Raw genomic sequence first — 461,373 nt, 5'->3', positions numbered from 1 at the left:
TTCTGAAACTGCCAAACTCATAGGTAAGAATGAAAAATCAATAATTGAGGCAGTTGTACTGCAGGAAAAAAAATTGTCGTTTTCCCTTCTGCTAAATCACTTGTTACACAATCAAAATGAACTAATTATTGTTACGCCTAATTATGATCGTTTAATAGAGCTAGCCTGTGAATCAGTTGGCCTCGATATAATCACTGGTTTTAATGGTTATTATTATGGCTCGCATAACCCTGATGGCGAAAAAGATAAAATTTCAGTTATAGAAAGAAAAAGAACTTTGAAAGGTAGTTCTGGAACTAGGGTTTCAGTAAAAAAACATGCCAGAATATTTAAACCTCATGGAAGCCTAGATTGGTATAAAATCAATGGAAGCGTTATAAGGTCGTTATACGAAAGTAGCGCTCGCAGATTAATTATAACTCCGGGTACAAGTAAATTTAGAGAGGGATACCAACATCCTTTTGACTATCACCGTGAATTATCAAATAGGTATATTCAACAAGCCAAATCGATATTGATAATTGGATACGGATTTAATGATGAACAACTTGAGGTTCATTTGTTAAATAAGCTTCGTGAAGGTGTACCTGCTTTGGTTATTACAAAAGTACTAACACCGAATGCTATTAGAATTTGTGACAGTCTGCATAACGTCACATTGGTTTCTGTTGGTAGCAATGATAATGAGACCAAAGTTCGAATTGGAGGGGTTGAAACTCTTCATAATGAAAATTGGTGGTCACTTAATGAATTTATAAATGGAGTTTTAAAATGACAACACAAGATTATGTCATTTCGATAGAAGAGGATTGCTATATAGGTAGGGTAGCTAGTGTCGATACAAATCGTGCCCTTATATTGGCTGAGTCTCCAGAAGTTATTCAAACGCTTACAGTATCTGATCTAGTCGCTATTCAGGGTGCTACACCACAAGAGTTTTTGGTTGGCATCATAGAGAAAGTGAAGCGCAGTGTCGGTAGTCCTCTATTATTAGAACCAGAGTCTGAAGATGGTGAAGATGAGGACTTTGATGTTGTCGTCGATCATGATGTTGTTCAAGTCGCACTGATTGGTACCTACTGGGAGGTTCTTGGGGATCGTCGTCAAGTATTTAAACGTGGAGCAAAATACTTCCCGAGAGTAGATAAGCAGGTTTATCTAATAAAAGAAGAAAGCCTTGAACGCTTGATGTCAGTTGTTGCTAGTGACACTCCAGAGGATATTCAATTAGTACTTGGTACTTACGGAAATACCCAATCTAAAGCAGTTGCAAATGGCGATAAGCTTTTTCAACGGCATGCTGCGCTGCTAGGTAGCACTGGTTCAGGGAAAAGTTGGACTGTAGCATCGCTATTAGAGCAAGCAGCAAAGTTAGAACATACAAATATTATTCTTTTTGATCTTCATGGTGAGTATAAAACTCTAACTACATACGGTGTTGAAGAAGGAAAAGAACCAATAGCTGAATATTATAAAATTGCTGGGCCAGCTGATATTGAAAATCAAAATACCAACTCTGTATTTGTGCCGCATTGGTTGCTTAATAAAGATGAAATGTTAGCTTTGCTATTGGATCGTTCTGATAATAATGCACCTAATCAGGCATCTAGATTTACCCACCATGTAAGAGAATTAAAGCAACAATATCTCGTGGATAAAAATCTCACAGAACTTGCTGGTGGAATAACAATTGATTCACCTATCCCGTATTCTACTCGAGAACTTTTAGCTCGGCTTTCTACTGACGACAATGGTACAAAATTAGGTTCAAACGGTAAGAGCGAGGTGAAGGGGGATTGGAATGGAAAGCTAACAAGATTTATTGGACGACTTGAGACAAAAACTGACGACAAGAGAAACTCATTTTTGTTTGACTCACCAGATGGGTCAAATGAGTATAACTGGTTGGCAGCTTATGCCAACCAGTTTTTGGAAACGAAGTTGGGTTCTTTCGGAATAAAGGTCATAGACTTTTCAGAGGTTCCTTCTGATATATTGCCAGTAGTAATAGGTGTGTTAACTCGGTTTTTATATAACGTACAGTTTTGGCGGGCAGAAGAAGAGAGAACACCTATTACCTTTGTATGTGATGAGGCGCATATATACTTGCCAACAAAAGATGCTAGTGATGCTGAGTCAAGAATCGCTCTAGACACTTTTGAAAAAGTAGCTAAAGAAGGAAGAAAGTATGGAGTGTCATTGCTCGTTGTTAGTCAGCGACCCTCAGATGTCAGCCGAACTATTTTGAGTCAATGTAACAACCTTATAGCATTAAGGCTAAGTAACCCACAAGATCAACAAGTCGTCCACAAAATGATGCCTGATTCATTAAGTTCTCTTACATCAGTTTTACCTATATTGGATACTGGAGAGGCTGTTGTATTGGGGGATGCAGTATTATTGCCATCACGAATAAAGTTGAATAAACCAAATTTAGAGCCAGCAAGTGCAACAAAAGATTTTTGGAGTGACTGGTCTAGCAGGGAGTCAAAAAGTGACTCTATTGTTTTTGCGGTTGAATCGTTACGTCGACAATCACGGCAGCGATAGGTATAACAAGCGCATGTTATTGGACTGGTTTTCCGTTACCGCTCCAAATCGGCGGCTTATTCAAGGCATTAGCCAAAAGAGACCGATAAAAGTTTGCTTAAAAATAGAATAGAGCGGTTGCTAACGTGAGTTATTACGAATTAGGTGTGAGTTTTCTAGCCCTCACTGGGTGTACTTATGCTAGTTTGGCGATAGGAGGTTTGGCAGCCATAAAGCGATATCGGGCACTAGGCATAGAATAAGGGCCGCAGTGCACATGAGGATAAAGAAAGGGAAGGCGGCTTTTGCCACTTGGCCTATTTTTTCCCCCGTTAACCCTTGTAGGACGAAGAGGTTAAAGCCAACGGGTGGGGTGATTTGCCCGAGTTCTATCAATATCACTAGAAATACGCCAAACCAAAGCGGGTCGAACCCTGCTTGCACGACGATGGGCAAGGTAATGGGGAGGCTCATGACGGTGATGGAAATGCCATCTAAAAAAAGACCTAATACAATATAAAAAATAGCTAAGGCGAATAAGAGCCACGCCGGTGACAGGTGCAGGTTGGCAATATAGCGAGCTAACTCCGATGGCAAGTGCAAAAATCCCATGGCGGTTGATAATAGGGCGGCGGTGATGAGAATGCTGCAGACCATGGTGGAGCTGAGGAGTGTGGCGATCAAAGCTTCTTGGATCATTGCAAAAGAGAGTTGTCTTTCTTTTAGTAAGATTAACAAGGTAGCAAAAACACCTACCGCTGCCGCTTCAGAGGGGGTGGCAATGCCTGTATAGATGGCACCCATGACGATCACAATCAATGAGATCACAGGGAGAAGCAGTACAATGCTTTTGAGTTTACTGATCTGGCTAACGTTTTCTGGTGGACACAAGGACGGGTTTATTAAAGCGCGAATGATAAGATAGCCAGAGTATAGCAAGGCGATCAAAATGCCAGGCAAAATCCCCGCCATAAAGAGTTTGCTGATGGAGACTTCGGATTGAATACCGTAGACGATCATGACTAAAGAGGGTGGAATGAGTAACCCTAAGCTACCCGCTCCTGCTAAGGAGCCAATGGACAAGCTACGATTATAGCCACGTTTTTTTAATTCCGTCGTGGTGATCTTGCCAACGGTCGCCGTGGTGGCGGCACTAGAACCACTAACGGCAGCGAATAAGGCGCATCCGAACACATTGGTGTGCAGTATTCCCCCTGGTAGTTTTTTGGTCCAAGGTTCTAGGCCTTTAAATAATCGGTCTGAAATATCGGAACGGAAAATCAGCTCCCCCATTAAGATAAACAGTGGAATGGCGGATAACTCCCAAGAATTTCCCGCACTGAAAATAATACGACTGAGAATGGCGCCAGCCCGATGAAAACTAACGTCGCCAATCAGCACCAAAGACAAAAGGGCAACAATGGCCAAGCCTGAAAACACCCAGACGCCTAAACCAAGCACCACAAAAATAAGTGTCATCACGGCAACAGCGGTTAATACAATGTCCATGTTTACATCCTATTCATGGGATTGGGCTAACTCGATATGGGGCACGTGTCGGGTTGATATCAATATCAACATTCTCACCAGCAGTGTAAAACAGAGTAATACTAAGCCGATTAGTACCATTCCTTCGTAAGCGTTCATTCTACGCCGTTATTTCATCCCATCTTTTCGCACTCTAAACTGGACTCCGTTTTCATCTCATCACCGATAACGGAGTCCAACCCATGACCAAGCCTTATATCCGCCGCTCTTCCTCTGAATGGCAACAAATCATTAATGATCAAACCAAGTCTGGCTTATCCGCCCCTCAATACTGCGAACAGCATCAGGTGAGTTACGCCAGTTTTAGTAAATGGCGTCAGCATTTTTCGGGAACTAAAGCATCGCCAGATTCTAGTCACTCAGACTTTATCGATCTCAGTCAGGTGCCCACTCTCTCAGGTACTGGACGTTGGAACATTACCTTGTGTTTAGGCGATGGTGTTGAGCTTCGATTGAGTCGTGACTGATGTTCCTGCCCGATCCCAATGCTAAAATTTGGTTGCATACCCAACCCACTGATATGCGTAAATCCTATCGTGGCTTATTAGGGCTGATCAAACAACACCTCAAAGAGAACCCACTCATCGGGTATTTTGTGTTCATTAATCGACGCAAAACGCAGATGAAAATTCTCTATTTTGACACCTCGGGTTACTGCATTTGGTGCAAACGCTTGGCTCAAGGTCAGTTCCATTACCAAGAATCAGCGAACGATAAATACGCCCTCAGTACACTGGAATTACAGCATCTGTTGGCGGGTATAAAAGTCGAAAAATATCGTCAATTTAAACGCTACAAGCGAGCATCATGACAAGTTGGATGGTATAATCCAACCCTATGAATGATGCCTCTTATCGACCTATTTTACCGTTTAAAAACATCGACTTGCTTCACACGAATGAGGTCGATAAGTTACGTGCCGAAGTCGAGGCCATGTCTGTCACTATCCGCCAATATGAAGCGGAAGTTCGCCTGTTAAAGCGTAAGCGTTCATTCTAGGGCTATCATTGATAGCCACTGACTCAGAGTAAGGGCGATTTCAACGGGTTGTCTGCGAACAGTTGCTTCCATCGTATTGGTGTTAAGTCCGCGATGTCTTTGGCTGGATGCTGGCTGACTCGTTGTAGGACATCCGTCAGGTAGACGTTGGGGTCGATGTCGTGCAGCTTGCAGGTGCTGATCAAGCTTTGGATGATGCCGACATGTTCGGCGCCCAGTTCTGTCCAACAGAAGAGCCAATTCTTCTTACCCATTGGGATGGGTCTTATCTCTCGCTCTAGGTGGTTGGTGTCCATGGCAACGTTTGGATTTTCCAAAAAGACCATCAGTTGGCGTTTGCGCTTTAAGGTGTAGTTCAACGCTTTCATCCAGGTATCGTCTGGTAATAGGTCAGCCCGTTGGGTTTGTTCTTCGCAGAAGGCAAAAAATTGATCCACTAAGGGCTTACTGTGTTGCACTCGGTAATCTTGTTTTTTCTCATCTGACCAACCTTTCTGTTTGATATGGCTTTCGTACTGGTACAAGGCGGCAATCAGGTTCAGCGCGTGGGTGACGGCCTCGGTTTCTTCCATTTCGGCTTTCAGTAGCTGACGACGCATGTGCACCCAACACTGAGCATGAGTGACCTCCGGTGAGGTGGCTTCGTAACGACTGTAAGCGGCATAACCATCGGTCAGTAAGGTACCCTGCCAAACATGATCCAGTAAGTCTTGGATGTGTTTCATGCCACGGCTTTGGGAGAAGGTAAACACCACTTCGTCCTGCTCGCCATAGATGGGCCAAAAATACGCTTGCTTCATTTTGCCGGGTTGGTTGCCTACCCCAGGCTGGCGGGTGGCTTTTATCGGTGTCTCATCCATGGCCAGTACCTTGCTGTCCAGCACACTAATCAGTTGCTCTACCACAATGGGTCGTAACAGTTCGATCCCGCGTTTGGTGAGGTTTGTGAGCGTTGCACGACTGAGGGTGATGCCGGAAGCGCTAAGCTGTTGGTGTTGACGATAAAGGGGTAAGTGATACAAGAACTTATTAACCAGTAAGCCAACGATAAAACTCACATCCGCGAGGGAACTGTCAAAAATCAGATCCGGCTGTGGCGCGGTAATGAGCTGTTTACTGGTTTTGTGCTTCACCACCTGACGTTTGGTGATGACGACTTCATAGGCACTGGTTTTTTGTACGATGCGGCTGACGTCTTTGAAGCCGACTTCTTCGTATTCGTGCGCATTGGGGCCTTGTAATTCGTCCGCTAAGATAACCTTTTCACGAACCGGTATAGACTCATCAAAACGCAATCCGGTGATGTTAATTTCATTGCCTTTACGAAACTTGGGCGCTTTGCCACGAACATTGGCAGACTCAGGTTTGTCCTTCTCAACGATAGACTCTTCTTCTACGCGGGTTGGTTCGGCTGACATCGGACCCACGATATCAGCGAGGGCTTGTTGATCTGGTGTGAGTAAGGTACGACGTTCGCTTTTCGGCCCAAATAACTCACGCTTTAGCATGTGCACTTCCGCTTCGTATTGGCGGATTCTTGAAGACATAGCTTCGTTTTCAGCACGCAGTTTTTCGACCTCATTCGTGTGAAGCAAGTCGATGTTTTTGAAGGGTAAAATAGGTCGGTAAGTGGCGTCATTCATGGGGTTGGATTATACCATCCAACTTGTCATGATGCTCGCTTGTAGCGTTTAAATTGACGATATTTTTCGACTTTTATGCCCGCTAAGAGGTGCTGCAATTCAATCACACTTAGGGCGTGTTTAGCGTTTTCTGATGACGCATAATTGAACTGCCCCTGCGACAGTCGTTTACACCAAATGCAATAACCAGAGGTGTCAAAATAGAGGATTTTCATCTGGGTTTTGCGCCGGTTAATGAAGACAAAATACCCGATGAGTGGGTTTTCTTTGAGGTGTTGTTTGATCAGCCCTAATAAGCCACGATAGGATTTACGCATATCTGTGGGTTGGGTATGCAACCAAATTTTAGCATTGGGATCGGGCAGGAACATCAGTCACGACTCAATCGAAGCTCAACACCATCACCTAAACACAAGGTAATGTTCCAACGTCCAGTACCTGAGAGAGTGGGCACCTGACTGAGATCGATAAAGTCTGAGTGACTAGAATCTGGCGAGGCTTTAGTTCCCGAAAAATGCTGACGCCATTTACTAAAACTGGCGTAACTCACCTGATGCTGTTCGCAGTATTGAGGGGCGGATAAGCCAGACTCGGCTTGATCGTCAATGATTTGTTGCCATTCAGAAGAAGAACGACGGGTATAGGGTTTGGTCATGGGTTGGACTCCGTTATCGGTGATGAGATGAAAACGGAGTCCAGTTTAGAGTGCAAAAAGATGGGATGAAATAACGGCGTAGAATGAACGCTTACATTCCTTCGGGTATCCACAGCGGGGTTTCGGCAATCGACGAGCTGGTTGTGCCGCGCTGAAAGCTTCTCAGGGTATTGATATACCAGTAGTAGGAAATCCACGTGAAAATAGCGAAGGACATAGCCGAAACAAGCAGATCTAGCAGCCAGTGAAAGCGTTCTGGTAAGCGATCCATGAGAATATTCACTCTAATCAGGCTATTTCTTTCTAGGCTGTAACCTAAGCCTAGAAAGGTAATGGCCGCCACCGCGTAGCCGACAAATTCATCCAGAACATAGGTGGATGTTCCAAATAACCGCAGTACAATTTCCAGCAGGATATGGCACAGCACATAGACGATTAATAGCATGGCTAAGGCACCAGATAACCGGTTAAGTTGTCTTGATAGCGTGGCTAAGAATCGAATCAGCATTATTTGCTTTTCTCAAATTCAGCAATGATGGTTTGGCCCGGTTGTCCGGTATCTTTTAACCATTCTTTAAGGGATGGCTTAGCGGACTCTTGTAACCAATGGATAAAAGGCTTTGGCAGATTTTTGTGAATAGTGACCTTGTGTGCGGTCAATTCTTTATAATTTTCTGCTACTCGCGTTTTTACGGCTTGCCAATTGTGTTTGTCCGTGAGAGCGGCGGCTTTTAAAATGGCTTGCTGATCCTTTTTAGGCAGATCATCAAACTCATCTTTATTCATGTGCACCATGTTGAGTGGAATGGCGTATTGAATGGCGCTGTAGTTGTCGAGATGCTCCCAAAATTTGCCACTGGCGCCCGCATCCGCAGAGGTGAGCACGGCTTGAATGCCTCCTGTCGACAGTTGAGGCACCACATCCGCCCAAGATAGTTTAATGGGATCAGCGCCAGCGTCACGTAGTGTTAACGTGCCATTTTTGTCATAGGTACGGATTTTTAAATTCGCCAGCTCTTGTTTGTTGGTAACGGGTTTTTTTGACCAAATACCACTCGCCGGCCAAGGGGAAGCGTAAAGCAATATTTGCCCATTTTTAGCAAAGATTTTTTGGTAATAGGGTTTTGCTATTTTATAAAGATCTTCGGCTTGTTTTTCGTTTTTTACTAAAAAGGGCAAAGAGGAGACTAAAAAAATAGGATCGATTCCCGCCATACTGCCCGCGAGGGTATCGGCTATTTGCACGGCATCATCGGAAACGGCATAAAAATTATCGGCGGATTTAAACCCCAACGAACCACCCGTATGCAGGGTGATTTGCACATCACCTTTCGTTAATTTGGATACTTGATCGATAAAATACTGATCGCCTTGAGCATGGATCGAAGTGGCATTGTATTCATTGGTAAAATCAAATTTCGTTGCGGCAAATACCATAGGAGCTTGGCACAGAGTAGCGGAAAGTAATAACAAGCCGGAATAGCGCATAATAATTCTGTCCTACCAGTAAGAAGTGAAGTTTTACTGTAAGCGGCTATGTATTTTTAGATGAGTCGTATCACGACGAGTAGTTTACTCATCACGACAATGTGGTTGTTTAGGAAGGTATATAACAAGCTTTATTCTAATCGAGATATTTACTCATAAACACGCTAAGAGGATGGTCAGGATAGTCGCCAAATGGGCCGCAAGTCCCATAGCCTTGTTTACGATAGAAGGCGATGGCGTCTGGCTGATAAGGGCCAGTCTCCAGCATAAGTGTTCGACAACCTGATTGATAAGCACTGGTTTCCAAAGTGGCAATCAATTGTTGGGCCACGCCTTGGCCTCTGGCTTCAGGGCTGACAAATAGACGTTTTACCTCACCGTATGAATCATTCAAAACGATAGCACCGCAACCGAGGGCTTTGTTCTGTTGATCTCTAGCCACAGCGAAAAGCACATTAGGCTGAGACAGAGAGGCTAAGTCTAATGCGTAGCGGGCTTCTGGCGGGTACAAAGAGGCTTGATAGGCATCGAGATCGCTAATCAGTGCCATGACATCGGGCTGGTTGGGGGACTCTTGTTTAATGTGTAATGCTTCTTCCATGTTTTTTGATCATCTTATAAATGTAATTCGTAATGCATTTGTATGACAAAACGAAAGATAAAAGGAATATAAACGCTCGAACTTCTTAAACCCCTCCCTAACCCTCCCCTTAAATAAGGGGAGGGAACTGGAAAGGCTGCCGTAAATGACACCTCCCCCACGACTCTTCTTAAATAAGGGGAGGGCGCTGGAAATGCAGCCCTAAAGACTCCTCCCCCTTACTAAGGGGGAGGCTGGGAGGGGGTTATAAGAGTTCAATGCACTTACTTTGCTTTATACTGCCCGAACTTTTTTACTCACACAACCTAAACCTTGTCCACCTTGGTTTAGGGGAGTAAATTGACTCTCTAGGGTGTTCGTTTGCCGCTTTCCATTTAACAATAAGTATCGATTTATGCATTTAGTTCCGTCTTTGTTGCAGCAAATGTGTGTGTATCTTGTGTTGGCTTATATGCTGAGTAAGACGCCAATATTTCTGCCTTTGTTGAATATTTCCTCTCAGCGTTCCCATAAATTTAGTTGTTATGTGCTTTTTTCTCTGTTTTGTATTATGGGAACGTATTTTGGTCTGAATATTAACGATGCGATTGCCAATACCCGTGCGATTGGGGCGGTCATCGGTGGCTTACTAGGGGGCCCGGTTGTTGGTTTTGCAGTGGGGTTAACGGGGGGGATTCATCGCTATACTTTGGGCGGTTTTACCGATGTGGCCTGTGCGATTTCCACGACCACGGAGGGCTTGATTGGTGGTTTATTGCATTTGTATTTAGTCAGAAAGGATAAGTCCTACCTGTTATTTAATCCTTTGATTGTATTGGCAATCACTTTTGTGGCGGAAGTCAGTCAAATGCTGATTATTCTCGCGGTTGCCAAACCCTTTGATCGTGCCTATACCTTGGTGTCTGAGATTGCGGCGCCGATGATCATTGCCAATTGTGTGGGGGCCGCGTTATTTGTCAGTATTCTGCAAGATAAGAAAACCATTTTTGAGCGATATTCAGCGGTGTTTTCAAGGCGAGCACTGACCATCGCCGAGCGTAGTGTGGGCATTTGGAGTACGGGGTTTGATGGGAGCAGTGCGGAAAAAGTCGCTCGGATTATCTACGAAGAGACCAATGTGGGGGCGGTGGCCATTACGGACACGGAAAATACGTTGGCCTTTATTGGTATCGGTGAAGATCACCATAAGCCCAATACGCCGATTTCCTCCAAGTATACGCGACAGGCAATGGAGCAAAACCGCATTATTTATTTAGGCGCCCGTGAATCGCCTTATCATTGCTCTATTTCAGATACCTGTAAGCTCGGGACGGTATTGGTTATTCCGTTGCGAGCGGGTAAAAAAGTGGTGGGTACCATTAAACTTTATGAGCCTAAACGGAAACTTTTGTCGAATATCAATCGTTCCATGGGAGAGGGGATCGGGCAGTTATTGTCGAGCCAAATTTTATATGGCGATTTCCAACAGCAGCAAACATTGTTAACTCAAGCAGAAATTAAGCTATTGCACGCGCAAGTGAACCCTCACTTTTTATTTAATGCACTTAATACCATCAGTGCGGTGATTCGTCGGGATCCGAATAAAGCACGAGAGCTTATTCAGCATCTTTCGCATTTTTTTAGGAGTAATCTTAAGCAGAATATTGAAACGGTGGCGTTTAAAGATGAGCTTGCCCATGTGAATGCTTATTTGACGATTGAAAAGGCGCGTTTTACTGATCGCTTAACCGTAGAGATTGATATTCATGAAGCGTTACAGGAGAGGTTATTGCCCAGTTTTACCTTACAGCCACTGGTTGAGAACGCCATCAAGCACGGTATCAGTACGATGTTAGAAGGTGGGCGGGTGCGCATCTATAGTGAACGCAATGGGGTGGGGTATAATATTGTCGTGGAAGACAATGCGGGGCAGTTTGTGCCGGCATTGGGTGACAAGCAAGGTCTAGGGATGGAGATTGTCGCAAAGCGTCTTGTGCATTTTTTTGGTGATAAAGCCGCGTTGCAAACGGAGTGTGAAGCAGGCAAAGCAACACGAATGCGTTTTCTCGTCCCTGATCAGGTTTCTTCTTAAGGTGTGGGGGTGGCTGCGCAATCATTCAATAACAATAATCGTCGAGAAAAGTGGTTATGCTAACGGCAATAGTAATAGATGATGAGTTCTTGGCCCGTGAAGAGCTGACAGAGTTGCTTCAAGAGTCCGCAAAAGTGAACGTCGTCGCGCAGGCCAATAATGCCATAGAAGGGCTCAAGTTGATTAATACGTTAAAGCCTGATGCTGTTTTTTTGGACATTCAAATGCCACAACTCAGTGGCATTGAGCTGATTGGTATGTTGGATCCTGAGACGATGCCGTGTGTGGTGTTTGTCACGGCCTTTGATCAGTATGCCGTTCGCGCATTTGAAGACAACGCCCTTGATTACTTGCTGAAACCGGTAGACCCTAAACGTTTGGATAAGACTCTACAGCGTCTGTTAAAAGTGAAGCATAACCAAGAGGCACCCCATACACAGGCGCAAATTGATGCGCTCACGCCAAAAATACTTCAGCAAGTGCCTTGTCTTGGACACAATCGTATTATGATCATTCCACTTCAGGAGATTGAAATGGTTTACAGTGATCTATCGGGGGTTCATGTACAAACGGCTCATCAGACGGCAAGTAGCCAACTCACGTTAAAGACCTTGGAAGAAAAAACGGATTTACTGCGCTGTCATCGCCAATATCTTATCAATACGAAGAGCATTAAAGAGATTCAGTTACTGGATAATGGCTTGGCGGAAGTGGTGACACTCAGTGGGAAACTGGTGCCGGTGAGTCGTCGTTACTTAAAGACTTTGAAGCATATGTTGGGGATTATTTAACGATGGTGACACCTTTGGAAGGAATGTGTACCCCTCGTCATCTTCATGGCATTTTACTGACTTTTTAAGTTTGTCCCACTCCGCTCAATTTTTCCTATGACCGCTTAGCTTAGTATCTTGCCACTGGGCAAAAGCTCTGGTGATTCTTTATAAAAGCCGATTTATCTTTGCCGTTGCAACTATAAAAACAATTATGCAATAGGAAGATAATAAAATGATGATGTTTCTATTCTGTGTAGCTGCGCTAATCGCGGGTTACTTCATTTACGGGGCTTTTGTCGAAAAAGTCTTCGGTATCAAAGAGAATCGTACGACACCTGCGTTTTCTAAGCGTGATGGTGTGGATTACGTTCCCATGTCGAACAAGAAAGTGTACCTCGTACAGTTATTAAACATTGCTGGTGTTGGCCCTATTTTCGGTCCCATTATGGGGGCGCTATATGGTCCTGCTGCCATGCTCTGGATTGTCTTTGGGTGTATTTTCGCTGGTGCTGTTCACGATTACTTTTCGGGGATGCTGTCTATTCGTAATGGTGGGGCATCGGTTCCTTCTATCACGGGGCGCTATCTTGGCAAAGGCGCCAAACACTTTATGAATGTGTTCGCTGTGGTGTTGTTATTATTGGTTGGTGTGGTGTTTGTATCCGCCCCTGCCAGTATGATCACCAATTTGGTGAACCATCAAACCAGCGCAACATTGTCCATGGGAACCATGGTAGCCGTCATTTTTGCTTACTATATTTTGGCGACTATTGTTCCTATTGATAAAATCATTGGGCGCTTGTATCCATTGTTTGGGGCGCTACTGATTTTTATGTCGGTTGGATTGATCGGTGCGATTGCGTTTTCGTCCCATCATGCGCTGTTAGCGAACTACTCGTTTAGCGATATGTTCACCAATATGAACCCAAATCATTTACCTCTATGGCCCGCTCTATTTATCACCATTGCTTGTGGGGCGGTATCGGGCTTTCATGCCACGCAATCACCTTTGATGGCACGGTGTTTGGAAAATGAGAAGAATGGTCGATTTGTCTTCTTCGGCGCCATGATAGGTGAAGGGGTGATCGCTTTGATCTGGTGTGCGATTGCGTTGTCCTTCTTTGGTTCAATGGGATCATTAGGAGCCGCCGTTGCCCATGGTGGACCGGGTAATGTGGTTTATACTGCGTCCTTCGGCTTGCTTGGTACGTTCGGCGGCATCCTTGCCTTTTTGGGTGTGGTTATTTTGCCGATTACCTCTGGCGATACGGCATTTCGCTCTAGCCGTTTGATCTTGGCTGAATACTTCAGCATGGAGCAAAAAACACTGAAAAACCGCTTATTTATGTCTGTGCCGCTGTTTATTATTGGTGGCATTCTAACACAGGTGGATTTTGCTGTGATTTGGCGCTACTTCGGCTTTGCCAACCAAATGACGGCGGTAATGATGTTATGGACCGCCTCTGCCTACTTGCTTCGTTTCAATAAGCTACACTGGATCTCTACGATTCCAGCAATGTTTATGACGGCGGTTTGTACCACCTTTATACTCAATAACAGTACATTAGGTTTTGGCTTATCTATGTCTGTATCCACTGCTATTGGTATTGCTGTGACCTTATTTGTGACTGGTTATGTGATCAAAATCTCCAAAGGGAAAGGGGATCCAGCTCTTGATCAGGTTGAAGAAGACAAACTAAACACGGTGCCGAAAACTGTGTGAGTAGTGAGTAAAACGGACAAGCATTTCGCTCCACCTTGATAAAAAAGCCGATTGATAAAGACCTCAATCGGCTTTTTTTATAGGAATCTTTGGCGAGCTGAAAACACTAAAAATGCGCCATCTTGGGGCTTTTTTAGGCAGAAGGAACATCATTGCACGGGAATGGTTCAGTAATAACGAATTCGTTGTTGATAGGTGCCGCGTGATATACGATTCAAATAATCCAATGGTGTGGTGCTGACAAGCTTTTTAAACTCGCTAAGAAAGTGCGATTGATCATAAAACCCTAAGTCACACGCCAAATCAGAGAAAACCAATTCATTGTTGTTATGGATATCACACACTGCCGATTGGCAACGAATGATGCGGCTGAATGTTTTGGGAGACACTCCTAGATCGTCGCGAAACTGTCTTTGTATGGTTCGCGTTGTGTAACCTGTTAGGGCTTCCAAGTCTTGAATCCGAATATTGCCTTTTTTCTTATAGATATCCTGAACTACTTGAAGGGTGAGTGAGGAAGGCTGTCTTATCTGCTTGCCCAATAAAAATTCGTTAAAAATGGCGACCTGTTTGGCAAAGCTAGGTTGGCTAACAATTTTCTCGAAAGCCTCGTAACTGTTGGGGATCGTCTCTAAAAAGTCAAACTCTTGATCGATTAAATCCCCTGTGGCGACATTAACAAAATCCGGTATGACGCCTCTTGCAAATCGTACTCCGAAATAACGATGTTGACTGATAAGTTGGGTGTTACGAGCTTCCAGTGGCGTACCGCAAATCATGGCCCGTGGCTTATATTCATCACAGTCAAATACCACATCAACACAACCATCAGGAATGGCAAAGTTAAGTTTGCATTCCTGTTTCAGTTCAAAACTGTAATAGTGGGATATGGCAGGGTTTGACGACGGGTAAAGAGAGAATTGCTGAGCAGAATTAAGAACAAACCAAGGCTGTTCTGAGCGAATATCGAACATCGGCATAACTCTGGATGATATTGACATAGCATGGCTCTGCTTGAATGAAGGATGAATCAAAAGTCAGCCCATAAGCTGCTTTTACTTTCTCATTAGGTACTCAAAGTACAAAGTACCGGAATAATCATGCAAAAATTATACCGTTACTTTTGGTTCGTTGGGTGAACATGATTCATGTCGGAAAATTCCAATACGCAGCCATTCGACAGGACTAGGATCAAAGGCAATCGTTGCTAAGCCATTTGCATCAAGAGCTACTTAGCCACTGGTGTTGAAGCAAGATAAAGGGGTTTATTTTGTCCGGTTTAGGAGCGTAAAAACAAAAACTATTCATTTTTATTATTAGGTATTGCTATGTCTGAGAACACAACTATCGATTTTATTTATCTATCTGAGCAGGACATGATTCGTGCCGGTGTTACCGATATGCCCAAATGTGTCGACACCATGGAAGAAATGTTTGTGCTTTTGCAAAAAGGCGATTATCGCATGGCAGGTTCTAATAGTGATTCCCATGGTGCTTTGATTACGTTTCCTGAAGAGTCTCCTTTTCCAACCATGCCGAAACCCACAGCAGATCGACGCTTAATGGCCATGCCTGCTTATTTAGGTGGGGATTTTCAGACCTGTGGCGTGAAGTGGTATGGCTCTAACATTGCTAACCGTGAGAAGGGGCTACCTCGCTCTATATTGATGTTAACGCTAAGCGATATTGATACCGCCGCACCTTTGGCTTATATGTCGGCCAATTTATTGTCTGCTTACCGCACGGGAGCGATCCCTGGCGTGGGGGCGCGTCATTTAGCTCGTAAAGATGCAAAAGTGATAGGTCTGCTTGGCCCAGGTGTGATGGGGAAAACCACCGTTTCTGCCTTTATGGCGGCCTGTCATCACATTGATACCATTAAGATTAAAGGCCGTGGTCAAAAGAGTTTGGATGATTTCATTGGGTGGGTGAAGGAAACCTTTCCACAAATTACCAATATCCAAGTGGTCGATAGTATTGAAGATGTGGTACGAGGATCAGATCTTGTCACTTATTGTAACTCTGGAGAGACAGGAGATCCAACGACTTACCCTATCGTCAAACGTGAATGGGTGAAACCAGGGGCATTTTTAGCCATGCCAGCAAGCTGTTCTTTAGATGAGGGAATGGAAGGTCCTGGTGTGCGTAAGGTGTTGGATAATACCCGCTTATACGAGGCATGGTTTGAAGAATTACCGAAACCTGCCCATAACTGTGTTCCGCTAGTGGGTGTGCGTTTTATGGATATGATCGCCGACGGCCAACTTGATAAAGCGGAGCTGGAAGACATTGGCAAAATCGTAGCAAATGAAGCGCCAGGTCGCCAAAACGACGAAGAGATCATCATTATGTCTGTTGGTGGCATGCCAGTAGAAGACATTGCTTGGGCAACCGTGATTTACCGCAATGCAATAGAGAAAGGTATTGGTGTCAAATTGAACCTTTGGGAAACCCCAGTACTGAAATAACAGCATAAATACTGAAGTAGCAGCATAAATACTGAAATAACAACAATCACAGAGTGAGACTGATGACAAACTTCGATCAGTCTCGCTCTCATTGAATCATTAACGATACAGCTTTTAAACATTATTATTTTATAGGGTGAATATCATGACTACCATTATCAAGGCAAAAACGGGTTCCATTTTTGAAGAGAAAGGCAGCTATTCTCGTGTTGTTTCTGTCGATAACTGGATTTATGTTTCTAATACGGCAGGCCGTAACCCAGAGACAAAAGAAATCCCAGACGATGTGATTGAGCAAGCTAAACAAGTCTTCAGTAATATTGAGAAAGCTCTTAAGGCAGTCGATTCTTGTTTAGAAGATGTTATGGTGTCACGTGTGTTCATCCAAGACCCAGCAGACACACCAGCGGTTATGGAATTTATTGGTACTAAGTTTAAAGGGATTAACCCAGCGACGACGGTTACCTGTCCTCCTTTAGGGTCCACTGTTTATAAAGTGGAATTAGAAGTCACGGCTTATCGTGGGGCTTCGAAAGTCAAAGTGCAAGAAATCACGATTGCTTAATTATTCGGTTTTTTAAAATTCTAAGAGGAAGTTTTCATTATTGTGAAAACACCTTTTCATTCCTAGGGAATTTGTTATGACAAAAACACTCGATGCGGTACAAACGCAAGATCAGTTACCAGAGTCAACGACGGTTGTGGTGATTGGTGGTGGTATTGTTGGCGTGACAGCTGCACTAACCTTAGCTGAGCGCAATATTCCTGTTGTTTTGTTAGAAAAAGGCCATATCGGAGGAGAGCAATCTTCACGAAACTTGGGTTGGATTCGTAAAACCAACCGTCACTCAGAGGATGTGCCTCTGGCGGCCGCAGCCGATCGACTCTGGGCACAAATGCCCGAGAGAATTGGTCATGATGCAGGCTATAAACAAGCTGGCATTATGTTTTTAGCAAAAACAGAAGAGCAACTGGCAGCAAGTGAAGGCTGGTTGAAGTCTGTTCAAGCTCTGGATTTGGACTCACATTTGTTGAGCAAACAAGAAATTGATCAAAAAGTGCCAGGTGGAAAGGGCGATTGGGTGGGAGGAATCTATACACCCTCTGACGGTCGCGCGGAGCCTGCTGTCGCAACCGCAGCCATGGCGAAAAAAGCCATTGAGCTGGGGGCAATAATGGTGCAAAACTGTGCCGTTCGCACTTTATCCATGTCTGGGGGCAAGGTCTCAGGTGTGGTGACAGAACAAGGAGAAATTCGTTGTGAACGAGTGTTGCTGGCGGGGGGCGCGTGGTCAAGACGCTTCTTGGGTAACTTGGGGGTATCTCTATACACCTTGCCATTAATATGTTCAGTGATGCGAACCAAACCAATGGAAGGTCCGACTGATATTGCCGTTGGCGGTCCAGATTTCTCTTTTAGAAAACATCAAGGCGGTGGCTTTATTGTCACCCAGCGTGGGGCGTTAGATGCCAAACTCACTTTAGATCATTTATTGATTGGCCGACGTTACCTATCCCAATTACGCACCCAAGGTGGTTTTTTGCGTGTGTCGATGGGGCGTGAGTTTTTTAAAGATTTAACTTTGGCGCGTCGTTGGAAAGGCAATCAGGTAACCCCTTTTGAAAAAATCCGTACCATGGACCCGCAAGCCAATCCGGCGTTGAACAATGAAGCCATAACCAACTTGAGAAAGGCTTGGCCGATGTTCGAAGCGGCTGAGTTAGAAGAGGCCTGGGCTGGGGTGATCGATATTACACCTGACTCAAGTCCGGTGATTGATCATGTGAAAAGCATCCCAGGTTTAACCGTTGCGACGGGCTTCTCCGGCCATGGTTTTGGAACGGGACCTGCAGCGGGGCAATTAGCGGCGGATCTTGTCTCCAATCACGAGCCGATTGTCAATCCTGCTCCTTATCGATTTGATCGCTTCTAAGGGCTTGTATCTCAAAAAAATACCGACACATTTTGGTGTCGGTATTTTTTTTCGCTAGATTCCAGTGTATAAGGAGAAACTTGGATATCAATTATTATCATATGGACCGTGAGTATGAATCATTTAAGAGTTATCAAAGTTATTTTAGTGGCTTGTGTTGCCTTGTTTGCAGGATTGGTTGCTTTTAATAATATTGTGGATTATGGATCCAATTATGCGTTTGTGCAGCATGTCTTAACCATGGATTCGATTTTCAATAATAATCCGTTGATCTATCGTTCTATTCAGGCACCTTTTCTACACCACGCTTTTTATTGGCTGATTATCTTTACCGAAGCCATGGTAGGAATATTGTGTGCGCTGGGTGTGTGGCAAATGTGGCACAGCCGACTGGCAGACAACAGGACCTTTGATCGTGCCAAAAAATGGGCCAATATTGGCTTAGCGCTTGGGGTGTTACTGTGGTTTACTGGATTTATGACCATTGGCGCAGAGTGGTTTTTAATGTGGCAGTCTAAAATTTGGAACGGGCAATCTTCTGCATTTCGTTTTATCGTGGTACTCTTTTTAGTATTAATCTTTATTAATCAAGAGGAAAAAACGTATTAGAAGCGCTTTATTCGTTCTACTTCGTTTTTCTCGAGTTTTATATTGAGTACACGATGTTTATATTTGTGTGCTCAATCTTCTGTATTTCTTTTATCTTCTTATTCTATTCAGGCAAGAGGGTGTTTGATTACCATCATCTCAAGCATTTGTTCTGCCATTTCGGTGACGTTTTCTTCATCAACATAGATACCATCAATTAAGAATCTGGCAAGGCCGTGTAGGCTCGCCCAAGTAGCTTGTCCGACTCTGAGAGGTGTATTGTTACTGGTTAACACCCCTTTTTTTTGCAGGGCTTCCACCCAGTCTATCCAGCATTTAAAAGCCTGGCGTGATGCTAGCTTTAAGTCGTCATTAGGTGTGCCTGTTTGCCACAAGGTGCGGCCATACATAAGGTCATAGAGTTCACTTTGTTGTTGGGCAAAGTGAATATATAAAAAGACATACTTTTTAAAGGTTTCTTCGCTATGGTCTTGCTGTTCAATCAGCTGTCTAAGCTGTTTTGTTTGCTGCTCAAAACCATTGGCTGCAATGGCACAGAGTAAAGCATTTTTATCTTTGAAATGGTGATAGGGGGCGGTGCGAGACACGCCAACGATGTCTGCTAGCTTACGCATCGATAAGGCATTGGCCCCTTCTTTATGAAGCAGGTCGCTAGCGGCTTGGATTAAGGTGATTTTCAAATCACCATGATGATAGGTTTTTTTCGTTGTGGTCATGCTCGGATTAAAGCTGTTTATCTTGACAGTGTCAAAATTAAATTCTATCTTGACAGTGTCTAGATTGTTTTCGGCTTGTTAAGAGACCTCTATAAGAGAACCCAGTACGAGGTATCGAGCACAGCAGTCGTGTCGTGGTTTGTATAACAATAACATCCTTAAAAGGGCATCATTATGAGTCAGTCAGCTTATCCGCATCTATTTCAACCATTAGATCTCGGTTTTACGCAATTAAAAAACCGCATTATTATGGGATCTATGCATTTGGGATTAGAAGAAGCCAAAGATGGCTTTCCCCGTATGGCTGCGTTTTACGCAGAGCGAGCTAGGGGCGGCGTGGCTTTGATTGTAACAGGTGGTATCGGTCCAAATGAGGAGGGAGGGGTTTACGCTGGTGCGGCCTTGATGGCAAGCGAAAAGGATGTAGACAACCATCGTCAAGTGACGTCTGCGGTCCATGCCGAAGGCGGAAAGATTTGTATGCAGATTTTGCATTCAGGCCGTTATGCTTTTACCCCAAAATTGGTTGCTCCTTCCGCCTTGCAAGCTCCGATTAACCCTTTCCCTCCCCATGAATTAACCCAGGATGAAATTGCTAAGCAAATCGATGACTTTGTGAATGCTGCTTTATTAGCGCAAAAAGCCGGGTACGACGGAGTGGAAGTGATGGGCTCCGAAGGCTATTTACTCAATCAGTTTATCGCTGCTCGTACGAATCACCGCGAGGATGATTGGGGCGGAGAATACGAGAATCGGATGCGTCTTCCGATAGAGGTAGTGCGCCGCATTCGTGATGCGGTGGGTGAACATTTTATCATTATCTACCGTTTGTCCATGCTGGATTTGGTGGAGCAGGGAAGTACATTAGAGGAAGTCATTTCCCTTGGTTTAGCAATCGAAAAAGCAGGTGCAACGATTATCAATACGGGCATTGGCTGGCATGAGGCCAGAGTGCCGACGATTGCTACGAAAGTTCCAAGAGCGGCTTTTACTTGGGTGACAGCGAAGCTTAAAGAGTCGTTAACTCTCCCTTTGGTCACCTCTAACCGGATCAATATGCCGGAGGTTGCTGAGGAAGTACTGGCTCGGGGTGATGCGGATTTGGTGTCTATGGCTCGGCCGTTTCTTGCCGATCCTGAGTTTGTGGTGAAAGCACAGCAAAATCGAGCTGATGAAATCAACACCTGTATCGGGTGTAACCAAGCTTGTTTGGATCATGTTTTTTATCAGAAGGTCACATCTTGCTTGGTTAACCCAAGAGCTTGCCATGAGACGAAGCTTATTATTGCGCCCGCTGAAACGCCAAAGCGTATTGGCGTTATAGGGGCTGGCCCTGCCGGTTTAGCGTTTGCGACAACGGCGGCGAAACGAGGACATAAGGTCACTTTATTTGATATGGCCAGTGAGATTGGCGGGCAATTTAATATTGCTAAGCGTATTCCTGGTAAAGAAGAGTTTTATGAAACACTGCGCTATTTTAAGCGTCAAATCGCACTGACAGGTGTCACGTTACAACTCAATACATGCGTTGATGAATCGCTATTGAATCAATACGATTTTGACGATGTGGTCATGGCAACGGGCATCTTACCGAGGGAACCGGCGATTGAGGGGATCGATCATCCAAAAGTGTTGAGTTATTTGGATGTTATGAATGGTCATGCTGTTGGTAAGCGTGTGGCGGTGATCGGTGCGGGTGGTATTGGGTTTGATATCAGCGAATATCTGATCCATGACCTATCCCATGGAGCCAAAACCATTGGTGAGTTTATGAATCAGTGGGGGGTGGATATGACCTTTCAAACTCGAGGTGGCGTGGAAGGAATGAAGCCAAACTTTCAACCAGCCGTGAGGGAAGTCTTCTTGCTACAGCGAAAAGCCTCCAAGGTCGGTGCGAATTTAGGAAAAACCACAGGCTGGATTCATCGAACTGAGCTGTTGAAAAAAGGCGTGACCATGCTTGCCAATTGTGAGTACCAAAAAATCGATGATCAAGGGTTGCACCTCACCGTGGCTGGGGAGCCGCAATGCTTAGCGGTCGACAACATTGTGATTTGTGCGGGTCAATTACCCAATAAAACCTTAGGTGAGAGCATAAATAGACATGTGCACTTTATTGGCGGAGCGGATGTTGCATCAGAGCTTGACGCGAAACGTGCGATAAAACAGGGCACGTTATTGGCGTGTGAGTTGTAAGATGTACTTAGAATGCGGCAAAGGGTGTTAATATCATACAGGTAGACTTTCAACACCCTTTGCCGTGCTGGTTCGTTATCTAAAACAAATTTTTGCGCTTGTTGGCTCGCCATTGAATTGGGTCATGACCGTGAATGGATTGATAGCGCTTAGCTTGTCGTTGAATGAATCTTACCCATAAAAAAAGAGGAAAAATAGAAACACGACCAAATCGATGTCACAAGTATTAAAGAAGCTAAATAGTAGATGGATTGTCCAGAGTCATGAACATTCATCATACATGCCACTGTTAATACAATAGATAGAAGGCTTATACTAGCCATCCACCAACGAGCCCATGAATAATACCTAAGCATTAATGCATTGAGGATTTGTAGAAAAAACATATATCCTAGAAGGGAGGCTAGTATGACTCCGATGGTATCTTCCGTTAGCTCTAAATTAAATATTGATATAAAAATAGCCAACGCTCCAACACTACTCAAACTCCACAAAGCTGCTGTTATACAATAAATAAGCATGATCATTTTTTGTTCCTGACTTAGTGTAATATATTTGTTGTAATTTTATTACTTTCAGTTGTTTTTTAATACTTTCGAATTAAATTTCCAGTGTATTCTATTATACTTTAGCAGGAATTTTATTTATGTTTTTTAGGTGGCTATCTACTTTTTTAAAGGTGGACTTGGTTTGATAAATCTTGTCTCTCAGGTCACTGCTAATCTGCTATAGCCGTAATAGATCATTTCTTTTATGGCTATAGCATTGCTTGCTGGGTAAATTTTTATGAATGCCTTTGTTAACCTGATTTACTTGAAAATTGAGTGTTATTTCGATATGTCAAATGCTTTATGTTTATTCTTATTTTAGAAGTATGTCCTATTGAATGTTTAATGTGTTTTCTAATTGTTTTCTTATTTTGCCATTTTCTTAAAAATAGTGTTTTTTCTTGAGATTTTCTTAAGTTATTCCTTTTTGTTATTTCAATAATGAGTAAAGTCAATTTGTGTTTGAAAGGTGGTTAAAATAGCATAGCCCGGATTAACCTCATGATTGAGGTGTTTTCAATACCTTGGGGGATGTATGTATGGGGGTTGCTGTTTTTCTATTGTTCGTGATGTGTGCTTTTTATGTTCAAAACCGTGGTGTGGTTAAGCATAGTAAGTTATCTCGTCGAATTACCGATCATTCCAATTTCTTAGGCCCAATTAATTGCCTATTTTATCTGTTCTCTCGCGTTAAAAAGAGCCCTTTTATTGATGTTAAAGAATTCCCTGAGCTGAAGGTTATAGAAGATAACTGGGAAATGATTCGTGATGAAGCGCTTGTCTTGAATAATTCAGCACAAATTAAGGCGTCTGATGATTTGGACGATCTCGGCTTTAATTCGTTCTTTCGTACTGGCTGGAAGCGCTTTTACTTAAAGTGGTACGGTGCCGATTTAAAGTCCGCTAAGCGGTTATGTCCCAATACAGTGGCGCTGCTATCCACTGTGCCTGGTGTGAAAGGGGCCATGTTTGCCATGTTGCCACCAGGGGCTCGTTTGGTGAAGCATAGAGATCCTTATGCTGGATCGTTGCGCTACCACTTAGGGTTGGTAACCCCCAATTCTGATGACTGTCATATTGTCGTTGACGGTATACAGTATTCTTGGCGGGATGGTGAGTCTGTTATGTTTGATGAAACTTTTATTCATTATGCCGAAAATAAAACAGAGCAAAATAGAATTGTGCTATTTCTAGATATTAAACGACCAGTTAATTTATTTTTAGTGGATTGGTTTAATGAGTTTTTGTCTTACACATTGTTGTCTGCCTCGGCAACAAAGAATGTAAAAGGAGACAAGGTTGGGCTTCTAAATAAAATTTTTGCCTACGTATATAAAATAAGGATAGTTGGTAAAAAGATTAAAGCCTTTAATAAACCTTTATATTACTTTCTACAATACGCATTATATTTTTACCTTATTTATATTATCTTTTTTAAATAGTATAAATCTAATGCTTTTTCTTAATTTCTAAGGTTATTTAATCGTAAACATAGGAAAACGAACTAAATGCTTTTGGGTATAAGCGTTTTCACTATAAAGGCCGACCTCCCCTGATTAGCTTCTTTAGCAAAGGGAGGTCGTAAGGAAATGGGATGGATTCTCCTATTTCCTTAGTTTACTGGCCGATTTAAGCCAGGACGTTTTAGTACTTTAAAGGCTAGAAATTGGTTGGTTTCATGTTTATTAAAGTTGTTATCCGCTTCAATAATCAGCACTTCCTGACCCGCTTTCGTTTTGCCGATGGTAACGCCTTCTAGATTATCTGGCTTGATTCCTAGAGCACGAATGTTGAGCACTAGGGTTTTGCGTACAGGGACGATACGTTGTTTGCTGTGGATTAAAGAGGCAATGTTAGACACGTCGGTGGCGCCGCTAATGTCCACCAAAAACAGCTTGGCATAATTGCCGACGCCCTCAGCCCAGCCGCGCTCTAGTGCTAGGTAATGGGTGTTATCTAGAGCATAAATTTCCGATACGCCATTATCATTTCCCCCTTTGGAGGTTGCCGCCGCTTGAGGGATAGGGCTGACAGGATAAACATATTCAGCTTTGGGTTTACCTGTTTGGGCATCGTAGCGAATAATTCGAGCGAGACTGCCATGCAATAGACTGGAGATTGGACCATCTTGGTAGAGAGCGGTTTCCATGCCAATCAGAATGTCTCCGTCTGGCAAGACGGTGGAACCTTCAAAAGCGAGATTGTCTCGAATACCAGATTTATGGTTTTTGGTTGGCGCAAAGCCTTTAGGCAGAGTAAATTCTCTTATAAAGTGGCCATTCATATCGGCGATGCGGACAAAAGGGGGAATCTCATGGCTACCCCAGCCTTCACTTGTCCAAAGGACTTTACCATTGAATACTCGGATGGATTCAGAGTCTGCCATCATTTTGCCAAATGGTTTGCCTTGTTTGGTAAGGAGTGTGGTGGATTTGAGAATATGCACCGCTTTAAGACCCTCTTTGGTAAAATCCAGACTCAGGGTGTAAAAACGAGTAGGTCCCTTTTCTGACCGATCATCGGAAATGGCAATATAATGTCCCGTCTGGGGATCATAGTCGATCCCGGAGAGCCCACCGACCTCTACATTCTGAAAAAACGTGTCAGTTGGTACATCCACTTCACCAAAGTAAGACAGCTCAAACGCATTTTGGCATTCTCCAAAAGGGCAAGGAGTGCTGATTTTAGTGCCTATTTCAAGCGCTTGGGCCGTCATAGCGGAGCCAAGCAGTAGACCGAACAAAACGGTGTGTAATAATTGCTTTTTCATCATTAAATCTCACTAATGCCAGTCTGAAGAAAGAACTCAAGAGATCTCTAATACAGGGTAACCATTTCTCTTGTCAACTTTATGACTAGCATTTTATGAGGGAAACCATGCTGGCTTCTACCGAGTTTAATCGTGTCATGGGGTAGACTGATGAATACCCCGCGACCAAAATGTTGGTGATTCCACATCGGGAAAAATCATAGATGACCTTGCCTATGAGATGACGTCAGTCTCTAAAGAGAAGGGTTACTTCAATAGTGGATTTGCTTAAATAGGTAACTCTGGATCTGTTGCATATATTGGTAGATGTTTATGATGTGTTTCACTATGTTCTCTTCTTGTTGCGCTAAGTGTATAGCGCTATGGGGTGCGGTTTGCGTCAGCTCCTTTGCTATCTCGTTTAAAGTAAACAATTCATTGTCAATCTTAAGAAAGTCGGAGAGTGAACGGAAGTTAAACTCATTGTCTGTACCTTGGTAATACCAACTACCAAAATCCGTCTCCTTGATGTCTCTAAAGGCGCTTGGTGTTTGGTTGCTTAAGGCGGCGATAAGGTAGGATGATTGCCATTGGTTAAGCTCTAGCAGACTGGCAGACCCATGGGCAAAGGCCATGGAATGGTAGCCCGCAGACATCATCTTTTCAGCATCTTGTGCGGTGAGTCGGAAGGATTGATCAAGCTGTTCGCAACTCTGACTGGCATCTGATACTGAGCGATACAGTATGTCGATTTGCCCGCTGACCGTGTTGGTACGGCCATCAATTTTTTGCACCAAGGTCGAAATTTGCTCGCTGGAGTCTCGAGCTTTGTTAGCCAGAGTGCGAACTTCGTCTGCCACAACCGCAAAGCCTCGTCCGTATTCGCCGGCGCGAGCGGCTTCAATGGCAGCATTGAGTGCTAATAAATTGGTCTGTTCCGAGATGCTTTGGATAATGTCGGTGAAGTTTTTAATGTCATTGGTGATGTTTTTGAGATTGTTTACATCGTCGAGACTGGACTGGGTTTTGTTGGCAATGTCCGTTAAAGAGAGAGTGAGTTTAGCAATATCGGATTTGTTGTCGGCAATTTTTTGGTTGCTGCCTTCCGATGCACTCATGGGCTCAAATAGATATTCAGAAACTTGTGTGATCGCATTGAGAGCTTGATTAAGAAGAGGTTGCTGGGCGAGTAGTAAACGATCATCGAGTGTTTGTTGCGGTGGAGTGCGCTTATGTTTCTCTTGCTGCTGGTGTAATTCTTCCTTGAGATGATGAACTTCCTGTTCTAAAGCGAGTTTTTCAGCATTCACCTGTGCTAACTTTTCTTGTAAAGCCTCAAGGTTTTTCTTTTTACTAAACAGCATAGGCAGGCTCCGTTAACTTAACAGTGATAACAGTTTATGAAAAAAGCAAAACGCCAGTGACTAGAAAAGTCAGCTGACGTTTTGAAGTGGGAGTCTTAGTCCATATCAGGCTCGAATAGTCCTCGTTTCATATAGAATTTTACCCAGATAGCCGCGATCACACAGATCACCGCCAGCATGCCCCCAGCAATGCTATACACCATTTTGGTCATATCTGGTGATGGAGAGTTATTAAGTGCCACATACACCATGGCTATGATCCCCAGAATTTGTGGTATTGGGAAGAATGGTGTGCGATAAGGGCGCTTGTGATTTGGCATACGGCGACGCAAGACGATAACATCAATGTGCGCGATGATGTAAGCCAACAAATAACTCGTGGTGGCAGCAATTACAAAGACAATCAAAGAGTCTATAGTCATCGCTAAAAAAGGAATGACGCTTAGAACGGCCATCATCACAATGCCTACCCAAGGTGAACCAAAGCGATTGGTTGCTTTTAGAATAGGGAAAGCTTGTTTTTCTTGTGCCATACCATGAAGCATACGTGGTAGTGCCGCAAAAATGGTGTTTACGGTACTACAGGTTGCGGTCAACGCCATAATGGTGGCAATGATTAAACCTGCTTTACCAAATACGGCATTCGCATAATTTAGGTAAGGAATAGGGGATTTCAGCAACTCGTCCGTATTTAAGTATAAGCTCGCACCATAAACAAACAGGGCGAAGATACAGAAGATAGCGAGCAAAGAAAGGCGCATGGCTAGAGGAATGTTTTTCTCTGGGTTCTTCACTTCATTGATCATAGGACAGATGTATTCAGAGCCCACGAACAGCCACATAGCCAAGGCAATTAAACCAATAAAACTGCCGTTGGTTACTCCAGAGAAGCCCCAATCGACTGTCGCACCCGTTAATACTGGGTGTGGTTCTGGACTGCCTGAAACAGCCGCTAAACCAACAAGGATTAAGGCGCTGACCATAACAAAAGCTAACACGTTCTGAACTTTGGAAAAAACATCGGTACCGATAATGTTGGTGATGGCCAAAATCGCCACGATCAAAATCGGGATCAATTTTTCTGGGAACATGCCAGGCAGCAGCTGACCAATCATAGCATCCACTAGGAATAACTCGACGGGCAAGGCCAAAGTGGCGACGACGACATAGCCTGCAAACACCGAAACGATGGCAGGAAAGTGACCAATGGCTTTTTGTGTGTAAGTCGCCAGTGTTCCTTCTTGTGGAAACATTAAAGACAACTCCGAAAAGCTCATGGCATTAAATTGTGCGATGATCAACGCTGCCAGCATGGCAAAGATAAAGCCCATGCCACCTAGACCAATACCTTGCATCGCAGAAATCATTGCCCCTTGCACAATAACCATACCAATACAAGTTGCCATCATGGTGAGCAGACCGATCTTTCTGCTCGACGACATGCCTTGACTTGTCGGTATTGAATTTATGGTTGATGTATCACTCATTGTTCCGTTCCTCTTATGATTAAAATCTTAGGTCGATTTTAGAGACGATCAAAGCGATAAGGGCTTGGATCGATTAATGGTGTTGCGTTGGATACTAAGTCCGCAGCTAACTCCCCTGCAGCGGGTCCTGTTCCAAAACCGTGGCCAGAAAAACCTGTCGCAACGGTTAATCCGGGGATTTTTTGAACATGATCAATCACAGGGTTTGAGTCAGGGGTGACGTCAATCACACCTGCCCAAGCTTCTTCTGGCTCGGCTTTTTCAAAAGCGGGCCAAGCATTACAAAGGTTGTTGAACGCATCTTGGTTAAGGTTGGGATTGAAATCTGGATCTAAGGTGCGGATCTTTTCGAATGGTGACACCTTGTTGCCTCCCCAGCGTCGAGCAAGGGCAAGGTCCTTAATAAAATGACGACCAAAAGAAATATTCAAAAAGCCGCGTTGAGTACGAAGTTGATCCATATAACGGCGACCAATCAGCAAGTGATCCAGCGTGATGGGCGCATCAAGCTTGCCGCGCTGGGTGATAATAAACCCACCGTCTTTATGTTTTCTAAAAGAGAAATCAGGACCGCCCACGGCGATATCAGTCGGGCCTTCCATCGGTTTGGTTCTAAATACAGAACAAATCAACGGTAATGTCGGCAGCGACACGCCCAAATTGCCGAGGAAGCGACGTGACCAAGCACCACCCGCAAGCAGTACGCGATCACAGCGGATTTCCCCTTTTTCAGTGACGACACCAGAGACTTTGCCTGCGCTCATGGAGAGGGTGCGAACGGCACAGTGCTGAATCAAAATAGCCCCTTTTTTCTGAGCTGCTTTCGCCATGGCAGGCACCGCTATCGAAGGTTCAGCACGACCATCTGAAGGGGTGAAAATTCCGCCTTCCCAGTGGCCTTGACCACCCGGTACTTTTTGGCTGATTTCTTTAGCGCTTAATATTTTGGAACCGAGCTCTAATGACTCAACGGATTTTAGCCAGCTTTCATGCATCGCAAGCTGCGCTTGGGTTTTAGCAAGGAACATGATGCCCGCTTGTTTGTAGCCAACTTCTTGGCCTATGCGGTTTGGCATCTCTGCCCATAGTCGATCCGCTTGCATGGCCAAAGGCACATCATCAAAATGGCGATTGGTTTTACGCACCCAGCCAAGATTACGGGAAGATTGCTCGCCGGCTATGTGACCTTTCTCCAACAACACCACTGGGATATTGCGTTCAGCAAGGGTGAGTGCAGCTGTGACCCCCACAATGCCGCCACCAATGATCACCACACTGGTGCTTTTGGGGAGCTGATCTTGTGTTTCAATTGCGTCGAGTGTTTTTGTCATAGCACATTTCCAGATGATGAAAGAGAGTATTTGCAGAGAATAAGCAATGCAAAACTCCGGTTAAGCCAATTTGATTTCCTGAACGTCTGCTTTGGCTGCACCACGATACGCGGTGACTTCCAGCTCCACTTTGTAGACAGTGGAACCCAGCGGCGGGCAAGTCACGGTTGTGGCTGGATTAACGCCTTTAAACTGAGTGCCGATGAATTCCATGACGGCGTTTGTGTCTTCTGGGTTTTGGATAAATACACGGGACATCACTACGTCCCCAAGAGATGCATCTACGGTCGATAATGCACGCTCGATATTGGCGAAGACTTGCTTTGTCTGCTCAATCACGTCTTCTGGTATTTCTTGCGTGACTGGGTTTCGGCCCGCTGTATTGGAGACAAAAATCCAGTTATCCACCTCGACTAAACGGGAGTAGCTGGCGATTTCTTCAAACTTAGAACCGGTTTTTACTTTTACAATGGTGCTCATTTTTCTTCTCAAATCTCTTGTAAGTTGGTAACGAGATACGCTGTAAGCAAGCCCCTATTTAGACATAGGCGCTTGCTTAGCCGCTATTAGCGAGTCGTTGCTGTTAGCGAAGCGCTGGTGTATCCCAAAGATTGAGTTTGATACCGATATTTTTCTCGATGGCATTACGGTAAACCACAGTAGCCCATGCCACATCTTCCACTGGCATACCGCCCACTGACATGATGATGATTTCTTCATCGTTTAGACGGCCAGGAGCCTCTCCAGCGGTGATTTTGCCGATGTCTTCCAACTCTTCTAGCGTTAGCTTGCCTTCCTCAATCATGTCCATGAAGCGAACACCAGGGAGTGGAATATAGTTGTGGGCAGGTTTTGGTACTTCGTGATACCAAGCTTGGTACAAGCCAGTATTGTCCAAGACTTTACGTACATCTTTTTGCTCCATGGCATCGTCTAAGCTGCAGTAAGCTGGCATCGCAAGAAAGGTGCCAGGTTTCACCCACTCACGTTTGACGATTGGATAAGTAGATGGGTCACCTGTTTCGCCTGAATTACAATAAGTGACGATGTCGGAATCACGTACCACGTCTTCTAGGGTATCGACCACTTGAATATTCGTGACTTGTGGGTAATTCTCGTTTGTCCATTTCACAAATTCGTCCAAGCTTTTTTGACCGCGACCTTTTACTTTAATGGTGTCGATCCCTGGGCAAGCGGCGATAAAGGCTGCAACTGCTGTTCTGCCCATGACGCCAGGGCCAAGTAAGCCAATGACTTTGGAGTCTTTACGTGCAAGGTGGCGAGCGCCAACACCTGGAACTGCGCCTGTACGATAAGCCGATAGTAGGTTAGCTGACATATAAGCCATCGGTGCACCCGTATCGATGTCATTCAAAATAAACATCAGGATAGAGCGTGGAAGGCCTTTTTCACGGTTGGCAATGTTGGAGCCATACCATTTTACCCCGCAGGTTTGGAAGCTACCGCCAAGGTAAGCGGGCATGGCCATTAAACGGCGGTCCGCAGTGGGTTTTGGCATCGTTGGAAAAGGGGATTCGTCAGGGAAAGTGATCATAGCACCATGAGAGTCGCTATTGGGACCCGCCATACGATAGTCGCCTTTGTAGAGCAGGGTGAACATCTCCTCCATGGTATCGACACAACTTGGCATGTCCGTGACACCAGCTTTAATCATGTCTTGTTCTGACAGGTAAATAAAATCAATCTTAGTATCTTCTGACATAGCAACACCTATTTTTTGTAGCGTGGTTTTTGAAACGATTTATTTGATCCTAGTCAGGTCTTTGTTTGGCGTATTGAATTTTTGCGACATGGATAAAAATAGTTTTCCCGCAATTTTTTGGCATTGGGTTTGCTACATATCAACAAAGTGTTCTCATTAATGGGTGGGGTTATGTCAAAACATGCGCTGGTAAATCGTCTTGCGGAAATCCGCTCTAAGCAACCTTGGCTGGTAATGAGTGCAGCGAAAAATTTCTATCTGTCTAGATCGGATAATCCGGCCATTTCCCATTATTATAGTTTTGAAGCGAATGACTCTAACGAACAGACATTCGCTATTCCTGACGGCTGTGTGGACATCTTATTTGACTGCGATAGCAGCCATCCTACAGCGGAAGTGTTTGGGACGCCGATGGCGGCGATTGATATCGAATTGAAGAGCCATCATCGCTATTTCGGTGTGCGTTTTGCATCGGGGGTCGTGCCTGATTTTTTGCAGGTATCTGCGGAAGAATTAATAGAGCATCACTATCATTTTATTGAAGTGATTCCTGAATCAAATCAAGTATTTGAGAATATTGTTAAGCAGGAAAATTTCACCGATCAAGTGGCGCTTTTTAAACAGTTTTACAATGGTCAAAAAACGCGTCAATACTCCTCTTTGACAGTACAGGCGGTGAAGACGATTTGTGAAACCAAGGGCAGTGTTCGAGTGGAAGAATTGGAAGATTTAACGGGCTTTTCGACACGCACGATACAACGCCAATTTAAAGCGGATTTAGGCATGTCACCAAAGGCCTTTAGTCGTATTATTCGCTGCCAATCTGCCGTGTATAATATCAATCACAATGACCAAGTCGCCTTCTCAGACCTTGCTTGTGATCTTGGCTTTAGTGATCAACCACACTTCCTTAGGGAGTTCAAAAAGCTGGTTAATACCACGCCAATGGCTTACCAAAACCGTGTCAAAGAGCAAAGTTATCTTGACCGTATTCGATATGTTTGATTTAAAATGGTGCTTACTAAGATGAATCTTGCTCTTTTGTAGTGCATTGAGTGGTTTTTGGGGAAAAAACCACTCAATCCGTAATAATGGCCTAACCTTAAAAAGACAATAATAAACCGACACCCCATTCAGTCGAGTTATTATCCGGCTCAACATATACTTCTCCACCGCTTATTCCCGTGTTTGATTGCTTTACATCCCAATGTTTGTAAAAAGGTTGGATCGTTACGGCGGTTATATTGGAGAGGGCTCTCGTAAAATCGACGCTCATTCTGTAGCCAGATCCACTATTTTGTTTGAAGTGAAGATCGTTATTGCCAGGAATAGAGCTTAAATAGGTGTGATTTCTACCAGCGATAAAATAATCGTATTCCAATCTAGCTCCAAGACGCCAATTTCCACTTAGGACACCATTTAGAATCTCAATACCTATTGGGCTGTACCAGTAAACCTGTTCTCGTTCATAACCAATATAATTGGTTGTTGTGATCATGTCTTTGGAGTTATCGTTTAAATTACGATAGCCCAAACCAATGTAAGGGGTGACTCTGTAACCAGACTGAAGATATAGGTCACGGCCCAACATGCCACGCACTTCTAATATCCTGTCTGGTACGTTGTTCATCTTTCCACTACCGTCGTAATCCACATCGCCTTCTGAATACATTAGGTCTAGCAAGATAGCCCGGTCATTGTTGCGCAGAGAAAGCTGACCTTTTAAGCCTGTCATCAGGCCTTTTTCTGTCATGACTCCAGGTTCTTTATAAGTAATGGATGAAGCATAAATGCCGAGTTTCACGTCGTGGCTAGCACTCGCAGCAAATGTATAAGAACTCATTCCCAAAAACATCAAAGCAACAACTTTTGTACCCATAGCGCACTCTACTTTTGTGATAGATAACCTATCATATAAGAAACTATTAGAGAGAACTATCGTCAAATTTAGACTGTTATAACTGGCAAGAGCCAGTCCGCCATGAGGTGTAGGCATTTCGTTTTAGTTTGTTATAGGGTTAATTTAGATGTGATAGGACGAATGTATTAAAAAGCGGATATCACTATCTAATGGTGTTTCGTGTCGATCAGTAAAACGGCCGCTTCTAATCGAGAATGAAGGTTGAGTTTTTTTAATAAATTTTTGACATGTACCTTAACCGTCGTTTCTTTTATCTTGAGTTTATTGGCAATGGATTTATTGCTCATGCCTTTTGTTAATAACGCTAAGATTTGATGTTCACGTTCAGTGAGCTTTTTTAAGAGGTCTTTTTGAGGTTCTTGTGGTTTGCTCCAAGACTCCGTGATGACGGTGGTTAACCGGTCAGAAAGCGCCAATTTACCCAGCGTTGCCTGCTTGATGCTGTGGATGATATCTTCTGGCTCCATGTCTTTTAATAAATAACCATCGGCCCCATTTTGCATAGCGGCCAGTACATCGTCTTCATTATCGGATACGCTGAGGATGATAATTTGTGATGTGACCCCTTTCTCTCGCATTATTCGTAGGGTTTCAATGCCATCTATGCCTTGCATATTAAGATCAAGAATAATCAAATCTGGGTTATCTTTTAGAGCGGTGTCAATTGCCTCTCGACCTGAGCTAAATTCGTTAATAATGTCTAAGTTGTCTTCAAAACTGATGAGTCTTTGTAAGCCTTTGCGAAATAGAGGATGATCATCAACGATCATTATGGTGGTAACTGTTTTATTCATAGTTGCTCTCTTTTTCGTAAGCGATGGTTTAAAAAGCTATTGACTTAAATAGCTTGGCATAAAGGTTAAATCGATTTGCGTACCACAGGGTTCAATTTGACCGATATTCAGTGTCCCCGCTAATGAATGACAACGCTCTTGAATGATTTCCATACCGTAGTGATTCAGTTCAGGCCCAGACTGGGCGATGCCAATACCATTGTCTTTGATTAATAGTTGTACGGATTTATTGTCATGCTCAATCACAGAGACAGCAATAAATGTGCCTTGTGAGTGATTCAGCGCGTTTTGTACCGCTTCTTTGGCAATCTGTAGTAAGTGGATTTCTTCGTTTGGCGTGAAAGGTACATGTCGACAGTCATAGTGAACATGGATGTCAATATCACTGTGTTTTGATAGATGGTCGATGGTATCGCTTAGGGCAACCTGTAAGCCGCCATTGCCAATTTGTAATCGGAAGGTGGTGAGCAATTCTCGTAGCTGCCGATAGGCGGAAATCAGTCCCTCTTTCAGTTCAGAAACGGGGGTTAAAACCCGTTCACTAACCGGTTCCTTCTGAATGCCTTTCTCAATACAGGCCACTTGGAATTTTAAATAAGATAGGGATTGTGCCAACGAATCGTGCAGTTCTCGTGCGATGATGGCTCGTTCATCCAGTAAAGCAAGGCGTCGTTCTTGGTTCAGTTGGTAAGACAAACTTAAGGCAATGGCTAATTGATCTACCAAGGATTGTACGAGGTCTTTTTGCCACGCTTGCAATGTTTGGTTGTCTACAGTGGCGGCAAGCACTTCGCCATAGTGAAAATCGTTGCGTTGTATGGGAAAGCTTGTACCGACGCTTATCGCTCTTTCGTCTTTTTTATCAAAAGGCGTCGACACAATATGTTGATAGGGGGTGGCATTGTTATCTGCAAATAGCTTGAGTTCAAGTTTTTGCAGCATGCTGATGTGACAGAGTTCATCGAGAATTTGGTGAAAGTTTAAGTGGCCGTTATGGGAGTGGTTGACTTGCTGTGCCACGTCATAAAGAAAGGTGAGTATTTTATTATTGCGACTTAGCTCTTGTGTTTTGTTGGTTATCCTTTGCTCCAGATCCTGATGGATGGTTTGCATACTTTGATTGGCTTTATTTAATGTGTTGGATAGTAGGCCTAATTCGTCCTCGCGTTCGACCTGAGAGCGTTGACTCCAATCGCCTTTTGATGAAGCGTTGGCAACACGAGTTAATTCCCGTAGCGGACGGGCAATGTGCTTATGAATAGAGTACAAAGACAGCAAAATTAGGATTAAAGCGATGGATAGAGTGGCAGATTGAATGATCTTGAGAAGGGTTAAACGCTTCTCAAGCAGTTTCTGATAGCCATAAACCAACTCATTGATTGAATCCACAAAGGCTTCTACCTTGGGTAGAAATTGCTCGAGTTTAAAGTCCGTTGTTGCGTTGGATAAGGTTGGTTTTATGACCGTTTGCCATTGTGTTTCAATGTTATTGTAATCCTGTTGTAGCTTGATCTCTTTAAAGCGAATGAAGTCTTTGGTGAGCAGTGGGTCATGGAACAGTATGTCAAAGTGCTGAATCAATTGTTGTACTTTTAAGTGATTCTGGGGCGTTGGTGATTGTTCCATGACGGCAACCTGGGTAAAAATGCGATAGCTCATCATCCGCAGAGAACCAGACAGGTTGATGGTTTTGCCATCGAACTCGCTGATTTGAGACATATACATGGATGAAAATGTACTGATAAATACCATCAAAATCAGGCTGATCATCATGGACGTAATTCTGAGGACGATGGAACGGCTGAATTTTTGTAGCATCAAGATGTGTTCCTGTACTAATGGTATAAGGGAGAAGGTGCAAGTAATAATAGGCCTTCTAAAACGGCGATCAAGACACTAATAAAGGTGAGTATTTTCCAAACTAAAATCGGGTTGCGTCTTAATAGCGGAGTATTTCTTGGATTATTGATCAGCCGCTCATTGGGGATGGTGATGTCTGTGATGAAATCGCCAAGCGCTTGGTGGCGCTGTTTGGGATTTGGGGCGGTAGCTTTTTGTAGGGCTAAATCCACCCAGAGTGGGATGTCTGATCGGTCATTTTGGATAGAACGGTATTGCCATTTAGCACGGCGTGCACTCTGAATGTTCTGTGATGTAGGTGTTTTATAGGGGAGTGCGCCGCACAACATCTCATAACCTATGACACCAATGGAGAATAGATCTGAGAGTATCGTGCTCTGTCCCGTATTGATGTATTCAGGCGCGGTGTAGTTTATAGAGCCGAGTGGTACATCGCTTGTTTGGAATGGCTGAGCTTCACGTAACCCTTGGGCATCCACTGTACCAAAGTCGATAATTTTTACTTCGTGGTGTTTGGTCAGCATGATGTTTTCGGGTTTAAGGTCACGATGAACCATATTGGCACGCTGTAATACCCGCAGGGCGCGAACCAGTTCATCCAATATTTTTCTGACACTATCAAGGGGTGGCATTGGGTGATCGTACATCCATTGGCGTAGCGTCATCCCATCAATAAACTCGCTAATTTGGTAGAGAAATTTTGTGTCTTTAGGGGATGGATACATTTTCATCAAGCGGGGGCTGTTTAGCTGGCTGGCAATCCAATATTCATTTGCAAAATACAACAGCGCCTGTTGATCGTCGAGATGGTTCATTGAAGGGGCTTTTAGGGTACGAAGGGCTCCATTAGCGGTGTCGGTGACCAAATAAACATGACTGCGTGAACTCTCATGGAGGGTCTTGATAACCTGAAAGCCATCCACAGTTTGGCCTGTTTTGAGTACGGGGAGCGGTTGTCTGTTCAGTAGCTGCTGCTGGTGTTCTAATAGACTTTTATTAGGCAAGTTGAGAATACGTAACACGACACAGCTAGCATTGTCTTGACTGCCATTTTTCAGTGCTGTTTGGCATAAAGTACGACTGATGGTTTCCAATGAGGTTTTTTCATTCAGGGCTTTTTTTATTTCGTTAGCACTGAGGAAACCATGACTACCATCTGTTGTTAGGAGTAGAAGATCTTCCTGTCTTAGATCCAGGGTTTGGTAATCGACTTCAATATGTTCATCCATGCCCAAAGCACGAGTTAAGTAATTGTGTTGAGAGCGGTTATGTCGTAGATGATCACGAGTCAGTTGGGTTAATGTTTGTTCGCGATAAAGGTAGATACGACTGTCGCCAATATGAAAGAGGTGGGCCGTGTTGGATTTAATAACGACGGCACTCAATGTTGTGATCATGCCGTTGTGTTGTAGTTGGTCTTTGCCCTGTGAGAAAAGCCAAGCATTCAGGCTTTTTAACAAACTGTGCACCGAACTTTGCACGCTCCAGCTGATTGGGGTGGCGTAATAATCCATAATAAATTGTGACGTGGCTGTGTGGCTGGCTTGTTGTCCTTGTTGGCTGCAACTGACGCCATCGGCAATACATGCCACGATGCCTTTATAGACTAACTCATCCCGGTTAGTTGGCTGTTTGATAATAAAGGCATCTTGGTTCTCACTACGAATCCCTTGTAAAGAGCACCCAGCAAAGTCAACACATTGTGGTTGTTTATCATTGCTCACGGTAAGGTATCCTAATACATCTAGTTCTTACTTTATTTGGATAACGAATAACATTCGATGGTAAGCGACTGTGGTTGTCTGTTCGTGATAGAGAACCATCAAGTAAAGCAAAAGGTGGTGATTGTGCATGTTATCACCACCTTAGCTATCGTTAAGAGACGTTAATCATTGTGACAGTCCCATCCGCATTAATTTCGGCGATTTCTCCCTGCGGTTCTTCCATAAAAAACAATGTTAGAAACCCGATGACGGCGGTTGCGGCAATAACGTAGAAGAAGGTTTGATAACTGACAAAGGAGAGTATTGTTAAATATACGACGGATCCGACGTTACCATACGCCCCTGTCATCCCCGCTATTTGCCCTGTCATACGACGTTTGATCAGTGGTACGGTAGCAAAGACAGCCCCTTCACCAGCTTGCACGAAGAAAGAGCAAGCCATAACCGCCGCAACGGCGAGGCCGATAGGCCATGAACTGTTGACTTGAGCCATTAATAAGTACCCTAATGCTAGGCCAGCGGTTAGAACAATTAGGGTCGTTTTTCGGCCAAATTTGTCAGAAAGTATGCCGCCGCCAGGACGAGACATTAAATTCATAAAGGCATAGGAAGAGGCTACCATCCCAGCCATAACTGGGGTTAAGGTAAAGGTATCGGAGAAGAACAATGGCAACATGGAGACCACAGCGAGTTCAGAGCCAAATGTGGCAAAATACAAGCCATTTAGCACCGCCACTTGCTTAAATTTATATTGATGGATTGGCTCAACAGGTGTGGTGAAAATGTTTTTATTCACCTGCCAAACCTGCTTCACTTCCAGTAGATAGATGGCAATAAGTACAGCATCAATGGCATAAACAACATCTTGTCCAATCATGTTGATACCGCTTGGTGATAGCTTCCACGCTAATAAGGCCAGTACCGCGTACATGGGGATTTTCATAATCAACAGAAAGAAGAAGTCGCCTTTGGAAGTGACTTCCATGGCCGATAAATGTTTAGGTCGAAAATAGGTTGAGCCTTTGGGTGTGTCTGTCACGTTCAGATAAAACACAACAGAGAATAGTAAACTCATCACACCTGTTAGTGCCGTTGCATAACGCCAACCATTATCACCGCCAAAGACAATCGCCAGTGTGGGTAAAGAGAACGCCGCAGCGGCGGAACCAAAGTTTCCCCAGCCGCCATAAATACCCTCTGCTGTGCCCAGTTGGTTATGGGGAAACCACTCAGAGACAAGTCGAATGCCAATCACAAAACCCGCGCCAATAAAGCCTAATAAAAAGCGTGCAATGGCGGCTTGTAAAAAAGTATCGGCAAACGCAAACATAAAACAAGGTATTGAGCAGACTGCTAAGAGTGCTGAATAGACTATACGAGGCCCAAACCGATCCGTTAGCATGCCAATGAAAACACGGGCTGGGATGGTGAGCGCAACGTTAAGAATGAGCAGTGTTTTTATTTCTTGATTGGACAGTCCAAGGGTGCTTTTGACCATCTCTAACATGGGGGCAAAGTTGAACCACACCACAAAGGTGATGAAGAAAGCCATCCAACTTAAATGGAGAATTTTCATTTTTCCGGTAAAACTGAACAGTGAGAATTTAGAGTGTTCCATGCTGTGTTCCTATCTTTTATCAAAGATCATGAGTGATGATATGTTCTGATGGATTGTTTGGTTTCATTATTGATGTATTTGAACCAGGCCGCTGTTTTGTCGGACCTTGTACACGTCAATGTGCACACTAGGATCTTCAAGGCAGGTACCTGTTTGCAGATCAAAATGCTGTTTATACAGAGGTGAGGCGACACATAGTTGGTCACCAATCGAGCCAATAATGCCTCGGGATAACACGTTCGCTTTGCCTATGGGGTCATAGTTAGATATGGCATATAAGGCATCCGTTCTTTTGTGGAAAAAAATAGCGACTTGTTTCTCTCCCACTTTCGCGCAAACGCCAGTATTGGGCGCAATGTCTGTGATGTTGCAAATGGTTAGCCAGTTATTCATGACCATTCCTCATTTAATATAGGGTTAAGTAGCAAAATGATTAGGCCGTAACAGGCTTATCTATCTCTAACGTATTGCCTTTTGGAGCGGGGGACTTTTGATGTCTAATCTCAATAAATTGCACGCCATCATCACGCTCTGAGCTATTAATAAAGTGTTGAAAACGTTGGCGTTTTTCTGGCGACTCCAGTGTGGTTTTCCATTCACATTGATATTTAGAAATACTGTCGGCCATTGCTTGTTCTAGCTCCGCTCCTAGTCCTAACTTATCGTCAATAATGACGTCTTTTAGGTAGTCGATACCGCCATCAAGGTTTTCTAGCCAGACAGAGGTGCGTTGTAATCGGTCAGCCGTGCGAATGTAGAACATCAATAGTCGGTCGATATAACGAATTAAGGTTGTCGTATCGAGGTCTGTTGCAAAAAGATCCGCATGACGAGGGCGCATGCCTCCGTTTCCGCAGATGAATAAATTCCATCCTTTGTCCGTGGCGATCACACCAATGTCTTTTGATTGGGCTTCAGCGCATTCGCGGGTACAACCGGAGACCGCAAACTTCAATTTATGTGGTGATCTCAATCCTTTGTAGCGATTTTCTAAATCGATTGCGCACCCCATGCTGTCTTGAACGCCATAGCGACACCAGGCGCTGCCAACGCAGGATTTGACGGTACGCAGTGATTTGCCATAGGCGTGGCCTGTTTCAAACCCAGCATCTACCAGACGTTGCCAGATGGCAGGTAAATCGTTTAATTGGGCGCCAAATAAGTCGATACGCTGCCCCCCGGTGATTTTGCTGTATAAGTTAAAATCGCGGGCGACTTCACCGAGGACAATTAAACGTTCAGGGGTGATTTCTCCTGCTGGAATGCGGGGTACTACGGAGTAGGTTCCATCTTTTTGCATGTTCCCTAGATACAGGTCATTGGTGTCTTGAAGCTCCAAGTGTTCTTGCTGCAAAATATAGTCATTCCAAAACGACGCTAAGATGGAGCCGACGGTTGGTTTGCACACTTCGCAACCATGACCCTTACCATAGCGAGTCAGTAATGCCTCAAATGTTTTGATTTGTTGTACACGAATAAGATCACTGAGTTCTTGGCGGGAGTAAGCAAAATGTTCGCATAGGTGATTGTTGACTTCGACGCCCAGTTTCGCTAACTCGCTATCGAGCACTTGTTTGGCTAAAGCACTGCAGCCACCACATCCCGTTGAAGCATTGGTGCTTGCTTTTAGATCCGACATATTGACACAGCCGCTGATCACAGCCTGTTTAATCGCTGCTTTAGATACATCAAAACACGAACAAATCATGGCTTTATCTGGTAACGCTTCCACACCGATGGCCGCAGAATCATCATTGACCAGGTTTGGTAGAATCAGTACCGAGGGATTGTCTGGCAGCGGCATATCGTTTTGGCGAATTTGCAATAAATTGGAATAGGCTTGGGCATCTCCGACTAATACGGCTCCAACGATTTTCTTTTTGTCAGAGGAAACAATTAAGCGCTTATAAACTTGTGTAATATCATCTTTGTATGTGTAGGAGAGGGCACCTTCGGTTTTACCGTGAACCTCCCCAATACTAGCCACATCGACCCCCAGTAATTTCAGTTTGGTGCTCATATCGGCACCGTTAAACGATGTGGCCTGTTCGGGAGAGAGAATGTGCTGGGCAGCGACTTTCGCCATTTGATAACCAGGTGCGACGAGCCCAAAAATTTGCTGTTGCCATAAGGCACACTCACCAATGGCGTAGATGTTTTCATGGCTAGTTTGGCAATATTGGTTTATTTCAATGCCACCACGCTCACCGACGGTGATTCCCGCCGCTCTCGCCAATTCATCTTGTGGGCGGATGCCAGCCGAAAAGACAATCATGTCGGTTTCAAGATGGCTGCCATCGTTAAAGTTCATGCGATAACGTAAGGTTTCCCCAGCCACGATTTCGGTGGTGGCTTTTTGGGTATGAACTGTCACTCCCATCGCTTCAATTTTACGACGGAGCAGATCGCCGCCTTCTTGGTCCAGCTGTACTGCCATGAGACGCGGCGCAAATTCCACCACATGGGTTTCAAGGCCAAGGTTTTGGATGGCGTTTGCAGCTTCTAAACCCAGTAGCCCACCACCAATCACCACGCCAACACCACTTTGTTGGCTGGAGCGTTCGATGGCGTCCAGATCTTCAAGGGTACGGTATACGTGGCAGTGCTCTTGGTCATTACCTGATATAGGAGGAACAAAAGGATAAGAACCTGTGGCAAGCACCAGTTTGTCATAGGACTCTACTCTGCCTGACTCGGTTGTGATGGTTTGAGCAAGCGGGTCGATTTGCGTCACTTTATCATTCAGACTGAAATGCACCTGATGCTGTTGGTAGTAGTCAGCATCGACTAACGCAAGATCTTGTGCACTGCTGCCCGTTAGATAAGAGGTAAGGTGAACTCGATCGTAAGCTAATCTTGGTTCACCGCTAAACGTCATGATATCGACTGGGTTATGGTCCGCTTGAATGAGATTATCAATCAACTTATTGCCTACCATACCGTTACCAACGACTAAAATTCTTTGCTTTTTCATAAGAAGTTCCTTTTCCAGATTAGGCCGTTAAAGGTAAGTATAATGCAGGGTAATCATGTTGCTTTTGATCAAGGCAGGCTTTTAGTGATGCCATTTGTTCGGCAATCGTAATGACTTTGCCGATCACAATAAGCGCAGGGGACTCTATGTGCTGGCGTTCTGCCAAGTCGGCTAATTCGTGTAACTCTCCGAGCAGATTACGTTGCGCTTTGGTACATCCTTTCTCGATGATGGCAACAGGCATTCGTTTATTCATACCATGTTGCAGCAGTTGGGTTTGAATCTGTCGTGCTTTGGACAACCCCATATATATAACCAAGGTTTGATTAAGCTGAACCAGAGCTTGCCAATCGATGCTTAACTCTTTATCGGCGTGAGCCGTAATGAAAGTGCAGCTTTGTGATAGGCCGCGATGGGTAAGGGGGATGTCGGCATAGGTGGTGCAACCAGACGCCGCCGTTATACCGGGAATCACGTCGACTTGGATGCCGTGTTCCGTAAGAAAGAGCATTTCTTCGCTGCCCCGACCAAAAATGAAAGCGTCACCTCCTTTAACGCGACACACCCTTTTTCCTTGAGTGGCGTACTTTAACATCAGGGTATTGATGTCATCCTGACTCATGCTGTGACAGCCTTTGGACTTGCCTACAAAAATCGGCAAAGCCGTCGCTGGAAAGGTGGTTTGAATGGCGTCGCTTACCAAATTATCAAAAATTAAAATGTCGGCTTTTTGTATTGCTTTGACGGCTTTCACTGTCAGTAATTCTGGATCGCCAGGTCCGGCACCGACGAGAGAAACGGTGCCGTTCATCGAATATGTGCTTATCATTCTTATGCCTCTATGGTTGGTCTTTGCTAAGCTTGATAGGGCAATATGGATGCCATGTTTTAATTTCTAGATGGGATGTTTGATTTTTTCCTTTTATATCAATGCATTAAAATATTGTTTTTTCATGTTCGTTGTATTTTTTGGGGATTTTTTGAAAAAATTTTCAGCGTGGCAAATGTGTAAATCATGTGCGTGTCAGCCTTTTTCTAGGGCAAATTACCCACAAGTGAGTAGTTGATAAAATGCTGAAAAAAGAGCTATTTCAATGACGATATTTTCTCAAACCGTAGAGAAAATGGCGGGATGTTGCGGATTTAAAACGTTGGTCTATAAATTGCTAAATCGATCAGGATGAAACGATAAGAGAACGATTATGATTAACGATGAAGGCTGGATTAAATCGACATGTGCTTACTGTGGGGTTGGCTGTGGTATAGAGGCTCGCCCTATGATAACTGGAAAACTCGATATCCGGGGAGATAAAGATCATCCATCCAATCACGGTAAGTTATGCACGAAAGGCATTGCGTTGGGGGATACCGTTATTGAGGATGGCCGTTTGTTAATGCCAAAAATGAAGACCGATAAGCAATGGCAGGAAACGGATTGGGAGACAGCGTTGGATCATGTGGCTCAGCAGTTTTCCAAGACAGTAGCGGAGTTTGGTCCAGATTCTGTGGCCTTTTATGTCTCGGGCCAGCTGTTGACCGAGGATTATTACGTCGCCAATAAATTGCTTAAGGGCTTTATTGGTACCAGCAATATCGATAGTAATTCTAGGCTCTGCATGGCCTCATCTGTGGTTGGTCATAAGCGTGCATTTGGCATGGACACTGTTCCTGTGTGCTATGACGACATTGAGCTTGCTGAGCTGGTTATTTTAGTTGGTTCTAATTTGGCATGGTGCCATCCTGTTTTATACCAGCGATTACGTGTCGCCAAACAAGCTAATCCGAATTTAGTCGTGGTGGTGATTGATCCTCGTCGTAATGAAAGCTGTGAAATAGCGGACTCACATTTGGCATTAAATCCAGGGGCGGACGTGGCCTTGTTTAATGGTTTATTACACTATCTTGCTAAAACGCAACAGCTTGATGCGTCCTTTATCGCCGACCATACAAACCATTTTTCCGAGGCGCTGGAGGCCGCGCTCAAAGAAGGCGATGTCCCTTATATTACTGGCTTGGATGAGCAGACATTGACAGGCTTTTATGAGAGGTTTGCTAAGACGAATAAGGTATTAACGATTTATTCCCAAGGGGTGAATCAGTCCACTCAAGGCTCTGATAAAGTGAACAGCATTATTAACTGTCATCTCGCTATGGGCAAAATAGGTTTGCCTGGTTGTGGGCCGTTTTCCGTGACAGGTCAACCGAATGCAATGGGAGGGCGAGAAGTAGGGGCGTTGGCGAATACGTTAGCCGCGCACATGGAGTTTGATAACCCTAAAGATAGGGAGGCCGTGGCAACATTTTGGCAGACTCAGCGTCTTGCTTCCAAGTCGGGTCTAAAGGCGGTTGATATGTTCGATGCGCTCGCCTCCGGCAAAATTAAAGCGATTTGGATTATGGCAACAAATCCTGTCGTCAGCTTGCCTAATAGTGCGAAAATCAAACAAGCATTATTGGATTGTCCTTTGGTTGTGGTGTCTGATTGCATAGCAGATACCGCGACCACACGTTGTGCCGATATAGTATTGCCTGCGCAAGGGTGGAGTGAGAAATCGGGCACTGTTACCAACTCAGAACGGCGCATATCAAGGCAGCGTCGTCTTATGGCCAGTCCGGGACTCGCCAAACCGGATTGGTGGATTTTATCCCAAGTTGCCCAGCGTATGGGATTTAAAGAGGCTTTTGACTATCGCCATGAAGGCGATATTTTTCGTGAATATGCTCAGCTTACCGGGCTAAACAATGATTCCGGTCAGCGTGATTTAAATCTAACCGGATTGGCGAATGTGTCTGATGAAGAGTATCAATCTTTTCAACCACGGCAATGGCCTGTTACAGAAGACCAAGATGTTCCTCAAAACCAGAGATTTTTTGAGGATAAACGTTTTTTTACGGCGAACCATCGGGCTAACTTTCTTGCCGTGCAGCACAGTGCGCCTAAAAATCCACTATCGAAAGCCTTTCCTTTGGTGCTTAATAGTGGCCGCACGAGAGATCAATGGCATACCATGACGCGCACGGGGTTGTCTGCTCGACTGGCTGAGCACACACCCGAGCCTTATGTTTTGATTAATGCCAAGACTGCCGCCGCCTTTTCCCTTCATCCTGATGCGTTGGCCTGTATCAGTAATCAACATGGGAGCTGTTTTGCCCGTGTGGTGCTCAGTGAGTCAATGGGTGACAATGAGATCTTTATGCCAATCCATTGGAATGATGTCACCGCAGCAAACAGCAAACCTTGTGTGTTGATCGCAAGCGATACAGACTCTGTTTCAGGGCAGCCGGAGTTTAAATACACCCCTGTGACTATTGCTCCTTTTATGGCTCAGACCAGTGCTCTTTTGATGGTTCGTCAGGCGGTTGCACTTTCTTTGACTGGGTATTGGTCCAGACAAAAAATCACCTCTGGCTATCTCTATCACGTTGAGAGTGAGTCTTCTTTAGAGGAGGTTATCAAAGCGTTGAGTTTTTGTGATGGACAAACTATCCGTTTGAGCCATGAGGGAGGAGACATTCAGATGGGGTTTGACCAAAATGGCGTAATGAATCAGTTACTCGTGACTAAGACGGGAGCACTTTCTAGGAATAGGATTGATGAACTGCGCGCGCTCTTCGATACACAACCTGAAGCCAGCGAGTTAAACGAATCGTTGGGCATGATTCAAGCGGTATTCGCCTAATAATTAGCCAAATCATCCTTTGAAATAAGGAGCATTTGGTATGATAATCACCCAGTTACTGATTCAACTATTCGTCATGATCTAATGTTTCAGAAACACTTGGAAGCGCCTTTGGTCATTCATTCTCTATCGTGCTAATTCGTGCTTTGTGTATTTAATGAATACAGGGAATATTCAAAATGGCCGTTTTTTCATTTGCCTTTCTCTTTTTGGGTGAGTTGTTGGTGATTTATTCAGAACTCGCTGTTTCACATAAGTTTCAGACGGAAAATAGTCAACACAGATTACTTTTTATGCTTGCCATGATATTGCTAATGGCTGCTGCTGGGAGCTTGTTACTGTTGGGTTTTATGGTTGGCATTGAAGAATACAAATCCATTTGGGTGGTTAATGTTATATCCACATCCCTGGTTATCATTATTGAGCCCATTATTGCCTACGGTATTTATCGCTACGCACCAGATTCCGCCACCAAAAAATCCTTGGTGTTTGCTGTGCTCGGACTGTTAAGTGCCATGCTGCTTTAATATAAGGATATTTCCGATGTTTGGAAAAATAGTTGCTTCTTTGATTTTGATCGTGGGCGAAAGCGCTTTTGTGTTTGCCGAAATGAATGCCGCACACCAGCTTGCCATCCATCAAGATACTTTTTTCGATATCTTTTTTGATAACTTACCCATCATTCTGGTGGGAGGTATTCTAGTGCTATTGGGGTATTCCTATGGCATCAAAGCGTTTGAGTCTATCTGGCTCGTTGTGGTTGTCTCCATCTTTGGCATGCTGCTCGTTGAGCCAATTATTGCCTATTCTTTATTCAGAACACTGCCTGAGCTTGGTGCCATTATTGGGATGATTTTTTCTTTTATTGGCTGTATTTATACTTTTAAAAGTGAACACTGAAAGATTACACCAGTACTTGTCGTGTATTCGCTATATAGTGATGGATCTGAGCTTCAATGTCCGGATCAATCATGTTGTCAGGACGGCAGTGATTTGGGCAAGCCAGGTGTGGTGTTGTGCCGAAGAGTCGGCAAATCAGAGGACGTTCATCGTAAACTTCACAGCCATTGGGGCCCAAGTGTACGCAATTAAAATCGGCTAAGGCGGCGTCGTGTTCGGCCTCTGTTTTGACGGGAAGGCGCGACATTTCTTCCGAGGACGCGGTGACGGGGCCGCAGCAATCATGGCAGCCCGGTTTGCATGCAAACGAAGGGATGTTCTCGCGTAGTTTGGCAATAATATTGCGATTATCTATCATGGTGTGGTCATCCGTTTTACTGTTCTTTAGTGGTCTGCTTCTGGGCCTAACCCCGTGCTTTGTGATTGTTTTATAAAGTGCTTTATCCATTTGACTAATCGTGTAACTTATCACTATAAAGGATATGATAGAAGTTGCCGATGTGCGCGATATGGATGGTTTAGCTGAATACTATTTGAGTTGAGGTTTATGCATATATTTGAGGTGTTGTTTAGTTGGGTTGACTTCCATTTAGTCACAATCATTGTTGTTTTGCATGTCAGTTTATCGATTATAACATCACTGCATGTCCTCTTGTTTAAGGAGAACGAACGTACATCACTGGCTTGGATTGGCCTTGTTATATTATCCCCCGTTGTGGGCAGCTTGTTCTATTGGCTGTTTGGGATCAATCGTATCAAGCGTTTGGCGCGAAAGGAGCACCCGCAAACCCTTAAACAAGATTTTCGTCCAGAAGAAAAGACGGTGGATTTCCACCAACTCCCGAAAAATTGGCATTCCGCCATTACGGCAGGATACGCTATTCACTCTGTTAATTATGTCGCAGGTAACAGGGTGGTGCCACTCATCAATGGGGATATGGCTTATCCGGCGATGATTGAGTCCATTGATCGTGCACAGCGTCATATTGTTTTATCCAGTTATATCTTTGATTATGACTCTCTTGGTCATCAATTTGTCGATGCATTAGCCAAAGCCCATGAACGAGGTGTTATCGTCAATGTGTTGTTGGATGGGGTGGGTATTGGCTACAGTTGGCATAAGTCTGATAGAGCCCTAAAAAAGCGAGGGGTTAAAACCGCTCGTTTTTTACCCGCCATTTCACTCACCAGTACGCGATTTATTAACTTAAGGAATCACCGAAAAATATTGTGTGTCGATGGCGAAGAGGCTTACATTGGCGGCATGAATGTCAGTAAAGACAACTTGGTTTCGTCGTCTAAGCACCCCATTGATGACATCCATTTTAAAGTGACTGGCCCTGTTATCGATCAAATTAGTCAAGTTTTTATCGAAGATTGGTTCTTTGCAACTAGCGAATTAATTGAATTTCCTTTGTATCGTCCAGATACGCAAACGTCAATGGTAGATAAACCTGTTATTGCCCGAGTGGTTCAAGATGGGCCAGATGAATACCATGATAGAATACATTGGACGTTAATAAGCGCACTCGGTTGTGCGCAGAAAAGCGTTAAGGTTATGACGCCTTATTTTATCCCAGATCAAACCTTGATGACGTCTCTCCATGCGGCTGCATTGCGGGGTGTTTCGGTCGAAATTATTGTACCTGAACACAGTAATATTCCGTTTATTGATTGGGTGATGGAAGCGAATTTTTCTCGAATCATGGAGCATGGAATACAAATTTATAAAAATAAGCGGCCTTTTGATCATAGTAAAATTGTGATGATTGACGATATATGGTCGTTTATAGGTTCGACAAACTGGGATGCCAGAAGTTTAGAGTTTAACTTCGAAATTAATTTAGAGTGTTTTGATGCGGGGCTAAATAAGCAGTTAACGGAGTTCTTTCTGGAAAAGAAACAGAACGCGTCTCTGGTTACTGAGAGCGATGTTAGGGCTGTGCCGAATTATAAAAAAGTTCGCAATAATTTGGTTCGTTTGTTCTCGCCTTACCTGTGAGACATGGCTAGCACGATTCTTAATAAGGGCGAATATTCCATGATGAAAAGTCGTTATCGAAAAATAGAATCCCTAAAGATAATGGGAAGTGCATCGAAAGCGGTAATGGGGCCAAACATTGACGTGTTATTATGGAATATTTTTAAGTGCCGCAAAGAGGGGTGGCAGGAAGACTTTCTGTCACTCATTCATGATAAAGATTTGGTACTCTTACAAGAAGCGGTGTTTAATTCCCCATTCGATTTGCTATTCAGTCAGTCAACTCAGCATCAATGGATAATGGCGCGCAGTTTTAAGAATCTGCAAACCAGTGTTGAAACAGGTATTAAAACTGGGTCATCCGTCACCGCTAATAGATATTTTTGTTCCGCTTCTCCCTACAGTGAGCCGATAACCAGAACCAAAAAAATGTTATTGGCGACTGAGTATCCGATTATTAATGTCGATACATCTTGTACTGAGTCTCCGTTGCTGGTGGTGAATACCCACATTATCAACTTTGTTTCTTTGAAAAAATTTAGAACCCATTTGGATCAAGTTTTTCAAGTATTGAGAAATCATAGTGGTCCGATCATATTGGCTGGCGACTTTAATACTTGGAATAGAAAAAGATTGGCATATTTTAATGAGCTTGCGATGTCGCTTCTTTTAGAAGAAGTCAAGTTGGTTCGTCAGCCAAGGCTAAGCCATTTCTTTAAACATCTTGATCATGTTTATTGCCGCGGCTTAGACGTGGTGGATGTGCATGTGCATAGCGATATTCATTCATCGGATCATTTTCCCATCAGCCTGTCGCTAAAAATCGTATCGTCCAGATAAAACCAGACAATGGTCATTAACAAAGAGGCGGTGATACCGTAAATGGAAATCGCAATCTAATACGGCAGATCGCTAAGAAGAGTGTTGGTATGGCAATGAGCAATAAGCATTATCGGTTTTTTCAAGGTGTATTGCCGTTTAAGTGGACTCAGTTTCCGCAAGACGTTATGGCGGGATTAACGCTAGCCGCCCTTGCTATCCCTGAAGTGATGGGGTACACGCAAATTGCAGGCGTGCCTGTGGTGACAGGGCTCTACACTATGTTATTGCCGATGTTTTTGTTCGCTCTGTTTGGCTCTTCTCGTCAACTGGTGGTCGGGGCGGATTCCGCAACCGCAGCGATGTTGGCGACGGCGTTGGCGGGGTTAGCCGTGGTTGGGTCACCAGAATATTTGGCGTTGGCTGGAGTATTGGCCTTAATGGTTGGCGTTATGTTGCTGGTTGCTCGTGTGTTTAATTTGGGAATGTTGGCTAATTTTTTGTCGAGAACGGTACTCATTGGTTTCCTAACCGGGGTAGGAATCCAGGTCTCTTTAGGTCAAATTGCGGGAATGCTAGGCGTGCCATCAGGCGGGATGGGGAACTTGTTCCACACTCTAGTTCACTGGCAGGAACTGGAAATCGCTAACATTGATAACATGATTATTGCTATCGCGACCTTGGTGGTGATCATCAGCTTACGACAACTGTCTAGACGTATCCCAGGAGCTTTGATTGCCGTCATCACTGCTATATTGGTCAGTTGGTTGTTTAATTTACAGCAATACGGGATTCAATCTCTCGGTGCGGTTCCCAGTGGTTTGCCACGCTTGACATGGCCTGATGTCGGTCTTAGTTGGCAGACATTTGAGACACTCATTCCGCCTGCTTTTGCTATGTTCATTGTCATTATCGCACAAAGTGCGGCGACATCTAGAGCTTATGCCGCTCGGCATGGAGAAACGGTCAACGATAATGGGGATTTAATCGGATTGGGAGCCGCCAATATCGGCGCGGCTCTTTCAGGTTCGTTTGTGGTCAATGGTAGTCCTACCAAAACCCAAATGGTAGACAGTGCAGGAGGACGTAGCCAGCTGGCCCATTTAATTACGGCGGCAATCGTTACTCTTGTATTATTACTACTGACTGCTCCCTTAACCTATTTACCCCAAGCGACTTTGTCTGCAGTGGTGTTTCTAATCGGCGTTGAGCTGATCGATATAAAAGGCATGCGCAGTATATTATCTGAACGCCCTTGGGAGTTTTGGGTTGCCTTGATTACCACATTGGTTGTTGTTTTGTGGGGAGTAGAGCAGGGGATTTTACTTGCCATTGCCCTTTCTTTGTTGGTTCATACACGTCATGGTTATCAACCACACAATAGTATAATTGTCCCTTCTGATGGCGGCCGTTGGCGTGCGGTGACGTTGGATAAAAATGTACAATTAACGCCAGGATTGCTTGTCTATCGTTTTACCCACAGTATGTATTACGCTAATGCGTCATATATGCGTCACCAGATCATGTATTTGGTCAGTCATGCTCAGCCATCATTGCAGTGGTTTTGTATTGATGCTGGGGCGGTAGATGATGTCGATTTTACGTCAGCAAAAACACTGTCATCCTTGTATGAAGCGTTGCAAACGCAAGCGATACGCTTGGTGTTTGCTGAAGTCGCAGACAATGTACGTATGGAGTTGAATCGTTCCGGTCTTACTCAGTTGATTGGTGCTGAGGCCTACTACGAGACGGTGGCCGATGTTGTTGATGCATTTCAAAAACGCGTCAAGTAACCCCTCTCTTCTCACCTTCTCATTTTGATACGAACGAGTGACGAGAGACAACTTTGTAAAAAATAAGCTTTTCTTTGCTTATTTTGATCAGAAGGGCATTATTCTGAGAATAACAGGGAGTTTTGCCTAAAAAAGCCATCTTGTCACTTTCTATTTTTCATTTTTTTTTCTTTTTTCTATCTGGCTTTGATTTCGATCTGTCCTCAAACTACGCCGACAAGTATTGATTTTAAAAAAGAAGTATTAAAAAATATAATTTTTGATATGAATTTATTTAATATCTTTTCCTCTTAAGTTAAGTTTTTCGCTTGCTTTTATCGTATTGAAGGATGATGTCATGGGGTTGGCCGTTTTACTGATTTTCATATTGTGTGGAATATATGTTCAAAATCGTGGGGTTGTACAGCATCAGAGATTGAAACGGAAAATTACCGATCATTCAAATCTGTTGGCGCCTATTAATTGCTTGTTTTACTTGTTTTCACGAGTAAAAAAAACGCCTTATATAAGCGTCAATGAGTTCCCAGAACTTAAGGTAGTCGATGAAAACTGGCAGATGATCCGTGATGAAGCGTTGAAGCTCAATGAGGCGGCGCAAATTAAAGCCTCTGATGACTTGGATGATTTAGGCTTTAATTCCTTCTTTCGCACAGGGTGGAAGCGTTTTTATTTGAAGTGGTATGGTACTGATCTGAAGTCCGCGATGGAGCTTTGTCCTAAAACGGTTGAGCTTTTGTCGGGTATTCCAAGTGTGAAAGGGGGTATGTTTGCCATGTTGCCACCTGGGGCAAGATTGGGCGAGCATAGAGATCCGTATGCAGGGTCTTTTCGTTATCATCTTGGGTTGGTTACGCCCAATTCTGATGACTGTTATATTGTGGTGGACGGGGAAAAATACTCATGGCGCGATGGTGAATCCGTTATGTTTGACGAAACCTATATTCACCATGCCGAGAATAAAACTGAACATAATAGAATCGTGCTTTTTCTTGATGTCAAACGTCCGGTGACTTTCTTTTTAGTGGATTGGTTCAATCAGTTTTTGTCTTATACATTACTGGCAGCTTCCGCGACTAAAAACGTCAAGGGGGATAAAGTAGGTATTTTAAATAAAGCGTTCCACTATTTATACAAAGCACGTAATTGGGTGAGAAAGTTAAAAGGCGTCAACAAACCCCTATACTATTTTGTTCAATACGGTTTGTATATTGGCTTAATCTATCTGTTGTTTTTTTAATGGCTTGTCAGTGGAGGCCAAACCATCACCTAGGCCTCCTGTTTCTCTTGCTGTTCTCTTTGGGTTGTTAATAGCCTATCTAGGTGTTGCAGCCGATGAGTGACTTCTTTCTTATCTAAATAGATTAGCGGTCGCTGTTTTAGTCGGTGGGTGATCATGCAATAAAGCATACGCTACTGGCTTTTTTCGTTGGGCTCACCTGTTTTTAATAGTTTCAATAAATCCTCTCTCTCAAGGCTGCCTTTTAAAGCAAGATCCAACTGATACTGATACTGCTCGTTCCAATTTTTTAGTTCAGGGGTGTTGTCTTGGAGTTGCTTGGTTAAATCGCCCATAGAAGCTTTTAGCACTTTTAAGAAAGCTTGAATGTTATCTTCCTGATTGATCAGGATGTTTTTTAATGCCGTGGCACTGCTGTGCCTTAGATACAGTTTGAGAATGTCGTTCTCAGCCTTCATAGCTTTTAGTTTTTCATTTTGACTGTCGATGGTTTGCTGGAATGTCGCTAACTCTTTGGTGACGTCTTTATTTTCCGTTGTGCTGCTTTGCTTTGCTTCTTTAGGGGCCAGAAAGAAAGTGATGCCTGCTGAAGCGCCAACGCTCATTAGAAAGCAGAGTATGAAGCCAAAAATGAGTTTTCCACTCTTTTTTTTAGTGGGTTCTTCTGGGGCTGTTTTGTCTTTTTCTTTCTGTTTATTACTAGATGTTGCCATCTCAACTCCTACGACTTCTGTTTAGGTACAAAGTCATTTTGTCTGATGTTGATTTCTTATTATGCTGTTTTTATACCTCTATAACGGTATTTTGCACAAGTTCTTGAGTTATGGGCTTTATTCTTGCTCATTTCCATGAACTTTTGGTGATATAAATGCTGAAATGATGAGTATTCCCTGAGGGAAGGTTTTGTTTTTGTGGTGTGCAACGTAAAATACGTCCGTTTTGCTTATTAGAATGAGTCCAATTTTTGTAACTGAAAAATAACCTAGTAAAATAGTCAGGTAAATACTTGATCAAAACAGTAGGTTTTGTGTACTATTTAGTATGAATACACCGTCTTAATTGGATAGCTTATGCGCCTGACAACAAAAGGTCGTTATGCTGTAACCGCCATGCTCGATCTGGCGTTACATTCAGATCATGGTCCCGTGTCGTTATCAGATATTTCAAATCGGCAAGGCATTTCCCTGTCATACTTAGAGCAGCTTTTTGCCAAGCTTCGAAAGCAATCTTTGGTGTCCAGCGTTAGGGGACCTGGTGGCGGCTATCGCTTAAGCCGTTCCTTAGGGGAGATCTTTGTCGTACAAATTGTTGATGCGGTAAATGAGTCCGTTGACGCAACAGGTTGCAAGGGCAAAAGTGATTGTCAGGGTGGAAATACCTGTTTAACGCATCATCTTTGGTGTGATTTAAGCGATCAAATACACGATTTCTTAAGCCAAATTAGCTTAGAACAATTGGTTTTGCGCAATGATGTTCGAGCAGTTGCTCGACGCCAGAATGCCGAGAGCATTAAAAATTGTTCTGAGAATGACAAAATTAGTGCCGCTCTTGTTGGCTAGGGTAGCGTACACATTAGTGAATGATGTGGTAATCCATATCTATTCCGATAAATAGTGAGTGTTAATATGACTGAGCAGATAGATAAGGCGCTGGCGCGAGAATACGAAGCTGGGTTCGTGTCTAATGTAGAATCAGAAACCTTTATGCCGGGTTTGGATGAAGATGTGATCCGCCGTATTTCAGCAATGAAAAATGAGCCTGAATGGATGCTCGAGTGGCGTCTAAGCGCATTTCGTGAGTGGTTAGAAATGGACGAGCCCGATTGGGCATTGGTGGATTATCCCAAGATCGATTTTCAATCCATCTCTTACTATTCCGCTCCAAAGAGCATGAAAGACAAGCCTAAATCTCTTGATGAAGTGGACCCTGAATTACTGCGAACTTATGAAAAACTCGGTATCCCTCTGATTGAGCAGCAGATGTTAGCGGGCGTTGCGGTGGATGCAGTGTTTGACTCTGTGTCTGTGGTCACCACGTTTCGTGAAAAGCTAGAAGAAGCGGGCGTGATTTTTTGTTCCATTTCTGAAGCGCTGCACAAGTACCCTGATCTTGTTAGAAAATACATTGGTAGTGTGGTGCCGAAAAAAGACAACTACTACGCGGCCTTGAACTGTGCTGTTTTTACCGATGGCTCGTTTGTCTATATACCTAAGGGCACGCGTTGCCCAATGGAGTTGTCTACTTACTTTCGTATCAATGAGCAGAATACTGGGCAATTTGAGCGTACCTTGATTGTTGCCGATGAGGGCAGTCATGTAAGTTACCTTGAAGGCTGTACTGCGCCACAGCGTGATGAAAATCAATTGCATGCCGCAGTGGTTGAATTAGTGGCTCTGGATAATGCAGAGATTAAATATTCAACGGTTCAGAACTGGTATCCTGGGGATGAGAACGGCAAAGGTGGTATTTATAACTTTGTCACCAAGCGCGGTATTTGTCATACCAACGCGAAAATTTCTTGGACTCAGGTCGAGACTGGATCATCGGTTACTTGGAAGTACCCAAGCTGTATTCTCAAAGGGGATAACAGTGTAGGGGAGTTTTACTCGGTCGCTTTAACGCGGGGACGCCAACAAGCTGACACCGGTACTAAGATGATTCACCTTGGTAAAAATACTAAATCCACCATCATTTCCAAAGGCATCTCAGCGGGTAGAAGTAATAACAGCTACCGTGGCCTTGTGCGAATGAACCCTGGGGCTCAAGGGGCGCGTAATTATACACAATGTGACTCTTTATTGATTGGCGATCAGTGTGGTGCGCACACTTTCCCTTATGTCGAAAGCCGAAATCCATCCGCTATTGTTGAGCACGAAGCTACCACCTCTAAAGTGAGTGATGAGCAGTTATTCTTGTGCCGTCAGCGTGGTCTGGATCCTGAAAAAGCTGTTTCTATGATTGTGAACGGTTTCTGTAAGGAAGTATTTAAAGAATTACCCATGGAATTTGCCGTTGAAGCGGGCAAGTTACTAGAAATAAGCCTCGAAGGCTCTGTAGGTTAAGGAATTATTAGTGATGTCAAACACAAAAAGTTTGTTGACGATAAAAGATTTGCACGCCAGCGTAGAAGAAAAGCAGATTATTAAAGGCTTGAGCTTAGATATTAAGCCCGGTGAAGTGCATGCCATTATGGGGCCGAACGGTGCAGGAAAAAGTACCTTAGGTTATGTATTGTCTGGTCGTGATGGTTACCATGTTGAAAGCGGTAGTGTGACCCTTAATGGTGATGACTTATTGGCGATGGAAACCGAAGAGCGCGCTCGTGCTGGCTTATTCTTGGCCTTCCAATACCCAGTGGAAATCCCGGGTGTCAGCAACTTGGAATTCTTGAAAGCGGCGGTTGATGCACAGCGACAAGCTCGCGGAGAAGACTCGATCACTTCTGCGGATTTTTTGAAAGAAGCCAAAGCTGCTTGCAAACAGGTGAACTTGACTGTGTCATTCTTGAAACGTGGCGTGAATGAAGGGTTTTCTGGCGGCGAGAAAAAGCGTAACGAACTTATGCAAATGTTGCTGTTAAAGCCAAAGCTTTGCATCCTAGATGAAACTGATTCGGGTTTGGATATCGATGCTCTTCAAGTGGTAGCAGAAGGGGTAAATAGCCAACGTTCTGATGATCGTAGTTTTATTGTGGTAACCCACTATCAGCGTCTTTTGGATTATATCAAACCTGACTTCGTGCATGTTTTGTCAGGTGGCAAAATTGTCAAGAGTGGCGATGCTTCTTTAGCGCTTGAATTAGAGGCGCAAGGTTATGCTTGGCTGCAGAATGAGCCAGCTGAAGACGAACTAGAGGGGTAATGCATGAGTGAATGGTTAGAAAGTGCCATTGCTCGAGCGCAAGGTATTAATGACTGGCTTGCTCCAAAACGAGCTAATGCCCTAGATCTTCTTGCCAATAGTCAATGGCCAACACGTAAAACAGAGGCATGGCGCTATACACCACTTCGTCCAGTTGAGCGTACGCAAGCCAAAGTGTTGACTGATGAGGTCAACTTGGAGCCGATTGCCATTGCGGATTTGTCGGCCATTGAATTGGTATTTGTGAACGGGAAATTTGATCCGTCCCAATTGGCCGATACGTTACCTGATGGCGTGTCTATTGCCTTAGGGCGTGATTTGGACTCAACAAAACGAACGGATGCCCTGAATGCTTTTTCAACTATTAAGCCACAGCGACATCTTTTTGGTTTGGTTAACGATGCCTTAGCACAAGATGTGGTGATTGTGACGGTTGCAGAAGGCGTTGATATTGCCCAGCCTATCCGTATTAGCTCTTTATTAAGCCTAGGTGCAGAATCTCATACACGAGTTCAGGTGTCATTGGGCGCTGGTGCTCGATTAACGGTGATTGAAGATGTACAGGCTCAAGGTGACAGCTTAAACACGGCATTTGTTGAATACAATGTCGCCGCAAAGGCCCACTTAGAACATTATCGCTTTGCTTTGCAGACGGGCACTAATGTTGCCATCGGTGGGAGTCATTTTAACCTGCATGACCATGCCAAAATGCACAGCTCGATTGTAGCTTTTGGTAGTGATTTATCGCGTTTAGACACGGATATTATTCATGCGGGCGAGTATGCGGACGCTAAACTCAATGCCATGTATTTACTCGACAATAAAGAGCTTTTTGATCTACATGCCACTGTCGAACATGCTATGGCGAACGGAACGACACAAGAAAACGTCCGTGGCATTGTCGCAGATCGTGCTCGTGCGGTATTTAATGGTCGTATCCATATTCACCGAGATGCGCAGAAAACGTCGGCGGAGCTGAATAACCGTAACTTGTTGATGTCGGATAAAGCCGAAATTAATACCAAGCCTGAGTTAGAGATTTACGCAGACGACGTGAAGTGTGCCCACGGAGCCACGGTTGCTGAGATTGACAAGCAAGCACTTTATTACTTGGAAACTCGTGGTATAAGTCGCTCAAAAGCGCAAGTGATGCTCAACTTTGGTTTTATTAATGAGTTGATAGATTTAATGCCCAATGCGGCGTTAGCGGAATGGGTTCGCCCGATTATTCGTGAACGTTTTGCGCAAATGGACGTGGAATAAGCGAGAAAATGATGAGTTTTGATGTAGCAGCTATTCGTGAGCAGTTTCCCATATTAAAACGTGAAATTGATGGTAATCCACTCATTTATCTCGATAACGCGGCCACGACACAAAAGCCGCAGTGCGTGATCGATGCTTTGGTGGAGTATTACACGACCTGTAACTCCAATGTGCATCGTGGTGCCCATCGACTTGCGGATGAAGCAACGCGCCATTTTGAAGCGGCGCGAGACATCGTAAAAGACTTTATCAATGCGCCAAAACGCGAAGAAGTGGTTTGGACAACGGGCACTACTGAGGGTATTAACATCATTGCCAACGGTTTGGGGGCTTTGTTGTCGCCTGGTGATGAAGTGATTGCAACAGGAATGGATCACCATGCCAATCTAGTGACGTGGCAGCAGGCATGTAAAGCCTCCGGTGCGACGCTGAAAACGGTGCCAGTGCTTGAGTCAGGTGAATTAGATTTAGTCGCTTACCAGGCGCTGCTAAACGAACATACTAAGTTCGTCGCTTTTCCCCATGTGTCAAATGCATTAGGTACGGTAAACCCTATCAAAGAAATGACCGCTAAAGCCAAGCAGGTCGGTGCGTTGGTTTTGGTGGATGGGGCGCAAGGTGCCGCCCATCGTAAGGTCGATGTACAAGATATTGGTTGTGATTTTTATGTCTTTTCAGGGCATAAAATTTATGGGCCAATGGGCATTGGTGCTTTGTGGGGTAAAGAGTCTGTTCTCGCTGAGTGGCCTGTTTGGCGCACTGGTGGTGAGATGATTTCTACTGTGACGTTGCAAGACGCGACGTGGAATGTGTTGCCTTATCGTTTTGAAGCGGGCACGCCAAATGTGGGGGATGCTATTGCCATGGGCGAAGCCATTCGTTGGTTAAGTGCGCTGGATAGAGATGCAGTAGAGGCTCATGAAAAAGCCTTGTTAGACCACGCAACGGCACTTGCTGAACAGTTTGAAGGTCTGACCATTATAGGCAAAGCGAAAGACAAAGTTGGTGTGCTGAGCTTTGTGATGAATCACGGGCATCCTGCGGATATCGGCTTTTTGCTGGATCGACAAGGTATCGCCGTGCGAACGGGTGATCATTGTGCTCAGCCTTTAATGGCGCGTTTTAATGTGCCAGGTACGGCAAGAGTGTCGTTCTCGATTTATAATACATTAGAAGAAGTTGATGCCTTATTTGCTGCGCTTAAAAAAGTGCGCAGCATGTTGGCTTAGGAGGTTTTGATGACAGCAACTACCTTTGATCCTGTCTCTAGCGTGTCTTTAACCGCTTCTGCGCAGAAATATTTTGCCTCTAAATTAGCTAAGCAACCTGGTAAGTTGATTCGATTGAGCACGAAAGAAAGTGGCTGTACTGGCTTTTCTTATGTGTTGGATATTGTCGAAGGAGCGTCTGATAGTGATGACGTGCTGACCTTTGGTGATGTGATTTTTGCCGTCGATTCAGGATCCGCTCAAATGCTTAGGGGTACAGAAATTGACTTGGTCCGTGAAGGTGTGAACGAAGTTGTTAAATTCAATAATCCAAACGTTGTGGCTGAATGTGGCTGTGGCGAAAGCTTCAGTGTGAGCTAATACATGCAGAAAATGGTAGTAACCCAGCGTGCTTGTCCAGCACGTAGAGTACCTAGCGGTGATCCGGTTAGCATTCCAGAAGGGCAATTTATTACGATTAACCAAAGTCTTGGTGGTAACTATACCGTCACTTGGCAGGGTAATATGTTGCGCATTGATGGGACGGATGCGGAAGCCATTGGACAACAGCCAGAAGTGCTTGAATTTGATGATCTAGGCACGGATCAGATTAATGAAGATCAGGTTTGGCAAGCCTTGGATACCATATACGATCCCGAGATACCCATCAGTTTGGTATCGCTGGGTTTGGTGTATAAGGTGGAACTGGATCAACAGAGCAAAACGGTTTTGATTGATATGACGCTAACGGCACCGGGTTGTGGAATGGGCCCCGTATTGGTGGGCGATGTGAAATATCGTGTTGCCAAAGTGCCGAATGTCGAAGCGGTTAAAGTGGATTTAGTGTTCGATCCGCCTTGGTCGCGAGAGATGATGAGTGAAGAAGCGCAACTAGAAGCGGGTCTTTTCTTCTAGTTAGTGGCTTTTTTTGATAGCTTCGGTCGACAATCAAAATCTAATACAATAAGAAACGGCCTTGGATATTACTAAGCGCCGTTTTTGTTTTTGTGGCCTTGATAAAAAAGAGGGGAGTCATGTCCTTACCTAGTACAGAAGATATTGTGGACGATCTGTCGTTTTTTGACGATTGGGAAGATAAATACAAGTATATTATTGATTTAGGTAAGTCTTTGCCTGCGTTTGATACGGCGTGGCATACCTCTGAGCGCTTGGTGAAAGGTTGTCAAAGCAACGTATGGATTCAGCCAGGTACTGAGCAAGATCCGCAACAGGGTGAAGTGCTCACCTTTGCTGTCGACAGTGATGCTATTATTGTGCGTGGTTTACTTGGCGTGGTATTAGCGGCATTCAACCGTAAAACGCCGCAAGATATTTTGGATTTTAATATTGATGAGTATTTTGCTCAGCTGGATCTTGAGCGTCATTTGAGTCCTACTCGGGGCAATGGTTTGCGTTCTATTGTGGGGCGTATAAAAAGTATCGCGCAAGCGGCGGCTTAGTATTGTGTTGTTTTGATCGACTCTTGTTTGCTAAAAGAAATCGATTTTATTTTTATTGGAGAGCTTTAAATGAACACCCCAGTCTACCTAGATAATTCAGCGACCACGCCTGTTGATCCAAGAGTGGCTGAAAAAATGATGGCGTGTTTAACTCAGGATGGCAATTTTGGGAACCCAGCTTCTCGTTCTCACCTCTTTGGTTGGCGTGCCGAAGAAGCGGTAGAGGAAGCAAGGCAGCAAGTATCCAGCTTGATTGGTGCGGACGCTCGGGAAATTGTTTGGACATCCGGTGCAACGGAAGCGAATAACTTGGCTCTGAAAGGTGTGGCTCATGCGTATCGCCAAAAAGGTCGCCATATTATTACCTCCATGATTGAGCATAAAGCGGTACTGGATCCTTGTAAGCAGCTTGAAAAAGAAGGGTTCGAAGTGACCTATTTAAAGCCCGATACTCATGGCGTTATCTCGTCAGATCAAGTCGCGGATGCTCTCAGAGAAGATACTATTCTTGTGTCTCTGATGCATGGTAATAACGAACTGGGTGTATTAACAGACATTGCGGCTATCGGTGACTTAACTCGTAAAAATGGTGTGTTTTTACATGTGGATGCAGCTCAAACCACGGGGAAGGTGGCGATTGATGTGAACGCGATGAAGGTTGATCTAATGTCTCTTACGGCCCATAAAACCTATGGTCCAAAGGGGATTGGTGCATTATTCGTACGTCGCTCACCAAAAGTGAAGCTAGAGGCGCAAATCCATGGCGGTGGTCACGAGCGAGGCATGCGTTCCGGAACCTTGGCAACCCATCAAATTGTTGGGATGGGGGAGGCATTTCGTTTGGCAAGTGAAGAGATGGCGCAAGATTGTGCTCGAATCCAAGCTTTGCGGGAGCGTTTATGGTCGTCCCTAAGTGAAATGTCTGGTGTGCATCTTAATGGCGATTCAGCTAACCGTGTCGCTGGTGTGCTCAATGTGGGGTTTTCTGGGGTAGATGGAGAAGTGTTGTTGATGTCATTAACGGACATCGCCGTGTCATCTGGGTCTGCCTGCACCTCTGCGAGCTTAGAGCCCTCATATGTGTTACGAGCCATTGGTTTGCCAGATGCTTTGGCTCACAGTTCATTGCGTCTATCTGTGGGTCGCTTTACCACAGAAGAAGAGGTGGACTTTGCGGCGGAGACAATTAAAAAAGCTGTTACAGCGCTTAGATAGGGCTTTTTTAGCGTAAAAGTGTATTTTTTGTTGGGAATTACAAAAGAATCGCGTGTTGAGCATACAATTTTAATAAAGAGATGCGTATAATCCACGCGCTGAAACTTTTATGTCTTGGGCCATGGTTTTTATGGTTTTCATCCAATTAGCCATCGTCCTTTTGAATTTATTTTGGAGTTATATCATGGCGTTAGAACGCACTTTATCTATCATCAAGCCAGATGCGGTTGCGAAAAACGTAATCGGTGAAATCTACTCTCGTTTTGAGCGTGCTGGTCTTAAAATTGTTGAAGCGAAAATGGTTCAACTAGACGACGAATTGGCTGGCGGTTTCTACGCTGAGCACAAAGAACGTCCTTTCTATAAAGATTTGGTTGCGTTCATGACATCTGGTCCTGTTGTTGTATCCGTTCTTGAAGGTGAAAATGCCGTACTTCGCCACCGTGAACTAATGGGTGCTACTAACCCTAAAGAAGCTGCTGCGGGTACTCTGCGTGCAGATTACGCAGAATCTATTGATGCAAACGCGGTTCACGGTTCTGACTCTGTAGAATCAGCGGCTCGTGAAATTGCTTACTTTTTTGGTAAGTAATTGATCGATCTCCCGATCTGATTGCTTAAGGCGGGCATTAGCCCGCTTTTTTACAGATGGACAGAGGCTTCTGAAAAGCGTTTTCTTTTCAGAAGCTTTTTTCGTTTACACTAAATGCTATTCGTAGCAAGCGATATTTATTATGACTGACACCAAAAAAGTAAACCTATTAGGTTTATCCCCTGAAAAATTGATTGCCTTCTTTGAATCCATCGGTGAGAAGAAGTTCCGTGCGACTCAAGTGATGAAATGGATTCATCAAAAGGGGGCGGAAAACTTTGAAGAGATGACGGATGTCAGCAAAGCATTACGTGCGAAACTGGAAACGATTTGTGAGATTCGGGCACCAGAAGTCGTTTCGCAAAATATCTCTAGCGATGGTACCCGTAAATGGATCATTCGTACTGAGGGCGGCAAAAACGATTGTGTTGAGACGGTGCTTATTCCCGATGGGGATCGTGCGACGTTATGTGTCTCTTCCCAGGTGGGTTGTTCTTTGGATTGCAGTTTTTGCTCGACTGGTAAGCAAGGCTTTAATCGTAATTTGACGCCAGCTGAGATCATTGGTCAGGTTTGGATTGCGATAAAATCCTTTGGTCCAATGGATCCTAATGGCCCTCGCCGCGTGACAAACGTGGTTATGATGGGCATGGGTGAGCCTTTGATGAACTTTGAGCCTGTTGTTGATGCGATGATCTTGATGATGCACGATAACGCTTATGGGTTGTCGAAGCGTCGTGTGACCTTGAGTACTTCTGGTGTGGTGCCTAAAATCTACGAGTTAGTTAAACGTACCGATGTGTCGTTGGCGATTTCTCTGCACGCACCGAACGATGCCCTGCGTAATGAATTGGTGCCGATTAACAAAAAGTATCCTATTGCGCAATTGTTGGAAGCGTGCCAGCATTATTTGGCCAATTTGCCAGATAAGCGTCACATCACCATCGAATACACTTTGATGTCTGGTGTGAACGATAATGAAGAGCAGGCGCATGAATTGGCGGCTTTACTGGAAGATCTGGAATGTAAGGTTAACTTGATTCCGTTTAACCCTTTCCCTCATTCTGGGTATGAAAAACCCTCTAACAATCGAACCCGTCGTTTTCAGAAAATTCTGGCGGATGCTGGCTACACGGTGACGGTTCGAACCACCCGTGGTGATGATATCGATGCGGCCTGTGGTCAATTGGTTGGGGATTTCCATGACAAAACGCGCCGTAGTCAAAAATACATTGAGTTACGTGAAGTGAAGTAATGGGCTAAGGTGTTAGGTTGTTTCTTTTGAGAGACAACGGGTAAATAAATATCATTGTAGACAAGGATGTCTTAATGAAGATAATACGAGTGATCTATTTGTTAGTGGTGTGTTGGGTGATGGTGGGCTGTGCTTATCAGCGTACCGATAACGCCCTTTCTGGTATCTCGGATGAACGCCGGCTGGCCCTTGCCCAAGCGCATATATTGTTAGGGCAGTTTGCGCTAAGCAAAGCCCAGCTTGATCAGGTATCAGAGGCACACCAAGGTAGGAATTACTGGCGTTTAAGGAGTCTTTACTGGTTTAATGCTGGAAAAGAAAACAAGGCGTTAGCAGAGCATGAAAGGGCCTTGTCTTTGTATCCAGACGATGACTTTATTTTAAATAACTATGGTGTTTTATTAGGTAAGGCAAACCACTGGCAAAAAGCATGTCACGAGTTCAAAAAAGCCAGTTTAGGTGGCTATTCTGCGCGACAATCTGTATGGATTAATTTGTCCCGATGTGAGCTGCGTCAGTTTGACGTAAAATTATCTGAAAAGGACTTAAATAGAGCAAAAGAAATTGATGATTTGCCTCTGATTGGTTTGATGACAGAGCTTAATCTTGTTTTAATACGGGGTAACCTTAGTAAGGCTCGCCTAATCTTAAATAATATCCAGGCTGATACAAAACATGCCACAAATGGTGTGTATTTTGATGAATATAACTGTCTGTCGCGGCAAGTAATCGCACGCGAGACTGACCCTACAATTTATTCATCTGCGAGCACTTTGACCTGCCTGGATCGCTCAAGGTATTGATATGACAACTGAATTCCAAGCTGACGTTCCGAATGTAGAAAAGAGTCAAATTGACAAGCCTACGGTTGATATCAACATAGGTAATCGATTAAAAGCAAAACGTGCTGAGCGTGGCTTTGATGAAAGAGAAGTGGCGACCGAACTTAAGATTCCGATTGATCAAGTACGGGCGCTTGAGTCCAATAACTTTGGTTATTTCCGCTCTAAAACATTCGCACGGGGCTATTTGAAGGCTTACTGTCGTTTCCTTGAAATGGATCAGACGGAGATTTTGATCGCATTCGATGCGATGCAACCTGGCGTTGAAAGCACTATTAAACCTGTTGATAAAGTTATTAATAAGCAGACCAAATTTGGTGACCCTATTGTCATGTTGGTCTCTGCCGTTATTATTGCGGTGTTGATCTTCTTGGCCGTTTGGTGGCCGAGTTTTTCAAGTAAAAACACAGCAGCAATAGATAAAAACCCTCCTGTGGCAAACTCTTCTCAAGCGAACACTCCTTCTCAAGGAAATACCTCTTCTCCGGTGGTGAGTAGCACGCCGCCAGCTCTTGATAGTCTAAACGAGCAAGATGTAGACAGTGATACCGCTGCGAAGACAGGGGATAGAGATATCTCTAAATTAAAGGCGCAGGCGGCAAGCGCCGCTGATGAGTCAACTGATGCAAAAATTCATACCCAAAAGGACGATGGTGTTACCACAGGTATGTCTGCGGAAACCATCGCTTTGCTTGAAAACTCAGGGGTGAATGCGAAAAAAGTTGAGCAAGAAACTAAGGCAGTGGACTCTGCGGATCTATCGCAACCCTCCGCTAATGGTGAACCCGCACAACCAGCTCCAACTTATACCAATGATATTGAAGCGACCTTTGATGCCGATTGCTGGGTAGAAGTACGTGATAGTACTGGTAAGATTTTATATTCTGGCGTGAAAAACGCAGGGGATAAGTTGGATTTAACTGGCACACCTCCTTACCGTGTTGTGTTGGGTTACGCGCGGGGCGTTTCCTCTTTTGATTATAAAGGTGAGTCTTTCGACTTTTCTTCTTATACACATAAAGACCTGGCTCGTTTTGAGCTCAAGTAGAGAATATTATGCATTTTGAATCGCCTATTAAACGTCGTCAGTCTCGTCAGATTATGGTGGGTAATGTACCTGTTGGTGGTGGGGCCCCAATCAGCGTGCAAAGTATGACGAATACAGAAACTTGTGATGTAGCGGCAACCGTTGCACAGATTCGTGCGATTACCGATGCCGGTGCAGACATTGTTCGTGTGTCTATTCCTTCTATGGATGCGGCTGAAGCGTTTAAACACATTCGTGAACAGGTATCCGTTCCGTTGGTTGCTGACATTCATTTTGATTATAAAATTGCCTTGAAAGTCGCCGAATACGGGGTGGATTGCTTGCGTATTAACCCCGGTAATATTGGTAATAAAGATCGCATTCGTGCCGTGGTGGATTGTGCTCGCGATAAAAACATCCCCATTCGTATTGGCGTGAATGCTGGCTCACTAGAAAAAGATCTACAGAAAAAATACGGTGAACCAACGGCCGATGCGTTAGTTGAATCAGCTTTTCGTCAACTGCAATACTTTGATGAACTGGATTTTCATGAATACAAGCTCAGCTTAAAAGCATCTGATGTGTTTATGACGGTTGCGGCTTACCGTAAAATTGCCTCACAAATTGATAACCCCCTGCATTTGGGTATTACTGAAGCCGGTGGGTTACGCTCAGGAACGGTAAAATCCTCCATTGGTCTTGGTCTGCTTTTAATGGATGGTATTGGTGATACGCTGCGTGTTTCGTTAGCCGCTGATCCTGTGCAGGAAATTAAAGTTGGTTGGGATATGTTGCGCAGTCTTAAATTGCGTAATCGTGGCATTAACTTTATTGCCTGCCCAAGCTGCTCTCGACAAAACTTTGACGTCATCAAAACGATGAACCAATTAGAAGAGCGCCTAGAAGACATTACCATTCCAATGGATGTGGCTGTGATTGGTTGTGTTGTTAACGGTCCTGGCGAAGCCAAAGAGGCGGATCTAGGTTTGGCTGGCGGCACACCCAATAATTTGGTTTATACCGATGGTAAGCCCAGTGGTAAAGTAAAAAATGAGACGCTTGTTGATGAACTGGAAAGAATGATTCGTCAGAAAGCTGTCGCGAAAGAACGTGAACTTGCAAATATTATTGCGAAAGATTAAGGAACCACCGTGGCTCGTAAAATTCAAGCAATCAGGGGAATGAATGATATTTTACCTGGTCAATCCTCTGTTTGGCAGTATGTAGAAAATGTTGTTGCCGACGTTGCTAAATCCTATGGTTATCAGCAAATCCGTTTTCCTATCGTAGAAAATACTGACCTCTTTAAGCGTGGTGTAGGGGAAGCGACAGATATTGTTGAAAAAGAGATGTACACATTTGAAGACCGCAATGGCGAGTCATTAACGTTACGGCCAGAGGGAACGGCCAGTTGTGTACGTGCAGCGGATCAGGCAGGTCTCTTATTCAATCAGGTTCAGCGCCTGTGGTACACAGGCCCGATGTTCCGCTATGAGCGACCACAGAAAGGCCGCTACCGCCAGTTTTATCAAATAGGACTGGAATGTTTTGGCATGGCGAGCGCAGATATTGATGCGGAATTGATTGTTTTATTGGCTCGTTTGTGGAAAAAGTTAGGGCTGCTTGAGCATGTGGAATTACAGCTTAATACTATTGGCGAGTCATCGGAGCGCGAAGCTTATAAAGCGGCGTTAGTAGAGTATTTGACGGGCTTTAAAGATCAGCTAGATGAGGATAGTCAGCGTCGTTTAACCACCAATCCGTTGCGTATTCTTGACTCGAAAGATGCCGATACGCAAGCCATATTGGACAATGCGCCAAATCTTGAAGACTTTATTGGTGACGAATCGCGAGCGCATTTTGATCGTTTGCAGAGTTTACTGACGGCCAATGGTGTGTCTTTTGTAATTAATCGGCGTCTGGTTCGTGGCTTAGACTACTACAGCAAAACGGTGTTTGAATGGGTGACAACGCATTTAGGGGCGCAAGCAACGGTCTGTGGTGGTGGTCGCTATGATGGTTTGGTGGAGCTCTTGGGAGGTAAGCCAACACCCGCTGTCGGTTTTGCTATGGGGATTGAGCGTTTGGTTTTATTACTAGAAACCCTCGATTTGATTCCCGAGGAGGCGAAGCCATCAACTGATCTATTTATTGTGAGCTTTGGAGAGGATGCGGAGGTGCGTTCCTTTGTGCTAGCGGAAGAGATTCGCTCACATACCAATGATCTTGTGGTGATGCGTCATTGTGGCGGTGGTAATTTTAAAAACCAAATGAAAAAGGCCAATAATTCTGGCGCGCGTTTTACCATTATTATTGGTCAAGATGAAGTGGATCAGGGTGTTTGCCAAATAAAAGATATGCAAACGGGTGAACAGGAAACGTGTTCATTCGATTCAGTCGTTGCTTATATTAATACAAAATTCTAATCGATAACCGTACAGCGCCTATTTGCGGCGTTTTGAATGAGGAATAAACGTGTCTGAGTTAAAGACTGAAGAAGAACAAATCGAAGCGTTAAAACAGTGGTGGAAGAAGTACGGTACGATTCTTCTGGTTGCTGTTGTCATTGTCGTTGGTGGGTATTTTGGCTGGCAGGCATGGCAACGTAGCCAAGCGACACACATTAGTGAGGCGTCTGCTTTGTACCAAAACTTACTTCAAGCATCTGGGGACTTATCGGATAAGGATAACCAAAAAACCGTTGCCTATATTTCTAATCAGCTTGAGAAAGACTATAGCGATACGGGATATGCCATGCTTGGCCAGCTTATTGCGGCACGTCTAGAAGTTCATAATAAGGATTATGATAAAGCGATTAGTGACCTTGAAGCGGCAGCGAAAGCAACAGACGACGCGTCTTTTAAAGCCATAGCTTATGTACGTATTGCTCGAGTATTGGCTCAAAAGGCTGATTATGCTAAAGCATTAGCGACGCTGGATAAGGTGACAGAACCGCAATTTTTGGCACAGCGAGAAGAAACGGCAGGTGATATTTATTTGTTACAAGGTAAGCGTAGTGAAGCGCGTGCCGCTTATGAAAAGGCCAGCAAAGCTTTGGGTAACAAAGTACAACATCCTTTGCTAGATATTAAACTTAGAGACTTGGTGAAAGGTTAATTATGAGTAAGTCACTTCTCGCGGGCGTTGTATTGGCTGCCTTGATGTTACAAGGTTGTTCTAGCTCGCTTCCTGCATTACCTGACCTCAAGCCCATTAAGAGTGAAGTGGATCTGCATAGTACATGGCGGACTGGCGTTGATGGCAACTTTGGTGAATCCAGCGAGCGTTATAACATCGTCGCAGAAGGGGGGTCACTGTATTTTGTAACCGATGAAGGTTCAGTCTATCAATTGTCGCAAAAAGACGGCGATAAAATTGAGCGCATTGACACCAAATATAAGCCAAGTGCAGGCGTGACTAAAGTTGGGGATAGTATCTATTTTGGTACCTATAAAGCACAGCTTGTTTCGGTATCGCTAAAAGATAAGAAAGTAAACTGGGTCAAAACCTTGAGCTCGGAAGTCTTATCCAGTCCGGGTTATGGGGATGGAAAATTAGCGGTACAAACAGGTGATGGCTGGTTAACCGTAATGGATGCGAAAACTGGTGACGTGCTTTGGCGCGCTAAAGAAGATTTGCCTCCGCTGACTGTGCGTGGTACAAGTGCCCCCATTATTGCTGATGGTAAAGTCATCGCGGGTTATGCTGATGGTCGTGTGAAAGCATATGACTTGGAAACGGGCAAAACGGATTGGGAATACGCCGTTGGTATCCCCAAAGGTCGCTATGAAATAGAGCGATTATCCGACGTGGATGGTCGTTTGGTTGTCAAAGATGGTGTAGTTTATGCTATTGCCTACAATGGCACCGTTGCCGCTTTGTCATTGCAAACAGGGCGTCCTATTTGGCAGCGTAGCATTTCAAGTGATGTTGGGGTAGCGCTTAGAGATAAGTTGCTGGTTGTGGTTAGCCAAGACAGTACCGTCTATGGTTTAAATGCTAGCAATGGTTCAGAAATTTGGGTTAATAAAAACTTGAAAGATCGAGCTTTGATTACGCCCGAGTTTTTTAGAAGTTATGTCGCTGTCATGGATAGAGGTGGTTACGTGCACTTGCTGGATCTGAAAACGGGCAAAGTGATCGCACGAGATGTCGCTCATGATGATGTGCCCTCGGGCAGCCGTATGGTGTCGGCTGATAAGCAATTGTTTATACTTACACCAGACTCTGATGTGACCGCATTAAGTTATTGAAGTCGGCTTCGGCTTTTCTAACCAGCACATTTAAAGAGGCCGCCATGCCGATATAGGGATGGTGGCCGTTTTGTATTTTTATAGGTAATAAAATGATTCCAGTTATTGCATTGGTAGGTAGACCCAATGTTGGTAAGTCAACGCTGTTTAATCGTCTGACGAAAACACGTGATGCTTTGGTAGCCGATTATCCAGGCTTAACACGTGACCGTAAATACGGTGATGGTAAAGTGGGTGAACATGAGTTTATCGTCATCGATACGGGAGGGATTAGCGGCGATGAACAGGGCATTGATGAAAAAATGGCACGTCAGTCATTATTGGCCATTGAAGAGGCCGATGTGGTTTTGTTTCTTGTCGATGGTCGCCATGGTTTGAATCCGGCTGATGAGATGATTGCCAATCATTTGCGTCGTGCGAATAAACCGGTTTATTTGGTTGTCAACAAAACGGATGGGGTGAATGAAGATATTGCGTTAGCCGATTTTTATTCAATCGGTTTAGGGGAGTTACATCCCATCGCTGCCGCCCATGGTAAAGGGGTTCACGTCTTAATAGATAAAGTTATGTTACCTTTTGCTGAACAAGTTGCAGAGGCTAAAAATGATATTCAATTGTCGGCGCGAGGCATTCGTATCGGAGTAGTGGGTCGGCCAAATGTGGGTAAATCAACACTAGTTAACCGTATGCTAGGCGAAGATCGCGTGGTGGTTTATGACATGCCAGGTACGACACGGGACAGTGTGTATATCCCTTATGTTCGTAATGACAAAGAATATACCTTGATTGATACCGCAGGTGTGCGCCGTCGTAAGCATGTGAAAGAAGCCGTAGAGAAATTCTCTATTGTGAAGACTTTGCAAGCGATCCAAGATGCCAATGTAGTGATTGTGGTGATCGATTCCCATGAAGATTTGGTTGAACAAGATCTTCATATGATTGGCTATGTGTTAGATGCTGGACGTGGTGTGGTGATCGCTGTAAATAAATGGGATGGCCTGACAAAAGATGAACGCGAGCACATTAAAAGTGAAATTGAGCGTCGTTTGGGTTTTGTTCCTTATGCAAAAGTGCACTACATTTCCGCGTTACATGGAACCGATGTGGGTAACCTATATGACACAATTGAAGCGACTTATGATTCATGTTACGCGAAATGGTCTACAAATCGTTTAACACGAATTTTAGAAGATGCCGTCGCGGAGCATCAACCGCCACTGGTGAACAGCCGTCGTATCAAGTTACGTTATGCCCACCAAGGTGGATCAAATCCGCCGCGTATTATAGTGCATGGTAATCAAACCGATGCTCTGCCTGGTAGCTATAAACGTTATTTAGAAAATAAGTTTCGAACGGTGTTGAATATTACTGGTACGCCTATCTCGTTTGAGTTTAAGTCGGGCGATAATCCATACGCTACGAAAAAGTAACAGCGAGTGGAGGCGCGGTGAATAAGGAATATTATTGACGGTCTCTTACTTTTGATTTACGAAAAAACCCCTTGTGTTTATTAAGGGGTTTTTTTATGTTTAGAATGTTGCCTTGTTATAGTTAGATCCGAACAGGGTGCCTTAATGGGCACTTAAATAGTAACCATATAAACAACAGCTAGCCGTAGACAATAAAGTTGTTTTATAGCGCGTAAATGAGCATTTTGAGACGGGTTTAACAAAGTATTGTAAAGCGGTGTCGTCAAAATAGATCTTGCTGTGACAAAATGGTGAGCAAGGATGATAGCAAGCCATTCATAACAATAAGAAAGGAGAAGGTAATGGCTAATCGATTAAGCGTAGTGGAGGCCACTGCGAGCAGTAATAGTGTTGTATTTGATGTCCTGCCGTTTGCAAAACAGTATAAAATGGGCGTTATCCAATTAAACCGTCCAGATTCGTTAAATTCCCTCACATTACCTATGATTCAAGCAATCTACACTCAATTAGAAGAGTGGGCAATGGATCAAACTGTTGTGGCTATCTGGCTGGAAGGGGCTGGAGGTAAGGCGTTTTGTGCGGGCGGTAATGTGGTGGATGTCTATCATAGTTTAGGAGAGGAAAGAGATACTTCATATTGTGAACAGTTTTTTCGTGAAGAGTATGCTCTTGATTATCTATTACATCGTTTTTCAAAACCTATTATCTGTTGGGGAAGTGGTTATGTGATGGGCGGTGGTATGGGGTTAATGATGGCCTCTAACTATCGCATTGTCACAGAAAAGAGTCGCTTATCCATGCCGGAAATTAGCATTGGTTTGTATCCCGATGTTGGTGCAAGTTACTTTCTGAATCAATTAGAAGATGATGCTATCGCACGCTTTTTGGCCTTAACGGCATATCAAGTCAATGCTACGGATGCTTGTGAGATTGGATTAGCAACACACTATTTAATGGAGCAAGATTGTGCCGAGTTAAAGCAACAATTAATGATGGCTCAAATGGCAGATTTGAATCCTGAAAAAGTCACATTAATTATTGAACAGGCATTATTTACCTTGTCTCAGTCTGATGACTTACCTTTGCTGAAACCTGAGTTGACAGCCCTGTCTCCCACTGTTGTTAGCTTGATGACTGGGGATATTCATAATATTTATGCCTCCATGTTAGCCTACTCACCAGAGTGTCCCGCCATGATAAAAGCCAAAAATACTTTTTTGACAGGCAGTCCTCTCTCTGCCCATATTATTGTTCAGCAACTTGAATGGGCAAAACATCAAACCTTAGAATCGGTTTTTGCACGAGAATTAGAGCTATCAGTGTCTTGCTGCAAGCAAGGCGATTTTTCGAAGGGGTAAGAGCCTTGTTGGTGGACAAAGATAAGCGCCCTAAATGGCAGTATGGACGAATCTCAGAGGTTCTTGAAGAAAAGGTACAGATCCTTTTAGGTAATCAAAAATTAATCGACGCGGTAGATGCCGAAGGGTAATCTTTTAGTCTGATGGCATTTCTGTCATGGCTATTGCTCTTCTTGCTTTTGCTTTGCTTTGAAGTCAGTAAGGGCTATGGTCAATGCATCAATGATGATTTGGTTGTCGATGTTGCTTTCTTCTAGCATCTCGATAAGATCGACAGCGAGCTTGATATGTGTGGGAGCATTGTCTAGAGACATTCTTTTTCCTGTCTATTAATTGTCGTATTTGACCTGTAAAAATAAAGAGGCGAACTTATATAGTAGTATGTGTCGCAAAGGTGTGTCCTGTTTTTATTCAGATATTGTCTAAGAATACAGGGGACAAGACAATGAAATCTGTGAGTACTCCGCGAGGTTGTTGTGATTACGAATGAGTTTTGGCTAGATCGTTGGCTAAATGGCCGGATAGGATTTCATCAGGAAGGAGTCAATGCTTGGCTGGTTGAGTACTGGCCGAGTTTGCCGAAAGGCAGTCATGTACTAGTGCCTTTATGTGGTAAGTCCAATGATATGATTTGGCTTGCTGAGCAAGGGTATCAAGTAACAGGGGTGGAATTGTCACCGTTAGCGGTTGTACAGTTCTTAGGTGATAACGACTTAGCCTATGAAACGCAACAGGTAGGGGATTTAAAAATCCATACCGTTGTTGGGCTACCACTGCGTATTGTTGAGGGGGATTATTTCCTTTTTAACGAGGAAGGTTTTGATGCTTGCTATGATCGGGCCGCTATGATTGCGATACCGGAAGAGATACGGGCGGACTATGTAGCCCACACAAAAGCACGGTTATCTCCTAACGCTACGTTATTGTTAGTCTCCACCAGACATGGTGGTGGGGAAGAGGGGCCTCCATTTTCTGTAGAAGATGACAGTGTTGTCTCCCTATGGGGGGATGCGATTCAGAAAGTGGCCTCGGAAGATTTGGTGCAAGCTAACCCGCAATATAAAGAGCGTGGCTACGCTTTTTTTGAAGAGAGCGTTTGGCACATAGTGCCACAACAAAGCTAGTGACAAATAGCATGAGTGGTTTAATAAATATTCTTTATATAGCTTTGGAGATTGGCGCTGTTTACCTGAGTCGTTTTCTGGGATAATGCCGGAAAATTCACTTGATAACCTATGTCTTCATGATATGACAATGCCATTGTGTTGAAATTGACTAAGACCAAGAGCTGCTAATGACCAAACGACATAAAACTGCCAAAGAGCTTTTCTCTTACCCTTTGTATTGGGCAGAGTGCTATGGCATCTCGCCTTTTTTGCCAACCACACGAGAAGAAATGGATGCACTTGGCTGGGATAGCTGTGATGTGATCATCGTCACAGGGGACGCTTATGTCGATCATCCTAGCTTTGGCATGGCAGTTTTGGGTCGTTTATTGGAGTCGAAAGGCTACCGAGTTGGGATTATCGACCAACCAGACTGGCGTAATACGGAGGATTTTATGCGCCTTGGTCGACCAAACCTATATTTTGGTATTACCGCTGGTAACATGGATTCTATGATCAACCGTTATACCGCGGATCTTAAAGTTCGTAATGACGATGCTTATACGCCTTATGGAATAGGCGGCAAACGCCCGGATCGAGCTGTCATCGTCTATTCTCAGCGCTGTAAGCAAGCTTTCCATGATGTGCCTGTGATGATTGGTGGTATTGAAGCCAGTTTGCGCCGCATTGCCCAATACGATTATTGGAGTAATGAGGTGCGACGTTCAGTGTTGATTGACTCCACTGCCGATATCTTGCTCTATGGTAACGCAGAGCGAGCCATGCTTGAGGTGACTCATCAAATGGCGATGGGGAAAACGCTTGATGAACTCACGGATATCCGAGGCACGACCATTGTGCGTAATGCCCCTCCAGGTGGTTATACTGAGATTGATTCAACCCGAGTGGATTGGCCTGGTAAGGTAGAGAAAATCTATAGTCCTTATGAGTACATTCCAGAGGGAAAGTGTCAGTCTACAGGAGAAGCTGACAGCGATGTAATGCCGATTCGCGTGATTCCTGCACCGCTCCGTCGAGGAGAAAAGCTAGAAATGGAGAAGACCTACATTCGTCTTCCTTCGTTTGAAAAAGTCTCTAAAGATCCCGTGTTGTATGCGCATACATCACGTATTTTGCATTTGGAATCGAACCCTCACAACGCTCGGGCTTTGGTACAAAAACACGGCAAAAAAGAGATTTGGGTGAATCCGCCACCAATTCCATTAGAAACTTCTGAAATGGATGGGGTGTTTGATTTACCTTATGCACGCGTCCCGCATCCTAAGTATAAAAAAGCACGTATTCCCGCTTATGATATGATCAAAACGTCGATCAATATCATGCGTGGCTGTTTCGGTGGCTGTACTTTCTGTTCGATTACAGAACACGAAGGTCGAGTGATTCAATCGCGCTCACATGAGTCTATTTTAAAAGAAATTGACGACATCAAAGACAAGGTACCGGGCTTCACGGGGCACATTTCTGATCTAGGTGGACCTACGTCAAATATGTATACCTTGAATTGTAAGGATGACGAGATTCAAGCCTCCTGCCGCAAGCTGTCTTGTGTGTACCCGACGATTTGTTCTAATTTGAATACGGATCATAGTCCAACGACTCAGTTATATCGTAAAGCTCGAGCCGTTGACGGGATTCATACCGTATCGATTGCCTCCGGTTTACGCTATGACCTCGCTGTAGAAGACCCTGAGTATGTTCGAGAGCTCGTGACATATCATGTGGGCGGGTTATTAAAAATTGCTCCTGAGCATTCCGAGCAAGGTACGCTATCTAAGATGATGAAGCCTGGGATGGGGACCTATGACCGTTTTAAGAAAATGTTTGATAAGTTCTCCAAAGAGGCCGGCAAGAAGCAGCATTTGATCCCTTACTTTATTGCGGCTCATCCCGGAAGTTCGGACGAGGATATGATGAATCTGGCGGTTTGGTTGAAAACCAACGATTTCAAACCTGATCAAGTACAAACTTTTTACCCTTCGCCCATGTCATTAGCAACCGCGATGTACCACTCTGGGAAAAACCCATTGAAACCCGTGACCTATAAAAGTGAAGAGGTTTATACGCCGAAAGACTATAAGCAGCGGACGGTACAGAAAGGCTTCTTGCGCTACCATGATCCCAGTAATTGGCAAGATCTACGTAATACCTTGATTAAAATGGGACGTGCGGATTTGATCGGCCACGGTGCGAATAAGTTGGTACCCGCTGAAGACAAGGATAAGCAAATACACCGTCGTCCGAAGAAGGCAAAAGTTGGCCAGGCGACGGGGGCATCCCATAGTTCTAACCGTCCTACACTAGAAAAGAATGCTGCTACGGAAAAGGCGCTCCGTAAAAACGCCCATGGTGGCAAGACTTCTGATCATCAAGCGGCTGGGGCGTCGGCTCAGTCTACAAAACGTCGTAAACCCAAGGTGAAGTCACGATAACTAACCGTATTGCTAATAGGATCATAGAGCAGGCATAAGCGCTATGCCTGCTGAGTTGGTTATTCGATATGGCTTTCTAGGGCAATGACATCACTTAACAGAAGGCTTAATTCCTTGAGCTTATCTTCACCTAATTTGCCAATCAAACGCTGGTAAGCGGCATTGACTTCAGGACGGAACTCCGCAACCACTGAGATGGCTTTAGGTGTCAATGATAATAGGGAAATACGCTGATCTTGGGGGGATTTTTTTCGCGCAATGAATCCTTCTTCTTCAAAACGTGTGACGATACGAGTTAGGCTTGGGCTAAGGATGCAACAGAGATGAGCCAGCTGCCTAGCTTCTAACTCTTCATGATCGTTCAAAACCCTTAGTACCCGCCATTGTTGTTCCGTAAATCCCGCTTTTTGTAGTACCGGACGAAAGAAGTTCATTGATGATTCACGTGCCCTTAACAACTGTAGGGGTAAAGAGTCTTCTAATTTCTTCATGAGATAATTGGGGATCCTAAGACGATTTGAGTGGTTTGCAGTCGAAAATGAAAAGCAACTGCCTTCCTGAGTTTTGCCATAAAATCAAAGTTTTACATGTTAAGTAATGAATGGCAACAAGCAATATATAATGGTTTAAGTGACAAGTACCTGTCAGAGTATAGAGTGAAGATAGGCTTTTTTATAATTATGAAGTTTAATAAGCAGCCCAGTAAAATGAGTTTACCAAGCTGCTGGACTAAATTGTTGTTATCTACGAAAGGAGCAAAGGGTCAGGAAAGCTGTTTGATTAAATGTTGGAGGCTTCGTTTGAATGTGGTTAATTCTTTATGGTCAAAGTCAGCAAACAGTGTACTCTGTTGTTGATCTGAAATCGCCCACAGGTGCTCTGCAGCATCGAAACCCTTTGTTGTCAATTCAAAGTTATCATTGATTAGTCCAAAGGATTTAAGGCTTTCAAGGGCATTTGTGACATCCCTGGATGGAATAGTGACGAGGTTATCTAGATCCTCTCTGGTAATGTTTTTAGCATCACTCAGTACCAATAAAATACGCGCTTCACCTGTGCTTAATCCCGTAGAGGACTGTTTGGGCAAATAGTTCATTTGGACTTTTTGCAGCACCTTATGTATGAGATAAATCGCGCTGTCATGGAGTCTTGCTAGAGTCTCTCCTGATGCTACATTATTGGCAGCTGTTTTTGCTCCAGTAAATGACACCGCACCAGCATAGCTTCCTTGCACATAAAGCAGGGGCGCACGGCCGTGATTTTCAAAAGCGACGACTTTACCAATCATTATCCAATGATCTTCACCATCGACAACTTGGTATTTTTCACACTGAAAATTCGCCGCAGTGTTTGGCAATATAGGAGCGCCGCCGACTCCCGAAGTGTATTCAATGTTGGCAAACTTATCGTCACTGGGTTTTGCAAAGTTATTAGATAAGTCTATTTGATCGGCCGCTAGTATGTTGACGGCAAAGTGCTCTGATTGTTCAAAGATGGCATAGCTACTGGAGGTTTTAACAATACTCCATAGAATAAGTGGCGGATCAAGTGACACCGAGTTAAAGCTGTTTGCAGTGACGCCGACTTGTTTTCCATCGGATGATTTAGCCGTCATAACAGTAACGCCAGTTGCGAAATTGCCCAGACAACGTCGGAATTCTTTAGGGTCAAAGCTCATAGTATTCTCTCTTATTATTATGTATGTATTTTTTTAAAGGGGGCAGATCTCTTAAAAATAATGCCAGTATCAGTTACAACCCGGTCTGGTGTTTAAGGAATCTGACCCCTTTAACGTGAGATTATAGTAATGATGGATCCGGCTCTAACACCATGACTTCACGGCCGAGGATTTGAGCGCAAACGTCATAATCTGTGTAAGCGTGTGAACCAGTCATGTGAGCATCGCGGAATAAACGTTGTGCTTCTTTATCCAATAACCAGTTTGATGCACCAATGGCATCAAACAATCTATCAACGGCTTCAATACACATTTTTGTCACGTAGGCTTGGTTTGTACGCCAATGGGCGAGAGTGTAACGATCAGGGTAGCGATGGGCTTTAGCGTATTCAGCATGCTCTTCCCATGTTTTTTCTAGGAAAGCACGAGCGGCAAGAATTTGGTGGGTCGATTCACCGGTACGAAGAATCGCGGGAATAGCGGCATGCACTTTTGCACCAGTGTAGGCTCGCACACGGTTGCTGGTCACTTCCTTATAAACTTCGAGCATACGTTCGGCAATACCAAGAGAAATGGCCGAAAAGCCAGAAGCAAAATAAGGGCGGTAGGGTGAATAAAATAAATCACTGTCCGGATACAGGTCGTAACCAGCGGATTTGCCTTCCATCATATCTTTGGCTTTTTGAATGCGGTGTTCTGGAACATAGGCATCTCTAATTTGCAGCGTCTTTGTGCCCTAGCCTTTCATCGCCATCGCATTCCAATCGTCGTCGATGGTGTAATCGGTCGCGGGAATCACCGCAAAACAGTAATCTTTAGCCCCTTCTTGATTATCACGTAAGAAGCCAACAATGGCCCATTGGGCATGATCACAGCCACTGCTCCATTTCATATCACCATTGAATAGGATACCGCCTTCCGTTTCTTCATAGCGGCCAAAGGGTGCAATACTACTGCTTGCTAGTGCATCTGGATCATTTCCCCAAACCTCATCTTGTAGCTGTTTTGGAAACAAAGCAAGTTGATGGTTATGGGTACATAAAAGGCTGAACGCCCAAGCCGTACTGGCACAAGCGCCCGCCAATGCAGCAATACAATCGCCAAATTCAGGAAGCGATATTTCATAGCCACCATAGGCTTTTGGTAAAAAGGCTTTATGTAATCCAACTTTTTTAAGAAGGTCGATATTCTCAGATGGTACTTTTCTGAGTTCTTCGGTTTTTGTCGCGTTTTTAGCGATGTCTGGTAGAACAGTTTGAAGGTCTTTTAATAAAGGATTAGCACGTTTCATTATTTTTCTCTCTATTTTGTTTTTGTTTTGATTGGAACAGTATTAGACGGGAGAAAGATTTAATGAATGTGCTTTTTTCACAAAAGTTAGGACTTTTCTAGAATGCGGTGCTTGCCTGTTTAGAAAAACACCAAGACGGATATCTCTAGAAATGGCAGGGATTTCTTGACAATACCCTAAGTGAAATAGATAGGCTCACAAAAGTAAGACACACTTTTCGATAGCCAAAATGCTTGGTGTGATCATCGGGTGCTTTTTACGTTCAATATATCAAACCTGCTTAGTTCGCGTTATCAATGTGCTAATAAAACAGCTACTGCATAGTATGCCGCAACTTCCCATCATAATAAGTAAAATTTGCGGGGAGCCATCGAAAAGCAGACTGGCGATGTAGCTGATCAGGCTCCCCATGGCAAATTGAACAGCAACCAATAATCCTGACGTGGTGCCGGCTTTATCAGGTAATTGGGAGAACAGAATAGCCAAGCTGTTAGCACCAATAGCGCCGGTAACCGATATATAAATCATGGTTGCGGCAATAAATAACGTCATAGGCACCTGAGTGAAAAAGTATGTATACCAGATCATTAGTGTTGCAGTGAAAGAAACAAATATCATGCAATAAAGAGCCGCTTTCACCGTGAAGCGTTTACTTAAATATGAATTCAGTAACGTGATCAGGATGATGGCGAATATATTGGCCGAAAAGAGCATAGCGTAGTGCTGCTTTGAAATATGGTAATGCTCTATGTAAATAAAAGAGGAGGTCGCAATAAAAGCAAACATACCAGCAAACGAGAACGCATTAGTCAGTGCGTATTGAACCACGAGAGGTGCCCGTAAGCAGATGAGATAGTTTTCTACATAGTGAGTAATGTGAAAGGATTGCTTTTTCTTACTCTGTTCAGAAGGCAGAATCCAAATGCTGCTAAGTAACGTGATAAGAGAAAATAAGGCTAGAACGTAAAAAATCCAACGCCAATCAAAATGGTCGACAATGGCGGCACCTAAAATAGGAGAAACGAGCATCACCATCATCGAAATGACGTGCATATAAGAAAGAATAGATGCGGCTCTTTTTAGTTCAAATAGGTCTCTTACCAGCGCTCTACCTAAGATAGAGGCTGCCGCACCGCCTAGGGATTGTAAAAAACGATAGGCAATAAGACTCTCACCTGAGGCCGCAATAGAACAGCCAAAACTGCTTAAAAGGTAGCAGATAATGCCCACGATCAAGAGGCTTTTCCTACCTAATAAATCTGATAGAGGGCCAAAAAGCAACATGCCTAATGCCATCCCTAATAGAAAAACGGTAATGGTTGTTTGAATGATTTGATTGCTAGTCCCCAACTCATTGGCGATGGTTGGCAAACTTGGTAGATACATATCAATGGATAAAGGACCAAATGCCACAAGGCAGCCAAGCAAGGGAATTAACAGTCTACTTTTTAACGAATTCATAAGGCTCGTTCTTCGATAACATGATTAATAGCAGCGGTCGCACAATCGATATCTTAGTGTTCACTGCCTCTTTAAATACTAATGGCTCTGAGTATCTTGAATTGCCAAGAGGCGAGTGTTTATCAGTCCACTTCAATTGGTTGAATTCAAGGTTAAGTCGGCTCTGTTCTGTGGTGTTTCCGAAACTCTGATGGGCTGATATTTGCGTGTTTAATAAAGAATCGAGAAAAATAAGAAGGATCTATATAGCCCAGAGTGTAGGATATTTCAGTTAAGTTTTTGTTGGTGTGGGTAAGTAGGCGTTTAGCTTCCAAAAGAATCCGATTATTGATCATTTTCTTTGGACTGACACCGGTGATTTTTTTACACAGGTAATTTAATCGGCTTTCATTGATGTTCAATTGCTGGCAATAGAATTGAATTTGTTTTTCTTTGAGGAAGTATTTTTCAATAAGAGTACTGAATTCTCTAAAACAAAGAATCTCATTTTGACTGTGTTGCTTTTTCGGATGTTCTTCACCAGACAGTCTTAACATATTGATAAAAATAAGCTTTACAATAGATTCGATGCTGTTCTGTTGATAGAGCGAAGAATTCCCCCATTCTGCTTTGAGCATCTTAAAAAGGTTTAATAGTTGTTCCCAATACACGTTATCTGTTTCTGATGCCTTTTGTTTATCAATACAGAAGGGCATCAGCAAGGATTCTTGATTGCTGTATTTGTTTAACTCAACCATAATTTTTTGCAGATGGCTACTATGGATGGTAATCACGTAACCAGGAGCAGTTGGTTCCGTTAAAAACGCATGAGGCGTCGCGGGTGGGGTGTAAAAAGCGGCACAGTCTTCGGCTTTGAACACGTTTTGATCGATATTAAAAAGCGTTTTACCAGATAGAATAAGGTGGATTTGACAATACTCGGCATGCAAATGCATGGGCATATCGCGGCCAAAAAAGTCCGCCATCCTGCCTAGTACATCAAAGTGAATGGTCGCGTCTTGATAGGCTTTATCGTAGTCTTGACCAATATTAATATTCGGTATCCATTCTTTGTTCATGGTAAAGCATTCTTATTTTTATTAATGAATAATTGCTGTTAAAAAAGGCCAGCCTATGAATTGTCATAGTGCTGGCAAAAGTAAGGGTGATCAAGTAATGATCATAAAACTGAATGCCGTATGGGAGGAGATCGACATCCAGATTACAAGCAGCAGACGCTAATAGACGGATGCTGTTGCCTCTTCTAGTGAGTTGGGTTCACCTTTGAACTCACTCACTAAAGCCTTGGTGCTATTCATCAGTAAGCCAGTATCACTACCAACGGCGACAAATAATGCTCCTAAAGATAAATAATGTTTTGCTTGTTTCTTGTCTGCCATCAAAATGCCGGGGGCTTTGCCAGCAGCTACAATTTTAGCAATACTTTCTTCTATTACCTTAACCACGTCAGGGTGATTGGGTTGACCAATATAACCAAGGGACGCACTGAGATCCGCCGGGCCAATAAATACGCCATCGACCCCTTCAACCGCCAGAATGTTGTCCAACTCTGCAACGGCTTGAACGGATTCAATTTGCACCAACACACAGATTTCGTCATTGGCGGTTTTTAGATAATCAGGCGTTCTATTGAACTGTGAAGCCCGTGCTAGTGCACTGCCAACGCCACGAATGCCTTCAGGAGGGTAGCGAGTGGCTTTGACAATTTGTTTTGCCTGTTCAGCACTGTCCACCATGGGGGCCAAAATGGTTTGCACACCAATATCTAGGATTTGCTTAATGGCCACATGATCTGCCCACGCAGGGCGAACAATAGGGTGGCTAGCAAAAGGGGCAATGGCTTGCATTTGGCCAACCATCGTTTGCAATGTGTTGGGGGCATGCTCGCCATCGATCAATAACCAATCAAATCCAGCTGACGCAATCAGTTCCGCTGTGTAATTATTGGCGAGTCCTAGCCAGAGGCCAATCTGTGCTTGACGTTCTTTTAGCGCGGTTTTAAAGGTATTTTTTGGGGCAGACATTCATAACCTCCTAGGCAAAATGGCAAGACACAGAACCCAGTGGACCATAGTCAACGTTAAAGGTATCGCCTTTTCTTGCAGCAATGGGGCGCGTGAAAGAACCGCCTAGAATAATCTGACCCGCTTCTAATTCCACATCAAACGGGGCCAGTTTATTGGCGAGCCAAGCAACACCATTAGCTGGGTGATTGAGCACGCCAGCTGCCACACCAGTTTCTTCTATAATGCCATTTCGCTGCATGATAGCAGCAGCCCATCGTAAATCCATTTCATCCACTTTGATAGGACGGCCGCCTAAAATAATGGCGGCGTTAGCAGCATTGTCTGAAATCGTATCGAAAACTTTTCTTGGGCGTTTAGTCTCTGGATCGATAGATTGGCTGCGTGCGTCGATCAGCTCTAACGCTGGAACAACGTAGCCTGTGGCATCGTATACATCAAAAATCGTGCAGTTAGGCCCTTTCAACGGTTTATCGAGAATGAAGGCTAATTCGACCTCGATACGTGGTACAATGAACTTATCCGTTTCAATCTCACAGCCATCGTGATAGAGCATATCGTCCAATAGTGTGCCGTAGTCTGGCTCATCAATTTGAGAACTCATTTGCATAGCACGAGAGGTTAAGCCAATTTTATGGCCAATAATTTTACGGCCTTCATTGAGTTTGATCTGCACCCACTCACGCTGGATGGCGTAGGCATCTTCAAAGGTGATGTCTGGGTAATCAAGGGAGATTTGACGAATCTGCTTGCGCTCTTTTTCTGCTTGGTTAAGGCGTTGTGCGCAGGAGGTAATAATATCTTTAGAAAGCATGTCTCTCCCCTTATTGTTTATTAATCGTTTTTAGGTATTCCGTTTCTGAAATGATGGTATTTTTAAGAATACCAACGCCTTCCACTTCGGTCGTAATCACATCCCCTGGTTTCACATCGGCCAAGCCTTCTGGCGTGCCGGTAAAAATCATATCCCCAGGCGACAAGGTCATGATGTCACTCAGGTAAGCGATTAATTGAGGGATGTTAAAAACCAAGTCTTTTGTATTGCCTTCTTGTTTGAGTTCGCCGTTGATATAGGTGCGAAGAACCAAGTTGTGAGGGTCTTTGACATCTTTCGCATCGACAAGGTAAGGACCGATTGGTGTGCATGTGTCACGGCTCTTAACGCGTAAGTTTGGACGGTAGTAGTTTTCCAAATAGTCACGAATGGCGTAATCGTTACCCACTGTGTACCCACCCACGTAATCCATCGCGTCGTCGACGGAAACGTTTTTGGCTTGTTTGCCAATGACGACAACCAGCTCACACTCATAGTGCATGTAATCAACATTGTCTGGTCGATAGGTGTGTTGGTTATGACCGATCAACGAGTTGTTGTTTTTTAAAAACACAAGCGGTTCATCTGGTGCTTTGAATGACAGCTCGGCCGCATGGTCAGCATAATTAATAGCAAGCACAAAGATTTTTCCGTCACAAGGGGGCAGCCAAGTGAAGGAACCTTCCTCAAACACCTTGCCTTCTTGCGTAACGGCTTGGTCTTTTTCGTTCACCGTGACATGCAAAGTTTCATGGTTAAATAGTATACGAGCACTCTTCATGTCTTTTTCCTATTCCATTTCCACTGGGTTACTGAGTCGGCCAACGCCTTGGATGTCTATCATCACATTATCGCCAGGCTTGATTTCAAGCTCTGCAGAACGCAGTGGCGTTCCAGCAATGATGATGTCACCTGCCTCAAGAGTCATGAATCCGCTGATATAACTCACGACCTCTTCAATAGAGTAGATGAGCTGATTTGTGTTGGTTTCATGGACCTGCTGATCATTAATGACAGTGCGGATGGTGAGACTGTTAGGATTCTGGACCGATTCCTTATCAATAACCCAAGGGCCAATAGGGCAAAAAGTGTCACGACATTTGGCTTTGACGGCTGGGCGATAAAACGACGTTTCTGCCAAGCTTACTTCGTTCACTACCGTAAATCCTTGAATCACATCAAGTGCATTTTCAACACTTACCCGTGTGGCTTGCTTGCCGATGACAATGCCAAGAGAAGGGCCAGCATAAATGGGGCCTTTGTCAGTAGGCACCTTGATTGGAGCGCCATAGCCTATGTGCGTATTGTCTGTTTTGATATACAAAACGGGTGTTTTCGGTGGTTGCACATGGGGCTTCTCGTGAAAGCTTGTTTCAAGCGTTTTAACGAGGGCTTTATCATTCAGCGCTACGCCTATGACGCTGCCAGATGTCGGAGGAAGGACAGTGTCGTCTAAGGGAATCTCAACACTGGCTTGGGCCGTTTTTTCAATGGCTGTATCTGATTCTTTTTGCCTATAGTAAAACATTATTATTCTTGCCAAATGTAGTTAACATGTTAATCATGTTTGCGTAAAAAAAAATCCTTGTCAACATCAATATGCGCTTTAATCGATGAATCGTTGATGAGCTTAATGCCACTGAAGCCATTAAGGTTGTGTATCAAGCCTGCTCGCACATAACAATGTTGCTAGCCAATGCTCATGTACTGCTTAGCCGTGTCCTTCTCTCTCGCAAATTAATTTGCTTTCTTTAACGGTGTAGGCTTGACACCTTATTGCAGTTAAGTTTAATTTATTTAACATGTTAACTAAATTGGGTGTAACAAAGAAAATACCTAATTTCTAGCTTGGAGAATGAAGACGATGATTAAGAACTTAATAAATGGTAAATGGGTTGAAAGCAAGGAGACGTTTCAAACCTTTAACCCTGCGACGGGAGAAGTGCTTGCCGAAGTAGCCCATGCGTCCGATACACAAGTCGCAGAAGCGGTTGCCGCTGCAAAAGCCGCGTTTCCAGCTTGGGCCAACATGCCCGTTGCTAAGCGTTCTAAAATCATTGAAAAAATGGGGGATTTGATTGCTCAGAATGTCGATGAATTGTCTGCTTTAGAAACCGCTGATACAGGTTTGCCTCTCTATCAAACTCGTAATGCGCTTGTGCCGCGAGCGTCTAACAACTTCTATTTCTTTGCCGAGAAGTCTCGCCAAATGAATGGTCATACCTATCCAATGGATGACCAAATGCTGAACTACAGTTTGTACCAGCCAACTGGCGTGTGTGCTTTGATTTCACCATGGAACGTTCCTTTTATGACCGGAACCTGGAAAACAGCACCTTGTCTTGCATTGGGGAATACGGCGGTCATAAAGCAGTCTGAACTGTCACCTTTGACAACAGACTTTTTAGGTAAGATTGCCCTTGAAGCCGGGGTTCCTGCGGGCGTATTTAATGTGGTTCATGGTTTTGGTGGGACAACCGGAAACGCCTTGATCACGGACCCAAGCGTCAATGCCATTTCGTTCACTGGCGGTACCGCAACGGGTAAACACATCATCGCGAATGCGGGTCTGAAGAAGTTCTCCATGGAGCTGGGCGGTAAATCCCCCGTGATGATTTTTGATGATTGCGACTACGAGCGTGCCCTAGATGCTGCCGTATTCGGTATTTTTTCCATTAATGGTGAACGTTGTACTGCCGGTTCTCGTTTGTTTGTTCAAGAAACTATTTACGACAAGTTCTGTGATGATTTCGCTGCTCGTGCCGCCAAAATCAAAGTTGGCGATCCAAACGATATGCAAACCCAAGTGGGCTCCTTGATCTCTAAAGCGCACTGGGAAAAAGTCACTGGCTATATCAAGTTGGGCATTGAAGAGGGTGCGAAGCTTATTGCAGGGGGCCCTGATAAACCACTTGATGAGCTTCCAGAACACCTAAAAGGCGGCCATTTTGTACGTCCAACCGCTTTCCGCGATGTTACCAATACCATGCGAATTGCTCGCGAAGAAATCTTTGGCCCTGTTGCTGTGATTATCCCATTTAAGGACGAAGCAGACGTTGTGAAGATGGCCAATGACAATGATTACGGATTGGCTTCCTACTTATGGACTCAAGATGTCAGCAAAGTACACCGCATTGCGCGTCAAGTAGAAGCGGGCATGATGTTTGTTAATAGCCAAAACGTGCGAGATCTTCGAACCCCATTTGGTGGTATGAAAGCGTCTGGCACAGGGCGAGAAGGGGGAGATTACAGTTTCGAAGTCTTCTGTGAACCTAAAAACGTCTGCATCAGTATGGGCAGTCATCACATTCCGAAATGGGGTGTATAGGACACCATTACCATGCAGAGAGACGAGGTTCTCTCTGCATGGTATTACTGAATACTGTGTCAATCTTGAAGAGAAAATTGACTTTCACCCTATTTCTAAAGCGTTTCACGATTATGTGGTTCCTGTAAAAGTAGGGACAATTTTTTAAGGTATAACACCATTTTTGTGCGCAGACGTGGTTCGCTTGGGGTTGATCATAGTTGTTAGTTCCATCGCGCTTGTGTTACCTGAAATTTTGTATCGATAATTATAAAAGTGGAGAAGCCGTATGGGTAAATTAGCTTTTGCAGCAAAAATAACGCATGTTCCCTCTATGTACCTTTCAGAGCTTGATGGTCCTCAAAAAGGATTTCGCCAAGCCGCCATTGACGGGCATCACGAGATATCGAAGCGTTGTCGAGAACTGGGTGTGGATACCATTGTCGTGTTTGATACGCACTGGTTGGTTAATGCCAACTATCACATTAACTGTGCTCCACACTGGGAAGGTGTATACACGAGCAACGAGTTACCTCACTTTATCAATAATATGCCGTATGAGTTGGATGGTAACCCTGAGCTAGGTCGTCTCATTGCTCAAGTATGTAATGAGCAAGGGGTGGAAACCTTAGCCCATGATGCAACCACCTTGGCACCAGAGTACGGAACGTTAGTACCAATGCGATACATGAATGAAGATCGTCACTTTAAAGCGGTCTCTGTATCGGCGTTGCTAACGGTTCATTATCTCAATGACTCGGCTCGTTTGGGGTGGGCGATTCGTGAAGCAATTGAAAAACACTATGATGGCACGGTGGCCATACTTGCCAGTGGTTCGCTTTCTCACCGTTTTGCGCAAAATGGTCAAGCCCCAGATTTTTCCACCAAAGTGTGGAGTCCATTCTTAGAAACTTTGGATCACAGAGTGGTTGAAATGTGGGAAAACGCAGAGTGGAAAACATTCTGTGAGATGCTGCCTGAATACGCCGCAAAAGGACACGGTGAAGGGTTTATGCATGATACCGCCATGTTATTGGGCGCATTAGGTTGGTCGGATTATGATCAAAAAGTAGAAGTGGTGACCCCATACTTTGGTAGCTCTGGTACGGGGCAGATCAATGCTATTTTTCCTATCTCACCACAAACGGGAGAGGCGGTTCCTGGCCCGCAAGCCTCTGTTGAAAATGGCTCGTTTGTTTATGGTAAAAGTCGCTTGTAATGTTAGCGCTTGGATAGCCGTTACAAGTTAATCAGAGGAAACAATCTTCTTTGAGACTTTTGCACTTGCCAATACTTTGTTAAAAACAGACTCAAAATGCTCATTTATAGCGATAAACTCCGCTTTCTCGTCTGTTTTTGCCGCGTCTCGGTGTTGCTCGTGACATCGTGCAAAGGTCTCTTCTTTATTAATAAAGCATCTAGTGATTGTGACCATGGGCATGATGACAATCGCTATCAGTGATTCGATTTTTCATTTTCCTGATTAACGATAGGAGAATGAGTAAAGCAAGTAATGCGCCAGCTGATAGTGTTACCAAAGTGGGTAGTAGAGTCTCTTCTTGGCCGACTTGTGGCATCACTTGAATGTTAAATTGTGCGACCGCTAGGTCAACCAAGTAACCGAAGAAGAGTGCACCACCCAATACGCCAGTTAAATACCCCATTAGGGCTCGTTTACCGAGCTCTTTGCTGACAACGCCAAGTGTTGCGATGTTTGTTGCGGGTCCTGCCATCATGAAAACCAACACGGCTCCTGGTGAAACGCCTGCTAAGAGAAGCCCCGCCGCGATGGGGGTGGAAGCGGTCGCACAGATATACATTGGTATAGATACGATTACCATCACCAGCATTGCAAGCAGTCCGTTCCCCCATTGTGATAAAAAACCATCTGGTAAGTAGGCTTGCACTAACGCTGCGAAGCCTAGGCCAATCAATAACCAAAGGGCGGTGTCATCGAGTAACTCTGTCGTTGAGTAAACAAGCCCCGAGCGTATTTTACTGGCAATGCTGCTGGGTTCTTGTTTCCCATCATGGTCTTGACCGCAACAAGAAGAGGTTGTTTTCGTGTTCGATGAGCAACCGCTTGTATTGGTCTCTTGTTGTTGATTTGAGCAACAGGTTTTAGGTATTGATGTGGTTTGACTGTCTTTGACTTCGTCTTTACCAACCAATATTCCTGCAATAATGGCACTGCAAACCGCAGCAATAGGGCGAACAATAGCCATGAATGGCCCAAGCAATACATAAGACACCGAAATGGAGTCTACTCCCGTTTCAGGCGTCGACACGAGAAAAGAGGTGGTGGCTGCTTTTGATGCACCTGCACGACGTAAGCCTACCGCCGCAGGAATCACCCCACAAGAACAGAGAGGGAGTGGGGCGCCGAATAAGGCGGCTTTTATGGTGGTTTTTAAGTCATGTCCCCCGAGTTGGGCTGTCATCCAAGACATGGAAACAAACATCTTTAACATGCCTGCAAGGACAAGTCCGATGAGTAGCCAAGGAGCAGACTCTAAAAAAAGCACGTAGAAATGTTCTAAAAAAATCATCTTAGTGTGCCTCATGATGGTGATGTTCATGGCGAATCTGGCTGGTATCAGACTCCAGAGCCTCTAAAATCGTACAGTGCTCGGCGCTTTCTTCGCCGCCACAACAAGCGTCTGATAAACGTTTTAGGGAGGTCTGAAAGCGTGTTAATTCGGCGAGTTTCTGCTCCACATCAATCAGCTTTGCATCCACTAATTCTTTAACATCCGCGCAGGCGTTATTGGCTTTATCCACTTCAATGGACAATAACTCACGTATCTCCGCCAAACTAAACCCCACCCCTTTTGCGCGGAGAATGAACTGTAGTATTTCCTTGTCTTTTTCCGAATAAAGACGGTAGCCTGAATCGGAACGATTAGACGGGCTCAGTAGGCCGTTCTTTTCGTAAAAACGCAGTGTGTCATTATTGATTTTGCAGGCCTTTGCCAATTCGCCAATTCGATACATAGTAATGACCCTCTCCATGAGCGATGACAGTAAGTAGTGAATGAGTAATCAGTATAAACCTTTGAGTTAAGTCACAGGTCAAGGCGTTTTTTATCGAATGAGGGTTTTTTCACGACATCTGTCCATGCGCAACAAAATAAGACAAACAAATGGAGCAGAATCGACTAGATTTATAGAACGATCTATCAAATGTAACTGTCTGCAGTAATTGTGATGAGTTTATAGGGATGGAATTAGGGTGTCTGTATGAAAAAGATGTCGACTGTTTTAATTGTAGACGATGTTCCTGAGAATTTGCGTGTACTGAGCGACGTTATCGCCAGCGAAGAATGTCAGGTCATGGTTGCCAATTCCGGTGAGCGAGCATTAGAGCTTTTAGAGCGAAATAAGCCGAATTTGGTACTGCTTGATGTCATGATGGGCGGGATTGATGGCTTTGAAACCTGCCGTCGGATTCGAGCGAACCCCGTATTAGTGGATTTGCCGGTTATTTTTGTCACAGCCCTTGTTGATGATATTACTAAAGGGTTTGCTGCTGGTGGGAATGATTACATCACCAAGCCTATTCGAGTCGATGAAGTTCGAACTCGGGTGGAAAACCAATTGGAGCGCTTCCATTTATTGCAACAACTTAAAGAGTTAAATAACACGCTTGAAGAGCGAGTGCGTGAACGAACTCAAGATCTCAATGCCGTTAACCGTAGTTTGCAAAAAGAGGTTAGCGAGCGCCGTTATATGCAAGATCGCTTAAACTATCTTGCCCAGCATGATTTTGTCACCAAACTTTATAATCGAGATGCCTTAGAAGAGCACGTGACCCACCTGATTGCAGGTGTTCAGCATAAGTCGAATGTGAGTGTGCCTTACTTTGTCCTCATTGATATTAATGAGTTTCGTTTGATTAATGATGCTTGCGGTTGCGTGGCGGGCGATAGTTTGTTGTTTCAAGTCGCTCAGATTATCAATCAAATTGCAGACCCCAAAAAATATTATTGTGCGCGCCTTACAGGCGATAAATTTGCTATCGCGGTAGGCCGAAGCCGCGCACAAGATATCGAAGCCTTTTTTGAACAGCTCAACACGGAAATAGAGCATTTTGTTTTTACTTGGGATGGTCGAAACTTTCCGACATCCATTACGCAAATTGCGATTCCCATTACTATAGAAATGGTGACCTTTGAACAGGTCATTATGATTGCCGATGAGGTGAGTTACGCTTCGAAACAATCTGGTTCTTATCAGCGAGTAGTAGTTGATGAAAAAGAACTGGCCCTTGATGAACGTCGTAGTAATTTAAATTGGGCGTTAACCATCATCGATGGGTTAGAGAAAGATTTATTTGAAGTGCATTTTCAACAGGTTTTTTCCCTTGATAGCGATAATGAAGATAAGAAAAAACGCATTGAGATATTGGTGCGACTGCGAGATGACAAAACGGGTGAGCTTATTTATCCGAATGATTTTATCCGTTCAGCAGAGCGCTTTGGTATTGTCTCCAAAATAGATCGCTGGGTTATTCAGAACACTATGATGCAATTGGCTGAACGTCCTGAACTTTGGAATAGCATTGACCAAGTGGCTCTAAATGTGTCGGCTTTGTCTGTGAGAGAGCCGGATTTTGCCTCTTTTATACTAGATACTTTACAGGAGTATCAATTGGAGGGGGATAAATTTTGCTTTGAAATTACCGAAACTGAAGCGCTCAATAACTTCACGGAAACGCGCTATTTTATGTCCTTGCTGCATGAGTCTGGCTGCAGTATTGCTCTAGACGATTTTGGCACAGGGTTCTCGTCTTTCTCTTACCTAACCGACTTACCGTTCGATGTGATCAAGATAGATGGTGAGTTTATTCGAGATATGCATGTGAATAGCATTCATCACGGTATGGTCGATTCTATTGTTAAACTGGCTAAGATGCTGAAAAAACCTGTGGTGGCTGAGTTTATTGAACATCAAGAAATTGTAGAGGCCCTACGGGAATTAGGGGTGGAATGGGGGCAAGGGTATCACTTTCATCGACCTGAAAAATTATAGCGGAGGCGCTTGGAATGCCTGATTTTGAGTTGTTTGATTGGGTGCTGTTTTTGTTTGTTGTGGTCTTCTTTATTAGTTCGTTGTTGTTGGCTAGACAGTGGCGAGCTTTGTCATTGGAAAAAGAGAGACATTTTAGAGCCATTCATAATGCCCAGTTTGGGTTATGGCAATGGTTTATTCCATCTGATCGCTTTGAACTGTCTTTGGATTTTATTGAAGGGTTTGATGAACTGCATCTACAAGTACAAACAAAAGATGATTGGTTAAGGCACTTAAGTGAGTATGATAAAGAAGCCTTTATTGACTGGCTGATGGCAATAAAAGAAGGGAGTTCAGAGCCTGGCTTACGTTTGAGTATGAGTTCTGAACATGGCGTTGCTCATTGGATAGAGATGCGTGGAAGTGTGGTTGAAAGCGATGGGAATAATCAGCCGACCTGTATTGCTGGTACCGTTCATTGCATTTATCACCTTGTGGCGCTGCAAGAGTCATTCTTAAAAGAGACCACTCGTAAAAATAAGTCGATGACCACAGAAGAAGCTCTTTATTACCTAGGAGAAAGTCAAGGGGAGTTGGAGGAGGAATTTGAGACAGAATGGTCTAGCCATGTGGCCTCTGCTTCTAAAAAAGATCATCATAATTCGACCATAATTAATGAGCTGCATATTGACCCTGCCTTACAAAAAGAAGCTCAACAACAGCAAAGCCAAAGTTATTTTCTGGCAAATATGAGCCATGAAATTCGTACGCCGCTAAACGCCATTATTGGCTACGCGCAACTATTGAGTGAAGATACGCACTTTGAGGGCGTTGCTCATACTAGGTTCAAAGCGATTATTGCCGCAGGTGAGCGCTTATTAAATATGCTCAATGATATTATTGATATTGCGCGTATTGAGGCAGGTCGTTTGGATCTGCAAGGCCACAAAATCAAACTACATAAAGAAATTAACCAAGCGATTGACGTGATTCGCCAAATGGTCAAAGACAAAGGTCTTGATCTTAAGGTGGACAATCAAATTAATGAAGGTCTGTGTGTTTGGGGGGATTCTGTTAAGTTACAACGCATCTTCCATAATATTCTAACCAATGCGGCGAAGTTTACGCATCAGGGTGATATCTCTGTCAGTGCTTTATATGAAAACGAAATCTTGCGTCTAACGGTTCGGGATACGGGGGTAGGCATGGACGAACAACTCATCGAACATTTGTTCACGCCCTTTGTTCAAGCGCGAAATAGCGGTGCTGAAAAGAGTTCAGGGCTGGGCTTGGCGTTAACAAATACTTTGGTGAAGTTAATGGAAGGGCAGTTAAACATCGACAGTGTTTTAGAGGAAGGGACGAAGGTGACTATCCTGTTGCCTCTTAAAGAGGAGGTGGAAGATATTATGCCGATCTTATCTGGTGAAGATATGAGCCATTTGCATTTGAATCGAAGTATTCAGGTCTTGGTGGCAGATGATGATGATTGGTCTCGGGATATTCTTGTTACATTACTCGAAAAAGCCGGGTGTCAGGTTTGGGAAGCTGAGAATGGAGAAGAAGCTCTGGCGCTGTTCAAACAACATTCTCCCGGTCTGGTGTTGACCGATATTCGCATGCCCAAGATGGATGGACGTGAGTTGCTGCAAGAAATCAGGGCGCTTCCTCAGGTAAAGCCTATTCCCATCATTGCCGTAACAGCTTCGACACTGATTCAAGAACACCAAGCCCTAATCGATGTCGGCTTTTGGGAGGTGGTATCTAAACCTTACAAAGTAGCAGAGCTTTACCAAAGCTTGGTCAACCATATTGAGGATTTGGCCTTTGTTCATAACGAAGGGGCACAAGAGACGGATGAACGTAATGACGGTCATTACCTTCAGACTGCTGAGGATATGAAAGCTGCCCCATTGGTGACGAGTCTAACCCCTGAAAATTGGCGACCACTCCTACTGGCTGCCAAGGAAGGTGATATGCAGCGAGCAGAAAAGTGTTTTCATGCCATCTATCACAACATGCCAAGTCAGCAGCGTCATGCAATTAAACAGGCATTAGAGCAGTTTGATTTAGGATTAGTTGAGCGGCATGTGAAACAGTATTGTCCAGAAGCGATTAAGCATGATTTAGGGGATGTGTGAGCAAATAGACAGATGTTTGTCATGTCATATGGTTAATGTTTAGCTGAGAGCTTTGCGTTTGACTTAAAATGAGGCCTGTTCTAGTGTCCCTACAAGACAAACTGGATAAAAACCGCCTACAATAGGGCGGTTTTTTCATGTCACTCATCGAGTGCTTGATTGGGTTTATGCCACTCTTTTTGATCATATGAAACAGGTAACGCCAACATGAGCAGTTTAGCCCATTGTAATTTTCCCTTTACCGCCGTTGCCGGGCAAGAGTCTTTGAAGCTTGCTCTTATTCTAGTAGCGATTAATCCGAAAATTGGTGGAGTGCTCATTAGTGGGCCACGTGGTTCGGCGAAGTCGACCCTAGCTCGTGGTTTATCCGGTGTTATGCCAACGCTGAATAATGAGGCGTTTGTGCCGTTTACAACGTTGCCTTTAGGAGCCAGTGAAGATCGTCTGTTAGGGGCGTTAGATCTAGAGCAGGTTTTGCAAGACAAGGAGGTGGTGTTCAAACCTGGGTTGTTAAGCCGTGCCCATGGCGGTGTTTTGTACATGGATGAAGTCAATTTGTTGGCAGACCATTTGGTTGATCAATTGTTGGATGTGTCTGCCAGTGGCGTGAATCGTGTCGAACGTGATGGTATTAGCCACGAACATGAGGCAAAGTTTTTGTTGATCGGTACGATGAACCCAGATGAAGGGGAATTGCGTCCACAGTTGCAAGACCGTTTTGGTTTGATGGTGTCCTTGAGTAACCAATACAGTTTAGAAGAACGAGTACAAATCGTGCGATTGCGTGATGAGTATGATCAAGACCCCAAAGGTTTCTGTGACGCGTTCAAATACAAACAGCGTAATCTCAGACACAGTGTGAAAGCAGCCAGAGAGTTGCTAACAAAAGTACGCTGTGCTGATGCCTTGCGTATGGATATTGCCACTCGGTGCTATGAAGCCAATGTGGATGGTGTGCGAGCCGATATTGTCTGGGTGCGAGCTGCCATGGCGCATGCCGCTTGGCGCGGGGCACTGACGGTTTCGATTGATGATATTCAAGCGGTTGAAGCGTTTGTGTTGGACCACCGTCGACAGCCTCATCAGCAAGTCCCTCCTTCTAGAGTGCCGCCATCGCGCCGCCCCGCTGACTCTTTTAAAGATCCAAAAATGCCGCCTTCACAAGCACCAAACAACACCCGCAGCGAGCAGAAAGAGGATCAAGCCTCACAAGGCGAATGGGGTAGTATGACACCAGAAAGTGCAGAGAGTCATGGTCGAATACCGCTTCCCGCAAGTGATATTTCCGCTCGCTCCCCATCGTCTAGTTCGTTGATCAGTGAGGTGACGCCGGGAAAGCACCGAGGTAAACATCAGGGTGGCTATCGCCCTGATGCTTCCACAAATAGTGTGAGTGTGGACTGGTTTCGAAGTCTAACGAAAAACCCGCAAACTTGGCCACCAGAAAGTCTAACATCCAAAATGGCCAATACAGGCCAGCCTGTTTTGCACCTTGTTTTGTTGGATGCTTCTGCCTCTACGTTGAGTCAAGGGAGTTTTGCAAAAGCCAAAGGGGTGATTATTGACATTGCAAAGCGTGCCTATCTCGCTCGAGAGTACATGGCCATTTTAGGTTTTGGTCAGGACGGGATCTCATCGGTTTTGCCTAGAGTACGCGCCCCCAAAGAGATCACCGAGTTACTAGATCAATTAAGCGCGGGTGGCGGCACACCGTTTCGGCTGGTCATCGACAAGGCTCGGCAATACTTAAGCCTGCAACATAAGCGTCAAACGGGCTTATTAAGTCGCACCTATATTTTGACCGATGGCCGCACCCAAGCGGATTTGTCAGACTTTTCAGGGTCTGACAATGGGGCTTTATTGGGTGACTGTGTACTGATCGATACCGAAAACTCGGCCATTAAACGTGGTCGTGGACAAGACATTGCCCAACAGTTAGGGGCGCAATACATATTATTGAATTCGATTTTAGGGACACCATCATGATCAGGTCAATTGCCGCGCAGTGTCCGGCACTTTTTTTAACCGCACCAGCTTCCAATCAGGGGAAAACGACCATTACAGCGGCCTTGGCTCGGTATTTTACGAAGCAGGGTAAGGTGGTACGTGTGTTTAAAACGGGGCCTGATTATCTGGATCCACAAATTCTGGCTCAGGCGTCTCAACAACCTGTAGAACAGTTAGATATTTGGATGGCCGGAGACGATTACTGCCAAGATAGACTCTATCGTGCTGCCCAAAAAGCGGACTTGATTCTTGTTGAAGGGGCGATGGGCATGTTCGATGGCGAGCCCTCCAGTGCCGATTTAGCCGCGCGTTTTGATATCCCTATGGCGATTGTGATGGACGTAAAGGGCATGGCACAAACGGCGGCGGCGGTTGCCTCCGGCCTAGCGAACTTTCGTCATGATGTTGAAATTGCGGGTCTGATCGCAAATCGCTGTGGCAGTGAGCGCCATGCTCAACTGATTCGTGATGCATTGCCTGATAATTTGCCCTTACTAGCAACGCTCAAGCGTGATGAAGAGGTGACGTTGCCAGAGCGCCATCTAGGGTTAGTGCAAGCCGAGGAAGTCAAAGATGAATTAGAACTGCGTTTTGAAGCCGCTGTCGATTGGTTGCAACAAAGTGAGGATAAAGGCTTATTAGCGCTGCCTAAAGTTGTGTCTTTTCAACCCGCGAAAAAACCAGTAAATACTATAAAGACTGAGCCATTACTGCAGGGAAAAACCATAGCCGTTGCCAAAGATGCAGCCTTTAGCTTTATCTACGACGCCAATGTAAATGTGTTAACAGATCTAGGGGCGAAGGTGGTCTTTTTCTCGCCATTAAATGATGCAGGGTTGCCCGAAGCTGATGCTTTATGGTTGCCAGGTGGCTACCCAGAATTGCATGCTAAGGCGTTGTCAGAAAACGTCAGTATGCGCACGTCCATTCAGGCATTTTACCAATCCGGTCAGCCGATTTTAGCCGAGTGTGGTGGCATGCTTTATAGTTTAGAAACCCTGACGGATTTAGATGAAAGCGAGTACCGCATGTTAGGCATTCTGGAGGGACAAGGCGCGATGCGCGGGAAGCGTGGCTGCCAAGGCATGCAAACAGCTGTTATGCCAGAAGGTGATGTTCGTGGACATGCCCATCATCGATCCCGTAGCGCCAATACTCCTACACCTGTGGGTTATGGTCGCCGTCAGCGTCATCCTGCCCCGGGGGAGCCAATTTATCAGCAAAAAGCGTTAACGGCGAGCTATCTACATTTGTTCTTTCCCTCTAATGTGGAAGCGACTGCGCAGTTATTTTTAAAGCAAGCTTCGTCCTTAGTGAGCGAGTAAGGCTAGGTAATTATGTGGCCAGAAAGTGCTGACGAGCCTGCTCCCCTTCGCACAGGGTTGACCACAGGAACCTGTGCAACAGCCTGTTGTGTGGCCGCGGCACAAGCACTTTTAGGTGGTCATCAAACCTCACAGGTGAGTGTGACTTTACCTAAGGGGCAAACGGTTGAACTGACCATTGAGTCCTATCAAGCGTTGGACTTAACCTTGGAAAAGGGTATTAGAACGTCAACGGTTAAGGATGCAGGAGATGATCCAGACGCGACCCATGGTGCAACGGTGTTCGTTGAGCTGTGTTTGACAGCCGAGCAAGGGGTTCAGTTTTTTGCGGCTCAAGGGGTCGGTACGGTAACCCGAACGGGCCTTGTATTAGCCGTTGGTGAACCTGCCATTAATCCCGTGCCTAGAAACATGATGGTGAATCATTTGACCGAGTTCGCCAAACGTTATGATTATAGCGGCGGCTTTGCCGTTTCTGTCGGCGTGGTCAATGGTGAGCAAATTGCCCTGAAAACCATGAACCCTCGTTTGGGCATTGTGGGAGGGCTATCTATTCTTGGCACCACGGGAATTGTGCGGCCTTTTTCTTGCGCTGCTTACATTGCTTCGATCCATCAAGGGATTGATGTGGCCCGAGCCAATGGTCTGACACATATTGCGGCCACGACGGGCAACGCCAGTGAAGTGGCAATAAAACAGCATTATGGCTTAACAGACATGGCCCTGATTGAAATGGGTGACTTTGTTGGCGCCGTGCTAAAGCATATTCGAAAAGTGGAGCACGCTGCCTCGATTCAATTAAGCAAACTCAGTATTTGTGGCGGCTTTGGTAAAATCAGTAAACTGGCCCAACAGCATATGGATTTAAACAGTCGAGTCTCTAGTATTAATTTAGAGGCCTTGGCGGATCTTGCGGCGACTCTGGGTGCCGATGAATCACTACAAACGCGTATGCGAGGGGCCAATACCAGTGTGGAAGCCTTGGCGTTGTTTAAGCAACATGCTAATGGCAACCAAGAAAATTTGGCGGATGCCGTGTGTCAGCAGGCGTTGTTGTTTGCTCGCCGCTATATTCCTGATCATATGGCATTGGAAGTGTGGTCGATTGATCGCAAAGGCCAGTTTGTAGGCTTTGCCACCGATACAAAGATTGAATAGAGGGGATGATGGCGTTGGATGCAAAAGAGCGAACAAAAAAACTGCTGCTACTTGGTGGAACGGCGGATGCCAGACGGCTGGCGGATGCGCTGCATCAAGCGGGCATCCGTGTGATATACAGTTTGGCTGGCTTGGTGCGCGTTCCTAAAGTGGATTGTGAATTAGTGGTCGGTGGCTTTACGCAATTTGGTGGGTTAGCCAACTATCTAACCGAACAGAATGTTGCTGCTATTTTGGACGTCACCCATCCTTACTCGCAAACTATGAGCAGCAAAGCGGTTGAGGCCGCTAGGGAAGTTGGTATCCCTTGTTGGCGTTTTCATCGCCCAGCGTGGCAAGCTGTCGCGGGAGATCAATGGCGTTATTATGACGACGATGAAGCGCTTATTTTGCAATTAGCCCATTTTAAGCGTCCATTACTGAGTGCGGGTCAAGTGAACGAAGACTCGTTGCTGCGCATTTTACAGTTGCCAAGTATTGAATATGTGGTGTGGCGAACGGCAGTGACGCCTGCATTTGATCTGCCTAGGGCAGTACATTGGGTAAAGGCCATTGGGCCTTTTCACCTCGAAGAAGAACAGCAATTATTGCAGGCTCAACAAGTGGATGTCATTGTCAGTAAAAACAGCGGGGGCAGCGCCACCTATGCTAAGTTGGAAGCGGCCCGAGCGTTATCTATCCCTGTTTTGCTACACACAAGGCTACGCTTGCCGGAAGCGGATCAAGAATTCAGCGACACAGATAAGTGCCTGCAAGCGTGTTTAGCGGCTTGGGGGAACATCATTCCGACTTTTAAAACTCAACAAAAAGACAACCAACAGTGACTCAAGATACTTTTTCTCAACGGGTTTCCGACAAAGCTTATCAATATGAGAACAACCCTCAGGCGATTGAGCAGGAGAGCTTTCGGCAAATTCGCGAACTGACCGATTTATCGGCTTTTACTCAAGATCAACAACAAGTAGTGATGCGAGTGGTGCACAGTTTAGGCTTTCCTGATGTGTCGACCCAAATGCGTTTTAGCCAACATGCCACCCAATCAGGGCGAGAGGCGTTAGCAAAACATTGTGCCATTTTGTGTGATGTGGAGATGGTCAAGCAAGGTGTGACCAAACGCATGATAGAGCGTGAACCCTTGTGTTTTCTAAACGATCCTCGTACTGCTGAACTGGCAAAAAACAAAGGGGAAACTCGCTCTATGGCGGCCTTGAGTTTATGGCAAGACACTCTAGCGGGCAGTGTAGTACTTATTGGTAATGCGCCGACAGCGCTGTTTCGTTTATTGGAGATGGTTGCACAAGGGGCGCCCAAGCCCGCTTTAATTATTGGTATGCCGGTAGGGTTTGTGGGAGCGGCTGAGTCGAAAGAGGCGTTGTGGCAAGCCCATGAAAGGCTTGGCATCGAATGCATGACGTTGCTTGGTCGCATGGGGGGCAGTGCAGTGACTTCCGCCAGCTGTAACGCTTTATTGCGTTGCAATATTCAAGAGTATTATTAATGGAAGTGGGCAGTAAATATAATTGATGGAAAAAGCGCAGATGAAAATACACGTTGTTGGCCTTGGGGTCGCGGAACAGGCGATACTCTCGGAAGAAGCGCAATCACTGCTTGCGAATTTATCTGCCAAGGACATTGTCTTGGGGGCCTCTCGTCAACATGACACCATTGCTCACTATGCTCACCAAGCCCAGAGACAGACGTTACCTAAGCTAACACAATTGGCAGAGTTGTTTGTGCAGTGGCAAACCCAAGGGGCTGAGCAGGTGGTGGTTTTAGCGTCGGGGGATCCTCTTTATTACGGTATTGGGGCTTGGTTAGTACGTACTTTTCCGTTTGAATCCTTATGTTTTTATCCCAATGTGTCCAGCGTGCAAGTGGCTTGTCATCGTCTTGGTTTGTCTTTGCAAGACGTTCAGGTCGTGAGTTTGCATGGCCGTCCACTTGCCAGTTTGCGTCGCCATTTGCAGTCGAACAAAACCTTGGTATTACTGACCGACCAATACAGCCAACCGAAACAGATCGCTCAAGAATGTAGCATGGCTGGGATGGATCACAGTGAAATAACGGTGTGTGAGGCGCTAGGCTATGCCCATGAAAAAGTACGAACCTTTGTTGCCAAAGAGGGGCTTGAGAATGACGCTGTGTTTGATCCATTGAATGTGATCGTGGTGAAAACCAGTCAACAAACGTCAATTTACCCAAGTGCCCCAGGTATTCCAGATGTGTCTTTTATTACCGATAAAGGTGAAGGGAAAGGCATGATAACCAAGCGGGAAGTACGTCTGGCGGTTTTGTCTTATATGAATATCAATCAGGATGACACGGTTTGGGATATTGGTGCAGGTTGTGGTGGCGTTAGTGTGGAGTTGGCCTATTGGCATCCTCATAGTCGGATCATTGCCATTGAGCATCATGCCGAGCGTTTGGCATGTTTAAGGGCCAATCAAGAGCGCTTTGGTGTTGTTCAGAATTTGTCTATTGTGGCGGGTCGGGCTCCTGATGCGCTGGTGGATTTGCCCTTACCGAATAAAGTCTTTATTGGCGGCAGTGATGGGGAGCTCTGCGTTTTACTTGAGAGTGTTTGGTCGATTTTACCGCTTGGTGGCACGTTGACAGTGAGTGCTGTGACCGAAGAGACTAAATACCAAGTCATGCAATTTGTTCAGCAACGTGATCTAAAGCAAGACGCAAACGAACAGAGTGTGCAATTGTCTATCAGTAAGGGGGAGCGACTAGCTGGGCAACGCATGTTTCGTCCAAATTTGCCCGTGAGTCTTTTTCATTTTTCTAAGCTTAGTGGTAAAGTCGCGCCCCATTATCATTATGTTCTCAAAGAAAGCACGAATGCCTTTAAGGAAAACGCCCAATGAATGGCATGGACACAGAAGAAAAACAGGGTCGATTTATTGGTGTCGGTGTCGGACCAGGCGACCCTGAGTTAATTACCCTAAAAGCCTTACGTTTAATTCAATCCGCCGATGTGATCAGTTATCTTGCGAATGCCGAAGGAGGTTCTCAAGCAAAAAGCATTGCCTGTGAAGCGTTTGTTGGTGTGGCTCATAAACAGCATGAAATAGCCATCGTGATGCCCATGTCTACCGACCGTCAGTTGGCTAACGACGCTTATGATCGCGGTGCTAAGGCTATTGCCCATGAATTATCACAAGGTAAGGATGTGGTATTTTTATGCGAAGGGGATCCTTTGTTTTTTGGTTCCTTTGCCTATTTATTAGAGCGTTTAGAAGGACGCTTTGCATGCCAGGTGGTACCTGGAGTGTCCTCCATCAATGCGGCATCGTCAGCCCTGAATCACCCGTTAACGGTTTTAAAAGAATCGTTAGCTGTAGTGAGTGGGCGTCATTCGCCAGAGCAAATTGATAGTGCACTTGAGCAACATGATAGTGTCGTCATTATGAAGGCAGGGCGAGCGCGTCCGCGTATTTTAATGGCCTTGCGTAAGACCAATCGACTACAGGATGCGAAATACCTAGAGTATATCGGTCGCGACAATGAGCGTATTGTTCATGATGTATCGACCTTGGAAAATGGTGCTGGGCCGTACTTTTCACTTTTTGTCGTGACCAAATCGGAGCGAGGCACCCGATGATTCGAGTGATTGCGTTAACGCCAGCCGGAAAAGAACTGGCCCAGCGCTTACGGACTTTTTGGCCCGACAGTGTCCTAGACTATAAACCAAAGCCGTTCGCGGAGCAGGTGCAAAGGGCATTTGAACAGGGGGAGTCGCTGATTTTTATCTGTGCCACTGGCATTGTGATGAGAACGCTTGCTCCTGTGATCCAAAACAAGCGTCAAGATCCTCCGGTGTTGGTATTGGATGAAGAAGGCAAATTTGTCATCCCGCTTTTGTCTGGTCACGAGGGGGGAGCCAATGAGTGGGGAGCACAAGTGGCACAAGCGCTTGGTGCCCAATTGGTGATGACGACGGCAAAACCTTATCTGAATCCGGTTTACACTCTTGGTATGGGGTGTGAGCGTGGTTGTCCGTTGGCGTTTCTTGAAAACTTAATGCTCGATGCGTTAGATCAAAAAGGCTTAACCCCAAGTGATATTAATTCACTCAGTAGCATTGATATTAAAGCGGATGAAGTAAATCTTATCGCGTTAGCGGAAAAATACGGTTGGGCCTTTCATACCTTTTCAGCCGATCAGCTCTCTACTATGGAGACCTTCCTTAGTTCTCGTTCTGAATACGTTTATAACACCGTTGGCGTCTATGGTGTGGCGGAATCCGCCGCTTTGTTTGCTGCCCACAATGTGACGGGCTCAGAACCCGAGCTAATGCTTAATAAAATCAAAAATGCCAAAGCGACTTGTGCTATAGGGCGTTCCTTTCCATAAAGCTGATGACGTTTAATCATCAACAATCGGTGGCATTTTTCTGAGAAATGGCAGTGTGTTACTGGCATGTTTTTGTGCTGGTTTTTCATTGTAAAGACTGGATGAGTATAAGGTGATGTTTGATAGAAGCGACATGCTATTGATGTCGTGACAGCAAAGTTGTGGAAATGTGTTCTTTTGTCAATAAAAAGTAAAAAAATTAAGACAGGGGGATAGGAAGAATGTCATCATTAAGGTACTCTTCTAGCAAATTAGCTATGGAAGCGTCTTCTAAACGGATTTTTATTCTGAGTGTTTTATCACTCACTCCTTGTGAAAAAATTTATAAATTATAAGGTTGAATTCTCTTATAAAAATATTTTATCAGTGTACTGTCTTTTATTTCTATTTTGTATGTAGTTAACTGATTTTATTATTTTTTGAGTGGTTCGAATAGAAAGTATGTCTTCTATGTTTTTTTGGGTATTGGTCATCTTAATGGTGTGACTAATAACGGCCTCATTGATAAGGGACATAACTATGCAGATCTCCTTAAAAAATAGAATTCTATTTTTTACTCTTTTTCTCATTTTGATTATTTCATGTATTTTAACTTGGAACGGTTATTACCGGTTCAGTTCATTTAATACGAAGTCTGCTCTAGACAATCAAAAGGTTGAAACCAGTCTTGTTGCAGAGGCCCTTGATGAAAAAATAAATGGCTACTTCAAGGCTTTAAATAGTTTTTCGGTGAGTTTTAACGACGATTTAAACTTTTCCGACCAACAGCAGGTGATTAAGGCTCTAGATAAATTGAAAAAAACAGATCCTCATATTCTGGCGGCGTTTGTGGGGCTGAAAAATGGAAAGTCGTTTGAAGGAGACCGCTTTTTCCCTGGTTTTAACGCAAAAGAGCTAAATAAAGAATGGTATGTTCGTGCCTTTTCAGGTGAGAAAAATATCATTACCAAAGCGTATTTTGGCGAGGGAGAGCAAGCCGATGTGTTCGCATTGGCCTCACCTATTTATCATGATGGTAATGTGGTCGCTGTAGTTTGTATCACATTAAAAGTGGCTGAACTCACAGACTATATTAAAACCTTAGTACCTAAAAATAATGTGTTTGTATATGATGACTCTGGGTATGTCGTCTCAGCCCCTAATAAAGAATTGTTGGGTAAAAATATTTACGATATTCGACCAGACTACAAGAAGTTTTCTTCAAGTCATCCCGTTCTTGACTATTCGATTGATGGTCGTGGTGTGAAGGCCTTTGCAGGAAAGTTAAAGAAATATAATTGGACAGTGGTTTCTTTTACTTGGGACGATGTAGTTTCCAGGCCAAGTCAAGACATGTTGATTGGTTCCATCATTATTTTTGCTGTTTTGATTGTTCTATCCCTATGTATTGTTTATATAGGTGTAGTGAATTTGGTTTACAAACCAATTGGCGGGGAACCAAAAGAAATCTCGCAGATCATTTCTCGAATTGCCAAAGGAGATTTATCCCAACCCTTAAAACAGAACGGTGATGAAACAGGAATTTATGCCTCGATTATTGCTTTGAATAATAAATTATCAGAGATTATCAAAGGTAGTTTGTCGATTTCTGACAGTGTGTCATCGGCTTCCGAAGAATTAACCTTGGTGATGAAGAGTACGGCAGAGAACGCACAAGAAGAACTTAAAGAAGTTGAGTCGATTGCCAATGCGGTGAATGAGTTGTCTAACGCGTCAGAAGAAGTCAGCGCGAACGCTGTTCAGGCAGAGGACCAAGCGAATAAAGCCATAGAGAGTGTAACGAAGGGACACCAAGGGCTAGAAAAATCGATTAACTTAACCCGCTCTATTAATACGACGTTTAATCAAACCGCAGAGATGATTGCCAAGTTACGTGAAGAAACGCTCAATATTGGTGAAGTCACTAATGTCATCAGCTCCATTTCTGAGCAGACAAATTTATTGGCACTCAATGCCGCTATTGAGGCCGCGCGTGCAGGCGAGCAAGGTAGAGGCTTTGCAGTGGTCGCCGATGAAGTTCGAAGTCTTGCTGCGAAGACCCAAGAATCAACATCAACCATTCAAGCAATTATTAATACATTGCAGGATCAGTCCAAAAAAGCCAATGACAATATGATCGAGAATGTGAGGTCAATTGAGGAGTCCGTAGAGCTGGCTGAAAATGTGAAAGTGTCTTTTGATGAATTAACGACGTACGTTCGCACGCTTTCTGACATAAATACTCTTGTCGCTGCAGCGTCTCAAGAACAGTTTAATGTCACGGCAGACATTAATAAAAATACTGCGACAACGGTGGATTTAGTGAATCAAAATGTGTCAGCGGTTGAACAGACTCAGCAGGCGGCAAAAGAGTTGGCACAGTTAGCGTTGAAGCAAAAGAATACATTGGATTTCTTTAAGCATTAGGAGCCACGCCAAGATTCAGAAAGGTTGGCTTATCATTAAAAAGGAGTTGTTGTATATGAAAAGGGACAAACAGGCCTGTTCGGCTGTATCTGAGATGTATTATTCTCGTCGTGATGTATTAAAAAAGACTTTAGCTTGGTCTGGTGTGGCGCTAGGCGGTACTGTTTTATCAGGTAAGCTATTAGCGCAGCCTTTAAGCCTCAACTACCCTGATGAGCATGTCAAAATATTGGATGAGAGCTTTGCCAAGTATCGTTTGTTTAATGCCAGCGTTGAACGCCTCGCGACCGGAATGCGCTGGGTAGAGGGTCCTGTTTGGAGTGGTGATGGACGTTATTTATTGGTTAGCGACATTGCGAATAATCGTATTATGCGCTGGGACGAACTTACGGATGAATTGAGTGTTTACCGTTATAAATCGAACCATTCTAATGGTCTTTGTCGCGATCTTGAAGGACGTCTTATTGCCTGTGAGGGCTCAACGACGGATGTGGAAGGACGTCGCGTAACAAGAACCGAGCACAATGGTACGATTACGGTATTGGCTGATAATTTTGAAGGTAAACGCTTTAACTCTCCTAATGACGTTATTGTAAAACGTGATGGCTCAATTTGGTTTACGGATCCGCCGTTCCAAGCTGGCAGCATGTATGAAGGCAATATTGTGAAAACTGAATTGCCAGATGCTGTCTATCGTATAGATGGACAAACCGGTAAGTTAACGCAAGTGATCACAGAGATTGCTGGCCCTAATGGTTTGTGCTTTTCGCCAGATGAATCCATTTTGTATGTTGTTGATTGTTTGACTGGGCCGAATCGCAAAGTGTGGGCCTACGATGTGGCGTCCGACGGTACGCTAGGGGCTCGTAAAGCGTTTATTTCCAACATTAAGCATGCAGCTTTTGATGGGATTAAATGTGACCAAGATGGCAACCTTTGGTGTGGTTGGGGCAGTGACGGTTCTAAGGGGCAAGATTCTAAGGCGTTAAATGGAGTGATGGTCTTTAACAAACATGGAAAAGCAATAGGTCACATATCATTACCCGAATACTGTGCCAATATTTGTTTTGGAGGCACCAAGGGGAATCGACTCTTTATGGCGGCTTCCCACTCTATCTATTCGCTCTATGTGAACACTCGAGGGGCAACCTTCGTTTAGTGCGAGTATCTTGATTGACGATAAGCACAGCTACTTCAGGCTGTTCGCTTTCTGTCAGCATAGCAAGATAAATGAGCGTCCATTCTAGGGCGCTTTTTTAACTCGAAAAGTATCCATCGATTACAGCGGATGGGGGCCTTAATGCTCAATCAAACTGACGGTTGAGGATGTCATGATCATGTAACTTTCTTAGTTTATACAGTTGTTATGGTTGCTAAATCGTGCTGTTTCCCCCATCCTTTTAATACGATTGATTTTTATTTATCAGTTATTGGTCACGTATTTTGGGGTTACAGCGTAAATATAGGGAGCTTATACATTAAGGTAGCCATGTGATCAGTTGCTCAAGTAAGTGAGTGCACTTACACAATGAGAAAAAGATTATGGAGAGAGCAAGTTATGTCGATAGCAGTGTCGAATTCTAATCGAGGGCAATCTTTAGGTGAAGAGATTGCCAACAGTATCAGTCATGGTCTAGGGCTGGTCGCGGCGATTGTCGGTACGCCGTTTTTAATTATTAGCGCGGTAAAATACGCTGATGTGAGTTTTGTGGTTGGTGTGAGTATTTTCTCTGCCACCATGATTATCTTGTATTTAGCATCGACCTTATATCATGCCATGCCGGCTGGCTGGCAACGAGTCAAAGAAGTTTTTCGGGTCATTGACCATGCGGCGGTCTATTTGTTGATCGCAGGAACCTATACGCCCTTTATGCTGGGTGTATTAAAAGGGGCGTGGGGGTGGTCTCTACTCGGTGCGGTTTGGGGGCTAGCATTGACAGGAGTGGCCTTAAAAGCCTTTGGCCGAGTGTCTCACCCAGCTATTTCAACTGGCTTGTATGTCTTATTGGGCTGGTTGATTTTGGTTGCTATCAACCCATTGATTGAGCGAATGCAGACCGAAGGCTTGTATCTACTGGTGTTAGGTGGCGTACTTTACACCATTGGCGTGCTGTTTTTTGTGTTTGATTCACGAATTAAATACAGCCATTTGATCTGGCATTTGTTTGTTCTCTCTGGAACGGTAAGTCACTTTTTTGCCATTATGTGGTACGGTGCTTAGCCTCTGATTGATCTGCATTAGTTCATTTTAAAAAGCCTTAGTATGTTCCTGCTAGGGCTTTTTTAGTTGTTTCTGAAAAAGCTTTCACTGATTGAATTTATAAGATAGTTGGCATCAGGATCTTGCTAGACAAAGATCATCCACAAGTCAGTCATAGGATGATATATCGCCTTATCTTCAGACTACAATGCTAGGTAGTCGAAAATATAAAATGACATAATCTTCACGAGTCCTGTTCAATCACAAATATCTACAGAATTGATGCGTCTATTCCTATAATCTTAAGAATGTTACTCAGGTAGTTTACTGACAATGATGCAGATTTTACTTGGCTACCGTGCCATCTGCGTTGTTTTGTGCATTCCTATAATCACATTCTAAACGGGTACGAGCAGTAGATACATAATGACAAACCATATTCCCCAAACCACAGTAATTAGCCAATCTGAGTTGATTTTGTCATTAACCACGGCGTTAGATATGACAGAGGGTCAGCCTGTTGAACATTGTATGCGGTGTTGCTGGATAGGCATGCACATCGGAAAAGCTCTGCAGCTCAATGAGCAACAATTGTACGATCTATTTTTTACCATTCTTTTAAAAGATACTGGGTGCAGTAGCAACGCAGCGCGTATCTGTCAGTTGTATGGTACGGATGAACGGCAACTGAAAAATGGTTTTAAAACCATGGATACTAGCCTAAGTGGTGCCATACGCTTTGTGATGAAAAATGCTGGTTCCAACCAAAATTGGTACCAGCGTTTACGAACCACTTTAGATATTTTAAAAAATGGTCCTCAATACGCCAAAGAGGTGATTCACACCCGCTGTACACGCGGAGCGGATATTGCTCGTGAACTATTATTTAATGAAGACGTAGCGCAGAGCATTTACAACCTCGATGAGCACTGGGATGGCGGTGGTTCGCCCCACGGGGTGATAGGCTCTGCGATCCCGTTGTACGCTCGTATTGCACTGACATCACAAATTATAGATGTGTTTCATTATTCGCAAGGCATGTCAGCGGCCATCAAGGAGCTGCGTAAGCGGTCCGGTACGTGGCTGGATCCAGAACTGGTGACCATTGCTATTAACTTACTGAAACAAGAGGATATTGTCACTCCCTTAAGCGCCGATAGTATCAGTGAGCAAGTCTTGGCCATTGCGCCAGTGAGGGCGAGCGAGGCCACGACTGATGACTACTTTGATCGTATTGTGAGGGCGTTTGGGTCGATTATTGATGCCAAAAGCCCATTTACCTCAGGACATAGTGAGCGAGTTGCGATTTTCAGCGATATGATTGCAGCAGAACTTGGGCTATCAGAAACGGATCGTCTATGGATTCGTCGCGGCGCGCGCTTACATGATCTTGGTAAGCTTGGGGTCAGTAATACGATTTTAGATAAGCCTGGCAAGCTTGATGAAGATGAGTGGGAAGCAATGAAACAACATGCTTCTTATACCTACGACATTCTTAAGCTGATCACGCCGTTAGAGCGTTTTGCCTATGTGGCGGCCTCGCATCACGAAAAGCTGGACGGTACAGGTTATCCCCATGGGGTGCGAGATGACGATATCTCACTGGTCACCCGCATCATTACCACCGCTGATATTTTTGATGCGATTACGGCCGAAAGACCATACCGTCAGGCTATCCCGGTAGAGAAAACGCTGGAGATTATGCAGGACAGTGTTGGGACTGCCATCGACAGTCGTTGCTTTGCCGCACTAAAACGCATTATTGCAACGCAGCCAAATGAGATGGCCAATTTGATTTCAGCGCATAAATAGAAAAGCGTTGGATGGTTGCTGCAGAAACATCGAAAGTATTATTGGTCCCCTGAAATCTGCTAATAAGCAGAAATATGGATTGGGGTTTACATACTACATGTTTAGCTAAGATACTGTATCCACTACAAGAGAGGGGGCACAATAAAATCAGGAGTTATACTTTAATATCGATCAATGAACCAATCGTCTTGTTCGACGCATCGATGACTTTAGCATTGGCTTTGGATTCTAGTGCGCTTTGTTTGGCTTCAATTAATCCATCCTGAATCGGCGAACCATATCGAGCATTGTTCGTCGTTGCTTCGTTTTGATTCACATTTCTCTGATTGACGGTTTGAGTCGACGCTTGAGCGACTTTTTGGCTTGCTTGATCCAGTCTATTTTGACTGCCTTGCAGACCATTTTGACCGTATAAGAATGAAGAACCTTGTATATTCATGGTGTTGACCTTGGTTTTTCGGCGCTAATTTAGTACTAAATTCTCTACAGTGTAATGCAAATTACAGTGTTTGTCTGTGACATGACTGGGTTATTTTGTAACCAAGATAGCAATAGGTGTGTTTATTGTCCGATCATTGGCAAAGAGAAGGCATGGCGCAACCCGCTATTTTTGTCAGTTTTTGGTAAAATCTTATCAGTATCTAGTGGTTATCTGTTTGACTTTGCACTATAAGAAGGTATTGGCACCAAGATTGCCTGTTTTGTTGACGAATTCACAAATTGTTGCGAATTTGTTTACAAATCGATTATCTTATCGACATGAGATTGTTACTTGAATTGAGCGATGCCTCAAAATGGCGCTTTACCTGAGGGTTAAGTTGTTCTTTTTTGGTGCGATTTTTGATTTTTTAGCAATCCAAGATATCAGTCGAAATTTCTTTTATAAGCCACTTTGTGTTTACAGTAAATTGGCATAACAGCACTCAAGTAGAGAGAGACAGACATGAAGAAACTAGTTGCAGCGATTATGATGTTGTTTTATGTGGGTATTGCATCCGCATCTGATAATGATCTATGGGAAAAGTCCACTCTTAATCAAATCGTTAAGCGTGGCTCACTGGAAGTGTGTTTGGAAGCTGGCTATATGCCGTTCGAAATGCGCGATAAAGCTGGCCGTATTGTCGGTTTTGACGTCGACATGGCGAAAACAATGGCACATGCCATGGATGTTAAATTGGTTCTTCGAAACACCGATTGGGATGGTATTATTCCGGCGCTATTAACGTCTAAATGTGACATCATCATGTCTGGTATGACTATTACGGCTCAACGTAACTTGAAAGTGAATTTTGCCCACCCTTATATCGTTATTGGTCAGACGATCCTGATTAATCCTAAGCTAAAAGGCATCGTGAAAAGCTATCAAGATTTGAACAATCCTAAATACACCATCGCAACAAAATTGGGCGTAACCGGTGAAATTGCGACCAAAAAGTTGATGGGTAAAGCTAAGCTGCAACTGTTTGGAACTGAGTCTGAGGCGGCGCTACAAGTTGTTAATGGTAAAGCGGATGCGTTTGTTTACGATTTACCTTATAACGCCATCTATGCGGCGCAAAACGAAGGGAAAGTGGTTCTTCTTGATAAACCATTTACCTATGAGCCATTGGCTTGGGCGATCCGCAAAGGTGATCCAGATTTCCTAAACTTCCTAAATAATTACTTGGCGCAAGTTAAAGGCGACGGTACTTACGATAAAATTTACCACAAGTGGTTCAAAACCAAAGAGTGGTTAAGTACGGTTCAATAACAACGTCAATCACGTCCTATGGGCGAGGCAAGGTTGCCTCGCCTCTTATTCGCAAGATAGCGCCTTCTATTCTTTATTTTGTTGGCATTTAGCCATTGTTATTAACGTTTTATAGTGGTTACGACGAAATGAAATGCAACATACGGGGAATGCTTAACCGATGAAAAAGCAAAAAAATCTGCTTTTATGGAAAATGCTATATGTCCTTATCATGATAGGAATTGGATATGGAGTATATGCATCAAGTAAAAGCCTTAGTTATAACTGGCGTTGGGAGCGTATTCCCCAGTACCTTATTAGCTTCCAACCTACTGATATTAATGCTCCTTTTGATGGCTCTGTCGAGTCGGTAAATCCCAAAGAGCACAAAATAGTATTAAAATCTGATTCAGGCCAAACCTTTGTTGTCACAAAGTACGATAAAGCCATCGCGCATACGGGTGATTTGGTTTTTGAAGGCGATACGGTCGCGACGATAAAAGGCTGGCATTTGGGCTCTATTTCTTGGGGCTTAGTCATGACTCTGAAAATTTCTGCGGTGGCATTGGTTTTTGCGATGATCATCGGGTTATTTACAGGTCTGGCACGTATTTCTCATAATCCAGTATTGCGATATTTGTCTGTAACTTACATTGAGGTGGTTCGTGGGACGCCGCTTTTGGTGCAGATCTTTATCTTCTATTTCTTTATTGGCACCGTGTTGAATCTTGATCGGTTTACGGCTGGTGTGGCCGCGCTTGCTGTTTTTACGGGGGCGTACATTGCCGAAATTATTCGAGCAGGGATTCAGTCTATTCACCCAGGCCAAATGGAAGCCGCTCGCAGTTTGGGAATGAATTATATTAAGGCCATGGTATATGTGATTTTGCCACAGGCTTTTAAACGTACCTTGCCTCCTTTAGCTGGTCAGTTTATTAACTTGATTAAAGATTCTTCCTTGGTGTCAGTCATTTCGATTACCGATTTAACAAAAGCAGGCCGTGAGGTTGTGAGCTCGACGTTTGCACCATTTGAGGTATGGTTTACTGTTGCGCTCTTGTACCTAGTGCTTACAGGAAGCCTGTCTTGGGTTATTCAAAAGTTAGAGAAGAGGTTATCAGCCAGTGACTAATCCCATTTTGAAAGACAGTATTATTGTCGCTGACAGCGTGGAAAAAATTTATCCCAATGGATGTCACGCCCTTAAAAAAGTATCGCTTAATATCCAAAAAGGTGAGGTTGTGGTGATTATTGGGCCAAGTGGCTCGGGCAAATCGACTTTTTTGCGAACCTTAAATCAGCTGGAGACCATATCAGACGGGACGATTCATATTGATGACATCAATTTGACTCACAAAGAGACCAATATCAACAAAGTGCGAGAGGAAGTGGGGATGGTTTTCCAGTCCTTTAACTTGTTCCCCCACAAAACGGCATTGGGTAATGTGATGTTGTCACCCATGAAAGTACTCAAAAAGTCTGCAAAAGAGGCGGAAGCCGAGGCAAAAGACTTACTGGCTAAAGTCGGTTTGGCGGATAGGATGAATAACTATCCGTCGCATCTTTCTGGAGGGCAACAACAACGTGTCGCCATCGCCAGAGCGTTGGCGATGAGTCCTAAAATTATGCTGTTTGATGAGCCAACCAGTGCACTTGACCCAGAAATGGTGGGGGAAGTATTGGATGTCATGAAGAGTCTTGCTGGTGGTGGTATGACCATGGTGGTCGTCACGCATGAAATGGGCTTTGCTAGAGAAGTGGCTGATCGAGTGGTGTTCATGGAAAATGGTGAATTGGTGTTTGAAGAAACGCCAGATCGTTTCTTTGAATCCGATAACCAGCGTTTACAGCGCTTTCTTGGACAAGTGCTTTAACCTTCTGTTTTTAGATGTGATATAAAGAGCCTTGGTAGGGTGCACCTGCCAAGGCTTTTTTTTGAGCATTTTTCGTACCCAGCATAAAAAGAGTAAACGGCAATGCGTTCACAGGAGATTTTGTTGATTTATGATAAGGACTGTCCCGCTTGCCATTACTACTGTCAAATTGTGCGTATTCGTGACAGTGTGGGAAACCTAGTCCTGATCGATGCTCGCGAAAACAGTACTGTAATGAAAGAGATTACTGACCGTGGTTTGGATATCGACCAAGGCATGGTGTTGAAAATGCATGGGCAGTTTTATTATGGTGCAGATGCCATTCATGCCTTATCCTTGCTGAGTAGTCGGTCGGGACTGTTTAACCGTTTTAACTTTTGGTTATTTCGTTCGAAAAAGTTGGCTTTAGTGCTTTATCCTATATTGCGCTCTTGCCGTAATCTGTTGCTAAAAATACTAGGAAAAACAAAGATCAATAATTTGGATTTGCCGGATAACGATCATTTTTAGCGAGATAAACGCTGTGTAAGCCCGGTTTCGAACGATATCATGATCGTATTCTAGTTCCCTATGGTTTACATTAGCGCATGAATATGAGTAGGGGCAGGTTATAAATATAGTGCCATATTTTTATTGAGAAAATTACTATGAAAACACTAAAAGACATGACTTTCTTTGAGCGTTTTGAAGCCGATATTCTGCGTGATAAAAAAGTCATCACGATTCGCGATGCATCCGAGAGTCACTACCAAGTTGGCTCAGTGGTGAATGTGTCGACTTTTGAAACTGGTCGTTATTTTTGTCAGTTACGTATCTTATCGGTAGAGCCTATTGCTTTTTCGTCGCTTGATGAGGAGCATGCAAAACAAGAAAACATGACTCTGCCAGAACTAAAAGATATTATTCGAGATATTTATCCAAGAATTGAAACACTTTTTGTCATTACCTATGAGCGCTTAGCAGACTCATAAGCTTTGACTAAGTGTTATAAAACAAAGCTAAACAGCAGTATTATGATAGACATCTTCTTTTTGAATAAAGCTTTTTTCCATTAGTCAATACCCTCTATTTATCTTAAATAATCATTGCTCTCGATGTGATTGCTTCTATAATTCGCTTATTTTTATCTCTAAAACCGTTTGTAGAGTAATTGATGGTTGACTTTATCAGTTTTTCCCCTACGTGTTTTAACCGTTAGCGCTTCTTTTATGAAGTGAGGAAAAGTTATGAGTGATCTGGTTAGTATTGGTATCTTAATAATGGCCAGTGCATTTTTTGCTATGTCTGAAATTGGAATGGCAGCGGCACGAAAAATAAAATTGCGGGTCATGTCGGAAGAGGGTAACAGCAAGGCGGATGCGGTGATTGCATTACAAGAGAATCCTGGTGCCTTTTTTGCCATGATCCAGATTGCCTTGAATGCGATTTCTATCCTAGGTGGAATTATTGGTGAGCAGGCCTTGACACCTTATATCAAAGAGGCTGTGGGATTGGTGTACAATGGTGCGCTGCTTGACCAAGTCAGCTTTATGCTCTCTTTTTTGTGTGTCACCTCACTGTTTATTTTATTTGCTGACCTTTTGCCTAAGCGTTTAGCCATTATCATGCCGGAGGCTATTGCAATACGCATGGTCACACCGATGCGATGGATTACTTTTTTACTCATGCCCGCCGTGTTTTTATTTAATGGGTTGACGAACATCGTTTTGCGACTTTTTAACATACCGACCCAACGTGAAGATATGGTTACTACAGAAGACATTGTTGCCATGATGGAAGCAGGGGCGGAATCAGGTAGTTTGCAAAAACAAGAGTATCAATTAATTGGCAATGTATTCGAGTTGGATTCGTTAACGATTGGCAGTGCCATGACGACTCGAGATCAAATTATCTATTTCGATGTTCAAGAGAGCAGTGAAGATATTAGTAATAAAATCATCGAGCATCCGCACAACGATTTTCTTGTGTGTGAAGGCAGCTTGGATAAGCTCGTTGGCATTATTGAATCGAAGGAGATTCTGCGGATGGTGCTAAAAGGAGAGCCTGCCAAAATTCACCCAGAACGTATTGATAAAGATATCTTCTATTTGCCAGAAACCCTGACCTTGTCTGAATCATTAAACGCCTTCAAAGTAGCGCCTCAGCCTTTTGCCGTGGTGGTTAATGAATATGGCACAATTGTTGGTATTGTGACCATGAAGGACTTGTTGAGCAGCTTTATGGGAGAATTGATTACCCCCCAAGATGAAGAGCAGATCGTGCAGCGTGATGCGGATTCTTGGTTAATTGAGGGGTTAACACCCATTATTGATGTGATGCGCAGTTTAGGCATCGAAGATTTCCCAGATCGAAATCAATACGAAACCATTGCCGGATTTATGATCTACACCTTAAAACGGGTACCTAAAAGAACAGATTTCTTTATCCACCAGGGATATAAGTTTGAAGTATTGGATTTGGATGGGGTGCGTGTCGAGCAGCTGCTTGTGACGAGGGTGAAACCCTAACTGTGCCGATGTGAGTCTTTTCTGACTATTACGTTATAACAAAATTCTAAAAAGCTATTAAAAGTTTTTTTTCAAAAAAAATAAACTATAACTGTGTAACTATTGTGCCAATCAAACCCGTTTCCTTTTCCTCATTTTCACTCTCGCATAAAATAAGCGTAATTAATTCACTAGGAATATGAAATCATGAAAAAATTACTAGCAACCAGTCTGTTGCTATGTCTGAGTAGTTTCTCTGTGTTGGCAGCCACCCCACCTAATGCGCTAGTGGTTGCTCAGTCCTTAGATGATGTGACCAGTTTAGATCCTGCTCAAGGCTTTGAATTAACCTCAGTGCAAACCTTTACCAATGTATATCAACGCTTGGTTCAGGCAAATCCAAAGAAACCAACTGAGCTAGAGCCAACCTTGGCGGCAAGTTGGGTGTCTACGCCAAAAAGTTTGACCATTACTTTACGTAAAGGGGCTGAGTTTGCCAGTGGTAACCCGGTTCGCCCTGAAGATGTGGTTTTTTCCCTTGCTCGTGTGGTGAAGTTGAATTTGTCACCGTCTTTTATTTTGACGCAGTTGGGTTGGAATAAAGACAATGTGGACAGTCATATTCAAAAAGTGGCCGATAATAAGGTGAAAATTACTTGGGATGTTAATGTCGGTCCATCGTTTGTTTTGAGTCTTTTGTCTGCGCCAGTGTCTTCGATTGTCGACGAAAAAACGGTAATGGCTCATGCGACCAATGGTGACTTTGGTCATGCTTGGTTGAATGATCATTCGGCAGGCAGTGGACCATTCCAAATCAGACAATATACACCTCATGAAGCCTTGGTGTTAACGGCGAATAAAACGTCTCCAGGCGGCGCGCCCAAATTAAGCATGATTTTGATGAAAAACGTGCCTGATGCGGCAACCCGTCAGTTATTGATCGAACAGGGTGATGCGGATATTGCCCGTAATTTAGGGGCGGATCAGTTCCAATCTTTAAAAGATAAACCTGGTGTGAAAACGCTGGCGTTGCCTTATGCATCTTTGTATTTCATTTTGTTTAATACCAAAGCACAAAACAATCCTGATTTAGCAAACCCTGCGTTTTGGGAAGCGGCACATTGGGCATTTGACTATAAAGGCATTGCTGTGGACTTGATGCGCGGTCAGTTCCAAGTTCAACAGTCTTTTTTACCACAAGGTTTTAAAGGGGCATTAAAGGATCAGCCATACCATTATGATCCAGAAAAAGCCAAAGCCATCTTGAAAAAGGCGGGTATTAAGAATCCACACTTCAAGTTGATCGTGAGTAATCAGCCTCCATACTTGGATGTCGCGCAAGCGGTGCAAGCCAGTTTTGCCCGTGCAGGGATTAAAGTCGAGCTCATCCCTGGTGTGAGCAGCCAAGTATCAAGCGAAGTCAATACTCATCATTTTGAAGCGACGGTATCAGCTTGGGGACCAGATTATTTTGATCCGAATACCAACGCGTCAGCGTTTGCTTATAACCCAGAAAATGGCTCAAAAACCCTTGCATGGCGTGCAAACTGGCAAATACCAGAATTGAGCAAAATGACGCTTGCGGCTCGTGCTGAGACGAATGAAGCGAAACGTACTCAAATGTACGAAACGCTACAACGTAAAGTGCGAGAAAACTCACCGATTGTGGTGGGTTTGCAAAACAAAAAACTGGTTGCCATTCGTAGTGACCTAAAAGGTTATGTGCAAGGCATCATGCCTGATATGGTTTATTACAAGAACGTTTCTAAATAATGAGCACTTCAACTCACTCAGTCGGCGTTAAACGCCGACTTTGGATAGGCCGCAGCCAGCGTTTGGCGAGCGGCCTTATTTCATTGGCACTGACCTTGTTTGGTTTGTTGATCTTTACTTTTATTTTGTCACGAGCGGCACCAGTCGATCCTGTGTTGCAGCTAGTAGGGGACCATGCCAGCCAAGCGACGTACGACCAAGCGCGTCACGAACTAGGTCTAGACCAACCCTTGCCGATGCAGTTTTTGCATTATCTGGGGCGTTTGAGCCATGGGGATTTAGGCGTCTCTCAACTTACACAGCAGCCGGTTATTAATGACTTGATGCGCACTTTTCCTGCAACTATTGAGCTGGCAACTTGCGCAATGGTCTTTGGGGCCTTGTTCGGCATCTTACTCGCGGCCATGGCGGTTTTTAAGTCGGGCAGCTGGATGGATCACCTCGCGCGCTTTATCTCCTTATTAGGCTATTCTGTGCCTGTGTTTTGGTTAGGCTTGTTAGGTCTTTTACTGTTTTATGCCACGTTGCATTGGTCGGCGGGGCCTGGGAGATTAGACGACATTTATACCTATACCATGACGCAACATAGTGGTTTTGTCTTGTTAGATGCCCTTCGCAGTGGTGATTCCTCGATATTGAAAAATGCCATTGCCCATTTATGGTTGCCTGTTGCTGTTCTGGCATTACTTTCTATGGCGTCGATCACTCGCTTATTACGCGCCGTGATGCTGGAAGAAAGTAATAAAGAATATGTGATCTTGGCGCAAGCCAAAGGAGCGAGTCGGCTGCGTATCATCCTTGTGCATATATTTCCGAACGTTTTGGGGACCTTAATTACCATCCTCGCGCTTTCCTACGCTAGCTTACTGGAAGGGGCTGTATTGACCGAAACGGTATTTGCTTGGCCGGGTCTGGGGCGGTATTTGACCAGTGCGTTGTTTGCATCGGACATTTCTGCTGTATTAGGGGCAACCTTGTTAATAGGTACGTGTTTTATTCTGCTGAACGCGTTTGCAGACGCACTGACAAAATGGGTGGACCCGAGAACACGATGATAAATTCTAGTCTTCAAAAAGACCCTTTAGAAAAGAGTACGAAGAGAATCGCCAGCGGACTTCATTTACCACATTGGCTAAATACCTTTAATGTGGGTTTGGTGATGGTGGTGATCCTGCTTGGGCTGGCGTTATTGGCGCCGCTTCTTTCCCCCTTTGACCCAAACCTTCAGAACATTCAAGATCGATTGTTAGCGCCTGATGCACAGCATTGGTTTGGTACAGACCGTTTTGGTCGAGATTTATTCTCACGCGTATTGTACGGAGCACGTCCAACACTCATTCTGGTAAGTTTAGTGGTTATTCTAACCGTGCCTATTGGTTTAATCGTGGGGATTTGCGCTGGCTATTTTGGTGGCTGGACTGAGCGTGTATTAATGCGTATGACGGACATTGTTATGTCATTGCCAAGCTTGGTCATTGCGCTGGCGTTGGTGTCGATTTTAGGGCCGGGTTTGATGAATGGCGCTTTGGCGCTCGCCTTTACCAGTTGGCCGTCTTTTGCTCGCCAAGCGCGCACGGAAACCTTATCTATTCGTCGTAGTGACTATTTATCTGCTGCAAAAATGCAGGGGATAACTGGCTGGCGTTTGATTGTTGGTCATATTTTGCCTTTGGTGTTGCCTAGCGCGATTGTTCGGGCCGCTTTAAACCTAGGAGGAATTATTCTTGCGGCGGCAGGTTTGGGGTTTTTAGGTATGGGGATTCAGCCGCCAACGGCAGAGTGGGGGTCAATGGTGTCTAGTGGTAGCCGAGTGATCTTTGATCAATGGTGGGTAGCCGCTGTACCTGGCTTTGCTATTTTGTTTGCTAGCCTTGCATTTAATCTGCTTGGTGATGGCTTAAGAGATAAAATGGACCCTCGTCATGACAAATAACAGCAGTTTGATACAGGTCGAGAACCTACATATTAGTCTAGAAGATGGCACCGAATTGGTTAAAGGTATCGACTTCGCCATGGGGCGTGAGCGTGTTGCTTTGGTGGGGGAATCCGGCTCAGGTAAGTCACTGACTGCGCGCTCTTTAATGGGCTTGTTGCCAGCATCATTGCATGTTCAGGCTAACCGTTTTGAGTTGCTTAGTGAGGCGGTGTTGTCATACAGCCAGCGTCAGTGGCTTCAATTGCGTGGTAAACAGGTGTCTATGGTATTACAAGACCCAAAATACGCCTTGAACCCATCGCAAAACATTGGCCGGCAAGTAGAAGAACCTTTGGTGCTTCATCAATCTCTGGCCAAAAAAGCACGAGTTGAAAAAGTCGAACATATGTTGGAGGCGGTTGGCTTGCCTAACCCTGCTAAACTTCGCAAGCTTTATCCACACCAATTATCCGGCGGCATGGGGCAGCGTGTCATGCTTGCCATCGCGCTGATTAATGATCCGCAATTTTTGATTGCCGATGAGCCCACTTCCGCCTTGGATCATGCCGTACGCGACCAAGTGCTAGAGCTGATTGCGTCTTTAGTTGAGGAACGGAATATGGGGCTGCTGCTGATTAGCCACGATTTACAGCAGGTAGCCGATTACTCTGAACGTGTATTGGTGATGTATCAAGGTCAATTGATCGATCAGTTACCTGCTTCCCAGCTGTCCAATGCGACACATCCCTATACGCAAACCTTGTGGTCTTGTCGACCCAATATTGATAAGCGAGGGCAAGCGCTTCCGGTGCTGGATCGAGGAGCATTAGCGACCTTAACCGAAGGAGCAGCCAAATGAGTATGCTTGAATTAAAAGACGTAAGCATCAGTCATGTACAAGGCTTGGAAAAAAACACGGTTGTTCATGATGTGAATGTATCGGTAAAAGCGGGTGAGTGTTTTGGTTTGGTGGGCCCTTCGGGTTGTGGCAAATCCACCTTGCTTTGGGTATTGGCGGGGTTGAACCCACATTGGAGTGGCGGTATACAGCTACTTGATCAGCCATTAACGCCTGGTAAAGTCTTTAGCGGTGAATTACGCCGTCGTGTACAGATGGTGTTTCAAGATCCCTATGCCTCGTTGCATCCTAAACACCGTTTGCGTCGAGCCTTGTCTGAACCATTAAAGCTGCTTGGCTATCAGGACATCGATGATCGACTCAGCGAAGGCTTTAAGCTTGTGGGTTTAACGGAAAATATGATTGACCGCTATCCCCATCAGTTGTCAGGCGGGCAGCGTCAACGTGTCGCGATTATCCGAGCTTTGCTGCTGGAACCCAAGCTTCTTCTACTGGACGAACCCACATCTGCATTGGATATGTCGGTTCAGGCGGAAATACTTAACTTGCTAAACGAGTTAAAGGCCAAGCGTGATTTGACGATGGTCATGGTCAGTCATGATCCTGAAGTGGTGGATTACATGTGTGATCATGCTGTTACCATGAAAGCCGGACGGATTGATAAGGAAACTTTCTACGATTAGGCTCAAAGCCTATTGAATACGAGACATCAAGTTTGCCATGCTGCTTACTAAAATATGCTGCATGGCAAACAGTGAGCTCCTTCTAAATATCAATGATTAAAAGCTCAGGGAGGCTTTTACCCGCGTTTTTCAGGTTTGCGTAGGATGTCCTCAAAGCGCAGTAAGCGACCAGTATTCACCAATACTAATAAGGTACTTAAATTATGGAGAACGGCGGCGATAAGAGCACCAGCCACACCCAGCATGCCAAATGCTGCCGCAGCCATGATGGCAATGGTCCAGCTTAATCCGATAATGACGTTCATATGTAAAGTGCGGCGGCAGCGCCGACTCAAGCGTACGCATGTGGCTAGACGGCGTAGGTCGCTGCCAATTAAGACAATGTCGGCAGAGGCTAGGGCAATATCCGCTCCCCCAGCACCCATAGCGACGCCCACCACACCCGCTTTTAGGGCCAGCGAGTCGTTGATGCCATCGCCGACCACAAGGGGTTTAAAGCCTGTTTGAATCTCATGACTGACGCGATGTAGTTTGTCTTCAGGTAAGGCTTGAGCGACGACGTCATGAATGCCGACTTCTTTGGCGAGTTTGTCCGCCACGGATTGACGGTCGCCGGTGAGCAATACTTGGCGACCGAGACCAAGCTCTCGTAAATCAGCCAACGCTTGAGCTGCTTCCGGGCGAACTTGATCGGCTAATAACATCCAGCTTAAGAATTGACCATTGAGCGACAGGCCGGCAATAGGGCCGTCGTGTTGTGGAATGTCTGGAATCTTGATATTTAGTTGAGTGAACAGCTCGGGGCGACCCAGTGCCGCTTCTCCTTTTTCGGTTTGCGCTACGACACCTAATCCTTGTCGTTCACGAATATCTTGCAGTGGATAGTAAACGTCGGTAGGAGCGAGGCTAGACATGGCGCGACTGACCGGATGGCTGCTAGAGGCACCTAGACTGGCCGCTAAAATACGTATCGCTTGCTCGTTGATGTTGACACCTTCGGCTGTTTGCATGCCTTGCAGGCTTAACGAACCAAAGGTTAATGTGCCTGTTTTATCAACTATTAAAGAGCTGAGTTCCGTGAATTCTTCTAAAAACGCCGAGCTGCGTATTAGTATGCCATGCCGTGCTGCCACGGCAATACCCGCAATGGCGGCAGCTGGCGCTGACAGGACCAAAGCGCATGGACAAGCGGCTACCAATACTGCCAGCATTGCTTGAGCATCATAGGTGACAAACCAAGTGATGGCGGCCACCATCAGGACTAATAGCATGTATTGTCCTGCATAGCGTTCCAATAAACGAGTGATAGGTGGTTTCGCTTGTTCAGCTTGCTGCATTAGAGCAATCACTTTGCCTAATGTGGAATCATCACCGGTGCGAGTCACTTGGATGCGTAAGAGACCATCGAGGTTAATGGCACCACCAAATACCTCATCGCCTATTTTGGCATCTTGTGGAACGGACTCCCCCGTAATAGGCGCTGTATCAAGGCTTGCCATACCACTGATAACAATACCATCGGCAGGAATTCTATCACCCGCGCGTACTTCAACCTGATCGTCTTTGGTAAGTTGTTGGTTGTCTATTTCGCTGATGTTGCCATCATGATCGATTTTTCGGGCTTTACTTTGAGTGAGGTGGCTTAATGCTTCGATGGCTTCTTGCGAGCCAATCATACTGCGCTCTTCTAGAATATGACCGAAAATCATAATAATGGGGAGTAGCGCAGCGGTCATTAAGTCGCCTGTGGCCCAAGCGCCTAGCATCGCCAATGCGATAAGCTGATCGGTGATGCCATGTAAACTGGGGTGTTTTAAGCTATGCCAAGAGGATTTGATAACAGGAAAGGCGACAAGGATCGAAGCGATTCCTAGCAGCATTTGACTCACACTTTGTTGTAAGGGGAAAAGCCAATGCCAAGCTAACCCAAGGGCTAATAAGCCTAATGACACCATGGCCAATGTCAGTTGCTTCGCGGCGGCTTTTTGCTCGCTCCTGCTTAGTGAGCCTGAACTAAAATGAATATGGCCGTGATCATGTCCATGGTGGTCGTGTCCATGATGGTTGTGTCCATGGTGATGGCTGGTGTGAGAATGGGAAGGCTGGGTCATGGTTGCTTGCCTTGTAAAATCAATTTGGCATCGTCTTTAGGATCGACTGTCGAAACGGAGCCGGCTTGGGACAATAAAGTGGTAATGCGCTGGCGATAAAGGCGCCACAATAAGCCGGGATCTGCGTTAATCTGCTGTGCTTTAGCAAGTTTCACTATGCTTGCTGTATTGGCCTGTGCATTAGCGACGCGTTCACTGGCGTTCGCATTGGCCTCTTGTAAAATACGATCGGCTTCTTGATTGGCTGCTTGTATGATGGATGCCGCCTTATTATTAGCTTCTGCAATGGCTTGTTTAGCAAGCTGACTGGCGGTTAATACCGCATTGAAGGCATCGACGGTGTCTACAGGAAGGCTGGGTTGAATGTCCACACGCGCTACTTTTATACCCAGACTAGCATGTTCTTGTGTCAGTTGAGCAAGACGTAGATTGATTTGCTTAACCAAATCTTCGCGTAATTTTTCTCTTTCTTCTGCGGCTTTGGTACTGGAACCGACCAGTTCAGGGCGTGCTACCAATATGGTGTCTAAATCTCGTGATGCTGAAATCACCACAGCACTGCGCTCGACCAATCGGTCTAACGCGAAATTGACATGTTTGCCTTGCAACACATAGGCATATGGGTCGGTCACTTTATAATAAAGGTGGACACCGAGTTGCACGATGCCAGAGTCACCCGTGAGTAGGTAGCCCTCACCAGCGGTTGCATCGGTTAATATACCGGAATCCAAGCCACTGTAGTCGGCCGATTTTGGCCGAATAAGCGCCTTTACCGTACGATCAACAACACGATCGGCCGAGGGAATAATGATCACTTTTTCAAAAGGTTGTGGCCATGCGAGCAGTAATCCTGAGTTCTGTTCGCGATCAATGGCTCCAAAGCGTAAGACAACCGCACGGCTTTCTGGACCAATCTCTCGAATGTTGCTGACTAACCAACTGATGGCGGTGACACTGGTTAATATGTACAGAGCGATAAAGGCTAAACGCCCAGCTTGCAACCAATGTCCTTGAGGCTTACCTGATGAGGTGTCAGGTTGGCCATTGTTTTTGCTGGTGGGCAAGAGACTCATGGCTGATCTTTTCCTTGTTTCTTAACAGGGCTATTCTTCAGCATGATAGGACCATCTTGAATATTAGCTGGGCCATCTATGAGAGCTTTAAAGGGGGCGGCGTCAGTACGAAGAACCAAATGAGTATTGCCGTTGATAATGCTGCTTAATGTGTCCAAAGAACGGAGCAAATCATACAGTTGAGGTGCTTCTTTATGGGCTTGTCCATAAATATCCGCCGCCTGTACTATCGACTTCGCCTCGATATCCGCCGCTTTTACCTTGGCATCTGCGGTAATGATGCGGGCCTCTTTTTGTGCAGTGGAGACGATTTGTGCCGCTTGTCGTTTACCTTCTGCCGTGCGTTGTGTAGCGATGGTTTCTCGTTCTGCACGCATACGATCCACTGTGGCAGTGAGGGTGACAACAGGAAGTGTTAAGCGCTCTATACCGACTTGCACAACCCGTACACCATAGGTGTTGAGTAAAGATCCTTCGATTTGAGCGCGGAGTTTGTTTTCAAAATCGTCAATTTGCACTTTGCTGCTATCCGTATTAACCAAACTGGATAAGTTATAGCTGCTCGCCGTTGCTTCGAGTGCTGAACCGACAAAAGTGCGCAGTTGGCGGGCCGCTTCAGAGGGCTTGTTTTGGACAGCGCGCATAAAGCGTTTGACGTCTTCTTTATCGGCTTTTACCTGCCAAACTACATAGGCTTGCACGATGATACGCAAGCCGTCTTTGGTTCCCACATCTTGTAAGCCACTTGATGTGGTACGAAGTCGTAAATCAACAGGAGTGGAGAGTTCGATAGGAGTGGGTAAATGCCAGGCCAGGCCTGGGGTTAATATCACTCGAACTGGGTCACCAAAGCGGGTGATCACTTCTGCTTCCCCAGAGCGCACTTGCACTAAGCAGGCCGCTGCAAGCGCGAACAAAACCAGCAAAAGAGCAAAGGTCATGCGTCGCCAAGTGGCGCTCTTTTTATCATGAGAAGTCCCATTGTCCAGTTGGTCATGCTCATGGTTATGGTCATGATGATGGTGATGTGGCTGGCTCAATGTGTCTCTCCTGATTGAGTGCTAGTGTTGGTCTTAGGGTCAACAGGGGGAACGAAACTCCGAAAATCAATCGTCGGCGCGTCTGTTCCTTGGATACGGCTGTCTATGATAAGACTATTGGCATTCTTCATGCCCTTAGCGAGCTGCTGGTAATATTGTTCCCGAATAAAGGTTTGACCAGCGGAGTCATAGGCATGTTTATCCGCGTTAAATAGTGTTTTGGCAGTGTTTGCTTGGCTGATATTTTGATGAGCTTTCGCACTGGCATCGTCTTCGAGCAGGCTTGCTTCCTGCTCGGCTTGGTTTAGATCCACTGCCGCTTTGCCTTTTTCTCTGGCTATTAAAGCTTGAACTTCGATTTGTGCGGATTGTACTTTGTGATAGGCGTTGGCTGCTTTTGCTGGTGGATGAATGGCTTCAATTGCCGTTGCAAGCAAGGTGACGCCTGAATTCAAACGGTCTAATTCACTTTGTACCGCATTGTTTACATCCGCAGCAAGTTGATTGCGCTGCTCGCTGAGAAGGTCATCTAAGGTGCGTCCGGCAAAATCGTGTACTAGTACGCGGCTTGCCGTACGACGAATCAGCATGGGCAGATTATCCGTATTGTAAGTGGCTTTGAGTGCATCCTCATCGGTTAAGCCTATGCGGTAAATAAAGCGCACGTCCATATCAACAATCTGAAAGCTTTGCTTGCCGTCGCTACTGCTGGCGATGATTTGCGACTTTTCACTGCGATGCGTCACATCCCATAAGCGGTTCGCTGTATAAGGTGCTGGGCCCTCAGTTGGATCCGCTTGGTTGGGCATGGCTGGTGCCGTGGAGTTGTCATCGGTGCTGGCGGCTAATTCGTGTACAACACCATATTCGACATTAATAATGCGCCCAAAAGGCCATGGCAAGCTAACGTGAAGACCTGGCTTGAGTACGGCAACAGGCTTACCAAAACGCTCATAAATGCCACGACCATTCATAGGAATTTCATGTAATCCAGACAAGAGCCAACCCGTTAATAAGATGAACAGGAGGATTGGGAGAAAAGCGCGACGAATAAAGCCAAAGGCCCAAACCTGACGTAAATCAATGCCAAAGCGTTGGTGGAGACTTGCTTGAAAAAGCTGCATTGGCTTAGGGGGCCAACGCAGCATTTCTGCAAAGAAGCTGGTGGTAAAAAGTGCGGGTTCCAATGAATCGCGGCGTGGTGTAAAAACGACCAGAATCGCTCGAATCATCAGTTCCAACCCGAGAAGGCTCGGTAATAAGCCTACCAATACCGCCAAGCGAATTGGCCAAATGCGCTCAGCATTAGCATAGAAAAGGCAGATAGCAGACAGTACAAACACAACAATGGCCACTCGAAGCTGCACTGCCAAGGGCAATGCCTCTGGCCATTCTTGTTTGTGGGCAGCAAGGTAGCGCTCAACAACCAGTATCGCAAAGGCTACCAATAACGCTAAACCGCCACATAGATAGGCATTGGCTCCTAGTGCTTTTGGTGTGGAGGATAGGTTCCAGCCACTGTCTATTAATAGAAAGGCAAAAAGTATTAGTAAGACGACCCAGGTCACGTCGATGCCAACAGCGGATAGTATCGGTTTAATGCGGCTTTCTTTGATTCTGTCTAATAGTTGTTTGATGGGGTTGATTGTTTTTAAAACGGTTTTGCCAGTTTGTTCGGTATCGGACAGAGGGGTGGTTGCCCCTGTCTCTTGTTCTGGTGAAAGTTCTTCTTCTGGAGCAATAGTATGGGCTCGCCAAATCGCAATGCGCCATGCAGATTGAAAGGAGGCAAGCAATATTAGCAAGGTCGCGGCGGCGTTGAGTTGTATTGGAATCCAGATAGAGGTTGGAGCAAACATATCGACGATAAGCCACATCAATAAAATGGCAAAGGCCAAACCCGCAAAGGCCATACAAGTACTAAAGAGTTGACGGGCGTGGATAGTTGCGAGCTGGAAGCGAGGGATAGCGGCTAATTCTTCGTCATCTGTTTTTAAGTCAACTCTCATTAACGCTCCAAGGGTGAGTTGTTTGGCATCAGGCAGGGCAAAATTACTCCTCATTCTATAATAAAATAATAAGATTGCACCCGACTCTTACCGTTATGTCTGCTTTATGGATAAGTTTCCCTTTTTTTCTGGTAATTGTAAGGATTTAGCATGTTTGTTTGCAAAAAAATGAGTCTCATCGCGGATCATTATCTATGCTATTATTAACTTATTGTATTAAGTGATTATTTTAGAGACGTTTTTTCTATGACCGAGACAAAAACTCCTCGTTACCAATGGGGGCTATTAGTTGGATTGCTTCTGTGTTTTATTGCCTTGGCTGTCATCGCCAATACGGGTCACATTCCTGATTTTGATCGGCGTATATTGTTAGCACTTCGTGATCCAATCGACAGTACAAAAGAATGGGGACCGACTTGGTTAGCCGAGTTGATGAGAGATATTACCGCCTTGGGGAGCAATTGGATTTTGTTATTTTTCTGCTTTGTTTATGCCATCTTCTTATGGTTAATTCAAAGACCGTATTTAGCAAAGTATTTGCTACTGACGGTGATCATGGGAATGTTATTGAGTTTTTTGCTGAAACTAGGGTTCGATCGACCTCGTCCTGCCTTAGTTCCCCATGGTGTTCAGGTTTATACGAGTAGCTTTCCTTCGGGTCATGGCATGTCATCGTCCTTTGTCTGGTTAACCTTAGCATTAGTGTCGACTTGGTATACAGATAACGTTAAGGTCAAGCGATTTTTAGTGGGAGTGGCTTTGTTGATGACTCTTATGGTGTCGTTTAGTCGAGTCTATCTTGGTGTTCATTGGCCAACTGATGTGTTGGCTGGAATGGTGGTAGGGCTATTTTGGGCATTACTTTGTTATCGTTTAGCGCGTTATTGTCAGGCGCATTACTGTCAAGATAAGTCGCGATTTTAGTGCAGCGATGCATATTTAGTTGATACTTGCATCTGTCTTGGCTTTTTCCCTCTTTATGAGGATAAGTTGTCAAGATCTCAGACTATCTTATGGCTAATGGGGAAAGAGACTTTCTTTATATTTGGCTGACATATCCTTGCGGTTTTCAGTGCTAGCATGAAATCTCTTAATTCATTATAGCAGCAAGGAAAATTGTGATGGCTCGTTTAATTAGAAAACTAGTAAATGCACACTTTTTTAACCGTCATTCTAATGAAAACCCAGCAGAATCTGTCGTGGTTTTTGATATGGATGAATATGAATGGAAAGGTTGGGATGCTTGGGTTGAAGTCAAAGAATAACATTCAATGGCTGGAAATACCGCATCTTTGGAGTATGGCATTAGTTATGTGTGCATTATATTGACTTTGCTATGCATCACGTATGGTTATCCTCTCAGGAGTGTCTGTTCTTTCAGGAGTAAGCGTGCAGTAGGAGTGAATATGGCGTTATGTTAAAAAGGCGAACACAGAGAAATCCGTGTTTTCGCCTTTTTTGTTTCTTGCTTTTTCCTGTCACTTTTTTCGTCACACTCGGTTCCCATCACCTTTTGCAATCAAGATAGCCAGCGTTTTACGATACAACTTTTTTGAGCCGATAAGCCAACTGCGCTCTAGTTAAGCCCAGGGATCTTGCTGCAGCGGCCATATTGCCTTGAGCGGTATCCATTGCTTCATGTAGTAACCGTTCTTCCAGTTTATTAATAGAAAACTGCTCATCTTCATTGGTTTGTTTTAATCGTTCTAGTAGTGATTCAGAGTCATCTGAGGTCTGTTTTTTTCGCTTAGAGGTCAGTTCTCCTTGTTGATTAATCCAAAACGTTGATTGCTTGGAGAGGTTTTCGGTTCTAAAAAAGTGATGTGTTTCGATCTTTTCGTGATCATTTGCGGCAATAACACCACGTTCCACCAAGTTTTGCAGCTCTCGAATATTACCTGGAAAATCGTAATTATAGAGTGCTTGCAATGCTTTTATACTGATACCTTGTAGTTCTCGCCCATGTAATTGGCAATAGTGTTCGTAATAGTGGTTGACCAATAATGGAATATCGTCACGACGTTCGCGTAGTGGTGGCAGGGGGATGGGGTAGACATTTAGGCGATAATAAAGGTCTTCACGAAACTCACCTTTAGCAACTTTGTCTTTTAAATTATCGTTGGTTGCGGCCACGATTCTCACATCAACCTTGATAGCTCTTGTGCCACCTACTCGTTCGATTTCTTTTTCCTGCAGTACCCGTAGCAGTTTGCTTTGTCCGACAAGGCTGAGGGTGCCGATTTCATCTAGGAAAATAGTGCCACCTTGGGCGCGTTCAAATCGACCTGGACGACTGTTAGATGCCCCTGTATAGGCTCCACGTTCGACACCAAATAGCTCTGACTCCAATAAGTTTTCAGGAATAGCGGCGCAGTTAAAGGCGATAAAGGGGCCATTTTCTCGTGGGCTTAACTGATGAAGAAGTGAGGCGAACAGCTCTTTGCCCACACCAGATTCTCCCGTTAATAAAACCGTAGCAGACGTTTTAGCGACTCTGGTAATGGCTTGAGTGGCTGCTTTAAATGCAGAAGAAGCACCAATGGTAACAGGGCGATCAGCTTGATCGGTTTGTTTCTTCGGCGAGGTAACCTGATGTTTTTGATGAGGGGTGGGCAAAGGGCAGACTTGTTTCGCAAGATAATACAGATCTTCAGAGGCATTAGGCCAGAGGTCCGCTGTTTTAGCGATCACTTTGCACGCTGCATGGCCCATGGATCGACATTCTACCTCACGAAAAATAACCATATTGCCAACTAAAGTGCTGACATAGCCCATGGCATAGCCCAATTCTAACCAACAGGCAGGATCGGCGCCTACGCCATAGGCATGAATATGGGCATCATCTTCACAGCTGTGGTGCCAAAGAAACTCGCCTTCATAACGACCTGTTTCTATGTCAAATTCAAAATAAATGGTTTCGACTTTTACGATGCCTTCTAGGGCATGGAGTTGAATGCCTGCTCCAAAAATAGAGGTGATTTCGGCATCTGGCCAGCGTGATTTCACTAAATTGGCGTCGCGTTTTCCCGACTCAAAGCCAGTTCGTGTTAACACACCTCTTGCGCCCTCCAGACCAAGCGTATCGATAAGCTCTCTACGTAATGTGGACAGGGAAGCGTTATGGATAAGTAGCATGCGTTCATCGTTTAGCCAGATTCGGCCATCTCCAGGGGAAAAACAAAGACACTCGGTTAGTTCTTCCAATGTAGGAGACTCTTGCGTATTGAGTTTAGACGAATCGCCTTTGAGTAATACGTTAGCATTGATACGAGACATATCTGCTAGGGAAATACGGTGAGGCATTGTCATTATTATGTTCCTCATTGGTCGTTTAGTTAACTGTCATATTGTTATACATCCAAACTATTTATTTGATCAACTGATCTTCTATGTTTTTTTATGAAATTGATCATTTGAGCAATCTAGATGGTTGGTTTTTTCTCTCCTAACCCATTTTTAAAAAATGTCTAAAGATAAAAAATTAATATAAATCAATTGATTATAAGGAAATTTTATATTTTAAAGGATTGTGAAAGAAAAGTGGTACGTTCCATGCAATTTTATGGGTAGTTGATGATAGGAGACTAATAATGATAAGAAACTCTCTTTCTCTTGGCTTTCTTTGCCTGCCGTTTGAACACAACCTTTCTATTTCAGAGCGTGCTAAAGATACGCTGGAGGAGAGGGAGGCTGAACGAAAAGGGCGAATGCTTTTCTTATGTTATTTCATGTCTCTTCTTGTCGGGTTTGTTAATCCGCATCTAAAGCGTTTTTCAGGTTTACGTCCATTATCGTTTTTTAGTTGTTTTTTTCCGGGCCTTTCCCTCCCTGAGAACAAGGTCTAAAAGACCATTTTGGACGTATTTTGTTTTTTCATATAACAACAATAATAGAAATGAGAATTAGTTCGAGTTGGTCTTATTTCTAATAATTTTGCATCAAAAATAACAATAAAAGGTGGTAATAAAATGGCACTTAAAAAAACAGTACTTGCCTGTGGTATCGCGTTAGCTTCTTTTTCTGCAATGGCTTACGATCTGCCTGGGGTTAATATGGGAGACTCTAGTTTTTACGATGGTGCACCCGCGCCAAATGGCCCAGGTTGGTATTTTTTAGAATACTTACAATCGATTCGTGCAGATACTTTAAAAGGTAATAATGGGAAAGATTTGCCTGTGGCGAATCCAAAAACCGATATGTTTGTTCCCCTTTCTCAGATTATTTATGTATCTCATAAAAAGTGGGGGAATATTACTCCAGGTTGGACAGCTTTACTGCCATGGATTGCTAAAGCTGACAATGGATCATCCCCATCACAAACCGGTGTTGGTGATCTGACGTTGGGCGGTTTCTTACAATTTGATCCTATTATGGGAGAAAATGGGCCTAAGTTCTCGCAACGTGTTGAAGTTGATATTACCGGACCGACTGGTCAATATGATAAAGATAAAATTGTCAATCCAGGTAGCCATGCTTGGAGTGTTGAACCTTATTACGCTTTTACTTATTGGGTCACCCCAAAATGGACCACTTCTGCCCGTTTTATGTATTTGTGGAATAGCAAAAATAATGATCCAAACTTTTCTACTGGTGCGAGTAGTAGCATTCAGGCAGGTCAGGCGTTTCACATGAACTTTGCGACGGCTTATGCCGTTAGTAAAACGGTGAGCATCGGGATTAATGGCTATATGTTGAAGCAAGTAACAAATACCAAAATAGATGGTCGAAGTGTGTCGGGCCGTAAAGAAAAAGTCTGGGCGATTGGCCCTGGGGCTTTGTTCTCGATAGGTAAAGATGACTCCATTACAGCCAACGTTTACTTTGACCAAGATGCCCATAACCGTGCGGAGGGAAATCGCTATATATTGCGCTATGCCCATTACTTCTAAGCGCTATTAAGCCCAATAAGTAACGATTTTGTTAAAGCATTTTTCAGAAGAGAAAACGGCTCTATGATGGTAGGGCCGTTTTTTTATGCGCGCAATTTAGGGGGAAAGCTCAGAAAATGGCAATAAGATTGTCAACAAAAAGAAAAAATGATTAGAGAACAAAGTATATTCGCATCTTCTTTAAATATGCGCTAGTCTGTAAGCACGATTTACTTTTATCGCTATGACATGGTATTGAATCGTTAGTGGCGTTTAGCGTTAGTAACATTTCTGAATTCAAAGGAGAGTATAGAATGGCTACAGCAACCAAAAGCACGACCCAATCCAAAGCACATGAGAAAGTGGATGAAGCAGCAGAGGCTGCGCATAAAGGGGTAGACAGTGCGGCACAAGCGAAAGAACAGAGCCAAGAGCGTATCGAAGAGGTTGCCCAACAAATTAGTGAGCAAGCCCATAAAATTGCGGATACCGCGAAAAATCAATCCGAAAAAGTCACCTCTGCCATTGGTGAATACGCCAAAGAGCATCCTGTTAAGACCATAGGTATTGCTTTTTTAGCGGGGGCTTTAGCCGCAAGCTTTTTATGTAAGCGTAAATAGTACCAAGGTCTATTACAAGGGCGACGACTATAAATGGAGACATCATCGCACTCAGATTCAGACAAAGAGACTGCGGACTTATCCGTCGTGATTAATGATCACAAGCATTGGTTCAAGAGTGTGTTAGGACTGGGGGCACTGGAAGCGAAGTTATGGGTCGCTTCCAGTGCCCAGCTCCTTGCTCTGATGTGTGGTGTGATTTTTTTATTATTGACAACCTGGTTGTTAATCATCGCGACGAGCGCCGTGATTGCTTGGAGTTATGGTTTTTCTTTGGTCGGTATTTTGGCAACCGCTACATTGGTAACTTTTGTCAGTGCCATGGTTCTGTTGTATTTGGTAAGACGTACGTTAAAAAACATGAGTTTTACGCGTACTTTAGATGCCATTATTCCATCTCAAGAGGAGTAAATCATGTTTGGTCTTAAGAAAATGCAACGTGAGCGTGATCGTCTCTTCGAGAAAACTCAGCAGTTGGAAAAGCAGGCGACGACCTCTCGCAACAAAGCCAAAGACAGTATCTTAGCCATGGCTGTGAGCCCAGCAGGGTTGATCGCGAGCTTTGTGCTTGGCGCGACAACGCAATGTGACATTAGTAAAAAAGCCAGACAAAATCTTCTCAATGGGTCAACGAAAGAGGTGTTGAGCTTTTTATCGAGTCAAGTCATGGCGTATATGTCGGCTGATCCACAAAAAACACCCCCAGCAGAAGAGGAAACGTCACCACAAACGGAGCCGTTTTCTCAAGATTCCCCAGCAAGCCCTTCAAGAAGCGCTTCTACGACTGTCTAACTGTCTTGACCAAGGAATATAGAATCAAGCGCTGACTTTGTCGTTAGCGATATTTGTGCAAAAAATGATACTTAAGCCTCGACTTTAATGGCTTAAATCTCTATATTCGCCCCTCTTTCTGTTTGTCTTTTGATCCTCTTGTGGTCGGTATAAACGTTTTTCTTTTCTCTTTGTTTAGGGCTTTTTCCTTTGATCTCCACGGCTAATATCACCATGCAATTCGGCGCAACGCCATTGTTTGAAAATATCTCTGCAAAATTTGGTAATGGCAATCGTTATGGTTTAATCGGTGCCAACGGATGTGGCAAATCCACCTTTATGAAAATTCTCAGTGGTGCGTTAACGCCAACCTCTGGCAATGTGTCCATCACACCAGGGGAAAAAGTCGGCACCCTAAGCCAAGATCAGTTCGCTTTTGAAGAATACTCGGTGGTTGATGCGGTGATCATGGGCGATGTGGCACTATGGAAAGTGAAGCAAGAACGCGATGCTATTTATGCTAAGCCGGAAATGAGTGAAGAAGATGGCATGCGTGCTGGTGAGCTAGAAGCCGAATTTGCTGAAATGGATGGCTACAGTGCGGAAAGTCGTGCTGGTGATATTTTATTAGAAGCGGGCATTGATGAATCCTACCATTTTGGCCTTATGAGCCAAGTGGCTCCCGGCTGGAAGTTACGTGTTTTACTCGCGCAAGCCTTGTTTTCGAATCCCGATATTTTGTTATTGGATGAGCCTACCAACAATTTGGATATTCATACCATTAATTGGTTGGCTGGGGTATTAAATCAACGTAAGTGCACCATGATTATTATCTCCCATGACCGTCACTTTCTGAATTCTGTTTGTACTCACATGGCTGATATCGACTTTGGTGAACTGCGGATTTATCCGGGTAACTACGAAGACTTTATGAAAGCATCATCTCTTATTCGTGAGCAACTATTGACCGAAAATGCGAAAAAAAGCGCTGAAATGGACGACTTACAAGCGTTTGTAAATCGCTTCTCTGCTAACGCCTCAAAAGCAAAGCAGGCGAGCTCCCGTGCGAAAAAGCTGGAAAAAATTGAACTGGCGGAAGTGAAACAGTCCAGCCGAATGACACCGTCGTTGTCTTTCAAACAAGATAAGAAACTGCATCGACATGCTTTGATTCTAGAAGACCTTGGCCACGGCTACGATGAGTTGCTGTTTACGGGGGGCAATATCATTTTAGAGGCGGGCTCAAGGCTTGCGGTTATTGGGGAAAATGGTGTGGGGAAAACTACCTTTCTGCGCTGCTTGATGAAAGAGTTAGAGGCGCAGCAAGGTAAAATCAAATGGGCGGAAAACGCTGTTGTTGGCTACTGTCCACAAGACACTACCGACGATTTTGATTGTGACCTGACCTTGTTCGATTGGATGTCTAAATGGCGTACGGTTAAGCATGATGATCTAAAAGTTCGCGCGATGCTGGGTCGTTTGCTGTTTACGGCGGATGATTTCAATAAGAAAGTGCGAGTGTGTTCTGGTGGTGAGAAAAACCGCCTTATGTTTGGTAAGTTAATGATGATGGACCTAAATGTCCTGGTAATGGATGAGCCAACCAACCATATGGACATGGAAGCCATCGAAGCGCTCAACAATGCCTTGTTAGACTTTGACGGCACGCTGATTTTTGTCAGCCACGATAGGGCGTTTGTTTCTTCCTTGGCGAACCGTGTTATCGAAATCAAAGGGAAAAAAGTCGTAGATTTCCAAGGTACTTATGACGAGTATCTAGCGAACCAATCGATGTGATAATGGGCTGATTGTTTTTATCTGCTATGGGTTGTCGAAAAATGCCTGATGAAAGGCTTGCGTCTGGTTGTTTCTTCACTCAGGCTTTTAGCAGATGACTGTGTGCTGGAGCGAGTTGTGGAGGACGTTGTGAATTTTGATGCCATCAAAGAGTATTTGTTGTCTAAACCAGAAGCACAAGAGACGTATCCTTTTGATGATAAAACAGCGGTTTTTAAAGTGCAGAATAAAATGTTTGCCTTGTTGATCACAAGGCAAGGGCAACCTCTGCTGAACCTCAAATGCGATCCTCTTGACGCCAGAGAATTACGGGATATTTTTGAGGAAGTCATCCCTGCGTATCATATGAACAAACGGCATTGGAATTCTATTGTTTTGGGTGGCAATCTACCAATCGGTGAAGTGCAACGACAGATTGATCACTCCTATGCTTTGGTGGTGAAAGGCATGAAAAAATCGGTGCGTGAGGGCTTAGAGGTTCGTTATGGATCTGATGTGATTTATCAGGCATGATGTCAGATGTACTCGTTCGATTTGAGAGAAACCGCGTCACTAAAGAGGAGCAGTCGTTATGTTGAAAGGAAGTTGTCTTTGTAATGGAATTCAATATGAAATTCAGGGGGATTTAGGCGAAATCGTCCAATGTCATTGCCAAAAATGTCGTAAAGCTAATGGATCGGCATTTGCCACTAATACGCCCATTGCCAGTGAGAGTTTTCGTTTCCTTAAGGGTGAAGAGTTAACCGCTGAGTTTGAATCCACTCCCGGTGTCTTTCGTGTATTCTGTAAGCAGTGTGCGTCACCACTTTATAGCCGCCGCCCTAGTCAACCAGAAGTATTGCGTTTACGTATTGGAACGCTTGATACGCCAATCAACACCAAACCGTCTATGCATATCTTTGTGGATTCCAAGGCCGAATGGGATGAGATCAACGACGACAAGCCACAATATGCTGAGAGACCTGTGAGCTGATAATGCGAGTGTCTTTGGCTGAAATTCTTCAGTCGGCGTAACTTATTGTTTAGAAAAACGTATTAATAGTCTCACCTGACTGTGTTTGTCTACATACTATTTTGTCTGGAAAATCATGGGTTAGCATCTATACTATAAAAGCTCCCTCCACGATACATAGGAAGTATTTTAGGCTGAAGTTGGCGTGTACCGAGTGTTGTCACGCCAGCCTGTTTTTTCTTTAGAGTCTCTTATCTTCTCGTTATATTTCCCCATTTTAACGTTATTCAGGGTGCTATTAGACCTCACTTTATTGTCCATATGGCGGTATGATAGTGCCTTTCCACATCATGCTGCGAGGTTGTTATGCCCGTTAGTCTTCCTCACCAGTTGGATCAATTTGGTGGTGTCATCGTAGAGAGTTCTGCCTTATCCAATTCGGCTTTGGGTTTTGAGAAAGGTCTACAAGATCTATTGATGGTCGCTCGCGACGCTGAGAAAAATTTAATCTGGCTAACCTTGTCGAGTGAGCAGGGGGAATGGATTCCTGTTGCGCTGAAACTTGGTTTTGAGTTCCACAATTGTCATGCTCAAGAGGTCACTTTAATCTGTCGTTTGTCAGATCAGAGCTTTGCTCCTTTTGCTCCCACGCATACCATTGGAACGGGGGCGATTGTGATCAATAAGAAAAACGAATTGCTGGTGATGCGTGATACTTGGTCGAACTATCGAGGGTTTAAATTGCCTGGTGGCTATCTTGAGCAGGGGGAAAGAATTGAGACGGCGGTGACTCGTGAGGTGCTCGAAGAAACGGGTATTGAGACACAATTTGAAGGTGTGCTGGGTATTCGCACTCGTCACCCTGTGCAGTTTGGCAAATCCAATATGTATATTGTTTGCCGCTTAACGCCCTTGAGTGAGCAGATTGTCATTACAGATACTGACGAAGTGGCTGAAGCGCGTTGGATGCCAATGGATGAGTACTTGAATGATGCCAATATACATTCATTTAACAGGCAAATGGTGGCTGAGTTAAAAGATTGTGCTGGGCTACAACCTTATGAGGCCAATAATGTCTTTGCCCCTCATACCATGCAAGAGGTGTTTTTTGCTAAGGGCTAAAATGTATGTATTGATTTGCCCATTTTTCAAGTTCAGGTCTACAGTGTAAAAAGAAGCTTTTAAAAAGTTGTTTCCTTGTAGAAGGGTGATCATTAATGGCGAGTTTATTTAGTCATTTCTTTTCTCGACATCTTCCTAGGATCGCCCGCCGATCTGTGCGACAAGTCTCGCAGCCTGTTATGTATTCTGAGCGATTAATATTACGGCCTTTTTTATTAAGTGATGCGGATGTAGTGACTTATTTGGTCAATACTTCCTTGGTGGCTGATATGACAGCCAGTATTCCTCATCCATATCCTGAGGGCTTGTCGGCACGCTGGATAGAAAGCCATTTAGAGGGGTGGCAAGCACGTCGCTTTATTTGTTTCGCCGTTGAGTTAAAACAAACCAGGCAATTGATTGGTTCGATCTCATTAATGAATATTCACGATGATCAGGCTGAATTGGGGTATTGGTATGGTGTGGATTTTTGGCGACAAGGCTTTGCAACGGAAGCGGCTAAACGTTTGGTTTGTGGCGCTTGTAGCGATCTTGGCCTAAAGCGCTTAACGGCCCGCCATCTTGATCGAAATCCTGCCTCGGGTCATGTCTTGAAGAAGGTGGGTTTTGCCTATCAAAGCAGTGAAATGCAGCAGCTTGGCTTAATGACATGTGAAGAACTGATGCATCTATACGTTTATCAGCCGCCATTTTTGGTAACATAAAAATGACCCATAGGTAAAATCCTAACTTTCATCGCTATTATTCTTTACCTAGTTGCTGCATGTGAAGATGAATATTTCCCCCTAAGAAGCGCTTGTCCGTTGATTCTTACGCCAGTATAGTCCCATCCTTCGACGTCTTTTGTCTGTAACCCAGAACAAGGGCCTAGTTGTTAAATAATGGCTTGCATACAAAATATTTTGTTATATTATAACGTTTTAAGATGGCGAGTTAAAAGGCATGAGAGAATGATTGAAAGTGATCAGTCTGGCTCAAGGGCGATAGCGTCTCGCGTATGGGATAAACAACCTGCTGGTTTGGAGTTGAGGACGGTCTCATGGTCTCCTTCCGCTCATAATAGGGTGCTTGAGTCGATTTCAGTGAAAATCAAGGCTGGCGAGTTTGTCGCGATTGTTGGTCCCAATGGTTCAGGTAAGACCAGTTTATTGCGATGCTTGTACCGAGTGAATAAGCCAACGAGTGGTGAGGTTTTACTGGATGGGGAAAATCTCTGGCAGCTTAATCCATTGCAGTGTGCCAAGCGTATTGCAACTGTCCTACAGGATTCCCCCGCAAATTTTGGCTTAACCGTGTTTGAAATGGTTGAAGTGGGTCTCACCCCCAATGCCAACAAATGGGGGCGGTCAGATGAGGACGCCGATCTTATTGAATGGGCGTTATCTATGTTGGATGTAGAGCATTTGGCGGATCGGGATTTTAGCTCTTTATCCGGTGGTGAACGCCAACGTGTGATGATTGCAAGGGCGCTAGTCCAACAGCCTGATATTTTGATTCTTGATGAACCGACTAATCATTTGGATATTCGCCATCAGTTGGATGTGTTGGCTTTGTTGTCAACACTGCCTTGCACGGTGATTGTTTCTTTACACGATCTGGCGTTGGCCTCTGCCTACGCGGATAGGGTGATGGTAATGCACTCTGGCCAATTAGCAGCTTATGCATCACCGAGTGAGGTGTTTACCCCTGCTCGAATCAAGCAAGTTTTTGATGTGGATACCGTTATCGATGCGCATCCTATTACTCAAAAAACGCGTTTTTCTTTTTACATCAACGATTGAGTTTAGGGACAGGAAAATGACTTTTTCAACAAAAAGTGTTCGGACAGCAGCATTCATTTCAGGAGCCGTGCTAAATACATTGCTAGCAACCTTTGTCCATGCTGCGGGCTACCCCGTTACGGTACAAAGTTGTAATCGTCAAGTGACGTTTGATCATGCCCCCAAAGCGGCTGTTTCGAATGATGTGAATCTGACAGAAATGATGTTGGCACTTGGGTTGCAAGATCATATGGTTGGCTTTACTGGCGTATCAGGTTGGAAAACCTTGGACCCAAGCTTACGCAATGGGATTCGACAGTTGCCTGAACTTTCGCCTAAATACCCTACGAAAGAAGTGCTATTAGGGGCAAATGCGGATTTTTATTTTGCCGGGTGGAACTATGGTATGCGCGTGGGTGGCGGTGTGACGCCAGAGACGTTAGCGCCGTTGGGTATTAAGGTTTATGAGCTAACGGAAAGCTGTATTCATATCATGCACAAGCCTAAGGTATCGATGAATGATATGTATGTGGATCTTCTTAATCTTGGGCGTATTTTTAATGTCGAAGATCGTGCTCAAAAATTGGTGAATGGTTATAAGAAAGAATTAGCGACGTTTCAGGCGACACTAACGCCCTTGAAAAAAACGCCGAAAGTGTTTGTCTATGACTCTGGTGAGGAGCAACCCTTTACCGCAGGGCGTTATGCCATGCCAACGGCCTTAATCGAGGCGGCTGGCGGTAAAAACATTGTTGATGATGTGCAAAAAAGCTGGACTCAGATTGGCTGGGAGCCGGTGATTGCCAGAAATCCCGATGTGATTGTTATTGTGAATTATGGGGACGTTACCGCTCAGCAGAAAATCCAATTTTTAAAGAGTAATCCGGCTTTTAGCGATATCACAGCGGTGAAAAAAAATCATTTTGTGGTGCTGCAATATGTGGAAGCCACGCCTGGACCTCGTAATATCGAAGCGATTAAGAAGCTAGCGAGAGCCTTTAGAGATGATGAATCTTAAGTTGGCTTTATGGCTCGCCTTAGACATAAAAAACTTGAATATTGGGCGTTGACCAGCGTTGTATGACATTAAAGTTCGTACTTTATTATCGATCGTTTTCGTTGAATAGTGTATAAGCGAGAACGACACTTGAGTTCCAGTTGTATGAAAACGAGAAAAAGACAAATGGATAGGGCGGCGTTAGTTGCTATGCCTTTACCCGTATTGTTGCTCCTATTATGCCTGCTGCTTTTACTTATGATGGGGGTAGCCATCGGCGTAGGATCCGTGCCAATTAGCCAAACGACTGTGTGGGGCATTATTTTTCATAAAATATCAGTCGCTGTGGGGGAGGTCTCTTGGCTAACACCACACTGGTCCATGGGGCGAGAAAATATTGTCTGGGCGGTACGTTTTCCCAGAACCATTTTAGCCGCCATTGTGGGGGCGTCGTTGGCGATGGTGGGCGCTTCATTGCAGTCGGTAACACGTAATCCCTTAGCGGATCCGCACTTGCTTGGCGTGTCATCGGGGGCAGCGTTAGGCGCCATTATTGCCTTATTGCATACGGGTATGATTCTCGGATCTGTGACGGTACCTGTGTTTGCTTTTTTAGGCGCTTTATTTGCAATGGGGCTAGTTTTGTTAGTCGCGAATTTTTCGGCAGCCGATAGTGCAGGGCGTTTAATACTTGCGGGGGTTGCCGTTGCGTTTGTATTGACGGCGTTTGGTAACTTGTTCATTTTTATGGGGGACCACCGGGCTTCCCATACGGTGATTTTCTGGATGTTAGGTGGCTTGGGCTTAGCTCAATGGGGGCAACTGTGGTTTCCTTTTTTGACCCTGATCTTTTGTTCGGCTTATTTAATTTATAAAGCACGCTTTTTAAACGCCATGATGCTAGGTGACGAAACCGCCAGTACTTTGGGGGTACCCGTGCATCGTTTTCGTTTGTCGGTCATTGTGGTGTGCGCCTTATTGACTGGCGCAGCGGTGGCGTTCTCAGGAGTCATTGGCTTTGTTGGCTTGATGGTTCCACACATTGTGCGCTTATTGGTTGGCGGAGATTATCGAAAAGTACTGCCTTTGTCTGCGTTACTGGGGGCGGTGTTTCTGGTGAGTGCGGACATTGTTGCCCGGGTTATCATGCCGCCTGAAGACATGCCTATTGGTATTTTAACGGGGTTAGTGGGCGGTCTCGGTTTTATCTTTTTGATGAGGCATCGCAGAGGCGTGGTGTTGTAATGACACTGAATAAGAGCACGAGAAAGGAATATTAATGGGTGAGTGACATAAAAAAACGGATCATATGGATCCGTTTTTTTGAGCTTTTCTATTGGGGTAGTGACGTTTATAGATCGGCTTCGATAGCTTTCACAAGGGCTTCGTTGTCTGGTGTGACATCTGGAGAGAAGCGTATCACCTTGCCTTCTTTAGTGATGAGGAATTTTTCAAAGTTCCAGACCACTTCAGGTGCTTTGGTCGCCTCAATGTTATGGCCTGCTAGCATAGTCACCATCGCGTCACGATTCGGTGTCTCAGGGGCTGCTTCGATTAAGCTTTTGTACAGTGGGTGCTTCTCGTCACCAGTGACAACGATTTTGCTAAACATCGGAAAAGACACATTATAAGTAAGGCTGCAGAACTGTTGAATTTCTTCGTCTGTACCGGGTTCTTGTCCTGCGAAATCGTTTGCAGGAAAGCCAAGTATTTCAAAGCCTTGGTCTTGGTATTTTTTGTAGAGGGCTTCTAGACCTTCGTATTGTGGCGTTAAACCACATTTCGATGCCGTGTTAACGATCAATAGCGTTTTGCCACGGTAAGCCGATAAATCCGTATCTTCACCTTGAATGTTTTTAACCGTTAAATCTAATATGTGACTCATGTTATTCCTCTCGAATCGTTGGCATTTTTATAAGATGAAAGTTTTCATCCTGTTTATCCAATACTAAGCCTACCTGTATTCACCACTAAAGAATGCGCAAATAAAGGCTATTTTACGAGTTAGGCCGGATTAACTACGAAAAATGAGCGCCAAACCAAAGAGGAAGAGGCCGATGCCGCAAATTTGCTGGAGGCGTTTTTTTATTGTTATCTTGCCTTAGCACCGCAACAGCTAACACAACAAGCGCAGGCATTCTATGATTGGCTAAAGGGGTTAATGGAGGGTGTAAATGAACATTGAGTATCGTGCTATCGATGTCGAAAGGGATTATGAGACTTGCTATGAGTTTCGTAAAGATGCTTATTTCTGTAGTTTTGCGACTTTCCAGGGTTATGAGACGTTGATAGAAGGCTATAAAGAGCGCTTGCTAGAACGGATCCATCACCCTGACTGGTTTTATTTTCATCTATGGTACGACAGTAAAATCATTGGTCAGCTGGAATTTCGTTGTTTTTCGCCACGAGAAAAAACGGGCTATCTTCACCTGATCTATTTAGCTGCTGAATACCGTGGAATGGGCTTGGCTAGCGAATTAGAGCGTTTTATTGCTGGTCGTTTGATGGAGAAAAGATGCCAATATTGTTTGTTGTCTGTTAGCCGCACGAATCAACGAGCGTTGCTTCATTATGCAAAGTTTGGCTGGCACTACGACTCTCCAAATCCAAGACATGATACGACAGATTTTTACCTCAGAACTCTATCAGAATGACGGTGGCAGCATAATGACTCTATATATGTACGGTAATCGTCAATATTTTGTTTGAAAGAAGTGAATACATCCTTTGTCTGAGGATAATTTGAGAACAGATGTTGAATGAGAATGTTTTTTGTTTACATTGCTCTTTACTAAACAATACAATATTCATTTACTTGTATTCCGTTCTTAGGTTTTTTAACAGGGGTTGTTTATGCGTTATTTGGCGTCGCGCTTTGTTTTTCTTTTCATGGGGTTCTTTTCGTTGGGCGTTTATGCGGCGACGTATCCGATGACTGTCACTGATATGGCGGGGCGCCATGTGACGATTAAATCAGAGCCAAAACATATTGTGTTACAAGATGGTAGAGATGTGTTGATGCTGGCGGTATTGGATAAAAAGAATCCATTTAAACGCGTTGTTGCTTGGAATAATATTATCAAGAAAAGTGATTCGGGGCTTTGGCATCGACTAGCCACACAGTGGCCAAGCGCTAAAAAAATCTTGGATATGAACTTTGGCGATAGTGGCCAGTTAAACTTAGAAGAAGTCTTAACCCATCAACCTGATTTGTTAGTCGCAGAGTTGCGTTCTAAACCGGCTTTAGAGCAAGGTGGGGTGATTAAAACCTTGGCTAAATTAAACATCCCAGTTTTGTTTGTTGATACCGCTGAGAACCCGATTAAGGATGCTCCTGCCAGCGTCAAACTATTGGGTAAAGTGTTGAATAAAGAACAGAATGGTGATGCGTACTTCAACTTTTACCAGCAGCAGCTTAAAATCGTAGACGATGGGGTGAAAGCCGCTGTAGCCAAGCAAGGAGGCAAACGTCCTAATGTGTTTATAGAAGCCCATGCGGGCGTCAAAGGGCCAAATGATTGTTGTTTTACGCATAACAACTTTGGTTGGGCAGATTTAGTGGAAGCCGCTGGGGGTAATAACTTAGGCTCTGAAGTGTTAAAAGGGCCAACGGGCGTAGTGGCGATGGAAAAAGTGCTAGAAATGAAGCCCGATGTGTATGTGATGACAGGTTCCCAGTGGCCAGGACGTAGTAAATCCATTGCTCTTCCTTTGGGGTATGATGTGACGTCAAAGCAAGTTCAGGAAGCCTTTGATCGTTTATTATCTCGACCAGGTTTCAAACAACTATCGGCTTATAAGAGCCATCGAATTTATGGTGCCTATCACCAATTTTACAACCATCCTTATAATATTGTTGGAGTCGAAGGGTTAGCAAAAGACTTTTATCCAAAAGAGTTTAAAAATCTCAATCCAACACAGACCTATCAAACGATTTTGACACGCTTTACTGATATTAAGAGTGATAAAAATTTAACGTTATTTGCTCATGCCAAGGAATAATTTTTCCTAATGAATACTGTTTCACAAACGCTGGGCCAAGCGCCCAGCGCGCACGTTTACAAAAATGATGTGCGTCGTAAATTACTGTTGATTGTTGTTTTCTTTATCTTAACGGTTCTTGCCGTTATAACCGATTTATTATGTGGTTCAGGGACGTTACCTTGGCATGTGGCGCTTAATGGTGTGTTTCATCCAGATCAGGCCTCTCCCATGGTGCATGTGGTGATGTGGGATTTGCGTATGCCTGTAACCATCACGGCGGTATTATCCGGTATTGGTTTAGCGATTGCGGGTTCGTTAATGCAAACTGTGCTGGATAATCCATTGGCAGAGCCCTTTACTTTAGGCATTTCTTCTGCTGCAGGTTTTGGTGCAGCATTGGTTATTGTCTTCCAAACGTCTTTAGTGAGCTTTCTTCCTGTTGATTATTTACTGACGGCGAATGCCTTTATTTTCTCTCTAGTGACTGTGTTGTTTATTGGCATTTTTGCGGCTCGCAAGGGATTGTCAGTTGAGATGATCGTGATGCTGGGGATTGCCGTGCATTTCATCTTTTCGGCGCTACTGGGCTTGGCGCAATACGTTGCGAATGTGGATCAACTTCAGTCTTTGGTCTTTTGGATGATGGGGTCTTTGCAGAAAAGTACCTGGACACAAGTGGGGATCAATGCAGTGATTATTGTGCTGGTTGTTCCCATCTTACTTTTATTGTCTTGGCAAATTTCGGCACTACGAGGCTTTGGTGAGCAAGCCCAAGTGTTAGGGATTTCAGTGGCACGCCTTCGTATGTTGTTATTGACTTTTTCCGCGTTGTTAGCAAGTGCTATTACGGCGACGATTGGGGTCGTTGGCTTTATTGGACTGGTGGCGCCACATGTGGCCCGTATGCTGGTTGGTGAGGATCAACGTTTTTCGCAATTGATGACAATGATTGTTGGCGCTTTAATTATGACCTTATCTTCCATCGTCAGTAAGATGTTGATACCAGGCGTTATTTTACCAATTGGTATGGTGACCTCCTTGTTGGGCGTACCATTTTTTGTTTGGTTGGTATTCGGCCGTAGTATGGGGAGACGATAATGCTTAATGTTAATGAATTGTCTGTACGGATTGGTAAAGTTGATATTCTAAAACCAGTGAGTTTTGAATTAACCACAGGGCAATCTTTGGCCTTGTTAGGGCGCAATGGGGCCGGAAAATCGACGTTGGTAAAAGGGTTAGCGGGGCTAGTAAAAGCCAAAGGAGACATTCAATTAGAAGGTGTGAGCCTTAATGATATGACGCAAAAGGAGCGCAGTCGGATTATTGGTTATGTGGCCCAAGACTTCTCTAGTAGCAATGTGCGTTTGAGTGTGTTTGAGTTATTGTTATTGGCTCAGAATAGTCAAAACATGCAGTTACGTGCGTCACCTGAAAGTCTTGTTTTAGCACAAGAAATGCTCAACATGCTTGGACTAGCACATTTAAGCGAGCGTATGCTGAATGAGATGTCAGGTGGTCAAAGACAAATGGTCGCCTTAGCCTTAGCGCTGATTCGTAAACCAAAATTGCTGTTGCTGGATGAGCCCACATCGGCGTTGGATTTAGCGAACCAGTTACAGCTTTTACAAACGGTTCGTGATTATACTCAAGAGCAAAATATCACCACTCTTATGGTGTTGCATGATTTGAATTTGGCCCATCGTTTTGCTGATCAAACGATGATTCTTGAGTCAGGTAAAGTTTCGGCATTTGGTGATACCCATGAAGTGCTGACGGCAGAACAAATTGCGAACAGTTACGGTGTGCATTGTGAAGTCTTTATCGGCTCCGATGGCTCAAGGAGTATTCATCCTTTATCTGCTATTTGACGTTTATTTCATTAACAGGTCGACTTTATAAAAAGGGTGATTATCTATTATTGGATATCACCCTTTTTTTGTGGTCTTGATTATTTTGTTAAGACAAATCAGAAATCGTAAGTGGCGCTTAGATAAACGCGACGGCGTTCACCGACGAACGAGCCGATGGTTTTGGTAAAACCACTCACGGCGTATTTTTTATCGAACAGATTTTTGATGTTCAGCTGAAATTTCCACTTTTCCCAATGAGTCTGCCATGAGGCGTCGTATACCGTGTAGGGTTTGACTTTTTGCCCTTGGCGATTGATTTGCTGGCTGACATAATCAGCTCCCAATCCAATGGATGAACGAATGTGTGGAAAGTCATATCGTGTCCAAACACCAAGCTGGTTATGTGGTGTATTGGCAAAGCGTTTGCCATTGGCATATTGGATACCATTAAACGCTTTTTCGACAATGGTGTCGTTATAGGCGTAGTTGATATTCGCGACCCAGCGTGAGGTGATATCGGCCATAATATCTAGTTCCACCCCTTGGCTTCTTACTTTGCCAAAGGCAACTTTTTTATCGGTGTCGTTTGGGTCTTCTTGGAGAATGTTCTTGCGGATAATATGGTAAGTCGCCAGATTTACATTCAGTCGATTATTCAACCAATAGCTGCGCACTCCCACTTCTATTTGTCGACTTTCTTCTGGGTCGAAAGGTCCGCCTACACTGGTTTGTTGGTTCTCTGCATCCTGTGGAACAAAGCCTGTTGAGAAGGACGTATAGGGTTTGAGATGTTTATTGATTTTGTAGGTGGCGCCAATGCGTGTGGAGTAGCCTGTGTCGTAATAGTCGGTCGAAGAGTCCTTTAAGTGGTCATGATAGGCTTGCTTAATCCGGTCAATACGCACACCCGATGTGAGCTCCAGTTTGTTGGTGATTGCCCATTGATCTTGTGCATACAGACCAAGTTGGTCGGACGTGGTGTCTTCGTTGGTATGCTCGTGCATGATGTAATTGTTGGTATTGTCTTTTCCATAAACAGGGTGGATAAGACTTAAATTAGAGACGCCATCGGCTGGACCGGTTGCCCTTGAGTAGGTAAAACGGTTCTTTTCGTGGTAATACTCACTCCCTACTAGCACAGTATGCTTGCCAAGCTCCGCGATTAAATTACCTGCTAAGGTGATGCCTTTGCGTTTACGAACTTGGTCTCGGTATTGACGTTTACTGGTATCGGGAATGCCATCACCATTCGTATCAAGCAGTTTGTTTATTTCGTGATATTTCTGAGTCTCGGTATTTTCGAAGTAGCGAACGGCGAGATTACTATCCAACCATGAATTAATGGTGTGGTCGAGCTTAGTTTGAAAGACTTGTGCGTTAAGCTCTTGGTAGTCTGTTCTTTCGTTATCGTTCCAAGAAATTGGCGCTAGGAAGTTGCCATTATTATCCGTTGGAATCCCGCGTAAGCGAGCGCCGTTTATGTTCTGGTGAATATTTGTATATTGAGTGGTCAGTGTGTCGTTATCGTTAATATCCCACGCATAGCCAAGATCGATAATACGGTTTTGTTCTTTCACATTATTGCGGTATGAATGTTGTCCATCCGAATAAATTCCCACTCGGTAGCGTTTTGAAGCCTCTTTGTTAAGTGGACCAGAGGATTCTACACTGCCGCTTAGAAAGTCTTTGTTGCCCACCGTGGCTTGGATCGTGTTGCGTGGATCATAGGTTGGTTTCTTGGTGACATAGTTAATCACACCGCCAGGTTCTCCCGCGCCATACAGGGCACCAGATGGCCCTTTTAAGACCTGAATCTGATCAATGGTGAAAAGTTGAGGAATTGAAAAATCCCCATAAGGATCGCCTTTCAATCCATCGTAGAGGATCTCGTCTTGGCTGAAGCCGCGTAGGGTAACAGTAGAAACGTTGTTTTGTGATAATCCTGATATTGAGCGATACAAATCGGTTATTTGCCGTGCAGCTTGATCCTCTATCATGGTGTGAGTCACCACTTGCACGGACTGTGGTGTTTTGTCTATAGGGGTTTCAGTACGTGTGGCGAAGGTTGTTTCGTCGTCTTTATAGTAGGACAAAGCGCGTCCTTTCACATCTATTGTGTCTAATTTTACGTTTGCGTCTGTTGTGTCGGCAAGGGTATTGGTAGAAAAAGCAAGCGCACTACAAGCTTGCATTGCGATCAGAAAGGGGTTGAGCTTCATAACAAAACCAAGGGTCAAAAAAATGGAAGGAATATGATAGTGATTATGATAATCGTTTGCAATATTGAGTTGTTTTAATATACCAAAAGGTTTTGTGGATTGGTTGTTATTGGATGAAAAAGCGAGGATTAACGAGATAAAGCTCGTAAGGCATTGTTCATCAAGAATATTTTTAGAAGGTTGCTAGAAGAGCAAGTTAGAATAGTAAAGGCGCAATGATCAGATCCGTTCAGTCCTCTGCCTCATTACGCCTTCATGGAATTAAAGTTGCATTTGGCTTGTCTGGTTAGCAGTCTGAGACTGTTTTAGATAATCAACCAAGGTGTCTTTAAGTTGCAAGCGACGCTTTTTAAAGGTCTCTTCTTCTTCCGTTGAAACGAGAAGAATTTCCTGCTCCATTTTTTTGATTTCGTTCGTCAGGTAGTGGTATTCATCCGATAGCTTTTTAAAGTGGTCATCCGTCATTTTAAGACTATGAATGTCGTCTTTAAATTCTGGTAACTCAAGGGCTAAATTATGATTTTCGATAGGCATATTATTTTCCTTTTTTCACTCTCTAATCATTAGGCTAGGTTATTTGCGAGTTTGATGTCTTGATACCGATCACGTTTTTTAAAAAACGCATTAGTAAAGTTATGGCGCATTGAATTCATCATCACAAGGCATTGCGCATTTATTACTTGGCTTTTAGGCATTTTGAAGAGGCTTTTACTAATCGCTGACGGCGCATGTGTGAGCAGATACCCCCATATTGGTTAATAAGGATTATGGCGAGGTAACTGATTCTTTTGTCGTTTAACTTGCCGCCAGTTCGCGATGAGCTGGCGGCAATTGGATTAAAAGTTTAAATCGATGCGTGGCGTGCTACCACGGGTAAGATCAACTTCAGGCGCGCAGATAAAAATACGAGAGGAGTCAATCTTTTGGTTCACTAGGTAATTTTTTAGGCTCTGTGCTCTTTTTATTGCTATCGCATTGGCAGTTTGACGGGCTGCATCACTTATGGTGACTGGTGGCTTTTCTAGGCCTAAATCCTGATAGCTTGCTACACCACAGGCTCTCAGCTCACTGTCTTCTTTGTTTTTCATAAGATCTGTTAATTGTTTTAAAAAAGTTTCTTGATCTGCCGAAAGGTCGGTTTGTTTCGCCTGAAATTTCAAAGGCTCTACGCGAATTTTTAACAACTGTTCACCTGCGAACTGCGCAATTGAAATGACATTCGCATAAGGCACAAAGGTTTGCAGTAAATAATTAGTGGACGCTTTAAATAAGGCCTTCTTGATTGGCAAAACGAGGAGATCTCCCCATCCGAACTGAGGGTTATCTATGTTACCGGAGAGGGGAATATCGAGATTAATATTACCGTTTCCGTCTTTTAATGCGCTAACTGCAATGTTCAGAGGAATTACTCCAGTTTTGATCACTGAGCTGCTTTTGTACGTCCCTCCAAGGTCAAATTGTTTTAGTACAATATGACTTGTGCCACTGATAACACCTTCTTTCGAGGTCAATTTAAGGTTTAGATTCAATTGACCAGAATCAATTTGGTAACCCAAAACATTCGCGATATAAGGAGAGTAAGGCGGTAGCTCGGCTTGGCTAACCACTAAGTGAGACGACATGGTGAGTTTTTTGGCGAGAGGAAGTATCGTCAGTTCACCAGAAAGAGTGGAGTATTTGTCATTTCTAGCTTGGAAATCTAAAGTGGCTTTTTGCTCTTTATCCTTAGTGTTGAGGTTGCGAATAGCAAACTTTTCAATGGTTAGCGTGCGCTTTAGAGCGGGATCAATACTCTTGTCTTGAATATATAAGCTAGACTTACCTGTCATGTTGTAAGCATTTAAGATCACATAATAAGGGGCTTTAAATGCGGTGTTTGCAGAGGCGTTGGTTGAACTCTGTTGTGTGGCGATGTCTTGTTGTTTCGGTACGTCGATTGGTTTGGCTTTTTCTGAGGGTGCTTGCTGTTCGTTGGTGTCGACAAATACCAAGTTTTCAATGCGTTTTTTGCTGTCTAATAGCAAGTTGCCTTTAACCCCTTTGGTATCGATCTGTTTGATGCGAATGCCATCTTGGTTTGCATGGATTTGATCAATAGACACATCATCAATGGTAGCAAGGGCTGGAGAGGCGGGCTGATTTGTTTTAGGCACAAGAGGCTCAGAAACGATAAGTTTTTGAATGTTCAACTTATTAAGAGAGACGTTAAAGTTGTTACCTTGCTGGTTAAGGTTAACGTGAGAGAGTGAAGCATCTTGCCATGATGCCGCTCGTTTTGTGTCTGATAACTTCGCATCAAAGGCTTGAGTCATCAAGTTTAGGTCTGTGCCTATTACATGGGGTGTTTGTTGGTCATTAAGGTCTAGGTTCAGGGTATTCGCCGTAATATGCAGTTGTCCTAGTGAGACATCCGCTTTATTTTTTTGTTGAGCCGTGATACCAGCTAACGTCAGTTTTATGTCGTTATTATTGACTTTTATACCCTTGCTCGGTGTTTGTGAGAACGAACTGGTATTCGTCAGGCTGAGAGTGTCGTAGTGGGTTTTGATATCCGCTTGTTCTGCGCTTAGGTTGTGACTGTCTAGCTGACTTTTTACTGAGAGCTGAAGCGCATCAGTAGTGGATTTGCTCAACTGTAACTGACTAAGAGCCAAAGTGCTTTGCTCATTCGTCAAGGCAAGAGAAGAGAGCGCCAATGTTAATTGATGAAGGTTGATGTTGGCCTGTGGTGTATTGGCGGTGAGTGTTTGGTCGTGCTGTGTTACATCGAAAGGCGTGTTAACGGATAGCTGGGCGACACTGGCACTTTGCTTATCTTTTAGTTTGGTTGTTAATCCATTCACTTGAATATCCACATTGCCTTTTGCACTGATGTTGTTTTGTGAGTCATAAGAGGCGGATAGGTTTGATAGCGCTAAGGTACTGGAAGCCAGAGAAAGATGATTTTGGTCTGGCAGGGGTAAATTCAATGCCTTGAAGTTAGCGGTGAGTGAAGAATCGTTAAGCTGGTACGATGTTTTACCATCATTTTTTTGCAGGCTGGCAGTCAGAGTTCCTTTCAGGCCGATATTCCCCTTACTTGTTTGATAAGGGGTTGGAATAAAGTGGGCGAAGGCTTGCAGTGGAAGTAAGGTATCTTGAATCGTTAGACTTGCTTGGCCTTTTATTGGTGTGTAATGAAACTGACTCACAAGATCAATCTTGGCGGTATTAATGTCTGTGTTTAGTTGGACGGAACCTTGCCAGTCCATGCCTTTCCCTATCAAATCGTAAATCGATAACTTATTGATTGAGAGAGTGTCTTGCTGTATGGGTGCGCTGGCATCTAGCTGGCGGCTTAAGTTGATATGGCTATTAACGAACGAAAACTGTGGGACTTTGATTGACCAAGGCGTGCTGTTTTTTTCTGTTTTGGGTGTATTGTTTGTCGGCTCTTGTGCCGTCTTAGATTGGTATTGAGCAAGGTTGATACCTGCAATGATCCAGTCGTTTTGTTGTTGTTTAACCGACAGGGTCAGTCCATCAATTTTGGCGTGAGAAACCTGGATGGTGCCAGAAAGTAATGGAGAAAGATTGATCCCCAAATCCAGTTCTTTAAGGGTTAAGGTATCCTGTTTTTCTTTAGTGATAGTTAAGTCTTTTATGGTCACTCTTGGCGGAAAAAAGTGGACACGAAGGTGTTGTAGTGAAGCGTTTTCGCCTTGTGACTGAAAGTATTCTTGTAAATAATGTCTTGCTACAAACGGCGTAATTAGCCAGACAATAAAAATTATCCCAATAAGGGTTAGGCTGGGAATAATAAACAGATTGCGTAACGGTCTTTTGGTGATGTTGCTAAGCGCCATATTCTCTACCTTGAGGAGTTAAATCGATGTGTCATCTGGTCGTACTGGCAGGCGTAATAGGTAAGTGCATACCGCGACGCCAATACAAATAAGAGAAATGGTCGCCCAAAGACGACCGATAATAATCATAGAAATTCCCATTCCCATCCACATCAGAATAATAGCTCGGTTACGCGCTTTTCTTGGGATGCCTTTACCTGATTGCCAATCACGAACCATCGGGCCGAAGTATTTATGGTTCATCAGCCAATGATGGAAGCGTTCGGAGGATTTAGAAAAACACCATGCCGCGAGAAGTACCAGAGGGGTGGTAGGGAGTAAAGGCAAAAATATACCGATAATGCCTGTAATCAATGACAGCCAACCCAAGATAAGTAAAGCAATTCGTTTCCCCTGCATAGACTGATCCGTGACATTGAGTGGTAATGAATGTGTTATTTTAACCTTGCTTGCAAAGATAGCCAGCCCAAAAAAGTCCTGCGAAATAAAGAGACGAACAGATAAACTTTGCCATATTTTCTCTAGTTTAGCTGGCTTTTTGAGGGCGATATTATTTTCTGAATGACTATTTTGTCGTCTTGCTATTTTCCTGCATTAAAGATGTCCTCCATGGAGCTGTCAGCTTCTGATGTTTTCAATGGCCAGCCACCTAGACGCTTTAATCGATTTACCATTTCACAAAACAGCTCAGCAGTTTTTTCTGTGTCGTATTTGGCAGAGTGCGCTTCTGCATTGCTAAAGGGAATAGAGGCGACTTCACAGGCCTTTGCCAGCACCGTTTGTCCAAAGATTAAGCCTGCTAAGCTGGCGGTATCAAAGCTGGAAAATGGGTGGAATGGATTGCGTTTTATTTGTGCCCGTTCAATAGCGGCGTTTAAAAAACCATGGTCAAAGGCAGCATTGTGGCCAACAAGAATGGCACGTTTACAGCCCGCTGATTTTAATTCTTTACGTACTTTGGAGAAAATTTGCGTTAACGCGTCACTTTCTTCAATATGCGCTCTGTTAGGGTCATATGGGTCAATACCAGTGAAATCCAGCGCCGCTTTTTCTAGATTCGCCCCCTCGAAAGGTTTGACTAAAAATGACAAGGTTTCATGGGTATATAGCTCACCATTTTCATCCATACGAAGGATACAGGCCGCAATTTCTAGTAATGCATCGGTTTTTTGATTAAAGCCTGCGGTTTCAACGTCGATAACAATCGGTAGGAAGCCACGGAATCGATCTTTAATTTCATGGTTTGACAAAAGAAGTTCCTTAATTCTGCCACTTTCTCAATAATGATGGGGTAGATAGATCGGATCATAACACAATTGATAATGCTTGAACGAGATCTCTAAATGGGAATTACCCAACGATTTATAACACGCACTTGTTTTCTGTTCACAAGCAGTATGTTTGTGGCCTGTTCTCAGGCGTCCATACTGTATCAGTCTGGCATCACGGATTCGAAATGGCTGTTATCGGGTGATATTTTTTCATGCAGCTTGAGTCATCCCGTGCCGCATTATGGCGTTGGACATTTTATAAAAGAAGCGGGTGAGCCTATGAAGTTTGTGCTTAAGCCCAATAATGAGAAATTAGGACCGGGACAAGTTTATATCATTTCTCAGGCGCCGGAATGGTCTCCTGGCGTCAAACCCGAAACGCTTGATATTTTGCCTTACCCAGGTTACGGGTTGACGGTTGAGGTAGGGGGTAAAGTGGCGGAACGAATGCTAACCAGTTTGGATCATGGTCGACAACCAATGGTCGCCGGTACGGCTTGGGAAGATCGTCGTGAAGTGGTGGAAGTGAGCTTGTCTAATATTAATTTTGAACCTGCTTATAATCAATTTCGCCAATGTCTGTCGTCTCTATTACCGGTTAATTACGATCAGATTGCTCGTACGGCGGCCTTATTTCCGTCTGGAAAAGTGCGGCTCACCGACAGTATTAAGCAGCGTTTAGATTTGGTGGCGTTGTATGTGAAGCATGACCCGACAGTTGAATACATCTACATTGATGGTCATTCAGATAACGTTGGCTCACGACGTGATAATCGGGAGCTGTCTAAAGAGCGTGCTGAAAAAGTAACGGCGTATTTGCTAAAACAAGGTGTACCAGTCGATAAAATCATTTCCCGTTATCATGGTGATCGTTACCCAGCGGCCAGTAATCGTACGGCAGCAGGCCGTGAGCGTAACCGTCGTGTGACCATTCGTTTAGAAAAAATTGGTAAGTAATGATTGGTTATTCTGCCAAGTCTTCATAAGAGCCCAACGATTCCATTAAATTCAATGACGTGTTGGGCTTTTTACTTGCTAAGGAAGTAGTGAAATCTTACACTAGATAGCCCCTTTTTTTAATTTTTGCGCCGCTGTTTTACTGTGGTTGCGTGACATCGTTGAGGAGAACAGAAAGAATGTCTGACGTGAAGAAGGTAGTGCTGGCTTATTCAGGCGGCCTAGACACTTCGGTAATTGTGAAGTGGCTTCAAGAAGAGTATCAGTGTGAAGTAGTGACCTTTACCGCTGACCTAGGTCAAGGTGAGGAGGTGGAACCTGCTCGCGCGAAAGCTCAAGCGTTGGGTGTTAAGGAAATCTTCATTGAAGATTTACGTGAGGAATTTGTCCGAGACTTTGTTTTCCCAATGTTCCGAGCAAACACTATTTATGAAGGTGAGTACCTTCTAGGTACCTCAATTGCTCGTCCTCTGATTGCTAAGCGTTTGATTGAGATTGCTAATGAAACCGGAGCCGATGCTATTGCTCACGGTGCGACTGGTAAAGGTAATGATCAGGTGCGTTTCGAGCTTGGTGCTTACGCTCTTAAGCCTGGTGTAAAAGTGATTGCACCTTGGCGTGAGTGGAGTCTAACGTCTCGTGAAACCTTAATGAAGTACTGTGAAGAGCATCAGATCCCCGTTGACTTTTCAACTAAGAAGAAAAAGTCGCCTTACTCCATGGATGCCAACTTGTTGCATATCTCTTATGAGGGTGATCAGTTAGAAGATCCTTGGATAGAGTCAGAAGAAGATATGTGGCGTTGGTCGGTGGCTCCTGAGCAAGCACCGGAAACCCCTACTTATATTGAAATTGAATACGCGCATGGTGACCCAGTTGCTATTAATGGTGAAAAAATGTCGCCAGCAACTATTTTAGAAACTTTGAACAAAATCGGTGGTGAAAACGGCATTGGCCGTATCGATATCGTAGAAAACCGTTTCGTTGGTATGAAAGCGCGTGGTTGTTACGAAACCCCTGGGGGCACCATTATGTTGCGTGCTCACCGTGCGATGGAGTCCATCACACTGGATCGTGAGGCCATGCATCTTAAGGATGAACTAATGCCTCGTTACGCAAAAGTGATCTATAATGGTTTCTGGTGGTCTGAAGAGCGCCGTATGCTGCAGGCAATGATTGATACATCTCAGAAATACGTTTCTGGTACCGTGCGCTTGAAATTGTATAAAGGAAATGTGAGCGTTGTTGGTCGTCAATCACCCAATAGTTTGTTTGATAGCTCTATTGCGACTTTTGAAGACGATGCTGGTGCTTACGATCAGAAAGATGCGGCTGGCTTTATTAAACTTAATGCATTGCGTATGCGAATCGCAGCGCAGAAAGGACGTGGCTTTTTAGATTCTGATAAGTAATCCAGTAAAGTCTGGATTTACTCGTCGTCTATGTCTATAAACGCTCTATTCAGGTTGAATAGGGCGTTTTTTATTTTTGTACAGATGGTCAATTATTTTTTAAGCTTGCGTATAATGACTGAAGGGTCATTCCCAGACCACTGAACGCTATTCATCCAGAAGGAAAGATTACATGGCAATTTATAATTTTGGTTCGATTAACCTCGACCACCTTTATCAACTTGATCACTTTGTGCGACCAGGTGAAACCATGGCATCGGACAGTTATCAATGTTTGCTTGGTGGCAAAGGGGCGAATCAGTCTGTTGCCTTGGCGAAAGCGGGGGCTGATGTTAAGCACGTTGGTGCGGTTCATCAAAATGATGCGCAAATTTTGGCACAATTATCTGGCCTTGGGGTGAATACGGACTTGATTGCTAGGCTGGATGTGCCGACGGGTCATGCGATTATTCAACTGAATAAAGAGGCAGAAAATGCCATTATTTTATTTCAAGGCGCGAACCATGCATTGACGGAGGAACAAGTTGATCAGGTCTTAGCCCAAGCCTCGTCCGAAGATTGGGTGTTGCTACAAAATGAGACGAACCTAATCCAATATATTATGCGTCAAGCACAAGCAAAAGGACTGAAAGTTGCCTTTAATCCCGCGCCAATGGATGCTCAATTAGCGAAGGAAGTGCTGCCTTTTGTTGATCTTCTGATTGTTAATGAAGTAGAAGCAATGGACTTAATTGGCGTTAGCGATGTGAATGCGGCAATCGACGGTCTGCCGAAAGCTTACCCTGAATTAGCTGTGCTGATGACACTAGGGAAAGCCGGAGTGCGTTATTTTAATCAAGATGAAAATCTATTTGTTGAAGCATTTTCTGTTAAAGCAGTGGATACCACTGCTGCGGGAGATACCTTTATCGGTTTTTGCCTATCCGCCTTAATGGATCAGTTAAATATGAAAGAAGCACTTACACGCGCTTGTGCGGCGTCTGCTATTTGCGTCACAAGAATGGGGGCTTCAAGTGCCATTCCAAGTATTTCAGAAGTCGATGAGTTTTTAGCCGAACAAGCTTAGTTTGTCATGTCGATGAATTGGCAGACTAAATTTATATAAAAAGAGGAAGTCGAATATGGCTCGTAAAATTATTATTGATACAGATCCTGGCATTGATGATGCTATGGCGATCTTTTTTGCATTCCAAGCGAAAGAATTGGATGTACTGGGTCTTACTACCACATTTGGTAATGTGCCTGTTGAGCTAGCAACGCAAAATGCCATTACTCTAACGGAAATTGCGAAAGTAGATGTTCCCGTTGCGCAAGGTGTTGCAGTGCCATCCGTGATTGAGCCGCGCCCGCATCCAGATTTTGTTCATGGTAAAGATGGGTTTGGTAACATCAATTGGCCTGCTCCCAAAGGTAAAGCCGTCAAAGAAAGCGCGGCACAATTTATTATCGATACGGTTCGTCAGTACCCAGGTGAGGTAACCATTATTGCATTGGGACCATTGGGTAATTTGGCCGCAGCGCTGAAGTTAGATCCTGAGATCGCGGAGCTGGTGGACGAAGTTATTTTGATGGGGGGTACAGCGATTGAATATGGTAATGTGTCGCCTGTTGCAGAAGCCAATATTATGAATGACCCCCATGCAGCAGATGTTGTATTTACTGCGCCTTGGCAAGTGACCATGATCGGTTTAGATGTGACTCATCAGGTGTTACTGGATAATAATGTTCTTGGACGTATAAAAGCTGCCAATCCTGAAGAGGGTGGATTCTTGTACGACTGCGCACAGCATTATATCAATTTCTATAGTAGTCGTTTTGGTGTCAATGGTTGTTACTTTCACGATGCCTCTACGATCGCTTATGCCATGGACCCAAGTATCTTCGGTGTGGAATTAGGGGCGGTGCGTGTTGCTTGTGAAGGAATTGGCATTGGTCAGACGATTTTTGCACCACAAGGTATGGATTTCCCTGAACCCCATTGGAATAATGTGCCGATGACGCAAGTTTGTATGGAAGTTGACAGTGAGAAGTTGTTGAAACTGTTTGAGACAACCTTGTCCTAAGTCGTCAAGTCTTGTTATATGAAAGTGCTAGGCATGATGCTCGCCTCATGCCTAGTCTTTGATTGCTTTTATAATCGTTGTAGCAACGAGCTAGAAGGAAAAGTATTAGGATAAAATGCGAGTGTTTCACGTCGCATCGAGATTATGGATGTAGAGTAGGTGCAGTGCGATAATGATTGGACTAAGAGTTATCTTCAATAAAGGTTTTTATATACGCTAGGTCTTTGGGAGCTATTTTGTGAAAACTGAGCCGGATGTAGTGCTTATTATGTTCGTTTAATACATCTACCAAAGGTTTACAAAGTGCTTTTATGAGAGCTGTTTTGCCTTCATGGATGGCGTTTAGCTCCAGCTTTACCAGTTTCGAACCTTGTGAACCATAGGGAGCTTCCACTTCTATTTGCTCAGAGGATATGTGAGTACAGTGAACGGACATCACCATGCCATTGGTTAAATAGAGTCTTCCAGCCCAAAAACATCTTATGTATGGTGCTTTCATTTTTTTTCTCTTGTGCTTTTACGAAAGTTTACGCTGACAAGTATTATAGGGAAAACACATCCTACGACCAGTGTTCAATCTAGGTATTTTTATGAAATAAAAAAATCCGAACGGTCATTCCGCTCGGATTTTTTACTTTTTGTTTTACCATTTAGGCTAAATCAGTTAGTGCTGTTCCTTTAGGGTATCACCTAACGCATTGATCAAACTGTCCATTTCTAACTTTTCTGTGGTAAACGGCGGTGCTAGCTGAATCGTATCGGCCCCGTAGCGCACATAATAGCCTTTCTCCCACATGCGCATGGCAATTTGAAATGGTCGCTTAGCGGGTTCACCATCAATATGGGCAATGCTCATTCCCGCAGCAAAGCCATAATTTCGAATATCCGTAATGAGTGGACTAGCGGCTTTCAATTGATGGACACATTCCTCCAAAACAGGGCTCATTTCCTTTACCCGATCAATCAAGTTTTGTTGTGTGATTGCTTCGAGGGAAGCCAAACCGGCGGCGCACGCAATGGGGTGGGCTGAGTAGGTATAGCCATGGGGGACTTCCAACATATAATCAGCACCCCCTGTCTCCATAAAGGTGTCATATATTTCCTGTTTGAACGCCACGGCCCCCATCGGAATGGCTCCGTTAGTGACTTGTTTAGCTAGGGTAATAGCGTCGGGTGTTACTCCAAAGGCTTCTGCCCCTGTTTTTGCGCCCATGCGGCCAAAACCAGTAATGACCTCGTCGAAAATTAATAGGATGTCGTGTTCATCACAAATTTGGCGGAGGCGTTGTAGGTAACCAACGGGGGGAATAATCACACCACCGGAGCCTGACATAGGCTCAACGATCACGGCGGCAATATTGGAGGCATCGTGCATGTTAATCAAGTTAAGCAACTCTTCGGCGCGCTCTTTGCCTTTTTCAGGCATGCCTTTTGAGAATTCCGTGCCAGGTACTTGCGTATGGGGTAAATGATAAGACTCAAGACCTTGTCCATATAAAGTACGATTGGCAGGAATACCACCCACACTAAAGCCTGAAACCCCTGCGCCATGGTAGCCCTTAGCACGACCAATAAATTTGGTTTTTGTGCCTTTGCCTTTTTTACGCCAATAAGCGCGAGCAATTTTCAATGCGGTATCCACAGACTCAGAACCAGAGCCAGTAAAAAAGATACGATTGAGTGGAGCAGGCATAAACTCCGTTATTTTCTCAGCCAATAAAAAGGACTTTTCATGGCCAAATTGAAAGGCAGGGGAGTAATCCAGTGTTTTTACCTGTTTCGCGACGGCTTCGTTAATAGAAGGGACGCTGTGCCCTAAACCACATGTCCATAAACCAGAGAGCCCATCAAAGATTTTTCGGCCGTCGATATCCGTGTAATAACGACCTTCGGCTGAGGCAATGATGCGAGGATCTTGTTTGAATTGTCTGTTGCCCGTGTAGGCCATCCAGTGGGCATCTAACTGAGCTTGGGTAAGTTTGGTTTTTGCGATCTGGCTCATAAGGGTGGGTCTCTCTCATCATGAATGTGTATAAGAGAAGCATGATCGGTGAATAATGTTTAATAAATTCAATCTTAATTAATTATAGTTTAGTAATTATTAAACAATAAGCCGCTTTTCTCTTGGTATGTCTTTCTGCCTTATCGGCCTTTGTCAGGTTTCATTACTTTTCGTTACTAGATAACGGATTACAATGAATTGTTGTCCCTATTGTATGGGGATGGCAATGGCTCTCAAAAAATTGAAAAGCTGCATGCGAGGAGCATTGGTCAGTTTTAGCAAATTTTTATTGTGGCCTGTCACCAATAAGGACCAAGGAGGAGGGTTAAGCTTATGTTCTATTTGTGTATGGTGATAACACTTTTTCCTTATCTTACTAAGACGCGCTGACAAAGGTTTGATGGCTGGTCTTTCTGTTCGTTGGCTCTATTCTCTTTTTTGAGTTTTTCAAGTATGCCGCTTTTGGCATAAGGAGAAGAGTAATGACAAACAATATCAATAACTACCCTAATTATTTAGCTGAAAAAGTGAATAAACACGTCCAGCGATGTGAAGACTTGGGGGGGCGTAATCCTTTGCATGGGCTTACAGCAACAGCATCATCAGTTAAGTTCATTAGTAATGATTATCTGTCACTAGCAAATCATCCAGCTATTATTGAAGCGCAGCGGAAAGTGTTAGATGATTCGGATAATTTAATTATCATGTCTTCTATCTATATGCATGGGGATAATCCTCAACAGCGTTTTGAAACTCGTATGGCGGATTTTATGCGGTCTGATGAAGCGGTGCTTTGCCAGTCTGGTTATAATGCCAATATTGGATTAATTCAATCAATTGTTGAGCATACCAATGCCCCTGTCTATATTGATATGATGGCACATATGTCCTTGTGGGATGGCACCAAATTTAGCACATCTCCTGTCTACCCATTTCGTCATAATAATATAGATCATCTTATATCATTGATTGACCGCCATGGTTCTGGTCTAGTCATTGTCGATTCGGTATACAGTACCAATGGTAGTGTCTGTCCTTTAAAAGCATTAGTGGAGGCAGCTTACGACAAGGGCTGTATATTATTGGTTGATGAGTCCCATTCATTGGGAACACACGGGCCTCAGGGGCGAGGTATGGTGGTTGATTATGGCCTACAAGATAAGGTTATGTTCCGAACTGCCAGTTTGGCCAAAGCTTTTGCTGGACGAGCTGGCATTGTTGCTTGTCCAGCTGGTTTTGCGGACTATTTTAAATGCACGGGAAACCCTGCGATTTTTAGTTCTGCTTTATTGCCATACGAAATTGCAGGCTTGGATAAGACATTAGATTTAATTATTACTGCAGATGAGCGACGTGAGCGGCTTCATAGTAACGCTGCCTATCTAAGGAGAGCGCTTAGCGAGTTAGGTTACAATACAAGTGTATCAAGCTCACAGATAATAGGACTTGAAGTGGGAACAGAGAAGCAAACGACAGTGCTGAAAGATGTTTTAGAGGCTAGAGATGTCTTTGGCTCAGTATTTTGTGCGCCTGCAACCGCTAAAAATCGAGCGTTAATGCGTTTATCTGTTAACTCTTACCTAACTATGGATGAGTTAAGATATGTTATCGGTGTTTTTAGGGATATTCGGGAAGAAGTTGGATTAGACCAATGGCGTTCCACTCAAAAACAAACCAATATGCTGCCACTTTGTGTTGCTTGATTTTTATATGATGCTATCAAAAGCTTCGTTATGACTTAGCTTTTATCTTCGGGGCTTTTGATAAAAGTCCCGAAGACTCTTCATTGCTATAAGAATTTAGCAGGCAAATCACCTTGCAGATACTGTTGGAAAGAAAAACACTGTTCTGTCTGAAACGTTGAAGGAATATCTTTAGCATGGATGAAGGATGCTAAATAGGTTTCCTGTCCGACAATTTGGACACAGGGGTGCAAGTATTTTTGCCAGTCTTCTTGTCTATCTGGATGATAAAAACCATCCAAACTTGAGAACAGGGGGACTTTATCGTGCTTTTCTAAGGCGGTAATCAGCATCTCTGGTGCATTACTATCGGCGGCCAGCTCACTATGTGCTTTCATGTCATCCTGATTTAGAATCAACAGCCTATGGGTATTGCCACATTCGTCCAACAACAGAAAATCCAATGAAGCGGAGTTGGAATGGGTATTAAGATGGTACTCTACAATGTTTTTTTGCTCAATAATAGAAAAGAAGTATTCCACAATCGCAGGGTCGTCAATTAGAGGGCAGCTTACTTTTAAGCTTTCTCGAATGACTCGTGTCATGTCATTAAAATACTCTTGCTGGTAACGGTCAATTAGCCGATTTATTTGAGCAAAAACGTTTAGATCACTCTTTTTCAGGTAATAGTCAATGATCTTATTGTTTAGGGCTTCAATGGCAATTTGTTCATCGGCAACTCCTGTTAGAAGTATCTTTTTGACATAGGGATTATTAATCGCTTGACAGACATCCAAGCCATTGTAGCTCTGTCCCGGCATAGCGTAGTCGGTAACAAGGATGGATGGCTCGGAAAAACGATCACCATCATGGGTTTTATGTAAAATGGACTCGACGTCCAGCTTATAGTGATATGAGTAGGGAGTATCGCTCAGCCAGCCTTTGTCGTTTTCAACCAAAGGGCGATACTGAGTTCGCGTGTTAATATAGTCTATTGCCGCTTTAGGATCGACAAAAGTTTGATATGCCACATTGGCTTCTAATGCCAATGGGATGCTGTTTAGAAAGGCCTGATGGTCGTCTAAAAACACCACAGTAGTAGGGTGGTAGTAGGCATCAATCATTTTTTTATTGAAGTTAAGCATCATTTAAATTCCATCTTTTTTCAATTGCTTAGGGAAACTCAACACAAACTCTGTGTATTCCCCAAGCTCAGAATAACACTTAATTTTGGCATTAAAACTGGTTAATACCTTCTGACAAAAAGCCAACCCTATTCCGGTTCCCGAGCTTATACTTTGGTTTCCGGAAGAGTAAAAGTTATCAAATATTAACATCCTATCCAGTAGGGAAACCCCCTTACCGTTATCTCTAAAATGAACATGGTTTGCACTAGTATCATTATCTAGAACGATTTCAATACTGGACTCTGCCGCTCCTTTTGTAAAGGTTAGGGCATTTTTTATTAAATTGAAAATAACATGCATCATCAGTATATTCGACCCATAAAATGTAAAGTTGTTGGTCAGGTCTGTTTTAACGATTTGTTTGCTTCTAGCTGAATCAAACGGATAACGATACAGAGCTTCCTGTATGATTTCTGCCATAGAAAAATAGCCAAAGTTATCAGTATTTGGTTCTGTTTTTCTCAAGTTCATTAACAGCATATCGATAATGGTATTTGAGTGCACGACTTCTTTTTCAATATGATGAACGGACTGTTCTAAGGCCTTCAATGCATCTGGTCTTATCGGGTTAATGGCGAGATTATTAGCTCTAGCTAGCTCATAGCCATGTAGCAATTTAGGGAGGTGCTTATGTAAGCCGTATGTATTGTTCTGAATGGTCATCAGAGGAGTGCGTAGCTCATGACAGATTTCAGCTCCTACCGATGCGAGCACTTTAAGTTTTTCTTGTTTAAGCTTGTATGGAAAATAGAAAGTTATACTGGCTGTGACTATTAGGAATAAATAGACGGGTAACTGACCAAGATAGTTTTCTAGCATAATGTCATCTGAAGTAGCAGTGTACGCAATCAGAGCCAGTGAGAATCCTATAGAAAATAGGGTAATAAATAACACCCAATTATAGGCTAGCAATATTAGTAAGGCCAAACCAGCCATCATAGACATTGACCAAGCCAGATTGCCATTATTTTTGAGTAACATAAATCCAAAGTAGAAGGGTAGTGCATAAACCATTGTAACGAACCAATAGAGGTGAATGTGCCGTCGCATCCATTGTGGCCAGAAACGTATTAAACTGATTCCCCCAAATAAAAGGCTACCCAAAAGGCGTAATGTTATGTTTTCGTAGGGTTGTGGAAACACATATGTCCATATCAAATAGTACAAAGGAAATCCAAATAGTCCAATCATGCCAATGTAAAAAGCGTGATGGGGTAAGAAATACTCTGTGCTTTCTACACATGATCGCTTGACATGGCTATAGATTGCATGAAAAAACGTCTTTATGGACTGCATCTATTTCCTCCTTGAAAGCGACTAATGAGACGTTATATGTGAGCTATAGTACCTGTTTTATTGTGTGTCGTCTCAGGTGGAAGTATATATTTTGTCCTTTTTATGCTGTTCTGGTGTGTAAATTCACGTCTAACGTATCTGCTGTGCTTAGCTAGATAGACGTTTTCTCTTTAAACTCGCATAAATCTTCGATGATGCAGGCGGTGCATTTGGGTTTACGTGCCACGCAAATGTAGCGTCCGTGAAGGATCATCCAGTGGTGAGCATCCAATAAAAATTCTTTTGGGACAAATTTTAGGAGTTTTTGCTCCACTTCAAGCACGTTTTTTCCGGGGGCGACCTTAGTGCGGTTGGCGAAACGGAAGATATGGGTATCCACTGCCATAGCTATTTGGCGGAAGGCAGTATTAAGAACCACATTCGCGGTCTTTCGACCCACGCCAGGCAAGGCTTCGAGTTCTTCGCGTGTGTCTGGAACTTCGCTATTGTGCTTTTCGACAAGTATTTGGCAGGTTTTGATGGCATTTTCAGCTTTGGCGTTAAATAAGCCAATGGTTTTGATGTAGCTTTTTAAACCATCAACTCCCAGTGCAAGCATGCTTTCAGGGGTGTTCGCAACGGGAAATAGCTTTCTGGTCGCTTTATTGACGCTTACATCGGTGGCTTGCGCGGAAAACAATACTGCAATTAACAACTCGAACGGCGAATTGTATTCTAGTTCTGTCACTGGGTTTGGGTTCTCAGCGCGAAGGCGAGCGAAAATCTCGTAGCGTTTTTCTTTATTCACTGTCTGTCTCTTAAATTGGCATCAAGTCTGTTTTGATCATTACGAATCTTATCATTAATGCTGTTTTTGCCAATAATATTGTCATTAACTCTCTTTACTATTTATATAAGATTAAGACGTTGCTTGACCAGTCACTCGAACGCGCTTAGTGGTAACAGGAGTTTGAGTTGACTTTTGTTCGGCAAGACGTTTTTTCTGGCGCTCATCCAGATAATTTTTCATCGCAATTAAAATGCCTAGACCAATAAAGGCGCCAGGAGGTAACAGGGCAAAGAGTACATTGGGGTAGTCATGAAAGACAATGATTTTCCAGTGAGCGGCGCTGCTACCGAAGAGTAGTTGCATATTAGAGAATAGGGTACCTTGACCAATTAACTCACGCATCCCACCAAGGACGATCAATATTGAGGTAAAACCGAGCCCCATCATCATGCCGTCTAGAATGGAGGGGAGCACAGGGTTTCGGCTGGCAAATGAGTCGGCACGGCCAAGAATAACGCAGTTGGTTACAATCAAAGGGATAAAGATGCCGAGAATCTGATACAGCTCGTAGGTATAAGCTTGCATGATCATCTGAATACAAGTGGTGAAAGAGGCGATGATCATCACGAAGGCGGGTAGTCGAACCGCATCAGCGACATAGTTTCGAATCAATGACACGGCCATATTCGAACCCATTAATACTGCAGTCGTTGCAAGACCAAGACCAAGGGCATTCACTACGGTACTGGTGACCGCTAACATTGGACACAACCCTAGAAGTTGGACCAAGGCGGGATTATTTTTCCACAGGCCGTTGTAGATGATCTCAGTGTAATTAGCGCTTGGCTTATTGTCTGGTGTGGCATCACTGGTTAAGATTTGCTCGTCTGCACTCATGGCTTTTCCTAACGCGCTAATAGCGAGTCTTTGTGTTGTTTAAAATAGATCAAGGTGTTTTTAATACCGCGAACCACTGCCCGTGGTGTGATGGTTGCGCCAGTAAACTGATCAAAATCACCGCCGTCTTTCTTGACGTTCCAGCCAGCTAACCCGGGGTTACCCAAAGAGTGGCCATTAAAGCTCAAGATCCAGTTAGATTTTTTAATATCCACTTTGTCGCCAAGGCCAGGGGTTTCGTTTTGACTAATGACTCGAGCTCCGGTCACAATACCGTTTCTGTCTACTGATACTAATAATCCAAGAGGGCCATTATAGCCACCAGGGGCGACGGTTTCGAATATAATGGCACTGACTTGGCCATTTTTTCGAGCAATATGGATTTTGACAGGTGCCCCGCCTAATAGTTTGTCCGCTGGCAGTATAGCGGTGTCCTTGGTGAGATCGTTGTCATAGCGATTAGCGGGTAAAATATCATTAAATGCAGCGATCTGCGCTTTAAGCACATTATTGGCGATGGTGTCTTTGGTCACCAAGTGAATGGTGGCGATCAAGCCTGCGGTGAGAATGGCAAAAATGCCCAAACCAATGCTGTTACGACGTATAGAGGCAATTAAGTCCACTTAGTTATCCTCTTTAATGGTTAGGCCCTTTTTGGCTTTCTTATGGCCATAGGTGCGAGGCTGCGTGTAATAGTCGATCAAAGGGGCAGCAAAGTTCATCAGCAATACACCAAAAGCGACGCCATCTGGATAACCACCCCATGTACGGATCACATAGATTAAAATGCCGATTCCAGTCCCATAGACCAGTTTTCCACGGTTACTGGTGCAGGACGTCACTGGATCGGTGGCGATGAAGAAAGCACCTAACATGGCGGCACCAGTGGTTAGGTGAAACCAAGGTGTTGCCGCATGATTGGGATCAATCAAGTAAAAAACACCAGAGATGACGGCCAAAGAGGAGAGTACAGCCACTGGTGTATGCCAAGTAATGATACGCAATACTAATAATATTAAGCCGCCTAATAGATAGGCACTGTTTATGAAGAGCCAGCTACTCAGATTGGCGCCTTTTAATGAGACGATGTTGTTAAACGCAGCGGTGCTAGAGAGGCTGTCTTTATGTTTGAACCCATCCAATGGGGTTGCCATGGTGTAAGAGTCAATGCTGGGCAAATGGTGAAAGATGGCTTGCAGGCTTTGTGATAGGGACATCATAGAGCCCGATGACACCATGTCAGAAGCACCCACCCATTGGGTCATAGGAACAGGAAACGACACTAGGACAATGGCATAACCCACCATCGCAGGGTTAAACGGGTTATTTCCTAAACCGCCATAGAGCTGTTTCGCAAAAATCACTGCAAAGGCTACGGCTGTCACTGTTACCCACCAAGGCACGCTAGGAGGTAAGGCAATGCCAAGCAAGACGGCAGTAAGTAGGGCACTATAATCCGTTAAAAAAAACACAACGGAGCGACGGCGCATCGATAAAACCGCCGCTTCAGAAAGCAGTGCTGTGATGGCGGCGATAGCAATGTTGATTAGGGTGCCCCAGCCAAATAGCCAGGATTGCACGGCGATACCGGGTATCGTTGCCAAAATAACCATGAGCATCACCCAAGAAGTGCGACGCCCAGCCCGTTGTGTGTGTGGAGAGGTAATCCTCAATAGTGCCATTTAACCATTCTCTTACATAGTGTCTTGCGATTGTGTGAGTTGTGCCAACAGTGCATCGGCTTCTTGCTGTCTTTTTTCCGCTGCGGCAATCTCTTGTTGGATACTCTCCGCTTGATCTGGCTCGGCGGCGAGGCGTTTTTTCAATTTGTTAATGGCGGCTTTGGCCATAGCAGAGGCAATTTTTTGCTTTTTAATTTGTTCGTTTTTGGCGGCACTCTCATCCGTTGATGCGTTTGATTCTGTCGCCTCTGTCATTGGAGACTGAGTCTGTGGGTTTGATAAAGCCTTTTCTAAACTGTCCACTCTTTGCTGTGCTTCCAATAATTGCTGACGCAGGGTGTCTGCCTCTGGGGCTTTTAGTTCTTCGGCTTTTTTGAGAGCTTTTTCGACTTTTTTTACGGCCGCCTTGGCAATGGCTAAGTCGATTTTTGCTTTTTTGAGGTCATCATTGACTGTGGGTTTAGATGACGCTTTTTGTAGCGTGTCTGCCTTCTGGGCAGCTGTCGACGGAGTCAGTCTATCAAGCAGTGATTGTGCTTGCACGAGGCCTTTTTCGAGTTCGCTAACGTTTGCTTTTAATTCACTATCATCGGGAGATTCCGCTAGCTGCTTTTGCGCCTTTTTCAGTTTTGCACCGATCAGCGCGACGTCGATCTTCGCTTTTTTCAACTCCTCATTAACAGGAGCTGGTGCGGCCTTAGTAGATTTTTCCGCAGGTGTCGTTGCCATTTTCTCAAGCTGTTGTTCAAGCGAGGTAAGGATCTTCTCTTGCCCAGTGACTTGTAACTGTAAATGATTAATTTCTTCTACATGTTCATTTTCTTGAGCTTCAACTAATTGTTTCTGAAGCTTTTTCAGTTTGTTCTTAGCAAGCGCGATATCCACCTTAAGCTTTTTGCTTTCATCTGGTGTGGTGGCTTTTGCCTCAGCTGGTGGCGTTGCTTTTTTGGTTTCTGTCGCCTTACCTTCTGTCTTCTGGGCGGAGGCTTTTTGGCGTGCTAGACGCTTAGCTTCTTTTTCTGCTGCTTCGGCTTCTTGACGTGCTTTTCTCGCTTCAAAGCGTTGTTTAGCGAGATCCGATTTCACGGCGGCTTCCCGTGCTTCGCGAATGCTGCTTTTGGTATGTCGGTAATACTGTACAAGTGGAATGCTACTTGGGCAGACGTAAGAACAAGCGCCACATTCGATGCAATCAAACAAATTATAATGTTCGGCCTTTTCAAACTCCTGACTCTTGCTGAACCATAAAAGCTGCTGAGGTAACAGGCTGGCAGGACAAACTTGTTCGCACATGCCACAGCGAATACAGGCTTGCTCTGGAGCGGGAGCGGGCAGCTCTTTTTTGCTTGCCGCTAAAATACAGTTGCTGGTTTTGACGATGGGGGCATCGATAGAGTTCAGTGTGAAGCCCATCATCGGGCCGCCCATGATTAAGCGACTGAGTTTTTTGTGGGTTGCCTGAGCATAATCCAGTAGATGCTTAACTGGTGTGCCAAGCAATACCTCGACATTTTGTGGAGCCTTGAGTGCATCCCCAGTCAAGGTAGTAAAGCGAGTGATTAAGGGTTGGCCTAAATAAATAGCGTCATGTACCGCTACGCAGGTACCGACGTTTTGACATAAAATACCAATGTCGGCTGGGTGTTGACCACTGGGCACTTCCTTGCCTGTGAGCAACTGGATCAATTGCTTTTCGCCACCGGATGGGTATTTGGTCGGCACAACGGCAACTTGGATCGTGCTATTGTGTTGCGCTAGAGCATTGTTAAGTGCGGCAATCGCTTGTTGTTTATTGTCTTCAATGCCGATGATAACTTGGTCCGCTTCAACGAGATGTTGTAGTACTTCGATACCAAGCACTAGCTGTTCGGTTTTTTCACGAATTAGCATGTCGTCAGCGGTGATGTAGGGCTCACACTCTGCCGCATTGATAATAAAGTGGGTTAGCGGGTGCTTGTGTGCCCCCTGTAGTTTCACTTGTGTTGGAAAACCAGCGCCACCCATACCAACGATACCCATTTCAGCAAGGTAGGACAAGACATCTGTCTTGCTTATCCTACGCCAGTTGTTAAGAGGTCTGCGCTCTGTCCAGCTATCGTTCCCGTCAGGTTCAATCACAATGCAAAGGTCGCTTAACCCTGAAGGGTGCGCAATGACGCGCTCTTCAATAGCGGTGATGGTACCTGAGGTGGGAGCGTGTAAAAAGCTGCTTAAAAAACCGTTGTTAATGGCAATGGCTTGGCCTTTTAGAACCTGCTCGCCTTGGCTGACTAGCGGACGAGAGCTTTGGCCAATGTGTTGACTCAGGGGGAGTATCAACTCCTTTGGCAAGCTTGGGTGGCCAAGGGGTAGTGTCAGTGATTGAGCTTTGTTTTCTGGCGGATGAATACCACCATGAAAAGAGAAGATGTTGGTTGTTTGCATTAGTGTGCCACCTCCGCTTTGCGATCTGTGGCGATGATGTTCATTGAGGTTGCAGCGACACCTTGGGGTTTGTCCCAAGACCAGGTTTTTGATGTCACGCCGACTTCTACCATATCAATACAATCTACTGGGCAAGGATCAACACATAAGTCGCATCCTGTACATTCGTCAGAAATGACGGTGTGCATTTGTTTTGCAGCACCAAGAATGGCATCTACTGGACAGGCTTGAATACACTTAGTGCAGCCAATACATTCGTCTTCACGAATAACCGCCACGCGCTTGGCGGTTTCTGTGCCGTGGTCACCATCGAGGGGAATCGCTTCTACGTCGAGTAAATCAGCGAGCGCTTGAATTGTCGCCTGACCACCGGGCGGACAGTGGTTTATTGCTTCACCGTTGGCGATGGCTTCCGCATAGGGGCGGCAACCAGGATGGCCGCATTGGCCACATTGTGTTTGCGGCAAGATGGCATCAATTTGATCGACAATAGGGTCACCTTCTACATGAAAGCGAACGCTGGCATAGCCAAGAATGGCGCCAAATACTAGGGAAAGGGCTAATAGAATTCCTACAGCGAGCAAAACAGTCAACATAATGGCTCCTAGATTTGCACCAGACCGGTGAAGCCCATAAAGGCTAGGGCCATCAGCCCTGCTGTGATCATGCCTATGGCTGAGCCTTTAAAAACGCTGGGGACATCGGCGACATTAATCCGTTCACGCATGGCTGAAAACAGAATAAGTACAAAAGAAAAGCCAACCGCTGCACCAAAACCATATAAGATGGATTCGACAAAATTATTTTGTTTACTGGTGTTTTGCAGGGCGACACCTAATACCGCGCAGTTTGTTGTAATCAGTGGTAAGAAAATTCCTAATACGCGATATAGTAGCGGACTGGTTTTATGTACGACCATTTCGGTAAACTGCACAACAACAGCTATCACTAAAATAAAAGCAATGGTTTTAAGGTACTCAAGCCCAAAAGGCTGAAGTATGTATTCGAACGTGAGATAGCTGCAAAGACTGGAAAGAGTCAAGACAAACGTAGTGGCCATTGCCATACCAATGGATGTTTCCAGTTTTCCAGAAACCCCCATAAATGGGCAAAGCCCCAAAAATTGAACCAATACAAAGTTGTTAACTAGTATGGTACTGACCAGTATCAACAGATAATCAGTCATCTCATGTCCAAATAAATATGCTGTGAGTATGTTAAATATCGAGGAGTACGCATACGCTGCGTAAGAGCGTAACTATACCAAGCTGCTTATAACTAACAAGTTAAAATTCGTCGAAAAATAGATTAATTTAGAATATATTTAATAGGTAAAACTTATATAATATTATTTTATTGTTAATCTTTTTTATGTTCTTAATATCACGAAATACGCCGATTAAATGAGACATTTAATCGGCGTAGGTTTGTCTCTACTATTTATTTATACTAAAGAGTGGGTTACATCACTCGTTGGCCGGGTTTCGCGCCAGCGTGTGGTTCCAATAGATAAATTTCATCTTTACCTGGTCCAGCGGCAAGCACCATTCCTTCTGATAGGCCAAACTTCATTTGGCGTGGAGCAAGGTTGGCTACCATGACGGTTAATTTGCCTTCTAGGTCTTCTGGCTTGTAAGCAGATTTAATCCCAGAGAAGACGGTACGTGTTTCACCACCGAGGTCGAGTGTCAGCTTTAGCAATTTGTTGGCTTTTTCCACATGCTCTGCTTTGGCAATCAGGGCGATACGCAGATCGACTTTTGCAAAATCATCAAAAGAAATTTCTGCTGCAATCGGGTCTTTGCTGAGTTCCGTTTCTGTCGTCGCTTGTGACGTTTCAACCGCTTCTGCTGCAGCGACGGCGGCTTCTTTTCCTTCTTCTATCATGGCATCGATTTGTTTTTGATCAATGCGAGCCATTAATGGTTTAAAGGCGTTCACTGTTTTGCCAAACAATAACTCACTGCGATTGTCCCAAGTGAGTACTTTGCCAAGGAAGGCTTCTGCATCGGCAACCATTTGCGGCATCACTGGTTTTAAATAGGTAGCTAATATACTAAAGAGATTCAGAGCCACGGTACAAATTTCTTGTACTTTAGGTAGGGTTGCTTCGTCTTTTGCCAAAACCCATGGTGCTTGATCTGCAATGTATTCATTGGCTTGATCGGCTAGATGCATAATCTCACGAATCGCTTTGCCATATTCGCGGCTTTCGAAATGTTGTGCGATGACATCGCCTGCGTCAATGAAGGATTGAATCATAGCGTTTTCACTAACATCGCTTGCTAGCTGACCATCAAACTTTTTATTAATGAAGCTGGCGGTACGGCTGGCGATATTAACCACTTTACCCACTACATCGGAATTCACTCGCTGCACAAAGTCTGACAGGCTCAAATCGATATCATCAACACTGGCGTTTAATTTAGCCGCAAAGTAGTAGCGTAAATATTGTGGATCCAAGTGGTTCAAATAAGTGCGCGCCATGATAAAGGTGCCGCGCGATTTTGACATTTTTGTACCGTCTACAGTGACGTAGCCATGGGCGTTAACCCCTGTTGGTGTGCGATAACCCGCGCAGTCCAGCATGGCGGGCCAAAACAGCGCATGGAAGTTGATGATGTCTTTACCAATAAAGTGGTAAAGCTCAGCATCGGAATCTTTAGCCCAGTAATCGTCAAAGGTTAACCCTTCAGTGCGATCACACAAGTTCTTGAAACTGGCCATATAGCCGATAGGGGCATCCAACCAGACGTAAAAGTACTTACCAGGCGCGTCAGGGATTTCAAAGCCGAAATAAGGTGCGTCGCGGCTGATGTCCCATTCTTTTAGACCTGCGTCTAGCCACTCAGAGAGCTTGTTTGCTACTTGGTCTTGTAAGGTGCCACTGCGTGTCCATTTTGCTAAAAAGTCTTGAAATTCGGGTAGCTTAAAGAAGTAATGTTCCGATTCTTTTTCTACAGGCGTGGCACCTGAGTAGACCGAGCGAGGGTTAATCATCTCCATCGGCGTATAAGTGGCAGAACAGACTTCACAGTTATCGCCATATTGGTCCTCAGCCTTACATTTAGGACAGGTGCCTTTAATGAATCGATCTGCTAAGAACATCTCTTTTTCTGGATCATAAGCTTGTGTGATTGAACGGACAGCTATTTTATTGTTATCGCGCAAGCGCTTATAAATATAATTAGAGAATTCACGGTTTTCATCTGAGTGTGTTGAATAATAGTTATCGTAGCCGATTAAGAAGTCTTTAAAGTCGGCCATATGTTCCTGACGAACACGATCGATTAGTTGCTCAGAAGTAATGCCTTGTTGATCCGCTTTTATCATAATGGCGGTGCCGTGTGCATCATCAGCGCATACAGCGGTACAAAGGTGGCCGCGAAGTTTCTGAAAACGCACCCAAATATCAGTTTGGATGTGTTCCAGCATGTGCCCTAAATGGATGGGGCCATTTGCATAGGGAAGGGCGCTGGTAACTAAAATTTTGCGTTGCGTTTGTGCCATTATTGATCAGCCTGCTGGATTAAAAAGAGTCGAGTATTTTATCAATAGTAGCGGGCGCTGAATAGGAAGTGAGGTGCCTTTCCAGATAGAGACGTTGCATAGGTTTTTCTGAAAAAGCGAGCGTCGTACTATTGGTAATCATAAGTCGGCTAATTATAAGTGCCCATCCTTCGTGTGCAAGGGGTAGGCTTGCTTTTCTGCAAATTGCCCCCAAATTGGCTTCTATTCTGGTTATTAATTCACATGACAAGGATCATTTCGCACAAACGTGTTGATAATGATCTGTTGGAGATACTCCTTTGACAACTCAAACACATACTGATGATCATCAACCTAAGCAGCGACTGTTAGACAGCCAAATACAGTCTCGTTTAGAAAGCCTGATTGATGAAAATAATGGCCATGCTTATGGTGCTATTTGGACAATCAAGACGGACGCAGAGCGTATAATGCTCATCTTGCATCTGGGGTACCCTGCTGAGCAAGAGAAAGCCTCACTTGAAGCTCGTATCAAGCGTGAATTAAATGATAGCCGTGATGTGCTGTTGGAAATTGATTGCCAAGTGGAGCGCCATGCAACCCAAGGTAATCTCACTGGGTTGCAGGGTGTGAAGAACATTATTGCGGTTGCCTCAGGCAAAGGTGGGGTTGGTAAATCTACCACGACGGTGAATTTGGCGTTGGCGATGGCCCGAGAGGGCGCGCGTGTTGGGATTCTTGATGCCGATATCTATGGGCCCAGCCAAGGTATGATGATGGGCTTTGCAGATGGTACTCGTCCTCAGGTGCGAGATGAAAAGATGTTTATTCCGCCTGTTGCTCATGGGGTTCAAGTGATGTCCATGGCATTTTTGACGACTAAGGATACGCCTGTTGCCTGGCGAGGACCAATGGTGACTGGGGCGCTGATGCAAATACTGACACAAACGGATTGGAGTGATCTCGATTACTTGTTTGTGGATATGCCCCCAGGTACTGGTGACATCCAGTTAACCTTGTCACAAAAAATTCCGGTGGCGGGTTCTGTTATAGTGACGACTCCACAAGACATTGCTTTATTAGATGCACGTCGCGGTATTGAGATGTTTAATAAAGTGAATATTCCTGTATTAGGGCTAGTAGAAAATATGTCAGTACATATTTGCTCGAATTGCGGTCATCATGAAGCCATCTTTGGTGAGGAAGGTGGTGTCACCTTGGCGAAAGAATATAATGTGGGCGTTTTGGGTAAATTGCCCTTGAGTCTTGCCATTCGAGAACAGAGTGATGCAGGTTCCCCTGTAGTGGTTAGTGCGCCTGAGGGTGATATTGCTGCTATTTATCAGTCGATTGCTCGCAAACTTGGTGCTACTCTAGCGTCCCCACAGAATGAACAGTTTGCCATGCCAACCATTGGCATGAGCGATGATTGAGGAAAAGTAATGCGTTTGTGTGATCGAGATATAATTACCGCTCTAGACGAAGGTTCTATAGTGATTGATCCGCGCCCTGATAACAGTGTGATCAGTGGTGTGTCTGTTGACTTACGATTAGGTAACTCGTTTCGAGTATTTCAAGGTCACCCTGCGCCGTATCTGGATTTGAGTAGCTCAAAAGCAGATCTTAACAAAGTGATTGAGTCTGTAATGAGTGATGAAATTCTCGTTGATGATGGTCGCCCGTTTTTTATTCATCCTGGGGAGTTAGTGCTGGGGGTGACGAAAGAATCGGTGACTTTGCCCGATAATTTAGTTGGTTGGCTGGATGGTCGTTCTTCTTTGGCTCGTCTTGGTTTAATGGTACATGTGACTGCACACCGTATTGATCCGGGTTGGAGCGGCGGCATTGTCTTGGAATTCCTTAATGGCGGTAAGTTACCGATTGCTTTGAGTCCAGGTATGACCATCGGCGCCATTAATTTTGAAACCATGTCGGGGGCGGCAGATCGTCCCTATAACAAACGAGATAATGCCAAATATAAGGATCAGAACTCTGCTGTTGGTAGTCGAATTTCAGGTGATAAAAACTGATTATTGGTTGACTCGTTTTTGTCACTTTTCCACTAAGAGGCTCCGGCCTCTTTTTTCTTTTGTCTAGACGCAATTGTTGTTTAAGCAATGCTGTCTATATTGTCAGTAATGAGCGCTTTTCAGAAGGGGGTAACTGAAAAGGCTATAAAAACACGTTAATAGTAATTCTGCTGTAACTTTATCCCTTTAGCTAAGCGAATAGCCTAAATTAAAACGTGTAGTTTAATCCGCCGAAATATGTGTTCGAACCACTTGTGTTGTGTGTGATCTGAGCAAGAGTTGTAACGTTGCTGAACACATGGTAAGCCACACCTAGTTTAAAAGCTTTAGCGTAGGCGATGTCATCATTTTGAGTTGGTTTTCCACCATTAGGATTTGGTGTTGTTGCTACATCACTGTTTTGTGTGCCGTATGCATAACCTGTGGTGAAGGTGTATTTATCCATATTGTAAGATGCTGCCACTTCATAACCATTACGAGAGGCTGTGTTTTGGCCATCATCTTCGTTGTCGCGAGTGTATACACCAGCAAAGTATAAGTTACCAACTGTATAGTCAGCGGCTAAACCATAATTTGATTTGGTTGCATTATTGGTAAAGGTTTGATACGCGTAACCAGCGCGTAGATTTAAAGCATCTGTTAGGGCGTAAGCGGCAGCAGCACTATAGGCGTTGTTTTGCGTTTTAAAGTTCGCTGAATTTAAGCCTGCACCAAATGCATCGACAACAGAGCCATTGTCTGATTCACCACCTTCTGTTGTCTTAAACTGGTAAGAGGCTTCAACAGACAGTTTGCCGAATGTGTTTGAGTAAAGAGCTAGGTTAGATGCCCAAGCAGAAGTACCGTATGTGTTTGATGAAGCCTCAAGGCCACTATAGTTAAAGATATCTGTAGCGCTAGTTACTAAAGTGTAAAAAGGAGTGTCGGTTTGGCCAAATGTAAATTTACCAATCCCCTCAAACCCAAGTCCTACAAATTGATAGCGAGCTGAAAGGTTGTCGCCCCCTGATGATGTAAGAACGTTGTTTCGTTTGTTTTTGTCTGTTGGGTTGTCAGGATCTGCTACTGACGCTGTTTTTGTATTATTTGATGCCGCAGAAGATGCAGAAGATAGCATGCTCCAGCTTGTCATAAAAAAGGCGCTAGTACCGTTTCCATCGTTAATTTGTCCTTTGACACCTAAACGAGGACTAAAGCTGGACGAGCTACCTTTTACAGAATCATTTTGGGCAGTAAACTTAGCACGACCAAAAATATCCAAGCTGGAATTATCCGTTTTAATGATACTAGCTGCGTTTGCTGCTGTTGCTGCTAGCAGTAAGGGAGTAGCTAGGGTGAATATCGCTTTTTTCATGAAATGCATTCCTTCATTGTTTATTGTATCAAGTGTGCTTTCTATTGAATTGATAAGTGCACATACTAGGTAAAGTTAAACTTATTTTAGTGTTCCAATTTTTTCTGTTGAGTCTCTGTCTCTCCTCCTGTTTTTTGCCTGCGCTTTTGTTTCTCTGCTTTAGTTGAGTAGGGACTTTTCGGCTGCTTTGTGTCCTTAGGTATTTTTTACATGTTGCTTGCATATAAGTTGAACCAATATTCACCCTGATAAAGACCAATCTCGTCCTAAAATCGGACAAAGTCTTTCTTTTTTGCATCATATTGGTGCGTAAAATACCTTTCATGACGTCGAAAAGTGATCAAAAAAACATGTAGAACAATCACTAGGCTGACTTTACGGTCAGTATTGATGGTTACTTTTCTGCCCTCTAACAAAGCTTACAAAGCAATCAATACATTTAATTACATAACATCATCATTGTTTACCCTACGTGATTCTTAAAAGCACAATGCGTGCCAATATGCAAATAAAGGATATATTTAATAAATAAATGTCTCAAATAAGAATTTTATTGACTATTATTTACTCAATTTTGTGTGTTTTTATTTTTGATGAAACTTTCATAAATTAGTCATAGTTATCAGTCGGGCGCCATATTGATGCATAAACGTTACTTTCTGTTACAAAATAAGGCGTTATAACGATAAAAATGTGGGTGTTTTTTGAACATTTGGTTATGTTTTTCTTATTGACTGGCTTGTTCGCCATGGTGGCTTGTTTGAAGAGGGAGAGCTCCTAGAAGTATCCATATCTTGTTATGGGCTTAATATAATAATACTGTCTTAGGTTTAACCTATTGTGTTGTTCGTTTTATGGGTGGGTTGTTCGTTTGATAGGTCAATAGAGGGTGTTTTTTGAGCGAGGCGATTCGATTAAATGAAAGCGAGTGAGTTGATTGATCTTTCTGATGTGTTGGAATTGATGCTTGATGCGGTATGTGTTGTCGACCGTTTTGGACGTTTTGTTTTTGTTAGTGCTGCGTTTGAAGATGTGTTTGGTTATTCACCAAGTGAGGTAATTGGTCAGTCAATGGAAAGCATGGTGTTTCCTGAAGATAAGTTCAAAACCACTAAGGTGGTGGAAACGCTGTTAAATGGAGAGATTCAACCCCGTTTTGAAAACCGTTGGATTCACAAGAGTGGGCGTATTGTCCACGTTTTGTGGTCGGCTCGGTGGTCTGAAGAGCACCAGGTGCGAATTGCGGTGGCCCATGATATTACAGAACGTAAGGTTATGGAGTCTCGTCTTGTCTATATGGCGGCACATGACCAATTGACAGGCTTGCCTAATCGCGCTTTTTTTCTTGAGCGCTTAGAAGAGATGTTGTTGCGGGGCCGTCAAAATGAGAAGGGTTTTTCTCCCGATGTGTTGTTTGTGGACATTGATGGCTTTAAACAAGTGAATGATAATTATGGTCATGGTATAGGAGATAAGTTATTACAACTAATTGCCCAAAGGCTACAGCATTGCGTTGGTGAATCAGGGTGTGTGGCACGCCAAGGTGGAGATGAATTCCTTGTATTATTAGGTGATGACTCTTCCGCCAGTGATGCGTTGATTATTGCGCAAAATATGGTGTTAGAGATTAGTAAACCTTTTGATATTGAAGGGTTGTTGTTTCATGTCTCTGCTAGTATTGGTCTTTCTAGTGGAAAAAATCATGTAACAACTGTATTGGAGCTGATTCAACAGGCCGATCTTGCCATGTATCAAGCGAAAAAATTAGGTGGCAGTCAGGTGTCAGTGTTCAATGCAGGGGATTAGAAAGCCCACCAATCTCTCAATACAGTCCAGCCCATTTTCTTTAGTAATTACGCAAAAATACGATAAATAGTCGTTTGCTTGGTTGCTAGAGACGAAACAGTCTTTCTTGCTGGTGCTTTCTGCTTTAATATCGTGAAAAGAATCGGTCAGGGTTGGTCGAAAAATTGACTGTATTTAGTGGCGATTGATGATCGCAATCATTTATTTGTATAGGAAATAATAATGGCGGCTTTTGGTAGCATTTTTATGCCTCGTATGGCATTAGCAACATTTGATAATAACCAATGGGGTGAATCTAGGATTGTCCCATCTGATAGTATCCCAATGCACCCAGGTGCGCATGTATTGCACTACTCTAGTACTTGTTTTGAAGGCTTAAAAGCGTTTCGTCATGCTGATGGTAGTGTTCATGTGTTCCGTATGGATCAAAATATCAAACGTTTTTCACAAAGCAGCCGTTTATTAGCCTTACCAGAAGTAGATGAAGAGCAAGTAGCTCAAATGATCAAAGATATTGTGGCTGAGTTTGCTAATGATGTTCCTGAGCCACCAGGCTCTATGTATATTCGTCCAACGCACATTGGTACAGAAGCCATTATCGGTAAAGCGGCGGCCCCCAGTTTAACCTCTATGGTGTATGTTTTGTTGTCTCCGGTTGGAGATTATTTTTCAGGTGGTGCGCATGCTTTACGCATTCTTCTTGAAGAAAATGGACAGCGCTGTGCGCCTCATATGGGAATGATTAAAAGTGGCGGTAACTATGCCAGTGCACTTGGACCGATCATGAAAGCCAAAGAAGACGTTCAGGCAGATCAAATATTGTTTTGTCCTAATGGGGATGTGCAAGAGACGGGAGCGGCGAACTTCTTATTAATTGACGGTAATGAAATTATTACCAAAGCGTTGGATTCGAGCTTTTTACATGGCGTGACACGTTCTTCCATTTTGACGATTGCAAAAGATCTTGGCATGACCGTTAGTGAGCGAGAATTGACCGTTAGTGAATTGCTAGAACGTGCGGCTAAGCCGGGCGTTGAAGCGGTTCTATCAGGAACCGCTGCGGTACTGACCTCTGTTGGGACTTTTATCCATAATGGCAAAGAGTTCAAAGTAGGATCCGGTGAGCCTGGTCCAATCGCAGAGAAATTGCGTAAAACGCTAAATGATATCCAGTGGGGAAATGCGCAAGATAAGCATAATTGGCTAACCAAGATTGTTTAATGTGTTTTCCTTAATGTGTTAGGGACTTTCCCTGATTTTCGAAAAGCCAGAGTTTATGCTCTGGCTTTTTACTTTCTAGAGAGAGGTGGTCGTTTTTGCTCTTGCTAAAGAGGCGTGCTCATAAGGTGTCTTTTATTGTTGCTCAAACGCATTTTACTCTTGCTTTGAATATCTGAACTGAAAGCTTGAAAGTCGCCATTAAAACCATTTTTTATGGCTTTTTCGAAGGCTAAATTCAGTGTTTTTTTATAGGTGATAAGCTCGATGACTTTATTTTTAAACTGGGTATTTTGAAAACCAAGTCCATCCATATAGAGGCGCTGCAAGGTTTCCTGATAAGCTTGGTCAAAAATATTACCTACATTGGGAGTATGGCACATAGATCGTTTATGCACTCGGTATTCGTGTAGAGCTTCTTGATGAAATGTGGCATAGCTAGCAGTTTCTAATGCCCTTAAGTTAAAGAGAGTGTCGCCTCCTCTGGCAATGGGCTCCCAACTGTGTTGGGCTAAACTATGATGAAATAAAAAAAGCAAAGGAGTATTCGTAGTAAAAAAGTCGTCAATCGAAAGTTGGGTGGGTGTTTGTTTGAACCCCATGGTAATGGTTTGTTGAGAGTCATCATTCACCACACAGACATTATCAAGTGAGAGACCTGATGTCTGAGCAAGGGGAATAAGTCGTGCTAAGCGAGTAGGGTAGTAGAGATCATCCACATCCAAGGGGGCAATCCATTCGCCTCTTGCGAGTTTCTTGCCGACGTTTCGGGCAATATTAGGGCCACTCCGTTTTTGCTCTGTTTGAGTAAAACGCAGTCTTACATCTTGTATACCCTGTTGCTTCAACCACGATTTATAATCGAAGCTATCATCTGCGATGAGGATGCACTCCCAGTTTGAGTAAGTTTGTTTAAATAGGGAGTTGAGCGCTCTTATAAGGGTCATCTGTCCTTGATAAACGGGCATAATGATAGAAACCAAATTGGCCATTGCCATACTAAAACTTCCTTAACATCCTGTTAACGATATGCAATCTCTTGTGTGCTTTAGACAACGTTTCTTTTTATAACATGGTCATTGTCAGTATGGTATTGTTTTAGTGACCTCTTATGAGGTTTTCGTGATTTTTAATTAGGAGGTAAAAAGCTAGGGAGGTTGCTCGTCACTGTCTATTGGTTGGGTTGCCTGCAAACGCTTTGGATTATGAGGAGAAAGGATGGAGACTTTACCTAATCCTTAGGTTTTTTGACAAAAAGCATTATCTAATCCTAGTATTTTGGAGTAGAGTGGGAGGACGATATATTTTCTACTCTCCCTATGACGCATATACCACATTCGCTCTTGTCATTTTTCTTTGGCTAGGGGTCACACGGTGTTTCCACACGTCTCTTTTGAATACAGCATAAAGGTAAATTATGGTTACTGGTAACAAAGATTTCTTCTTAAAACGAATTTGTATTTTTGCAGGGCAGATTATTGACCCTAATTCCGACTCTCAAGTCATTGCGATATTGAAAAGTAAATTTAATATCCGCCTCCCTCAGAGACGGTCTGTGAATGAGTCTTTATCTTCTACTGTGAGTGATCATGAGATTATCAGCTTGATTTTAAAATATCGCGCGATGGCATAAGTCGCAGGTCTGTTTACCGTTCGCCGTTTGTATTCGCTAAGCTTTTACGCACACAAAGATCGCATTTCCTGATTGCCTTTGCCACGGTATGATTTTTTCATAGTCATGTTCAAAGATATGCACTTCAAAATATGGTGATAGCATGTCTTGTAGTTCATCAAAGTCTAACGCCACCATTGGATGTGCATCTTGCCAAGTTTGTTGAGAGTCGTTCGAGACTTTGTTAATGCTTAAGTTTAATGTTTGCTTTTCACCGTTGCCAACATAGTGCCAGGCTGACCGGAAGGTGAAGCAACTGTCTTCATGGTTGATACTGTGTTGAATAAATAAGTCATTATTGATCTGATGCTTATCCACCACATTAAAAAAGAATACACCGCCTTTTTCTAATGCACCGTGAGCACTTTCGATGCACCCTGCCAGTTCTTTAAGAACGCCGCTGTAATGAATGGAATACAAGAAACAGGTAATTAAATCAAAGCGCTTTTCGTAACGAAATGCACACATGTTGCCGAGTGAAAATTGTGCCTGGGGGCAGCGCTCTTGAGCGATATCAAGCATGGGTTGGTTGATATCTAAGCCAGAACAGTCGTAGTTTGTGGCGCAAAAATATTGAATATGTGGTCCTGTTCCACAGGCCAAATCTAAGTGGCGTTTTCCACCATTACCAAAAATTTGGTGCATGCGATGGGCACTATCGCTTTGTGCTTTATAGTCTATATCGGCGCACATCAGGTCATAGTAGCCAGAAAGGTCTGTGTATAAGGCGTTATGGGGCATGAATACTCTTTTAAAAATCACTCATATTAGGAGCGTATTGAATGGTTCATAAAGGAAAAACGAGTATCAGACATCCTGATACTCGTTTTAGGGCTCTTCTATTCAACTCAGGTTGGTGTATGTCACTTAGATAAACACAACAAATTTACAGATAAACAAGATGGCCAGTACATAGGTCGCGATGTTTACTTGCTTATATTGACCAGATAAAACTTTGATGATGGCATAACTAACAAAGGATAAAGCAATGCCATCGGCAATTGAGTGAGTCAATGGCATCGAAAAGGCGGCAATGAGCACGGGAGCCGCATCACTAATATCATCCCAGTTTACTTTTGCCAGACTGCTTGTCATTAATACGGCAACATATAAGAGTGCGCCAGCAGTGGCGTAGCTTGGAATAGAGCCAGCCAAAGGAGAAAAGAACAAACTGACTAAGAATAAACCAGCAACAACAACAGCGGTTAAGCCAGTTCGCCCTCCAGCGGCCACGCCTGATGCGCTTTCAATGTAGCTGGTTGTCGAAGAGGTGCCGAGTGCTGCGCCGATGGCTGTAGCGCTAGAGTCTGCTAAAAGGGCTTTTTTCAAGCGGGGTAGTTTGCCTTCTTTATCAAGTAATCCACCGCGTTGACCCACGCCAAGAAGTGTACCTGAGGTATCGAATAGATCCACGAATAAGAAAGCAAACACCACACTGATCATGCTGAGTTGAAAAGCACCTTCAACATCCATGGCCATAAAAGTAGGCGCAATAGATGGTGGAACTGACACGATCCCTGCAAAGTGGTTTTGACCAAAGATCATTGAAAGAACGGCAATAAATAGAATGCCGATCATCACAGCCCCTGTCACATTCAAATAGGACAAAGCGCAAATAACAAAGAAGCCAAGTAATCCGTAGAGGGCAGAAGGGGATGATAAATCGCCAAGACCAACAGCCGTAGCTGGGTTTTTAACAATAATGCCTGCATTTTGCAGTGCAATCATGGCCAAAAACAGACCAATACCCGCTGCAATGCCTAATTTTAATGAGTTGGGTATGGCGTTGATGATCCATTCGCGAATCTTAAAAATACTGATGAGAATAAAGATGATACCGGATAGAAACACTGCGCCTAATGCTTGTTCCCAAGTGTAATGCATGCCTAATACGACACTGTAGGTAAAAAAAGCATTGAGTCCCATTCCTGGTGCGAGTGCAATGGGGTAGTTGGCGTATAGCCCCATGATCAAACAGCCTACTGCGGAGGCAAGGCAGGTGGCAACAAAGACAGCCCCTTGATCCATACCTGCTTGCGCAAGAATGGATGGGTTGACGAAAATGATGTAAGCCATGGTTAAGAATGTGGTAACACCACCAATGACTTCTTTGCGCACCGTGGTGTTGTGCGCCTTGAGCTGAAAATAACGTTCAAACATAGAGAAACCTTATTGCTAATGGGGTGGCGTGATGTGAAACCTAAATGTTAGATAATGGTTGTTATTATTCATCATCAACACGCCAAGATAAGATAGTAAAACTGATTTTTTGGTCAGTTTTATGCCAAGGGGCGGCTAGTATAAAAAAAGACGGAGGATTTGGGGAGAAAAATCGTAAAAAATGTATATGAATCCTGCCGAAATCGGAGGAGGCCAGTGCGTCATCATGGGTGGGCAGGAATATGTGATTTGATATAATTGCCCTTTTAGAGGGGCGTGTTTTGTTGGCCGTGGATATAGGTCGTCTTACAACGCTTCTTCGGATAACCGTTTTAATTGATTTGAATAGTAAGAGGGCTGCTGGATGCTTGAGTATTATGAACAACGACAACCTGAATATGAACAAATCTACTCTATTATTGAAAGACAAGACGATTTGGCGTGGTTGCAACGTAGGCTTGAAGCATCGGTTCTTGGTCGACGAGTGTTAGAAGCGGCCTGTGGTACCGGGTATTGGACACGACGAATAGCCAACGCAGCGCTTTACGTACTGGCGACAGATGCATCCGAAAAACTGGCTAAAAGTGCGTTAGACAGTTGTGAAGGTGGGCATGTTGACTACCGAGTGATGGATGCATTTCAGATTCCCGATAGCAGTGAGTTTGATGTTTTTTTAGCAGGATTTTTCTTCTCCCACATAAAAATGCAACAGCGTCGAACCTTTATGAAAGGCATTGACCGAGCTATGAAACCTGGTTCTAGGGTGATTTTATTTGATAATCGCTATGTTGAAGGCAGTAGCACGCCCATATCGTCCCGTAGCGAGTATGGGGATACTTTTCAGATGAGAACACTCTCGGACGGCAGTGGCTATGAGGTACTAAAAAACTTCCCTAACCAAGAAGAGTTAGAGGTTTTGATGGAGGAGTTTTGTCATGATGTCAGTATTGAAGAGAGTGACTATTTCTGGTTAGCCATGGGAACCTTGAAATAGGCATTTTTTCGATTAGGATGGGCGTTCGGTTGCTTGCTTGTACTTTCCTTTGAGACGGAGAATGTGGCTAAGCTATGAAGCGTTGTCATGCCTACTAAAAATAAAGAGTACATTGAGAAAAAAACAGCCCAGTTTGTTTATGCTGGGCTGTTTTCTGTGTGTTTTAAGTTAAGTGTGTATTGGCTTTTGGCAAACGTTCTAAATGTGGCAGTCCAGTGCGCCAGCCTGAGCCACTTTCGGGCCATTAAACTCTACGATTGCAACGTGATTTGGATGCCTTTGGTAGGCGCGCAAATCTTCAAGTGAGTCAAACTGCATATTCAAGACAACATCCCAGCTTCGCTCTTCGTGAAGCTCATCAATGCTTACCTCAATACGTCTGATTTCTTTAATGGTGTTTTTGAGTGCGAGCATTTTGTCTTTAAAGGCTTGGATATGGTCATCCGATGTGCCTTCTTGATATTTGATAAAAACGTAATGTTGCAGCATGTGTTATCTCCCAATTTATAAAGCTAAGCCACTTTTTTCTTCATTTTAATGGTGGGTGGGGCGGTATTGAGGGCATCGATTGCATAACCAGCCGCAGCCTTATAGTTGGCCATTAACTCCTGGCGATCAGCCTCAGGAAAAACGTCTTCAATATCCTCAAACACTCCGCCACAGCGTTTATCCAGCTCATTTAGAATAACAAATGGGCCTGCCCCTCGATTACGTAATACGACGTTAGAAATAGGCTCACAAAGTTGCTTGTTAAATGCGCTAAGGGCTGAACTATTGACACCATGCTCCAATAGTGCGGCGCCAAGAATACGGGCGTCTACAATGGCCTGACTGGCACCGTTCGAGCCTGTTGGGTACATAATATGAGCGGCATCGCCCATTAGTGCGACGTTATTATCTATCCAAGTGGGGATAGGATCCCTGTCAATCATGGGGTATTCAAAGACTTCCGTTGCTCCGCGAAGTAGGCCCTGAATGTCGACCCAGTCATAGTCCCAGTCTTCGAAGTGGTGGATGAAATCGTTCAAATCGACTTTTTTATTCCAATCACCACTTGTCCATCCTTGTGAATTGTCCATCGTTACTTCAGCAATCCAGTTGATGGTGGCTAATCCTGTAACGGGATCAGCTGGTGTAATCGGGTAAAACACGATACGGTGATGATGTGTCCCTAAACCAATAAAAGATGCGCCAGTGCGAATCGGCTTAGCTTGGGTGGTGCCGCGCCACATAACCGCGCCACCCCAATGAATAGGTGGTTGGGAGGGATGCATTTGCGCACGAACGGCAGAGTGTAAACCATCGGCCGCAATCAGTAGGGCGCCTTGGACTTCCAGCAGTTCACCTTCTTTGTTGGTAATATGAACGGTCACTCCCTGATCCGTATTTTGGTAGCCCGTCACTTTATGGCCTGTTTGAATGGACTCTTCGCCAAGTCGCTCTAAAACCGTATGGTATAAGAGCATTTGCAGTTTGCCGCGATGGACAGAATATTGAGGCCAATGATAGCCCGCATCTGTGCCACGAGGTTCGCAATAGACTTCCTTTCCATTTAGTCCTACCAACGCCCATTCTTTTGTTTGTAGACCAATTTTATCAAGTTGCGTTGTGTCTAACCCTAAATCATATAGCTCTCGTACTGCGTTGGGCTGAATATTGATGCCAACCCCCAGTGGTTTTAGCTCGGCGACACTTTCATAGACAACACATTGAATGCCTATTTGTTCGAGTGTTAAGGCCAGTGTTAAGCCACCGATACCGCCACCTGCAATAATTACTGGAAGGTCATTCTTATTAGGGTTATTCGACATCATAAGTTTTCGTTATCCACAATTGCTGATCAAAACAGTCATTATCACCGACTGAATAAGTGCTGACAACTGAATTGAGCCATTTACCTCGTTTTGTGCTTCACTGGTATGAAATAAGGATGAACAAAAATGATTCCTTGCTTACCTGCTTGGCGTCCAAATGTTAAGTCGTTAGGCTATTGTATATTTGTAATGCTTGTATGGAGTCTGTGTATGAACGATTTACTCACCACCGATATCTCATGCCCTTATTGTGGAGAGGCGATTGAGGTGATGGTTGAAGTGTTAGAAGAGAGCCAAGAATATATTGAAGACTGTCAAGTTTGTTGCCGCCCAATTGTTTTTAATGTTGAGATGGCATTTGATGGCTCGCCGTCCATTTATGTTCGCTCCGAGAACGATACTTATTGAATGGATTTTTTTCAGGTATGTATTGGTTTTTATTCGTTTTAGTCGTTAAGATGCGCGCTTTCAAACCTGTTTTAGAGTGAGTGACCGCATGTCTGATATTGCCGCATTAAAGAAAGACGTAAACATGAAAACATGGCAGTTATTGTTACTGACTCTTGTGACAGTTGGAATTTACAATTTGGTTTGGATATTTACAACAACCAATAAAATCCAATGTCATACTGGGATTAAAGTGGTGGGGCAGCCATTTTTACTGGTTATGTCGGTTTGTTTTGCGTGGGCTGGTGTCTTTTCAGAAAGTATTTATCCTTTAGTGGCGCTTCTGAGTTTGGCTATTTCAGTGAGCCTGTTGGCTCTTTATGAAGTGTGGGCATTTAAGGCAAGAAAGGCGTTGCAGCAGGTGGCTCTAGTAGAGCACCAGCAGGTGTATAAGATGAATGTGATTTACACCTTTTTGTTCACTCTGTATTACATTAACTATTGCATTAATGATTTACCTAAACAGCTTGAAAAACAAAAAGCCGACATTGATGCCCTTCTCTGATTTAGAGTTTTTCAACTTGGTAGCCACTGTCTTGAAGTTTGGCTAATAGACTATCTGGCCCCGCCAAATGTAAGGTTCCGACCATAATAAACTCGACGGGTTTGTCGGTGAGCATTTTTTGGATTTGAGGCATCCAAGTATTATTGCGTTTGACAAGAAGCTCTTGGTAGATTTCTGGATACTCTTGCCTAAACTCGGTCAACTCTTGTGCTTCCATAGCCGCTAGATCGCCTTCACGCCAGCTTTTTCTAATCTGGTTCATACTTTTTGTCATGTCTTTTATGTCATCTAAGGCGTATTGAACCATGTTGTTACTATCTTCCTTGTTCAAGTCCGATAGCATTTTAATCTGTGCATCTGGTGTCTCTAGCCAGGCTTGTGGCTTATGGTCTTGTAAGGCTTTATTGGCATAAAATTGATCGACTCCTTCGCTGATGAATCCCATATGTTTGAGCTCAAGGGTGGTTAATGTCATGGCGATGGAGCTGGGCTTTAGATGCTGAATGGCTTCAATGGGTACATGGCGTGTGGTTAAGTAGTCTTTTAGTGCGTCGTAAGTGCTTGGGGTAATAACATCGCCAATGGTGGTGCCATCTGTGAAAGACAGCTGCTCTTGCATCTGTTGGAGAAATTCGGGTTTGCTGATGGCATTTATATCGGTTTCGAAGACCACTTTGTCTGCAGCTTGATAGGCTTGTTCATAAGCGTGAGGTAACGGGTAGTCATCTGGGGTGAGCATGTGTACGGTACCGCCTATATATAAGGTGTGATCACCCGAGGACACCTTCCAGACAGAGGCTGCTTGGGTTTGAAAGGTGGCAGCAGTGAGTAAAGTAAGACCGCATTTTTTGATAAAGCTCATAAACAGCATCCGACTTGAAGTTTGTTTACCAGAATAGCGCCGTTTTTATGAGAACTGCAATGAGGGGCGGAGAGTAAAATTGATTATCAGCGTAATATGCTGAAAGAGTGCTATTATTCTGCTCTTTTTATACTTTACCCTGTCAAGGGTATCCTATTTTTAGGCAAGTAAGATGTAAAACTGCCTTGAAAACCGTTCTTTTATTAATCTGAATGGGAGAGTTGAATGAGTAAAAGCCATGACCGTTATCAAGGTATTAAAGTAACGCTAATCACCGGTTTTTTAGGCGCAGGAAAAACCACTATGATTCAGCATTTACTATCTCATGTACCGGATGGCGAACATTGGGCAGTGCTGATTAATGAGTTTGGTGATGTCGGCATTGATGGCGCTTTAATTGAAGGCAAAGGTATTAAGGTTAAGCAGGTGCCAGGGGGCTGTTTATGTTGTACCACATCAGCTGCGTTTGGAGCAGGACTGAATGAACTGATTAAAATAGCCAACCCTGACCGAATTATTATTGAACCCACAGGGATAGGCCATCCAGACCAAATAGTGAAGCAACTGAACGCATCCCATTACCATGGCGTGCTAGAAGTTGGAGCGAGTATATGCTTGCTGGATGCACGAAACTTATCGGATCCTCGTTATTTAGGGCATCCGGCCTTTTTCGACCAAATCAATATGGCCGATGTGTTGATTGCCAGCAAACAAGATACCTATGATGAGTTTGAAGAAGTGCGCTTTATCGAGTTTGCTAAGCAGTTTGAGCCTGCAAAAGCCGTCATTGGGTTTTCTAGCGATGGTATTGTGGATCTGGATTGGTTAAATGTTGAGCCAATTCGTCAGTCTTGTAAGATTGATCACCACGATCACCACGATCACCACGATCACCACGATCACCACGATCACCACGATCAAGTCGAGTCGTTTACCAGTCAGCCTAAGCAAGGGGTGACAGTATTTCATAAACGCGATAGCGAACTAAGCAGCTTGGGATGGGTAATGGAGGATCGTTATGTTTTTGCCCTTGATGCCCTGGTTGACATGTTGTCGAATTTGCAATCTCAACCTGGTTTTTGGCGGGCCAAAGGGGTTATCAATACGGCGGATGGGCACTCTGTTCAAGTTAATGTAAGTGCTGTTGAGCAATCCATTGTGACCGCTGAAGTACTAAAAGAAAGCCGTTTTGAATGTTTGTTTGATACGGGCCAAAATGCACAAAACTTCATGAGTGTCATAAACAATGCTTTGTTTTGAAAAAGTTTTTACTCCGTTCTCTATATGAAAAAACCATTTCTCCCATTCTCGTGATGAATTTTGTCATTGATTTTGGTTCGTTTTGTTATTGAGAGAATGCGACTTATAGACGACTCTTTATGGTATGTTAATCGCTCTGTTTGAGTTTGATGTGACTAAAAACAATAAGAGGTCATAGGTTATGCCAGAATATAAAGCGCCCTTGCGAGATATTAAATTTGTTACCGATGAGGTTTTGGACTTTCAGAGTCATTATGCCAAATTGCCAGGAGCAGAAGAGGCGACACCCGATATGGTGTCAGCGATTCTTGAAGAAGGCGCTAAATTTGCTGAGCGCGTTCTCTCTCCTTTAAACCGTGTTGGCGATCAGCAAGGTTGTCAATTCAAAGACGGTGTGGTGACCACGCCCGAGGGTTTCAAAGAAGCTTATCACCAGTATGTCGAAGGCGGCTGGCCCTCTTTATCTCATCCTGAAAGTATGGGGGGACAAGGTTTGCCTGATTCTTTGGGGATGCTGGTGACAGAGATGATTGCTACCTCGAATTGGGCGTGGGGGATGTACCCAGGCTTAAGTCATGGGGCCATGAACACGATTGAGCAGCATGGTACCGAGGAGCAAAAACAAACCTATCTAACCAAACTTGTCTCTGGTCAGTGGACGGGCACCATGTGTCTGACTGAGCCCCACTGTGGTACTGATCTGGGGATGTTGAAAACCAAAGCGGAACCACAGAGCGATGGCAGTTATGCCATCTCCGGTACCAAAATATTCATCTCCGCAGGTGAGCACGATATGGCAGAAAATATTGTTCATATCGTTTTAGCCCGTCTTCCTGACGCCCCGGCGGGTACCAAAGGAATTTCCCTCTTTATCGTGCCTAAATATACCGTCAATGATGCGGGAGATAAGGGCGAACGCAATCAAGTTTCCTGCGGTTCTATTGAACATAAAATGGGCATCCATGGTAATGCGACTTGTGTGATGAACTTTGATGGTGCTAAGGGCTTTTTGATTGGTCCACCAAACCGTGGTCTTAACTGCATGTTTACCTTCATGAATGTTGCTCGCTTAGGAACGGCGGTTCAAGGGTTGGCCCATGCAGAGTGGGCATTGCAAAACTCGGTTGCTTATGCAAAAGATCGCCTGCAAATGCGTGCGCTATCCGGTGCCAAAATGCCAGATAAAGCAGCCGATCCGATTATCTTTCATCCTGATGTTCGTCGTATGTTGTTAACACAAAAGGCTTTTGCAGAAGGAGGACGAGCACTTATTCATTATTGTTCTATGCTGGTGGATAAGATGAAGCACGGTAATGAGGAAGATAAAGCTGAGGCGGATGAGTTGATGTCGTTGCTAACGCCGATTGCGAAGGCATTTTTAACAGAAACTGGTTTTGAAGCAGCGAACCACGGCTTGCAGGTCTATGGAGGTCATGGGTACATCGCGGAATGGGGAATGGAACAAAACGTGCGTGACTGTCGTATTGCCATGCTTTATGAAGGAACAACGGGGATTCAGGCGTTGGATTTATTAGGACGAAAAGTCTTAATGACTCAAGGGGCAACATTGCGTCGTTTTACCAAAATCATTCATAAATTTTGTAAGGAACACAAAGGCGACAAACGCTTTAAATCCTACATCTCTGCGCTGGATAAATTGAACAGCGAGTGGGGGGATGTGACCATGAAAATCGGTATGAAGGCCATGAAAAACAAAGAGGAAGTTGGTGCGGCTTCAGTCGATTACTTGATGTTCTCTGGTTATGTTGTATTAGCCTATTTCTGGGCTCGGATGGCTGTTGTTGCGCAAACGAAACTCGACGAAGGAACGGATGAGGTAGGTTTCTACACAGCGAAACTGCAAACGGCGACCTTTTATTATGAGCGCTTATTGCCACGGACAAAAATGCATGCGGAAGCCATGTTGTCCGGAGCGGGTAACCTATTAGCTATGGAAGAAGACAACTTTCTTTTTCTGAATGCTTAGCTGAAGTGACTGTGCCGAGTAAAAGTTGCTTATAAAGTGAGTAGGCGCAATAGAATGATGGTATTTTTAGACTAGACTGGAGGATAGGAAATGAGTGAAGTAAAAGCAGTGTTTGATGCTATGCTTGGACGTTTTGATGCAGACGAAGCGGATGATATGAGCGCTGTCTTCCAATTTGATATGGATGAAGGTGAGCATTATCACCTTAGTATCGAGGATGGTAAGTGTGCTCTTGCTGAAGGTGAACATGATGATCCAACGGTTACTCTTGAAATGGATTTACAGACGTTAAAAGACGTGATGAGTGGCGAGTTGGATGGAATGGCGGCCTTTATGCAGGGAAAAATACGGGCGGATGGGGATATTATGCTGGCAACTAAGTTGACGCAGATTTTTCCTCATTAGTCTTTAGCTTTGCTGGTCATAGCATACATGAGCGCCAAATAGTCACTATTTGGCGCGAGTTCCAAGCAATGCACATTCTCCTGACAAAAACAATAATTGGAGTTAAGAATGCAGATGGACAATTCGATCTCTACACAAAATGAGGGTGGTCAGTCTTCAGCTGGCTCTGTTCTCAGGGAGAGTGAAACCATGAAAAATGTATCCGGTAGTCGTGTTCCTGATGGTAATGCATTGGGCACCAAAACGCCTGGTAGTTATATTCCGGATTCACTGAACCCACATCATTACCAATCGTTATTGGATGTGTTCAATGCATCTTGTCAACGGTTTGCCGATTTATCTGCCTTTAGCAGTGTTGGCCACACAATTACCTATCGTCAATTGGAAGAGAAAGCAAACCAATTTGCCGCCTATCTACAGCAATTGCCGGGTGTCAAAAAAGGGGATCGCATCGCGATTCAGCTTCCGAATATTATTCAATACCCAGTGGTCTTTTTTGGTGCGCTAAAAGCTGGGTTGATTGTGGTGAACACGAACCCCTTGTATACCCCTCATGAACTGGAGCATCAATTTAATGATGCGGGGGCAAAGGTTCTCGTTGTATTTGCGAATATGGCGCATAACATCGAGAAAATTCTGCATAAAACCGAGCTTAAACACGTCATTATCACTCAGATTGCTGATTTTCACAGCGCTCCTAAGCGCTTGCTGATTAACGGTGTGGTGAAGTACATCAAAAAATTGGTGCCAAACTACCATTTGCCTCAAGCAATCTCTTTAAATGAGGCCCTTGCGAAAGGCCGGCATCACACAGTAACTCCCGTGACCATTACCCCAGAAGATATTGCTGTCTTGCAATACACCGGAGGTACCACAGGCATTGCCAAAGGAGCAATGCTGACTCATGCCAATTTGATTTCGAATATGTATCAGCTGAACTTTCGTTTAGAGAGTGTTCTGCATGAGGGGAAAGAGATTTTTATTGCGCCACTTCCTCTCTACCATATTTATGCTTTTTTAATTCACGGACTCAGTTTGCTGTCGCGTGGCGGCCATTCTATTTTGATTCCGAATCCGAGGGATTTACCCGCCTTTATTAAAGAATTGAAAAAGTGGAAGTTTACCGGCTTTGCGGGGTTGAATACGCTATTTGTTGGTCTATGCAATCGCCCTGAATTTTCCGAGGTGGATTTTAGCGAACTCAAATTAACCTGCTCAGGTGGTATGCCTTTAACGAGTGCTGCGGCGGCTAAATGGTTCGATGTCACTGGCTGTAAAATTGTTGAAGGCTACGGATTAACGGAAACATCCCCTGTTGTATCCTTTAACCCTTATGGTAAAGAGCGAATTGGTACCATTGGTTTGCCCGTTAGTGAAACGGAAATCAGTATCCTTGATGACAGTGGGAAGCCTGTGGCACAAGGGGAGGCAGGGATGTTATGTGTGCGAGGTCCCCAGGTGATGAAGGGTTATTGGCAGCGTGAAGATGCCACACGAGAGGCCATGACAGAGGATGGTTTTTTCATTACAGGCGATATTGCCATGGAGCATCCAGATGGCTATTTACAAATCGTTGATCGAGCCAAGGATATGATCATCGTGTCGGGATTTAATGTGTATCCGACTGAAGTCGAAGAATGTTTATCTGCGCATCCAGATATTTTGGAAGCCGCTGTTATTGGCGTGGCTGATGAAAAAGCAGGCGAGGCTATTAAAGCCTTTATTGTATTAAAAGATCCCAATGTTTCCATCGATTTAAAAGCGGTGCGGACTTATTGCAAAGAAAACCTTACTGCCTACAAAGTACCTAAATACGTCGAGGTACGCAAAGAGCTTCCTAAGAGCAATGTCGGTAAGGTGTTGCGTCGATCATTACGCGATGAAAAGGCCTAAGAAGCGCAAGATTTGCAGTCCGAGCAATTGGAAATGAGAGAGGTCTTAGTTTTATGTCATCAAATAAAAAAATACAGACAGAACAAGATGATGCTAATAGCGGTCATGAGATTGATAAGGCAGTTGGAAGCAAAACAAAACGCGAGCTAATGCATCGGCGGCGAGTTGAGTCAAATGGTTATCGTCGTGATGATGGTTTATGGGATATAGAAGCTCATATGAAAGACCTTAAGACTTATGATGTTTATCGGGATTTTGATGGAAGCAAGGTGCCAGAAGGGAGCCCTTTTCACGATATCGGCCTTACCATGACATTAGATGATTCATTTAAAGTGATTGATATTCATGTTTATATGGATGCGTTTCCGTTTCCAAACTGTAGTGGTGCAATACCAAGCTTTGAAGTGATCAAAGGAACGCGAATTGGTCCTGGTTGGAGCCGTTGGCTAAAACAAGAGTTTAAAGGCAAAGTCGGTTGTACTCATGTACTTGAATTACTACCAGTGGCTGCGACAACGGCTTATCAAATGATGTGGGGCCCATTAAGCGATAAATACCCAGAACAGATCTCTAAAACGTTACAGGGACTTGTGAATTCTTGCCATGGTTGGTCTGATGATGGCCCAATGGTACGCAAATTAGTGACAGAGGATGTGATTCGCCTACCTGAAGAGGAGGTGTAAATGAGCGAACTGACTACAGATATGGTTGTTGAAACCTGTTTGTCGGGTGTGCAGGTTTTACAAATGAATCGCCCTGATAAAAAAAATGCCATTACCTTAGAAATGTATGACAACTTGGCACTTGCTTTACAGCGAGCCGAGCAGGACGACTCGATCAAAGTCACCTTAATTCATGGGGCCAATGGTGAATTCTCCGCCGGGAACGACATCAATGAGTTTTTACAAGTTGCTCAAAATCCAGACAAAATGTCCTCCGCTCTTACATTTTTACAAACATTAAGTGGCTATAAAAAACCATTGGTCGCGGGGGTTGAAGGGAGGGCTGTCGGTGTGGGGGCGACCATGTTGCTCCATTGCGATCTAGTATTAAGTGCTCGAGAGGCAACTTTTCAGTTTCCTTTCGTGCATTTGGGACTCGTGCCTGAGGCGGCTTCTAGCTATTTATTACCCAAGCTAGTGGGCTATCAAAAAGCCTTTGAGGTACTTATTTTAGGGGACGCTTTTAGTGGTGTAGAGGCACAGGCTATGGGCTTAGTGAATCATCTTTGTGACTCAGGTGAGGCATATGAGGTGGCGTTGCAATACGCCCAAAAGCTGACGAATTTGCCGGCAGAAGCGGTGATGTTAAGTAAGGATTTATTGAAATATCGGTGTCAAGATGACGTTCAAATGGCACTGATGCGTGAGGGGCGTATTTTTAAGGATCGACTGAAATCCAAAGAAGCTCGTGAGGCGTTTGCCGCTTTTCTATCGCGAACGCGTTCTATGGGTTAAAGCTGGATTCTGTTTCGCCCTTATCTTTTCACTGTTTAGTTAACAAAGGTTTATCCACACCGACTATAATAGACTTTCCAAATCACATGCTTTCTGACTTTGTTTGATTGCGTGATTTTTTTTGTTAGTTAACTGGGGCTTTTTTGTCATTGATGGAAAAAGTTTGTAACTTATTATTAGTAGTACAAATTCTACTTATTTAAGCGCACTATTAACAAGCAGGTGTCATGGTTTGACTGAGTCTGGAGTGGACTGGACTCTATAGACAGCAAACCGTTGGATTGAACCTTAATAAAGTAAAAAGAATGTAAAGAGGGCTTATGAAAGTACTAGTATCCGTAAAGCGGGTGATCGATTACAACGTGAAAGTACGTGTGAAAGCAGATCATTCCGCCGTTGATCTTACCAATGTCAAAATGTCGATGAATCCTTTTTGTGAAATCGCAGTAGAAGAAGCGATTCGGTTAAAAGAAAAAGGTGTCGCTGATGAGGTGGTGGTTGTATCGGTAGGATCAAAATCTTGCCAAGAGACCTTGCGTACTGCTTTGGCATTGGGAGCAGATCGTGCGATTCAAGTAGAGACAGAGGATGGGTTGGACTCTTTGTCCGTGGCGAAACTGTTAGCGGGTGTTGCCAAGGACGAAGCGGCGGATCTTATTATTATGGGTAAACAATCCATCGATTCTGATAATAACCAAACAGGTCAGATGGTCGCCGCTCTTTTGGATTACCCTCAAGCTACCTTTGCATCGGAAGTGATAGTAGAAAATGGCGAAGCTAAGGTCACTCGTGAAATAGACGGTGGTCTACAAACGTTAGCAATTACTTTACCTGCCGTGGTGACAACCGATTTGCGACTAAACGAACCGCGTTTCGCCTCCTTACCTAATATTATGAAAGCTAAGAAAAAGCCTCTGGATGTGAAAACACCAGCGGATTTTGGTGTAGAAGTAGGTTCGAATGTCAGTATCGTCTCTGTCACACCGCCGCCAGAACGTGCTGCAGGGATTAAGGTAGGATCGGTGAGTGAGTTAGTTGATAAATTGAAAAACGAAGCGAAGGTGGTGTCATGAGTATTTTAGTTTTAGCAGAACACGACAATCAGTCTCTAAAGCCAGCGACGCTTAATACGATTACTGCGGCTTCACAGATTGGTGGAGACGTTCATTTACTTGTGGCGGGTTTTGAGTGCCAGACAGTCATTGCACAGGCATCAAAAGTGGCTGGCGTCAGCAAAGTGTTGTCTGCCGATAATGCTGTTTACGAACATCAATTAGCTGAAAATATTGCTAAGTTGGTGGTAGATGTCGCCGAGGGCTACAGCCATATCTTGGCACCTGCGACCACCACGGGGAAAAACACCTTACCTCGTGTTGCGGCTTTGCTTGATGTCGCCCAATTGTCCGATGTTATCAAAGTGGAATCGGCTGATACATTTGTGCGTCCAATATACGCAGGCAATGCCATTGCGACCGTTAAATCCAGCGATTCAGTAAAAGTCATTACGGTACGTGCGACGGGTTTTGATGCCGCTGCTGATGAAGGTGGCGATGCTCAAACAGAGGTCCTATCACAGGTGATTGCCTCAGAAAAGAGTCGTTTCGTGAGTGAGCAATTAGCGGAGTCTGATCGCCCTGAATTAACCGCCGCGAGTGTGGTCATTTCTGGCGGTCGAGGCATGGGCAGTGGCGATAACTTTAAGTTGTTGGATGGCATTGCGGACAAATTGGGCGCGGCGATCGGGGCCTCACGAGCAGCGGTTGACGCAGGCTTTGTACCGAACGATTTGCAAGTGGGTCAAACGGGGAAAACTGTTGCGCCAGACTTGTACATTGCTGTTGGGATTTCTGGTGCGATTCAACACTTGGCAGGTATGAAAGATTCTAAAGTGATTGTCGCGATCAATAAGGACGAAGATGCGCCAATTTTTCAAGTAGCAGACTATGGCTTAGTGGCGGATTTATTTGATGCGGTGCCTGAGTTAGAAAAAAGTCTATAGCGCCGTACTCATTAGTATAACGTCATAATTATCAGCATCCGACTGTATACGACGGGCAAAGTGTTCGTCGTATACACAATAAAAATAATGGGAGAGCAACATGATGTTCCAAGGAAAAGCAATAAAGGTCTCGATGGACGATACGAATATCGCGACCGTTACACTCGATCTTGAAGGTGAATCCGTTAATAAATTTAATGGATTAGCACTCAAAGAATTATCTGAAGTCGTTGCCATGTTAAAGACCACCGATGATTTACAAGGGGTGATTTTTGCCAGTGCAAAAAATGTCTTTGTTGTTGGAGCAGATATCACAGAGTTTACGGCTTGGTTTAAGTTAGAAGATGAAGACTTAGCCGATAAACTTCGTGAAGCTCACCATATTTTTAAGGAAATTTCGAATCTGTGTTGTCCAACTGTGGCGGCGATCAATGGTATTGCTCTTGGCGGCGGTTTTGAGTTGTGCCTTGCTTGTGATTATCGTGTCATGGCGGATTCCGCTAAAGTGGGTTTGCCAGAAACTCAACTAGGCATTTACCCAGGTTGGGGTGGAACAGTGCGTTTACCTCGTTTGATCGGAGCTGATAATGCTTGTGAATGGATCTGCGGTGGTGCTCAAAAACGCAGCGAAGAAGCATTAAAAGATGGGGCGGTGGATGCTGTTGTGCCCGTTGAGAAGGTACAAGAGTCTGCTCGACATCTTATTCAGCAAGTGCAAGATGGCAAACTTAGCTATCGTTCTCGCCGAGATATACTACGGGCGCCGATGCAGTTCTCGCCAATCGAAAAGATGATGGTGTTTGAGTCCGTTCGAGGGGTAGTCGGGGCGAAAGCTGGTAAGCATTATCCTGCGCCAATGGCGGCCATTAAAACCATGGAAAAAGGCATTAGCCAAGACATGGAAAAAGCGGCTGAAACAGAAATCAAAGGTTTTGTTAAACTCGCTAAAAGTACGGTAGCAAAATCCTTGGTGACCTTGTTCTTAAGTGATCAAGTCATCAAGAAAACAGCTGGCAAATACGCAAAAGATGCGACCCCTGTCAAACAAGCCGCTGTGTTAGGCGCTGGTATAATGGGTGGCGGTGTGGCTTATCAATCCGCTTCCAAAGGCACGCCAATTATTATGAAAGACATTCGACCCGAAGCGCTTGAACTTGGGCTGAGTGAAGCGAATAAGCTATTTAATGGTCAAATTGAGAGAGGCCGTTTAACCGCTGATAAAGCGTTGAAAGCCATGAATGGCATCACGCCAGCACTAAGTTATGGTGAGTTTGGCCATGTTGATTTAGTCGTGGAAGCCGTGGTCGAAAATGTTAAAGTCAAAAAAGCCGTGTTGGCTGAAACCGAACAGTATATCGCTGATACTACTATTTTAGCCTCCAATACGTCGACCATCTCCATTACAGAACTGGCGAAAGACCTAAAACGTCCAGAAAATTTTTGTGGCATGCACTTCTTTAATCCTGTTCATCGCATGCCATTAGTTGAAGTTATTCGTGGTGCGAAAACCAGTGATGCAGCGATCGCTAAGACGGTTTCCTATGCTCAGGCGATGGGGAAAACGCCAATTGTCGTGAATGACTGCCCAGGATTTTTGGTTAACCGAGTCCTGTTCCCTTATTTCGCTGGTTTCTCCTTGATGATGAAAGAAGGAGCAGATTTTCAGCAAGTCGATAAGACGATGGAAAAATTTGGTTGGCCAATGGGACCTGCGTATCTTCTTGATGTGGTGGGCATAGACACTGCTTATCATGCTGATCGAGTGATGGCAGATGGTTACCCAGATCGTATGAAGCATGAAGGCGTGAATGCAGTTGATCGTCTTTATGAATTAGAGCGCTTTGGCCAGAAAAATGGTAAAGGCTTTTATATGTATGAGCCTGATCGTAAAGGCAAACCGAAAAAGCTCTTTGATCCAGAAATCAATGCTCTTTTGGCGTCAACAGTGGACGCTAAAACAGAATTATCCGACGACGATATCATCGCTCGAATGATGATTCCACTGTGTATCGAAACCGCTCGTTGTTTAGAAGAAAACATCGTATCCAGTGCTGCGGAAGCGGACATGGGGTTAATTTACGGGATTGGTTTCCCTCCTTATCTGGGCGGTGCTTTGCACTATCTAGACCAAATGGGGCTGCAAGCGTTTTGTCAACTTGCAGATAACTACAGCCACTTAGGTACGTTGTATGAGCCCACCGCAAGAATGCGTGAAATGGCAACCAACAACGAAACGTATTACGGCGAATAATGCCCCACGGTTGAACGATTTAAGGAGAATTTTATGAAACTCAATCCAAATGATGTAGTCATTATTGACGCAGTTCGATCCCCTATGGGCAAGACGAAAAACGGTGTTTTTCGTCACGTCCGAGCCGAGAACCTATCGGCAGCTTTGGTAAAGGCATTATTCAAACGCAATCCGAAAGTGGATCCGAAAGAGGTGGAAGATCTGATCTGGGGATGTGTCAATCAGACTTTAGAGCAGGGGTTTAACGTTGCTCGTGCGATTTCATTATTGGCAGGCTTACCGATTACAACGGCGGCTCAAACCGTGAATCGTTTGTGTGGTTCGTCGATGTCAGCCATTCATACAGCGTCGCAAGCCATCATGACAGGGCAAGGTGATGTTTTCGTTGTGGGTGGTGTCGAGCATATGGGCCACGTTGGCATGATGCATGGTGTTGATGTTAACCCAGCATTATCCAAACATATGGCGAAAGCCTCTATGATGATGGGAGTGACCGCCGAAATGCTTGGTAAAATGCATGGTGTGAGCCGAGAGGCTCAAGATGCTTTTGCTGTTCGCTCCCATCGGCTGGCCTATGAAGCAACCCAACAAGGTCGCTTTAAAAACGAAATCGTGCCTATTGAGGGCCATGATGCTGATGGCAATAAAATACTGGTTGAAGTGGATGAGGTCATTCGTCCTGAGACCTCGATGGAATCCTTAGCGTCACTGCCTCCAGTTTTTATGCCGAAAGTCGGTACGGTGACGGCAGGAACATCATCGGCCTTATCGGATGGGGCATCGGCCATGTTAATGATGTCGGCTAAAAAGGCTCAAGAGCTTGGACTGACACCGATTGCTCGTGTCCGCAGTATGGGCGTGGCGGGATGTGATCCAGCGATCATGGGATATGGGCCTGTTCCTGCCACGAAAAAAGCACTAAAACGCGCTGGACTAACCATAGACGACATTGAGATTGTAGAGCTGAACGAGGCATTTGCGGCTCAATCTATTCCGGTTTTAAAAGACTTGAAATTGCTGGATATAGTCGATGAAAAAGTGAACCTGAATGGTGGTGCCATTGCGCTTGGGCACCCATTGGGCTGCTCTGGTACGCGTATTTCGACCACTTTGCTCAATGTCATGACAGAAAAAGATGCAACCATTGGTCTGGCGACCATGTGTATTGGAATGGGGCAGGGTATCGCGACGGTCTTTGAAAGAATTTAGCAATCTTCTTGTTTTTAAACTTTAAACCTCGCTTCGGCGAGGTTTTTTTTACTTCTATTTCAACAAGGGAGACTATTCTAGAGTGATAGTGCGCATGGAATAAGCATCGTGCTCTTACGCTTTTTTACATCGAATTGACGCTCGCTCGACTATCCTTAGATTCTATTTGTAACCTACGGCAGGTAGACTATTAACTTATTAGTCTAAATTTATTAGATGTATTTTTTTTGAAAGGCTATAACTATTATACAAGATGCAACGTAAGCAGAGTTGCTTAATAACGAGTCGAGCAATACATAAGCGAAAACAAAAAACAGGAGAGTAACCAATGTCTAATGAGAGCAAATGCCCTTTTAATCATACTGCAGTTGGCAGCAATGGCTCAACAGGTCGTGGTACGTCTAACAAGGAGTGGTGGCCTAACCAATTAAACCTTCGTATCCTTCACCAACATTCTAATAAATCTAACCCAATGGGGACAGATTTTAATTACGCTGAAGCGTTCAAAACTTTAGACCTTGAGGCACTTCGTAAAGATCTAATGGATCTAATGACAGATTCTCAAGAGTGGTGGCCAGCCGATTATGGTCACTATGGTCCTTTCTTTATTCGTATGGCTTGGCACAGTGCGGGGACTTACCGTACTGCAGATGGCCGTGGCGGTTCCGCGACGGGATCTCAACGTTTCGCGCCATTAAACAGCTGGCCAGATAACGTTAACTTGGATAAAGCGCGTCGTTTGCTTTGGCCGATTAAACAAAAATACGGCAGCAAAATCTCTTGGGCAGATCTGATGATTTTGACTGGTAACTGTGCATTAGAATCTATGGGCTTTAAAACCTTTGGTTTTGGTGGTGGTCGTGCTGATATTTGGGAACCAGAAGAAGACATCTACTGGGGAGCAGAGCAAGAATGGTTAGAACTGAGTGGTGGTGAAAAAAGTCGCTATTCTGGTGAGCGTGATCTAGAAAACCCTCTTGCGGCAGTACAAATGGGGTTAATTTATGTGAACCCTGAAGGGCCTGATGGAAAACCTGATCCATTAGCTTCCGCTGTTGATATTCGTGATACCTTTGCCCGTATGGCAATGAATGACGAAGAAACTGTTGCTTTGATTGCTGGTGGTCATACATTTGGTAAAACGCACGGTGCGGGTGATGCTGCTCAGGTTGGCCCAGAACCAGAAGCGGCTGGTATTACTCAACAAGGTCTAGGCTGGAGCAACAGCATGGGCTCTGGTAAAGGGGTTGATACCATTTCTAGTGGTCTAGAAGGCGCTTGGACTCCAGACCCAATTAAATGGGATAACGGTTATTTCGATACATTGCTTGGTTACGATTGGGAATTGACTAAGAGCCCAGCTGGCGCTTACCAATGGACACCAAAAGATGGTGCTCTAGCGAATGCTGTTCCTGATGCTCATGATCCTGCTCGTCGCCATGCACCAATGATGGCGACGTCTGATATCGCCTTGAAAGAAGATCCTGCTTACAAAGTGATTTCTGAGCGTTTCCATAAAGACCCTGAGTACTTTGCTGATGTATTCGCGCGTGCTTGGTTTAAATTGACTCACCGTGATATGGGGCCAACCAGTCGTTACCTTGGTCACTTGGTGCCAAAAGAAGAGTTGATTTGGCAAGATCCGATTCCAGCGGTGACTCATGAGTTGGTAGGTGATAAAGAAGTTGCCGATCTTAAAGCTAAGATTGCGGACTCTGGTTTGAGTGTGGCTCAGCTAGTCTCCACTGCATGGGCATCTGCTTCGACTTACCGTGGTTCTGATATGCGTGGTGGTGCCAATGGTGCTCGTATTCGTTTAGCACCTCAAAAAGATTGGGCGGTTAACCAACCTGCTCAATTGGCAACAGTATTGAGCAAGCTAGAAGGCATTCAACAAGCCTTTAACAGCGCGAACACAAGCAAACAAATTTCGTTGGCGGATTTGATTGTGCTTGCTGGTAATGTTGGTGTTGAACAAGCGGCGAAAAAAGCTGGAAAAACGGTATCTGTGCCATTTACTCCAGGCCGCGCGGATGCTACTCAAGAGCAGACTGATGTTGAGTCGTTCGATGTACTTGAGCCCATTGCTGATGGATTCCGTAATTACCAAAAAGGTCGTTTTACGGTTACAACAGAAGAGTTATTGGTCGATCGTGCTCAACTGCTAACATTGACCGCACCAGAAATGACCGTATTGGTGGGTGGTTTGCGAGTGTTGAACGCAAATACAGACCAATCCCAACACGGTGTTTTCACAGACCGTGCTGAAACATTGACCAATGACTTCTTCGTTAATTTGTTGGACATGGGCACAACGTGGAAATCGCTTTCCAATGATGAAATGGAATTTGAAGGGCGTGATCGCCAGTCAGGTTCGGTTAAGTGGACCGCAACGCGTGCGGACTTAATCTTCGGTTCCAATTCGCAGTTGCGAGCATTGGCTGAGGTATATGCGTCTTCTGATGCTGAAGATCGTTTCGTCAATGATTTTGTTGCAGCTTGGGCAAAAGTTATGGAGTTGGATCGCTTTGATCTAGCTTAATTGGGCTCATTTTAATCGGCTTTTACTCTTTAAAGTGATAATAGGGTAAAAACTAACCAATCAAAACCCACTAAGTTTCGTCTTAGTGGGTTTTTTTATGGAGGTCACGCTGACCGAGTCGTTGTTAATTATATGGATTCTTTTTATTTGCACATTTTTGGCGCTCTGTTCATCTTGTGTAATAACTGGGCTTGTATAGTCCAGCCTCTAAATACCCTAGGACAGCAAAATAACGCTTGGCCATAGGTAAGTAAGGTACGAATAAGTAGCCTAAGTGTTAGTGATGTTACCTGTATTAGAGAGGATGATCTGATCACCTCTTGCTTTCTAATGATGAGCTGAATACCGCAACAAACTAGCGAATAAGAACCTCGAGAAGATGTTTATTACAATATGAATAATCTACAAACTGAAACCTCAAAAACCCCTTTTGTGTATTCCAATATGAAACTGGCCTTCATTTTATTGATTACCTGTTTCACTGCTTGGGGGGTGGCTGCAAACATGACAGACCCTCTGGTAAAAGTATTTAGCCAAATCTTTACCATGAGTAATCTTGAGTCGGCACTGGTTCAATTTGCTTATTATGGCGCATATTTTTGTCTGGCATTACCTGCTGCATTTATTAACGTACGTTTTTCTTATAAAACGGGTGTATTGACAGGTCTTGGTCTAGCGACGCTTGGCGCGTTATCGTTTTACCCTGCTAGTGTCTCAATGACATATGGCGCTTTTCTGGCTGCCTTGTTTATTTTAGCGGCTGGCTTGTCTATTCTCGAGACGTCGGCAAACCCATTTGTGATGGCGATGGGGCCAAAGTTGACGGCCACTCGACGTCTAAATCTTGCTCAAGCGTTTAACCCAGTGGGGACCAATATTGGTGTTTTGTTAGCATCGACTTTGATTTTGCCAAACTTAAACCCTGCCACCGCTGAGCAGCGTGCCGCCATGGCACCTCAGGCTCTAGCTGCCATTCAGCATTCTGAGTTGGATGCGGTGATGACCCCTTACGTCGGTATGGCATTCTTCCTGATTATTATCTGGATTATGATTGCGTTGGTTAAGCTACCCAAGTCTGAAAAAGTGGCTGAAAAAGTCGATCTTACCGATAAAGATCATTATGGTTTTATTGCCACCTTGGGTCGTTTGATTAAACTTCCAAACTATCGCTGGGGGGTGATCGCTCAGTTCTTTAATGTTGCTGGTCAGACCTGTACTTGGACCTTCACTATTCAATACGTTCAGTCTGCGATGGGGGGCAGTGCTACCCATGCCAGTGATTATCTTCAGTACAGCTTGCTCGTGTTTCTTGTTTCTCGCTTTGTCATGACATGGTTGATCGGTATTTTCCGTCCAACGCTTTTGTTGGGTGTTATGGCACTATTAGGTACCGCTTTGTGTGTGTATGCAGCAATTAACCCTGGTATGTCAGGTGTATGGGCGATTGTCATGATTTCTGCCAGTTTGTCTTTGATGTTTCCAACGATTTACGGCGTGGCATTAAACGGCCTAGGTAAAGATGCTAAATTTGGCTCTGCTGGCCTTGTTATGGCGATCCTTGGTGGGGCGATTATGCCGGTAGTTCAAGGCGGGGTGATTGATTCTTATGGTGCTGCCATGTCTTATATTGTGCCGGGTATTTGCTTCCTCGTTGTGTCTTTTTATGGTTTCTCTTCAATGAAGCGCGTAAAAGACTGATTAATAATATTTCTTTCACGTCATTCGTGGTTAGATTAGAGCCCAAACTCATTTCAATGAGTTTGGGCTTTTTTGACCCCGCTTTCTAAGAGAGGTTTGTTATTAAAGTGTCATGATTGATTGTGTTTTATGTAAAATTGTGGTTTTTTCTTTTTGACGGTAAGCGTCTCTTTATAGAATGAGCGCCTATATTTTTCTGCCTTTGAGCATTCTTTTTGATAGTAAGAGTCGTATATGAAATTTTCAGGTCTTAAGACCATTGCTTTTCTTGAGGCATTAAAAGGGGCGGCAGCCTTGTTGCTCGCAATTGGTATCCATATCTTGGAAGGCGTTAATTTACATGTTGAGGTGTTAAAGTTATTAACCCATTTGCACTGGAATGCTGATGGCCATTATGCGCAGATGTTGTTGCATGCGGTTGATGGTTTAACTCACTCCAGTTTTACGCTGGTGACTGTGATTGCTGTATTTTATGCCTTAGTGCGTTTTGTAGAGGCTTATGGTTTGTGGCACGAAATGCGTTGGACTGAATGGTTTGCCTTTTTGAGTGGTGCGGTGTATTTGCCTTTTGAGTTTTATGAAATCATAAAAGATCCGAATCTCGTGACTGGGGCGGTATTGGGTATTAACTTGATTGTCGTTGCTTACATGTACACGATTTTGAAAAAACATCCAGATGGTAAAAAGCATACAGGTGGTAAAAAACACCCAGATGGTAAAAGCCAGCGATTAGTTGAGGAATGATAAGAGACTTTCGCCTCCTGATATACAGGAGGTGCGATTTAAATACGTTGAAACAGGCCGAGTCCACTATAGATTCAGCCTGTCAATTGATTGAAAACAACGCTCACAGTCGCTTAAATAGCTAGCACCAAATAGATTATAGTGGTTTAAATAGTGGTAAAGGTTGTAGATATCACGTTTGATTGCGTAGTGTTCAGAACGGGGAAGTATTGCGTGATATGAGCGATAAAACGCCTCGCTAAAGCCACCAAATAGTTCCGTCATGGCAATGTCGACCTCGTTATCACCTTGGTAAATAGCGGGGTCTATTAGCCACACATCTTGTTCATCAAACAGAACATTGCCAGACCACAAATCACCATGGAGCATCGTTGGCTGATGGCAATGTCGATTTAAAAAATCAATCAAATGTGCTTTTTGCTTATCTAGTTGGTTTTGAAATTGCTCAGCCACACTGGCGTTTTTGACCATTTGAATTTGAGCTTCGAGACGATAAGAAACATAAAAAGCCCCCCAATTATCCGACCAATTATTATATTGTGGGTTAAGTCCAATATAATTGTCGTGATCGAGGCCGTAACGTTTTAGTGGATGAGAATGAAGCATGGCAAGGCCTCTGCCTAGTTGAGCCATTTGTTGTTCGCTGGCATGGGTTTGCTTAATCGCTTGCATGCTAATGGTGTCTTTATCTGCAAAGTAGACTTGTGGAATGCGAAGTAGCCTAATGCCCGTATTGTCGAGCAACGTCCGCAACCGTTCCAGACCTACTTTCTCTTTGATTAACTGGTCTCGATAAAGACTTCGATTTTTCTTTTCATGGACTGTCATTGTTATTTTTGTCCTCTAGTGCTGTTAACGCTTTGAAGTTTAAATTGCCATGACTTGACTAAACTAGCAAGTGGGTTTATGGGGAAAATCAATTCGATAGTTTTTATTTATAGATAAATAATATTAGTCTAAGTTTGCTTGATGTAAGGCACTTATATCTTCCTTAGATTTGCGTTATCGTCAGACTATGGAAACAAATGTTTCGGAATTCTAATTATTAAAAATAAATATCTTTTTCATTCAGGTGCGCTGAATCAGTAAGTGGTTGGAACGCATTGTGCTTTGTGAGGATATCGATCATAAGAGGATAGAAAGCATGAAAGCATTGATTATTGGCGCGGGCATCGGTGGTATGTCAGCCGCAGCCGCCTTAAAGCAGCAAGGTGTTGATTGTGATGTTTTTGAAGCAGTAAAAGAGATTAAGCCTGTTGGAGCGGCCATTTCAGTCTGGTCTAACGGGGTGAAATGTATGAATCATTTAGGGATGGGGCACATTATGGATGATCTTGGTGGGCCTATGCGAGCGATGGCGTACCAAGATGGCAAGTCTGGAGAGGTCATGACCCAGTTTAGTCTCATGCCCTTGATTGAGGCGGTGGGAGAACGACCTTGTCCTGTTGCTCGTGCTGGGCTGCAAGTACAGATGATTGATCATTGGGGAAGAGATCAGGTGCAATTTGCCAAACGACTGGAGCGTGTTGAACAAACCGATACCGGCGTGGTCGCTCATTTTACTGATGGCAGTATTGCTCATGGGGATTTTATGATTGCCGCCGATGGTGCACATTCTGTTGCTCGGTCCCATGTCCTTGGTTATCAAATTCAGCGACGTTACGCAGGGTACGTTAATTGGAATGGCTTGGTGAAAGCGGATGAAGAAATAGCGCCATTAGAGCAATGGACGACCTTTGTTGGTGATGGGAAGCGTGTATCAGTGATGCCGATTGCAGGAGGGCAGTTTTACTTTTTCTTTGATGTCCCATTACCTCTTGGCTTACCAGAAGACCGTGCGACAGTAAAAGAGAATCTAAAAAACTACTTCGAAGGGTGGGCCGATCCGGTACAACTTTTGATCGAGAGAATTGATCCTGAAACGACAAATCGTATTGAAATCCACGATATTGAACCTTTTAGTAGTTTTGTTAAAGGTCGTGTTGCGTTGTTGGGAGATTCTGCGCATTCCACTACGCCGGACATTGGGCAAGGTGGCTGTTCTGCAATGGAAGATGCCGTCGTACTGGGGCAATGTTTTGCTAAAACAAAGGAGGTAAAAGAAGCGTTATTACAGTATCAAAGCTTACGTCATGAGAGAGCCAAAGATCTAGTGTTAAAGGCCCGTAAGCGTTGTGATGTGACCCATGGAAAAGACATGTTGGTAACGCAAGCTTGGTATGATGAATTAAGACAAGAGACAGGTGAAAACATTATAGCTGGTCTTAAGGATACTATTTTAGGCGGCCCTTTAGGTTAAATTCGCACTTTATAAATTACTGAACAAAAAGAAAAAGGGCGCTCTTGTAAGCGCCCTCAGGTTACTGATAAACCCCAGTTTTTTGCTGGGGTTTTATTTTTCTGAGTCTTTTGCTCACATTCCTTCCTAAGTGACTCAAGATATCTCATTAGTTACTTAGAGCTCTTTGAGGCCTTTTATTAAGGCTCTGACTATCGATTTCGTCATTTTTTTGAACAAATAAAAGCCTCTAGCTAAGCATTAAGGCTATCTTTTTCATATTTTGGGCGGCTGCCGTTAATAGACATTGAGAAGCTACTTTATCTGTTCCTCGAAATCGTGCATATCGATAGCCATGCAGCTCTTTTGCGTCGGCAAAACTTCGTTCCACGGTTTCCTTTCGTCTGGCATAAATGACTTTGCCTAATGGGGTTAGCCGATGGGCATTGATGCGTTCTTTGCTATCTTCCCAAACATGACGCGTAATGGTTTTGACCGATTTTTTGTTTGTGGTGCAGCGGTGCTTTTCTGGGCAGTTCGCGCAGATCAGGCTATCTGAGTCGTAGTGACGGTAACCTTCTCGAGAAGTGGTTTTGTAAATGAGTTTTTCACCTTGCGGACAGAAGTAGACATCTTGTTCCCTGTCGTACTTGTATTCGCGTTTATAGAAGAAGCCTTTCTTGTGATTAGGACGACGATAGCCCATCACGGCATAGATATGTCGTTCTTCTAACCCATGACAAACTGCCGAGGTAAAGTACCCCGCATCGACTCCGACCGATGTGATGAAAAGCTTAAAGCGTTCTTTGATTCGGTCCAATCGCTCTAAATAAGGGACAGCATCGTGGACATTGCCTGCGGTGACGTGTACGTCAGTAATAATGTTGCAACGTGCATCAACCGTTCGGTGATCTAAGTAGAAGAACCCTTTGGGCTTAGTATCTCGTACCATATAGCCACTCTCTGGATCCGTCGTACTCTGCTTGATTTCACGACTCTCCACCTTGTTTTTTTCAGGTGGTAAAGGCTTTTTTCCATGAACGAGTCGATCCTCCTCAACGGCCTTATCGAGCTCATCCATATACGCCTGTCGGGACTGTTCAACCACTACTTTTTCAAAATGCTTTTTGTTCGCATTGGCTTTAAGGTGTGTGGAGTCCGTATAAAAGGTGTTTCCGCCAACTAACTTGTGTTTTATAGCCTGGAGTACGATCTCATCAAAGATCTTTTGATAGATATCGGATTCCTTAAAACGACGTGTGCGGTTTGCACTCAAAGTGGAAGCATCGGGAATTTTGTCAGTCAGGCCTAAACCTAAGAACCAACGATAAGCGACATTAACTTGAACCTCTCTAATCAACTGACGTTCACTACGAATACCAAAAAGGTAGCCAATAAATAGCAACTTAAACATGAGAGTAGGATCGAGAGCGGGACGACCGTTATCCGCGCAATAAAAATCCTTCACAAGATCATGTAGAAAGGAAAAATCAATAATTCGATCAATCTTGCGAAGCAAGTGATCACTGGGGACGAGCTCGTCGATGGAAACAAACTCTAAAGTAGACTGGGTTTGAGGGCGTTCTTTAAGCATGCCGTTATTATAAAAAATCCCCGCCGAATGGCGAGGACTTTATCAGCAGTCTGAGGGCGCTCTTGTAAGCGCCCTTTAGATATTTGTGCTGGCAGTGATTATTCGTATAGCTGCTCGCCATGTAGAGATGTATCAAGGCCTTCGGTTTCTTCTTCTTCAGTTACTCGGATGCCCATAACCATATCAATTGCTTTAATGATGATAAAGGTCATAATCGCATCGTAAATAATGGTAAAGCCTACCCCTTTTGCCTGAATAATCACTTGGCTAAGAATACTGCCGTGTGCATTATCATTCAGGCCAGCACCGCCGAATATGGCCGCTGAGAATACGCCAGTTAGTAGTGCGCCAATAATGCCTCCTACCGCATGAACACCAAAAGCGTCCAATGAGTCATCGTAGCCAAGCATTTTTTTCAGGTAGACAGAAGACCAGAAAGTACCAAGACCTGCTGCGATACCAATTGCGAACGCACCGATTGGTCCTACAAAGCCTGATGCTGGGGTAATCGCTACAAGACCGGCAACCGCACCTGAACTCATACCGAGAAGAGTTGGTTTGCCGCGAGCTGCCCATTCAACAAACATCCAAGCCATTGCTGCAACCCCTGTTGCAATTTGTGTCACGGCCATCGCCATGCCCGCTGTACCGTCTGCTGCTAACTCAGAACCCGCGTTGAAGCCAAACCAGCCGACCCACAGAAGAGACGCACCAACCATGGTATAGACAAGGTTAACGGGAGGCATTGCTGTTTTTCCATAGCCTTTACGTTTGCCAAGTACTAGTGCTGCAACTAAACCTGCGACACCCGCATTAATGTGCACAACGGTACCGCCTGCAAAATCTTGCACGCCGTCGCCACCGAGCCAACCGCCACCCCAAACCATGTGAGCAATAGGGGAGTAAACTAACAAGGACCACAAACCCATAAACCATAGCATGGCAGAAAACTTCATTCGTTCTACAACGGCACCAATAATCAAGGCCGGTGTGATGATTGCGAAGGTCATCTGAAAGGTCATGAATACCGATTCAGGAATAGAGCCACTTAACGTTTTATAACCAATACCGTTTAGAAACAGTGCACTTAGGTTACCAATAAACGCACCATCGCCTTTAAAAGCAAGCGAGTAACCAGCGATTGACCAAATAATGGTAATCAAGCAGGTGATAGCGAAAGTCGCGGCGGCAACAGACAGTAGGTTTTTACGGCGCACCATACCGCCGTAGAAGAGGGCAACACCCGGAATAGTCATCAATAGCACCAACGCTGTTGATGCCATCATCCACGAGGTATTCCCACTATCAAGGCTAGGTGTATCAGCCATTGCTTGGGAGGGAATCATCCATAGACTAAGTAGAGATAGAGCTCCACCTATGGTCGGTATTAGTCTTTTAATGTTCATCAATATTGCCTCTGTTTTAGCTATATTTATGGTAGGGGGATGTGTTATTGATTATTAGAGAGCATCAGAGTCGGTTTCTCCGGTGCGGATCCGAATAGCCTTCTCAAGTGTCAATACAAAGATTTTGCCGTCGCCAATTTTGCCTGTATTAGCTGATTGGCAGATAACATCCATAGCCTTATCAACTAATGCGTCATCTAAGGCGACTTCAATTTTTACTTTTGGCAAAAAATCAACGACATATTCGGCGCCACGATACAATTCTGTATGCCCTTTTTGTCGTCCAAAGCCTTTGACTTCTGTTACGGTAATACCACGAACACCTATTTCGGAGAGTCCCTCACGAACTTCATCAAGTTTAAATGGCTTGATGATAGCAATAAGCAGTTTCATATATGCCTCCTGAGATTTCTTATTTTCTAACGCGACAAAGAAATGTGTTTTTATGTGACTAATTATTCCTATAGCAGACACCGTGCCATATGTGCTGTTTACATAAAAATTAAAGCAACCCATGATGTTTTCTAGGGATCAAAAGGATAAAACGTGTCAAAATAGCGCTTCATTATTTGTTTTTGCCCTAACATGGAGCGTTTTATGGAGAGGTGTTGCTCTTTTTTGGTGCTATAAATGATGGTAAATTGTCATTATTTCGTATGATTTGAGTAAAATATAAGAAAATATGAACACTTGTTCAATTTTCAATGTGTCGGTTTTTTTAGAGCAGCCGTTTATGCCTAAATTCAGAAGTAAGCACTGCTGTTTCAGGGCAGTAAATTTTATTCCCTTTACTTTACATCTTCCTTTTTCATTTTTACGTGTCCTTGATTGCGTCCATGACCATCGGAAAATAGAGTATATAGATTGATAAAAATACATAGGTTATGGTTTTGGAACGAAATGCTTCTCTGGATATTCTAAAATTAGTGATGGCTTTTATGGTGGTTGCATTACACGCTGGTTTTTTATCTCAGGTGAATGCATTAATGAGCTATTTAACGGTTCAAGGACTGTTTAGAATGGTTGTGCCCGTTTTTTTGGTGATTAATGGTTTTTTCTTCTTTTCGGTTGTTTCTACTGATAAGCATCCATCTTGGTTTAAAAGAATCGCCATTCTCTACATCCTCTGGATGACCTTATATTCTGTGTTTTGGTGGCAAACGGCCTGACGGTTCTTGGGGAAGTCTTCTACGGTTATCTGAGACCTTGATATTTGGATATTATCATCTCTGGTATTTGTCCGGTATGTTGCTGGGGGCTGGGTTGCTATAATGTTTAAGGTATGCCTCTAGTGCTTGTTTGTTGGCCTGTGTTATTGTGACATTTTTGCTCGGCGTGTTTATCCAATATGCTGCCAATTATCAGTGGTTTCATAGTGCTTATATTAATAAAATTTTGATGTTTACACCGCTTCACCGAGGGCCACTACTGCTTTCTTTTCCGTTTTTAAGCATTGGTTTTTTGATTCACAAGCACGCATTGCATCGCGCAATTTCCTTACGTTTCATTATTGTTTTAAGTGTATGTGGTGTACTCGCTTTATTGGCTGAGTCCTACGTTGATTTTTTATTAACTCATGGTCAAAAGGGGTTTGATAATTTTCTCTCTTTGATTATTGTCTGTCCGGCAATTTTTCTACTTTGTATGAAAATGACAATGCCATTTGATAGTAAAAAAATTGCTTTATATTCTTCAGCTGTTTTCTTTGTTCATTTGTTCTTCTTAAATATCCTACGCAGTGAGACCAATCTTAGTGGTATAAAACTGATGTTGTCGACAATACCACTGACACTTGTGGCCGCTTTTTTTCTGATTAGGTTAAATGCTAGATGGAAGTATCTCTTGTAAGAATTGTTCGGTTATGAAGAGAAGTTGAGTAAATTCATTTACTCAACTTCTTATTGTGACTCAGGTTATTTGTCGAATTTGACACGCTTACTAGAAGATAAGGCTTCACTCTCTGAGTTTACAAATTTGCCATTTTTATGTTCGATAAAGAACACTTCGAGATGTTGTTTCTTGGCTATTTTAGCCCCTTCGACAGGTCCAAGACATAGCATTGTGGTTGCCCAAGCATCGCTGATTCTTGGATTTGTACCGAAAACAGAGGCAGAAACCAAATCGTGAGTAACAGGGCGGCCAGTGCTTGGATTCAGAATATGTGAGTATTCTACCCCTTTATCGTCAAAGTAATGGTTATACGTTCCGGATGTATCTAGTGTGACGCCTTTTTCATCTTCGATGGTAATGATCTTATACACTTTTTGTGAACCATCTTTTTCTTTGATAGGGCGTTGAATGGCGATACGCCATTTTTTACCATCTGGTTTGTGGCCTTTGATTTTCATGTCGCCACCAAATTCAACGAGATAGTTATTGATTCCTTTCAATTCAAGTATCTTACTCAGTTTACCTATGGTGTAGCCTTCACCCATGGAAGAGAAATCCAATTGGACTAACGGGTTTGTCTTGCGAATAAGTTTATCTTTTTCGTCAACTTGGATTTTATCCAGTCCCATATCCGCTTTTGTTGCCGCTATTTCTGCGTCCGTTGGTACATGGAGAGTGTCTTTTTTAAAGCCCCATAAATCAAATAGGGGACCGATGGTTGGGTCGTAACAACCTTCTGATTTTTTATTGATGTCTTTGGCGATGTTGATCAAGTCAATAAAATCTTGGGAAGCTGGCTGCCATTTTGTTGATGGGCTGCTATTGAATTCGGAAATGTAGGAGTCTGGTCGATAAGTCGATAATTCTTTGTCGATCTGTGCCAAGGTAGTATTGAAAGAAGATTCCACCTCATCAGTTGGTACCTTCTTCTTCGACCAAAAGGTGATATGGTAAGTGGTACCTTGGGCATAGCCCTCAATATGTTGTTCTTGTGGTGGTTTGCTGCAGCCAGTTAGCAAACTGGCGGCGAAAATAATGGCGGTTAACCCAATAATAGAGGGGCACTTTGAACGATGTAGAGTTGAAGTTTGCATGAAGTTCTGTCCACAGAAAATTGGAACAGGCAGTTTACCAGTCAGCACCATGTAACTCTAGGGATATTGGGGAGTGATCATAAAGATACAAATCAGTCCCCTTTGTTACCTAACGCTTGGTACTGCTGGTATTTTTAGCTAATGTGGATTGCTACGTTTATTCCTGTGATGAGCATCTGTACCCCGATAACGGCAAGAATCAGCCCCATTAAGCGAGTGATCATAGTCAGTCCGCTTTGACTGACTAAAGAGAGTATTTTTGAGCTGAAAATAAAGCAGAAAAAAGTAATAAAACACAGAGCAAGAAAGACTGACACGGTAATAACGATTTCTTGCCAGCCACCAGCGGCAGAATAATTCATTGCGGTTGCGATGGTGCCCGGGCCTGCAAGCAGTGGCACTGCTAAAGGAGAAACAGCCTCGTCTGATTCGTTCGAGTCGTCATTATCTTCCGGGCTGTGGAGTTTTGAACTTTCCCCGTGAAGCATTTGATAGCCCACCAAAAAGATCAAACACCCACCTGTTATTCTCAAGGCGGGTAAGGTAATGCCAAACAAATGAAAAAGGGCTTTTCCTAAAACAGAAAAGACTAAAATGATTAAGAATGTCAACAGTAATGCTTTTTTGGCGACTTTGAGTTGCTCTGACTTGCTTTTATGACCTGTTAAACCAGCAAAAACAACTGTATTAGCAATGGGGTTCATAATGGCAAAAAAAGCCATAAACACAGTCAAGGCGTGTTCTAACAAAGGGTTCATTTTAGCTCACTTTTAGATCAGTGGTACGGGATTCAATTTGCAATGCCATCGAATATAGTCGTCATTTTCTAGTAATTTGGCGGTAAGGTCTACCTTTAATGATGGTTCCCTGTCAGGTTTATGATGAGAGTCGTTGAGCGAGGGGTATTCTATTAAGGTTCTTTTCATTCCCTTTGGCGCATTATTTCTTTCTGGTGTGGGCATTAGTGTTACTCTTGGTTTGCTAACAGTATTTCTATCCGCGTTGTTAATATCTGTGTTGATAAACAGGAAATCACAAATGAATGTAGAGAAAGCAAAAAAACGCATTGCCAAACGAGTAAAGATGGGCTTTAAAGGTTACCCACAGCTCACCTTAGCGTACTTTGGGGAATCCGCAGATCTTGCGAGTGATGTTGTCGCTACGTTGGTGTTAGAGGATGGTGAGCCTCCTCAAGAACAACGCTTTTCTAGCAAAGGGGATGTACGTGAGGACGAGTTCATTCAGTCGGCGTTAGTAAAAATTATTGAGCGTACAGAGGTAAAAAGTGTTCTAGAAGTCCAGGGGACGTCTATTTTTCCCCATTAAAAAAGCAAAGATTCAGGCAATGTTGACGATGGCCTGAATCGATATTAAGTGTTTTGCTTTTGCCTAGATTTAGGAGCGTCCTAACATGCGAAGAAGGAGGCCATCTTTTAATACATATTGATGGAATAGAGCGGCCAATGCATGGAGGAGAATTAAGCTCATCATGATGTTCATAGTGATTTGATGGATATCCCCCAAAACATGAATTTTTAGGTACCAAGAGGCAGCACCAAAAGCGGGCACTAAGAACATCAACCAGTATAGGGCGATGTGCACCCAGTGGGATATCTTGTCTAAGGTCCCATTTCCAGTTGTTTTTTGTTCTGGCGTTTTGCTGAACAACCTCACGAAAACACGTATAACCATTAATCCGAGTATGGCTAAGCCTACGTAAATATGAAAATCTCCCACCCAGTTTGGGGTACTCGCTGAATCTTCAATATGCTGACGCAGCATATGACCCATACCATCGCTGATAAAATAATTCGCGATGATCAAAACTGCTATGGACCAATGCAGAAAAATTTGCGCCATGTTGTAGGTGGGGGTATTTGGCAATGGTGTCTTAGACGACATATGGTTTCCCTCTTAATCTGATAATGCCCGAATAGTAGCAATCAAAGTGTGAAAAAAAGATTGAGGACGTTGTTCGCCCTAACGCCATTAGATCTTCTGCTAAGTAGCGCGTGTTTATTGCATTTCCTATATACTGTTAGTGTATGTTTACTAAGAATATAGATCGGTTTTTATCTATTGGCTATTGATTGAAGTCTCCGTTCGTTTTTTAGTATTTTTAATCACAAGACACTAAGATATTTTTATGCTGAACACGTCAACAACTCGTTTGAATAAGTACATTAGCGAAAGTGGTATCTGCTCTAGGCGTGATGCAGATCGCTTCATTGAGCAAGGGAATGTGTTTATTAATGGCAAGCGGGCGAAAGTGGGAGATCAAGTCGCTACTGGCGATACTGTTAGAGTAAATGGACAGTTGATTGAGCCAAAGGAAGCTGAGGATTTTGTGCTGATCGCGTTAAATAAGCCAGTAGGTATTGTTAGCACCACGGAAAGCACAGAGCGCGATAATATTGTAGATTTTGTTGGTCATGGCGTGAGAATTTTTCCTATTGGTCGTTTGGATAAAGAATCGCAAGGGCTGATTTTTTTGACCAATAATGGAGACTTGGTTAACAAAGTGCTTCGCGCTGGGAATAATCACGAGAAAGAGTATTTGGTGACGGTTAATAAACCGATTACTGAGTCTTTTATCAGTGGCATGGCGAATGGGGTTCCGATATTGGGGACGATGACGAAAAAGTGTCAGGTATCTAAGGAAGCCAATAACGTTTTTCGTATTACGTTAGTGCAAGGGCTGAATCGACAAATTCGCCGTATGGCCGAGTACTTCGGTTACGAGGTGGTCAAACTTGAGCGTATTCGTATCATGCATATTGATTTAAAAGGTTTACCTGTTGGCGAATGGCGAGATTTTACCGCAAAAGAAATAGATCGTTTGTTTAAGGCCATTGAGGGATCTTCATCAGAAGCTAATACGACGTCTAAGAGGAAATCCCACAAAGCTAAACCGTCGTCAGGAGGGCGTACATCTGTAAAGAAAAAGCCGCCGAGTAAAGTCACCCCCGTGAGTCGTCATAAGCCCGTTGGGAACAATTCTTCTAAAGGTGCGGGACGAACGTCTATCGATAAACCGAACAAACCCGAAAAGGGAGGGAAACCCAATGGCACTGGAAAGTCTCGACCAACCAAACGTTCTCCAAGGCCGACGAAGGCTAACAAGGGGAACAGGTAGATGGTTGAGCATGATGAAACGATATTCTTGATTCGTCTGGCTCGTTTAAACGAGGCGATTCGTCTAGCGGATTGTGCTCATCTTTCTTATAAGAAGTATGTTGAGCAAATTGGCCAACAGCCAGCTCCTATGCTGGAGGACTATATTCAAATTATTCAGCAGCATCAGGTCTGGGTGGCTGAATATCACCATAAGGTGGTTGGTTTTGCTGTCCTGAAGCAAACGGAAGAGGGGGTTCTATTAGACAATCTGGCCATTCATCCGGATTACCAAGGTCTAGGGGGTGGTGGGACATTGCTGCGTCATGCAGAGGAACAAGCGCGCCAGCTGGGTTATGACTCTATTTATCTTTATACCCATGAGAAGATGATGGACAATCAGGCTCTTTATTCTCGCAAAGGATATCGCGAGTACGAGCGTCGCCAAGAGGAAGGCTATTCCCGAGTATTTATGCGCAAAATGCTTTAACGTAGCAGGTCGAGCGAGGGCTCGACCTGTTCGTTTTAGTATTATTTCTGACTAAGCCGCTTTGTTGGGAAGAAATTTACCCATCGCTTCCATTAAGGAGCGGCTTTTCAGAATGGCTAAACATTCTTCTTCTTTGATGTTTTTAACCAAATCGTCCAGATTGTCATTCATTTTAATCTGCCACTCTGCACAAATTCGAGGACGGCTTAAGGACGCCAAATCTTCTTCGGGCATTTGTGCCAAGTGCCAACGATAGAAATGCTCATCTTGGGTCATTCTATGTAAAGCGGATAAATCATCTTGTGTATCGATACGGTTAAGTTGCTGTTGCGCATCATGGAGTCGCTTTACGATAGGCGTCGGCCTTTTTTCCTGGGAGGATTTTAGAAAGCCTATGGTTGACAGTAGGTTTCCGCGTTTTGCTCCACCGCTTAGCCATGACAAAGGGATAGAGAAGGTAAGACCAAAGCTGATTGGCAACGACCAATAAAATAGCTGAGGGCTAAGGTATAATGTAGAAGAAGCTAGCCCTGCTCCTAATAGAGTGTGTGATAAATGAGCACGACATACCGTTTTTAACGGTGTCGCACCATCGTCTCGTGACTGAGCAGACCAGCCACTGTCTCGACCCTTTAAGACATCAAATACGACGAGAAATTGTGAAAACATCAAAATCGGTGCATACATTGCCGATAAAACGATTTCTAAGAGGCTATTGATGGTCAGAAAAATAGGACCGCCAAATTCTCGACAACGGCGTAGATTCACCATAGCACTTAACCAACCAAATATTTTGGGGGCGAGTATTAATGCCATCGAGATTTCAAATAGCAAACGTGCTTTTTCAAAATCGAATACTGGCCAGGTTGGAAACAGTGAGGGGTTGGCAAAGTATTCGGGGCGCACAAAGTGAGCTTGTAAAGCCAAGGCAAAACCCACTGCAATGAGCAAGAACCAGAATACAGCACTTAAATACGCAAAGATGCCTGAAATAATATGGAGGCGTGTGGCAAAGTGAAACCCTTTCGCGAGCAAAAAGGCTTTATGCTGTAAGTTGCCCTGACACCAACGACGGTCACGTACCATGACATCAATCAGTGATGGCGGTGCTTCCTCATGGCTGGCTTGTAGGTCATTATCGAAGCGAACGCCCCATCCAGCACGTCGTAACATTGCGGCTTCCATAAAGTCATGGCTCATTACGTGGCCGCCAAAAGGGGGCTTACCTGATAAAATAGGTAAACCACAAGCTGAGGCAAATGCTTTAGTGCGTATAATGGCATTATGGCCCCAAAAGTTGGAAGCGCTACCATGCCATGCAGATAAGCCTGCGGCGTATATTGGACCGAAGCACTGGTTTGCAAACTGTTGCAATCGGCTATACAAAGTATTGGCCTCTATGATGGTCGGGAGGGTTTGGATTAAGCCCATCCCGGGTTCAGCGGCCATCCGACGGGATAAGGTAATCAAACAGTCCGCGCTCATCAAACTGTCAGCATCAAGTACAATCATGCTCTCGTAAGCTCCGCCAAAGCGTGTCACCCAATCAGCAATATTGCCGGCTTTTCTTTCGGCATTATTGTAGCGGCGGCGATAATACACCGGACACTTGTCAGTATCATTGTTTAGAATCGGGTAAAAGGTTTGTTTTTCCTTCACGGCCGAATTGGCTTTGTTACTGTCGCTGAGAATGAAAAAGGCGAACTTTCCTGGGGCTTTTTCAACGAGGTCACTATGCATTGCTTCAATGCTGGCGCGTATACGAACAGGATCCTCATTATAAACCGGTAGCAATATCGCGGTGACCGTTTCTGGTTCAGCTTCTTTGATTTTGCGTCGAAAGGGATTTATTTGACTGAAAAAGCCCAATGTTGCTTGTGAAAATGCAAAGGAAATCCATGTGAAGTTAATACAAAACAAAACAAGGAAAGCCCACTGCATTCCAGCAATGGAATTAGTGTTGAGAACGGCGAACATTTCGGTTGCGCCGTACCATGATAAATAGGCTGTGACACAAAATACAAAAAGACGCGCCAGAAAGATGCTTATAAGGGGCTGATTAGACAGCTTTTTTGCAGGTTGTCGCTCTTCTTGAACCTTGTGTCTTGGCATCTCTAGCGGCGACTCTTCGGGTAAAGAGGTGCCGATGTCTGCCTTTTGAACATTACTCATCATCATTGTTGTTTCAACCATCGGTAAAGCCATGTAGAGGCGATTTCTTTGTGATTTTCTGATAATGCAACTCGTAGTTCCGCTACGTCTGCATTGTCTGTATCGAACGTCACATAGACACGAATACCATTAATATGAGGGTTTTTTACAAGATGCGTTTCTAGAATCTTCCCTGCACTGGTAGACGCATTAATGTGTAGTTTCTTAATATCATCAACATTTACATCGCTGTAGTCGATAACGACTTCAGGGTTTCCTTTATATTTGCCAAACAGTTTAGTGCCCTTTGCACTTCTTACAATATGTGGTTTATTGGCTAAGACAGGAGTGTCATTAGGCCAAGTTAATTGGTATGAAAAGCGATAAGGCTGGTCTTTTTTAAGGCCACCCTTTGGTTGCCAATAGGCGACAATATTGTCGTTGCCCTCTGAATTTGACGGAATCTCAACAAGCTCAACATGGCCTGGGCCCCAGTCATTAAGCGGTTTTACCCAAGCGGATGGACGTGTCTGATAGTTGGCTTCTAAATCCTGATAGTCACTGTAGTTACGGTGGCGCTGTATTAAACCAAAGCCTTTAAGAGACTTGTCATAGAAAGAACTGATTTGTAAGGTTTTTGGGTTATTTAAAGGGCGCCATAATATTTCACCATGGCCAGTTTGTATTTGTAGTCCTTCAGAATCGTGAACACGGCGTCTGAAATCTGGTTCGTCTGAACGATCCATGGTGCCAAACATGAACATAGATGTCAGTGGAGCAAGACCAACATGCGGTACGTCTTGTCGGGGGAAAAGCGTTGCTTTTACGACAATACGAGTAGGTGACCCTGGGTAAATGCCAAATCGATAGGCACCGGTTACACTTTTGCTGTCCAGTAATGCGTGTACCACGATGGCTTTTTGTGTGACTGATGGACGTTCTATCCAGAAATGTTTGAACATGGGGAATTCTTCCCCCGTTGGTTGAGCTACATCGATTGCAAGGCCACGAGCCGATAGACCATAGGTTTGGCCTTTAGAAATAGCACGGAAGTAAGTCGCTCCCTGAAAAACAATAAACTCATCGCTATGGTCTTTTGTATTGATGGGGTAGTGTAAACGTAATCCTGCGAATTTTCCGACTTTATCAATTAATTCAGCCAACTTTTTATTGGGGGTAGAAAAAGAAGAGGGTGAGACTTCTAAAGGGAAGGCTTTACCGTTTTCAACGACATCGATATCGACGAGGTCTTTATAAAGATAGCCCGGCGCAAAAAGTTGGATGGAGAAAGGCGTTGGTGTATTACCCCAGACCGCTTGGTTTTGTTGGAAGTTTATTTTCCGGTACGTCGAGTAGTCCAGATCCGTGAGCGCTTTTGGTGCTTTAAGAGGGGGCACCATAGGGGATTTCGCCAATTTTTTGGCCATATCAATTACCGTTTGATCCGTGAATTGATAACCAGATTTGGGATCCTGTAGTGCTTTTTTGACGGATTCGTCGATAGCCTGCTGCTCTTTATTCTTTGTAGAGGCTTTGGGCTGGTTTTCTGTTTTATTTGTTTGTGGCGCCGCTTGTTGCGATGGCGCTGCTTCTTTTTGAGCTGGGTCAGTGTTGTCAGCACGGGCAATAGAACAAAAAAACATAGGGGCCAACAGGCATAAGAGATATAAGTATCTAAACGTTGTCAAATTTTTCATAGTAATATAAAACTTTCGTTAGAGGATGATAGTTACGCCGTATATTTAAACAAAGCATGATGCAAAGCGTTTTTTACCTCAGTGATATCCTTTATAACTTACCTTCATGTAAGTGTCTTCATGAGGAGAAAAGGGTAAGACTGAGGAAACAGGCTTGGATCTTTTTTTATTTTAATTTTATTGTGTTTTGAGTGATGCAAGCAATTATCTATATATAATAATGATTTGCATCTCATAAAGTTAGTTTTTGATGTATATTTTTTGAAAAGAATTTGCTTGCGATTCTATGTTCTTTTCTATAGTCCAATAAAGCATATGTTTATATAAAGCAATATTGACTCATGGCTCGAGAATGTATTCTTTTGTTACATTTGGGATCTTAGCCACCGTATAATTTTTTAGCTTTTGGTTGAATGAAAGCAATGTTTACAGTTGGTACCTTTTTTATATGAAACCCTCATTTTTAAGTCATCATGCGACGGTTTGTAAAGAGTGTGATTGGGTGACGCCTATCCCTGAGTTACAAGAAGGGCAACAATTACGCTGCGCTCGATGTCGAAGTACTTTGTTTTATCAGCCTAGGCAAAGGTTGAATAACCTATTGGCTTTTGGGGGATCCGCAATATTGATGTTGGCACTTTCTTTAAGCTTCCCTTTTTTGAGCTTTTCAGTGGCTGGAGTTGGTAGAACAGTCAGTCTTTGGCAAGAGGTATCAACCTTATTGCTGAATTCTTTCACATTTTTAGGGGTATTAATCCTAATTGCCTTATTAATATTACCGGCGCTGTATCTATTTTGCGTCATATTATTAGCTTGGTTTTTAAAAAGAAGTCGCTATCAAAGATTACAAACGTATTTGATCCGTATCCTGGTTGGCGTTCAGCCCTGGTTAATGGTTGATGTGTTTTTGGTGGGAGTCATTGTTGCTTTGATTAAGATGCAAGGGAGCGTCTCGATTGATCTTGGCTTGTCATTTTGGGCGTTTTGTGGGTTTGTTATTTGTTTATTGAAGACAGTGTCGATGGTGGATGTTCGGTGGTTTTGGCACCAAGTAACGGCCCCGTCTCTAAGTATTATTTTACACTCGCAAACGGCGCGCTCTCAAGGCGTAAAAGGTTGTCAAACCTGCGGCGCCATTCTCCTTATTGATGATACACACTGCGGACGTTGCGGTCATGAAGCGGATAGTCGGAAACCGCAAAGTATTAAAGCCACGATTGCTTTGTTGATAGCTTCTTTGATCATGTATGTACCTGCTAATGTCTTTCCTATGATGGAGACTACGTATTTTGGTTCTACTACGCCCTCGACGATTGTTGGCGGCGTACTGCTGTTGTGGTCGGAGGGGTCTTACCCTGTTGCGGCCATTATTTTGATTGCAAGTGTGTTTATTCCAATTGCGAAAATGTTAGCGCTGAGTTGGTTGTGTTGGCAATCTTACCGCCCAAGTCCCTATGGCATTATGAAAAAACTCACCTTGTATCGATTGACTGAGTTTGTTGGTCGCTGGTCCATGATCGATATTTTTGTTGTGGCTATTTTAACCGGACTGGTTCAGTTGGGAGGGCTGCTAACAATCTACCCTGGAAAAGCGGCTTTGTGTTTTGCCAGTGTGGTGATATTGACCATGTTAGCGGCGAAATCATTTGACCCTAGATTGCTTTGGGATAAGGAAGAGCCTGCTCATGATGAGTGATGACAAAAAGCATCATACGAGATTAACTGAGGAATTTTGGCTTGAGTACTGAGAATGATAACCTCCAAGAGGTACGTAAGATCCGCTTTAATACTATTTGGTTTGTTCCTCTAATCGCTTTGCTGATTGCTGGATGGATGGTGTACCAAAATTGGTCTAATCAAGGGCCAGAAGTGACCTTGATTGCGCAAAATGCGGATGGCATTGAGGCTGGAAAAACCAAGGTTAAAGCACGTAATGTAGACGTGGGCATGGTGACGGCTGTTCGTTTGAGTGATGACTTTAATCAAGCCATCATTACCGTCCGAATGAATAAAAACGCTAGTAAAATGTTGCATGCGAATGCACAATTTTGGGTCGTTAAGCCTCGTATTGGTAAGGCTGGAGTCAGTGGCTTAGGGACACTGCTTTCAGGTGCTTATATTGAAATGGAGCCCAGTCTAAAAGGGGAACTGAAGACGCGTTTTTCTATTCTCTCTAACCCCCCTGTTTCGACGGATAAAAGCCAAGGTATTCATCTAAAATTATTCAGTACCGACAGTTCAAAAATGGATGTTGGTACGGCAGTACATTTTCGTGGCTATGATGTAGGCTTCATTGAAAAAGTGGGGTTCGACATTAAGAAAAATGCCATCACTTATCAGATATTTATTCGTGCGCCTTATGATTCTTTAGTCAATAGTGCTGTCCATTTCTGGATTACACCAGGGTTCTCGCTACAAAGCTCTGCGCGGGGTTTTGAAGTAAGATTGGACTCTCTTGAAACTTTGCTTTCTGGAGGGATCAGCTTTGGTATGCTGAAAGATCAACACATAGGACATCCAGTAAAAAATTTATCGCAGTTTGAGCTTTATTCCTCCAAACAAGCTGCGCAAAACCATGTGTATAACGAGTTTATTAATTATTTGTTTTTGTTTAAAGAAAATATCAGTGGTTTAGAAGTTGGGGCGCCCGTTGAGTATCGTGGGTTGCGCATCGGTACCGTCATGCAAGTGCCTTATGATGGATTAGATATACGTGCTCTTACCTCGATGACCGACCCTGTAGTTCCTGTACTTGCTCGAATAGAACCACAACGACTGGATCATCAACTCAATGGTATGAGTCGGCAAGAGTTTAAAAATATGCTTGAGAAGAGCATTCATGAAGGCCTTAGGGCTTCATTAAAAACCAGCAACTTACTAACAGGGGCGAAGATCATTGATTTGAACATTGTGGCAAATGCTCAACCGATCAAGAATAAAATATTGAACGGGATTGATGTGTTTCCAACAACGCCAAATAGTTTGGCGAATATTGAAACAAAAGTCTCGATTGTCCTAGATAAATTATCAAAAGCGCCTATTGATGAAAGTTTTTCGCATCTAAATCGTGCGATGGTCGAAGCGAATAACACATTGCAAAGTATCAAGAATCTAACAAATGACCTCAATGCATTGCTACAGAGAAAAGATACCCAAGCACTGCCGAAGCAAGTGTTAGAAGCGGTCCAAGAGCTCAAGCAAACGCTTGTTACCTATCAAAGTGATGGTCAAATAGGCGGGCCTGCTCGGGAGAGTATTGAGTCATTACAACGATCTCTTAATGAGTTGCAGCCTTTATTAAGAGAGTTAAGAAAAGATCCTAATGTCCTGATTTTTGATAAGAAAACACAGCCAGACATTCAACCCAGAGCCGGAACCCAATAATAGGAAAATCAACATATGCTCAGTCGATATTATCTCTGTGTAGCGGTGGCACTATCTTGTTTGTTAACGGGCTGTGCGACAGCCGTTGTGCCAAGTAATGAATATCTCTTGATGGATCATGATGCCGAAGCTACGACATCAATGTCGTCGGACTCGTTCAGTAAAAAGCAGCCTGATAAAAAACAACAGGTTGTACAAATTCAGTTGTTACCTATTCGGGTGGCTGACTACCTTGCGGGCAATGAAATGGTGCTAGTGTCTAAACAAGGCGAAGTGTTTCGGTCTCAACAAAACTTGTGGGCAGAGCCATTAGGGCCTCAATTGAGTCGACTCACCTTGCAAGCCTTGATTAAGCGTATGCCAAATATTGAGTGGTTTGGACCACAGGATTTGGTCTCTTCATCAGAGCGTTTAAGCATAGATGTTGATTCATTCTATGGCGACCTTAATGGGGAGGTTCATGTTGCGGGGCGCTGGAGATTAATTTCGTCTTCGGGGCAGGTACTGATTTCAAAAGAGTTTGTTGCCCAAGGGCGTTTGCCAAAAAGTGGCTATCCAGCCCTTGTGCAAACCCTTGGTAAAGTGTGGTTTCAAAAAGTAATTGACCCCATGGTGAAGACCCTTGAGGTTGCTGATTAAAGGGGACGTTGTTGAGAAAAATAATGCAGAGAAATAAGCGAGTACTTATTCTTAACTTTTGTCTATGAAGAGGTTTGTGAGGTGTCATGGTAATGGTTAGCGAATGTGTTTCGTTTCTCTTGATTCGAGATGAGCAGATACTATTAGAAAAAAGAGCGGATGATAAAGCCTCTGATCCTGGTTTAATCGCTGTTCCTGGTGGCCATATAGAATCAGGGGAAAGCCAGCTTGAGGCACTGGTTCGTGAATTAAAAGAAGAATTGGATGTGGTACCTGATTCTCATCGCTATTTGTGCAGCCTCTATCATCCTACGGACGAGTTACAATTGATTCACTATTATGTGATACCCAGTTGGACAGGTGAGATCAAGTCATTAGAAGCGGCGGCGGTGTTTTGGCATGATATGCAGAATGCACCGATCGATGTTGCAGCCGATGGTGTTGCTGTGTCGGAATATTTGCGGGTGTATTCTTCACTTTGATATGTCCATAATAAAAAGGATCATTAGCCAATGCTAATGATCCTTTTGAACGGTGAAAAAAGTACCGAACTTAGTATTTAGATAATACAAAAGGTGAGGTGTAATATTTCACGTTATCTTTGGTAATCAAGTAGCAATCAAACAGTTGTTTTTCAGTCGCTGCACCTGTTTTTCCTGTACGGATATAGTTATCCGCTTCGTCAACGGCTTTCGCTGAGAAGATCGCCACAGGTTGAAGAACCGTGTATGCCATTTCACCATCGAGAATCGCATTTACCGCATCAGGTGAACCATCGAAACCGCCAACGGTGACTTGTTTTAGTTTGCCTGCTTCTTTTAGTGCAGCAATAGCACCTAACGCCATTTCATCGTTACCACTAATGACACCGTTGATATTTGGATGCGCTTGCAAGATGGACTGCATTTTGTTGTAGCCTTGTGTGCGGTTCCAGTTAGCCACTTCTTCAGCCACTTTCTTCAGATCAGGGTATTGTGACAATACGGTTTTATAACCATTAGATCGAGTGGCGGCATTGTTATCGGATGGCGCACCAAACAACTCAACATAGTTGCCCGTATCGCCGATACTATCAACAAATTGCGCCGCACCAAGGGCAGCCCCTTGTGCGTTGTTTGATACTAGCTGCGCTTTGGCCAACCCTTTTTGGTTGATCTCGGCATTGATTAAAAACACGGGGATACCTGCTTTTACCGCCTTACGAACAGAGCCGATAGACCCATCCGCATTAGCCGGATCAAGAATAATAGCCACCGCTTTGTTGGTGATGGCGGTATCGATTAGATTGCTTTCTGTATTGGTATCGCCTTTATGGGCGGAAACTGTTGCCGTGTAACCGAGCTTTTCTGCTTCCGCTTTGGCGGTTTGCCCTTCGGTGTACCAGTATGGGTTAGATGGGTCATTGACGATGATAGACATCAACCCACCTGCCCATACATGGCTTGCCATTAAACCTAAGCCTGCTACAGAAGCTAACAGTAAACTTTTCGTCGTCTTTAACATGATAGTGCTCCAATTTATTGTTATTGTCTTTGCCGAGTAACGGCAGGTGCTTTACAGCAAGTTGTGTTTCGTTTGAGACAAATTTGCTATAAAAATTTAAGTATCATCGAACTATTTTCCCTTTTTACCGTATTGCAAACTGTTTAGGAGTACGGCCAAAACGATCACGGACCCCGTAAATACCGTTTGCCAATAGGAAGATACACCGATGATGACTAAGCCATCTGATAAATAGCCAATGACAAGCGCACCAAGCAAGGTGCCTTGTACATTACCTCGTCCTCCTGTTAGGGCAGCACCGCCAATGACAACAGCAGCAATGGCTGTTAACTCGTAGGTGGTGCCTGCTGTTGGTCCTGCTGAGGTCAACTGTGATGACAGAACGAGCCCTGCAATCGCTGCACATATACCAGACAGTACATAAACGGTTATTTTGACGCGCTTAATCGGCACACCAGATAAGTCTGCTGCTTGTTCGTTACCACCGGATGCATACAGCCAACGACCAAAGGCGGTTCGACTAAGCATGATCCCGCAGAGCAGGGTGACGACGATGAAAATGATGACACTAATTGGAATATTGGCAATTCGATTAAATCCTAGCCAGTCGAAACCAGTATTACCCAACGACGGATCGCCTTCTAATTTGTTAAAGGTCAACCCATTCGTCATTAATAGTGCCGCACCACGAGCAACATAGAGAGTACCTAATGTGGCAACAAAGGCGGGTACATTGAATCGGGCAATCAGTACGCCATTCACCAGCCCGACGAACGCGCCTAAGGCACAGGTTAAAACAACGACGACCCATAAGGAGGGATATAATGTGATGCCCAGTGCTTGGATATTTACTCCTTGCATCAAAAAGCCAGCAAACACACCACTTAGCCCCAAAGTAGAGCCAACCGATAAATCGATTCCACCATTCAGTATGACTAATAACATGCCCATAGCCAGTAAGCCATAAATCGCCACATGTGAGGACATGATTAAAAAGTTATTCACCGTAAAATAGTTCGGTGACATAAACGAAAAAAAGATAATGATAGCGATCAAGGCAAAAAAGGCACGGCCTTCTAATAATAACCGACCAATGTCGACTTTCTTGGCAGGGGGAGTTGCCTTATTTAAGGTTTGTTCGTGTTGTGCTGACATGATCACACTCCAGAATATTGTTATTTTTTTAATCTTTTACGGCTTCGCCTGAGGCGGCCATGATTTTTTCTTTACTGACGTTGGCGTCAAACTCTGCTGCAATTTTGCCCTTGTTCATGACGATAATACGATGGGCGATACTTAGGCATTCTGCGACTTCCGAGGTGGAGTAAATGACGGCAAGCCCTTGTTTTGCGCGTTCCGCAAGTAATTTAAAGACTTCTGCTTTCGCACCAATATCAATGCCTCTGCTGGGCTCATCTAACAATAAAACGTTTGGATGAGTCGCTAACATTTTGCCAATGACGACTTTTTGTTGGTTGCCACCAGATAGTGAGCCAATGGGGGCTTCACCACTGTCTGTTTTAACCGTTACATCCTTAATGGATCGATTGATCAGATGGGTTTCATCTTTATTGGAGGTGAAAAATCGACGGGTAAACTCACCAATGCTAGCAATAGACAAGTTTTGACCCACGCTCATGGTTTGTACCAGACCATCTTTTTGCCGATCTTCTGGCACCAAGGCCAATCCCGCTGCGATGCGATCCGCAATAGAGAATGAGGAAATTTCTTCATCTTTGAGTAGAATTCGTCCTGAGTCGGCCTTTAGACGTCCGGCAGCGCACTCCATAAATTCTGAGCGTCCGGCCCCCATAAGACCATAGATGCAAACGATTTCCCCTTCCCGTACTTTGAGAGAAAGGTGATCGACCACGTTAAACGGCCCTCCCTTGGGATCATGAATGACTAAATCATCGATTTCCAAGGCGGTATCGCCCATGTCATAGCCTGTTGGTGGCGAGCCAAGGTCAAAGTTCTCGCCCACCATATGGCGGACAATCCACTCTAGATCGATGTCTTTTCTGGGAGCGTAAGCGGTCATGGTGCCGTCTCTTAAAACCACAGCATGATCGGTAATTTGCAGCGCTTCTTCGAGGTGGTGGGAAATATAGACGATCGAGACACCACGCTTTTTCAAATCATTGATGACTTTAAAAAGGACTTCCACTTCGGTGGCACTGAGTGCCGAAGTGGGTTCGTCCATGATCAAGATGCGAGATTTCTGAGATATGGCTCTGGCAATTTCAATGATTTGTTGTTGTCCCAAGCGTAACTCCTCAAGGGGAGTCAGTGGGTCAATATTCTCCTGCAACTCTTCCATTAACGCTTTGGCTTGGCGTTCTTCTTCCGCGTAATCAACCCCTTTAGAATTCGTGATTTCCCGTCCCATAAAAATATTGTCACGAACATTTAAGTTGGGGGCGAGACTCAATTCTTGATGAATGATGGAGATACCTTGTGCACGAGCTTCTGCCGCGCTATTAAAATGAATGGCTTTGTCATCCAGTAAAATATCGCCAGAAGTCGGGGAGATGACACCAGAAAGAATCTTCATTAAGGTGGATTTTCCCGCGCCATTTTCTCCGAATAACGTGGTGACCTGACCTTTATAAATGTCGAAGTTAACCGCTTTTAATGCTTGCGTGTTGCCAAAGGTCTTGGTGATATGGCGGGCCGCTAAGACGACGTCGTTTGTCGCAGTCTTTGCTGTAGCCTGATTATTGCCGTTGGTTGAAGCTTGCATCATGGATACCGTCATTTTACATCAAACCTTACTGGCGTTATAAGCCAGTTCTTTGGGTTGATTAGCCTAAAAACACCGACAACAAAGACTTGCTTACCCACCAGTGTTGTTTGATCTACGTGCTGGAGTGCATCAGTTTTCATGACTCGGTTAATTGCTGCGCCCACATTTTGATATTGAATTTGATTGGTAAACTGTTCGAATGAGATTTTACCTGTCGCATCACGTAATGCCGTGCCATTAATCGCGGGACCAACTTGTACTCGGATTGTTTGTTTCTCCGGCATATTGGTGACCTTAAGGGTATAAATACCAGAGCGGCCGCTTTCTACAACGGCATCAAGTTTGACTGGTATGATGGCCCCTATGCCGCTTTTCACCCCGTATTTTTCAATGGCACTTTTTTTGTTGGTTTGAAGTGCTGTCAGGAGTGTTTCGGCATCCACCGCTTTATTGAGGACAAAGTCACGGATCGATGGGTATTCTTTTTGGGCGTATCTATCAGGAGAAAAGCTTTTCTGACGCAAGTCTTCGCTTGAACCGTTTACGATTACTTTTGTATTAAGCCCCATGGCGATAACTAAAATGGCGGTAAAGACCGCTGTTCCAAGTACCCATTTACGCTTTCTGGATACCCTTTGATTGGACAGGTTAGTGTGCATAGAAACGCCCCTTCATGGCTGAATAAGTAGAAGATAGTTGCATATGTTTGATGAAGGAGATGTTTATGTCTGAATGAGAAAAAGCGCTATGTCGTCTAGCTTGATTAATCAGATAGACAAGTGACTGGTACAGCATTTGCTGTTGATCGGCTTGATTGTGCAATGTTTTTGTCATTGTTTTTCTCCGGCTTTTCTTTTTATTAGTGATCGCGTCGAAGAGTCGTGTAGCGATCTAGCCATAGTCGATTGTGTTGTTTTTGTTATTAGGTAGAGACCTTGAATAGTCAAACAATGGTTTAAAAACGGTCGCCTGTCAATGAAATTTATTTCATAAAAGATTTAAAAAATCATCTTTTTTCATCTCAATACTTTATTTTGCATTTAAGAGTCGTCTTATTATTGCATTTTGCCTCTATAAAACGTCTATTTTCTTATTGATTTTCAATGGATTTCTTGAAAAATGTTAATGCTTCTTCTTTTGAATACGCTTCATTTACTGTCTTTTTTAAGAAAAATCTATGTTGACAGAATGGAGTTTGATGGAAATAATTAACAAACAAAGAAAAAAATTACAAAAAAGGATGGTCGTTTTTAAGTGGTGTTGATGCCCTTAAAATAGACTTACCTTCATGGGGAATCAGTATGCTAAGTGTTTGTCTGCATCATGCTAAAGCGTTCATAAGACTGTGCTCTTCGTTTGATTCAGTAAGAGGTGGCCTGTGAAGACTGATCTTATTGTTGGCATCGATGCAGGAACGTCGGTGATTAAAGCGGTTGCCTTTAGCCTAAAAGGTGAGCAAGTGGCGGTTTCCAGCATTAGAAACCGTTATCAAACAGGCTTAGATGGATCGGCAACACAGCCGATGAGGCAAACTTGGTCAGACTGTGCTCAAGCGGTACGTGATCTGGGAGAGCAAATCCCTGATTTTTCTCGACGTGTCTGTGCGTTATCGGTGACAGGCCAAGGGGATGGTACTTGGTTGATGGATCAGCAGGGGGATCCCGTTGGTGATGCATGGCTATGGTTAGATGGCCGCTCCGCTCCCACCGTCGATACACTGCGCTATTCCCATACAGATCGGTTACGTTTTGAACTAACGGGGACGGGGTTGAATACCTGTCAGCAGGGCGCTCAGTTAGCCTATATGAAGGATAAGCATCCGTCTCTTTTGGCCGCCGCGACAACGGCGTTTCATTGTAAGGATTGGCTGTATTTTAAATTGACTGGGGTGAGGGCGACTGATCCTTCAGAGGCCAGTTTTACATTTGGTGATTTTCGAACGAGAGAATATGACGAACGGGTGATTGATAGTCTGGGGTTGTCTAATTATGCCCATTTATTACCGCCTATCATCGATGGTTCACAACAGACCTTCCCTTTAACTAATGAGGCGGCAAAGCAGACAGGGTTACGTGCAGGCATTCCTGTATCACTTGCTTATGTTGATATGGTAATGACGGCATTAGGGGCGGGAGTTCATACCGGAGACGAAGGGGTGGCCTGCTCCGTGGTTGGTTCCACGGGAGTACATATGAAGTCCGTTGATGCCAAGGAGGTTTATCTAAACGATGCGGGGACGGGGTATGTGATTGTATTGCCCATTCAAAACCGTGTGACGCAGGTGCAAACTAATATGGCATCGGCATTGAATTTAGATTGGCTTCTGAACGTTGCGGCGGATTTACTCGGTGAATTTGGGGGCTCTCTATCGAGCCATGAACTGGTATCTAAGGTTGACGGTTGGCTTAAAGCAACCATGCCAGGGCAACTTTTATACCATCCCTATATTTCTGATGCGGGTGAGCGTGGCCCTTTTATCAATGCTTCAGCTCGCGCCAGTTTTACCGGATTAACCTCAAGACATCGCTTTCCTGATTTGGTGAGAGCCGTTGTAGAGGGGTTAGGAATGGCTATGCGTGACTGTTATAACGAAATGGGGGCCTTACCTAAGGAAGTGCGTTTGAGCGGTGGGGCTGTCAGGTCACCAATCTTACGTCAGATCCTTGGCGCCTCGGTGAGTGCCAACGTCAGAATGTCTTTGCGCGATGAGGCAGGAGCCGCAGGAGCTGCCATGATGTCGGCTGTTGCGATTGGCGCTTATGCCAATATGGAGAGTTGTATCAATACATGGGTTTCACCACTTCTCACAGAGCAAGAAGCACCAAGTTTATCGTTAGCCAATCATTACAATGATGTGTTTGATGCTTTTTGCGAAGAGCGCTATCGACTATCGGGTACTTGGCAAAAAATAGATGCTTTACGTAAGTCATCAAATGCGAGTTTTGAAGCGATAAAAGCGGACCAAGTGGAAGCAAAATCTGCTTTAAACAAGTCGGAGTTTTAATATGAATAATGAGCAGACATTAGATCTTTTTGTCATTGGTGGCGGTATTAATGGCGCAGGTATCGCGCGCGATGCAGCAGGGCGTGGCCTGTCAGTTGCTTTGTGCGAAAAAGACGATTTGGGCCAAGGCACTTCATCCCGTTCAGGTAAATTGGTACATGGTGGTTTGCGCTATTTGGAATATTATGAATTTCGCTTAGTGCGGGAAGCACTCATTGAGCGAGAAGTCTTGTTGAATTCTGCCAGTCATATTATTTGGCCGATGCGTTTTGTGTTACCCCACAGTAAAGAAGACCGTCCTGCTTGGTTAGTGCGTTTAGGCTTGTTTTTGTATGATCATCTTGGTGGACGTAAGCGTTTGCCAGGCACACGTACGTTGGATTTACAAAGAGATCCAGAAGGCGCAGCCATTAAAGACAAATACAAAAAAGGCTTTGAGTATTCAGACTGCTGGGTGGATGACTCTCGGTTAGTGGTGCTAAATGCCATGGATGCGGCGGAAAAAGGGGCGCAGGTATTAACCCGAACGCGCTGTGTCTCAGCAAAACGAGAGAAAGACCATTGGCTGATTACGGTGTGTAATGAGTTAACACACAAAGAGACGGTTTTTAAAGCCAAGGTACTGGTTAACGCAGCAGGCCCTTGGGTCCGTAATATTATTGATGGTGTGGCCTCTTCAAAAAGTGCTCGTAATGTGAAGTTGGTTAAGGGCTCACATATTATTGTTCCCAAATTCTGGGAAGGTCAGCAGGCTTATCTGGTGCAAAATCATGATAAACGGGTGATTTTTATTAACCCCTATGAGGGAAATAAAGCGCTGATTGGAACCACTGATATCCCTTATGAGGGGCGTGTAGAAGATGTGACTGCCGACGAAAGTGAAATTGAATACTTGTTGGCTGCCGTTAATCGTTACTTTAAAGAGCAGCTAAAGCGCGATGATGTGATTGAAACCTTTTCTGGGGTAAGACCTTTATTTGACGATGGGCAAGGCAACCCATCTGCTGTCACCCGTGATTATACATTTGATTTGGATGAAACCAACAAAGTGCCATTACTCAATGTTTTTGGTGGCAAGCTGACGACATTTCGTAAGCTATCAGAACATGCTATTCAAAAAATTGATAAGTTTTTTCCACAAATTGGACCAGATTGGACGAGTCACGCCTCGTTACCTGGGGGCGATATTGCTAATGCAGACTTTTCAACCTTTATTCAGTCTATGAAAGATCAATACGCTTGGCTACCCAGAGAGCTCGTTATGCATTTGGGACGCCATTACGGTACCAAAATGAGCCAGATTGTTGGTTCTGCGACATCGCTTGAAGGACTGGGGCGCCATTTTGGGGCGAATTTGTACGAAGCGGAAGTGCGTTATTTAGTGAACCATGAGTGGGCGATGACGCCGGATGACATTTTAACGCGCCGTACGAAAGAAGGTCTGCGCTTTAATGCATCACAAAAAGAAGCTTTTTATCAATGGTTTAAAGAACATATCTCGTCCCATAACCCAGCTTACATTACGGCGGATCATTCCACTACAACGTCAGAAGAGGTGAACAATGCCGTTAACCTTAGCGCTTAATACTAATCCTTTGGTAAATCGTTTTGCCGAGCCAAATGACTTGATTGATACCGTCGCACATCAAATTAAAATACGTGATTTACAACTGACTCACGAGTTTATTAACCCCAGTTGGCCTGCGTCTGTCATCCGTCGCCTAACCAGAGAGATGAAACAAGCATTAGAGCGAACAGGAGTAAGAGTGACGTCTGGTATGACAGGACCTTATGGTCGCCTTAATCACTTCGGTCATCCTGATGCAGATGTACGGCGTTATTATGTGGAATGGTTCAAAACCTTTGCCGAGATTACCGCCGATTTAGGAGGGAATTCGGTAGGAACTCAGTTCGCTATTATGACCTATCAAGATTTTGATGATGCAACGCGTCGTGAAGAGTTAATCTCGATTGCGATTGATTGTTGGGCGGAAGTTGCTGAACACGCTAAGGCCGCTGGGTTGGAATATGTCTACTGGGAGCCAATGAGCATCGGCCGTGAGTTTGGCGATACGATTCAATCCGCACTCGATCTTCAGCAACGACTAATGGATGCCAATATGGCCATTCCAATGTGGATGATGGCGGATATCGATCATGGGGATGTGATGTCTAAGAACCCTGATGATTACGACCCGTATGCATGGGCCAAAGCGGTTCCGAGAGTGTCCCCCATTATTCATATTAAGCAAAGTTTGATGGACAAAGGCGGGCATCGGCCTTTTGCTTCGCCCTATAACGAAAAGGGTCGTATTCAACCCGAACCTTTATTAGCCGCTTTGCAGTCGGGTGGCGCACGAGATAATCAGATTTGTCTGGAGCTCAGCTTTAAGGAGCGTGAGCCGACGGATCGTGAAGTGGTGCCACAAATAGCGGAAAGCGTGGCCTTTTGGGCGCCCTTTATTAATACCGGGGTTGATGATCTACATATTTAATATTTTGGGTTTGCTGAGTGGTTTGAATAGGTCTGCTCGAATGCTCTAAATGAAACAGTTAAAGGAACTACCATGGCAGTACTAGAAAAGGTGAGATGGGGAAGAGGAGTGAATAACCATGCAGCATGACAATGAGAGCTCCTTGGCAATTAAGGCCGCGTGGCTGCATTACGTGGGTGGTTTAACTCAAGCCGCGGTGGCAAAGCGTTTGGGGCTTACGTCGGTCAAAACCCATCGTTTAATTGCCAAAGCCGTCGCCGATGGGGCAGTCAAAGTGACCATTGATGGCCGCATCACCGAATGTGCAGAACTGGAAAATGAGCTGATTGAAAAATATGGACTGAAACATTGTATCGTTGCTCCAGACCTAGGGGAAGAAGGTATTCCGCTGAAAGCGCTTGGTCAAGCGGGTGGCTCCTTTCTGCGTTCTATCTTATCGAACCGGAAAAATATCACCATTGGTTTGGCGTTAGGGCGTGCGCTATCGGCGGTGGTCGATCAATTACCGACTATGGATACACCAGATGTGCGCTTTGTGTCTTTGCTTGGTGGGCTAACACGGGATTACTCGGTTAACCGTGATGATGTATTGCATTGGATTGCCGCCAAAACGGGCGCTCCGTCTTACACCATGCCGGTGCCTTTATTGGCAAATTCGGAAGAAGATAAAGTGGTTTTGATGGCACAAAAAGGGGTTCAAGACGTATTTGCTATGGCCAATCATGCGGAGATCAAATTGATCGGTATTGGCACGGTTGCGCAGACGGCACAACTGGTCGTATCGGGTCCAATTAAGCCAGAAGAAATTGTCGAAATCGCCCGAGCTGGCGCAGTTGGAGAGGCCATGGGGCACTTCTTTGATGATAAAGGCAACATCATTAAAACCGCATTGAGCGAGCGCATGTTGTCGGTATCCATTGATGGTAATCCCAATGGCGATGTGGTTGCCATTGCGGGCGGAGACGAGAAAATAGAAGCCATTAAAGCGGTATTAGAAGGGCAGCTATTAACAGGATTGATCACTGATGAAAGGTCAGCGAGAGCCATTTTAACGGCGCAGATTAATGAAAAGGCAACGGTCTAGGGCGCTTGTTTTAAGCACATTATGTCTACTAACGCGCGGGGTAGAGTATGGATAAAAATAAAACACTCTGGGTTGGCACAAGCTGGAAAATGAATAAAACCTTGTCAGAATCCCTTGAGTTTGCAACGGCGCTGAAGCAGGACGAAGTCAATACGAATGAGCGAATACAGCGTTTTGTTATCCCGCCTTTTACCTCGGTCAGGCAAGTGAAAGCGTTGCTTGAGGAGACATCGGTCAAAGTGGGCGCCCAGAATATGCATTGGTGTGACCGTGGTGCATGGACCGGGGAAGTCTCGCCGTTGATGTTAACGGACTGCTGTTTAGACATGGTGGAGTTAGGGCACTCTGAAAGGCGTGAGCATTTTGCTGAAACCAATGAAACCGTAGGCCGAAAAGTTGAGGCTGCTGTTCGTCATCATTTGATTCCGCTGGTTTGTATCGGCGAAACCTTAGCCGATAAAGAGAGTGGTCATGCCACGAGTGTTTTGGCGGAACAAGTCAAAGGGGCATTACAGTACTTAAGTGAGGAGCAAAAAAACGCTCCCCTTTTGTTTGCTTATGAGCCTGTTTGGGCAATTGGTGAAAAAGGGGTCCCAGCCTCTGCAGATTATGCGGACTTGCGTCAATCAGAGATCATCAAAACGGCAGAAGCTGTGTTAGGTCGAAGAGTACCTTGCCTTTATGGTGGCTCGGTAAACCCAGAGAATTGTCAAGAGTTGATCGGCTGTGAGCACGTTGATGGTTTGTTCATCGGTCGCTCGGCGTGGAATGTTGAAGGCTATATCAACATTCTGAAATTGTGTTCAAGTGCTCAACAATAATAACAGGAGATCATCATGAGAATTGCAATTGCGGGTGACAGTGCAGGCGAAGGGTTGGCAAAAGTATTGGCAGACTATCTTAGTGATCGTTATGAAGTCGAGGAGGTTTCTAGAACGGAAAAAGGGGCGGATCCATTTTACGCCAATATGTCTGAAAGGGTGGCTAAGGCGGTTTTAGATGGCAAATATGATCGCGCTATTTTGATCTGTGGAACGGGAATTGGTGTGAGTATTTCAGCCAATAAGGTTCCTGGTATCCGTGCCGCTTTAACACACGATACCTATTCGGCGCAGCGGGCTGCGTTATCAAATAATGCTCATATTATCACCATGGGGGCACGCGTTATTGGTCAAGAATTGGCAAAATCCATTGCAGATGCCTTTTTGAAGGAAGTCTTTGATGAAAACGGCCGCTCTGCTGGAAATGTTCGGGCGATTAACAGTGTTGATGAAACTTATCGTGTGAGGTAATCCACCCCATAAATCTATTTCGTTTTAGTGCTTTCTCGGTCATAGCCATTCGACTTTAAACTTAAGGCTACTCACTGATTGTCTTCGAGTTCTTCTTACAACAAAAACAATAAAAGGAGAGGCTTAATGCCTAGTTTTCTTGGTATTGATAGTGGATTAACGGTGACAAAAGCCGTGTTGTTTGATGTTGATGGCACACAAATAGCCGTAGCGAGACGGCGAGTGCCGCAACATATTCCTAAAGCAAAGTGGGTTGAGAGAGATATGTTGGAGTTATGGTTCGCGACAGCAGAAGCGATCCGTGAAGCAATACAGAAAAGTCATCGCTCTGCTCGGGATATTTTAGGCGTATCAGTAACAGCTCATGGTGATGGTATCTATCTTTTAGATCGCGATGGCAAGCCTGTTCGAGCAGGTATTTTGTCCTTAGACAGCCGTGCAGGAGAACAAGTTCGAGCATGGCAATCCGATGGGAGGTCGCAGTCTGCCTTAGTACTGACTGGACAAGTGCCCCATGTGTCAGCCCCTTCTGCCTTATTGGCTTGGATCAAAGCCTATGAGCCAGATAATTATCGGCGTATAGCGCATGTTCTTAGTTGTAAGGACTGGCTAAGGTATTGTTTGTGTGCTCAGCTTGGAACTGATAGAACGGAAGCCAGTACGTCATTTACAGATGTTCATACTCAGCAGTATTCTTCGGCGGCCATGTCTTTGTATGGTCTAGAACACATTGAATCGGCGTTACCAGATATTCATGATTCGTCAGAAATCGTGGGAGAGGTGACGCAAGCATCCGCCCAGTTAACGGGGTTGTGTCCAGGCACCCCCGTGGTTGCTGGACTGCATGATGTGACGGCCTCGGCATTAGGAATAGGTGGCCAAAAGAGTAATATGGTGGATATTGTCGCAGGGACCTATTCTATCAATGAAATTGTTTCCGAGGCCCCCATTGTCGATGGACAGTGGTTTTGTCGTAATGGACTTAGTGATGGTCAGTGGAACAATATGGCCATTTCGCCAGCCTCATCTGCAAATTATGATTGGTTTTTGGACACGCTATGTGGGGCGGATAAATCGCTTGCAGCAACCGAAGGCACGGATATTCACAATAGCATAGCGGCAGAAATGCAGCCTGCTTTGACCAATCCATCGTCGCTTTTGTTTCACCCTTATCTATTTGGTTCGCCCTATGGTGATGAAGCGAGTGGCAGTTTTTTAGGCTTGCGTGCCTGGCATGATCGAGGTCACATGCTTGCCGCCGTTCTCGAAGGCATTGCTTTTAATCACCGAGTTCATGTGGAAGCGTTAAAAACCGCCTTTTCATTTCATGAAGCAAGATTGACCGGTGGAGTGTCTCGTCATCCTGTCTTTGCTCAATTGTTCGCTGATATTTTAGGTTTGCCTGTCCATGTCCTTAATACAGATGAATCAGCAGCATTTGGCGCAGTGCTGTGTGCTGGTGTGGGGGCGGGAGTTTACAAATACCCCCACGATGATCCTCGAGATTTGTCTGCCTTAACCACCAGTTATTACCCAGATGTTCAAAAAAAGCCGATTTACGAAGAAAAATTTCAATTGTTTCACCAACTAACGATCAGTTTAAACAATGCTTGGCTAGATATTGAACGCTTTGCTAAACAGCAGGATAGAGCCTAGATGGAAACACAATGTATGGACAATGAACACACTGTTAGCGATGAAGTGGTGGGCGGTATAGATCCTATGGCGGAGGTCACTCATTACGACGTAGTTATCATCGGTGCGGGTATTAATGGGGCGGGCTTGTTTCGGGATCTTTGTGAGCAAGGTGTATCCTGTTTACTGGTAGAAAAAAAGGATTACGGAGCAGGAACGAGTGCCGCCCCCTCTCGTCTCATTCATGGTGGTCTTAAGTACATAGAAACGGCGGAACTTGGGCTGGTGGCGCAATCCACGTTAGAGCGTAATTTATTGCTGCGAAATGCGCCCCATTATGTGACACCGCTCTCGACATTTATTCCGACCTTTTCTTGGACAAAAGGGGTTTTTGCGGCCCTGCGAACCCTATGTGGATCAACGACGGCACCCCGCAGCCGAGGCGCTCTTTTGATTAAAGTGGGCTTGGCGATTTATGATTTTTATGGTGCTCGTAAACGTGTCATGCCGAAGCATCGATTTTTATTCCGCCGTCGAGCTTTGGCACTGTTGCCAATTCTTAATCGAAACATTGTGGCATTGGGGAACTATTACGATGCCAAAATAGCTCAACCAGAACGTTTGGTATGGGAATTAGTTAAAGATGGTTTAGCGGCGAATGAGCAATCTCAGGCACTCAATGGGACGGCGTTACGACAAGTCGAGCAGGGTGTGTTGTCGTTCCGGCAGGATAATGGACATGTCACTCGTGTTAACACCAATATTGTGATCAATGCTGCGGGGCCTTGGATAGACAAAGTGAATCAATCTTTAGGCGTTGACTCTAGAATGATTGGGGGAACCAAAGGCTCGCACATTTTATTGGATCATGCTCCTTTGATTAAGGCGCTGGATGGCGCCATGATTTATTTTGAAGCGGATGATGGGCGTATTTGTTTGGTGTTTGAGTATTTAGGTCGAGCGTTAGTGGGGTCGACAGACAGTAAAGCTGATGATCCTGATACAGTAAAATGCGAAGAAGAAGAGATTGATTATTTTCTTCAGAGCTTAAGCTCGCTTATGCCCAGTTTGTCTTTTACGCGGGACCAAATTGTTTATGCTTACAGTGGCATTCGCCCATTACCTTTTACTGATGCTGCTATCCCAGGCTTAATTAGTCGAGATCATTCAGCGCCTGTGTTTGAGGCAACTCACGAGCGGCCTTTTGCGATTATTTCTCTTATTGGTGGGAAGTGGACAACTTTTCGAGGCTTTGCAGAAGAGGTGGCGGATGATGTGTTGAAGCGGCTTCACAAATCCCGTCGTGTTTCCACACAAGATTTACCCATAGGCGGAGGGCGAGATTTTCCCTTATCTGTCGCGGAAAGAAAACAGTGGGTAACACAGGTAAGTGAGCGCTCAGGATTGCAGATTGAGCGGGTAGATCAGTTATTAGAACGATACGGCAGTCATGCCCAAAATGTGGCCCTGCATCAAGGAGAGTGGCAAGATGACCAGCGTTTACCCGATTCGAATGATGTGAGTTTGGCGGAAATTGATTGGATCGTGAAAAACGAGCAGGTTAATCATTTGGACGATATTGTGATGCGTCGTACCACGCTTGCGGTGACCGGTGAGGTCACCCTAAAAGATATAGAGGCTATTAGCCAAGTGGTGGCCAAGCAACTTACATGGGATGAGCAGAGAAAACATCAAGAGAGGGAGGCGCTGATAAAGCAGCTCGTCAATAAAAACCGTTACCGTTTTTATCCAGATAGGCCTTTATCAAGATAAAAAAGTTTGCCAGACACAACCCTATATATAAGATGAGGCTGTGTCTGCATCGGACATCGTTTAGGTAGTCAGTTCGTTGGCTAAGACTCTGATGTGTTCTGGTCCGATCCCACAGCAACCACCAATAATCGTCGCTCCGTCTTGTATCCATTGTTGCGCCCATTGTAGGTAAGCGGGTGGTGTTAGATCTTGACGTAAGGCATTTAAGCTTTCATTTGCCGTGGCATTTTTGGGTTGAGGAGGAAAAGTGTTGGCATAAGCGCCGATCTGAATGGCTTTATTTTGCAGTATGGCTTTGGTTAATTTAATGGCTTCACCAATGATTTCAGGCTGGCTGCAATTGAATAATATGGCGTTAACGCCGATGACTTCCATGGCCTTTACGGCTTCTACAACGCGTTCGCCCGAGCGTAGAAGTGGCTCTTCCGTTGGTTCGGCATCTTCTAACGTGAACGCTACCCAAAATGGTTTATGTTCCGTGTCGACTTTATCGACGATGGCTTTGATTTTGGTGGGTTCATCTATCACACTTTGTGTTTCGCATAGCCAAATATCCACATAATCGTTTTGTGCTTTGATTAATGGTGTGGCGAGTTCTTCGACCCGTTCAGCTTGGTATAAATCCGCACGGTAAGAGCCAAATATTGGGGGGATCGAGGCGGCTACTTTGGTGTGAGTGCGACTTTCATCCGTCGCTTCGCGCGCCATTTTTCCGGCTAATTTGGCTAATTCATAGGCCCGTGTTTTGAATACCTCTTCGCCGATGTGAAAAGGCACTAACGCATAGCTGTTACTGGTGATGACACGAGCACCGCTGGCTATGTAGGCCTTGTGGACGTCTTTAACGATGTCAGGCGTTTCCATCATGGCCAAAGCAGACCATTCAGGTTGTTTGAAGGGGGCGCCACGGCGCTCAAGTTCACGGCCCATGCCGCCATCAAGAATGGTGATATCTGTCATTTTTCTTACCTGATCTGCAAAGTAGGCAGGATTCTAACGACATTTTTTAACTATTCAATCGATTACAGCAAGAAAAATGGGATGGCTGAAAGAATATGGTGAATTTGCATTAAAGCGTCGCAATTAGAGAATAATATGTCTGTCTTGCTCAATTGTATGTACGTTATTATGGTCACACTAGCCAGCTGTAGAGTCTTTTATTGAAGAGATCATTATGAAGCCAGTAGGTGTATTTGATATTTTAAAAATTGGCGTTGGGCCATCCAGTTCGCATACTCTAGGGCCTTGGCAAATATGCCGAGCATTTGCTCAAGGGCTGGAAGATAAGGGGCTGTTGGATAACGTTCATAGTGTTCGAGTCTTTTTATATGGTTCTTTAGCATTGACAGGACAAGGTCACTGTACTGATATTGCCATTATGATGGGGCTGTCGGGAGCGGATCCTGTAACGGTGCCCCTAGAGGATGTGGACAATATTCCTAGATTAATAACTTCGACGGGGCGACTGTTATTGTCCGCCAAGCGAGACGTTCATTTTCCTCCGGCGTCAGCCATTGTTTATCATATGAGCGAACGATTGCCGATGCATGCTAACGGTATGACGTTGATTACCTACGATGAACAGGAGCAAGAAGTTTTACGGAAAACGGCTTACTCCATTGGCGGGGGAGCCATTCTGTGGGAGGAAGGTGAAGACGTTATCAACGAGCCAAGTTTAGGTTTTCCTGAAACGGGTAAGGATTTGTTGGCTTTGTGCGATCATGGTGGGACGTCTGTGAGCATCTCACAAGCCATGTTAAAGCTAGAAGAGCAATTACGTCCGAAAGCTGAAACAAAAGAAGGATTGCTGGCCATTTGGCGGGTGATGGAAAGTGCTGTTTTTCGAGGTTGTCACACGATAGGGGTGTTACCTGGTGGGCTAGAGGTAGGGCGCCGAGCGGCTCAATTGGCTACTAAGCTGATGCCAAACTCCTATGAATTAGATGAAACGGCTTGGTTTGAGGCCATAGGGTCTTGTCATAAAGATTTCTCACATACGTTAAAGTGGGTGGGATGCTTTGCGTTGGCGGTGAATGAAGAGAATGCGGCTTTAGGGCGTATTGTAACCTCACCAACCAATGGTTCGGCTGGGGTGATTCCCGCTGTCATGATGTATTATCTGTATTTTACCGATCAAAAAGTGACTCAGGACGATCTCATTCACTTTTTATTGGTCGCTGGGGCCATTGGCAGTATTTTCAAAAGCGGTGCGACCATTTCTGCTGCGATGGGAGGATGTCAGGCTGAAATTGGCGTGTCGTCTGCGATGGCGGCAGCCGCTTTAACAGAAGGCTTAGGCGGCTCTCCTGCGCAAGCCTTAATGGCGGCCGAAATCGCTATGGAACATCATTTGGGGATGACATGTGATCCAGTTGGTGGCTTGGTGCAAATCCCTTGTATTGAGCGTAATAGCATGGGCGCGATCAAGGCAATTACAGCCGCACATATTGCATTGAACACGGAAGCTGCCAATGCCAAAGTCTCGCTAGACGATGTGGTGCGTACCATGTGGCAAACAGCACAAGACATGAATAGCCGTTACAAAGAAACCTCCCAAGGTGGTCTTGCAGTGAATATTTCTGTGCGCTTGCCAGAGTGTTAATCGTTGGCTGTTTTTGTTTAAGGATGTTTTGGGCGTTATAGCAGTGGCTGATAGCGCTTGAGCATCGCTTCTTGGCTCTCTGGTTCTTCGCTAAGTTGCAATTGATCTTTGATCATTTGTCCCATGGTTGGCAGCTTGGAGCGTTCTATTTTAGTGGATTCTGACCAAAGTTTGGCTCGCATCAGTGATTTAGCACAGTGTAAAAACACTTCTTCAATGATGATGTCGATACAAGCTTTAGGAGGATTTTTCTCTTCTGCAAAGCAAGCGAGATGGTCTGGGCAAGTACTAATGCTTGCCTTGCCATTAATTCGCAGTGTCTCATCGACACCTGGGATCAAAAACAGACAGCCAATCTTGCCCGTTTCAATTATGTTGACTAACGAATCCAATCGGTTATTACCTTTTGCTTCTGGGATAAGGAGGCGATTGGCATCGAGAATTTTCACAAAGCCCGCGACGCCTCCGCGAGGAGAGCAATCTAGCTTGCCTGACTGATTAAATGTTGAGATGGTCATGAAAGGAGACAGTTCAATGAACCGTATGCTGTGCGTTTCTAGCTGAGAAAGTTGTTTTTGAGCAGCACGCCCATTAGCATGACCAAATATCTCTCTTAACTCGACTTCAGATTGAATGGGCATTTCATTATTTCCTTGGCTGATGGTTATCTCTTGTCCAGTAACAGGTCCTCTTTGAATCGGCGTGTCTGGTTACGTCCTCTTTCTTTGGCATCATATAAGGCTTCGTCTGCTTGCCAAATGATTTCATCAAGATTCAAGGTTTGGTTATTGATTGGGTAACTTGTCATGCCAATGCTGACATGTAATGTGTCGCGGCCTATTGCAATTTGATTAATCTTATCGTGAAGGCGTTGGCAAAATATATGGGCCTTGTCTATGGGCGTGTTATAAAGCACAACTAAAAATTCCTCTCCTCCCCAACGTGCCACAATGTCACAGGAGCGCACTGTGCTTGCCAGTACTTTCGACATTTTGATGAGTATTTTATCCCCTTCTTGATGACCAAAGGTATCATTGACCCTCTTGAAATAATCGATGTCTAACAGAATAAAAGACAACATGACATTGGTGCGTTTGGTCTGCTGGATCATATCATTTGCTCGTTTTGTGGCTTCTCGTCTATTGAGTAGTCCTGTGAGCTCATCAGTAGCAGAGGTGATGGTTAGAGCTTTGGTTTTGTCTTCGAGTTTATCCCTCGTATTGATGAGTTCTTGATAGAGTTGGTCTCGATTAATGGCGCTGAATAAGGCCCAATATATTTTACCTTGCTGGGATAGGGTCGCATTGATAGTAACAGGAACTGGCTCTTTCTTCGCCGAGAGCAGCATGACTTGTAGCTCGGATACTTTGCCATCTTGTAAGAGCATTGGGTAAAAATAATGCTCTAAAAAGAGAACACTGGCTTTGGTAAAAAGAGCCGTAATGGGTTGATCTATTAAACTGTCTTTTGCAAAGCCAAACTCGTTCTCGATATACGCATTGAATTGCAGGATTTTCTGTTCCTGAAAATCACTGACCATAAGACCACATGGAAATATATGAGGGTCCATCTCCATCTGTTGACTGATCTCCTTATTGGGTTTGATCAAGAAAACATTGAATGCTGTTAAGTACTTGTAATGGGTACGTCATATGCAAACAGTGTCCTTTACCGTTAATAATATCTAGCTTAGCATTGGGGAGCTGTTTTTGCGTATATTTGCCTACTTCGATGGGCACCAAAGCATCCTGTTTGCTTTGTATAACTAAGCAGGGGTGATGGATTTTCGGCAGTAAGTGACGATAGTCAGAAAAGAAGGTTGCTATGGCAAACGGCTTAGAATAGGTCGGGTCTGTCGAACAAAAACTGGTGAGTAATTCTTGCACCAGTGCATCGTCCGTTTCTTGCTTAATATCCGTTTCCGAAGGGGTGCTGTTCATAACCAAAGGGGCGAGATAGTTGCCCCACCCGATGTAATTTTTGTCCATTAAATTGACTAGCTCTTCTAAATCACTTTTTTCAAAGCCACCAGAATACCCATCATTCAAATTTAAAAAGCAGGGGGAAGGGCACACCATCACCAGTTTGTCGATTAGATCAGGTCGTAGATGGGCCGTGATCAAGCCGATGGTTGCACCGACTGAATGCCCGACAAAGAGTACATTGGAAAAATCCAATGAATCACAAATTTCGATCACATCCAGCGCGTAACCTTCTAGCTGGCTATAGCGGTTTTTTTGATAGGCTCGAACGTCTGAATTGCCACTGCCAACATAATCAAACAAAATGACTTTGTATTGTTTTTCTAGGTAAGGTGTTAAAAACCGCCACATATTTTGACTGCAACCAAAACCATGGGCTAACAGGATGACTTTCTCGCCTTCGCCTAGGATGTTGATATGATTACGGCGTTTGATCTCCAAAGCATTAAACTGAGTATTGCTGATGGATATTTCCATGTTTTCTCTCCCTGTTAATAAGTCAAGAGGGGATAAAGCCACCCTTTTCCTTGGTGTTTTACATAACCTTGGGTAAATCTGAAATCTTTTATGACCAAAAGTTTTATATGGCCCACTGTTGTTAAATACTTGAACCATTATAGCGCGATGTCGAAGGGGGGGGCCGGTGTATTTTGAATACACCTTAACGGTGAGTCATGCTTGCTCTGTTCTCCCAAATGCCTGATAGAAGTGTCCTTCATCAGGCTATATTGACTAATGGTTGGGTAACAAACACCGTCCTAAAGTGCCTATGCACCGTTTGTTCGTCTGATTTTTATAAAATCCGTTTTAACAAACGATCAGCTCGTGTGCGTAGCACCCGTCGTATGAGCTTTTGTACCTTTTCGGGGTATTGTCCTACTGTTTCTAGTTGTTTGTAGCTACGGATTTGTTCTGTATGTTTGAATATATTGTCAAACTCAGCAGTGAACTTGTCTTCAAGTAACTGTTTTGGGTCTTGGATGAGCAGTCCATTTTCTAAATCCAGTGCCCACGCTCTTGGGTTTACATTATTCCCCGTTAGTAGCATGGTCTTGCGATCGACCCAAAGTCCTTTTAAATGATAGCTATTAGCATCGTGTTTCCATAGATGGACAGCAAGGCGACCTGATGCTGTATGTGTTTTGTTGGTGCGAGTGAATTTGCGTAAGTTCAGCTCATAAAGATAAGGCAATCCACCAATGGCCTTGAATGGCTGATCTGGCGCAATATAAAAGTCACTAGCGGTCTTGTCACCGACGATGATGTGAACCTGAACCCCTCGTTTTATTGCTCGAGTAATTTCGCGAATGACTGCTCTTGGCAAGTTAAAGTAAGGTGTGCACAGGCAAATTTCTTGTTTGGCATTGCTCAAAAGGGCAATGATTTTTCGGTTGAGTTGATTGCGACGTTTACCAATTCCGACCAAGGGGGTGACGGCAACTTGATCTTCACCGACTGATTCATCTGCTATGTGATAGTGTGCTTTCGATAAAGTAGCACGGAATTGTCGAATTAACGGTTTAATGTCTTTGGTACTTGGCAGGTTTGTATCATTCAGATTATGAACTGCAGGATCGGCAATCATGTTGTTGCGAATAAAATGCACCATGCTATCGGCTAGCGGTTTGTGCTCGATAATGTGGTAACGATCAAAGCGATAACGTTCATGGTAGTGCAGATAGATGTTGTTTAAGCTGGCACCACTGTAGACAACCGTGCTATCAATGATGAATCCTTTCAGGTGTAGTACACCAAAGACTTCACGATTACGCACCGGGACACCATAAACCGGAATCGGAAGATCATATTCCTTGGCAAACTCTTGATAGAGGCTGGCATTCCCTCTGCTCTTTTCTGCCCCGATTAAACCCCGTTGGGCACGATGCCAATCAACACAGATGGCAATATCCAAGTCAGGGTTGTCTTGTTTTGCTTGATAAATAGTGGAGAGTATTTCTCTGCCTGCTTCATCATCTTCAAGGTACAAGGCAACAATATAGATGCGTTTGGTCGCCTGTTTAATCGCGCTTAACAAAAGTTCTCGATACTCTCGAGCAGAATGCAAAATCGTAATACGCTCTGGATGGACTGCGAAATGAGGGATAGGATCGAGTAAGTGTCTATTGGGCATAATACCGAAGTGCTACCTATGTTTTGACTAGCGGGTAACTTTAGCAAATTCGTTGTTTTATTCCTATAAAATAACGCTTTAGTTTTTGTCTTTACGCTTTTATTTACGCGTTTTTGTCTTTTACATTGGTCTATTTTCACGTTTGTGGCGTAGCTTTAGGAAGTGTATTGTTCTGACGTAGGAGTTTGTATCGTAATGAAGAAAGTATTCGTGACATTAAGTTCTTTGTTGTTGGTGGCCTGTACTAAGGCGGGTCTTGAGCTTGCTAATTTGCCGAATAAGTTTAGTGACACGAAAACCATTAAGAATATTGCCTATGGCGCGCAGTCTTGGCAAACGTTAGACCTTTATATCCCGCCTAACCCATCCCATGAGCCGCTTCCTGTTGTGGTGTTCTTTTATGGTGGCAGTTGGCAAGAGGGTTCGAAAAGCATGTATCCATTTGTTGGTGAAGCGTTTGCCAAGAAAGGCTATATCACGGTTATTGCCGATTACCGTAAGTATCCTCAAGTGACGTTTCCGACCTTTGTTGAAGATGGTGCCAAAGCGGTGGCATGGACCTATCGTCATGTCGCGCAGTATGGCGGGAACCCAGGTGAATTGTTTATTGTGGGTCATTCAGCTGGGGCTCATATTGGTGCCTTAATTACGGCAGATTCACATTATTTATCGGCAGAAGGAGAGAATAGCAGCATTATCAAAGCCTTTGCCGGGTTATCTGGCCCCTATGATTTTGTGCCTAATGAGAAAGACTATATCGCTATTTTTGGTCCTCCCGAAAATTACCCAAAGATGCAGGTGCCGACCTTTATCAATGGTAAAGAACCACCAATGTTGCTGCTTTGGGGAGCGGATGATGATGTGGTAGGAAAAAGTAACATGGATAAGCTGGTGGCGAAGATTCACGAAAAAGGGGGCGTAGAAGAGCATAAAACCTATGCAGGCGTCGATCATGTCGGTATGGTCTCAACCTTTATTTGGTTTCTAAACAGTAAGGCGCCGATTTTGGATGATATTACTGCATTTTTTAGTCAATATAAGTGAATAGCAACAGTAAAGCGCTTTTTTGCTTTGTTTCATTCTTCCTTTTAGAGTCTTGATCTATTTTTATGAGCATTCCGCTGACCGATCTATTATCTGCCTCATCGAACTCTGTGGTGTCCGATGTGACTTGTTCTACATGCCATGCCTGTTGCTGTCGTTTAGAAGTTATGATTATTTCGGAGACGGGGGTGCCAGAAAGACACATCTCTGTGGATGAATGGGGTGGCGAGACCATGTTGAGACTAGAGGATGGTTGGTGTTCTGCTGTCGATCGTAATACGCACATGTGTACCATCTATGAACATCGTCCATGGATCTGCCGAGAATTTTCTATGGGGTCCTACCAATGTTTGGATGAGCGCAGAATGATGGATTGAGAAGTTGACCTCGTTGGCCTTTTGCCGCTCCTTGAAAGGCTTTTTGTTGGAAAATGGAGAGCATTGTTTTTGGGAGATTAGCAAGAAGGAAAAGTGATTGGTTTTATCAACGCGCGAATCAATATTTAATGAGCGGGATAAAGCCTTCTACCAAAAATTAGGTTATGTTGAGGATTTTTATATCATGTCTCGACAAATTGCCTAAACTTAATGTAACTCGTTGTTGAGGAGGAAATCGATGGATATTCAGGCACTTGTTATTGTGTTGTTAATTGGTGGCATTGCTGGTTGGTTAGCTGGAAAAATTATCAAAGGCGGAGGCTTTGGCATTGTTGGCAATATTATCGTTGGTATTGTCGGGTCCGTTGTTGGTAACTTCGTCTTTGCGGCATTAGGGCTGTTTGCCCACGGTATCTTGGGTTCTATTATCACGGCCACCTGCGGGGCCATTATTTTGCTCTTTATTGTGCGTTTGATTAAGCGAATGTAATTGGGCTTTAGAAAGCCAGTGGAGGCGCTATGCTGATTCGATCTGTTTCAACCAAAGATGTTCCCTCGCTCACGGATATTTATAATAGCTATATTGAAAATACCATTATTACTTTTGAAGAAGACCCTATTACCTCTGACGATATGGCGGCACGTATCGATAAAGTGTCCCAAGCCCATTTGCCATGGTTGGTTCTTGAAGAAGATGGCGACGTGTTAGGTTATGCTTATGCGGGGAATTGGCATGGACGTAGTGCGTATCGTTTTACGGCAGAGCCAACCATTTACTTAGCACAAGAGGCAAAGGGAAAAGGTCAAGGGAAAATTCTCTATTCTTCTTTGATCGAAGAGCTGAGAAAAAAAGGGATTAAACAGTTAATAGGCTTGATTGCGTTACCGAATGACGCCAGCGTGGGATTACATGAATCGCTGGGTTTTAAAAAAGCGGGCGAGTTTAAAGACGTTGGCTTTAAGTTTGATCAATGGATATCCGTTGGTTATTGGCAACTTGCCTTGTAACCTTTTGCGTATTTGTGTGGCACGTTAAATGTCTGTCTGAACTAAAAGAGCATCATGGTGAATATAATGATGCTCTTGTTATATCCGCTCTTTTTTATCCTGATCTAAGGTTCGGTATTGGAGGCCTAGTAAATATTTGCGGTCAATACAAAAATATCCATGTAGCCGAGCTCCCCATCAATAGGCTGAATTGGGTTAGCGCTATGGAAAAATTTCCGATCATTTAAAATGACAAATTCTCCATGGTCAAACGCGTGGCTGATGATGGCTGGGCTGTTCTCTTCTAAATGAACGTTAATTTTGCCACCTTTTATGTTATGACGTTGCATGACATAAATACCAATACGATCAAAACCATCTTGATGAACCCCCTCCGGCGCGACTTCTGCTAGTTGATGATCCGCAAAAATACGTAGCTGGTGCACCTCAATAAGTGTACCGTCTTTGACATTGGCCATTTCGCGAAAATGCTTAAAGAGCTCAACGAAGCCTGGGTCTTGAAAGGTCTGCTCTTCAATTTCTGGATAACGTCTGACTACATTTCCTTGGAAGTGGTTAATGCTGTCATCTTGCACAAACTCTTTGGCGGGTAAGCGAGACAATTTCTCTTGATGCAGGGTAAAGCAAGAATATCTGCGCAATCGAAATTGACCGTCCGCATAGGGATTGGTTGGCAAATCATTAAAGGTAGGGGCCAGATGTTCCACACTGTCTGGAGAGAGTTGGCCAAGTTCTAAATAAAATGGGGTGGATGTGATGTTATTCGCTAGCATAAAAGACTACCTCTTTTCGCTTTGTTGGCAGATCATGCGCAACATTGTTTTTATTATTAGTGCACGTCTTTAAACGCGCCTTTAAAAGGTGAATCGGCTTTGTGAGCCTGTCCTTAGTGTAGTGATTTATTGAGGAATATGCTCGCATTATTGGGCATCTAGAGTGTAAAAAAATGCGTTTTCAGGAGCGAGCTTCGCTCTATAGCGTGATAATACAGGGGCTATGACTTTGAGGTCTTGTCTGATGAGTGTTTCTTTGTGTGACAAGGACAGGGGGGGACGGGGTCTATGCCGCCTTCGTGCCAAGGGTGACATTTTGCTAGACGTTTGAGGCCAAGATAAATGCCTTTGATGACACCAAAACGTTCAATGGCTTCAATCATATAATGAGAACAGCTAGGGTAGAAGCGGCAGTTGTTTCCCAATAACGGACTAATGGCATATTGGTAGCTCTTCACCAGTATTAAAAAAAAACGCTTAATCATAGAGGGTACTCTTTGCTATCGTTATGCTCATATCCAATGCTTTGCTATTTATTCATCTTGATAGGGGGAGCGGTATCCATTTTACCCCATAGATATTCTATCAAGCTTTCTAATAATACGATTACTTTTAAAAAGACGATTTTATGACAGGTCAAATTCAGTTAGAAGCATCACAAATTGTTGCCTATCAAGGGGAACCTGGGGCTTATTCTCATCTCGCCTGTAAACATACCTTTCCAGATCTTAAAACCATCCATTGTGCTACCTTTGGTGAGGCGTTGCAGAAGGTTGAGCATGGAGAGGCCTACTACGCAATGATTCCCCTAGAAAATTCCACAGCAGGTCGCGTTGAAGAAATTTATCGTGAACTCAAGCGAACTCAGTTGCATGTCGTCAAAGAACATTTTGAGGCGGTTAATCATTGCCTTATTGCACGACACGGTGTTGCCATTGAGCAGATTACTCGCATTGGTAGTCATCCTCAAGCATTGGCCCAGTGTGATGATAATATTAAGGCGCTGGGGGCCAAAAATGTTGCGATGTATGATACCGCCGGCGCGGCAAAGTTCATTGCCGAACATGATGAACCAGGCTTCGCTGTTATTTCTTCTGAATTGGCGGCTGAGTTGTATGGTTTAAATATTCTAAAAACGCATTTTAATGACCGAGAAGGCAACACAACGCGGTTCTTAGTTTTTTCAAAGCAGCAAAAAATGCCCGTATTTGAGCCGGAAAAGATCTATATTACGACCTTTATGTTTCGAGTCCGTAACCTTCCTGCTGCCTTGTATAAAGCCATGGGTGGGTTCGCCACCAATGGTATCAATATGTTGAAACTGGAAAGCTATATGGTGAATGGACACTTTACAGCCACCCAGTTTTACATTGATGTCGAAGCGCATTTTCAAGACCCTGCTATGCAGCGGGCGCTTGAGGAGTTGCGCTTTTTTTCTGAGGATATCCGTATATTGGGGACATATTATGCGGATGAGTTTCGCTTCCAGCAGTCTAAATAATACGAAACTGTCTGGGAAAATAATAAGTGTAAAAAATGTGTAACTGAGTGCTGTTACCCTGACGCTATATCATGTTTGGTTGGCGCTAGGGAATATTGCAGATGAGCAGTCTTTTTAAGGTTATTTTTAATCGATGTATTCGCTTAGTGGGTAATCTGGTGAAGGTTGTATCCTATCTGTTTCACTTTCTTTTGCCCTATTGTCGCTTCACGATTCCCGCCAATTCTCCAGCAAAAATAGCGAGCCATTGTGATACGTCTATCCCGAGGATCATTTGGCAGACGAACTACTCTAATCGCTGTGCTTTGCCCATTTATGTGAACTATTTGTTTAATCGTCTAATGTCGCTTGAGTATGAGTATCGATATGTTAGCACGCAAGAACGTGAAGTGTTCATGCGCGATCATGCGCCGCAAGAGGTGTACAAAGCCTACTTAAGGTTAAATGATGGTGCCGCTCAAGCGGACTTGTGGCGAGTCACATGCCTCTATCTACATGGAGGTGTGTATATGGATATTGATGCAGTTTTGGTGTGGCCCCTAGGAAAGACGCTTAAGCATGATGATGACGCCCTCTATATCAAATTCAAAAAAGACTACAGCGAATTTACTAATTACTTTTTGGCAACGGTACCGAAAAACCCTGATTATCACGCCATCTTAAGCAAAATAGTCTATAACATTAACCATCATTCAGAGCTGGTTAATAAGCGAGTGTACGATACCACGGGCCCCTCTGCGTTTAATGCGGTGCTTCAAGGGAAAAGTGTTAATGCGAAGAAGCGTGGGCATGTTTGTATTCAAGGTGCCTTCACGAATGAATACTTCCAGTATCTGGATAAGCCAAGGGGAAAATGGACGTATCTAAGGGATGATGAGGTGGTTAAGAAAAGTAGCTGATAAAGGCTATTTATTATAAAAACGCCCTGTTTTATCAGGGCATTTTTATTGCTACCCATAGATGGACTATTTATTGAGAAAACGTTTGACAAGGCTGCTAAAGGGAATGGGTTTTTCTGCATGGAGCCAATGTCCGGTGTCGGGAATCATTTTGAATTCTGCATTGGGGAAAAAACCTATAATGTCTTGTTGGTAATCCGCAACAATATAGTCTGATTTTTCTCCTTTAATAAACAGTGTGGGAGTTTGAATAGGGCTGCCTATTTCTGGTTTTTTTAAAATAGTGGTATAGCTTTGCGCAATATTGTCGAGCGAAATAGCGAGCTTGAATCCGTTGTCAGTGCGTTCTAGATTTTTAAGCAGGAATTGACGCACGGGTAGGGACGGTTCGTATTCACTAAGTAGGCTATCTGCTTGTTTTCGGGATGTAAGATCCGTTTCATCAATGGCTTTTAGCCCTTTGAAGATTTGTGTGTGGCTTGGGGGATAGTCAACAGGAGCAATGTCTGCGACCACCAATTTGATGATGTTGTCTGGTGCAAGGGCAGCCATTTGCATGGCAACTTTCCCACCCATGGAATGACCAAGTAAGTAGAACTTGTCTAAGCCTGTTTCCTGGGCCCATTGCAATATTGCTTTCGCCATATTGGGGTAGGAGGCGTGGTTCATCGGGCTGGATTGGCCGTGATTCGGCAGATCGATACAAAAGACACGAAATGTTTCGGACCAGTTTTTCGCGAGGGAATGCCAGTTGTCTGCGTTGCCAAACAGTCCATGAAGAACAACGAGCGCTGGGCCGGATTCACCGTATTGTTTTGCGTGTATCATAGTCACCTTGTGTTTTAATATGGCACGAGTTAATGCAGGCTATTGTATCAAGTCTTTTCACCTCCCAATAGAATTAAGGTCGCTTGAGTATGTTAGATCCCTTTTTTGTCAACGTTTTAAAGCATCCACTGCGACTGATTGCCATGGTGATCGACAAATGTGGTGTTAAAGCGAATTGGATTACTGTGATTGGCTTTGTGATTGGCATGCTGACATTGCCTGCTTTGTATTTTGGTAATACTTCTCTGGCATTGGTGTTTGTGTTGATCAATCGAGCAATGGATGGGTTAGATGGGGCGGTAGCAAGGATAACAGGCCCATCAGATTTTGGGGGGTATTTAGATATTACTCTAGATTTTATTTTTTATTCGGCGGTGGTGTTTGGTTTTGCTCTGATGAACCCTGACGCCAATGCTTTGGCGGCAAGCTTTTTGATTTTTTCTTTTATGGGAACCGGCAGTAGCTTTTTAGCGTTTGCCATTATGGCCGAAAAGCGTCGAATCGAGCGCTTGGATTATGGAAAAAAGTCTTTGTATTTTTTAGGTGGGTTAACAGAAGGGGCAGAGACAATTGCGTTTTTGGTGTTGGTTTGCCTTTATCCTTTGCACTTTTCTATATTAGCTTATATTTTTGGTCTGATGTGTTGGGTAACGACGGCAACCCGTTTATATGCAGGTTACCGCACGTTGCAATGAGCACAATAAAAAGAGCTGAGTGTCTTATATGATGAGGAGGCGCTTAGTGTCTTAGGTGGCTAATCACTGAAAAACGCAATTTCAATATCGCTTTTGACGATCGCGCAGCAAGCCAGCATATAACCACTTTGCACCCATGCGAGGGGTTCAAAAGGGTATTCAACGTGGCCCCATAGTAGTTTGATGGAGCAGGAAGAGCAGTAACCCTCTCGACACTGGTATTCGACGTGGATGCCTTCTCTTTCTAATTGCACAAGTAAAGGTTCATCTTCTGTTACCAGAATTTGTTTTTTTCCCAGTAGAACGCGATGAACCTTGTCTCGTACTTTGTCCGGTTTATTAGAGGTCAAAGTCGTCAAAATCAGACTCGCTTAGATCGTTGTCGATTTGCCCAACAAGATAAGAGCTGATTTCTGCCTCTTGAGGGGCAACTTGCACATTGTCGCTGACTAGCCACGCGTTAATCCAAGGGATTGGGTTATGCTTGGTTCCGAAGGCGGTATCCAGTCCAACGGCCTGCATGCGAACATTGGTGATGTATTCTACATATTGGCCAAGAATTTGCGCATTGAGGCCGATCATGGAGCCATCTTTGAATAAGTAGGATGCCCAATCCTTTTCTTGTTCTGCGGCTTCGATGAAGATGTTACGCATCTCTTCCTTACATTCTTGTGCAATGATGGCCATTTCTGGATCGTCTTTACCGGATGCCATCAGGTTAAGCATGTGCTGGGTACCGGTTAAATGTAGTGCTTCATCTCGGGCGATCAGTTTAATGATTTTAGCATTGCCTTCCATCAAGGTGCGCTCAGCAAAGGCAAAGCTACAGGCAAAGCTGACGTAGAAACGAATCGCTTCAAGTACGTTTACAGAGGCCACTGTCAGGTAGAGAGCCTTTTTGAGAGAGCGCATGGATATTTCAATATCGCCATGCTCAGGCACGTTGTGTGTACCTAGCCCTAGTGTATTGTATAGGCTAACCATTTCGATCAAGCGGTCATAGTAAACAGACACACTGTCTGCTCGCTTGGTGATTTCTTTGTTAACGGTGATGTCATCAAAGATTTTCGTTGGATCGTTCACAATGTTGCGAATAATGTGTGTATAAGAACGGCTATGAATCGTTTCGCTAAAGGACCAGGTTTCGATCCAAGTTTCTAATTCTGGCAAAGAAACGATGGGTAACAAGGCGACATTGGGAGAACGACCTTGCACACTGTCGAGCAGTGTTTGGTATTTTAAGTTGCTCAAAAAAATGTGTTGTTCGTGTTCTTCCAGTTTTTGAAAGTCTTTGCGGTCAGAGGATAGGTCGACTTCTTCAGGGCGCCAAAAGAAAGACAATTGCTTTTCGATTAATTTCTCGAAAATAGGGTGCTTTTGTTGGTCATAGCGTGCAACGTTGACGTTTTCACCAAAGAACATCGGTTCTTTCATGCTATCGAACTGTTTGCGGTTGAAAGTCGAGTAACTCATTACTTGGCAGTTTCCTTAAATTAGGTAGCGTTAAAAAAACGGATGCCAGCAACTGTCTGTGGCGCTTGTTTTTTTAATATCGTTTTAAGTTTGTATATCTGGCGCTATTCTACTGCTAACACGGCCTTGCGAAAAGCAAGTTGGCAGATCATGGAAAGAAACAAGACCTCATCTCCATGAGGTCTTGTTGGGCATTTTATGTTATGACTTAGATTTTACATGCACCACTGGCACAATCATCCATATCATCTTGCTGGTCGTCTGCCCCATCCCGTGTGTTATGGTAGTAAAGAGTCTTCACACCCAGTTTATAGGCCGTTAGTAGATCTTTTAAGATGACTTTCATTGGTACTTTTTGCGATTCGAACTTCTGTGGATCGTAGTTCGTATTCGCTGAGATGGATTGGTCGATAAACTTCTGCATAATACCTACAAGTTGTAGGTAACCATCGTTCGATGGGATGCTCCACAGTAATTCGTATTGTTCTTTAAGGCGTTCAAATTCAGGAACAACCTGTTTTAGGATACCATCTTTACTGGCTTTGACAGAGACGAAGCCCCGTGGAGGCTCAATGCCATTTGTCGCGTTACTAATTTGAGAGGAGGTTTCAGACGGCATCAACGCACTCAGAGTAGAGTTGCGAAGGCCATGTTCTACGATGTCTTTACGCAGCGTCTCCCAGTCATAGATCAACTCATTGGATACGATGTTATCGATTTCTTTTTTGTAGGTATCGATTGGCAAAATACCTTTTGCATAAGTGGTTTCATCAAATGCTAAGCATGGGCCAAACTCTTTAGACAGTTTGTTAGACGCTTTCAGCAAGTAATATTGTATCGCCTCAAAGGTTTTATGAGTCAAATCATTCGCGCTACCGTCTGAATATTTGACGCCATTTTTCGCTAAGTAGTAGGCGTAGTTGATCACACCTATGCCGAGTGTCCGTCGCATTTCAGTGGCCCGTTGTGCAGCAGGAATCGGATAGTTTTGGTAATCTAACAAAGCATCCAGTGCGCGAACAACCAATTCAGACAGCTCTTCCAGTTCGTCTAGGTTCTCAAGTGCGCCTAAATTGAAAGCCGACAAAGTGCATAGGGCAATTTCCCCTTCAGTATCGTCAACGCGGTTTAGTGGTTTGGTTGGCAGAGCAATCTCAAGACAAAGGTTACTTTGTTTAACAGGAGCAACGGCCGGGTCAAATGGGCTATGGGTGTTACAGTGATCCACGTTTTGTAGATAAATACGCCCCGTACTCGCCCGCTCAGATGCGAACAAGGTAAATAAATCTGATGCTTTAATGGTCTGTTTGCGGATGGAAGGATCCTGTTCATACATAGTGTATAGACGGTCGAATTCTTCTTGATCTGCAAAGAAGGCGTCGTACAACCCAGGCACGTCTGATGGGCTGAACAGTGTGATATTGCCCCCCTTGATTAAACGCTGGTACATCAAGCGGTTAAACTGAACACCATAGTCTAGATGGCGAACACGATTTTCTTCTACGCCACGGTTATTTTTAAGCACCAATAGACTTTCGACTTCTAAATGCCAGATTGGATAAAAGACCGTTGCTGCACCGCCACGGACACCACCTTGAGAACAGCTTTTAACCGCAGTTTGGAAGTGCTTGTAGAATGGAATACAGCCTGTATGGAATGCTTCTCCCCCGCGAATAGGGCTACCTAGAGCTCGAATGGCCCCCGCATTGATGCCGATACCAGCCCGTTGACTGACATATTTTACGATTGCACTGGATGTCGCATTAATGGAATCCAGTGAGTCGCCGCACTCGATCAATACGCAACTGCTGAACTGGCGTGTTGGTGTACGAATGCCAGACATGATTGGGGTAGGGAGTGATATTTTAAATTTAGACACAGCATCGTAGAAGCGACGAATCAGATCCAAACGTGCGGCTTTATCATAATTCGCAAACAAACAGGCGGCGATCAAAATGTAGATGAACTGCGGGCTTTCATAGATCTCACCTGTGACGCGGTTTTGAACTAAGTATTTACCTTCTAATTGCTTAACAGCCGCATAGGAAAAATTCATGTCGCGGGAGTGATCAATAATATTGTTTAGCTCATCAAATTCTGCTTTTGTATAGTTCTCCAGCAAGCTATGATCATAGCGGTTTTGTTCAACCAAGTTTCTAACATGATCATAAAGATGAGGTGGCTCAAAGTTACCATAGGCCTTTTTGCGCAAATGGAAGATAGCCAGACGAGCTGCTAAATATTGATAATCGGGGGTGTTCTCAGAGATTAAGTCTGCTGCGGACTTAATTAAGGTCTCGTGAATATCGGTAGTGCGAATGCCATTAAAAAATTGTATTTGTGCTTTTAGCTCAACTTGTGACACAGAAACATTATCTAGATCTTCCGCCGCCCATGTTATGACTTTGTGAATCTTCTCAAGATTGATGTTTTCTGTCTTACCGTTACGCTTAGTAACTGTGAGGGTGCTCATGGCTTAACTTCCCATTCGTGCAATGTGTAAAAAAAGAGATGATAACTGTATCTAGTGGGTGATTGGTATTTAACATACTAGATGTAGTGTTTATCAATCCTGATGACGAGAACAATAGTGTGCATTGCTTTGAAAATCAAGGCTTGAAAATTACGCTAAAATAGGAGTGAAACCTTTCTGTAAGTAGCTACTTACCCTGTTGCCCTTGGGTAGTGGAAACTCGATGATAGGCAAGATGTGATGTGCTTTTTTTTATGTTTTTTTATAAGTTATATGGTGGTTTTTTCTTGCCCAAACATTGATCTGGATTAATGACTAAGCACCATCCTGGCGCTCGCGACTAGGGCAAATAGAATTAACTGATGCAGCAAGTAAATAGGTAGTGCGTAGCGTCCCATCCAAGCAAGTATACGGGTAATGAGGTGCTCAGGAATAGGGCATTGATGAATCTTAAAGTATCCGAGTGTTATGCCGATCAAAGCAACACCAATCCAAGGGAATGGGAAAGCAATATCCAGTGTGCTGGTAGGAAGGTGTAATGTATGGACAATATAAGGGAGCACATTGGGGAAAGACAGCCAGTTAGTCGTGTTGTAAATCAGTACAATGATGACGCCGATAATACACGATATAATTGGCCATTTGGTCATGGGGCGGACGAGAAACGTCAGTAGGAAGATAAAGTGCAAAATGCCAAAATAAATCCAGTTATTGGGAAAGGCAAGGTAAGTACCCAGAGAAATCATAATAATGGCGAGCAAAAGCTTAAGGTCACGTTTCCATAGGATGATCGAATGATGCTTTTGCATCGTAAGATAAGCAGACCAACCAACGGCGGAAATAAAAATGGTGACGATAATATCGCGAAAGTGATTCCAGAAAGGGTTAGCGAGGGAAAACTCAATAAAGCCGAAATTGCCTAGATCCCAGCTGAAGTGAAAGATCATCATGAGCAGTACCCCAAGACCGCGATAGGTATCTAACATGGAGCTGCGGAGGGCTTTCAAAGAGACAGAATTTTCGGGCATTGTCGACCATTATGCAAAGGTGAATGAAGTGGAGCCATCATACCGTTACTCTTTGGCCTGCTCAAGCAGTGAGCTGACTCCGTTGGCGCAAGCGCGGCTTTTTGAGCAACTAAAATCCGCGTTAGTTTGGGAGCAGGAATCGTTATTAATGTTTGGTCGTGATGTATTGGTGCCAAGGCGAGTGGCTTTTATTGCGGACCGAGGATTATGTTATCGCTACACGGGCAAAGATCATTATGGAAAAGGCTGGCCAAATTGTTTAGCAGAAATCAGAAAGCAAGCGGAATACCTAGCAGGTCAGTCTTTCAACTCTGTGTTACTCAATTGGTATCAAAATGGTGATGACTACATGGGGTGGCACGCCGATAATGAAACAATATTGGGCCCCGCTCCTGTTATTGCTATGTTGAGTTTAGGAGCAACACGAGACTTTCTCTTTCGCTTAAAAAAGAATCATAGTGTTAAACATAGTATTGCATTGGAGGGCGGCAGCTGGCTAGTGATGTCAGCATCAACACAAGTGCTGTGGCAGCATTGTTTACCAAAAAGAAAACGGGTTCAAGAAGAGCGCATTAGTTTAACTTTTCGCACTCTGTTGAACCCATAGGATACCCTTTGGTTTGACAATATCTACTAGCTTCAGCACCCAGATGATTATGGGGCTTTACGTTCGCGTAACCAGCTTTCTGACTGCTTGGTAAAACACAGGCGGTCATGCAAGCGGCTCGGGCGGCCTTGCCAGAACTCAATGTAGCTTGGGGTTAACACATACCCACCCCAGTTGTCTGGGCAAGGGACTTTTTGGTTAGCAAAGTTATCTTCTGCTTCTTTATAAGCGTTTTTCAGTGTCTCCCTATTATTGATTGTGGTGCTTTGCTTTGAAATATAAGCGGCTAGCTGACTGCCCCTAGGGCGACTCGAGAAGTAGTGTTCAGAGTCTTCGCGGCTGATTTTTTTGATCTCGCCCTCGACCCGTACTTGCCGAGACAGTGCTGGCCAAAAAAAAGTCAGGCAGGCTTTGTTATTTTTCGCTAGCTGTTGGCCTTTGTCACTATCGTAGTTTGTGAAAAAGCAAAAGCCTGCATCGTCTCGCTGTTTAAGTAACACGACACGAGCGTGGGGCTGGCCAGACTCGTCCACTGTACTGATCGTCATGGCGGTTGGGTCTTCTTGGTTGGAGGCAATCGCTTGCTCTAACCAGCCATCAAAAAACGTTAACGGATCCTTGCCGACGCTGTCTTCTAATAGATCTTCAAATTGATAGTCACGCCGAATAGAGTGTAGATCGCGGTTCATAATTAAATCCTATAGGTTGACAGGGTCATAATTTTTGACACTTGTGTCATGAGCGCCATGACGGGTTTGGGAAACACATAACCGCCTGACTGGAGCGCCATTTGTTTGTGTTTGGCTTCATCAATATGCATCTGTGTCAGTACGGCTTGACTTTTTTTATCCTGATGAGGCAGCTCCAGCATATGTTTATCAAGGTGAACACAGACTTGATCTTCTGTTGCAGCAACAAAACCAAGGCTCAGTTTGTCGCTGATGAGTCCAGCGCTTGCGCCAATAGCAAAAGAGGCACCATAAAAAAATGGATTCAGTAGGCTAGGGCGGCTGTTTAAGTCATACAGGCGCTTTTCACACCAGACAAGGTGATCTATTTCTTCTTCCGCTGCGTGTTCCATCTCTTCTCGAACCGTCTCTAGCTTTGCGGTGGTCGCTTGGCCTGCGTACAACGCTTGTGCACAGACTTCACCTGTGTGATTGATGCGCATTAAGCCGGCTGCGTGTTTACGTTCTTGTTCACTCAACGTCGCTTCGGAATATTGATTCGCTGGTGATGGGCGATGTTCTTTAGCAACGTGGGGAACCAGCGTTTGTAATGCACGATCAAATTGCAGTACTGCTCTATCCAAAAAAGAATACATTTTATTTCCTCGTTTAACCTGGAGGCCAAGTCATTTGGCGGCCACCAAGCACATGCATATGAATATGGTAAACCGTTTGACCTCCCATTTGATTGCAATTCATGACGACCCGATAACCGTCGTCACTAATGCCGATTTGTTTGGCAACTTTGGCGGCGACAATGGGCAATTTACCAACAATGCTTGCATCCTCATCGGTTAAGTCATTTAGCGTACTAATGTGTCTTTTGGGTATCACTAAAAAATGACTGGGTGCTTGAGGCATGATGTCTTCAAAGGCAATGACATCATCATCCTGGTACAAAATGGTAGCAGGGATCTCGCCATTAACTAACTTACAGAATAAACAGTCCATATTGTCCTCTTGTCTCTATTATTGATATTACGTTCAGTCTAGCAAGGTACTTCTTAAGAACGTTTGACTCTTGACAAAGATGCGTCTCTTAAGCGCTCGCCCTTACGAATTAGGCGCGATAATTGCGTTTCAAGGTGACTGTCCAAGTTGCTGACAGGCAACAGGTCATCGAAACCGATTGTTTTAGCATATTCCCGCGACATTTTAACATTATCTGAAATCAGTAAGCATTGATCTTCCAGCTTCATCAAGGGGCGTATTTTTTTGTGAATGATGTGAGGGATTTGTCCTTCATGATCAAACGCTAAGATAATACTGATGGTTTTGCGCTGATCTGGCTTATCTAAGTAATCCAGTAAGTCGTCAAGGTCACTAAAGTGCTCGATGGCGTTAAGATTAGAATGAAGAATTCCCAGTGCTTGATTCAGGTCATTACTGTGTTCACCAAAAACAATGATGGAGTAGGTGTCATTATCCAGCGTATTGAGGTTAGTGTGGCGTATCTGCCACGTAATAGGCAGCTCAATCGTGAGGCGGTGAAAGCCATTCTCCTCGGAAGTCACACAAGAACCATTTAAAGAATTGACGAGAATGTGAATGTAGTTCATGCCCATATCAAACAGATTGTTATTCAGTGTGATATGAGTCGGTAACGGGAAACAGTTTATTTCCAGAATGGTGTTTCCTTCATGGCTCAGATCACGACGACTGATGTCAACTGTCAGTGTTTGATCCGTGAAGTGCTTGCATTCTTGTAAAATGGTTTCAATCAAGTGCTCTATGACTTCGGCATTATGTAGGATTTCTAAGTGGTTGGTATTGTCACTGGTAATTTCAACAATCGCGTTGTCTTGATCTAGCTGTTGAAAGTGGTTGTAAGCGTTATCAATTAATTTAGATAAAAAGAGGGGAGAGGACTCTTGTTGGGAAAAGGTGTTTTTATCTCGTGCATAGTAGATGTTATCTAATCGGACGAGTAAGTTTTTTAAGTTGTTGCTTGCTGTCTGTCCGTTGAAAATGAAGTTTTTCGAGATGTTTCGATTGGGGGTTTTTTGAACATGCTTCAATCCGTTATCGATGATATTGACTTGGCGGCGAAGGCGGCTGGATATATCAGCGATCAGTTCATATAAGTCATTTTGTGAGTGGTTCACAACACTGGCGTGGCGTTTAAGTAACGGGCTGAGTTGCGCGATCATGCCTATAAAGTAGATCATGGCTTCTAGCACAATGGCGACCGTCAGACCCCATTCGTAAATGATAGCACTGGATATAATGCCATAAGCGGACAGAAACCAAGCGGCATAGCCAAGCAATAGGGTGATTCGAGCAATCAGATAATAGCCAGAAAACGGGGTGTCTGTGGCAAAGGCGTAAATGGCTAGTACGGTTAAAACCGAGATGGAAGTAAATGATAACAGTGATAAGTAGCTAATACTCAGTGAATTTGGGTAGGCGCTATAGATAGTGGCAAAAAAAAGGTTAATGCAGGTCAGAGCAATTAAACATTTATCTACCTTGGGAAAATGTGATCGTGTATCTAGGTAAAGCTTGGAGAACAAGACAATAGCGGCTGTGCCTGCAAGAGCGGTGAAATTGTAGATACGTTCTTGGATGCCAATTTTATTAGGGAAAAACTGATAAAGCTGCCCGTGAAGAGAGAGATGAAACAGTGCAATGCAGATCAGTAATGCGCTGTACGCGATGTACATGGGATGAGTACTTTTGATATAGAAAAAGACATTGCTAATAAACAGAATGGCTAAAAAACCTAACAATATCCCAGTAAAAGAAAAGTCTTTCTGCGAGTCGACCGTGGCTTTAGATAAGGTTTTTAAATGCAATTGAACATTGATTGGCAAATGGGATGACAGTTTAAGGTAGACGGTGAAAACGGGGGGAGCATTCGTCGGCAAGGGATAAAAGTAATCGGGATGCTCAATGAGTCGATTGCTATAGGGGCGTGCTTCACCAAGCAAAGCCTGCACTTGATCACCAAACATAGTCGGTAAGTAAAGATCCAAATATTCAAGGCGAGGGGCGTTAATGTCCAAAAGCGATGGCACATTTTTGGTTGTACGAATGGCAATATTAATGCGCACCCAGACGTTTCCTTTGACTAGGCCTAGCTGCAGAAAGTCCGAGTTAATCGGTAAAAAGCGCTTAGAATAGTTTTCTGATGCGATATCTTGGATGGATAAACGGCCACTTTCGTCGATTAAGTATTGGGCTGACCTAGCAATATTTAAGTCTTGATGGTTGTCATCAAGTAACGCAATGTCGTTAGCCGCCCATAGAGTGCTGCTAGTCAGTAATAAAAATAGTAGAATCAGTTTCGAAAACAAAACGCTAGCTCAGTTGTCTTAATTATAAGATCACCATTATTAACTAGATAGGGGATGAAATGCTATATCCAATTTTAGAGCAATACTATGTCGTATTCGCTTTACTGCTCTTGGTCATTACTTGGTTTACCCGACAGAAAACCCCTGAAGCAAGAAGAAACTATTTATATGGTTATGCTTTGCTTAGCGTTGTTGGTTTTTTGCTCGGTTTTAAGTGGGTCTCTGGGGTGATTTTTGGACTCATTGTTCTTGAAGTAGGGCGTTATTTTAAAGGCTGGTTAGATAAAAAGGAGCAGCAGCTGAAGAAATAGGTTCTCGATTTAGCTAGGATAATACGTCAGACATGGCTGCACTTTAACATGGTGACACGTTATATTGATCATGTAATGTTGTGGTACTAAACGGTATTCAAAAAAGTAATAGCTTTTCTTAAGAGGTGGTCTTTTTTTTGATTCTCAGTTCGTTTTCATGTCATTGGAATTACTATTGATGTGCGAAATATAAGGTATTTCGCTGTACTATCTTGGCTTTGCTTATGGGTTGTTTAAATTCATCTATATCTTTTTTTTGCAAACTTAATTCCGACTTAAATAGTAGGTTTTTATTTAATTTACAAAATCTTTACAAATTTTATGTTTAATATTGATAAATAAAAAGGACAGAATATCCTCTATCTAGGAAAGATTGTGGTGCTTTGTTGTCTGACTGTCATGGCGCTATACGGGATCTAGAGAATGCGAGTAGGATAATACCGTCTGCTGTTGATGTTTTTTTACAACATCTGATTTTCAGCAATGTGACGCACAAAAGTTGTTAGCCCATGGATCGGATTACTGCAATCTTTATCAAATGATAATGATTATCATATAATTTTGCAAACATTTTGTTGCGCCGCAAATAATGAATTGGGCAAGGCAATATTCCGTGCCTCTGTCTGAATCGAACCTCCAATAAAAGTATGGCATTGGCTTATCCCAACAGGTCAATGTTTTTGTCTAACAATTTATTAAGTGTTGTTTTCTATGTCTACACCTGTTGATGTAATCGCCCATCATTGGGCATTTGCTGTGTTTATAGTGGTCTCTATAGGCTTGGGTGCTGCCATGTTGGTAGGAGGGACTTTCTTAGGCGGTAGGGCGCAAGCTCGTGCTAAGAATACCCCTTTCGAATCAGGTATCGCATCGGTTGGTTCAGCTCGTCTTAGACTGTCTGCCAAATTTTATTTGGTGGCGATGTTTTTTGTCATTTTCGATGTTGAAGCTTTGTATTTATACGCTTGGGCTGTCTCTATACGTGAGAGTGGTTGGACGGGGTTCATCGAAGCCACTACCTTCATCATCGTGTTGCTCGTTGGTTTGATCTATCTGATTCGAACAAAAGCGCTGGACTGGGCTCCTACCCGATCAAAAGAACTTATTAAGCAATCTGAAATCATCAAAATCGTTGACGGTTCACACAAATAATCACGAGGTCAAAACATGGATTATACGCTTACACGCATTGATCTGGACGGCGAAGATGATCGCTATCCATTAGAAAGCAAAGAAATTGTCGGGGATCCGTTAGAGCAACATGTTCACCGTAGTGTTTACTTAGGCAAACTTGAGCATGCGATGCATGATATGGTCAACTGGGGACGTAAACACTCACTTTGGCCTTATAACTTCGGCCTATCCTGTTGTTATGTTGAGATGACCACTTCCTTTACCGCAGCTCACGATGTGGCACGATTTGGTTCTGAGGTATTGCGAGCGTCACCAAGACAAGCCGACTTTATGGTGGTTGCAGGTACGTGCTTTACCAAAATGGCCCCTGTTATTCAGCGTCTATACGATCAAATGTTAGAGCCTAAATGGGTCATCTCCATGGGGGCCTGCGCCAACTCAGGTGGCATGTACGATATTTACTCTGTTGTTCAAGGCGTGGACAAATTTTTACCCGTCGACGTTTATATTCCTGGTTGTCCTCCACGTCCAGAAGCCTATATTCAAGCCCTCAATCTACTGCAAGAAGCGGTGGGTAAAGAGCGCCGTCCATTGTCTTGGGTGGTTGGAGATCAGGGAGTTTATAAGGCTAATATGACGCCTGAGCGTGAACGTAAACGCGATGACCGTATTGCCATCACCAACCTAAGAACGCCGGACGAAATTTAATCGGGCAAGATTTGTTTTAGGCTTATCAAGATAGTGAGCAAAAATGACAAAAGCAACAAGTAAACTCGTACCTGAGTCTTGGCAGACCAGTGACCACCGCAATGATCCTGTGGTTGGTGAGCTTATCGAAAAGTTTGGTGAGTCCGTCTTTCGATTACAGCCAACGCGAACTGGAATGCCCATTGCGTGGGTCGCTCGTGAACGAATCAAAGACGTTATATTGTTTTTGAAAAACACCTCCAAACCCTACTCAATGCTATACGACCTTCATGGGGTGGATGAGCGCCTTCGGACCCATCGAAAAGAGATACCAGAAGGGGTTGATTATACGGTTTTCTATCATTTGATCTCGATGGAGCGTAATCATGATATTATGCTTAAGGTGGGGTTAAGTGAAAAAGATCTAGAGCTAGCCAGCATCGTTAGCTTGTTCCCTAATGCCAATTGGTATGAGCGCGAAACATGGGAAATGTTTGGCATCGTCTTTTCTGGGCATCCGAATTTACGTCGCATTATGATGCCAGATACATGGGAAGGTCATCCATTACGTAAAGATTATCCAGCCCGTGCCACTGAGTTTGATCCGTTTGAGTTAACACGCCAAAAAGAAGCGATCGAAATGGAAGCGCTGACATTTAAACCCGAAGATTGGGGAATGGCGCGTAGTAAAGAAAATGAAGACTTTATGTTCCTTAACTTAGGGCCTAACCATCCTTCTGCGCACGGGGCGTTTCGTATTGTTTTGCAACTCGATGGTGAAGACATTGTTGATTGTGTGCCTGATATTGGTTACCACCATCGTGGTGCTGAAAAGATGGGCGAGCGCCAGTCTTGGCACAGTTACATTCCTTATACCGACCGTATCGAATACTTAGGCGGTTGTGTTAATGAAATGCCTTATGTTTTGGCTGTTGAGAAATTGGCGGGAATTAAAGTACCTGAACGAGTGGAAGTGATTCGCGTCATGTTGTCCGAATTATTTCGTATCAACAGCCACTTGCTTTATATCTCAACCTTTATCCAAGACGTGGGTGCCATGACGCCAGTGTTCTTCGCGTTCACGGACCGTCAGAAGATATATGATTTAGTGGAAGCCATTACCGGTTTTCGTATGCACCCGGCTTGGTTCCGCATCGGTGGTGTGGCCCATGATTTACCAAGAGGGTGGGAGCGACTATTAAAAGCTTTCTTAGATTGGATGCCAAAACGTCTTGAAGAATACGTGACAGCGGCGCTTAAAAACACTGTCCTTAAAGCGCGTTCTCAAGGGGTAGCAACCTACAACGCGCAAGAAGCGTTGGCTTGGGGGGTAACAGGCGCAGGTTTGCGAGCCACTGGCATAGAGTTTGACGTGCGCAAATGGCGACCTTACTCAGGCTACGAAAATTTTGATTTTGAGATCCCTGTCGGTGGCGGTGTGAGCGATTGTTATAACCGCGTTATGCTCAAAGTAGAAGAAATTCGTCAAAGTTTGAAAATTTTGACTCAGTGTTATCACAATATGCCGTCTGGTCCGTTTAAGGCGGATCATCCGTTAACCACGCCACCACCCAAAGAGCGTGCCTTGCAGCACATAGAAACCTTGATAACACACTTTTTGCAAGTGTCTTGGGGACCTGTGATGCCAGCTAATGAATCTTTCCAAATGATTGAAGCGACAAAAGGGATCAATAGTTACTACCTCACCAGTGATGGTAGCACTACTAGTTATCGTACCCGTGTTCGTACACCAAGCTTCCCTCATTTGCAGCAAATTCCATCGGTGATTCGTGGCAGTTTGGTATCCGATCTTATTGTGTACCTGGGCAGTATTGATTTTGTTATGTCAGATGTGGACCGTTAACCATGAATCAACCGATTAAAATAGTCACCGTAAGTGATGACAGTGATGATTTCGTTTTGAGTGACGCCGATGCACAGGCCATTGAACATGAAAAACATCATTACGAAGACCCACGAGCCGCTTCCATCGAAGCCCTAAAGATTGTTCAGAAACGTCATGGTTGGGTGCCTGATGGTGCCATCAAAGCGATTTCTGACCTTCTGGGAATACCTGCCAGCGATGTTGAGGGCGTAGCGACCTTTTACAGCCAAATTTATCGCCAACCAGTTGGGAAACATATCATTCGTTATTGCGATAGCGTGGTGTGCCATATCACTGGATTTGAAGAAATTGTCACTGAGTTAGAAAAACAACTTAAGATCAAACCGGGTCAAACGACGCCGGATGGCCGTTTTACCTTGCTTCCAACCTGTTGTTTGGGGAATTGTGACAAAGGGCCAACTATGATGGTGAACGATGATACTCACGTGCGTTTGGTTCCTTCTAATCTGGCAAACATTTTGGAGCAGTATCAATGAGCCTATCGATCAATAAGACGGCTGAAAGTCATCCGCTAACGTGGTGTCTTCGCGAGGATGAACAACCTGTTTGGTTAGATGAGTATCGTCGCAAAGAAGGGTATGTTGGCGTTGAAAAAGCGTTAGCTATGCATCCTGATGAAGTGGTTAGTTTGGTGAAAGACGCAGGTTTACGTGGTCGCGGTGGGGCAGGTTTCCCAACGGGACTAAAGTGGAGTCTGATGCCGAAAGACGAATCAATGAATATCCGCTATATGATCTGTAACGCGGATGAAATGGAACCAGGTACCTACAAAGATCGCTTGTTGATGGAGCAGATGCCGCATCTTTTGGTGGAAGGCATGATCATCGCTGCACATGCTATCAAAGCTTACCGTGGTTACATCTTCTTGCGCGGAGAATACGTTGAAGCGGCGGAAAACCTTCGTAAAGCCATTGAAGAGGCTAAATTAGCTGGGTTGCTTGGTAAAGACATCTTAGGCAGTGGCAAAGATTTTGAGCTGTTTGTTCATACTGGTGCAGGGCGTTACATCTGTGGTGAAGAAACCGCATTGATTAACTCTCTTGAAGGTCGCCGTGCCAATCCTAGGTCCAAACCGCCATTTCCTGCGGTATCAGGCGCTTGGGGGAAACCGACTTGCGTCAACAACGTGGAATCTATTTGTAACGTACCAAGCATTCTTAATCGCGGCGTGGATTGGTACAAGGGGTTGACTACTAACGGCAGTAGCGATTGCGGCACCAAACTAATGGGCTTTTCGGGACGGGTGAATAATCCTGGTTTATGGGAATTGCCTATGGGTACGACAGCGCGTGAAATATTGGAAAATTACGCGGGTGGCATGCAAGAAGGCTTGGATTTAAAAACTTGGCAGCCAGGTGGTGCGGGCACAGATTTCTTATTGCCGGAGCACTTGGATTTGCCAATGGATTTTGAACATATCCAAAAAGCAGGTAGTCGTCTTGGAACAGCGCTTGCTATGGCTGTGGATCATAAAATCAATATGGTCTCTTTGGTGCGCAACTTGGAAGAGTTTTTTGCTCGTGAATCCTGCGGCTGGTGTACACCTTGTCGTGATGGTTTGCCATGGAGTGTGAAAATTCTTAGAGCAATTGAACATGGCGAGGGGCAACCAGGCGACATTGAAACACTTGAGCAGTTATGTTGTTCATTAGCACCTGGTCATACCTTCTGTGCTCATGCACCGGGGGCCGTTGAGCCGTTACAAAGTGCAATAAAATATTTCCGCAAAGAATTTGAAGCGGGTATTTCAGGTCAAGCTAATAATTTGCGTGAGATTCGCGGTATTCAACCGAATCAACAGTAATTTATTCAGTTTTATTTTGTGTGTTTACGCCTATCGAATATCGATGGGCCTGTGGGAAGCATAAGACTTATGGCAACCATTCATGTAGATGGCAAAGAATATGAAGTTGATGGAGCAGACAACCTATTACAGGCTTGTTTGTCTCTAGGACTTGATATTCCCTATTTTTGCTGGCATCCGGCGCTGGGTAGTGTCGGCGCATGCCGCCAGTGTGCAGTGAAACAATATAAAGATGCCGATGATACACGTGGTCGTTTGGTGATGTCGTGTATGGCACCTGCGAGTGATGGCGCTTATATCTCGATTGAAGATGAAGAAGCGAAGGCATTTCGAGAAAACGTCGTGGAATGGCTGATGTCGAATCATCCCCATGACTGCCCAGTGTGTGAAGAAGGTGGTAATTGCCATCTACAAGACATGACGGTAATGACAGGCCACAATTCTCGACGTTATCGCTTTGCTAAGCGAACTCACGAAAACCAAGAGCTTGGGCCTTTTGTTTCCCATGAAATGAACCGCTGTATCGCTTGTTATCGTTGCACTCGTTATTACAAAGATTACGCTGATGGCACAGATTTTGGGGTCTATGGGGCGAATAATAATGTGTACTTTGGTCGCCCAGAGTCGGGTACTTTAGAAAGTGAGTTCGCCGGCAATTTGGTCGAAGTGTGTCCAACGGGTGTGTTCACTGATAAGACGCATACAGAGCGTTACAACCGTAAGTGGGACATGCAATTTGCACCGAGTATCTGTCAGCAATGTAGTGTGGGTTGTAACATCAGCCCCGGTGAACGCTACGGCGAAGTCCGTCGCATTGAGAACCGCTACAACGGTGATGTGAACCACTATTTCCTTTGTGACCGAGGTCGCTTTGGCTATGGTTATACTAATTTAGAAACACGTCCAAAACAGCCGTTTACCTACCAAGGTGAAGAGCAAGTTACTCTTAATACTGAGCAAGCCGTTCAAAGCGCCAGTGATATTATCAAAGGCTCGACTCGGGTGATTGGTATTGGTTCGCCACGAGCCAGTTTAGAAAGTAATTTTGCCTTGCGTAAACTGGTCGGAGCAGACAACTTCTTTACGGGTATTGAGGCTGGTGAGCAGCAACGTCTCGAACGAATGTTGCAGGTTTTGAAAACGTCTGGTGTATATACCCCAACGCTGCGCGAAATTGAAAAATACGATGCCGTGATTATTTTGGGTGAAGACATTACACAAACCGCTGCTCGCGTCGCTTTGTCTGTACGACAAGCAGTAAAAGGGAAAGCGCGTGAAATGGCCGCTGTGCAGAGTGTGGCTGAGTGGCAAATTGCGGCGATCCAAAATATCGGTCAGCATGCAAAGTATCCGATTTTTACCACGCATACAGATCGTACTCGATTAGATGATGTCACAGCTTGGCATTATAGTGCCCCAGCAGCGGATCAAGCACGTTTAGGCTTCGCCATTGCTCACGCTATTGATTCAAGCGCACCAGCTGTGACAGATCTTAATGACGAGTTACAGAAAAAAGCTGACTTTATTGCCTCTGCGCTAAAACAATCTCGTAAGCCCCTGATTATCTCTGGTAGCCAAGCTGGGGAAATAACGCTGATTGATGCGGCGGCAAATATTGCCAAAGCCCTTAAATCTCAGGGCGTTGATGAGGTTGGTTTGACGCTGGTTGCTCGTGAAGTGAACAGCATGGGCTTAGCCATGTTGGGCGGTAAATCATTGGATGAGGCTTTGTCTGCTATATCTGACGGGGCTGACACTGCCATCGTATTGGAAAATGACTTGTACCAACGAATGTCGGCACAACGGGTAGATCAAGCTTTGGATCAATTGAAGCATCTAATTGTTGTCGATCATCAATATTCTGCCACATCGAAAAAAGCAGAGTTGGTGTTGTCGGCGGGCAGTTTTGCAGAAGCTGACGGAACGGTTGTCAATTTGGAAGGACGTGCTCAGCGTTTCTTCCAAGTATATGACCCAAGCTATTACAAGCCGGGTACGCTTGTTTTTGCCGCATGGCGTTGGTTGTATTTGGTCAATTCTGCGAAAAACGCTCACTCTTCCGATGCTGGTACGCTTGACCAGTTGATTGCCGCTCTAGCAAGTGAGATGCCACAACTGGCAGGAATTGTTGGGGCAGCGCCAAATGCTGATTTTAGAATTCATGGTCAGAAAATGGCTCGATCACCTCACCGTTACAGTGGTCGTACCGCCATGCGTGCCAATATTAGTGTTCATGAACCACGCCAACCGCAAGACCAAGACTCGCCGTTTGCCTTCTCTATGGAAGGCAACAATAACCCGAAAGCAGATCGCAATGAAGTAGCCTTTGCTTGGGCGCCAGGTTGGAACTCTCCACAAGCTTGGAACAAATTCCAAGACGAAGTAGGCGGGCATTTGCGCAATGGTGATCCAGGTGTACGTTTGATTGAAACCTCTAATCAAGGGGAATACTTCGCTGAGATTCCAGCGTCTTTTGTGGCGACAGAAGGTCAGTGGCAAGTTGCTGCAAATTACCGTTTGTTTGGTAGTGATGAACTATCACAACGCAGTGCGGTGATCCAAGAGCGTGCGGGACAGCAAACGGTAACCATCCATCCAGCAGACGCGAAAACATTGGGTGTGAATGAGAATGCCATGGTGAGTTTCGCTTGGGGTGGTCAACAATGGCAATTACCTTTGTCATTTAGTGATCACATCACTTTGGGTACCATTGGCTTGCCGCTGGGTACGAATGGTTTACCCGCCAGCCTTGCCGGTCAAATGATTGATAATTTGCAGGAGGGACACGCATGAGCATCTTTTCTCCCGAGGTTATCGCTGCCTTGATTGCCATTGGTAAAGCGTTTGCTATTTTGATGGTTGTGGTAGCGTGTGGTGCCTTTATGAGCTTTGGTGAACGTCGTTTACTCGGCTTGTTCCAGAACCGTTATGGCCCGAACCGAGTGGGTTGGGGCGGTTCTTTGCAACTCGTTGCCGATATGATCAAGATGTTTTTTAAAGAGGACTGGATTCCACCTTTTTCAGACCGCTTTATTTTTACCTTAGCACCTTTGATTGCCTTTACCTCTTTGTTATTGGCGTTTGCAATCGTGCCTGTCAGCCCTGGCTGGATCGTTTCCGATTTAAATATCGGTCTGTTATTTTTTCTGATGATGGCAGGGTTAGGGGTTTACGCTGTGCTTTTTGCGGGCTGGGCCAGTAATAACAAATATTCTCTTTTAGGGGCGGTGCGTGCGTCAGCACAAACATTGAGCTACGAGGTCTTTTTGGGGTTATCTCTGATGGGCGTTGTGGCGAAAGCCGGTTCGTTCCAGCTAACGGATATTGTTAATAACCAAGCACATATGTGGAATATTATTCCGCAGTTCTTTGGTTTTGTGACCTTTGTGATAGCGGGTATTGCGGTTTGTCACCGTCACCCTTTCGATCAGCCAGAGGCAGAGCAAGAATTGGCCGATGGTTATCACATTGAATACGCTGGTATGAAGTTTGGTTTGTTCTTTGTCGGTGAATACATTGGTATTGTGACCGTTTCTGCATTGATTGTGACCTTATTTTTTGGCGGTTGGCATGGACCATGGTTGCCTCCAATTGTTTGGTTTGCTTTGAAAACAGGCTTTTTCATGGTGATGTTTATCTTGGTTCGGGCTGCGTTGCCGCGTCCTCGTTACGACCAAGTGATGTCGTTTGGCTGGAAAATATGTCTGCCGATTACGCTGATCAATTTACTGGTAACCGCAGCCATCGTGCTGATTCAAAACAATTAATTTAGGGGACAACCATGACACTGAAAGAATTACTGGTTGGTTTCGGCACGCAAGTGCGCAGCCTTTGGATGATCGGGATGCACTCGTTCGCGAAACGCGAAACGCAGATGTATCCAGATGAGCCTGTGTATGTACCGCCTCGTTACCGTGGTCGCATTGTCTTGACTCGTGATCCTGATGGCGAAGAGCGTTGTGTGGCCTGTAACTTATGTGCAGTCGCTTGTCCGGTAGGCTGCATTTCATTGCAAAAGGCGGAAGACGAAGAGGGGCGTTGGTACCCTGACTTTTTCCGTATTAACTTTTCACGTTGCATCTTTTGTGGCATGTGTGAGGAGGCCTGTCCAACGACGGCGATACAGTTGACGCCTGATTTTGAGTTGGGTGAATACAACCGTCAGGATTTGGTCTATGAAAAAGAAGATTTGTTGATCTCAGGCCCAGGTAAGTATCCAGATTATAACTTCTATCGGATGGCGGGTATGTCTATTGCGGGCAGACCAAAAGGCTCTTCCGAGAACGAAGCGGAACCGATTAATGTGAAAGGTTTGTTGCCGTAAGGAGCGCTGTTGTGGATATTGTTTTTTATGTTGCGGCGGCCATTGCCGTACTGACCACCGTTCGAGTCATCAGCCACACAAATCCTGTGCATGCTCTGTTGTACTTGATTGTGTCGTTACTGGCGGTGGCTGTTGTGTTTTTTTCTATGGGTGCAAACTTTGCCGGAGCGTTGGAGATCATCGTTTATGCGGGCGCCATTATGGTGTTGTTTGTGTTTGTGGTGATGATGTTAAACCTTGGTGGCGAAGAGATTAGACAGGAGCGCCAATGGTTGAGTCCCTCTTTATGGATTGGACCTGGGATCATTTCTGCTCTGCTACTGGTTGCTTTAGTGCATGGTATCAATAGCCTTCAACATGGTGCGATTCACTACCATATGTTGGGGGGTAAAAGTGTCGGTGTTAGCTTATTTGGCCCTTATGTTTTGGCCGTTGAGTTGGCGTCACTGTTACTTTTGGCTGGGCTTGTTGTGGCATTTCATGTGGGTCGAGATAAAACCAAGCTGGATTCTATGGAGGAAGAGGCATGATTCCGTTATCCCATGCGTTGATTCTAGCCTCAATACTATTTGTATTGGGTCTTAGCGGTTTGTTAGTTCGTCGAAACTTATTGTTTATGCTGATCTCTCTTGAAGTGATGATTAATGCGGCGGCGCTCGCATTTGTTGCAACGGGGAGTTACTGGCAGCAAGCAGATGGTCAGATTATGTATATTTTGGCCATCAGTCTGGCTGCGGCTGAAGCCAGTATTGGCTTGGCTTTGTTATTGCAATTGCATCGACGTAACCAGTCTTTGAATGTTGATACTGTCAGTGAGATGCGCGGATGAATTTACTTTACTTAACTATTCTGTTGCCGTTAATCGGCTTCCTATTGCTGGCGTTTTCTCGTGGTCGCTGGTCGGAGAATTTTTCCGCTGTCATTGGTGTCGGTTCGGTGATGTTGGCCGCATTGACCACAGTGTATATTGGACTCGACTATTTGCCGAAGCTTTATGATGGTCAGATTACCTCGTTCAACCAGCCTTTGTGGACTTGGATTCACCAAGGGAATTTTGATGTTCAGGCAACGCTGCATTTAGACGGTTTGTCTTTCACTATGATGTGTGTGATAACAGGTGTGGGATCGCTTATTCACTTGTTCGCTTCGTGGTATATGCGTGGCGACAAGGGCTATTCTCGCTTTTTTACTTACACCAACTTGTTTATTGCCAGCATGTTGATATTGGTGTTAGCCGATAACTTATTACTGCTTTACCTTGGTTGGGAAGGCGTAGGGTTATGCAGTTATTTACTGATTGGTTTCTACTATGAAGGTCGTGATAATCTCGCAGCGGCATTAAAAGCCTTCATCGTGACACGTGTTGGTGATGTCTTTCTAGCCTTTGCGCTCTTTATTCTGTACACCCAGTTTGGCACGTTAAATATCGAAAAATTGGCCTCTATTGCGCCTGGCCAGGTTGCGGTGGGCTCGTCGGTTATGTTTTGGGCAACCTTAATGTTGCTTGGTGGAGCGGTGGGTAAATCTGCTCAGTTACCACTGCAAACTTGGTTGGCTGACGCGATGGCAGGTCCAACGCCAGTGTCTGCCTTGATCCACGCTGCGACTATGGTGACCGCTGGTGTGTACTTGATTGCACGTACGCATACTTTGTTCTTATTGTCGCCAGAAGTGTTGCACTTAGTCGGTATTATCGGCGCAATTACCTTAGTTATTGCCGGGTTTGCCGCGTTGGTTCAGACCGATATTAAACGTGTACTCGCATACTCCACCATGAGTCAAATTGGTTATATGTTTTTGGCTTTAGGGGTACAAGCGTGGGATGCTGCGATTTTCCATTTAATGATTCACGCCTTCTTTAAAGCGTTATTGTTCTTGTCTGCAGGGTCGGTCATTATCGCCTGTCACCACGAGCAAAATATCTTCAAAATGGGCGGGTTACGCAAACATATCCCATTCGTGTACACCTGCTTCTTAGTCGGTGGTGGGGCCCTGGCGGCACTGCCGATTGTCACGGCGGGTTTCTATAGTAAAGATGAGATTCTTTCTGGTGCGCTGGCCACTGGGCATATCAATTTATTGACTGCTGGTTTGGTAGGGGCGTTTTTAACGGGCTTGTATACTTTCCGTATGATCTTCATTGCTTTCCATGGTCAAGACCAGATCAAGGCCACTCCGGGACGTGGTATTTCTCATTACCTTCCTCTGCTTGTTTTGATGGTCTTGTCTACTTTTGTTGGTGCTCTGATTAAGCAGCCTCTTGAAAAAGCGTTACCAGCGATGCCAGGGCATGAGTCTATGGTGGTGCAGTTGATTTCTGGTGGCTGTGCTATTGCAGGTGTCTTGATTGCCGCCTTCCTATGGCTAGGTGATAGAAGTTTGGTGAGTAAAATTGCCAAGACTGGTCTGGGTCGGTTGTTGGGACAATACTGGTTTCATGCATGGGGCTTCGATTGGTTGTACGACCAGTTGTTTGTGCGACCTTACTTAGGCATTGCTCGTCTGCTTCGCCGAGACCCTATTAACGCAACGATAGACAGTCTTCGTTTTCTCGTGATCGGCTCTAATAAGGGGCTAGCTCTAAGTGAAAATGGCCAAGTTCGTTGGTATATCGCATCGATTGGAATGGGTGCGGTGGTCGTGTTAGGCCTATTGCTTTGGAGCTAATCCAGATGGGCTTTAGTGAGAGTTATCAATTGAAGAGGATCATATAACGCCATGCTATTACCTTGGCTCATTCTCCTGCCTTTTATTGGCGGTTTGTTGTGTTGGCAGAGCGAACGCTTTAGTCGAGCGTTACCTCGTTGGATAGCCGTGCTCTCCATGGTGCTAACTTTATTATTATCACTGATGATGTGGGGGCAGGGGCATTTTTCATTGGCCATGCCCCAGGGTATCCCGCAATGGCAATCTGAGTTTATTTTGCCGTGGATTCCTCGATTCGGTATTTCGTTTCATTTCGCGTTGGATGGCTTATCACTGCTGATGGTGGTGTTAACGGCTTTTCTAGGCTTGCTTTCTATCGTGTGCTCTTGGAACGAAGTGGATAAGCGAGAAGGTCTTTTCCATCTCAATCTGTTGTGGATTGTCGGTGGTGTAATGGGGGTCTTCCTAGCGATCGATATGTTCCTATTCTTCTTCTTCTGGGAGATGATGCTGATTCCTATGTTCTTCTTGATCGCACTTTGGGGTCACAAGGGATCTGATGAGCGTACACGAATTGCAACCGCGATTAAGTTTTTCATCTACACCCAGGTCAGCGGCTTGGTTATGTTGGTGGCAATCATCGGTTTGGTGTTTGTGCATTATCGTGCAACAGGGGTTTGGACCTTTGATTATAACCATCTGATTGGCACCAAGATGAGCAGTCCAGTAGCTTACTTATTGATGCTTGGGTTCTTTGTTGCTTTTGCGGTGAAAATGCCTTTGATCCCATTGCACGGGTGGTTAGCGGATGCTCATGCTCAGTCGCCTACTGCTGGTTCAGTAGATCTTGCTGGTTTGCTTCTGAAAACAGCGGCTTATGGCTTATTGCGCTTTGTGTTGCCATTCTTTCCACATGCTTCCGCCGAGTTTTCGCCGATTGCGATGTGGTTAGGGGTCATTAGTATTTTCTACGGAGCTTGGTTGGCCTTCTCTCAAACCGACATTAAGCGTTTGATTGCATACAGCAGTGTGTCCCATATGGGGTTCGTTATGGTGGCCATCTACACTGGCAGCCAGCTTGCTTATCAAGGTGCGATTGTCATGATGATCGCTCATGGTTTGTCTGCTGCTGGTCTATTCATTCTTTGTGGTCAGCTCTACGAGCGTATAGGCACACGAGACATGAGAGAGATGGGTGGCCTGTGGGGTCGTTTACGCTATATGCCCGGCTTGTCGCTGTTTTTTGCTGTCGCCTCTCTGGGTATGCCGGGAACAGGTAACTTTGTTGGTGAGTTTATGATGCTGTTTGGTAGTTATAAGGTTGTGCCTTTAATTACCATTATTTCGACGTTTGGCGTAGTGTTTGCGTCGGTTTACTCTCTCGTCATGATTCATCGTGCATACTATGGTGAAGCAAAATCGGACGCACCATTGGCAGTTATGTCAATAAGAGAGTTTTCAATGATTCTTTCTTTAGTGGTGTTGTTAGTGTTGCTGGGTATCTTTCCGCAAGGTGTGCTTGAGACGTCTCATGCTGCGATTGCCAATATTCAGCATTATTTTATGACGGCTTCATCTCTATCAATCACAGGTACATCAACCACAGGGCTGTAATTTTCCATGAGCATTAGTATTCAACAGCTGGCCGCTTTCTCGCCACTTTTGATCGTTGATCTATCGGTCATTGTGGTGATGCTTGCCATTGCTTGGCGACGTTGTCATAAAATGACGGCTGGTCTTAGTATAATTGGGCTTATTGCCGCGATATTGTCACTGTTTTTTGTTTCCGGTGAGATTCCGGCTCATCTAACGTCACTGCTACAAGTGGATGGCTTTACCCTGTTTTATTCAGGTTTAGTGCTAATAGCGGGACTCGCTACTTGTATCTTTGGCTATTCATGGTTGAAAGAACATCAAGATAATAAAGACGAATTTTATTTATTGGTATTAATTTCAACTGGTGGCGCTATTTTGCTGGCTTGTGCAAATCATATAGCCACACTGTTCTTAGGTATTGAGTTGGTCTCTTTGCCTTTGTTTGGTTTGGTTGGTTATGTTTTCCAGCAGAAGCCTTCGTTAGAAGCGTCGATAAAGTATATGTTGCTATCGGCTGGGGCCTCGGCGTTTATGCTGTTTGGTATGGCGCTTTTGTATGCCGATACGGGGTCTTTGTCTTTTGCTGGTATTGCAAGTGGCTTAAGCCAAGGTATGGCTCAACAGCCTTTGCTGTTGGTGGGGATCGGTATGTTGCTAGTAGGGATTTGCTTTAAGCTGTCCTTGGCGCCATTCCATTTATGGACACCTGATGTGTATCAAGGTGCGCCAGCTCCTGTTGCAACCTTCTTAGCAACCAGTAGTAAGATTGCGATTTTTGCTGTGTTGGTACGCATCTTTATTGAAGCGCCTTTGATTGATTTGCCATCAGTGAAATTAGTTCTGAGTGTGATAGCAATTGCTTCGATTCTGTTTGGTAACTTTATGGCAGTTTCGCAAACGAATATTAAGCGTCTATTGGGGTATTCTTCCATTGCACACTTAGGCTATTTACTTATTGTGCTGGTGGCTATTAAAGACCGTCAATTGGCGATTGAAACAACGGGTGTGTATCTGGTTGGCTATCTATTCGCGAGCTTGGGTAGCTTTGGGGCAGTGAGTTTACTATCCAGCCCTAACAGAGGTCAGGATGTTGAGGAGATCTCCGACTACCGAGGCCTCTTTAAGCGTCGCCCACTTATTGCCGTGGTTATGAGCCTTATGATGTTATCTTTGGCTGGTATTCCCATGACGCTTGGTTTCATCGGTAAGTTCTATGTTCTTGCTGTCGCGATGCAAGGTTCACTTTGGTGGTTAAGTGCCGCTGTGGTGGTGGGGAGTGCCATTGGTCTTTACTATTACTTGAGAGTGGCCATCAGTGTTTTCTTACCCTCTCTTAATAGTCATGTTGCAGACGTGGTTGAAACAAGCGGTTTTTCGACAAAAGCAGGTGCTTTGGTGCTGCTTGTCTCTGCCGCTGTTGTGGTTATCTTAGGGGTATACCCTCAACCATTGATTGACTGTGTTCTATTCGCTAAACCTTGGTAAGGTTGTTTGTAGTGGGTAACGTACGTTTGTTGTTGCCCACTACTTCAATAGAAATGGAACCAATAAAAATGGAACCAATAAAAAAGGCTCGTCGGATGACGAGCCTTTTTTTACGAATGCGAATGTTATTTCTGTTCGCGAGCAATGGCACGATGACCAATGTCTGTGCGGAAGTAGACATTATCCCAAGACAATGTGTTAACCACTTCATAAGCTCCGGCTTGAGCGTCTGCAACGGTATCGCCTAGAGAGACGGCGCATAGTACACGGCCGCCGTTGGTAACGGTTTTGCCATTTTGTATTGCTGTACCTGCTTGAAACACTTTCTGATGCGCAGGAAGAGAGGTGTCGAGACCGGAGATTACATCGCCTTTTGCGTAATCAGCCGGGTAGCCTCCAGCCGCTAATACCACGCCCAAACTGGCACGAGGATCCCAATCGGCTTCAACGGTGTCCAGTTTGCCATTAATGGCCGCTAAACACATTTTCGCTAAATCTGAGCGTAAGCGCATCATGATTGGCTGTGTTTCAGGGTCGCCAAAACGGCAGTTATATTCTAGCGTTTTAGGAGTGCCATCAGGGGCAATCATCACTCCCGCATATAAGAAACCACGGTAACGATTGCCTTCAGCATTCATACCTTTTACGGTTGGCATAATGACTTCATTCATAATGCGATCATGGATTTCAGGCGTCACCACTGGGGCAGGAGAATAAGCACCCATGCCACCTGTATTAGGGCCTTTATCGCCGTTGTCACGGGCTTTATGATCCTGACTGCTGGCCATAGGAAGGACGCTTTCGCCATCCACCATACAGATAAAGCTGGCTTCTTCACCTACTAAGAATTCTTCGATAACAACTCGGCTGCCTGCATCACCAAAGGAGTTACCTTGTAACATGTCTTCCACTGCAGCAATGGCTTCGGCTTCGGTTTGTGCCAAAATTACCCCTTTACCAGCGGCTAGGCCATCCGCTTTGACAACGATTGGTGCACCCTGTTCTTTAATGTACGCGACAGCAGGCTCAATTTCTGTGAAGTTGCCATAGGCTGCGGTTGGTATATTGTGACGAGCCAAAAAGTCTTTAGTAAAGGCTTTAGAACCTTCTAGTTGTGCTGCCGCCGCCGTTGGTCCGAAAATAGCCAGACCTTCTTTTTCGAAGGCGTCAACCACTCCAATAACTAGGGGGGCTTCCGGGCCAACAATGGTCAGATCGATGCTTTCTTCTTTCGCAAAAGCAACCAATTCTGCAATGTCTGTCACACCAATATTAACATTTTCGACTTTGTCTTCTGCTGCAGTGCCAGCATTGCCAGGCGCAACAAACACTGTGGTGACATCGTCTGATTGGGCAGTTTTCCATGCTAGAGCATGTTCGCGACCGCCGTTACCAATAATAAGAACCTTCATTACTTTATCCTTTATATTGTCAGTCAGAGGCAAATATCAGCCTCTGACCGTCGTTCAATTGCGTTTTTAAGGTAGCTCTTTAGAGATGCCATTTTAAATAACATCTCTTTAATGGCGCCTCTTTAGTGACGTCTCTTTAATGGCGTCTCTTTAGTGACGGAAGTGACGCATACCAGTAAAGACCATTGCCATGCCAGCTTCGTCTGCCGCAGCGATGACTTCAGCATCACGCATTGAACCGCCTGGCTGAATGACAGCGGTAATGCCTGCCTGAGCCGCTGCATCAATACCATCACGGAATGGGAAGAAGGCATCGGAGGCCATTACGGAGCCGGCCACTTCTAAGTTTTCATCCGCTGCTTTAATGCCAGCAATTTTGGCACTGTAAACTCGACTCATTTGTCCTGCGCCGACGCCGATGGTTTGTTCTGCTTTGGCATAGACAATAGCATTGGATTTAACGAATTTTGCAACTTTCCATGCAAACAATAAATCGTTTAATTCTGCTTCGCTAGGTTGACGCTTAGAAACAATTTTAAGGTCATCAAGTGTGATGGTGCCATCGTCGCGGTCTTGAACTAACAAACCGCCGTTAACGCGTTTGTAGTCGAGCGCGGCGGGTTTGTCATTCGACCATTGGCCACATTCAAGCAAGCGTACGTTTTGTTTAGTCGCCACGACCTCTGCTGCTTCTTTGCTTACGCTTGGAGCAATGATCACTTCGACGAATTGACGATCAACAATAGCTTGGGCTGTTTGCGCATCCAGCTCTTGGTTGAAAGCGATGATACCACCAAATGCTGAGGTTGGGTCTGTCTGGAAAGCCAGTTCATAGGCAGCTAATTGGTTGTTAGCCGTTGCTACGCCACAAGGGTTGGCGTGTTTAACAATCACACAAGCGGGCTTGTCAAAGCTCTTAACACACTCAAGGGCTGCATCCGTGTCGGCGATATTGTTGTAAGATAAGGCTTTACCTTGAAGTTGCTTCGCGGTGCTAATAGAAGCTTCTTTTGGGTTTGCTTCGACATAAAATGCGGCTTTTTGATGTGGGTTTTCGCCATAGCGCATTTCTTCTTGCTTATTGAATTGTAAGTTGAAGGTGCGTGCGAAATCCTCACTGCCACCGCTGACTTTTTTACCAAGGAAATTAGCAATTGCTCCATCGTAGTGGGCAGTATGCTCAAATGCTTTGACTGCAAGGTCAAAACGTTGCTCGTAAGTCAGGCCACCCGCTTCTTTCAATGAGGTTAGAATCTCTTCGTAGTGAGTTGGAGAAACGACAATGGCAACGTCTTTATGATTTTTGGCTGCTGAACGAACCATAGTAGGGCCACCGATGTCGATGTTTTCGATTGCCATTGGTAAATCACAATCAGGACGCTCAATGGTGGCTTCAAAGGGGTAAAGATTCACAACAACCATATCGATTTCGTCGATGCCATGTTCTTTCATGATGGCGCTGTCCATGTCGCGACGACCAAGAATGCCACCATGAACTTTTGGGTGTAGCGTCTTGACTCGGCCATCCATCATTTCAGGGAAGCCTGTGTAATCGGATACTTCAGTCGCTTTGACATCGTTATCAAGTAGTAGGCGGTAAGTACCACCTGTTGATAAGATTTCAACGCCTTGGGCGGTTAGTTCACGAGCGAAATCGACAATGCCTGTTTTGTCGGAAACACTGATTAACGCGCGCTTGATTGGAGTAACTTTGTTGTGATTTGCCATCATGGTTCTCGCAATTGGTTTTTACTAATTAAACAAGTGAGGGGGGCGATATAAACAAAAAAAGGGCGAAAATCGCCCTTTTAAAGTATCACTATAACATACCGTACTGCTTCAGTTTCTTGCGCAACGTGCCTCGGTTTAACCCTAGGATTGTTGACGCTTTAGTCTGATTGTCTTTTGTGTAGCTCATGACAGACTCGAGCAGAGGTGCCTCAACCTCGGCTAAGACTAACTGATATAAGTCAGTCACTGGCTGCCCATCAAGATGAGCGAAGTAGTTTTGCAGGGCTTTTTCAACATTATCACGCAGTGTTTGTGATTGTTCCGAAGAAGCGGCTTGAAACGTTTGAGTATGAGTTTGTTCTACCACAGAATGACCTTCTAGTTTAAAGCTAACCATTTATTAATGTATTGTTATGATAGATCAACAAGCCTGTGGCCGCTGACCATCGTAGCGCTACATCAAGTACAAGGTTCGTTTGTCATATGACAAACAAAGAATTCGTTCAATTGATCGAGCTGTTCGCGCGTATTATTTATACGGTTAAATTGGCTGCGAAATTGTGTTTTGTCCGCTAACGTTTGTAAATACCAACCGACGTGTTTGCGAGCAATACGCACACCAAGGTAATCACCATAGAACTGGTGCAAGGCTTTCACATGGTTGGTAACAAGTTGTTGCACATCATCAAGAGAAGGAGGTGCTAACAGCTCGTTGGTTTGTAAATAGTGATTTATTTCGTTGAAAATCCATGGTCTTCCTTGAGCTGCACGACCAATCATGATGCCATCTGCTTGAGTGTAATCCTTCACAAATTTAGCAGATTTTGCATCGGTAATATCGCCATTGGCAAATACTGGGATAGACAGATGTTGCTTGATTTCTGCTATCGTATCGTATTCGGCATGGCCCTGAAACTTGCATTCTCGGGTACGTCCATGAATGGCTAGGGCTTGGATGCCAATATCTTGTGCCATTTTTGCCACGGCTAGACCATTCTTCTGATCTTTGCTCCAGCCTGTTCTAATTTTTAATGTGACAGGAACGTGAACACTATTTACAACCGATTCTAGTATCTCTCGAACAAGTGATTCGTCTTTGAGTAATGCTGAGCCAGCGGCTTTATTGCATACCTTTTTGGCGGGGCAGCCCATATTGATATCAATGATCTGCGCGCCTAACTCAACATTTTGTTGAGCCGCTTGAGCCATCATTTCTGGATCCCCACCCGCTATCTGAATAGATCTCGGGGAGACTTCATCATCATGAATAAGACGATGACGACTCTTATTTGAGTTCCATAAACGAACATCGGAAGTGACCATTTCAGACACTACCAATCCAGCACCCTGTTGGCGGCATAGACGGCGGAATGGCAAATCTGTTACGCCTGCCATCGGAGCAAGAATAACGGGTTTGTCAACGCGATATGGGCCAATAGCAAATGCCATATTGTTCCTGAATACTAAATCGAATGTTAAAGATCGGCGACACTGTCGAGCGGGCGTGAATAATACCTAGTCGATAGAGATTTTTGAAGTCTTGACAGAGAAAAAATTGACTAAATTTTGTGCTTATTTTGCATCTGCAGCAAAATAAGCACAAAACTAATAGGAGCGAGTGTCCGATGGGAAAATTCTTAGTTGATGAGTCACCGCCCGATCACCAGGATCTTGTATTGGAATGACGATATGAATAGGCGTATTAGGTGGCATGTAAGTGATGTCTAGAAAATCTTTATCCAGATAATTATGGGGGGCAAAGAGTCGAGCTGCGACTGGTGCACCATTGAGATCAAAAAACTCTAAGGCAAGTTTGGGCATAGGTTGGGCGTATCGACTGTTGTTGGTCATGATCGCATTAACAAGCAAGGCATCAGGTTGGTTGGGGTGGCTTTGTATACGAACGTGCTCAATACTGATGGCTTTGATGTTTTCAAACGGTGGGAGTGTGCAGCCTGAATAGGCACAAAGGGTACGATAAAAGCCTCGAAAGGTCTCAGAACGGCTACCTTGTTCAAAAAAAGTGGAGGTCATTTGTGCTATTAATAACGCCAAGCCAAGGAAACAGCCCAATGTCCAAATCCAGGTTTTGGTTGCTTTTTTCTTATCTGTCTGCTCGATATAGTAATCGCCCATTAGTGGGTCTGTAGCATCGTAAGTGCTGATGTTATTGAGAGCGTAAGAGGGTGTTGCTTCTCCAGTAGATGCGCTTTCAGCGACATTTTGCGCCAATGAATGCAGGGCTTGCATATAATCAGGTTCTGGCTGATTCGGCTGTGCATTAATTCGACTGTCTATTTTGTCTATGAGGTCACTTTGCTGTAGGTTTTTTAGCGTGCCTTCCTTTTTAGGAGGGAGTGTATTCGTGCCAGAAGGCTTGGTGCGAATAGCTTGCTCGACTTCTGCCAATTCTCGCTCCCAAGGGGCGAGGTCTTTTTCCGCTTGTTCCGATCCTGTCGCTTGAATATCAGAGGTGCTTTGCTGTGTCGGTGCTTCTTTTTTCGTTGGACTGGTTGAAATCGAATTGATCGATCTTCGAGTTTCTTGTGGCGATTCGTGCGAAAAGCGAAAATCTTCGGATAAGCCGGGGGCCAGATCATCTTCTGTAAACAAGGTCTGCAGCCATTCAGGATTAACCGGTTCTTCGTCCGCTGACGTAAAGAGCATTGTGCTGGTTTTAGGCTGTTCAGGGGCGTTTTGAGGTGCAGGTTGCGGTGTTTCTGTGGTTGTCTCAGAAGGTCTGTTTTCTTGAGGTGTTGGGGTTGTGGTTTTTTTTGCTGAGTTAATATGTTGCTTGGCATCGAAAATATGGAAGCACTGACCACAACGTACTTTGCCCTTAGCCATGCTCAATACGTCATTGTTCACACGAAATGCAGTGGAACACTTTGGACAACGAGTGATGAAGCTTTCGGTCATTAGGGTGCAGCCTTCCAGTAATCGATTTCTAGAGTAGATGTCAATATTCGCTTAAAAAGTCAAATTTTACAATGTGATAGACATTGTGCTCCGAATTTTTATTCGGAATTTTTTGTGCCCACAATGCGAACCCATTCATCCTGCTCGACAATAGACTCAATGGTAAACCAGTCTTGATAAGCCAAAATAACTTCTTCGGCTTGATTCGCCAAAATGCCAGATAGTGCAAGTTGTCCGCCAGTTTTGACTAAAGCCGAAATAGTGTTTGCTAATTGAGCTAATGGTCCAGCAAGAATGTTGGCGACGACAATATCGGCTTGTAAGTCTGATTCATATGGCGGCAATTTTACCTCGATTCGGTTTGGGTCGATATGATTACGCTCAGCATTTGCTTGTGTCGCTTGCACTGCTTGAGGGTCAATGTCGATGCCAACCATTTTATTCGCGCCAAGTAATAAACCAGCAATGCCAAGAATGCCAGAGCCGCACCCGTAATCGATAATGGTTTTGTCTTGGCAATCAATTGAATCTAGCCATTGTAAGCATAGTGCGGTGGTTGGATGGGTGCCAGTGCCAAAGGCTAAGCCGGGATCTAGCATCAATGTCACAGCGTTCTCATCCGGTACATCCCGCCAGCTTGGGCAAACCCAAAGACGTTTGCCAAATTGGATAGGGTGATAGCTGTCCATCCATTCTCGTTCCCAATCTTTGTCTTCGACGATCTCTATTTTTATATCGATGTCGGTTTCGCCAAGGGCTTCCGCTTTGTGCTCAATTGCAGGGCGAATGTGTTCAATGTCTGCATCGGCTTCAAAAAGGCCAGTGACTTTGGTGTGTTTCCAAAGGGGGGTGGTATTGAGGTCTGGTTCGTATACTGGGTCGTCATGAACATCTTCGAATGTGACAACCATGGCGCCACAATCAAGAAGGGTATCTTCAAAGCTAGGAACATGATCAGGGGTAGTGTGTAGACGTATTTGCAGCCAAGGCATAAAAAAGCAATCCAAATAAAACAAATCAGTGAATAGAATAACGAAGCACGAAGGGGGACGCGAGAAGAAAATGACGGCCCTTAATGATTTTAATCACCAAGGGCCGATCAAGAGAGACAAACTGAGACAAGAGGACTTGTTCGTCTCTTGCCTTATAGCCCGAGTTTTTTCTCTAGGTAATGAATATTAACGCCACCAGCAATAAAATTAAGGTCTTCCGTTAATTCTTTTTGCATGGATATATTGCTCTTAATACCATCAATGAAGGTTTCATCAAGAGCACCGGAAAGACGCTTAAGTGCTTCTTTACGAGTGGGGGCATGGCAGATGATTTTCGCGATCATGGAATCGTAAGTCGGTGGCACAGAATAGCCACTGTACAAGTGCGAGTCGACGCGAACACCCATGCCACCAGGTGCATGGAAGTAATTGACTTTACCGGGGCTTGGCATAAAGGTTTTTGGGTCTTCTGCGTTGATTCGAGCCTCGACAGCATGGCCATTAAGCTTGATGTCTTCTTGTTTCATCGACAAAGGCATACCACTTGCTATGCGCAGTTGCTCTTTTACGATGTCGACCCCCGTCACCATTTCTGTAACAGGGTGTTCTACTTGGACACGAGTGTTCATTTCGATGAAGTAGAAGTTGCCGTCTTCGTACAAAAACTCAAAGGTACCTGCACCGCGATAATTGATCTTAATACAAGCATCAACACAAGCTTGTAAACATGCTTGACGAGAGGTTTCGTCGAGCATGGGAGCTGGAGCTTCTTCAATGACTTTTTGGTGGCGACGTTGCAAAGAGCAGTCACGGTCAAATAAATGCACCGCATTACCTTGCCCGTCTGCGAGCACTTGAACTTCAACGTGGCGAGGGTTAGTTAGGAATTTTTCCATATAAACCGTGCTATCACCGAAGTAAGAGCCTGCCTCAGACTGTGTGACACCAACAGACTTAAGTAGGCTGCCTTCATTATGAACAACGCGCATACCCCGACCACCGCCACCAGCAGCGGCTTTAATAATAACCGGAAAGCCTATTTCGCGAGCAATGCGAAGACATTCTTCTGGATCATGAGGAACGGGGCCGTTCGATCCAGGGACCGTGGGGACACCTGCTTCTTTCATCGCTTTAATCGCAGATACTTTATCGCCCATTAGACGAATGGTTTCTGCTCTTGGGCCGATGAAAGCAAATCCAGAACGTTCTACCTGTTCTGCGAAGTCTGCATTCTCAGCAAGGAAGCCGTATCCGGGGTGAATGCCTGAGGTGTCTGTTAATTCCGCAGCACTAATAATCGCAGGCACATTCAAGTAACTGTCTGTGGAAGGGTTGGGTCCGATACAGATAGACTCGTCTGCTAAGCGAACATGAAGTAAGTCGCGGTCGATTTTAGAGTGAACCGCAACGGTTTTGATGCCGAGTTCTTTACACGCACGTAAAATACGTAACGCGATTTCGCCTCGGTTTGCAATCAATACCTTATCTAGCATGATGAAACCTATTGCTGTGGATTAAACGATGGTAACAAGTGGTTGATCAAATTCAACGGGCTCGCCGTCTTCAACAAGAATGGCGCCAATGGTACCGGATTTGTCCGCTTCGATCTGGTTCATCATTTTCATCGCTTCTACGATACAGATGGTATCACCTACATTGACTTGTTGACCTACTTCAATGAAAGGTTTTGCGCCTGGTGCGGAAGATTTGTAGTAAGTACCAACCATTGGAGAATTGACTGTGTGGCCTGAAATGGTGGCCGCCGCTTCTGGTGCAGCAGAAGAGGCCGCTGGAGCTGGTGCGTGTTGAATAGGGGCACTGGCCATCATTTGTGGAGCCATTTGAACTGGAGCACCGCCACGACTGATACGAACTGCTTCTTCGCCTTCTTTGATTTCGATCTCATAGACATTTGATTCTTCTAAAAGCTCGATTAGTTTTTTAATTTTGCGAATATCCATTGTTACTCTCTTCTGTCGGTGTTTATTGTTTAGCGCTTTTGCTAAAGCGCTAATCATTAAGAATCTGGCATGCTCTGAATATAAAGAGCCCTCGTAAAAATAGGAGCAAAACCTTGTTCGATCCGTATTATAACGCAAGGCTCAAGCGTGAAGGGCAGAGCTATGTGACGGGAAATTATCGTTAAAAAACGCGATATTGTCCAGTTATGCAGTAAAAAAACCCATAAAATAGAGGTTAGTGTTATTTTTGATCAATTGTAAACCTTTATTTTAAGGGATTATTTCTTTTTTTCTTTTCAATTTGTTACAAACTTAAGTCGTGTTAATACATCCTGTTTACTGGACTCACCAATCAATGAAAGGGACTTTTGTTCTTGTCCTTGAGCGTTTATGAAAAGTAAGGCTGGCGGACCAAAAAGATGAAAGTGCTTCATAAACGCTTTGTTGCCTTCGGTGTTGTCGGTGACATCCACCCGAACCAACTGAACTTGGTTGAGTAACGGCTGTATTTCTTTCGCTTGGAAGATCTGATGCTCCATTATTTGACAACTAATGCACCAGTCAGCATAGACATCCAGTACGATAGGCCGCTTGTCGCCATTGTTAATCACAGATTGTAAGTCTGATAGGTTGTGGATAGTGGTTTTAAAGGGGACGGTTTGAGTCCGATTGTTCGTCACACTTTTTATTGGGGTTAACGGAGAGTTAGCGCCTGTTGTACCACCATAAAGCTCTATGGCCCCTATTAGGGTAAAGATAAGAGCAAAGAACCAACGAACGGGGTGTGAGTTGTTGATGTGTATTTGATGCCAAAAGTAACTGGCGATCCCTAGCGCTAACGCGCCCCATAAAAACAATTCAGAATTGCCTGGCAGCCAACGGACAAGCAGCCAAATGGCAATGGATAACAAGCCGAATCCCATGATGATTTTTATGTCATTCAGCCAAGGCCCGTTTTTAGGCAGTATTTGGGCGCCAAATAAGCCGACTAATAAAAGAGGAACCCCCATACCAAGCCCCATTACAAACAGCATGAGTGCGCCGTACCAGATATCGCCTTGGCTTGAAATATACAGTAACACCCCCGCAACAGGGGCAGATAAACAAGGGGAAACAATTAATGTGGCAAGAATGCCAGCCAAAAACGTATTGAGCGTTGAGCTAACACTGACGTGTTGATTATTACTCGTTTGTTGCAGGCGTGTTTGCCAAGCGGCAGGTAGACGTAACTCAAAGACACCAAACATAGACAAGGCTAAGAGAATAAATAAGGCGGCACTAATACTCAATAAAATAGGGCTTTGTAATTGTGCCTGTAGATTTAGCCCTACGCCAAAGGATCCTGCTAATGCGCCAATGGCGCCATAGGTAAGGGCCATGGCTAGCACATAGATGGCGCTATAATAAAAGGCCCCTAGTTTGGAGCGGCGAGCCCCCACGACAATGGCACTAACAATCGGCACCATTGGTAAAACACAAGGAGTGAAAGAGAGTAATAAACCAAAAACAAATAGGGCGAACAGTGCGACCCCAAAAGAGCTTTCTGCTATGGTTTGGCTAATCGAATTGGCTTCTGATAATGTCACTTGACTCGCTCCTCCCTTGCTGACAGAGGGCGGCTGAATGGCTTGCGATTGCAGAGCAAGCTGATCTTTTAAGGAGTCTGGAACGGTGAAGTCAACCGGAACCGTTTGTGGTGCGTAGCAAAGCCCTTTGTCTGCACAGCCTTGGTAGTGCAGTGTGGCATGGATTGTCGTGCCTGGGGTCAATGTCGTGTCATAATCAATAGGCAAAGAGAGGGAATGTTTATAAATAATAACGTTGCCAAAATAAGGATCGGTTTTGTGTTCGCCATCTGGAAATTGGGTGATTTTTAGTTTGTCCGCTTGAGGGCCAGAAAGTGAAATTCGGCTCTGGTATAAATAATAACCGTTCGCAATGTTCCAGTGGGCAACTAATTTGCCATCTTGAGGGGCATCGAAAGACAGTTGAAAAGCGTCTTGTGCTTTTAAAAAAGAAGGTTCTAAGTTGCTTTGGGGGGAGTTGAAATTGAAGGCGTAGGCTGTGCCTTGAAGAAAGAGTAAAACAAACAGATAAATTAAGCGCATAATAATCTACATAAAATGAGTTGAACGCGTGACCTTATTCCTTCACGCTGACAGCCTATATAGACTATCAATCCTTGCAAAAGTTGCTAGTTAAAAGGGGTTAAATTGAAAATAAAAGCATTATTTTTATTGTTTTCAGTGGTTTACCTTGTTGGGTGCCAAGAAAATATTAAACAAACAGCACAAGGTGCTTCGGTTCCAGAATCCAGTAAAGCGGTCAATCCAAGTGAAAAAAATCGGCCTATTGAGGCGTCAGCACACCAGAAGACGAAGGTGAGGCTTAATCCTGATAAAACGATGACGGCACGCTTGGTTTGGAAAGGAGAGCAAGCGTTAGCCAAAGAACGTCTGCTCACGCCTGTGGATGATAATGCCAATTTGTATTTTAAAGCAGCGCTCAGTCGTGACCCAGGAAATTACCGAGCAACGATGGGGATTAAGAAGATTGTTGATACCTATGTTGACTGGGCTTGGCGGACAGCGATTAAAGGGGATTATAAACAAGCTACGGCCTATCTCAGTTCTGCATACTCAGTTAATCCTAAAGATCCAGTGATTAACGAGATGAAAGGTCGCATTGAGGGGCTTAAAAAGCGGCGTCAACAAGCGACATATCATCAGGCAGAACCTGTACGACATCAGACCAGTACTCAGCATAAGGAAGCGAATACGACTGACAGGACGGCTAAAAAAGCGCAAGAAGCGAAAGAAGGTCAATACTTTTTACCAAAAAACCTATTTAGTTTGAGCGATGACGAAATACTTGCGAAAATACAACCGATCATTGACAAAGTGGCAAAAGATAAAAGTGAAGTAATCATTTATTGGCCAAATGATAAGCAAGCACGTTTGCTATATCAGATTATTAACAGTCGAATCAGTGAGTTTAGAGTGCGCGCTATGATCTATCATCGCAGCGACTATTTAATAGAATTACAAAAGGATTAAGGTGACGTAATGGCGAGTATGATGCATAAACTGGGCTCGGTGTTTAGAGGAAAAGAGCATTCTTCGTGGTTGTGGAAGACCGTATTAGGACTGATCCTGTTATTGGTGGTCGTGCTCACTGTGGTCGGCATGTATTGGAGTAATGAGCCTGCTCAGTTTGATGTCAATAAAGTGGCCAGAGAAACAGCTACCGAGCATGGTTATGATCCCAACAAGCCTTTGGTGGTTGGCTACACACTCGGTAGTACATTGCATGAGTTGGTGAGTACCCTGCTGAATAAGCCAGGTGGGTATATTTCAAATGATGTGATGCCGCCAGGGGTTTTTATGGACAATATGCCGTCTTGGGAGTTTGGCGTATTGGTTCAGGTTCGAGATTTGTCCCGCGCGATGCGTAAAGAGTTTAGCCGCTCACAGTCTCAATCAACCGAGGATGTAAACCTCAAAATTGCTGAACCTCAGTTTAATTTTGATAACAAAAGCTGGGCATTACCTTCTAGTGAGAGTGAATATCGCCGAGGCAATAAAGAATTGATGGATTACTTAAATCGCCTGTCTGGTACGGCGGGTTCTGGTAATCCGGCGAAGTTTTATGCGCGTGCGGATAACTTGGTGGATTGGTTGTCTGATGTGAATACCCGTCTTGGTAGTTTGGCACAACGTTTATCTGCAAGTGTTGTTGATGAGAACATGACGCCTGCTGGGGTATCAGACGAGGATGCCGCTGATGGAGGCCATCAACGGGCGTATCAGCGCACCCCTTGGATGCAGATAGATAATGTGTTTTATGAGGCTCGTGGTACAACTTGGGCGTTACTTGAGATTTTGCGAGCCGTTGAAGTGGACTTTGCGCCGACTTTAAAAGATAAAAATGCTTTGGTTAGTCTACGACAGATTATTCATGAATTGGACGCGACCCAAGATACAGTATGGTCGCCAATGATTCTCAATGGCAGTGGTTTTGGCCTATTGGCAAACCACTCTTTGGTGATGGCGTCTTATATTTCTCGTGCCAATGCGGCTTTGATCGATCTGCGTCGATTGCTGCAGCAGGGCTAACGCCCTGTCTCTAGCACTTAAGGAGCCCGTGGTGTTTAGCCTGCGCGTTGCGACCATTGATGATGCGCCTGATATTTTGGCTATCTATCAGCAAGGTGATGATTTTGCTTTGTCTGGTGATCGTAATAAAGACATTAATTTAATAGACGTAATGGAGTGGGTCGAAAGTGCCACACCAGAGCGTCCTATGTTTGTCGTGAATGTTGAGGGTAGGGTGATTGGTTGGGGGGCATTAGAGCCCTTTTACGGCTTGCCATCGTTTGATATGGCTGCGGAAGTGAGTGTCTATTTGTTGCCTGAATGGCGAGGAAAAGGTGCAGCAGCGGCGTTTATAGAATACTTGGCTGATCATAAAGATGCGCTACACTTTTCTCATTTGGTGGCGTATATCTACGCAAGAAATATGGTCAGTTTGCGATTCTTCGAAAAGCAGGGTTTTGAGTCTTGGGGAGTACTCCCCAAGATCGCCTCATGCCAAGGGGATCAAGAAGATGTACTCCTATTAGGGAGAGTGTTTTGAAAAGACCGACTACATCGGTTCAAACACGGAGCCAAAGCTTGGCACAAACAGTTTGTTGTACATGCGGCTGGCGTATTCATCGGTCATGGATGCCATATAGTCACAGATAATTCTCATACCATCATGACCTTTTTCATGGGTTGTTTGATGCCATTCTTTTGCGATTTCCTTCGGTAATAATCGACTTGGGTCAGCCGCGAATGCTTCAAACATTTCCAATAACATTTGCTGACCTTTATACACCAACATTTGTACTTCAGGCTTTTGAATAATGTGCTGCATTTCAAACGCTTTCAATAACGCCAGTGCTTGCCGTTGGCCTTCGGGTAAGGTGACTTGGTAGCGTAACAATGGATGCTCGAAGGATGCGTCTTCTTCGACTTGGCAAGAGGTGATAAACCAGCTAACTAAGCTGCCAATGGCCTCTTTTCTGAGATGGCTTTCTCGGCTAAATAATTGATGACGAAGTGTGGTGAGGTTGTTCGTTAGAAATTGGCTTCCTAAATCCGCTAGTTTTGGTTCCAAATGCTCTAGCCACATTTCTTTTGTTACCATGCCAAGTACGATGGCATCTTCTAGATCATGGACGCCGTAAGCGATGTCGTCAGCAAGGTCCATTATACTGGTGTCAAAACTGGCGTGATTGGCTTTGGCATGGGCATGAGGGCTGGGGCGGCGTATCGCTTGAAATCGTGCTTTGTCGCTTTCGCTAAAAGGAGCAATAATCCAATCAAGCAAGTCTTGCTCTTCTTTATAGACACATTTTGGTGGTGCCCATTGCGAGGCTTTAAATTGACGGAACCGTTCCGGTTTTGGGGGATAGTGACCTACAACATCCTGATAGAGCACAGGGTATTTTAATATACCTAGTAAGGATCTTCTGGTGACATCCATGCCATATATCGGCGAGTAAGAGCCGCGTTTGCCCAAAATCCTAAGGGATTGTGCATTGCCCTCAAATCCGCCGTTATCTTGCATCATAAAATTCAGCGCGACTTCGCCACCGTGGCCAAAAGGTGGATGGCCAATGTCATGGCTTAAACAAACGGTTTCTATTAAGGCATCTTCCGCAAGCCAAGCCTGAAAGTCGGCGTTTGCTGGTGCGCTGTATTTTAGTTGATGAACAATACCATTACCGATTTGTGCGACTTCGAGAGAGTGTGTTAAGCGTGTTCGGCTATAGTCATTTTGGCGAATGGCTAAAATTTGCGTTTTGGACTGCAAGCGACGAAAAGCAGCGCTGTGAATGATGCGAGCGCGATCTCGTTGGTAAGGGGTTCGATAATCGTTTTCGCGGGCGGGCTTGGGACCCGATTGCCTTTCTTGCCAAGGTAACGCTGAATACTGCTCTTTCATCTTGCTCATAATTTATTATCCAAGGAGTGATCAGTCTTTCATTAAAACACGACTTAGGTCAATGCTCTGAATGATGGGCTTCGTATAATAACCTTACTATAAGGAATCGTTATGCTTAATACACATCATTTAGAAACATTTAAAACACTGGTTGAGACGGGCAGTTTTACGCAAACTGCGCAGCGTTTAGGATTAACTCAGCCTGCAGTGAGTCAACATATTAAGAAGCTCGAGCAAGGACTTGGGGCGACTTTGTTAGTGCGTCATGGGCGAACGACAGAGTTGACGGCTGCAGGAAAAGTTCTGGTTCAGCATATTAATGAGCTGGAAAACTGCTATGCGCGTTTTATTAGTCAGTGGGACAAGCGTATTGCAAACTCGAAAAAAGAAGCGGATCAGTTGGTTGTTGGCTGATAGGGGCTATAGTAGATGTCGTTTTACCGCATAACTTGGTTAAACGACATCTGTATTGAGTCTGTTATTGCTGCGCGGTTGGAATCAGGTTGCCGATGTGCAATCCGCATTCTTTATGCTCGGATTCTTCCCACCACCAGCGGCCTTCGCGTTCATGCTGGTTCGGTAGGATGGGTCGAGTACATGGTTCGCAGCCAATACTAGTAAATCCTTTAGCATGAAGCTCGTTATAGGGTACGTCAAACATTTTGATGTAGTTCCAGACGTCTTCAGAGGACCAATTGGCCAACGGATTGAATTTATAAAGCGGCTTGTTCTCTTTGCTAAAGGCACTGTCCAGCTCTGCAAAAGCTAGCACGTTGCGAGTGCCTGGGCTTTGGTCTTTGCGTTGACCTGTTACCCATGCATCCAATTGCGCAAGTTTGCGTTTTAATGGCTCGACTTTTCGTATTCCGCAACACTCTTTGTGACCGTCCTCGAAAAAGCTAAATAGCCCTTTCTCTTTGGTGAAGTGTTCTAACGCCTCACGATCTGGAGACATAATGTCAATGTCAATCTGATAATGCTTACGGACTTGCTCAATAAAACGATATGTTTCTGGGTGTAGTCGCCCTGTGTCCAAAGAGAAAACTTGAACATTTTTCTTAGCCTTTACCGCCATATCAATGAGTACGACATCTTCTGCACCACTAAACGAAATGGCGATGTTGTCGAATGCTTTTAACGCATTGTGGAGGATTTTTTGTGCTTGGTCTTCATTATTGCTGGCAATAAAAGACGCTAAATCAAAAGTAGACATAGGATTGTAACCACCGTCAAATGTATGTTGGGTCTACCATATCAAGTTGTGTGTTGTATGCAAAATACGAAAGCACGCTAACCTTATTCTTTGCGTAAGTTTTTTATGTCCGTTAGCAAAGTTGCTTGTTATATTGGGCCAAGGTCTCGTAAAGACCGTACAAAATGCCCGCAGTGACCCCCCATATGCGAATATCTTGGTAATCTATTTCAAAGTAGCCGCGCGAAACATTACCGAGTTTCTTTTTGCGAAAACGATAATTACTGGGGGTGAGGAGGTGGCTAAGTGGTACCCAATGAACGGATTTTACTTCGTCTTCGCACAGGCTCATTTTGCTGAGTCGAGTCATTTCAGCAATAATGGGTTTGATGCAGAACCCCGAAATGGTGCAGTATTCACCCAATTCGCCGATCAAATCAAAACAATCAGGGGCAAGGCCGATTTCTTCGAAAGTTTCTCGCAATGCTGTGTATTGAATGCTGGCATCTGTCGGGTCATGCTTGCCACCGGGGAAAGCTATTTGTCCTGGATGATTGCGCATATGAAGGGCGCGCTTGGTGAGTAATACATACAATTGTTCGTCGTCTGGGTTTTGCCAAATAGGAATCAACACCGCAGCAGAACGGTATTTTAATTTGTAAGCACTTGGCGATAGATCTTTGTCGGGATTGTAAATGGGATGAACATCTTGTGTATGGTCTAAAGCTGCGCGTATCTCATCCATAGAAGGTTGAAGGGGTAAGGCGTCTAAAAACTGCGATATATGGGGCATAATACGGCCTACTTCAAAAAAACGTGTTCAAGAGTATGGGTCAATTTGCCTACCTTGGTAAAGGTTTCTTGGTATTCCTCTTCGCAGATTGAATCTGCGACAAGACCACCACCCGCCCAACAGTGGATGTTTCCCTGATCGGCCACCAGAGTGCGGATGGTAATGCTCGAATCCATTTGACCATTGGTACTGAAATACACGATGGAACCACAGTAGGCGGAACGTTCATCCGGTTCAAGCTCATCAATAATTTGCATAGCTCTTATTTTAGGTGCACCTGTGATAGAACCGCCAGGGAAGCTTTCGTGAAAAACATGAATGGCCTGGTCTCGCGAGCCTATTCTACCCTCAATCGTTGATACCAAATGGTGAACATTAGCGTAACTTTCAAGAGTAAATAGTGACGGTACTTTAATGCTGCCTGTTAAGCAGGTGCGCCCAAGATCATTCCGCAATAAATCAACAATCATAAGGTTTTCGGCACGATCTTTCTTTGATTCTAGTAGAGTATCGGCATTTTGTTTATCCGCTTGAGGGTTTTCACCTCGGGCGATGGTCCCTTTTATCGGTTTAGACTCTATACGTCCCTTATCACACAGTAAAAACCGCTCTGGGGAGTGACTTAGTATTGCCTGGTCTGGTGATAGCGCTAAATAGGCTGAAAAAGGAGTGGGGCACACAGCTCTTAATTGTTGATAAGCGGTGAGTGGATCTCCATGGTAAGTACTCGAAAACCGTTGTGCTAAGTTTACTTGATAACAATCACCTGCTTGAATATAGGCTTTTACTCGATCAAACTTCGCGGCGTAAGAAGTAGCACTCATATTCGATGTGAATCGACTATTCAGCCTAAATTCTGAGGCTGCCCCTTGGTGGTTCTCTGTTGTTTGTTGTGCTCCTTGCAATAGAGAAAGGATTGAGTGGGATTCTTCAAGAGAGCACCAAGGGGTGATGACTAACTGAGTGCTACGGCGAGGGTGGTTTGTCACGACGGCCCATCCATATAATCCCATGCTAAGAGTATCAAGTTGTATGTCGTGATTGACTGAGTCGGGCAGCTGTTCAACATAATGACCACTTTCATAGCCATAATACCCTAGTAATCCGCCAGTAAACGGAAGGTCTGTGGGGGCATTTTTCGCCCAACCTTCCTGTACAATGTGGGTGTATAGCTCGTTGAGAAGAGCCATTGGATTGTCAGTATCACTGAGTTTGTATAACACCTTGTCACGCCAATCGATTAGTGTGTTATGGGACTTGGGGTGAATGCGAGCAAGTGGATTGGCGACGAGTATGTCGAATTGCGTATCTGGAAAATGTTCGTGGTTGCTGTCCAGTATGGCTGGGTAAGGTAAGTGTCTTATTGCTTGGAAGAAGGGCAATAATGAGCTCTGATATGGTAGGTCTATCAGTGTTATTTCTGGCATAATAAGGGCAACCGCTCATGTAAAACAAAATATTGTAGTCTTTAATAGGGGCTCCTACAGGGTTATTACAAGTGTCTGATGTTTTTTTTCTTTCTTTAAAGAATGGTCGTATTGCCTATCGTCTCCATGAAAATCCTGAGGCGGATGCAGATCGAGCCTGTTTAATGTTACATGGTGCTGGAGTTGATGGGGATATTACGTATTCACCTATGTTGCCATTTTTAAAAAAGTGGCGATGGATTCTTATGCCTGATTTAAAAGGTATGGGAGCGTCTTACCACCATGGCGGTAAAGAAGCTCCTGTTACTATTGCTGAGCTTACAGGTGAAGTCGAGGCGCTTTTACTGTCTCTAGATTGGCGGGAATTTGATGTGATGGGGTATTCTTTAGGGGGACTGGTTGCGCTTAATCTTAATCATCATCGAGTGATGGCAGGATTAACACCATTAAAAATGGCTTTGCTTGAGCCGGCGTCTCTTGATCGGGAAGATCTACAGGCGCTTATTGAAGTGCGTAAAAAATATCGGCAAGCCTCTCAGACGATTCGTGAAACGGGTGATGTTGAGCTGGGAGTGGCGAGTTTTATGGACACCGTTTCGCCCAATCGCCGCAAGAACCACGCCGCTGAATCGACAACGCAATCTCGTTTGGCCCATCGTCCATTGGGTTTTGCTTTTGCTTTGGATGCGGTAACAAACCATGTGGAAGTTATTGCCGCTGCCCCTGAGTACAGACAGGCGATGATCGAGGCAGCGAAAGAAGTGTTTTTGCTCTCTGGGGAGCTAAGCAATGCAGCACTCAAAGAGCATTATCAATTGTTGAGTGAGCGCTACGAGGGGTGGCATCATAAGGTGTTCAGTGGTTGTGATCATTCTTTGCCTTTCCAAAAACCACGACAAATTGCCAAACTCATTGATAAATGGTTTTTTCCCGCTTAGCATCTGGCTTGCTGTGAGGAGATTTTTAAACAAGACTGTTACGGAGTTGGAGACAAGGAGGTTTCCACATGAATCAGCCCCGCTTAGGTGGTTTTGCTTTTATTGAAGTGCTATGTGTTCTCGCCATTCTATCCATTTTGTCTTTTTTCGGCGCCACTCATTTTTTTGTCTATCAAAAGGAACATCAAGACAGACAAATCCTGCAAGAAGACATGGATAGTTTGTCTGAAGCACTGCTTGAAGCTCGCCAAATGGCGATTAAATCCGGCGCAATGAGTTTTGTTTGCGGAGGAGAGAATTGTAGCGGGATATGGTCGTCAGGTTTTGAAGTCCGGCAGCAAGAAGGTTATGCCAAAGAATACCGTCGGGTTCAATTCGATCATGATGTAACCGTTCATTGGCAAGGATTCCCATCGAATAAGTCGCGTATTGAGTTTCTCCCTAATGGTCTGTCTAGTTACCAAAATGGTACTTTTGTATTTTGTTTTGGTCGTTGGACGGCTGACATTATTTTGAATCAAAGTGGGCGTTTTTATCGCTCTAAAGTTCGTCGAACAGATAAGTCATGCGTGTAATAGTTGCCATGAGTCGGTTTCGATCTTCCCCTTCTCACTCTTCCTCCTTCAAAAAAGGCTCTCAAGGTCGTTTTGCATCATGTCAAGGCAAATGTACTCGAAGTCGACAAGCAGGTTGGATGATCTTCGAAATCCTGATAAGTCTCGCTTTATTAGGCTTAGTATTGACCTTAGCCCAGCGCCAAATTGTTGTGCAATGGCAAACCATTGAGCACTCAAAGGCCAACCAAATAAAGCGTGAAAATCGTTCCAGAGCCGATTCAATGGTAAGCCTGACTGGTCAGGACACTTGGCGTGAACATGTTGGTTTCTCCTCTTCACATAGACAGACCTATCCACTTTGCCAGCATTGTTCTGGCGAAGGGTTACGGCAGTGGTTTGATGCCGCACAAAGTGCTTCGTTGAATACTTTCGCAGGTGGTAAGGAAGAACAAGGTGGGTGGCATGAATAAGCGATATAGGTTGCGTGGTGGTTTGTTGCTTGAGGTGATGGTCGCCTGTGCTTTGATCGCTATTATTGTGCCTTTGATCGGCCGTGCTATCTGGCAACTCCAAACACATGATGCTCTGGCGAGGATGTTTTCAGAGCAAGAAACTTTTTCCTCTGCATTAGCGTCTCAGTTTAGCGCGCAATGGTCACGCCTTCGTCCTGCGGGCTGTTCTCCGAATGATCATAGTCAATTACGGATCGGTAAGGGTGGGGAGGTGCCTAAGCGTTTGCAGAGTCGAGATGTGGATGATCATTCCGATTGGCTACAAGCGACGGACAGTGGTGCTTGTCGACTTTCTATTCGATCACTGAGTAATCCTTTAACGTTAACCAATGAATGTGGCTTTTCGCCAGGCGAAAGGGCGAATGTGTCGACATGTTTGGGGAATGTCGATGCTCGAGTCTCCCGAGTGTCAGCACAGAGTACAACGTTTCAATTGTCTTCATTAACGGTGATGTCCACAGACTCGAGTAAGGCTGTTTCTTTAGTCGGACAGACAGGAGTGCTGGAAAGTCGAGCTTCTTTTTATTGGTATGTGGGGCGGGGTAAAAACGATCAGCCCGCATTTTGGCGTACGCCGGTTTTTAGTGGGCGTTCGTTGGCACTTTGGTTGGGACTAAAGAGACTCGCGGTGTTTCCTTTATTGGACGACAATCAGGACGGAAAAGTGGATGCGATTGATAAAGACTACGGTACCTATGATATGAGCAAGGTATTAGGGTTGTGGGTGGAATATCTTTATCAACTAAATGATTGTGAGGTGGCAAAGTCCACACAACGTCAACGAACGTACCACTCGATGCGTGGGGAACAATGGCAATATAACGCTCCCTGCGAAGGGGTTGCCAATACTATCGTTGTATTTACCGGCTAAGAGGTTTAGAAGTTGGATAGGGTAAAAAAGCAAAGGATATAGTGTGAAACATCGGTTCATCGGTCATCAAGGAGGCTGGATTTCATTGCCCATTATTGTGTTTTTGGTCGTGGTGGCAGGGTTATCCTTTGCCTACCAGCAACGCTTGCAAACCCACTTGGCGTGGCGCGAAAAGCGGCAAGAGGTCGATCAGAGTCAGCGACTTTGGCAGGCTTTCTCTGAACAAGTTGTGCAGCATGTTGCATTGTCGTCGGCTCAAAAGAGCCAATGTTCAGGATTTTGCGCGTTGTCGAATAATGCCTCTATTTCCCATGATCATTTGTGGCGTTATCAAAGGACACTGCTCCGCTATCAGTTTGATCAGATAACCTTGGGAGCAGATAAACATTTTTATCGACTTTGCGCTCGCAAGCTTAACTCCATACATCAGACGGCGTATTTGATCCACCTTCGATTTCATTGTTGGTGGTGGCAAAACCATCACATCGTCAGTCATGGTTTCGTTACCACAGCACAATGATGTTTTTGAATGATTAGTTTTTTTGCTTATGGAACAGTTGTAAGTGCTCTTTTGTGCAAAAAGCATGAGCCTCTTGGTCGTGAACAGCATGTGAGCGAGGCACATAGGTTCGACATTGTTCACAACGAACCATGGGTTCTTCATCGTTTGTTGTTTGGCCTTTCTTAGGTTGATTCATGTTTGAGGTGGCTTTTGCTCGGTTAAAAGCGATGAATTGGCGATATATCCACCAGCCAATAAGGAAAATTGCAATAAAAACGATCAAACGTACGATCATATACTTTACCTAGGTTGGGTAATTCCAGACAATAAGATGCATATTCTAACAGAGTTTACGAGATAGCAACTGTATGACATTACGAATCGCAATGGCACAGCTAGATATGCTAGTTGGTGACATCACAAAAAACACACAAGCTGTTATTGATGCGGCCAACCAAGCCCGTGATAGGGACCAAGCAGATGTGATCGTTTTTCCAGAATTAACGCTCACGGGTTATCCTCCAGAAGATTTACTATTGCGCCCGAGTTTGGATGGCCGTATCGAATCTGCTTTATTAAAGCTTCTTGAGGAAGTTCAGGGGATTTATGTAGTGGTTGGTTACCCACGTCGCATTGATGGTGACTTGTTTAACTGTACAGGTGTTATCTATCAAGGAAAGTTGTTGGGGGAATACGCTAAGCAAGAGTTGCCAAACTTTTTAGTATTTGATGAAAAACGCTATTTTAGGGAAGGTCGTGACGCCTGCATTGTGGATATTAAAGGGGTCAAATTTGGCTTAACCATTTGCGAAGACATCTGGCATCCAGGCCCCATTGCACAGGCTAAAGAAGCCGGTGCTGAAATCATTCTAAACTTAAATGCATCTCCGTTTCATATTGAAAAAATGGGCCAGCGAGAAGCCTTGCTACATCAGCGAGCGACGGAAGTGAGCCTGCCTATTGTCTATGTTAACTATATGGGAGCCCAAGACGAATTAGTCTATGAAGGCGGCTCTTTTGTGGTGAATGCGCGCGGTGAGAAAGTGTCGCAAGCCCCTTGGTTTGAAGCAGGCTTGTACTGTGTTGATGTGATCGTTGATGAAAGCCAACCGAATAAAGTCATGCCTGTTGCAGGAGAAATCGCTCCGGCACTGGATGTCGAGGCCAGTGTTTATCAGGCGATGGTTTTGGGGCTGCGTGATTATATTAATAAAAATCGCTTTAAAGGCATTGTACTTGGTTTAAGTGGCGGTGTGGATTCCGCCTTATCCTTGGCGGTGGCGGTGGATGCCATTGGGGCGGATCGTGTTCAGGCGGTGATGATGCCTTATACTTATACTTCTTCTATGAGTTTAGAAGATGCTGAAGAAGAAGCGAATCTATTGGGGGTGAAATACAGTGTGTTGCCTATTGAGCCTATGGTGTCCGCATTTAGCGATGCTCTAGCACCTGAGTTTGATGGGTTTTCAAAAGATACGACAGAAGAAAACTTGCAAGCACGTACTCGTGGTGTGGTCTTAATGGCTATTTCCAACAAAAAAGGCTTGATGGTGCTGACAACGGGCAATAAAAGTGAAATGGCGGTTGGTTATGCGACGCTTTATGGGGATATGGTTGGCGGTTACTCTGTCCTAAAAGATGTCTTTAAAACGCTTGTCTTTAAGCTTTGTCATTACCGTAATTCATTAGGACATGTGATTCCCGAGCGTGTAATCAGTCGTCCCCCCTCCGCAGAATTAGCCCCCGATCAAGTCGATGAAGATTCTTTGCCAAGCTATGATGTGCTTGATGAAATTTTGCACATGTACATCGAACAAGATTTGAGTGCCGAGGCTATTTTGGCGACTAAACAGTTTGATCGTGACACTGTCTATCGCGTTTTACGCCTTGTAGATGTGAACGAATATAAGCGTCGTCAAGCGCCAACGGGAGTGCGTGTCACGGCACGAGGTTTCGGACGAGATCGTCGGTATCCGATAACGAATGGCTGGCACATCGGCGACTAGCACTGTCAATGCGTTGAGTTAATCGCTCTTCATCGTTTTTCCTAAAAAGGAAGGGTTATTCGGCCTTTTGTTCGTTTTGTACATTCAATTCGAAGCTAAAGGCTAGCGCCTCGCTTAAAGGGATTGGGTGGCATAAGTAGTAGCCCTGCATTTTTTCCACTCCCAAGTATGTCAAGGTATTTGCTTCTTCTTGAGTTTCAACGCCTTCTCCCAGCACTTTACTACTGGTTTCTTTGGCAAAGCTGGTTAAGGCAGTAATCAGGGCACGGCGACCATTATCCGCATTGATATTGTTAATTAAACTTCGGTCTAGTTTAATTATGTCTGCTTGTAATTCTAGGATATGATGAAAGCTGGCGAAGCCGGCACCAGCATCGTCAACCGCAAGGCGCAAACCTTTTCTTCGAAAAGGCTTAAGGGTGTCCTGAAAGGCTTGATAGTCATCGATGACTTCTCGCTCTGTGACCTCTAATATAATTCGCTGTAACGGAGCATGCTCTAATAACTCGCGAAAGCGCTCGGAATAGATGTATTTAGGAGATAGGTTCACGGTGATATAAAAGCAGTCAGGGATGTATTCAAGATGCTTTAGAGCGGTTTCAATGGCGAACATCTCGAGCTCTTCGCCAAGTCCTGCCTGCTCCGCTATGTCAAACCAATAGTCTGGTGTTCGAACGGGTTCGATATTGAAGCGTGATAAGCATTCAAACCCTAAAACGCACTTATTAACAATATCGTATATGGGTTGAAAAACAATAGATAGTAATTGATTCTGAATAATGGTGGTGATCTGGCTACGTAGTGCTTGCTTGATCGTGTTTTGTTTTATTCTGTCTTCTAAGTTGCGAGCGGCGACTTTCGCAAAGAGCTTCATTAACGATACGTCTTTTTTAGAAAGTGTAGGATCCGGCTTTTTGCTGAAGCAGCATAGCGTGCCATATATCGATTTGTCAGAGAAAATAATCGGTACGCCAATATAGCTGCCTATATTAAGCTGGTGGGTGATGCTGAGACGTTTTGTGATGGCATTGAGTGAGGTATCTGGAATCACTTCTGGCAAAATGTTGTCAGCAATTAATTGGCAGTAAGTTTGTTCACAGAGGTCAACATGGCCACTTTTAAGGGCCGTTTCATTATCATGATTGATGTCGATCTGGCATATTTCACGCTGACCATTATGAAAACGGGAAAGAAACGCAACATCCATTCCTAAATGAATACGTACGGCATTAATGAGGTAGTCAAGATCATAGCTTGGGTCATGGGAGGTCGTCGTGTCGGACGATTGTCCTGAGATGATACTAAGCATCGTTTGTTTTTGGGGCTCGATTAAATCGCTTTTATAATGTGGTCCCATACGGTGGCCTTACGTTGAAGTGCTGACGTGTTCCTTTGTGAGCGTACTGATTTTGATTAGGCTGATTGTATAAGGATATTCACTAGCTTACTGTAAGAGTCTGTGTTGATGTGTAGGAAAATTATGAAAGAAGTTATTGCACTGAAAAGACCACAAAGCGGTGTTTTATCAGAAGAAAAATGAAATGACTTGTTTAATGATCCGTTAAAAATGTAAAAAAAGTGTTTGCATGTACTTGTCACGTTTAATTTGTGTCGTTTTTTTGTATCCTATGCACAGCTTTTTATTTGTAGGAAGAAAATGTTTCGTTTTATTCTGATGGGGTTGTTGCTTGTGTCAAGCGTGGCCTTTGCCTCCCTCCCTTCATGCGACATACATGACATGAACAGTTTGATCGCTTGTTTGAGTCATTCTGAGCGGCTGAAGCTTGTTCCGAAAACAATCAATAACGGACATTGGGTGTATACCATTCAAGCGACGAAAGACAGCGATACACCGAATGTGTTTATCGCGACATTATTGTCTTCATCAAGTGTGCACTATATTGATCGTCCTGTTGAAATGACCATTCGTTGTAAAGATAAGAAAGTCAATTTCCAGATTCACTGGGAGGGAGTGAAGCTAAAAGAGGGTTCTCCTTCTGTTATCTATCATTTTGATAATGGCCCAAATCAGTCTGCGAAGTGGGATACCGCTGTTGGCCGCGAATCTCTGGAAGTTTCTAAGCCAATGGATTTTATTCGCGAGCTGGCTAAGTCAAAACAGTTTATGGTTCAGGCGACAACAGATCATGCGCCGTCGGTCAACGCCGTTTTTGATACCACAGGGCTCGCCAATTTAATGCCCGTTATGAAAGGGCTTTGTTATTAATGGCATGATTTCGTTATAAACTAAAACACCAGAAACTAATGCTATAAGCACTGACAACATTTAGCTTTGATAGGGCTGGGAAGTCTTTTAATTTGACTTGTCCACCATTAAATTTTGGGCGAATACCATTGATTCTGATTTTCCTTGATGTCAATGAGTCCGCTGTCATTTCATAACGTCTTTTCTTTGTTCCAAACCCCTGACACTGGATGATTTTATGGCGTGCCGACATGTTAAGAATCATGAGAGTGCACTTGCCTTCTTTTCGCGCACTGTGACAGTAGACAAGCACGTCTGGATCACTGCTTCTTACGTCATACACCTCTTTTCCCATCAACTTATTCCAGAGCCAACTGAGCCAATAGTCAGGATTGAGCTTAAGAGATTGGCGATTAATCAGGGCATAATCTCCACCGATCAAACTCTGTCTGATCATTACTTTTTGACCGAGGCGTGCCCCTCTTCCTAACTGATCGGCCCACCAAAAAGAAGAGGCAAATCGATCAGATAGTTTGGCTTCGCCACCACACTGTGCTGAGCCAGTTTCACCTGTCCATATATCTGCTTGTGGTTGATACCTGTTTCGGTAGGTTGTGAGCTGTGTCAAATAGCGTTGGAAGTCGAGTAAAGATCGCGCAGATAAGGTGTTTCTTAGTGTCGCGGCACGAGTACGAATGGGGGATCGACTGCTTTGAAAAGGATAATAATGCCAATCAACAATATCGAGTTTTTCGGTTAAAGAGGACAGAAAGCTTGGAGTGATGTTGCTAAAGGGTTTTATGGTTTCTCCTAGTCTAGGCCAAAAAGCACTGCCGGGACCCGCTATTTTACTGTTCGGACTGTGTTGTCTAACGGTGCGAATAAAGGTGTCATAATCTTTCGCAAGAAGACGAGCTCTGGGTTGAGAGGTAATACCATGAAAAGCCCAGTAAGCATTGAGTTCATTGCCAAGCTCGCAAATAGCGATGTGTTGATGGTTGTCTTGACTGTATTTGAGTAACTTGATGACCTCGTCAGCTTGCCAATGACCGTGTTGTTGGCGGTTAAAAAGGCCATATTTAAATGTGAACATAAGGGATAGGTTTAGGCGTTCGCAGAATTTATGTAAGTCATCCCACATAGTTTTACGTAATACGAGAGTATTACTGATAGCCTCTCCTGTGTCGAAATAGTGAATATTATCTGCTTCAGAACCTCCAACCCTTAAATAGGCGGGCCCTAAGGTTTGTACTAATTTGTCTAGTTTTCCAGGTTGCAGGTTCAACGGTGGTATTTTTTGAGTCCCCAATCCTTGTTGGCTGCTGGTGCTCCCTTCCCACCAAAAGCCACCCGCTAGAACAGAAATGTCGATAGAGAAGGAAAGGTATTTATCATCTACCTGAGCAATAGTGCCAGTTTGATTTAGGGTAACGATGACGTTATTACTTTGAGGTTTTAGTGTTTGACGCAGCACACTGCGTCGATGGGGCCAACGTATCAGCCGATTTCGTTTAAACAAGGAATAAGCCTCCAAATGGTCACCATAAGCTTTTGTCTAATACCTTAGTATGCAAAGTGAATGTGACACTTAGAAGAAAAAGTGGTGGTGTAGTAGTTGCTACCTGCATAAAAAATGAAAAAGCAGAATCTTTAAAAAAAGGGAAAGACAACCAAATAGAAGACCATTAACGTGGTCGGCAGCAGGCGTATGTTAATACGATGTTGACTTTAGCATCGCTCTAAGCAATTCAATTAGTAATGTGCTGGCTCATGTTAATTTGTGAATGCGCAAGTGATAGAGCGTTTCGCCTTCTCCGAACTACAAACGGTTTGATAGGCTTGTGGATTGTTAATTAGGGCGTAGTGTGCGTCACTGTCTCGACATAGATCTTCAAATCGCTCCTTTTTTTGTATAAATAATTCGCGTTCATAAAGAGAGTCGGTATTGGCTAGCGTATCGCTGTTTAGTTCGGTAAAGTTGTCTTCTCTAGCTTTCTCCGCACGATATTGTAGTTCGTTGTACTGCATACGTACCTGATGACAATAGCCACTGTTTGGCTCGGTTTCTGTACAGTCGTCGAGTGTGTTTTTTAAGTCTGCCAGTGCCTGAGTGTATTCGTCCTCAGGTATACCATTTTGACGTTGTTCTTCTGCTAGTCTATTTAACTCTCTGGCTTCTATTGCCTTTCGGTCAGCATTTAACGCTTGCTCTTGTTTGAGACAAGAGCGACCAAAGTCGACCAGATCAAGCGCGTCAGCTGGATGGCTAATCGAAATCAGAGAGCCGATAAAAATTGTCGCAAAGCCATTAACAGACCAAGATAAAATATGGCGTTTCATAATTGTCTCTACCCAACAATAATACGGGGGTAAGTCTATCTTAATTCCACTGATATGTAACAAGGATTAGGTAGGATAAGAGGTTATTCTGTTCACGAATTGTCACCACTGTATTGACATAAATCTTACGGTCAAATCAAATACAACTTATGTAAGTGTTTTTGCTCTTCTGGACTCGCTTCCACTTCTGGATCGGTTTGTCTAGAAAACGAGTAAGTATCCGTTCATTATTCTCTATGTCGGTATAACCTAATATCTGCTATAGCCGTAGTGGCTATAAAAAGGCAGGATATGAGCTAAAGAGAAGCGGTTTAGTGCCAATATAATGGTTATTAGAAGAAATCTTCTTTTTGGTAAACTTATTATTGGTGAAAGGGGATCTTGAATCCCTCCGTCAGACATTGATGATGGATCAGGCGAAGCGATCATAAATTTCGAAGTGATGTAAACGAAAATAGAATATAAAAAGGCCGCAGACAGGGTCCGTTAGCTGCTTCAAAAAATTTTTAGGTGACCCTTAAATGACTGAACGACAAAAAGTTTTAGTAATTGATGATGAAATTATTAATTTAAAAGTCATTAGCAGTATATTACGTGATGATGTGGATGTGATATTAGCGAAAAGTGGCGAGCAGGGTATTAGAAAAGCCATTGAGCTGATACCTGACTTAATTTTGTTGGATGTAATGATGCCTGGTATGGATGGTTTTGAGACCATGACGCAGTTACGTCATGATGTTCGCACCTGCGCTATTCCAATTATTTTCATCACGGCACTGGGCAATGAAATCCATGAGGAAAAGGGGTTATTGTTAGGTGCAAGTGATTACATCCAGAAGCCTCTTCATACAAATATTGTCCGAGCTCGTATTCAGTTGCACTTAAAATTAGTGAAGCAGCAACGTATGTTAGAGCGTTTAGCAAATATTGATCCTTTAACGTCACTTGCCAACCGTCGTAAATATCAAGATGTCATTTCAATGGAGTGGGATGTAGCAATAAGTAACCAAAGCCTGATTTCCATGGCCATCATCGATATTGATAATTTCAAACAATACAATGATTGCCACGGCCATGCCGCCGGTGATCGTGTGCTCCAACAAGTGGCGGATGTATTTTCTAAGCAGTTTAGCCATGAAACGCACTTAGTAGCGCGTTATGGCGGAGAAGAATTTGTCGTCCTTTTACCAGGCTTGTTAGAAGAAGAGTCCTTGGCCATTATGTGTAATTGTCTTAAGGCTGTAGAACAATTAGATTTGCCTTACCATAGTAATGATCAGCGTGTTGGGATCGTCACCATAAGTGTTGGGGGAGCGACTTGTCGGCCATCAAGCTCCCATGATATTGACACATTTTTTCGTTCAGCGGATAAAATGTTGTACCTTGCTAAAAAGGAAGGCAAAAATCGAGTTTGTTGGACCCGTGACGATGACAGTCAAAACCTGAAGAGCCTCTTGGAAGATCAAAATAATTAACTTTTTTGATTAAAGAGAGGTATTCACTCATTTTCATTCCTATTTTTCTGCTTGACGGTCAATAACCGTTTATTCATTTAATGATCCTTTGTTAAAGTAAGGGTGTCATTCTCTAGCTTGGGGCGTTTTGTGAATTCTGCGAATAATGTTTATGGCTTAACCTTACATCCCTCTCGTGAAACGCTTTATGCTGAAATGCATTCACGACCATTTCAAGTATTACCAAGTCCTGCACAGGTAAGTTATCTGGCTATTTTGCTTAGCCCTGAGCAGAAGCAAAAAGAATTTGATGTGTTTTGTGCTCTGTATGAGGATTTTGGTCAAGTTCCCCCTTTGGAAGATGGGGTGTGCTTCGATGTTGATTTTGGCGAATTTCGTATTCGTCGTGATAAACATTTAGAGTTTACGTCTTACATGGTGATCACCACAAAAGATTCACCCAATGGTCATTTTGTTGACAACCCTTTAGGACTGTTACCCAAAGACTGGTTGGCAGCGATACCAGGTACCGTCATCGCGGCTTTCCATGTGGAGGTTGCCGATGCCCGTACTCAGCCAGAGCCTGATTTATTTGAGGTAAAGGGCTATTTCGAAGAGATGAGGTTAGTGGGAAGTCGTCCACAAAATGGTGATGCGCAAGTTTGGACTACTTTCCAGCTTCATAGTGATGGTTGTGGTCGTTTTTTGATATATAACAAAAACATGAGCGATAGCCAATTAGGCCGGATGGTACAGCGTGTGGTCGAAATAGAAACCTACCGATTGTTTGCCCTATTAGCGTTACCTATCGCACGCAAATACAACCCTCAATTGGCACAAATGGATCAACAGTTGGCGATGATGACGGCGCGTTTAGCAGATGCCAAAGAGGAATTAGACGAACAGGCTTTGTTGACCGAACTTATTAATATGGCGGCTTGGGTGGAGGCTGCCCGAGCACAAACCACGTTTCGTTTCAGTGCGACTAATGCCTACCATGATTTGGTGATTAAAAACTTAAACGAGCTCAAAGAAGATGAAGTGTCGGGGCATTTAACCATTACCGAGTTTATGACTCGCCGACTTACGCCTGCCGTGCGAACCTGTATAGCCACGGGCGAGCATTTAGAAAACCTGTCAAGACGTATTGATCGAGTGTCTGACATGATGCGAACCCAAGTGGAAATGTCGATTCAATCACAAAATCAATCGCTATTGGCATCAATGGATCGTCGCTCAAAAATCCAATTGGCGATGCAGCACACAGTGGAAGGATTGTCGGTTGCTGCGATCAGTTATTACAGCATTGGGCTGTTAAAGTTTCTTATTCAAGCGCTTTATGACAGAGGGGTCCATTTTGATAAAAGCCTTGCTATGGGCATTGCCGTTCCCATTGTCGTGGGTGGAGTGTGGTTGGCAACACATCAAATTCATAAGCGTTTTTTAAAACTGGCGAAAGAGAAGGTGAGTGAAGGTGATGGCATCTAATCTTCTTGGATGAGAAGTAAAGAAGTCATGATTCTGTCGACTAATATGAGCATTTAGAGGGATTGTTTTCTGGATGATAGATTTTATTGCTGTATTTATAACTTTTTTCGCTGTAATTGATCCGATTGGAACCATTCCTGTTTTTATCGCGGTGACGGATCAATATGATCAAAAAACGAAGCGGCGTATTGCGTTGCTAGCGACGTTGGTCTCTGCTGGTGTCTTAATCTTTTTTGTTGTGATGGGGGAGTTAATACTAAAAGCTTTATCCATTCCTTTGCCTGCATTTCAAATATCGGGTGGCATTGTGCTTTTCTTGTTTGCGTTAAATATGATTTTTGGGGATAGCAAGCCAGAAGAGGAAATCAAGTTGTTGCAAGGAGATCATAAAGAAACGGCTATTTTTCCGCTTGCAGTGCCTTCCATTGCTAGTCCAGGGGCAATGCTTGCGGCAGTATTGTTGACAGAGAATAATCTATTTAGTCTTTGGGAGCAGACGCAAACTGCTTTAGTGATGTTGTTTGTACTGGTTGTAGCGTATATTTTTATGTTGCTTGCAGGCGTTATTCACCGACTGATCGGTAGCAGTGGTGCGAGCGTAGTGAGTCGTGTGATGGGGTTGATTTTGTCTGCTATTGCGACAACCAATATATTGGCTGGGCTTGGTGAATATTTTAAATGGTTACCTGCGTAGGAACGTTATAAAGCTAAAGCATCGTGATCAAGCCCAATATCAGGTTGTCGAACATGACAAGTTAACAACCTGATGGTTAAGCATATTCACTAAATGGTGTTGTGGATTTCGGCGACAAAGTCGTAAGAGTCTCCAGGGAACCAAGAGCGAGTAAATTCAATCGGGGTGCCATCTTGGGTGACAGCGGTACGTTCGATATAGAGTACCGCGCTAAGCGCTGGGATATCGAGTAAGCTCGCTCTTTGCTCATCAATGCTAATAGCCCGTAAGCGCTGGAAAGCGCGAACCGGGCGACAACCTTGTTTTTCGAGCAAGCTGTATAGAGACCCTTCCATGGCAAACGGATTCACAATATAGCGGCTGGGAATGGTCGCCATCTCCAACGCCATGGGTTTGCCATCAGCAAAACGAAGGCGATAAAAGCGCACCACCTCTTGTTCAGGCGATAGCTGTAAAGCTTTGCATTCATCGTCGTGGGGCATGCCGAGGGATCGGTCGAGCCATTTAGAGGTGATGTCTTTACCCCGCGCCATCATAACTTCAGTAAAGCTACGAAGATGGTTGAGTGGTTGCTCAACCCGTTCGCTGACAAATGTCCCCGCACCTTGGCGTTGAGTCAGAACTTCCTCTTTTACTAACTCATCAATAGCACGTCGAATGGTGACGCGGGAAACATCTAAATATTTCGCAAGATCTCGCTCAGGTGGGAGTGTGTCTCCACTTAAAAGGCGCCCAGCCGTGATCGAAGCCTGAATGGCTTTTTTCACCTGCATGTAGAGAGGCATTCCTTTTTCTCTCAAAGCATCGGCTGTACCAAATAGTTCGTTAACTCGGTGTTGGCTCATGAACATTTCCTAAGCGAAAGTGATGTTTTCATGCATTTCTATGTCCAGCAATAAAGGCTATAGCAGGTGGCTTGAGCACACTATTTTAGCCAAATTTTAGACCTATATGGGCTAGTTGTAGGCTTATTTTGACTCTATTCCCTCTGTTGAAATGGATGTGGCTGCAGGGGGGATAGATGTAGACATATTTTATCATAAGGAAAGTATTCTCCAAATTGGTTTTGTTTTTTCGAGTATAAGATTCTTGTAAAAATGATACCAATTTATTTTTTTTCGTATATTTTTTAGCCTTTTTTTTGAAAAATACTAGTATTGGTATCTTAATTGGTATTATTATCTGGTTATTAACTGAGTTTGTCTAGTTCAAAAGTGATGAGGTTAGGAAAGATAAAGAGCAATGTTCTCGCTCTCAGGCCTTTAGAAGGCGTCATTAAAGCATAACTCTGAAAGTATATTTGGAGGTGTTGTCACAATGATCTCTTTTTTTAAAAGGGTCTCTGAAAGCCCAGCAGAACATATTTTGACGCAATAGGATAGATAAAAATGGCGAGTCTTAATTTAACCAATATAACGAAATCTTTTGATAGCTTGGAGGTCTTGCGAGATATCAATCTACATATTCATGACAAGGAGTTCATTGTATTTGTAGGGCCATCTGGCTGTGGAAAGTCAACTCTTTTGAGAATTATTGCGGGCCTGGATTATGCTACCAGTGGCACGATTGACATTGACTCGGTTGAAGTTGGAAAGATGAGTCCTGTTGATCGTGGTATTGCGATGGTGTTTCAGAGCTATGCGTTATATCCCCATATGAGTGTTTTTGAGAACATCGCTTATCCGTTAAAAGTTCGTAAAACGCCTACATCAGAGGTAGAGGCCCAGGTAGGGCGTGTGGCTAAGATTCTAAAGCTCACAGATAAGTTATCGCTTAAGCCAAGTCAGTTATCTGGAGGCCAGCGCCAACGGGTAGCTATTGGTCGTAGTATTGTACGAAACCCTAAAATTTTTCTTTTTGACGAGCCATTATCTAATTTAGATGCCGCTTTACGTGGCGATATGAGAGTCGAATTGTCTCAGCTTCATAAAGAGCTGAATGCCACTATGGTTTATGTCACTCATGATCAGGTTGAAGCTATGACAATGGCTGACCGTGTTGTCGTTTTAAATGGTGGGAATGTCGAGCAGTTTGGTACACCGATGGAGTTATACCATCACCCTGCAACACGTTTTGTGGCCAGTTTTATTGGGCAACCAAACATGAATTTTATTCCTGCCACTGTTGAGAAAATTGATGCTACGGGGTTGTCTGTAGTACTTGCCAGCGGATATGCAATGACACTCCCTGTTGACACCGAATTGGTCTGTGTGGGCGAAAAAGTGGAGGTTGGCATTCGACCCGAAGATATTGTTTTGGTTGATGAGGGAGAAGGTATCACTGTTTTTGTTCGTGCAGTAGAGCGATTGGGTAATGTAACTATCATGCATGGATTAATAAGTGATGGTGATATTCGTTTTTGTGCTTCATTGCCGAGCTTTGCCAAGATTAAAACAAATGATCGAGTGGTGTTATCCATGAACTCGGCCGATTGTCATGTGTTTAATGTCGATGGGATAGCACTGCACCGTAAAAGTGCGCCCGATATCACTTTCTGAGGGGGAACATAATGAAAATAGTAACTGCTGGTATTGGACGCCGTGCGGGGCATGTATTATCAGATTTAAAATCCGCTATGCCGGAAATAGAGTTTGCCGGATACTATGATCCGCAGCCCACCCACCTTGATATGATCGGCGACGATGTCCCATGTTATCCTTCTGTCTCGGCAATGTTGTCAGATGCACAACCTGATTTATTTTTCGTAGGTTCACCCAACTCCTTTCACCTTGAGCACATTAAGCTTGGTCTTGAGTCGGGCGTACAAGTGTTTTCTGAAAAACCTGTGGTGACCACGATAGAAGATACTATGGCCTTGGCTTCCCTGTTACAGCAGCATGGTGAGCAAAGAGTGATGGTGGGATTAGTTCTGCGTTATTCACGTCATATGGTGGATTTGCGCAATGTTCTAGCAGAGCTTGGCCCTATTACATCTATGGAAGCGAATGAGCATATTGCCCCTTATCACGGTGCTTTTTTTATGCGTGACTGGCGTCGTAAAACAGCATTAACTGGTGGCTTTATGTTGGAGAAGTGCTGCCACGATTTAGATATTTACAACATGATTACGGCAAGTCGTCCAATTAAAGTCGCAAGTTTTGGCGGTAAGGGCTCTTATCTCCCCCAGTACGCACCAGAGTCAAGTTCGCAAGATGACCTATTCCATATTAAGAAGTCTGTCTGGAGCAGTGTGGATGATCCGTTCCGTAGCGATGCAGATATCATCGATTATCAGACGGGGATTCTACAGTATGAAAGCGGTGCTAATTTAGCATTTCATACCAATTTGAATGTGCCTGATGAGCATCGACGGTTTTGTGTGATGGGAGCATTAGGGATGGCGGAGGGAGACTTTCAACGGGGTTATCTTAAAGCTACCGCTCGAGATGGAAGAGTGATAGCGAAACACGATTATTCCATGGCAGATCCAACTGGCTCTAAAGGTCACTACGGTGCGGATCAGATGATGGCTGCTGATCTTGCGGCCTATCTGCGTGAAGAAATAGAAAGTCTGCCGGTGAGTGTCGTTGATGCACTAGAAGCAGGTATTGCCGCGCTGGCCTTGGATCAGGCACGTATTGAAGGTCGGGTTGTTGATTTGGCTGAGACATGGAAGGTGTTTGATGGCTATGGTCTACGCCCATGAACACCTTTTCTTGCGAGATCTTGAGGTTGAATACCCCGGGTTTTAATGCGCTGATAACGCCGCTGACTACCCGGGATGCTTTTCTATTTTTAAGATCCCAGAGCCATGGCAAAAATAACTCGACCATCATGGCTGATGTCATCAAATCCCAAACGTCTATAGAACCCTTTGGCTCTTTCATTGTCTGGGCTCACCCCAAGATGAACTCCCTTAATGCCATGTTCTTTGAGTGTATCCAGCAGTGTCTCTATCAACTTGCGTCCCCATCCAGTGGATTGTGCCTGGGGCAGTATATTTATGTGCAAGTGTGCAGGGTATTTATCATACACCCCATCGTCGTTATGAGCTGTGCTGGTAATTTCATTCCATGCTTTATGATCCAGGGGCCGAGTAGGATTAAACCCTTCGAGTTTTTCGCGAATCGATGGGCGCCATGTAGCATTCAAATGTTCATTAAACAACCGTGTATCTGGGGCTGCCACTATATATCCAATTACTTGATCTTGGTGAGCCAGTGTAAAAGCAAAGCTGGGTTCAAGATGAAGATAAGGCAGAACCCAGACATAAGCCGGAAGTGTGGGATGACTGTAAAGGTCTGTAGCATCTTGTCCACTGTTGGCCGTTTTCAGACAAATTTCTGCGAACGCATCCGCATCCGTTTGGCGAGCCTGACGAATAGAAAAATCTTCCAAAGACGATTTCATTTTTTAGCTCCTCATGTATTCAATGCAATTTGTATTAGGGGAAGAAGTGTAACATAAAAATCATGATTTAAAATGATTAAAAATTATTATAAATCAAATAGATAAGTCTTTTTTAGGGCGGATTTATCATGTCTTAAATATACTGGTTTATTTAAATTCACCGCAAGAAGTGATGCTCTGTAAAGGTCACTAATGACCTAAATAAAACAAACCAAGGGGAACGTAAATGAAATATGCTGATAACAAAAGTGATGTCTCTCTACGGCTCGGGAGTTGTCTAAAACACGTACATGCAAAATGTGTCCATTCAGTGGCGCTTCTTTGTTTGTCGATGGGAATGGCTGGGATGGCGAGCGCTGAGTCATTAAAAACCTGGGATATCTATTCAACTGCTGCAGATAACCCTGTGATGCAAAAGTTAGATAAAAATTTTGAAGCGGCGCATCCGGGCGTCACGATTAAACGAACTACGCGTAACTTCGATGATCTGGAATTAACCTTGAAACTTGCTATTTCATCAGGAGATGGGCCTGAAGTGACGAAAGTAAATCAAGGGGCTGGAGATATGGGGGCCATGGTGAAACAAGGGATGTTGTTACCTCTGGATCTTTATATCAAAAAATATAGTTGGGATAAAGAACAGTCCCAGTCTGTATTGGCAAGAGACCGCTGGACGAAAAGTGGTAAGTTTGGGATTGGTAAGACCTACGGTATTTCCAATTTAGGTGAACTAGTTGGACTTTTTTACAATACCAAAGTGCTGGCATCTGCAGGCATTAAAACACCGCCAAAGACCTTTCAGGAATTTCTGCAAGATATGGATATTCTGAAAAAACAAGGAATTACGCCAATGATGATGGGAACTGCAAATGGCCATATGGCGTTACATATGTTTGCAGCTTTGTCTCAGGCACATATCGACGCTTCACAACGCCACGCTTTAGACAAACTTATTTATGGTCAGGGTGGTTCATGGAAAACTAAAGCCAATATTGAAGCGGCTCAATTAATGCAGCATTGGGCGAAAGATGGGTATTTTTTCCCAGGCTATCAAGGTATTGGGGGAGATGATTCTGTACCGCTATTTATTGCCAATCAGAGCGGTTTTCTAATTGGTGGGTCTTGGTATTTTGGTGAAATGAAGAACAATCCGAACATTCACTTCATGGCGATTCCTGCTCCCCAAGGAATCAAACATCCATTAACTGTTGGTGGCGTAGACGTCGCTTGGGCCATTACAAACCTTGCTAATAGTCAAGCCAAGCAAGACCTAGCTGCCAGCTATATAAACTATATGGTGTCGCCAAAAGTTGCGGTTATTTGGGCTAATGCAGGATTTTTGCCCGCCATTCCTTTACCTAAAGACGCTAAGTTACACGTTTCGGGTTTACTGCAAGACGCCATCAATGTGTGGTCAACTCTCAATAAATATGATGCTTTAGGTCACTATCCTGATTGGGCAAGTCCTACAATGTTGAGAACATTTGATGACAATACGCCTTTGCTACTGGCAAATCGTGAAACACCGCAAGTCTTTGTTGATAAGTTACAAGTCGATTATGACGCCTACATGAAAACAAAAAATTAAGCTTTAGATAAGTAGTATGGCGGCCGCCTTTGTGGTCGGCTGCCATCATATAGGGATACTTGACGATGCAAAAATCCATACTTGATGAAAGCAGTGGTAAGAATTTGTTGTATGTCCTGCCTGGGCTGTTGGTTTATATCGCCTTCGTGTTTGGTCCTATCATGGCAGCTTGTGTACTTAGTTTTACGCGTTGGAATGGTATTGAAATGCCAACTTTTGTGGGGTTAGAGAATTATATCAAGTTGTTTGAAGACCAACGTTTTTTGATATCACTTCGTAATAATGCTGTTTTTATTATTTTTTATTGTTTTATTCCTTTGATAATTGGTCTTATTTTGGCAGCCATCATCAGCCGAATCCGTCATCGTCAGCAATTGGCCTTGCGGACGTTATTCTTTATGCCTTATGTGATGCCACTTTCGGTACTGGGGATTATTTGGCGATGGCTCTATAACCCTGCGTTTGGGCCTATTAATCAGGGGATGAACTGGTTAGGGCTAGGGGCATTTGCAAAACCTTGGCTGGGAGATTTTGATTTTGCATTGCCTGCGGTGGGGCTTGTTGCTTCATGGTATTTCTTTGGTTTTTGTATGGTGATTTTCATGACAGGGATGCAGAGGTTGGATCCTTCTCTTTTTGAGGCATCCCATGTTGATGGCGCAAGCAGTTTTCAAACTTTCACTCGGGTAACGGCTCCTATGTTATTGCCCGAGATCCGTATGGTGTTGTTGCTTACGGTGATTGCTTCGATCAAGAGCTTTGGATTGATCTTTACCATGACTAGAGGTGGTCCAGCAACATCAACATTAGTTCCCAATATTTATATGTATGAATTGGGGTTTCATCTCAACCGATTTGGGTACGCCGCCTGCGTAGCCATTATTGGTGCTTTATTAGTGTTTGTTGTTAATTATGCGATTCACCGCCTGATTCGTCCAGCCAGAGGGGTTTCTTAATGCAAACGAAAGCAAGTTATTTTGGTGCACCTGCGTTACCTTTCAAACTGATTTTATGGCTTTTTGCCTTAATTACAATTTTTCCATTTGCCATGCTGGTTCTAACCTCATTAAAAAGCATGCCGGATCTAATGCAAGGAGCATTTGTCCTTCCAAGTAAATTGCATTTTGAGAATTATGTTAGTGCTTGGGTGGATGGGCATTTTCGAACGTATCTGGTGAACTCCATCATAGTGGTGATCCCCGTCGTTATCGTGAGTACAGTATTAGGATTATTCGCTGGTTTTGGTTTTGCTTTTCTCAACTTTCCATTTAAGCGAACGCTTTTTGTCATGCTCACTTTCGGCATGATGGTGCCAACGGAAGCTTACATTATTCCATTGTATTATGAGATGCGATATACGGGTTTGATCAATACGTATTCCGCTCTGATTTTGCCACAGATTGCGATGTCGATACCTTTTGCAACCTTGTTTATGGCCAGTGCAATGCAACAGCTACCAGTAGATTTATTGGAAGCGGCGGTAATTGATGGTTCTAGCCGTCTAATGGTTCTAAGAAAAGTTATTATTCCGTTATTAATGCCAGCTATTTCGACTTTAGCTTTATTTTTGTTCATCTGGACGTGGAATGAGTTCCTAATTCCATTGGTATTGGTCAACGATGATTCATTTAGAACACTTCCAATCGGGATGTTGTTTTTTCAGGGGCGCTATACAGTGAATACGCCTGTTTTAACGGCCGGAGCTGTTATGGTGATTTTGCCTTTAGTCGTCGTGTATCTTATTTTTCAGCGCAAATTTATTGAAGGAATGACGTCGGGGGCATCAAAGTAATGGCATTTTATTATTGCATTAGTGTTTTATTGGTCTGCTTTATATGAGAGTGGTTATTTTGACTACTGCCAATACCGTCGCACGGTACGTAGCCGATCGTGTTGTGGATGTGGTGAATACCAATAAAAATTCCGTATTAGGTTTGGCGACAGGATCGACTCCTATTGCTTTGTATCAGGAGCTTATCGCGCGTTATCAGTCCAATCAGGTGTCTTTTCAGCAAAGTGTGACCTTTAACTTGGATGAGTACATTGGTATTCCTGATACTCATGCACAGAGTTATCGAACCTTTATGAATCATCATTTGTTTGAACAGATTGATATTGAACTGGCGAATACCTATGTTCCCTTAGCGGAAACCACGAATGTCAGCGAGTTACAGCGTAATGCCCATGAGTATGAAGTGAAAATACAAAACGCAGGAGGCATTGATCTACAAATTCTTGGGATAGGTGTAAATGGTCATATTGGTTTTAATGAGCCGACATCCAGTTTTGCCTCTCGTACGCGCATTAAAACCTTGGCAGAGTCCACTGTAGAAGCGAATAAACGCTTTTTTTCTGACGATGAGTTTCAACCCCATCTGGCGCTAACCATGGGGATTGGTACGATTTTGGAAAGCAAAGCCGTCTTGCTGATGGCCACAGGACAAAGCAAAGCGAATTCAGTAAAAGCCATGATTGAAGGGCCATTGAGCGCTATGTGTCCCGCGTCTGCTTTGCAACTGCATGCAGCTGCTACCATTGTATTGGATGAAGAGGCGGCGAGTGAGCTTACTTTAAAAGACTATTACCAATGGTGTGAACAAAAACGTCAACAATTGCACGAGGGAAGTTGGGTATGAGCAGCTTATACATTGGTGTAGATGGCGGGGGCACTTTTTGTCGAGCCCGTTTGGTTGATGGTGATGGCAATGTATTGGGTGAAGCCGTTGGGGGTTCTGGTAATCCAAGAATCGGAATTGAGGCAGCCTGGCAGAATATAATTAATGCCTGTCTTGAAGTGTGTCGCCAAGGCAATATTTCTCCTGAAGCCTACGCAAAAATTACGCTAGGTTTGGGGTTGGCGGGTGCGAATCAACCATTGGAGCAGGAGTTAGTTATTACGCAAAAATCTCCTTTCGGTCAGCGCTATTTATTAACCGATGCTCACGCAGCGTGTTTGGGGGCGTTTAACGGTGGGGATGGCGCTTTATTGATATTGGGCACTGGCAGCTGCGGTGTGGTGTATCAAAACGAAAGGTTCAGCATTGTTGGCGGTTGGGGTTTTCCTTTGTCTGATCAAGGCAGTGGGGCGCGCATTGGTCTTGCTGCCCTGGAGTATTCATTAGCGGCTTTGGATGGCATTTCACCTTCCACACCATTGACTGACAGTATTAATGCTGAATTCGCTTTATCGGCAGAAGGGTATGTGTTGTATCAAAACCGTGCGCCACTGCCGAAAGAATACGGTGCCTTTGCTGTTCAAGTGTTTCAGTTTGCTAAACAAAAAGACCCTATTGCCCTAAAAATTATTCAGCAACAAGTGGAATGGGTTAGCCAGTATTTAGACGCGTTAATCACCAAAGGGGCACAGAAGATCGCCTTGGTTGGAGGTGTGTCAGAGGCTATTTTAGCGTATTTGCCCGAGCGTTTTTTGCCTTACTTTTATCAGCCGCAAGGTGATGCCATGGCTGGTGCTATTTTAATGGCCAAAGCTCAGATAGGAAGGAAAGCAATATGATGGAACATAAGGTAACAGTTCTATTTGCCAAACGATTATTTGATGGGGAAAACTGGCTGACAAATCAACAAGTCACTCTGAAAGGTGATGTGATTGAATCCATTATTACTACGGATGTGCCGTCCTCGGATAAAGTGCAACAAGTGGCGGTATTGGCGCCAGGTTTTATTGATGTACATGTCAATGGAGGAGGAGGAAGCCTTTTTAATCATACGCCGACTCTAGAGGCGTTGGAAAGGATGGTATTGGTTCATGCTCAATTTGGTACCGTTGCGATGATGCCGACTTTGATTTCAGATGATTATGAGATTATGTCTCAGGCGCATCAAACGGTTTGCCTAGCGCTTAAAGAAAAAATGAGTGGTATTCTCGGCCTTCACTATGAAGGGCCTTATCTTAATCCCATTCGCAAAGGAGTGCATAATGAATCTAAATTGCGTAAACCGACAGAAAACAAGCTGTCGTCATTGTTAGAGGTTAGCCAATTTGGCAAATTAATGATGACCTTAGCGCCGGAGCAAGTACCTGATGGGTTTATTGAATGGATTGTGTCCGAAGGGGGGATTGTGTGTATCGGGCATTCAGCGGCCACGTATGATCAGGCGAGGCAGGCAGTAAAAAGCGGAGCACGTGGTTTTACCCATTTGTTTAATGCCATGACGCCGTTAGTGAGTCGTGAACCAGGTGTGGTAGGGGCTGCATTACAAACGGATCTGCTGACTTGGTGTGGGTTGATTGCCGATGGTCATCATGTTCACCCTGCCACTATGCGTGTAGCAATGGCCGCGAAAGGGTGTGAACATATGCTTTTGGTAACCGATGCGATTCAAAGTGTGGGATCTCATGAAAAAGAAATGGCTTTTTTAGGGAAGAAGGTTTTACGTAGCGATGGACGAGTAACGACAGAAGATGGCACGCTAGCGGGCTCGGATTTAGATATGGCAACAGCGGTTCGCAATACGATTTCTTTGATTGGTCGTACACCAACAGAAGCATTACAGATGGCGTCCTTAAGGCCGGCAGAATTTTTAGGCATTGACGATCACTTTGGGCGTATCAAGCCAGGGTTTCGTGCCAGTGTGGTAGCATTGGATGACGATTTCTTTGTTCAGGCCACTTGGATTGATGGTGTGCAGTATGCTGCTATGAATAACGTTGTATAGCTAAATTCAGATATACCCCATGGCGGCAATTAATAGTGAATTTAGAATCATCACTGGTGATCTATTATCCTCTTTTGTTAGCGCCATGTTTTTCTGCTCTCAATAATAAACTATATTTTTTGGTTATATTTATAATAATAAAATATCATATCTTGCCAAAGGTTCTCCGATCTTATTTGTATATAGTTTATTTAAGTTGAAGGAGTATTTTATATAATACTCAATATGCAAATAATATGTAATTAAAAAGTAATTTTCTAACTCTTTTTTTGCATTACAGTGGAACGTTATTCCTATTTGTGAAAAAGCCATAGATTAAGGAAAATATTTGATCTTCGGTCAAGCTTTGTGCTTTTTCACTGTATTCATGGGATCATTAGCCAGTTTTTTTATATTAATAAGTTTAGCTCGGGGGTTTTGTGCGAGCCCCCTAGGCTCATTAAGACTGAATGATGAGGTTGGTATGGTACCGTTTTTGTCCGTTGTATTACCCGCTAAAAATGAGCAGGGTAATATCGGATTATTGATAAGAGAAATATATGCAAGCCTCTCCTCTAAGTATACGTTTGAAATTGTGCTGACAGACGATGGGAGTGACGATAACACTGCACAGGTTGCTATCGATACGGCGAAAGAGATTGGTTGTCACCTGCAAGTGATTTATCACGCCAGAAGCTGTGGTCAGAGCACGGCCGTTTTATCAGCTGTCAAGCACGCAAAGGGTGAGTGGATTATTACTTCTGATGCGGATGGCCAAAATGATCCAAATGACTATCCTAAACTTATTCATCAAGCTGCCCAGTTAAACAGTGAACATTTCTGTGTTGCTGGTTACCGCAAAAAGCGTCTAGATACCGCTTGGGTTCGTTTTCAATCTCGAGTTGCTAATAACATTCGTCAAAAATTACTCAATGATGGGGTGCCAGATTCAGGTTGTGGGCTTAAGTTATTTCCTAAGAAGACCTTTCTAACATTGCCTTACTTTGATCATATGCATCGTTTCCTGCCAGCCTTGATTAAACGGATAGATGGTGAAGTGGTGGTGTGCCAAGTGAACCATCGGGATCGTAACGCGGGGGTTTCTAACTACAATGCATGGAACCGTGCTTGGGTTGGGATTGTCGATATTATGGGCGTTATCTGGTTGAATAAACGAGCCAAACACCCAGTTATTGCCAAGACTTTTTCAAATCAGGACTAATCCATGAAGTGGCTAAAGTGGGTACTTGTCGCTCTGTTAGTGGCTTTGTTATTGACTGGAGGCCTCAACCCCATATTGGAGCATTTATCTGATAAAAACTGGCTGTCCCAGTATTTGCAGCATCATGGTTGGACTGGTCATGCCCTAGTGGCGATTGCGGCGATGCTGTTTGTTGGTTTAGGCGGCCCAAGGCAAGCCGTCGCTTTTATGTTTGGGTACATCTACGGGGTGACTGTGGGTCTTGTAATTGCTATCGGTGTTTGCTTGATGGCTGCTTTAGGGAATTATTTGGCCGCTAGGGTGGTTTTCGCTCATGTGCTTGCACGCCGTTTCCCCCTTCGCATGCATAAGTTTAATCAATTTGCGAGCCGCGCTCCTTTCATGAAAATTCTGACGCTTCGCTTGTTACCCGTCGGGAGTAATCTGGTCACTAATCTATTATCGGGCAGTGTTGGTGTGCCATTGACCGCTTTTTTAGGGGCCAGTGTATTGGGGTATTTTCCGCAAACATTGGTGTTTGCTTTGGTTGGTGGCGGTATTAACGCTGCCAACCAAAGCATGATTTACCTTAGTGTTGGGTTGTCCCTATTAAGTTTTGTGTTAACAGGCTTAATTTACAGAGATCATTTGAAACATAAACTCTCAAAACTGAATGTGGAAAGTAACTTATGATGTCGCCTCAATCGATGCATAACACGGATTATGATTATAAACGAACCTTTTGGTTGTTATTTTTAGTGGCTGCCGTGGTCATTTTAGCCGGAATCGGGTTACGTGATCCCTGGCCAGCCGATGAGCCTCGGTTTGTGGAAGTAGCAAAGGAAATGGTGAACTCTGGCAATTGGTTTTTCCCCATGCGCGGCGGAGAGTTATACCCTGATAAGCCGCCTGTTTTTATGTGGTTGCTGGCATTTTTGTATTGGTTGACTGGCAGCTTAAAGGCGACGTTCCTGATTCCTGATGCGTTGGCGAGTTTAGTCTCTTTGTTTTGCGTCTTTGATATTGCGGCAAAACTTTGGAATGTTAAGACGGCCCGCAATGCTTGTTTGCTGTTGCTTATTACCCCACAATTCATTATCCAATCAAAGTCTGCTCAGATTGATGCCACTGTTGCTTGCTGGATTATGATTGCCATGTATGGCTTGTTACGACACTTTTTTTATCAAGCCAGTTTTAAATGGTATCTAGCAAGCTGGGCTTTTATGGGACTAGGGATTATCACCAAAGGGGTTGGCTTTTTGCCGTTATTCTTGCTTGTTCCTGTATTGTTTTTGCACTTCACAGGGAAACATCGCTTTGAAAAAGCACAGATAAATTGGTCGTTATTAATTGGCCCATTAATGATGCTGTTGGTCGTTGCCGCGTGGTTATTACCTATGCTGTATATTGCTGACCATAGTCATAACCCTGATTTTATTGCCTATCGTGATAATATTTTATTTAAACAGACAGGTCAGCGCTATGCAGACTCTTGGGGCCATATTCAGCCTTGGTATTACTTTTTAGTCGATGTGATTCCTCTGCTTTGGTTTCCGCTCTATACCTTTCTATTTACTAAATCTTTTTGGCGTGAGGTGAAGGTTTCTCCTGTTGTATTCAGTATGTTGCTATGGGTTGTACTAGTGATTGTTTTCTTCAGTATCAGTCCTGGTAAGCGTAATTTATATATTTTGCCTGCATTGCCAGTAATGGCGTTGGTAGTGGGCGTTCATTTTACTAAGACAGGATTACAAACTTGGTTTAAGCGTGTCTTGCAAGTGGGTTTTGTACTGCTTGGTTCGCTTTTTATGGTTGCAGCAGTGATGTGCTTTACTAAGTCTCATGCGGTGACTAAACAAGTGGGAGATCATACTCTTCCATTTGGTATGCTGTTTTTGGCGGCGTCTTTATGCTGGTTTGTTATTTTGTTATGGAAGCGTAATAAAGTCGATCTGAGTGCTTATTGGGCGGCATTTGCGATTACATGGATCTTGTACAGTACGGTAGGATATGTGTTGTTTAATCCGATCAGAACCCCGGCAAAAGGCATTATGGCGGCGGTTGCCCATGATATTGGCCCCAATGGTCAGCTTGGCATGACACGCTTTAAAGAACAGTTTTTGCTCTTCTCGCCGATACCGCTTACTCAATTTAGTTACTTGGCGAGTACTCAAGAGCAAGATAGAAATGCTTGGCTATGGATGAGTGAGAAGGCTGATCGTTATGTGATGACGGCAAGAGACAAGAATATTCAATGTTTTGATTTAAGCAAAGCGAAAGATTTAGGCCGGGCGCACGGTAAGGATTGGATTTTATTGAGTGAAAAAGCGATGACGCCAACCTGTCCAAAACCTAAGGCGATAAAACGCTATTATTTGCCGATGAAAACGTTGTATTAGTTGTCTTTTTGGTAATGTATTGCCAATGATTTGACCATTATCCAATGGCAAACAAAATAAAAAAGTCCCAGTATGATGAAAGTCTTACTGGGACTTTTTTTGCTTAAACGGTATTTATTTTCTTAGAGTTGCCATGATTGTCGCCGCTAAGATACAAACCGCCCCTAGCATTTGTATAGTCCCCAATGACTCACCTAACCAGTAGTAGGCAAATAAAGCGCCAAAAGCTGGCTCAGACCCTGTAAGCAAGGCAACACGTGATGGCGAGGTATGTTTCACGCCAAAGTTTTGTGCAAACAAGGCAAAAACAGTGCAGCACAGCGCGAGATAAAAGGCGGCTAACCAAAAAGCCAGATGAGCTGGAAATAGCTGTTCTATCGGATGGCCTTCGCTAACAAAAATCAATAAAGCCCCTAGGGTAACCACATTGGCTTGGATGCTTGTTGTACTGAGGGCGGATAAAGTTTTTCCTTTTAAGAGCGTCTTGGTGGTGACTACCATGCAGGCACGTAAAAACGCGGCAAGTAGAATAAAACCGTCTCCCTTATTGAGCTCCAAAGAAAGTACATCAAGAGAATGAAAACTAAGTGCTTCTTGGGATGTGTTGGGTGTGGTGAGCAAGAAGACGCCGAATAATGACAGTAGGGCAAATAAGACAATTTTAACGTTGGGTAACCTTCGTTCTGTGATGGCTTCTACAAATGGTGTGATGAGCACGCACAGGCTGATTAAAAACGCCGCTTTTGAGGCGGTGGTATGGAAGACGCCATAGATTTCCGCTAGGAATATACACAGTAAAATGCCTCCTGTGGGTAGGGCGAATTGCCAATCTTTTGCTAACCCTGAACGTAACTCCTTGATAAAAATAGGGGCGAGTAAGATCGAGGTGACGCCAAAACGGATCACAATAAATGCGAGCACGCCAGTATAGACTAAGGCGTCTTTTGTGATGCCATAACTGGTTCCCCAAAAGAAGGCGGTTAATAGAAGCGATAATTCAGCCATGGGAAGTTTTGAAAAAACGGATGAGTTAGTTAACGTTTGTGATGACATGCTTTTTCTCTATAAAAGGGTGAGTGATTCGATAAAGCATGCTAACTTGTGTTTATATGAATGATAATTAGCCAAATAATCACAATACTTATGACTCATGGACACAAATAAACTCATTAGCTTACTGCCAGATATGGCAGCGTTTGTTGCGGTTGTGGAAACGGGAAGCTTTACTAAAGCAGCTGAAAAGCTTGGTATTACCCCTTCAGGGGTCAGTCGTCAGGTGTCCCGAATGGAAACAGCGTTGTCATCGGTACTCATTGAACGTACCACGCGGAGACAAACCACGACCTTGGTCGGGCTTTCTGTCTATGAGCAATGTCGAAATATGCTCGACAGTGCCAAAGAAGCCGTGCTGGCCTCGGAGCAGAATGCCAATGAAGCAAAGGGGAGATTACGCATTGCTGCGCCCAAAGCCTTTGCAAGACAAGTATTAGAGCCTTTTTTATTGGCGTTTACCGAATGCTATCCGTATATTTCGTTGCATGTTCAAGTCACTGATTTACGACTTGATCCAGCTTATCATGAGGTGGATATTGTATTTCGAGTCGCAGAGCAACCTTACGAGCATCTTGTCAGTAAGCAAATTGGCACCATACGTTCTGTATTGTGCGCCAGCCCTAGCTATCTTAGAGTACGCAGCTTGCCGGAATCACCAGAACAATTGGCAGAACATGATTGCTTACCGTTAGGGCTTTTTGACGGCGACAATCAATGGGTTTTGAGTCAGGGTGATAGAAAAGTTTCTATTACGGTGGACGGTCGTTATATCAATAATCACTCTGAGATGCGCTTAGCGGGGGTAAAACGTGGTTTGGGCATTGGTATCTTTCCCGAATTTGTTGTGCAATCCGCTCTAAAGAAGGGCGAAGTGATTGAAGTGTTGCCCAATTGGCAAGTACACAGTGAATTTCAGGGGGGCATTTATATGCAATTTAATGCCATGCGCTTTTTGCCGAATAAAATGCGTGTATTTCTTGACTTTATTGCCAACTGTTTTGCCATGTCCAATGTAGGTAACTAAAGGTGCTAGGAGAGTTCAGTTAGGGACTCTGCAAGCACCTTGATATGTTCTGTGCCTATGCCACAGCACCCCCCGATTAAATTTGCCCCCAAATCTTGCCACTCTTTTGCCCATGTTAAGTAACTGTCAGGTGTTAAATCTTTACGAACTTCATCAAGTCCTTCGTTTGCCGTAGCATTTTTAGGCTGAGGGGCGAAGGCGTTAGCGTATGCACCGATTTGAATGGGGTGATTGGCTGATTGAATGAGTTTGCTGGCAATTCCAATGGCTTCTGAAATAACTTCTGGTTGGCAGCAATTAAAGAGAATCGCATCAACCTTTTGTGCCATCATGGTGTTAACCGCTTCAACAACGGTTTCACCGGAGCGAAGGCGAGGTTGGTCGCATGCTTCGGAATCTTCCAAGGTGAAGGATACCCAATAGGGCTTGTTCTGAAGGTCTATTTTATCTACTAACGCCTTAATGGCCAGAGACTCTGCCAGCAAACTTTGTGTCTCGTTTAACCAAATATCAATGTGAGGTGCTAGGGCGCTGATGATGGGGCTTGCTAGCGTTTCAATCTGGTCTGCTTGATAAAGATCGGCTCGGTAGGAGCCAAAAATAGGTGGAATAGACCCCGCTACTTTCGCGTCTTTTTTACTTTCTTTGACTGCCTCTTTCGCCACAAGAGCACTTCGTGTTACCAGCTCGCTACCATCTTGCTGAAAACGCTCTTCACCAATATGAAAAGGTACCAAGGCGTAGCTGTTGGTTGTGATGACTTGGGATCCAGCTTCAATAAAGGCTTTATGAACTGTTTTCACAATCTCTGGTGTTTCAATCATTGCTAAAGCGGACCACTCGGGTTGCCTAAAAGGGGCGCCATGGCGTTCCAATTCGCGGCTCATACCGCCATCTAAAATGGTTGTAGTCTGCATCGTCTTTAATCCAAGTCATATTTTGATGGGGCTATTCTAGCCATATTTTGTGTTTGAGTGAATGCTATTCATTATAAAATCGCTGTCAATTGTATTAAAACACCTTAAATTGAGAAATAAATGACATCATCAATTAAAAAAACAGGGTCTTAGGCCGTGATTGCATCGATTCTAGAGTGGTGTTCTTTTGGCTATATTGGGTCTTAATAATAGATAACTCTCTAGCGATAAAGGCAACACATGAAGCAAAGTGGACAAGATAAGACGTTACATCAGGCACAACTTGCAACCTTAACCGTGTGGGGTGGTGAAGAATTGGGTCACCCATATAGAGCAACGCAGACGCCGATTGTGGCCAGTGCTGCTCATACGTACGGTGACATTGATGAATGGTACGACGTGGCGTTAGGTCACCAGCCAGGACACATTTATAGCCGCATGAGCAATCCAACGGTGGAAGTGTTGGAGGCGAAATTATGTGTCCTTGAAAAGGCGGAGGCGGCGGTCGCTTTTAGCAGTGGTATGGGGGTGATCAGCAGTGTGCTCTATACCTTCTTATGCCAAGGGCAACGTGTGGTGTCGACAAAAGACAGCTATGGTGGCACCAACAAAATATTTGAGGAGTTTCTACCTCGAATGGGAGTTGAGGTTGTGCTGTGCGATACCTTGGATCATGATGAAATCGAGTGTCAAATTGCCTTAGGGTGTGATCTTTTATATCTAGAAACGCCTACCAATCCCACGCTAAAAATTTTAGATATCCAGCGTTTAGTAAACGCCGCGAAAAAAACCGGTGCGCTGGTTGTTGCCGATAACACCTTCGCTACACCAATCAATCAAAACCCTCTATCTATGGGGGTTGATGTGGTGTTGCACAGTGCCACGAAGTATTTGAGCGGTCACGGTGATGCAATGGGTGGGATTGCTTGTGGTACCAAAAGCTTAATGGATCAGGTGCGTCATTATCGTGAAATCAATGGCGCAGCACTCGACCCGTTTGCGGCGTATTTGATCATTCGCGGCATAAAAACCTTGGCGCTGCGTTTTCGTCAACAACAGCACAGTGCAGGAGTGTTAGCCGAATTTCTACTTACTCAACCATTAGTGGAAAGTGTGAATTATCCCGGGTTGGCAACACACCCGAACCACGCCATTGCCCTGCAGAAAATGCGGGGCTTTGGTGCCATTGTGAGCTTTGTTCTAAAAGGCGGTATGGAGACAGTGAAAGTCTTGTTACCTAAGCTGCAATACGCCCATTGTGCGGGAAATCTTGGGGCGGTTGAGACTATTTACGGCCCCGCTCGTACCACAAGTCATGTGGAAAATACTTTAGAAGAGCGCTTGGCGTTGGGAATATCAGAAGGTTTGGTGCGTATTTCGGTTGGGATAGAAGAGACCGAGGACCTTATTAGTGACCTTAAACAAGCCTTTGAGGCGACTCAAGCTAGCTTGACTAAAACGTGGTGACAATAGCCTCTAGTCAACAGTGGGGAGGGCAAGTGATAAAGCGTTAGCAGGGATTATTAACCGAGAGATCGCCAGCAGAGATCGCGCTAACCAGTATATTATCAAGTCTCGCAGTGATGGCCCTGTTGATTCGTTATGCCGACTTTTTCTTGCAACCCATTTGGGGTGAGGTAACCTAATAGAAAACGTATTTCGATACGGTCTTGAACCTTAAAGAGTCCTCTTATGAGTCGCAAAACCCTACCACCGCTGAATTGGCTACGCACGTTTGAAGTATCGGCACGAAGTTTAAATTTTACTCGTGCCGCCCAAGAGTTGAATCTCACTCAAGGGGCGGTTAGCCAGCAAATTCGTCTGTTAGAAAGTCATTTAGGGGTGGACTTGTTTAAACGCTTGCCTAGGGGGTTGAGCTTGACCGAGGAAGGTCAATCATATCTTCCAGTGGTACAGGATTCGGTGTCACGTCTTGCAGCGGCAACCAGTGAATTATTTAGCAAAGAGGATCGGTCTTTGGTGAAAATTCGCGGTAGCTTGTCTTTTTTGACACTTTGGCTAGCCCCAAAACTCAATGATTTTAAGGTTATGCATCCTAATATTGATTTGCGATATTTGAGCAATCTTTGGGTGCGTGATATGGGGGATGAAGACGAATTGGAAATCCGTTGGGGAAATGGTCATTGGCCAGGACTCTTGTCTCAGCGCTTAACTTGGGACACCTTGTTTCCTGTGTGTTCCCCAAGCCTGATAGAGAAACAGCCTATTGAGTCCATTGCCGATCTAGCGGAGCACACCTTGCTTCACGTAATGGGCTATGAAGAAGGTTGGGGGTATTGGCTTTCTATGGTGAATGAAGTCTCTGTGGATCCTTCGCGAGGTATGCAACTGGATACACTGCTTGCCGCCATCAAAATGGCTGAGGTTGGACTAGGTGTTGGTCTAGCGCGCTCCTCTATGGTCGAAGATGCATTAGCTGACGGTCGCCTAGTTGAATTGTTTGATCAGCGAGTGCCTGCCAGTGAGTCGTTTTATTTGGTGTGTCGCTCGGGTGTTAAGCTTTCCCATGAAGCTTCAGTTTTCTTTGACTGGTTAGGTAATCAAGCGCGTCCTTATTGATAAATGCACTAGGCAAAATCAAAAGAGCCCCAAGTCATCTTTACGAAGACTTGGGGCTCTTTGTTGTGCTTCTTCTGTTAAACTTTTCCTGCAAGCTTTCGTTAAGAGAATAGACTTCTTAGTAGTTTAATGCCAGCTTCTTGTCCACCTTGATTGTAGGCGTCTAGAAGAGCGGAGCCTAAAATAGCAATGTCCGCTTTGCCAAGCAAAGCCTCGATGTGGCTACGTTCACGAAGACCAAATCCAACGCCCATTGGGGCGCTGGCGTGGGCTTTGATATGGGCTAGATACTCATCCATTACCGTTTGTTTGCTTTTAGCTTCATGGCTTGAATGTCCGGTTACGCCAGATCGCGCCACACAATAGAGGAAGCCGGATGCTTGGCTGGCTAACATTTCTAGGCGCGCTTTTGGTGTCACAGGTGTTACTAGCCAAATTGGGTCGATTTGGTTTTCTTTGCAAGCGGCAATATAGTCGGCGGATGCTTCGATCGGCAGATCGGGTAGGATCAAGCCCAGTATATTAATCTCAGCGGCACGCTTCGCCAGTTTTTGCAAACCATAGCGATACATGGGGTTTAAATAGCTCATCAGTACGATACGACTGTCCGGAAAGTCCCGGCTGAGTTTGCCCATATCATCTAAGAAAGTGTCCACATCTAGGTCTTGCTCTAACGCCACATGGCAGGCTTCGACAATACTGGGGCCGTCTGCCACGGGATCAGAGAAAGGGAACTGTACTTCAATAAAATCAACGCCTTCTTCTAAGAGACGTGTCATCCAAGATAGGCTTTCTTGCACTGTCGGATAGCCATACACCACATGAGTCATGGATAAAATCGGCTTCTGCTGGCGTTTTTGGGCGATATAATTCGCTAACTGACTCATGATTAGGCCTCCTCGTCGTTATTCAAATGTTCTTTGTAATCGGCTAGATAATCTTCCAAAAACTCAGGGAAGGTTTGATCGTTCATGGCTTTTGCCACGTTAAAGATATCTTTATCACCACGTCCCGAGAGGTTGATCACAATGCGAGACTCTTTTGGTAAGTTCGCCGCGTCTTTGAATGCGCCAGCCAAAGCGTGCGAGGACTCCAGTGCCGGGATGATGCCTTCTTTTTTCAGTAGCAAAGAGCAAGCATCGATCACTTCATCGTCCATGGCATAAGTCATTTGAATACGGCCAATTTGTGCTAGATGCGCAATGATAGGTGACACGCCCACATAATCTAAGCCTGCGGCAATTGAATGAGTGTCTTGCAACTGACCATTCTTGTCCTGTAAAAACATGGTGGCAAAACCTTGTGCAATGCCTTTTTCACCTAATCCGTTAGAAAGGCGAATGGAGTGTTGCCCCAACTCTAGCCCTTTACCGCCCGCTTCAACGCCAATCATTTCAACGTTCTCTTCTTCCAAGAAAGGAAGGAAAAGTCCACAAGCATTAGAGCCACCGCCGACACACGCATAAAGACGATCTGGATATTGCCCAAACTGTGCTTTGCTCTGTTCTTTTACTTCTTCGCCGATAACAGACTGGAAGAAGGCTACCATCTCAGGAAAAGGGGCACAGCCACAGGTAGTGCCAATCAAGTAGTGGCTGTCTTCATGGCTGGAAGACCAGTCGCGAAGAGCTTCGTCTAAAGCATCACGAAGGGTTTGCGAACCTTCCGCGACGGGCACGACGGTAGCGCCAAGTTGTTTCATCCAAAACACATTAGGATATTGGCGTTTCACGTCTTTCGCACCCATATAAATGGTGCATTCGAGGCCTAAGCGTGCAGCAATTAGTGCCGTTGCAACACCGTGTTGGCCAGCGCCAGTTTCGGCAATCACGCGCTTTTTGCCCATACGTTTAACCAGCAAGGCTTGGCCAATGACGTTGTTCATTTTGTGCGCGCCACTTTGGTTTAAGTCCTCACGCTTTAAGTAAATCTGGGCACCACCAAAATGCTCTGTTAAGTTTTTGCAAAAGGTTAATGGCGTGGGGCGACCAGAGTAGTTCTGCCAAGTCTCTTTTAGTTCAGCGATAAACTCAGGATCGGTTTTGATCTCTTCAAAAGCATGAAGGATTTGTTGCTGACTGGCGTAGAGAATCTCTGGAATATAACTTCCACCGAACTCACCATAGAAACCATTGTTGCTTTGCATTGTGGCGTGCTCCAAATTAATTATTTAACTATACCGTTTAGTTAATTTAATGGTTACATAGACTGACGTCAAGCGCCTTTTTGGCGATTATTTGCTAGAAAGGATTGCAATTTTTTGAAAGCATCGTTTAATCAATGCTTTAGACTAATGTGCTGAGTAATTTAGGAGAAATTAAATGGCTCGAGGTAGACCAACAAAAAAGAGCGTTATTGTGGAGGCTGCTTGTCAATTATTCACTCAGCAAGGCTATCAAGGCACGAGTATTGATCAAGTGGTGATAGAAGCCAATGTTTCTAAACCAACGGTATACAGTAACTTTCCAACCAAATTAATATTGTGGGAGACGGTGTTAGAAACGTTAACAGAACAAACTAAAGCTGAAATGATGTCTGTGCTCTCTACAATAGAGGAAACCAGTCAAGATATGATTACAGGCTGGATCGCCCTTTGGCGCCAATGGATAGCGTTGCCAGAGCGTTTAGCTGCTTATCGCATTCTGCTAGGAGAGCAACATAAAATGGAGGCCTCAACGGTGTCCTTGTTTGCTAATTTAGAGTTAGTGTTAGAAATGGTGTTATTGGATTGGCTGGCCAGTTTTTCGGTCTCTAATGAACGCTTGTTTGCGCTGAAAGCCATCACAAAAGAGGCACTATTAATGCCCTCTTTGATGAATCAAAAATTGGTGACAGATGATGCGCTAAAAGCGCATTTGAGCTGGATTCTATAAAAAAACGTGGCCAATTAGGGAGGATTCGGTCACGTTTTTACTCTGTTTTTCGCTTTCTTGATGATCTTTCTAGTGAAGCCTATTAGGTCGGGGCGACCTCTATCGATGTATCTTGTCCTTTTTCAGCCCACAAGATAATGCCTAGTGCTAGCGTTCCCACAATAATAAAGCCAACCGTAATCGGAATTAAGGTATTGTTATAAAGTTGCCCGATCAGTGTGCCTATCAACATCGACATAATTGATGACAAAGAGCCAATCACGGCTGATGCAATCCCTGCCACATGTCCCATAGGCTCCATTGCCAGAGCGTTGATGTTGCCGAACAGTAATCCAAAGCAAAAGAAAAAGACAACAGCATAGGCCATAAACATCCACAGTGTAATGTCGACAAAAGCATGTAGCGCTAGAAAGACTATAGAGGCAAGAACAACCGTCACAATGGCACGGAAGGCGATAGTCTTAGTGCCGTGTTTCTCAACAATACGTGAATTAATCAAAGATGAGAAACCGAGTACCAAAGCTAAGACGCCAAAGTAAACACTAAAGAGTGTGCCTGTGTGGAACTGTACTTGGAAAATTTGCTGTGAGGAGTTTAGGTAGCCAATAAAACCACCAAAGAATAATCCCATGCAAATGGTATAGCTTGCCGTGGCTCGATGAGTCAGTACTTCCTTAAAGCCATCGTAAAAACTGCGTGCTGTTAACGTGATGCGTTTCTCTCTTGGCAAGGTTTCTTTTAAACGCAAGCTAACCCAAACCAGTAATATTAAGGCGTAACAAAGATACATCTCAAAAATACCGCGCCAGTGGCTGAATAGCATCACCGCTTGACCTAAAGTAGGCGCAATCGCTGGCACAAGCACAAAAATCATCATAACCAAAGACATGGTGCGTGCCATTTGTGCCCCTTTAAACATATCCCTAACTAAGGACATGGCGGCGATTTGTGGCCCAGCGACCCCTAAACCTTGTAAAAGGCGCCCCAACATAAGCCCTTCAAGGGAGGAGGAGAAGTAGCAAACCAGTGTGCCTGTCAAATAAATGGCAAACCCAGCAAAGAGAATAGGCTTACGGCCCAAGGCATCGGAAAAAGGACCTGCGACGAGTAAACCAATGGCCTCGCCCAAAAATAACATACTGATTAGGTATTGAGGTTGGTTAGGATCCGTAATCGCCAGCTCTTTGCCTATCATACCGAGAGCAGGCAGAAGGGCATCAATGGAGATGGCTACGATGGACATCAATGCCGCAACCAAAACAGTAAACTCTTTTGCAGACATACCGGATTTTGTTGTGTCTTGGGTGTGCTTCATACGTCTTGAGTGTCTCTTTAGATAAAAACAAATCTTTATACTATTCATGGCTAAATTATTGCGTCTACCATGAAAATTTATGCGAAAAAATGGCTATAAATCCCGAGTATTATAGTCGGATACCATGACGATTTATCGATTATTTTCACATCAATAAAGGAAATTGGGGGGGAGATGTGCGATATGAAAAATAGAATTCAGCTGTTATCGTTTTCGACTGGTACTGCTGTACTAACGACTACCGTACTAGACAGTTTTTTTGATCCATGGCCGCAAATTTGTTCTCAACAGCTCCAATAAAATGCATGTGATGGATTAGCGCTCTTGTGATAAGTTGATGTTATAGTGAGACCTGTGAGGGGGCGTTGGTAGGAAGGCTTATGCATCAAAGTGAAGAAGAGAAAATCGAGCTTGAGCATCAAGCGGCAAAGATTTTCATGCGCTGGTATGAGAAAAATACTGGTAAGCCTATTCGTCATATTTGGCACAATGAACCAATTCGACCAGATGTTTCCTGCATGCTGGAAGGTGAGCGTTTGGATCTTGAAATTGCCCATTTATATGGCTCGGAAGAAGAAGCGATGGCGATTCTTGGACGGGAACTCACTGATAAAACTCGGCAGGCTATCAGAGATCTAGCTCATGATGAGGTCAATTCTCGATTATTAAAAGCATTAAACCGTATATTAGAAAACAAATCCGGTAAGCGTTATGACTCAAAAAGAGTGTGGCTGGTGATTCGTAATGCGCATCCAGCATGGAGTAAAAATGAGATTAAAGCACTTGAACACCTTATTACGATCCCGGAACCCCATGCGTTTGAGAAAGTTTGGATTGTTGGGGATATGGAAGGCAAAACCGGAATTGTCAGACTATATCCTTAAATCTCTTTGTGAAAAGAAGGCTTTGTTAAGAAAAGACGCTTGGAAAGCAAAGCGTCTTTGCTGTGTTTCAAAATAACTTAGCGGCGCTTTTCAATAAAACGTAAAAAATCCGCTACGTGCCTTTCTAATCGAGAAAGTGTTTTCTCGTCACTTATCACGCCATTGGTAATAACCTTGCTGATAGGCGTAATCATCATCTCATGGGACACGTGAATGTCCGATAAAATCGCATCCATAATTAATTTTACGTGAGCCTGAGCGCGAGCGCCGCCTACAGGGCTATCAGCCTGCGTAATGATGGTGACGGGCTTGTCTTTTAAGCATGAATTAAACGCGGGACGAGAAGCCCAATCCAAGGCATTCTTCAATACTGCAGGAATACTGTGATTATACTCTGGTGTACAAATGACAATACCATCGGCGTGTTCAATGCTGTCCATTAACCCCACGATACTTGCTGGTTTGTTTTTGTTTAGATCTTCATTAAAGAAAGGCAAGGTATCGAGTTTGGGCGTTTCGGTTGTGTGACCAGACAGTAAATTTTCAACAGATTTGAGTATCGCTAGGCTTTTGCTTTGGGAATGAAAACTCCCAGATAGTAATAGTAATTTCATGTTTTTCCTACAAGGTTTTTCCTACAAGGTTTTAGCTAAGGAAGGTAATGGTAGTGCCCAAGTATCTTCATACTTGTGTATAACTACCATACCTTGAGGCATGAAGGAAAAGTCATGAGGAAAGGGAAAGAAGTATGGAAATTTTGTCTGCTATTTCTTTTCTCTGTGCTTTTTGAACAAAAATATAGCAATGATTAATGCAAAACAGAAAAATAGAATGGCAAAGGCACCCAATGCCATCACAGCTAAGTTCATAGTGGCTTCCTTAAATGAATTTTTTATTATTCTAGCAGACTTCTCTTCTGTCTTTTAGTGTTCCGCAATTTGCTGACTAAAGGTTTCAACCAATTGCCAATCGGTATAATCAATCACCGATGTTAGATCGGTTGGGCCTTTTGTCATCCACATAATCAGTTGGATCATGATTCGATCAAAAAAAGCGTACTTTTGGTAATCCACCTTCCCGGCAAAAACGCTTAATAAGCTAGGCTTCCAGTCTAATTCTTGCAGTAATTTCTGCAAATAGGGGTTAGTTTCAGGTGTGTTCTTATCGGCTTTGCGGGCCACGAGATTGACGCTAAAAAAACAGCAGGTTTTATCGTCTAAGATGGCTTTGTTCGAACGGATAAATTCAATAAGATTCTTGCTATGTTTGCCATAACGGATACTGGCGCCAATGACGATTTTCCCGTATCGGGTGAGCAATTCGGTTGTTGCTTGCTCGATAGCAATCAAGTGTGTGTGATGGCCTTGTTGTTCTAGATTACGAGCAATGGTGTCGCAAATCTTAAGTGTATGACCATCGACACTGGAATAAAGAATAAGAGTATTTTTCATGATGATTGAGACCACAACAATGGCAAAATGTTCCATTCTCTTCATATATAAGTATGAAAAGAATAAAGAAAAACCACTTCAAGAGAGCGGTTTTTCTTTGCTAAACCCCTAGCGCTGGTGGACACATTGCCCTGCGGAATAGGTTGCTTGAATCGCTCTATCATCACCAAGGGTCATAAAGACAAATAAACTTTCTTCAATGGATTGGGCAAGGGCAAGGCGTGATGTTAATAATGGCGTGGCTTTCTTATCCAGAATCACAAAGTCGGCTTCGCTACCAGCAACAAGGTTACCAATTTTATGTTCTAGGCGAAGGGCTTTGGCACCACCAAGAGTCGCAAGATAAAGCGATTTAATGGGGTTGAGGTTTTCATTCTGCAGTTGAACCACCTTATAGGCTTCATTCAGGGTTTGCAGAATGGAGAAGCTGGTTCCTCCCCCTACATCGGTGCCCATGCCCACATTGACCTTATACTCCTCTGCTTTGCTCAATTTGAACAAGCCACTACCAATAAATAGGTTGGAGGTTGGGCAGAAAGCAATTGCCGAGCCAGTCTCGTGTAGGCGATGGTATTCGCAGTCACACAAGTGGATACCATGGGCAAACACAGAGCGCTTGCTTAACAGCTGGTTTTGGTCATAGACATCTAAGTAGTTTTTGCTGTTTGGGAATAACTCGTGAACCCAAGCACATTCGTCCACGTTTTCAGAGAGGTGAGTGTGCATGTAGACATCATCGTATTCCCCTAGCAATTTACCCGCCAGTTGTAGTTGTTCATCTGAGCTGGTTGGCGCAAAGCGAGGCGTAATTGCGTAGTGTAATCGGCCTTTATTATGCCAAGCATCAATCAGCTCTTTGCTTTCTCGATAACTACTTTCAGGCGTGTCGGTGAGATAATCTGGGGCATTGCGATCCATCATCACCTTGCCGCAAATCATGCGTAAGTTTTGTTCTTCACAAGCTTCAAAAAAGGCTTCTACAGACACTTTATGCACTGTACCAAAGACTAACGCGGTCGTTGTTCCGTTGCGCAGTAATTCTTTTAGGAAGCGTTCTGCAACGTCACGAGCATGGGTTTTATCTGCAAACTTACCTTCTTCAGGGAAGGTGTAAGTGTTTAGCCAAGTGAGCAATTGCTCGCCATAGGAGCCTATCATATCCGTTTGCGGATAATGAATATGGGTATCGATGAATCCAGGGGTGATCAAACCATCGGGGTGATGTTCAATCAACATATCGTGTGGCAGAGTGGGTAATAGTGTGTCTGCATCACCAACGGCGCGGATGGTATCGCCATCGACTACTAATAAACCGTCTGCAAAGTATTCGTAGGCGTTTTCAATGCCTACTTCTTTTGGATCAGCAATACAGTGTACGATGGCGGCGCGCCATGCTTTTAGTTGGCTCATGGGTTCTCTCTTAGGCGTTTTTCATTTGTTTTTGAATGGCTTCAATGCCCATTAGTACCCTTTCTGGCGTCGCAGGGGCGTCAATATTAGGGTGGAATTGATAGTTGCCAATTGATGCCACGGCGTCCTTGATGGCGCACCACGCGGCAATGCCGAGCATAAAGGGTGGCTCGCCCACGGCTTTAGAATGGTACACCGTGTCTTCTGGGTTTTTGCGACTTTCCACCAGAGAGACTCGTAAATCATTTGGCATATCGGCGATGGCGGGGATTTTATAGCTCGCTGGGCCACTTGTCATAAGACGACCTTGTTCATTCCAAACTAACTCTTCACTGGTTAGCCAGCCCATACCTTGAATAAAGCCACCTTCAATCTGACCAATATCAATGGCAGGATTTAATGTGGCACCCACATCATGAAGAATGTCGGTACGAGTAAAGTGATACTCGCCAGTGAAACTGTCTACTAAGACTTCGCAGCAGGCTAAACCATAAGCAAAGTAGTAGAAGGGGCGACCACTGGCTTTGTCTCGGTCGTAATAGATCTTCGGCGTTTTGTAATACCCCGTGCTCGATAAGGAAATCTGATTGACGTAAGCCATTTCTATTAAGCTTTCGAACGACAAGTAGGTTTCACGCACTCTGACTTGTCCGTTACGGAACTCGATTTCCTCAGGATGGACTCGGTAGTAACCCGCTAAGAAATCAATCAAGCGCTGCTTAATGGTTAGTGCCGCATTTTGTGCCGCTTTACCGTTTAGATCGGTACCAGACGAGGCGGCTGTAGGCGAGGTGTTAGGAACTTTTTCCGTATTGGTTGCGGTGATTTGGATTTTATCCGTTTCAACTTGAAACACTTCGGCAACGATTTGCTGCACCTTGGTGTTCAAACCTTGGCCCATTTCGGTTCCACCATGATTCAGGTGAATAGTGCCGTCCGTATAAATATGGATCAGCGCACCCGCTTGGTTGAGGAAGGAGTTGGTAAAGGAAATACCGAATTTCACTGGCGTTAATGCCAAGCCTTTTTTCAAAATAGGGCTGGTGGCATTGAAAGCTTTGATCGCCTCGCGGCGCTCGTAGTAATCACTGCTGGCTAAAAGCTCTTCAGTGATCTCAGGAAGAATATTATGTTCGACAACTTGATGATAAGGCGTGACGTTCCTATCGTCTTTGCCGTAATAATTTAATCGACGCACATCTAAAGGATCTTTACCTAATTTACGAGCAATGGCGTCCATGATGTCTTCCGTTGGCACCATGCCCTGTGGGCCACCGAAACCACGGTAAGCCGTATTGGATGCAGTGTTGGTTTTACAGCGATAACCGGTAATGGTTGCGTGCTCAATAAAATAGGCATTATCCGCGTGGAACATGGCGCGGTCGACAATGGAGCCAGATAAGTCGGGAGAGTAACCACAGTTCCCTGCAAGGTCCATATCAAGCGCCAAAATACGGCCATCATCGTCATAACCCACATCGTAGCGTGCATAGAAGGGGTGGCGTTTGCCTGTGATGGTCATATCTTCCATACGTGGCAGGCGCATTTTGGTTGGTCGTCCAGTGAGATAAGCCACCAGCGCGCACAAGCAAGCAATCGGCGCGGCTTGGGTCTCTTTGCCACCAAAACCGCCGCCCATACGGCGCATGTCGACCAGCACCTTATTCATGGATATGCCCAATACGCTCGCCACCAGCTTTTGTACTTCGGTTGGGTTTTGTGTGCTGGAATACACAATCATGCCACCGTCTTCAGTTGGCATAACGGACGCCACTTGAGTTTCCAAATAAAAGTGCTCCTGGCCACCGATGTGCAGTTCGCCTTGAAAGCGATGCTTGGCTTTTTCTAGGGCACTAACACTATCACCCCGTTTAAGCTGGTGGCTTTCTTGGACAAAGTGCTCTTTTTCCAGCGCCTCTTTCACATCCAAAATGGGGGTTAGAGGCTCATAATCAATCTTAATGGTTTTCGCGGCTTTTAGAGCGGCTTCGTGGCTGGTCGCGGCAACGGCGACAATGGGCTGACCGTAGTATTCCACAAGTTCCTCTACCAGCAGAGGGTCGCCTTTTAAGACTGGTCCAACGTCCAAGTCACCGGGAACATCTTTTGCGGTGACGACTTGCACCACGCCTGGCATAGTGAGGCATTCTGAGATGTCGATATTGGTCACTTTGGCGTGGGCGTAATCGCTGGTGCGCACATACACATGCAGTTGATTCGGAAATTCTAATTTATCATCTATGTATTGGGCTTCGCCACTAACGTGTTTGTCGCCACTTTCGTGTTTGATGCCTTTACCAACACCCGTTTTAAGATGGGTCTTAAACAAGGCTTCCAATTCGGCTTGGCTAAGTTGAGGGGCTGAATGATTAGACATGGGCCGTTACTCGCGTTGTCAGGTAATCTTGGGACGCTGTGGTGGTTTCAACAAAGTATTTGCGCAGCAGGTTTTGCGCGACCAGCTGGCGATACGCTTTGCTGGCACGAAAATCCGTCAGTGGGGTGAAATCTTTTGCGAGGGCGCTGCAAGCTTGCTCAATCGTCTCTTGTGTCCATGTTTGACCAACTAGGGCTTGTTCGCAATGGGAGGCGCGCTTTGGCATCGGTGCCATGCCTCCGAAGGCTAAACGAGCGTCCACCACTTTTCCGTCTGCCACCTGAATATTGATGGCCGCGCAAACGGCGGAAATATCATCATCAATGCGTTTAGAGACCTTGTAGGCTTTAAATACCGCAGCGTTTGGTTTAGGAATGATGATTTTCTCGATAAATTCACTCGATTGGCGAATCGTCTTTTTGTAATCCAAAAAGTAGCTTTCCAGTGGAATCCGGCGAGTTTTGTCTCCTTGCCTTAGCTGGATGTGCGCATCCAAGGCAATTAATAATGGCGGCGAATCACCAATGGGTGAGGCATTGGCGATATTGCCGCCAAGAGTACCTTGGTTGCGAATTTGTAATGAGGCAAAGCGATGTAGCAGTTCGCCAAAATCTGGGTAATGTTTTGCTAAGACTTGGTAGCAGTCAGTTAATGTTGCCGCTGAGCCAATTTCAATATGGCTGTCTGTTTCGACAATTTGCTGCATATCAGACACATTGCCTAGATAGATAAGAGTGCCGAGTTCACGGTGAAACTGAGTGACTTCAAGGGCAAGGTCGGTACCGCCAGCCAGAAGGTGTGCATCAGGATGGTTGAGATAAAGATCGGCAAGTTCGGCGGTGCTCGTTGGTAAATAGGCTTGATGTCCTTTGCCTGCGAATTGAGCGCCACTTTGGGGGGCAATGGCTTGCAGTCTTGCAATGGTTTGCGCTTCAACGGCATCAAAGTGGTCTGATGGCTTGTTTGAGCAGCTTTGCTGGGCGGCATCATAAATAGGGTGGTAGCCCGTACAACGGCATAAATTACCAGCTAAGGCTTCACTGGTTTGGGCGACATCGTAACTGTCGGCGTTTTTCTGCAGGGCAAACAGAGACATAACAAAACCAGGTGTACAAAAACCGCATTGTGAGCCGTGACAGTCCGCCATGGCTTGTTGTGTGCTGTGAAGTGTCTGCTGATGCTTTAAGTCTTCAACGGTGATGAGCTGTTTACCATGTAGAGCAGAGACAAAGGTTAGGCAGGAATTCACACTTCGATAGCGTAGTTTGCCATTAATAACCTCGGCTAAGACAACGCTACATGCGCCGCAGTCGCCAGAGGCACAGCCTTCTTTGGTGCCTGTTTTTCCTAGTGTGTTACGTAGATAATTCAACACCGTGGTGTTTGGATCCAGATTGTCTTCTTGGCGAAGCTCTTGATTTAATAAAAATTGGATCACGGCGTTTCTCCTGAAAATGGTGGCCATATCGGGTAAACTTTGACCGATAGGTTAATGTTTGTCAAACCTTTGTTGCTCATCATATTTTTGCCCCAAAATGAAAAGGTTTGACACTATTTTGGGGCAGGTTTTTGTGACAGATAGTTGGGCACTCACTAACTGGGGGTCAGCGAATGAAAATAGCGCGAAAATCATTTACATTGGTCAGTGTCGGGCCTGTTACTAATGAATCATTAAGGGCTTGAAAAAAACTATGAGCATCATTGTTTTTTAAGTAAGCGACGGGATCGAGTTGCGCCTGAAAGGCTCGTTCTAGTGTGGTGTCATCGATGATGGCGCCCGCGATGTCGGCAGCACCATCCACACCGTCTGTGTCGGCAGCAAGTGCGGCAATCCCCGATCGGCTTTGCAAGCTAATGGCGAGTGATAAAAGGTATTCCACATTGCGCCCACCAATACCATTGCCTTTCATTGTCACCGTCGTTTCACCACCAGAGAGTAGCACGCACGGTGGCTTAATAGGCTGGTCAAAGGTGGCGACTTGTCGTGCAATGCCTGCCATCACCAGACCCACTTCGCGAGACTCTCCTTCAATGCTGTCTCCTAAAATAAGACTTGGAATGCCCCATTCTTGTGCGCGGTGGGCGGCGGCTTCTAAGGCCATTTGAGGCGTGGCAATCATGGTTGTCGTGCAGCTCGTGAGGCGTTTATCGTCTGGTTTTATGCTTTCGTAAGCGCCATTCGATAGGTTATCTAGAATGGTTTGAGAAACAGGAATTTGATATTTCTCGATAATATTCAGGGCATCATGGCAGGTAGTCACATCGCCTACTGTTGGACCGGATGCAATGGACGGTAGGTCGTCTCCTGGCACATCAGAGATTAATAAGGTGGTGACTTTAGCTGGGTAACAGGCAGCGGCTAGCCGTCCACCTTTTAAAGCCGAAAGGTGGCGGCGAACCGTGTTCATTTCGATAATATTAGCACCGCTTTTTAGCAGGGCTTGATTGATGGCTTGTTTTTCTTCAAGACTAATGCCTTCGGCCGGGAGGGGCATCAACGCAGAGCCACCACCAGAGATCAAGACAATGACCTGATCTTCAGCAGTTAAATCCGAAACCGTTTCTAGAATACGCTTCGATGCAGCCAACCCCGCGACATCGGGAACAGGGTGTGCAGCCTCTAAAATGTCAATTTGCTGGCAAGGAACGGCATAACCATAACGCGTGACAACAACGCCCGATAATGCATCCCCTGGATATTTGTCTAGCCATGTGTCCTCTAAGGCTTGTGCCATCGCAGCAGATGCTTTGCCAGCGCCAATAACGATGGTTCGACCTGCGGTTCTTTCTGGGAGATAACGAGGAATGCATTTATTGGGCTGGGCAACGTCTAGGGCCGCTTGGAAAAGCGAGGTTAAGAAGTCTTTCGATGAGAAGGTGTCCGATAGCGTCATAGTGTAATCCCTTCTTGCAATAAAATTGATCTATCTGATGTGTTGTACATAGGCAATTGCAAAAGCCTAGCAATAAAAAGCCACCATCAGAAGGTTGTTTTTTTTGTATGCAGGTTCTATACCAATGGTTTTGATAGGGTGTCGCCAAACTACTGAGCTTGATCTTTCTGTGTTAAAAACGCCTAAAAATGCTCATTTATAGGCATAAACTCCGCTTTTTCGGTGATTTTTGCCTTGTCTTATCTTTGCTCACTACCTTTTGTGAATCCACTTTAAGGGGTTAAGAGCCTTGTCGAGTAATTAGAATAGCAGGGAGTAAAACGCATAGAACGCCAACACCATCGGCAACAAAGTCGGCAAATTCACGATGGCGGTTAACATAGGGCTGAATCATCTCAATGGCACCGCCCCAGAAGAAGATAAACAAAGCCATCCAGAAAAAGCGTTTTCGAGAGCCAAACACGCAGAGAAATGACCATCCCGCAAACCCCAGAATATGATGAAGTTTATCCGTACCGGGCACTGGCGGGAGTTCATCCATGGGCGTGAGTGTGGCAATGCTAATCATTACCCAGCCTAGAAGAAAGCCTATCCATTGTACTTTAGTTGATTGCCAAATAGGCTGGTTGCGAGTTTCCACGATGCCTTTCCTAAGAGAGGGTTCTTGCCACGTTAATCAGTAAAATTAGCGAAGAATGCGCGTACGAATATTACGACCTTTGATTTTCTTATTTGCCAATTCTTTCACAACACGTTTGGCTTCACGACCATCCACAGAAACATAGGCGTGAAAATCAAAAATATCGATCTTGCCTACCTGGGATTTATCTAAACCAAGGCCCGCCGTTAATGCTCCAAGAATGTCACCAGGGCGAAGTTTATTCTTACGACCAGCATCAAAAGCAATGGTGGCTTTTTCAGGAACAAGACGATAACTCGGATCCGCTGCGTCTAGGTTTAAGAAATTTGCCGTGATCCCAAAACGTTCCTCGATATCTTTTACTTTGTAATCTTCTTTATTGGTCACAAGGTTAACGGCTATACCGGATGCCCCAGCTCGACCCGTACGGCCAATACGGTGGGTGTGCACATCAATGTCACGAGTGGTGTCGTAGTTCACTATAAGGTCGATTTCTTTCACATCAATACCGCGTGCTGCCACATCGGTTGCGACCAATACACAGCTGCTTTGGTTACTGAATTTGACGAGAACCTGGTCACGTTGCTTTTGTTCCAGGTCTCCATGAATGGCCTGTGATGCGACTTTATGGTCATCCAACCAATCTGCGACCGCTTGAGATTCTGCTTTAGTATTACAAAAGACAATTACTTGGCGCGGGGCAAAATGTTGTAGTGTCGCTAGTAGGGTCTCGCATTTATCCGCATTTTCACTGCGCACGAAGAACTGCTCGATATTTGGCTTTAGATTTTCTTGCTCTTCAATTTTGATGGAGACAGGGTTCTTCTGAAATTCATGACTTAATTCCGTAATGGTGTCACCGTAAGTGGCGGAGAAGAGAAGCGTTTGGCGATTAGTTGGTGTCAGTTCGACCACTTCACGGATGCTGTCGACAAAGCCCATATCCAACATGCGATCAGCTTCATCTAACACTAACGTGTTGAGCGCATTGAGCTTTAGGGTGCCTTTTCGAAGGTGTTCTAGTAAGCGTCCGGGCGTACCGACAACAATGTGCGCGCCATGCTCTAATGAACCAATTTGTGGTCCAAATGGCATACCGCCACAAAGGCTCAATACTTTGATGTTGTCTAAATAACGTGCGACTTTGCGAATTTCTTTGGAGACCTGATCAGCCAGCTCACGTGTTGGGCACATAACTAGGGCTTGAACGCCAAAGAAGCGAGGATTGATTTTCAATAACAGGCCAATCGCGAAAGCTAATGTTTTACCACTACCTGTTTGAGCTTGCGCTAGAATGTCTTTGCCATCAATCATAAGAGGCAAACTTTGTTCTTGAATCGGCGTGAACGCGGTAAACCCCATGTCAGAAAGCAGGGCGGTTAATGGACTAGGAAGGGATAGGTTGGAAGAATGAGAAAATTGGGTCACAAAAGGCCTGTCTACATCAGAATAATGAATCTGCGAACAATAGCAGAAATTGTTTTAAATTGCTGGCTTTTGCAAATAATTACGTGTCTCAATATGCTCTTTTATGTAAAGTACTAAGGAATTGTGTCTATAAGTTTTTAAATTGCAGCCTATTAATATGAAACGTCATGTGTGTTGGGAACGGTGGGGAATGTACTGTCTGGGCATGTAGATAAAAGCTTGCTATTCAGATCTTGCCGAGTCTGTTTATCCCAATGACTTAGTTGTATAGGAGGGGGTTATTTGAACTTAATATTAGCTTGCGATGCTCAAAACGGTGAAGAATGTTCGATTCAAAACGTCATTTAAAGAGTTCATATTGGGTAATATCCTGCTTAATTGTTTTGTGCGGTCTGGTGGTGTCCTGTACAAACTACTTTTATGAATTAGAACAATCTAAAGTGAGTCAATTTAAGGCAGGTCAGGTATTTGTCCAAAAAATCTATACTGCTTTGGAAAAAAAAGGCATACAAGTATCTGCCATGGTGTCGTTTATCCAGTCCTTGAATGAGCCTATGAGCCCTGAACAGTTTGACCGTATGACGGCCAGCTTGCGTAGTGAGTTCCATAGCCCGAAAACGGTATATTTTTTCTCTAAATACGTTGGACAAAATAATAAGCAGCAGTATGAACAACAACAAAGAAAGTTCATGAAGGATCCTTATTTTGCCATTACTCCACCAGGCAATCGCCCTGAATACTTGCCTCTGACTTACACTTCGCCAAACGATTTTCCTCTTGGGTATGATCTTTTTTCGCCTTATTTTACGGATCGCGAGCAGAATATATTGGCCCGTAATAATCACAGTTTGTTGCTGTCCAAGCCTACCTATATTGGTTTTAATAAAGGTCCAAATGAACAAATATTATCGCCGAATGCCCTGTTGATACACCATTCCATTTATCTACCGATCGATTTGAGAGGGGATAACTTCACTGATGAGAATGGATTCTATGGGGTTGTGGGTTTGCATGTGAAGATTAAGCCCTTTTTGGGAGGACTGGGCGCAGGCTCGAATGGGTTAGCTTTTCGCATTACTGATACGACGGACAAAAGGGCGCCGGGTATCCTTGTCTATGATAGTGAGAGTGGAAATGATTCTTCGCTCTGGCAGAAAGATCGATTCAATCGCTACGCTTTTTCCTATGGTGGTCGTCAATGGCAGATCGATACCTGCCCATACCGACTTAATCATGCCATTAATTGGTTTCGGGTATTTTTGCCTTTATTAGTTTCTTTGTTATTGGCTTTTTTGATGGGGTCTTATATTCGCATGTTTTATTTTGCCTACAAAAAAAGCTTGCGTTCCATTAGTTATCGCATTGAGACGGACGAATTGACAGGGTTATCGAGTCGTTATCATGTGCAAAAGCAATTCGACCATTTACTGGCCGAGTGTAAAGAGAGCTCGTCTAAATTGGCCGCATTGTTTCTGGATCTGGATCATTTTAAAACCATTAATGATGCATTTGGGCACGAGACAGGGGATAAACTCTTACTTAAAGTGTCACAACGTTTGACCTCTGTTTTGCCTGATAATGCCTTGGTAGGACGTCTAGGTGGCGATGAGTTTTTGGTGCTGATTAAATTCAAGGAGGAGCAAGATGACTTTTCTGTCGATAGCATGTTGAAAGAAATGATTCTTCAGCTTAGTCAGAGCTACTTCATTGATAATCGTAACTTAAATATTGGTTGTTCCATTGGGGTAGCGTTTTATCCAGAGGATGGGCAAGACTCGGAAACTTTGGTGAAGAAGGCGGATATGGCCATGTACCAAGCTAAGCTGGCAGGTCGTTCTTCATTTCGTTTTTATGATAAACAGATGGGAGCTCAGTTTGCCCGCAATGTGCGCATTGAAAATCGATTAAGACGTGCTTTAAGGCATGAATTTTTAGAGTTGCACTTTCAACCTAAGGTAGACCTTAAAACTGAGCGTTGTGTTGGCATGGAAGCATTAATGCGTTGGAATGATGAAGAGTTAGGGGTGGTATCGCCTGCTGAGTTTATTCCAGTAGCGGAGCAAACGGGGGTCATTCTTGCTTTGGGGGATTGGGCATTTGAACAAGCCTGCCGTCATATTGTGCAGTGGCAACAAGAAGGTCTTCAGGTTCCACCTATCGCGGTCAATGTTTCAGCCGTTCAGTTAAAACGTCCTGAGTTTTTAACGAATCTTTTGGGACTGTTAGATAAATACAATGTCTCACCATGCTCCCTAGAGCTTGAAGTCACAGAATCAATTTTAATTGAAGATGCTAAAGGCTGTGCTGAATTATTGAGGCAGTTAAGCCGCTTGGGTATCAAGTTGTCAATTGATGATTTTGGCACAGGGTACTCAAGTTTGAGCTACCTAAAAGACCTGCCATTTGATTGCGTTAAAATTGATCAAGTCTTTATCAGAGACATGATTGAAGATCATAGTCATGCGGCTTTGACAAGGGCAATTATTCGTTTGAGCCATGATTTGAATTTGCAAGTCATCGCCGAGGGGATAACAAATCAAGCACAATTGGACTTATTGCGCGAATATGGCTGTGATATCGGGCAAGGTTACCTATTCAGTAAAGCGTTGGGGGCCAACTCCATGGCAAGTGATCCGATCATTATGGCTTTGAATCAACATCAGGGTGATAGCGACCATTGAGTCGTTGTCATCCCTATGTAGACAAGATGTTAGGCGTTGCGATTTTATAGGAGCTGATTAGTGCGGCTAATGTGCTCTTTTAATAGCTGCCAAAACTGGTTCAGGTTGGGGTTCGTGTTAAAGCGTGAACGGTACAGGCGTATTTCTAATGGAATATGCCAGTTTTCTTCTCCCGCGAGCGCGACTCTCCCATAATTAAGCGTGTCAGACATTAATCTTTTCGGGATCCAGCCTACACCATAACCTTCTTTCACCATGGCTTTAACACTAATGGCATGATAGTTCTCATTGAGCGTTTGTAGCTGTGGAACATCCCTTTGGCGTTGTAGATGGTGAGTAATAATTGGCTGTAAAAAGGAATTTTCATAATAACCAATATAAGGGAGCGGTTTGCGTCTCATGCCAGGTAATTGGAATTTAGCTTCGCCGTTCGAATCGGTTGCACTGCATGGAATCAGTGTTTCTTGACCAATAACCAAGTGCTCATATTGCTCTTCATCTAGTGCGCGAATAAAGTTGATGGCGGGATGCCAATAACACAGCATCAAGTCACATTGCTTATTCACCAATGAGTTAACGAAGTCGATACCGAGCCAAGAGCTAGATTTCATATTAACGTCCATGTCCATATTGATGCTGTTGCAAAAGGGCTCAATGGCGTCTTTATAAAAACTCAAAAATAGTGTCTGTGTTGAAATAAAGCGAATTTGTGATTCTTCTTGCTTGCGAATCTCTTGGCAACGCTCTTTCGTATCGCGCAGTTGACGGGTAATCAGCTCCGCGCTTTGTAAAAAAACTTCCCCTGCAGGTGTGAGCGAGAGTGGAAGCGTGTTGCGGTCGATCAAGGTAACGCGCATCTCCTCCTCTAGCAGCTTAATACGGCGACTGAAGGTTGGTTGAGTGACGTTTTGCTCATCAGCTGCGCGGGAGAAGTGTCGTGTTTTTGCCAAAGCAATAAAATCTTCAAGCCATCTTATTTCCATGAGTGACCCCCATGGGATGTTTGCTGTAGGTCAGGTGCGATCATCATGATAAGCGACCCTCCTCAATGGCATGGCAAGCCACACTGCTACCGTCTGTTTGTCGCAGCATTTTAGGCGATGTCTCATAGCAGCGTTGGTTGGCGTAAGGGCAGCGGGCTTGGAATACGCAACCAATGGGCTTTTCTATTTGTGTTGGTACTTCACCGATCAGTCTAATCGGTTGTGTCATGTTGGTGTCTAACCTCGGAATGGCAGACAACAGCGCCCGAGTGTAAGGGTGCTTTGGGGTGCTAAATAAAGTCTTAGTGCTGGCTAGCTCACAGACTCTACCAAGGTACATGACGGCAACGCGTGTAGCAAAATGTTCTACTACCGCTAGATCATGGGTAATAAACAGATAAGTGAGATTGCGCTCCTCTTGTTTGTCCATCATTAAGTTGAGTACTTGCGCTTGCACAGAGACATCAAGGGCTGATAGGGGTTCATCTGCCACGATAAAATCGGGTTCGACAGAAAGTGCTCGTGCCAAGCTAATACGCTGGCGTTGCCCCCCCGAGAATTCGTGTGGGTAGCGATCAGCGCTGGAAGGACTGATGCCAACGGATTCTAATAAGTGTTCTATTTGGCTGTTTATTTCTACACGGTTGAGCTGCTGGTTGTGAAAAGAGATAGGTTCACTCAATGTTTGATAAACGGTCATTCTTGGGTTTAACGACGCATAAGGGTTTTGGAAGACCATTTGCATGCGACGACGAAACATCATGCGTTTATGATCGTTTAGGTGATCGATACGTTGATCTTGGTAGTGTATTTCGCCGCTGGTGGCGGGTGTTAGCCCCATGAGGACACGCGCAAGAGTGGATTTACCGCACCCAGTTTCCCCAACAATGCAAAGCGTTTCCCCTTGATTGATCGTCAGGTTAACACCATTCAAAGCATGTACGCTTTCTTTGCGGCGATGTATTTTTCCTCTACGGAGTTGCCACTGTCCTAACCAGCTGCTTTTGGTTACAAACGATTTTTCAAGATGGCTAATTTGGATGAGAGGGGTTGCGTTCATGCTGGGCCCCCACCATGGGATGTCGTGTACTCGATGTCTAATAGGTCTATGTCTTCTTCTGATTTCTCTTCTTCGAGCATGTCTTCCACAAGAAAACAAGAGACGCTTGAAATGCCATTATAGATAAAGTTGGGCTGTTCTGTACGGCACTTTTGCGTGGCATACGGGCATCGAGGATGGAAAGCACAACCGCTAGGGCGATCATTCAGTGCGGGCATGTTACCTCGAATTTGATTGAGTCTTTGACCCGGTAATGACATTTGCGGAAGGGCATTCAGCAAGCCTTGAGTATAGGGATGCTGTGGGTCATTTATCAGCTCCAGAGTCGGTGCTTCCTCTACGATTCGTCCTGCATACATGACTAATGTGCGTTCCGCAACGCGCGACACCACACCAAGGTCATGGCTGATGAGAATTAAAGCCATGCTGTTGTCGTGACACACGTCTAATAAAAGTTGAATAATTTCAGCTTGAATGGTCACATCCAATGCGGTGGTAGGCTCGTCTGCGATAATGATGTCGGGATTCAGTAATAGTACGCTGGCAATGATGACGCGTTGGCGCATGCCGCCAGAAAGTTCATGGGGATACTGATCAAAACGGCGTTCTGGAGAGGCAATTTGTACACTATGCAGTTTTTCAATAGCAATATTTCTGGCATCTTTAAAAGAAATGCGCGTATGGCTGCGAATGGCTTCGACCAATTGAGCGCCAATGGTCAGCACGGGATTTAGCGTCATCATGGGGTCTTGAAAAATCATGGCAATACGTTTGCCACGTATCTCTTGCAGCTGACGCGTGTTCATTTTACTGAGTTCTTTGTTTTCCAATTTGACAGAGCCGGATTTGATGTAGCCTGGCTTATCCAAAAGGTTGACGATAGAGAGCCCAAGGATGGATTTGCCAGCACCTGATTCCCCGACAATAGCAATGCGCTCTCCTCGATTCAGGGTAAAGCTCACATCGATTAAGGCGGCTAGTTCAATGCCTTTGATACGAAAATTGACGTTCAGGTTATTGACAGTTAGTAAGTTCATAGTTAATCCCTGTACGTCCTTGGGTTGAGATAGCTTCGAAGCCAATCACCTAATAGGTTCATCACTAGAATTAAGACAATTAGGGCAATACTGGGAAAAATACAAATCCACCAAGAGCCAGAAAACATGTAATTAAACCCTGCCGATATTAGCGAACCCAGAGAGGGGTCAGAGGAAGGCATACCGAGCCCTAAAAAGGATAACGCGGCCTCAGTTGCGATAGCGCTGGCTATTTGCACGGTGAAAATGATTAAGACTGGCGATAGGGTGTTAGGTAAAATGTGCTTGAACATGATGCGTTTCGTACCAATGCCCATAATACGGGCTGCATCAACGTATTCCTTTTGCTTTTCGGCTAATACTGAAGCCCGTACGGTTCGAGCGAAAATTGGCCACTCTGCTAACCCAATGACTAAAATCAACATTAGCATGGCCAGCTGCTGATAAAGTTCTACACCAAATAGTGTCTGAAAAATGGCCAAAAAAACGATGGCTACCATCATGGTGGGGAAGGATAGTTGAACATCGGCACAACGCATCAAAAAATTATCAATACGCCCACCTAAGTAGCCTGCAGTTAAACCAATACATATGCCTAATGTGACTTGGATGAGAACCGCACAGATCCCGATGGTTAGCGAGAGTCGAGTGCCATACAAAATAACGGATAATAAGTCACGTCCCTGAGCGTCTGTGCCAAGTAAAAAACGCGGGTCGCCACTGATCCAGCTCGGTGCAATCTCTGCGTTATTCAAGTTCATAAAGTTAGGGCTGTTAATATCATAAGGCGCAAGTAACGGCGCGAATAACGCGATAATGCAATAAAAAATAAACACAGCTAGGGCCAAGGTTGCCAACTTATCCCCTAGAAAACCGGACCAGATACGCTGCCATCGACTACCAGCAGAAGGGTGAACAATGTCCTTTTTTAAGTAGCTCATAATCCATGATTCTCTAATTTAACGGTTGGGTTCACCAAACCATAGATGAGGTCAACGACTGTATTGGTTGTCACAAAGATGCCGCCTACGACCATTAAATAGGCAGAGATGAGCGGCGTATCAACTCTGCTCACTGCATCTATGAATAAAAACCCCATACCGGGCCATTGAAAAATGGTTTCCGTTAGAATGGTATAAGCAATCAGTGTCCCAGCTTGAATCCCCCCAACGGTGATAACGGGGAGCATGGTATTTTTCAGGGCATGGATAAAATAAATACGATTGGTTGATAGCCCTTTGGACCAAGCAAAGCGAATGTACTCTGAGTGCAGTACTTCCATCATTTCTGAGCGTATTAAACGAATAAAAATGGGCATTAGAGCAAAGGCCAGAGTAATGCTGGGAAGCATTAGGTGGTGTAGGCCACTTTTCGTGAAAAGGCCACTTTTCCATATGCCAAATACATCAACAGTGTGTCCACGGCCAAAGCTTGGCGCCATATGCAGTTGAATAGAAAATACGTAGACTAAAAATATGCCAACAATAAAAATGGGCACAGACAGGCCAAGGGTACTAAACGCCATAATCAGACGAGACAATAGACTGCGAGGACGGATGGCGGCGTATATGCCAAACGGGGTGGCAAAAATAGCCACTAATATAATCGCACAAAAAGCCAACTCTAGTGTCGCGGGCATTCTCTCAAATATAAGATCCAGTACTGGTTTTTTGTAGTAATAGGATATGCCAAAATTACCATGGGCAGCGTTTTTTAAAAAATGCCAATATTGCACTGCAAAACTATCATTCAGGCCAAGTTCTTGTCTGAGGTGTGCTCGTTCGGCGGGTGACACTGTCATACCGACCATTTGTTGGACTGGGTCGCCCAGCTTTCCTTGTATAGCAAAGCTGATCACGCTAATGGTGAGCATGACAAAGAAGGCTTGTATTAAGCGACGAAAAAGGAAAGCGAGCATCAGTCCTTTGGAACTCCATGTTGTACGAGCATATTAATGAAACTCATAAAGTATTATGTCATCGGTATCATGTTGGCTAGTTTGACTTAGGGGGCGTTATGACCAAGTCCCCTAGATGGGGGTAATTCTGCTCATTAACGATGTCTTTTATTCCTATGTTGTCCTTCGCTGCCCATGTTAGGTCTTGCCAATAAAGCGGAACCACCGCAGCAGAGTCTGCCACTTTGGTTTCAATGTCTTGCAAGATTTTCGTGCGTTTCTTGAGATTCATTTCCCGGTTAGCTTGAGTGATTTCACTGTTGATACCAGGCACACAATATTCGCTGGCATTATAAGCACCTAAACCGGATTTGGCATCAGGACAAGCGGTTAAAAACTCAAATAAATTATTTGAGTCCATCGTATCTGATTGCCAGCCAAGCATCATAATATCGGCGGCACGAGCATCATATTGTTGAAAATATTGCGCTTTTGGCAGTGTTTTTAAATCGACTGTAATATGCAGCCTGCCAAGCATAGCAGCGACGGCTTGTGCGACTTTCTCATCGTCCATATAGCGATTATTTGGAGCCATCATGCTGACTCGAAACCCATGTGGGTAGCCTGCTTCTTTCATCAATTGCAATGCTTTTTTCAGATTGTATTCAGGTTTGATCGTATCCACATAGCCTAAAAGGGAGCTAGCGCTTAGTTGTCCTGCGGGTCTGGCATACCCTCTCAAGATTTTTTTGACAATGAGTGGTTGGTTAATCGCTAAGTTGATGGCCTCTCGAACTCGAATATCACGGAATTCTTTACGGCGTTTTTGGTTCAGTTGGAGCAATAACAAGCGGCTGGTTGGTAAGGTAATGACTTGTATGTTATCGGCTTCTTTTGCACGGGCAATGTCTACCGGGGAAACGGGAAAGATAAAGTCCACATCACCAGACAACAGGGCGGCTAAACGAGTCGAATCATTTCTAATGGGGGTCAATATCAGTTTATCGACATTGCCTTTTGATTTTGTGTCCCAATAATCTTTATTACGGACTAACACCATACGTACGCCTGGATCACGTTCTTTGATGATAAAAGGGCCTGTTCCTGAGGTATGTTGTGAAGCAAAAGTGCGGCCAAATTTTACAATTTGGTCTCGCCCTTCATAGAACTTTTTGTCCATAGGGAAGACATAGGTCAGGATATTGAGTAGCAAAGGGGTTGGGTGATTACAATGTATATCAACCGTGTATTCATTGACCTTGGTGACCGAATCAATAGAAGTGAACAAGGCGCGAAAGTCTGGTGAACGTTTTAAACGATCAATAGTGTAGACCACATCTTTTGCCGAAAAGAGATTGCCGTTATGGAAGTGAACATTCTTGCGTAAGTAGACTCGAGTTGTGGTTGGCGATATTTGCTTCCAGCTTGTCGCAAGCCGTGGTTGAATTTTTCCATCTTGTGTCCAACGCACTAATGGATCAAAGACCATGTGTGAAAACTGTAACGTGCTTTCGGAAAGTTGTTCTTGCGGGTCCAAGGAAATTGGCTCAGAGTCGAACGCCATGCGTAAGGTGGCAGCAGGCAGAGTATGGCTAATAAGAAGTGCCAAGAAAGACACCAAAAAGGCAAAGTATCTCATTATTCAGTACTCCTATTTATGCGCTATCTACTGCGCGTGGGTATATCGGTGCGAAATATGGGGTGCTGGCTGTATTGCCCGTTTTTCAACATTGAGCCATTCAGATGAACCAACTTGATGATGTTGAGAAACTGAGAAGAAGTTTGTCCAAGCAGTTAACACACTATAATGTCAAAAAATGAGCGCGAAATACAGCAAATAAGAAGATATTACACACTTTGATTGTGTGACAATTCGCCATGATCAGTCGCTTGAAAGGAATGTAGCTTGAATTACTTTGCACATTTACATATAGCAGAACGGACTCAAACCTCATTTGCGGGGAATTTGTTGGGGGATTTCTCTGTCCAGGTCGATACTCTGCCAGACGATTTATTGAAAGGTTGGCGTCTGCATCAAAAAGTGGATGTGATGGTGGACGAGCATGAGCAAAGTGCTTTGTTTCGTTCTATGGCACGAACCGGTCGGCGTCGTTTTGCGGGCATTGTTCAAGATATTGTGATGGATTATTGGCTGATTCGCTATTGGACGCAGTTCAGTGATATACCTCTACCCCTTTTTTGTCAGCAGGCCGTTATGGCATTGATGGCGGATGTTCATCGTTGTCCTGAGCGTTTGCAAAGAATGATTTTTTCTTTAGAGCAACATAACTGGTTGGCTGATTTAGGCACACAGCAAGGTGTGGAGAATGCCATTCGTTCCATCATGAGGCGTTGGCGTCATGGCCAACATTTGCAGCCTTTTATTGAGGAATTACCAGAGGTATTGGCTCAGGGAGAAACGCCTTTTCTGCGACTGTATCCTGATTTACTAGCATTTGTTGATCGCCAAGCATAAAAAAAGCCAAGGCCACACACAGCCTTGGCTAATCGGGGCACAAAGGCCCAATCGAGAGAATATCCTCATGGCGCTGTGGCATTTGTTTGACTAAAAATGCGTCAGGCCACTCGGATAAGGTCTATCTTAAAGAGACGAGTATTTTTTGTTTTGATGTAGATCACAAAAAGATTCAGCCAATGGATAAAGGCGTAATTGATGATGATTATTCGCAGAGTCCTTAACAATTTGTTTTTTAAAAAAGTGGGGCCATATATTAAGAGGACTTATTCACACCTTCTCGAAGAAGTTGTGATAGACTGCTCAGCCGCAAAAATAGATGCAATACAGAGAGGTAAACAGGGGTGAGCGTTCAGTGGTATCCAGGACACATGAACAAAGCGCGTCGAGAAATCGAACAGGTGATGACGCAAGTCGATGTGGTCATCGAGGTGTTGGATGCGCGCATTCCAGATTCAAGTCAAAATCCAATGTTAACAACCTTGCGAGCAGGCGTGCCTGTGCTGCGTTTGTTGAATAAAAAAGATTTGGCCGATAAAGCACGTCTTGCGTTGTGGCTAGAGCACTGGCAGGGGAATGATACGATTTTAGCTCACCCTTTTTCGACTCAGGATAAAGCCGATGTGGCAAAGATTGCTCAATGGGTGAGTCAGTTGGTACCACACCGTGGCACGGCGGAAAAACCGATACGTGCTATGATTGCTGGCATTCCAAATGTTGGTAAATCCAGTTTGATGAATGCTTTATTAGGCCGTCGCGTTGCAAAAGTTGGCGATGAGCCTGCTGTCACAAAAGCGCAGCAAAAGTTAAAAGTGACAAATGGTTTTGTTTTACTGGATACGCCAGGCATTCTTTGGCCTAAAATAGAGAATCCAGACGCCAGTTATCGTTTAGCGGTTACCGGTGCGGTGCGTGATACGGCGATTGATTATGAAGATGTGGCCTTAGTTGGCTTGCGCTTTTTTATTAAGGATTATCAAGACGCATTAGTAACGCGCTACAAGCTTAAAGACTTGAGTAGCGATCCTTATGAAGTATTAAAAGTGATTGGCTCTAAGCGCGGCGCGTTACGAGCAGGTGGCAAAATAGACATGCATAAGGCAGCTGAAGTGTTTTTGAACGATGTAAGAACCGGTGCGATTGGCCCTTATGTAATGGAAACTCCTGAGATGATTGCTTATGAAGAGCAATTGGTAGGAGAGGCGAAGGCCAAAAAAGAAGCAGAAAAGCAGGCTCGATTGGCAGCTGCCATACCGCAGCGTCAGCAGGAAAAAAACCGAGAATACCGAAACCAACAAGCCCAACAGCAGGATGCTAAAGCAGGTGATGAGACTGAGTGAGGTTTAAGGCTATGGATTATAATATTGCCTTTGATCAGGATGAAAATTCCTATCGTATTTATACAGATTATGAATTTGCGGCCATTGCAGAATGGGTGGCATTGTATTTAACAGGTAAGGAAGATATTCAGCGGGTCTTAATGGCCACTACATTGGCGGAATCTGAAAAGGAAACCACCAAAATGAAATATGGCCCTTTCGATGTGTTGATCAACGAAGAGGGAGTCTCAGTATCACGGCAAGTTGACTGGGACTCAGCCGCTGAAGAAATCAAAGCCATGTTTGATACGCAAGAGAGTTTTTACCAAACGTCTTCCGATGGTGTTCAAGCGGAATGCGGACTAGAAGATTTTATGGATTTATTAGAAAATTGGTATGATGTGTTGCAATAGTTGTTCGATACGTTGGCTGGGTTTACACTAGCGCCTGTTTATTCTTTTTACGCATTAAGGGAGCCGATATGCTCATCGAATTGGAAAAAGCCCGTGCCCGAAATAATGTTGTCCGCATTTTTCGTGAGGATTTAGACGGTCCAGATAATTGGACGGACGGCTTTGTTGTGGATGCCAATGAGGAGATGGTATTACTCCAATTAGTGGATGATGGTGTTCATCTAAATGGCTATCAAATTTTATTTTTAGAAGACATTAGTGATTTTGTTCATCCGGCTCCTTTTAATGATTTTCAAAAACGGGTTTTGGCGCTCCGCGGTGAAGAAGTTGAAGATCCAGAGGTGGATTTAGATGATTTAGCAGTTTTGTTGATTGATATCAGCGAGGAATATGGTCTTGTGACCTTGCACCGTGAAGAGGTCGAACCTGACAGCTGTGAAATTGGTCGTGTCGTAAAAGCCGATGCGGTGACCTATGAGCTTGAAGAAATAGGATCGGATGCACGCTGGTTCGATGATACTTTTGAATACGATCTATACGACATTACGCGTATTGAGTTCGGTGGCGCTTACGAAGAAGCTCTTATCATGGCAAATGATGATATGGGGGATGACGCTTACGAGCTTGCCGATGAATATGAAGATGATGGTTTGCTTGTAGAAGAATAGCTAGCGGGTTACAAATTGTAAGAAAACGCCCATATTATGGGCGTTTTTTTTGTCTTCGTGCTATGTTCTTTTTTTATAATCGGGACTGGGTTTAGTGGTGAGAATTTTCTGACTACTCATTTATTGTATTAGGACTGTTCTTATGCCAAGGGCGTTGATCGTTGTTCTTTGTGTTTTGCTTTTTTCCGGCTGTGCGCTATTTGCCAGTCAGCAATTAGATAGTAGTTTCGGCGTGGAAAAAGTCGCAAATCGTGAAGGTCAGTCGGTTTCGGAAGCCGATGCTGAATTTTATAATGATCAGGTTCGCCCTATATTGGATAACCGTTGTGTCACTTGTCATGCCTGTTATGATGCCCCTTGCCAACTAAAATTCACTGCGCCTGAGGGGATTGAGCGGGGCGGTTCAAAAGAGTTGGTGTACGATGGCACACGCCTGCTTGCGGCGACGCCCACGCGGCTTTTTATTGATGCGCAAACGACTCAACAATGGCGTGATAAAGGTTTTTACCCCGTTTTAAATGAACGCAGACAGTCACCTGCAGCCAATTTAGACGGTAGCTTAGTGTATCGTGCGATAGCCTTACGAAAAAAACAGGGGAATTTTACCCAAGCCGTTTTGTCGGATGATTACGACTTTTCCATTTATCGTAATCAACAGTGTCCTACCATAGAAGAGTACTCTTCTTTCGAGCATGACTTTCCAAAGTGGGGGATGCCATATGGCCTTCCTGCCTTAACAGATAATGAATTTAATATTTTAGTCCGTTGGCTTGCGTCAGGCGCCAAAATGCCTGCTGCTAAACCGCTTCCTAAACTTATTCAACAACGCGTGACTTTGTGGGAAAGCCGATTAAATGGCAATACACTAAAAGAACGTTTGGTAGATCGTTATATTTACGAACATATATTTTTGTACAGTTTGTATTTAGACAAAGATAGTGACATCCGCTTTAAGTTAGTACGATCAAAAACCCCCCCCGGCGAACCGATTGATCGCATTGCGACGCGTCGCCCCTATGATGATCCTGGTGTAAAGCGTGTGTATTATCGTTTATGGCGAGATCCTGAAGTGAAAGTCCAAAAGAATCACATTCCTTTTGAACTGAATGAAACCGTGTATAAACGCTGGCAGTCCGATTTTTATTCTCAGGATTATAAGGTAACGAAAGATCCAGGTTATTCGCCTGAGGTTGCGACCAATCCCTTTAAAGCATTTGCTCAGCTGCCAGTTGGTGGACGTTATCGCTTTATGCTTGACCATGCTCAAGACACTATTATGTCGTTTATCAAAGGGCCGGTTTGCCATGGGCAAGTCGCTGTCAATGTGATTAATGATCATTTTTGGGTGTTTTTTGTGAATCCTGAAAAGGGCATTAATCAGGAAACAGCGAAGTTTCTAGAGACACAAGTACAACATTTAGATCTGCCAGCAGAAAGCAGTAGTAATGCATTGCCTTTATCTTCATGGGTGCGTTTTTCCCAGCAACAAAAAGAGTATTTGTCGGCTAAGGCGAAGCTGATTGATAACAATTTAGGTAATAAAATTCCACTTAATCTGAGCTTAATCTGGAACGGTGATGGCCACAATGAGAATGCGGCTTTAACGATTTTCCGGAATTTTGACAATGCCAGTGTGGTTAAAGGCTTGGTTGGGCAAGATCCCAAAACGGCTTGGGTGATTGATTACCCCTTATTAGAACGTATTCATTACTTGTTGGTGGCCGGATTTGATGTTTACGGAAATGTTGGTCATCAATTAAATACTCGCTTATACATGGACTTCTTGCGTATAGAGGGTGAAATGAACTTTTTGATGCTCTTGCCCAGGGATGAGCGTTCGACTATTCGCCAGTATTGGTATCGTGGTGCGAACCAGACAATTAAGGATTATATTTTTAGTGCTTACTTTAAGATCAGTGCTCAGTCGCAGATTCATTATACGACGTCTCACCACGAGGCTGAATTATTTAATAAATTGAAAGAGCGGTTGGCTAAGGTGCTTAACCATGCTTACGATTTGGATGAAACAAATTTGTCTGAGCATGACATTGCATTACTGAAAAGTTTGCAAACATTGCAAGGTAAAGGTTTGCAGTATTTGCCGAACACTGCGTTGGTGTTAGTAACGACTCATGGTAAGCCAAAAGAGTTGTTAACGCTGATTTTAAATCAGGCGCATAGTAATATTTCAAGTTTATTGAACGAGTCGGCCACACGTTTACCTTCTGAAGACACAGTAACAGTGACAAAAGGTGTCATTGGTGATTATCCAAACCTCTTGATGCGGGTAGAAGAAAGTGATATTCCGGATTTGGTGCATAGAGTTTCAGCTTTGCAAACGCGAGAGGATTTCACCCAGTTAGTGAATCAATATGGGATACGTCGTACTAACCCAGCATTCTGGACGGTGAGTGATGAAATTGCTGAGCTGAATAAAGAAGAGCGGCCTCGGGCCAGTGGTATTCTGGATTACAATCGACTAGAAAACCGCTAATTTTTCGATAGATCAAAACTGATATCGCTAGCGTGTAGATATGGGCTCATGGCTTAACGGCTTTGGGCCCATTTACTTTGTTGGAAACGCCTTCTTGGATATAAGCGGTTCTTTGTTTGATTTTATTCTTATATATCGAAATATTTCGAACTTACACTTTTTCTGCAAACTCGTAGACTTGTCTATTGGTAATTGTCCCCAATTTAAGATGTATAAAGATTAAACGGATATATATTATGATACCTTTTTCCATACTTGATTTGTCGCCGATAGGGCAAGGCAAATCCATTTCAGAATCCTTCTCTTTGAGCTTAGCAATGGCTCAAAGGGCAGAAACTCACGGTTATCAGCGTTACTGGCTGGCAGAACATCATGGGATGTCTGGTGTTGGAAGCTCTTCCCCTGCTGTTTTGCTATCTCATATCGGCGCGGGTACCTCGACCATTCGGTTGGGAGCTGGTGGCATTATGTTGCCGAATCACGCGCCATTGGTTGTGGCCGAGCAGTTTGGTACCTTGGCGGAGCTGTATCCAAATCGAATTGATTTGGGGTTAGGTCGAGCCCCTGGGACAGATATGCTCACTGCGCGAGCATTACGTCGTAATATGCAGGCCTCTGTTGATGACTACCCGCAGGATGTGCAAGAGTTAGAACGTTTGTTAGGGGACGGGCCTTTTGATAAAGGTATTGTTGCCGTGCCGGGCCGACAGACGAATGTGCCACTTTGGTTACTAGGGTCAAGTTTGTATAGTGCGCAAGTGGCTGCCGAGTTTGGTTTGCCTTATTCCTTTGCTTCTCATTTTGCCCCAGATCAATTGATGCAAGCTTTGACGGTGTATCGACGACACTTTAAACCCAAAAAAGAGGGGGATAAGCCCTATACAATGGCTGGCATTATGGCGGTGTTGGCCGATACACAAGAAGAAGCGGATTACCTGTTCACTTCTGCTCAGCAACAGTTTGTTAATTTACGCCGTGGTGGAAACCATGCTTTTCCTGCTCCGGTTGAATCGATGGATACGATTTGGTCTCCCAGCGAAAGTCATATGGTGTCCCATGCGTTGCAATTTGCTGTGGTGGGGACGAAAGCCTCAGTAGCACATCAACTCAGTAGTTTTATTGAAAAAACGGAGATTGATGAGTTGATTATCTCGTTTCCTATTTATGATGGTGAGAAACGACTCGCGTCTCTTGGTTTGATGTCCGAGTTGCGTCATGAAATGGCGGATTATGTGGCTTAACGGCTAGTCTGCTCCCTTTATAAATAAACGCCTTACGGGCTTCCCTGTAAGGCGTTTGTTGTTTTAAATAGATAAATTTGACTACATGGTATCGTACGGCGATGGATCACCTTGATTCACCGGGGTTTTAAAGCGGCGGTGAGACCATAAGTATTGCTCTTTTTTGTTCTCAATGGCTTTTTCCATCAGTTGGTTAATGATGGTGGCGTTGATAACATCATCATCCGTTGGATAATCCGGTACTTCGCTAAAGCGATAAGTATAACCCGTCTTTGTACGACCATAATCCAATAACAGCACTGGGGCTTTAGTCATTTTCGCAATGCGTCCAATATGAGAGATGGTCGCGCATTTGCGTCCAAAGAAGGGGGCAAATACCGAATGTTTGCGGCCATAATCTTGGTCAACCGCGTACCAGACGGGTTTGTTTTGTTTAAGTGATTTGAGAACTTCGCGCATATCCGAGCGCTCAATGGTTTTGCTATAAACCTTTTTACGCTGATGTTCCATTACCCAATTAAAAACAGGGCTATTTTGGCGCTTATAAATAGGGTGGAGGTCTAAGTGACTGGCGATTAAGGTGCCACATAAATCCAATGGTGAAAAATGGCCACTGATTAAAATACAGCCTCTGCCTGCTTCGAGGGCTTTATCCACCACATCTTGAGAGTCAAACTCCACTCTCGGCAATAATTTTGATGCAGGCTGATACCAAGCATCGAAGGTTTCCAATAAGCCTTTGCCAGCACTGATAAAGTGTGCTTTGGTAAGGCTCTCACGTTCTTGCGCATTCATTTCTGGGTAGCAAATTTTAAAGTTTACATCGCATATATGGCGACGTTTGCGTGCCAGTTTGTATACTAACAAGCCAAGGTATTTTCCAAGGGTTTGTTTGGCTTGCCAGGGTAAAAAGCTGATTAAATAGGTGATGCCCATGACGATCCAAGTGAACCAATATTTGGGTGCTAATAATTGCTTCAAAGTTAAGTCTTTCGTGCTTTTATCAGCCACGATATCCCTCCAGTAAGTCGTGCCACTGCTCGTCAGAGACGGTAAAGTGAGCATATTTTTGTGATTCTTTGTCGATAGAGCGCTTGAGGCGGTCTAGGTTCTTTTGTGGCCACTCTTCATTAATAGGTCGTTGATCGCATTTATCAAAGTCAATCACCCATACCTTTTTGTTATCATCGATCATGATGTTATGGCAATTTAGATCAGAATGGTGAATGCCATGATCGTGGAATTGTCTGATCACTCGACCAATGTCATGCCAATCTATTTCATGGCTAAAGCCGTCTTTTAGTATGTCAAAAAGATCTTGCGCACAATCAATGGTTTCCGTAATCAGGGTGGCTTTGTAGTAACCTTTTTTAACGCTATAGATACCACCGATGGGTTTTGGTACAGGCAATCCCATATCTCGCATGGTTTCTAATAAGCTTAGCTCTAGCCAAGGGCGTGTTTTTTTATGCCCTGAAAAAAGGAAATACGATTTGTTAAATTTGGCAACTAATCCACCACGGCGGTAGCGTCGCATAACAAACTGACCGTAGTTACTGATAATAAACCAGACGGCACCGCGACCTTGGGCCGTACCTGTGAGCGCGCCCTGTTTTTTCCAATAGTCTGGAGTGAACCAGTTGGTGTCTATTGGCAAGGACGTATCGCTGGTTAACAATACGGTATGAGCATCAATAATGTGTGTATCAGGCATAACTCTCGCTTGAAAATGATACGGATTAAGAATTTGTTGTTCGCATTAATGGTTCTGGTGCGAGACTCTATTATGTCGTTTTCTTTTTGCGGATTATTTTCGACACATTCAAAGCTGGCTATTCTATAATACTCGCCGATTTTAAACAGCCTTTGAGGACAAGATGACACAAGAAAGCATTCAACGTATCGCCGTCGTTCGATTATCCGCTTTGGGGGATGTGTGTCATGCGATGTCTGTGGTCAGTGCAATTCAGAAGCGTTACCCTCAAGCATCCATTACTTGGATAACAGGGCCAGCCGAAGCACAATTGGCTCGGCTTATTCCCAATATCGATGTCCGTGTCTATGACAAAAAATCCGGTTTCAAGGGAATGTTTGCATTAGGAAAGTCGTTAAAAGGGCAAGAGTTTGATGTCTTACTTCATATGCAATGGTCATTGCGTGCCAGTCTGTTAACGCGTGTATTAAAAGCAAAGCGTCGTATTGGTTTTGCTCGGTCTCATTCACGAGAAAAACAACATTGGTTTGTGAATGAATTAGCCCCTGAGCCAAGTGGCAAACATGTGTTGGATGCTTTGATGTCTCTTGCCTGCGCTATTGATGTGCCTGAGCAAGCGCCTGTGTGGCATGTGGACATCCCGCCTAGTGGTCTTGATCTACCTAAGCGTTATGTGGTGGTGAATCCATGTGGTTCAAAAGTGACAAAAGATTGGACACTGGAAGGCTATCGAACCTTGATTGCTTCGTTGTTAGAAAACCACATCGATGTGGTCGTGACAGGGGGGCCGAGTAAGCGTGAGGTGCAGGTTTGTCAGGCGGTAAGCGAGGGGTTTGATGTGCTGAACCTCGTGGGACAGACGAGTATTACCTCGTTGTTTGATGTGATTCAGCGTGCTGAATTGGTTATTAGTCCCGATACTGGTCCTGCGCATATGGCCACTGTGGTGAATACACCTGTCATTGCCTTGTTTGCTTTATCAAACCCAATGCGAACAGGGCCTTATAATGATCAAGAGAACGTCGTGAGCGTTTATCGTGAATTGGTCGAAGAGGAAAAGGGTAAGCCTGTGGAAATGCTGCCTTGGGCAACGACGGTTCATCGTGAGGATGCGATGGCACAATTACCAATAGATCGTGTGATGAAAAAGATCAACAAGGTGATTCGCCAATTGGATTTGGTTAGTTAGTGTGTTGCAAGTCTCTGAAATGACTTCCGCTCAATAGAACTGATGGTCTATTGAGCGGATGTGTTTTATTCATCGGCAAAGTCTTTTTCTGCCAATTTCAAATCGAGAGTCGCTTTGAGTAGCTTGTAAAGATGAATAGAGGCATCAATCTCTTCTTTACGATTGGTTAAGCTTTCAATGTTGAGCCCCAGTGGGACGCCATCTGGTAAAGCTGTTTCGATAATTTGCTCTAGTGCGCTGCGGCAAATCTTGATGGATTCTGCCAAGGGAGCGTCTGAATTCAGTATGCGGTTTTTCGTTGCCACAGGCACGGAAATGCCTAACCACTCCATAAACTCTAGTGTCTTCGCACTGCCACATGGGGTAAAAGTAAGAATAATACGCTTTGGGGCGACCCCTTGTTCCTTACAGATTTGTGCATATTGGCTGATAAGATCTGCTGTGGCTTGCGGGTTGTATACAGCTTGAGAAATAAAGAATTCACAGCCTGCTTTAGATTTGTTCATCAAACGTACGTGTTCGTCTTTCTTTTTGGCGTGGCGTTCAGCAATGGTGACGCCACCAAGATGAAAGGCTTGAGGCGCATGCTGTAAGGCCAAGTAGGCTTCAGAAAGTGGTAGCTTGATATTGCCTTCAGACGATGGCGAGCCAACTAAAACAATGTCTCTAATATCGAACTCATCCCATGCTTCTTGTAGCCAACCAGAAAATTCTTCTGAAGAGCGTGAAGAGACCGATTTGTAGGTGATGACAGGTGAGCCTGAGGCCTCTTTTAAGCGTTTTGACCATGCCCGTGGGTCATGAGTTTCCAAATAGGGAAAAGGACGAGGTTTATCAATGCGGCTGCTTTCATCTTGAATATCGTAGACAATCAATCCATCAATATCGATGCCATTGAGACGTTCTAGCAACTTTTGACTGATTTGTACAAGTTGTTCATCATCCACAGAAGATTTAGGTGGCGTGGTACCAATAAAATAAACACCTCGGCTAGGGTCTGCAAATTTGGTTGCTAGTTGCGTTTTCATAATGCCACACTCTTCTCTTGTTCTGTATTAGGTCTTTTAAAGTGCATCTGGTTGGGCACTTTTTATAGGATTATTCTGATGGGTGGTATCCTATCAGTGAATCACTTTCAAGATAACTGTCTAGCGATGAATAAAACTAAAGACTAATTGAGATGGATTAATCTGCTCAATAAACATGACATGATGAATATTGTTTTTATCGAAAAAGGAGGGCGTTATGCTGGATGTATCGAAAATTTCGGAATGGCAGACATCTGCTTTACCACCGGTGCATTTATGGTCACCACCATTCTGTGGCGATATGGATTTGATCATTAAGGCCAATGGCGATTGGATTCATGAAGGCGGGAAAATTAAGCGAGAAAAGATGGTGACCCTTTTTTCTCGTATTTTATGGTTTGACAATAACGAATACTTTTTGGTGACTCCCAGTGAGAAAGTACGAATACAGGTGGAAGATGCCCCATTTCTTATTACCCAGTGGCGCTTTCTTGAGAATGAACAGGTTGAGAGTGAACAAGGGCGTATCATAGAGTTTACGTCTCTTACCCATGATGTGGTGCAGTTAGGTGTTGATTGTGACATCTGGATGGCACCGTCAAATGTGGCTCAAAAGAAAGGCGTTAGTCAACACACAAGTTTAGAAGAAAGGCCCTATATATCGATGCGTTATGGGATGAAAGCGATGCTGCATCGTAATGTATTTTATGATCTGACAAAGTATCTAGAGCCTGTCTCGAACGAACAAGGTGAGGGGCTTGGGCTGGTGAGTGCAGGTAAGTCTTACTTATTAATAGATGAAGCCTCATTAATCCGTGATGAGTAAAGAATCTCCGTGTGTGCTGGTGCTTGGCTGAGGTATAATGCGCAAAACTAACGTGTGTCAAACACATGTATGTCATGTCTTAAAGAGGAAGGTTACTTGTTATTTAAAGAATTTGGTTTTGATAATCGTATTATGAAGTCCATTGCGCATATGGGCTTTGAAGAAGCAACGGAAATACAGGCTCGCGCCATGCCTGAGGCGATGGTCGGGCGGGATTTGCTGGCTTCCTCGAAAACCGGTTCAGGAAAAACGTTGGCCTATTTGTTGCCAGCTTTGCATCGTGTTTATAAAACACGAGCGCTATCAAAGCGGGATCCGCGAGTGGTTGTGTTAGTACCAACGCGAGAATTAGCAAAACAGGTCTACAGTCAGCTGCGTTTGTTGTTAGCGGGAACAAGCTTTTCGTCCATCCTGATTCAGGGCGGTGAAAACTTTAACGATCAGCACAAATCACTGCAAAAAGATCCGCATTTTGTGGTTGCGACTCCAGGTCGTTTAGCGGATCACATTAAGCATCGCCATGTATTTTTAGAAGGGCTGGAGCTGCTAATATTGGACGAAGCGGATCGTATGTTGGATTTGGGGTTTGCTGACGCGGTGCGAGCGATTAACGCTGCCGCGAATCATCGATTAAGACAAACCTTGTTTTTTTCGGCCACACTGGATAATACCGACGTTAATACTATTGCTGCGGAGCTATTGAAAGAGCCTTCACGAGTGGCAATCGGCCAAGGTTACGATGAACATAAAGACATTGAACAGCATGTTTATTTGTGTGATCACCTCGATCATAAACAAGATATGTTAAAGCACCTATTAACCACCCAGACAATTAAGCAGGCTATTGTCTTTACTGCAACAAAAAGTGATACCGTTCGTTTAGCAGAAATGATCGAAGGGTGGGGGTTAACTACGCGCGCTTTAAATGGCAATTTATCACAAAGTGCTCGAAATAAGGTGATGGAAAGCTTTTCAAAGGGGCAGTTTACCGTGCTGGTTAGTACAGATTTGGCGTCTCGTGGTTTGGATATTGCCAGTGTCTCCCACGTGTTTAATTTTGATTTGCCAAAACAAGCGGAAGAATTTGTTCATCGTACGGGACGAACAGGACGAGCGGGTTTTAAGGGAGATGCTTACTCTCTGGTAGGCCCCAAAGATTGGCTTAACTTCAAAGCGATTGAAGCCTTTTTGCAGCGCCAGTTTGCTGTAGATGTTATCGAGGGCCTAGAAGCAAAATTTAAAGGGCTTAAGCCAGAAAAAACCATCAAAAAAGAGGTTAAAAAAGCCCCAGCGAAGAAACTAAAAGCGGTGAAGAAGGCGCCTCGTAAGGCGGCTCCAACCAAGGGTAAGTTTCATGATAATACCCAAGATGGCTTTGAGGCATTCAAATTGCCCCCCAAGCGTTTTTCAACGCAACAAACGACCTCAGATGACGAAGAGTCTTAAAGATGGCCTTCTGTTGGCGTTATTATGATCGGCTCTTGTTGCAAAACGGCTGTCTGGTGGGTTGATTTGTTGACAGATTAACCTAATACCAGCTATTTGTTAACTAAGAAACTATTGGAGATTAGCCTATTAATCGTTTACCGCCATTAAACTCATTGAAGTGTTTTGAATCAGCTGCGCGTCATGGCAGTTTCAATAAAGCGGCTAAAGAATTATCCGTTACACCTTCTGCGATTAGCCATCAAATTAAAGGATTAGAAGGGTTTCTTGGGGTTGAACTGTTTCGTCGAACGAAGCGAAAGGTGATTTTAACCGATGCCGGTGAAGCGTATCTTAAGCCGATTAAACGCATATTTGAGCAATTAGAAAGTGCCACGGCAGAGCTTAAAAGCTCACAGCGGGTTGGTTCGCTTCGTTTAGCGGTGGCGCCTGCGTTTTTAACCCGATGGCTGATGCCACGGATGGAGCGTTTCCAATCACAATACCCAGATATAGAGATTGAAATTAGCTCCTCGACTGGGTTGATTGATTTCTCAACTGGTGATATCGATATGGCGGTGTATTTTGGTTATGGTGATTGGGATGATGTGGAGTCTCATTTTCTAACACCTGCTAAATTATCACCAGTATGCAATCCTAAATTGATTCGTGCAGATCAGCCGATCAATACCCCAGAAGATATGCGTTTCTATCCCTTATTGCACGTGACAAAGCGTAAGGATGAGTGGCATGATTGGCTTAAACAAAATGGGTTAGACCCTAAGGTATTCCGCCGGGGGTTGATGTTTTCGAGTGGGTCTTTGACGGCTGGTGCAGCGGCTCAGGGGTTGGGTATTTCTTTGTCTAATGTGGATCTGGTGATGCCAGAGATTGCAGCAGGTACGCTTAAGGTATTGTTTGATCAGCCTTTGGTAACCGCGCGTTCTTTCTATTTAGTATATGAGAAACGTCGCAGTGTCACACCGGCCATGTTGGCTTTTAAAGAATGGATCATCGAAGAGATGGTTGGCAATAAGTGAGTTTTACGTTGTTGTTATTCGTTGAATGGAGTGGTTGTAAACATGAGTAAAGGTCTAACAGTAAATAGTTATTTCGATGATCAGGTGAAGTCCATTGCCTTGGAAAACCAAGAAGGGGTGTCTACTGTCGGTGTCATGATGGTGGGGGACTATGAGTTTGGTACCAGCAAAAGAGAATATATTACCGTGGTCTCTGGTGAGCTGACGGTAAAATTACCGGATGAAGACGATTGGAGAACGTTTTCTAAAGGCGAGAGTTTTATGGTGGAAGCGAATCAAACTTTTTCACTTCAAGTGAAGCAAGCCACTGCCTATCTTTGTCGCTACGAATAAATAACGTATACAGCACATGGAAAGCATAAAAAAGGCTGATCGAATCAGCCTTTTTTATGCATAAAGAGAGGGTTAGCCACCAACCACATTGACCAGCAATGTCACCTTGTCGCCAGGCTGAACGTATTTCTGTTCGCCAACTTCAGGGTTCCACTTTTTGATTTCATTTAATGTCACTTTAAATTTATTGGCGACCATCGCTAAAGAATCCCCTGAGCGAATCGTATAGACGACTTTTTTAATGATGCTGCGGTTGCTACTGTTAGCTTGTCGTTTTGGCTCAAGCCAGATGACAAGTTTCTTCCCTGGGCGTAATGGATCAGCCAATCCCATATTATTCCAGCGCGCTAGGGTTGTTGAGTCGGTATCGTATTTATTGGATATCGCCCATAAGCTATCGCCTGGTTGAACGGTATAGTTGATTTTAATGCGATTGCGACCTGGTGCTCTGTCTTGCTTGGCGAGCAAGCGTTGGTGTGAGCTTAGTGTATAGCTACTGATTTTATTGCCAGCCACAGGAATCATTAATTCCTGACCGACACGAATCAATGTGGAGGACATCTTATTGACGTCTTCTATGACATTGACTGTTGTGTTGTGACTCTTAGCAATGGCTCGTAAATTGTCGCCTGCTTCCACGCGATAGCGAATCCATGTTACACGATCTTTTTTCGGTATCTTCGCTAGGTTGGCGCGAAATAGAGCCGCTTTTTTAACCGGTATTAGCAGTCTATGGGGACCGTCTGGTGCGGTAGCCCATTGATTGAATGCAGGGTTTAACAAATATACCTCGTCAATACTGATGTCAGCCATTTTGGCTGCTTGGGCAAGGTCAAGTTGTCCGCCAATATTCACGCTTTCAAAGTAGGGTTTGTTGGGAATAAAAATAGGTTTGTAATGGTACTTGGCTGGATCTTTGATGATTTTGGCCAGAGCAAGCAGTTTAGGTACATAAGCACGGGTTTCTTTGGGTAAGTCCAAGGCCCAAAAATCAGTTGGTTTGCCTTCCCGTTTGTTTTTCTGTATCGCGTTTAAGACCGTCCCTTCGCCTGAATTATAGGCCGCTAATGCTAATAACCAATTCCCATCAAACATTTTGTTTAGACGGGTTAGATAGGCAATGGCAGCATGGGTTGAGTCGATAATGTCACGTCGTCCATCATACCACCAGTCTTGGTCCAAACCGTACATGCGCCCAGTTGAAGGGATAAATTGCCAAGGGCCAGAGGCTTGACCATGGCTGTAGCCAAAGGGATCAAAACCACTTTCAACAATCGGTAAAAGCGCGATTTCTGTAGGAATGTGAGCTTTTTGCAGTTGATCCACAATATAGTATAAATAACGTTCACCGCGTTTTGAAACACGATCAAGATAGCCAGGATGAGAGCTAAACCAGCGCAACTGAGAAGAGAGTCTAGGTTTGTCAACATTTAAGTTCAGCTTAAAACCATTACGAATTCTGGTCCAAAGGTCTTTGGGAGGTTGTGGTTTACTTGCCTTTTGTTGTTCCTGTGTATTGACGTCTTGAGTTGATGAAGACGTATCATTGTCATCAGGCGAAACAGGTGGAACCGTATCAATAAAGCCGATTTTGTTAACATCGGCAGGAGTGGCATCTGAATCTGCGTCAGCTTCAAGGTCTGTTTTGCTGTTGCTATTCTGGATATTTGAGGCTGTTTGGCAGCCTGTTAGTACTAGGCTTATCAACAAAACCCAAAAAAAATGTTTACTCATAGCTATCACAAATTGATTAAAAGTCGCAACATTTTAAAGATGTGGTATTTTAAATCAACCATAAGTGTCCTTTGCTCGCCTTACTTGACTAAATGCAGACGCAGGATCTTGGGCGATTGCTTCGCCAAGTTGTTGGGCTGCGTTCTCAATAATGTGAGTAGAATCAGTCCTTAGAAACGGATTGGTCGCTTTTTCTAGGCCCATTTCACTGGGTAAAGTGACTTGGTTATTTCCTCTTTTTTCCTCACAAATTTTTTGTGTTTTTTTCAGTATAAGGTTGTTTGGATCAAGATGTTCTGCAAATCGGTAGTTTGCTAGAGTATATTCGTGGGTGCAATAGACGAGTGTATTGTCAGGCAATTTGGCTAATTTATTCATGGCGGCAAGCATTTGTGCCGGTGTGCCTTCCATGATCCGACCACAGCCTCCTCGAAAAAGGGTGTCGCCACATAACAGAATGGGAGTGTCTAAGCTGGAAAAGTAGCATAAATGATCCAGTGTATGCCCAGGTGTCTCTAACACGCTAAATTGACGAGAGAAGATGGAAACGCTATCGCCCTCATAGACAGGGTGTGTGACGAGGTGTGAGAGGTGTTCTGGTCCGAATACGTCGCAATTGAAATGAGATTTTAACTCAGCAACACCTCCCGTGTGATCGTGATGATGGTGAGTAATGAGAATACCACTTAAGGTTAAGGCTTCTTGTTGACAGTATTGGAGGACGACATCGGCGTCACCAGGATCCACCGCCCAGACTTGTGAACTATCTTTCTCTTTGATTATCCAGATATAATTGTCATTAAAAGCGTGAAGTGGAATCAGTGTCATTGTCACCCTATCCTTATTTCGTGTTATGGGCATTGGCTCATGGGCTTATGTATCCATGTGTTGCTGAAGAGAACGCCAAAATTAATTAGAGATTTCATTGTATGTTGGATGAGCAATCAAGACAATTATTTCAAGCTTGGTATGAAAGCGATCTTGGGCAGCATCTTCGTCATATTGAAGTAACCGAAGTAGAAAGCGAAATCGATCATGAGGTGGGTTATTATTTGGTGATCCAATCTCCAGTCCAAAAGATTATTCTTGAGAGCCATCGTTTGCGTGAAACGATGGTGATTGCACCAGAGCTTGAGCTAGGGGCACCTAAAAATACCGTAGTCGCCAAATCGAATGAGCTGCCTTTTGAATCGGATGGAATTGATGTACATGTGATGCATCACACACTCGATTTGTCTTTAATGCCTCACGATGATCTTCGTGAAGCGGCGAGAACCTTGTTGCCAAGTGGTAAATTAATCATAGTGGGTTTTAATCCATGGAGCTTGTGGGGGTTGCGGCGTTTTTTCTCAAAACGTACGAGCGCACCTTGGAATGCCCAGTTCATTAATCATCGTCGTTTGGAGGATTGGTTGAAAGTGGCAGGGTTGTCATTAGACAACAAGCGCTTTGTGTCTTTTGAACCACCATTTCATAACAGCCGTTGGCGTCGCCGCTTTTCTTGGGTTCGGTCTTTGCTAAAACCATTAAAGCTCCCATTTGGTGGCGTTTACATTATGACAGCTACCAAGTTGTCACCACGCTATATACCATTGAAGCCTCGTTGGAAAACGGCAAGGGTACATGTGCCACCCTTTACTAAGCCGACAACAAAAGGAATGAAAGATTGAAAAACGTTATTTTATATACCGATGGGGCTTGTAAAGGCAACCCAGGTATTGGGGGCTGGGGCGCTTGGCTCACTTTCGGACAGCACGAAAAACGCCTTTGTGGCGGAGAGCGTGAGACAACCAATAATCGCATGGAGCTAATGGGAGCCATTGAAGGGCTAAAGGCGCTGAAAGAAAAATGCCAAGTGACACTGTATACCGATTCATCTTATGTGCAAAAAGGCATTACGGAATGGCTGGCTGGCTGGAAGCGTAAAGGCTGGAAAACGGCCTCAAAGCAGCCAGTGAAAAATAAAGACCTGTGGCAAGCCTTAGATGAATTATGCCAGTTTCATGATGTAACCTGGAAATGGGTAAAAGGTCATGCTGGTATCGAAGGGAACGAAATTGCGGATCAATTGGCAAATCAGGGTATTGAAGAGTTGAGAGCGAAATCATGAGACAAGTCATTCTGGATACAGAAACTACAGGTATTGACCCTAAGCAAGGGCATCGAATTATTGAAATCGGTTGCGTCGAAATGGTAGATCGCAAACTGACCAATAACCACTTTCATGTTTATATCAACCCAGATCGCGAAGTAGAAGAAGAGGCGTTTAAAGTTCACGGTATCAGTAATGAGTTTTTGGCCGATAAGCCGAGATTTCGTGATGTTGCGCAAGCGTTTTTCGAGTTTATCAAAGGCGCGGAATTAATCATCCATAATGCGCCGTTTGATATTGGCTTTATCGATCATGAGTTCTCCCTGTTAGGGGGGTATCCCAAGGTTGCAGACGTTTGTGACGTTTTTGATAGCTTGGTGTACGCCCGTAAAAAACACCCAGGTCAGAAAAATAGCCTTGATGCTTTGTGTAAGCGTTATGGTATTGATAATTCACACCGTGAATTACACGGGGCTTTGTTAGACTCTGAGATCTTAGGGGATGTCTACCTATTAATGACGGGGGGGCAAACCAGTTTAGGATTAAGCAGTGGTTCAGAGCAAGATTCTAAAAGAAATGATGAAACGGGCGGCACCATCTATCGTCTCAGCTCTGACCGTCCAAAGCTAAAAGTCATTCGAGCCAATGAAAATGAGTTGAAAATGCATGAGGAACGCTTGGATCTAATAGAGAAAAAGTCTGGCCAAGCGTTATGGCGCATAAAGCATTAACGATTTCATCCCACTAATCCCTCTGTTGTGGTAACAGAGGGATTTTTTGGGTTAAATCACCTATTCATTTCGTGTTTTTACAGTAAGTAAGTCACACATAATCCCCCCGTCACACTTAAGATAACCGTGTAAGGCAAGGCCATCCATACCATTTTTCCATAAGAAAGGCGTAGCAGCGGAGCAATGGCAGAAGTCAGTAAGAATAGAAAAGCCGCTTGACCATTTGGTGTGGCGACACTGGGTAAGTTTGTGCCTGTGTTAATGGCAACTGCGAGGGTATTAAAGTGCTCAAGACTGATCATGCCAGATTGTAAGGCAGCTTTGACTTCTGTGATGTATACCGTTGCAACGAAAACGTTATCACTAATCGCCGACAAGAGACCATTCGCAATAAAGAACATGAGGGGTTGAGAATGGGTTGGCATATGCAAAACCGTATCAATGATCGGCTGAAAAAGATGTTGAGAATGAATGACAGAGACAATGGTAAAAAACACCACTAATAGCGCGGTGAAGGGCAGGGCTTCTTCAAAGGCATGACCAATACGATGCTCTTCTGTGATGCCATTAAAGGCCGTCAGTAAGACGATGACCATTAAACCGACTAGCCCCACTTCTGCAACATGAAAAGCCAGTGCGAAGATTAATAGCACCGCAACGATCCCTTGTATGACTATCTGTGCTTTGTGTTTCGGAGTGCTTTTTTTGGACTCTTCCTCTTCGAAGTTTTGCAAAATATTGCGTACGTTCTCAGGTAACGTAGCACCATAGCCGAACCAGGACATCTTTTCTAATACGATGACAGTGAGTAGTCCCATAATCAGCACAGGGATAGAAACTGGAGCTATGCGCAGGAAGAATTCAATAAAATCCCAACCAGCGACTTTGGCAATCAATAAGTTTTGTGGCTCCCCTACTAATGTTGCAACACCACCTAAAGCGGTACCAATGGCGCCGTGCATCAATAGACTGCGTAAAAAAGAACGAAATTGTTCTAGATCATTAGCATTGACCGGCAAGATAGTATCATCATTAGTATGATCGTATTTTTCGCTGGGTTGTCCTGAGGCCACTTTATGGTAAACCGAATAGAACCCAATGCTGACGCTAATCAATACAGCGGTCACCGTTAACGCATCTAAAAAAGCGGACAGCAAGGCTGCAGCAAGGCTAAAAAACAGTGAAATGGCAATTTTAGAGCGAACTTTCACTAAGAGTTTATTGAAAATAAACAGCAGCATGTCTTTCATAAAGTAGATGCCAGCCACCATGAACATCAATAACAGTATGACTTCAATATTGCTCGTTACTTCATGATAAACCCCTTCAGAGCTGGTCAGGTTTAGCATGACTGCTTCAATGGCAATCAGCCCCCCAGGTTGAAGTGGATAACACTTTAGTGCCATGGCAAGGGTAAAGATAAATTCGACAATCAATAGCCAGCCTGTCACAAAAGGCCCAAGCAAAGCTAATGATAGAGGGTTTAAAATAAGAAAGGCGATAATGACTTGTTTGTACCAAAGGGGTGACCCCCCAAGAAAGTTATGACCAAATGCTTGTGAAAGAGTGCCTTTCATTCGTTGCTCCTTGATGTGCTAGTTGCGGTTGTTGCATATACGATTCTTATTCAGTTGATAATAGCTTATTCGCTCATAATCTTACGCTAGATGTTGCTATTTTTTCCATTTGCCCCAATATCATCAAGAACTTATCACGTTAGAGGAAGAGAAGATTGGAAATTTTGACAGATTATGCAGGTTTTTTATTAAAGCTCGCTAGTATCGTGATTGCGATTGGTGTGGTGCTGGCCATGATAGGCAACAGTAAAGGCAAATCTCGTTCTGGACGTCTCTCTGTCACTAAGCTAAATGACAGCTATGATCAGATGAAATTAGAGCTGGATCAGCAATTGTTAGATAAAAAAGCGTTGAAAGAGAAAGCCAAAGAACGCAAAAAACAGAAAAAAGAGGAGAAGAAAACGCATAAAAAAATGCATTCGCTTGATGCAGAGAACATAAAAAAACGTCTTTATGTATTGGATTTCGATGGTGACATCAAAGCCTCAGCGGTGACCACTATGCGTGAAGAGATCACGGCGATTTTGAGTGTTGCTCGCCCTGAAGATGAAGTGGTGGTTCGCCTAGAAAGTGGTGGCGGTGTGGTGCATGGATACGGCTTGGCGGCCTCTCAGTTGCAACGTATCCGTGAAGCGAATATTCCGTTGACGGTATGTGTGGATAAGGTTGCCGCCAGCGGTGGTTATATGATGGCTTGCGTGGCCGATAAGATTATCGCCGCACCTTTTGCTATCTTGGGTTCCATTGGTGTTGTGGCGCAAATTCCTAACGTCCATCGCTTGTTAGATAAAAATATGATCGATGTTGAGTTACATACTGCGGGTCGTTACAAACGTACACTGACCATGCTGGGTAAAAACACAGACGAAGGTCGTGAAAAGTTCAAACAAGATTTAGAAGACACTCATGATTTGTTTAAGCGTTTTGTATCGACACAGCGCCCTGCGTTGGACATCGATGCGATTGCTACTGGTGACACTTGGTATGGTTCCGAAGCGGTAGATAATAGGTTGGTGGATCAAGTGATGACCAGTGATGCTTACCTCGTCTCTCATTATGAGCAAGCAGATGTTATTCATATTGCTTATAAACAGCGTAAGGCCATGAGTGAGCGTTTAGGCCTGTCTTTGTTTTCAGCCTTTGAGCAAAAAGCCGTCGCTTGGATCAGTAAAGTGATCCAGTCTCGAGGCTATTAAGGTTGACTGAGCAGTCTTACTGTCATTTCCTCCTAGAGCGCGCTGGCCTTTGCAGTATGAAAAATAAGTAGCAAGAGGAGCCGTTATAATGGTTTTGCCAAAAATCAAAATAACCGCTCCAAATGCCAACAGATGAGAGTTGGGCACTGCTATCAAGAATGATGTCCCTAACGGGACGTGTTTATAATAAACCTGAACATAGAATGACCCTTGAAGGTATTTTATACCTAATGAGAGCAGGCATTCCTTGGCGTGAATTGCTCAAAGAATTTGGTGATAGGAATAAAGAGATATGGTCGGAACACAAGTTAATAACCCTTTACACGGTATAAAACTGGAAAAAATTGTCACAGATTTGGTTGAGCATTACGGCTGGGACGAGTTAGCGACTCGTATCAATATTAATTGTTTTAAAAGTGACCCCTCGGTGAAGTCCAGTTTAAAGTTTCTACGTAAAACCGAATGGGCTCGGGGTAAGGTTGAAACACTTTATATAGAGACGTTTGCCTCTTAAGTGGTCAAAGAGTGACTATTTCTCTGAAACTTAAGATTTAGTCACTTACTCCAATGCTTGTCATAAGCCATGTTGTCTTTGTCTAGTGACCTTGTACAACAGGTTTTTTATAGCGTTTTCTTTTGAAGAAAAATGAAAAAGTGCACCGAGTTCTAACGAGAGTTTCGCTTAAAATAACTGTGCTGCTTTAAAAGAATGGTATCGCAGGCGTGGATAAAGTGTTTAAGCTTTTCGTTTTAGTGTTCGGGTAAATTATGGAATAGTTCTTCAAGTAATTTATTGAGTCTTTGTATTTTTGCTTCTGTCATGCCTTTAAAACTTTGTTTGAATAAATCTTTGGTGGCAAAGCGGATATCTTCAACAGCAGCGATGCCTTTTTCAGTGATCAATACTTCTGTGACGCGGCCGTCATCACTTCTTACCCTTGTGTCTACAAGGCCATCTTGTTTCATGCGTTGAATGATTTTTGTTACAGTGGGCAGCTTTGCAATAGCGTGAACTGCAATCTGCGAGACACTGCAGGTGCCTTCTTCTTTTAGCGTGAATAAAATTCGCCATCTTGGGATGTCAAGGTTCACTTTTTTTAATGCTTTTTCAATGGCAGCACTGTAACGACCATGAACTTGATTTAACCAATAAAATGGAAAATCTTCTTTATGGAAGTCATCACTTGCGGGATTAAATCGTTGACTTCGCGGTGTTCTAGGTTTGCTGCTCATTAAGAGTCCTTGATTTTAAGAAGGGTGAAAATGTACAAAAAATGACGTTTTTAGTCAATTGAATTATCAAGTGTTTATATAAATAATGATTCTCATTTGCAGCCTTTATATAAGGTGTGCCTTGTAAAAGAACCAGCCATAGGTTGGCTGGCTCTTTTAAGGTTGTATTACCAACAAGGGCCTTTTTCAGATTCCATTTTGCGTACCATTGCACTGTAAAACTTGTCAGCAAAGCCACTATCTTTAATGAGCATTTGTGTTAGATCAGCACACTTCTTGCGTATGCTTTGTTCTAGTAATACATCTTCACCACCTAGCGCTCCAGACGTTACCTGAATTTCTGCAGCACGTTGTACTGTCCAGAGAAGGAAGAAGGTGCGCTCTATATCAAATTCTCCCACTGCGATACCGTGATTTCGTAAGACAAGAATATGCTTTTGTCCTAGGCTCTCTAGCATGCGGCTTTTTTCATCATCAAATAAAGTAATGCCTTCAAAATCATGATAACCAACACGCCCATAAAGTTGCGCGCCGTAAAAACTGTCATGGCTGAAACCTTGTTTTTTCATGGCGATGGCTGAAACTTCATTGGTGTGAGTGTGGATGACACAATGTATGTCTTCTCGTGCAGCGTGAATGGCGCCGTGAAGAGCAAAACCAGCCGGATTACCATCGTATGGAGAGTCGTCTAATTTATGGCCGTTAACATCCACCTTGATTAAATTTTCCGGGGTGATTTCAGTGTAATTTAACCCGAATGGATTCACTAAATATTCGCCTTCAATGTGGGGTAGGCGGGCTGAGATATGATTAAAAATCGTCTCAGTCCAGCCGAAAAAGTCTATTAAGTGGTAGCAATGAGCCAATTTTACGCGAAGCGCCCATTCTTCTTCGCTAATGTGGGTGGGGCGTTTTGTTGAATTGTTCATGAGTGTGTTCCCTCCATTTCGTCAGTGTTAAGAATTTGCTTGGGGTTGTGAGGCAATAAAGTGGGTAAGATCCAGCAACTGTTGTGTGGCCGTCATTGGAATGCTTACTTTGTTTGCTAGCTCTAAGACGGTGTAGCCGATTGCGTCAAGTTCTAAGGGTTGGCCTGCCTCGTAGTCTTGTAACATAGAGGTTTTAACTGCACCCATGCCTGCTCCAAGTTCCATGAAGGTATGAGGGTCAAAACGAATTCGGGCACCATAGGCCGCGGCAACCAGCAAAACTTCATCGAGTACTTTGCGTACGAGAGGTTTTAAGCGAGTGTCGCTATAGAGTTGCTCAAGTGTGCCTTTGGTCACCACAGAAAGTGGGTTAGAGGTGATATTTGCAGCGACTTTGGTCCATATCTGGTCGCGAATATTGTCCGTGGCTCGCGCTTCGATACCAGCGTCTTCCATTACCTTTCGCACTTGCTCAAGTCGTTCACTCATTTGGTGATTGATTTCACCAAATACGATGAGGTGAGGGTTGGTTGAGGTGACGACACCTGGTGAGTTTCTAAATGCGGTAATAAATACCACGCAACCAATGAGGTGATTGTAAGATAGCAATTTGCTAACACTACCTTCAGGGTCGATGGCTTGAATGCAATCACCAGAAAAGCGTCCCTCAATGCCTTGGAAATACCACCATGGAATGCCGTTTACCACAGGAATAACCATGGTTTTTTCCTGCAGCATAGGAGCGATCAGTTTTAACATCGTTGGCAAGGCGGGGGCTTTGCTACAAATAAAAATAAGATCTTGTGAGCCTAACTCTTCTGCAGAGTCTGAGGCAATGACGTTGACTCTGTGTTCGCCGTCTATATCTGTGAGATGGATACCTTTCTTTTGAAGAGCCTCAAGCGTTGCACCTCTGGCAAGTACTTTAACATTTTGACCTGATTGGGTTAGGCGGGCAGCGAGCGTACATCCAATAGCGCCAGCGCCTGCAATACAAATGTTCATAATTCATTTTTCCATTAAAAAATGAGAGAGCCTCAAAGATGAGAGCTCTCTCCGGCTGTTGGTAAACTCTGTTTTTTTGGGATCTCCTTAGCTGGAAAGCAGTTCTTGGTGCTTGCTTGCTAATCCTAAATAGGCTTCGATCACCTTGGGGTCATTGGCAAGCTCTGCTGCTGGGCCTTGCATGGCAATTTGCCCACCTTCTAGAACATAGGCGTAATCCGCTACTTTTAGTGCTGCGCGAGCGTTTTGTTCCACCAGAAGTATTGAAACACCTTGGCTGCGTAAATCGGCAAAAATACGAAAAATCTCACGTGTAATTAATGGCGCTAACCCGAGGCTAGGTTCATCTAGCATTAAGAGTTTTGGTTTGCTCATCATGGCGCGACCAATCGCCAGCATTTGTCGTTCGCCACCGGATAAAGTGCCGGCCTGCTGTTGGCGGCGTTCCCATAGGCGAGGGAAGAGCTTATAAATTTCGTTCAAGGTTTGGTCGTAACTTTTATCCCCGCGGCGGTAACGCTGGAACGCACCCAGTAATAGATTGTCCTGAACGCTCATGGTGGAGAAAAGCTCGCGCTTTTCTGGAACCAGACCAAGTCCATGGCCAGCCAGGGTTTCAACATTTGGGCAGATAAAATCTTGGCCATTAAAGTGAATTGTGCCTTTGGAAGGCAATATTCCCATGATAGCCGACAGTAGTGTGGTTTTGCCGGCGCCGTTCGGGCCGATAACGGTGACCAAATTTCCTTCCTTGAGGGTTAGGTCGATACCGGTAAGGGCTTCCACTTTGCCATAGGCAACGTGGAGATCGCTGATGTCGAGTAGGTTTTTTTCTGTGGCTTGAGTCATTATTCTGCGCCTCCCAAGTAGGCTTCTAAAACAGCTGGGTTGGATTGGACCTCTTCGGGTAAACCTTCCGCAATCTTTTCACCAAATTCCATTACCACAATTCGATCGGCAAGATTCATCACAAAGTCCATGTCATGTTCAACCAATAAAATGGCTAAGCCTTCTTGTCGTAGTTTCTTGAGTAGTTCTGCAAGGGCTTGTTTTTCCTTGTGGCGAAGCCCCGCTGCCGGCTCGTCCAGTAGCAACACGCATGGATCGGCACAAAGCGCACGAGCAATTTCAAGGATGCGTTGTTGCCCAAGAGATAGGCTGCCTGCTTCTGTGTAGAGGTGTTCGCCTAGACCAACTCGCTGAAGTTGGTATTGCGCTTCTTTTAGAAGGCGTTGCTCTTCTTCACGTTCAATGTGAAGTGCTGAGCTGATAATACCTTTGTTGCCGCGCATGTGAGCACCCAGTGCGACGTTTTCTAACACTGTCATTGTGGTGAGTAGCTTTACGTGTTGGAAGGTACGGCTCATACCCATATGGGCCACTTGGCGAGAGCTTTTGCCTTTTAAGCTTTGGTTCAAAAACAGTATTTCACCATCGCTTGGTGTATCGACCGCTGAAAGCTGGTTAAACATGGTGCTTTTGCCTGCGCCATTTGGACCGATTAGCGCGAGTACTTCGCCAGCATGCAGTTTTAGATTCATTTGGTTGTTGGCAACCAAACCACCAAAGCGGCGAGTAACGTTACAGGCTTCTAGTATCAATTTGCCTTTTTGTGGCAAATCTCGACGTGGTAGTTCGGCGGCGGAAGAGGTGATCTTTATATGGTTTTGCTTGCGCCATGAGGCAGGTGCAAGCTTCACTAATAGAGGCCAAATGCCACCAGGTGAGCGTTGCATCATGAAAATAATTAACAACCCCAAAACAATGGTTTCGTATTGGCCATTGCCGCCCATGACAAGGGGCAACCAATCCTGAAGCCATTGCTTGAGCATGGTTAAAATGCCTGCACCAAGCAGTGCTCCCCAGACACTGCCAACACCACCAACCAATGCCATAAACAGGTAATCAATCCCCATGCTAAGGCCAAAAGGGGTTGGATTGACAAAGCGTTGAGTGTGCGCGTAAAGCCAACCTGAAATAGCGGCGAAAAGAGCGGAAATTAAGAAAATCACCATCTTTGAGCGAAAAGTGTTCACGCCCATGGATTCCGCCATTAATTGACCGCCTTTTAGGGCTCGAATGGCACGGCCTTCACGGGAATTAAGTAGGTTGCTGGTAATCCAGACAGCTACCATCAAAATGGTCCAAATCAAGTAATAAATCTTTTCGCCCTTATCGAGAAGAACTCCAAACAGGCTCAAAGACGGTAATCCACTGATGCCTGTGTAACCGCCCATGGAGCTCATGGTGCCAAACAAGTAATACAGTGAAATGCCCCAAGCAATGGTGCCTAATGGTAAATAGTGTCCTGATAATTTAAGGGTAAGGGCACCAAGGAATAAGGCAACGGCAGCGGTTAATAGTAAGCCGATAAGTAGCCCCACCCAAGGTGACCCTGCCGACCAAGCGAGCCAACTTGGTAGTTGTTCTGTGGTGGTTAGATAGGCTGTGGAGTAGGCGCCAAGTCCAACAAAAGCCGCTTGACCAAAGCTGGTCATACCACCTACGCCAGTGAGTAATACCAAACCCAATACAACCAGTGCATATAGACCAATATAGTTAAGTAGAGTGATCTGAAATGTGGGTAATACTTGGGGTGCAATGGCGAGTATGACTAAGACAATAATAATTAAATTACGCGATTTCATTTATTCGTCATCCTCTACATTGTGGCTATTCATCGAGCGCCAGATTAAGAATGGAATAATCAGGGTGAAAACGATGATTTCTTTGTAATTACTTGCCCAAAACATCGAGAAAGCTTCGATCATGCCAACTGCGACAGCGCCAATGGCGGCAATGGGGTAGCTGACAAGGCCACCAATAATGGCCCCAACGAAACCTTTTAGGCTGATGATGAAACCCGAGTCGTAATAAAGGGTGGTGATGGGGGCGATCAAAATCCCCGATGCGCTGCCGATAAAGGCGGCTAGGGCAAAAGTGGCCTTGCCAGCAAAAATCGGTGAGATGCCCTGTAAACGAGCTCCCATTCTATTTACCGCTGTGGCGCGAAGTGCCTTGCCATATAGCGTGCGCTCAAAAGCGATGAATAAAGCCACAATGAGGAAGATAGAAACCAGAATGACCCATAGGGTTTGGCTTTTTAACATGACGGCACCTAAGCGGAAGCCCGTGTCTGAAAAAGGTTGTGTGCGAGCCCCTTCAGGACCAAACAATAATAAACCCACGCCTACCATGGTGACATGAAGGGCAATGGAGACAATCAGTAAAACCAGTGCGGGAGCATCTGCTAATGGCTGGAAAAATAAACGATATATAATGGGGCCAATGGGCACGATTAAGCAAAGTGTTAATGCTATTTGGGCGATCATAGGGATTTCTGATAATGACAAATTATTTAGCAAGGCGATTATGATCACGGCATAGCCAAGTTTAAGAGCGATCATTTTCATTTTGTTTCGATCAATGTGGCGTTTGATTTGTTGGTATACATCAAGTGCGCAATCGATTAAAACTAGACCTAATAATAGCCATTCCAATTTTGGTGTTTTGCCCATCTGCATGGCGGCCATTGTTAACGCGCCAAATGTCACGAATTCTCCTAATGGGATGAGAAGTATTCGCGTGACCGTAAAAACCAGCAAAATTGATAGGGCCAATAAGGCGTAAATGGCCCCATTGGTTAGGCCATCCTGTCCAAGCAGTGTGGCAATCTGAAAGTTCATTTGGTGTGATTCCTTTTGTTCTCATTGATTTTTGTGGCTTCGTGGCGACAAATTTTTTTTAGTTTTTCTTATGGAGGTGGGCTGGCTGGTGTGCGCCCACCTCTTTATGGGGCGGGTGTTATTTTAATAGTGTCCATTTGCCGTCTTTGACAGTAATTAAAACGCGGCCGCGTTCGTCAAAGCCGCTGTGGTCTTCTGCTGTCATGTTATATACGCCCTGTGTAGCAGGCATTTCTTTGGTTTTTTCCAGTGCATCACGGAGTGCGCTACGAAATTCCGCTGAACCTGGTTTGCCTGACTTTAGTGCGCTTGGAATGGCGTTCTCAAGGAGTAGGCCTGCATCTAACACATTAGCGCCGAAGGTAGCGGGTGCTTCGCCATAAAGTTTTTTGTAGTCTGCGATGTATTTTGTGGCGATTTCTTTGGAGGGGCTGTCTGGTACTTCATCTAAAACCAGCATGGAGCTTGCGGCTAGGATGGTACCTTCAACGGCTTTGCCGCCAAGACGGAGGAAGGGGTCGAGTGCTGCACCGTGTGTTTGGTAAATTTTACCGCTATAACCTTGGTCTTTAAGTGTGGTTTGTGGCATTACCGATGAGCTTCCAGGTGCGGCAATCAGAACGGCATCAGGATTGGCCATTAGGATTTTTAAGCCTTGACCTGTCATGGAAGTGTCTTGGCGCTGAAATTGTTCATTCGCGACAATTTGAATGCCTGCTTTTTGGGTTAGGTCTTTCATTACCTTGGCCCAGTTTTCACCATAGGGGTCTGCTGTCCCGATAAGTCCAATGGTTTTTATGCCAGTTGCTTTCATTTGTTCGACCAATGCTTTGGCAATTAGGTCGTCATTCTGTGTGGTTTTGAAAACCCATTTCTTTTGTTCTGTCATTGGCAATACAACGGCAGCGGTCCCAACTGGTGCTAACATTGGGGTACCTGATTCTGCCGCGAATTGAATAACGCCCATTGCGTTGCCTGAACCACTTGGACCTATGATTGCGTCCACGTGTTCTTCGTCAATTAACTTCTTGAATGCTTTAACCGTCGCGGTTGGGTCGCTTCCGTCATCTAGCGATATGTAGGTGATTTTTTCACCACCGGCAGAGGTGGGGAGGAGGGGGATGGTGTTTTTTTGAGGGATACCTACTAGCGCGATGGGTCCAGTAGTGGAACTGACTACGCCAATTTTTATGTCAGCGTTTGCTATCGGTGTGAGTAGCGAAGAGCTTAGAAGTAAAGCAGATATTACTTTTTTAGATGTCATGAGGTGTTCCTTTTATGTCGTTAACACTATTTGATGTTTACAGCGTTTTTTTATCCCCTAGAGATCATTATTCGCCTCTTTAACGGGTAACCATTTTTCTAGCTATTTTTATTGGATTTATGCACTTTCATACCTTGATAAGAAGGTAGCCTGCCACTGTTTTTTGTAAAAAACAACACAAAAAAATAAATAAAAAACGCACTAAAAATCACTTTTCTCTCATATTTTTATTTTTCATGTAGGGATGGGTGGAGTTTTTGTTTTGCCTTATTTTTGCTGTTAAAAATCGATTTTTTTGCTTTATTTTTGTTTTAAATCAGCTGTTTAGTCCATTTTTATGCGTTTTTGTTGACATTGTTTTTGTTTGATGTGTGGTTTTTAACCTGCTATTTTGTTGATAATTAACTTGAAAAATTAGTTGACAAGTAAAGTAATTAGTAAGACCTTATTAATATTCTTTATGCGTTAGCTTAAGGTTTTTGAGTGGTGTAAAGCGGGATGTTGGATGACGGTGGTTTCTGTTGTTCGATGGTGAAAGAGAGAAGTTCTTAGTCTTTTTATCAATGCAGTAAAAACAATAAGAACCTTCATTTGAACAGTGTATTCGTCCTATAGGGTCGTAACTAAATCTGCATTAGAGGAGCTAATTATGAGTCTGAATAACATAGGTACGCCTTACCAAGAAGAAAAGTCCTCAGGATCTGTATTTGATGCTTTGGGAACTGAGGCGTTTGAGCAAGTGATGAGCGACATTAGAACTCGTGCACGTAATAACGAGTTCGATAGCCAGCAATTTATTAGCCAGGACGTTATTGAGAAATTTCGCAGCTTGGGCATTTACCGTGCCTTGGTTTCTAAAAAATTTGGTGGTGATGAAATAACAGCGGCTCAATTCTGTGAAGTTGTAGAAGAAATTTCTAAGGCTGACGGTTCGGCAGGTTGGGTAGCGAGTTTTGGAATTGGTGCCATCTACCTATCCGCATTGCCTCTGGCTACTCTAGAGAAAATTTATGCAGACTCACCAGACATTGTTTTCGCTGGGGGGATTTTTCCACCTCAACCGGCAGAGCTTAGTGCAGGAAATTACAATGTGAAAGGTCGATGGAGTTGGTCTAGTGGCTCTAAAGGCGCTGATATGATTGGTGTCGGTATTTTACCTAAAGACGGCGCGGGCGAAACAATCGGTGCACCTCGCATGGCTGTGATGCCTTCAAGTAAATTAACAATCGAGCATAACTGGGATGTGACCGGGATGGCCGGTACGGGTAGTCATGATTTGGTTGTCAATAACGTTGATGTTCCTGAAGACTGGACTTGTATTCGTGGTGGCGCGTCTAGCCTAGAAGGCTCTATATTCCGTTACCCATCGCTTTCTTTAGCGACTCAAGTGTTGGCAGTCGTTAGTTTGGGTATCGCGCGAGCGGCGTTGGACGAACTTAAAGCCATGGCGGCAGGTCGTGCTTCGGTGACTGGCGCTCCAAATATTGGCGAGCGTCCTCTAACTCAAGCGGAAGTGGCTAAGGCTGATGCGGATCTGCGTGCGGCACGCTGTTTCTTCTACGATGCAATCAATGATGCTTGGCAGACGTTAGAGAAGAACGAAGACTTGTCTGTTCAGCAAATTAGTTTATTACGTCTTTCTTCGACCCATGCTTCTCGTGTTGGCGCTGATGTTGCGCGTAAAGTGCAAATGGTCTCCGGTATGACGGGCGTTTATAAGAGCAGTCCATTGTCGCGTTTTGTTAACGATGCGCAAGTGGTTACTCAGCACGCGTTTATGGGTGACATTACTTGGCAAAATGCCGGTGCCATCTTCTTCGGGCAAAAGCCATTACCAGGTTATTTATAAGAAATTAGCCTAATTTTATCTATTTTTAGACGAACTTTTTGATTATTGGAGAAATATATTATGAGCGATAAAAAACCATTACGCGTACTGTTTTGCATGGGGATTAACCAAAACTTTATGGATGCAGCACGTGATGAGCAATTAGATGTTTGGGCGGCATTTGGCGAAATGTGGAATGGCATTCACGATATGGATGGTGTTGACGTTATCGGCAATATGGACGATGACCAAAGTATGGTTGGTCCGTCTGCTGGTTACCCTTGGACAACCTATCTGTTGGCTGATGTAAAAGACTACGACACTGTGGTTGCCTGCTGTAACTTGCTACGTACGACAGCGGTAGGTGATACACCATACAAGCTTTGGCGTTACGTGAAAATCGAATCCCGTATCGGTCGTGAACTGATTGTACAACGTGCCTAAGGCCTAACGATAAATAAGAAGGGTACAAGTATGAAGGACACGAATGAGCTAGAAGCGATATTGGCACGAGTTGACGCTTTAGAAAGCGACCGCGCGATTCGTGCTTGTATCAATCGTTATATGGATCTATGTGATCATTTAAACCCCGCGACTTCATTGGGTGAATTAGGTGACTTGTTTACCGAAGACGCCAAGTGGGAAGGCAAGGGGGCTCGCTATTCGAAAAGCTTCGGTGGCTATGAAGGTCGTGATGCCATTGTCGCTATGTTGTCGAAATACACCGTTGAGCCGGCGCATTTTTCGTTAAACGTGCATTACCTGTCATCCGAAGTGATTCGCGTGGATGGCGATAAGGCTTTTGGTAGCTGGAACATGATCCAAGTGTCTAGCTTTAGTGCAGGGGGTTCTCATCTCAACAGTGCCCGTTTGAGCGTGTCGTTTCGACGTGATAACGGCGTATGGCGAATGGCGCATTTTCAAACAGAGAATCTGTTTAGCCGTCCGGTATCGGATTGGAATGATGATGCCACATTGCCTGTACCTAAATAAGCTGGTGCGAAAGCGATAGGGTCGATGTCTAAAAGATTAAAGAGAGAAAGAAGATGAGTGAATTAATTGCGTTGAAAAATATCAGTCAAAAAGCGGCAGATATGGTTGAAGAGGGGCGCGTCCACAAAGCGTTGTATTCAGACCCAGAAATCTTTGAAGAAGAACTGGATAAAGTGTTCCAAAACACATGGGTCTTCATTGGTCACGAAAGTGAAGTGCCAGAAGCGGGCAGCTTTAAAACGTCTTTTGTTGGTCGTCATCCTGTTATCTTGAGCCGCGACCGTAAAATGAACCTACATGTTTTGCTGAACCGCTGTCGTCACCGTGGTGCAACCGTGTGTGAAGGCCGTAAAGGTAAAACGAAAGCTTTCACCTGCCCATATCATGGCTGGGGTTACGGCTTAGATGGTGGTTTGCGTGCGATTCCGAAAGTAGAAGAATACGAAGGAGTTCTCGATAAAAACGATTTGCCACTAGAAAGTTTGCGTCATGAGTCGTACCAAGGTTTGGTTTTTGCGACCTTTAAAAGCGACATTGAGCCACTAGAAGATTTCTTGGGCGGCGCGAAAAAATGGATCGACTTGTTTGTTAAACAAGGTGGCGGTTACCCATTGAAAGTGTTGGGCGAGCATCGCTTTAATTTTCCTGGTAACTGGAAAATTCAGCTTGAAAACACGACGGATGCTTACCATTTTCCAATCATCCATAAGTCATTTATTAGCTCGTTGGATAATGCTACTGCGGACATTTTTGATTTCCTAGATGGCGACGGCTTCGTTGAAGATTTGGGGCATGGACACAGTGTCATGGTAATGATTCCTGACTTAGTGGATTTAGAGGCGGATTTGGATCAGCCGATTCCAGAGCGCTTTGAAGATCTTGCACAGGCGTTGCGTGATGAAGGTCAAGACGAAGAACAAGTGAAACGCCTTGTACGTGCTGCCCATGGCACAGGCTTTAACTTGAACTTATTCCCGAACGTGTCTTGTTCAATGGCGTTTTTCCGCGTCTTACGCCCCGTTAGCGTTGGGGTAACAGAGATTCAACACGTCGCTATTGGTGGTGAAGGTGCTCCGGCGCCCTTTAACCGTAAGCGTATGCGTTTACATGAGCATTTCCAAGGACCTATGGGCTTCGGTACACCAGATGATGGTGAAGCATGGGAGCGTGTTCAAAAAGGATCAATGGCTGGTAAAGATGGCTGGATTCTTGTTAACCGCGGTATGGAGAATTTACATACATCTCCAGATGGTAATGTCGCGGGTGCTGTGTGCTCTGAAACAGGCATGCGTGGTGCGTATCAAAAATACAAGCAAATGATGGCCGCCGAAGGGGAGAAATAAGATGACAATTAATACAGACCTGCTTAATAAGGCAACGGCGTTTATTTGGCACGAAGCTGATTTGTTAGATCACAAAGAATATCAAGAATGGTTGTCTCTTTGGGATAAGACCGGTTTATACATTGTACCGACCGACAACAATGAAACGGATTATGAAAACACCTTGAACCTAGCGTTAGATGATGCCGATATGCGCCGTATGCGAGTGGCTCGCTTGGAAAGTGGTGAGTCTGTGTCGGCAGACTCGGTCAGCGGCACCGTTCGTATGATATCCCGAGTGCGTATCTTGGAAGAAACAGCAGACTACGTAGTTATGCGCTGTGCTATGACGTTGAATGAATTGCGTCACGGTAATCTCGTTTCCTACCCCGCTGACTTAGAGTATCGCTTAAAACCAACCGCTGACGGTTTTGTGATTGCTCGTAAAGTGGTCAAACTGATGCATGCTGACGGCTTCTTACGTACAGTAAGTTTCATCTTTTAACGGTCTTTGATGACCCAAAAAGAGGGCGAAATAATGTCTCAATCTACACAATCAAACGTGGCACTGGTAACCGGTGCCGCGCAAGGACTTGGATTTCATATCGCATCACGTTTGTATGCGGCGGGTTTTCGTGTGGTCTTGACCGATGCCAATGTTGAAGCGGCTAAATCCGCTGCGCTTTCCCTTGATCCAGAAGGGAAAAATGCCATTGCTTGCGAGTTAAATATCGCTAAGAAGTCCGATTTCGAAAATGCACTGAAATTTGCCCAGGCTGAGTTTGGTGCATTGCATGTGCTGGTCAATAACGCGGCGGTAACGAAAGCCACGCCAGTGATGGATATTTCCCCAGAAGAGTTTAATGAGGTGGTGAATATCAATCTTGGCGGTGTGTTTATTGGTTGTCAGGTGATGGGTAAACACATGGCTGAACAAGGCTATGGCCGTATCATCAACATGGCGTCTTTGGCTGGGCAAAATGGAGGCACTTCAACGGGTGCCCATTATGCCGCTTCCAAAGGTGGCATTTTGACGGTAACCAAAGTCTTTGCCAAAGAACTGGCTAGCAAGGGGGTAACCGTTAATGCCATAGCGCCTGGCCCGATTGATTCGCCGATGGTGACCGCTTTGGTGCCCGAAGAGCGCTTGCCAACCTTGTTGGGTGCGATTCCTGTTGGTCAACTAGGTGATGCGGACTTTGTTGGTGACATGGTCGTGCAATTTGCTCGCCCAGAAGCCTACTTCACCACCGGAACAACATGGGATGTCAATGGCGGTTTGTTTATGCGTTAAGCAGTGTTGTCTGCTTAACGAGTTCTATTTGAGTTATGTTTGTGAACCAGGGTCCCGACTTCGGCCTGGGTCGGGAGGAGAGTTGCATGTCTGAAACATTATTGAAAGTCGTTGTTCGTAAACGAGAAAACCACACTGACGGTGTGATGGCTTTAGAGCTTGCGAGCCTCAATGGTGAGGCATTGCCAGCTTTTGAGGCCGGGGCGCATGTTGATGTGCATTTAGGTGATGATCTGATTCGTCAGTATTCACTGTGTAGTGACCCTGCAGACACCAGTGCATATCGTTTAGGTATTTTAAAGGATCCGAACTCCCGTGGTGGGTCGGTGGCCGCTCATCTTAATTTGCAAGAGGGCTCCGAGCTAACCATTGGGATGCCGCGTAACCACTTCCCATTAGAGAAAAATGCTAAGCGTTCTATCTTGATTGGTGGCGGTATCGGAATCACGCCGATGATTGCAATGGCGTATTCTTTGAAGGCAGAAGACAAGGCGTTTGAATTGCATTATTGCAGTCGTTCGCCTGAAACAAGTGGTTTCCTTGATGAATTAGCGTCTTGTTCATTCTCCAATCATGTTGATTTACATTTTGATTCTGAAGATCAGCGCTTGGATTTGGAAACGGTTTTGAAAGACGCAGATGCAGGCACTCATCTTTATGTTTGTGGTCCAAACGGTTTTATGGATTGGGTGATTAGTACAGCGAAAAATCTCGGGATGGCTGATAGCAACGTACACAAAGAGTTTTTTAACGTGGAAGTTGAAACAGGTGGTGCAAGCTTTGAAGTCGTTGCTGAGCAAAGTGGCATTACGGTACGAGTTGGCGAAAACGAAAGTATTGCTGATGCACTCAAAGCGGCTGGCGTGAAAGTGAAAGTTTCCTGTGAGCAGGGGACATGTGGCACTTGTCTTTGCGATGTGCTTGAAGGCACGCCAGAGCACCGTGATGTTTACCTGACGGAAGAAGAGAAAGAAGACAATGACCAAATTACTTTGTGTTGTTCTCGTTCACTTTCTCCTCGACTTGTCCTCGATATTTAATATCCCCTGATAAGGGAAGGAGAATACCATGATTGATACAAAACTATTCCGCGATGGCATGTCTATGCTGGGTGGTGCCGTGTCCGTGATCACTACCGATGGTGAAGCTGGACGTTTTGGTTTTACAGCAACTGCTGTAACCAGTGTGACAGATGAGCCACCGACTTTGTTGGTGTGTATGAATCGTAACTCATTCGCTAATCCTCACTTTAAAAAGAACGCAGTATTGTGTGTGAACGTATTGCAAAGTCACCATCAAGATGTTTCTTGGGATTTTGCCAACCGTGATTTAACTAGTGAAGAGCGCTTTGCTAAGCATCAATGGACAACGCTTACAACGGGCGCACCTGCATTGGATGAAGCATTGGTTAGTTTTGATTGCGAAATCCATGAAAGCCATGAAATTGGCTCTCACAATGTCTTTTATTGCCGTGTGAAAGACGCAAAAGTCGGCACGGATGGTCAAGGCTTAGTGTATTTCAACCGAGCTTACCACTGCTTAAATGAGCAATCCGTCGCTCAAACAAAGTAATCCATAGAGAGGCTGTGATTGCTCACTATCGATTACCTGCTTTATGTGAGCAATCATAAGGATCGTCAGCTTGATGGTGCCTTGCCTTCCTTCAGCGCTCTACCTGCCATTATCCATGGGATGGATGGTGAAATAGACATATTGTAAGACAGAGGCTTTCGTCGTCGCAGCAATACAGTGAAAGTCATCTTGGCGCGCAGGGCGTGATGTTAGGTCGAGCCACTTTATTTACTCTAATGAGATTTTAAATTCTTTTTTACAACACGAGTAGGCAGTTTATTTATGAATAAGAGCATTGATGTAAATGAAATGGGCTTGTGCCAAATGCTACGCGCCATAGAAGAAGGGGATTGCACTACCGAAGCGATCATTCACGCTTGTTTTGATCGCATAGAAGCCCGTGAGTCTGAGGTAGGAGCTTGGCAAAAGAAGCGCACTCGTGATGAATACCTTGCTTATTATCGAGCTGATAAAGCCTTCTTTGATGCCAGTTTATTAAAAGGGCTGCCATTGGGTGTGAAGGACATTATTGATACCGAGGAAATGCCTACGGAAATGGGCTCATCGATTCATGCTGGCCGACAGCCAGTTGAAGACGCAACCTGTGTCGCCTTAATTCGTGCTGCGGGTGGCATAGTGTTAGGGAAAACCGTTACGACAGAATTTGCTTATTTCAAACCGGGAAAAACCAAAAATCCTGCCGATTTAGAACGTACACCGGGTGGTTCATCAAGTGGTTCTGCTGCAGCCATTGCCGACGACATGGTGCCAATGGCGTTGGGTTCTCAAACTGCAGCTTCAGTGATTCGTCCTGCTGCTTATTGTGGTGCTATTGGTTACGTGGGAAGTCGTGGCGAATTTTCATTACGTGGTGGCCAGCCATTGGCGCAGTCGCTCGATTCACTGGGGCTGTTTGCGCGTAATGTTGAAGATATTCAGCTATTGCGTGCGATCTTGTTGCGTCAGCCTGCTTCTATTAAAACGAGTGAATCAATAGCGCCAAAATGCGTGTTGGTTTGTCGTGGTGAATTGGTCGGTGATACGTCACCAGCGATGGAAAGTGCTACACAAAAGGCTGTAGATAAGCTTAAGGCGCAAGGCGTCAAAGTAATTGAGTTGGATGCTGCTAATCGCATAAAAGACATGGTTAACCACCATATTAATATCATGGCCTGGGAAGTGTGTCGTAACTTGGTGATAGAATCCTTTCAGACAAACCAACTAAGTGATCCTTTGGCTGCGTTAATGGAACAAGGCTTGAATATGGATCGTTCAACCTATGTTGCTTCATTGGATGCGACGCAGGCGTGTCGTGATTGGCTATGGAGCTATGTGACAGAGGCTGATGCCATCTTAGCGCCAGCCGCACCAGATATCGCACCACTTGGTCATGCTGCCACTGGCGCACCACACATGAGTCGTCCTTGGCAAGCTATGGGTTTTCCTGTCATTAACGTACCGGGCATGAAAGATGAAAATGGCATCCCCTTAGGATTGCAGCTTATCGGTAAAGTACGTGAAGACGATGACCTATTGAGCCATGCTAGCTGGTTCAAAGAATTGTTAAATTAAGTCGTCTTGCTCTGATAATAAGTGTGGCTTATTCGATTTATGCTATCTAATGAATAGGGGCGCTAAACTTATGGTTACTTTTCACCATAGTAATACGAGCTTTAGTGTCCTTGTTTAGATCAATATTTCGATAAGGTTTTCATCGTATTAGAGTGTATTGATCTTTTGGGGATAAAAAATAAGCCGCAAAATGTGATTGAGCGAGCTTAATTACGCTTGGCTTTGTCGCCACTGTCTTGGAGAGACCCCTTTTACTCGCTTAAAGGCACGAGATAGTTGTGATGCGTCTGAAAATCCCCAGCGATAAGCCACTTCCGTAATTGACAATGGTTGTTTCATTGCATCCGCAGTAAGCATGTCTTCGCAGCATTTTTCGATGCGCATTTGCAAAATAAATTGTGCTACGCTGAGATTCTCTTCTGAAAAGAGTCGATAGAGTGATCTTTTCGACATATTCATTGCTTTTGCTATATGGTCTGGACTAAGGTCCTCTTCGGTCAAAAGACGCAATATGTGTCGTTTAGCTCGTTCTTTCATAGAACAAGCTGAATCATTATTTGTATAATCAAGAGAGGGTTTGATTAATGCGCTAATGGCGTATTGCATTGCATCGCCATCTTCCTGAAAAGATGGATTTTGGTAATCAGTCGTCGCCAATTGACGTAATATAGTGGATAGCATTTGGCTACTAGAACGGTTTTGAGCAATTTTGGTGATTCGATTTTGTGCGTGTGTAGAGCATAAGCTGTCAACATAAACTTTTGGTAAGTGCACGGACATTTGCTCTATTAGGCCTTGAGGATGCATGTCGTAAGGCAGCGAAGAATCAATAAGGGCGATTTCGCCTGGTAGTAATAGATCATTGTTGTTTGACCAAGAAAAACCCATAGAGCCTTTCTTTTGTAGGATGACAAAATAGTGTTTGTCGTCTTGGCTAGTCGACTTTGAACGGACTATTTTTTCCGCATTGGTTTTGATGTGAACCACATCCAAACCGTTATGATTATCCAGTCTCATATTGCCGATAAAAGGGATGTTACGCTGTGGTTGAGTGTCAAAATTGCCGCAAATAGAGTGTACAGAGTGTTCCCAGTGATCTAAGTCGAGCATTTCTTTCTCCCATCATGCGTGGCTCTCTAGAGATCGACTTATTGATGTATAAGTACCTTAAGAGTCATGCGAATTTAGTTGAAATATAAACTATTTTAGCAAGTATTGTTCCAACTAAATTCACATGATGTCAAGGTCTAATCTTTTGCAGTTTTCTCCCTGTTTTTAGTAGCACATGATCACGGATTTGACTTCGGTGTAGTCATTGATGAATTCACGGCCAAACTCTCGGCCGACACCGGATTGTTTAGTGCCCCCAAATGGCACAGAAGGGTCAAGGATAGAGTGCATATTGACCCAAACTGTACCAGACTCAATTTTCGGGATCATTCGCATGGCTTGAGATAAGTTATTGGTCCAGATACTGCTGCTTAAGCCAAATGGCGTATTATTGATTAGATCAATTAACTCTTCCTCGTCTTCATAAGGCATAAAGCTAATGATTGGTCCAAATGTCTCTTCCTGCATTAATGTTTCATCAACACTGGATGCTTGCACTATCGTGGGCTCAACAAAAAAGCCTTCGCCCTTAATCGCTTTGCCGCCATGTAAGACTCGGCTTTCTTTGTGGGCAATTTCTAAGTATTCGCAAACCTTGTTGAATTGCGGTTCGTTGGAGAGAGGACCGAAATAAACACTTTCATCAAGCGGAGAACCAATTTTGGCCTCGCTTAATTTTTGCGCGAGTTTAGTCGTTAATTCATCAATGCGAGAGGAGTGAACATAAACACGTTCTGGTGCGGCACATACTTGGCCTTGATGTATGTAACCCAACTGAAAAAGCCCGCCGACAACACGATCAATATCCGCATCTTTTAAAACCGCAGCAGTATTTTTACCACCTAGCTCTAAGGTACAGCGAGTCAATCGGCGGAAGCTGTTGCGCTAATTTTCTTGCCTGTCGCAACAGAGCCGGTAAAAGAGACTTTGCGAACTTTAGGGTGTTGGATAAGCTGACCACCAACATCGCCTTTGCCATTTACTATGTTTAGAACACCGTCTGGTACGCCAGCTTCTTTTGCTAGTTCAGCAATACGCAGAATAGTCAGCGGTGTGAACTCGCTTGGTTTAAGAACAATGGTACAACCAGTACAAAGTGCCGCGCCGATTTTCCAGCAGGCAATCATGACCGAGAAATTCCAAGGTAAAATACCGGCGACGACGCCAATGGCTTCTCTGCGAGTGAAGGCACTGTATTCTTCACCTTGCATAGAAGGAAAAGACGGCGTCATGGTTTCGCCATTTATTTTAGTGCTCCAGCCGGCGAAGTAACGCAAGAACATAGCGCTCTGTTGCACTTCAAACATGCGTGATAGGTGGATGGATTTGCCGCTACACAAGGTTTCTAATTGGGCAATTTCTTCCCCGTTCTGTTCAATTAAATCCGCTAGTTTATTGAGGATAACGCCACGCGTATAAGGGGATGTTTTCCCCCAAGTACCTTTAAATGCTTGGTAGGAGGACTCTATTGCCGTGTCAACCTCTTGAGCTGTGGCGCAGTGAATTTTAGAAATAATGGCTTCTGTCGCAGGGTTGATAATATCGAATGTACCACTGGCAGGCGTTTGAGCATTTTTAGTGTAGCTTGATTGGCCATTAATGAACTGACCATGTTCTTGTTTCAAAAAGCCTTGGGTAGCATCTAATAATGGAATGTCTGACATAATGTTATTGCTCCTTAATTTGAAGAATTTAGTGTGAAGTGCGCGCCGCGCTCGCCAATCATCATGGCAACGGCGTTGGTGTTACCACTAGGTACTTGTGGGCAAATAGAGAGATCCACCACTCGAAGGTTTTTGGTGCCGTGAACTTTGAGTTCTAAGTCAATGACAGAGTCACTACGAGAGACTCCCATTTTGCATGTGCCGCCGGGGTGGTAGACGGTTTTGATGTTTTGACGCACAAAGGTTTCCAACGCGTCTGTATCATCAATGGCAATGTTATTTGGTTCGACCACTTTCTTGATGATGTTTTTTAATGCGGGTTGCTCCATGGCTTTTAGGCCCATTTGAACCGCGCGAATTTGGTTTTTTACATCATCAGGGTGTGACAAAATTTGAGCATCAATTTCGACTAAGTCGCTTGGGTTATTCGATTTTAAGCGTACTTCTCCACGGGATTTAGAGCGTAGATGGCCCACTTTGATCGAAACGCCATGACCTTCTGCCTCAGGCTTTTCGCCTGGGGTGTTGTCAAAATTATCAAGCAGAGGAAGGAGGTGAAATTGAATGTCAGGGCGACCAACATTTTCGCTGTCGATAAAGGCTCCGCCTTCCAGAACGTTGCTGGTTAATAAGCCAGAGCGAGTCGTCATCCACTGCATCATATGTTTTATGGCGGATAAGCCTTTATCCTCATTAAAAATACTGATGTCTTCTTTGGTGGTGGCATTGATCGACATATGTTGGTGATCGTGAAAATTCTTGCCGACGGGAAGGTCTATCTTAGGGTCAATACCCATCGCACTAAGATGCTCGGCAGGGCCAATACCAGACAGCATAAGAATTTTCGGGCTGCCAAATGCACCTGAGCTGATGATGACTTCTTTGCGAGCTTTTGCCGTTATCGCTTCACCATCTTTTATTGAATAGACGACACCTGTGGCGACATCGCCTTCAATATTCACTTTATGAACAAGAGCATCTGTCAGAACGGTTAGGTTTGGATTATTGATAACGGATTTGAGATAAGTTTGCGATGTACTGGCACGCTCACCATTTTTTGTGGTGGTTTGGTAAAACCCTGTACCTTCTTGTGAGGCGCCATTAAAATCATTGGTATAAGGCAAGCCCATTTGTTGGCAGGCACGAATACAGGCTTGTGTTAAAGGGTGACGGTATCTATTTTCACTGACAGGAACGGCACCCGTTTCACCATGATACATGTCGCCAAGGCTTTCATTAGCTTCGGCACGTTTGAAAAAGGGTAGTACATTCTCATAGCCCCAACTTTCGCATCCCCAGATAGTCTTCCAATCATCGTAATCTTGTTTTTGCCCGCGAATATAGATCATACCATTCACTGAACTGCCACCTCCTAACACTTTGCCTTGTGCGATTAACATTTCGCGGTTGTCGCACTCAGGTTGTGGAAGCGTCATATAGGGCCAAGATTTTTGTTGGAAAACCTTAACAACAGTGGCAGGAATTTTATGAAATAAACTGCTGTCTTTTTCGCCAGCTTCTAGTAGAAGGACAGATCCGGCGTTGGCTTCGATAAGACGCGCTGCGACCACACAGCCTGCTGAACCTGCTCCTGCAATAATGTAGTCAAACTCTTTCATTACATGTTCCTCTTTATAATCTTTTATTATGATTCCCCATTAAACGCATTTGCCTTGATTTGTCGCATGGCAATCAGTGCCAAAAAAATGGCATTTTTGGACAACTTTTAAAGTGTCTGTCACTTCCTGCTTTATTTGTCATGGTCGGGAAATAGGGTGGAGGTGGTGTTATTTGGCTGAGTTGTGTTTAAAGCCTGTTTTACTAGGCGTTGACATATTTTTAGGTCAGTTGAATAGAAAAAAGCGCGTCACTTAGGTGATGCGCTTTTTTTGTGTTTGTTGCGTGTCTTTTGTCACTGGCGTTAGCCGGTGTTAGATGTCTTTACCGATCCAGACAACGCGGCCGATGACTTCTAGGTCGTTGGCTTCGTTGGGTTCGATTATTTGCTCTTTGTAGTCTTTATTGTCGCTAAGCAAGAGTAAGCCTTTATTGATAAGTTTTTGCACACGTTTGACGACGAGGTGGTTGTCGGTGCGTATCACGTAGATGCTGCCGTCGATCATGTCGCGCTGGCTGGTGTCGATCATCAAGGTGTTGTTATCACTGATGGTCGGCTCCATGCTGTCACCACGGGTGAAGACAAGGACGAGATCTTTCTCGTTGAGGCCACGATATTTCAGCCATTTGTGGCGAAAAGCGAGAAAACGCGTAGGTTCTTCTTCCATGGGGGCGGTGCCAGGTCCTGCGGATACTTGGATTTTGTAGCCTGGGATCATGGCGAATTCTTTGGTGATGTCGTCTTTCGGTTGCGCTTCTGTCTGTGAAGCATTGTCCGTTTTTCCTGTAACGAGCCAGTTGACAGACACACCGCCGGCTTCGGCGAGGGCCAGCAAACGCGTTAGGGTGGGCTCTGAGTCGCCTTGCTTCCATTTACGAACCACAGATTCAGACACGCCTGACAAACGTGCGAGCGCACTGGTGCCACCCACTTTCTCTGACAGCATGTTTATACGATCCTGAAACGAGTCATACCCTAATTCGTCCAAGTGTGACCCATTATTTGGTATTTTTTCTTTCATTTAGATCGCTCTTAAGTCTCTGATTTATATAAACTTATTTTCATAAACGCACAAAAAGGCGAATTATTGTCTCGTGTGACCGCACAAATGTGTTGATTGGTCGTATGATTGTGCTATCTTATTAAAGGCAAATCATGAACAGAGCAACTCAATAGGGTTGTTCTATAAAACTGCATAGAAGGAAGCCAAAAAAATGAGCAAGCAATGTACTCACTCAACAACACTCTCTGACTGGCATCGCCAAGACATTATGGCGGCGATTCGCAAAAAAGGAACCACACTCGCCGAGTTAGGTCGCCAGCATGGCTATGAAAGCCCAGCGGCGCTCTACAATGTCTTTAACATGTCCTATCCAAAAGTGGAGCGTATTATCGCTGCCTTTTTGGAATCACATCCCAGTGAGATATGGCCATCCCGATACCAAAAGTCGGATATTGATTTTAAAACATCCATCAGTTTAACGCACTTAAAGAAGTAAAAACCAATTAACTTTAGTAAACCAATAGATAAATAACAAAGCAACGAAAACCGCGTCAATAAATCGTCACTAGGACGATTAACTATAGCAAAGGATGCCGTTATGCACAGCAAGCACCATATTGAATCCGTTAAGACATACGCTCTATAGCGTTTTGTAACAAGCCAACCCCATAAAAATCAAATAGATAGGCGATTCCAAGGCATCGTCCTAGGAAAGTTGCGCCCAAAATTTAGGGTCGGAGACACACATGAAACAATGGTTAACCGCAAAAGATATCAGTGAGCAGCGTTTGCCAGGGCTACCTGAAAGCAAAAGTGGCGTGCTGCGTTACGCAAAACTGAATAATTGGGAATGCCAAACCACCGCTTCCAGTGGCGGTTTGCGCTATGAATTCCACATTTCGAATTTATCAAAAGCCGCTCGTGAGGCGTTGCAAGAGCAGCATCGCCTAGCGGTATTGAAAAAAATGACCCTGCGACCCACCGCAGGGCAAAACAATAGGGCGTTAATCGCACCAAGCAGTAAGAACAACACCAGTATCCGTCAGCGAGATACGGCCAATAGTCGCGCTATGGTGTTGCGTGCTATCCAAGGCATGGTTGATGAAGGCATTAGCCAAGAAAGCGCCATCGCGACGATTTTGACACAAGCGCAGTTGGGCACCTTAGGGCAAAGCAATCCGGTGTTGGAAAAAGCCTTAGCCGAATCGGTGGATGCCCGAGGGCATACTCGTTACGTTCATTCGTGCGATTCACAACCAGCAGGGCGCTCTTATCCGAGTAAACGCAGCATTATGCGTTGGTTTGCCGAAGTGAAAAAGCAGGGCGATTTGATCCCTAAAAAACGTGAAAAAGCTCCTTTGCCCAGTTGGTTTGCCGCGTTTCGAACATTCTATAACGTGCCAGAAAAACCCAGTGTGAACGGCGCTTACGAGCAGTTTCGTGACAACTGGCAGGGCGAAGAACCGTGTCCAAGCATTTACGCGGTGCGTCGTGCCTTGAATAAGTTGGGCAAAGTCGAACGAGAAAAAGGCCGTATGGGCAGCCACGATTTGGTGAACATTCGTCCCTTTGCTCGACGTCGTTTCGACCATCTTTTGCCCTGCGATATTTACAGCGCCGATGGGCATACCTTTGATGGAGAAGTCTCCCATCCGCTCCATGGTCGTCCGTTTCGTCCAGAGATTACGACCTTTATCGACATTGCTACTCGCCGAGTGGTGGGTGTGTCTGTGACCTTGGCAGAATCCGGCATTGCCGTGTTGGATGCCTTGATGGATGCCTGCAAGTGCGGCGTGCCAGCGCTTATTTATGTGGACAACGGCTCGGGCTATGTGAACCACATGTTAAAGGACGAAGCAAAAGGCATTCTTGCACGCTTGGGGTCTGAAATGACTCACTCCTTGCCGTACAACTCGAAAGCGCGAGGGGTCATCGAGCGTGTGCATCAAACTTTATGGGTGGCTGGCGCGAAGACTCTGCCAAATTATGTTGGCCAAGACATGGATCGCCAAGCAAGACTGGCCAATTTTACCGCCTCACGCAAAGGCGCACAGGGGAACGGCCCGATCAGCACCATGAGTTGGGAGGCCTTTATGAAATGGGTCGACGAGCGGGTGGACTGGTACAACAAACGCCCCCATAGCAGTTTGCCGAAGATAGACGACCAAGGCACTAAGCGCCACCAAACCCCATTGGAAGTCTGGATGGACAAGGTTGCTATTGGCTGGGAGCCGTTGGAGCTTAGCAACGACGAGATCGCCCATGTGTTCCGTCCCCGTGAAGAACGTACCGTGGTGCGTGGCGAAGTACGTTTGTTCAACAATCGCTATTTTTCTCCTGAACTTGAAGAGTTTCACGGCCTTAATGTGCATGTGGCCTATGACATTCATGACGCAAATCGTGTGTGGGTGTTCGACATAGAAGCCGGCGAGTTGATCGCCCATGCCGATTGGAACGCCAACGAGAGTAAATACTTCCCGGATTCCATGCTCAACCAAGCGCGAGAAAAACGCGCCCAAGGCCGTTTGAATCGGGCGATGAAAAAGGTCGACGAAATTGAAGCAGAGCGCACCGGCAACGGCATTCTAGACGCATCGCCTTCCGCGTTTTATCTAGAAGAGCAGAATCGTTTGGATGCCTGGCAAGGGGCGTTTTCTCTCACCAGTGCGCAACGAATCACTACACAGCAGGGCGATCCGCTTGCCGATCCCGTTACTCAGCAAGCAGACAACGCACGCCAACCAGCCAACCCTTATGAGCCGTTATCGCCAGCGGGTCGCTACGCCTTGTATCAAGCCTGCCAGCAAGATCCAGAACAAGCACAGCAGCACCAACGCTGGCTGAGCACGTATCCATTAACCAAAGAGTATCAGTACTTTCGTTCATTAGACGACTCGTCTAGTGAGCAAGAAGACGTCAATAAAAAACAGGAGTATCCATCATGATAGGAATCGCTCAAACCGCCAACCTCGCCCTGTGCGACATGGCCATCGAACGCGCTCAATCGCGTACTCAATCACTGCCTGGCATGGTTTGCCTTTATGGGCCCAGCGGCACAGGCAAATCCGTCGCGGCGAGCTTTGTGGCGAATCGTCGTCGTGCTTATTACGTGCAGGCAAAAAGTGTCTGGACGAAGAAGTTTTTCCTACAAGCCATCTTGCGGGAAATGGGCATCAGCACGGTGAAAACCTTGCCAGAAATGCTGGAGATCGCCGCGCAAGAACTGGCGTTGTCGAATCGTCCTTTGATCATCGATGAGATGGACCACTTGATCGACAAAAACGCCGTGGAGCTGGTACGGGATTTATACGAATCCAGCCAAGCGGTGATCCTGCTCATTGGCGAAGAGCGTCTGCCAGACAAACTGAAAAAGTACGAGCGTTTTCATGGTCGCGTCCTCGATTGGGTGCCCGCTCGTTTAGTGGACTTAGACGATGCGCGTCAATTGGCGACTCATTATGCGCCCAGCATCGAGGTGGCCGACGATTTATTAAACACCCTGGTTGCCCACGCAGCGGGCAGTATTCGTCGCATCGTGGTCAATCTCGAACGCATCCACGAAGTGGCATTGTCTTGTGGTTGGACCATTGCCGACCAAGCGAACTGGGCCAATCGCCCACTGTATACCAGCCATGCGCCAAAACGGAGGTTGTTATGACACAGCATAGATCGAATACCCAAAACGCGATGAACACATCATCCGTCAATAACTCGATGCGCTCGGTGGATGTGTCCGCATGGGGCGAGGAGCCACCACACTTTATTTGCTTGTTGGCCGATGCCGTAGCGTTGAGCAGCCGCGCTTACGTGGCGCGTCAAATTGGCGTGAGTCGTTCGGCGGTATCGACCTTATTGTCGAACCGGTACCCGAGCAAAACCACCAATAAAATTGAGCAAAAAGTGGTCGAGGCCCTTGGGCGAGTGGATTGCCCCACCTTGGGCGATATCACCTCAGCGAAATGCCATCGCACACGGATTCGTCCTTTTATGAACACCAACAACCAAACCATTGCCCAGTTTCGTGCTTGCGCAAACTGCCCAAAAAACCCGAATCGTCGGAGCCAACAAGATGAGCAATAATCTAATGACTAATATGCAGCAAGAGAGCCAATCGTCCATCATTCCAATGGGCTATCGCCAGAATGCCAGCGGCCACTTGGTGCCAGAAAGCGCCATTCGTGAGCAAGATCTATTGCGCGATCAGGTCGTGCAAAATCTCGTGCCGAAAGCCCTTGAACTGCATAATGCCTTGCAGGCGTTTAAGCGGCTTGCCTTGCAAGACATCGATGATTTAATCCAGATCGCTGGAGAACGCTATGGTGTAAAACTTGGAGGCAAAAAAGGCAACGTCAGCTTAACCACTTATGATGGGCGCTACAAAATCCAACGCGCTTTTCGCGAAGTATTAGCCTTTACCGAAGAGATTGAAGCCGCCAAGGCGCTGATCGACTCTTGTCTATCGCGCTGGAGTGAAGGCGCAAACGACAACATTCGTGCTGTGGTCAGCCAAGCCTTCCGTACCAACACCAAAGGTGAAATTAAAACGGGCAGAATCCTCGATCTAATGCGACTTAAGATCGAAGACGACGAATGGATCAATGCCATGGACGCCTTGCGCGACGCCCTCAAATCCATCGGCACCGCCGTCTACGTGCGCATCTACGAACGCATCGACAACACAGATCAGTATCGCCCCGTACCGCTGGACCTCGCCGCATTATGAGCTAGCCAATCATGATACTTGGCACAGGAAAAGGAACAAAAAAACCACCCATCGAGGTGGTTTTTTTGTGGTTATTCATTAAATAGGAAACTTGTAATGAGAGTGTAAGGATGGTTGACCAGCGCATCGATTGAATAAAAAATGTCCGCCTACTAACGAATAGTGACAGTGATAAGGATATTGTTATGCAGCCACTAAAGTACTACCCGCAACCAGAACGCCCGTCTGACCCAACGCCACTCGAAATGGCGATCTACAACTACGAACTCAAAGCCAAAGCCTTTTATGATAAAAAAGCGCAACTGGGCGACGCCAAAGAGTCGGATATAACTGAACGGCTTAACCAAGACTATAAGCACCTAGAGCAAGAGCGGAAAAGATTGGAGTATATTACTGTTATACAGGAAGCTTTAGAGAAATATCGAGAAAATAGTGACGTCATAGGCAGAGAAACTGATGGGTTAGGATTATTGGGAGAGGAACACCATCCCACTAAAAAGCTAGCCAGCTTTTTGGCTGCTTCAGGAGAGCCTAAACCCTCCATAAAGCATGAGGCGCATCATATTATTCCAGGTAAAGGACGCTTTCAAAAACCGGCTACGGCAAGAGCAAGGCTTCGTTTGCATGAGCATGGTTTGGGGATTAATGATCCGATGAATGGCGTATGGCTATATGGTGTTGAAAAGGGGAAGCAAGAGTTTGATTGGGCTACCTCAGCCGCTACTTCTCATCGTCGAATACATCGCTATAACTATGAAGCATGGATATCTGCAACGCTTGGAAGAAATCTAAGTAAAGTAAGATTTATTAACCTATTACAAGAAACGAAACTCAGAATTAAAAATGGTATGATGCCGCAGCAAGTAATGATGAAAAAAGACGAATCTTGGGATGGTTTATCATGATGTACGCAGTTCACAACATTACAAACTCATATGATGTTATTGAGTATGATTTTTTAGAAGTTGCAGAGAGACTAAAGGGGAGAATGGGAAGCGATATCAAGCCTGTAAAGTATTTATTGGATATGCATGAGGATAATCACACTCTATCTGAGTATTGGCCTGATCCCATGGAGTTTAAGTACACTCCTAAGGGAAAGAAGCAGAACAACGACGTAAGTATTTTAGAAGGCTTAATCGTATTTAGTGATAAAGCTCATGATGCCTTGCAGCCACTGCTGTCAGAATATGGTGAGTTCTTAAAAATTGATGTGGAAGGGGATAGAAAGTACCTTTTTAATCCGCAGATATTTGGTGAAGAAGACCTCTCGCTCAGTAAAAAGCGCTATTTCAATAATGTTCATACTGGCTACGACTGCATTGCTTTTAACAAGGACGATGTAGACAGCAAGGTCATTTACAAAAGCAAACTGGGTGGCGCCCGATTGTACTGCAATGAGTTCTTTGTTGAGGCTTTTAAAACTCATGAACTTAAAGGTCTGAAATTCACGCCAATAGAAGGTTATATCTATAAAAGTGAGTTTTGATATTGCTTGCTGTGGGATTTTGTTACTTCACGCTAGGATGGTTGGTTTATCATGATGTACGCAGTTCACAACATTACAAACTCATATAATGTTATTGAATACGATTTTTTCGAAGTGGCTGACAAATTAAAGCCGAACATGGCGAAGGATATAGATCCCCTCGATTACTTAATGGATATGCATCATAACAATGACTCATTGTCTGAGTATTGGCCTGATCCCATGGAATTTGAGTATAACCCCAAAGCGAAGAAGCAGAACAATGATGTGAGTATTTTAGAAGGCTTAATCGTGTTTAGTGATAAAGCTCACGATTCCTTGCAGCCATTGTTGGCTGAGTATGGAGAGTTCTTAAAAATTGATGTAGAAGGGTATAGAAAGTACCTTTTTAATCCGCAGATATTTGGTAAAGAAGACCCTACACTTAGTATAAAAGGTTATTTTAATAACGTTCATACTGATTATGAATGTATCGCGTTTAACAAGGACGATGTTGAGGGCAAGGTCTTCTATAAAAGCAAACTGGCTCCAGCGCGTTTATACTGCAATGAGTTGTTTGTCGAGGCGTTTAAAGGCCATCAGCTTAAGGGGCTGACTTTCACGCCAATAGAGGATTATATCGATAGAAGTGAGTTTTGATAGACAAAGTACAATAAGCGAAAGGAGTCCCGTGGCAATATCATGATTTACGCTGTTCACAATACTGAGAATACTTCTGATGCCATTGATATGGACACGCTTAAGTTGGCAGAAGTGCTGGCATCAAAGATGCCTGATGACATAGATCCCATCGTGTATCTCGTTGAGCTGAGACAAAAGAACGACACACTTTCGGAGTATTGGCCTGAGCAGATGGCGTTTAAATATTCTGGTCGTTATAAAAAGCACAGTGTCGATATCAATATCCTCGGAAGCTTGATCTTTTTTAATGGCAGAGCGTTTGATGCCATGCAAGGGCAGCTGTCTTCATATGGGGAGTTTCTAAAAATAGAAGTAGAAGGTGATCAACACTATCTCTTTAACCCTTTGGTATTTGGCGAAGAAGACCTTGTGTTTAGTGAAAGGGAATATTTTAACAATGTACCAACAGGCTACAAAAACATTATGTTTAAAAAAGAGGATGTGGATAAGAAAGTCCTCTTTAAAAGTAAGTTGGGTGGCGCTTTTATTTATTGTAATCATGAGTTTGTTAAGGCGTTTAACGACCATAACCTGACGGGCATTCAGTTCACATTGATTCCTGACTACAACTACAAAGAAGAGTTCTAGAATCAGTCAATCGGGTTATGCAACGAGTGACTGGCTGTAAACAAAACTACCCATCGAGGTGGTTTTTTATTGCTAGTGATCCGCTAAAAATCATTGACCGTTAGAATTTTTTACTAACGCATCAGCATGCTAGTTTTCTTAGCATGATGACTTTAGAACCTTGGCAATCTTTATTGCCCGACTCAGCGCAGCAGCTTATTCATGTAATTGGATGGGCCGATACGGCGCGTCTTATTAATACCTTTGGCGGGACGACGTTGCCGATGCCATCTGGCGTAAACGCCATTGGTCGCGCCACGTTAGCGCTGTTAGCCGAGAAAATGGGCGATGAGGTAACACAAAAACTCGCCCAATATTACGGTGGCGCCCCCTTGTACGTGCCCCGTTGTTCAGCGGCTCTGCGTCGCGCTCGGGATAATGTGATTATCAGTGAATTTGAAGCGCGTATTCGTGCCAAAGAAACCGCCACCAGTGCGGTGAATCAATTAGCCATGGAGCATAAACTCACGGATCGTCGTATTTGGAAAATTCTGAAAACCACCCCGCCAGATGATCCCACACCGGATTTATTTCAAGGCTTTGCCTAATTCATTGTCTCTTACATGGCCCTAATCGGGCCTTTTTTATGTCTGCGATTTTGTTATTTCCCCTTAAAAAAGGTGAATTTCAATGATATGAACTCAATTACCTCTTCGCTCCAACAAGGTGATTTCGATGCAACGACATTGCACGACAGTAAGGCGCTGAAAGTCTGATACAGCAGAGCGGAACAGAACTCATCCATATAAAGCCATTAAGCTAATCCAACGAAACAAGCAGCACACAAATCCCCCCTCTATTACTGAATCCATCCAGTCAGGTTCCTTCTCTTGTGTCTTGTAACGTGAGGCAAAGCTCGCGGCAGTTGGCCGTGTGCGTTGTGTATTTTGAAGAGGAGAAAACGATGGGAGCCCGTCGACAGTTAAGTGTGATCGATAGTGTGATTATTCATCATGCAGAAACCCCTAATGGCCATGTGTTTACGGCTGAACAGATTGATCAATGGCATGAAGCGCGCCATTTCGAACGAGACATGAGTATTTGTCCGGGTTATAGCCCGTTAAAGCACATTGGCTATCACTATGTGATTGAGTTAGACGGCACGATTCAACGTGGCCGACCGCTGGAAGAGGTGGGGGCGCACACCTATGGGAAAAATGCCAAAAGTATCGGTATTTGCCTGATTGGTATGGATAAATTTGCTTTGGTGCAATGGCAACAGTTGCTCAAGCTTATTCAAAGTTTGGATGACAAGTTAGCCACTTCGCTGGCGGTGTACGGCCATAACCAATTTAGCCCGAAAACCTGCCCAGGTTTTAATGTTCCAGCTTGGATTAGTCGCAAGTTTCGGCCGTTGGATCAACATATTTTAGAAGGTGACTTCCATGGGGTGGTTTAGCGATTTGTTTACGTCGGGAGCGGGATCCTTGGTGTCGTCCATTGGCGAGGTGGCGGATCGCTTTATTGAATCGCCGGACGATAAAAACGCCTTCAAGTTGCAAATGCAAACCCTGATCCAGCAACGAGACAGTGAGATTGAGCAGAGTTTGCGCAAAAACTTGGAAGCCAAAGAGCGCGTCTTAGTGGCGGAGTTAAACCAAGGGGACAGCTACACCAAACGGGCTCGCCCCACGGTGGTTTACGCTGGGCTGATTTTTATCGCGATCAATTATGTGGTTTTTCCTTTGCTTGCCCGCATAGCGACGGCCACGGGTGTCACAGTGGATGCCTCGCCGTTGGCGGATTTGCCTGGGGATTTTTGGTTGGCATGGGGAGGCATTTGTGCGACTTGGTCGATCGGCCGAACCATAGAAAAACGTGGTACGCAGACCCCGCTTACGCAAGCAGCGACGGGCTCTAAGCCAGTAACCAGCTTGCTTAAGTAAGGATGAGATAGGACAAGATTATGGATTTATTAGATTGGGCGGCGGACTTAGAAGAAGCCTTTCGTGCGGCCTCGATTCAACAACACAGACAACAAGGGGAGGCGACCTTCACAACCCATTGTGTGGACTGTGATGAGGTGATTCCCGCCCCACGGCGGGCAGCGCTGCCGCATACCACACGCTGTATCGATTGCCAGCAAGATGAGGAGAAACGCCAATGACAACCGATTGGGGGCAATGGAAATTTTGGTTTGATGTGGGACAGTGGGGGATTATGCTAATGTTATCGGGCTGGATGTTTATTGACAAAGGTCGTGCTAAAAACAGCAACGCCATTCGTGAGATGACCATGAGTCAACAAACTTTGGACAAACGCATTACCCAGCTCGAAAACAAAGCCGCCACTCACGAAGACATTGCCAAACTCACCGCCGAAATGGAAGGGCTGAAAAGCACCTTAAACCGTCTGACGGTGACAACAGACCGGATACACGATTATTTGTTGAATAAGAAGGAGTGATAGATGAAATAAGGTGATTCAAATTAGATGCTTTGAGTCACCTAGAATAGCAACTGATTATTTAAGATCTATGTTTCTAAAGGTAATATTACGTTGTTTTCTATCAAATCTGATCTTTAGGTACATGGCTCTGATCAGCGTTGCAGAAGTTTCTTTTTGTGTTTCAAATGCAACAGTCATAGAAGCCTTACTATTAACAGGTACTGGAATGTCACCTGAATATAAAGATCCGTAGGATTGCTGTCCCATAGTAAAATCTACGACTTTAGCTTGGTTATTCTGATCATCAATAAGAAATGATTTGTAACCATTACTGAAATTCTGGTCTTTTCCTAAATTAAAAACATCAAGTTTACATGTCGTTTTAGTGCCAGATTTGGAACAAGATTTTATCTTAAACTCAATGCCTGATTGTTCGACAACATCACCATAATTATATTGTGATGATTCACTTAGAAACGGAGCGAAAGTAAATTTTGGTGCGCTAAATTCACTGCCAATAGCAAAGAAAGCCATGAGGCCAATAATTGTTGAAAAATAGTAAATACGAACTTTTCTGCGTGATACTTCCCCAAAACAAGCAAGTTTACCAATATATATAAGTACAAAGAATAGAAATAGTCCAACAAGAATGAGTAGCGCCCGATACGTTCCTACACCACCTCCAATAGACTGAACGACAAAGTCTTTTACTCTTGAACTGACATGTACCATTTCAAAAACACTAAACCAAGTAACAATTGCTGTTGGAAGTGCAACAGCTAAAAAATAAATGATTTTTTTCATTTTAAAGAAGTCCTTTTCAGTATATTGGCATTAAAAATACAGTGAGTTGTTCATTTCTAGGGTACTTTATATCATTTTGAAAAAAAATCAGATAACTTTTCCTTCTTTTTTTATCATGATTTGTGAGTAAGCTACCCTCATGTCATCAATAAAATCTTCTCCAAGATCAGGGAAGTTAGCAATGAAGTGATCTCTGTATGCAATACGAAATAACTCATACTGAAAGGCAGCATGTATATTATCTATATAAACAGAGCTGTATGGTCTTTTACTGATGATTTCTTTATTAAGAAAATGATTGTCTATGAGGTTGTATTGATCGGCAGTAAGATCGATTGCAATCTCTCCAATTTCTAACCAGTAGTGAGATATCTCCTCCTCACCTTTTTGATTTTTAGCCATTCCATTAACACCTGATACTGCCAGGTCAGGCCAAATCGTCAAGACATGGTAGACAAATAGCATCGATGATAGCTTACAGTTGTTTATCGGGAAGTCATCGGTAACAAGGTGAGTATTATTTTTATCGCAGAGATCTAACAAGCTGCGAAACCTTAGAGCCTCGACGGTTAGTTCTTCTAAAGTCGGAGTGGTTATCATTTTGTCTTTTCCTTTTAAACTATGTTTTTAACATGATTTTTAACCGAATTCTGAATATTTTATTAGGTTTCTCTCGCCACTCTCACGCCTTTCAAGCCTCGACCCACTATATTGCCCTGTGTTTTTCGCGAAATCCGTTTCTAACGGGGGGCTAACGGGGTCTGTGTGGCGGTTATCTTGTGGGGGCTGGAGCATGGTTTTATTAGAGAGAAGAAATCAGGATGCCGAGTGGGCAACCTGATTGGCTAAGGGGAGAAATAGGGAAGTGGTATTAGGTAAGGTCGATTTATTGGCTAAGTTCTTGGCGAACGATGGCGGCGCCAGCGCTTAAGGCTTCGAGTTTGCCTCTGGCAACGTCCCGGGATAACGGCGCCATGCCACAGTTGGTGCATGGGTACAGTTTGTCTGCGTCCACATATTGCAGTGCTTTGCGTAAGGTATCTGCGACTTCTTCTGGGGTTTCGATGATGTCGGTGGCAACATCGATGGCTCCCACCATGATTTTCTTACCGCGAACGAGCGCCATTAATTCCATAGGTACCCGTGAGTGATGGCATTCTAGGGAGATAATGTCGATGTTAGAGGCTTGCAGTTTAGGGAAGATTTCTTCGTACTGGCGCCACTGTGATCCTAAAGTTTTCTTCCAGTCGGTGTTGGCTTTGATGCCGTAGCCATAACAAATATGGACGGCGGTTTCACATTGTAGACCTTCAATAGCGCGCTCAAGACAGGCAACGCCCCAGTCGTTCACCTCATCAAAAAAGACGTTAAAGGCCGGTTCATCAAACTGGATAATATCCACCCCTGCCGCTTCCAGCTCTTTGGCTTCTTCGTTGAGGATTTTGGCGAATTCCCAAGCCAGTTTTTCTCGGCTTTTGTAATGGTCATCATAGAGAGTATCGACCATTGTCATGGGGCCAGGAAGGGCCCACTTTATTGGCTGCTTGGTCTGCTGGCGTAGAAATTTGGCGTCTTCGACAAAGACGGGCTTCTGACGAGACACCGCGCCGACCACAACAGGGACGCTCGCCTCATAGCGGTCGCGGATGGTGACGGTTTTACGGTTTTCAAAATCCACACCGTTAAGGTGTTCGATAAAGGTGGTGACAAAATGTTGTCGTGTTTGCTCGCCATCACTGACGATATCAATGCCAGCATGGCTCTGCTCATGAAGAGACACTCGTAAGGCATCGCGCTTGCCAGCAATGAGGTCGTCACCCTGTAATTTCCAGGGTGACCAGAGTGTTTCCGGTTCAGCAAGCCATGATGGTTTGGGCAGGCTACCAGCGGTGGAGGTGGGTAATAATGTTTTCATAATAAATGTCTTATCGTTGAGGTGAATTAGTGCGCAACATTCGCAGACCATTGTTCAAGGAGGTTTTGGTAAGGCTTAATAAAGTGCTCCTCAGTAAACTTTCCTTGCTTGATGGCCAGTTGGCTGCGCTCTTCTCGATCGTATTGAATGGGCGTCAATGAATGATCTTGATGTTGTAAGCTGGGTTTGAAGCGCTCGCCAGCTGGGGTATTGGCATGATAAATCTCGGGCCGATAGATTTTTTGGAACGTCTCCATGGTGCTGATGGTGCTGATCAGTTCTAGATTGCTGTAATCGTTTAGCAAGTCGCCAAAGAAATAGAAAGCCAATGGCGCTTTGCTGTTTTGCGGCATGAAATAGCGAACTTGTAGCCCCATTTTTTGAAAGTAATGCTCGGTCAGTGAGGATTCGTTGGGTTGGTATTCCACGCCTAATACTGGGTGCTGGTTGTTCGAGCGCTGATAGACCTTGCTCTCCGCGACACTTAAGCAAATAACGGGCAGTTTGCTGAAATGACGCTGAAAAGTGGTGGACTGAACAAAGTGCTTAAATATATTGCCGTGCAAGGTGCCAAAGTTTTCGGGAATCGTAAAGCGTGATTGATCCTTGTTGTGGTCAAGCAATAAAACACTGAAATCGTAATCACGGATATAAGACGAAAAGTTATTACCGATCATGCCTTCAATGCGTTGATTGGTTTGACGATCTAACACCGTGGTTTGCAACATTTCAATGGTCGGGAAGGGGCGTCCGTTGCCTTCAATATCCATATCCACGGAGACAATATCCAACTCAACGGAGTAACGATCGCCATTGGGATTGTCCCAATGGGCTAGGGCATTAAAGCGTTGATTGATCATGCGCAAGGTGTCACGCAGGTTGTCATAACGTCTCTCACCCCTGGCTAAATTGGCGAAGTTGGTGGTGATGCGGGTGTTATTCGAAGGCCGATAGTTCTCGTCGAAACGAAGGGTCTTAATGGAAAAGGCAAAATTCTGGCTCATAATGTTCGTTATCCCATTTCTGTGATGTCTCTCAAGGGGCTTCCCTGCTTTGGATGATCTTTCGATTGCGTCAAAGTCAGCAAAACAATGTATGCCACTACTCTAGTCTTGATCTTTATATGAGTAAAATTCTATCGATTCACTATTTGTTGAATTAAATTAATGATCCATGTTTTGTGATTCGAATGCATTCCCCTTTCTAATAGGGCGACGGCGCTTTTGTGCTGACCTTCTTTTGCCCTCTCTTCTCTTGTTTTGTTTTTTCTTCTCACGCTGAACTCTGTCTTGGTTCGTGAAAGTTGGCTTGCCTTTAATCTTGCCTTATCGAAACGCAGACGCTTTTCGGCGCTCACCCAGTGGGTGAGATGAGTTTTCAATATGAGGGTTTTATTTGATGTTTGCTCAAGTAGACAGTGCGCTTAAAGCCGCGATTACCACGGCCTTGGGCAGTCATGTGAAAGAGGTGGCGAGCCATCCGGGTCATTGGAGCAAGGATGTGGTGAACAGCATGTTGCTGAGTGCGCCTGCGGTGTACACCAGTTTCACTAAGGGCAAGTTGTCCGATGTGAACAAGCTAAAAAGCCGCTGGACGCTGTATTTGATCACTCAGTATCCCGCAGGCGATGAGCAGTCGTCCGCGTATGCCTTGATAGTGCGTTTGCTGCAGGCTTTGCATGGCTTGGAGCTGGAGCAAGCGGATGGGCTGATGTTTAAGTCGGTGAAGAATCTGGCGCACTTGGCGGAGGATCAGACCGGTTATCAATGCCATGAGCTTGAGTTTAGTTTGCTGATGCCATGGCCGGATCAGGTGGCACTTGACGATCTGGACGATTTTTTACGCTACCACGCCGATGAGACAACGCTCGATGGCAAGCAGGTCTTAATCGCCGCTGATACCAAGGTCTTGTAAGTGGGACTTTCGTCCAACAAGCGACTGTCGGAATAAATTCCGACCTACCCAGGGAGGTTGGGCTGCTTAGGGTTTTGTAGGTGGGACTTTAGTCCAACAAGTGACCGTCGGAATAAATTCCGACCTACCCAGGGAGGTTGGGCTGTTTAGGGGTTTGTAGGTTGGACTTTAGTCCAACAAGTGACTGTCGGGATGAATTCCGACCTACCAGAGACATTTTAGCAAAGGAGCAAGTATGCAAGCAAAAGCCGCCGTGACTGTTCGCCCTGCCAAAGGGCGTCAGGTACGCAAAGAGAACGGCCAGATCATACCGAAGGACGGTATCGATGTGGTGCTAACGAGCTATTACCGTCGTCGTATTAGCGACGGCGACCTTATCGCCATTCAATCTTTAGGAGACAAATAATTATGGCTATTTCTTTTGACAATATTCCCGCGACGCTACGCAATCCAGGGACGTACATTGAGTTCAATAACGAGCTGGCAGGCGCGTCGTCCACTATGTTCAAAGTGGCCATTGCCGGTCAGCGTTTGAATACAGGCACACAAGCGGCGGGTATTCCGGTGCGTGTAACCGATCCGACTCAAGCGACGGCCTTATTTGGTCAAGGCTCGATGTTGGCGGGTCAATGTGCGGCGTTTTTGAATGCCAATACCGATACCGAAATGTGGGCGATTGCCCTAGACGACAACACCAGTGGCACAGCGGCCGCAGGCTCGATTACCGTCGCAACCGCTCCGGTTAGTGCGGGCACAGTGGCCCTGTATGTGGGTGGCACACGCTTAAGTGTGGGAGTAAGTGTCGGTGATTCTGTGGCAACCGTTGCTTCGTCCATTGCGGCACAAATCAACGCTGCATTGGACCTGCCTGTTACAGCAAGTGCTGCGGATGCGGTAGTGACTGTCACGGCGCGTCATAAAGGCGAAGTCTTTAATGGCTTGGATCTGCGTGCCAGCTTCTACGACGAAGCCATGCCGTCTGGTTTGACGCTTTCGTTTGCGAATTTATCTGGCGGTGCGGGTAACCCAGATGTATCAGTGGCTCTCGATGCCATGGGCGATGAGTGGTTTAACTGGATGGTCTGTCCGTTCACGGATACCGCCAACCTAGTGTCTCTTGAGACGGAATTGGGCGATCGCTTTGGCCCTATGCGTCAGATTGGTTGTCGTGCCTTTATTGCTTTTGCCGGCACTCATGGCGAAACCGGTACGTTTGGTTCAAAACGCAATAGCCCACACGTAAGCTGCATGGCAACGGGCACTAGCCCAACGCCGACTTATTTGGTATCGGCGATTAACGCGGCGGTAGCGGCGAAAGCCTTGGCGATTGATCCAGCGCGTCCTCTGCAAACCTTGGTGTTGAAAGGCATGTTGGCGCCAAGCCGTCATCAGCGTTGGAGCCAAAGCGAGCGCAACTTGTTGTTGTTCGATGGTATTTCCACCTTCACCGTGGGCAGCGATGGCACCTGTCGCATTGAGCGTCAAATCACCATGTATCAAAACAACGCCAGCGGCCTTAGCGACGCCAGCTATTTGGACATCTGTACGCCAGAAACCTTGGAGCGCATTCGTTACGAACAGCGTTTGATGATTTCGCAACACTATCCACGTCATAAATTGGCGAGCGATGGTACGCAATACGGCGCTGGTCAGGCGATTGTTACGCCACAGATTATTCGTGGTCAGCTGTTGTCTTTGTACCGCTCTATGGAGCAAAAGGGCTGGGTTGAGGATTTTGATACCTACACGGAAAAACTCATTGTGGAACGCGATGCAGACGATGCGAACCGTCTGAACTGGCGCGATACACCGAACCTGGTGAACCAATTGCGTGTGAGTGCAGGCAAACAACAATTCATCATTTAACTCAGAGGAGCCTTTTCTACAAAGGAAGGGCTCACCGTTTTTAATCCGAGCGTTTAACAGAGCGCTTGAAACAATGCTTAACAAGTAGGAGCAAAGACATGGCTAAGGTCGCAAAGAAACTGTATTTCGATATTCCAACGATTGGACGCGTGAACTCGCTGTCTGGCGCAACGTTTAATCCAGGCGGCAGCAAGCGTGATGCCGTGATGGCCGACACCGGTGTGGCAGGCTTTACCGAGGAGCCAGTGGCCCCATCGTGTGAATTCAAAATCGTTAATACCAGCGATATTGATCAAAACCTGTTGCGTAATTTGGTGGACGTGAATGTCACCGTACAAGACGACAACAACAAAGTGTGGGTCATCAACGGCGCTTGGATGACCGAGCCACCGGTGTTATCCGGGGGCGAATACAGCTGCAAAATGCAAGGCATCAGTGCGGATTTGGTGAAGTAAGCCCGATTCGTCGCCATGGGCGCAGAGCAACACATAGCAAGGGTGGGCGCTTAGGCATAAGCGCCCCGTGAGACCATCGATTAGAGGAAATCATCATGCATCAAGTCACGTTAGAAAAAGGCCTTATGGTCGGAGAAAAACAGCATCTTAAGGCCACTTTGCGGCCGTTATCGGCGGGGGACATCATCGCCGCCATGGAGGAATCCGAGCGAGTGATTATGGCCCCCAATGGAGAAGGCAAGTTTGAGCCCACTTTATTGCTGTCCAATGCCTTAATGGGCGTCAACACACTGCGTCGCCAAGTGGCCTCCCTTGGGGAGATCCAAGGCCCACTGGAAGTCGAGCAGTTCAAGCTGTTGTCGGATATCGATTTGGACTTACTGCAAAAGGGCGTGACGGCGATGGACATGGCGACCGCTAAGGCGATGGTTGAACGGGGGCGAGATGTCGCTACGGGCTCAGACGATTGAGCGAGCCTTAGTGCTTTTCTCAACTCGACTCCCTTGGACTCGTAGCGATTTTCTTTCCATGACAGAGCGCCAGCTAGTGCGCCTGTCTAGCAATCTCAAAGGGATTAAGTAGGTATTTATGAGCGATCTAAAGGCATCTCTTGCGATGGGGACAGCGGAGAACTTTGTACAGCGTGCCCAGCAATATGCGGATGCGGTGTCAGCAATGGGGCAGCGAGGCAAGCAGGTAATGGGTGCCTTTAGCAGCTCGTTGGGGCAGGCATCGGCTTTTATTGAGCGTTTACAAGCGCAACTGGGTGAGCCCAAAAAGCAAGACGACAAAACAGGGCAGGACTCGAACGATAAGGCAGAAAATTCCCCGCTAGATAAGGTACTGGAACAAGCCGAAAGCCTCGTGAATGAGCTTTCCCACGCCGTGGATACAACGTCGACGGTGATCGATGGGGTGTCTAACGCCGCAGGTGAAGTCAACGAGTTTTCTTCGGCATCGGTATCGGCATGGCAAGCCATTACCAGCAACAAGTCGAACACCAGTAGTGAATACTGGAGCGGCGTATTTCAAAGCGTTAGCAACGCATACAAAGAAGGCAAAGACGTGGTGACCTCCGTGCAAACGGTGGTCGACACGTTATCAGGCAAGGCTTTGGATAAAGGTAAAGAGGCGAAGAAATCGACTGTCTCCACCTCCCCTTTATCCAAAGACGTCTTGGCGACGAACGCAGAAACAGCGTTAACAGAACATAGGCTTGCTGGTGGGGCGAATAACAAAGGGGCGACGCCAGCGGTGAATGTGCAGCGCGTCTTTGTGGTCAACATGCCGAAATCTGGGGTGTTCGCAGTACAGCGCGATCAAACCAATAACACCAGCGAGCCTTCTTGGCTAGACCAGATCAAAAGCGCCGTTGATATCGGCAAGGATCTGTTGGATCTAGGCAAGGGTATTAAAGACTTTCGTAATGGCGGCACAAAAGGCGAGTCTCTGTTGGACCTGAGTGATATCGCTGGCCGGAACGAGAACAGCGGCGCAAAAGCCCATGGTAAACCACAGAGTTTGTTGCCGCATCTAGTGGACAAAGTGGATGCGGATTTTGACAAGCCTGCGGTGCCTGCGAAGCGTTTTCAGCCATCGAAATGGATAAAGGGCATTAAGGGCAATGGTGTTGTCAACGCCCTGGCGGGTTCAGCTGAGCTGGCGGAAGTGTGGAATGGCGATGCCAGCGTGACGGAGAAGGTCAAGCAATCCGGCGGCGTGGTGGGTTCGGTCGTCGGGTCTGGCTTAGGTACTTGGGGCGGTGCAGCGGCAGGGGCCGCCATTGGCTCGGTGGTGCCAGTGATTGGCACGGCGGTGGGTGGTCTGATCGGTGGCGTTTTGGGCTCCATGGGCGGCGGTGCCGTTGGGGAATCCTTAGGCAGCCGTTTAACCAGCTGGTTCACCGGTGACGATGAGGAAAAGGCGCCTAGCAAAGCAAGTAAGCCCAACGCACAGGGGGCGGCAGACGCCGCGCTAGATAAAGTGCACGGAGAAATCAAAATCAGTGTGGAAGACAAGCGTGTAACGGTGTCGTCGGTGACGGCTCATAACCTGAACTTGTCCATCGCAGGAAGTTCAATGGGAGGCCATCCATGACGTGGCGAGATCGATTACAGCAAGGCACCTTTCGTGGCGTGCGCTTTTTTACCGAGCAGGCCAGTGGCCAAGCCGGTAGACGGGTGGCGGTACATGAGTACCCGCAACAGGACGTGTATTTTGCGGAAGATTTAGGCAAAAAAGCCGAGTCTGAACGTTTGACTCTCTTTGTTGCTGGGCAGGATTACGACCTGGCGCGCAATCAATTGATGCAAGCCTTGAATAAGCCTGGGGCGGGTAAGTTGGTGCACCCCTATCTTGGCACCTTGATGATTCAGGTAACGGATTACGACTGGACCATCCGTACGCAACGGGGCGGATACTGTCAATTCACCGTGCAATATGTGCGGGCTGGGGCTTTGTCCTTCCCTGTATCAATCAGCAGCGCCAGTGTGTTAGCCAAGGCGATTGGCCAAGCGTCGCAAACGGTGCAAGCGGATTTTGCCAAGACGTTTAGCGTCGATAAAAACGCGTCTTTTGTGGAAGACGCGGCGCGGGATTTACTGCAGCAAGGCGCCACCTTACTGAGTCATTTAAACGGCCAAATGATGGGATTACTGACGCCGTTATCGCAGGTAGGGAGCAAGGTAGCGGACAAGATCGACGATTTTGTCGGCAAGCTGGACGACTATCTGACGAACCCAGAAGCACTGGCCAAAGGGGTGAACGAAGTAGTGAGCACGGTGTTTGACGACATGGACGACATGAAAGCCGTGTTGTCTGGCTATCAAGATACCTTGGACACCTTCGCGACGGATCTGACCAAGCAAGTGAATACCGTGACCATGACCTTTAATCGCCAACAGGAAGCCTTGAACAAAGCGGCGTTGAATACCCTGTTTACGGCCAACGCGACCTTGTCCATGGCCCAGGCCATGGTCACGCAAACGGGCTTGTTTACCACCTTAAATGAGGCGCGTAAAACGCGGGATCTGGTGTTGGCACAAATCGACGATTTGATCGAAGTGGGCACGGATCAAGCCTACGAGGCGTGGGCAGATGTGCAAACCGCCATTATGAAACGCATTGATGAGCTGGAGCCAAACTTAGCGACGGAAGCGACAACGCAATTAGAGCAATCCGTCCCTGCGTTGGTGATGGCTTACAACCTCTATGGGGATGCCCGTCGTGAGTTGGAGTTTATCCGCCGTAATGGACTACCCAACCCTTGTAGCGTGCCCGCTGGTGTGGAACTGGAGGTGCTGAAATGAACGAATTACAGCATGTGTTTGGTGCCAAGGAGGGCGCCACTGATCGATTGTTGGTGAGCATTGATAACAAGGTGCATCGCTTTTGGACGCAAGCCACCATTGCTCGTTCCATGGAGCGGGGAGCCCATTCGTTTGAATTGTCCCTGACGGACAGTTTGGAGGCCACCGGCCTAGGCGGCCACAGCGGGTCAGCCCGTGCCGTGCAACCCGGTATGAGCGTCACCGTGTACGTCAACGATGAGCCCATCATTGCTGGTTATATCGACGATGTGAACGTCTCCTACTCCAGTAAGAGTCATCAACTGAACGTGACGGGACGCAGCAAAATCGGCGACTTGATCGATTGCACCACCGTGGGTAAGCAATTTCAGGTCGGACAAACTCTGGCGGGCATTGCTCGTCAATTATGTGCGCCCTTTGGAATTGAGGTCAGCGTGGCGGACAGTGCCAAAGACGCCGCCAACGACGTATTTAAGAGTGATCAAATGTTGGATCTTGGGCAATCCATTTGGGAGTTTCTCGAAGGGTTAGCGCGTCTGAAAGCCGTGCTCTTGGTATCGGATTGGTCAGGGAATTTGCAGATTACCCGAGCGGGAACGGACTTGGCCGAGGTGGCCTTGGTACTTGGAGAAAACATCCAAAGTGCTTCTGGCCACTTCAGTGCCCGTGGGGTGTTCAGCGAATACACGGTGACAGGGCAACAGATGAAAACCCCATCGACGAATCAGGATGCCAAAGCCATTACCCAGAATCAGGCCAAGGTAACGGCAGCGGGGCGTTATCGTCCGTTTGCTTTGAGCGCCGATGGACCAGCGGATGTGGCCGCCTGTGAAACACGGGCTAAGTGGCAGAAAAATGTGAATGAAAGCCGCGCCAAAACCATGACTTATACCGTGCAAGGCTGGCGACAAACACCGAATGGCACGCTTTGGGCACCCAATGCCTTGGTCTCGGTGCAAGACCCTTGGATGGGCTGGGATGGGGAGCTGTTGATCACGGAAACCCGTTTGATGCTCAACGAAGGCGGCTCGACGACGGAGATTCATCTGTTGCCAAAAGGGGCGTTTGATCTTAAGCCCGTTAAGGGGAAGTAAGCATGGATATGGTAAACAGTTTAGTTCGGAAAATCCGCCGTTTGGCGGGGCGTGCCTTGATTCGTCGAGTGCGATACGCCAATAAGATTCGCTACTTTCAAGTCCAGCAAGAGGGCGGTATGCCCCTAGACAATGTGGAGCATATGGAGCCCTTTGGTTTTACCTCGCATCCTTTTCCGAATGCGGAAGCCGTGGTGCTGGCCTTTAATGGCAATGGCTCCAACAGCGTCGCCATTATGGCGGGAGACCAGCGTTATCGCTTGGTGATCGATGAAGGGGAAGCGGCGATTTACAACCACCATGGGGACAAGGTGCATCTGAAAAAAGACCGCACCATCAGCGTGGAAGCGGCCACTAAAGTGGAACTGGTGACGCCCCACACCCATATGACAGGCAAGTTGACCGTGGCAGAGACGATCGAGGCCCAAGGGCATATCACTTCGCAAGACAAAATCACCGCTGCGAGCGTGGTGCAAGGGGCCAGCTTTGTCAACGCCGCAGGCTCAGGAACCCTAGACAAAAACGGCACCATGATGGTGACAGACGTGGTCGCTGGTGGCATTAGCTTGAAAAAACATACCCATATGGACGCAGAAGGGCGTCCGACAAATCGCCCAACAGGAGGTTCGTAATGATAATTTCTTTAGCGTACAGCAATGAACTTGGCGGTTTAGACATCGTCCCCGCCACCGACGACGCGCTGACTTGGCTGGACAATGCGATTTCCATATCGCTCTTTACCGATGCGCGAGCCAGTGACGATGATCTCTTGCCCGATGCCAGCCAAGACAAACGCGGCTACTGGGGCGATATGGATTTGCCCGATAAGCAAAGCTTGGGCAGCAAGTTGTGGTTGTTGAGCCGTAGCAAGATTACCCAAGAAACGCTCAACGCCATGCACGATTACCTCACTCAAGCGGTGCAGTGGCTGATCGACGAAGGGCACTTGCAGGCGATCAATATCAAGGTGGAGCGGGACAGGGCAACACAACAAGGGGTTGGGGATCCGAATCGAGTGAATTTTCGCTTGGATTGCCAGCTAAACAATGGCGAGTGGGTGTCGGTTTTTAGAGCACACGACATAACAAATGGAGAGTAAAAGATGGCTTTTTCACGCCCAACACGAACAACAATTCAAGCCCGTGTCGCCGCTGACATAGAGCGACACAGTGGCCAAAAAGCCACTCGCCGAGGGGATGTGTATTACCCATTGGCACAGGCGGTGGCCGGGGCCGCCCATGGTTTGCATGGGCACCTGCAATACAACGTCGACCAATTATTTGACGACACATGCGACGATGACAACTTACTGCGCCGCGCCGCTGAGATGGGGATCTATCGAACCCATGCCTCCCGCGCGTCGGGCACGGCGACGATCTCTGGGAATAACGGCGCCACCGTGCTGGTGGATACCTTATTGCAAACCGACGACGAGGCGACCTATCGCGTCACCCAAGCGGCCACCATTGCCGATGGTCAAGCGATACTTGCCTTGACGGCGGTCAACGCGGGCAGTGAGGGCAACTTACCGGCAGGCAATACATTGCGCTTTGTCAGTACCCAGTTGGATATCGACGTGGAAGCCACCGTCATCAGCCTTACGGGTGGTAGCGATATGGAGGCCATCGATCGAGTGCGCAAGCGCCTAGCCGAACGTCGTAAAAACCCCAGTATGGGAGGCAATAAGGCGGATTACATCACCTGGACCTTAGCGGCCCATAACGATGTGACACGGGCCTGGTGTTATCCCCATGAATCGGGATTGGGGACGGTGACGGTGCGCTTTGTCACGGAGGATTTACCGTCGCCGGTGGCGAGTGAGGCACATCTTGCCGCGGTGAAGGCGTATATCGAGGAAAAGCGCCCCGTCAGCATGAAACAGTTTTATGTCTTGCCAGTGATCGCGAAGCCTTTGGACATTCGTTTTACCACGGTTGCGCCGAACACCGCTGCTGTGCGAGCCGCCATTATCGCTGAGTTAAAGGACTTGCTTCGTCGTAAAGCCGAGCCCGGTGGTACCTTGTTTTTGAGCCAAATACGGGAAGCGATTTCCCTGGCTTCAGGGGAAGACAACCACGTGATTGACTTAACCCAGGATGTCACCTGTGGCACGGGTGAGTTTCTGGTATTAGGAGAGATCTCATGGGCAGCAGGCTAACGAATCAAACAGCGGCGACGAATCAATCCTTAGCCAAGCAAGTGCTCAGCGAGCCAGTCAGCGAATACCAGCATGCTTTACTTGCGCTCTTGCCCCGGGGGAACGCCTGGGCCAAGGTGCCAGATTCTCAGTTGGGTAGGCTGATGGCAGGCATTAGCGAAGAATTAGCTCGAGTGGATCAGCGGGCGTTGGATGTCTTAAAAGAATCACACCCCAGCCAAGCCTATGAAACCTTTGCTCAATGGGAGGCGGAGTATGGTTTGCCTGATCCTTGTAGTGGCGTGGACCCATCCTATCAGGAGCGGTTGGCGGCTTTGCTGCAAAGCTATCGTATGAAGGGCAGCCAGAGCCGAGAGTTTCTGATCGAGATCGCCGCCATCATGGGGTATCAGATCACCATTACCGAATACCAAACGGCTCGCTACGGCCAGCCTTACGGCAGTTTGTATGGGGGTGAAGATTGGGCCTTTACTTGGCAAATTAACGCAGCGCGCATCAACCCAAAGACGCGACACTATGGCGATCCATGGGGGGATAGATATCGCACCTGGAGCAACCAACGACTCGAATGTGTGTTCAACCGCCTAAAACAGGCCCATACACACCTTATCTTCAGTTATCACGACAGGAAATAATTATGGACTACCCAAAAAGAGATGACCTTTTAAACGGAAAATTTACCGATGGCGATCCGGTTAACGGTATTCCCGCCAGTCGGGACAACGCCGCGCAGATGAATGCGGTATACGACGAAATTCGCGCTGCCATTCAGGCGGGAGGATTGACGCCAAACGCCGATGATTTAACGCAATTATCCGCTTCGATCCGTAAACAGACCCGATCTAAACAAGGCTTTAGCGTATCGGGAGATGCCAATGCCATCGTGCTAACCAGCGTGGCTGGTAAACCTAAAGTGACTGAACTAGAAGACTTTGATGAAGTGCAGTTTATGGTATCGGCCACCAATACCAGCGCCTCGGTGACTGTGAAAGTGGATGGCCTTGCGCCTGTGCCGATTTCGAGCGTAGTGGCGGTGAATCAGTTGTTTGTTGGCTCGTTAGTAACATTGGTGTATCTACAAGGGCATTTTCAGCTAAAGCAAGCGATTAATCCTAAAACAGGGAGCCAAGTGAGTGATATTGGCAAGCTGATCACAGATTCCTTAGACATTATGGAAGTCGGTGAAGTGGCGCTTAATGGTGCGTCACTGAGTCGTTCGGAGCACCCGATTCTATGGGCGAAAGTGCAAGCCACCTCAAACTTAGTGGATCAAGGGGTAAAAAATGCCAACCAGCAAACCTACGCAGGCTATTACGGTACTGGCGATGGCAGCACTACCTTCACTTTGCCGATCGTCGGTGGAGAATTTATCCGCATGTTCGACGAGGGGCGGGGTGTGGATAAAGGGCGAGTGTTTGGGAGTGGACAAGTTGATGCCTATACGGATCATACACATGGTTTTGCAAATGCCTATGGCAATGCTACAGCATACAACTCAGGCGGTGATGGTTTAAAGGCTCAAGGCACAGATCGATCTAACCAAAAATATCAAGACCAGCAAGTGTCGAGTGCAAATAGTATAAGTGGGGGAAGTTTGCCTAGCAATGAAACTCGCCCTCGAAACATAGCTTTCTACGGCAAAACACGATTATAAGGAGAGATCAAAATGCAATTATATACCTTTAAACAAGGCGAAACCTACCCCGTTTTTGTTGGGCAGCTAGAAGCCGCTATCGATTCCGTAACAGGAAAAGAGTTGATTCCCGCTTACGGTACTCAATCTCCCGTGCTTGATGAAAAAGCGGGCTTTCAACGCTATTTTAAAGACGGTAAATGGCAATACGTTGTCGATCATATCGGTAAGGAATATTGGGATGCCGATGGCACCAAGCACACCATTTCTGAATTGGGTGTAGAGGTACCAAAAGAGGCGCTGTTAGAAGCGCCTGTGATTCCTCCTAGCACAGAAGAATTAACGGCTCAGGCCCGTGCCAAACGCGATGCTTTGGTGGATCAGGTGACACGTGAAATTAACCGCTTGGAAGACGCGGGCAAAGATGCCAAAGCATGGCGAGACTATCGTGTCGTCTTACGAAATGTGCCAGAACAAGTAGGCTTCCCACAAGAGATTGATTGGGGCAAACAGCCAGCGGCCTTCACTGGAAAATAGGAGTGGAAAATAAAAGCGACTAATTAAAACTGAGAAGTCGCTCTGTCACTGATCTCTAACAGAGGGGACTTGTCCCTTCTATGAATCATTATTCCTCGCAAGAGAGTGTTGCCCTGTTGGATAAAACACAGTGCTTCACTCTCTTTTTTGCAAGCCTATCTCCCTAAAAGGATAGGTAACGAATACATTCAAAGGAGACAGTCGATGAACTACCCAGATAGCAATGATCTTTACCAAGGCAAATTTACTGATGGCGACCCACTAACAGGCCTTCCTGCTAGCCAAGATTCCGCCGAACAAATGAACGCTGTATACGACGAGCTGATTAATCTAATTCGAGAAGGGGATGTGGTCGAAAATGTCAGCGCCTTATCCCAGCTTGCTTTATCGGTGAAAAACCAAATACGTGGCACATCCGTTATGACCACCACGGGCAATGCTAATGACATCCAATTGACCTCACCTGCTGGTAAGCAAACTGTCCAAACACTAAAAGACTACGACAAAATTTACTTTCGAGTAAATGCTTCAAATTCACAGAGTAACGTCACCCTGACTATCGATGGACTAGCCCCTATTGTGCTGTCCAATGTAGTGGGCGCGAATCAGCTATTACAAGGCGCATTGGTGACCGTCACTTACCTCGATGGCAGCTTTTGGCTCACCGAACAGATTAATCCCAAAACCGGCAACGATGTAAACGACATCGGCAAACTCATCGTCGACACCACCAACCATACGGCTACTGGGGAAATCGTGCTCGATGGCTCAACACTAAGCCGAGCAGAGCACCCCATCTATTGGGCCAAAGTACAGACCATCTCCAACCTAATCGATCAAGTCCAAAAAGACGCTGATCCTCAATCCTACGCGGGTTATTACGGCACAGGGGATGGAGAGAGTACCTTTACTTTGCCAACATTAGGCGGGGAATTTATTCGGGGTTATGACAACGGCCGTGGTGTGGATGCTGAGAGAGTGTTTGGTAGCTTTCAAAAAACACAGATTGGTCATCACCGTCATGGAGTTAATACCTATCAGGGTTCTGCGGGATCGGGTATAGCTAACACAGGCCTCGATAAATTTGGCCCAGGACTATTATATTCAGATTATAGTGGGGGAACAGAAAATGATGGAGAATCGCGTCCACGTTCCGTTGCGTACTTCTTCAAAACACGATTATAAGCGCCATTAAAACTTAAGGTAATATCTGCAGCCCAGCCGAGATCCATGCTCCGCTGGGCTTTTTTATGCCTCTAATTTTCGCCGCAAAAAGCTAACACTGAATCCCAACAGACAGCGTCCAAGGCGCTTTCCCCGCATTATAAATACCAAGAAAAGCGGCGAGCTTTGCTCAAACCAAGTCTACCTCTTTTCTTTTTCTTCTCTCAATAAGCGATACCTTGCACCAGCCGCCTTCTGCGTCTGACTTGCTTATTAGAGTAATGACCAAAAATAGGAGACAGTCAATGAACTACCCAGATAGTAATGACCTTTATAACGGCAAATTTACCGATGGTGATCCACTTAATGCCATTCCTGCCAGCATCGCCTCAGCGGACCATATGAACGCGATTTATGATGAGTTGATTTATGCCATTAGGGAAGGTGATATAGAGGAGAATACAAATGTCTTATCACAGCTTGCTCTTTCTCTTAGTAACCAAAAGCGTGCCAAAAATGTATGTCAAACAGCAGGGGACGCCAATCGTATTGTGTTAACAAGTCCTGTAGGAAAACAGCCTGTTAAAGTGCTAAAAGAGCATGATGAAATTCACTTTTATGTTGCCTCGACGAATTCCAGTACAATAACCATTACACTAGATGGGCTGGCCCCCATTCCCGTGTCTAACGTAGTCGCTTCTAATCAGTTATATCAAGGGGCACTTGCAACGCTTAGTTATGTTAAAGGGCAATTTTGGCTAATAAAACAAATCAACCCACTGACGGGTAATGAGGCGAAAGATATTGCCAAAGTGATAACCGACTCATTAGATACTATGGATGTTGGTGAAGTTGCTTTAAACGGTGCAACGCTCAAACGCGATGATCACCCCATTTTATGGTCGAAAGTACAGGCAACCTCCAATCTAGTGAGCCAAGCCACTAAAAACGCCGATCCTCAACAGTATGCAGGCTACTACGGCACAGGTGATGGAGAGAGTACCTTTACTTTACCGATATTAGGTGGCGAATTTATTCGAGGTTATGACAACGGCCGAGGAGTGGATGCAAATAGAGTGTTTGGTAGTTTTCAGAGTGATTCGATTAGAAACATAAAAGGTGAAATTGGCGGGCTTTATGGGGAGTTAATTTCTAGCTCGGCATCAGGCGCTCTAGCGACATCATTAAGTTCTTCAACTAAATATACAGGCATGGCTTGGACAAATGATCCGAATCATGGTGGTTTTGTTTTTGATGCGTCACGAGTCGTTCCGACAGCCAATGAAAATCGTCCACGCAGTATCGCTTATTTTTTCAAAACCCGAGTGTGATAATTAGATAACCTAGATTAATTTGAATTGTCTAGCAACCTAAAAGTGGCCTATCTTAACCATAGATAAGCCGCTTTTTTGTGATGCCAATTATCACGGAAAACACTGACATAAACACCAGTACATGACAATAGACCTCAAGTAGCGTTCTACTGAAAGCGTCGATAATGGCGCCCTCGGAAGTACAATGGTGATCTAATTTTGGCATTTCGACTCCAGTATGAGCGATCCTAAAATTGACTATAAATTGATCTTATCCCTATTTTTGATCGGTAAATACCCTACAGATGTAGGGGGAGTGGTAAAAAATAAGCGGGTTTCAAGCTGAAATGTTATTTAAACAGACATTTTCTGGTTGGGTCTTTTGTATAAGCAACTTAACTTATGTTAAGAGGGAGAGTGATGCATTAACAAAGAGAGGAAGCGCTTCCTTGCATTGAATTTTGATCTTCCTTTAACCCCTTTATTCCAGATTACCTATCGATTAATGTATTATCTTAGGGCGTGCTTGTCGTGCTGTTTGTTCCAGTCGCGCTGTTTGTTCCAGTTGTAGTATCTGTTCCAGTTGTAGTGTCTGTTCCTGTTGTAGTGTCTGTTCCTGTTGTAGTGTCTGTTCCTGTTGTAGTGTCTGTTCCTGTTGTAGTGTCTGTTCCTGTTGTAGTGTCTGTCCCTGTGGTATCCGAACTTTGTGATTTGAGTCGATCAAGATCCCGCTGTTGAATGGCATCGTCTAGGGGCTGTTGATCTTTCACATTGGCAGCCAAATGATCGAGCAAGCTAACGCTAACATGCTTTCAAAATGAATTTTCAACTTATCATAACGCGTGGCTATCGCTCTAAAATGTTTGAGCCGAGCAAACGCATTTTCAACTAAATGCCGATATTTGTATAAACACCAATCTATATCGGCGTTTCCTTTTTTCGAATTTTGCTTTCTAGGAATGACTGGAGTCGAGCCGCATTGACGAACTTTCTCGCGAATCGCTTCACTGTCATAACCTTTGTCCGCAATGATGAAATCTCCTTGTGGCAAGACCTCAATAAGGTCATTGGCCACTTTACTATCATGAACTTCTCCGCCTGTGATTATGAACTCTATTGGTAAACCATAACTGTCTACAGCAAGGTGGATTTTGCTTGTATTACCGCCACGACTCAGCCCAATCGCTTGATTTTCCTCAGAGGATGCGCCCGAGCTGTGTTGATGCGCTTTTATATAGCTGCCATCAAGAAACTCCCATTCCGTATCCTTATTGGCCGATAAGGATTTGAATAGCCTGAGTAAAATTCCTTTTCTGGACCACAGTAAAAAACGACGGTAAACCGTATTCCATAAGCCAAAATAGTCTGGTAAATCTCGCCAAGGGCAGCCGACACGCAACCGATAAAGAATGCCTTCCATCGTGTATCGATGCTCTCGCTTGTTATAGACTCTATCTTCAAGCAGAATAGCTTTTAGCTTCGACCACATCTCATCAGTGAGCATTAATCGGGGCATGGTAATCTCGTTGTATTTGTTTTTGGCGAAGTAAATTATACGAGATTACCTTCTTCGCTCACAATTCAGACAAAGATCAACAGCCCCTAGTAAATAGGCGGAAAAATGTTTCCAGTTGTCTCCCTAGAAAGCCTTATAGTATAGACGTTCAAGAAAATTTTCGGAGTAACAAAAGGTTGCCAGGGTAATAAGTTAATGGCATTGACCAATCAGGTAGAGGACAAAACATGCACTTTAAAATTTAAACTGCCCAACTTGTTCCTGTAATTTTTCACCAAGTTGCGCCAACTCTGAACTTGTTGAAGACATTTGTTGGACCGCCGCAGCTGACTGTTCTGTCACACCATGAACATTGCTAATATTTCGATTAATTTCTTCCGCAACAAGACTTTGTTCTTCTGACGCAGTGGCTATTTGGCTGTTCATATCACTGATCGTTTCTATAGATTCTATGATCGTTGCTAACATGGATCCAGCGTCATTGACTTTGCCGACGACGAGAGAGGTGTGATTCCTACTTTTATCCATGACAGTGACGACAGTCGATACACTACTTTGTAAGCTATCTAACATGGACTCTATTTCAGTGGCCGACGCTTGAGTACGTCCAGCTAATGTGCGCACCTCATCTGCAACCACAGCAAACCCTCGGCCTTGCTCACCTGCTCGGGCGGCCTCAATAGCGGCGTTTAGCGCCAATAAATTGGTTTGTTCGGCAACCCCTTTAATAACTTCTAGTACAGTAACAATATTGTCCGTATCGCCTCTGAGTGTTTGAATGGCGTCTGTTGAGCTCTCTATTTCCTCTGAAAGTGTATGAACAGCATTGACGGTCTCATCTAGAACTTGCCTTCCATTTTTTGCATTATTGTCTGCTTCAGTAGAAGAGGAGGCGGCCTTTTCAGCATTTCTAGCAACATCCGTAATAGTGGCTGTCATTTCTCCGATGGAAGTAGCGACTTGAGTGGTCTCCGAACTAAGTTGCATGACGCCAGTATTTGTTTGTTGAGCCGTGCTCGACATTTCTTCTGCTGCAGTGGCGACTTGATGTGTTGCACTCGATATATTTCCTATTACTTTTTGTAGTTTGATAACAAAAAGATTAAAAGCCATTGCCACCTGGCCTGTTTCATCTTTTGCACTGTCATTCATTCGCACCGTCAAATCTCCATCTCCTTGAGCGATTTCTTGTAAATTAATGTACAAGCGCTGCAATGCTTTAGTGACCGTTAACGTAATATATAGCGCCGCAGCGATGCCCAAGACTAATCCAACTAATGTTATGAGTAACATCATATTGCGAGTTGTTGTGTAATCTTGTTTGCTGACCATGGAATCCTTATCCATATCATCTTCCGATTTTTTGACTATTTTTGCCATGCTTTTTATAGCCAAATCACTCAATTCTCTTCCTTTATTACTAGATAATTCAAGTGCTTTGTTATTACCATTTTGGCGAGTTAATGCTTCAACCTGATCTTTAAAAACTGAATATTTTTGATAAAGTGGTTTGAACTCACTTATCATTTCAGTTGTTTCTGGTGAGGCCATTGATTGCAACTTATTTAAGCTTTCAATTATATATTCAGAATTATTTTTGATTATTTTTGAATATTTTTCCATTTGTTTTTGATCTTTTGACAGTATCATGTTTTTTACATTTAGCTCAATTTCATTTAACTTTGTTAGAATTTTATTTGAGACATAGATTTGTGTGCCAAGATTACTGACTATATTTACTGAAGTCGATTTATCCAGATCATCTTTATTACGATCAATGATGCTAGATATAAATTTTGATGCTTCACTATAAGCGTCAAGCATTTTTCCTTCTGCCAAAATATTTGCTTTATAATTTGAATTAAGTCGAGCGAATTGTATTACTTGCCCATTAACAACCATATAGTTATTCCAGGCTTTCGAAAATTCATCGATTAGTTTTTTATCAGTAGAATCATCCATGAGATTGCGTAACTTACTAACTTTATTATTCATGCTGGATAATACAGTTTTAGCATACGCTAAATATTCATCTTGATCTTTTGAATTATTTGTTAAAATTAGATTCTTTTCTGCTCGAGTGATAGAAAGTACATCTTGATTAATACGTGCTGCCAGTTTTAATTTTTCTGAAGAGACACTCACTATGTAGTTAAGACGGTCATTTGTAGCTTTTAAACTGGAAACTCCTATCCAAGCTAGTATTGACATCATAACAATTAGTAAAATAAAACCTGTAAAAAGCTTTTCTCTAATAGACAGTGATCTGATTTTTATCATTCTATAACCCTTTTCCTCGAGGTGAGAGATTTTTAAACAGCATTTTATGGTACGAAAACTAAATTCACAAAAATTTTGTTGGCGTTATTTGACGCCAATATGTCGTGAGCGAGCTTTTAATCTATAAAAATAAATTATGATAGAGTTTTTTTCAAAAAGTATATGATGATTTCGTAAATATCATATAAGTTAAGATGGAATTTGTGATATTGAGTTAAATGATGTTTTTTTTTGTATAGACTTCTTTGCTTATTTTTATTAACTCGGCGAACAAATAATCCTGATATAATGCAAAAATGAATCAAAAAATAGACACTCGAAAATTATCTTCTGCCGAATTGCTAGTCCTACGCCGTCAAGCCATAAGACTTCGTGAAACGCAATCCTCCTCTTTTCAATATATCGCTGCTATTACAGGGGTTAGCTCAAAGACCGTTAGCGCTTGGTGTCGAGCCTATGAGAAAGAAGGAGAAGCCAGCTTCACCTACAAAAAGCGTGGTCGGATCGAAGGGGATCAACGTAGTTTGACAGAAGCCCAAGAAGATCGCATACAGCGGGAAATTACCGACAAAATGCCAGGCCAATGCAAGCTGGCGTTTGCGCTATGGACTCGTCGAGCCGTTCAGCAATTAATTAAACAATTGGGGGAAAAATATGCCTATTCGCACGGTTGGAGATTACTTACAACGCTGGGGGTTCACGCCACAGAAGCTCTTAAAAAAAGCGTATGAGCAAGACCCCAAGCGAGTTGATGCTTGGTTAAATGAACAATATCCACAGATAAAAGAGCGGGCCAAGCAAGAGAATGCAGAGATCCATTGGGGAGATGAAACGGGATTGCGGAATGATAGCCAACATGGACGTAGTTACGCCCCAAAAGGCCAAACTCCCGTACAAGTCATACCCGCTAAACGTTGCTCTATGAACATGATCTCGTCGATTACCAATCAAGGAAAAGTGCGTTTTATGATTTATAGCAGCACCATGACGGCCAAAGTACTGCTCCGTTTTATAAAGCAGTTGATCAAATCATCGAATAAGAAAGTGTTTTTGATATTAGGGGCTGTTGATCTTTGTCTGAATTGTGAGCGAAGAAGGTAATCTCGTATAATTTACTTCGCCAAAAACAAATACAACGAGATTACCATGCCCCGATTAATGCTCACTGATGAGATGTGGTCGAAGCTAAAAGCTATTCTGCTTGAAGATAGAGTCTATAACAAGCGAGAGCATCGATACACGATGGAAGGCATTCTTTATCGGTTGCGTGTCGGCTGCCCTTGGCGAGATTTACCAGACTATTTTGGCTTATGGAATACGGTTTACCGTCGTTTTTTACTGTGGTCCAGAAAAGGAATTTTACTCAGGCTATTCAAATCCTTATCGGCCAATAAGGATACGCAATGGGAGTTTCTTGATGGCAGCTATATAAAAGCGCATCAACACAGCGCGGGCGCATCCTCTGAGGAAAATCAAGCGATTGGGCTGAGTCGTGGCGGTAATACAAGCAAAATCCACCTTGCTGTAGACAGTTATGGTTTACCAATAGAGTTCATAATCACAGGCGGAGAAGTTCATGATAGTAAAGTGGCCAATGCCCTTATTGAGGTCTTGCCACAAGGAGATTTCATCATTGCGGACAAAGGTTATGACAGTGAAGCGATTCGCGAGAAAGTTCGTCAATGCGGCTCGACTCCAGTCATTCCTAGAAAGCAAAATTCGAAAAAAGGAAACGCCGATATAGATTGGTGTTTATACAAATATCGGCATTTAGTTGAAAATGCGTTTGCTCGGCTCAAACATTTTAGAGCGATAGCCACGCGCTATGATAAGTTGAAAATTCACTTTGAAAGCATGTTAGCGTTAGCTTGCTCGATCATTTGGCTGCCAATGTGAAAGATCAACAGCCCCTAGTTTCATTGGCTCGAAGTAAAGTAGGGTGCCGATAATAGGGTGGTCAAGATAGTTTAGTTTTTTGCTGGCAGTCTTATTTTTCAGCTCAACATTTAACACTTGAGTAGGCATGGGACCAAGGGGTTGATCGCTTGCTTGTCCTGAACTGTCTTGATTGCTACTTTGAAGGTCTGTGCTGTCGTTACTTGTACCCTCTGGCGATGTGGTTTCTGGAAGTGGCGTAAAGAGATAGTGATGGTATTTGATGTCTGTTTCTAAGTAGTGAGCATAGCGAACAGAGATGGTGCCAGTTAGCTCAGGGTAGCCATTAGTGTTGGCATCACTGTGGAACGATTCATGGATAACATCGCCTCTTTTGTCAAAAATCAAAATCCACCGTTCATTGATTAGCACTGGAGCATGTGGAGCAATTTTATTTTTAAAGTCATCAAAAGGAACGTACAAGGGTTCAATATCGGCCCCTTTGGATGAGTTGTCGGCCGTGTTAGTGTTGTCTACGGGATATTGCGGGAGCGCACTAGGGTCTTTGACCTTTTGGTAAGTAATCTGCTCACTAGAGGCATAGCTAGGCCATATAAAAGTCAATAAATAAGCCTGATAGGCTCTGGCAGTATCTGGGTCGATATCGTTACTGCCAGCGGCGAATAGGGGGGTACTGAGTGATATCAGTGCGAGTAAGAGTATGTAATATCGTTTCAATGTAATTGTTCCAGCGTTTTGTAGGTTTGTTGAAAGCGCTCTTCTGCGCTGCTCATTGTTGCCATGTATTTTAACGTATCTGATCCAACCAATTTGTATTGGTTTGGTTTGGTTTGTATAAGCTTGATCAGTTTCATTGGATCAACAGGGGTTTTACTGCTGAAAAATATTTTACCCTCTTTTTGATTCGCTTCAATTTTTGTGATGCCAAGCTTTTCTGCTTTGAGTTTGATGCCTGCTTGACGGAACAAATTTTTTGTGGGATCTGGCAATAAACCAAAGCGATCAATCATTTCCACTTGTAACTCTTTCAATTCTTCATCGGTTGAAGCATTGGCAATGCGTTTATACAGAATTAAGCGCGAATGTACGTCACCTAAATAATCTTCTGGTATCAATGCCGGAACACGCAAGTTGATGTCGGTTTGTGCCGGAGAGCTAATATCCACATCAGGAGATTCACCATTTTTTAGGGATTTGACGGCTCGATCAAGCATGTCCATAAATAAGGAGAAGCCAACGTGCTCAATGTGTCCGCTTTGCCCTTCGCCTAATAGTTCCCCCGTGCCGCGAATCTCTAAGTCATGGGTTGCTAAGGTAAAACCTGCACCAAGGGTATCGGCCATGGTGATGGCTTCAAGACGTTTTTCTGCATCTTTGGTGAGTTTTCTGTCTTTGGGTGTCAATAAGTAGGCATATGCTTGGTGATGAGAACGGCCAACGCGTCCACGTAATTGATGGAGTTGGGCCAAGCCAAACTTGTCCGCTCGTTCGATGATAATGGTGTTGGCGTTAGGGATGTCTATCCCTGTTTCAATAATGGTCGAACACACTAATACATTGGCGCGTTTGTGGTAGAAATCGGACATCACTTGCTCGAGTTCTCGTTCGCGCATTTGTCCATGCCCGACCAGTACCCGAGCCTCAGGTATGAGTTCGCTTAGCTCTTGCGCGGTTTTTTCAATGGTTTGAACTTCATTATGTAGGAAATAGACTTGGCCGCCACGATGTAGCTCACGCAGGATAGCCTCTTTTATTTGGTATTCGTCTCTTTGTTTGATAAAGGTTTTGACTGACAAGCGTTTTGCTGGTGGTGTAGCAATAATCGATAAATCGCGAATGCCAGACAGTGACATATTCAATGTACGAGGAATCGGTGTAGCGGTTAAGGTTAGAATGTCCACTTCTGCACGCAAGGCTTTGAACTGATCTTTTTGTTTCACCCCAAAGCGATGCTCTTCGTCGATGATAACTAAGCCTAGATTTTGGAATCTAATATCGCTTTGAATGAGCTTATGGGTACCGACAACAATATCGGCTTTGCCTTCTTCAAGCCTTTTTACGGCATCAGTGGTTTGTTTACCTGAGCGAAAACGGGATAGGAGTTCAATTTGCACGGGCCAATCAGCGAAACGGTCACAAAAGTTTTCGTAATGTTGTTGCGCTAATAGAGTTGTTGGTACCAGCACCGCGACTTGTTTACCGCCAGCCACTGCCAAAAAGGCAGCACGCATAGCAACCTCTGTTTTACCAAACCCCACATCACCACAAATCAACCGATCCATAGGTTTCGGGTTAAGCATGTCTTTGATCACGGCATCAATGGCCAGTTGTTGATCTGGCGTTTCTTCGAACGGGAAACCGGCGGCAAATAGCTCATACTGTTCGTCGGGTCGACTAAAAGCATGACCAACACGTGCTTCACGTTTTGCATAAATTTCTAATAGTTCGGCGGCGGTATCACGGGCTTTCTCAGCCGCTTTTTGTTTGGCAACACTCCATTTGTCCGTGCCGAGTTTATGGAGTGGGGCGTTTTCTTCGTCGGCCCCTGTGTAGCGAGAGATTAATTGCAACGACGAAACTGGAACATAGAGCTTGGCGTCGTTTGCATAGCCGAGGGTTAATAATTCAGTTTCTTGCCCATCTATTTCTAAATTGGTAAGTCCTAGATAACGGCCTACACCGTGATCAATATGAACGACGGGGGCGTTGAGACGAAGTTCGGTTAAGTTGCGAATGATGGCGTCTTCATTGACGTCACCGTGCTTACGTCGGCGTCGCTGAGAAACACGCTCCCCAAGGATCTCACTTTCGGGGATGAGGGTTATCTCGTCTCGTATTTGGAAACCACGGGAAATACTTCCTTCGCTAATGGCAAGAGGACTTTTTCCTGAGATAAAAGTGTGCCAGCTTTCACTGTAGTCAGGGGTGATTTTGTATTTTTTTAACAGCTCTAACAGGGCTTCACGACGACCAGCGGTTTCCGCGACGATGAGCACGCGAGTGTTTGTTTCGCTAAGGAAACGTTCCAGCTTACCGATAGGGTTGGGGGATTTTGAGTCGATTTTGACATCACTGATTGCGGTATAACGATCGCTCACGCCGTTTTTTGCAAAGATAATACTAGCGAATTGGTTCAAGGCAGCAAACAGTTCATCTTCTCTTAGACAAATCTCATCTGGCGTCAGAATAGGACGTTCAATGTCATAGTTTAACGATTCGTGTCGGCTTTTGTAGTCAAGTTGAACGCTGGCGACTTGTTCATTAAAACTGTCGGTGCGAATAATCAGTGCTTCATCGGTGAGGTAATCGAAAAAATGACTGGTTTGGTCAAAAAACAAGGGTAAGTAGTATTCGATACCTGATGGAATGATGCCACTGGATATGTCTTGATAAATAGGGCTGGACAGTGGGTCGACATCAAAACGTTCTCGGAACGCTTGGCGAAAGTGCTGTATGCCTTGTGCGGTAGTGGGAAATTCTTTTGCGGGTAGCATATTAATTTCAGCGACTTTTTCGATGCTACGTTGGGTCTCCGTATCGAATAAGCGAATGGTTTCAATATCGTTATCGAACCAGTCAATTCGAATGGGGGTGTTGGCCCCCATTGGAAACACATCCATTAAAGCACCACGAACCGCGAACTGACCATGCTCGTGAACATTGTCGACATTCAAATAACCTGCATCCGTCAATTTTTGAGCGAGCTTTTCTAATGGTAGTGTTTGTCCTTCCTTGACATGAAAACGTTGTGCTTCCAAGTGTTGGCGGGGACAAAGTCTGACAAAACAAGACGCGATGGTTGTCAAAATAATAGGGTTGGAGGACTCCGACAATTTCGCTAGGGTCTCGAGACGCTGGGAAACAATGTCCTGATGAGGAGAAAAGGCATCGTAGGGGAGTGTTTCCCAATCACTAAAGCGTAATATTTCTTGCTCTTGGTCGCTTAAGAAGGTGAGTTCATCTTCTAGTTCATTGAGTTCGGATATGGTATCCGTGATGAAAACAATAGGGCGTTTTTCCTGTTTGGCGATAGCAAGCAGTTGTAAGGCACTGCGGCTACCGTCAATGCCAGGTAAGAGATTTTTGTAACCGGGTTTTAAATTAAGCGACAGAGTATCTGGCATGGTATTAATCGATGTCTTTTGTAGCGCAAAGAGTTAAGGAAACAGAATCGGCAAAGCGTAATGCATGAGGTTTTTCAATTTTCACTTTTACTGAGCAAACGTTGCTAGGTTTCATACAAAGAGAGAGCACATCGGAAGTGAGCCTTTCAAGTAATAAGAAGCTATTGGTTTCGACATGATGGATGATTTCTTTGCAAATGGTGCGATAGTTAACCGCTTTATCTATATCATCGGTTTGGCTTGCTTCGACAGCTGGATAATCAATCCAAGCGTTTATCACGACATCTTGTTTGTTTTTCTTTTCCGATTCGTTGAAGCCAATAAAGGTACGTAGCCGAAGGTTCTCAATGTGGATTTGGGCATTAGCTTGCTTCATAAATGTCTTATCTTCCTAATAGAATATTGGTGAAGTTGATTGAAAAAGCCGTTCCAGATAGCCAGCCAGTATTATTGTGTCGTTTTCGCTGAATGATGGCAACTTAAAGTCATAGACATTGTGCCTGCCTATTTTCTGTCGCATTTAAGGGCTTTTTTGTGATTAACAGTGAGTGAATTGTTTGGAAAAAGGATAAAAAGCGTAAAAAACGCATATAATGTGCGTTTTTTGTACAGTTAGCGTATTAATATGGACGAATATCATGAAAACAGTAAAGGATAAGTCCGAAAGAAACTGTGGAATAGTAGTCAAGGCCAACAATGATCACTATAATACCTCGGTTTTTTGGTGAAGTGGATTTGCGTTTTATAACAAACATTCCGTTTGCTATTCGCTTTCGAATGTTTTCCCGGAGGGGGTCGTGAGCAAAACGTACAACGCTTTTGTGTTCAATTTGTTGTTGGGCAGAACATATGTATAAAATTACTAAAGGCCTAGATCTTCCGATCAGCGGCGCTCCCAATCAGGTGATTGAGAATGTGGCAACGGCAAAATCCGTTGCTGTGATCGGTCCTGACTACCATGGTATGAAACCCACCATGATGGTTCAGGAAGGGGATAAGGTCAAAAAAGGACAGGTCATCTTTACGGATAAAAAAACGGAAGGGGTAAAGTACACCGCTCCTGCCTCAGGTGTTATCTCTTCTATTCATCGCGGTCAACGACGTGTGTTTCAGTCTGTGGTGATTGATGTTGAAGGAAATGAAGCCGAGTCCTTTGCTTCCTATGCTGGCACAGAGTTGAAAGGTCTTGATCGTGATAAAGTGGTTGAGAACTTAGTTGATTCTGGCTTATGGACCGCTTTTCGTACCCGCCCGTACTCTAAAGTGCCCGAAATTGCCTCTGAACCTCACTCTATCTTTGTTACGGCAATGGATACCAATCCGTTGGCGGCTTCTCCTGAAGTTGTTTTGGCTGATCAAAGCGAAGCCTTTGCTGATGGTCTGACCATATTAACACGTTTGACATCAGGAAGCGTTTTTGTGTGTAAAGCGCCTGATGCGAAAATTCCTACAACGTCGGATGTTAAAGTAGAAGAATTTGCGGGTATTCATCCTGCCGGTTTAGCGGGTACGCATATTCATTTCTTGGACCCAGTTAGTGAAAAGAAAACCGTTTGGTCTATCAATTATCAAGATGTGGTTGCAATCGGTAAGTTGTTCCTGACGGGTGAACTGTTTGTTGAGCGTGTAATAGCCATTGCTGGACCTCAAGTGAAAAAGCCACGTCTTGTTCGTACCCAGTTGGGTGTAAACCTTGATGTGTTAATGGCCAATGAGTTAAAAGACGGTGAGAACCGTGTTATCTCTGGTTCTGTTTTAACAGGCCGTAAAGCGTTTGGACCATTTGCTTATCTTGGTCGCTATCATAATCAGGTCACTGTGCTTCAAGAAGGACGCGAACGTGAAATGATGCATTACTTGCGAGCGGGAGCAAAAAAACATTCTGTATTAAATGTTTTCTTGTCTAAACTCACAGGGGCGTCATCATTTGATATGACAACAACGACCAATGGCAGTGATCGGACTATGTTACCACTTGGCCATTTTGAACGCTTAATGCCGCTAGATATTTTGCCAACTCAATTGTTGCGAGCATTGGTGGTAGGGGATACAGAACAGGCGCAGAAATTGGGCGCTCTAGAGTTAGATGAAGAAGATTTAGCGCTGTGCACTTACAGTTGTTCGGGTAAGTTTGAATACGGCCCGATCCTTCGGGATTGTCTAACTCTGATAGAGAAAGAGGGTTGATTTATGGGGCTTAGAAAAGTACTCGATAAAATGGAACCTGAGTTTCATGCAGGTGGTAAATATGAAAAATGGTATGCGCTTTATGAAGCGGTTGATACGATTTTTTATCGCCCAAGCTCAGTAACGAAGAACGGCTCTCACGTACGTGATGCTGTTGATATGAAGCGCATCATGATATTGGTGTGGCTATGTACTTTCCCTGCCATGTTTTTTGGTATGTACAATATTGGTTTGCAGGCTAATACGGCTATTGCAGCCATGCATACTAGCGCTGGCGAGTCTTGGCACCAGTCTATTATTGGGGCTTTAGCTGGTCATAATCCTGCCAGTATTTGGGATAATATGGTGTATGGGGCGGCTTACTTTTTGCCTGTTTACCTTGTTACCTTTGTTGTGGGTGGTTTTTGGGAAGTCTTGTTTGCGACCGTTCGTAAACATGAAATAAACGAAGGCTTCTTTGTTACCTCTATTCTATTCGCTTTGACAATGCCACCGACTGTGCCGCTTTGGCAGGTCGCACTCGGTATTACCTTTGGTGTGGTATTGGGTAAAGAGGTATTTGGAGGCACAGGTAAGAACTTTCTTAACCCTGCCTTGGCGGGTCGAGCATTTTTATTCTTTGCTTACCCAGCTTCCATGTCAGGTGATTCTGTTTGGACGGCGGTTGATGGCTTCTCCGGAGCAACGCCATTAAGCCAAATTGCGGCGGATGGTGTGACAAGTTTGACCACTACCTGGTCTGATGCTTTCTTTGGCTTTATTCAAGGATCAATGGGTGAAACATCAACCTTGGCGATCTTCATTGGTGGTGCCATTCTAATGGTGATGCGCATTGCTTCTTGGCGTATCGTTGCAGGTGTGATGATCGGTATGATCGCAACATCGTTGCTGTTTAATTGGATAGGTTCCGATACCAATCCAATGTTTGCTACACCTTGGTACTGGCATATGGTGCTGGGTGGCTTTGCTTTCGGCATGATGTTTATGGCGACGGATCCTGTGTCTGCCTCTATGACTCAGCGTGGTAAGTGGTTCTATGGTGCCTTAATTGGCGTAATGGTGGTGCTAATTCGTGTGGTTAACCCTGCCTACCCAGAAGGTATGATGTTGGCAATTTTGTTTGCTAACTTGTTTGCACCTTTTATAGATCATTTTATCGTTCAGGCAAACATTAAACGGAGGATTGCACGCAATGGCTAGCGGTAACGAAAGCATCAAAAAGACGATATTGGTTGCGCTGGCTCTATGTTTGGTTTGTTCTATCTTTGTTGCGGCTGCGGCGGTTGGTTTAAAGCCGATTCAAAAAGCCAATAAAGCTCTAGACCGGAAACAAAATATCTTGGCTGCGGCTGGGATGTTAGAGCCAGGTAAATCTGTTGACGAGCTTTTCAAACGCGTCGAAACGCGAATTGTTAATCTGGACACAGGTGAATTTGCTACTCCAGAAGAGCTCAAAGCAGCAGGGATAAACCCACTGACCTACGATCAAAAAGCAGCGGCTCAAAACCCTAAACTGTCTCGCGCTTTGCCTGCTGATGAAGATCCAGCGGACATTAAGCGTCGTGCGAAATACGCACCAGTGTATTTGGTGATGTCTGGCGATAAAATTAATAAAATCGTCCTGCCTGTTCACGGTTACGGACTTTGGTCAACAATGTATGGGTTTATAGCACTTAAGAATGATTACTCTACTGTTGTTGGCTTTGGTTTTTATGATCAAGGTGAAACACCTGGGTTAGGTGGTGAAGTAGATAATCCAAACTGGAAAGCGTTGTGGAAAGGTAAAGAAGTTTATAACAACCAAGGCAAGCCTGTTATTCGCTTGGTAAAAGGTGGTGTAAACAATGCTAGTCCTGATGCGGTTCATGAAGTAGATGCTTTATCTGGGGCGACCTTGACCAGTCGTGGTGTTACGCATCTGGTGCAGTACTGGATGGGTAAACATGGCTTTGGGCCTTTCTTGGCAAAGCTTCGTAGCAAAGGAGTTCAATGATGTCTGAAGTGAAAAAAGTCCTTTTTGGACCCATTTTAGCGAATAACCCAATTGCTCTACAGATCTTGGGGATCTGTTCGGCTCTTGCGGTGACTAGTAGCATGAGTGTGAGTTTAGTAATGGCGATTGCGTTGACCTTGGTAACCGCCTTTTCTAACTTCTTTATTTCAATAATTCGTAATCATATTCCTAGCAGTATTCGTATCATCGTACAGATGATCATTATTGCTTCTTTGGTTATCGTTGTGGATCAAGTGCTACGTGCGTTTGCCTTTGAAATAAGTAAACAGCTTTCCGTGTTTGTTGGCTTGATCATCACAAACTGTATCGTTATGGGGCGTGCAGAAGCCTATGCCATGCAAAATGGCCCTGTGATGAGCTTCTTGGATGGTATTGGTAATGGCCTTGGGTACAGCGCCATGTTAATGGTGGTTGCCTTTTTCCGTGAGCTACTTGGTGCAGGCAAACTGTTTGGTCATGTTGTTTTTCAAACGGTCCAAAACGGTGGTTGGTATCAACCTAATGGCTTGATGCTTCTTCCTCCAAGTGCTTTCTTTGTTATTGGTCTTATTATCTGGGTATTGCGCTCAGCGAAAAAAGAACAAGTGGAAGAGCCTGAATTCAAAATAGCGGCTAATTCACGTGCGCAGGAGGCTTTATAAATGGAACATTTAATCAGTTTATTTGTTAAGGCTGTTTTCGTTGAGAATATGGCGTTGGCCTTCTTCTTGGGGATGTGTACTTTGTTGGCTTTGTCCAAGAAAGTTGAAACGGCTCTGGGTCTTGGGGTAGCCGTTATTGTAGTGCTTGCTATCACGGTGCCTCTTAACAATTTGTTGTATCAGAACCTGTTGAAAGACGGAGCGCTTGAGTGGGCAGGTTTACCCAATGTCGATTTAAGCTTCTTGGGGTTATTGAGCTACATCGGTGTTATTGCTGCTGTGGTTCAGATTTTGGAGATGACGCTGGATAAGTATGTTCCTGCATTGTACAACGCACTTGGTGTGTTCTTGCCTCTGATTACTGTTAACTGTGCCATTATGGGTGCGTCGCTGTTCATGGTTGAGCGCGATTACAATTTCAGTGAAAGTGTGGTTTACGGTGTTGGTGCTGGTATCGGTTGGGCTTTGGCTATTGTGGCGTTGGCGGGTATTCGTGAAAAGCTCAAATATTCGGACGTACCAGCGGGTCTGCGTGGTTTAGGTATTACCTTCATCACTGTGGGCTTGATGAGCTTAGGCTTTATGTCATTTTCTGGTGTGCAGCTTTAATTGCATAAAATGGACAACCAAGAATAAGGTTTAACAAACATGAACTTAGAAATTATTCTAGGTGTAGTGATGTTCACAGCGATCGTGCTGGCTCTGGTGGCGATTATCCTTGCTGCTCGAGCGAAGCTGGTGAGTTCTGGGGATGTCACAATTCGCATCAATGGAGAAAAGGAGGTAACTGCACCAGCAGGTGGTAAGTTACTCCAAACCCTAGCAAATAGCGGTATCTTTTTATCCTCAGCTTGTGGTGGCGGGGGGACCTGTGCACAGTGTAAATGTAAAGTGTTAAGTGGTGGCGGTTCTATGTTATCCACTGAGCAGTCTCACTTTACTCGTCGAGATGAAAAAGAAGGCTATCGACTTTCATGTCAGGTGTCGGTTAAACAGGATATGGAAGTTGAGGTGCCTGAAGAAGTGTTTGGTGTTAAGGCTTGGGATTGTACTGTTGAGTCTAACCCCAATGTGGCGACCTTTATCAAAGAGTTGACGCTTAAACTCCCAGAAGGCGAAAACGTTGATTTTCGTGCTGGTGGTTATGTTCAGCTAGAAGCGCCACCGCGCACGGTTCATTACAAAGACTTTGATATTGAAGAGGAGTATCGTGGAGATTGGGATCAATTCAATCTTTGGAAGTTTACCTCTAAAGTGGATGAAACCGTCATTCGTGCTTACTCGATGGCTAACTACCCAGAAGAGAAAGGGTTGGTTAAGTTTAATATTCGTATTGCGTCGCCACCTCCAAGAAAAGATAATGTGCCGCCTGGTCAGATGTCATCTTACGTTTTTAGTTTAAAACCAGGTGATAAAATCAAGGTATATGGTCCGTTTGGTGAGTTCTTTGCAAAAGATACCGATGCTGAAATGGTCTTTATCGGTGGTGGTGCTGGTATGGCGCCTATGCGGTCTCATATTTTTGATCAGCTTAAGCGCTTGCACTCTAAGAGAAAGATTTCTTTCTGGTACGGTGCACGGAGTATGCGAGAAGCGTTTTATATTGAAGAATACGATAAGCTTCAAGAAGAAAATGAAAACTTCGAATGGCATTTGGCCTTGTCAGATCCGCTTCCAGAAGATAACTGGGAAGGTAAAACAGGCTTTATTCATAACGTGTTGTATGAAAACTATTTGAAGGATCATCCTGCGCCAGAAGATTGTGAGTTCTACATGTGTGGACCACCAATGATGAATGCGTCTGTTATTAAAATGCTAGAGGACCTTGGGGTTGAGAAGGAAAATATTCTTCTTGATGACTTCGGTGGCTAGCAGCCAAAAAAGACCCGCCTCTTAGGTGGGTCTTTTTTTTAGTGTCTCTTAAAGAGCAAAGGGGCTATATGTAAGTATTTGAATTGGCTTTCAACAACTTATCATATTTTCTCCTAATTTGATTGGCTTTTTAGATGGGGTAGAGTGCGCGCCTTATGCAAAAAGCTTTATAATGGGGTACCGAATAATGAAGCGAAGATTGGCTTATTCGCTAATTTTCGAATAAGCAGTCAAGAGATGCTCGTCTTTTGTGATCTATGCTTTAGCTAGCGCCTTGATTGCCTGAGTAAGGAAAAGCTCATGGTGCTTTTCCGCATAGGAGGATTAGTTATGTTAACTGCAGTTTTAGTGTTTGCTTTGATGTTGGCTGTCGTTGCCGCAATGGCAGTCGGTGTCATGATGGGAAGAAAGCCTATTGCGGGTTCTTGTGGTGGAATGAGTGCACTTGGAATGGAAGTCGCATGTGATATCTGTGGTGGAGATAAAGGGAAGTGTGAAAAAGAGTCTAAAAAATTAGCCACTCAAAAAAATGTATCGGATGAAGCGTTCTACGATGCATCTAAGTAATTATATTTGAAGGGGATAAAATGACGACGAGACATTATGATGTCGTAGTATTAGGCACAGGCCCTGCTGGTGAAGGGGCTGCGATGAATGCAGCCAAAGCTGGAAAAAAAGTGGCTGTAGTGGAAGCAAGTCCACAAGTAGGTGGTAGTTGTACGCATCTTGGAACGATTCCATCAAAAGCACTGCGTCATGCAGTGAAAGAGATCATCGCTTTTAACACCAACCCGATGTTCCGTGATATTGGTGAGCCTCGTTGGTTCTCATTTCCTAAGGTACTTGATCGTGCGAATAAGGTGATTGATAAGCAAGTGATGGGAAGAACTGAGTATTATGCTCGTAATCGCATCGATATTTATTTTGGTCGTGGTAAGTTTAAAGATGCGAATACCATTGAGGTGAACACCTACGAGCGTGGTCCTGAGGAGCTGGTTGCTAAGAATGTTGTGATTGCAACAGGCTCTCGTCCTTATCGCCCCACTAGTATTGATTTCACTCATCCTCGCATTTATTGCTCAGATACGATTCTAAGTTTGAGTCATACACCTCGTTCTTTGATTATTTATGGTGCGGGCGTTATCGGTTGTGAGTACGCTTCTATTTTTTGTGGTTTAGGTGTACGCGTCGAGTTGATTAACCCAGGCAAGAAATTGCTCAGCTTCCTAGATGAAGAAATCACCGACGGATTGAGCTACCACTTACGAGATGGCGGGGTGCTAATCCGTCATAACGAGACTTTCGAATCCGTAGAAACGACGGGACGTGGTGTTGTGATGAACATGGTATCCGGCAAAAAGTTGCGGGCTGATGCTCTATTATTTTGTAATGGCCGATCCGGTAATACAGAGTCGTTAGGGCTTGAAAATATTGGTTTAGAGCCAAATAGTCGTGGACAGTTGTCAGTTAATCATGCTTATCAAACGGCAGTAGAGAATGTTTACGCCGCAGGTGATGTTATTGGTTGGCCAAGTTTGGCCAGTGCGGCTTATGATCAAGGTCGTGCTGTTGCTGCTAATATGTTTGGTATAGAGGGTGGTCATTTTGTTAATGAAGTGCCAACTGGTATCTATACGATTCCTGAAATCAGTTCGGTGGGTAAGACTGAGGCCGAGTTAACCGCTGAGAAAGTACCTTACGAGGTTGGGCGTGCTTTCTTTAAAAATACTGCTCGAGCTCAGATCACTGGGGAAGCGGTTGGTATGTTGAAAATTCTTTTTCACCGCGAAACTCTGGCGATTTTAGGGATTCATTGTTTTGGTGACCAAGCGTCGGAGATTATTCACATCGGCCAAGCGATTATGAAGCAACCGGGTGAGCAAAATACCTTGAAGTACTTTTTGAATACGACGTTTAACTATCCAACGATGGCCGAAGCTTACCGTGTGGCCGCATTGAATGGTTTTAATCGAGTCTTCTAATAAGCAATGTTGTCTTGAGTGAGCGTTAGATTGCTTGCTCGGTGAGTAAAATTAAAAAAGGCGCTAGCTTTTCGAGCTAGCGCCTTTTTTCGCGAGAGTGGAAAGAAGGTGTGTTTGGTTAGCTGTCTTTAATAGCGTAAATGCCTTTTAGATTACGAAATGCACCTTTGTAATCCATGCCGTAGCCAAACAAAAAGCGGTCTTCTACGTCCACGCCAATGTAATTTGGTGTTAGATTGATTTTGCGGTTATGCAGCTTGTTGATAACCGTAGCAGAGTAGACTTTTTTGGCTCCTTGTTGCTCGAACCATTCGATGATGGCTTTTAAGGTGTGCCCTTGATCAAAAATATCGTCAATAATCAAAATATCACGATTTTTTATATCCGTTTGAGGATAACTTAGCCATTTAAGAGAAGTGCCTTCTGTTTCCATCCCATAACGAGTGGCATGAACATAATCAAGCTCTAACGGAAACGAAAGGCGATCAAGTATGCCTGCGGTTGGTATCAGTCCGCCATTCATGACACAGATGACCAGAGGGAAGGTGTCTTGTAAATCTTTGGTGATTTGTTCGCCCATTTTGTCTAAGGCGTTATCAATTTGTTGTTCGCTGACTAGGCAGTCGGCTTGCTCTAAAATGGTGTTTAGATCGTTAATTTTGTTGATCATGGCTAACTCTGTTAAAAAATTTCAGCAATTTTAACCTAATCTTGATCGAATGCTAAGCTCTTAATGTGATGGATGCTCGCGCATAGGCAAGTTGATGCCAAAATAATGATCCACGTGGACTGAAGCCAGATTAAAAAAATCGGCAAAGCGGCAAATGCACCGTAAACCACTTGGTAGGAGCTGAAAAAATGAGCAAAACTACCGAATAAAGTGTTCAGTAGAAACAATCCAATGCTACCAATAAATGAGGCAAAGGCGGCAATTCTCAATGAAACATCGGTATTAGGTGTCAAAAAATTTAGGGTAAATAACATAAAAAAATACAACGCATAGCTACCAAAGTCGATTAAGTATTTAATCGGTTCGCTCGCTTGAATGTCTCTGATTTCATAAGACAATAATGTGCCGTATAAGCTCAGCGAGGCGGCAAAAATAATCGGGCCAAGGGTGAGTATTGCCCAATAAGTGAGCAGTTTGTCACGAATTTTTCGTTGTTTTTTTATATTCCAAATGGATTGGACGCTGCCCTCAAATGTGTTCAGTAGCAGAAGGGCCGTAATAAACAGTGTCACGATTCCGGCAGCAGGAAGGTTTTTTGCTTGCTGAGAAAATTTAATCAAATAGGGAAAAATGGTGTCTGTTGTTCCTGGTGTTAAATGAGTGCTAAGAAAATTAAACAGCTGTGTTTGCATATCTTTTAGAGCAGGGGTTAGCCCAAGGATGCCGATCACGATAGTGATGATCGGTACGGCGGCCAGTAAGCTTGATAAGGTGAGTTGTGCCGCTCGTTGTGTCAAATTGCTTTGTATAAAACGTGATGAAGTATGATGGGTGTAGCGTTTACTAAGAATATAGAGGTAGCGAAAACGCTCTTGCATTGGGTAATCCTCATAAATAAGCTCAAGTGAGATGATTTTATTATGAATGTTTTTTTTAAGTATATCGCCTATTTGTCATGCAAAAGGTCGTGATAAGTAAAAGTATGTGTACAAAGCACAAATATGGTGCAAAGCGAGTAGAATTGGGGCATTGGGCTTGTTTTATTGTTCGGTTATCGGTAGTATGTATCTTGTTCCTTTTGTGATATTTGTTCCGTTGAAAGCTAAATTTTTTTTAGTTGGATTCGGTTCCTTGGTGACGAAAAGTCATTTTTTAGCCCAGTTTACTGGGCTTTTTTATGTCTTTGAGTTGACGATTGATATTCCATCCCTATAATAGCCCACCAAATGAAATGTAATGAGCTTTGTTCCGTTAGCTCAGTTGGATAGAGCAACCGCCTTCTAAGCGGTAGGTCACTGGTTCGAATCCAGTACGGAGCACCATTTCAGTCCATTACTTTAATAGGTTTAAATTTAGGTTTTGTTGATGTTTTCGACTGGTGATTAAGTTTAACCGTGACAACATCAACAAGTTAAAGCACATTCCCGAGAGGAAGTTTTATGCAAGTTTCTGTAGAGACAACGTCTCCAATCGAGCGCATTCTTACAATCAGCGTTCCTGCTGCTCGAATCGAAGAAAAAGTAAGTTCTGAAGTGGCTAAAACTGCGAAAACTATCCGTATTGATGGTTTCCGTAAAGGCAAAGTGCCTGTAAGTGTTGTTAAAAAACGTTACGGTCAAGGTATTCGTATGGAGGCTATTGAGCAGATTATGCGCGATGCCTACATGGAAGCACTACAAAAAGAGTCTATTCAACCTGCAGGCATGCCATCTATTGAGCCTAAAAACGTAACGGAAGGCGCAGATCTTGAATTTGTCGCCAAAGTGGAAGTTTATCCAGAAATTACGTTGGCTGATGCATCGGCTATCAATGTTAATCGTGTTAGTTCTGAAGTGACTGATGCTGACGTTGATACTATGCTTGAAACGCTTCGCAAACAAAATGCAGATTGGTCTGCTGTTGAGCGTGAAGCCGCAGACGGCGATCAGGTAACAATCGATTTTGTTGGCTACCTAGGTGATGAAGCATTTGACGGTGGTGCGGCACAAGGTCATAAATTGGTACTTGGCTCTAAGACTATGATTCCTGGCTTCGAAGACGGTATCCTTGGGGCTAAGACAGGTGAAGAACGCACTATTTCTGTGACTTTCCCTGAAGACTATCAGGCAGAAAACTTGAAAGGTAAAGAAGCAACCTTCAAAATAACCGTTTCTGAAGTTGCTGAGCAAATCATTCCTGAGCTGAATGATGCTTTTGTTGAAAAATTTGGTTTGGAAGAGTCCACTGTAGACGCTTTGCGTGCCGAAGTTCGTAAGAACATGGAGCGCGAATTGAATCAAGCGGTTAAGGCGAAGTTGAAAAACAGCTTGTTTGATGGTCTATTGTCTATTAATGGTGACGTTCAAGTACCATCCGCTATGGTTGATCAAGAAGTGGACGCCTTGCGTAAACAAGCTGCTCAGCAGTTTGGCGGTCAAGGTTTCGATGCTTCCCAGTTACCAGCTGAATTATTTCAAGAAGAAGCTTCTAAGCGTGCTAAACTAGGTCTATTGATTGCTGAAGTAATTAAGCAGCATGAGCTAAAAGTAGAAGATGATCGCGTTCGTGCCTTCCTTGAAGATATGGCTCAGGCTTATCAAGAACCACAACAAGTGATCGATTACTACTTGAAGAACAAAGAACAGCTTTCACAAGTTCAATCTGCTGTACTTGAAGAGCAAGTTGTTGATAAACTGTTGGAAACAGCCCAAATTACTGATGTAACATTGGGTTACGAAGACGCTATCAAGCCAGAAGCCCAAATTGAAAAAGAAGGCGAAGAAGCATAATCCTCTTCTTATCTTTTTAAATAAGGCCGGCATAGCATTTGTTATGCCGGCTTTTTTGTCTTAAGGAATGCGATATGAATTTGAAAAACCCAACTACTGGTCCTGTTGCAATCACTAGCAATGGTCTTGTTCCAATGGTTATTGAGCAGACGGCTCGTGGAGAAAGATCATTCGATATCTATTCGCGTTTGCTCAAGGAGCGAGTCATTTTTTTGGTGGGCCAAGTGGAAGATCACATGGCGAATCTGGTTGTTGCTCAGCTATTGTTTTTAGAGTCTGAAAACCCAGATAAGGATATTCACCTGTATATTAACTCTCCTGGTGGTTCTGTCACGGCGGGGATGTCTATTTACGATACTATGCAGTTCATTAAGCCTGATGTCAGTACCATGTGTATTGGTCAAGCGGCCAGCATGGGGGCTTTATTGCTTACAGCAGGTGCTGCTGGTAAGCGTTATTGCTTACCTAACTCTCGTGTTATGATTCACCAACCATTAGGTGGATATCAAGGTCAAGCTTCTGATATTGAAATTCATACACGTGAAATTTTAAGTATTAAACACAGACTTAATGAAATTATCTCGTTTCATACTGGTAAGGACATTGAGCAAGTTGCCGTCGATACCGATCGTGATAACTTTATGAACCCAGAAATGGCGAAAGAGTACGGTCTAATTGATGATATTTTACAAAAACGAACAGTTTAAAAAGGGTGGAGTAAATGTCGGATGATAAATTTAGCAGCCGTGGTGACCACTCTGATCGGCTACTATATTGTTCTTTCTGTGGAAAGAGCCAAGATGAAGTAAAAAAATTAATTGCGGGGCCATCGGTTTATATCTGTAATGAGTGTGTGGATCTGTGTAATAACATTATTACTCAAGAGTTATTGCAAGGGGATTCATCGGGTGAAGCGAGTGACGAATTACCCACACCATCTAAGTTAAGAGCGGCGCTTGATGATTATGTTATTGGGCAAGATAAAGCTAAGCGCGTTCTAGCCGTTGCGGTTTACAACCATTACAAACGTTTGCGTCATCAAGGAAAAACGGATAATAACGTCGAGCTTGGCAAGAGTAATATTTTGCTGATTGGTCCGACTGGTAGTGGTAAAACCTTGTTAGCTCAAACGTTGGCTCGAGTTTTGGATGTTCCATTTACCATTGCAGATGCAACCACTTTGACGGAGGCGGGTTATGTAGGCGAGGATGTTGAAAACATCATCCAGAAGTTGCTACAGAACTGTGATTACGATGTCGAAAAGGCGCAGCGTGGTATTGTCTACATTGATGAGATCGACAAAATTTCGCGTAAGTCTGATAACCCATCTATTACTCGTGATGTGTCTGGTGAAGGGGTTCAGCAAGCGCTATTGAAATTAATCGAGGGGACGGTTGCCTCTGTGCCACCTCAAGGTGGTCGTAAGCATCCTCAGCAAGAGTTCTTACAAGTAGACACCTCCAATATTCTATTTATTTGTGGTGGGGCGTTTGCAGGTCTTGAGCGTGTCATCAGTGATCGTACTGAGAAAAGTAGTATCGGTTTTGCTGCGACCGTGAAAAGTAAGGATGAAGGAAAGTCTTTTTCCGAAGCTGTTCACAAGGTTGAAACAGAAGACTTGGTTAAGTTTGGTCTGATTCCAGAGTTTGTTGGCCGATTACCTGTGGTCGCAACGCTTTCAGAATTGGATGAAGAGGCCTTAGTGACCATTCTAAGCGAGCCTAAGAATGCTTTAACTAAGCAATATCAGCATCTTTTTGAGTTGGAAGGGGTTGAGCTTGAATTTACCCCTGAGTCTCTAAAAGAGGCGGCAAAACTTGCTCTTGTTCGTAAGACTGGGGCCCGTGGGCTGCGCAGTATTTTAGAATCAGCTCTCTTAGATTGCATGTACGACTTGCCAACGCGTAGTGATGTTGTGAAAGTCGTCATGGACGGTGCCTCAATGCGAGGAGAGTCCTCTCCTCTGATGGTTCTTGAAAAAGAAGAATTAGCGAAAAACGGCTAATTTGGATTTTTAAGCTATAGTTAAAAGCCGAGTATGAATCTTTGTATTCATAGTCGGCTTTTTTTTAGTGTGAGATTTGCAAGCTGCATGTACACTTAATTCAACATGCTGATACGGTTGTTTTTTTTATTATTGTCCTTATCTCTTTCCTAATCATAGAATGAAATGAAAGTGCGCGGTATTTTGCGCCCGGATTGGAAAAAAATATGTCTAAATTTCTGAAAATGCCAATGTTGCCTCTACGCGACGTGGTTGTATATCCCCATATGGTGTTGCCGTTATTTGTTGGGCGTCCTAAATCCATTGCCGCTCTTGAGGCGGCCATGGAAAATGATAAGTACGTTTTTCTGGTTGCTCAACAAGATGCTTCAAAAGATGACCCGCAATTGGATGATTTATATTCTATCGGTACAACGGCGAAAGTCATGCAACTGCTTCGTTTACCCGACGGTACCGTAAAGGTTTTGGTGGAAGGGGGCAGCCGTGCGCGCTTAGATGGTCTTGAAGATGATGGTGAATTCATCTCAGGTCGCATTACTGAGATAGAGTCGGAAGATGATGGCGGAACAGAGCATACAGCAATTCGTACCGCACTTCTAAAGCAGCTCGATGAATATGTAGCGGGTAGCAAACGCATTCCTGCTGAAGTTGTTACCTCTGTGAAGTCCATTGACGATTTGTCAAAGCTTATTGATAGCATTACGGGTCACATGAGTCTAAAGCTAGAAGATAAGCAGCAAGTGCTTGAGATCGCTTCATTGACTGAACGTGGCGAATACTTAATGGCATTAATGGATGGCGAACTGGATATCGCTCATCTTGAAAAAAATATTCGTAGCCGTGTCAAAAAACAAATGGAAAAAAGTCAGCGCGAGTACTATCTAAATGAGCAAATGAAAGCCATTCAGAAAGAACTGGGTGACATGGAAGACGGCGGTAATGAACTTGATGTGCTTCAAGAAAAAATCGACGAATCGGGCATGAGCAAAGAGGCGACCGAGAAAGCGGAAGGAGAGTTGAAAAAACTGCGTATGATGTCGCCTATGTCTGCAGAAGCAACAGTTGTGCGAGGTTATATTGATTGGTTGATTTCTCTTCCTTGGAAAAAGCGCAGCAAGGTACGAAATGATTTGGCTTATGCGGAAAAAGTGTTAAACCAAGATCACTTTGGTTTACAGGACGTTAAAGAGCGTATTTTGGAATTTTTGGCCGTTCAACAACGGGTTAAAAAGGTCAAGGGGCCTGTATTATGTTTGGTGGGACCTCCGGGCGTTGGTAAAACCTCTTTGGGTCAATCCATTGCTAAAGCAGTTAATCGTAAGTATGTGCGTATGGCTTTAGGTGGGGTGCGAGATGAAGCGGAAATTCGTGGTCATCGCCGCACATACATTGGTTCTATGCCGGGTAAATTGCTGCAAAAATTAGCTAAAATTAAGGTGAAAAACCCGCTCTTTTTACTCGATGAAATCGATAAAATGGGAATGGATCAGCGGGGTGATCCAGCATCAGCGCTACTTGAAGTGTTAGATCCAGAGCAAAATCATACGTTTAGCGACCATTATCTTGAAGTAGACTATGACCTATCTGATGTGATGTTTATTTGTACGTCAAATAGTATGAATATTCCAGGTCCGTTGTTGGATCGGATGGAAATCATTCGCATTCCAGGCTATACAGAAGATGAAAAACTAAATATTGCTAAGCGTTATTTATTGCCTAAGCAAATTAAGCTAGCAGGTTTGAAAGACAAAGAGATTGAGGTGTCAGACGACGCAATAATGGATGTTATCCGTTATTACACCAAAGAAGCTGGTGTGCGTGGTTTGGAACGCGAGCTGAGTAAGATATGCCGCCGTGTTATCAAACAGCAAACACTGAATAAAGGCGCTGATACGGTAGTGGTTAGTTCTGATAATTTGGAAGACTTCTCCGGAATTCATAAGTTTAGTTACGGCAAAGCGGAAGAGAAAAATCAGATTGGTCAGGTGACTGGGTTAGCGTGGACATCGGTTGGTGGTGAGCTATTGACCATAGAGGCCGCTGGCGTGCCTGGTAAAGGTCGTCACGTTAAAACGGGCTCATTGGGTGATGTGATGCAGGAATCGATTCAGGCGGCTCTAACCGTCGTTAGAAGCCGTGCTGTTGGTTTGGGTATCGATGCAGATTTTCATGAGAAGACCGATTTACACTTGCATGTGCCTGAAGGTGCTACACCAAAAGACGGTCCAAGTGCTGGTATTGCAATGTGTACCGCCATTGTTTCGGTTTTGACCAAGATCCCTGTTAAGGCGTCAGTTGCTATGACAGGTGAGATTACTTTGCGCGGCGAAGTATTGCCGATTGGTGGCTTGAAAGAAAAATTGTTGGCGGCTCATCGAGGAGGTATTAAAACGGTTGTTATTCCACAGGAAAACGCCCGTGACCTAAAAGAGATTCCGGATAATATTAAAGCGGATATGAAAGTTATTCCGGTGAAGTGGATTGATGAGGTGTTGGATATTGCTTTAGAGTACATTCCTTCACCAAAAAAGGAAGAAACCTTAACTTCTAAAGAAAAAACTGTTGATGAACAAGAAGCTGTGAGTCATCATTAGGTCAAACCCAGTGTTGACACGGGGTAGGAAGGGCTTGTATAACTTTGGCTCGGCCTTATCTATGAGCATTTTTTAATACAGTGCCGAAACGATTCTAAGGATCTACTTAAAATACTGAAGGGGTAAAACGTGAATAAATCTGAACTGATTGAGGCTATTGCGGCTTCTGCTGATCTTTCTAAAGCTGCTGCTGGCAACGCGTTGGATGCTACGTTAAAAGCAATAGAAGAAGCGCTGTCTAAAGGGGATCAAGTAACTTTGGTAGGGTTTGGTACTTTTCAAGTAAAAGAGCGTGCAGCACGCACAGGTCGTAATCCTCAAACTGGTGAGGAAATTCAAATTAAAGCGGCTAAAGTTCCAGGTTTCAAAGCAGGTAAAGGTCTTAAAGACGCTGTAAACTAAGGGGTCAGGAGCAGTAGTTCAGTTGGTTAGAATACCTGCCTGTCACGCAGGGGGTCGCGGGTTCGAGTCCCGTCTGTTCCGCCACTAGACACAAAAAGGTGTATTCCGTGCGGAATACACCTTTTTTATTTAGAAACATCATTAACTCATGTGGAGGCAGAATGCTCCAAGATATAAGAGATAAGTCACAAGGCATCGTGGTTAAGATCATTGTTGGTTTTATTGTCGTGACTTTTGCTCTATTTGGCGTCGAGGCCTTAGTCAAAAGCTTTACCTCAACCGATAAGGTCGCTAAGGTGGATGGTACTGATATTACTCGTACTCAGATGTTGCAAGAAGCGGATCTTCAGCGTCGTCAGTTGATTGCTATGTCTAATGGCCAAGTTAATCCAGCGATGCTGCAAGAGAATGTGTTGCAGAAAAATGCATTGAATGACCTGATTCAAGGTGCTTTAGTTGACAATCAAATTGCGTCGCTTAAATTAGGCGTGTCAGATGGTCAAGTCGATTCTTATTTGCTGCAGAACCCTCAGTTTCAAACCGATGGTAAGTTTGACCAGACCAAATATGTGAACTTTATTCGTACGTTGGGCTTTACGCCTTTAGCGTTTAAAAATCGTGTGCGTGAAAGCATTTTAGCGCAACAACTTGAAAGAGGTGTTGTGAATTCTGATTTTGTTCTTCCTTATCAAGTTGATAGCATTGCTCAGTTGCAATCTCAAGAGCGTTCTTATGACTACGTTAAGTTCTCTTTGGCTGATCAAGCAGAGAAAACGAACGTGACAGACAAAGAGCTAAAAGCTTATTACGATGAGCATAAAAACGAATTCAAAACGCCGGAGCAAGTAAAAATCAATTATGTTGAGCTAACGCCTGCGGATTTTGCCGACAAAGTCAAAGTGACCGATGCTGATCTTCAAGAAGCGTACAAGGCGTTTGTTGCTGGCCTTCCTAAAGAAGAGCGTAAAGCATCCCATATTCTGATTGACAACACTCATACTGAAAAACAAGCGAAAGCGATCTTGGATAAGATCAAAGCTCAGTTGGCGAAAGGCGTAAGTTTTGTCGAGTTAGCCAAAGAATATTCTGATGACATTGGCTCTAAGAAACAAGGAGGTGAGTTAGGTTATATTACTCAAGGAACAATGGTTAAACCATTTGAAGACGCTTTGTTTAGTATGAAAAAAGGCCAAGTTAAGGAAGTAAAAACAAAATTTGGTTGGCATTTAATCAAGCTAGAAGCCATCAAAGATCCGAAAGTCCCTTCTTTTGAAGAGAAAAAAGCGGCTTTAGAAAAACAAGTAGTTGCCAAAAAAGCGCAAGAAGCACTGTTTGCTGCTCATGAAAATATTTCTGATTTGGCCTATGCAAGTGATCAGCTTAAACCGCTTGCCAATGAGTATGGTGTGAAGGTTCAAACCAGCAATTACTTCAGTCGTGATGGCGGTAGTAGTGCTATTACGTCTAATGCGGCGGTTATTAGTGCTGCATTTGGTGAAACGGTCCTTAAAGATGGGCAAAATAGTGACTTGATTGATTTGGGGAACAATAAGGTGGTTGTGATCCATTTAGCGGATCATAAACCTGAGTCTGTGCAATCTTTCGAGCAAGCGAAAAAAGAAGTGACATCTAAGCTGGTGCAAGAAAAAGCAGAAGCTGCCATTATGGCTCAAGCGAAAGCAGCAGAAACGAGTCCAAATACTAAGTGGACGTCTGTTAAGTTAGCGAAGCGTGGTCAGGATGAAATTGCCTCTTTAGCCTTTACTATGGCGCATCCGGAAGGAAAACCTGTTGTGGCAATTAAGACTTTAGAGGATGGTGACCTTGTTTTAATTCGCTTAAATAAGGTTCAAGCGGGATCGGATAAAGCCTCAGATAGTCAAGAACAGGCTTATGGGCAATATCTTCGTGAGACCGAATCTAAGATGAATCTTATATCACAAAGAGAGTGGCTAAAGAGTAAAGCTGACATAGAAACAAACTTGTGATCTAGTTACTCTTGGACAAATCTGTCAGAGGGTAGAATGAAAAAGCCAGCAAATTGCTGGCTTTTTTCGTTTGACTGATTTACTTACTGGGCTATATATCGTTTCTCAAACTTTCTAACCAAGTAACGGGAGGAACAAAGAAGGCGTTGCCTGTCTTGGCTGTGGTGTATTGCATCAAATGGTCTTGGTTGCCATTTTCATCACCTTCTACCATGCTTTTTAGCATTTGGTTAAAAATGGCGGGCGTTTTACTGTAACTGGCAAACATAAGGCCTTTACAGGTTAATGAAGCAAATGGCATGCTGTGACGAAGTATTTCCAGTGATTTTCCATTAGGGTCTTTAATCGACGTGCGTTTGGTATGAGCATGGGCCGATTTATCTTTGGAAGCGTACTCTTCGTTTGCGTACTTAGTGCGTCCGTAGGTGTCTTCTTGGGTCTTAAGGTTTAGCTGCTCCCATTTGGTTAGGTCATGCTCAAAGCGCATAAGATTTAGATAGGAGCCATTTTTAAATTGAGCATCTTCCTCACCAACAAGAGCTACTGCCTTTCTGGCCTCTCCTTCAGGATTCTCGGTGCCGTCGATAAAACCTGTTAGGTCTCGATTATCCAAGTATTTGAAACAGCTGACTTCATCGATGATGTTCAGGCTATCATCAAACGCTTGATAAAGGGCGTTGGCAAGTAGATAGGAGGTATCCCTGCGCATTGATCGAATATGAAATACCAAGTCTCCTTTTGTCTCGCCAACTTCAATACCATTGTGGGAAAAATGAGGGAAGGGGGCTAATTCTGCTGGTCGCCCGTTTTCGTCAAAATACGCCCACGCAGCATCACTGATGCCAATAGAGGCATAAAGTTGTGCATCTGGGAATTGTTGTTGCAGTTCTCCGATAATAATTGGGCTCATGGATAGCGCTTTTTTCGCGCAAGCAATATGCTCTTTTTTGACATCAAAGGTGATAAATAGAGCATCGCTAGATGCTTCTGGAATGATGCCAGACTGAAATGTGTGGGTCATGATTTACCGCTTTCTCCGTCTGTTTTCTTCATGAATACGTAATAAAAGCCAATGACTTAAAAGTTTGGGTAGAGTGTCTTAAGCTGACTGGCTTGAGTTTTTTTAGGTTGCCCTGTTTGATACTCTTCTAGTGCTTCAGCGAGTGAGTTCCCTTGCCATTGGTGAGTCGCCTGATTTGAGTATAGCATCAGTTCTGCCTCCATTAAGAGCTGCGTCAATGTGACGGACCCTGCAAGACGTTTTATGTCTTCTATACTGCGGATTTGTTCGTCCCCCCAGCGATGGCGAGCCCACTCCAAAAGATGTGATCTTAGTTCGGTAATATTGTCTTGTCGACAACATTCAATCAAGCTTTCAAAGGCGCTTTTTTCATCGCTACTGGTTAATGGCGCGAATTCTTTCAGTGTCGGTACATTGGCCTCGTCGTCTTTTGATTTTTTCTTTTTCCAAAATAGTAACAGACAGGCCAGCAGTAGCAGAGTAAGCAAAATAGACAAGCCAATAATGCCATATAGGCGCCAATTGACCTCATTCTGCTCTTTCACTAATTGAGTGTGTATGGGTTTGGGGGTGTCATCTGATGGATTGGCTTGATCGTTTTCAAGCTTGGTCAAAGATATAGGAGCAACAGAGCGCGATTGTGGTGGCAGAGGGTTGTCGAGTGCCTTTGGCTTTTGGGTGCCATTGTTTGTTGTTGCACTTGCGCTTGTTGGTAAGGGGACAACGGTCAATTCTGGTGTGCTTTGCGTCACGGTTTTTTCAATGCGCTTGTTGGTATCCCAGTAGGTGACGGAAACATCGGGTAACTTAATTGTGCCCTTTTGTGTGGGAACAACTTGAATTTTAATGGTCTGATGGCCAATGATGCCATTGTCATTCTTTTGGCTGCTAAATGTCGCAGGCTCAGGATAGAGCTTGTAGGCTTTGGTGCTATTGAATGTCAGCTGGGGGATTTGTTCTGGCAACACATCTTTCGCGTCAATATTAATCGTCCAAATGACCGTATCCCCTACACGAACAGTATCTTTGGGTTTTTCTAGCTTGGTGTTGATAGTAACGCCTTCACTTGGCAGCCAGTTATCGTTCGTATAGCTGGGTGGGATGGGTAAGACCTGCAAGTTAATAGGTTGGCTTTGAATTCTAACAATACGTTGCCCAGCTCCCATTTGCATCATGGCTTGCATGGTTTGTGGGGCGATGGTGATTTGCCCACTTCTTTGTGGAAAAGCGAGATATTTGCGAGTGAGTACCTGATAGCGAGTGCCGTTAATCTCCTTGAATTCGCTTTGATCATCTGTGAGTTGTTCGAAAATTAAATCAGGGTTAGAGGGCACAGAAATGTTGGCATTACTAAGTGGTACGGATGTATACAGCTTCATTGTGAAAATGACTTGCTGTTGCAAATATGGATTGTCTGATGAAACTTGTGTTTTCAGCATCACTGGCGGATTGCCGTTTTTATCTAGCAGTTCAGGCGCGTTTTTGACGGTCAGTGTAAGAGGTTGAGAAGCATATTGGCCAATTTTTATCGGTGGAATGGTAAAGGTTCCGACAGACTTTGGCATGAGTGAAATGACCCAGTAACTCATGGCTGTGTTACTGCCTAGGTTAAAGCTAAATTGACTGCTTTGGCTTTGGCTAACAATGTCGAAGTCTTTTTTTAATGGCGTGAGATCCGGACCGTTACCAGTGTTGGTGAAATCGGCTCTTATGGTCAGTTGAACGATATCGTTCTCGGTCACGACATTTTTATCAAGAGAGGCGGTTACACTGTCTGCATAAGCTGGTAACGCCAAAGAAAATAATCCCGTAATAAGCAGTGTTGCCAGAGCACAGTACATTTTTCTGCTTAAGGCGAACATAAAAAAATAAAACTGCTTCATTACCATGGGTTAATCCCATCCTCTTGATTGGTGTAGTTTTCGTGGTTCTTTTCTTGATGTAAATACCACAGTTTGCGTTGCAATAGTGTGCCAGGGTTGTCTTGTATTTGTCTGAGCCATTGTTTTAAGGCTTGCTTCTGCTCTCTATTGAGTTCAACTTTAGCGGATTCTTGTTGCTGCTGCTTTTTTTCAGACGCTTGCTTATTATCCTCAGACGATGGCTTTTTGTCTTGTTTTTCAGGACTTTTCTTATGTTTTTTTGCGGCTGAATCAGAGGTGGTGTTATCCGATGAATGAGGCGGTGTTGTTTGCTTAGATGGATGGTTTTGCTTGGTGTTCGAATGCTTTTTATCTGATGGGTTGTTCTTATCTGATGAGTTATTCTTATCAGATGAACTGTTTTTGTTTGATGAAGACTTGTTATTGGATTGCTTTTTCTGATTGGCGCTTTTTGACTGCTGCTGCTTTTTTTGTTTCTCCAGATATTTTAGATTGTCTTGAGCGTCTTTCATGGTGGGGTTGAGCTCTAGCGCTCTTTTATAAGCATCGATTGCGGGCTGCAGTTTACCTGATAGGGCAAGTGCATTGCCGAGATTGTAAAAGTCAGCGGCGCTTTTGCTGACGTTGGACAGTGTGCTGGCTGCTTGGTCGTATTTTCCCAATGCATATTCAGAGGCCGCTTTCCAATCTGGCTGCTGAAAATATTGGTTCGCTTTTTTCCATTGATCGTGATTGGCGGCTTCTTGGCCTAGCTGATCTGGGGTTTTGAACCAATCTAATGGTGAGGCACTTGCTTTGTTGGATGGGAGCAAAAAGACTGCCAACATCAGCGTTAAGAGCATGCCACGACGAAACTGAAAGGCGAGCCACAGCAGAAAAGGAAATGCAAACCAATGACCTTGATCGATCCAGTGAAAGCTTCGATTATCCGCTTGTTGATCTTTTGCGTGTTGGTCGGTGTTTTGCGTAATGGCTGTTAACTGTGCGGGCGTTAAACGGCCGTGATAAAAGTGTGCGTGTATTGTTTTAGCAAACGCCCTTAATTGATCAACAGGCGTGTGTGGAATGACATTCTTTCCGTCTGATGTCAGTATTTGTCCATTGGGTAATAGGACAGTCCCGCCTTTCTGGGTGCCAATTGCGATTAAGTCTGTATGAAGGTTGCGACCAGCCAAAAGAGGTGGAATGGTCTTTTGATCCTTTTCGTCCAAACTATCGGTCAAAATAATGAGATGCGCTGCTGTTTTTTTATTGGGGATGAGTGAAAGTGCATCTTTGACGCCACTGGTCAGATTACTTCCGTAAACAGGCATAATGATGGGCTCTAGGGCCAGTAAAAAGTGTGTGATGGTATTTTTATCTTGGCTGAATGGGGTAATGGTGTAAGCATCTCCCGCAAATGCCACTAAAGAGATATTACCGTCTTTGCTTTGCCCTAAAATGTCGCGAACGGTTTGTATTAACAGTGTTTGACGATTGGGTTGGATGTCTCTTGCATACATGGAAAGAGATTGGTCAATTACGAAAATTGTTTTACTACTGGACTCAAACATCATTGAAGGAGCTTTCACCCAGCTTATACCTGCTAGTCCGATTACGCATAAAGAGATAGAAAGTAAGCCTAGCCACTTATTTATTTGGCTTGGTTGTTCGGACTGTTCTAGGTGAACAAGCAAGTTTTTATCAATGGCTTTGTTGAGGGTGTGGCTACCTGTGTTTTTATACCGGATCAGGAAAAACAATAACCAGATTAATGGTAGCAGAAGCAGCCAGTAGGGGCGTTCTAAATGAATCATGGATAATATATTCATGGACGTTTCCTCATGCTTGACTTAAATCGGCTGAGGGAAAGTTTGCCACTTGTGAGTAAAGTCAGGGCAAAAAAGACGAGTGACGCCAGGCCTAGCCAGTGAAAATAACTGGTGATAGGGCGTTGCCAGATAGGTTGCGCTTTCGTTGGCTCAAGTTTGCTGATGTCCGCATAAATACGTTTTAAATCTTGGGTGTTTCTGGCGCGGAAGAATTGTCCACCTGTTT

The 461,373-nt window shown here is 44.4% G+C and carries 429 protein-coding genes, 2 tRNA genes and 2 pseudogenes (2 of these 433 only partly in view); 262 read left to right on the top strand and 171 right to left on the bottom strand.

Features of this window, described 5'->3' with window-relative positions:
• Both AC0VYI_RS17460 and AC0VYI_RS17455 read left to right on the top strand, forming a co-directional pair.
• On the top strand, positions 1-775 hold the 3' portion of the coding sequence (locus AC0VYI_RS17460; protein ID WP_475444465.1) for an SIR2 family protein. Its footprint begins 266 nt before the window's first position; only the last 775 of its 1,041 coding nucleotides appear in the window; the start codon falls outside the window, past its left edge; its stop codon occupies positions 773-775.
• Complete coding sequence (locus AC0VYI_RS17455; RefSeq protein WP_475444463.1) at positions 772-2,550, top strand: ATP-binding protein; 1,779 nt, start codon at positions 772-774, stop codon at positions 2,548-2,550. The genes AC0VYI_RS17460 and AC0VYI_RS17455 overlap by 4 nt, the downstream gene beginning before the upstream one ends.
• A 180-nt stretch (positions 2,551-2,730) precedes the next feature.
• On the opposite strand, the gene AC0VYI_RS17450 is transcribed toward AC0VYI_RS17455, so the two are convergent.
• Positions 2,731-4,038 (bottom strand): TRAP transporter large permease, encoded by a 1,308-nt coding sequence (locus AC0VYI_RS17450; protein WP_475429004.1) that lies wholly within the window; start codon positions 4,036-4,038, stop codon positions 2,731-2,733.
• Positions 4,039-4,259: 221 nt separating this feature from the next.
• Between AC0VYI_RS17450 and tnpA (AC0VYI_RS17445) the strand changes: the two genes are divergently transcribed.
• From tnpA (AC0VYI_RS17445) to AC0VYI_RS17435, 3 genes are read left to right on the top strand one after another with little or no spacing between them, the layout of a single operon-like run.
• A complete protein-coding gene (gene tnpA, locus AC0VYI_RS17445; RefSeq protein WP_475443565.1) occupies positions 4,260-4,544 on the top strand; it encodes an IS66 family insertion sequence element accessory protein TnpA in 285 nt (94 codons plus the stop codon).
• Entirely contained in the window at positions 4,544-4,888 is a 345-nt protein-coding gene (gene tnpB, locus AC0VYI_RS17440; RefSeq protein WP_475444461.1) for an IS66 family insertion sequence element accessory protein TnpB, read from the top strand. Before tnpA (AC0VYI_RS17445) ends, tnpB (AC0VYI_RS17440) begins: the two co-directional genes overlap by 1 nt.
• Positions 4,889-4,914: 26 nt before the next feature.
• Positions 4,915-5,076 (top strand): hypothetical protein, encoded by a 162-nt coding sequence (locus AC0VYI_RS17435; RefSeq protein ID WP_475443561.1) that lies wholly within the window; start codon positions 4,915-4,917, stop codon positions 5,074-5,076.
• Between the two features lie 23 nt (positions 5,077-5,099).
• On the opposite strand, the gene tnpC is transcribed toward AC0VYI_RS17435, so the two are convergent.
• From tnpC to AC0VYI_RS17405, 6 genes are all read right to left on the bottom strand, one after another.
• On the bottom strand, positions 5,100-6,719 hold the full coding sequence (tnpC, locus tag AC0VYI_RS17430; protein ID WP_475443559.1) for an IS66 family transposase: 1,620 nt from the start codon (positions 6,717-6,719) through the stop codon (positions 5,100-5,102).
• A gap of 26 nt (positions 6,720-6,745) precedes the next feature.
• Positions 6,746-7,090: an IS66 family insertion sequence element accessory protein TnpB gene (gene tnpB, locus AC0VYI_RS17425; protein WP_067021190.1), complete on the bottom strand. Its 345-nt coding sequence runs from the start codon at positions 7,088-7,090 to the stop codon at positions 6,746-6,748.
• Positions 7,090-7,374 (bottom strand): IS66 family insertion sequence element accessory protein TnpA, encoded by a 285-nt coding sequence (gene tnpA / locus AC0VYI_RS17420; protein ID WP_475443557.1) that lies wholly within the window; start codon positions 7,372-7,374, stop codon positions 7,090-7,092. The genes tnpB (AC0VYI_RS17425) and tnpA (AC0VYI_RS17420) overlap by 1 nt, the downstream gene beginning before the upstream one ends.
• 91 nt (positions 7,375-7,465) lie before the next feature.
• The gene (locus tag AC0VYI_RS17415) at positions 7,466-7,882 is read right to left on the bottom strand and encodes a TRAP transporter small permease subunit (protein ID WP_475444459.1); all 417 of its coding nucleotides are present in this window, start codon (positions 7,880-7,882) and stop codon (positions 7,466-7,468) included.
• Entirely contained in the window at positions 7,882-8,862 is a 981-nt protein-coding gene (locus AC0VYI_RS17410) for a TRAP transporter substrate-binding protein (protein ID WP_475444457.1), read from the bottom strand. Before AC0VYI_RS17410 ends, AC0VYI_RS17415 begins: the two co-directional genes overlap by 1 nt.
• Before the next feature lie 136 nt (positions 8,863-8,998).
• Positions 8,999-9,463 carry a GNAT family N-acetyltransferase gene (locus AC0VYI_RS17405; RefSeq protein WP_067014245.1) on the bottom strand — a complete coding sequence of 155 codons (465 nt, stop codon included), beginning with the start codon at positions 9,461-9,463 and terminating at the stop codon, positions 8,999-9,001.
• 394 nt (positions 9,464-9,857) lie between these two features.
• Between AC0VYI_RS17405 and AC0VYI_RS17400 the strand changes: the two genes are divergently transcribed.
• The 3 genes from AC0VYI_RS17400 to AC0VYI_RS17390 all read left to right on the top strand — a co-directional run bounded on the left by AC0VYI_RS17400 (position 9,858) and on the right by AC0VYI_RS17390 (position 14,030).
• Positions 9,858-11,534 (top strand): LytS/YhcK type 5TM receptor domain-containing protein, encoded by a 1,677-nt coding sequence (locus AC0VYI_RS17400; protein WP_475444455.1) that lies wholly within the window; start codon positions 9,858-9,860, stop codon positions 11,532-11,534.
• A gap of 56 nt (positions 11,535-11,590) precedes the next feature.
• On the top strand, positions 11,591-12,325 hold the full coding sequence (gene btsR / locus AC0VYI_RS17395) for a two-component system response regulator BtsR (protein WP_199474902.1): 735 nt from the start codon (positions 11,591-11,593) through the stop codon (positions 12,323-12,325).
• A 214-nt stretch (positions 12,326-12,539) separates the two neighbouring features.
• On the top strand, positions 12,540-14,030 hold the full coding sequence (locus AC0VYI_RS17390) for a carbon starvation CstA family protein (protein WP_199474904.1): 1,491 nt from the start codon (positions 12,540-12,542) through the stop codon (positions 14,028-14,030).
• A gap of 167 nt (positions 14,031-14,197) precedes the next feature.
• Here AC0VYI_RS17390 and AC0VYI_RS17385 read toward each other — a convergent pair whose 3' ends face one another.
• Positions 14,198-15,031, bottom strand: coding sequence for a helix-turn-helix domain-containing protein (locus AC0VYI_RS17385; protein ID WP_475444452.1), 834 nt, complete (start codon positions 15,029-15,031; stop codon positions 14,198-14,200).
• A 327-nt stretch (positions 15,032-15,358) separates the two neighbouring features.
• Between AC0VYI_RS17385 and AC0VYI_RS17380 the strand changes: the two genes are divergently transcribed.
• The 4 genes from AC0VYI_RS17380 to AC0VYI_RS17365 all read left to right on the top strand — a co-directional run bounded on the left by AC0VYI_RS17380 (position 15,359) and on the right by AC0VYI_RS17365 (position 19,041).
• Positions 15,359-16,498, top strand: a complete 1,140-nt coding sequence (locus AC0VYI_RS17380) for a tyramine oxidase subunit B (RefSeq protein ID WP_475444450.1) — start codon at positions 15,359-15,361, stop codon at positions 16,496-16,498.
• Between the two features lie 145 nt (positions 16,499-16,643).
• A complete protein-coding gene (locus tag AC0VYI_RS17375; RefSeq protein ID WP_475444448.1) occupies positions 16,644-17,063 on the top strand; it encodes a RidA family protein in 420 nt (139 codons plus the stop codon).
• Between the two features lie 76 nt (positions 17,064-17,139).
• Positions 17,140-18,432: an NAD(P)/FAD-dependent oxidoreductase gene (locus AC0VYI_RS17370; RefSeq protein WP_475444446.1), complete on the top strand. Its 1,293-nt coding sequence runs from the start codon at positions 17,140-17,142 to the stop codon at positions 18,430-18,432.
• Positions 18,433-18,546: 114 nt separating this feature from the next.
• Positions 18,547-19,041: a DUF2165 family protein gene (locus AC0VYI_RS17365; RefSeq protein ID WP_475444444.1), complete on the top strand. Its 495-nt coding sequence runs from the start codon at positions 18,547-18,549 to the stop codon at positions 19,039-19,041.
• Between the two features lie 107 nt (positions 19,042-19,148).
• On the opposite strand, the gene AC0VYI_RS17360 is transcribed toward AC0VYI_RS17365, so the two are convergent.
• Entirely contained in the window at positions 19,149-19,757 is a 609-nt protein-coding gene (locus tag AC0VYI_RS17360; RefSeq protein ID WP_475444442.1) for a TetR/AcrR family transcriptional regulator, read from the bottom strand.
• 174 nt (positions 19,758-19,931) lie between these two features.
• Here AC0VYI_RS17360 and AC0VYI_RS17355 point away from each other — a divergent pair, with 174 nt between their 5' ends.
• Together AC0VYI_RS17355 and AC0VYI_RS17350 are read left to right on the top strand one after the other, a co-directional pair.
• On the top strand, positions 19,932-21,953 hold the full coding sequence (locus AC0VYI_RS17355; RefSeq protein WP_475444440.1) for an oxidoreductase: 2,022 nt from the start codon (positions 19,932-19,934) through the stop codon (positions 21,951-21,953).
• A gap of 1,087 nt (positions 21,954-23,040) precedes the next feature.
• Complete coding sequence (locus AC0VYI_RS17350; protein ID WP_475444439.1) at positions 23,041-23,943, top strand: aspartyl/asparaginyl beta-hydroxylase domain-containing protein; 903 nt, start codon at positions 23,041-23,043, stop codon at positions 23,941-23,943.
• 170 nt (positions 23,944-24,113) lie between these two features.
• Here the strand turns inward: AC0VYI_RS17350 and AC0VYI_RS17345 are convergent, their stop codons facing one another.
• The 6 genes from AC0VYI_RS17345 to AC0VYI_RS17320 all read right to left on the bottom strand — a co-directional run bounded on the left by AC0VYI_RS17345 (position 24,114) and on the right by AC0VYI_RS17320 (position 31,155).
• Positions 24,114-25,274, bottom strand: a complete 1,161-nt coding sequence (locus AC0VYI_RS17345; protein ID WP_475444437.1) for an esterase-like activity of phytase family protein — start codon at positions 25,272-25,274, stop codon at positions 24,114-24,116.
• A gap of 248 nt (positions 25,275-25,522) precedes the next feature.
• Positions 25,523-26,368 carry a methyl-accepting chemotaxis protein gene (locus tag AC0VYI_RS17340; protein WP_475449834.1) on the bottom strand — a complete coding sequence of 282 codons (846 nt, stop codon included), beginning with the start codon at positions 26,366-26,368 and terminating at the stop codon, positions 25,523-25,525.
• Positions 26,369-26,709: 341 nt separating this feature from the next.
• Entirely contained in the window at positions 26,710-28,101 is a 1,392-nt protein-coding gene (locus AC0VYI_RS17335; RefSeq protein WP_475444435.1) for an APC family permease, read from the bottom strand.
• 38 nt (positions 28,102-28,139) lie between these two features.
• The gene (locus AC0VYI_RS17330) at positions 28,140-29,432 is read right to left on the bottom strand and encodes an NAD(P)/FAD-dependent oxidoreductase (RefSeq protein ID WP_475444433.1); all 1,293 of its coding nucleotides are present in this window, start codon (positions 29,430-29,432) and stop codon (positions 28,140-28,142) included.
• A 60-nt stretch (positions 29,433-29,492) separates the two neighbouring features.
• Positions 29,493-29,912, bottom strand: coding sequence for a RidA family protein (locus AC0VYI_RS17325; protein ID WP_475428987.1), 420 nt, complete (start codon positions 29,910-29,912; stop codon positions 29,493-29,495).
• 103 nt (positions 29,913-30,015) lie between these two features.
• The gene (locus tag AC0VYI_RS17320; RefSeq protein ID WP_475444431.1) at positions 30,016-31,155 is read right to left on the bottom strand and encodes a tyramine oxidase subunit B; all 1,140 of its coding nucleotides are present in this window, start codon (positions 31,153-31,155) and stop codon (positions 30,016-30,018) included.
• Positions 31,156-31,326: 171 nt separating this feature from the next.
• Here AC0VYI_RS17320 and AC0VYI_RS17315 point away from each other — a divergent pair, with 171 nt between their 5' ends.
• On the top strand, positions 31,327-32,160 hold the full coding sequence (locus AC0VYI_RS17315; RefSeq protein ID WP_475444429.1) for a helix-turn-helix domain-containing protein: 834 nt from the start codon (positions 31,327-31,329) through the stop codon (positions 32,158-32,160).
• 97 nt (positions 32,161-32,257) lie between these two features.
• Here AC0VYI_RS17315 and AC0VYI_RS17310 read toward each other — a convergent pair whose 3' ends face one another.
• The 8 genes from AC0VYI_RS17310 to cobA all read right to left on the bottom strand — a co-directional run bounded on the left by AC0VYI_RS17310 (position 32,258) and on the right by cobA (position 42,875).
• Positions 32,258-33,034, bottom strand: coding sequence for a hypothetical protein (locus AC0VYI_RS17310; RefSeq protein WP_475444428.1), 777 nt, complete (start codon positions 33,032-33,034; stop codon positions 32,258-32,260).
• A gap of 188 nt (positions 33,035-33,222) precedes the next feature.
• Positions 33,223-33,870, bottom strand: a complete 648-nt coding sequence (narL, locus tag AC0VYI_RS17305; RefSeq protein ID WP_199474945.1) for a two-component system response regulator NarL — start codon at positions 33,868-33,870, stop codon at positions 33,223-33,225.
• Positions 33,871-33,906: 36 nt separating this feature from the next.
• Positions 33,907-35,688 carry a histidine kinase gene (locus AC0VYI_RS17300; protein WP_475449833.1) on the bottom strand — a complete coding sequence of 594 codons (1,782 nt, stop codon included), beginning with the start codon at positions 35,686-35,688 and terminating at the stop codon, positions 33,907-33,909.
• 17 nt (positions 35,689-35,705) lie between these two features.
• Positions 35,706-37,454, bottom strand: coding sequence for a bifunctional protein-serine/threonine kinase/phosphatase (locus tag AC0VYI_RS17295; protein ID WP_475444426.1), 1,749 nt, complete (start codon positions 37,452-37,454; stop codon positions 35,706-35,708).
• Between the two features lie 151 nt (positions 37,455-37,605).
• A complete protein-coding gene (locus tag AC0VYI_RS17290; RefSeq protein WP_475444424.1) occupies positions 37,606-39,072 on the bottom strand; it encodes a NarK family nitrate/nitrite MFS transporter in 1,467 nt (488 codons plus the stop codon).
• Positions 39,073-39,138: 66 nt separating this feature from the next.
• Entirely contained in the window at positions 39,139-39,465 is a 327-nt protein-coding gene (gene nirD / locus AC0VYI_RS17285; protein WP_199474953.1) for a nitrite reductase small subunit NirD, read from the bottom strand.
• Positions 39,466-39,505: 40 nt separating this feature from the next.
• Positions 39,506-42,046, bottom strand: a complete 2,541-nt coding sequence (nirB, locus tag AC0VYI_RS17280) for a nitrite reductase large subunit NirB (RefSeq protein WP_475444422.1) — start codon at positions 42,044-42,046, stop codon at positions 39,506-39,508.
• Between the two features lie 19 nt (positions 42,047-42,065).
• Positions 42,066-42,875 carry a uroporphyrinogen-III C-methyltransferase gene (gene cobA / locus AC0VYI_RS17275; RefSeq protein WP_475444420.1) on the bottom strand — a complete coding sequence of 270 codons (810 nt, stop codon included), beginning with the start codon at positions 42,873-42,875 and terminating at the stop codon, positions 42,066-42,068.
• 373 nt (positions 42,876-43,248) lie between these two features.
• Between cobA and AC0VYI_RS17270 the strand changes: the two genes are divergently transcribed.
• The 3 genes from AC0VYI_RS17270 (at position 43,249) to AC0VYI_RS17260 (ending at position 46,626) form a co-directional block, all read left to right on the top strand.
• Positions 43,249-45,726, top strand: coding sequence for a molybdopterin oxidoreductase family protein (locus AC0VYI_RS17270; RefSeq protein WP_475444418.1), 2,478 nt, complete (start codon positions 43,249-43,251; stop codon positions 45,724-45,726).
• 179 nt (positions 45,727-45,905) lie between these two features.
• Positions 45,906-46,253 carry a hypothetical protein gene (locus AC0VYI_RS17265; RefSeq protein ID WP_199474960.1) on the top strand — a complete coding sequence of 116 codons (348 nt, stop codon included), beginning with the start codon at positions 45,906-45,908 and terminating at the stop codon, positions 46,251-46,253.
• 16 nt (positions 46,254-46,269) lie between these two features.
• Positions 46,270-46,626 (top strand): hypothetical protein, encoded by a 357-nt coding sequence (locus tag AC0VYI_RS17260; protein WP_199474968.1) that lies wholly within the window; start codon positions 46,270-46,272, stop codon positions 46,624-46,626.
• 4 nt (positions 46,627-46,630) lie between these two features.
• Here the strand turns inward: AC0VYI_RS17260 and AC0VYI_RS17255 are convergent, their stop codons facing one another.
• The gene (locus AC0VYI_RS17255) at positions 46,631-46,984 is read right to left on the bottom strand and encodes a YkgJ family cysteine cluster protein (RefSeq protein WP_199474969.1); all 354 of its coding nucleotides are present in this window, start codon (positions 46,982-46,984) and stop codon (positions 46,631-46,633) included.
• Between the two features lie 189 nt (positions 46,985-47,173).
• Here AC0VYI_RS17255 and AC0VYI_RS17250 point away from each other — a divergent pair, with 189 nt between their 5' ends.
• The 4 genes from AC0VYI_RS17250 (at position 47,174) to AC0VYI_RS17235 (ending at position 52,456) form a co-directional block, all read left to right on the top strand.
• On the top strand, positions 47,174-48,628 hold the full coding sequence (locus AC0VYI_RS17250) for a phospholipase D-like domain-containing protein (RefSeq protein WP_199474971.1): 1,455 nt from the start codon (positions 47,174-47,176) through the stop codon (positions 48,626-48,628).
• Positions 48,629-48,667: 39 nt separating this feature from the next.
• On the top strand, positions 48,668-49,447 hold the full coding sequence (locus AC0VYI_RS17245) for an endonuclease/exonuclease/phosphatase family protein (protein WP_199474973.1): 780 nt from the start codon (positions 48,668-48,670) through the stop codon (positions 49,445-49,447).
• Between the two features lie 89 nt (positions 49,448-49,536).
• Entirely contained in the window at positions 49,537-51,219 is a 1,683-nt protein-coding gene (locus AC0VYI_RS17240) for a SulP family inorganic anion transporter (protein WP_475444415.1), read from the top strand.
• Positions 51,220-51,556: 337 nt separating this feature from the next.
• The gene (locus AC0VYI_RS17235; RefSeq protein ID WP_199474983.1) at positions 51,557-52,456 is read left to right on the top strand and encodes an aspartyl/asparaginyl beta-hydroxylase domain-containing protein; all 900 of its coding nucleotides are present in this window, start codon (positions 51,557-51,559) and stop codon (positions 52,454-52,456) included.
• A gap of 173 nt (positions 52,457-52,629) precedes the next feature.
• Here AC0VYI_RS17235 and AC0VYI_RS17230 read toward each other — a convergent pair whose 3' ends face one another.
• On the bottom strand, positions 52,630-53,169 hold the full coding sequence (locus AC0VYI_RS17230; RefSeq protein WP_475444413.1) for a hypothetical protein: 540 nt from the start codon (positions 53,167-53,169) through the stop codon (positions 52,630-52,632).
• Positions 53,170-53,526: 357 nt separating this feature from the next.
• Between AC0VYI_RS17230 and iscR the strand changes: the two genes are divergently transcribed.
• The 19 genes and pseudogenes from iscR to AC0VYI_RS17135 all read left to right on the top strand — a co-directional run bounded on the left by iscR (position 53,527) and on the right by AC0VYI_RS17135 (position 72,351).
• Positions 53,527-54,015 carry a Fe-S cluster assembly transcriptional regulator IscR gene (gene iscR / locus AC0VYI_RS17225; protein WP_475444412.1) on the top strand — a complete coding sequence of 163 codons (489 nt, stop codon included), beginning with the start codon at positions 53,527-53,529 and terminating at the stop codon, positions 54,013-54,015.
• A gap of 66 nt (positions 54,016-54,081) precedes the next feature.
• Positions 54,082-55,518: a Fe-S cluster assembly protein SufB gene (gene sufB / locus AC0VYI_RS17220; protein ID WP_199474991.1), complete on the top strand. Its 1,437-nt coding sequence runs from the start codon at positions 54,082-54,084 to the stop codon at positions 55,516-55,518.
• A 13-nt stretch (positions 55,519-55,531) separates the two neighbouring features.
• Positions 55,532-56,317, top strand: a complete 786-nt coding sequence (sufC, locus tag AC0VYI_RS17215; protein WP_475444410.1) for a Fe-S cluster assembly ATPase SufC — start codon at positions 55,532-55,534, stop codon at positions 56,315-56,317.
• 3 nt (positions 56,318-56,320) lie between these two features.
• On the top strand, positions 56,321-57,580 hold the full coding sequence (gene sufD / locus AC0VYI_RS17210) for a Fe-S cluster assembly protein SufD (RefSeq protein ID WP_475444408.1): 1,260 nt from the start codon (positions 56,321-56,323) through the stop codon (positions 57,578-57,580).
• Between the two features lie 11 nt (positions 57,581-57,591).
• Positions 57,592-58,809, top strand: a complete 1,218-nt coding sequence (locus AC0VYI_RS17205; protein WP_475449832.1) for an aminotransferase class V-fold PLP-dependent enzyme — start codon at positions 57,592-57,594, stop codon at positions 58,807-58,809.
• A 9-nt stretch (positions 58,810-58,818) separates the two neighbouring features.
• A complete protein-coding gene (locus tag AC0VYI_RS17200) occupies positions 58,819-59,169 on the top strand; it encodes a HesB/IscA family protein (protein WP_475444406.1) in 351 nt (116 codons plus the stop codon).
• A gap of 3 nt (positions 59,170-59,172) precedes the next feature.
• Positions 59,173-59,703: a putative Fe-S cluster assembly protein SufT gene (gene sufT, locus AC0VYI_RS17195; RefSeq protein WP_475444404.1), complete on the top strand. Its 531-nt coding sequence runs from the start codon at positions 59,173-59,175 to the stop codon at positions 59,701-59,703.
• Between the two features lie 119 nt (positions 59,704-59,822).
• Complete coding sequence (locus tag AC0VYI_RS17190; RefSeq protein WP_199474999.1) at positions 59,823-60,248, top strand: SufE family protein; 426 nt, start codon at positions 59,823-59,825, stop codon at positions 60,246-60,248.
• Between the two features lie 69 nt (positions 60,249-60,317).
• Entirely contained in the window at positions 60,318-61,463 is a 1,146-nt protein-coding gene (locus AC0VYI_RS17185) for an IscS subfamily cysteine desulfurase (RefSeq protein WP_475444403.1), read from the top strand.
• 184 nt (positions 61,464-61,647) lie between these two features.
• The gene (ndk, locus tag AC0VYI_RS17180; RefSeq protein ID WP_199475003.1) at positions 61,648-62,055 is read left to right on the top strand and encodes a nucleoside-diphosphate kinase; all 408 of its coding nucleotides are present in this window, start codon (positions 61,648-61,650) and stop codon (positions 62,053-62,055) included.
• Positions 62,056-62,197: 142 nt separating this feature from the next.
• Complete coding sequence (gene rlmN, locus AC0VYI_RS17175) at positions 62,198-63,310, top strand: dual-specificity RNA methyltransferase RlmN (RefSeq protein WP_199475012.1); 1,113 nt, start codon at positions 62,198-62,200, stop codon at positions 63,308-63,310.
• Between the two features lie 74 nt (positions 63,311-63,384).
• A complete protein-coding gene (locus AC0VYI_RS17170; protein WP_475444402.1) occupies positions 63,385-64,113 on the top strand; it encodes a hypothetical protein in 729 nt (242 codons plus the stop codon).
• Position 64,114: 1 nt separating this feature from the next.
• A complete protein-coding gene (locus tag AC0VYI_RS17165; RefSeq protein WP_475444400.1) occupies positions 64,115-65,200 on the top strand; it encodes a RodZ domain-containing protein in 1,086 nt (361 codons plus the stop codon).
• Positions 65,201-65,208: 8 nt separating this feature from the next.
• Positions 65,209-66,321, top strand: coding sequence for a flavodoxin-dependent (E)-4-hydroxy-3-methylbut-2-enyl-diphosphate synthase (gene ispG, locus AC0VYI_RS17160; protein ID WP_199475016.1), 1,113 nt, complete (start codon positions 65,209-65,211; stop codon positions 66,319-66,321).
• Positions 66,322-66,330: 9 nt separating this feature from the next.
• Entirely contained in the window at positions 66,331-67,605 is a 1,275-nt protein-coding gene (gene hisS / locus AC0VYI_RS17155) for a histidine--tRNA ligase (protein ID WP_475444399.1), read from the top strand.
• 49 nt (positions 67,606-67,654) lie between these two features.
• Positions 67,655-68,296: a YfgM family protein gene (locus tag AC0VYI_RS17150; protein WP_199475020.1), complete on the top strand. Its 642-nt coding sequence runs from the start codon at positions 67,655-67,657 to the stop codon at positions 68,294-68,296.
• A gap of 2 nt (positions 68,297-68,298) precedes the next feature.
• Positions 68,299-69,432, top strand: a complete 1,134-nt coding sequence (gene bamB / locus AC0VYI_RS17145) for an outer membrane protein assembly factor BamB (protein ID WP_199475022.1) — start codon at positions 68,299-68,301, stop codon at positions 69,430-69,432.
• Between the two features lie 92 nt (positions 69,433-69,524).
• Positions 69,525-70,862 (top strand): ribosome biogenesis GTPase Der, encoded by a 1,338-nt coding sequence (der, locus tag AC0VYI_RS17140; protein WP_199475031.1) that lies wholly within the window; start codon positions 69,525-69,527, stop codon positions 70,860-70,862.
• 287 nt (positions 70,863-71,149) lie between these two features.
• A pseudogene (locus AC0VYI_RS17135) lies at positions 71,150-72,351 on the top strand (enoyl-CoA hydratase/isomerase family protein).
• A gap of 30 nt (positions 72,352-72,381) precedes the next feature.
• Here AC0VYI_RS17135 and AC0VYI_RS17130 read toward each other — a convergent pair.
• On the bottom strand, positions 72,382-72,534 hold the full coding sequence (locus AC0VYI_RS17130) for a DUF2496 domain-containing protein (protein ID WP_199475035.1): 153 nt from the start codon (positions 72,532-72,534) through the stop codon (positions 72,382-72,384).
• 162 nt (positions 72,535-72,696) lie between these two features.
• Between AC0VYI_RS17130 and AC0VYI_RS17125 the strand changes: the two genes are divergently transcribed.
• Together AC0VYI_RS17125 and AC0VYI_RS17120 are read left to right on the top strand one after the other, a co-directional pair.
• Positions 72,697-73,344, top strand: coding sequence for a class I SAM-dependent methyltransferase (locus AC0VYI_RS17125; RefSeq protein WP_199475037.1), 648 nt, complete (start codon positions 72,697-72,699; stop codon positions 73,342-73,344).
• 170 nt (positions 73,345-73,514) lie between these two features.
• Entirely contained in the window at positions 73,515-75,776 is a 2,262-nt protein-coding gene (locus AC0VYI_RS17120) for a YgiQ family radical SAM protein (protein ID WP_475444396.1), read from the top strand.
• A 59-nt stretch (positions 75,777-75,835) separates the two neighbouring features.
• Here the strand turns inward: AC0VYI_RS17120 and hpaR are convergent, their stop codons facing one another.
• From hpaR to AC0VYI_RS17070, 10 genes are all read right to left on the bottom strand, one after another.
• Entirely contained in the window at positions 75,836-76,267 is a 432-nt protein-coding gene (hpaR, locus tag AC0VYI_RS17115) for a homoprotocatechuate degradation operon regulator HpaR (RefSeq protein WP_475444395.1), read from the bottom strand.
• Positions 76,268-76,539: 272 nt separating this feature from the next.
• A complete protein-coding gene (locus AC0VYI_RS17110; protein ID WP_475444393.1) occupies positions 76,540-77,454 on the bottom strand; it encodes a p-hydroxyphenylacetate 3-hydroxylase reductase component in 915 nt (304 codons plus the stop codon).
• A gap of 121 nt (positions 77,455-77,575) precedes the next feature.
• Positions 77,576-78,124 (bottom strand): acyl-CoA dehydrogenase family protein, encoded by a 549-nt coding sequence (locus tag AC0VYI_RS17105; protein WP_475444391.1) that lies wholly within the window; start codon positions 78,122-78,124, stop codon positions 77,576-77,578.
• Between the two features lie 66 nt (positions 78,125-78,190).
• Entirely contained in the window at positions 78,191-78,745 is a 555-nt protein-coding gene (locus AC0VYI_RS17100) for an acyl-CoA dehydrogenase family protein (RefSeq protein ID WP_475444389.1), read from the bottom strand.
• A 270-nt stretch (positions 78,746-79,015) separates the two neighbouring features.
• Complete coding sequence (locus tag AC0VYI_RS17095) at positions 79,016-80,206, bottom strand: multidrug effflux MFS transporter (RefSeq protein WP_475444387.1); 1,191 nt, start codon at positions 80,204-80,206, stop codon at positions 79,016-79,018.
• Between the two features lie 152 nt (positions 80,207-80,358).
• Entirely contained in the window at positions 80,359-81,264 is a 906-nt protein-coding gene (locus AC0VYI_RS17090) for a helix-turn-helix domain-containing protein (protein WP_199475054.1), read from the bottom strand.
• A gap of 159 nt (positions 81,265-81,423) precedes the next feature.
• Positions 81,424-82,230 carry a 4-hydroxy-2-oxoheptanedioate aldolase gene (hpaI, locus tag AC0VYI_RS17085; RefSeq protein ID WP_475444385.1) on the bottom strand — a complete coding sequence of 269 codons (807 nt, stop codon included), beginning with the start codon at positions 82,228-82,230 and terminating at the stop codon, positions 81,424-81,426.
• A gap of 10 nt (positions 82,231-82,240) precedes the next feature.
• A complete protein-coding gene (gene hpaH, locus AC0VYI_RS17080; protein ID WP_475444383.1) occupies positions 82,241-83,044 on the bottom strand; it encodes a 2-oxo-hept-4-ene-1,7-dioate hydratase in 804 nt (267 codons plus the stop codon).
• Between the two features lie 10 nt (positions 83,045-83,054).
• The gene (locus AC0VYI_RS17075) at positions 83,055-83,825 is read right to left on the bottom strand and encodes a fumarylacetoacetate hydrolase family protein (RefSeq protein ID WP_475444382.1); all 771 of its coding nucleotides are present in this window, start codon (positions 83,823-83,825) and stop codon (positions 83,055-83,057) included.
• A gap of 9 nt (positions 83,826-83,834) precedes the next feature.
• A complete protein-coding gene (locus tag AC0VYI_RS17070) occupies positions 83,835-84,572 on the bottom strand; it encodes a fumarylacetoacetate hydrolase family protein (protein ID WP_199475073.1) in 738 nt (245 codons plus the stop codon).
• Between the two features lie 336 nt (positions 84,573-84,908).
• Here AC0VYI_RS17070 and hpaE point away from each other — a divergent pair, with 336 nt between their 5' ends.
• Together hpaE and hpaD are read left to right on the top strand one after the other, a co-directional pair.
• Positions 84,909-86,372: a 5-carboxymethyl-2-hydroxymuconate semialdehyde dehydrogenase gene (gene hpaE, locus AC0VYI_RS17065; protein WP_475444380.1), complete on the top strand. Its 1,464-nt coding sequence runs from the start codon at positions 84,909-84,911 to the stop codon at positions 86,370-86,372.
• A gap of 268 nt (positions 86,373-86,640) precedes the next feature.
• Positions 86,641-87,570: a 3,4-dihydroxyphenylacetate 2,3-dioxygenase gene (gene hpaD, locus AC0VYI_RS17060; protein ID WP_475444378.1), complete on the top strand. Its 930-nt coding sequence runs from the start codon at positions 86,641-86,643 to the stop codon at positions 87,568-87,570.
• Positions 87,571-87,769: 199 nt separating this feature from the next.
• Here hpaD and AC0VYI_RS17055 read toward each other — a convergent pair whose 3' ends face one another.
• Both AC0VYI_RS17055 and zntR read right to left on the bottom strand, forming a co-directional pair.
• Positions 87,770-88,900: an SO_0444 family Cu/Zn efflux transporter gene (locus AC0VYI_RS17055; RefSeq protein ID WP_475444376.1), complete on the bottom strand. Its 1,131-nt coding sequence runs from the start codon at positions 88,898-88,900 to the stop codon at positions 87,770-87,772.
• A gap of 1 nt (position 88,901) precedes the next feature.
• Positions 88,902-89,345, bottom strand: coding sequence for a Zn(2+)-responsive transcriptional regulator (gene zntR, locus AC0VYI_RS17050; RefSeq protein ID WP_475444374.1), 444 nt, complete (start codon positions 89,343-89,345; stop codon positions 88,902-88,904).
• 246 nt (positions 89,346-89,591) lie between these two features.
• Between zntR and AC0VYI_RS17045 the strand changes: the two genes are divergently transcribed.
• From AC0VYI_RS17045 to AC0VYI_RS16980, 14 genes are all read left to right on the top strand, one after another.
• Positions 89,592-91,382 (top strand): EAL domain-containing protein, encoded by a 1,791-nt coding sequence (locus tag AC0VYI_RS17045; protein ID WP_475444372.1) that lies wholly within the window; start codon positions 89,592-89,594, stop codon positions 91,380-91,382.
• Between the two features lie 14 nt (positions 91,383-91,396).
• Positions 91,397-93,502 carry an ATP-binding response regulator gene (locus AC0VYI_RS17040; RefSeq protein ID WP_475444370.1) on the top strand — a complete coding sequence of 702 codons (2,106 nt, stop codon included), beginning with the start codon at positions 91,397-91,399 and terminating at the stop codon, positions 93,500-93,502.
• Between the two features lie 207 nt (positions 93,503-93,709).
• Positions 93,710-95,488, top strand: a complete 1,779-nt coding sequence (locus AC0VYI_RS17035) for an ATP-binding protein (RefSeq protein ID WP_475444368.1) — start codon at positions 93,710-93,712, stop codon at positions 95,486-95,488.
• Positions 95,485-96,834 carry a cobyrinate a,c-diamide synthase gene (locus tag AC0VYI_RS17030; RefSeq protein WP_475444367.1) on the top strand — a complete coding sequence of 450 codons (1,350 nt, stop codon included), beginning with the start codon at positions 95,485-95,487 and terminating at the stop codon, positions 96,832-96,834. Before AC0VYI_RS17035 ends, AC0VYI_RS17030 begins: the two co-directional genes overlap by 4 nt.
• A gap of 12 nt (positions 96,835-96,846) precedes the next feature.
• Positions 96,847-97,992, top strand: a complete 1,146-nt coding sequence (locus tag AC0VYI_RS17025; RefSeq protein ID WP_475444366.1) for a cobalt-precorrin-5B (C(1))-methyltransferase — start codon at positions 96,847-96,849, stop codon at positions 97,990-97,992.
• Between the two features lie 5 nt (positions 97,993-97,997).
• A complete protein-coding gene (locus tag AC0VYI_RS17020; protein ID WP_475444364.1) occupies positions 97,998-98,816 on the top strand; it encodes a precorrin-6A/cobalt-precorrin-6A reductase in 819 nt (272 codons plus the stop codon).
• Positions 98,813-99,490, top strand: a complete 678-nt coding sequence (locus tag AC0VYI_RS17015; protein ID WP_475444363.1) for a precorrin-8X methylmutase — start codon at positions 98,813-98,815, stop codon at positions 99,488-99,490. The genes AC0VYI_RS17020 and AC0VYI_RS17015 overlap by 4 nt, the downstream gene beginning before the upstream one ends.
• A gap of 40 nt (positions 99,491-99,530) precedes the next feature.
• On the top strand, positions 99,531-100,862 hold the full coding sequence (cbiE, locus tag AC0VYI_RS17010; RefSeq protein WP_475444361.1) for a precorrin-6y C5,15-methyltransferase (decarboxylating) subunit CbiE: 1,332 nt from the start codon (positions 99,531-99,533) through the stop codon (positions 100,860-100,862).
• On the top strand, positions 100,859-101,599 hold the full coding sequence (gene cobI, locus AC0VYI_RS17005; RefSeq protein WP_475444359.1) for a precorrin-2 C(20)-methyltransferase: 741 nt from the start codon (positions 100,859-100,861) through the stop codon (positions 101,597-101,599). The genes cbiE and cobI overlap by 4 nt, the downstream gene beginning before the upstream one ends.
• A complete protein-coding gene (locus tag AC0VYI_RS17000) occupies positions 101,596-102,351 on the top strand; it encodes a cobalt-precorrin 5A hydrolase (RefSeq protein ID WP_475444357.1) in 756 nt (251 codons plus the stop codon). The genes cobI and AC0VYI_RS17000 overlap by 4 nt, the downstream gene beginning before the upstream one ends.
• 519 nt (positions 102,352-102,870) lie before the next feature.
• The gene (locus AC0VYI_RS16995; protein ID WP_475444355.1) at positions 102,871-104,757 is read left to right on the top strand and encodes a methyl-accepting chemotaxis protein; all 1,887 of its coding nucleotides are present in this window, start codon (positions 102,871-102,873) and stop codon (positions 104,755-104,757) included.
• A 55-nt stretch (positions 104,758-104,812) separates the two neighbouring features.
• Positions 104,813-105,916, top strand: a complete 1,104-nt coding sequence (locus AC0VYI_RS16990; RefSeq protein WP_475444353.1) for an SMP-30/gluconolactonase/LRE family protein — start codon at positions 104,813-104,815, stop codon at positions 105,914-105,916.
• A gap of 399 nt (positions 105,917-106,315) precedes the next feature.
• On the top strand, positions 106,316-106,978 hold the full coding sequence (gene trhA / locus AC0VYI_RS16985) for a PAQR family membrane homeostasis protein TrhA (RefSeq protein ID WP_199475123.1): 663 nt from the start codon (positions 106,316-106,318) through the stop codon (positions 106,976-106,978).
• Between the two features lie 405 nt (positions 106,979-107,383).
• Positions 107,384-108,769, top strand: coding sequence for an HD-GYP domain-containing protein (locus tag AC0VYI_RS16980; protein WP_475444351.1), 1,386 nt, complete (start codon positions 107,384-107,386; stop codon positions 108,767-108,769).
• Positions 108,770-108,923: 154 nt separating this feature from the next.
• On the opposite strand, the gene AC0VYI_RS16975 is transcribed toward AC0VYI_RS16980, so the two are convergent.
• A complete protein-coding gene (locus AC0VYI_RS16975; RefSeq protein WP_199475127.1) occupies positions 108,924-109,208 on the bottom strand; it encodes a hypothetical protein in 285 nt (94 codons plus the stop codon).
• A 504-nt stretch (positions 109,209-109,712) separates the two neighbouring features.
• Between AC0VYI_RS16975 and AC0VYI_RS16970 the strand changes: the two genes are divergently transcribed.
• The 11 genes from AC0VYI_RS16970 to AC0VYI_RS16920 all read left to right on the top strand — a co-directional run bounded on the left by AC0VYI_RS16970 (position 109,713) and on the right by AC0VYI_RS16920 (position 120,088).
• Positions 109,713-110,519 (top strand): transporter substrate-binding domain-containing protein, encoded by an 807-nt coding sequence (locus AC0VYI_RS16970; RefSeq protein WP_475444349.1) that lies wholly within the window; start codon positions 109,713-109,715, stop codon positions 110,517-110,519.
• Positions 110,520-110,730: 211 nt separating this feature from the next.
• Positions 110,731-111,630 carry an amino acid ABC transporter permease gene (locus AC0VYI_RS16965; protein WP_475444347.1) on the top strand — a complete coding sequence of 300 codons (900 nt, stop codon included), beginning with the start codon at positions 110,731-110,733 and terminating at the stop codon, positions 111,628-111,630.
• Complete coding sequence (locus AC0VYI_RS16960; protein WP_325097259.1) at positions 111,623-112,372, top strand: amino acid ABC transporter ATP-binding protein; 750 nt, start codon at positions 111,623-111,625, stop codon at positions 112,370-112,372. Before AC0VYI_RS16965 ends, AC0VYI_RS16960 begins: the two co-directional genes overlap by 8 nt.
• Positions 112,373-112,474: 102 nt before the next feature.
• On the top strand, positions 112,475-112,882 hold the full coding sequence (locus tag AC0VYI_RS16955; protein ID WP_475444345.1) for a DCC1-like thiol-disulfide oxidoreductase family protein: 408 nt from the start codon (positions 112,475-112,477) through the stop codon (positions 112,880-112,882).
• A 137-nt stretch (positions 112,883-113,019) separates the two neighbouring features.
• Positions 113,020-113,343: a N(4)-acetylcytidine aminohydrolase gene (yqfB, locus tag AC0VYI_RS16950; protein WP_475444343.1), complete on the top strand. Its 324-nt coding sequence runs from the start codon at positions 113,020-113,022 to the stop codon at positions 113,341-113,343.
• A 255-nt stretch (positions 113,344-113,598) separates the two neighbouring features.
• The gene (gene paeA / locus AC0VYI_RS16945; RefSeq protein WP_475444341.1) at positions 113,599-114,879 is read left to right on the top strand and encodes a polyamine export protein PaeA; all 1,281 of its coding nucleotides are present in this window, start codon (positions 113,599-113,601) and stop codon (positions 114,877-114,879) included.
• A gap of 186 nt (positions 114,880-115,065) precedes the next feature.
• The gene (locus AC0VYI_RS16940; RefSeq protein WP_475444339.1) at positions 115,066-116,631 is read left to right on the top strand and encodes an ABC transporter substrate-binding protein; all 1,566 of its coding nucleotides are present in this window, start codon (positions 115,066-115,068) and stop codon (positions 116,629-116,631) included.
• Positions 116,631-117,686 carry an ABC transporter permease gene (locus AC0VYI_RS16935; RefSeq protein WP_475444337.1) on the top strand — a complete coding sequence of 352 codons (1,056 nt, stop codon included), beginning with the start codon at positions 116,631-116,633 and terminating at the stop codon, positions 117,684-117,686. Before AC0VYI_RS16940 ends, AC0VYI_RS16935 begins: the two co-directional genes overlap by 1 nt.
• On the top strand, positions 117,683-118,564 hold the full coding sequence (locus AC0VYI_RS16930) for an ABC transporter permease (protein ID WP_475444335.1): 882 nt from the start codon (positions 117,683-117,685) through the stop codon (positions 118,562-118,564). Before AC0VYI_RS16935 ends, AC0VYI_RS16930 begins: the two co-directional genes overlap by 4 nt.
• The gene (locus AC0VYI_RS16925) at positions 118,554-119,405 is read left to right on the top strand and encodes an ABC transporter ATP-binding protein (RefSeq protein ID WP_475444333.1); all 852 of its coding nucleotides are present in this window, start codon (positions 118,554-118,556) and stop codon (positions 119,403-119,405) included. The genes AC0VYI_RS16930 and AC0VYI_RS16925 overlap by 11 nt, the downstream gene beginning before the upstream one ends.
• On the top strand, positions 119,402-120,088 hold the full coding sequence (locus AC0VYI_RS16920) for an ABC transporter ATP-binding protein (RefSeq protein WP_475444331.1): 687 nt from the start codon (positions 119,402-119,404) through the stop codon (positions 120,086-120,088). The genes AC0VYI_RS16925 and AC0VYI_RS16920 overlap by 4 nt, the downstream gene beginning before the upstream one ends.
• Before the next feature lie 116 nt (positions 120,089-120,204).
• Here the strand turns inward: AC0VYI_RS16920 and AC0VYI_RS16915 are convergent, their stop codons facing one another.
• Genes AC0VYI_RS16915 through hflK (AC0VYI_RS16900) form a run of 4 tightly spaced genes read right to left on the bottom strand, consistent with a single transcriptional unit; the run spans position 120,205 to position 126,321 of the window.
• A complete protein-coding gene (locus tag AC0VYI_RS16915) occupies positions 120,205-122,199 on the bottom strand; it encodes a heavy metal translocating P-type ATPase (protein ID WP_475444329.1) in 1,995 nt (664 codons plus the stop codon).
• Positions 122,196-123,272: a protease modulator HflK gene (hflK, locus tag AC0VYI_RS16910; RefSeq protein ID WP_475444328.1), complete on the bottom strand. Its 1,077-nt coding sequence runs from the start codon at positions 123,270-123,272 to the stop codon at positions 122,196-122,198. The genes AC0VYI_RS16915 and hflK (AC0VYI_RS16910) overlap by 4 nt, the downstream gene beginning before the upstream one ends.
• Entirely contained in the window at positions 123,269-124,312 is a 1,044-nt protein-coding gene (hflC, locus tag AC0VYI_RS16905) for a protease modulator HflC (protein ID WP_199475175.1), read from the bottom strand. Before hflC ends, hflK (AC0VYI_RS16910) begins: the two co-directional genes overlap by 4 nt.
• Positions 124,309-126,321 (bottom strand): protease modulator HflK, encoded by a 2,013-nt coding sequence (hflK, locus tag AC0VYI_RS16900; RefSeq protein WP_475444326.1) that lies wholly within the window; start codon positions 126,319-126,321, stop codon positions 124,309-124,311. The genes hflC and hflK (AC0VYI_RS16900) overlap by 4 nt, the downstream gene beginning before the upstream one ends.
• 246 nt (positions 126,322-126,567) lie before the next feature.
• On the opposite strand from hflK (AC0VYI_RS16900), the gene AC0VYI_RS16895 reads away from it, so the two are divergent.
• Together AC0VYI_RS16895 and AC0VYI_RS16890 are read left to right on the top strand one after the other, a co-directional pair.
• Complete coding sequence (locus AC0VYI_RS16895; RefSeq protein WP_199475179.1) at positions 126,568-127,245, top strand: phosphatase PAP2 family protein; 678 nt, start codon at positions 126,568-126,570, stop codon at positions 127,243-127,245.
• Positions 127,246-127,442: 197 nt separating this feature from the next.
• The gene (locus AC0VYI_RS16890) at positions 127,443-127,586 is read left to right on the top strand and encodes a hypothetical protein (RefSeq protein WP_199475181.1); all 144 of its coding nucleotides are present in this window, start codon (positions 127,443-127,445) and stop codon (positions 127,584-127,586) included.
• A 271-nt stretch (positions 127,587-127,857) separates the two neighbouring features.
• Here the strand turns inward: AC0VYI_RS16890 and AC0VYI_RS16885 are convergent, their stop codons facing one another.
• Complete coding sequence (locus tag AC0VYI_RS16885) at positions 127,858-129,630, bottom strand: sigma 54-interacting transcriptional regulator (protein ID WP_475444324.1); 1,773 nt, start codon at positions 129,628-129,630, stop codon at positions 127,858-127,860.
• 281 nt (positions 129,631-129,911) lie between these two features.
• On the opposite strand from AC0VYI_RS16885, the gene AC0VYI_RS16880 reads away from it, so the two are divergent.
• From AC0VYI_RS16880 to AC0VYI_RS16820, 13 genes are all read left to right on the top strand, one after another.
• A complete protein-coding gene (locus AC0VYI_RS16880; protein WP_475444323.1) occupies positions 129,912-130,166 on the top strand; it encodes a hypothetical protein in 255 nt (84 codons plus the stop codon).
• 123 nt (positions 130,167-130,289) lie between these two features.
• Positions 130,290-131,210, top strand: coding sequence for a SphA family protein (locus tag AC0VYI_RS16875; RefSeq protein ID WP_475444322.1), 921 nt, complete (start codon positions 130,290-130,292; stop codon positions 131,208-131,210).
• A gap of 293 nt (positions 131,211-131,503) precedes the next feature.
• A complete protein-coding gene (locus AC0VYI_RS16870; protein ID WP_199475195.1) occupies positions 131,504-131,809 on the top strand; it encodes a DUF883 C-terminal domain-containing protein in 306 nt (101 codons plus the stop codon).
• 33 nt (positions 131,810-131,842) lie between these two features.
• Positions 131,843-132,220, top strand: a complete 378-nt coding sequence (locus AC0VYI_RS16865; protein ID WP_199475197.1) for a hypothetical protein — start codon at positions 131,843-131,845, stop codon at positions 132,218-132,220.
• Between the two features lie 3 nt (positions 132,221-132,223).
• A complete protein-coding gene (locus AC0VYI_RS16860; RefSeq protein WP_475444319.1) occupies positions 132,224-132,601 on the top strand; it encodes a DEAD/DEAH box helicase family protein in 378 nt (125 codons plus the stop codon).
• Positions 132,602-132,790: 189 nt separating this feature from the next.
• Positions 132,791-134,377 (top strand): ABC-F family ATPase, encoded by a 1,587-nt coding sequence (locus AC0VYI_RS16855; protein WP_475444317.1) that lies wholly within the window; start codon positions 132,791-132,793, stop codon positions 134,375-134,377.
• 48 nt (positions 134,378-134,425) lie between these two features.
• Positions 134,426-134,890 (top strand): MmcQ/YjbR family DNA-binding protein, encoded by a 465-nt coding sequence (locus tag AC0VYI_RS16850; protein ID WP_475444315.1) that lies wholly within the window; start codon positions 134,426-134,428, stop codon positions 134,888-134,890.
• A gap of 58 nt (positions 134,891-134,948) precedes the next feature.
• Entirely contained in the window at positions 134,949-135,350 is a 402-nt protein-coding gene (locus AC0VYI_RS16845; protein ID WP_199475205.1) for a GFA family protein, read from the top strand.
• A 345-nt stretch (positions 135,351-135,695) separates the two neighbouring features.
• On the top strand, positions 135,696-136,451 hold the full coding sequence (locus AC0VYI_RS16840; protein ID WP_475444313.1) for an NUDIX hydrolase: 756 nt from the start codon (positions 135,696-135,698) through the stop codon (positions 136,449-136,451).
• 95 nt (positions 136,452-136,546) lie between these two features.
• A complete protein-coding gene (locus tag AC0VYI_RS16835) occupies positions 136,547-137,155 on the top strand; it encodes a GNAT family N-acetyltransferase (RefSeq protein WP_475444312.1) in 609 nt (202 codons plus the stop codon).
• 246 nt (positions 137,156-137,401) lie between these two features.
• Positions 137,402-138,232 (top strand): ABC transporter ATP-binding protein, encoded by an 831-nt coding sequence (locus AC0VYI_RS16830; RefSeq protein WP_475444310.1) that lies wholly within the window; start codon positions 137,402-137,404, stop codon positions 138,230-138,232.
• 16 nt (positions 138,233-138,248) lie between these two features.
• Positions 138,249-139,229, top strand: a complete 981-nt coding sequence (locus tag AC0VYI_RS16825) for an ABC transporter substrate-binding protein (RefSeq protein WP_475444308.1) — start codon at positions 138,249-138,251, stop codon at positions 139,227-139,229.
• Between the two features lie 144 nt (positions 139,230-139,373).
• Positions 139,374-140,453: a FecCD family ABC transporter permease gene (locus AC0VYI_RS16820; protein ID WP_199475214.1), complete on the top strand. Its 1,080-nt coding sequence runs from the start codon at positions 139,374-139,376 to the stop codon at positions 140,451-140,453.
• 106 nt (positions 140,454-140,559) lie between these two features.
• Here the strand turns inward: AC0VYI_RS16820 and AC0VYI_RS16815 are convergent, their stop codons facing one another.
• The gene (locus tag AC0VYI_RS16815) at positions 140,560-141,093 is read right to left on the bottom strand and encodes a glutathione peroxidase (RefSeq protein WP_475444305.1); all 534 of its coding nucleotides are present in this window, start codon (positions 141,091-141,093) and stop codon (positions 140,560-140,562) included.
• 289 nt (positions 141,094-141,382) lie between these two features.
• On the opposite strand from AC0VYI_RS16815, the gene AC0VYI_RS16810 reads away from it, so the two are divergent.
• The 4 genes from AC0VYI_RS16810 to AC0VYI_RS16795 all read left to right on the top strand — a co-directional run bounded on the left by AC0VYI_RS16810 (position 141,383) and on the right by AC0VYI_RS16795 (position 145,060).
• Positions 141,383-141,862, top strand: a complete 480-nt coding sequence (locus tag AC0VYI_RS16810) for a GNAT family N-acetyltransferase (RefSeq protein WP_475444303.1) — start codon at positions 141,383-141,385, stop codon at positions 141,860-141,862.
• A 199-nt stretch (positions 141,863-142,061) separates the two neighbouring features.
• Positions 142,062-143,210 carry an ABC transporter substrate-binding protein gene (locus tag AC0VYI_RS16805; RefSeq protein ID WP_199475224.1) on the top strand — a complete coding sequence of 383 codons (1,149 nt, stop codon included), beginning with the start codon at positions 142,062-142,064 and terminating at the stop codon, positions 143,208-143,210.
• A gap of 9 nt (positions 143,211-143,219) precedes the next feature.
• On the top strand, positions 143,220-144,290 hold the full coding sequence (locus AC0VYI_RS16800) for a FecCD family ABC transporter permease (protein WP_475444301.1): 1,071 nt from the start codon (positions 143,220-143,222) through the stop codon (positions 144,288-144,290).
• Entirely contained in the window at positions 144,290-145,060 is a 771-nt protein-coding gene (locus AC0VYI_RS16795) for an ABC transporter ATP-binding protein (protein ID WP_475444299.1), read from the top strand. The genes AC0VYI_RS16800 and AC0VYI_RS16795 overlap by 1 nt, the downstream gene beginning before the upstream one ends.
• 98 nt (positions 145,061-145,158) lie before the next feature.
• Here AC0VYI_RS16795 and AC0VYI_RS16790 read toward each other — a convergent pair whose 3' ends face one another.
• The 5 genes from AC0VYI_RS16790 to rnt form a co-directional block, all read right to left on the bottom strand.
• Positions 145,159-147,261 (bottom strand): TonB-dependent siderophore receptor, encoded by a 2,103-nt coding sequence (locus AC0VYI_RS16790; RefSeq protein ID WP_475444297.1) that lies wholly within the window; start codon positions 147,259-147,261, stop codon positions 145,159-145,161.
• A gap of 261 nt (positions 147,262-147,522) precedes the next feature.
• Positions 147,523-147,795 carry an HP1242/YdcH family protein gene (locus AC0VYI_RS16785; RefSeq protein WP_475444295.1) on the bottom strand — a complete coding sequence of 91 codons (273 nt, stop codon included), beginning with the start codon at positions 147,793-147,795 and terminating at the stop codon, positions 147,523-147,525.
• 302 nt (positions 147,796-148,097) lie between these two features.
• The gene (locus tag AC0VYI_RS16780; protein ID WP_475444293.1) at positions 148,098-151,106 is read right to left on the bottom strand and encodes a DUF748 domain-containing protein; all 3,009 of its coding nucleotides are present in this window, start codon (positions 151,104-151,106) and stop codon (positions 148,098-148,100) included.
• Positions 151,107-151,124: 18 nt separating this feature from the next.
• Positions 151,125-151,505, bottom strand: coding sequence for a YbaN family protein (locus tag AC0VYI_RS16775; protein ID WP_475444291.1), 381 nt, complete (start codon positions 151,503-151,505; stop codon positions 151,125-151,127).
• A 182-nt stretch (positions 151,506-151,687) separates the two neighbouring features.
• Complete coding sequence (gene rnt, locus AC0VYI_RS16770) at positions 151,688-152,356, bottom strand: ribonuclease T (RefSeq protein WP_199475236.1); 669 nt, start codon at positions 152,354-152,356, stop codon at positions 151,688-151,690.
• A 93-nt stretch (positions 152,357-152,449) separates the two neighbouring features.
• On the opposite strand from rnt, the gene AC0VYI_RS16765 reads away from it, so the two are divergent.
• From AC0VYI_RS16765 to AC0VYI_RS16750, 4 genes are all read left to right on the top strand, one after another.
• Positions 152,450-153,334: a flagellar protein MotY gene (locus AC0VYI_RS16765; RefSeq protein ID WP_475444289.1), complete on the top strand. Its 885-nt coding sequence runs from the start codon at positions 152,450-152,452 to the stop codon at positions 153,332-153,334.
• A gap of 179 nt (positions 153,335-153,513) precedes the next feature.
• Complete coding sequence (locus tag AC0VYI_RS16760) at positions 153,514-154,746, top strand: argininosuccinate synthase (RefSeq protein ID WP_199475240.1); 1,233 nt, start codon at positions 153,514-153,516, stop codon at positions 154,744-154,746.
• Positions 154,747-154,918: 172 nt separating this feature from the next.
• A complete protein-coding gene (locus AC0VYI_RS16755; RefSeq protein ID WP_475444287.1) occupies positions 154,919-155,812 on the top strand; it encodes a ribokinase in 894 nt (297 codons plus the stop codon).
• A 55-nt stretch (positions 155,813-155,867) separates the two neighbouring features.
• Complete coding sequence (locus AC0VYI_RS16750) at positions 155,868-156,809, top strand: nucleoside hydrolase (protein ID WP_475444285.1); 942 nt, start codon at positions 155,868-155,870, stop codon at positions 156,807-156,809.
• A 181-nt stretch (positions 156,810-156,990) separates the two neighbouring features.
• Here the strand turns inward: AC0VYI_RS16750 and AC0VYI_RS16745 are convergent, their stop codons facing one another.
• Positions 156,991-157,308 (bottom strand): hypothetical protein, encoded by a 318-nt coding sequence (locus AC0VYI_RS16745; protein WP_199475246.1) that lies wholly within the window; start codon positions 157,306-157,308, stop codon positions 156,991-156,993.
• A 165-nt stretch (positions 157,309-157,473) separates the two neighbouring features.
• Positions 157,474-158,811, bottom strand: coding sequence for an omega-aminotransferase AptA (gene aptA, locus AC0VYI_RS16740; RefSeq protein ID WP_475444283.1), 1,338 nt, complete (start codon positions 158,809-158,811; stop codon positions 157,474-157,476).
• Positions 158,812-159,293: 482 nt separating this feature from the next.
• Here aptA and cqsA point away from each other — a divergent pair, with 482 nt between their 5' ends.
• Complete coding sequence (gene cqsA, locus AC0VYI_RS16735) at positions 159,294-160,514, top strand: alpha-hydroxyketone-type quorum-sensing autoinducer synthase (RefSeq protein ID WP_475444281.1); 1,221 nt, start codon at positions 159,294-159,296, stop codon at positions 160,512-160,514.
• Positions 160,515-160,600: 86 nt separating this feature from the next.
• Here cqsA and AC0VYI_RS16730 read toward each other — a convergent pair whose 3' ends face one another.
• From AC0VYI_RS16730 to metG, 10 genes are all read right to left on the bottom strand, one after another.
• Positions 160,601-161,641, bottom strand: a complete 1,041-nt coding sequence (locus tag AC0VYI_RS16730; RefSeq protein ID WP_475444279.1) for a response regulator transcription factor — start codon at positions 161,639-161,641, stop codon at positions 160,601-160,603.
• Positions 161,642-162,694 carry a sensor histidine kinase gene (locus AC0VYI_RS16725; RefSeq protein WP_475444277.1) on the bottom strand — a complete coding sequence of 351 codons (1,053 nt, stop codon included), beginning with the start codon at positions 162,692-162,694 and terminating at the stop codon, positions 161,642-161,644.
• A gap of 433 nt (positions 162,695-163,127) precedes the next feature.
• Entirely contained in the window at positions 163,128-163,763 is a 636-nt protein-coding gene (nth, locus tag AC0VYI_RS16720) for an endonuclease III (protein ID WP_475444276.1), read from the bottom strand.
• 111 nt (positions 163,764-163,874) lie between these two features.
• Complete coding sequence (locus AC0VYI_RS16715; protein WP_475444274.1) at positions 163,875-164,642, bottom strand: electron transport complex subunit E; 768 nt, start codon at positions 164,640-164,642, stop codon at positions 163,875-163,877.
• Positions 164,643-164,650: 8 nt separating this feature from the next.
• Positions 164,651-165,265 (bottom strand): electron transport complex subunit RsxG, encoded by a 615-nt coding sequence (rsxG, locus tag AC0VYI_RS16710; protein ID WP_199475270.1) that lies wholly within the window; start codon positions 165,263-165,265, stop codon positions 164,651-164,653.
• Positions 165,266-166,324 carry an electron transport complex subunit RsxD gene (gene rsxD, locus AC0VYI_RS16705; protein WP_475444272.1) on the bottom strand — a complete coding sequence of 353 codons (1,059 nt, stop codon included), beginning with the start codon at positions 166,322-166,324 and terminating at the stop codon, positions 165,266-165,268.
• Positions 166,325-166,336: 12 nt separating this feature from the next.
• The gene (gene rsxC, locus AC0VYI_RS16700) at positions 166,337-168,748 is read right to left on the bottom strand and encodes an electron transport complex subunit RsxC (protein ID WP_475444270.1); all 2,412 of its coding nucleotides are present in this window, start codon (positions 168,746-168,748) and stop codon (positions 166,337-166,339) included.
• A complete protein-coding gene (gene rsxB / locus AC0VYI_RS16695; RefSeq protein ID WP_199475282.1) occupies positions 168,748-169,344 on the bottom strand; it encodes an electron transport complex subunit RsxB in 597 nt (198 codons plus the stop codon). Before rsxB ends, rsxC begins: the two co-directional genes overlap by 1 nt.
• An 8-nt stretch (positions 169,345-169,352) precedes the next feature.
• Positions 169,353-169,934, bottom strand: a complete 582-nt coding sequence (rsxA, locus tag AC0VYI_RS16690) for an electron transport complex subunit RsxA (RefSeq protein ID WP_067019603.1) — start codon at positions 169,932-169,934, stop codon at positions 169,353-169,355.
• 275 nt (positions 169,935-170,209) lie between these two features.
• Positions 170,210-172,258, bottom strand: a complete 2,049-nt coding sequence (gene metG / locus AC0VYI_RS16685; RefSeq protein ID WP_475444267.1) for a methionine--tRNA ligase — start codon at positions 172,256-172,258, stop codon at positions 170,210-170,212.
• A gap of 299 nt (positions 172,259-172,557) precedes the next feature.
• On the opposite strand from metG, the gene apbC reads away from it, so the two are divergent.
• Together apbC and dcd are read left to right on the top strand one after the other, a co-directional pair.
• Complete coding sequence (apbC, locus tag AC0VYI_RS16680; RefSeq protein ID WP_475444265.1) at positions 172,558-173,670, top strand: iron-sulfur cluster carrier protein ApbC; 1,113 nt, start codon at positions 172,558-172,560, stop codon at positions 173,668-173,670.
• 9 nt (positions 173,671-173,679) lie between these two features.
• Positions 173,680-174,267: a dCTP deaminase gene (gene dcd, locus AC0VYI_RS16675; protein WP_475444263.1), complete on the top strand. Its 588-nt coding sequence runs from the start codon at positions 173,680-173,682 to the stop codon at positions 174,265-174,267.
• A 208-nt stretch (positions 174,268-174,475) separates the two neighbouring features.
• Here dcd and AC0VYI_RS16670 read toward each other — a convergent pair whose 3' ends face one another.
• Positions 174,476-175,621: a porin gene (locus AC0VYI_RS16670; RefSeq protein WP_475444261.1), complete on the bottom strand. Its 1,146-nt coding sequence runs from the start codon at positions 175,619-175,621 to the stop codon at positions 174,476-174,478.
• A 918-nt stretch (positions 175,622-176,539) separates the two neighbouring features.
• Between AC0VYI_RS16670 and AC0VYI_RS16665 the strand changes: the two genes are divergently transcribed.
• Complete coding sequence (locus AC0VYI_RS16665) at positions 176,540-177,427, top strand: PAS domain S-box protein (protein WP_475444260.1); 888 nt, start codon at positions 176,540-176,542, stop codon at positions 177,425-177,427.
• A 222-nt stretch (positions 177,428-177,649) separates the two neighbouring features.
• The gene (locus AC0VYI_RS16660) at positions 177,650-178,648 is read left to right on the top strand and encodes a branched-chain amino acid aminotransferase (protein WP_199475295.1); all 999 of its coding nucleotides are present in this window, start codon (positions 177,650-177,652) and stop codon (positions 178,646-178,648) included.
• Between the two features lie 104 nt (positions 178,649-178,752).
• Here the strand turns inward: AC0VYI_RS16660 and AC0VYI_RS16655 are convergent, their stop codons facing one another.
• From AC0VYI_RS16655 to AC0VYI_RS16645, 3 genes are all read right to left on the bottom strand, one after another.
• Positions 178,753-179,643: a glycosyltransferase family 2 protein gene (locus AC0VYI_RS16655; protein WP_475444257.1), complete on the bottom strand. Its 891-nt coding sequence runs from the start codon at positions 179,641-179,643 to the stop codon at positions 178,753-178,755.
• Positions 179,644-180,314: 671 nt separating this feature from the next.
• Positions 180,315-181,058, bottom strand: coding sequence for a class I SAM-dependent DNA methyltransferase (locus AC0VYI_RS16650; protein WP_199475300.1), 744 nt, complete (start codon positions 181,056-181,058; stop codon positions 180,315-180,317).
• A 126-nt stretch (positions 181,059-181,184) separates the two neighbouring features.
• Positions 181,185-182,477, bottom strand: a complete 1,293-nt coding sequence (locus AC0VYI_RS16645) for an NCS2 family permease (RefSeq protein ID WP_199475302.1) — start codon at positions 182,475-182,477, stop codon at positions 181,185-181,187.
• Positions 182,478-182,841: 364 nt separating this feature from the next.
• Here AC0VYI_RS16645 and AC0VYI_RS16640 point away from each other — a divergent pair, with 364 nt between their 5' ends.
• The gene (locus AC0VYI_RS16640) at positions 182,842-183,471 is read left to right on the top strand and encodes a class I SAM-dependent methyltransferase (protein ID WP_475444255.1); all 630 of its coding nucleotides are present in this window, start codon (positions 182,842-182,844) and stop codon (positions 183,469-183,471) included.
• Positions 183,472-183,669: 198 nt separating this feature from the next.
• Here AC0VYI_RS16640 and AC0VYI_RS16635 read toward each other — a convergent pair whose 3' ends face one another.
• Positions 183,670-183,960: a Dabb family protein gene (locus AC0VYI_RS16635; protein WP_475444253.1), complete on the bottom strand. Its 291-nt coding sequence runs from the start codon at positions 183,958-183,960 to the stop codon at positions 183,670-183,672.
• Between the two features lie 23 nt (positions 183,961-183,983).
• Positions 183,984-185,285 carry a flavin-dependent oxidoreductase gene (locus tag AC0VYI_RS16630; protein WP_475444251.1) on the bottom strand — a complete coding sequence of 434 codons (1,302 nt, stop codon included), beginning with the start codon at positions 185,283-185,285 and terminating at the stop codon, positions 183,984-183,986.
• Positions 185,286-185,495: 210 nt separating this feature from the next.
• Here AC0VYI_RS16630 and AC0VYI_RS16625 point away from each other — a divergent pair, with 210 nt between their 5' ends.
• Both AC0VYI_RS16625 and AC0VYI_RS16620 read left to right on the top strand, forming a co-directional pair.
• Positions 185,496-185,693 (top strand): CPXCG motif-containing cysteine-rich protein, encoded by a 198-nt coding sequence (locus AC0VYI_RS16625; protein WP_199475308.1) that lies wholly within the window; start codon positions 185,496-185,498, stop codon positions 185,691-185,693.
• Between the two features lie 88 nt (positions 185,694-185,781).
• Positions 185,782-186,237 (top strand): DUF4234 domain-containing protein, encoded by a 456-nt coding sequence (locus tag AC0VYI_RS16620; RefSeq protein WP_199475310.1) that lies wholly within the window; start codon positions 185,782-185,784, stop codon positions 186,235-186,237.
• A gap of 1 nt (position 186,238) precedes the next feature.
• Here the strand turns inward: AC0VYI_RS16620 and AC0VYI_RS16615 are convergent, their stop codons facing one another.
• Positions 186,239-187,099: a TraB/GumN family protein gene (locus AC0VYI_RS16615; protein WP_475444249.1), complete on the bottom strand. Its 861-nt coding sequence runs from the start codon at positions 187,097-187,099 to the stop codon at positions 186,239-186,241.
• Positions 187,100-187,324: 225 nt separating this feature from the next.
• Here AC0VYI_RS16615 and AC0VYI_RS16610 point away from each other — a divergent pair, with 225 nt between their 5' ends.
• From AC0VYI_RS16610 to AC0VYI_RS16550, 13 genes are all read left to right on the top strand, one after another.
• On the top strand, positions 187,325-188,359 hold the full coding sequence (locus tag AC0VYI_RS16610; RefSeq protein WP_475444247.1) for a CobW family GTP-binding protein: 1,035 nt from the start codon (positions 187,325-187,327) through the stop codon (positions 188,357-188,359).
• A gap of 181 nt (positions 188,360-188,540) precedes the next feature.
• A complete protein-coding gene (locus AC0VYI_RS16605; protein WP_475444245.1) occupies positions 188,541-190,346 on the top strand; it encodes an acyl-CoA dehydrogenase C-terminal domain-containing protein in 1,806 nt (601 codons plus the stop codon).
• A 90-nt stretch (positions 190,347-190,436) separates the two neighbouring features.
• Positions 190,437-190,751, top strand: coding sequence for an SCP2 sterol-binding domain-containing protein (locus tag AC0VYI_RS16600; protein WP_199475317.1), 315 nt, complete (start codon positions 190,437-190,439; stop codon positions 190,749-190,751).
• 189 nt (positions 190,752-190,940) lie between these two features.
• On the top strand, positions 190,941-192,644 hold the full coding sequence (locus AC0VYI_RS16595; protein ID WP_475449831.1) for an AMP-binding protein: 1,704 nt from the start codon (positions 190,941-190,943) through the stop codon (positions 192,642-192,644).
• Positions 192,645-192,697: 53 nt separating this feature from the next.
• Positions 192,698-193,327, top strand: a complete 630-nt coding sequence (locus AC0VYI_RS16590) for a DUF2889 domain-containing protein (protein ID WP_475444243.1) — start codon at positions 192,698-192,700, stop codon at positions 193,325-193,327.
• Positions 193,328-194,101: an enoyl-CoA hydratase-related protein gene (locus tag AC0VYI_RS16585; protein ID WP_475444241.1), complete on the top strand. Its 774-nt coding sequence runs from the start codon at positions 193,328-193,330 to the stop codon at positions 194,099-194,101.
• A gap of 320 nt (positions 194,102-194,421) precedes the next feature.
• Positions 194,422-195,174, top strand: coding sequence for an electron transfer flavoprotein subunit beta/FixA family protein (locus AC0VYI_RS16580; protein WP_199475323.1), 753 nt, complete (start codon positions 194,422-194,424; stop codon positions 195,172-195,174).
• Entirely contained in the window at positions 195,171-196,100 is a 930-nt protein-coding gene (locus tag AC0VYI_RS16575; RefSeq protein ID WP_199475324.1) for an electron transfer flavoprotein subunit alpha/FixB family protein, read from the top strand. Before AC0VYI_RS16580 ends, AC0VYI_RS16575 begins: the two co-directional genes overlap by 4 nt.
• Before the next feature lie 100 nt (positions 196,101-196,200).
• On the top strand, positions 196,201-198,351 hold the full coding sequence (gene fadB, locus AC0VYI_RS16570) for a fatty acid oxidation complex subunit alpha FadB (RefSeq protein WP_199475332.1): 2,151 nt from the start codon (positions 196,201-196,203) through the stop codon (positions 198,349-198,351).
• Between the two features lie 33 nt (positions 198,352-198,384).
• Positions 198,385-199,560, top strand: a complete 1,176-nt coding sequence (gene fadA / locus AC0VYI_RS16565) for an acetyl-CoA C-acyltransferase FadA (protein ID WP_475444238.1) — start codon at positions 198,385-198,387, stop codon at positions 199,558-199,560.
• A gap of 328 nt (positions 199,561-199,888) precedes the next feature.
• Positions 199,889-202,102, top strand: a complete 2,214-nt coding sequence (gene katG / locus AC0VYI_RS16560; RefSeq protein WP_475444236.1) for a catalase/peroxidase HPI — start codon at positions 199,889-199,891, stop codon at positions 202,100-202,102.
• A 393-nt stretch (positions 202,103-202,495) separates the two neighbouring features.
• On the top strand, positions 202,496-203,800 hold the full coding sequence (gene fucP / locus AC0VYI_RS16555) for an L-fucose:H+ symporter permease (protein WP_199475340.1): 1,305 nt from the start codon (positions 202,496-202,498) through the stop codon (positions 203,798-203,800).
• Between the two features lie 234 nt (positions 203,801-204,034).
• Positions 204,035-204,544: a DUF2127 domain-containing protein gene (locus AC0VYI_RS16550; RefSeq protein WP_475444235.1), complete on the top strand. Its 510-nt coding sequence runs from the start codon at positions 204,035-204,037 to the stop codon at positions 204,542-204,544.
• A 66-nt stretch (positions 204,545-204,610) separates the two neighbouring features.
• Here the strand turns inward: AC0VYI_RS16550 and AC0VYI_RS16545 are convergent, their stop codons facing one another.
• A complete protein-coding gene (locus AC0VYI_RS16545; protein WP_475444233.1) occupies positions 204,611-205,372 on the bottom strand; it encodes a fructosamine kinase family protein in 762 nt (253 codons plus the stop codon).
• Between the two features lie 316 nt (positions 205,373-205,688).
• Here AC0VYI_RS16545 and hpxO point away from each other — a divergent pair, with 316 nt between their 5' ends.
• Entirely contained in the window at positions 205,689-206,843 is a 1,155-nt protein-coding gene (gene hpxO, locus AC0VYI_RS16540) for an FAD-dependent urate hydroxylase HpxO (protein ID WP_475444232.1), read from the top strand.
• Between the two features lie 229 nt (positions 206,844-207,072).
• On the opposite strand, the gene AC0VYI_RS16535 is transcribed toward hpxO, so the two are convergent.
• The 3 genes from AC0VYI_RS16535 to AC0VYI_RS16525 all read right to left on the bottom strand — a co-directional run bounded on the left by AC0VYI_RS16535 (position 207,073) and on the right by AC0VYI_RS16525 (position 210,215).
• The gene (locus tag AC0VYI_RS16535) at positions 207,073-208,416 is read right to left on the bottom strand and encodes an IS1182 family transposase (RefSeq protein WP_475443365.1); all 1,344 of its coding nucleotides are present in this window, start codon (positions 208,414-208,416) and stop codon (positions 207,073-207,075) included.
• A 98-nt stretch (positions 208,417-208,514) separates the two neighbouring features.
• Positions 208,515-209,822, bottom strand: a complete 1,308-nt coding sequence (locus tag AC0VYI_RS16530; protein ID WP_233407576.1) for an ammonium transporter — start codon at positions 209,820-209,822, stop codon at positions 208,515-208,517.
• A 54-nt stretch (positions 209,823-209,876) separates the two neighbouring features.
• On the bottom strand, positions 209,877-210,215 hold the full coding sequence (locus AC0VYI_RS16525) for a P-II family nitrogen regulator (RefSeq protein ID WP_199475344.1): 339 nt from the start codon (positions 210,213-210,215) through the stop codon (positions 209,877-209,879).
• A gap of 497 nt (positions 210,216-210,712) precedes the next feature.
• On the opposite strand from AC0VYI_RS16525, the gene AC0VYI_RS16520 reads away from it, so the two are divergent.
• Both AC0VYI_RS16520 and AC0VYI_RS16515 read left to right on the top strand, forming a co-directional pair.
• On the top strand, positions 210,713-210,991 hold the full coding sequence (locus AC0VYI_RS16520; RefSeq protein ID WP_475444229.1) for an acyltransferase family protein: 279 nt from the start codon (positions 210,713-210,715) through the stop codon (positions 210,989-210,991).
• A 130-nt stretch (positions 210,992-211,121) separates the two neighbouring features.
• Complete coding sequence (locus tag AC0VYI_RS16515) at positions 211,122-211,670, top strand: hypothetical protein (protein ID WP_475444227.1); 549 nt, start codon at positions 211,122-211,124, stop codon at positions 211,668-211,670.
• Between the two features lie 65 nt (positions 211,671-211,735).
• Here AC0VYI_RS16515 and AC0VYI_RS16510 read toward each other — a convergent pair whose 3' ends face one another.
• Entirely contained in the window at positions 211,736-212,806 is a 1,071-nt protein-coding gene (locus tag AC0VYI_RS16510) for an FAD:protein FMN transferase (RefSeq protein WP_475444225.1), read from the bottom strand.
• Between the two features lie 134 nt (positions 212,807-212,940).
• Entirely contained in the window at positions 212,941-213,564 is a 624-nt protein-coding gene (locus tag AC0VYI_RS16505) for a MarC family protein (RefSeq protein WP_475444224.1), read from the bottom strand.
• Between the two features lie 280 nt (positions 213,565-213,844).
• On the opposite strand from AC0VYI_RS16505, the gene AC0VYI_RS16500 reads away from it, so the two are divergent.
• Positions 213,845-214,132 (top strand): hypothetical protein, encoded by a 288-nt coding sequence (locus AC0VYI_RS16500; protein ID WP_475444222.1) that lies wholly within the window; start codon positions 213,845-213,847, stop codon positions 214,130-214,132.
• Positions 214,133-214,201: 69 nt separating this feature from the next.
• Here the strand turns inward: AC0VYI_RS16500 and AC0VYI_RS16495 are convergent, their stop codons facing one another.
• Positions 214,202-214,708 carry a cytochrome b gene (locus AC0VYI_RS16495; protein ID WP_475444221.1) on the bottom strand — a complete coding sequence of 169 codons (507 nt, stop codon included), beginning with the start codon at positions 214,706-214,708 and terminating at the stop codon, positions 214,202-214,204.
• Positions 214,709-214,952: 244 nt separating this feature from the next.
• Between AC0VYI_RS16495 and rluF the strand changes: the two genes are divergently transcribed.
• Positions 214,953-215,942, top strand: a complete 990-nt coding sequence (gene rluF / locus AC0VYI_RS16490; protein WP_475444219.1) for a 23S rRNA pseudouridine(2604) synthase RluF — start codon at positions 214,953-214,955, stop codon at positions 215,940-215,942.
• A complete protein-coding gene (locus AC0VYI_RS16485; RefSeq protein ID WP_475444217.1) occupies positions 215,943-216,410 on the top strand; it encodes a GNAT family N-acetyltransferase in 468 nt (155 codons plus the stop codon).
• Between the two features lie 51 nt (positions 216,411-216,461).
• Here AC0VYI_RS16485 and mdoH read toward each other — a convergent pair whose 3' ends face one another.
• The gene (gene mdoH, locus AC0VYI_RS16480; protein WP_475444215.1) at positions 216,462-218,615 is read right to left on the bottom strand and encodes a glucans biosynthesis glucosyltransferase MdoH; all 2,154 of its coding nucleotides are present in this window, start codon (positions 218,613-218,615) and stop codon (positions 216,462-216,464) included.
• A complete protein-coding gene (locus AC0VYI_RS16475) occupies positions 218,585-220,204 on the bottom strand; it encodes a glucan biosynthesis protein G (protein WP_199475352.1) in 1,620 nt (539 codons plus the stop codon). Before AC0VYI_RS16475 ends, mdoH begins: the two co-directional genes overlap by 31 nt.
• A gap of 502 nt (positions 220,205-220,706) precedes the next feature.
• Between AC0VYI_RS16475 and AC0VYI_RS16470 the strand changes: the two genes are divergently transcribed.
• The 4 genes from AC0VYI_RS16470 (at position 220,707) to AC0VYI_RS16455 (ending at position 224,763) form a co-directional block, all read left to right on the top strand.
• Positions 220,707-221,954, top strand: coding sequence for a PqiA/YebS family transporter subunit (locus tag AC0VYI_RS16470; RefSeq protein WP_475444213.1), 1,248 nt, complete (start codon positions 220,707-220,709; stop codon positions 221,952-221,954).
• Positions 221,955-221,995: 41 nt separating this feature from the next.
• Entirely contained in the window at positions 221,996-223,642 is a 1,647-nt protein-coding gene (pqiB, locus tag AC0VYI_RS16465) for an intermembrane transport protein PqiB (protein WP_475444212.1), read from the top strand.
• Between the two features lie 15 nt (positions 223,643-223,657).
• Positions 223,658-224,281 carry a PqiC family protein gene (locus AC0VYI_RS16460; protein WP_475444210.1) on the top strand — a complete coding sequence of 208 codons (624 nt, stop codon included), beginning with the start codon at positions 223,658-223,660 and terminating at the stop codon, positions 224,279-224,281.
• A 92-nt stretch (positions 224,282-224,373) separates the two neighbouring features.
• Positions 224,374-224,763 (top strand): NUDIX hydrolase, encoded by a 390-nt coding sequence (locus AC0VYI_RS16455; protein ID WP_475444208.1) that lies wholly within the window; start codon positions 224,374-224,376, stop codon positions 224,761-224,763.
• Positions 224,764-224,833: 70 nt separating this feature from the next.
• Here the strand turns inward: AC0VYI_RS16455 and AC0VYI_RS16450 are convergent, their stop codons facing one another.
• The 5 genes from AC0VYI_RS16450 to AC0VYI_RS16430 all read right to left on the bottom strand — a co-directional run bounded on the left by AC0VYI_RS16450 (position 224,834) and on the right by AC0VYI_RS16430 (position 229,364).
• A complete protein-coding gene (locus tag AC0VYI_RS16450; protein WP_199475357.1) occupies positions 224,834-225,784 on the bottom strand; it encodes a D-ribose ABC transporter substrate-binding protein in 951 nt (316 codons plus the stop codon).
• Positions 225,785-225,895: 111 nt separating this feature from the next.
• Positions 225,896-226,939, bottom strand: coding sequence for an ABC transporter permease (locus tag AC0VYI_RS16445; RefSeq protein ID WP_475444206.1), 1,044 nt, complete (start codon positions 226,937-226,939; stop codon positions 225,896-225,898).
• 28 nt (positions 226,940-226,967) lie between these two features.
• Entirely contained in the window at positions 226,968-228,530 is a 1,563-nt protein-coding gene (locus AC0VYI_RS16440) for a sugar ABC transporter ATP-binding protein (RefSeq protein WP_475444205.1), read from the bottom strand.
• Positions 228,531-228,538: 8 nt separating this feature from the next.
• Positions 228,539-229,189, bottom strand: a complete 651-nt coding sequence (locus AC0VYI_RS16435; protein ID WP_475444204.1) for a DUF2291 family protein — start codon at positions 229,187-229,189, stop codon at positions 228,539-228,541.
• Positions 229,179-229,364: a hypothetical protein gene (locus tag AC0VYI_RS16430; protein WP_475444202.1), complete on the bottom strand. Its 186-nt coding sequence runs from the start codon at positions 229,362-229,364 to the stop codon at positions 229,179-229,181. Before AC0VYI_RS16430 ends, AC0VYI_RS16435 begins: the two co-directional genes overlap by 11 nt.
• 544 nt (positions 229,365-229,908) lie before the next feature.
• On the opposite strand from AC0VYI_RS16430, the gene AC0VYI_RS16425 reads away from it, so the two are divergent.
• From AC0VYI_RS16425 to AC0VYI_RS16390, 8 genes are all read left to right on the top strand, one after another.
• Positions 229,909-231,534, top strand: a complete 1,626-nt coding sequence (locus AC0VYI_RS16425; protein WP_475444200.1) for an FGGY family carbohydrate kinase — start codon at positions 229,909-229,911, stop codon at positions 231,532-231,534.
• 1 nt (position 231,535) lies between these two features.
• On the top strand, positions 231,536-233,119 hold the full coding sequence (locus AC0VYI_RS16420; RefSeq protein WP_475444198.1) for a glycerol-3-phosphate dehydrogenase: 1,584 nt from the start codon (positions 231,536-231,538) through the stop codon (positions 233,117-233,119).
• Positions 233,097-234,029 carry a sugar phosphate isomerase/epimerase family protein gene (locus AC0VYI_RS16415; RefSeq protein ID WP_475444196.1) on the top strand — a complete coding sequence of 311 codons (933 nt, stop codon included), beginning with the start codon at positions 233,097-233,099 and terminating at the stop codon, positions 234,027-234,029. The genes AC0VYI_RS16420 and AC0VYI_RS16415 overlap by 23 nt, the downstream gene beginning before the upstream one ends.
• A 118-nt stretch (positions 234,030-234,147) precedes the next feature.
• Entirely contained in the window at positions 234,148-235,113 is a 966-nt protein-coding gene (locus AC0VYI_RS16410; protein WP_475444194.1) for a sugar-binding transcriptional regulator, read from the top strand.
• 47 nt (positions 235,114-235,160) lie between these two features.
• The gene (locus AC0VYI_RS16405) at positions 235,161-235,934 is read left to right on the top strand and encodes a triose-phosphate isomerase (protein WP_475444192.1); all 774 of its coding nucleotides are present in this window, start codon (positions 235,161-235,163) and stop codon (positions 235,932-235,934) included.
• Positions 235,935-235,949: 15 nt separating this feature from the next.
• The gene (derI, locus tag AC0VYI_RS16400; protein ID WP_475444190.1) at positions 235,950-236,405 is read left to right on the top strand and encodes a D-erythrulose-4-phosphate isomerase; all 456 of its coding nucleotides are present in this window, start codon (positions 235,950-235,952) and stop codon (positions 236,403-236,405) included.
• Positions 236,406-236,531: 126 nt separating this feature from the next.
• Complete coding sequence (locus AC0VYI_RS16395) at positions 236,532-238,061, top strand: FGGY-family carbohydrate kinase (protein WP_475444188.1); 1,530 nt, start codon at positions 236,532-236,534, stop codon at positions 238,059-238,061.
• Positions 238,062-239,813, top strand: a complete 1,752-nt coding sequence (locus tag AC0VYI_RS16390; RefSeq protein ID WP_475444186.1) for a glycerol-3-phosphate dehydrogenase/oxidase — start codon at positions 238,062-238,064, stop codon at positions 239,811-239,813.
• 60 nt (positions 239,814-239,873) lie between these two features.
• On the opposite strand, the gene AC0VYI_RS16385 is transcribed toward AC0VYI_RS16390, so the two are convergent.
• Positions 239,874-240,773: a homocysteine S-methyltransferase family protein gene (locus tag AC0VYI_RS16385; protein WP_475444184.1), complete on the bottom strand. Its 900-nt coding sequence runs from the start codon at positions 240,771-240,773 to the stop codon at positions 239,874-239,876.
• A gap of 214 nt (positions 240,774-240,987) precedes the next feature.
• On the opposite strand from AC0VYI_RS16385, the gene AC0VYI_RS16380 reads away from it, so the two are divergent.
• Positions 240,988-242,415 (top strand): L-serine ammonia-lyase, encoded by a 1,428-nt coding sequence (locus AC0VYI_RS16380; protein ID WP_475444182.1) that lies wholly within the window; start codon positions 240,988-240,990, stop codon positions 242,413-242,415.
• A 35-nt stretch (positions 242,416-242,450) separates the two neighbouring features.
• Here AC0VYI_RS16380 and AC0VYI_RS16375 read toward each other — a convergent pair whose 3' ends face one another.
• The 4 genes from AC0VYI_RS16375 to pssA form a co-directional block, all read right to left on the bottom strand.
• Positions 242,451-243,056, bottom strand: a complete 606-nt coding sequence (locus AC0VYI_RS16375) for an MSMEG_1061 family FMN-dependent PPOX-type flavoprotein (protein ID WP_475444180.1) — start codon at positions 243,054-243,056, stop codon at positions 242,451-242,453.
• 23 nt (positions 243,057-243,079) lie between these two features.
• Positions 243,080-243,955 (bottom strand): GGDEF domain-containing protein, encoded by an 876-nt coding sequence (locus AC0VYI_RS16370; RefSeq protein WP_475444178.1) that lies wholly within the window; start codon positions 243,953-243,955, stop codon positions 243,080-243,082.
• Between the two features lie 52 nt (positions 243,956-244,007).
• Positions 244,008-244,874 carry an alpha/beta fold hydrolase gene (locus AC0VYI_RS16365; RefSeq protein WP_475444176.1) on the bottom strand — a complete coding sequence of 289 codons (867 nt, stop codon included), beginning with the start codon at positions 244,872-244,874 and terminating at the stop codon, positions 244,008-244,010.
• A gap of 316 nt (positions 244,875-245,190) precedes the next feature.
• Positions 245,191-246,528 (bottom strand): CDP-diacylglycerol--serine O-phosphatidyltransferase, encoded by a 1,338-nt coding sequence (gene pssA / locus AC0VYI_RS16360; protein ID WP_475444174.1) that lies wholly within the window; start codon positions 246,526-246,528, stop codon positions 245,191-245,193.
• 195 nt (positions 246,529-246,723) lie between these two features.
• Here pssA and AC0VYI_RS16355 point away from each other — a divergent pair, with 195 nt between their 5' ends.
• The 4 genes from AC0VYI_RS16355 (at position 246,724) to AC0VYI_RS16340 (ending at position 248,957) form a co-directional block, all read left to right on the top strand.
• Positions 246,724-247,572: an alpha/beta hydrolase gene (locus AC0VYI_RS16355; RefSeq protein WP_475444172.1), complete on the top strand. Its 849-nt coding sequence runs from the start codon at positions 246,724-246,726 to the stop codon at positions 247,570-247,572.
• A gap of 65 nt (positions 247,573-247,637) precedes the next feature.
• The gene (locus tag AC0VYI_RS16350; RefSeq protein ID WP_199475376.1) at positions 247,638-247,949 is read left to right on the top strand and encodes a YkgJ family cysteine cluster protein; all 312 of its coding nucleotides are present in this window, start codon (positions 247,638-247,640) and stop codon (positions 247,947-247,949) included.
• Positions 247,950-248,187: 238 nt separating this feature from the next.
• Positions 248,188-248,439 carry a GlsB/YeaQ/YmgE family stress response membrane protein gene (locus AC0VYI_RS16345; protein WP_199475377.1) on the top strand — a complete coding sequence of 84 codons (252 nt, stop codon included), beginning with the start codon at positions 248,188-248,190 and terminating at the stop codon, positions 248,437-248,439.
• A 29-nt stretch (positions 248,440-248,468) separates the two neighbouring features.
• Complete coding sequence (locus AC0VYI_RS16340) at positions 248,469-248,957, top strand: N-acetyltransferase family protein (RefSeq protein WP_475444170.1); 489 nt, start codon at positions 248,469-248,471, stop codon at positions 248,955-248,957.
• Positions 248,958-249,082: 125 nt separating this feature from the next.
• Here AC0VYI_RS16340 and AC0VYI_RS16335 read toward each other — a convergent pair whose 3' ends face one another.
• Positions 249,083-249,730, bottom strand: coding sequence for a 2OG-Fe dioxygenase family protein (locus tag AC0VYI_RS16335; RefSeq protein ID WP_199475379.1), 648 nt, complete (start codon positions 249,728-249,730; stop codon positions 249,083-249,085).
• A 221-nt stretch (positions 249,731-249,951) separates the two neighbouring features.
• A complete protein-coding gene (yidD, locus tag AC0VYI_RS16330; RefSeq protein WP_199475380.1) occupies positions 249,952-250,215 on the bottom strand; it encodes a membrane protein insertion efficiency factor YidD in 264 nt (87 codons plus the stop codon).
• A gap of 143 nt (positions 250,216-250,358) precedes the next feature.
• Here yidD and AC0VYI_RS16325 point away from each other — a divergent pair, with 143 nt between their 5' ends.
• Positions 250,359-251,231, top strand: a complete 873-nt coding sequence (locus tag AC0VYI_RS16325; protein WP_199475381.1) for a prephenate dehydratase — start codon at positions 250,359-250,361, stop codon at positions 251,229-251,231.
• 101 nt (positions 251,232-251,332) lie between these two features.
• Entirely contained in the window at positions 251,333-252,130 is a 798-nt protein-coding gene (locus AC0VYI_RS16320) for a glycosyltransferase family 32 protein (RefSeq protein ID WP_475444168.1), read from the top strand.
• A 66-nt stretch (positions 252,131-252,196) separates the two neighbouring features.
• Here AC0VYI_RS16320 and AC0VYI_RS16315 read toward each other — a convergent pair whose 3' ends face one another.
• A complete protein-coding gene (locus AC0VYI_RS16315) occupies positions 252,197-252,958 on the bottom strand; it encodes an alpha/beta fold hydrolase (RefSeq protein WP_475444166.1) in 762 nt (253 codons plus the stop codon).
• 89 nt (positions 252,959-253,047) lie between these two features.
• Between AC0VYI_RS16315 and AC0VYI_RS16310 the strand changes: the two genes are divergently transcribed.
• Positions 253,048-253,653, top strand: a complete 606-nt coding sequence (locus tag AC0VYI_RS16310; RefSeq protein WP_475444164.1) for a CDP-alcohol phosphatidyltransferase family protein — start codon at positions 253,048-253,050, stop codon at positions 253,651-253,653.
• 59 nt (positions 253,654-253,712) lie between these two features.
• Here the strand turns inward: AC0VYI_RS16310 and yfaE are convergent, their stop codons facing one another.
• The 4 genes from yfaE to AC0VYI_RS16290 all read right to left on the bottom strand — a co-directional run bounded on the left by yfaE (position 253,713) and on the right by AC0VYI_RS16290 (position 258,549).
• Entirely contained in the window at positions 253,713-254,012 is a 300-nt protein-coding gene (gene yfaE, locus AC0VYI_RS16305; RefSeq protein ID WP_418903770.1) for a class I ribonucleotide reductase maintenance protein YfaE, read from the bottom strand.
• On the bottom strand, positions 253,993-255,126 hold the full coding sequence (gene nrdB, locus AC0VYI_RS16300) for a class Ia ribonucleoside-diphosphate reductase subunit beta (protein WP_475444161.1): 1,134 nt from the start codon (positions 255,124-255,126) through the stop codon (positions 253,993-253,995). The genes yfaE and nrdB overlap by 20 nt, the downstream gene beginning before the upstream one ends.
• Before the next feature lie 208 nt (positions 255,127-255,334).
• Entirely contained in the window at positions 255,335-257,599 is a 2,265-nt protein-coding gene (gene nrdA, locus AC0VYI_RS16295; RefSeq protein ID WP_475444159.1) for a class 1a ribonucleoside-diphosphate reductase subunit alpha, read from the bottom strand.
• A gap of 308 nt (positions 257,600-257,907) precedes the next feature.
• Positions 257,908-258,549, bottom strand: a complete 642-nt coding sequence (locus AC0VYI_RS16290; protein ID WP_233407579.1) for a heparan-alpha-glucosaminide N-acetyltransferase — start codon at positions 258,547-258,549, stop codon at positions 257,908-257,910.
• A 34-nt stretch (positions 258,550-258,583) separates the two neighbouring features.
• Here AC0VYI_RS16290 and AC0VYI_RS16285 point away from each other — a divergent pair, with 34 nt between their 5' ends.
• Positions 258,584-259,234, top strand: coding sequence for an alpha-ketoglutarate-dependent dioxygenase AlkB family protein (locus tag AC0VYI_RS16285; RefSeq protein WP_475444157.1), 651 nt, complete (start codon positions 258,584-258,586; stop codon positions 259,232-259,234).
• 47 nt (positions 259,235-259,281) lie between these two features.
• Here AC0VYI_RS16285 and pdxH read toward each other — a convergent pair whose 3' ends face one another.
• The 4 genes from pdxH to AC0VYI_RS16265 are packed head-to-tail and all read right to left on the bottom strand — an operon-like array spanning position 259,282 to position 263,258.
• Positions 259,282-259,923 (bottom strand): pyridoxamine 5'-phosphate oxidase, encoded by a 642-nt coding sequence (pdxH, locus tag AC0VYI_RS16280; protein WP_199475389.1) that lies wholly within the window; start codon positions 259,921-259,923, stop codon positions 259,282-259,284.
• 2 nt (positions 259,924-259,925) lie between these two features.
• Positions 259,926-260,558, bottom strand: a complete 633-nt coding sequence (gene coq7, locus AC0VYI_RS16275; RefSeq protein ID WP_475444155.1) for a 2-polyprenyl-3-methyl-6-methoxy-1,4-benzoquinone monooxygenase — start codon at positions 260,556-260,558, stop codon at positions 259,926-259,928.
• A 13-nt stretch (positions 260,559-260,571) separates the two neighbouring features.
• Complete coding sequence (locus AC0VYI_RS16270; RefSeq protein ID WP_199475391.1) at positions 260,572-260,913, bottom strand: histidine triad nucleotide-binding protein; 342 nt, start codon at positions 260,911-260,913, stop codon at positions 260,572-260,574.
• Between the two features lie 53 nt (positions 260,914-260,966).
• On the bottom strand, positions 260,967-263,258 hold the full coding sequence (locus AC0VYI_RS16265; protein ID WP_475444153.1) for a 7TMR-DISM family protein: 2,292 nt from the start codon (positions 263,256-263,258) through the stop codon (positions 260,967-260,969).
• Between the two features lie 59 nt (positions 263,259-263,317).
• Here AC0VYI_RS16265 and AC0VYI_RS16260 point away from each other — a divergent pair, with 59 nt between their 5' ends.
• From AC0VYI_RS16260 to nuoN, 14 genes are all read left to right on the top strand, one after another.
• Positions 263,318-263,569 carry a hypothetical protein gene (locus AC0VYI_RS16260; protein ID WP_199475393.1) on the top strand — a complete coding sequence of 84 codons (252 nt, stop codon included), beginning with the start codon at positions 263,318-263,320 and terminating at the stop codon, positions 263,567-263,569.
• A 711-nt stretch (positions 263,570-264,280) separates the two neighbouring features.
• On the top strand, positions 264,281-264,721 hold the full coding sequence (locus AC0VYI_RS16255; protein ID WP_475444150.1) for an NADH-quinone oxidoreductase subunit A: 441 nt from the start codon (positions 264,281-264,283) through the stop codon (positions 264,719-264,721).
• 15 nt (positions 264,722-264,736) lie between these two features.
• Complete coding sequence (locus AC0VYI_RS16250) at positions 264,737-265,411, top strand: NuoB/complex I 20 kDa subunit family protein (RefSeq protein ID WP_199475395.1); 675 nt, start codon at positions 264,737-264,739, stop codon at positions 265,409-265,411.
• A 43-nt stretch (positions 265,412-265,454) separates the two neighbouring features.
• A complete protein-coding gene (nuoC, locus tag AC0VYI_RS16245; protein WP_475444148.1) occupies positions 265,455-267,254 on the top strand; it encodes an NADH-quinone oxidoreductase subunit C/D in 1,800 nt (599 codons plus the stop codon).
• Positions 267,255-267,256: 2 nt separating this feature from the next.
• Positions 267,257-267,772, top strand: coding sequence for an NADH-quinone oxidoreductase subunit NuoE (gene nuoE / locus AC0VYI_RS16240; RefSeq protein ID WP_199475397.1), 516 nt, complete (start codon positions 267,257-267,259; stop codon positions 267,770-267,772).
• Positions 267,769-269,100: an NADH-quinone oxidoreductase subunit NuoF gene (nuoF, locus tag AC0VYI_RS16235; protein ID WP_475444145.1), complete on the top strand. Its 1,332-nt coding sequence runs from the start codon at positions 267,769-267,771 to the stop codon at positions 269,098-269,100. Before nuoE ends, nuoF begins: the two co-directional genes overlap by 4 nt.
• A 69-nt stretch (positions 269,101-269,169) precedes the next feature.
• Complete coding sequence (nuoG, locus tag AC0VYI_RS16230) at positions 269,170-271,893, top strand: NADH-quinone oxidoreductase subunit NuoG (RefSeq protein WP_475444143.1); 2,724 nt, start codon at positions 269,170-269,172, stop codon at positions 271,891-271,893.
• Positions 271,890-272,867, top strand: coding sequence for an NADH-quinone oxidoreductase subunit NuoH (nuoH, locus tag AC0VYI_RS16225; RefSeq protein WP_199475400.1), 978 nt, complete (start codon positions 271,890-271,892; stop codon positions 272,865-272,867). Before nuoG ends, nuoH begins: the two co-directional genes overlap by 4 nt.
• A gap of 14 nt (positions 272,868-272,881) precedes the next feature.
• The gene (nuoI, locus tag AC0VYI_RS16220; protein ID WP_199475401.1) at positions 272,882-273,424 is read left to right on the top strand and encodes an NADH-quinone oxidoreductase subunit NuoI; all 543 of its coding nucleotides are present in this window, start codon (positions 272,882-272,884) and stop codon (positions 273,422-273,424) included.
• Positions 273,425-273,435: 11 nt separating this feature from the next.
• Positions 273,436-273,954 carry an NADH-quinone oxidoreductase subunit J gene (gene nuoJ, locus AC0VYI_RS16215; RefSeq protein WP_199475402.1) on the top strand — a complete coding sequence of 173 codons (519 nt, stop codon included), beginning with the start codon at positions 273,436-273,438 and terminating at the stop codon, positions 273,952-273,954.
• Positions 273,951-274,253: an NADH-quinone oxidoreductase subunit NuoK gene (gene nuoK, locus AC0VYI_RS16210; protein ID WP_067015680.1), complete on the top strand. Its 303-nt coding sequence runs from the start codon at positions 273,951-273,953 to the stop codon at positions 274,251-274,253. The genes nuoJ and nuoK overlap by 4 nt, the downstream gene beginning before the upstream one ends.
• The gene (nuoL, locus tag AC0VYI_RS16205) at positions 274,250-276,091 is read left to right on the top strand and encodes an NADH-quinone oxidoreductase subunit L (protein ID WP_475444141.1); all 1,842 of its coding nucleotides are present in this window, start codon (positions 274,250-274,252) and stop codon (positions 276,089-276,091) included. The genes nuoK and nuoL overlap by 4 nt, the downstream gene beginning before the upstream one ends.
• Before the next feature lie 51 nt (positions 276,092-276,142).
• Positions 276,143-277,684 (top strand): NADH-quinone oxidoreductase subunit M, encoded by a 1,542-nt coding sequence (nuoM, locus tag AC0VYI_RS16200; RefSeq protein WP_475444139.1) that lies wholly within the window; start codon positions 276,143-276,145, stop codon positions 277,682-277,684.
• Positions 277,685-277,690: 6 nt separating this feature from the next.
• Entirely contained in the window at positions 277,691-279,151 is a 1,461-nt protein-coding gene (gene nuoN, locus AC0VYI_RS16195) for an NADH-quinone oxidoreductase subunit NuoN (protein ID WP_475444137.1), read from the top strand.
• Between the two features lie 125 nt (positions 279,152-279,276).
• Here nuoN and purD read toward each other — a convergent pair whose 3' ends face one another.
• The 9 genes from purD to dsbD form a co-directional block, all read right to left on the bottom strand.
• Positions 279,277-280,563, bottom strand: coding sequence for a phosphoribosylamine--glycine ligase (purD, locus tag AC0VYI_RS16190; protein WP_475444135.1), 1,287 nt, complete (start codon positions 280,561-280,563; stop codon positions 279,277-279,279).
• A gap of 150 nt (positions 280,564-280,713) precedes the next feature.
• A complete protein-coding gene (purH, locus tag AC0VYI_RS16185) occupies positions 280,714-282,291 on the bottom strand; it encodes a bifunctional phosphoribosylaminoimidazolecarboxamide formyltransferase/IMP cyclohydrolase (RefSeq protein ID WP_475449830.1) in 1,578 nt (525 codons plus the stop codon).
• A gap of 91 nt (positions 282,292-282,382) precedes the next feature.
• Entirely contained in the window at positions 282,383-282,661 is a 279-nt protein-coding gene (gene fis / locus AC0VYI_RS16180) for a DNA-binding transcriptional regulator Fis (RefSeq protein WP_067015664.1), read from the bottom strand.
• A gap of 92 nt (positions 282,662-282,753) precedes the next feature.
• A complete protein-coding gene (gene dusB, locus AC0VYI_RS16175) occupies positions 282,754-283,743 on the bottom strand; it encodes a tRNA dihydrouridine synthase DusB (RefSeq protein WP_199475407.1) in 990 nt (329 codons plus the stop codon).
• A gap of 156 nt (positions 283,744-283,899) precedes the next feature.
• Complete coding sequence (locus AC0VYI_RS16170) at positions 283,900-285,213, bottom strand: DUF3426 domain-containing protein (RefSeq protein ID WP_475444133.1); 1,314 nt, start codon at positions 285,211-285,213, stop codon at positions 283,900-283,902.
• 98 nt (positions 285,214-285,311) lie between these two features.
• Entirely contained in the window at positions 285,312-286,205 is an 894-nt protein-coding gene (gene prmA / locus AC0VYI_RS16165) for a 50S ribosomal protein L11 methyltransferase (protein WP_475444131.1), read from the bottom strand.
• A 152-nt stretch (positions 286,206-286,357) separates the two neighbouring features.
• Positions 286,358-287,698, bottom strand: a complete 1,341-nt coding sequence (gene accC, locus AC0VYI_RS16160; protein ID WP_199475410.1) for an acetyl-CoA carboxylase biotin carboxylase subunit — start codon at positions 287,696-287,698, stop codon at positions 286,358-286,360.
• A 21-nt stretch (positions 287,699-287,719) separates the two neighbouring features.
• Complete coding sequence (gene accB, locus AC0VYI_RS16155; protein ID WP_475444129.1) at positions 287,720-288,166, bottom strand: acetyl-CoA carboxylase biotin carboxyl carrier protein; 447 nt, start codon at positions 288,164-288,166, stop codon at positions 287,720-287,722.
• A 296-nt stretch (positions 288,167-288,462) separates the two neighbouring features.
• The gene (gene dsbD / locus AC0VYI_RS16150; RefSeq protein ID WP_475444127.1) at positions 288,463-290,274 is read right to left on the bottom strand and encodes a protein-disulfide reductase DsbD; all 1,812 of its coding nucleotides are present in this window, start codon (positions 290,272-290,274) and stop codon (positions 288,463-288,465) included.
• Between the two features lie 105 nt (positions 290,275-290,379).
• Here dsbD and AC0VYI_RS16145 point away from each other — a divergent pair, with 105 nt between their 5' ends.
• The 3 genes from AC0VYI_RS16145 to AC0VYI_RS16135 are packed head-to-tail and all read left to right on the top strand — an operon-like array spanning position 290,380 to position 292,801.
• Positions 290,380-291,222 carry a tetratricopeptide repeat protein gene (locus tag AC0VYI_RS16145; RefSeq protein ID WP_475444125.1) on the top strand — a complete coding sequence of 281 codons (843 nt, stop codon included), beginning with the start codon at positions 290,380-290,382 and terminating at the stop codon, positions 291,220-291,222.
• Between the two features lie 9 nt (positions 291,223-291,231).
• On the top strand, positions 291,232-292,281 hold the full coding sequence (locus AC0VYI_RS16140) for a DUF2333 family protein (protein WP_475444123.1): 1,050 nt from the start codon (positions 291,232-291,234) through the stop codon (positions 292,279-292,281).
• Positions 292,282-292,312: 31 nt separating this feature from the next.
• The gene (locus AC0VYI_RS16135) at positions 292,313-292,801 is read left to right on the top strand and encodes an N-acetyltransferase family protein (protein WP_475444121.1); all 489 of its coding nucleotides are present in this window, start codon (positions 292,313-292,315) and stop codon (positions 292,799-292,801) included.
• Positions 292,802-292,810: 9 nt separating this feature from the next.
• Here AC0VYI_RS16135 and AC0VYI_RS16130 read toward each other — a convergent pair whose 3' ends face one another.
• Entirely contained in the window at positions 292,811-294,166 is a 1,356-nt protein-coding gene (locus AC0VYI_RS16130) for an anti-phage deoxyguanosine triphosphatase (protein ID WP_475444120.1), read from the bottom strand.
• 102 nt (positions 294,167-294,268) lie between these two features.
• On the opposite strand from AC0VYI_RS16130, the gene AC0VYI_RS16125 reads away from it, so the two are divergent.
• Positions 294,269-294,571, top strand: coding sequence for a LysR family transcriptional regulator (locus AC0VYI_RS16125; protein WP_199475416.1), 303 nt, complete (start codon positions 294,269-294,271; stop codon positions 294,569-294,571).
• A gap of 64 nt (positions 294,572-294,635) precedes the next feature.
• Here the strand turns inward: AC0VYI_RS16125 and AC0VYI_RS16120 are convergent, their stop codons facing one another.
• The 3 genes from AC0VYI_RS16120 to pabB all read right to left on the bottom strand — a co-directional run bounded on the left by AC0VYI_RS16120 (position 294,636) and on the right by pabB (position 297,569).
• Entirely contained in the window at positions 294,636-295,370 is a 735-nt protein-coding gene (locus tag AC0VYI_RS16120) for a phosphoadenylyl-sulfate reductase (protein ID WP_475444117.1), read from the bottom strand.
• 112 nt (positions 295,371-295,482) lie between these two features.
• Positions 295,483-296,142, bottom strand: a complete 660-nt coding sequence (locus AC0VYI_RS16115) for an NUDIX hydrolase (RefSeq protein ID WP_199475418.1) — start codon at positions 296,140-296,142, stop codon at positions 295,483-295,485.
• An 8-nt stretch (positions 296,143-296,150) separates the two neighbouring features.
• A complete protein-coding gene (gene pabB, locus AC0VYI_RS16110) occupies positions 296,151-297,569 on the bottom strand; it encodes an aminodeoxychorismate synthase component I (RefSeq protein ID WP_199475419.1) in 1,419 nt (472 codons plus the stop codon).
• 71 nt (positions 297,570-297,640) lie between these two features.
• On the opposite strand from pabB, the gene AC0VYI_RS16105 reads away from it, so the two are divergent.
• From AC0VYI_RS16105 to AC0VYI_RS16085, 5 genes are all read left to right on the top strand, one after another.
• Positions 297,641-298,507, top strand: a complete 867-nt coding sequence (locus tag AC0VYI_RS16105) for an alpha/beta fold hydrolase (RefSeq protein ID WP_475444115.1) — start codon at positions 297,641-297,643, stop codon at positions 298,505-298,507.
• A gap of 68 nt (positions 298,508-298,575) precedes the next feature.
• Positions 298,576-299,082, top strand: a complete 507-nt coding sequence (locus tag AC0VYI_RS16100; RefSeq protein ID WP_475444113.1) for a GspH/FimT family pseudopilin — start codon at positions 298,576-298,578, stop codon at positions 299,080-299,082.
• Positions 299,073-299,534, top strand: coding sequence for a hypothetical protein (locus tag AC0VYI_RS16095; protein WP_475444111.1), 462 nt, complete (start codon positions 299,073-299,075; stop codon positions 299,532-299,534). Before AC0VYI_RS16100 ends, AC0VYI_RS16095 begins: the two co-directional genes overlap by 10 nt.
• The gene (locus AC0VYI_RS16090; protein WP_475444109.1) at positions 299,527-300,447 is read left to right on the top strand and encodes a hypothetical protein; all 921 of its coding nucleotides are present in this window, start codon (positions 299,527-299,529) and stop codon (positions 300,445-300,447) included. Before AC0VYI_RS16095 ends, AC0VYI_RS16090 begins: the two co-directional genes overlap by 8 nt.
• A 43-nt stretch (positions 300,448-300,490) precedes the next feature.
• Positions 300,491-300,967 carry a hypothetical protein gene (locus tag AC0VYI_RS16085; protein ID WP_475444107.1) on the top strand — a complete coding sequence of 159 codons (477 nt, stop codon included), beginning with the start codon at positions 300,491-300,493 and terminating at the stop codon, positions 300,965-300,967.
• 13 nt (positions 300,968-300,980) lie between these two features.
• Here AC0VYI_RS16085 and AC0VYI_RS16080 read toward each other — a convergent pair whose 3' ends face one another.
• On the bottom strand, positions 300,981-301,244 hold the full coding sequence (locus tag AC0VYI_RS16080; RefSeq protein ID WP_475444105.1) for a PP0621 family protein: 264 nt from the start codon (positions 301,242-301,244) through the stop codon (positions 300,981-300,983).
• A gap of 73 nt (positions 301,245-301,317) precedes the next feature.
• Between AC0VYI_RS16080 and AC0VYI_RS16075 the strand changes: the two genes are divergently transcribed.
• On the top strand, positions 301,318-302,955 hold the full coding sequence (locus AC0VYI_RS16075) for an NAD+ synthase (RefSeq protein ID WP_199475426.1): 1,638 nt from the start codon (positions 301,318-301,320) through the stop codon (positions 302,953-302,955).
• Positions 302,956-303,010: 55 nt separating this feature from the next.
• Here AC0VYI_RS16075 and AC0VYI_RS16070 read toward each other — a convergent pair whose 3' ends face one another.
• Positions 303,011-304,312 (bottom strand): sensor domain-containing phosphodiesterase, encoded by a 1,302-nt coding sequence (locus AC0VYI_RS16070; protein ID WP_475444102.1) that lies wholly within the window; start codon positions 304,310-304,312, stop codon positions 303,011-303,013.
• A 300-nt stretch (positions 304,313-304,612) separates the two neighbouring features.
• Here AC0VYI_RS16070 and AC0VYI_RS16065 point away from each other — a divergent pair, with 300 nt between their 5' ends.
• Positions 304,613-305,182, top strand: coding sequence for a hypothetical protein (locus AC0VYI_RS16065; protein WP_199475428.1), 570 nt, complete (start codon positions 304,613-304,615; stop codon positions 305,180-305,182).
• A 13-nt stretch (positions 305,183-305,195) separates the two neighbouring features.
• Here AC0VYI_RS16065 and AC0VYI_RS16060 read toward each other — a convergent pair whose 3' ends face one another.
• Together AC0VYI_RS16060 and AC0VYI_RS16055 are read right to left on the bottom strand one after the other, a co-directional pair.
• Positions 305,196-306,680 (bottom strand): glycosyl hydrolase family 79 N-terminal domain-containing protein, encoded by a 1,485-nt coding sequence (locus tag AC0VYI_RS16060; RefSeq protein ID WP_475444100.1) that lies wholly within the window; start codon positions 306,678-306,680, stop codon positions 305,196-305,198.
• Positions 306,681-306,934: 254 nt separating this feature from the next.
• Complete coding sequence (locus AC0VYI_RS16055; RefSeq protein WP_199475430.1) at positions 306,935-307,501, bottom strand: hypothetical protein; 567 nt, start codon at positions 307,499-307,501, stop codon at positions 306,935-306,937.
• A gap of 521 nt (positions 307,502-308,022) precedes the next feature.
• Between AC0VYI_RS16055 and AC0VYI_RS16050 the strand changes: the two genes are divergently transcribed.
• The 3 genes from AC0VYI_RS16050 to AC0VYI_RS16040 all read left to right on the top strand — a co-directional run bounded on the left by AC0VYI_RS16050 (position 308,023) and on the right by AC0VYI_RS16040 (position 311,137).
• A complete protein-coding gene (locus tag AC0VYI_RS16050; protein ID WP_475444098.1) occupies positions 308,023-308,976 on the top strand; it encodes a GGDEF domain-containing protein in 954 nt (317 codons plus the stop codon).
• Positions 308,977-309,105: 129 nt separating this feature from the next.
• Positions 309,106-310,443, top strand: a complete 1,338-nt coding sequence (locus AC0VYI_RS16045; RefSeq protein ID WP_475444096.1) for a DUF3422 family protein — start codon at positions 309,106-309,108, stop codon at positions 310,441-310,443.
• Between the two features lie 73 nt (positions 310,444-310,516).
• Positions 310,517-311,137: a MarC family protein gene (locus tag AC0VYI_RS16040; protein ID WP_475444094.1), complete on the top strand. Its 621-nt coding sequence runs from the start codon at positions 310,517-310,519 to the stop codon at positions 311,135-311,137.
• An 89-nt stretch (positions 311,138-311,226) separates the two neighbouring features.
• Here AC0VYI_RS16040 and AC0VYI_RS16035 read toward each other — a convergent pair whose 3' ends face one another.
• The gene (locus tag AC0VYI_RS16035) at positions 311,227-311,982 is read right to left on the bottom strand and encodes a GntR family transcriptional regulator (protein ID WP_475444093.1); all 756 of its coding nucleotides are present in this window, start codon (positions 311,980-311,982) and stop codon (positions 311,227-311,229) included.
• Positions 311,983-312,525: 543 nt separating this feature from the next.
• Between AC0VYI_RS16035 and AC0VYI_RS16030 the strand changes: the two genes are divergently transcribed.
• Together AC0VYI_RS16030 and AC0VYI_RS16025 are read left to right on the top strand one after the other, a co-directional pair.
• A complete protein-coding gene (locus AC0VYI_RS16030) occupies positions 312,526-313,635 on the top strand; it encodes an ABC transporter ATP-binding protein (protein WP_475444091.1) in 1,110 nt (369 codons plus the stop codon).
• A gap of 11 nt (positions 313,636-313,646) precedes the next feature.
• The gene (locus AC0VYI_RS16025; RefSeq protein WP_475444089.1) at positions 313,647-314,783 is read left to right on the top strand and encodes a Gfo/Idh/MocA family protein; all 1,137 of its coding nucleotides are present in this window, start codon (positions 313,647-313,649) and stop codon (positions 314,781-314,783) included.
• An 89-nt stretch (positions 314,784-314,872) separates the two neighbouring features.
• Here the strand turns inward: AC0VYI_RS16025 and AC0VYI_RS16020 are convergent, their stop codons facing one another.
• Positions 314,873-315,487, bottom strand: coding sequence for a GNAT family N-acetyltransferase (locus tag AC0VYI_RS16020; RefSeq protein ID WP_475444087.1), 615 nt, complete (start codon positions 315,485-315,487; stop codon positions 314,873-314,875).
• Between the two features lie 226 nt (positions 315,488-315,713).
• On the opposite strand from AC0VYI_RS16020, the gene AC0VYI_RS16015 reads away from it, so the two are divergent.
• The 9 genes from AC0VYI_RS16015 to AC0VYI_RS15975 all read left to right on the top strand — a co-directional run bounded on the left by AC0VYI_RS16015 (position 315,714) and on the right by AC0VYI_RS15975 (position 325,331).
• Complete coding sequence (locus AC0VYI_RS16015; RefSeq protein WP_475444086.1) at positions 315,714-317,075, top strand: extracellular solute-binding protein; 1,362 nt, start codon at positions 315,714-315,716, stop codon at positions 317,073-317,075.
• 65 nt (positions 317,076-317,140) lie between these two features.
• Positions 317,141-318,031, top strand: coding sequence for a carbohydrate ABC transporter permease (locus AC0VYI_RS16010; protein ID WP_475444084.1), 891 nt, complete (start codon positions 317,141-317,143; stop codon positions 318,029-318,031).
• Positions 318,031-318,867: a carbohydrate ABC transporter permease gene (locus tag AC0VYI_RS16005; RefSeq protein ID WP_475444082.1), complete on the top strand. Its 837-nt coding sequence runs from the start codon at positions 318,031-318,033 to the stop codon at positions 318,865-318,867. Before AC0VYI_RS16010 ends, AC0VYI_RS16005 begins: the two co-directional genes overlap by 1 nt.
• A 43-nt stretch (positions 318,868-318,910) precedes the next feature.
• Complete coding sequence (nagB, locus tag AC0VYI_RS16000; protein WP_475444080.1) at positions 318,911-319,711, top strand: glucosamine-6-phosphate deaminase; 801 nt, start codon at positions 318,911-318,913, stop codon at positions 319,709-319,711.
• Positions 319,708-320,589, top strand: coding sequence for a glucosamine kinase nucleotide-binding domain-containing protein (locus tag AC0VYI_RS15995; protein ID WP_475444078.1), 882 nt, complete (start codon positions 319,708-319,710; stop codon positions 320,587-320,589). Before nagB ends, AC0VYI_RS15995 begins: the two co-directional genes overlap by 4 nt.
• The gene (gene nagA, locus AC0VYI_RS15990; protein WP_475444076.1) at positions 320,586-321,752 is read left to right on the top strand and encodes an N-acetylglucosamine-6-phosphate deacetylase; all 1,167 of its coding nucleotides are present in this window, start codon (positions 320,586-320,588) and stop codon (positions 321,750-321,752) included. The genes AC0VYI_RS15995 and nagA overlap by 4 nt, the downstream gene beginning before the upstream one ends.
• 463 nt (positions 321,753-322,215) lie before the next feature.
• Complete coding sequence (locus AC0VYI_RS15985) at positions 322,216-322,953, top strand: glycosyltransferase family 2 protein (RefSeq protein WP_475444075.1); 738 nt, start codon at positions 322,216-322,218, stop codon at positions 322,951-322,953.
• Positions 322,954-322,956: 3 nt separating this feature from the next.
• A complete protein-coding gene (locus tag AC0VYI_RS15980; protein WP_475444073.1) occupies positions 322,957-323,625 on the top strand; it encodes a TVP38/TMEM64 family protein in 669 nt (222 codons plus the stop codon).
• Positions 323,622-325,331, top strand: a complete 1,710-nt coding sequence (locus tag AC0VYI_RS15975; RefSeq protein WP_475444071.1) for an ArnT family glycosyltransferase — start codon at positions 323,622-323,624, stop codon at positions 325,329-325,331. Before AC0VYI_RS15980 ends, AC0VYI_RS15975 begins: the two co-directional genes overlap by 4 nt.
• Before the next feature lie 114 nt (positions 325,332-325,445).
• On the opposite strand, the gene AC0VYI_RS15970 is transcribed toward AC0VYI_RS15975, so the two are convergent.
• Positions 325,446-326,384 (bottom strand): DMT family transporter, encoded by a 939-nt coding sequence (locus AC0VYI_RS15970; RefSeq protein ID WP_475444069.1) that lies wholly within the window; start codon positions 326,382-326,384, stop codon positions 325,446-325,448.
• 97 nt (positions 326,385-326,481) lie between these two features.
• On the opposite strand from AC0VYI_RS15970, the gene AC0VYI_RS15965 reads away from it, so the two are divergent.
• Positions 326,482-327,408 carry a LysR family transcriptional regulator gene (locus AC0VYI_RS15965; RefSeq protein WP_475444068.1) on the top strand — a complete coding sequence of 309 codons (927 nt, stop codon included), beginning with the start codon at positions 326,482-326,484 and terminating at the stop codon, positions 327,406-327,408.
• A 5-nt stretch (positions 327,409-327,413) separates the two neighbouring features.
• Here AC0VYI_RS15965 and AC0VYI_RS15960 read toward each other — a convergent pair whose 3' ends face one another.
• Positions 327,414-328,325: a homocysteine S-methyltransferase family protein gene (locus AC0VYI_RS15960; protein WP_475444066.1), complete on the bottom strand. Its 912-nt coding sequence runs from the start codon at positions 328,323-328,325 to the stop codon at positions 327,414-327,416.
• Between the two features lie 240 nt (positions 328,326-328,565).
• On the opposite strand from AC0VYI_RS15960, the gene AC0VYI_RS15955 reads away from it, so the two are divergent.
• Both AC0VYI_RS15955 and AC0VYI_RS15950 read left to right on the top strand, forming a co-directional pair.
• On the top strand, positions 328,566-329,792 hold the full coding sequence (locus tag AC0VYI_RS15955) for a cystathionine gamma-synthase family protein (RefSeq protein WP_475444064.1): 1,227 nt from the start codon (positions 328,566-328,568) through the stop codon (positions 329,790-329,792).
• 225 nt (positions 329,793-330,017) lie between these two features.
• Positions 330,018-330,905: a LysR substrate-binding domain-containing protein gene (locus AC0VYI_RS15950; protein WP_475444062.1), complete on the top strand. Its 888-nt coding sequence runs from the start codon at positions 330,018-330,020 to the stop codon at positions 330,903-330,905.
• 101 nt (positions 330,906-331,006) lie between these two features.
• Here AC0VYI_RS15950 and trpA read toward each other — a convergent pair whose 3' ends face one another.
• Together trpA and trpB are read right to left on the bottom strand one after the other, a co-directional pair.
• Positions 331,007-331,792 carry a tryptophan synthase subunit alpha gene (gene trpA / locus AC0VYI_RS15945; RefSeq protein ID WP_475444060.1) on the bottom strand — a complete coding sequence of 262 codons (786 nt, stop codon included), beginning with the start codon at positions 331,790-331,792 and terminating at the stop codon, positions 331,007-331,009.
• A gap of 2 nt (positions 331,793-331,794) precedes the next feature.
• On the bottom strand, positions 331,795-333,051 hold the full coding sequence (gene trpB, locus AC0VYI_RS15940) for a tryptophan synthase subunit beta (protein WP_475428732.1): 1,257 nt from the start codon (positions 333,049-333,051) through the stop codon (positions 331,795-331,797).
• Positions 333,052-333,226: 175 nt separating this feature from the next.
• On the opposite strand from trpB, the gene AC0VYI_RS15935 reads away from it, so the two are divergent.
• Positions 333,227-333,778: a TetR/AcrR family transcriptional regulator gene (locus tag AC0VYI_RS15935; RefSeq protein WP_475428731.1), complete on the top strand. Its 552-nt coding sequence runs from the start codon at positions 333,227-333,229 to the stop codon at positions 333,776-333,778.
• Between the two features lie 82 nt (positions 333,779-333,860).
• On the opposite strand, the gene AC0VYI_RS15930 is transcribed toward AC0VYI_RS15935, so the two are convergent.
• Positions 333,861-335,093 (bottom strand): multidrug effflux MFS transporter, encoded by a 1,233-nt coding sequence (locus tag AC0VYI_RS15930; protein ID WP_475444058.1) that lies wholly within the window; start codon positions 335,091-335,093, stop codon positions 333,861-333,863.
• A 380-nt stretch (positions 335,094-335,473) separates the two neighbouring features.
• Here AC0VYI_RS15930 and AC0VYI_RS15925 point away from each other — a divergent pair, with 380 nt between their 5' ends.
• Positions 335,474-335,977 carry a hypothetical protein gene (locus AC0VYI_RS15925; RefSeq protein ID WP_199474513.1) on the top strand — a complete coding sequence of 168 codons (504 nt, stop codon included), beginning with the start codon at positions 335,474-335,476 and terminating at the stop codon, positions 335,975-335,977.
• 77 nt (positions 335,978-336,054) lie between these two features.
• On the opposite strand, the gene AC0VYI_RS15920 is transcribed toward AC0VYI_RS15925, so the two are convergent.
• From AC0VYI_RS15920 to dbpA, 8 genes are all read right to left on the bottom strand, one after another.
• Positions 336,055-336,591 (bottom strand): NADPH-dependent FMN reductase, encoded by a 537-nt coding sequence (locus AC0VYI_RS15920; RefSeq protein ID WP_475444056.1) that lies wholly within the window; start codon positions 336,589-336,591, stop codon positions 336,055-336,057.
• A gap of 309 nt (positions 336,592-336,900) precedes the next feature.
• Entirely contained in the window at positions 336,901-337,428 is a 528-nt protein-coding gene (hemG, locus tag AC0VYI_RS15915) for a menaquinone-dependent protoporphyrinogen IX dehydrogenase (RefSeq protein WP_475444054.1), read from the bottom strand.
• A 108-nt stretch (positions 337,429-337,536) separates the two neighbouring features.
• The gene (gene guaD, locus AC0VYI_RS15910) at positions 337,537-338,838 is read right to left on the bottom strand and encodes a guanine deaminase (RefSeq protein ID WP_475444053.1); all 1,302 of its coding nucleotides are present in this window, start codon (positions 338,836-338,838) and stop codon (positions 337,537-337,539) included.
• A 10-nt stretch (positions 338,839-338,848) separates the two neighbouring features.
• Positions 338,849-341,215 carry a xanthine dehydrogenase molybdopterin binding subunit gene (gene xdhB, locus AC0VYI_RS15905; protein WP_475444051.1) on the bottom strand — a complete coding sequence of 789 codons (2,367 nt, stop codon included), beginning with the start codon at positions 341,213-341,215 and terminating at the stop codon, positions 338,849-338,851.
• The gene (gene xdhA, locus AC0VYI_RS15900; RefSeq protein WP_475444049.1) at positions 341,208-342,653 is read right to left on the bottom strand and encodes a xanthine dehydrogenase small subunit; all 1,446 of its coding nucleotides are present in this window, start codon (positions 342,651-342,653) and stop codon (positions 341,208-341,210) included. Before xdhA ends, xdhB begins: the two co-directional genes overlap by 8 nt.
• Before the next feature lie 166 nt (positions 342,654-342,819).
• Positions 342,820-344,109, bottom strand: coding sequence for a glycerate kinase type-2 family protein (locus tag AC0VYI_RS15895; RefSeq protein ID WP_475444047.1), 1,290 nt, complete (start codon positions 344,107-344,109; stop codon positions 342,820-342,822).
• Between the two features lie 280 nt (positions 344,110-344,389).
• Positions 344,390-344,749 carry a VanZ family protein gene (locus AC0VYI_RS15890; RefSeq protein ID WP_475444046.1) on the bottom strand — a complete coding sequence of 120 codons (360 nt, stop codon included), beginning with the start codon at positions 344,747-344,749 and terminating at the stop codon, positions 344,390-344,392.
• 45 nt (positions 344,750-344,794) lie between these two features.
• Positions 344,795-346,177 carry an ATP-dependent RNA helicase DbpA gene (dbpA, locus tag AC0VYI_RS15885; RefSeq protein WP_475444044.1) on the bottom strand — a complete coding sequence of 461 codons (1,383 nt, stop codon included), beginning with the start codon at positions 346,175-346,177 and terminating at the stop codon, positions 344,795-344,797.
• 440 nt (positions 346,178-346,617) lie between these two features.
• On the opposite strand from dbpA, the gene AC0VYI_RS15880 reads away from it, so the two are divergent.
• Entirely contained in the window at positions 346,618-348,858 is a 2,241-nt protein-coding gene (locus AC0VYI_RS15880) for a bifunctional diguanylate cyclase/phosphodiesterase (RefSeq protein ID WP_475444042.1), read from the top strand.
• Positions 348,859-348,902: 44 nt separating this feature from the next.
• On the opposite strand, the gene AC0VYI_RS15875 is transcribed toward AC0VYI_RS15880, so the two are convergent.
• From AC0VYI_RS15875 to AC0VYI_RS15850, 6 genes are all read right to left on the bottom strand, one after another.
• Positions 348,903-349,841 (bottom strand): LysR family transcriptional regulator, encoded by a 939-nt coding sequence (locus AC0VYI_RS15875; protein ID WP_199474523.1) that lies wholly within the window; start codon positions 349,839-349,841, stop codon positions 348,903-348,905.
• 43 nt (positions 349,842-349,884) lie between these two features.
• Complete coding sequence (locus AC0VYI_RS15870; RefSeq protein ID WP_199474524.1) at positions 349,885-350,901, bottom strand: ABC transporter ATP-binding protein; 1,017 nt, start codon at positions 350,899-350,901, stop codon at positions 349,885-349,887.
• A complete protein-coding gene (locus AC0VYI_RS15865) occupies positions 350,898-351,938 on the bottom strand; it encodes an ABC transporter ATP-binding protein (protein WP_475444040.1) in 1,041 nt (346 codons plus the stop codon). The genes AC0VYI_RS15870 and AC0VYI_RS15865 overlap by 4 nt, the downstream gene beginning before the upstream one ends.
• Positions 351,939-351,940: 2 nt before the next feature.
• Positions 351,941-352,879: an ABC transporter permease gene (locus tag AC0VYI_RS15860; protein WP_199474526.1), complete on the bottom strand. Its 939-nt coding sequence runs from the start codon at positions 352,877-352,879 to the stop codon at positions 351,941-351,943.
• Positions 352,876-353,856 carry an ABC transporter permease gene (locus tag AC0VYI_RS15855; protein ID WP_199474527.1) on the bottom strand — a complete coding sequence of 327 codons (981 nt, stop codon included), beginning with the start codon at positions 353,854-353,856 and terminating at the stop codon, positions 352,876-352,878. The genes AC0VYI_RS15860 and AC0VYI_RS15855 overlap by 4 nt, the downstream gene beginning before the upstream one ends.
• Positions 353,857-353,932: 76 nt before the next feature.
• Positions 353,933-355,474, bottom strand: a complete 1,542-nt coding sequence (locus AC0VYI_RS15850; RefSeq protein WP_475444037.1) for an ABC transporter substrate-binding protein — start codon at positions 355,472-355,474, stop codon at positions 353,933-353,935.
• Positions 355,475-355,741: 267 nt separating this feature from the next.
• On the opposite strand from AC0VYI_RS15850, the gene AC0VYI_RS15845 reads away from it, so the two are divergent.
• The 6 genes from AC0VYI_RS15845 (at position 355,742) to AC0VYI_RS15820 (ending at position 362,446) form a co-directional block, all read left to right on the top strand.
• Entirely contained in the window at positions 355,742-356,311 is a 570-nt protein-coding gene (locus AC0VYI_RS15845; RefSeq protein ID WP_475444034.1) for an acyl carrier protein phosphodiesterase, read from the top strand.
• Positions 356,312-356,655: 344 nt separating this feature from the next.
• On the top strand, positions 356,656-357,651 hold the full coding sequence (ylqF, locus tag AC0VYI_RS15840; protein ID WP_475444032.1) for a ribosome biogenesis GTPase YlqF: 996 nt from the start codon (positions 356,656-356,658) through the stop codon (positions 357,649-357,651).
• Positions 357,652-357,662: 11 nt separating this feature from the next.
• The gene (locus tag AC0VYI_RS15835) at positions 357,663-358,043 is read left to right on the top strand and encodes a YacL family protein (protein ID WP_199474531.1); all 381 of its coding nucleotides are present in this window, start codon (positions 357,663-357,665) and stop codon (positions 358,041-358,043) included.
• 68 nt (positions 358,044-358,111) lie between these two features.
• On the top strand, positions 358,112-358,711 hold the full coding sequence (locus AC0VYI_RS15830) for a hypothetical protein (protein WP_199474532.1): 600 nt from the start codon (positions 358,112-358,114) through the stop codon (positions 358,709-358,711).
• 142 nt (positions 358,712-358,853) lie between these two features.
• Complete coding sequence (locus AC0VYI_RS15825) at positions 358,854-361,205, top strand: fatty acid cis/trans isomerase (RefSeq protein WP_475444030.1); 2,352 nt, start codon at positions 358,854-358,856, stop codon at positions 361,203-361,205.
• Positions 361,206-361,441: 236 nt separating this feature from the next.
• Positions 361,442-362,446: an LLM class flavin-dependent oxidoreductase gene (locus AC0VYI_RS15820; RefSeq protein WP_475444029.1), complete on the top strand. Its 1,005-nt coding sequence runs from the start codon at positions 361,442-361,444 to the stop codon at positions 362,444-362,446.
• An 81-nt stretch (positions 362,447-362,527) separates the two neighbouring features.
• Here AC0VYI_RS15820 and AC0VYI_RS15815 read toward each other — a convergent pair whose 3' ends face one another.
• Together AC0VYI_RS15815 and AC0VYI_RS15810 are read right to left on the bottom strand one after the other, a co-directional pair.
• A complete protein-coding gene (locus tag AC0VYI_RS15815) occupies positions 362,528-363,457 on the bottom strand; it encodes a lysophospholipid acyltransferase family protein (protein WP_475444027.1) in 930 nt (309 codons plus the stop codon).
• Positions 363,450-364,160 carry a 3-deoxy-D-manno-octulosonic acid kinase gene (locus AC0VYI_RS15810; RefSeq protein WP_475444025.1) on the bottom strand — a complete coding sequence of 237 codons (711 nt, stop codon included), beginning with the start codon at positions 364,158-364,160 and terminating at the stop codon, positions 363,450-363,452. Before AC0VYI_RS15810 ends, AC0VYI_RS15815 begins: the two co-directional genes overlap by 8 nt.
• Before the next feature lie 163 nt (positions 364,161-364,323).
• Here AC0VYI_RS15810 and AC0VYI_RS15805 point away from each other — a divergent pair, with 163 nt between their 5' ends.
• Positions 364,324-365,349 carry a glycosyltransferase family 9 protein gene (locus tag AC0VYI_RS15805; RefSeq protein ID WP_475444023.1) on the top strand — a complete coding sequence of 342 codons (1,026 nt, stop codon included), beginning with the start codon at positions 364,324-364,326 and terminating at the stop codon, positions 365,347-365,349.
• Positions 365,350-365,414: 65 nt separating this feature from the next.
• Here AC0VYI_RS15805 and AC0VYI_RS15800 read toward each other — a convergent pair whose 3' ends face one another.
• The gene (locus AC0VYI_RS15800) at positions 365,415-366,377 is read right to left on the bottom strand and encodes a methylenetetrahydrofolate reductase (protein ID WP_475444022.1); all 963 of its coding nucleotides are present in this window, start codon (positions 366,375-366,377) and stop codon (positions 365,415-365,417) included.
• Positions 366,378-366,594: 217 nt separating this feature from the next.
• On the opposite strand from AC0VYI_RS15800, the gene AC0VYI_RS15795 reads away from it, so the two are divergent.
• The 4 genes from AC0VYI_RS15795 to ppnP all read left to right on the top strand — a co-directional run bounded on the left by AC0VYI_RS15795 (position 366,595) and on the right by ppnP (position 370,001).
• Positions 366,595-367,203, top strand: coding sequence for a DUF1285 domain-containing protein (locus AC0VYI_RS15795; RefSeq protein ID WP_475444020.1), 609 nt, complete (start codon positions 366,595-366,597; stop codon positions 367,201-367,203).
• Positions 367,204-367,299: 96 nt separating this feature from the next.
• Positions 367,300-368,649, top strand: a complete 1,350-nt coding sequence (locus tag AC0VYI_RS15790; protein WP_199474540.1) for a DEAD/DEAH box helicase — start codon at positions 367,300-367,302, stop codon at positions 368,647-368,649.
• A gap of 128 nt (positions 368,650-368,777) precedes the next feature.
• Positions 368,778-369,668 (top strand): transcriptional regulator GcvA, encoded by an 891-nt coding sequence (gene gcvA / locus AC0VYI_RS15785; RefSeq protein ID WP_199474830.1) that lies wholly within the window; start codon positions 368,778-368,780, stop codon positions 369,666-369,668.
• Between the two features lie 42 nt (positions 369,669-369,710).
• A complete protein-coding gene (gene ppnP, locus AC0VYI_RS15780) occupies positions 369,711-370,001 on the top strand; it encodes a pyrimidine/purine nucleoside phosphorylase (RefSeq protein ID WP_199474541.1) in 291 nt (96 codons plus the stop codon).
• Between the two features lie 72 nt (positions 370,002-370,073).
• On the opposite strand, the gene AC0VYI_RS15775 is transcribed toward ppnP, so the two are convergent.
• Entirely contained in the window at positions 370,074-371,735 is a 1,662-nt protein-coding gene (locus AC0VYI_RS15775) for a lytic transglycosylase (RefSeq protein WP_199474542.1), read from the bottom strand.
• Between the two features lie 54 nt (positions 371,736-371,789).
• Positions 371,790-372,563 carry a hydroxyacylglutathione hydrolase gene (gloB, locus tag AC0VYI_RS15770; RefSeq protein ID WP_199474543.1) on the bottom strand — a complete coding sequence of 258 codons (774 nt, stop codon included), beginning with the start codon at positions 372,561-372,563 and terminating at the stop codon, positions 371,790-371,792.
• A gap of 101 nt (positions 372,564-372,664) precedes the next feature.
• Here gloB and AC0VYI_RS15765 point away from each other — a divergent pair, with 101 nt between their 5' ends.
• Genes AC0VYI_RS15765 through dnaQ form a run of 3 tightly spaced genes read left to right on the top strand, consistent with a single transcriptional unit; the run spans position 372,665 to position 374,558 of the window.
• Positions 372,665-373,405, top strand: coding sequence for a class I SAM-dependent methyltransferase (locus AC0VYI_RS15765; RefSeq protein ID WP_475444019.1), 741 nt, complete (start codon positions 372,665-372,667; stop codon positions 373,403-373,405).
• On the top strand, positions 373,402-373,845 hold the full coding sequence (gene rnhA, locus AC0VYI_RS15760) for a ribonuclease HI (RefSeq protein WP_475444018.1): 444 nt from the start codon (positions 373,402-373,404) through the stop codon (positions 373,843-373,845). The genes AC0VYI_RS15765 and rnhA overlap by 4 nt, the downstream gene beginning before the upstream one ends.
• On the top strand, positions 373,842-374,558 hold the full coding sequence (dnaQ, locus tag AC0VYI_RS15755) for a DNA polymerase III subunit epsilon (protein WP_475444016.1): 717 nt from the start codon (positions 373,842-373,844) through the stop codon (positions 374,556-374,558). The genes rnhA and dnaQ overlap by 4 nt, the downstream gene beginning before the upstream one ends.
• A gap of 77 nt (positions 374,559-374,635) precedes the next feature.
• On the opposite strand, the gene nhaB is transcribed toward dnaQ, so the two are convergent.
• Positions 374,636-376,135: a sodium/proton antiporter NhaB gene (gene nhaB, locus AC0VYI_RS15750; RefSeq protein ID WP_199474547.1), complete on the bottom strand. Its 1,500-nt coding sequence runs from the start codon at positions 376,133-376,135 to the stop codon at positions 374,636-374,638.
• Between the two features lie 155 nt (positions 376,136-376,290).
• Between nhaB and sohB the strand changes: the two genes are divergently transcribed.
• The 3 genes from sohB to AC0VYI_RS15735 all read left to right on the top strand — a co-directional run bounded on the left by sohB (position 376,291) and on the right by AC0VYI_RS15735 (position 377,845).
• Positions 376,291-377,331 carry a protease SohB gene (gene sohB, locus AC0VYI_RS15745; RefSeq protein WP_475444014.1) on the top strand — a complete coding sequence of 347 codons (1,041 nt, stop codon included), beginning with the start codon at positions 376,291-376,293 and terminating at the stop codon, positions 377,329-377,331.
• A gap of 122 nt (positions 377,332-377,453) precedes the next feature.
• The gene (locus AC0VYI_RS15740) at positions 377,454-377,663 is read left to right on the top strand and encodes a transposase (protein WP_475444013.1); all 210 of its coding nucleotides are present in this window, start codon (positions 377,454-377,456) and stop codon (positions 377,661-377,663) included.
• Positions 377,624-377,845: a VF530 family protein gene (locus AC0VYI_RS15735; RefSeq protein ID WP_199474551.1), complete on the top strand. Its 222-nt coding sequence runs from the start codon at positions 377,624-377,626 to the stop codon at positions 377,843-377,845. Before AC0VYI_RS15740 ends, AC0VYI_RS15735 begins: the two co-directional genes overlap by 40 nt.
• A gap of 236 nt (positions 377,846-378,081) precedes the next feature.
• Here AC0VYI_RS15735 and AC0VYI_RS15730 read toward each other — a convergent pair whose 3' ends face one another.
• The 7 genes from AC0VYI_RS15730 to AC0VYI_RS15700 all read right to left on the bottom strand — a co-directional run bounded on the left by AC0VYI_RS15730 (position 378,082) and on the right by AC0VYI_RS15700 (position 385,448).
• Entirely contained in the window at positions 378,082-378,564 is a 483-nt protein-coding gene (locus AC0VYI_RS15730; RefSeq protein WP_199474552.1) for a MarR family winged helix-turn-helix transcriptional regulator, read from the bottom strand.
• Between the two features lie 167 nt (positions 378,565-378,731).
• A complete protein-coding gene (locus AC0VYI_RS15725) occupies positions 378,732-379,493 on the bottom strand; it encodes a class II aldolase/adducin family protein (protein ID WP_475444010.1) in 762 nt (253 codons plus the stop codon).
• Between the two features lie 27 nt (positions 379,494-379,520).
• Positions 379,521-380,498, bottom strand: a complete 978-nt coding sequence (locus AC0VYI_RS15720) for a ketopantoate reductase family protein (RefSeq protein ID WP_475444008.1) — start codon at positions 380,496-380,498, stop codon at positions 379,521-379,523.
• Positions 380,499-380,585: 87 nt separating this feature from the next.
• The gene (locus AC0VYI_RS15715; RefSeq protein ID WP_475444006.1) at positions 380,586-381,347 is read right to left on the bottom strand and encodes an ABC transporter ATP-binding protein; all 762 of its coding nucleotides are present in this window, start codon (positions 381,345-381,347) and stop codon (positions 380,586-380,588) included.
• On the bottom strand, positions 381,347-383,146 hold the full coding sequence (locus AC0VYI_RS15710; RefSeq protein ID WP_475444004.1) for a branched-chain amino acid ABC transporter ATP-binding protein/permease: 1,800 nt from the start codon (positions 383,144-383,146) through the stop codon (positions 381,347-381,349). Before AC0VYI_RS15710 ends, AC0VYI_RS15715 begins: the two co-directional genes overlap by 1 nt.
• Entirely contained in the window at positions 383,147-384,184 is a 1,038-nt protein-coding gene (locus AC0VYI_RS15705; RefSeq protein WP_067343451.1) for a branched-chain amino acid ABC transporter permease, read from the bottom strand.
• Between the two features lie 118 nt (positions 384,185-384,302).
• Positions 384,303-385,448 (bottom strand): ABC transporter substrate-binding protein, encoded by a 1,146-nt coding sequence (locus tag AC0VYI_RS15700; protein ID WP_475444002.1) that lies wholly within the window; start codon positions 385,446-385,448, stop codon positions 384,303-384,305.
• Between the two features lie 649 nt (positions 385,449-386,097).
• Here AC0VYI_RS15700 and AC0VYI_RS15695 point away from each other — a divergent pair.
• The 10 genes from AC0VYI_RS15695 (at position 386,098) to AC0VYI_RS15650 (ending at position 394,029) form a co-directional block, all read left to right on the top strand.
• Positions 386,098-387,297, top strand: coding sequence for an acyl-CoA dehydrogenase family protein (locus AC0VYI_RS15695; protein WP_475428678.1), 1,200 nt, complete (start codon positions 386,098-386,100; stop codon positions 387,295-387,297).
• Positions 387,298-387,357: 60 nt separating this feature from the next.
• Complete coding sequence (locus AC0VYI_RS15690; protein ID WP_067015367.1) at positions 387,358-387,720, top strand: IacB protein; 363 nt, start codon at positions 387,358-387,360, stop codon at positions 387,718-387,720.
• 30 nt (positions 387,721-387,750) lie between these two features.
• Positions 387,751-388,269 (top strand): nuclear transport factor 2 family protein, encoded by a 519-nt coding sequence (locus AC0VYI_RS15685; RefSeq protein ID WP_475444000.1) that lies wholly within the window; start codon positions 387,751-387,753, stop codon positions 388,267-388,269.
• 53 nt (positions 388,270-388,322) lie between these two features.
• The gene (locus AC0VYI_RS15680) at positions 388,323-389,612 is read left to right on the top strand and encodes an aromatic ring-hydroxylating oxygenase subunit alpha (RefSeq protein ID WP_475443998.1); all 1,290 of its coding nucleotides are present in this window, start codon (positions 388,323-388,325) and stop codon (positions 389,610-389,612) included.
• A gap of 1 nt (position 389,613) precedes the next feature.
• On the top strand, positions 389,614-390,096 hold the full coding sequence (locus AC0VYI_RS15675) for an aromatic-ring-hydroxylating dioxygenase subunit beta (protein ID WP_475443996.1): 483 nt from the start codon (positions 389,614-389,616) through the stop codon (positions 390,094-390,096).
• Between the two features lie 33 nt (positions 390,097-390,129).
• Complete coding sequence (locus AC0VYI_RS15670) at positions 390,130-390,885, top strand: SDR family NAD(P)-dependent oxidoreductase (protein WP_475443994.1); 756 nt, start codon at positions 390,130-390,132, stop codon at positions 390,883-390,885.
• Positions 390,886-390,971: 86 nt separating this feature from the next.
• Positions 390,972-391,925 (top strand): PDR/VanB family oxidoreductase, encoded by a 954-nt coding sequence (locus AC0VYI_RS15665; protein WP_475443992.1) that lies wholly within the window; start codon positions 390,972-390,974, stop codon positions 391,923-391,925.
• A 28-nt stretch (positions 391,926-391,953) separates the two neighbouring features.
• The gene (locus tag AC0VYI_RS15660; protein WP_067015349.1) at positions 391,954-392,457 is read left to right on the top strand and encodes a flavin reductase; all 504 of its coding nucleotides are present in this window, start codon (positions 391,954-391,956) and stop codon (positions 392,455-392,457) included.
• A gap of 18 nt (positions 392,458-392,475) precedes the next feature.
• Complete coding sequence (locus AC0VYI_RS15655; RefSeq protein WP_475443990.1) at positions 392,476-392,604, top strand: hypothetical protein; 129 nt, start codon at positions 392,476-392,478, stop codon at positions 392,602-392,604.
• A 135-nt stretch (positions 392,605-392,739) separates the two neighbouring features.
• Positions 392,740-394,029 carry an amidase gene (locus AC0VYI_RS15650; protein ID WP_475443988.1) on the top strand — a complete coding sequence of 430 codons (1,290 nt, stop codon included), beginning with the start codon at positions 392,740-392,742 and terminating at the stop codon, positions 394,027-394,029.
• A gap of 210 nt (positions 394,030-394,239) precedes the next feature.
• On the opposite strand, the gene feaR is transcribed toward AC0VYI_RS15650, so the two are convergent.
• From feaR to AC0VYI_RS15630, 4 genes and pseudogenes are all read right to left on the bottom strand, one after another.
• Entirely contained in the window at positions 394,240-395,139 is a 900-nt protein-coding gene (gene feaR / locus AC0VYI_RS15645; RefSeq protein WP_199474568.1) for a transcriptional regulator FeaR, read from the bottom strand.
• A gap of 165 nt (positions 395,140-395,304) precedes the next feature.
• Positions 395,305-396,803, bottom strand: a pseudogene (locus AC0VYI_RS15640) (NAD-dependent phenylacetaldehyde dehydrogenase).
• Positions 396,804-396,817: 14 nt separating this feature from the next.
• Positions 396,818-398,422 carry a GMC family oxidoreductase gene (locus AC0VYI_RS15635; protein WP_475443986.1) on the bottom strand — a complete coding sequence of 535 codons (1,605 nt, stop codon included), beginning with the start codon at positions 398,420-398,422 and terminating at the stop codon, positions 396,818-396,820.
• 312 nt (positions 398,423-398,734) lie between these two features.
• Positions 398,735-399,442, bottom strand: coding sequence for an XRE family transcriptional regulator (locus tag AC0VYI_RS15630; RefSeq protein ID WP_475443984.1), 708 nt, complete (start codon positions 399,440-399,442; stop codon positions 398,735-398,737).
• Between the two features lie 193 nt (positions 399,443-399,635).
• Here AC0VYI_RS15630 and AC0VYI_RS15625 point away from each other — a divergent pair, with 193 nt between their 5' ends.
• From AC0VYI_RS15625 to AC0VYI_RS15560, 14 genes are all read left to right on the top strand, one after another.
• Complete coding sequence (locus AC0VYI_RS15625; RefSeq protein ID WP_067015323.1) at positions 399,636-399,920, top strand: helix-turn-helix domain-containing protein; 285 nt, start codon at positions 399,636-399,638, stop codon at positions 399,918-399,920.
• 250 nt (positions 399,921-400,170) lie between these two features.
• A complete protein-coding gene (locus tag AC0VYI_RS15620; protein ID WP_475443982.1) occupies positions 400,171-402,369 on the top strand; it encodes a transposase in 2,199 nt (732 codons plus the stop codon).
• A complete protein-coding gene (locus tag AC0VYI_RS15615; protein WP_475443980.1) occupies positions 402,366-403,082 on the top strand; it encodes an AAA family ATPase in 717 nt (238 codons plus the stop codon). The genes AC0VYI_RS15620 and AC0VYI_RS15615 overlap by 4 nt, the downstream gene beginning before the upstream one ends.
• Positions 403,079-403,504 carry a hypothetical protein gene (locus tag AC0VYI_RS15610; RefSeq protein ID WP_475443979.1) on the top strand — a complete coding sequence of 142 codons (426 nt, stop codon included), beginning with the start codon at positions 403,079-403,081 and terminating at the stop codon, positions 403,502-403,504. Before AC0VYI_RS15615 ends, AC0VYI_RS15610 begins: the two co-directional genes overlap by 4 nt.
• On the top strand, positions 403,494-404,147 hold the full coding sequence (locus tag AC0VYI_RS15605; protein ID WP_475443977.1) for a DUF3164 family protein: 654 nt from the start codon (positions 403,494-403,496) through the stop codon (positions 404,145-404,147). The genes AC0VYI_RS15610 and AC0VYI_RS15605 overlap by 11 nt, the downstream gene beginning before the upstream one ends.
• A 185-nt stretch (positions 404,148-404,332) precedes the next feature.
• Positions 404,333-405,052: an AHH domain-containing protein gene (locus AC0VYI_RS15600; protein ID WP_475443976.1), complete on the top strand. Its 720-nt coding sequence runs from the start codon at positions 404,333-404,335 to the stop codon at positions 405,050-405,052.
• Complete coding sequence (locus AC0VYI_RS15595) at positions 405,049-405,636, top strand: hypothetical protein (protein ID WP_475443975.1); 588 nt, start codon at positions 405,049-405,051, stop codon at positions 405,634-405,636. The genes AC0VYI_RS15600 and AC0VYI_RS15595 overlap by 4 nt, the downstream gene beginning before the upstream one ends.
• Positions 405,637-405,687: 51 nt before the next feature.
• Positions 405,688-406,275, top strand: coding sequence for a hypothetical protein (locus tag AC0VYI_RS15590; protein ID WP_475443973.1), 588 nt, complete (start codon positions 405,688-405,690; stop codon positions 406,273-406,275).
• A 42-nt stretch (positions 406,276-406,317) separates the two neighbouring features.
• Positions 406,318-406,905 carry a hypothetical protein gene (locus tag AC0VYI_RS15585; protein WP_475443971.1) on the top strand — a complete coding sequence of 196 codons (588 nt, stop codon included), beginning with the start codon at positions 406,318-406,320 and terminating at the stop codon, positions 406,903-406,905.
• Positions 406,906-407,048: 143 nt separating this feature from the next.
• Positions 407,049-407,492 carry a Mor transcription activator family protein gene (locus tag AC0VYI_RS15580; RefSeq protein ID WP_083200887.1) on the top strand — a complete coding sequence of 148 codons (444 nt, stop codon included), beginning with the start codon at positions 407,049-407,051 and terminating at the stop codon, positions 407,490-407,492.
• 356 nt (positions 407,493-407,848) lie between these two features.
• Complete coding sequence (locus AC0VYI_RS15575) at positions 407,849-408,343, top strand: N-acetylmuramoyl-L-alanine amidase (RefSeq protein WP_475428646.1); 495 nt, start codon at positions 407,849-407,851, stop codon at positions 408,341-408,343.
• Entirely contained in the window at positions 408,330-408,830 is a 501-nt protein-coding gene (locus AC0VYI_RS15570; protein ID WP_083208285.1) for a holin family protein, read from the top strand. Before AC0VYI_RS15575 ends, AC0VYI_RS15570 begins: the two co-directional genes overlap by 14 nt.
• A gap of 20 nt (positions 408,831-408,850) precedes the next feature.
• The gene (locus AC0VYI_RS15565) at positions 408,851-409,051 is read left to right on the top strand and encodes a TraR/DksA C4-type zinc finger protein (protein ID WP_067015293.1); all 201 of its coding nucleotides are present in this window, start codon (positions 408,851-408,853) and stop codon (positions 409,049-409,051) included.
• Positions 409,048-409,350, top strand: a complete 303-nt coding sequence (locus AC0VYI_RS15560; protein WP_475443969.1) for a hypothetical protein — start codon at positions 409,048-409,050, stop codon at positions 409,348-409,350. Before AC0VYI_RS15565 ends, AC0VYI_RS15560 begins: the two co-directional genes overlap by 4 nt.
• 57 nt (positions 409,351-409,407) lie before the next feature.
• Here the strand turns inward: AC0VYI_RS15560 and AC0VYI_RS15555 are convergent, their stop codons facing one another.
• From AC0VYI_RS15555 to AC0VYI_RS15540, 4 genes are all read right to left on the bottom strand, one after another.
• Positions 409,408-410,136: a hypothetical protein gene (locus AC0VYI_RS15555; RefSeq protein ID WP_475443967.1), complete on the bottom strand. Its 729-nt coding sequence runs from the start codon at positions 410,134-410,136 to the stop codon at positions 409,408-409,410.
• Positions 410,137-410,223: 87 nt separating this feature from the next.
• The gene (locus AC0VYI_RS15550) at positions 410,224-410,736 is read right to left on the bottom strand and encodes a hypothetical protein (RefSeq protein ID WP_475443965.1); all 513 of its coding nucleotides are present in this window, start codon (positions 410,734-410,736) and stop codon (positions 410,224-410,226) included.
• Positions 410,737-411,022: 286 nt separating this feature from the next.
• Entirely contained in the window at positions 411,023-412,051 is a 1,029-nt protein-coding gene (locus AC0VYI_RS15545; RefSeq protein WP_475443964.1) for a methionine synthase, read from the bottom strand.
• 26 nt (positions 412,052-412,077) lie between these two features.
• Positions 412,078-413,055, bottom strand: a complete 978-nt coding sequence (locus AC0VYI_RS15540) for a DUF1852 domain-containing protein (RefSeq protein ID WP_475443962.1) — start codon at positions 413,053-413,055, stop codon at positions 412,078-412,080.
• Positions 413,056-413,449: 394 nt separating this feature from the next.
• Here AC0VYI_RS15540 and AC0VYI_RS15535 point away from each other — a divergent pair, with 394 nt between their 5' ends.
• From AC0VYI_RS15535 to AC0VYI_RS15460, 16 genes are all read left to right on the top strand, one after another.
• On the top strand, positions 413,450-413,965 hold the full coding sequence (locus AC0VYI_RS15535) for a phage protein Gp37 (protein WP_199474584.1): 516 nt from the start codon (positions 413,450-413,452) through the stop codon (positions 413,963-413,965).
• A 235-nt stretch (positions 413,966-414,200) separates the two neighbouring features.
• Complete coding sequence (locus AC0VYI_RS15530) at positions 414,201-414,371, top strand: DUF2635 domain-containing protein (RefSeq protein WP_083200885.1); 171 nt, start codon at positions 414,201-414,203, stop codon at positions 414,369-414,371.
• Positions 414,372-414,373: 2 nt separating this feature from the next.
• Positions 414,374-415,831: a phage tail sheath subtilisin-like domain-containing protein gene (locus tag AC0VYI_RS15525; RefSeq protein WP_475443960.1), complete on the top strand. Its 1,458-nt coding sequence runs from the start codon at positions 414,374-414,376 to the stop codon at positions 415,829-415,831.
• A gap of 98 nt (positions 415,832-415,929) precedes the next feature.
• A complete protein-coding gene (locus tag AC0VYI_RS15520; protein ID WP_067015274.1) occupies positions 415,930-416,286 on the top strand; it encodes a phage tail tube protein in 357 nt (118 codons plus the stop codon).
• A 95-nt stretch (positions 416,287-416,381) separates the two neighbouring features.
• Positions 416,382-416,756, top strand: coding sequence for a phage tail assembly protein (locus AC0VYI_RS15515; protein WP_083200884.1), 375 nt, complete (start codon positions 416,382-416,384; stop codon positions 416,754-416,756).
• Between the two features lie 118 nt (positions 416,757-416,874).
• The gene (locus AC0VYI_RS15510; RefSeq protein ID WP_475443959.1) at positions 416,875-418,383 is read left to right on the top strand and encodes a hypothetical protein; all 1,509 of its coding nucleotides are present in this window, start codon (positions 416,875-416,877) and stop codon (positions 418,381-418,383) included.
• Positions 418,380-419,594, top strand: coding sequence for a DNA circularization protein (locus AC0VYI_RS15505; RefSeq protein WP_475443957.1), 1,215 nt, complete (start codon positions 418,380-418,382; stop codon positions 419,592-419,594). Before AC0VYI_RS15510 ends, AC0VYI_RS15505 begins: the two co-directional genes overlap by 4 nt.
• The gene (locus tag AC0VYI_RS15500; protein WP_475443955.1) at positions 419,591-420,688 is read left to right on the top strand and encodes a phage baseplate assembly protein; all 1,098 of its coding nucleotides are present in this window, start codon (positions 419,591-419,593) and stop codon (positions 420,686-420,688) included. The genes AC0VYI_RS15505 and AC0VYI_RS15500 overlap by 4 nt, the downstream gene beginning before the upstream one ends.
• Before the next feature lie 2 nt (positions 420,689-420,690).
• The gene (locus tag AC0VYI_RS15495) at positions 420,691-421,320 is read left to right on the top strand and encodes a phage baseplate assembly protein V (RefSeq protein ID WP_475443953.1); all 630 of its coding nucleotides are present in this window, start codon (positions 420,691-420,693) and stop codon (positions 421,318-421,320) included.
• Positions 421,320-421,787, top strand: coding sequence for a phage GP46 family protein (locus tag AC0VYI_RS15490; RefSeq protein ID WP_475443952.1), 468 nt, complete (start codon positions 421,320-421,322; stop codon positions 421,785-421,787). The genes AC0VYI_RS15495 and AC0VYI_RS15490 overlap by 1 nt, the downstream gene beginning before the upstream one ends.
• 3 nt (positions 421,788-421,790) lie before the next feature.
• Complete coding sequence (locus AC0VYI_RS15485) at positions 421,791-422,846, top strand: baseplate J/gp47 family protein (RefSeq protein WP_475443950.1); 1,056 nt, start codon at positions 421,791-421,793, stop codon at positions 422,844-422,846.
• Positions 422,831-423,481 carry a YmfQ family protein gene (locus AC0VYI_RS15480; RefSeq protein WP_475443949.1) on the top strand — a complete coding sequence of 217 codons (651 nt, stop codon included), beginning with the start codon at positions 422,831-422,833 and terminating at the stop codon, positions 423,479-423,481. Before AC0VYI_RS15485 ends, AC0VYI_RS15480 begins: the two co-directional genes overlap by 16 nt.
• A 2-nt stretch (positions 423,482-423,483) precedes the next feature.
• Complete coding sequence (locus AC0VYI_RS15475; RefSeq protein WP_475443947.1) at positions 423,484-424,500, top strand: hypothetical protein; 1,017 nt, start codon at positions 423,484-423,486, stop codon at positions 424,498-424,500.
• A gap of 12 nt (positions 424,501-424,512) precedes the next feature.
• A complete protein-coding gene (locus AC0VYI_RS15470; RefSeq protein ID WP_475443945.1) occupies positions 424,513-425,016 on the top strand; it encodes a phage tail assembly chaperone in 504 nt (167 codons plus the stop codon).
• A 204-nt stretch (positions 425,017-425,220) separates the two neighbouring features.
• The gene (locus AC0VYI_RS15465) at positions 425,221-426,201 is read left to right on the top strand and encodes a hypothetical protein (protein WP_475443943.1); all 981 of its coding nucleotides are present in this window, start codon (positions 425,221-425,223) and stop codon (positions 426,199-426,201) included.
• A 284-nt stretch (positions 426,202-426,485) separates the two neighbouring features.
• Positions 426,486-427,511, top strand: coding sequence for a hypothetical protein (locus AC0VYI_RS15460; protein WP_475443941.1), 1,026 nt, complete (start codon positions 426,486-426,488; stop codon positions 427,509-427,511).
• A gap of 55 nt (positions 427,512-427,566) precedes the next feature.
• On the opposite strand, the gene AC0VYI_RS15455 is transcribed toward AC0VYI_RS15460, so the two are convergent.
• The 4 genes from AC0VYI_RS15455 to AC0VYI_RS15440 all read right to left on the bottom strand — a co-directional run bounded on the left by AC0VYI_RS15455 (position 427,567) and on the right by AC0VYI_RS15440 (position 431,289).
• A complete protein-coding gene (locus AC0VYI_RS15455; RefSeq protein WP_475443940.1) occupies positions 427,567-427,719 on the bottom strand; it encodes a hypothetical protein in 153 nt (50 codons plus the stop codon).
• A 289-nt stretch (positions 427,720-428,008) separates the two neighbouring features.
• On the bottom strand, positions 428,009-428,263 hold the full coding sequence (locus AC0VYI_RS15450; RefSeq protein ID WP_475443939.1) for a hypothetical protein: 255 nt from the start codon (positions 428,261-428,263) through the stop codon (positions 428,009-428,011).
• Positions 428,260-429,009 carry an IS5 family transposase gene (locus tag AC0VYI_RS15445; RefSeq protein ID WP_475443627.1) on the bottom strand — a complete coding sequence of 250 codons (750 nt, stop codon included), beginning with the start codon at positions 429,007-429,009 and terminating at the stop codon, positions 428,260-428,262. The genes AC0VYI_RS15450 and AC0VYI_RS15445 overlap by 4 nt, the downstream gene beginning before the upstream one ends.
• 234 nt (positions 429,010-429,243) lie before the next feature.
• Positions 429,244-431,289 carry a HAMP domain-containing methyl-accepting chemotaxis protein gene (locus AC0VYI_RS15440; RefSeq protein WP_475443938.1) on the bottom strand — a complete coding sequence of 682 codons (2,046 nt, stop codon included), beginning with the start codon at positions 431,287-431,289 and terminating at the stop codon, positions 429,244-429,246.
• A gap of 296 nt (positions 431,290-431,585) precedes the next feature.
• On the opposite strand from AC0VYI_RS15440, the gene AC0VYI_RS15435 reads away from it, so the two are divergent.
• From AC0VYI_RS15435 to AC0VYI_RS15425, 3 genes are read left to right on the top strand one after another with little or no spacing between them, the layout of a single operon-like run.
• Positions 431,586-432,020: a helix-turn-helix domain-containing protein gene (locus AC0VYI_RS15435; protein ID WP_475443936.1), complete on the top strand. Its 435-nt coding sequence runs from the start codon at positions 431,586-431,588 to the stop codon at positions 432,018-432,020.
• Entirely contained in the window at positions 431,944-432,390 is a 447-nt protein-coding gene (locus AC0VYI_RS15430; RefSeq protein ID WP_475443934.1) for a transposase, read from the top strand. The genes AC0VYI_RS15435 and AC0VYI_RS15430 overlap by 77 nt, the downstream gene beginning before the upstream one ends.
• A 45-nt stretch (positions 432,391-432,435) precedes the next feature.
• The gene (locus AC0VYI_RS15425; protein WP_475443932.1) at positions 432,436-433,185 is read left to right on the top strand and encodes an IS5 family transposase; all 750 of its coding nucleotides are present in this window, start codon (positions 432,436-432,438) and stop codon (positions 433,183-433,185) included.
• On the opposite strand, the gene AC0VYI_RS15420 is transcribed toward AC0VYI_RS15425, so the two are convergent.
• Genes AC0VYI_RS15420 through folX form a run of 3 tightly spaced genes read right to left on the bottom strand, consistent with a single transcriptional unit; the run spans position 433,153 to position 437,685 of the window.
• Positions 433,153-433,902, bottom strand: a complete 750-nt coding sequence (locus AC0VYI_RS15420; protein ID WP_475443930.1) for a hypothetical protein — start codon at positions 433,900-433,902, stop codon at positions 433,153-433,155. The genes AC0VYI_RS15425 and AC0VYI_RS15420 overlap by 33 nt on opposite strands.
• Positions 433,899-437,309: a transcription-repair coupling factor gene (gene mfd / locus AC0VYI_RS15415; protein WP_475443929.1), complete on the bottom strand. Its 3,411-nt coding sequence runs from the start codon at positions 437,307-437,309 to the stop codon at positions 433,899-433,901. The genes AC0VYI_RS15420 and mfd overlap by 4 nt, the downstream gene beginning before the upstream one ends.
• Before the next feature lie 4 nt (positions 437,310-437,313).
• Entirely contained in the window at positions 437,314-437,685 is a 372-nt protein-coding gene (gene folX, locus AC0VYI_RS15410) for a dihydroneopterin triphosphate 2'-epimerase (RefSeq protein WP_199474603.1), read from the bottom strand.
• Positions 437,686-438,158: 473 nt separating this feature from the next.
• Here folX and AC0VYI_RS15405 point away from each other — a divergent pair, with 473 nt between their 5' ends.
• The 8 genes from AC0VYI_RS15405 to sthA all read left to right on the top strand — a co-directional run bounded on the left by AC0VYI_RS15405 (position 438,159) and on the right by sthA (position 446,005).
• Positions 438,159-439,496, top strand: a complete 1,338-nt coding sequence (locus tag AC0VYI_RS15405; protein ID WP_199474604.1) for a Na(+)-translocating NADH-quinone reductase subunit A — start codon at positions 438,159-438,161, stop codon at positions 439,494-439,496.
• Positions 439,497-439,499: 3 nt separating this feature from the next.
• Positions 439,500-440,696 carry an NADH:ubiquinone reductase (Na(+)-transporting) subunit B gene (locus tag AC0VYI_RS15400; RefSeq protein WP_475443927.1) on the top strand — a complete coding sequence of 399 codons (1,197 nt, stop codon included), beginning with the start codon at positions 439,500-439,502 and terminating at the stop codon, positions 440,694-440,696.
• Positions 440,689-441,489 carry a Na(+)-translocating NADH-quinone reductase subunit C gene (locus AC0VYI_RS15395; protein ID WP_199474606.1) on the top strand — a complete coding sequence of 267 codons (801 nt, stop codon included), beginning with the start codon at positions 440,689-440,691 and terminating at the stop codon, positions 441,487-441,489. The genes AC0VYI_RS15400 and AC0VYI_RS15395 overlap by 8 nt, the downstream gene beginning before the upstream one ends.
• Positions 441,489-442,151: an NADH:ubiquinone reductase (Na(+)-transporting) subunit D gene (locus tag AC0VYI_RS15390; RefSeq protein ID WP_067015188.1), complete on the top strand. Its 663-nt coding sequence runs from the start codon at positions 441,489-441,491 to the stop codon at positions 442,149-442,151. Before AC0VYI_RS15395 ends, AC0VYI_RS15390 begins: the two co-directional genes overlap by 1 nt.
• Positions 442,152-442,760 (top strand): NADH:ubiquinone reductase (Na(+)-transporting) subunit E, encoded by a 609-nt coding sequence (gene nqrE / locus AC0VYI_RS15385; protein WP_067015186.1) that lies wholly within the window; start codon positions 442,152-442,154, stop codon positions 442,758-442,760. It abuts the gene before it with no gap.
• A gap of 39 nt (positions 442,761-442,799) precedes the next feature.
• The gene (gene nqrF / locus AC0VYI_RS15380) at positions 442,800-444,023 is read left to right on the top strand and encodes an NADH:ubiquinone reductase (Na(+)-transporting) subunit F (protein ID WP_475443925.1); all 1,224 of its coding nucleotides are present in this window, start codon (positions 442,800-442,802) and stop codon (positions 444,021-444,023) included.
• 330 nt (positions 444,024-444,353) lie between these two features.
• On the top strand, positions 444,354-444,590 hold the full coding sequence (gene nqrM, locus AC0VYI_RS15375; RefSeq protein ID WP_199474608.1) for a (Na+)-NQR maturation NqrM: 237 nt from the start codon (positions 444,354-444,356) through the stop codon (positions 444,588-444,590).
• A gap of 20 nt (positions 444,591-444,610) precedes the next feature.
• Positions 444,611-446,005, top strand: coding sequence for a Si-specific NAD(P)(+) transhydrogenase (sthA, locus tag AC0VYI_RS15370; protein WP_199474609.1), 1,395 nt, complete (start codon positions 444,611-444,613; stop codon positions 446,003-446,005).
• A gap of 118 nt (positions 446,006-446,123) precedes the next feature.
• Here sthA and AC0VYI_RS15365 read toward each other — a convergent pair whose 3' ends face one another.
• Positions 446,124-446,675 carry a hypoxanthine-guanine phosphoribosyltransferase gene (locus AC0VYI_RS15365; protein ID WP_199474610.1) on the bottom strand — a complete coding sequence of 184 codons (552 nt, stop codon included), beginning with the start codon at positions 446,673-446,675 and terminating at the stop codon, positions 446,124-446,126.
• 35 nt (positions 446,676-446,710) lie between these two features.
• Positions 446,711-447,553, bottom strand: coding sequence for a YihY family inner membrane protein (locus AC0VYI_RS15360; protein ID WP_199474611.1), 843 nt, complete (start codon positions 447,551-447,553; stop codon positions 446,711-446,713).
• A gap of 367 nt (positions 447,554-447,920) precedes the next feature.
• Here AC0VYI_RS15360 and AC0VYI_RS15355 point away from each other — a divergent pair.
• The 8 genes from AC0VYI_RS15355 to AC0VYI_RS15320 all read left to right on the top strand — a co-directional run bounded on the left by AC0VYI_RS15355 (position 447,921) and on the right by AC0VYI_RS15320 (position 456,432).
• Positions 447,921-447,997, top strand: a tRNA-Arg gene (locus AC0VYI_RS15355).
• 117 nt (positions 447,998-448,114) lie between these two features.
• Positions 448,115-449,443 carry a trigger factor gene (gene tig, locus AC0VYI_RS15350; RefSeq protein ID WP_199474612.1) on the top strand — a complete coding sequence of 443 codons (1,329 nt, stop codon included), beginning with the start codon at positions 448,115-448,117 and terminating at the stop codon, positions 449,441-449,443.
• A gap of 74 nt (positions 449,444-449,517) precedes the next feature.
• On the top strand, positions 449,518-450,150 hold the full coding sequence (gene clpP, locus AC0VYI_RS15345; protein WP_199474613.1) for an ATP-dependent Clp endopeptidase proteolytic subunit ClpP: 633 nt from the start codon (positions 449,518-449,520) through the stop codon (positions 450,148-450,150).
• Between the two features lie 14 nt (positions 450,151-450,164).
• Complete coding sequence (gene clpX, locus AC0VYI_RS15340) at positions 450,165-451,448, top strand: ATP-dependent protease ATP-binding subunit ClpX (protein WP_199474614.1); 1,284 nt, start codon at positions 450,165-450,167, stop codon at positions 451,446-451,448.
• Positions 451,449-451,654: 206 nt separating this feature from the next.
• Positions 451,655-454,042: an endopeptidase La gene (lon, locus tag AC0VYI_RS15335; RefSeq protein WP_199474615.1), complete on the top strand. Its 2,388-nt coding sequence runs from the start codon at positions 451,655-451,657 to the stop codon at positions 454,040-454,042.
• Between the two features lie 129 nt (positions 454,043-454,171).
• Positions 454,172-454,444 (top strand): HU family DNA-binding protein, encoded by a 273-nt coding sequence (locus AC0VYI_RS15330; protein WP_199474616.1) that lies wholly within the window; start codon positions 454,172-454,174, stop codon positions 454,442-454,444.
• A 7-nt stretch (positions 454,445-454,451) separates the two neighbouring features.
• A tRNA-Asp gene (locus AC0VYI_RS15325) sits at positions 454,452-454,528 on the top strand.
• Between the two features lie 77 nt (positions 454,529-454,605).
• A complete protein-coding gene (locus tag AC0VYI_RS15320) occupies positions 454,606-456,432 on the top strand; it encodes a SurA N-terminal domain-containing protein (RefSeq protein WP_475443920.1) in 1,827 nt (608 codons plus the stop codon).
• Between the two features lie 91 nt (positions 456,433-456,523).
• On the opposite strand, the gene AC0VYI_RS15315 is transcribed toward AC0VYI_RS15320, so the two are convergent.
• The 4 genes in view from AC0VYI_RS15315 to AC0VYI_RS15300 are tightly spaced (at most 56 nt apart) and all read right to left on the bottom strand, a layout consistent with a single transcriptional unit that may run on beyond the window.
• Positions 456,524-457,453: a Dyp-type peroxidase gene (locus tag AC0VYI_RS15315; RefSeq protein WP_475443918.1), complete on the bottom strand. Its 930-nt coding sequence runs from the start codon at positions 457,451-457,453 to the stop codon at positions 456,524-456,526.
• 56 nt (positions 457,454-457,509) lie between these two features.
• Positions 457,510-459,342, bottom strand: a complete 1,833-nt coding sequence (locus AC0VYI_RS15310; RefSeq protein ID WP_475443917.1) for a BatD family protein — start codon at positions 459,340-459,342, stop codon at positions 457,510-457,512.
• Positions 459,336-461,147 carry a VWA domain-containing protein gene (locus AC0VYI_RS15305; RefSeq protein WP_475443915.1) on the bottom strand — a complete coding sequence of 604 codons (1,812 nt, stop codon included), beginning with the start codon at positions 461,145-461,147 and terminating at the stop codon, positions 459,336-459,338. The genes AC0VYI_RS15310 and AC0VYI_RS15305 overlap by 7 nt, the downstream gene beginning before the upstream one ends.
• Positions 461,144-461,373, bottom strand: the final stretch of a protein-coding gene (locus tag AC0VYI_RS15300; protein WP_199474621.1) for a vWA domain-containing protein. It continues 784 nt past the right edge of the window; only the last 230 of its 1,014 coding nucleotides appear in the window; its start codon lies off the right edge, out of view — the gene reads right to left on this strand; its stop codon occupies positions 461,144-461,146. The genes AC0VYI_RS15305 and AC0VYI_RS15300 overlap by 4 nt, the downstream gene beginning before the upstream one ends.

The organism is Marinomonas sp. 63XJN7_9_ISO-PGPR-S23-217 (assembly GCF_056173515.1).
This window is presented reverse-complemented; position numbering and strand designations above follow the sequence as displayed.

What these genes read in the sequence shown, in the direction of transcription:
- AC0VYI_RS16340 (WP_475444170.1), top strand. Translation starts at nt 248,469, where the DNA reads ATGCTGATTCGATCTGTTTCAACCAAAGATGTTCCCTCGCTCACGGAT.
- tnpB (WP_475444461.1), top strand. Translation starts at nt 4,544, where the DNA reads ATGTTCCTGCCCGATCCCAATGCTAAAATTTGGTTGCATACCCAACCC.
- AC0VYI_RS16620 (WP_199475310.1), top strand. Translation starts at nt 185,782, where the DNA reads ATGTCTGATATTGCCGCATTAAAGAAAGACGTAAACATGAAAACATGG.
- sufT (WP_475444404.1), top strand. Translation starts at nt 59,173, where the DNA reads ATGCAGAAAATGGTAGTAACCCAGCGTGCTTGTCCAGCACGTAGAGTA.
- nagB (WP_475444080.1), top strand. Translation starts at nt 318,911, where the DNA reads ATGAGAGTGGTTATTTTGACTACTGCCAATACCGTCGCACGGTACGTA.
- paeA (WP_475444341.1), top strand. Translation starts at nt 113,599, where the DNA reads ATGAGTGATCTGGTTAGTATTGGTATCTTAATAATGGCCAGTGCATTT.
- AC0VYI_RS16940 (WP_475444339.1), top strand. Translation starts at nt 115,066, where the DNA reads ATGAAAAAATTACTAGCAACCAGTCTGTTGCTATGTCTGAGTAGTTTC.
- AC0VYI_RS15555 (WP_475443967.1), bottom strand. Translation starts at nt 410,136, where the DNA reads ATGAAAAAAATCATTTATTTTTTAGCTGTTGCACTTCCAACAGCAATT.
- AC0VYI_RS15930 (WP_475444058.1), bottom strand. Translation starts at nt 335,093, where the DNA reads ATGAAGCACACCCAAGACACAACAAAATCCGGTATGTCTGCAAAAGAG.
- AC0VYI_RS16065 (WP_199475428.1), top strand. Translation starts at nt 304,613, where the DNA reads ATGTTTCGTTTTATTCTGATGGGGTTGTTGCTTGTGTCAAGCGTGGCC.
- AC0VYI_RS15980 (WP_475444073.1), top strand. Translation starts at nt 322,957, where the DNA reads ATGAAGTGGCTAAAGTGGGTACTTGTCGCTCTGTTAGTGGCTTTGTTA.
- AC0VYI_RS17090 (WP_199475054.1), bottom strand. Translation starts at nt 81,264, where the DNA reads ATGAACAAAGAATGGATACCGAATATTAATATTGGTCAAGACTACGAT.
- xdhB (WP_475444051.1), bottom strand. Translation starts at nt 341,215, where the DNA reads ATGTCTAATCATTCAGCCCCTCAACTTAGCCAAGCCGAATTGGAAGCC.
- guaD (WP_475444053.1), bottom strand. Translation starts at nt 338,838, where the DNA reads ATGAGCCAACTAAAAGCATGGCGCGCCGCCATCGTACACTGTATTGCT.
- rsxA (WP_067019603.1), bottom strand. Translation starts at nt 169,934, where the DNA reads ATGACTGATTATCTGTTGATACTGGTCAGTACCATACTAGTTAACAAC.
- AC0VYI_RS17270 (WP_475444418.1), top strand. Translation starts at nt 43,249, where the DNA reads ATGATTAACGATGAAGGCTGGATTAAATCGACATGTGCTTACTGTGGG.
- AC0VYI_RS16310 (WP_475444164.1), top strand. Translation starts at nt 253,048, where the DNA reads ATGTTAGATCCCTTTTTTGTCAACGTTTTAAAGCATCCACTGCGACTG.
- AC0VYI_RS16325 (WP_199475381.1), top strand. Translation starts at nt 250,359, where the DNA reads ATGACAGGTCAAATTCAGTTAGAAGCATCACAAATTGTTGCCTATCAA.
- AC0VYI_RS16875 (WP_475444322.1), top strand. Translation starts at nt 130,290, where the DNA reads ATGGCACTTAAAAAAACAGTACTTGCCTGTGGTATCGCGTTAGCTTCT.
- AC0VYI_RS16920 (WP_475444331.1), top strand. Translation starts at nt 119,402, where the DNA reads ATGAGTATGCTTGAATTAAAAGACGTAAGCATCAGTCATGTACAAGGC.
- metG (WP_475444267.1), bottom strand. Translation starts at nt 172,258, where the DNA reads ATGGCACAAACGCAACGCAAAATTTTAGTTACCAGCGCCCTTCCCTAT.
- AC0VYI_RS16395 (WP_475444188.1), top strand. Translation starts at nt 236,532, where the DNA reads ATGCCTAGTTTTCTTGGTATTGATAGTGGATTAACGGTGACAAAAGCC.
- AC0VYI_RS16995 (WP_475444355.1), top strand. Translation starts at nt 102,871, where the DNA reads ATGCAGATCTCCTTAAAAAATAGAATTCTATTTTTTACTCTTTTTCTC.
- AC0VYI_RS15520 (WP_067015274.1), top strand. Translation starts at nt 415,930, where the DNA reads ATGGCTAAGGTCGCAAAGAAACTGTATTTCGATATTCCAACGATTGGA.
- AC0VYI_RS17070 (WP_199475073.1), bottom strand. Translation starts at nt 84,572, where the DNA reads ATGTTTTACTATAGGCAAAAAGAATCAGATACAGCCATTGAAAAAACG.
- AC0VYI_RS16640 (WP_475444255.1), top strand. Translation starts at nt 182,842, where the DNA reads ATGCTTGAGTATTATGAACAACGACAACCTGAATATGAACAAATCTAC.
- fadA (WP_475444238.1), top strand. Translation starts at nt 198,385, where the DNA reads ATGAAACTCAATCCAAATGATGTAGTCATTATTGACGCAGTTCGATCC.
- AC0VYI_RS16545 (WP_475444233.1), bottom strand. Translation starts at nt 205,372, where the DNA reads ATGACAGTCCATGAAAAGAAAAATCGAAGTCTTTATCGAGACCAGTTA.
- AC0VYI_RS16335 (WP_199475379.1), bottom strand. Translation starts at nt 249,730, where the DNA reads ATGCTAGCGAATAACATCACATCCACCCCATTTTATTTAGAACTTGGC.
- AC0VYI_RS15665 (WP_475443992.1), top strand. Translation starts at nt 390,972, where the DNA reads ATGTCTGAAACATTATTGAAAGTCGTTGTTCGTAAACGAGAAAACCAC.
- cobA (WP_475444420.1), bottom strand. Translation starts at nt 42,875, where the DNA reads ATGATAAGCACATATTCGATGAACGGCACCGTTTCTCTCGTCGGTGCC.
- AC0VYI_RS15850 (WP_475444037.1), bottom strand. Translation starts at nt 355,474, where the DNA reads ATGAGATACTTTGCCTTTTTGGTGTCTTTCTTGGCACTTCTTATTAGC.
- AC0VYI_RS15860 (WP_199474526.1), bottom strand. Translation starts at nt 352,879, where the DNA reads ATGAGCTACTTAAAAAAGGACATTGTTCACCCTTCTGCTGGTAGTCGA.
- AC0VYI_RS17200 (WP_475444406.1), top strand. Translation starts at nt 58,819, where the DNA reads ATGACAGCAACTACCTTTGATCCTGTCTCTAGCGTGTCTTTAACCGCT.
- AC0VYI_RS16935 (WP_475444337.1), top strand. Translation starts at nt 116,631, where the DNA reads ATGAGCACTTCAACTCACTCAGTCGGCGTTAAACGCCGACTTTGGATA.
- AC0VYI_RS17000 (WP_475444357.1), top strand. Translation starts at nt 101,596, where the DNA reads ATGATTCGAGTGATTGCGTTAACGCCAGCCGGAAAAGAACTGGCCCAG.
- pssA (WP_475444174.1), bottom strand. Translation starts at nt 246,528, where the DNA reads ATGCCCAATAGACACTTACTCGATCCTATCCCTCATTTCGCAGTCCAT.
- AC0VYI_RS17400 (WP_475444455.1), top strand. Translation starts at nt 9,858, where the DNA reads ATGCATTTAGTTCCGTCTTTGTTGCAGCAAATGTGTGTGTATCTTGTG.
- katG (WP_475444236.1), top strand. Translation starts at nt 199,889, where the DNA reads ATGTCTAATGAGAGCAAATGCCCTTTTAATCATACTGCAGTTGGCAGC.
- AC0VYI_RS16625 (WP_199475308.1), top strand. Translation starts at nt 185,496, where the DNA reads ATGAACGATTTACTCACCACCGATATCTCATGCCCTTATTGTGGAGAG.
- AC0VYI_RS16450 (WP_199475357.1), bottom strand. Translation starts at nt 225,784, where the DNA reads ATGTTAAAGACGACGAAAAGTTTACTGTTAGCTTCTGTAGCAGGCTTA.
- AC0VYI_RS15440 (WP_475443938.1), bottom strand. Translation starts at nt 431,289, where the DNA reads ATGATAAAAATCAGATCACTGTCTATTAGAGAAAAGCTTTTTACAGGT.
- rluF (WP_475444219.1), top strand. Translation starts at nt 214,953, where the DNA reads ATGCTGAACACGTCAACAACTCGTTTGAATAAGTACATTAGCGAAAGT.
- AC0VYI_RS15470 (WP_475443945.1), top strand. Translation starts at nt 424,513, where the DNA reads ATGCAATTATATACCTTTAAACAAGGCGAAACCTACCCCGTTTTTGTT.
- AC0VYI_RS15405 (WP_199474604.1), top strand. Translation starts at nt 438,159, where the DNA reads ATGTATAAAATTACTAAAGGCCTAGATCTTCCGATCAGCGGCGCTCCC.
- AC0VYI_RS16455 (WP_475444208.1), top strand. Translation starts at nt 224,374, where the DNA reads ATGGTTAGCGAATGTGTTTCGTTTCTCTTGATTCGAGATGAGCAGATA.
- AC0VYI_RS15955 (WP_475444064.1), top strand. Translation starts at nt 328,566, where the DNA reads ATGAAGCAAAGTGGACAAGATAAGACGTTACATCAGGCACAACTTGCA.
- AC0VYI_RS16025 (WP_475444089.1), top strand. Translation starts at nt 313,647, where the DNA reads ATGAAAATAGTAACTGCTGGTATTGGACGCCGTGCGGGGCATGTATTA.
- AC0VYI_RS16810 (WP_475444303.1), top strand. Translation starts at nt 141,383, where the DNA reads ATGAACATTGAGTATCGTGCTATCGATGTCGAAAGGGATTATGAGACT.
- AC0VYI_RS15865 (WP_475444040.1), bottom strand. Translation starts at nt 351,938, where the DNA reads ATGAACTTACTAACTGTCAATAACCTGAACGTCAATTTTCGTATCAAA.
- nuoL (WP_475444141.1), top strand. Translation starts at nt 274,250, where the DNA reads ATGAATTTACTTTACTTAACTATTCTGTTGCCGTTAATCGGCTTCCTA.
- AC0VYI_RS16840 (WP_475444313.1), top strand. Translation starts at nt 135,696, where the DNA reads ATGCCCGTTAGTCTTCCTCACCAGTTGGATCAATTTGGTGGTGTCATC.
- AC0VYI_RS16140 (WP_475444123.1), top strand. Translation starts at nt 291,232, where the DNA reads ATGGCGAGTATGATGCATAAACTGGGCTCGGTGTTTAGAGGAAAAGAG.
- AC0VYI_RS15970 (WP_475444069.1), bottom strand. Translation starts at nt 326,384, where the DNA reads ATGTCATCACAAACGTTAACTAACTCATCCGTTTTTTCAAAACTTCCC.
- AC0VYI_RS15465 (WP_475443943.1), top strand. Translation starts at nt 425,221, where the DNA reads ATGAACTACCCAGATAGCAATGATCTTTACCAAGGCAAATTTACTGAT.
- AC0VYI_RS15675 (WP_475443996.1), top strand. Translation starts at nt 389,614, where the DNA reads ATGACAATTAATACAGACCTGCTTAATAAGGCAACGGCGTTTATTTGG.
- AC0VYI_RS16800 (WP_475444301.1), top strand. Translation starts at nt 143,220, where the DNA reads ATGAATACTGTTTCACAAACGCTGGGCCAAGCGCCCAGCGCGCACGTT.
- AC0VYI_RS15710 (WP_475444004.1), bottom strand. Translation starts at nt 383,146, where the DNA reads ATGAAATCGCGTAATTTAATTATTATTGTCTTAGTCATACTCGCCATT.
- AC0VYI_RS15390 (WP_067015188.1), top strand. Translation starts at nt 441,489, where the DNA reads ATGTCTGAAGTGAAAAAAGTCCTTTTTGGACCCATTTTAGCGAATAAC.
- AC0VYI_RS15490 (WP_475443952.1), top strand. Translation starts at nt 421,320, where the DNA reads ATGATAATTTCTTTAGCGTACAGCAATGAACTTGGCGGTTTAGACATC.
- AC0VYI_RS17020 (WP_475444364.1), top strand. Translation starts at nt 97,998, where the DNA reads ATGATGGCGTTGGATGCAAAAGAGCGAACAAAAAAACTGCTGCTACTT.
- AC0VYI_RS16380 (WP_475444182.1), top strand. Translation starts at nt 240,988, where the DNA reads ATGAAGCCAGTAGGTGTATTTGATATTTTAAAAATTGGCGTTGGGCCA.
- AC0VYI_RS17385 (WP_475444452.1), bottom strand. Translation starts at nt 15,031, where the DNA reads ATGTCAATATCATCCAGAGTTATGCCGATGTTCGATATTCGCTCAGAA.
- AC0VYI_RS17410 (WP_475444457.1), bottom strand. Translation starts at nt 8,862, where the DNA reads ATGCGCTATTCCGGCTTGTTATTACTTTCCGCTACTCTGTGCCAAGCT.
- AC0VYI_RS17240 (WP_475444415.1), top strand. Translation starts at nt 49,537, where the DNA reads ATGGCAATGAGCAATAAGCATTATCGGTTTTTTCAAGGTGTATTGCCG.
- AC0VYI_RS16880 (WP_475444323.1), top strand. Translation starts at nt 129,912, where the DNA reads ATGATAAGAAACTCTCTTTCTCTTGGCTTTCTTTGCCTGCCGTTTGAA.
- AC0VYI_RS15995 (WP_475444078.1), top strand. Translation starts at nt 319,708, where the DNA reads ATGAGCAGCTTATACATTGGTGTAGATGGCGGGGGCACTTTTTGTCGA.
- AC0VYI_RS15575 (WP_475428646.1), top strand. Translation starts at nt 407,849, where the DNA reads ATGGGAGCCCGTCGACAGTTAAGTGTGATCGATAGTGTGATTATTCAT.
- nqrM (WP_199474608.1), top strand. Translation starts at nt 444,354, where the DNA reads ATGTTAACTGCAGTTTTAGTGTTTGCTTTGATGTTGGCTGTCGTTGCC.
- AC0VYI_RS16355 (WP_475444172.1), top strand. Translation starts at nt 246,724, where the DNA reads ATGAAGAAAGTATTCGTGACATTAAGTTCTTTGTTGTTGGTGGCCTGT.
- AC0VYI_RS15800 (WP_475444022.1), bottom strand. Translation starts at nt 366,377, where the DNA reads ATGAAAACGCAACTAGCAACCAAATTTGCAGACCCTAGCCGAGGTGTT.
- AC0VYI_RS15805 (WP_475444023.1), top strand. Translation starts at nt 364,324, where the DNA reads ATGACACAAGAAAGCATTCAACGTATCGCCGTCGTTCGATTATCCGCT.
- AC0VYI_RS16270 (WP_199475391.1), bottom strand. Translation starts at nt 260,913, where the DNA reads ATGGACTGTTTATTCTGTAAGTTAGTTAATGGCGAGATCCCTGCTACC.
- AC0VYI_RS17025 (WP_475444366.1), top strand. Translation starts at nt 96,847, where the DNA reads ATGTGGCCAGAAAGTGCTGACGAGCCTGCTCCCCTTCGCACAGGGTTG.
- nirB (WP_475444422.1), bottom strand. Translation starts at nt 42,046, where the DNA reads ATGAAAAAGCAAAGAATTTTAGTCGTTGGTAACGGTATGGTAGGCAAT.
- AC0VYI_RS16895 (WP_199475179.1), top strand. Translation starts at nt 126,568, where the DNA reads ATGACCGAGACAAAAACTCCTCGTTACCAATGGGGGCTATTAGTTGGA.
- AC0VYI_RS16020 (WP_475444087.1), bottom strand. Translation starts at nt 315,487, where the DNA reads ATGAAATCGTCTTTGGAAGATTTTTCTATTCGTCAGGCTCGCCAAACG.
- AC0VYI_RS17330 (WP_475444433.1), bottom strand. Translation starts at nt 29,432, where the DNA reads ATGACAAAAACACTCGACGCAATTGAAACACAAGATCAGCTCCCCAAA.
- AC0VYI_RS16825 (WP_475444308.1), top strand. Translation starts at nt 138,249, where the DNA reads ATGACTTTTTCAACAAAAAGTGTTCGGACAGCAGCATTCATTTCAGGA.
- AC0VYI_RS15560 (WP_475443969.1), top strand. Translation starts at nt 409,048, where the DNA reads ATGACAACCGATTGGGGGCAATGGAAATTTTGGTTTGATGTGGGACAG.
- AC0VYI_RS15460 (WP_475443941.1), top strand. Translation starts at nt 426,486, where the DNA reads ATGAACTACCCAGATAGTAATGACCTTTATAACGGCAAATTTACCGAT.
- AC0VYI_RS17130 (WP_199475035.1), bottom strand. Translation starts at nt 72,534, where the DNA reads ATGTCTCTAGACAATGCTCCCACACATATCAAGCTCGCTGTCGATCTT.
- AC0VYI_RS16795 (WP_475444299.1), top strand. Translation starts at nt 144,290, where the DNA reads ATGCTTAATGTTAATGAATTGTCTGTACGGATTGGTAAAGTTGATATT.
- AC0VYI_RS15660 (WP_067015349.1), top strand. Translation starts at nt 391,954, where the DNA reads ATGATTGATACAAAACTATTCCGCGATGGCATGTCTATGCTGGGTGGT.
- AC0VYI_RS16115 (WP_199475418.1), bottom strand. Translation starts at nt 296,142, where the DNA reads ATGCCCCATATATCGCAGTTTTTAGACGCCTTACCCCTTCAACCTTCT.
- iscR (WP_475444412.1), top strand. Translation starts at nt 53,527, where the DNA reads ATGCGCCTGACAACAAAAGGTCGTTATGCTGTAACCGCCATGCTCGAT.
- AC0VYI_RS17045 (WP_475444372.1), top strand. Translation starts at nt 89,592, where the DNA reads ATGAAAAAGATGTCGACTGTTTTAATTGTAGACGATGTTCCTGAGAAT.
- AC0VYI_RS16755 (WP_475444287.1), top strand. Translation starts at nt 154,919, where the DNA reads ATGGCAATTTATAATTTTGGTTCGATTAACCTCGACCACCTTTATCAA.
- AC0VYI_RS16605 (WP_475444245.1), top strand. Translation starts at nt 188,541, where the DNA reads ATGCCAGAATATAAAGCGCCCTTGCGAGATATTAAATTTGTTACCGAT.
- AC0VYI_RS16035 (WP_475444093.1), bottom strand. Translation starts at nt 311,982, where the DNA reads ATGAGCCAACACCGAGTTAACGAACTATTTGGTACAGCCGATGCTTTG.
- AC0VYI_RS17290 (WP_475444424.1), bottom strand. Translation starts at nt 39,072, where the DNA reads ATGGAACACTCTAAATTCTCACTGTTCAGTTTTACCGGAAAAATGAAA.
- trpA (WP_475444060.1), bottom strand. Translation starts at nt 331,792, where the DNA reads ATGAGTCAGTTAGCGAATTATATCGCCCAAAAACGCCAGCAGAAGCCG.
- AC0VYI_RS16580 (WP_199475323.1), top strand. Translation starts at nt 194,422, where the DNA reads ATGAAAGTACTAGTATCCGTAAAGCGGGTGATCGATTACAACGTGAAA.
- AC0VYI_RS17260 (WP_199474968.1), top strand. Translation starts at nt 46,270, where the DNA reads ATGTTTGGAAAAATAGTTGCTTCTTTGATTTTGATCGTGGGCGAAAGC.
- AC0VYI_RS17185 (WP_475444403.1), top strand. Translation starts at nt 60,318, where the DNA reads ATGAACACCCCAGTCTACCTAGATAATTCAGCGACCACGCCTGTTGAT.
- AC0VYI_RS15445 (WP_475443627.1), bottom strand. Translation starts at nt 429,009, where the DNA reads ATGCCCCGATTAATGCTCACTGATGAGATGTGGTCGAAGCTAAAAGCT.
- accC (WP_199475410.1), bottom strand. Translation starts at nt 287,698, where the DNA reads ATGCTAGATAAGGTATTGATTGCAAACCGAGGCGAAATCGCGTTACGT.
- AC0VYI_RS16250 (WP_199475395.1), top strand. Translation starts at nt 264,737, where the DNA reads ATGGATTATACGCTTACACGCATTGATCTGGACGGCGAAGATGATCGC.
- rsxC (WP_475444270.1), bottom strand. Translation starts at nt 168,748, where the DNA reads ATGCAAACAACCAACATCTTCTCTTTTCATGGTGGTATTCATCCGCCA.
- nuoC (WP_475444148.1), top strand. Translation starts at nt 265,455, where the DNA reads ATGACAAAAGCAACAAGTAAACTCGTACCTGAGTCTTGGCAGACCAGT.
- AC0VYI_RS16610 (WP_475444247.1), top strand. Translation starts at nt 187,325, where the DNA reads ATGAGTAAAAGCCATGACCGTTATCAAGGTATTAAAGTAACGCTAATC.
- AC0VYI_RS15695 (WP_475428678.1), top strand. Translation starts at nt 386,098, where the DNA reads ATGAGTCTGAATAACATAGGTACGCCTTACCAAGAAGAAAAGTCCTCA.
- AC0VYI_RS16725 (WP_475444277.1), bottom strand. Translation starts at nt 162,694, where the DNA reads ATGGTTTATGCACTACCCTTCTACTTTGGATTTATGTTACTCAAAAAT.
- hpaE (WP_475444380.1), top strand. Translation starts at nt 84,909, where the DNA reads ATGATTAAGAACTTAATAAATGGTAAATGGGTTGAAAGCAAGGAGACG.
- AC0VYI_RS15830 (WP_199474532.1), top strand. Translation starts at nt 358,112, where the DNA reads ATGCTCATCGAATTGGAAAAAGCCCGTGCCCGAAATAATGTTGTCCGC.
- yidD (WP_199475380.1), bottom strand. Translation starts at nt 250,215, where the DNA reads ATGATTAAGCGTTTTTTTTTAATACTGGTGAAGAGCTACCAATATGCC.
- AC0VYI_RS16885 (WP_475444324.1), bottom strand. Translation starts at nt 129,630, where the DNA reads ATGACAATGCCTCACCGTATTTCCCTAGCAGATATGTCTCGTATCAAT.
- AC0VYI_RS15735 (WP_199474551.1), top strand. Translation starts at nt 377,624, where the DNA reads ATGGTCGGAACACAAGTTAATAACCCTTTACACGGTATAAAACTGGAA.
- AC0VYI_RS17170 (WP_475444402.1), top strand. Translation starts at nt 63,385, where the DNA reads ATGAAGATAATACGAGTGATCTATTTGTTAGTGGTGTGTTGGGTGATG.
- AC0VYI_RS16600 (WP_199475317.1), top strand. Translation starts at nt 190,437, where the DNA reads ATGAGTGAAGTAAAAGCAGTGTTTGATGCTATGCTTGGACGTTTTGAT.
- nrdB (WP_475444161.1), bottom strand. Translation starts at nt 255,126, where the DNA reads ATGAGTTACTCGACTTTCAACCGCAAACAGTTCGATAGCATGAAAGAA.
- AC0VYI_RS15545 (WP_475443964.1), bottom strand. Translation starts at nt 412,051, where the DNA reads ATGAAAACATTATTACCCACCTCCACCGCTGGTAGCCTGCCCAAACCA.
- AC0VYI_RS16315 (WP_475444166.1), bottom strand. Translation starts at nt 252,958, where the DNA reads ATGATACACGCAAAACAATACGGTGAATCCGGCCCAGCGCTCGTTGTT.
- nuoN (WP_475444137.1), top strand. Translation starts at nt 277,691, where the DNA reads ATGAGCATTAGTATTCAACAGCTGGCCGCTTTCTCGCCACTTTTGATC.
- nqrE (WP_067015186.1), top strand. Translation starts at nt 442,152, where the DNA reads ATGGAACATTTAATCAGTTTATTTGTTAAGGCTGTTTTCGTTGAGAAT.
- AC0VYI_RS17235 (WP_199474983.1), top strand. Translation starts at nt 51,557, where the DNA reads ATGGGGTTGGCCGTTTTACTGATTTTCATATTGTGTGGAATATATGTT.
- AC0VYI_RS16635 (WP_475444253.1), bottom strand. Translation starts at nt 183,960, where the DNA reads ATGCTGCAACATTACGTTTTTATCAAATATCAAGAAGGCACATCGGAT.
- AC0VYI_RS16975 (WP_199475127.1), bottom strand. Translation starts at nt 109,208, where the DNA reads ATGAATATACAAGGTTCTTCATTCTTATACGGTCAAAATGGTCTGCAA.
- AC0VYI_RS16405 (WP_475444192.1), top strand. Translation starts at nt 235,161, where the DNA reads ATGGATAAAAATAAAACACTCTGGGTTGGCACAAGCTGGAAAATGAAT.
- AC0VYI_RS16965 (WP_475444347.1), top strand. Translation starts at nt 110,731, where the DNA reads ATGATAGGAATTGGATATGGAGTATATGCATCAAGTAAAAGCCTTAGT.
- AC0VYI_RS16615 (WP_475444249.1), bottom strand. Translation starts at nt 187,099, where the DNA reads ATGAGCTTTATCAAAAAATGCGGTCTTACTTTACTCACTGCTGCCACC.
- tig (WP_199474612.1), top strand. Translation starts at nt 448,115, where the DNA reads ATGCAAGTTTCTGTAGAGACAACGTCTCCAATCGAGCGCATTCTTACA.
- AC0VYI_RS17315 (WP_475444429.1), top strand. Translation starts at nt 31,327, where the DNA reads ATGTCAAAACATGCGCTGGTAAATCGTCTTGCGGAAATCCGCTCTAAG.
- AC0VYI_RS15765 (WP_475444019.1), top strand. Translation starts at nt 372,665, where the DNA reads ATGTTGGATGAGCAATCAAGACAATTATTTCAAGCTTGGTATGAAAGC.
- sufD (WP_475444408.1), top strand. Translation starts at nt 56,321, where the DNA reads ATGAGTGAATGGTTAGAAAGTGCCATTGCTCGAGCGCAAGGTATTAAT.
- AC0VYI_RS15600 (WP_475443976.1), top strand. Translation starts at nt 404,333, where the DNA reads ATGCAGCCACTAAAGTACTACCCGCAACCAGAACGCCCGTCTGACCCA.
- AC0VYI_RS17300 (WP_475449833.1), bottom strand. Translation starts at nt 35,688, where the DNA reads ATGCTACAAAAATTCAGCCGTTCCATCGTCCTCAGAATTACGTCCATG.
- AC0VYI_RS17190 (WP_199474999.1), top strand. Translation starts at nt 59,823, where the DNA reads ATGTCCTTACCTAGTACAGAAGATATTGTGGACGATCTGTCGTTTTTT.
- AC0VYI_RS16955 (WP_475444345.1), top strand. Translation starts at nt 112,475, where the DNA reads ATGCGTTCACAGGAGATTTTGTTGATTTATGATAAGGACTGTCCCGCT.
- AC0VYI_RS16260 (WP_199475393.1), top strand. Translation starts at nt 263,318, where the DNA reads ATGCTATATCCAATTTTAGAGCAATACTATGTCGTATTCGCTTTACTG.
- AC0VYI_RS15740 (WP_475444013.1), top strand. Translation starts at nt 377,454, where the DNA reads ATGCCAACAGATGAGAGTTGGGCACTGCTATCAAGAATGATGTCCCTA.
- purH (WP_475449830.1), bottom strand. Translation starts at nt 282,291, where the DNA reads ATGGCAAATCACAACAAAGTTACTCCAATCAAGCGCGCGTTAATCAGT.
- AC0VYI_RS15670 (WP_475443994.1), top strand. Translation starts at nt 390,130, where the DNA reads ATGTCTCAATCTACACAATCAAACGTGGCACTGGTAACCGGTGCCGCG.
- AC0VYI_RS15320 (WP_475443920.1), top strand. Translation starts at nt 454,606, where the DNA reads ATGCTCCAAGATATAAGAGATAAGTCACAAGGCATCGTGGTTAAGATC.
- nuoF (WP_475444145.1), top strand. Translation starts at nt 267,769, where the DNA reads ATGAGCCTATCGATCAATAAGACGGCTGAAAGTCATCCGCTAACGTGG.
- AC0VYI_RS15960 (WP_475444066.1), bottom strand. Translation starts at nt 328,325, where the DNA reads ATGCAGACTACAACCATTTTAGATGGCGGTATGAGCCGCGAATTGGAA.
- AC0VYI_RS15570 (WP_083208285.1), top strand. Translation starts at nt 408,330, where the DNA reads ATGGGGTGGTTTAGCGATTTGTTTACGTCGGGAGCGGGATCCTTGGTG.
- AC0VYI_RS16095 (WP_475444111.1), top strand. Translation starts at nt 299,073, where the DNA reads ATGCGTGTAATAGTTGCCATGAGTCGGTTTCGATCTTCCCCTTCTCAC.
- AC0VYI_RS17055 (WP_475444376.1), bottom strand. Translation starts at nt 88,900, where the DNA reads ATGATTTTTTTAGAACATTTCTACGTGCTTTTTTTAGAGTCTGCTCCT.
- tnpA (WP_475443565.1), top strand. Translation starts at nt 4,260, where the DNA reads ATGACCAAGCCTTATATCCGCCGCTCTTCCTCTGAATGGCAACAAATC.
- AC0VYI_RS16815 (WP_475444305.1), bottom strand. Translation starts at nt 141,093, where the DNA reads ATGAGTCACATATTAGATTTAACGGTTAAAAACATTCAAGGTGAAGAT.
- AC0VYI_RS15590 (WP_475443973.1), top strand. Translation starts at nt 405,688, where the DNA reads ATGATGTACGCAGTTCACAACATTACAAACTCATATAATGTTATTGAA.
- tnpB (WP_067021190.1), bottom strand. Translation starts at nt 7,090, where the DNA reads ATGTTCCTGCCCGATCCCAATGCTAAAATTTGGTTGCATACCCAACCC.
- cobI (WP_475444359.1), top strand. Translation starts at nt 100,859, where the DNA reads ATGAATGGCATGGACACAGAAGAAAAACAGGGTCGATTTATTGGTGTC.
- AC0VYI_RS17040 (WP_475444370.1), top strand. Translation starts at nt 91,397, where the DNA reads ATGCCTGATTTTGAGTTGTTTGATTGGGTGCTGTTTTTGTTTGTTGTG.
- tnpC (WP_475443559.1), bottom strand. Translation starts at nt 6,719, where the DNA reads ATGAATGACGCCACTTACCGACCTATTTTACCCTTCAAAAACATCGAC.
- AC0VYI_RS16345 (WP_199475377.1), top strand. Translation starts at nt 248,188, where the DNA reads ATGGATATTCAGGCACTTGTTATTGTGTTGTTAATTGGTGGCATTGCT.
- AC0VYI_RS17390 (WP_199474904.1), top strand. Translation starts at nt 12,540, where the DNA reads ATGATGATGTTTCTATTCTGTGTAGCTGCGCTAATCGCGGGTTACTTC.
- folX (WP_199474603.1), bottom strand. Translation starts at nt 437,685, where the DNA reads ATGAAGCAAGCTAATGCCCAAATCCACATTGAGAACCTTCGGCTACGT.
- AC0VYI_RS16385 (WP_475444184.1), bottom strand. Translation starts at nt 240,773, where the DNA reads ATGACAGATATCACCATTCTTGATGGCGGCATGGGCCGTGAACTTGAG.
- AC0VYI_RS17435 (WP_475443561.1), top strand. Translation starts at nt 4,915, where the DNA reads ATGAATGATGCCTCTTATCGACCTATTTTACCGTTTAAAAACATCGAC.
- AC0VYI_RS16505 (WP_475444224.1), bottom strand. Translation starts at nt 213,564, where the DNA reads ATGAACCCTTTGTTAGAACACGCCTTGACTGTGTTTATGGCTTTTTTT.
- AC0VYI_RS15705 (WP_067343451.1), bottom strand. Translation starts at nt 384,184, where the DNA reads ATGAACTTTCAGATTGCCACACTGCTTGGACAGGATGGCCTAACCAAT.
- dusB (WP_199475407.1), bottom strand. Translation starts at nt 283,743, where the DNA reads ATGGCATTTGCTATTGGCCCATATCGCGTTGACAAACCCGTTATTCTT.
- AC0VYI_RS17205 (WP_475449832.1), top strand. Translation starts at nt 57,592, where the DNA reads ATGAGTTTTGATGTAGCAGCTATTCGTGAGCAGTTTCCCATATTAAAA.
- fadB (WP_199475332.1), top strand. Translation starts at nt 196,201, where the DNA reads ATGATGTTCCAAGGAAAAGCAATAAAGGTCTCGATGGACGATACGAAT.
- AC0VYI_RS16865 (WP_199475197.1), top strand. Translation starts at nt 131,843, where the DNA reads ATGGAGACATCATCGCACTCAGATTCAGACAAAGAGACTGCGGACTTA.
- AC0VYI_RS16030 (WP_475444091.1), top strand. Translation starts at nt 312,526, where the DNA reads ATGGCGAGTCTTAATTTAACCAATATAACGAAATCTTTTGATAGCTTG.
- AC0VYI_RS17345 (WP_475444437.1), bottom strand. Translation starts at nt 25,274, where the DNA reads ATGATGAAAAAGCAATTATTACACACCGTTTTGTTCGGTCTACTGCTT.
- AC0VYI_RS17245 (WP_199474973.1), top strand. Translation starts at nt 48,668, where the DNA reads ATGATGAAAAGTCGTTATCGAAAAATAGAATCCCTAAAGATAATGGGA.
- AC0VYI_RS15625 (WP_067015323.1), top strand. Translation starts at nt 399,636, where the DNA reads ATGAGCAAGCAATGTACTCACTCAACAACACTCTCTGACTGGCATCGC.
- AC0VYI_RS15715 (WP_475444006.1), bottom strand. Translation starts at nt 381,347, where the DNA reads ATGACTCAAGCCACAGAAAAAAACCTACTCGACATCAGCGATCTCCAC.
- AC0VYI_RS16765 (WP_475444289.1), top strand. Translation starts at nt 152,450, where the DNA reads ATGGGAATTACCCAACGATTTATAACACGCACTTGTTTTCTGTTCACA.
- AC0VYI_RS15480 (WP_475443949.1), top strand. Translation starts at nt 422,831, where the DNA reads ATGGGCAGCAGGCTAACGAATCAAACAGCGGCGACGAATCAATCCTTA.
- zntR (WP_475444374.1), bottom strand. Translation starts at nt 89,345, where the DNA reads ATGTATCGAATTGGCGAATTGGCAAAGGCCTGCAAAATCAATAATGAC.
- AC0VYI_RS15875 (WP_199474523.1), bottom strand. Translation starts at nt 349,841, where the DNA reads ATGGAAATAAGATGGCTTGAAGATTTTATTGCTTTGGCAAAAACACGA.
- AC0VYI_RS15610 (WP_475443979.1), top strand. Translation starts at nt 403,079, where the DNA reads ATGACACAGCATAGATCGAATACCCAAAACGCGATGAACACATCATCC.
- AC0VYI_RS17340 (WP_475449834.1), bottom strand. Translation starts at nt 26,368, where the DNA reads ATGAGTGCATCGGAAGGCAGCAACCAAAAAATTGCCGACAACAAATCC.
- nrdA (WP_475444159.1), bottom strand. Translation starts at nt 257,599, where the DNA reads ATGAGCACCCTCACAGTTACTAAGCGTAACGGTAAGACAGAAAACATC.
- AC0VYI_RS16715 (WP_475444274.1), bottom strand. Translation starts at nt 164,642, where the DNA reads ATGAGTGCAGACGAGCAAATCTTAACCAGTGATGCCACACCAGACAAT.
- AC0VYI_RS17100 (WP_475444389.1), bottom strand. Translation starts at nt 78,745, where the DNA reads ATGAAACGTGCTAATCCTTTATTAAAAGACCTTCAAACTGTTCTACCA.
- AC0VYI_RS17335 (WP_475444435.1), bottom strand. Translation starts at nt 28,101, where the DNA reads ATGAGTGATACATCAACCATAAATTCAATACCGACAAGTCAAGGCATG.
- AC0VYI_RS16415 (WP_475444196.1), top strand. Translation starts at nt 233,097, where the DNA reads ATGCCGTTAACCTTAGCGCTTAATACTAATCCTTTGGTAAATCGTTTT.
- AC0VYI_RS16925 (WP_475444333.1), top strand. Translation starts at nt 118,554, where the DNA reads ATGACAAATAACAGCAGTTTGATACAGGTCGAGAACCTACATATTAGT.
- AC0VYI_RS15855 (WP_199474527.1), bottom strand. Translation starts at nt 353,856, where the DNA reads ATGCTCGCTTTCCTTTTTCGTCGCTTAATACAAGCCTTCTTTGTCATG.
- AC0VYI_RS16125 (WP_199475416.1), top strand. Translation starts at nt 294,269, where the DNA reads ATGCTTAATACACATCATTTAGAAACATTTAAAACACTGGTTGAGACG.
- AC0VYI_RS16805 (WP_199475224.1), top strand. Translation starts at nt 142,062, where the DNA reads ATGCGTTATTTGGCGTCGCGCTTTGTTTTTCTTTTCATGGGGTTCTTT.
- AC0VYI_RS15515 (WP_083200884.1), top strand. Translation starts at nt 416,382, where the DNA reads ATGCATCAAGTCACGTTAGAAAAAGGCCTTATGGTCGGAGAAAAACAG.
- AC0VYI_RS15525 (WP_475443960.1), top strand. Translation starts at nt 414,374, where the DNA reads ATGGCTATTTCTTTTGACAATATTCCCGCGACGCTACGCAATCCAGGG.
- pabB (WP_199475419.1), bottom strand. Translation starts at nt 297,569, where the DNA reads ATGCCAGAAATAACACTGATAGACCTACCATATCAGAGCTCATTATTG.
- hpaD (WP_475444378.1), top strand. Translation starts at nt 86,641, where the DNA reads ATGGGTAAATTAGCTTTTGCAGCAAAAATAACGCATGTTCCCTCTATG.
- AC0VYI_RS15635 (WP_475443986.1), bottom strand. Translation starts at nt 398,422, where the DNA reads ATGAAAGAGTTTGACTACATTATTGCAGGAGCAGGTTCAGCAGGCTGT.
- nirD (WP_199474953.1), bottom strand. Translation starts at nt 39,465, where the DNA reads ATGAATAACTGGCTAACCATTTGCAACATCACAGACATTGCGCCCAAT.
- AC0VYI_RS15425 (WP_475443932.1), top strand. Translation starts at nt 432,436, where the DNA reads ATGCCCCGATTAATGCTCACTGATGAGATGTGGTCGAAGCTAAAAGCT.
- ispG (WP_199475016.1), top strand. Translation starts at nt 65,209, where the DNA reads ATGCATTTTGAATCGCCTATTAAACGTCGTCAGTCTCGTCAGATTATG.
- AC0VYI_RS15895 (WP_475444047.1), bottom strand. Translation starts at nt 344,109, where the DNA reads ATGACGCTATCGGACACCTTCTCATCGAAAGACTTCTTAACCTCGCTT.
- AC0VYI_RS17325 (WP_475428987.1), bottom strand. Translation starts at nt 29,912, where the DNA reads ATGAGCACCATTGTAAAAGTAAAAACCGGTTCTAAGTTTGAAGAAATC.
- AC0VYI_RS17380 (WP_475444450.1), top strand. Translation starts at nt 15,359, where the DNA reads ATGTCTGAGAACACAACTATCGATTTTATTTATCTATCTGAGCAGGAC.
- ppnP (WP_199474541.1), top strand. Translation starts at nt 369,711, where the DNA reads ATGAGTAAAGGTCTAACAGTAAATAGTTATTTCGATGATCAGGTGAAG.
- AC0VYI_RS17255 (WP_199474969.1), bottom strand. Translation starts at nt 46,984, where the DNA reads ATGATAGATAATCGCAATATTATTGCCAAACTACGCGAGAACATCCCT.
- AC0VYI_RS16015 (WP_475444086.1), top strand. Translation starts at nt 315,714, where the DNA reads ATGAAATATGCTGATAACAAAAGTGATGTCTCTCTACGGCTCGGGAGT.
- nuoI (WP_199475401.1), top strand. Translation starts at nt 272,882, where the DNA reads ATGACACTGAAAGAATTACTGGTTGGTTTCGGCACGCAAGTGCGCAGC.
- AC0VYI_RS16575 (WP_199475324.1), top strand. Translation starts at nt 195,171, where the DNA reads ATGAGTATTTTAGTTTTAGCAGAACACGACAATCAGTCTCTAAAGCCA.
- AC0VYI_RS16010 (WP_475444084.1), top strand. Translation starts at nt 317,141, where the DNA reads ATGCAAAAATCCATACTTGATGAAAGCAGTGGTAAGAATTTGTTGTAT.
- sufB (WP_199474991.1), top strand. Translation starts at nt 54,082, where the DNA reads ATGACTGAGCAGATAGATAAGGCGCTGGCGCGAGAATACGAAGCTGGG.
- dsbD (WP_475444127.1), bottom strand. Translation starts at nt 290,274, where the DNA reads ATGCGCTTAATTTATCTGTTTGTTTTACTCTTTCTTCAAGGCACAGCC.
- AC0VYI_RS15585 (WP_475443971.1), top strand. Translation starts at nt 406,318, where the DNA reads ATGATTTACGCTGTTCACAATACTGAGAATACTTCTGATGCCATTGAT.
- AC0VYI_RS16375 (WP_475444180.1), bottom strand. Translation starts at nt 243,056, where the DNA reads ATGCCCATTCAATCTGAAGTCGAGTTAAGAGAGATATTTGGTCATGCT.
- AC0VYI_RS15620 (WP_475443982.1), top strand. Translation starts at nt 400,171, where the DNA reads ATGAAACAATGGTTAACCGCAAAAGATATCAGTGAGCAGCGTTTGCCA.
- AC0VYI_RS15725 (WP_475444010.1), bottom strand. Translation starts at nt 379,493, where the DNA reads ATGAACAATTCAACAAAACGCCCCACCCACATTAGCGAAGAAGAATGG.
- narL (WP_199474945.1), bottom strand. Translation starts at nt 33,870, where the DNA reads ATGAATAAAACAGTTACCACCATAATGATCGTTGATGATCATCCTCTA.
- AC0VYI_RS16590 (WP_475444243.1), top strand. Translation starts at nt 192,698, where the DNA reads ATGTCATCAAATAAAAAAATACAGACAGAACAAGATGATGCTAATAGC.
- AC0VYI_RS16100 (WP_475444113.1), top strand. Translation starts at nt 298,576, where the DNA reads ATGAATCAGCCCCGCTTAGGTGGTTTTGCTTTTATTGAAGTGCTATGT.
- AC0VYI_RS15835 (WP_199474531.1), top strand. Translation starts at nt 357,663, where the DNA reads ATGGATTATAATATTGCCTTTGATCAGGATGAAAATTCCTATCGTATT.
- AC0VYI_RS15935 (WP_475428731.1), top strand. Translation starts at nt 333,227, where the DNA reads ATGGCTCGAGGTAGACCAACAAAAAAGAGCGTTATTGTGGAGGCTGCT.
- AC0VYI_RS15685 (WP_475444000.1), top strand. Translation starts at nt 387,751, where the DNA reads ATGAAGGACACGAATGAGCTAGAAGCGATATTGGCACGAGTTGACGCT.
- hflK (WP_475444328.1), bottom strand. Translation starts at nt 123,272, where the DNA reads ATGAGTCTCTTGCCCACCAGCAAAAACAATGGCCAACCTGACACCTCA.
- AC0VYI_RS16075 (WP_199475426.1), top strand. Translation starts at nt 301,318, where the DNA reads ATGACATTACGAATCGCAATGGCACAGCTAGATATGCTAGTTGGTGAC.
- AC0VYI_RS16430 (WP_475444202.1), bottom strand. Translation starts at nt 229,364, where the DNA reads ATGACAAAAACATTGCACAATCAAGCCGATCAACAGCAAATGCTGTAC.
- hpxO (WP_475444232.1), top strand. Translation starts at nt 205,689, where the DNA reads ATGAAAGCATTGATTATTGGCGCGGGCATCGGTGGTATGTCAGCCGCA.
- AC0VYI_RS17350 (WP_475444439.1), top strand. Translation starts at nt 23,041, where the DNA reads ATGGGGGTTGCTGTTTTTCTATTGTTCGTGATGTGTGCTTTTTATGTT.
- AC0VYI_RS15550 (WP_475443965.1), bottom strand. Translation starts at nt 410,736, where the DNA reads ATGATAACCACTCCGACTTTAGAAGAACTAACCGTCGAGGCTCTAAGG.
- AC0VYI_RS16820 (WP_199475214.1), top strand. Translation starts at nt 139,374, where the DNA reads ATGAAAACGAGAAAAAGACAAATGGATAGGGCGGCGTTAGTTGCTATG.
- AC0VYI_RS15975 (WP_475444071.1), top strand. Translation starts at nt 323,622, where the DNA reads ATGATGTCGCCTCAATCGATGCATAACACGGATTATGATTATAAACGA.
- trhA (WP_199475123.1), top strand. Translation starts at nt 106,316, where the DNA reads ATGTCGATAGCAGTGTCGAATTCTAATCGAGGGCAATCTTTAGGTGAA.
- AC0VYI_RS16290 (WP_233407579.1), bottom strand. Translation starts at nt 258,549, where the DNA reads ATGATGATCTTTCACTTCAGCTGGGATCTAGGCAATTTCGGCTTTATT.
- AC0VYI_RS17320 (WP_475444431.1), bottom strand. Translation starts at nt 31,155, where the DNA reads ATGTCAGAAGATACTAAGATTGATTTTATTTACCTGTCAGAACAAGAC.
- AC0VYI_RS16440 (WP_475444205.1), bottom strand. Translation starts at nt 228,530, where the DNA reads ATGATGCAAGCTTCAACCAACGGCAATAATCAGGCTACAGCAAAGACT.
- nhaB (WP_199474547.1), bottom strand. Translation starts at nt 376,135, where the DNA reads ATGAAAGGCACTCTTTCACAAGCATTTGGTCATAACTTTCTTGGGGGG.
- AC0VYI_RS16070 (WP_475444102.1), bottom strand. Translation starts at nt 304,312, where the DNA reads ATGGGACCACATTATAAAAGCGATTTAATCGAGCCCCAAAAACAAACG.
- AC0VYI_RS16595 (WP_475449831.1), top strand. Translation starts at nt 190,941, where the DNA reads ATGAAAAATGTATCCGGTAGTCGTGTTCCTGATGGTAATGCATTGGGC.
- AC0VYI_RS16525 (WP_199475344.1), bottom strand. Translation starts at nt 210,215, where the DNA reads ATGAAACTGCTTATTGCTATCATCAAGCCATTTAAACTTGATGAAGTT.
- AC0VYI_RS16535 (WP_475443365.1), bottom strand. Translation starts at nt 208,416, where the DNA reads ATGCTTAAAGAACGCCCTCAAACCCAGTCTACTTTAGAGTTTGTTTCC.
- pdxH (WP_199475389.1), bottom strand. Translation starts at nt 259,923, where the DNA reads ATGAACCGCGATCTACACTCTATTCGGCGTGACTATCAATTTGAAGAT.
- AC0VYI_RS16835 (WP_475444312.1), top strand. Translation starts at nt 136,547, where the DNA reads ATGGCGAGTTTATTTAGTCATTTCTTTTCTCGACATCTTCCTAGGATC.
- hpaH (WP_475444383.1), bottom strand. Translation starts at nt 83,044, where the DNA reads ATGCTTTCTAAAGATATTATTACCTCCTGCGCACAACGCCTTAACCAA.
- AC0VYI_RS15730 (WP_199474552.1), bottom strand. Translation starts at nt 378,564, where the DNA reads ATGAGCAGCAAACCTAGAACACCGCGAAGTCAACGATTTAATCCCGCA.
- AC0VYI_RS16915 (WP_475444329.1), bottom strand. Translation starts at nt 122,199, where the DNA reads ATGACCCAGCCTTCCCATTCTCACACCAGCCATCACCATGGACACAAC.
- AC0VYI_RS16130 (WP_475444120.1), bottom strand. Translation starts at nt 294,166, where the DNA reads ATGAGCAAGATGAAAGAGCAGTATTCAGCGTTACCTTGGCAAGAAAGG.
- AC0VYI_RS16485 (WP_475444217.1), top strand. Translation starts at nt 215,943, where the DNA reads ATGGTTGAGCATGATGAAACGATATTCTTGATTCGTCTGGCTCGTTTA.
- AC0VYI_RS15810 (WP_475444025.1), bottom strand. Translation starts at nt 364,160, where the DNA reads ATGCCTGATACACACATTATTGATGCTCATACCGTATTGTTAACCAGC.
- AC0VYI_RS16435 (WP_475444204.1), bottom strand. Translation starts at nt 229,189, where the DNA reads ATGCACACTAACCTGTCCAATCAAAGGGTATCCAGAAAGCGTAAATGG.
- AC0VYI_RS15430 (WP_475443934.1), top strand. Translation starts at nt 431,944, where the DNA reads ATGCCTATTCGCACGGTTGGAGATTACTTACAACGCTGGGGGTTCACG.
- AC0VYI_RS15475 (WP_475443947.1), top strand. Translation starts at nt 423,484, where the DNA reads ATGGACTACCCAAAAAGAGATGACCTTTTAAACGGAAAATTTACCGAT.
- AC0VYI_RS16890 (WP_199475181.1), top strand. Translation starts at nt 127,443, where the DNA reads ATGGCTCGTTTAATTAGAAAACTAGTAAATGCACACTTTTTTAACCGT.
- feaR (WP_199474568.1), bottom strand. Translation starts at nt 395,139, where the DNA reads ATGCTCGACTTAGATCACTGGGAACACTCTGTACACTCTATTTGCGGC.
- AC0VYI_RS15605 (WP_475443977.1), top strand. Translation starts at nt 403,494, where the DNA reads ATGAGCAATAATCTAATGACTAATATGCAGCAAGAGAGCCAATCGTCC.
- AC0VYI_RS16495 (WP_475444221.1), bottom strand. Translation starts at nt 214,708, where the DNA reads ATGTCGTCTAAGACACCATTGCCAAATACCCCCACCTACAACATGGCG.
- AC0VYI_RS16670 (WP_475444261.1), bottom strand. Translation starts at nt 175,621, where the DNA reads ATGAAAAAAGCGATATTCACCCTAGCTACTCCCTTACTGCTAGCAGCA.
- der (WP_199475031.1), top strand. Translation starts at nt 69,525, where the DNA reads ATGATTCCAGTTATTGCATTGGTAGGTAGACCCAATGTTGGTAAGTCA.
- AC0VYI_RS17095 (WP_475444387.1), bottom strand. Translation starts at nt 80,206, where the DNA reads ATGAATTCGTTAAAAAGTAGACTGTTAATTCCCTTGCTTGGCTGCCTT.
- AC0VYI_RS16285 (WP_475444157.1), top strand. Translation starts at nt 258,584, where the DNA reads ATGGAGCTGCGGAGGGCTTTCAAAGAGACAGAATTTTCGGGCATTGTC.
- AC0VYI_RS16365 (WP_475444176.1), bottom strand. Translation starts at nt 244,874, where the DNA reads ATGGAAATATCCATCAGCAATACTCAGTTTAATGCTTTGGAGATCAAA.
- AC0VYI_RS17165 (WP_475444400.1), top strand. Translation starts at nt 64,115, where the DNA reads ATGACAACTGAATTCCAAGCTGACGTTCCGAATGTAGAAAAGAGTCAA.
- sufC (WP_475444410.1), top strand. Translation starts at nt 55,532, where the DNA reads ATGTCAAACACAAAAAGTTTGTTGACGATAAAAGATTTGCACGCCAGC.
- AC0VYI_RS16745 (WP_199475246.1), bottom strand. Translation starts at nt 157,308, where the DNA reads ATGAAAGCACCATACATAAGATGTTTTTGGGCTGGAAGACTCTATTTA.
- AC0VYI_RS17450 (WP_475429004.1), bottom strand. Translation starts at nt 4,038, where the DNA reads ATGGACATTGTATTAACCGCTGTTGCCGTGATGACACTTATTTTTGTG.
- AC0VYI_RS16645 (WP_199475302.1), bottom strand. Translation starts at nt 182,477, where the DNA reads ATGTTTGAACGTTATTTTCAGCTCAAGGCGCACAACACCACGGTGCGC.
- cqsA (WP_475444281.1), top strand. Translation starts at nt 159,294, where the DNA reads ATGACAAACAATATCAATAACTACCCTAATTATTTAGCTGAAAAAGTG.
- nuoK (WP_067015680.1), top strand. Translation starts at nt 273,951, where the DNA reads ATGATTCCGTTATCCCATGCGTTGATTCTAGCCTCAATACTATTTGTA.
- AC0VYI_RS15530 (WP_083200885.1), top strand. Translation starts at nt 414,201, where the DNA reads ATGCAAGCAAAAGCCGCCGTGACTGTTCGCCCTGCCAAAGGGCGTCAG.
- AC0VYI_RS16650 (WP_199475300.1), bottom strand. Translation starts at nt 181,058, where the DNA reads ATGCCCCATAACGCCTTATACACAGACCTTTCTGGCTACTATGACCTG.
- AC0VYI_RS16730 (WP_475444279.1), bottom strand. Translation starts at nt 161,641, where the DNA reads ATGATGCTTAACTTCAATAAAAAAATGATTGATGCCTACTACCACCCT.
- AC0VYI_RS15455 (WP_475443940.1), bottom strand. Translation starts at nt 427,719, where the DNA reads ATGCCAAAATTAGATCACCATTGTACTTCCGAGGGCGCCATTATCGAC.
- AC0VYI_RS15650 (WP_475443988.1), top strand. Translation starts at nt 392,740, where the DNA reads ATGAATAAGAGCATTGATGTAAATGAAATGGGCTTGTGCCAAATGCTA.
- AC0VYI_RS17110 (WP_475444393.1), bottom strand. Translation starts at nt 77,454, where the DNA reads ATGAGCTTTGACCCTAAAGAATTCCGACGTTGTCTGGGCAATTTCGCA.
- AC0VYI_RS15310 (WP_475443917.1), bottom strand. Translation starts at nt 459,342, where the DNA reads ATGGTAATGAAGCAGTTTTATTTTTTTATGTTCGCCTTAAGCAGAAAA.
- hpaI (WP_475444385.1), bottom strand. Translation starts at nt 82,230, where the DNA reads ATGTCTGCCCCAAAAAATACCTTTAAAACCGCGCTAAAAGAACGTCAA.
- gloB (WP_199474543.1), bottom strand. Translation starts at nt 372,563, where the DNA reads ATGACACTGATTCCACTTCACGCTTTTAATGACAATTATATCTGGATA.
- AC0VYI_RS15965 (WP_475444068.1), top strand. Translation starts at nt 326,482, where the DNA reads ATGGACACAAATAAACTCATTAGCTTACTGCCAGATATGGCAGCGTTT.
- AC0VYI_RS16660 (WP_199475295.1), top strand. Translation starts at nt 177,650, where the DNA reads ATGGCGGCTTTTGGTAGCATTTTTATGCCTCGTATGGCATTAGCAACA.
- AC0VYI_RS16845 (WP_199475205.1), top strand. Translation starts at nt 134,949, where the DNA reads ATGTTGAAAGGAAGTTGTCTTTGTAATGGAATTCAATATGAAATTCAG.
- nuoE (WP_199475397.1), top strand. Translation starts at nt 267,257, where the DNA reads ATGAATCAACCGATTAAAATAGTCACCGTAAGTGATGACAGTGATGAT.
- AC0VYI_RS15505 (WP_475443957.1), top strand. Translation starts at nt 418,380, where the DNA reads ATGACGTGGCGAGATCGATTACAGCAAGGCACCTTTCGTGGCGTGCGC.
- AC0VYI_RS15315 (WP_475443918.1), bottom strand. Translation starts at nt 457,453, where the DNA reads ATGACCCACACATTTCAGTCTGGCATCATTCCAGAAGCATCTAGCGAT.
- AC0VYI_RS16090 (WP_475444109.1), top strand. Translation starts at nt 299,527, where the DNA reads ATGAATAAGCGATATAGGTTGCGTGGTGGTTTGTTGCTTGAGGTGATG.
- rsxD (WP_475444272.1), bottom strand. Translation starts at nt 166,324, where the DNA reads ATGGCACTATTGAGGATTACCTCTCCACACACACAACGGGCTGGGCGT.
- AC0VYI_RS16585 (WP_475444241.1), top strand. Translation starts at nt 193,328, where the DNA reads ATGAGCGAACTGACTACAGATATGGTTGTTGAAACCTGTTTGTCGGGT.
- AC0VYI_RS15580 (WP_083200887.1), top strand. Translation starts at nt 407,049, where the DNA reads ATGATGACTTTAGAACCTTGGCAATCTTTATTGCCCGACTCAGCGCAG.
- AC0VYI_RS17310 (WP_475444428.1), bottom strand. Translation starts at nt 33,034, where the DNA reads ATGGGTACAAAAGTTGTTGCTTTGATGTTTTTGGGAATGAGTTCTTAT.
- AC0VYI_RS16530 (WP_233407576.1), bottom strand. Translation starts at nt 209,822, where the DNA reads ATGAACATTAAAAGACTAATACCGACCATAGGTGGAGCTCTATCTCTA.
- dnaQ (WP_475444016.1), top strand. Translation starts at nt 373,842, where the DNA reads ATGAGACAAGTCATTCTGGATACAGAAACTACAGGTATTGACCCTAAG.
- nagA (WP_475444076.1), top strand. Translation starts at nt 320,586, where the DNA reads ATGATGGAACATAAGGTAACAGTTCTATTTGCCAAACGATTATTTGAT.
- AC0VYI_RS16350 (WP_199475376.1), top strand. Translation starts at nt 247,638, where the DNA reads ATGAGCATTCCGCTGACCGATCTATTATCTGCCTCATCGAACTCTGTG.
- tnpA (WP_475443557.1), bottom strand. Translation starts at nt 7,374, where the DNA reads ATGACCAAACCCTATACCCGTCGTTCTTCTTCTGAATGGCAACAAATC.
- AC0VYI_RS15700 (WP_475444002.1), bottom strand. Translation starts at nt 385,448, where the DNA reads ATGACATCTAAAAAAGTAATATCTGCTTTACTTCTAAGCTCTTCGCTA.
- AC0VYI_RS15720 (WP_475444008.1), bottom strand. Translation starts at nt 380,498, where the DNA reads ATGAACATTTGTATTGCAGGCGCTGGCGCTATTGGATGTACGCTCGCT.
- AC0VYI_RS16445 (WP_475444206.1), bottom strand. Translation starts at nt 226,939, where the DNA reads ATGTCAGCACAACACGAACAAACCTTAAATAAGGCAACTCCCCCTGCC.
- AC0VYI_RS17415 (WP_475444459.1), bottom strand. Translation starts at nt 7,882, where the DNA reads ATGCTGATTCGATTCTTAGCCACGCTATCAAGACAACTTAACCGGTTA.
- mfd (WP_475443929.1), bottom strand. Translation starts at nt 437,309, where the DNA reads ATGCCAGATACTCTGTCGCTTAATTTAAAACCCGGTTACAAAAATCTC.
- ndk (WP_199475003.1), top strand. Translation starts at nt 61,648, where the DNA reads ATGGCGTTAGAACGCACTTTATCTATCATCAAGCCAGATGCGGTTGCG.
- AC0VYI_RS16255 (WP_475444150.1), top strand. Translation starts at nt 264,281, where the DNA reads ATGTCTACACCTGTTGATGTAATCGCCCATCATTGGGCATTTGCTGTG.
- AC0VYI_RS16080 (WP_475444105.1), bottom strand. Translation starts at nt 301,244, where the DNA reads ATGATCGTACGTTTGATCGTTTTTATTGCAATTTTCCTTATTGGCTGG.
- AC0VYI_RS15565 (WP_067015293.1), top strand. Translation starts at nt 408,851, where the DNA reads ATGGATTTATTAGATTGGGCGGCGGACTTAGAAGAAGCCTTTCGTGCG.
- bamB (WP_199475022.1), top strand. Translation starts at nt 68,299, where the DNA reads ATGAGTAAGTCACTTCTCGCGGGCGTTGTATTGGCTGCCTTGATGTTA.
- btsR (WP_199474902.1), top strand. Translation starts at nt 11,591, where the DNA reads ATGCTAACGGCAATAGTAATAGATGATGAGTTCTTGGCCCGTGAAGAG.
- purD (WP_475444135.1), bottom strand. Translation starts at nt 280,563, where the DNA reads ATGAAGGTTCTTATTATTGGTAACGGCGGTCGCGAACATGCTCTAGCA.
- AC0VYI_RS16760 (WP_199475240.1), top strand. Translation starts at nt 153,514, where the DNA reads ATGTCTGACGTGAAGAAGGTAGTGCTGGCTTATTCAGGCGGCCTAGAC.
- AC0VYI_RS17365 (WP_475444444.1), top strand. Translation starts at nt 18,547, where the DNA reads ATGAATCATTTAAGAGTTATCAAAGTTATTTTAGTGGCTTGTGTTGCC.
- AC0VYI_RS16055 (WP_199475430.1), bottom strand. Translation starts at nt 307,501, where the DNA reads ATGAAACGCCATATTTTATCTTGGTCTGTTAATGGCTTTGCGACAATT.
- fucP (WP_199475340.1), top strand. Translation starts at nt 202,496, where the DNA reads ATGAATAATCTACAAACTGAAACCTCAAAAACCCCTTTTGTGTATTCC.
- AC0VYI_RS16790 (WP_475444297.1), bottom strand. Translation starts at nt 147,261, where the DNA reads ATGAAGCTCAACCCCTTTCTGATCGCAATGCAAGCTTGTAGTGCGCTT.
- AC0VYI_RS17250 (WP_199474971.1), top strand. Translation starts at nt 47,174, where the DNA reads ATGCATATATTTGAGGTGTTGTTTAGTTGGGTTGACTTCCATTTAGTC.
- AC0VYI_RS15535 (WP_199474584.1), top strand. Translation starts at nt 413,450, where the DNA reads ATGTTTGCTCAAGTAGACAGTGCGCTTAAAGCCGCGATTACCACGGCC.
- AC0VYI_RS16460 (WP_475444210.1), top strand. Translation starts at nt 223,658, where the DNA reads ATGCTCAGTCGATATTATCTCTGTGTAGCGGTGGCACTATCTTGTTTG.
- AC0VYI_RS15510 (WP_475443959.1), top strand. Translation starts at nt 416,875, where the DNA reads ATGAGCGATCTAAAGGCATCTCTTGCGATGGGGACAGCGGAGAACTTT.
- rsxB (WP_199475282.1), bottom strand. Translation starts at nt 169,344, where the DNA reads ATGTTGACTGTTTTGCTCGCTGTAGGAATTCTATTAGCCCTTTCCCTA.
- AC0VYI_RS17360 (WP_475444442.1), bottom strand. Translation starts at nt 19,757, where the DNA reads ATGACCACAACGAAAAAAACCTATCATCATGGTGATTTGAAAATCACC.
- AC0VYI_RS16775 (WP_475444291.1), bottom strand. Translation starts at nt 151,505, where the DNA reads ATGCAGGGGAAACGAATTGCTTTACTTATCTTGGGTTGGCTGTCATTG.
- accB (WP_475444129.1), bottom strand. Translation starts at nt 288,166, where the DNA reads ATGGATATTCGCAAAATTAAAAAACTAATCGAGCTTTTAGAAGAATCA.
- AC0VYI_RS16980 (WP_475444351.1), top strand. Translation starts at nt 107,384, where the DNA reads ATGACAAACCATATTCCCCAAACCACAGTAATTAGCCAATCTGAGTTG.
- AC0VYI_RS15395 (WP_199474606.1), top strand. Translation starts at nt 440,689, where the DNA reads ATGGCTAGCGGTAACGAAAGCATCAAAAAGACGATATTGGTTGCGCTG.
- sthA (WP_199474609.1), top strand. Translation starts at nt 444,611, where the DNA reads ATGACGACGAGACATTATGATGTCGTAGTATTAGGCACAGGCCCTGCT.
- AC0VYI_RS17455 (WP_475444463.1), top strand. Translation starts at nt 772, where the DNA reads ATGACAACACAAGATTATGTCATTTCGATAGAAGAGGATTGCTATATA.
- AC0VYI_RS16410 (WP_475444194.1), top strand. Translation starts at nt 234,148, where the DNA reads ATGCAGCATGACAATGAGAGCTCCTTGGCAATTAAGGCCGCGTGGCTG.
- clpP (WP_199474613.1), top strand. Translation starts at nt 449,518, where the DNA reads ATGAATTTGAAAAACCCAACTACTGGTCCTGTTGCAATCACTAGCAAT.
- AC0VYI_RS17035 (WP_475444368.1), top strand. Translation starts at nt 93,710, where the DNA reads ATGAGCAGTTTAGCCCATTGTAATTTTCCCTTTACCGCCGTTGCCGGG.
- trpB (WP_475428732.1), bottom strand. Translation starts at nt 333,051, where the DNA reads ATGCAAAGCAACAATGGTTTCTATGGTGAGTTCGGTGGAAGTTATATT.
- derI (WP_475444190.1), top strand. Translation starts at nt 235,950, where the DNA reads ATGAGAATTGCAATTGCGGGTGACAGTGCAGGCGAAGGGTTGGCAAAA.
- AC0VYI_RS16990 (WP_475444353.1), top strand. Translation starts at nt 104,813, where the DNA reads ATGAAAAGGGACAAACAGGCCTGTTCGGCTGTATCTGAGATGTATTAT.
- hflK (WP_475444326.1), bottom strand. Translation starts at nt 126,321, where the DNA reads ATGAGAGTTGACTTAAAAACAGATGACGAAGAATTAGCCGCTATCCCT.
- AC0VYI_RS15495 (WP_475443953.1), top strand. Translation starts at nt 420,691, where the DNA reads ATGGATATGGTAAACAGTTTAGTTCGGAAAATCCGCCGTTTGGCGGGG.
- AC0VYI_RS17375 (WP_475444448.1), top strand. Translation starts at nt 16,644, where the DNA reads ATGACTACCATTATCAAGGCAAAAACGGGTTCCATTTTTGAAGAGAAA.
- AC0VYI_RS15485 (WP_475443950.1), top strand. Translation starts at nt 421,791, where the DNA reads ATGGCTTTTTCACGCCCAACACGAACAACAATTCAAGCCCGTGTCGCC.
- AC0VYI_RS16500 (WP_475444222.1), top strand. Translation starts at nt 213,845, where the DNA reads ATGAATGTAGAGAAAGCAAAAAAACGCATTGCCAAACGAGTAAAGATG.
- AC0VYI_RS15985 (WP_475444075.1), top strand. Translation starts at nt 322,216, where the DNA reads ATGGTACCGTTTTTGTCCGTTGTATTACCCGCTAAAAATGAGCAGGGT.
- AC0VYI_RS16665 (WP_475444260.1), top strand. Translation starts at nt 176,540, where the DNA reads ATGAAAGCGAGTGAGTTGATTGATCTTTCTGATGTGTTGGAATTGATG.
- AC0VYI_RS16550 (WP_475444235.1), top strand. Translation starts at nt 204,035, where the DNA reads ATGAAATTTTCAGGTCTTAAGACCATTGCTTTTCTTGAGGCATTAAAA.
- yqfB (WP_475444343.1), top strand. Translation starts at nt 113,020, where the DNA reads ATGAAAACACTAAAAGACATGACTTTCTTTGAGCGTTTTGAAGCCGAT.
- cbiE (WP_475444361.1), top strand. Translation starts at nt 99,531, where the DNA reads ATGAAAATACACGTTGTTGGCCTTGGGGTCGCGGAACAGGCGATACTC.
- AC0VYI_RS15680 (WP_475443998.1), top strand. Translation starts at nt 388,323, where the DNA reads ATGAGTGAATTAATTGCGTTGAAAAATATCAGTCAAAAAGCGGCAGAT.
- AC0VYI_RS15365 (WP_199474610.1), bottom strand. Translation starts at nt 446,675, where the DNA reads ATGATCAACAAAATTAACGATCTAAACACCATTTTAGAGCAAGCCGAC.
- AC0VYI_RS16785 (WP_475444295.1), bottom strand. Translation starts at nt 147,795, where the DNA reads ATGCCTATCGAAAATCATAATTTAGCCCTTGAGTTACCAGAATTTAAA.
- nuoH (WP_199475400.1), top strand. Translation starts at nt 271,890, where the DNA reads ATGAGCATCTTTTCTCCCGAGGTTATCGCTGCCTTGATTGCCATTGGT.
- AC0VYI_RS15305 (WP_475443915.1), bottom strand. Translation starts at nt 461,147, where the DNA reads ATGAATATATTATCCATGATTCATTTAGAACGCCCCTACTGGCTGCTT.
- AC0VYI_RS17120 (WP_475444396.1), top strand. Translation starts at nt 73,515, where the DNA reads ATGACCAAACGACATAAAACTGCCAAAGAGCTTTTCTCTTACCCTTTG.
- prmA (WP_475444131.1), bottom strand. Translation starts at nt 286,205, where the DNA reads ATGCCTTGGCTGCAAATACGTCTACACACTACCCCTGATCATGTTCCT.
- AC0VYI_RS16510 (WP_475444225.1), bottom strand. Translation starts at nt 212,806, where the DNA reads ATGCAAACTTCAACTCTACATCGTTCAAAGTGCCCCTCTATTATTGGG.
- AC0VYI_RS16870 (WP_199475195.1), top strand. Translation starts at nt 131,504, where the DNA reads ATGGCTACAGCAACCAAAAGCACGACCCAATCCAAAGCACATGAGAAA.
- AC0VYI_RS17355 (WP_475444440.1), top strand. Translation starts at nt 19,932, where the DNA reads ATGAGTCAGTCAGCTTATCCGCATCTATTTCAACCATTAGATCTCGGT.
- AC0VYI_RS17370 (WP_475444446.1), top strand. Translation starts at nt 17,140, where the DNA reads ATGACAAAAACACTCGATGCGGTACAAACGCAAGATCAGTTACCAGAG.
- AC0VYI_RS16170 (WP_475444133.1), bottom strand. Translation starts at nt 285,213, where the DNA reads ATGACCGAAAGCTTCATCACTCGTTGTCCAAAGTGTTCCACTGCATTT.
- AC0VYI_RS15795 (WP_475444020.1), top strand. Translation starts at nt 366,595, where the DNA reads ATGCTGGATGTATCGAAAATTTCGGAATGGCAGACATCTGCTTTACCA.
- rlmN (WP_199475012.1), top strand. Translation starts at nt 62,198, where the DNA reads ATGACTGACACCAAAAAAGTAAACCTATTAGGTTTATCCCCTGAAAAA.
- AC0VYI_RS17230 (WP_475444413.1), bottom strand. Translation starts at nt 53,169, where the DNA reads ATGGCAACATCTAGTAATAAACAGAAAGAAAAAGACAAAACAGCCCCA.
- AC0VYI_RS15400 (WP_475443927.1), top strand. Translation starts at nt 439,500, where the DNA reads ATGGGGCTTAGAAAAGTACTCGATAAAATGGAACCTGAGTTTCATGCA.
- AC0VYI_RS15920 (WP_475444056.1), bottom strand. Translation starts at nt 336,591, where the DNA reads ATGAAATTACTATTACTATCTGGGAGTTTTCATTCCCAAAGCAAAAGC.
- AC0VYI_RS15595 (WP_475443975.1), top strand. Translation starts at nt 405,049, where the DNA reads ATGATGTACGCAGTTCACAACATTACAAACTCATATGATGTTATTGAG.
- AC0VYI_RS15925 (WP_199474513.1), top strand. Translation starts at nt 335,474, where the DNA reads ATGCATCAAAGTGAAGAAGAGAAAATCGAGCTTGAGCATCAAGCGGCA.
- AC0VYI_RS16850 (WP_475444315.1), top strand. Translation starts at nt 134,426, where the DNA reads ATGAAAGGCTTGCGTCTGGTTGTTTCTTCACTCAGGCTTTTAGCAGAT.
- nqrF (WP_475443925.1), top strand. Translation starts at nt 442,800, where the DNA reads ATGAACTTAGAAATTATTCTAGGTGTAGTGATGTTCACAGCGATCGTG.
- coq7 (WP_475444155.1), bottom strand. Translation starts at nt 260,558, where the DNA reads ATGTATTCTTTTTTGGATAGAGCAGTACTGCAATTTGATCGTGCATTA.
- AC0VYI_RS16040 (WP_475444094.1), top strand. Translation starts at nt 310,517, where the DNA reads ATGATAGATTTTATTGCTGTATTTATAACTTTTTTCGCTGTAATTGAT.
- hpaR (WP_475444395.1), bottom strand. Translation starts at nt 76,267, where the DNA reads ATGAAGAAATTAGAAGACTCTTTACCCCTACAGTTGTTAAGGGCACGT.
- AC0VYI_RS16050 (WP_475444098.1), top strand. Translation starts at nt 308,023, where the DNA reads ATGACTGAACGACAAAAAGTTTTAGTAATTGATGATGAAATTATTAAT.
- AC0VYI_RS17075 (WP_475444382.1), bottom strand. Translation starts at nt 83,825, where the DNA reads ATGAAGAGTGCTCGTATACTATTTAACCATGAAACTTTGCATGTCACG.
- aptA (WP_475444283.1), bottom strand. Translation starts at nt 158,811, where the DNA reads ATGAGCCAGATCGCAAAAACCAAACTTACCCAAGCTCAGTTAGATGCC.
- AC0VYI_RS15690 (WP_067015367.1), top strand. Translation starts at nt 387,358, where the DNA reads ATGAGCGATAAAAAACCATTACGCGTACTGTTTTGCATGGGGATTAAC.
- AC0VYI_RS15630 (WP_475443984.1), bottom strand. Translation starts at nt 399,442, where the DNA reads ATGAAAGAAAAAATACCAAATAATGGGTCACACTTGGACGAATTAGGG.
- AC0VYI_RS16320 (WP_475444168.1), top strand. Translation starts at nt 251,333, where the DNA reads ATGAGCAGTCTTTTTAAGGTTATTTTTAATCGATGTATTCGCTTAGTG.
- AC0VYI_RS15360 (WP_199474611.1), bottom strand. Translation starts at nt 447,553, where the DNA reads ATGCAAGAGCGTTTTCGCTACCTCTATATTCTTAGTAAACGCTACACC.
- AC0VYI_RS16005 (WP_475444082.1), top strand. Translation starts at nt 318,031, where the DNA reads ATGCAAACGAAAGCAAGTTATTTTGGTGCACCTGCGTTACCTTTCAAA.
- AC0VYI_RS16630 (WP_475444251.1), bottom strand. Translation starts at nt 185,285, where the DNA reads ATGATGTCGAATAACCCTAATAAGAATGACCTTCCAGTAATTATTGCA.
- nuoM (WP_475444139.1), top strand. Translation starts at nt 276,143, where the DNA reads ATGCTATTACCTTGGCTCATTCTCCTGCCTTTTATTGGCGGTTTGTTG.
- AC0VYI_RS16830 (WP_475444310.1), top strand. Translation starts at nt 137,402, where the DNA reads ATGATTGAAAGTGATCAGTCTGGCTCAAGGGCGATAGCGTCTCGCGTA.
- AC0VYI_RS15615 (WP_475443980.1), top strand. Translation starts at nt 402,366, where the DNA reads ATGATAGGAATCGCTCAAACCGCCAACCTCGCCCTGTGCGACATGGCC.
- AC0VYI_RS16655 (WP_475444257.1), bottom strand. Translation starts at nt 179,643, where the DNA reads ATGGCAATGGCCAATTTGGTTTCTATCATTATGCCCGTTTATCAAGGA.
- lon (WP_199474615.1), top strand. Translation starts at nt 451,655, where the DNA reads ATGTCTAAATTTCTGAAAATGCCAATGTTGCCTCTACGCGACGTGGTT.
- AC0VYI_RS16470 (WP_475444213.1), top strand. Translation starts at nt 220,707, where the DNA reads ATGAAACCCTCATTTTTAAGTCATCATGCGACGGTTTGTAAAGAGTGT.
- AC0VYI_RS16930 (WP_475444335.1), top strand. Translation starts at nt 117,683, where the DNA reads ATGATAAATTCTAGTCTTCAAAAAGACCCTTTAGAAAAGAGTACGAAG.
- AC0VYI_RS16475 (WP_199475352.1), bottom strand. Translation starts at nt 220,204, where the DNA reads ATGTTTTTTTGTTCTATTGCCCGTGCTGACAACACTGACCCAGCTCAA.
- AC0VYI_RS16860 (WP_475444319.1), top strand. Translation starts at nt 132,224, where the DNA reads ATGTTTGGTCTTAAGAAAATGCAACGTGAGCGTGATCGTCTCTTCGAG.
- AC0VYI_RS16970 (WP_475444349.1), top strand. Translation starts at nt 109,713, where the DNA reads ATGAAGAAACTAGTTGCAGCGATTATGATGTTGTTTTATGTGGGTATT.
- AC0VYI_RS17105 (WP_475444391.1), bottom strand. Translation starts at nt 78,124, where the DNA reads ATGATGGAAGGCAAATCCGCTGGTTACGACCTGTATCCGGACAGTGAT.
- AC0VYI_RS16120 (WP_475444117.1), bottom strand. Translation starts at nt 295,370, where the DNA reads ATGTCTACTTTTGATTTAGCGTCTTTTATTGCCAGCAATAATGAAGAC.
- AC0VYI_RS15500 (WP_475443955.1), top strand. Translation starts at nt 419,591, where the DNA reads ATGAACGAATTACAGCATGTGTTTGGTGCCAAGGAGGGCGCCACTGAT.
- AC0VYI_RS15435 (WP_475443936.1), top strand. Translation starts at nt 431,586, where the DNA reads ATGAATCAAAAAATAGACACTCGAAAATTATCTTCTGCCGAATTGCTA.
- AC0VYI_RS15820 (WP_475444029.1), top strand. Translation starts at nt 361,442, where the DNA reads ATGATACCTTTTTCCATACTTGATTTGTCGCCGATAGGGCAAGGCAAA.
- AC0VYI_RS15870 (WP_199474524.1), bottom strand. Translation starts at nt 350,901, where the DNA reads ATGAACGCAACCCCTCTCATCCAAATTAGCCATCTTGAAAAATCGTTT.
- AC0VYI_RS16370 (WP_475444178.1), bottom strand. Translation starts at nt 243,955, where the DNA reads ATGGTCAGTGATTTTCAGGAACAGAAAATCCTGCAATTCAATGCGTAT.
- AC0VYI_RS16780 (WP_475444293.1), bottom strand. Translation starts at nt 151,106, where the DNA reads ATGGCGCTTAGCAACATCACCAAAAGACCGTTACGCAATCTGTTTATT.
- AC0VYI_RS17265 (WP_199474960.1), top strand. Translation starts at nt 45,906, where the DNA reads ATGGCCGTTTTTTCATTTGCCTTTCTCTTTTTGGGTGAGTTGTTGGTG.
- nuoG (WP_475444143.1), top strand. Translation starts at nt 269,170, where the DNA reads ATGGCAACCATTCATGTAGATGGCAAAGAATATGAAGTTGATGGAGCA.
- dcd (WP_475444263.1), top strand. Translation starts at nt 173,680, where the DNA reads ATGCGTTTGTGTGATCGAGATATAATTACCGCTCTAGACGAAGGTTCT.
- AC0VYI_RS16390 (WP_475444186.1), top strand. Translation starts at nt 238,062, where the DNA reads ATGGAAACACAATGTATGGACAATGAACACACTGTTAGCGATGAAGTG.
- AC0VYI_RS15950 (WP_475444062.1), top strand. Translation starts at nt 330,018, where the DNA reads ATGAGTCGCAAAACCCTACCACCGCTGAATTGGCTACGCACGTTTGAA.
- AC0VYI_RS15775 (WP_199474542.1), bottom strand. Translation starts at nt 371,735, where the DNA reads ATGAGTAAACATTTTTTTTGGGTTTTGTTGATAAGCCTAGTACTAACA.
- AC0VYI_RS16750 (WP_475444285.1), top strand. Translation starts at nt 155,868, where the DNA reads ATGGCTCGTAAAATTATTATTGATACAGATCCTGGCATTGATGATGCT.
- AC0VYI_RS16420 (WP_475444198.1), top strand. Translation starts at nt 231,536, where the DNA reads ATGAATAATGAGCAGACATTAGATCTTTTTGTCATTGGTGGCGGTATT.
- AC0VYI_RS15540 (WP_475443962.1), bottom strand. Translation starts at nt 413,055, where the DNA reads ATGAGCCAGAATTTTGCCTTTTCCATTAAGACCCTTCGTTTCGACGAG.
- clpX (WP_199474614.1), top strand. Translation starts at nt 450,165, where the DNA reads ATGTCGGATGATAAATTTAGCAGCCGTGGTGACCACTCTGATCGGCTA.
- mdoH (WP_475444215.1), bottom strand. Translation starts at nt 218,615, where the DNA reads ATGGCTTTACCGATGGTTGAAACAACAATGATGATGAGTAATGTTCAA.
- hemG (WP_475444054.1), bottom strand. Translation starts at nt 337,428, where the DNA reads ATGAAAAATACTCTTATTCTTTATTCCAGTGTCGATGGTCATACACTT.
- AC0VYI_RS17030 (WP_475444367.1), top strand. Translation starts at nt 95,485, where the DNA reads ATGATCAGGTCAATTGCCGCGCAGTGTCCGGCACTTTTTTTAACCGCA.
- AC0VYI_RS17405 (WP_067014245.1), bottom strand. Translation starts at nt 9,463, where the DNA reads ATGGAAGAAGCATTACACATTAAACAAGAGTCCCCCAACCAGCCCGAT.
- AC0VYI_RS15825 (WP_475444030.1), top strand. Translation starts at nt 358,854, where the DNA reads ATGCCAAGGGCGTTGATCGTTGTTCTTTGTGTTTTGCTTTTTTCCGGC.